This window comes from Kitasatospora sp. NPDC088783 (genome assembly GCF_044750705.1).
Lineage (GTDB): Bacteria > Actinomycetota > Actinomycetes > Streptomycetales > Streptomycetaceae > Kitasatospora > Kitasatospora fiedleri.
In genome coordinates, this window is record NZ_JBIVKJ010000004.1 from 57,672 (window position 1) to 495,387 (window position 437,716).

The 437,716-nt window shown below is 74.1% G+C and carries 415 protein-coding genes, 10 tRNA genes, 1 other RNA gene, 4 pseudogenes and 1 riboswitch (1 of these 431 running past the window's edge); of the genes and pseudogenes, 253 read left to right on the plus strand and 177 right to left on the minus strand.

Going from position 1 to position 437,716, the window contains the following annotated elements; genetic code table 11:
* Window positions 1-1,647: the 3' portion of a replicative DNA helicase gene (dnaB, locus tag ACIP60_RS12630; protein WP_400682819.1), read on the plus strand. The gene continues 1,185 nt to the left of window position 1, outside the view; only the last 1,647 of its 2,832 coding nucleotides appear in the window; its start codon lies beyond the left edge, outside the window; the stop codon is at window positions 1,645-1,647.
* A gap of 257 nt (window positions 1,648-1,904) precedes the next feature.
* The gene (locus tag ACIP60_RS12635) at window positions 1,905-3,440 is read left to right on the plus strand and encodes a hypothetical protein (protein WP_400682822.1); all 1,536 of its coding nucleotides are present in this window, start codon (window positions 1,905-1,907) and stop codon (window positions 3,438-3,440) included.
* Window positions 3,441-3,495: 55 nt separating this feature from the next.
* Here ACIP60_RS12635 and ACIP60_RS12640 read toward each other — a convergent pair whose 3' ends face one another.
* Window positions 3,496-4,707, minus strand: a complete 1,212-nt coding sequence (locus ACIP60_RS12640) for a GNAT family N-acetyltransferase (protein ID WP_400684130.1) — start codon at window positions 4,705-4,707, stop codon at window positions 3,496-3,498.
* Between the two features lie 105 nt (window positions 4,708-4,812).
* On the opposite strand from ACIP60_RS12640, the gene ACIP60_RS12645 reads away from it, so the two are divergent.
* Entirely contained in the window at window positions 4,813-5,364 is a 552-nt protein-coding gene (locus ACIP60_RS12645; protein ID WP_100837247.1) for an HD domain-containing protein, read from the plus strand.
* Between the two features lie 68 nt (window positions 5,365-5,432).
* On the opposite strand, the gene manA is transcribed toward ACIP60_RS12645, so the two are convergent.
* Window positions 5,433-6,626 carry a mannose-6-phosphate isomerase, class I gene (gene manA / locus ACIP60_RS12650; protein WP_400682825.1) on the minus strand — a complete coding sequence of 398 codons (1,194 nt, stop codon included), beginning with the start codon at window positions 6,624-6,626 and terminating at the stop codon, window positions 5,433-5,435.
* Between the two features lie 198 nt (window positions 6,627-6,824).
* On the opposite strand from manA, the gene ACIP60_RS12655 reads away from it, so the two are divergent.
* The 4 genes and pseudogenes from ACIP60_RS12655 (at window position 6,825) to ACIP60_RS12670 (ending at window position 10,526) form a co-directional block, all read left to right on the plus strand.
* Window positions 6,825-7,748 carry an MBL fold metallo-hydrolase gene (locus tag ACIP60_RS12655; protein ID WP_400682827.1) on the plus strand — a complete coding sequence of 308 codons (924 nt, stop codon included), beginning with the start codon at window positions 6,825-6,827 and terminating at the stop codon, window positions 7,746-7,748.
* Between the two features lie 66 nt (window positions 7,749-7,814).
* Window positions 7,815-8,405: pseudogene (locus tag ACIP60_RS12660) on the plus strand (molybdenum cofactor guanylyltransferase); the annotation flags it as partial.
* 577 nt (window positions 8,406-8,982) lie between these two features.
* Window positions 8,983-9,285, plus strand: a complete 303-nt coding sequence (locus ACIP60_RS12665) for a DUF6457 domain-containing protein (protein ID WP_400682829.1) — start codon at window positions 8,983-8,985, stop codon at window positions 9,283-9,285.
* Complete coding sequence (locus ACIP60_RS12670; protein WP_400682832.1) at window positions 9,282-10,526, plus strand: molybdopterin molybdotransferase MoeA; 1,245 nt, start codon at window positions 9,282-9,284, stop codon at window positions 10,524-10,526. The genes ACIP60_RS12665 and ACIP60_RS12670 overlap by 4 nt, the downstream gene beginning before the upstream one ends.
* Window positions 10,527-10,609: 83 nt before the next feature.
* Here ACIP60_RS12670 and ACIP60_RS12675 read toward each other — a convergent pair whose 3' ends face one another.
* Window positions 10,610-11,668 (minus strand): potassium channel family protein, encoded by a 1,059-nt coding sequence (locus ACIP60_RS12675; RefSeq protein WP_400684132.1) that lies wholly within the window; start codon window positions 11,666-11,668, stop codon window positions 10,610-10,612.
* A gap of 200 nt (window positions 11,669-11,868) precedes the next feature.
* Between ACIP60_RS12675 and ACIP60_RS12680 the strand changes: the two genes are divergently transcribed.
* From ACIP60_RS12680 to ACIP60_RS12700, 5 genes and pseudogenes are all read left to right on the plus strand, one after another.
* Window positions 11,869-12,852, plus strand: coding sequence for an NAD(P)H-quinone oxidoreductase (locus tag ACIP60_RS12680; RefSeq protein WP_400682834.1), 984 nt, complete (start codon window positions 11,869-11,871; stop codon window positions 12,850-12,852).
* A gap of 103 nt (window positions 12,853-12,955) precedes the next feature.
* Window positions 12,956-13,996 (plus strand): hypothetical protein, encoded by a 1,041-nt coding sequence (locus ACIP60_RS12685; RefSeq protein WP_400682837.1) that lies wholly within the window; start codon window positions 12,956-12,958, stop codon window positions 13,994-13,996.
* 91 nt (window positions 13,997-14,087) lie between these two features.
* Entirely contained in the window at window positions 14,088-14,708 is a 621-nt protein-coding gene (locus tag ACIP60_RS12690) for a bacterial proteasome activator family protein (protein ID WP_400682839.1), read from the plus strand.
* Between the two features lie 163 nt (window positions 14,709-14,871).
* Window positions 14,872-16,113 (plus strand): annotated as a pseudogene (locus ACIP60_RS12695) (protein kinase); the annotation flags it as partial.
* Between the two features lie 201 nt (window positions 16,114-16,314).
* Entirely contained in the window at window positions 16,315-18,018 is a 1,704-nt protein-coding gene (locus ACIP60_RS12700; protein ID WP_400682841.1) for a protein kinase, read from the plus strand.
* 14 nt (window positions 18,019-18,032) lie between these two features.
* Here the strand turns inward: ACIP60_RS12700 and ACIP60_RS12705 are convergent, their stop codons facing one another.
* Window positions 18,033-19,118, minus strand: coding sequence for a phosphotransferase enzyme family protein (locus ACIP60_RS12705; RefSeq protein WP_400682844.1), 1,086 nt, complete (start codon window positions 19,116-19,118; stop codon window positions 18,033-18,035).
* A gap of 58 nt (window positions 19,119-19,176) precedes the next feature.
* A complete protein-coding gene (locus tag ACIP60_RS12710; protein WP_100837255.1) occupies window positions 19,177-19,836 on the minus strand; it encodes a response regulator transcription factor in 660 nt (219 codons plus the stop codon).
* Here ACIP60_RS12710 and ACIP60_RS12715 point away from each other — a divergent pair.
* The 4 genes from ACIP60_RS12715 (at window position 19,792) to ACIP60_RS12730 (ending at window position 23,752) form a co-directional block, all read left to right on the plus strand.
* Window positions 19,792-19,917 carry a hypothetical protein gene (locus ACIP60_RS12715; protein WP_255410759.1) on the plus strand — a complete coding sequence of 42 codons (126 nt, stop codon included), beginning with the start codon at window positions 19,792-19,794 and terminating at the stop codon, window positions 19,915-19,917. The two genes, ACIP60_RS12710 and ACIP60_RS12715, sit on opposite strands and share 45 nt — an antisense overlap.
* Before the next feature lie 231 nt (window positions 19,918-20,148).
* Window positions 20,149-21,300 (plus strand): pyruvate dehydrogenase (acetyl-transferring) E1 component subunit alpha, encoded by a 1,152-nt coding sequence (gene pdhA / locus ACIP60_RS12720; protein WP_400682847.1) that lies wholly within the window; start codon window positions 20,149-20,151, stop codon window positions 21,298-21,300.
* Window positions 21,300-22,274 carry an alpha-ketoacid dehydrogenase subunit beta gene (locus ACIP60_RS12725; RefSeq protein WP_370447637.1) on the plus strand — a complete coding sequence of 325 codons (975 nt, stop codon included), beginning with the start codon at window positions 21,300-21,302 and terminating at the stop codon, window positions 22,272-22,274. The genes pdhA and ACIP60_RS12725 overlap by 1 nt, the downstream gene beginning before the upstream one ends.
* Before the next feature lie 14 nt (window positions 22,275-22,288).
* Window positions 22,289-23,752: a dihydrolipoamide acetyltransferase family protein gene (locus ACIP60_RS12730; protein WP_400682851.1), complete on the plus strand. Its 1,464-nt coding sequence runs from the start codon at window positions 22,289-22,291 to the stop codon at window positions 23,750-23,752.
* A gap of 61 nt (window positions 23,753-23,813) precedes the next feature.
* On the opposite strand, the gene ACIP60_RS12735 is transcribed toward ACIP60_RS12730, so the two are convergent.
* A complete protein-coding gene (locus tag ACIP60_RS12735) occupies window positions 23,814-24,077 on the minus strand; it encodes a helix-turn-helix domain-containing protein (RefSeq protein ID WP_400682854.1) in 264 nt (87 codons plus the stop codon).
* A gap of 266 nt (window positions 24,078-24,343) precedes the next feature.
* Here ACIP60_RS12735 and ACIP60_RS12740 point away from each other — a divergent pair, with 266 nt between their 5' ends.
* Window positions 24,344-25,564, plus strand: coding sequence for a M64 family metallopeptidase (locus ACIP60_RS12740; RefSeq protein ID WP_400682857.1), 1,221 nt, complete (start codon window positions 24,344-24,346; stop codon window positions 25,562-25,564).
* A gap of 65 nt (window positions 25,565-25,629) precedes the next feature.
* Window positions 25,630-27,030: a nitrate/nitrite transporter gene (locus ACIP60_RS12745; protein ID WP_400682860.1), complete on the plus strand. Its 1,401-nt coding sequence runs from the start codon at window positions 25,630-25,632 to the stop codon at window positions 27,028-27,030.
* A gap of 10 nt (window positions 27,031-27,040) precedes the next feature.
* On the opposite strand, the gene ACIP60_RS12750 is transcribed toward ACIP60_RS12745, so the two are convergent.
* Window positions 27,041-27,868, minus strand: a complete 828-nt coding sequence (locus tag ACIP60_RS12750) for a maleylpyruvate isomerase family mycothiol-dependent enzyme (RefSeq protein WP_400682863.1) — start codon at window positions 27,866-27,868, stop codon at window positions 27,041-27,043.
* Window positions 27,869-28,027: 159 nt separating this feature from the next.
* On the opposite strand from ACIP60_RS12750, the gene ACIP60_RS12755 reads away from it, so the two are divergent.
* From ACIP60_RS12755 to ACIP60_RS12765, 3 genes are all read left to right on the plus strand, one after another.
* Window positions 28,028-28,825, plus strand: coding sequence for a carbon-nitrogen family hydrolase (locus ACIP60_RS12755; protein ID WP_400682865.1), 798 nt, complete (start codon window positions 28,028-28,030; stop codon window positions 28,823-28,825).
* Between the two features lie 145 nt (window positions 28,826-28,970).
* The gene (locus ACIP60_RS12760) at window positions 28,971-29,867 is read left to right on the plus strand and encodes a GntR family transcriptional regulator (RefSeq protein WP_400682868.1); all 897 of its coding nucleotides are present in this window, start codon (window positions 28,971-28,973) and stop codon (window positions 29,865-29,867) included.
* A gap of 44 nt (window positions 29,868-29,911) precedes the next feature.
* On the plus strand, window positions 29,912-30,559 hold the full coding sequence (locus ACIP60_RS12765; protein WP_400682870.1) for a hypothetical protein: 648 nt from the start codon (window positions 29,912-29,914) through the stop codon (window positions 30,557-30,559).
* A 75-nt stretch (window positions 30,560-30,634) separates the two neighbouring features.
* Here the strand turns inward: ACIP60_RS12765 and ACIP60_RS12770 are convergent, their stop codons facing one another.
* On the minus strand, window positions 30,635-31,420 hold the full coding sequence (locus ACIP60_RS12770) for an SLATT domain-containing protein (protein WP_400682873.1): 786 nt from the start codon (window positions 31,418-31,420) through the stop codon (window positions 30,635-30,637).
* Between the two features lie 484 nt (window positions 31,421-31,904).
* Here ACIP60_RS12770 and purD point away from each other — a divergent pair, with 484 nt between their 5' ends.
* The 4 genes from purD (at window position 31,905) to ACIP60_RS12790 (ending at window position 37,810) form a co-directional block, all read left to right on the plus strand.
* Window positions 31,905-33,149 carry a phosphoribosylamine--glycine ligase gene (gene purD / locus ACIP60_RS12775; protein ID WP_100837266.1) on the plus strand — a complete coding sequence of 415 codons (1,245 nt, stop codon included), beginning with the start codon at window positions 31,905-31,907 and terminating at the stop codon, window positions 33,147-33,149.
* Window positions 33,150-33,647: 498 nt separating this feature from the next.
* Window positions 33,648-35,147 (plus strand): hypothetical protein, encoded by a 1,500-nt coding sequence (locus ACIP60_RS12780; RefSeq protein WP_400682876.1) that lies wholly within the window; start codon window positions 33,648-33,650, stop codon window positions 35,145-35,147.
* A 163-nt stretch (window positions 35,148-35,310) separates the two neighbouring features.
* Window positions 35,311-36,852 carry a N,N-dimethylformamidase beta subunit family domain-containing protein gene (locus tag ACIP60_RS12785; RefSeq protein WP_400682878.1) on the plus strand — a complete coding sequence of 514 codons (1,542 nt, stop codon included), beginning with the start codon at window positions 35,311-35,313 and terminating at the stop codon, window positions 36,850-36,852.
* Window positions 36,853-36,910: 58 nt separating this feature from the next.
* Complete coding sequence (locus tag ACIP60_RS12790) at window positions 36,911-37,810, plus strand: phosphoribosylaminoimidazolesuccinocarboxamide synthase (protein WP_400682881.1); 900 nt, start codon at window positions 36,911-36,913, stop codon at window positions 37,808-37,810.
* 43 nt (window positions 37,811-37,853) lie between these two features.
* Here the strand turns inward: ACIP60_RS12790 and ACIP60_RS12795 are convergent, their stop codons facing one another.
* The 7 genes from ACIP60_RS12795 to ACIP60_RS12825 form a co-directional block, all read right to left on the minus strand.
* Entirely contained in the window at window positions 37,854-38,468 is a 615-nt protein-coding gene (locus ACIP60_RS12795) for a response regulator (RefSeq protein ID WP_400682883.1), read from the minus strand.
* Window positions 38,465-39,709, minus strand: coding sequence for a sensor histidine kinase (locus tag ACIP60_RS12800; protein WP_400682886.1), 1,245 nt, complete (start codon window positions 39,707-39,709; stop codon window positions 38,465-38,467). Before ACIP60_RS12800 ends, ACIP60_RS12795 begins: the two co-directional genes overlap by 4 nt.
* Before the next feature lie 36 nt (window positions 39,710-39,745).
* The gene (locus ACIP60_RS12805) at window positions 39,746-40,609 is read right to left on the minus strand and encodes an ABC transporter permease (RefSeq protein WP_400682889.1); all 864 of its coding nucleotides are present in this window, start codon (window positions 40,607-40,609) and stop codon (window positions 39,746-39,748) included.
* Window positions 40,606-41,589: an ABC transporter ATP-binding protein gene (locus tag ACIP60_RS12810; protein WP_400682891.1), complete on the minus strand. Its 984-nt coding sequence runs from the start codon at window positions 41,587-41,589 to the stop codon at window positions 40,606-40,608. The genes ACIP60_RS12805 and ACIP60_RS12810 overlap by 4 nt, the downstream gene beginning before the upstream one ends.
* Before the next feature lie 203 nt (window positions 41,590-41,792).
* Window positions 41,793-41,865: transfer RNA gene (locus tag ACIP60_RS12815), tRNA-Gly, on the minus strand.
* Window positions 41,866-41,919: 54 nt separating this feature from the next.
* Window positions 41,920-41,992, minus strand: a tRNA-Gly gene (locus tag ACIP60_RS12820).
* Window positions 41,993-42,143: 151 nt separating this feature from the next.
* A complete protein-coding gene (locus ACIP60_RS12825) occupies window positions 42,144-42,461 on the minus strand; it encodes an Lsr2 family protein (protein ID WP_014136949.1) in 318 nt (105 codons plus the stop codon).
* Between the two features lie 410 nt (window positions 42,462-42,871).
* On the opposite strand from ACIP60_RS12825, the gene purS reads away from it, so the two are divergent.
* The 4 genes from purS to ACIP60_RS12845 all read left to right on the plus strand — a co-directional run bounded on the left by purS (window position 42,872) and on the right by ACIP60_RS12845 (window position 46,949).
* On the plus strand, window positions 42,872-43,129 hold the full coding sequence (purS, locus tag ACIP60_RS12830) for a phosphoribosylformylglycinamidine synthase subunit PurS (protein WP_100837273.1): 258 nt from the start codon (window positions 42,872-42,874) through the stop codon (window positions 43,127-43,129).
* A complete protein-coding gene (gene purQ / locus ACIP60_RS12835) occupies window positions 43,126-43,803 on the plus strand; it encodes a phosphoribosylformylglycinamidine synthase subunit PurQ (protein WP_400682895.1) in 678 nt (225 codons plus the stop codon). Before purS ends, purQ begins: the two co-directional genes overlap by 4 nt.
* A complete protein-coding gene (gene purL / locus ACIP60_RS12840) occupies window positions 43,803-46,058 on the plus strand; it encodes a phosphoribosylformylglycinamidine synthase subunit PurL (protein ID WP_100837275.1) in 2,256 nt (751 codons plus the stop codon). Before purQ ends, purL begins: the two co-directional genes overlap by 1 nt.
* Window positions 46,059-46,136: 78 nt before the next feature.
* Window positions 46,137-46,949 (plus strand): maleylpyruvate isomerase family mycothiol-dependent enzyme, encoded by an 813-nt coding sequence (locus ACIP60_RS12845; protein WP_199528305.1) that lies wholly within the window; start codon window positions 46,137-46,139, stop codon window positions 46,947-46,949.
* A 9-nt stretch (window positions 46,950-46,958) separates the two neighbouring features.
* Here ACIP60_RS12845 and ACIP60_RS12850 read toward each other — a convergent pair whose 3' ends face one another.
* The 4 genes from ACIP60_RS12850 to fbaA all read right to left on the minus strand — a co-directional run bounded on the left by ACIP60_RS12850 (window position 46,959) and on the right by fbaA (window position 50,645).
* Window positions 46,959-47,813 (minus strand): nucleic acid/nucleotide deaminase domain-containing protein, encoded by an 855-nt coding sequence (locus tag ACIP60_RS12850; protein ID WP_400682898.1) that lies wholly within the window; start codon window positions 47,811-47,813, stop codon window positions 46,959-46,961.
* 100 nt (window positions 47,814-47,913) lie between these two features.
* On the minus strand, window positions 47,914-48,753 hold the full coding sequence (locus tag ACIP60_RS12855) for a DUF3152 domain-containing protein (protein WP_400682900.1): 840 nt from the start codon (window positions 48,751-48,753) through the stop codon (window positions 47,914-47,916).
* 288 nt (window positions 48,754-49,041) lie between these two features.
* Window positions 49,042-49,467, minus strand: coding sequence for a DUF3151 domain-containing protein (locus ACIP60_RS12860; protein ID WP_400682902.1), 426 nt, complete (start codon window positions 49,465-49,467; stop codon window positions 49,042-49,044).
* Window positions 49,468-49,622: 155 nt separating this feature from the next.
* Entirely contained in the window at window positions 49,623-50,645 is a 1,023-nt protein-coding gene (gene fbaA / locus ACIP60_RS12865; protein ID WP_100837279.1) for a class II fructose-bisphosphate aldolase, read from the minus strand.
* A gap of 267 nt (window positions 50,646-50,912) precedes the next feature.
* On the opposite strand from fbaA, the gene ACIP60_RS12870 reads away from it, so the two are divergent.
* Entirely contained in the window at window positions 50,913-51,635 is a 723-nt protein-coding gene (locus ACIP60_RS12870) for a DedA family protein (protein WP_100837280.1), read from the plus strand.
* A 152-nt stretch (window positions 51,636-51,787) separates the two neighbouring features.
* Here the strand turns inward: ACIP60_RS12870 and pyrE are convergent, their stop codons facing one another.
* The 4 genes from pyrE to ACIP60_RS12890 form a co-directional block, all read right to left on the minus strand.
* Complete coding sequence (gene pyrE, locus ACIP60_RS12875) at window positions 51,788-52,324, minus strand: orotate phosphoribosyltransferase (RefSeq protein ID WP_014136939.1); 537 nt, start codon at window positions 52,322-52,324, stop codon at window positions 51,788-51,790.
* A gap of 34 nt (window positions 52,325-52,358) precedes the next feature.
* Window positions 52,359-53,240 (minus strand): CoxG family protein, encoded by an 882-nt coding sequence (locus tag ACIP60_RS12880; protein ID WP_400682906.1) that lies wholly within the window; start codon window positions 53,238-53,240, stop codon window positions 52,359-52,361.
* A gap of 149 nt (window positions 53,241-53,389) precedes the next feature.
* A complete protein-coding gene (locus ACIP60_RS12885; RefSeq protein ID WP_400682909.1) occupies window positions 53,390-55,102 on the minus strand; it encodes a spermidine synthase in 1,713 nt (570 codons plus the stop codon).
* A 79-nt stretch (window positions 55,103-55,181) separates the two neighbouring features.
* Window positions 55,182-55,817 carry a DUF2617 family protein gene (locus tag ACIP60_RS12890; protein ID WP_400682912.1) on the minus strand — a complete coding sequence of 212 codons (636 nt, stop codon included), beginning with the start codon at window positions 55,815-55,817 and terminating at the stop codon, window positions 55,182-55,184.
* A 434-nt stretch (window positions 55,818-56,251) separates the two neighbouring features.
* Between ACIP60_RS12890 and ACIP60_RS12895 the strand changes: the two genes are divergently transcribed.
* The 4 genes from ACIP60_RS12895 to ACIP60_RS12910 all read left to right on the plus strand — a co-directional run bounded on the left by ACIP60_RS12895 (window position 56,252) and on the right by ACIP60_RS12910 (window position 58,977).
* Entirely contained in the window at window positions 56,252-56,845 is a 594-nt protein-coding gene (locus ACIP60_RS12895) for a hypothetical protein (protein ID WP_100837283.1), read from the plus strand.
* Window positions 56,842-57,849 (plus strand): hypothetical protein, encoded by a 1,008-nt coding sequence (locus ACIP60_RS12900; RefSeq protein WP_400682916.1) that lies wholly within the window; start codon window positions 56,842-56,844, stop codon window positions 57,847-57,849. The genes ACIP60_RS12895 and ACIP60_RS12900 overlap by 4 nt, the downstream gene beginning before the upstream one ends.
* Before the next feature lie 64 nt (window positions 57,850-57,913).
* On the plus strand, window positions 57,914-58,234 hold the full coding sequence (locus ACIP60_RS12905) for a hypothetical protein (protein WP_400682918.1): 321 nt from the start codon (window positions 57,914-57,916) through the stop codon (window positions 58,232-58,234).
* A gap of 35 nt (window positions 58,235-58,269) precedes the next feature.
* Window positions 58,270-58,977, plus strand: coding sequence for a hypothetical protein (locus ACIP60_RS12910; protein ID WP_400682921.1), 708 nt, complete (start codon window positions 58,270-58,272; stop codon window positions 58,975-58,977).
* Between the two features lie 59 nt (window positions 58,978-59,036).
* On the opposite strand, the gene ACIP60_RS12915 is transcribed toward ACIP60_RS12910, so the two are convergent.
* The 5 genes from ACIP60_RS12915 to ACIP60_RS12935 all read right to left on the minus strand — a co-directional run bounded on the left by ACIP60_RS12915 (window position 59,037) and on the right by ACIP60_RS12935 (window position 66,130).
* The gene (locus ACIP60_RS12915) at window positions 59,037-60,206 is read right to left on the minus strand and encodes a pyridoxal phosphate-dependent aminotransferase (RefSeq protein WP_400682923.1); all 1,170 of its coding nucleotides are present in this window, start codon (window positions 60,204-60,206) and stop codon (window positions 59,037-59,039) included.
* A gap of 67 nt (window positions 60,207-60,273) precedes the next feature.
* Entirely contained in the window at window positions 60,274-61,587 is a 1,314-nt protein-coding gene (locus tag ACIP60_RS12920) for a DUF4419 domain-containing protein (protein ID WP_400682926.1), read from the minus strand.
* Between the two features lie 118 nt (window positions 61,588-61,705).
* Window positions 61,706-62,269: a YbjN domain-containing protein gene (locus ACIP60_RS12925; protein ID WP_400682929.1), complete on the minus strand. Its 564-nt coding sequence runs from the start codon at window positions 62,267-62,269 to the stop codon at window positions 61,706-61,708.
* A gap of 191 nt (window positions 62,270-62,460) precedes the next feature.
* The gene (gene clpB / locus ACIP60_RS12930) at window positions 62,461-65,064 is read right to left on the minus strand and encodes an ATP-dependent chaperone ClpB (RefSeq protein ID WP_400682932.1); all 2,604 of its coding nucleotides are present in this window, start codon (window positions 65,062-65,064) and stop codon (window positions 62,461-62,463) included.
* 136 nt (window positions 65,065-65,200) lie between these two features.
* Window positions 65,201-66,130, minus strand: a complete 930-nt coding sequence (locus ACIP60_RS12935; protein ID WP_400682935.1) for a LysR family transcriptional regulator — start codon at window positions 66,128-66,130, stop codon at window positions 65,201-65,203.
* Between the two features lie 70 nt (window positions 66,131-66,200).
* Here ACIP60_RS12935 and ACIP60_RS12940 point away from each other — a divergent pair, with 70 nt between their 5' ends.
* The 5 genes from ACIP60_RS12940 (at window position 66,201) to ACIP60_RS12960 (ending at window position 72,303) form a co-directional block, all read left to right on the plus strand.
* Window positions 66,201-67,301 carry a C4-dicarboxylate ABC transporter gene (locus ACIP60_RS12940; RefSeq protein ID WP_400682938.1) on the plus strand — a complete coding sequence of 367 codons (1,101 nt, stop codon included), beginning with the start codon at window positions 66,201-66,203 and terminating at the stop codon, window positions 67,299-67,301.
* Between the two features lie 765 nt (window positions 67,302-68,066).
* On the plus strand, window positions 68,067-69,194 hold the full coding sequence (locus ACIP60_RS12945; protein WP_400682940.1) for a LuxR family transcriptional regulator: 1,128 nt from the start codon (window positions 68,067-68,069) through the stop codon (window positions 69,192-69,194).
* Complete coding sequence (locus ACIP60_RS12950) at window positions 69,187-70,179, plus strand: LuxR C-terminal-related transcriptional regulator (protein WP_400682943.1); 993 nt, start codon at window positions 69,187-69,189, stop codon at window positions 70,177-70,179. The genes ACIP60_RS12945 and ACIP60_RS12950 overlap by 8 nt, the downstream gene beginning before the upstream one ends.
* 144 nt (window positions 70,180-70,323) lie before the next feature.
* Window positions 70,324-71,316, plus strand: coding sequence for a LuxR family transcriptional regulator (locus ACIP60_RS12955; RefSeq protein ID WP_400682945.1), 993 nt, complete (start codon window positions 70,324-70,326; stop codon window positions 71,314-71,316).
* Window positions 71,317-71,331: 15 nt separating this feature from the next.
* The gene (locus ACIP60_RS12960; protein WP_400682947.1) at window positions 71,332-72,303 is read left to right on the plus strand and encodes a LuxR C-terminal-related transcriptional regulator; all 972 of its coding nucleotides are present in this window, start codon (window positions 71,332-71,334) and stop codon (window positions 72,301-72,303) included.
* A 58-nt stretch (window positions 72,304-72,361) separates the two neighbouring features.
* On the opposite strand, the gene ACIP60_RS12965 is transcribed toward ACIP60_RS12960, so the two are convergent.
* A complete protein-coding gene (locus ACIP60_RS12965) occupies window positions 72,362-72,970 on the minus strand; it encodes a hypothetical protein (RefSeq protein WP_157852057.1) in 609 nt (202 codons plus the stop codon).
* A gap of 405 nt (window positions 72,971-73,375) precedes the next feature.
* Here ACIP60_RS12965 and ACIP60_RS12970 point away from each other — a divergent pair, with 405 nt between their 5' ends.
* The gene (locus ACIP60_RS12970; protein ID WP_159073132.1) at window positions 73,376-73,531 is read left to right on the plus strand and encodes a hypothetical protein; all 156 of its coding nucleotides are present in this window, start codon (window positions 73,376-73,378) and stop codon (window positions 73,529-73,531) included.
* A 26-nt stretch (window positions 73,532-73,557) separates the two neighbouring features.
* Here the strand turns inward: ACIP60_RS12970 and ACIP60_RS12975 are convergent, their stop codons facing one another.
* The 5 genes from ACIP60_RS12975 to dnaK all read right to left on the minus strand — a co-directional run bounded on the left by ACIP60_RS12975 (window position 73,558) and on the right by dnaK (window position 79,020).
* On the minus strand, window positions 73,558-74,559 hold the full coding sequence (locus tag ACIP60_RS12975) for a hypothetical protein (protein WP_146616632.1): 1,002 nt from the start codon (window positions 74,557-74,559) through the stop codon (window positions 73,558-73,560).
* Between the two features lie 207 nt (window positions 74,560-74,766).
* Window positions 74,767-75,291 carry a heat shock protein transcriptional repressor HspR gene (locus ACIP60_RS12980; protein WP_400682951.1) on the minus strand — a complete coding sequence of 175 codons (525 nt, stop codon included), beginning with the start codon at window positions 75,289-75,291 and terminating at the stop codon, window positions 74,767-74,769.
* Between the two features lie 7 nt (window positions 75,292-75,298).
* Window positions 75,299-76,447: a molecular chaperone DnaJ gene (dnaJ, locus tag ACIP60_RS12985; RefSeq protein ID WP_100837297.1), complete on the minus strand. Its 1,149-nt coding sequence runs from the start codon at window positions 76,445-76,447 to the stop codon at window positions 75,299-75,301.
* Between the two features lie 138 nt (window positions 76,448-76,585).
* Entirely contained in the window at window positions 76,586-77,176 is a 591-nt protein-coding gene (gene grpE / locus ACIP60_RS12990) for a nucleotide exchange factor GrpE (protein ID WP_400682955.1), read from the minus strand.
* On the minus strand, window positions 77,173-79,020 hold the full coding sequence (gene dnaK / locus ACIP60_RS12995; RefSeq protein WP_400682958.1) for a molecular chaperone DnaK: 1,848 nt from the start codon (window positions 79,018-79,020) through the stop codon (window positions 77,173-77,175). Before dnaK ends, grpE begins: the two co-directional genes overlap by 4 nt.
* A gap of 305 nt (window positions 79,021-79,325) precedes the next feature.
* Here dnaK and ACIP60_RS13000 point away from each other — a divergent pair, with 305 nt between their 5' ends.
* The 4 genes and pseudogenes from ACIP60_RS13000 (at window position 79,326) to ACIP60_RS13015 (ending at window position 85,212) form a co-directional block, all read left to right on the plus strand.
* Window positions 79,326-81,539, plus strand: a complete 2,214-nt coding sequence (locus ACIP60_RS13000; RefSeq protein WP_400682961.1) for a (Fe-S)-binding protein — start codon at window positions 79,326-79,328, stop codon at window positions 81,537-81,539.
* Window positions 81,540-81,900: 361 nt separating this feature from the next.
* A pseudogene (locus tag ACIP60_RS13005) lies at window positions 81,901-82,974 on the plus strand (sugar phosphate nucleotidyltransferase); the annotation flags it as partial.
* Between the two features lie 205 nt (window positions 82,975-83,179).
* Complete coding sequence (locus ACIP60_RS13010; RefSeq protein WP_400682963.1) at window positions 83,180-84,181, plus strand: YIP1 family protein; 1,002 nt, start codon at window positions 83,180-83,182, stop codon at window positions 84,179-84,181.
* 137 nt (window positions 84,182-84,318) lie between these two features.
* A complete protein-coding gene (locus tag ACIP60_RS13015) occupies window positions 84,319-85,212 on the plus strand; it encodes a metal-dependent hydrolase (RefSeq protein WP_400682965.1) in 894 nt (297 codons plus the stop codon).
* A gap of 90 nt (window positions 85,213-85,302) precedes the next feature.
* Here the strand turns inward: ACIP60_RS13015 and dcd are convergent, their stop codons facing one another.
* Both dcd and ACIP60_RS13025 read right to left on the minus strand, forming a co-directional pair.
* Complete coding sequence (gene dcd / locus ACIP60_RS13020; RefSeq protein WP_111556909.1) at window positions 85,303-85,878, minus strand: dCTP deaminase; 576 nt, start codon at window positions 85,876-85,878, stop codon at window positions 85,303-85,305.
* Window positions 85,879-85,949: 71 nt separating this feature from the next.
* Window positions 85,950-86,171, minus strand: a complete 222-nt coding sequence (locus ACIP60_RS13025) for a hypothetical protein (protein ID WP_100837305.1) — start codon at window positions 86,169-86,171, stop codon at window positions 85,950-85,952.
* A 157-nt stretch (window positions 86,172-86,328) separates the two neighbouring features.
* On the opposite strand from ACIP60_RS13025, the gene ACIP60_RS13030 reads away from it, so the two are divergent.
* Window positions 86,329-86,402, plus strand: a tRNA-Gly gene (locus tag ACIP60_RS13030).
* 564 nt (window positions 86,403-86,966) lie between these two features.
* On the opposite strand, the gene ACIP60_RS13035 is transcribed toward ACIP60_RS13030, so the two are convergent.
* The gene (locus ACIP60_RS13035; protein ID WP_400682970.1) at window positions 86,967-87,329 is read right to left on the minus strand and encodes a hypothetical protein; all 363 of its coding nucleotides are present in this window, start codon (window positions 87,327-87,329) and stop codon (window positions 86,967-86,969) included.
* 295 nt (window positions 87,330-87,624) lie between these two features.
* Between ACIP60_RS13035 and ACIP60_RS13040 the strand changes: the two genes are divergently transcribed.
* On the plus strand, window positions 87,625-88,092 hold the full coding sequence (locus ACIP60_RS13040; RefSeq protein WP_400682972.1) for a hypothetical protein: 468 nt from the start codon (window positions 87,625-87,627) through the stop codon (window positions 88,090-88,092).
* A 36-nt stretch (window positions 88,093-88,128) separates the two neighbouring features.
* On the opposite strand, the gene ACIP60_RS13045 is transcribed toward ACIP60_RS13040, so the two are convergent.
* Window positions 88,129-88,590: a hypothetical protein gene (locus ACIP60_RS13045; protein ID WP_400682976.1), complete on the minus strand. Its 462-nt coding sequence runs from the start codon at window positions 88,588-88,590 to the stop codon at window positions 88,129-88,131.
* Window positions 88,591-88,958: 368 nt separating this feature from the next.
* On the opposite strand from ACIP60_RS13045, the gene ACIP60_RS13050 reads away from it, so the two are divergent.
* The 3 genes from ACIP60_RS13050 to ACIP60_RS13060 all read left to right on the plus strand — a co-directional run bounded on the left by ACIP60_RS13050 (window position 88,959) and on the right by ACIP60_RS13060 (window position 90,690).
* Complete coding sequence (locus tag ACIP60_RS13050) at window positions 88,959-89,111, plus strand: hypothetical protein (RefSeq protein WP_400682979.1); 153 nt, start codon at window positions 88,959-88,961, stop codon at window positions 89,109-89,111.
* 153 nt (window positions 89,112-89,264) lie between these two features.
* Window positions 89,265-89,684 carry a hypothetical protein gene (locus tag ACIP60_RS13055; protein WP_400682983.1) on the plus strand — a complete coding sequence of 140 codons (420 nt, stop codon included), beginning with the start codon at window positions 89,265-89,267 and terminating at the stop codon, window positions 89,682-89,684.
* Between the two features lie 187 nt (window positions 89,685-89,871).
* Window positions 89,872-90,690, plus strand: coding sequence for an SAM-dependent methyltransferase (locus tag ACIP60_RS13060; protein ID WP_400682986.1), 819 nt, complete (start codon window positions 89,872-89,874; stop codon window positions 90,688-90,690).
* A 38-nt stretch (window positions 90,691-90,728) separates the two neighbouring features.
* Here the strand turns inward: ACIP60_RS13060 and ACIP60_RS13065 are convergent, their stop codons facing one another.
* The 9 genes from ACIP60_RS13065 to ACIP60_RS13105 all read right to left on the minus strand — a co-directional run bounded on the left by ACIP60_RS13065 (window position 90,729) and on the right by ACIP60_RS13105 (window position 100,527).
* The gene (locus ACIP60_RS13065) at window positions 90,729-91,703 is read right to left on the minus strand and encodes a Scr1 family TA system antitoxin-like transcriptional regulator (protein ID WP_400682989.1); all 975 of its coding nucleotides are present in this window, start codon (window positions 91,701-91,703) and stop codon (window positions 90,729-90,731) included.
* A 117-nt stretch (window positions 91,704-91,820) separates the two neighbouring features.
* Window positions 91,821-92,060, minus strand: a complete 240-nt coding sequence (locus ACIP60_RS13070; protein WP_400682991.1) for a DUF397 domain-containing protein — start codon at window positions 92,058-92,060, stop codon at window positions 91,821-91,823.
* Between the two features lie 318 nt (window positions 92,061-92,378).
* Window positions 92,379-93,023: a hypothetical protein gene (locus ACIP60_RS13075; RefSeq protein ID WP_400682993.1), complete on the minus strand. Its 645-nt coding sequence runs from the start codon at window positions 93,021-93,023 to the stop codon at window positions 92,379-92,381.
* A 33-nt stretch (window positions 93,024-93,056) separates the two neighbouring features.
* Window positions 93,057-94,310 (minus strand): hypothetical protein, encoded by a 1,254-nt coding sequence (locus ACIP60_RS13080; RefSeq protein WP_400682996.1) that lies wholly within the window; start codon window positions 94,308-94,310, stop codon window positions 93,057-93,059.
* A 199-nt stretch (window positions 94,311-94,509) separates the two neighbouring features.
* The gene (locus tag ACIP60_RS13085) at window positions 94,510-96,312 is read right to left on the minus strand and encodes a hypothetical protein (protein ID WP_400682999.1); all 1,803 of its coding nucleotides are present in this window, start codon (window positions 96,310-96,312) and stop codon (window positions 94,510-94,512) included.
* Entirely contained in the window at window positions 96,309-97,454 is a 1,146-nt protein-coding gene (locus ACIP60_RS13090) for an AAA family ATPase (protein WP_400684135.1), read from the minus strand. Before ACIP60_RS13090 ends, ACIP60_RS13085 begins: the two co-directional genes overlap by 4 nt.
* A gap of 105 nt (window positions 97,455-97,559) precedes the next feature.
* The gene (locus tag ACIP60_RS13095; RefSeq protein ID WP_400683002.1) at window positions 97,560-98,513 is read right to left on the minus strand and encodes a DUF6884 domain-containing protein; all 954 of its coding nucleotides are present in this window, start codon (window positions 98,511-98,513) and stop codon (window positions 97,560-97,562) included.
* A gap of 284 nt (window positions 98,514-98,797) precedes the next feature.
* Window positions 98,798-100,315: a hypothetical protein gene (locus ACIP60_RS13100; RefSeq protein WP_400684139.1), complete on the minus strand. Its 1,518-nt coding sequence runs from the start codon at window positions 100,313-100,315 to the stop codon at window positions 98,798-98,800.
* The gene (locus ACIP60_RS13105) at window positions 100,312-100,527 is read right to left on the minus strand and encodes an excisionase family DNA-binding protein (protein WP_400684142.1); all 216 of its coding nucleotides are present in this window, start codon (window positions 100,525-100,527) and stop codon (window positions 100,312-100,314) included. Before ACIP60_RS13105 ends, ACIP60_RS13100 begins: the two co-directional genes overlap by 4 nt.
* Before the next feature lie 227 nt (window positions 100,528-100,754).
* Between ACIP60_RS13105 and ACIP60_RS13110 the strand changes: the two genes are divergently transcribed.
* Window positions 100,755-101,645: a DUF5655 domain-containing protein gene (locus ACIP60_RS13110; protein WP_400684145.1), complete on the plus strand. Its 891-nt coding sequence runs from the start codon at window positions 100,755-100,757 to the stop codon at window positions 101,643-101,645.
* Window positions 101,646-101,701: 56 nt separating this feature from the next.
* Here the strand turns inward: ACIP60_RS13110 and ACIP60_RS13115 are convergent, their stop codons facing one another.
* The 8 genes from ACIP60_RS13115 to ACIP60_RS13150 form a co-directional block, all read right to left on the minus strand.
* A complete protein-coding gene (locus ACIP60_RS13115; protein WP_400683004.1) occupies window positions 101,702-102,340 on the minus strand; it encodes a hypothetical protein in 639 nt (212 codons plus the stop codon).
* Window positions 102,341-102,568: 228 nt separating this feature from the next.
* Window positions 102,569-103,426: a DUF317 domain-containing protein gene (locus ACIP60_RS13120; protein WP_400683006.1), complete on the minus strand. Its 858-nt coding sequence runs from the start codon at window positions 103,424-103,426 to the stop codon at window positions 102,569-102,571.
* 93 nt (window positions 103,427-103,519) lie between these two features.
* Entirely contained in the window at window positions 103,520-105,634 is a 2,115-nt protein-coding gene (locus ACIP60_RS13125; RefSeq protein ID WP_400683008.1) for a DUF317 domain-containing protein, read from the minus strand.
* Window positions 105,635-105,647: 13 nt separating this feature from the next.
* Window positions 105,648-106,568 (minus strand): DUF317 domain-containing protein, encoded by a 921-nt coding sequence (locus tag ACIP60_RS13130; RefSeq protein ID WP_400684148.1) that lies wholly within the window; start codon window positions 106,566-106,568, stop codon window positions 105,648-105,650.
* Window positions 106,569-106,644: 76 nt separating this feature from the next.
* Window positions 106,645-107,517, minus strand: a complete 873-nt coding sequence (locus ACIP60_RS13135) for a DUF317 domain-containing protein (protein ID WP_400683011.1) — start codon at window positions 107,515-107,517, stop codon at window positions 106,645-106,647.
* 11 nt (window positions 107,518-107,528) lie between these two features.
* A complete protein-coding gene (locus ACIP60_RS13140; protein WP_400683013.1) occupies window positions 107,529-108,410 on the minus strand; it encodes a DUF317 domain-containing protein in 882 nt (293 codons plus the stop codon).
* Window positions 108,411-109,319: 909 nt separating this feature from the next.
* A complete protein-coding gene (locus ACIP60_RS13145) occupies window positions 109,320-110,123 on the minus strand; it encodes a DUF317 domain-containing protein (RefSeq protein WP_400683015.1) in 804 nt (267 codons plus the stop codon).
* 161 nt (window positions 110,124-110,284) lie between these two features.
* Window positions 110,285-111,274 (minus strand): DUF317 domain-containing protein, encoded by a 990-nt coding sequence (locus ACIP60_RS13150; RefSeq protein ID WP_400683017.1) that lies wholly within the window; start codon window positions 111,272-111,274, stop codon window positions 110,285-110,287.
* 31 nt (window positions 111,275-111,305) lie between these two features.
* Between ACIP60_RS13150 and ACIP60_RS13155 the strand changes: the two genes are divergently transcribed.
* Entirely contained in the window at window positions 111,306-111,491 is a 186-nt protein-coding gene (locus ACIP60_RS13155) for a hypothetical protein (RefSeq protein ID WP_400683019.1), read from the plus strand.
* A gap of 22 nt (window positions 111,492-111,513) precedes the next feature.
* On the opposite strand, the gene ACIP60_RS13160 is transcribed toward ACIP60_RS13155, so the two are convergent.
* Window positions 111,514-112,269: a DNA-methyltransferase gene (locus ACIP60_RS13160; RefSeq protein ID WP_400683022.1), complete on the minus strand. Its 756-nt coding sequence runs from the start codon at window positions 112,267-112,269 to the stop codon at window positions 111,514-111,516.
* Window positions 112,270-112,762: 493 nt separating this feature from the next.
* Here ACIP60_RS13160 and ACIP60_RS13165 point away from each other — a divergent pair, with 493 nt between their 5' ends.
* From ACIP60_RS13165 to ACIP60_RS13410, 50 genes are all read left to right on the plus strand, one after another.
* Window positions 112,763-113,878, plus strand: a complete 1,116-nt coding sequence (locus tag ACIP60_RS13165; protein ID WP_400683024.1) for a C40 family peptidase — start codon at window positions 112,763-112,765, stop codon at window positions 113,876-113,878.
* 96 nt (window positions 113,879-113,974) lie between these two features.
* Window positions 113,975-114,280: a DUF6112 family protein gene (locus ACIP60_RS13170; protein ID WP_400684150.1), complete on the plus strand. Its 306-nt coding sequence runs from the start codon at window positions 113,975-113,977 to the stop codon at window positions 114,278-114,280.
* The gene (locus ACIP60_RS13175; protein ID WP_400683026.1) at window positions 114,277-114,960 is read left to right on the plus strand and encodes a hypothetical protein; all 684 of its coding nucleotides are present in this window, start codon (window positions 114,277-114,279) and stop codon (window positions 114,958-114,960) included. Before ACIP60_RS13170 ends, ACIP60_RS13175 begins: the two co-directional genes overlap by 4 nt.
* Before the next feature lie 117 nt (window positions 114,961-115,077).
* Window positions 115,078-116,499, plus strand: coding sequence for a conjugal transfer protein TrbL family protein (locus ACIP60_RS13180; RefSeq protein WP_400684153.1), 1,422 nt, complete (start codon window positions 115,078-115,080; stop codon window positions 116,497-116,499).
* 90 nt (window positions 116,500-116,589) lie between these two features.
* On the plus strand, window positions 116,590-118,044 hold the full coding sequence (locus tag ACIP60_RS13185) for an SCO6880 family protein (RefSeq protein WP_400684155.1): 1,455 nt from the start codon (window positions 116,590-116,592) through the stop codon (window positions 118,042-118,044).
* Window positions 118,045-118,065: 21 nt separating this feature from the next.
* Window positions 118,066-118,509 (plus strand): DUF6238 family protein, encoded by a 444-nt coding sequence (locus ACIP60_RS13190; RefSeq protein ID WP_400683028.1) that lies wholly within the window; start codon window positions 118,066-118,068, stop codon window positions 118,507-118,509.
* A gap of 28 nt (window positions 118,510-118,537) precedes the next feature.
* Entirely contained in the window at window positions 118,538-120,082 is a 1,545-nt protein-coding gene (locus ACIP60_RS13195; protein WP_400683030.1) for an ATP-binding protein, read from the plus strand.
* Window positions 120,083-120,179: 97 nt separating this feature from the next.
* The gene (locus tag ACIP60_RS13200; RefSeq protein WP_400683032.1) at window positions 120,180-120,962 is read left to right on the plus strand and encodes a ParB/RepB/Spo0J family partition protein; all 783 of its coding nucleotides are present in this window, start codon (window positions 120,180-120,182) and stop codon (window positions 120,960-120,962) included.
* On the plus strand, window positions 120,959-121,495 hold the full coding sequence (locus ACIP60_RS13205) for a hypothetical protein (RefSeq protein ID WP_400683034.1): 537 nt from the start codon (window positions 120,959-120,961) through the stop codon (window positions 121,493-121,495). Before ACIP60_RS13200 ends, ACIP60_RS13205 begins: the two co-directional genes overlap by 4 nt.
* Complete coding sequence (locus tag ACIP60_RS13210; RefSeq protein ID WP_400683037.1) at window positions 121,492-122,166, plus strand: hypothetical protein; 675 nt, start codon at window positions 121,492-121,494, stop codon at window positions 122,164-122,166. Before ACIP60_RS13205 ends, ACIP60_RS13210 begins: the two co-directional genes overlap by 4 nt.
* A gap of 40 nt (window positions 122,167-122,206) precedes the next feature.
* Entirely contained in the window at window positions 122,207-122,581 is a 375-nt protein-coding gene (locus tag ACIP60_RS13215; protein ID WP_400683039.1) for a hypothetical protein, read from the plus strand.
* Window positions 122,578-123,333 carry a hypothetical protein gene (locus tag ACIP60_RS13220; RefSeq protein WP_400683042.1) on the plus strand — a complete coding sequence of 252 codons (756 nt, stop codon included), beginning with the start codon at window positions 122,578-122,580 and terminating at the stop codon, window positions 123,331-123,333. The genes ACIP60_RS13215 and ACIP60_RS13220 overlap by 4 nt, the downstream gene beginning before the upstream one ends.
* 38 nt (window positions 123,334-123,371) lie before the next feature.
* On the plus strand, window positions 123,372-124,349 hold the full coding sequence (locus ACIP60_RS13225) for a hypothetical protein (protein ID WP_400683044.1): 978 nt from the start codon (window positions 123,372-123,374) through the stop codon (window positions 124,347-124,349).
* 44 nt (window positions 124,350-124,393) lie between these two features.
* Window positions 124,394-125,545, plus strand: a complete 1,152-nt coding sequence (locus ACIP60_RS13230; protein WP_400683046.1) for a hypothetical protein — start codon at window positions 124,394-124,396, stop codon at window positions 125,543-125,545.
* A gap of 15 nt (window positions 125,546-125,560) precedes the next feature.
* Complete coding sequence (locus ACIP60_RS13235) at window positions 125,561-126,058, plus strand: hypothetical protein (protein WP_400683049.1); 498 nt, start codon at window positions 125,561-125,563, stop codon at window positions 126,056-126,058.
* A gap of 21 nt (window positions 126,059-126,079) precedes the next feature.
* Window positions 126,080-126,565: a hypothetical protein gene (locus tag ACIP60_RS13240; protein WP_400683051.1), complete on the plus strand. Its 486-nt coding sequence runs from the start codon at window positions 126,080-126,082 to the stop codon at window positions 126,563-126,565.
* Window positions 126,562-127,254 (plus strand): hypothetical protein, encoded by a 693-nt coding sequence (locus ACIP60_RS13245; RefSeq protein WP_400683053.1) that lies wholly within the window; start codon window positions 126,562-126,564, stop codon window positions 127,252-127,254. Before ACIP60_RS13240 ends, ACIP60_RS13245 begins: the two co-directional genes overlap by 4 nt.
* Window positions 127,251-128,420 carry a hypothetical protein gene (locus ACIP60_RS13250; RefSeq protein ID WP_400683056.1) on the plus strand — a complete coding sequence of 390 codons (1,170 nt, stop codon included), beginning with the start codon at window positions 127,251-127,253 and terminating at the stop codon, window positions 128,418-128,420. Before ACIP60_RS13245 ends, ACIP60_RS13250 begins: the two co-directional genes overlap by 4 nt.
* Window positions 128,421-128,436: 16 nt before the next feature.
* Window positions 128,437-129,045 carry a hypothetical protein gene (locus ACIP60_RS13255; RefSeq protein WP_400683058.1) on the plus strand — a complete coding sequence of 203 codons (609 nt, stop codon included), beginning with the start codon at window positions 128,437-128,439 and terminating at the stop codon, window positions 129,043-129,045.
* A 114-nt stretch (window positions 129,046-129,159) separates the two neighbouring features.
* Window positions 129,160-129,531, plus strand: a complete 372-nt coding sequence (locus ACIP60_RS13260) for a hypothetical protein (RefSeq protein ID WP_400683061.1) — start codon at window positions 129,160-129,162, stop codon at window positions 129,529-129,531.
* Between the two features lie 175 nt (window positions 129,532-129,706).
* Window positions 129,707-131,479 carry a type IV secretory system conjugative DNA transfer family protein gene (locus tag ACIP60_RS13265; protein ID WP_400684158.1) on the plus strand — a complete coding sequence of 591 codons (1,773 nt, stop codon included), beginning with the start codon at window positions 129,707-129,709 and terminating at the stop codon, window positions 131,477-131,479.
* A gap of 86 nt (window positions 131,480-131,565) precedes the next feature.
* Window positions 131,566-132,396, plus strand: coding sequence for a hypothetical protein (locus tag ACIP60_RS13270; protein ID WP_400684160.1), 831 nt, complete (start codon window positions 131,566-131,568; stop codon window positions 132,394-132,396).
* Window positions 132,393-133,229 (plus strand): hypothetical protein, encoded by an 837-nt coding sequence (locus ACIP60_RS13275; protein WP_400683063.1) that lies wholly within the window; start codon window positions 132,393-132,395, stop codon window positions 133,227-133,229. Before ACIP60_RS13270 ends, ACIP60_RS13275 begins: the two co-directional genes overlap by 4 nt.
* Before the next feature lie 224 nt (window positions 133,230-133,453).
* The gene (locus ACIP60_RS13280) at window positions 133,454-134,296 is read left to right on the plus strand and encodes a hypothetical protein (protein ID WP_400683065.1); all 843 of its coding nucleotides are present in this window, start codon (window positions 133,454-133,456) and stop codon (window positions 134,294-134,296) included.
* Between the two features lie 139 nt (window positions 134,297-134,435).
* A complete protein-coding gene (locus ACIP60_RS13285) occupies window positions 134,436-135,332 on the plus strand; it encodes a hypothetical protein (protein WP_400683068.1) in 897 nt (298 codons plus the stop codon).
* Window positions 135,329-136,486, plus strand: a complete 1,158-nt coding sequence (locus ACIP60_RS13290) for a DnaB-like helicase N-terminal domain-containing protein (protein ID WP_400683070.1) — start codon at window positions 135,329-135,331, stop codon at window positions 136,484-136,486. The genes ACIP60_RS13285 and ACIP60_RS13290 overlap by 4 nt, the downstream gene beginning before the upstream one ends.
* 131 nt (window positions 136,487-136,617) lie before the next feature.
* Window positions 136,618-137,094, plus strand: coding sequence for a hypothetical protein (locus ACIP60_RS13295; RefSeq protein ID WP_400683072.1), 477 nt, complete (start codon window positions 136,618-136,620; stop codon window positions 137,092-137,094).
* Between the two features lie 90 nt (window positions 137,095-137,184).
* Entirely contained in the window at window positions 137,185-137,703 is a 519-nt protein-coding gene (locus tag ACIP60_RS13300; protein ID WP_400683074.1) for a hypothetical protein, read from the plus strand.
* Window positions 137,700-138,419 (plus strand): hypothetical protein, encoded by a 720-nt coding sequence (locus ACIP60_RS13305; protein ID WP_400683076.1) that lies wholly within the window; start codon window positions 137,700-137,702, stop codon window positions 138,417-138,419. Before ACIP60_RS13300 ends, ACIP60_RS13305 begins: the two co-directional genes overlap by 4 nt.
* 16 nt (window positions 138,420-138,435) lie before the next feature.
* A complete protein-coding gene (locus ACIP60_RS13310) occupies window positions 138,436-138,987 on the plus strand; it encodes a hypothetical protein (RefSeq protein WP_400683078.1) in 552 nt (183 codons plus the stop codon).
* Window positions 138,988-139,112: 125 nt separating this feature from the next.
* The gene (locus ACIP60_RS13315; RefSeq protein ID WP_400683081.1) at window positions 139,113-139,610 is read left to right on the plus strand and encodes a hypothetical protein; all 498 of its coding nucleotides are present in this window, start codon (window positions 139,113-139,115) and stop codon (window positions 139,608-139,610) included.
* Between the two features lie 173 nt (window positions 139,611-139,783).
* Window positions 139,784-140,344: a hypothetical protein gene (locus ACIP60_RS13320; RefSeq protein ID WP_400683084.1), complete on the plus strand. Its 561-nt coding sequence runs from the start codon at window positions 139,784-139,786 to the stop codon at window positions 140,342-140,344.
* Window positions 140,341-141,591, plus strand: coding sequence for a DNA cytosine methyltransferase (locus ACIP60_RS13325; RefSeq protein ID WP_400683087.1), 1,251 nt, complete (start codon window positions 140,341-140,343; stop codon window positions 141,589-141,591). Before ACIP60_RS13320 ends, ACIP60_RS13325 begins: the two co-directional genes overlap by 4 nt.
* Window positions 141,592-141,700: 109 nt before the next feature.
* The gene (locus ACIP60_RS13330) at window positions 141,701-142,336 is read left to right on the plus strand and encodes a DUF4913 domain-containing protein (RefSeq protein ID WP_400683090.1); all 636 of its coding nucleotides are present in this window, start codon (window positions 141,701-141,703) and stop codon (window positions 142,334-142,336) included.
* 103 nt (window positions 142,337-142,439) lie between these two features.
* Entirely contained in the window at window positions 142,440-143,327 is an 888-nt protein-coding gene (locus ACIP60_RS13335; protein ID WP_400683092.1) for a winged helix-turn-helix transcriptional regulator, read from the plus strand.
* 16 nt (window positions 143,328-143,343) lie between these two features.
* Window positions 143,344-144,183 carry a hypothetical protein gene (locus tag ACIP60_RS13340; protein WP_400683095.1) on the plus strand — a complete coding sequence of 280 codons (840 nt, stop codon included), beginning with the start codon at window positions 143,344-143,346 and terminating at the stop codon, window positions 144,181-144,183.
* Entirely contained in the window at window positions 144,180-144,641 is a 462-nt protein-coding gene (locus ACIP60_RS13345) for a hypothetical protein (protein WP_400683098.1), read from the plus strand. The genes ACIP60_RS13340 and ACIP60_RS13345 overlap by 4 nt, the downstream gene beginning before the upstream one ends.
* 35 nt (window positions 144,642-144,676) lie before the next feature.
* A complete protein-coding gene (locus ACIP60_RS13350; protein WP_400683101.1) occupies window positions 144,677-145,891 on the plus strand; it encodes an MFS transporter in 1,215 nt (404 codons plus the stop codon).
* Window positions 145,888-146,589 carry an HAD family hydrolase gene (locus ACIP60_RS13355; RefSeq protein WP_400683104.1) on the plus strand — a complete coding sequence of 234 codons (702 nt, stop codon included), beginning with the start codon at window positions 145,888-145,890 and terminating at the stop codon, window positions 146,587-146,589. The genes ACIP60_RS13350 and ACIP60_RS13355 overlap by 4 nt, the downstream gene beginning before the upstream one ends.
* Window positions 146,586-147,353, plus strand: a complete 768-nt coding sequence (locus tag ACIP60_RS13360; protein WP_400683106.1) for a hypothetical protein — start codon at window positions 146,586-146,588, stop codon at window positions 147,351-147,353. Before ACIP60_RS13355 ends, ACIP60_RS13360 begins: the two co-directional genes overlap by 4 nt.
* 87 nt (window positions 147,354-147,440) lie before the next feature.
* Window positions 147,441-148,376, plus strand: coding sequence for a DUF4259 domain-containing protein (locus ACIP60_RS13365; RefSeq protein WP_400683109.1), 936 nt, complete (start codon window positions 147,441-147,443; stop codon window positions 148,374-148,376).
* A gap of 104 nt (window positions 148,377-148,480) precedes the next feature.
* The gene (locus ACIP60_RS13370; RefSeq protein WP_400683111.1) at window positions 148,481-149,044 is read left to right on the plus strand and encodes a hypothetical protein; all 564 of its coding nucleotides are present in this window, start codon (window positions 148,481-148,483) and stop codon (window positions 149,042-149,044) included.
* Complete coding sequence (locus tag ACIP60_RS13375; protein ID WP_400683113.1) at window positions 149,041-150,042, plus strand: hypothetical protein; 1,002 nt, start codon at window positions 149,041-149,043, stop codon at window positions 150,040-150,042. Before ACIP60_RS13370 ends, ACIP60_RS13375 begins: the two co-directional genes overlap by 4 nt.
* A gap of 171 nt (window positions 150,043-150,213) precedes the next feature.
* Window positions 150,214-150,882 (plus strand): hypothetical protein, encoded by a 669-nt coding sequence (locus tag ACIP60_RS13380; RefSeq protein ID WP_400683116.1) that lies wholly within the window; start codon window positions 150,214-150,216, stop codon window positions 150,880-150,882.
* Window positions 150,883-151,068: 186 nt separating this feature from the next.
* A complete protein-coding gene (locus ACIP60_RS13385) occupies window positions 151,069-151,761 on the plus strand; it encodes a DUF317 domain-containing protein (RefSeq protein ID WP_400683118.1) in 693 nt (230 codons plus the stop codon).
* Entirely contained in the window at window positions 151,758-152,768 is a 1,011-nt protein-coding gene (locus ACIP60_RS13390; protein ID WP_400683120.1) for a hypothetical protein, read from the plus strand. Before ACIP60_RS13385 ends, ACIP60_RS13390 begins: the two co-directional genes overlap by 4 nt.
* Window positions 152,765-154,273: a hypothetical protein gene (locus ACIP60_RS13395; RefSeq protein WP_400683122.1), complete on the plus strand. Its 1,509-nt coding sequence runs from the start codon at window positions 152,765-152,767 to the stop codon at window positions 154,271-154,273. The genes ACIP60_RS13390 and ACIP60_RS13395 overlap by 4 nt, the downstream gene beginning before the upstream one ends.
* An 82-nt stretch (window positions 154,274-154,355) precedes the next feature.
* Entirely contained in the window at window positions 154,356-155,174 is an 819-nt protein-coding gene (locus ACIP60_RS13400) for a DUF317 domain-containing protein (protein WP_400683125.1), read from the plus strand.
* Window positions 155,175-155,213: 39 nt separating this feature from the next.
* Window positions 155,214-156,524, plus strand: coding sequence for a DUF6884 domain-containing protein (locus ACIP60_RS13405; RefSeq protein ID WP_400683127.1), 1,311 nt, complete (start codon window positions 155,214-155,216; stop codon window positions 156,522-156,524).
* Window positions 156,525-156,665: 141 nt separating this feature from the next.
* Window positions 156,666-156,812 carry a hypothetical protein gene (locus ACIP60_RS13410; protein WP_400683130.1) on the plus strand — a complete coding sequence of 49 codons (147 nt, stop codon included), beginning with the start codon at window positions 156,666-156,668 and terminating at the stop codon, window positions 156,810-156,812.
* A 245-nt stretch (window positions 156,813-157,057) separates the two neighbouring features.
* Here ACIP60_RS13410 and ACIP60_RS13415 read toward each other — a convergent pair whose 3' ends face one another.
* Together ACIP60_RS13415 and ACIP60_RS13420 are read right to left on the minus strand one after the other, a co-directional pair.
* Window positions 157,058-157,645 (minus strand): hypothetical protein, encoded by a 588-nt coding sequence (locus ACIP60_RS13415; protein ID WP_400683132.1) that lies wholly within the window; start codon window positions 157,643-157,645, stop codon window positions 157,058-157,060.
* On the minus strand, window positions 157,642-158,079 hold the full coding sequence (locus ACIP60_RS13420; protein WP_400683134.1) for a hypothetical protein: 438 nt from the start codon (window positions 158,077-158,079) through the stop codon (window positions 157,642-157,644). Before ACIP60_RS13420 ends, ACIP60_RS13415 begins: the two co-directional genes overlap by 4 nt.
* A 429-nt stretch (window positions 158,080-158,508) precedes the next feature.
* Here ACIP60_RS13420 and ACIP60_RS13425 point away from each other — a divergent pair, with 429 nt between their 5' ends.
* The 3 genes from ACIP60_RS13425 (at window position 158,509) to ACIP60_RS13435 (ending at window position 159,425) form a co-directional block, all read left to right on the plus strand.
* Window positions 158,509-158,802 carry a hypothetical protein gene (locus tag ACIP60_RS13425; protein WP_400683137.1) on the plus strand — a complete coding sequence of 98 codons (294 nt, stop codon included), beginning with the start codon at window positions 158,509-158,511 and terminating at the stop codon, window positions 158,800-158,802.
* A gap of 40 nt (window positions 158,803-158,842) precedes the next feature.
* A complete protein-coding gene (locus ACIP60_RS13430) occupies window positions 158,843-159,220 on the plus strand; it encodes a hypothetical protein (RefSeq protein WP_400683140.1) in 378 nt (125 codons plus the stop codon).
* A gap of 82 nt (window positions 159,221-159,302) precedes the next feature.
* Window positions 159,303-159,425 carry a hypothetical protein gene (locus ACIP60_RS13435; protein WP_400683142.1) on the plus strand — a complete coding sequence of 41 codons (123 nt, stop codon included), beginning with the start codon at window positions 159,303-159,305 and terminating at the stop codon, window positions 159,423-159,425.
* Here the strand turns inward: ACIP60_RS13435 and ACIP60_RS13440 are convergent.
* The 10 genes from ACIP60_RS13440 to ACIP60_RS13485 form a co-directional block, all read right to left on the minus strand.
* Complete coding sequence (locus ACIP60_RS13440; RefSeq protein ID WP_400683144.1) at window positions 159,413-159,793, minus strand: hypothetical protein; 381 nt, start codon at window positions 159,791-159,793, stop codon at window positions 159,413-159,415. The two genes, ACIP60_RS13435 and ACIP60_RS13440, sit on opposite strands and share 13 nt — an antisense overlap.
* Window positions 159,794-160,008: 215 nt before the next feature.
* Window positions 160,009-161,247, minus strand: coding sequence for an ATP-grasp domain-containing protein (locus ACIP60_RS13445; protein WP_400683147.1), 1,239 nt, complete (start codon window positions 161,245-161,247; stop codon window positions 160,009-160,011).
* Window positions 161,244-161,693 carry an XF1762 family protein gene (locus ACIP60_RS13450; RefSeq protein ID WP_400683150.1) on the minus strand — a complete coding sequence of 150 codons (450 nt, stop codon included), beginning with the start codon at window positions 161,691-161,693 and terminating at the stop codon, window positions 161,244-161,246. The genes ACIP60_RS13445 and ACIP60_RS13450 overlap by 4 nt, the downstream gene beginning before the upstream one ends.
* Before the next feature lie 157 nt (window positions 161,694-161,850).
* Window positions 161,851-162,777 (minus strand): GNAT family N-acetyltransferase, encoded by a 927-nt coding sequence (locus ACIP60_RS13455; protein WP_400683152.1) that lies wholly within the window; start codon window positions 162,775-162,777, stop codon window positions 161,851-161,853.
* 260 nt (window positions 162,778-163,037) lie between these two features.
* Window positions 163,038-164,312 carry an MFS transporter gene (locus ACIP60_RS13460; protein WP_400683154.1) on the minus strand — a complete coding sequence of 425 codons (1,275 nt, stop codon included), beginning with the start codon at window positions 164,310-164,312 and terminating at the stop codon, window positions 163,038-163,040.
* 128 nt (window positions 164,313-164,440) lie between these two features.
* On the minus strand, window positions 164,441-166,189 hold the full coding sequence (locus ACIP60_RS13465; RefSeq protein WP_400683157.1) for a relaxase/mobilization nuclease domain-containing protein: 1,749 nt from the start codon (window positions 166,187-166,189) through the stop codon (window positions 164,441-164,443).
* Window positions 166,190-166,191: 2 nt separating this feature from the next.
* Window positions 166,192-166,608 (minus strand): plasmid mobilization protein, encoded by a 417-nt coding sequence (locus tag ACIP60_RS13470; RefSeq protein WP_400683159.1) that lies wholly within the window; start codon window positions 166,606-166,608, stop codon window positions 166,192-166,194.
* Between the two features lie 242 nt (window positions 166,609-166,850).
* Window positions 166,851-167,087 carry a hypothetical protein gene (locus ACIP60_RS13475; RefSeq protein ID WP_400683162.1) on the minus strand — a complete coding sequence of 79 codons (237 nt, stop codon included), beginning with the start codon at window positions 167,085-167,087 and terminating at the stop codon, window positions 166,851-166,853.
* A 52-nt stretch (window positions 167,088-167,139) separates the two neighbouring features.
* Entirely contained in the window at window positions 167,140-168,309 is a 1,170-nt protein-coding gene (locus tag ACIP60_RS13480; protein ID WP_400683164.1) for a DUF2637 domain-containing protein, read from the minus strand.
* The gene (locus ACIP60_RS13485) at window positions 168,306-168,938 is read right to left on the minus strand and encodes a WhiB family transcriptional regulator (RefSeq protein WP_400683166.1); all 633 of its coding nucleotides are present in this window, start codon (window positions 168,936-168,938) and stop codon (window positions 168,306-168,308) included. The genes ACIP60_RS13480 and ACIP60_RS13485 overlap by 4 nt, the downstream gene beginning before the upstream one ends.
* Before the next feature lie 1,177 nt (window positions 168,939-170,115).
* Between ACIP60_RS13485 and ACIP60_RS13490 the strand changes: the two genes are divergently transcribed.
* Window positions 170,116-171,063, plus strand: coding sequence for a zinc-binding alcohol dehydrogenase family protein (locus tag ACIP60_RS13490; RefSeq protein WP_400683168.1), 948 nt, complete (start codon window positions 170,116-170,118; stop codon window positions 171,061-171,063).
* Window positions 171,064-171,166: 103 nt separating this feature from the next.
* Window positions 171,167-172,012: an IclR family transcriptional regulator gene (locus ACIP60_RS13495; RefSeq protein WP_400683170.1), complete on the plus strand. Its 846-nt coding sequence runs from the start codon at window positions 171,167-171,169 to the stop codon at window positions 172,010-172,012.
* 212 nt (window positions 172,013-172,224) lie between these two features.
* On the opposite strand, the gene ACIP60_RS13500 is transcribed toward ACIP60_RS13495, so the two are convergent.
* On the minus strand, window positions 172,225-173,214 hold the full coding sequence (locus ACIP60_RS13500; protein ID WP_400683172.1) for a hypothetical protein: 990 nt from the start codon (window positions 173,212-173,214) through the stop codon (window positions 172,225-172,227).
* 125 nt (window positions 173,215-173,339) lie between these two features.
* On the opposite strand from ACIP60_RS13500, the gene ACIP60_RS13505 reads away from it, so the two are divergent.
* Window positions 173,340-173,663 (plus strand): hypothetical protein, encoded by a 324-nt coding sequence (locus tag ACIP60_RS13505; protein ID WP_400683174.1) that lies wholly within the window; start codon window positions 173,340-173,342, stop codon window positions 173,661-173,663.
* Between the two features lie 316 nt (window positions 173,664-173,979).
* On the opposite strand, the gene ACIP60_RS13510 is transcribed toward ACIP60_RS13505, so the two are convergent.
* Both ACIP60_RS13510 and ACIP60_RS13515 read right to left on the minus strand, forming a co-directional pair.
* A complete protein-coding gene (locus ACIP60_RS13510; RefSeq protein ID WP_400683177.1) occupies window positions 173,980-174,414 on the minus strand; it encodes an NUDIX domain-containing protein in 435 nt (144 codons plus the stop codon).
* Window positions 174,415-174,447: 33 nt separating this feature from the next.
* Complete coding sequence (locus ACIP60_RS13515; protein ID WP_400683180.1) at window positions 174,448-174,819, minus strand: SDR family oxidoreductase; 372 nt, start codon at window positions 174,817-174,819, stop codon at window positions 174,448-174,450.
* A gap of 76 nt (window positions 174,820-174,895) precedes the next feature.
* Between ACIP60_RS13515 and ACIP60_RS13520 the strand changes: the two genes are divergently transcribed.
* A complete protein-coding gene (locus ACIP60_RS13520) occupies window positions 174,896-176,071 on the plus strand; it encodes a UDP-N-acetylglucosamine--N-acetylmuramyl-(pentapeptide) pyrophosphoryl-undecaprenol N-acetylglucosamine transferase (RefSeq protein WP_400683183.1) in 1,176 nt (391 codons plus the stop codon).
* A gap of 422 nt (window positions 176,072-176,493) precedes the next feature.
* Here the strand turns inward: ACIP60_RS13520 and ACIP60_RS13525 are convergent, their stop codons facing one another.
* The 3 genes from ACIP60_RS13525 to rfbB form a co-directional block, all read right to left on the minus strand.
* Entirely contained in the window at window positions 176,494-177,630 is a 1,137-nt protein-coding gene (locus ACIP60_RS13525; protein WP_400683185.1) for a DegT/DnrJ/EryC1/StrS family aminotransferase, read from the minus strand.
* Window positions 177,627-178,853, minus strand: a complete 1,227-nt coding sequence (locus ACIP60_RS13530; protein ID WP_400683187.1) for an ATP-grasp domain-containing protein — start codon at window positions 178,851-178,853, stop codon at window positions 177,627-177,629. Before ACIP60_RS13530 ends, ACIP60_RS13525 begins: the two co-directional genes overlap by 4 nt.
* An 84-nt stretch (window positions 178,854-178,937) precedes the next feature.
* Window positions 178,938-179,918, minus strand: a complete 981-nt coding sequence (rfbB, locus tag ACIP60_RS13535; protein WP_400683190.1) for a dTDP-glucose 4,6-dehydratase — start codon at window positions 179,916-179,918, stop codon at window positions 178,938-178,940.
* 312 nt (window positions 179,919-180,230) lie between these two features.
* Here rfbB and ACIP60_RS13540 point away from each other — a divergent pair, with 312 nt between their 5' ends.
* Together ACIP60_RS13540 and ACIP60_RS13545 are read left to right on the plus strand one after the other, a co-directional pair.
* On the plus strand, window positions 180,231-181,313 hold the full coding sequence (locus ACIP60_RS13540; RefSeq protein WP_400683192.1) for a helix-turn-helix domain-containing protein: 1,083 nt from the start codon (window positions 180,231-180,233) through the stop codon (window positions 181,311-181,313).
* Window positions 181,314-181,336: 23 nt separating this feature from the next.
* Window positions 181,337-181,918, plus strand: coding sequence for an HD family hydrolase (locus tag ACIP60_RS13545; protein ID WP_400683195.1), 582 nt, complete (start codon window positions 181,337-181,339; stop codon window positions 181,916-181,918).
* A gap of 23 nt (window positions 181,919-181,941) precedes the next feature.
* On the opposite strand, the gene ACIP60_RS13550 is transcribed toward ACIP60_RS13545, so the two are convergent.
* Window positions 181,942-182,442 (minus strand): GNAT family N-acetyltransferase, encoded by a 501-nt coding sequence (locus tag ACIP60_RS13550; RefSeq protein ID WP_400683198.1) that lies wholly within the window; start codon window positions 182,440-182,442, stop codon window positions 181,942-181,944.
* On the minus strand, window positions 182,439-183,806 hold the full coding sequence (locus tag ACIP60_RS13555; protein ID WP_400683200.1) for a hypothetical protein: 1,368 nt from the start codon (window positions 183,804-183,806) through the stop codon (window positions 182,439-182,441). Before ACIP60_RS13555 ends, ACIP60_RS13550 begins: the two co-directional genes overlap by 4 nt.
* Window positions 183,807-184,151: 345 nt before the next feature.
* Between ACIP60_RS13555 and ACIP60_RS13560 the strand changes: the two genes are divergently transcribed.
* The 21 genes from ACIP60_RS13560 (at window position 184,152) to ACIP60_RS13660 (ending at window position 207,676) form a co-directional block, all read left to right on the plus strand.
* Window positions 184,152-184,586: a hypothetical protein gene (locus ACIP60_RS13560; protein WP_400683203.1), complete on the plus strand. Its 435-nt coding sequence runs from the start codon at window positions 184,152-184,154 to the stop codon at window positions 184,584-184,586.
* A gap of 173 nt (window positions 184,587-184,759) precedes the next feature.
* Window positions 184,760-185,962, plus strand: a complete 1,203-nt coding sequence (locus ACIP60_RS13565; protein WP_400683205.1) for a helix-turn-helix transcriptional regulator — start codon at window positions 184,760-184,762, stop codon at window positions 185,960-185,962.
* Window positions 185,959-186,627 (plus strand): HAD-IA family hydrolase, encoded by a 669-nt coding sequence (locus ACIP60_RS13570; RefSeq protein ID WP_400683207.1) that lies wholly within the window; start codon window positions 185,959-185,961, stop codon window positions 186,625-186,627. Before ACIP60_RS13565 ends, ACIP60_RS13570 begins: the two co-directional genes overlap by 4 nt.
* Before the next feature lie 166 nt (window positions 186,628-186,793).
* Window positions 186,794-187,216 (plus strand): hypothetical protein, encoded by a 423-nt coding sequence (locus ACIP60_RS13575; protein ID WP_400683210.1) that lies wholly within the window; start codon window positions 186,794-186,796, stop codon window positions 187,214-187,216.
* 175 nt (window positions 187,217-187,391) lie between these two features.
* Window positions 187,392-188,366: a hypothetical protein gene (locus tag ACIP60_RS13580; protein WP_400683212.1), complete on the plus strand. Its 975-nt coding sequence runs from the start codon at window positions 187,392-187,394 to the stop codon at window positions 188,364-188,366.
* A 62-nt stretch (window positions 188,367-188,428) separates the two neighbouring features.
* Complete coding sequence (locus tag ACIP60_RS13585) at window positions 188,429-189,937, plus strand: amino acid permease (RefSeq protein ID WP_400683215.1); 1,509 nt, start codon at window positions 188,429-188,431, stop codon at window positions 189,935-189,937.
* Entirely contained in the window at window positions 189,934-191,325 is a 1,392-nt protein-coding gene (locus ACIP60_RS13590) for a glutamine synthetase (RefSeq protein ID WP_400683217.1), read from the plus strand. Before ACIP60_RS13585 ends, ACIP60_RS13590 begins: the two co-directional genes overlap by 4 nt.
* A gap of 91 nt (window positions 191,326-191,416) precedes the next feature.
* The gene (locus ACIP60_RS13595; RefSeq protein WP_400683220.1) at window positions 191,417-192,928 is read left to right on the plus strand and encodes a Mur ligase domain-containing protein; all 1,512 of its coding nucleotides are present in this window, start codon (window positions 191,417-191,419) and stop codon (window positions 192,926-192,928) included.
* A 26-nt stretch (window positions 192,929-192,954) separates the two neighbouring features.
* The gene (locus tag ACIP60_RS13600; RefSeq protein ID WP_400683222.1) at window positions 192,955-193,455 is read left to right on the plus strand and encodes a LuxR C-terminal-related transcriptional regulator; all 501 of its coding nucleotides are present in this window, start codon (window positions 192,955-192,957) and stop codon (window positions 193,453-193,455) included.
* Window positions 193,452-193,751 carry a hypothetical protein gene (locus tag ACIP60_RS13605; RefSeq protein ID WP_400683224.1) on the plus strand — a complete coding sequence of 100 codons (300 nt, stop codon included), beginning with the start codon at window positions 193,452-193,454 and terminating at the stop codon, window positions 193,749-193,751. Before ACIP60_RS13600 ends, ACIP60_RS13605 begins: the two co-directional genes overlap by 4 nt.
* Entirely contained in the window at window positions 193,748-194,683 is a 936-nt protein-coding gene (locus tag ACIP60_RS13610) for a hypothetical protein (RefSeq protein WP_400683227.1), read from the plus strand. Before ACIP60_RS13605 ends, ACIP60_RS13610 begins: the two co-directional genes overlap by 4 nt.
* Window positions 194,680-195,210 carry a hypothetical protein gene (locus ACIP60_RS13615; protein WP_400683229.1) on the plus strand — a complete coding sequence of 177 codons (531 nt, stop codon included), beginning with the start codon at window positions 194,680-194,682 and terminating at the stop codon, window positions 195,208-195,210. Before ACIP60_RS13610 ends, ACIP60_RS13615 begins: the two co-directional genes overlap by 4 nt.
* A 46-nt stretch (window positions 195,211-195,256) precedes the next feature.
* Complete coding sequence (locus ACIP60_RS13620) at window positions 195,257-197,194, plus strand: glycoside hydrolase family 15 protein (RefSeq protein WP_400683231.1); 1,938 nt, start codon at window positions 195,257-195,259, stop codon at window positions 197,192-197,194.
* Entirely contained in the window at window positions 197,191-198,318 is a 1,128-nt protein-coding gene (locus tag ACIP60_RS13625) for a hypothetical protein (RefSeq protein ID WP_400683233.1), read from the plus strand. Before ACIP60_RS13620 ends, ACIP60_RS13625 begins: the two co-directional genes overlap by 4 nt.
* Before the next feature lie 252 nt (window positions 198,319-198,570).
* Window positions 198,571-201,606 carry a lantibiotic dehydratase gene (locus tag ACIP60_RS13630; RefSeq protein WP_400683235.1) on the plus strand — a complete coding sequence of 1,012 codons (3,036 nt, stop codon included), beginning with the start codon at window positions 198,571-198,573 and terminating at the stop codon, window positions 201,604-201,606.
* Window positions 201,603-202,706 carry a hypothetical protein gene (locus tag ACIP60_RS13635; protein WP_400683237.1) on the plus strand — a complete coding sequence of 368 codons (1,104 nt, stop codon included), beginning with the start codon at window positions 201,603-201,605 and terminating at the stop codon, window positions 202,704-202,706. The genes ACIP60_RS13630 and ACIP60_RS13635 overlap by 4 nt, the downstream gene beginning before the upstream one ends.
* An 84-nt stretch (window positions 202,707-202,790) precedes the next feature.
* Window positions 202,791-203,615, plus strand: coding sequence for a hypothetical protein (locus ACIP60_RS13640; protein ID WP_400683240.1), 825 nt, complete (start codon window positions 202,791-202,793; stop codon window positions 203,613-203,615).
* Window positions 203,612-204,757: a hypothetical protein gene (locus tag ACIP60_RS13645; RefSeq protein ID WP_400683243.1), complete on the plus strand. Its 1,146-nt coding sequence runs from the start codon at window positions 203,612-203,614 to the stop codon at window positions 204,755-204,757. Before ACIP60_RS13640 ends, ACIP60_RS13645 begins: the two co-directional genes overlap by 4 nt.
* A gap of 99 nt (window positions 204,758-204,856) precedes the next feature.
* Window positions 204,857-205,819: an endonuclease/exonuclease/phosphatase family protein gene (locus tag ACIP60_RS13650; RefSeq protein WP_400683245.1), complete on the plus strand. Its 963-nt coding sequence runs from the start codon at window positions 204,857-204,859 to the stop codon at window positions 205,817-205,819.
* A 134-nt stretch (window positions 205,820-205,953) separates the two neighbouring features.
* Complete coding sequence (locus ACIP60_RS13655) at window positions 205,954-206,937, plus strand: phosphotransferase family protein (RefSeq protein WP_400683247.1); 984 nt, start codon at window positions 205,954-205,956, stop codon at window positions 206,935-206,937.
* A 262-nt stretch (window positions 206,938-207,199) separates the two neighbouring features.
* Complete coding sequence (locus tag ACIP60_RS13660) at window positions 207,200-207,676, plus strand: hypothetical protein (RefSeq protein WP_400683250.1); 477 nt, start codon at window positions 207,200-207,202, stop codon at window positions 207,674-207,676.
* Between the two features lie 197 nt (window positions 207,677-207,873).
* Here ACIP60_RS13660 and ACIP60_RS13665 read toward each other — a convergent pair whose 3' ends face one another.
* Window positions 207,874-209,022 carry a helix-turn-helix domain-containing protein gene (locus ACIP60_RS13665; protein WP_400683253.1) on the minus strand — a complete coding sequence of 383 codons (1,149 nt, stop codon included), beginning with the start codon at window positions 209,020-209,022 and terminating at the stop codon, window positions 207,874-207,876.
* 3 nt (window positions 209,023-209,025) lie between these two features.
* On the minus strand, window positions 209,026-209,463 hold the full coding sequence (locus tag ACIP60_RS13670; protein ID WP_400683255.1) for an NUDIX domain-containing protein: 438 nt from the start codon (window positions 209,461-209,463) through the stop codon (window positions 209,026-209,028).
* A gap of 177 nt (window positions 209,464-209,640) precedes the next feature.
* Between ACIP60_RS13670 and ACIP60_RS13675 the strand changes: the two genes are divergently transcribed.
* The 15 genes from ACIP60_RS13675 (at window position 209,641) to ACIP60_RS13745 (ending at window position 226,027) form a co-directional block, all read left to right on the plus strand.
* Window positions 209,641-210,423 carry a TauD/TfdA family dioxygenase gene (locus ACIP60_RS13675; RefSeq protein ID WP_400683258.1) on the plus strand — a complete coding sequence of 261 codons (783 nt, stop codon included), beginning with the start codon at window positions 209,641-209,643 and terminating at the stop codon, window positions 210,421-210,423.
* Window positions 210,424-210,528: 105 nt separating this feature from the next.
* The gene (locus ACIP60_RS13680; protein WP_400683260.1) at window positions 210,529-210,687 is read left to right on the plus strand and encodes an FxLD family lanthipeptide; all 159 of its coding nucleotides are present in this window, start codon (window positions 210,529-210,531) and stop codon (window positions 210,685-210,687) included.
* A 121-nt stretch (window positions 210,688-210,808) separates the two neighbouring features.
* Window positions 210,809-213,742, plus strand: a complete 2,934-nt coding sequence (locus ACIP60_RS13685; RefSeq protein ID WP_400683263.1) for a lantibiotic dehydratase — start codon at window positions 210,809-210,811, stop codon at window positions 213,740-213,742.
* Window positions 213,739-214,995, plus strand: coding sequence for a lanthionine synthetase LanC family protein (locus ACIP60_RS13690; protein ID WP_400683266.1), 1,257 nt, complete (start codon window positions 213,739-213,741; stop codon window positions 214,993-214,995). Before ACIP60_RS13685 ends, ACIP60_RS13690 begins: the two co-directional genes overlap by 4 nt.
* Window positions 214,996-215,078: 83 nt before the next feature.
* Window positions 215,079-215,555, plus strand: coding sequence for a DUF3307 domain-containing protein (locus tag ACIP60_RS13695; protein WP_400683268.1), 477 nt, complete (start codon window positions 215,079-215,081; stop codon window positions 215,553-215,555).
* 11 nt (window positions 215,556-215,566) lie between these two features.
* Entirely contained in the window at window positions 215,567-217,675 is a 2,109-nt protein-coding gene (fxlM, locus tag ACIP60_RS13700; RefSeq protein ID WP_400683270.1) for a methyltransferase, FxLD system, read from the plus strand.
* A gap of 74 nt (window positions 217,676-217,749) precedes the next feature.
* The gene (locus tag ACIP60_RS13705) at window positions 217,750-218,865 is read left to right on the plus strand and encodes a hypothetical protein (RefSeq protein WP_400683273.1); all 1,116 of its coding nucleotides are present in this window, start codon (window positions 217,750-217,752) and stop codon (window positions 218,863-218,865) included.
* Between the two features lie 133 nt (window positions 218,866-218,998).
* A complete protein-coding gene (locus tag ACIP60_RS13710; protein ID WP_400683276.1) occupies window positions 218,999-220,003 on the plus strand; it encodes an NUDIX domain-containing protein in 1,005 nt (334 codons plus the stop codon).
* A 62-nt stretch (window positions 220,004-220,065) separates the two neighbouring features.
* Window positions 220,066-220,818 carry a 2'-5' RNA ligase family protein gene (locus ACIP60_RS13715; RefSeq protein WP_400683279.1) on the plus strand — a complete coding sequence of 251 codons (753 nt, stop codon included), beginning with the start codon at window positions 220,066-220,068 and terminating at the stop codon, window positions 220,816-220,818.
* Window positions 220,799-221,146 (plus strand): hypothetical protein, encoded by a 348-nt coding sequence (locus ACIP60_RS13720; RefSeq protein ID WP_400683281.1) that lies wholly within the window; start codon window positions 220,799-220,801, stop codon window positions 221,144-221,146. Before ACIP60_RS13715 ends, ACIP60_RS13720 begins: the two co-directional genes overlap by 20 nt.
* Before the next feature lie 86 nt (window positions 221,147-221,232).
* On the plus strand, window positions 221,233-222,309 hold the full coding sequence (locus tag ACIP60_RS13725) for a hypothetical protein (protein ID WP_400683284.1): 1,077 nt from the start codon (window positions 221,233-221,235) through the stop codon (window positions 222,307-222,309).
* A gap of 176 nt (window positions 222,310-222,485) precedes the next feature.
* Complete coding sequence (locus ACIP60_RS13730) at window positions 222,486-223,001, plus strand: hypothetical protein (RefSeq protein WP_400683287.1); 516 nt, start codon at window positions 222,486-222,488, stop codon at window positions 222,999-223,001.
* Between the two features lie 112 nt (window positions 223,002-223,113).
* Window positions 223,114-223,872, plus strand: a complete 759-nt coding sequence (locus ACIP60_RS13735) for a hypothetical protein (RefSeq protein WP_400683290.1) — start codon at window positions 223,114-223,116, stop codon at window positions 223,870-223,872.
* 177 nt (window positions 223,873-224,049) lie between these two features.
* A complete protein-coding gene (locus tag ACIP60_RS13740; protein WP_400683293.1) occupies window positions 224,050-225,621 on the plus strand; it encodes a restriction endonuclease fold toxin-2 domain-containing protein in 1,572 nt (523 codons plus the stop codon).
* 13 nt (window positions 225,622-225,634) lie between these two features.
* A complete protein-coding gene (locus ACIP60_RS13745) occupies window positions 225,635-226,027 on the plus strand; it encodes a hypothetical protein (RefSeq protein WP_400683295.1) in 393 nt (130 codons plus the stop codon).
* 93 nt (window positions 226,028-226,120) lie between these two features.
* On the opposite strand, the gene ACIP60_RS13750 is transcribed toward ACIP60_RS13745, so the two are convergent.
* Window positions 226,121-226,474: a hypothetical protein gene (locus ACIP60_RS13750; protein WP_400683298.1), complete on the minus strand. Its 354-nt coding sequence runs from the start codon at window positions 226,472-226,474 to the stop codon at window positions 226,121-226,123.
* Between the two features lie 78 nt (window positions 226,475-226,552).
* Between ACIP60_RS13750 and ACIP60_RS13755 the strand changes: the two genes are divergently transcribed.
* Together ACIP60_RS13755 and ACIP60_RS13760 are read left to right on the plus strand one after the other, a co-directional pair.
* Window positions 226,553-228,070, plus strand: coding sequence for an IS110 family transposase (locus ACIP60_RS13755; protein ID WP_400683301.1), 1,518 nt, complete (start codon window positions 226,553-226,555; stop codon window positions 228,068-228,070).
* A gap of 90 nt (window positions 228,071-228,160) precedes the next feature.
* Window positions 228,161-229,081, plus strand: coding sequence for a hypothetical protein (locus ACIP60_RS13760; protein WP_400683303.1), 921 nt, complete (start codon window positions 228,161-228,163; stop codon window positions 229,079-229,081).
* A 167-nt stretch (window positions 229,082-229,248) separates the two neighbouring features.
* Here the strand turns inward: ACIP60_RS13760 and ACIP60_RS13765 are convergent, their stop codons facing one another.
* Complete coding sequence (locus ACIP60_RS13765; protein WP_400683306.1) at window positions 229,249-229,536, minus strand: hypothetical protein; 288 nt, start codon at window positions 229,534-229,536, stop codon at window positions 229,249-229,251.
* 198 nt (window positions 229,537-229,734) lie between these two features.
* Here ACIP60_RS13765 and ACIP60_RS13770 point away from each other — a divergent pair, with 198 nt between their 5' ends.
* The 3 genes from ACIP60_RS13770 (at window position 229,735) to ACIP60_RS13780 (ending at window position 231,477) form a co-directional block, all read left to right on the plus strand.
* A complete protein-coding gene (locus tag ACIP60_RS13770; protein WP_400683309.1) occupies window positions 229,735-230,064 on the plus strand; it encodes a hypothetical protein in 330 nt (109 codons plus the stop codon).
* Window positions 230,065-230,407: 343 nt separating this feature from the next.
* The gene (locus ACIP60_RS13775; RefSeq protein ID WP_400683311.1) at window positions 230,408-230,977 is read left to right on the plus strand and encodes a hypothetical protein; all 570 of its coding nucleotides are present in this window, start codon (window positions 230,408-230,410) and stop codon (window positions 230,975-230,977) included.
* 65 nt (window positions 230,978-231,042) lie between these two features.
* Window positions 231,043-231,477, plus strand: a complete 435-nt coding sequence (locus ACIP60_RS13780; RefSeq protein WP_400683314.1) for a hypothetical protein — start codon at window positions 231,043-231,045, stop codon at window positions 231,475-231,477.
* A 488-nt stretch (window positions 231,478-231,965) separates the two neighbouring features.
* Here the strand turns inward: ACIP60_RS13780 and ACIP60_RS13785 are convergent, their stop codons facing one another.
* From ACIP60_RS13785 to ACIP60_RS13800, 4 genes are all read right to left on the minus strand, one after another.
* Window positions 231,966-232,937 (minus strand): zinc-binding alcohol dehydrogenase family protein, encoded by a 972-nt coding sequence (locus ACIP60_RS13785; RefSeq protein WP_400683317.1) that lies wholly within the window; start codon window positions 232,935-232,937, stop codon window positions 231,966-231,968.
* A 104-nt stretch (window positions 232,938-233,041) separates the two neighbouring features.
* Window positions 233,042-234,322 (minus strand): MFS transporter, encoded by a 1,281-nt coding sequence (locus tag ACIP60_RS13790; RefSeq protein WP_400683320.1) that lies wholly within the window; start codon window positions 234,320-234,322, stop codon window positions 233,042-233,044.
* Between the two features lie 89 nt (window positions 234,323-234,411).
* A complete protein-coding gene (locus ACIP60_RS13795; RefSeq protein ID WP_400683323.1) occupies window positions 234,412-235,071 on the minus strand; it encodes a pyridoxamine 5'-phosphate oxidase family protein in 660 nt (219 codons plus the stop codon).
* Between the two features lie 157 nt (window positions 235,072-235,228).
* Entirely contained in the window at window positions 235,229-238,576 is a 3,348-nt protein-coding gene (locus ACIP60_RS13800; protein ID WP_400683325.1) for a BTAD domain-containing putative transcriptional regulator, read from the minus strand.
* A 239-nt stretch (window positions 238,577-238,815) separates the two neighbouring features.
* Between ACIP60_RS13800 and ACIP60_RS13805 the strand changes: the two genes are divergently transcribed.
* A complete protein-coding gene (locus ACIP60_RS13805) occupies window positions 238,816-240,105 on the plus strand; it encodes an NAD(P)/FAD-dependent oxidoreductase (protein WP_100837319.1) in 1,290 nt (429 codons plus the stop codon).
* Window positions 240,106-240,381: 276 nt separating this feature from the next.
* Here ACIP60_RS13805 and ACIP60_RS13810 read toward each other — a convergent pair whose 3' ends face one another.
* The 6 genes from ACIP60_RS13810 to ACIP60_RS13835 all read right to left on the minus strand — a co-directional run bounded on the left by ACIP60_RS13810 (window position 240,382) and on the right by ACIP60_RS13835 (window position 245,676).
* Window positions 240,382-241,488 (minus strand): tryptophan dimethylallyltransferase family protein, encoded by a 1,107-nt coding sequence (locus ACIP60_RS13810; RefSeq protein WP_400683328.1) that lies wholly within the window; start codon window positions 241,486-241,488, stop codon window positions 240,382-240,384.
* Window positions 241,489-241,714: 226 nt separating this feature from the next.
* Window positions 241,715-243,031, minus strand: coding sequence for a cytochrome P450 (locus tag ACIP60_RS13815; RefSeq protein ID WP_282206296.1), 1,317 nt, complete (start codon window positions 243,029-243,031; stop codon window positions 241,715-241,717).
* A gap of 15 nt (window positions 243,032-243,046) precedes the next feature.
* Window positions 243,047-243,658 (minus strand): ATP/GTP-binding protein, encoded by a 612-nt coding sequence (locus ACIP60_RS13820; protein WP_100837322.1) that lies wholly within the window; start codon window positions 243,656-243,658, stop codon window positions 243,047-243,049.
* Window positions 243,633-244,013, minus strand: coding sequence for a DUF742 domain-containing protein (locus tag ACIP60_RS13825; protein ID WP_100837323.1), 381 nt, complete (start codon window positions 244,011-244,013; stop codon window positions 243,633-243,635). The genes ACIP60_RS13820 and ACIP60_RS13825 overlap by 26 nt, the downstream gene beginning before the upstream one ends.
* Entirely contained in the window at window positions 244,010-244,411 is a 402-nt protein-coding gene (locus ACIP60_RS13830; protein ID WP_033250356.1) for a roadblock/LC7 domain-containing protein, read from the minus strand. Before ACIP60_RS13830 ends, ACIP60_RS13825 begins: the two co-directional genes overlap by 4 nt.
* Complete coding sequence (locus tag ACIP60_RS13835) at window positions 244,408-245,676, minus strand: sensor histidine kinase (protein ID WP_400683334.1); 1,269 nt, start codon at window positions 245,674-245,676, stop codon at window positions 244,408-244,410. The genes ACIP60_RS13830 and ACIP60_RS13835 overlap by 4 nt, the downstream gene beginning before the upstream one ends.
* A gap of 491 nt (window positions 245,677-246,167) precedes the next feature.
* Here ACIP60_RS13835 and ACIP60_RS13840 point away from each other — a divergent pair, with 491 nt between their 5' ends.
* Entirely contained in the window at window positions 246,168-246,713 is a 546-nt protein-coding gene (locus ACIP60_RS13840) for an RBBP9/YdeN family alpha/beta hydrolase (protein ID WP_400683337.1), read from the plus strand.
* 49 nt (window positions 246,714-246,762) lie between these two features.
* Here ACIP60_RS13840 and ACIP60_RS13845 read toward each other — a convergent pair whose 3' ends face one another.
* Entirely contained in the window at window positions 246,763-248,460 is a 1,698-nt protein-coding gene (locus ACIP60_RS13845) for a proline--tRNA ligase (RefSeq protein ID WP_400683340.1), read from the minus strand.
* A 143-nt stretch (window positions 248,461-248,603) separates the two neighbouring features.
* Window positions 248,604-250,127, minus strand: a complete 1,524-nt coding sequence (locus ACIP60_RS13850) for an LCP family protein (protein ID WP_400683343.1) — start codon at window positions 250,125-250,127, stop codon at window positions 248,604-248,606.
* A gap of 220 nt (window positions 250,128-250,347) precedes the next feature.
* Here ACIP60_RS13850 and ACIP60_RS13855 point away from each other — a divergent pair, with 220 nt between their 5' ends.
* Genes ACIP60_RS13855 through ACIP60_RS13865 form a run of 3 tightly spaced genes read left to right on the plus strand, consistent with a single transcriptional unit; the run spans window position 250,348 to window position 253,582 of the window.
* Complete coding sequence (locus ACIP60_RS13855; protein WP_400683346.1) at window positions 250,348-251,451, plus strand: sugar ABC transporter substrate-binding protein; 1,104 nt, start codon at window positions 250,348-250,350, stop codon at window positions 251,449-251,451.
* A gap of 32 nt (window positions 251,452-251,483) precedes the next feature.
* Window positions 251,484-252,266: an ATP-binding cassette domain-containing protein gene (locus ACIP60_RS13860; RefSeq protein WP_400683349.1), complete on the plus strand. Its 783-nt coding sequence runs from the start codon at window positions 251,484-251,486 to the stop codon at window positions 252,264-252,266.
* Between the two features lie 47 nt (window positions 252,267-252,313).
* Window positions 252,314-253,582: a sugar ABC transporter permease gene (locus ACIP60_RS13865; RefSeq protein ID WP_282206548.1), complete on the plus strand. Its 1,269-nt coding sequence runs from the start codon at window positions 252,314-252,316 to the stop codon at window positions 253,580-253,582.
* Window positions 253,583-253,626: 44 nt separating this feature from the next.
* Here the strand turns inward: ACIP60_RS13865 and ACIP60_RS13870 are convergent, their stop codons facing one another.
* A complete protein-coding gene (locus ACIP60_RS13870; protein WP_282206291.1) occupies window positions 253,627-253,854 on the minus strand; it encodes a hypothetical protein in 228 nt (75 codons plus the stop codon).
* Between the two features lie 161 nt (window positions 253,855-254,015).
* On the opposite strand from ACIP60_RS13870, the gene ACIP60_RS13875 reads away from it, so the two are divergent.
* Window positions 254,016-255,206, plus strand: coding sequence for an ROK family transcriptional regulator (locus tag ACIP60_RS13875; protein WP_400683353.1), 1,191 nt, complete (start codon window positions 254,016-254,018; stop codon window positions 255,204-255,206).
* Between the two features lie 46 nt (window positions 255,207-255,252).
* Here ACIP60_RS13875 and ACIP60_RS13880 read toward each other — a convergent pair whose 3' ends face one another.
* The 3 genes from ACIP60_RS13880 to ACIP60_RS13890 all read right to left on the minus strand — a co-directional run bounded on the left by ACIP60_RS13880 (window position 255,253) and on the right by ACIP60_RS13890 (window position 257,841).
* Window positions 255,253-256,494: an RNA polymerase sigma factor gene (locus ACIP60_RS13880; RefSeq protein WP_400683355.1), complete on the minus strand. Its 1,242-nt coding sequence runs from the start codon at window positions 256,492-256,494 to the stop codon at window positions 255,253-255,255.
* Window positions 256,491-256,844 (minus strand): YciI family protein, encoded by a 354-nt coding sequence (locus ACIP60_RS13885; protein WP_100837332.1) that lies wholly within the window; start codon window positions 256,842-256,844, stop codon window positions 256,491-256,493. The genes ACIP60_RS13880 and ACIP60_RS13885 overlap by 4 nt, the downstream gene beginning before the upstream one ends.
* A 196-nt stretch (window positions 256,845-257,040) precedes the next feature.
* The gene (locus ACIP60_RS13890) at window positions 257,041-257,841 is read right to left on the minus strand and encodes a GNAT family N-acetyltransferase (RefSeq protein WP_400683358.1); all 801 of its coding nucleotides are present in this window, start codon (window positions 257,839-257,841) and stop codon (window positions 257,041-257,043) included.
* An 84-nt stretch (window positions 257,842-257,925) separates the two neighbouring features.
* Between ACIP60_RS13890 and ACIP60_RS13895 the strand changes: the two genes are divergently transcribed.
* From ACIP60_RS13895 to ACIP60_RS13920, 6 genes are all read left to right on the plus strand, one after another.
* Window positions 257,926-258,342 carry a MerR family transcriptional regulator gene (locus ACIP60_RS13895; RefSeq protein ID WP_400683361.1) on the plus strand — a complete coding sequence of 139 codons (417 nt, stop codon included), beginning with the start codon at window positions 257,926-257,928 and terminating at the stop codon, window positions 258,340-258,342.
* A 22-nt stretch (window positions 258,343-258,364) separates the two neighbouring features.
* Window positions 258,365-258,688, plus strand: coding sequence for a thioredoxin family protein (locus tag ACIP60_RS13900; protein ID WP_400683363.1), 324 nt, complete (start codon window positions 258,365-258,367; stop codon window positions 258,686-258,688).
* Between the two features lie 160 nt (window positions 258,689-258,848).
* The gene (locus tag ACIP60_RS13905; RefSeq protein ID WP_400683366.1) at window positions 258,849-259,943 is read left to right on the plus strand and encodes a hypothetical protein; all 1,095 of its coding nucleotides are present in this window, start codon (window positions 258,849-258,851) and stop codon (window positions 259,941-259,943) included.
* Between the two features lie 53 nt (window positions 259,944-259,996).
* A complete protein-coding gene (locus ACIP60_RS13910) occupies window positions 259,997-260,419 on the plus strand; it encodes a MarR family winged helix-turn-helix transcriptional regulator (RefSeq protein WP_100837337.1) in 423 nt (140 codons plus the stop codon).
* Between the two features lie 42 nt (window positions 260,420-260,461).
* Window positions 260,462-260,878: a PPOX class F420-dependent oxidoreductase gene (locus tag ACIP60_RS13915; RefSeq protein ID WP_400684163.1), complete on the plus strand. Its 417-nt coding sequence runs from the start codon at window positions 260,462-260,464 to the stop codon at window positions 260,876-260,878.
* Window positions 260,879-261,005: 127 nt separating this feature from the next.
* Window positions 261,006-261,779 carry a MerR family transcriptional regulator gene (locus ACIP60_RS13920; RefSeq protein ID WP_400683368.1) on the plus strand — a complete coding sequence of 258 codons (774 nt, stop codon included), beginning with the start codon at window positions 261,006-261,008 and terminating at the stop codon, window positions 261,777-261,779.
* 91 nt (window positions 261,780-261,870) lie between these two features.
* Here ACIP60_RS13920 and ACIP60_RS13925 read toward each other — a convergent pair whose 3' ends face one another.
* Window positions 261,871-262,842 (minus strand): helix-turn-helix domain-containing protein, encoded by a 972-nt coding sequence (locus ACIP60_RS13925; protein ID WP_400683371.1) that lies wholly within the window; start codon window positions 262,840-262,842, stop codon window positions 261,871-261,873.
* Window positions 262,843-263,442: 600 nt separating this feature from the next.
* On the opposite strand from ACIP60_RS13925, the gene ACIP60_RS13930 reads away from it, so the two are divergent.
* From ACIP60_RS13930 to ACIP60_RS13940, 3 genes are all read left to right on the plus strand, one after another.
* Complete coding sequence (locus tag ACIP60_RS13930) at window positions 263,443-264,693, plus strand: hypothetical protein (protein WP_400683374.1); 1,251 nt, start codon at window positions 263,443-263,445, stop codon at window positions 264,691-264,693.
* Window positions 264,694-264,782: 89 nt separating this feature from the next.
* Window positions 264,783-265,613: a SigE family RNA polymerase sigma factor gene (locus ACIP60_RS13935; protein WP_400683376.1), complete on the plus strand. Its 831-nt coding sequence runs from the start codon at window positions 264,783-264,785 to the stop codon at window positions 265,611-265,613.
* The gene (locus ACIP60_RS13940) at window positions 265,610-266,890 is read left to right on the plus strand and encodes a hypothetical protein (RefSeq protein ID WP_400683379.1); all 1,281 of its coding nucleotides are present in this window, start codon (window positions 265,610-265,612) and stop codon (window positions 266,888-266,890) included. Before ACIP60_RS13935 ends, ACIP60_RS13940 begins: the two co-directional genes overlap by 4 nt.
* A gap of 83 nt (window positions 266,891-266,973) precedes the next feature.
* Here ACIP60_RS13940 and ACIP60_RS13945 read toward each other — a convergent pair whose 3' ends face one another.
* On the minus strand, window positions 266,974-268,461 hold the full coding sequence (locus ACIP60_RS13945; RefSeq protein WP_400683382.1) for an aminopeptidase P family protein: 1,488 nt from the start codon (window positions 268,459-268,461) through the stop codon (window positions 266,974-266,976).
* 167 nt (window positions 268,462-268,628) lie between these two features.
* Window positions 268,629-270,125, minus strand: coding sequence for a PP2C family protein-serine/threonine phosphatase (locus tag ACIP60_RS13950; protein ID WP_400683385.1), 1,497 nt, complete (start codon window positions 270,123-270,125; stop codon window positions 268,629-268,631).
* 395 nt (window positions 270,126-270,520) lie between these two features.
* Here ACIP60_RS13950 and ACIP60_RS13955 point away from each other — a divergent pair, with 395 nt between their 5' ends.
* Window positions 270,521-271,183, plus strand: coding sequence for a bifunctional DNA primase/polymerase (locus ACIP60_RS13955; protein WP_400683388.1), 663 nt, complete (start codon window positions 270,521-270,523; stop codon window positions 271,181-271,183).
* 249 nt (window positions 271,184-271,432) lie between these two features.
* Here the strand turns inward: ACIP60_RS13955 and ACIP60_RS13960 are convergent, their stop codons facing one another.
* From ACIP60_RS13960 to ACIP60_RS13975, 4 genes are all read right to left on the minus strand, one after another.
* The gene (locus ACIP60_RS13960) at window positions 271,433-272,410 is read right to left on the minus strand and encodes a DUF5926 family protein (RefSeq protein ID WP_400683391.1); all 978 of its coding nucleotides are present in this window, start codon (window positions 272,408-272,410) and stop codon (window positions 271,433-271,435) included.
* 74 nt (window positions 272,411-272,484) lie between these two features.
* Window positions 272,485-273,024, minus strand: coding sequence for an ATP-binding protein (locus tag ACIP60_RS13965; RefSeq protein WP_400684165.1), 540 nt, complete (start codon window positions 273,022-273,024; stop codon window positions 272,485-272,487).
* 260 nt (window positions 273,025-273,284) lie between these two features.
* Window positions 273,285-274,160, minus strand: coding sequence for a glycerophosphodiester phosphodiesterase (locus ACIP60_RS13970; RefSeq protein WP_400683394.1), 876 nt, complete (start codon window positions 274,158-274,160; stop codon window positions 273,285-273,287).
* Window positions 274,161-274,297: 137 nt separating this feature from the next.
* On the minus strand, window positions 274,298-274,954 hold the full coding sequence (locus ACIP60_RS13975; RefSeq protein ID WP_400683397.1) for a TetR/AcrR family transcriptional regulator: 657 nt from the start codon (window positions 274,952-274,954) through the stop codon (window positions 274,298-274,300).
* A 256-nt stretch (window positions 274,955-275,210) separates the two neighbouring features.
* On the opposite strand from ACIP60_RS13975, the gene ACIP60_RS13980 reads away from it, so the two are divergent.
* Complete coding sequence (locus ACIP60_RS13980) at window positions 275,211-276,242, plus strand: medium chain dehydrogenase/reductase family protein (RefSeq protein ID WP_400683399.1); 1,032 nt, start codon at window positions 275,211-275,213, stop codon at window positions 276,240-276,242.
* A gap of 72 nt (window positions 276,243-276,314) precedes the next feature.
* Here the strand turns inward: ACIP60_RS13980 and ACIP60_RS13985 are convergent, their stop codons facing one another.
* Window positions 276,315-277,667 carry a purine-cytosine permease family protein gene (locus ACIP60_RS13985; RefSeq protein ID WP_400683401.1) on the minus strand — a complete coding sequence of 451 codons (1,353 nt, stop codon included), beginning with the start codon at window positions 277,665-277,667 and terminating at the stop codon, window positions 276,315-276,317.
* 14 nt (window positions 277,668-277,681) lie between these two features.
* A riboswitch (TPP riboswitch) is annotated at window positions 277,682-277,833 on the minus strand.
* Between the two features lie 243 nt (window positions 277,834-278,076).
* Here ACIP60_RS13985 and ACIP60_RS13990 point away from each other — a divergent pair.
* Window positions 278,077-279,792 (plus strand): S1C family serine protease, encoded by a 1,716-nt coding sequence (locus tag ACIP60_RS13990; RefSeq protein ID WP_400683402.1) that lies wholly within the window; start codon window positions 278,077-278,079, stop codon window positions 279,790-279,792.
* A 79-nt stretch (window positions 279,793-279,871) separates the two neighbouring features.
* Window positions 279,872-279,957, plus strand: a tRNA-Ser gene (locus ACIP60_RS13995).
* A 119-nt stretch (window positions 279,958-280,076) separates the two neighbouring features.
* Here ACIP60_RS13995 and ACIP60_RS14000 read toward each other — a convergent pair.
* From ACIP60_RS14000 to ACIP60_RS14015, 4 genes are all read right to left on the minus strand, one after another.
* A complete protein-coding gene (locus tag ACIP60_RS14000) occupies window positions 280,077-281,282 on the minus strand; it encodes a response regulator (RefSeq protein ID WP_400683405.1) in 1,206 nt (401 codons plus the stop codon).
* A 166-nt stretch (window positions 281,283-281,448) separates the two neighbouring features.
* Entirely contained in the window at window positions 281,449-282,147 is a 699-nt protein-coding gene (locus ACIP60_RS14005; protein ID WP_400683407.1) for a helix-turn-helix domain-containing protein, read from the minus strand.
* A gap of 4 nt (window positions 282,148-282,151) precedes the next feature.
* Window positions 282,152-282,316 (minus strand): hypothetical protein, encoded by a 165-nt coding sequence (locus ACIP60_RS14010; RefSeq protein WP_400683410.1) that lies wholly within the window; start codon window positions 282,314-282,316, stop codon window positions 282,152-282,154.
* A gap of 933 nt (window positions 282,317-283,249) precedes the next feature.
* A complete protein-coding gene (locus ACIP60_RS14015; RefSeq protein ID WP_159073139.1) occupies window positions 283,250-283,471 on the minus strand; it encodes a hypothetical protein in 222 nt (73 codons plus the stop codon).
* Between the two features lie 117 nt (window positions 283,472-283,588).
* Here ACIP60_RS14015 and ACIP60_RS14020 point away from each other — a divergent pair, with 117 nt between their 5' ends.
* Together ACIP60_RS14020 and ACIP60_RS14025 are read left to right on the plus strand one after the other, a co-directional pair.
* Window positions 283,589-284,953 (plus strand): FAD-binding oxidoreductase, encoded by a 1,365-nt coding sequence (locus tag ACIP60_RS14020; RefSeq protein WP_400683413.1) that lies wholly within the window; start codon window positions 283,589-283,591, stop codon window positions 284,951-284,953.
* A gap of 616 nt (window positions 284,954-285,569) precedes the next feature.
* Window positions 285,570-285,902, plus strand: a complete 333-nt coding sequence (locus tag ACIP60_RS14025) for a hypothetical protein (protein WP_400683415.1) — start codon at window positions 285,570-285,572, stop codon at window positions 285,900-285,902.
* A gap of 251 nt (window positions 285,903-286,153) precedes the next feature.
* On the opposite strand, the gene ACIP60_RS14030 is transcribed toward ACIP60_RS14025, so the two are convergent.
* Window positions 286,154-287,179 (minus strand): EamA family transporter, encoded by a 1,026-nt coding sequence (locus ACIP60_RS14030; protein ID WP_400683418.1) that lies wholly within the window; start codon window positions 287,177-287,179, stop codon window positions 286,154-286,156.
* Between the two features lie 140 nt (window positions 287,180-287,319).
* Here ACIP60_RS14030 and ACIP60_RS14035 point away from each other — a divergent pair, with 140 nt between their 5' ends.
* The 4 genes and pseudogenes from ACIP60_RS14035 to ACIP60_RS14050 all read left to right on the plus strand — a co-directional run.
* Window positions 287,320-288,396, plus strand: coding sequence for a DUF1906 domain-containing protein (locus ACIP60_RS14035; RefSeq protein WP_400683421.1), 1,077 nt, complete (start codon window positions 287,320-287,322; stop codon window positions 288,394-288,396).
* A 203-nt stretch (window positions 288,397-288,599) separates the two neighbouring features.
* Window positions 288,600-290,270 (plus strand): long-chain fatty acid--CoA ligase, encoded by a 1,671-nt coding sequence (locus ACIP60_RS14040; protein WP_400683424.1) that lies wholly within the window; start codon window positions 288,600-288,602, stop codon window positions 290,268-290,270.
* A 114-nt stretch (window positions 290,271-290,384) separates the two neighbouring features.
* On the plus strand, window positions 290,385-290,891 hold the full coding sequence (locus ACIP60_RS14045) for a DUF4396 domain-containing protein (protein ID WP_400683426.1): 507 nt from the start codon (window positions 290,385-290,387) through the stop codon (window positions 290,889-290,891).
* 251 nt (window positions 290,892-291,142) lie between these two features.
* Window positions 291,143-291,415, plus strand: a pseudogene (locus ACIP60_RS14050) (ATP-binding protein); the annotation flags it as partial.
* 92 nt (window positions 291,416-291,507) lie between these two features.
* Here the strand turns inward: ACIP60_RS14050 and ACIP60_RS14055 are convergent.
* Window positions 291,508-294,879 carry a PAS domain-containing protein gene (locus tag ACIP60_RS14055; protein ID WP_400683429.1) on the minus strand — a complete coding sequence of 1,124 codons (3,372 nt, stop codon included), beginning with the start codon at window positions 294,877-294,879 and terminating at the stop codon, window positions 291,508-291,510.
* Window positions 294,880-295,080: 201 nt separating this feature from the next.
* Here ACIP60_RS14055 and ACIP60_RS14060 point away from each other — a divergent pair.
* The 3 genes from ACIP60_RS14060 (at window position 295,081) to ACIP60_RS14070 (ending at window position 295,531) form a co-directional block, all read left to right on the plus strand.
* Window positions 295,081-295,171: transfer RNA gene (locus ACIP60_RS14060), tRNA-Ser, on the plus strand.
* A gap of 174 nt (window positions 295,172-295,345) precedes the next feature.
* A tRNA-Arg gene (locus ACIP60_RS14065) sits at window positions 295,346-295,421 on the plus strand.
* Between the two features lie 34 nt (window positions 295,422-295,455).
* Window positions 295,456-295,531: transfer RNA gene (locus ACIP60_RS14070), tRNA-Arg, on the plus strand.
* A gap of 105 nt (window positions 295,532-295,636) precedes the next feature.
* Here the strand turns inward: ACIP60_RS14070 and ACIP60_RS14075 are convergent.
* Complete coding sequence (locus ACIP60_RS14075) at window positions 295,637-296,836, minus strand: globin domain-containing protein (RefSeq protein ID WP_400683431.1); 1,200 nt, start codon at window positions 296,834-296,836, stop codon at window positions 295,637-295,639.
* 10 nt (window positions 296,837-296,846) lie between these two features.
* Window positions 296,847-297,263 carry a globin domain-containing protein gene (locus ACIP60_RS14080; protein ID WP_400683434.1) on the minus strand — a complete coding sequence of 139 codons (417 nt, stop codon included), beginning with the start codon at window positions 297,261-297,263 and terminating at the stop codon, window positions 296,847-296,849.
* 299 nt (window positions 297,264-297,562) lie between these two features.
* Here ACIP60_RS14080 and ACIP60_RS14085 point away from each other — a divergent pair, with 299 nt between their 5' ends.
* The 4 genes from ACIP60_RS14085 to ACIP60_RS14100 all read left to right on the plus strand — a co-directional run bounded on the left by ACIP60_RS14085 (window position 297,563) and on the right by ACIP60_RS14100 (window position 304,624).
* Window positions 297,563-301,096 carry an Ig-like domain-containing protein gene (locus tag ACIP60_RS14085; RefSeq protein ID WP_400683437.1) on the plus strand — a complete coding sequence of 1,178 codons (3,534 nt, stop codon included), beginning with the start codon at window positions 297,563-297,565 and terminating at the stop codon, window positions 301,094-301,096.
* Window positions 301,097-301,307: 211 nt separating this feature from the next.
* Window positions 301,308-302,690, plus strand: coding sequence for an SPFH domain-containing protein (locus tag ACIP60_RS14090; RefSeq protein WP_400683439.1), 1,383 nt, complete (start codon window positions 301,308-301,310; stop codon window positions 302,688-302,690).
* Window positions 302,687-303,637: a C40 family peptidase gene (locus ACIP60_RS14095; RefSeq protein ID WP_400683441.1), complete on the plus strand. Its 951-nt coding sequence runs from the start codon at window positions 302,687-302,689 to the stop codon at window positions 303,635-303,637. The genes ACIP60_RS14090 and ACIP60_RS14095 overlap by 4 nt, the downstream gene beginning before the upstream one ends.
* 123 nt (window positions 303,638-303,760) lie before the next feature.
* Window positions 303,761-304,624 carry a hypothetical protein gene (locus tag ACIP60_RS14100; RefSeq protein ID WP_400683444.1) on the plus strand — a complete coding sequence of 288 codons (864 nt, stop codon included), beginning with the start codon at window positions 303,761-303,763 and terminating at the stop codon, window positions 304,622-304,624.
* Window positions 304,625-304,783: 159 nt separating this feature from the next.
* Here the strand turns inward: ACIP60_RS14100 and ACIP60_RS14105 are convergent, their stop codons facing one another.
* The gene (locus ACIP60_RS14105; RefSeq protein WP_400683446.1) at window positions 304,784-305,740 is read right to left on the minus strand and encodes an aldo/keto reductase; all 957 of its coding nucleotides are present in this window, start codon (window positions 305,738-305,740) and stop codon (window positions 304,784-304,786) included.
* Window positions 305,741-305,890: 150 nt separating this feature from the next.
* Here ACIP60_RS14105 and ACIP60_RS14110 point away from each other — a divergent pair, with 150 nt between their 5' ends.
* Window positions 305,891-306,091, plus strand: coding sequence for a hypothetical protein (locus ACIP60_RS14110; RefSeq protein ID WP_400683448.1), 201 nt, complete (start codon window positions 305,891-305,893; stop codon window positions 306,089-306,091).
* Window positions 306,092-306,195: 104 nt separating this feature from the next.
* A complete protein-coding gene (locus ACIP60_RS14115; RefSeq protein WP_100837370.1) occupies window positions 306,196-307,044 on the plus strand; it encodes a tyrosine-protein phosphatase in 849 nt (282 codons plus the stop codon).
* Window positions 307,045-307,125: 81 nt separating this feature from the next.
* Here ACIP60_RS14115 and ACIP60_RS14120 read toward each other — a convergent pair whose 3' ends face one another.
* The 8 genes from ACIP60_RS14120 to ACIP60_RS14155 all read right to left on the minus strand — a co-directional run bounded on the left by ACIP60_RS14120 (window position 307,126) and on the right by ACIP60_RS14155 (window position 312,052).
* Window positions 307,126-307,959 (minus strand): RNA polymerase sigma factor SigF, encoded by an 834-nt coding sequence (locus tag ACIP60_RS14120; protein ID WP_400684167.1) that lies wholly within the window; start codon window positions 307,957-307,959, stop codon window positions 307,126-307,128.
* Window positions 307,960-308,140: 181 nt separating this feature from the next.
* Complete coding sequence (locus ACIP60_RS14125) at window positions 308,141-308,998, minus strand: RNA polymerase sigma factor SigF (protein WP_400683451.1); 858 nt, start codon at window positions 308,996-308,998, stop codon at window positions 308,141-308,143.
* Window positions 308,999-309,201: 203 nt separating this feature from the next.
* The gene (locus ACIP60_RS14130; protein ID WP_400683453.1) at window positions 309,202-309,495 is read right to left on the minus strand and encodes a Dabb family protein; all 294 of its coding nucleotides are present in this window, start codon (window positions 309,493-309,495) and stop codon (window positions 309,202-309,204) included.
* Between the two features lie 76 nt (window positions 309,496-309,571).
* Window positions 309,572-309,736: a hypothetical protein gene (locus ACIP60_RS14135; protein ID WP_199528079.1), complete on the minus strand. Its 165-nt coding sequence runs from the start codon at window positions 309,734-309,736 to the stop codon at window positions 309,572-309,574.
* A gap of 503 nt (window positions 309,737-310,239) precedes the next feature.
* Window positions 310,240-310,329, minus strand: a tRNA-Ser gene (locus tag ACIP60_RS14140).
* A 52-nt stretch (window positions 310,330-310,381) separates the two neighbouring features.
* Window positions 310,382-310,930: a tRNA adenosine(34) deaminase TadA gene (gene tadA, locus ACIP60_RS14145; protein ID WP_400683456.1), complete on the minus strand. Its 549-nt coding sequence runs from the start codon at window positions 310,928-310,930 to the stop codon at window positions 310,382-310,384.
* A gap of 29 nt (window positions 310,931-310,959) precedes the next feature.
* Window positions 310,960-311,520: a hypothetical protein gene (locus tag ACIP60_RS14150; RefSeq protein ID WP_100838607.1), complete on the minus strand. Its 561-nt coding sequence runs from the start codon at window positions 311,518-311,520 to the stop codon at window positions 310,960-310,962.
* Between the two features lie 283 nt (window positions 311,521-311,803).
* Window positions 311,804-312,052: a hypothetical protein gene (locus ACIP60_RS14155; protein WP_400683459.1), complete on the minus strand. Its 249-nt coding sequence runs from the start codon at window positions 312,050-312,052 to the stop codon at window positions 311,804-311,806.
* A 156-nt stretch (window positions 312,053-312,208) separates the two neighbouring features.
* Between ACIP60_RS14155 and upp the strand changes: the two genes are divergently transcribed.
* A complete protein-coding gene (gene upp, locus ACIP60_RS14160) occupies window positions 312,209-312,844 on the plus strand; it encodes a uracil phosphoribosyltransferase (protein ID WP_111553690.1) in 636 nt (211 codons plus the stop codon).
* 104 nt (window positions 312,845-312,948) lie between these two features.
* Here upp and ACIP60_RS14165 read toward each other — a convergent pair whose 3' ends face one another.
* The 3 genes from ACIP60_RS14165 to ACIP60_RS14175 form a co-directional block, all read right to left on the minus strand.
* Window positions 312,949-313,647, minus strand: a complete 699-nt coding sequence (locus ACIP60_RS14165) for a LytR C-terminal domain-containing protein (RefSeq protein WP_400683461.1) — start codon at window positions 313,645-313,647, stop codon at window positions 312,949-312,951.
* Between the two features lie 225 nt (window positions 313,648-313,872).
* Window positions 313,873-314,169, minus strand: a complete 297-nt coding sequence (locus tag ACIP60_RS14170; RefSeq protein ID WP_014136828.1) for a type II toxin-antitoxin system VapB family antitoxin — start codon at window positions 314,167-314,169, stop codon at window positions 313,873-313,875.
* A gap of 133 nt (window positions 314,170-314,302) precedes the next feature.
* A complete protein-coding gene (locus ACIP60_RS14175) occupies window positions 314,303-315,466 on the minus strand; it encodes a hypothetical protein (protein WP_400683463.1) in 1,164 nt (387 codons plus the stop codon).
* Between the two features lie 94 nt (window positions 315,467-315,560).
* Between ACIP60_RS14175 and ACIP60_RS14180 the strand changes: the two genes are divergently transcribed.
* Both ACIP60_RS14180 and ACIP60_RS14185 read left to right on the plus strand, forming a co-directional pair.
* Window positions 315,561-316,406, plus strand: a complete 846-nt coding sequence (locus ACIP60_RS14180; RefSeq protein ID WP_400683465.1) for an alpha/beta hydrolase — start codon at window positions 315,561-315,563, stop codon at window positions 316,404-316,406.
* A 147-nt stretch (window positions 316,407-316,553) separates the two neighbouring features.
* Complete coding sequence (locus ACIP60_RS14185) at window positions 316,554-317,075, plus strand: YbhB/YbcL family Raf kinase inhibitor-like protein (RefSeq protein ID WP_100837395.1); 522 nt, start codon at window positions 316,554-316,556, stop codon at window positions 317,073-317,075.
* Window positions 317,076-317,081: 6 nt separating this feature from the next.
* Here ACIP60_RS14185 and ACIP60_RS14190 read toward each other — a convergent pair whose 3' ends face one another.
* The gene (locus tag ACIP60_RS14190) at window positions 317,082-317,576 is read right to left on the minus strand and encodes an FBP domain-containing protein (protein ID WP_400683468.1); all 495 of its coding nucleotides are present in this window, start codon (window positions 317,574-317,576) and stop codon (window positions 317,082-317,084) included.
* A gap of 111 nt (window positions 317,577-317,687) precedes the next feature.
* Between ACIP60_RS14190 and ACIP60_RS14195 the strand changes: the two genes are divergently transcribed.
* Both ACIP60_RS14195 and ACIP60_RS14200 read left to right on the plus strand, forming a co-directional pair.
* A complete protein-coding gene (locus ACIP60_RS14195) occupies window positions 317,688-318,197 on the plus strand; it encodes a SixA phosphatase family protein (RefSeq protein ID WP_400683471.1) in 510 nt (169 codons plus the stop codon).
* 27 nt (window positions 318,198-318,224) lie between these two features.
* On the plus strand, window positions 318,225-318,818 hold the full coding sequence (locus ACIP60_RS14200) for a hypothetical protein (RefSeq protein ID WP_400683474.1): 594 nt from the start codon (window positions 318,225-318,227) through the stop codon (window positions 318,816-318,818).
* A gap of 172 nt (window positions 318,819-318,990) precedes the next feature.
* Here the strand turns inward: ACIP60_RS14200 and ACIP60_RS14205 are convergent, their stop codons facing one another.
* A complete protein-coding gene (locus tag ACIP60_RS14205; RefSeq protein WP_400683478.1) occupies window positions 318,991-320,118 on the minus strand; it encodes a hypothetical protein in 1,128 nt (375 codons plus the stop codon).
* A 228-nt stretch (window positions 320,119-320,346) separates the two neighbouring features.
* Complete coding sequence (locus tag ACIP60_RS14210) at window positions 320,347-321,846, minus strand: amidase (protein WP_400683481.1); 1,500 nt, start codon at window positions 321,844-321,846, stop codon at window positions 320,347-320,349.
* A gap of 195 nt (window positions 321,847-322,041) precedes the next feature.
* On the opposite strand from ACIP60_RS14210, the gene ACIP60_RS14215 reads away from it, so the two are divergent.
* Complete coding sequence (locus ACIP60_RS14215) at window positions 322,042-322,806, plus strand: hypothetical protein (protein ID WP_400683484.1); 765 nt, start codon at window positions 322,042-322,044, stop codon at window positions 322,804-322,806.
* A gap of 58 nt (window positions 322,807-322,864) precedes the next feature.
* Here ACIP60_RS14215 and ACIP60_RS14220 read toward each other — a convergent pair whose 3' ends face one another.
* On the minus strand, window positions 322,865-323,839 hold the full coding sequence (locus tag ACIP60_RS14220) for an NADP-dependent oxidoreductase (protein WP_400683486.1): 975 nt from the start codon (window positions 323,837-323,839) through the stop codon (window positions 322,865-322,867).
* A 106-nt stretch (window positions 323,840-323,945) separates the two neighbouring features.
* On the opposite strand from ACIP60_RS14220, the gene ACIP60_RS14225 reads away from it, so the two are divergent.
* Window positions 323,946-324,521 (plus strand): TetR/AcrR family transcriptional regulator, encoded by a 576-nt coding sequence (locus tag ACIP60_RS14225; RefSeq protein WP_400683489.1) that lies wholly within the window; start codon window positions 323,946-323,948, stop codon window positions 324,519-324,521.
* 22 nt (window positions 324,522-324,543) lie between these two features.
* Here ACIP60_RS14225 and ACIP60_RS14230 read toward each other — a convergent pair whose 3' ends face one another.
* Together ACIP60_RS14230 and ACIP60_RS14235 are read right to left on the minus strand one after the other, a co-directional pair.
* On the minus strand, window positions 324,544-324,924 hold the full coding sequence (locus ACIP60_RS14230; RefSeq protein ID WP_100837408.1) for a MerR family transcriptional regulator: 381 nt from the start codon (window positions 324,922-324,924) through the stop codon (window positions 324,544-324,546).
* Window positions 324,921-325,907, minus strand: a complete 987-nt coding sequence (locus ACIP60_RS14235) for a helix-turn-helix transcriptional regulator (protein WP_400683492.1) — start codon at window positions 325,905-325,907, stop codon at window positions 324,921-324,923. Before ACIP60_RS14235 ends, ACIP60_RS14230 begins: the two co-directional genes overlap by 4 nt.
* Window positions 325,908-326,079: 172 nt before the next feature.
* Here ACIP60_RS14235 and ACIP60_RS14240 point away from each other — a divergent pair, with 172 nt between their 5' ends.
* The 5 genes from ACIP60_RS14240 (at window position 326,080) to gap (ending at window position 330,723) form a co-directional block, all read left to right on the plus strand.
* Window positions 326,080-326,685 (plus strand): DinB family protein, encoded by a 606-nt coding sequence (locus ACIP60_RS14240; RefSeq protein ID WP_400683494.1) that lies wholly within the window; start codon window positions 326,080-326,082, stop codon window positions 326,683-326,685.
* Between the two features lie 177 nt (window positions 326,686-326,862).
* Window positions 326,863-327,765 carry a sigma-70 family RNA polymerase sigma factor gene (locus ACIP60_RS14245; protein WP_400683497.1) on the plus strand — a complete coding sequence of 301 codons (903 nt, stop codon included), beginning with the start codon at window positions 326,863-326,865 and terminating at the stop codon, window positions 327,763-327,765.
* Window positions 327,766-327,801: 36 nt separating this feature from the next.
* Complete coding sequence (locus tag ACIP60_RS14250) at window positions 327,802-328,473, plus strand: NAD(P)-dependent oxidoreductase (protein ID WP_400683500.1); 672 nt, start codon at window positions 327,802-327,804, stop codon at window positions 328,471-328,473.
* A gap of 156 nt (window positions 328,474-328,629) precedes the next feature.
* A complete protein-coding gene (locus ACIP60_RS14255) occupies window positions 328,630-329,586 on the plus strand; it encodes a GlxA family transcriptional regulator (protein ID WP_111553706.1) in 957 nt (318 codons plus the stop codon).
* Between the two features lie 138 nt (window positions 329,587-329,724).
* Window positions 329,725-330,723, plus strand: a complete 999-nt coding sequence (gene gap / locus ACIP60_RS14260) for a type I glyceraldehyde-3-phosphate dehydrogenase (RefSeq protein ID WP_400683504.1) — start codon at window positions 329,725-329,727, stop codon at window positions 330,721-330,723.
* A 104-nt stretch (window positions 330,724-330,827) separates the two neighbouring features.
* On the opposite strand, the gene ACIP60_RS14265 is transcribed toward gap, so the two are convergent.
* Window positions 330,828-332,084, minus strand: coding sequence for a serine hydrolase domain-containing protein (locus ACIP60_RS14265; protein ID WP_400683507.1), 1,257 nt, complete (start codon window positions 332,082-332,084; stop codon window positions 330,828-330,830).
* 214 nt (window positions 332,085-332,298) lie between these two features.
* Here ACIP60_RS14265 and ACIP60_RS14270 point away from each other — a divergent pair, with 214 nt between their 5' ends.
* Window positions 332,299-332,901: a SigE family RNA polymerase sigma factor gene (locus tag ACIP60_RS14270; protein ID WP_400683511.1), complete on the plus strand. Its 603-nt coding sequence runs from the start codon at window positions 332,299-332,301 to the stop codon at window positions 332,899-332,901.
* Window positions 332,898-333,734, plus strand: coding sequence for a hypothetical protein (locus ACIP60_RS14275; RefSeq protein ID WP_400683514.1), 837 nt, complete (start codon window positions 332,898-332,900; stop codon window positions 333,732-333,734). Before ACIP60_RS14270 ends, ACIP60_RS14275 begins: the two co-directional genes overlap by 4 nt.
* Window positions 333,735-334,225: 491 nt before the next feature.
* Here the strand turns inward: ACIP60_RS14275 and ACIP60_RS14280 are convergent, their stop codons facing one another.
* From ACIP60_RS14280 to ACIP60_RS14290, 3 genes are all read right to left on the minus strand, one after another.
* Window positions 334,226-335,002, minus strand: coding sequence for an ABC transporter permease (locus tag ACIP60_RS14280; protein WP_100837418.1), 777 nt, complete (start codon window positions 335,000-335,002; stop codon window positions 334,226-334,228).
* Complete coding sequence (locus ACIP60_RS14285; RefSeq protein WP_400683518.1) at window positions 334,999-335,994, minus strand: ATP-binding cassette domain-containing protein; 996 nt, start codon at window positions 335,992-335,994, stop codon at window positions 334,999-335,001. The genes ACIP60_RS14280 and ACIP60_RS14285 overlap by 4 nt, the downstream gene beginning before the upstream one ends.
* 92 nt (window positions 335,995-336,086) lie before the next feature.
* Window positions 336,087-336,755: a DUF4097 family beta strand repeat-containing protein gene (locus ACIP60_RS14290; RefSeq protein WP_400683521.1), complete on the minus strand. Its 669-nt coding sequence runs from the start codon at window positions 336,753-336,755 to the stop codon at window positions 336,087-336,089.
* Window positions 336,756-337,009: 254 nt separating this feature from the next.
* Between ACIP60_RS14290 and ACIP60_RS14295 the strand changes: the two genes are divergently transcribed.
* Entirely contained in the window at window positions 337,010-337,816 is an 807-nt protein-coding gene (locus ACIP60_RS14295) for a helix-turn-helix domain-containing protein (protein WP_400683524.1), read from the plus strand.
* A gap of 4 nt (window positions 337,817-337,820) precedes the next feature.
* On the opposite strand, the gene ACIP60_RS14300 is transcribed toward ACIP60_RS14295, so the two are convergent.
* Entirely contained in the window at window positions 337,821-338,513 is a 693-nt protein-coding gene (locus ACIP60_RS14300) for a DUF6882 domain-containing protein (protein WP_400683527.1), read from the minus strand.
* 91 nt (window positions 338,514-338,604) lie between these two features.
* Entirely contained in the window at window positions 338,605-340,578 is a 1,974-nt protein-coding gene (locus ACIP60_RS14305; protein ID WP_400683529.1) for a lamin tail domain-containing protein, read from the minus strand.
* 282 nt (window positions 340,579-340,860) lie between these two features.
* On the opposite strand from ACIP60_RS14305, the gene ACIP60_RS14310 reads away from it, so the two are divergent.
* Window positions 340,861-341,787 carry a LysR family transcriptional regulator gene (locus ACIP60_RS14310; protein ID WP_400683532.1) on the plus strand — a complete coding sequence of 309 codons (927 nt, stop codon included), beginning with the start codon at window positions 340,861-340,863 and terminating at the stop codon, window positions 341,785-341,787.
* Between the two features lie 7 nt (window positions 341,788-341,794).
* Here ACIP60_RS14310 and ACIP60_RS14315 read toward each other — a convergent pair whose 3' ends face one another.
* The 3 genes from ACIP60_RS14315 to ACIP60_RS14325 form a co-directional block, all read right to left on the minus strand.
* Window positions 341,795-343,045, minus strand: coding sequence for a metallophosphoesterase (locus tag ACIP60_RS14315; RefSeq protein ID WP_400683535.1), 1,251 nt, complete (start codon window positions 343,043-343,045; stop codon window positions 341,795-341,797).
* A 166-nt stretch (window positions 343,046-343,211) separates the two neighbouring features.
* Entirely contained in the window at window positions 343,212-344,435 is a 1,224-nt protein-coding gene (locus ACIP60_RS14320) for a hypothetical protein (RefSeq protein WP_400683538.1), read from the minus strand.
* A 44-nt stretch (window positions 344,436-344,479) separates the two neighbouring features.
* Window positions 344,480-345,424 (minus strand): LysR family transcriptional regulator, encoded by a 945-nt coding sequence (locus tag ACIP60_RS14325; protein ID WP_400683541.1) that lies wholly within the window; start codon window positions 345,422-345,424, stop codon window positions 344,480-344,482.
* 209 nt (window positions 345,425-345,633) lie between these two features.
* Between ACIP60_RS14325 and ACIP60_RS14330 the strand changes: the two genes are divergently transcribed.
* Window positions 345,634-346,515: a ketopantoate reductase family protein gene (locus ACIP60_RS14330; protein ID WP_400683545.1), complete on the plus strand. Its 882-nt coding sequence runs from the start codon at window positions 345,634-345,636 to the stop codon at window positions 346,513-346,515.
* Window positions 346,516-346,950: 435 nt separating this feature from the next.
* Here the strand turns inward: ACIP60_RS14330 and ACIP60_RS14335 are convergent, their stop codons facing one another.
* Both ACIP60_RS14335 and ACIP60_RS14340 read right to left on the minus strand, forming a co-directional pair.
* On the minus strand, window positions 346,951-348,369 hold the full coding sequence (locus ACIP60_RS14335; protein ID WP_400683548.1) for a DEAD/DEAH box helicase: 1,419 nt from the start codon (window positions 348,367-348,369) through the stop codon (window positions 346,951-346,953).
* Between the two features lie 304 nt (window positions 348,370-348,673).
* Window positions 348,674-348,877: a cold-shock protein gene (locus ACIP60_RS14340; RefSeq protein WP_030918248.1), complete on the minus strand. Its 204-nt coding sequence runs from the start codon at window positions 348,875-348,877 to the stop codon at window positions 348,674-348,676.
* A 450-nt stretch (window positions 348,878-349,327) separates the two neighbouring features.
* Here ACIP60_RS14340 and ACIP60_RS14345 point away from each other — a divergent pair, with 450 nt between their 5' ends.
* Entirely contained in the window at window positions 349,328-349,549 is a 222-nt protein-coding gene (locus ACIP60_RS14345) for a hypothetical protein (RefSeq protein WP_400683551.1), read from the plus strand.
* 307 nt (window positions 349,550-349,856) lie between these two features.
* On the opposite strand, the gene ACIP60_RS14350 is transcribed toward ACIP60_RS14345, so the two are convergent.
* Window positions 349,857-350,492 (minus strand): TetR/AcrR family transcriptional regulator, encoded by a 636-nt coding sequence (locus ACIP60_RS14350; RefSeq protein ID WP_400683554.1) that lies wholly within the window; start codon window positions 350,490-350,492, stop codon window positions 349,857-349,859.
* A gap of 108 nt (window positions 350,493-350,600) precedes the next feature.
* Here ACIP60_RS14350 and ACIP60_RS14355 point away from each other — a divergent pair, with 108 nt between their 5' ends.
* From ACIP60_RS14355 to ACIP60_RS14365, 3 genes are all read left to right on the plus strand, one after another.
* Window positions 350,601-351,275, plus strand: a complete 675-nt coding sequence (locus tag ACIP60_RS14355; RefSeq protein ID WP_400683557.1) for a hypothetical protein — start codon at window positions 350,601-350,603, stop codon at window positions 351,273-351,275.
* 88 nt (window positions 351,276-351,363) lie between these two features.
* On the plus strand, window positions 351,364-351,633 hold the full coding sequence (locus tag ACIP60_RS14360; RefSeq protein ID WP_400684170.1) for a type II toxin-antitoxin system Phd/YefM family antitoxin: 270 nt from the start codon (window positions 351,364-351,366) through the stop codon (window positions 351,631-351,633).
* Between the two features lie 6 nt (window positions 351,634-351,639).
* The gene (locus ACIP60_RS14365) at window positions 351,640-351,921 is read left to right on the plus strand and encodes a type II toxin-antitoxin system RelE/ParE family toxin (protein WP_400683560.1); all 282 of its coding nucleotides are present in this window, start codon (window positions 351,640-351,642) and stop codon (window positions 351,919-351,921) included.
* Window positions 351,922-352,137: 216 nt separating this feature from the next.
* On the opposite strand, the gene ACIP60_RS14370 is transcribed toward ACIP60_RS14365, so the two are convergent.
* Window positions 352,138-352,548, minus strand: a complete 411-nt coding sequence (locus ACIP60_RS14370) for a carboxymuconolactone decarboxylase family protein (protein WP_400683563.1) — start codon at window positions 352,546-352,548, stop codon at window positions 352,138-352,140.
* Window positions 352,545-353,210: a class II aldolase/adducin family protein gene (locus ACIP60_RS14375; protein ID WP_400683566.1), complete on the minus strand. Its 666-nt coding sequence runs from the start codon at window positions 353,208-353,210 to the stop codon at window positions 352,545-352,547. The genes ACIP60_RS14370 and ACIP60_RS14375 overlap by 4 nt, the downstream gene beginning before the upstream one ends.
* Before the next feature lie 147 nt (window positions 353,211-353,357).
* Here ACIP60_RS14375 and ACIP60_RS14380 point away from each other — a divergent pair, with 147 nt between their 5' ends.
* Complete coding sequence (locus ACIP60_RS14380) at window positions 353,358-353,735, plus strand: MerR family transcriptional regulator (RefSeq protein ID WP_400684173.1); 378 nt, start codon at window positions 353,358-353,360, stop codon at window positions 353,733-353,735.
* Between the two features lie 36 nt (window positions 353,736-353,771).
* Here ACIP60_RS14380 and ACIP60_RS14385 read toward each other — a convergent pair whose 3' ends face one another.
* Window positions 353,772-356,225 carry a helicase C-terminal domain-containing protein gene (locus tag ACIP60_RS14385; RefSeq protein WP_400683569.1) on the minus strand — a complete coding sequence of 818 codons (2,454 nt, stop codon included), beginning with the start codon at window positions 356,223-356,225 and terminating at the stop codon, window positions 353,772-353,774.
* A 304-nt stretch (window positions 356,226-356,529) separates the two neighbouring features.
* On the opposite strand from ACIP60_RS14385, the gene ACIP60_RS14390 reads away from it, so the two are divergent.
* On the plus strand, window positions 356,530-357,822 hold the full coding sequence (locus tag ACIP60_RS14390; RefSeq protein WP_400683572.1) for a TerD family protein: 1,293 nt from the start codon (window positions 356,530-356,532) through the stop codon (window positions 357,820-357,822).
* A gap of 338 nt (window positions 357,823-358,160) precedes the next feature.
* Here ACIP60_RS14390 and ACIP60_RS14395 read toward each other — a convergent pair whose 3' ends face one another.
* Both ACIP60_RS14395 and ACIP60_RS14400 read right to left on the minus strand, forming a co-directional pair.
* Window positions 358,161-360,617, minus strand: coding sequence for an FtsX-like permease family protein (locus ACIP60_RS14395; protein WP_400683575.1), 2,457 nt, complete (start codon window positions 360,615-360,617; stop codon window positions 358,161-358,163).
* Complete coding sequence (locus tag ACIP60_RS14400; RefSeq protein ID WP_400683578.1) at window positions 360,617-361,351, minus strand: ABC transporter ATP-binding protein; 735 nt, start codon at window positions 361,349-361,351, stop codon at window positions 360,617-360,619. The genes ACIP60_RS14395 and ACIP60_RS14400 overlap by 1 nt, the downstream gene beginning before the upstream one ends.
* An 85-nt stretch (window positions 361,352-361,436) precedes the next feature.
* Here ACIP60_RS14400 and ACIP60_RS14405 point away from each other — a divergent pair, with 85 nt between their 5' ends.
* Window positions 361,437-362,045 (plus strand): DNA-binding response regulator, encoded by a 609-nt coding sequence (locus tag ACIP60_RS14405; RefSeq protein WP_400683580.1) that lies wholly within the window; start codon window positions 361,437-361,439, stop codon window positions 362,043-362,045.
* Between the two features lie 20 nt (window positions 362,046-362,065).
* Here the strand turns inward: ACIP60_RS14405 and ACIP60_RS14410 are convergent, their stop codons facing one another.
* From ACIP60_RS14410 to ACIP60_RS14425, 4 genes are all read right to left on the minus strand, one after another.
* The gene (locus ACIP60_RS14410; RefSeq protein WP_400683582.1) at window positions 362,066-364,153 is read right to left on the minus strand and encodes a histidine kinase; all 2,088 of its coding nucleotides are present in this window, start codon (window positions 364,151-364,153) and stop codon (window positions 362,066-362,068) included.
* Between the two features lie 298 nt (window positions 364,154-364,451).
* The gene (locus ACIP60_RS14415; protein WP_400683585.1) at window positions 364,452-364,871 is read right to left on the minus strand and encodes a hypothetical protein; all 420 of its coding nucleotides are present in this window, start codon (window positions 364,869-364,871) and stop codon (window positions 364,452-364,454) included.
* Window positions 364,868-365,146: a CopG family transcriptional regulator gene (locus ACIP60_RS14420; RefSeq protein WP_400683587.1), complete on the minus strand. Its 279-nt coding sequence runs from the start codon at window positions 365,144-365,146 to the stop codon at window positions 364,868-364,870. The genes ACIP60_RS14415 and ACIP60_RS14420 overlap by 4 nt, the downstream gene beginning before the upstream one ends.
* 95 nt (window positions 365,147-365,241) lie before the next feature.
* A tRNA-Ser gene (locus tag ACIP60_RS14425) sits at window positions 365,242-365,326 on the minus strand.
* Between the two features lie 132 nt (window positions 365,327-365,458).
* Between ACIP60_RS14425 and ffs the strand changes: the two genes are divergently transcribed.
* The 8 genes from ffs to ACIP60_RS14465 all read left to right on the plus strand — a co-directional run bounded on the left by ffs (window position 365,459) and on the right by ACIP60_RS14465 (window position 373,337).
* An RNA gene (gene ffs / locus ACIP60_RS14430) (signal recognition particle sRNA small type) lies at window positions 365,459-365,549 on the plus strand.
* 66 nt (window positions 365,550-365,615) lie between these two features.
* Entirely contained in the window at window positions 365,616-367,796 is a 2,181-nt protein-coding gene (locus ACIP60_RS14435) for a DNA polymerase III subunit gamma and tau (protein WP_400683589.1), read from the plus strand.
* Between the two features lie 189 nt (window positions 367,797-367,985).
* Window positions 367,986-368,300: a YbaB/EbfC family nucleoid-associated protein gene (locus tag ACIP60_RS14440; RefSeq protein WP_370447598.1), complete on the plus strand. Its 315-nt coding sequence runs from the start codon at window positions 367,986-367,988 to the stop codon at window positions 368,298-368,300.
* Window positions 368,301-368,633: 333 nt separating this feature from the next.
* Window positions 368,634-369,233, plus strand: coding sequence for a recombination mediator RecR (gene recR, locus ACIP60_RS14445; RefSeq protein WP_100838613.1), 600 nt, complete (start codon window positions 368,634-368,636; stop codon window positions 369,231-369,233).
* Window positions 369,226-369,897, plus strand: coding sequence for a DUF5063 domain-containing protein (locus ACIP60_RS14450; RefSeq protein WP_111553729.1), 672 nt, complete (start codon window positions 369,226-369,228; stop codon window positions 369,895-369,897). Before recR ends, ACIP60_RS14450 begins: the two co-directional genes overlap by 8 nt.
* 251 nt (window positions 369,898-370,148) lie before the next feature.
* The gene (locus tag ACIP60_RS14455) at window positions 370,149-371,432 is read left to right on the plus strand and encodes an aspartate kinase (protein ID WP_400683592.1); all 1,284 of its coding nucleotides are present in this window, start codon (window positions 370,149-370,151) and stop codon (window positions 371,430-371,432) included.
* A gap of 269 nt (window positions 371,433-371,701) precedes the next feature.
* Window positions 371,702-372,229, plus strand: a complete 528-nt coding sequence (locus ACIP60_RS14460) for a SigE family RNA polymerase sigma factor (RefSeq protein WP_199847139.1) — start codon at window positions 371,702-371,704, stop codon at window positions 372,227-372,229.
* Window positions 372,222-373,337 (plus strand): hypothetical protein, encoded by a 1,116-nt coding sequence (locus ACIP60_RS14465; RefSeq protein ID WP_400683594.1) that lies wholly within the window; start codon window positions 372,222-372,224, stop codon window positions 373,335-373,337. The genes ACIP60_RS14460 and ACIP60_RS14465 overlap by 8 nt, the downstream gene beginning before the upstream one ends.
* A 50-nt stretch (window positions 373,338-373,387) precedes the next feature.
* Here ACIP60_RS14465 and ACIP60_RS14470 read toward each other — a convergent pair whose 3' ends face one another.
* Complete coding sequence (locus ACIP60_RS14470; RefSeq protein WP_400683596.1) at window positions 373,388-374,146, minus strand: SDR family oxidoreductase; 759 nt, start codon at window positions 374,144-374,146, stop codon at window positions 373,388-373,390.
* Between the two features lie 215 nt (window positions 374,147-374,361).
* Between ACIP60_RS14470 and ACIP60_RS14475 the strand changes: the two genes are divergently transcribed.
* The gene (locus tag ACIP60_RS14475) at window positions 374,362-375,195 is read left to right on the plus strand and encodes a helix-turn-helix transcriptional regulator (RefSeq protein WP_400683598.1); all 834 of its coding nucleotides are present in this window, start codon (window positions 374,362-374,364) and stop codon (window positions 375,193-375,195) included.
* Window positions 375,196-375,261: 66 nt separating this feature from the next.
* On the opposite strand, the gene ACIP60_RS14480 is transcribed toward ACIP60_RS14475, so the two are convergent.
* The gene (locus ACIP60_RS14480; RefSeq protein WP_400683600.1) at window positions 375,262-375,837 is read right to left on the minus strand and encodes a hypothetical protein; all 576 of its coding nucleotides are present in this window, start codon (window positions 375,835-375,837) and stop codon (window positions 375,262-375,264) included.
* A 152-nt stretch (window positions 375,838-375,989) separates the two neighbouring features.
* Between ACIP60_RS14480 and ACIP60_RS14485 the strand changes: the two genes are divergently transcribed.
* Window positions 375,990-377,813 (plus strand): prolyl oligopeptidase family serine peptidase, encoded by a 1,824-nt coding sequence (locus tag ACIP60_RS14485; RefSeq protein WP_400683603.1) that lies wholly within the window; start codon window positions 375,990-375,992, stop codon window positions 377,811-377,813.
* 31 nt (window positions 377,814-377,844) lie between these two features.
* On the plus strand, window positions 377,845-378,498 hold the full coding sequence (locus ACIP60_RS14490) for a hypothetical protein (RefSeq protein ID WP_400683605.1): 654 nt from the start codon (window positions 377,845-377,847) through the stop codon (window positions 378,496-378,498).
* A 22-nt stretch (window positions 378,499-378,520) separates the two neighbouring features.
* On the opposite strand, the gene ACIP60_RS14495 is transcribed toward ACIP60_RS14490, so the two are convergent.
* Complete coding sequence (locus ACIP60_RS14495; protein WP_400683607.1) at window positions 378,521-379,303, minus strand: SURF1 family protein; 783 nt, start codon at window positions 379,301-379,303, stop codon at window positions 378,521-378,523.
* Between the two features lie 590 nt (window positions 379,304-379,893).
* On the opposite strand from ACIP60_RS14495, the gene ACIP60_RS14500 reads away from it, so the two are divergent.
* The 3 genes from ACIP60_RS14500 to ACIP60_RS14510 all read left to right on the plus strand — a co-directional run bounded on the left by ACIP60_RS14500 (window position 379,894) and on the right by ACIP60_RS14510 (window position 382,053).
* Window positions 379,894-380,469, plus strand: coding sequence for a helix-turn-helix domain-containing protein (locus tag ACIP60_RS14500; RefSeq protein WP_282206206.1), 576 nt, complete (start codon window positions 379,894-379,896; stop codon window positions 380,467-380,469).
* Window positions 380,466-381,017: a GNAT family N-acetyltransferase gene (locus ACIP60_RS14505; RefSeq protein WP_400683610.1), complete on the plus strand. Its 552-nt coding sequence runs from the start codon at window positions 380,466-380,468 to the stop codon at window positions 381,015-381,017. The genes ACIP60_RS14500 and ACIP60_RS14505 overlap by 4 nt, the downstream gene beginning before the upstream one ends.
* Window positions 381,018-381,123: 106 nt before the next feature.
* The gene (locus tag ACIP60_RS14510) at window positions 381,124-382,053 is read left to right on the plus strand and encodes a GlxA family transcriptional regulator (protein WP_400683612.1); all 930 of its coding nucleotides are present in this window, start codon (window positions 381,124-381,126) and stop codon (window positions 382,051-382,053) included.
* Window positions 382,054-382,233: 180 nt separating this feature from the next.
* Here the strand turns inward: ACIP60_RS14510 and ACIP60_RS14515 are convergent, their stop codons facing one another.
* Together ACIP60_RS14515 and ACIP60_RS14520 are read right to left on the minus strand one after the other, a co-directional pair.
* Window positions 382,234-383,451 carry an Ig-like domain-containing protein gene (locus tag ACIP60_RS14515; protein ID WP_400683614.1) on the minus strand — a complete coding sequence of 406 codons (1,218 nt, stop codon included), beginning with the start codon at window positions 383,449-383,451 and terminating at the stop codon, window positions 382,234-382,236.
* Window positions 383,452-383,635: 184 nt separating this feature from the next.
* A complete protein-coding gene (locus ACIP60_RS14520) occupies window positions 383,636-383,992 on the minus strand; it encodes a YybH family protein (protein ID WP_400684177.1) in 357 nt (118 codons plus the stop codon).
* A gap of 134 nt (window positions 383,993-384,126) precedes the next feature.
* On the opposite strand from ACIP60_RS14520, the gene ACIP60_RS14525 reads away from it, so the two are divergent.
* Window positions 384,127-385,014, plus strand: coding sequence for a LysR family transcriptional regulator (locus ACIP60_RS14525; RefSeq protein ID WP_400683616.1), 888 nt, complete (start codon window positions 384,127-384,129; stop codon window positions 385,012-385,014).
* 46 nt (window positions 385,015-385,060) lie between these two features.
* Here ACIP60_RS14525 and ACIP60_RS14530 read toward each other — a convergent pair whose 3' ends face one another.
* The 5 genes from ACIP60_RS14530 to ACIP60_RS14550 form a co-directional block, all read right to left on the minus strand.
* A complete protein-coding gene (locus tag ACIP60_RS14530) occupies window positions 385,061-386,179 on the minus strand; it encodes an aminopeptidase P family protein (RefSeq protein ID WP_400683618.1) in 1,119 nt (372 codons plus the stop codon).
* A 74-nt stretch (window positions 386,180-386,253) separates the two neighbouring features.
* Window positions 386,254-387,612 (minus strand): dipeptidase, encoded by a 1,359-nt coding sequence (locus ACIP60_RS14535; RefSeq protein ID WP_400683620.1) that lies wholly within the window; start codon window positions 387,610-387,612, stop codon window positions 386,254-386,256.
* 10 nt (window positions 387,613-387,622) lie between these two features.
* Window positions 387,623-388,057: a hypothetical protein gene (locus tag ACIP60_RS14540; RefSeq protein ID WP_400683622.1), complete on the minus strand. Its 435-nt coding sequence runs from the start codon at window positions 388,055-388,057 to the stop codon at window positions 387,623-387,625.
* A gap of 49 nt (window positions 388,058-388,106) precedes the next feature.
* Window positions 388,107-389,582 carry an APC family permease gene (locus ACIP60_RS14545; protein ID WP_282206198.1) on the minus strand — a complete coding sequence of 492 codons (1,476 nt, stop codon included), beginning with the start codon at window positions 389,580-389,582 and terminating at the stop codon, window positions 388,107-388,109.
* Between the two features lie 161 nt (window positions 389,583-389,743).
* Window positions 389,744-390,574 (minus strand): hypothetical protein, encoded by an 831-nt coding sequence (locus ACIP60_RS14550; protein WP_400683624.1) that lies wholly within the window; start codon window positions 390,572-390,574, stop codon window positions 389,744-389,746.
* Between the two features lie 539 nt (window positions 390,575-391,113).
* Between ACIP60_RS14550 and ACIP60_RS14555 the strand changes: the two genes are divergently transcribed.
* Complete coding sequence (locus ACIP60_RS14555; protein ID WP_400683627.1) at window positions 391,114-391,323, plus strand: helix-turn-helix transcriptional regulator; 210 nt, start codon at window positions 391,114-391,116, stop codon at window positions 391,321-391,323.
* Between the two features lie 1,096 nt (window positions 391,324-392,419).
* Here ACIP60_RS14555 and ACIP60_RS14560 read toward each other — a convergent pair.
* The 3 genes from ACIP60_RS14560 to ACIP60_RS14570 all read right to left on the minus strand — a co-directional run bounded on the left by ACIP60_RS14560 (window position 392,420) and on the right by ACIP60_RS14570 (window position 395,238).
* Window positions 392,420-393,589, minus strand: coding sequence for a restriction endonuclease (locus ACIP60_RS14560; RefSeq protein ID WP_400683630.1), 1,170 nt, complete (start codon window positions 393,587-393,589; stop codon window positions 392,420-392,422).
* Window positions 393,590-393,688: 99 nt separating this feature from the next.
* Window positions 393,689-394,393, minus strand: a complete 705-nt coding sequence (locus ACIP60_RS14565) for an HAD family hydrolase (RefSeq protein ID WP_400683632.1) — start codon at window positions 394,391-394,393, stop codon at window positions 393,689-393,691.
* The gene (locus ACIP60_RS14570) at window positions 394,390-395,238 is read right to left on the minus strand and encodes a GntR family transcriptional regulator (protein WP_400683634.1); all 849 of its coding nucleotides are present in this window, start codon (window positions 395,236-395,238) and stop codon (window positions 394,390-394,392) included. The genes ACIP60_RS14565 and ACIP60_RS14570 overlap by 4 nt, the downstream gene beginning before the upstream one ends.
* A 459-nt stretch (window positions 395,239-395,697) precedes the next feature.
* Between ACIP60_RS14570 and ACIP60_RS14575 the strand changes: the two genes are divergently transcribed.
* The 9 genes from ACIP60_RS14575 to ACIP60_RS14615 all read left to right on the plus strand — a co-directional run bounded on the left by ACIP60_RS14575 (window position 395,698) and on the right by ACIP60_RS14615 (window position 402,017).
* On the plus strand, window positions 395,698-395,979 hold the full coding sequence (locus ACIP60_RS14575) for a hypothetical protein (RefSeq protein WP_400683637.1): 282 nt from the start codon (window positions 395,698-395,700) through the stop codon (window positions 395,977-395,979).
* 109 nt (window positions 395,980-396,088) lie between these two features.
* Entirely contained in the window at window positions 396,089-397,066 is a 978-nt protein-coding gene (locus ACIP60_RS14580; protein ID WP_400683639.1) for a DUF2637 domain-containing protein, read from the plus strand.
* The gene (locus ACIP60_RS14585) at window positions 397,063-397,896 is read left to right on the plus strand and encodes a phosphoadenosine phosphosulfate reductase (RefSeq protein WP_400683642.1); all 834 of its coding nucleotides are present in this window, start codon (window positions 397,063-397,065) and stop codon (window positions 397,894-397,896) included. Before ACIP60_RS14580 ends, ACIP60_RS14585 begins: the two co-directional genes overlap by 4 nt.
* Before the next feature lie 148 nt (window positions 397,897-398,044).
* Entirely contained in the window at window positions 398,045-400,228 is a 2,184-nt protein-coding gene (locus ACIP60_RS14590) for a cell division protein FtsK (protein WP_400684180.1), read from the plus strand.
* A 140-nt stretch (window positions 400,229-400,368) separates the two neighbouring features.
* On the plus strand, window positions 400,369-400,623 hold the full coding sequence (locus ACIP60_RS14595; protein ID WP_400683644.1) for a hypothetical protein: 255 nt from the start codon (window positions 400,369-400,371) through the stop codon (window positions 400,621-400,623).
* A 57-nt stretch (window positions 400,624-400,680) separates the two neighbouring features.
* Complete coding sequence (locus tag ACIP60_RS14600; RefSeq protein ID WP_400683647.1) at window positions 400,681-400,875, plus strand: hypothetical protein; 195 nt, start codon at window positions 400,681-400,683, stop codon at window positions 400,873-400,875.
* Window positions 400,872-401,090, plus strand: coding sequence for a hypothetical protein (locus tag ACIP60_RS14605; protein WP_400683649.1), 219 nt, complete (start codon window positions 400,872-400,874; stop codon window positions 401,088-401,090). The genes ACIP60_RS14600 and ACIP60_RS14605 overlap by 4 nt, the downstream gene beginning before the upstream one ends.
* Entirely contained in the window at window positions 401,087-401,359 is a 273-nt protein-coding gene (locus ACIP60_RS14610; RefSeq protein WP_400683652.1) for a hypothetical protein, read from the plus strand. Before ACIP60_RS14605 ends, ACIP60_RS14610 begins: the two co-directional genes overlap by 4 nt.
* A gap of 97 nt (window positions 401,360-401,456) precedes the next feature.
* The gene (locus ACIP60_RS14615) at window positions 401,457-402,017 is read left to right on the plus strand and encodes a GGDEF domain-containing protein (RefSeq protein ID WP_400683654.1); all 561 of its coding nucleotides are present in this window, start codon (window positions 401,457-401,459) and stop codon (window positions 402,015-402,017) included.
* 216 nt (window positions 402,018-402,233) lie between these two features.
* On the opposite strand, the gene ACIP60_RS14620 is transcribed toward ACIP60_RS14615, so the two are convergent.
* A complete protein-coding gene (locus ACIP60_RS14620; protein ID WP_400683657.1) occupies window positions 402,234-403,289 on the minus strand; it encodes a hypothetical protein in 1,056 nt (351 codons plus the stop codon).
* 325 nt (window positions 403,290-403,614) lie between these two features.
* On the opposite strand from ACIP60_RS14620, the gene ACIP60_RS14625 reads away from it, so the two are divergent.
* From ACIP60_RS14625 to ACIP60_RS14640, 4 genes are all read left to right on the plus strand, one after another.
* Complete coding sequence (locus tag ACIP60_RS14625) at window positions 403,615-404,481, plus strand: bifunctional DNA primase/polymerase (RefSeq protein ID WP_400683659.1); 867 nt, start codon at window positions 403,615-403,617, stop codon at window positions 404,479-404,481.
* Window positions 404,478-405,953, plus strand: coding sequence for an ATP-binding protein (locus tag ACIP60_RS14630; RefSeq protein WP_400683661.1), 1,476 nt, complete (start codon window positions 404,478-404,480; stop codon window positions 405,951-405,953). Before ACIP60_RS14625 ends, ACIP60_RS14630 begins: the two co-directional genes overlap by 4 nt.
* 456 nt (window positions 405,954-406,409) lie before the next feature.
* The gene (locus ACIP60_RS14635; protein ID WP_400683663.1) at window positions 406,410-406,802 is read left to right on the plus strand and encodes a helix-turn-helix domain-containing protein; all 393 of its coding nucleotides are present in this window, start codon (window positions 406,410-406,412) and stop codon (window positions 406,800-406,802) included.
* A 70-nt stretch (window positions 406,803-406,872) separates the two neighbouring features.
* The gene (locus ACIP60_RS14640; protein ID WP_400683665.1) at window positions 406,873-408,402 is read left to right on the plus strand and encodes a tyrosine-type recombinase/integrase; all 1,530 of its coding nucleotides are present in this window, start codon (window positions 406,873-406,875) and stop codon (window positions 408,400-408,402) included.
* A 116-nt stretch (window positions 408,403-408,518) separates the two neighbouring features.
* Here the strand turns inward: ACIP60_RS14640 and ACIP60_RS14645 are convergent.
* Window positions 408,519-408,592: transfer RNA gene (locus ACIP60_RS14645), tRNA-Pro, on the minus strand.
* Between the two features lie 88 nt (window positions 408,593-408,680).
* On the minus strand, window positions 408,681-409,625 hold the full coding sequence (locus ACIP60_RS14650; RefSeq protein WP_400683668.1) for a metallophosphoesterase: 945 nt from the start codon (window positions 409,623-409,625) through the stop codon (window positions 408,681-408,683).
* 131 nt (window positions 409,626-409,756) lie between these two features.
* Here ACIP60_RS14650 and ACIP60_RS14655 point away from each other — a divergent pair, with 131 nt between their 5' ends.
* Window positions 409,757-410,212 (plus strand): GatB/YqeY domain-containing protein, encoded by a 456-nt coding sequence (locus ACIP60_RS14655; protein WP_400683670.1) that lies wholly within the window; start codon window positions 409,757-409,759, stop codon window positions 410,210-410,212.
* 167 nt (window positions 410,213-410,379) lie between these two features.
* On the opposite strand, the gene ACIP60_RS14660 is transcribed toward ACIP60_RS14655, so the two are convergent.
* Entirely contained in the window at window positions 410,380-412,641 is a 2,262-nt protein-coding gene (locus ACIP60_RS14660; protein ID WP_400683672.1) for a transglycosylase domain-containing protein, read from the minus strand.
* A 400-nt stretch (window positions 412,642-413,041) separates the two neighbouring features.
* Here ACIP60_RS14660 and ACIP60_RS14665 point away from each other — a divergent pair, with 400 nt between their 5' ends.
* On the plus strand, window positions 413,042-413,365 hold the full coding sequence (locus tag ACIP60_RS14665) for a WhiB family transcriptional regulator (protein ID WP_030919726.1): 324 nt from the start codon (window positions 413,042-413,044) through the stop codon (window positions 413,363-413,365).
* A 76-nt stretch (window positions 413,366-413,441) separates the two neighbouring features.
* On the opposite strand, the gene ACIP60_RS14670 is transcribed toward ACIP60_RS14665, so the two are convergent.
* Both ACIP60_RS14670 and ACIP60_RS14675 read right to left on the minus strand, forming a co-directional pair.
* Entirely contained in the window at window positions 413,442-414,638 is a 1,197-nt protein-coding gene (locus ACIP60_RS14670; protein WP_400683675.1) for an ArsA family ATPase, read from the minus strand.
* 85 nt (window positions 414,639-414,723) lie between these two features.
* A complete protein-coding gene (locus ACIP60_RS14675) occupies window positions 414,724-415,734 on the minus strand; it encodes an ArsA-related P-loop ATPase (RefSeq protein WP_282206540.1) in 1,011 nt (336 codons plus the stop codon).
* A gap of 258 nt (window positions 415,735-415,992) precedes the next feature.
* Between ACIP60_RS14675 and ACIP60_RS14680 the strand changes: the two genes are divergently transcribed.
* The 5 genes from ACIP60_RS14680 to ACIP60_RS14700 all read left to right on the plus strand — a co-directional run bounded on the left by ACIP60_RS14680 (window position 415,993) and on the right by ACIP60_RS14700 (window position 418,802).
* Window positions 415,993-416,148 (plus strand): DUF4177 domain-containing protein, encoded by a 156-nt coding sequence (locus ACIP60_RS14680; protein ID WP_014136749.1) that lies wholly within the window; start codon window positions 415,993-415,995, stop codon window positions 416,146-416,148.
* A gap of 2 nt (window positions 416,149-416,150) precedes the next feature.
* Window positions 416,151-416,615, plus strand: a complete 465-nt coding sequence (locus tag ACIP60_RS14685) for a RidA family protein (protein WP_100837500.1) — start codon at window positions 416,151-416,153, stop codon at window positions 416,613-416,615.
* Between the two features lie 159 nt (window positions 416,616-416,774).
* The gene (locus tag ACIP60_RS14690) at window positions 416,775-417,617 is read left to right on the plus strand and encodes an NUDIX hydrolase (protein WP_400683679.1); all 843 of its coding nucleotides are present in this window, start codon (window positions 416,775-416,777) and stop codon (window positions 417,615-417,617) included.
* Between the two features lie 122 nt (window positions 417,618-417,739).
* Complete coding sequence (locus ACIP60_RS14695) at window positions 417,740-417,931, plus strand: hypothetical protein (protein WP_400683681.1); 192 nt, start codon at window positions 417,740-417,742, stop codon at window positions 417,929-417,931.
* A 49-nt stretch (window positions 417,932-417,980) separates the two neighbouring features.
* On the plus strand, window positions 417,981-418,802 hold the full coding sequence (locus ACIP60_RS14700; RefSeq protein ID WP_400683683.1) for an MBL fold metallo-hydrolase: 822 nt from the start codon (window positions 417,981-417,983) through the stop codon (window positions 418,800-418,802).
* Between the two features lie 117 nt (window positions 418,803-418,919).
* Here the strand turns inward: ACIP60_RS14700 and ACIP60_RS14705 are convergent, their stop codons facing one another.
* Both ACIP60_RS14705 and ACIP60_RS14710 read right to left on the minus strand, forming a co-directional pair.
* The gene (locus ACIP60_RS14705; protein ID WP_014136744.1) at window positions 418,920-419,594 is read right to left on the minus strand and encodes a Crp/Fnr family transcriptional regulator; all 675 of its coding nucleotides are present in this window, start codon (window positions 419,592-419,594) and stop codon (window positions 418,920-418,922) included.
* A 147-nt stretch (window positions 419,595-419,741) separates the two neighbouring features.
* Complete coding sequence (locus ACIP60_RS14710) at window positions 419,742-420,398, minus strand: GntR family transcriptional regulator (RefSeq protein WP_100837503.1); 657 nt, start codon at window positions 420,396-420,398, stop codon at window positions 419,742-419,744.
* Between the two features lie 145 nt (window positions 420,399-420,543).
* Between ACIP60_RS14710 and ACIP60_RS14715 the strand changes: the two genes are divergently transcribed.
* The gene (locus ACIP60_RS14715) at window positions 420,544-421,764 is read left to right on the plus strand and encodes an amidohydrolase family protein (protein WP_400683687.1); all 1,221 of its coding nucleotides are present in this window, start codon (window positions 420,544-420,546) and stop codon (window positions 421,762-421,764) included.
* Between the two features lie 66 nt (window positions 421,765-421,830).
* Window positions 421,831-423,351: an APC family permease gene (locus ACIP60_RS14720; protein WP_400683690.1), complete on the plus strand. Its 1,521-nt coding sequence runs from the start codon at window positions 421,831-421,833 to the stop codon at window positions 423,349-423,351.
* A gap of 213 nt (window positions 423,352-423,564) precedes the next feature.
* Here ACIP60_RS14720 and ACIP60_RS14725 read toward each other — a convergent pair whose 3' ends face one another.
* Entirely contained in the window at window positions 423,565-424,803 is a 1,239-nt protein-coding gene (locus ACIP60_RS14725) for an amidohydrolase (protein ID WP_400683693.1), read from the minus strand.
* Between the two features lie 152 nt (window positions 424,804-424,955).
* Window positions 424,956-425,309 (minus strand): hypothetical protein, encoded by a 354-nt coding sequence (locus ACIP60_RS14730; protein ID WP_400683696.1) that lies wholly within the window; start codon window positions 425,307-425,309, stop codon window positions 424,956-424,958.
* Window positions 425,310-425,667: 358 nt separating this feature from the next.
* On the opposite strand from ACIP60_RS14730, the gene ACIP60_RS14735 reads away from it, so the two are divergent.
* The 6 genes from ACIP60_RS14735 to ACIP60_RS14760 all read left to right on the plus strand — a co-directional run bounded on the left by ACIP60_RS14735 (window position 425,668) and on the right by ACIP60_RS14760 (window position 433,936).
* Complete coding sequence (locus ACIP60_RS14735; protein ID WP_400683698.1) at window positions 425,668-426,510, plus strand: NAD-dependent protein deacetylase; 843 nt, start codon at window positions 425,668-425,670, stop codon at window positions 426,508-426,510.
* Between the two features lie 257 nt (window positions 426,511-426,767).
* Window positions 426,768-426,857, plus strand: coding sequence for a K(+)-transporting ATPase subunit F (gene kdpF, locus ACIP60_RS14740; RefSeq protein ID WP_014136735.1), 90 nt, complete (start codon window positions 426,768-426,770; stop codon window positions 426,855-426,857).
* Between the two features lies 1 nt (window position 426,858).
* Entirely contained in the window at window positions 426,859-428,520 is a 1,662-nt protein-coding gene (gene kdpA / locus ACIP60_RS14745; RefSeq protein WP_400683701.1) for a potassium-transporting ATPase subunit KdpA, read from the plus strand.
* A complete protein-coding gene (kdpB, locus tag ACIP60_RS14750; protein ID WP_400683704.1) occupies window positions 428,520-430,607 on the plus strand; it encodes a potassium-transporting ATPase subunit KdpB in 2,088 nt (695 codons plus the stop codon). The genes kdpA and kdpB overlap by 1 nt, the downstream gene beginning before the upstream one ends.
* Before the next feature lie 14 nt (window positions 430,608-430,621).
* Window positions 430,622-431,230 (plus strand): potassium-transporting ATPase subunit KdpC, encoded by a 609-nt coding sequence (gene kdpC, locus ACIP60_RS14755; RefSeq protein ID WP_400683706.1) that lies wholly within the window; start codon window positions 430,622-430,624, stop codon window positions 431,228-431,230.
* A 120-nt stretch (window positions 431,231-431,350) separates the two neighbouring features.
* A complete protein-coding gene (locus ACIP60_RS14760) occupies window positions 431,351-433,936 on the plus strand; it encodes an ATP-binding protein (protein WP_400683709.1) in 2,586 nt (861 codons plus the stop codon).
* Window positions 433,937-433,992: 56 nt separating this feature from the next.
* Here ACIP60_RS14760 and ACIP60_RS14765 read toward each other — a convergent pair whose 3' ends face one another.
* The 3 genes from ACIP60_RS14765 to serS all read right to left on the minus strand — a co-directional run bounded on the left by ACIP60_RS14765 (window position 433,993) and on the right by serS (window position 437,398).
* On the minus strand, window positions 433,993-434,586 hold the full coding sequence (locus ACIP60_RS14765) for a phosphatase PAP2 family protein (protein WP_400683711.1): 594 nt from the start codon (window positions 434,584-434,586) through the stop codon (window positions 433,993-433,995).
* On the minus strand, window positions 434,583-435,932 hold the full coding sequence (locus ACIP60_RS14770; RefSeq protein WP_400683713.1) for a diacylglycerol/lipid kinase family protein: 1,350 nt from the start codon (window positions 435,930-435,932) through the stop codon (window positions 434,583-434,585). The genes ACIP60_RS14765 and ACIP60_RS14770 overlap by 4 nt, the downstream gene beginning before the upstream one ends.
* Before the next feature lie 170 nt (window positions 435,933-436,102).
* Entirely contained in the window at window positions 436,103-437,398 is a 1,296-nt protein-coding gene (gene serS / locus ACIP60_RS14775) for a serine--tRNA ligase (protein ID WP_400683716.1), read from the minus strand.
* Between the last annotated feature and the right edge of the window lie 318 nt (window positions 437,399-437,716).

The window sequence follows — 437,716 nt, forward strand, 5'->3', positions numbered from 1 at the left end:
ATCGCCGCCACCTTGCGCTGCGACTCCGCGGACGGCCGCGCCAACCACTCCGTGCGCAACACCGCCCCGCTCGATCTGCCCGAGCGGGACCTCCCCGTCCCGCCCTACGCCCTCGGCGCCTGGCTGGGCGACGGCCACACCGATGCCGCCCGGATCACCACCACCGACCCGGAGGTCCTGGAGCGCCTCGCCGCCGACGGACTGGCGGCCCGCCGGGTCGGCGACACCCCGACCTACGCGCTGCGCTACGACGTGGCGGAGCCGGAGACCTTCGAACGGGCCTGCGTCGTCTGCGGCACGGTCTTCACCCCCGAGCTCGCCCACGTCCGTACCTGCGGGCGCTCCTGCGGCGGCCGGGCCAGGCTCGTCTCCGCGCCCGTCCCGCCGACCACCTGCACGGACTGCGGCGCCCCGTGCTCCTCGCCGTTCTCCGAGCCCCGGTGCCACTCCTGCAGTCGGCGGTACGGCAGCCTGCTGACCGCCCTGCGCGAGCTGGGCGTGCTCGGGCACAAGCACATCCCGGCCGCCTACCTGCGCGGGTCGGTCGCCCAGCGGCGGGCCCTGCTGGCCGGGCTGCTGGACACCGACGGGACGGTCAACGCCACCGGCTCGGTGCAGTTCGCCGTGACCAGCCGCGAACTCGCCGAGGGTTTCCGGGACCTGGTCGTCGGTCTCGGCCACCGCTGCGGCCTGGCCGCCAAGCGGGTCGCCGGCCGTTCCGAGGAGTCCTCGACGGTCTGGACCGTCACCTTCACCCCGACCGGCGAGGTCTTCGGGCTCGCCCGCAAGCGGGCGGTCCACGCCGAGCGCCGGCGGCCGGCCACCCCGAGGCTTCGGCAGCGCTACGTCGTCGACGTCCGCGAGGTCGACAGCGTCCCCGTGCGGTGCGTCGAGGTCGACAACCCCGACCACCTGTACCTGGCCACCCGGTCGATGGTGCCCACCCACAACTCCACGCTCGCGCTGGACTTCGCGCGGGCCTGTTCGATCCACAACAACCTGCCGAGCGTGATCTTCTCGCTCGAAATGGGCCGCAACGAGATCGCCATGCGCCTGCTGTCGGCGGAGGCGCGGGTGGCGCTGCACCACATGCGGTCGGGGAACATGACGGACGACGACTGGACGCGGGTGGCCCGGCGGATGCCCGAGGTGAGTGCGGCGCCGCTGTACATCGACGACTCGCCGAACCTGTCGATGATGGAGATCCGGGCCAAGTGCCGGCGGCTCAAGCAGCGCAACGACCTGCGGCTGGTGGTGATCGACTACCTGCAGCTGATGCAGTCCGGCGGGTCGCGGCGGGCGGAGAGCCGGCAGCAGGAGGTCTCGGACATGTCCCGGAACCTGAAGCTGCTGGCGAAGGAGCTGGAGCTCCCGGTGATCGCGCTCTCCCAGCTGAACCGCGGCCCCGAGCAGCGCACCGACAAGAAGCCGATGGTCTCCGACCTGCGCGAGTCCGGCTCGATCGAGCAGGACGCCGACATGGTGATCCTGCTGCACCGCGAGGACGCGTACGAGAAGGAGTCGCCGCGGGCCGGCGAAGCCGACCTGATCGTGGCAAAGCACCGAAACGGCCCAACTGCGACCATTACCGTCGCTTTCCAGGGACACTATTCCCGCTTTGTCGACATGACTCGCGATGTGACCTGACAGGCCGTCGAATTTTTTGTCCGCATACCGCCAAAGCCCGTGCGGGAACGGGAAAAAGGAGATTGTTCGAACAGGGTGGGATCTGTACGCTGAGCGAGCCTCTCATCGGATCTTCACTTTTATTCTTCGGGGTGTCGGTGTCTTATCGCCGTTTTCTCGCGGGTGCCGCTGCTGTTGCCGCCGGCCTCGCGTTCGTTCCGGGCCAGGCCGTGGCTGCCGACTCGGACTCTCCCGCTCGTTCCGCCAAGGCCGCCGGCGTGCACGCCGCGCCTCAGGCGCCGAAGCCCGACTTCCAGACCTTCGACGGGTCGGTCTCGGGTAGCAAGTCCGCCGCGCCGCAGGCTCGTGGCGCGCAGTCGCAGGCCGGTCCGCTGACCGCCGCGAACAACTCGCTGGGCGCCTCGCTGCACGCCGTGCAGTCGTCCGCCCACGGCATCGACCTGGACATCTCCGCCACCAGCGACAGCTGGCCGCTCACCGCCACCATCAACTGGGGCGACGGCAAGAGCACCTCGGTGGCGGTCTACTCGGCCGCCAAGGTCACCCAGACGCACGTCTACGACCAGCTGGGCGCCTACGCCATCAGCGTCACGCTGACCGACGGCTCCGGCAACACCGCCAGCGGCAACCTCAGCCTCGCGACCGCGGGCAACTCGTACACCGCGTACGGCCCGACGCGTCTGCTGGACACCCGGGACGGCACCGGCGCCCCGCGCGCCAAGGTTCCGGCGTACGGCACCGCGAAGATCAAGATCGCGGGCAACGGCTCCATCCCGGCCGGGGTCACCGCGGTGGTGCTGAACGTCACCGTCACCAACCCGGGGACCGAGGGCCACGTCACGGTCTACGGGGACGGCGACGCCCGGCCGACCACGTCGAACCTCAACTACCTGCCGGGCCAGACCGTTCCGAACCTGGTGATCGCGCCGGTCGGGGCCAACGGCTACGTCGACCTGTACAACGGCGGCTGGGGCAGCGTCGACCTGATCGCCGACGTGACCGGGTACTTCACCCAGAGCCAGGCCTCCGGCTACACCCCGGTCGACCCGAAGCGCCTGCTGGACACCCGCAACAGCGGCAAGGTGGCCGCGTACGGCACCGTGCCGGTGACCATCCCGACCAACGCGCAGGTGCCGGACAACAAGTTCACCGCCGTGGCGCTGAACGTCACCGTCACCAACCCGGGCAGCGACGGCCACCTGACGGTGTACCCGAGCGGGCAGTCCCTGCCCACCGCCTCGAACGTCAACTTCACCGCCGGCCAGACCGTGGCCAACTCGGTGATCGTGCCGGTCGGCCCGGACGGCAGGATCCAGGTCCAGAACGGTGCCTGGAAGGCGTCGGACGTGATCGTGGACGTGGTCGGCTACTACACGCCGAACAGCCAGAGCGCGTACGTCCCGGTGGACCCCGACCGCCTGCTGGACACCCGCCAGTCGAGCCCGCTCTACCCGTACAACGCCAGCTACGGCTACGACTACATGCCGCTCGACCTCGGTTCCTGGGACCCGAACATCACCGGCTGGGCGCTGAACGCGACCGTCACCAACACCCGCGGCGACGGCCACCTGTCGGTCGCGCAGGACCCGAACACCATCGCGGCCTACGAGGGCGGTTACTTCAGCTGGCCGTCGGTGCCGAACTCCTCGTCCCTGAACTGGAAGGCCGGGCAGACCGTCCCGAACCTGGTGCAGGCGAGCGTCGGCAGCACCGGGCTGGTCGACTTCTGGAACGTCGCCTACTCGCAGACCGACCTGATCGTCGACATGTTCGGCTTCTACAGCAAGAACTGATCCCCGATCGGCCAGGAGCCCCCGCGGACCTCGTCCGCGGGGGCTCCGCCGCGTCTCAGAACCAGTGCAGGCAGTGCGGTGCGCGGTCGGCGCGGAACAGGGCGTCGGCGCGGGCGGCGGCTTCGGGGTGGTGGGGGCGGAGGTGGCCGGCCCGGGCGAGGGTGCTGGGGGTGGTGCCGCCGAGCAGGATCGAGCCGAGGTCGCTGATGTCGAGCGAGAGGTCGGGGGCGCGGTCGGTGGGGACGCAGGTGGCCTCGCCGTCGCGGACGGTCAGCAGGTGGCGGTGGTGCTCGCCGAGGAACGGGTCGTCGACGTCGAGGACGAGCGTGCCGTCGGTGCTCCAGCCGCGGGCGGTGAGCGCGCCGGGCACGTCCAGCACCCGGGCCCAGAGCCAGTCGGTGTGCTTGCCGGGCTGGCCGGCGCCGTAGTCGGCGAGCAGCCAGGGCAGCGGGTGGTCGGGCGGGACGTGCTTGAACACCACCTGCTCGACCAGGTCGTGGCCGAGCAGGTAGCGGGCCAGCGCGGCGTACGCGGCGTCGGTGGTGGCGACGGTCTCGTCGGCCACCAGTGAGCGGCCCTCCTCGACGCTGTAGCTGGCGTACCCGTCGGGCCGGCCGGCGGCGTCCCGGTGCAGGGCGACGTAGCGGGGCTTGGGGGCGACCGGCGGCTGGCCAGCGCCGCGCTCCCACCAGCGGTGCGGGCGGGAGACCGAGCCGGGGCGCAGCCGCCGGTAGTCGTCGTAGACCTGCTCCAGCAGCGGCACCGCCCTGTCGCGGTGCAGCAGTTCGACCGTCCCGGCCTCGGCGGCCCCGGCCCGGGCGGGGGCGAGGGCGGCGCGCTGCCGGGGCACGGTGTAGCGCTGGGTGTAGGTGGCGGGCCCGTAGCCGAAGCGGCGGTAGATCAGCGACTCGGAGGCGAGCAGCACGGCCAGCACCTCGCCGCGTCCGCGCAGTTCCGCGAGCTGGTGGCGCATCATCGCGGTGAGCACGCCCCGCCGCCGGTGCGAGGGCAGCACGCCGACGGCCGTCACCCCGGAGACCGGGACGATCCGCCCGCCGGGGAGGGTGAGTTCGAAGGTGTACGCCCCGGCGGTGCCGATCGGCCGGCCGTCCGCGTCGTGGGCGAGCAGGCCGCGCTCCGGTTCGAACGCCGACCACCAGACGCCGCCGCCGTCCGCGCCGGGCGGGTCGACGAACATCCCGAACGCGGCGTGCACGGTCTCGACGAAGAGGTCGAGGTCCTGCTCGGTGGTGGGCCGGATGTCGATCAATGCCGCCGCCTTCCGCGGTCGCCGTCGCCTGTCCGGGCCAGTGCAGCCCGCTCGCCCGTCCACGGTCAAGGGATTAAACGGGGTCGGGTAGGGTCGCCCGCCATGGACGATGACCTGGAACTGCTGCCGCTGCCGGACCGGGCGGCCGAGCTGCTGGCCGGGGCGGGGGCGCCGCCGCGGCTGGTGGCGCACCTGCGGCTGGTGCACGACGTGGCGGCGCGGCTGGCGGACTGGGCGGCGGAGCGCTGCCCGGAGCTGGCGGTGGACCGGGAGGCGGTGCTGTTCGGGGCGGCCACCCACGACATCGGGAAGGCGGTGCACCGCTCGGAGCTGTCCGGCCCGGGCTCGGCGCACGAACCGGCCGGGCGGGAGCTGCTGCTGGCGGCGGGGGTGGCCCCGGAGCTGGCCCGGTTCGCGGCCGGGCACGCCGACTGGGGCCCGTCCTCCACGGCCGAGGACCTGCTGGTCTGCGTGGCCGACAAGGTGTGGAAGGACAAGCGGGTCCCGGAGCTGGAGGACCTGCTGGTCGACGCCCTGGCGCGGGCGGGCGGCGGGGAGCGCTGGACGTGGTTCCTGGCCCTGGACGAGCTGCTCACCGCGATCGGCGCGGACGCCGGGGCGCGGCTGGCGTACCAGGGGCGTTTCCCGGTCTGAGCCGGTCTGAGCCGGTCTGAGCCGGTCCGGTCCGGTGCTGCTCCCGGGCCCGATCCCGGCCGGGGCCGCTAGTCGAGCGTGACGGTGCTGCGGAAGACGGTCGCGCCGGGGCCGGTGAGCAGCGTCGCGGTGCCGTCGGCCGGCAGGAACGCGGACTCGCCCCGGTGGAGCGTCAACGTCCGTCCTCCCGAGGAGAGTTCGGCCGTTCCGGCGGTGCAGAGCAGGATCTGCGGGGCGTCGCCGGGCAGGGTGGCGGGGCGGTCGGTGAGTTCGTAGCGGGAGAGCCGGAACTCGTCGATCGGCACCGGGTAGTGCCGTTCGCCGTCCGGGCCGGGCGCGGGGCGCAGGATCTCCGGGCGGCCGCCGCGGAAGTCGACCACCTCGAGCAGTTCGGGGACGTCCACGTGCTTGGGGGTGAAGCCGCAGCGCAGCACGTTGTCGGAGTTGGACATGATCTCGACGCCGGTGCCGCGCAGGTAGGCGTGCGGCAGCCCGGCGCCGAGGTAGAGCGCCTCGCCGGGCTGGAGCCGGACGTGGTTGAGCAGCAGGGCGGCGACCAGCCCGGGGTCGCCGGGGTGCTCGGCGGCGGCGAAGGCGTACCCGGCCAGCTCGCCGGTCGGGTCGGTGGGGGCGGCGGCGGTGACCGCGCGGGCGACGGCGGCCACGGTCTCCCGGCCCGCCGCGCCGGTCAGGCCGAGCGCCCCGGCGAGTGCCCCGGCGAGCGCCTCCGGTTCGGGCTCGGTGCGCAGCAGGTCGATCAGCGGGGCCAGCCCGGGGACGTCGAGCGAGGCCATCAGGGCGGCCGCGTCGGCGGGGGTGCGGAAGCCGCAGAGGCCCTCGAACTCGCCGAGCGCGCAGATCAGTTCGGGCTTGTGGTTGTCGTCCTTGTAGTTGCGCTCCGGGGCGTCCAGCGGGATGCCGCGGGCCTCCTCCTCGGCGTACCCGGCCCGGGCCTGCGCCCTGGTCGGGTGGGCCTGGATGGAGAGCGGCAGGGCGGCGGCGAGCACCTTGAACAGGAACGGCAGCGTCGGCCCGAACCGCTCGACGGAGGCGGCGCCCAGTTCGCCGACCGGGTCGGCGGCGATCAGCCGGTCCAGCGGGACGGGGCCGTCGCCGCGGTCGACCAGGGACGGCGCGCCGGGGTGGGCGCCCATCCACAGCTCGGCCTGGGGCGCACCGGTGGCGGGCCGTCCGAGCAGCTCGGGGACGGCGGTGGTCGAACCCCAGGCGTAGTCGCGGACGGTGTTGTCGAGCCGGTCCATCAGTGCTCCCGGAATGGTGTGTGCGCGAGGTGCCCGGTGGCCGGGGACCAACGACAATAGTCGACGCCCGCGGTGGCCCGGGGGGTTGCGGTGATCACCCTCCTGGGCGCGCCCACCCGGCGGCGCGGGGGCCTTCCGGCCAGGCTGGACGGGACGGGCCGGCCCGCGCCCGCCGCCGCACCGACCAGGGGAGCAGCCGTGACCGCGTCACCGTCCGACGAGAGCGCCCCCGGCCACCGGGCGGACGCCGCACCGGCCGTCCGCCCGTTGGAGGTCGAGGTCTTCACCGGCCCGGAGAGCGCGTTCTTCGCCACCTCCAGCCTGATCATGGGCGAGCGCACGGCGATCCTGGTCGACGCCCAGTTGACCCGCAGCGCCGGGCGCGAGCTGGCCGAGTGGATCGCCGGCAAGGGGCGCGAGCTGCTGGCGATCGTGGTCAGCCACCAGCACCCCGACCATTACTTCGGCGCGGAGGAGGTGCTGCGGCTGTTCCCGGCCGCGCAGCTGCTGGCCGCGCCCTCGGTGGTGGAGGGCATCGGGCGGACCGCGGCGGCGAAGGTCGCGCAGTGGAAGCCGGTGTACGGCGACGACGTCCCGGACCAGCCGCTGCTGCCCGCGCCGCTGCTGCCGCGCCCGCTGATGATCGACGGCCAGCTGATCCGGGTCCTGCAGCTGGGCCAGGGCGACAGCGCGGGCTCCACCATCACCCACCTGCCGAGCATCCGCACCGTGGTCGCGGGCGACTTCGCCTACAACGGCACCCACGTCTGGACGGCCGACACCGACCCGGACGCCCGCGACCAGTGGTCGCACAACCTGGTCCGGATCGCCGACCTCGGCGTGGACCGGGTGATCGCCGGGCACCGCGCCCCCGGCATGGACGACGCCGCGCACCGGGTGCTCGCCTTCACCGCCGGCTACCTGCGCGACTTCGACGAGGCCCTGCACGACCACCCCGAGGACGCGGAGGCGCTGGCCGCCGCGGTGAACGAGCGCTACGGCGGCCTGACCCTGCCGGCCATCCTGGAGCACGGCGCGGCCGCGAACGTCGCACGGCGGGAGGTCCCGCACGAGGACAACGGGATCGTGGACGCGGAGATCGTCGACGGCGACGATCAGTGACCCCGAGGGGGCGGTGCCGGGGGAGCGGCCCCGGGGGAGCGGCGGCCGGGGAGTGATACTGCGGGGGTGACGCGGAACGGGTACGACGCGGTGGTGGCGGCCGGCGGGGCGGGGCGACGGCTCGGCGGGATCGACAAACCCGCCCTGACGGTCGGCGGACGCCCGCTGCTGGACCGGGTGCTGGCGGCCTGCGCGGACGCCCGCGAGGTCCTGGTGGTCGGCCCCGAGCGGCCCACCGAGCGGGCCGGGGTGCGCTGGCTGCGCGAGGACCCGCCGGGCGGCGGCCCGCTGGCGGCGGTGGCCGCCGCGCTGCCCGCGGTGACCGCGCCCCGGGTCCTGCTGCTCGCCGCCGACCTGCCGTTCCTGGACCGGCCGACGGTGGGGCGGCTGCTGGCCGCGCTCGACGGGGACGGCGGCCCGGACGGCGCCCTGCTGGTCGACGCCGACGGCCGCGACCAGCCGCTGGCCGCCGCCTACCGCACCACCGCCCTGCGCGCGGCGCTCACCGCCCTCGGCGACCCGTCCGGCCGCCCGCTCCGCCACCTGCTCGCCCCGCTCCGCCTGACCCGCCTGCCCGACCCGGCGCACGCCTCCTTCGACTGCGACACCTGGCCGGAGCTGGCCGCGGCCCGCGACCGGGCGGGGCGGGAGGCCGGGGAGTCCTGAGGAGGAGGGGGACGGAGTCTGCGCACGCCAGGCAGGTCCGGCGACGGCCTCCTCGACCTTGCGGCACCCGGCCGGAGCCGCCTGCGGCCCGGGGCCGGGCGGGGTGCAGCGGAGTCGGGTCCGGTGGCGGGCTTCGGCGGGTTCGGGCCCGGTGGCGGGTGTGGGAAGAGTGGTCGGCCGGAGCCGCCTGCGGGCCGGGGCCGGGCGGGGTGTGGGCCCGGGCGGTGGGAGAAGCGCGGAGTCGGGTTCGCTGGCGGGCTTCGGTGGGGCCGGGTGCGGGAAGGGCGGCTGGCCGGACCCGGCGCGGTTCGAGATCGTTCGGGGCGCGGGGCCGGGCGGCGCGCGAAATGGAGTCGGGCCCGGTGGGGGGCTTCGGCGGGTCCGGGTCCGGTGGCGGGCGTGGGAAGGGTGGTCGGCCGGAGCCGCCTGCGGGCCGGGGCCGGGCGGGGTGTGGGGGCGGCTTCGGCGGGGTGCTCACGGCGGGTGGGGGCGGGGGGTGAGCGAAACGACGTGTGGCGCTCACCGGGGAAGCGGTCGGCGGGTGCCCGGATCGGGCAGCATGGGCGTCATGGAGCGCACATTGGACGAGTGGATGGCCGCGGCCGCTGCCGAGCTGGGCGTGGACCTGGCGGTGGACGTGCGCGGGCTGTTGGACATGACCCGGGTGGTCGCGCACGGGGTCGAGCGGCCGGCGGCGCCGCTCACCGCGTTCCTGGTCGGCTACGCGGCGGCCGGGGCCGGTGGCGGCGCGGCGGCGGTGGCCGAGGCGAACGCGAAGGCGGTGGCGCTGGCCGAGCGCTGGGCGGCTGCCGCTGCCGCTGCCGCTGACGACGCCGACGCCCCGGCGGCCGACGGCGCGGACGGACGATGAGCGGGCCGGCGGGGATGGGGACGGTGGACCCGGCCGGTGACGTCCGGGTGACCTCGGTGGCGGCCACCCTGCGCGGGTGCCCGTGGCGGGCGGCCCGGGACGCGGCGCGGGCGGCGGTGGCCCGGCCGCTGCCGGTGGAGCGGGTGGAGCTGGCCGCGGCGGCGGGGCGGACGCTGGCCGAGCCGCTGGCGGCACTCACCGACCTGCCGGCCTTCGACACCTCGGCGATGGACGGCTGGGCGGTGGCCGGTCCGGGGCCGTGGCGGCTGTCCGGCCGGGTGCTGGCGGGGCAGCCGTGCGCGCCGCTGGCGGACGGCGCGGCGGTGGAGATCGCCACCGGTGCCCAGTTGCCGCCGGGCGCCACCGGGGTGCTCCGGCGCGAGCACGGCGCGCTCACCGAACGTCCGGACGGCGCGGCCCAGTTGCGTGGTGAGGTGGTGCCCGGGCAGGACGTCCGGCCGCGCGGGCAGGAGTGCGGCCGGGGCGAGGAGCTGCTGCCCGCGGGGCTGCCGGTGACCCCGGCGGTGCTCGGGCTGGCCGCGGCGGCCGGGCACGACCGGCTGGCCGTGCACCGCCGTCCGACCGTCGAACTGCTGGTGCTGGGCGACGAGTTGCTGGTGGCGGGGCTGCCCGGTCCGGGCCGGGTGCGGGACGCGCTCGGTCCGCTGCTGCCGCCCTGGCTGGCCGGGGCGGGGGCCGAACTGCTCGGCAGCCGCCACGTCCGGGACGACTTCGGGCTGCTGCGGGACGCGATCCGGCACTCGCCCGCGGACCTGGTGCTCACCACCGGCGGCACCGCCGCCGGGCCGGTGGACTTCCTGCACGCCGCGCTGGAGGCCACCGGCGGGCACCCGCTGGTGGACGGGGTGGCGGTGCGGCCCGGGCACCCGATGCTGCTGGCGGCGCTGCCCGGCGGCCGTCACCTGGTGGGGCTGCCCGGCAACCCGCTGGCTGCGGTGGCGGGCACCGTCACGCTGGCCCTGCCGCTGCTGCACGCGCTGTCCGGCCGGGCCGGGCCGGTCGCCGGTCCGGTCGAGCCGCTGGCCGCCGCGCTGCCCGGGCACCCCGTCGACACCCGGCTGCACCCGGTGCGCCGGACCGCCGCCGGGCTGGTCCCGCTGCCGCACGACGGGCCGGCGATGCTGCGCGGTCTGGCCCGGGCCGAGGCGCTGGCGGTCGTCCCGCCCGGCGGCCTGGCGGCGGGGGAGTACGCGGAGGTGCTGGCGCTGCCCGCGGCCTGAGCCCCGGAATCCGGCGGGCGGGCGGACGGGCGGGAGGGGGCGGTGTTCCACGTGGAACACCACCCCCTCCCGCCCGTCCCGGGTCAGTGGGTGACCGGGGTGCCCTGCTTGATGACGATCAGGCGGTCGGTGAGCTGGAGCACCGCGGCCTCCGGCTCGGTGTAGTTGAGCACCCGGCGGCCGCGGACCACCGCCACCACCAGGTCGTCCAGCTCGCGCGGGCTGCGTCCGGCCTCGGCCTTGGTGACCGGGCGCTCGGTGACGTCCAGGCCGTTGCCGTAGGTCAGCAGGTCCTCCATCACCGCGCCCGCGTTGGGGCTGAGCATCGACATGCCCAGCAGTCGGCCCGCCGAGCTGGAGGAGGTGACCACCACGTCCGCGCCGCTCTGCCGCAGCAGCGGGGCGTTCTCGTCCTCGCGGACGGCGGCGACCACGGTGGCGCCCTTGTTCAGCTGGCGGGCGGTCAGGGTGATCAGGGCGGCGGTGTCGTCGCGCTCGGGGGCGACCACCACCTGGGCGGCGCGCGGCAGTTCGGCCCGGATCAGGGTGGCGGCCCGGGTGGCGTCGCCGAGCACGCCGACCAGCCCGTCGTGGGTGGCCTGCTCGACGGCCTTGGCCTGCGGGTCGACCACCACGATGGACTCCTTCGGGACGCCCTGCCCCAGCAGGGTGTCCACGGCGCTGCGGCCCTTGGTGCCGTAGCCGATGACGACGGTGTGGTCCCGCACGGTGTGCCTCCAGCGTTCGATCCGCCACTGCAGGCGGGTGCGTTCGGTGAGCACTTCGAGAGTCGTGCCGACCAGGATGATCAGGAAGACCACGCGCAGCGGCGTGATCACGAGGATGTTCACCAGCCGCGCGCCGTCGCTCACCGGGGTGATGTCGCCGTACCCGGTGGTGGAGAGGGTGACGGTGGCGTAGTACGCCGAGTCGAGCAGGCTGACCGAGGTGTCCGCGTTGTCGTTGTAGCCCACGTGGTCCGCGTACACGATCAGCGTGGTGGCCACCAGCACGCCCAGCGCCAGCAGCAGCCGGCGGGCGACCTGGAGCGTCGGCGGCCGGCCCGGCCGGGACGGGAGGGCGATCCGCCGGGTGGGGTCGTTGGTGTCGGTGCCCGCGTCCCGGAAGAGACTGCGCGTCAGGAAGGACGGTCGGGCACCCGGGTCCTGGGGCGGGATGGTTTTCGGCACAGGGACAAGGATGGGGGGTCGGGCCGCCCCGGGGTGACGGCGGGGCCGGAGTGTCGCCACCCTGTCCGGTCCGCCTCCGAGGCCCTGACGGGCTGTCCGTTGACGGCGAGGGGGGCGGGGTGCGCGGGAGCGGGAGGCGTAGCGTGGCGGCCATGCGAGCCATCACGATTCCCGAGCCCGGCGGCCCCGAGCGGCTGGTCTGGGCCGAGGTACCCGATCCCGTCCCGGCGGCCGGCGAAGTGCTGGTCGAGGTCGCCGCCACCGCGGTCAACCGCGCCGACCTGCTGCAGCGCCAGGGCTTCTACGATCCGCCGCCCGGCAGTTCCCCCTACCCCGGCCTGGAGTGCGCGGGCCGGATCGTCGAGGTCGGCCCCGGGGTGGCCGGTTGGGCGGTCGGCGACGAGGTGTGCGCCCTGCTCGCGGGTGGCGGCTACGCCCAGCGGGTGGCCGTCCCCTCGGGTCAACTGCTGCCCGTACCCAAGGGGTTGACGCCGCAGCAGGCGGCGGCGCTGCCCGAGGTGGCCTGCACGGTGTGGTCCAACGTGTTCCAGGTCGCCCACCTGCGCCCCGGCGAGACCGTCCTGCTGCACGGCGGCGCCAGCGGCATCGGCACCATGGCGATCCAGCTGGCCAAGGCGGTCGGCGCCCGGGTCGCGGTCACCGCGGGCAGCCCGGAGAAGCTGGCCCGCTGCGCCGAGCTCGGCGCCGACCTGCTGATCGACTACCACCGGCAGGACTTCACCGCGGAGCTGACCGCGCTCGGCGGGGCCGACGTGATCCTCGACATCATCGGCGCCAAGTACCTGGAGCGGAACATCGACGCCCTGGCGGTCAACGGCCGCCTGGTGGTGATCGGGCTGCAGGGCGGCGCCAAGGCCGAGGTCAACCTCTCCGCCCTGCTGGCCAAGCGGGCCGCCCTGGTCGCCACCAACCTGCGCGGCCGCCCGCTCGGCGAGAAGGCCGCCATCGTCGCCGCCGTCCGCGAGCACGTCTGGCCGCTGGTCGAGGCGGGCGCGGTCCGCCCGGTGGTCGACCGGGTCCTGCCGATCACCGAGGCCGCCGAGGCCCACCGGGTGGTCGAGTCCGGCGCCCAGGTCGGCAAGGTGGTCCTGGAGGTACCGGGAGCCACCGACTGACGGTCGACATGCCCGGATTGTCCGAGTGTGTGAGTCTGGTCACAAGCTGTTCCGCCTCCGCCCGCACCCCGCTGCGGGCGGCCGTCGGGAGGACCTGCTTTCCATGCTCGCTCGCCGCCGCCCCGCCCCCGCCGTTCCGGCCCGTGCCACCGCCTGCCCGCCCGCGCTGCGCCGCTGGGCGGCGCTGACCGGGGTGGCGCTCCCGCTGCTGCTGGCCGCCCCGGCCCTGGCCGCCGACCCGGCGGCCGGGCCGCGGCAGCAGGCGCAGGCCCAGCTGGACGCGGCCCGGGAACAGGCCCGGGCACAGCTGGACGCAGTGCGCGAGCAGGTGGCCGGGCTCGTGGCCGGGGCCGCGGCGCCACCGGTGAGCCCGGCGCCGGGCGGCGCGATATCCGGGCCGCCCGCGCCGGCCCCCGTCCCCGGGACGGCCGCCCCGACCGCCGCCTCCACCCGCACCGCCACCGTCCTGGCCGCGCCGGTCGCCCCCGCGGCTCCGGCCGCCCCGGTGGAACCGGCCGGACCGGCCGAGCCCGCCGCGCCGGTCGAGTCGGCGGAGCCGTCCCCGGCCGCCCCGGCCCCCTCGTCCGCCGCGCCGTCCGCCCCCTCGTCCACCGCACCGTCCGCCGCGCCCTCGCCCGCGGCGTCCCCCGGCCCCGCGGAGCAGCCCGAGCCGGCCCCCTCCCCCACCCCCTCCTCCCCGCCCGTGCCCGGGTACGGGCGGCACCAGCAGGCGGTGGTGCCGCCGCTCCCGCCGTCGCCGGAGCCCTCGGACGGCGGGACGGCGGGGGCAAGCGGGACGGCGACCGTGGCGGCCTCCCCGGTCCGTCCGGCGCCGCCGGCCCGACCGGGCGGGAGCGGCGCCGGACGGCAGGCGGCGCCCGCGCCGGAGGCGGCACCGCCCGGCCGGAGCGGCCCGGCCGCGGACCCGGCGGAGGACGAGGCGCTGCCGGACGGGGCGGGGACGGCCGACCCGGGGACGCCGCCGGAGGCCGCGGGCGGGGCGCTGGCCGCCGGGCCGGTGGTGCCGGCCGTGCCGCCGCTGCACTGGGACGATCCGTCCCTGCGGCTGCTCCCGCTGGGCGCCGGGCTGGGAATGATCGGCCTGGGTCTGGGTTTGATCGGGCTGAGGCTGCGTAGGCGCTAGGCCGGCAGCGGTGAGACGGAGCGGACGGGGCGGGACGATCGGCGGTCCGGCTTCGTTGACCTCCGTAGCGGACGAAGCATATGAAGGAGCTATGACCAACCCGATGAACGAGCGGTCTCAGCAGGAGCACTTCCTGGCGGCACAGGCGGCGAACGGGAGGCCGGAGGACAGCCCGAAGGTGCTGATCGTCGGGCCGGACGGGATGGCGGTGGGCACCGCGCCGGCCGGCGGGCTCGGACGGGGCGACGGGGACGACGAGCCGCGCGAGCTGCCGGTGACCGAGATGGTCGAGCAGCCGGCGAAGGTGATGCGGATCGGCAGCATGATCAAGCAGCTGCTGGAGGAGGTGCGGGCGGCGCCCCTCGACGAGGCGAGCCGGGCGCGCCTGAAGGACATCCACGCCAGCTCGATCAAGGAGCTGGAACTGGGCCTGGCCCCGGAGCTGGTCGAGGAGCTGGAGCGGCTGTCGCTGCCGTTCGCCGACGACACGATCCCGACCGAGGCCGAACTGCGGATCGCCCAGGCGCAGTTGGTGGGCTGGCTGGAGGGCCTGTTCCACGGCATCCAGACCGCGCTGTTCGCCCAGCAGATGGCCGCCCGGGCGCAGTTGGAGCAGATGCGGCGGGCGCTGCCCCCGGGCCTGCAGGGTGCGGAGGGCGACCCGGAGGAGGGCGGCCCGGGCCGCGGAATCCGCTCCGGTCCGTACCTGTAGCCCTACCCACGGTGGCCTTGTCGGGGCCGCGCTTCGGCGCGGCCCCGAACCGCTACCCTGACCGGTGTCCGGAAGTACCGCGCGCCGAGGGGGAGCTGGGACCATGACTGAGGGCACCACCGAGGGGTACTCGCTCGGGCACGGCCGGTACGTGCTGCAGCGGATGCTCGGGCAGGGCGGCATGGCCTCCGTCCACCTGGCCCACGACACGGTGCTCGACCGTCAGGTCGCGGTGAAGACGCTGCACACCGAACTGGGCCGGGAGGCCTCGTTCAAGGAGCGGTTCCGGCGCGAGGCGCAGGCGGTGGCCCGGCTCCAGCACACCAACATCGTCTCGGTGTTCGACTCCGGCGAGGACGTCGCGGCGGACGGGTCGACCACGCCGTACATCGTCATGGAGTTCGTCGAGGGCCGTTCGCTCAAGGACGTGCTGGACGAGCAGGTGACCACCCTCGGGGCGATGCCCAACGAGCAGGCGCTGAAGATCACCGCCGCGGTGCTGGCGGCGCTGGAGGCCTCGCACGACCAGGGGCTGGTGCACCGCGACATCAAGCCGGCCAACGTGATGGTGTCCGGCAAGGGCGTCGTCAAGGTGATGGACTTCGGCATCGCGCGCGCCCTGCAGTCCGGCGTCACCTCGATGACGCAGACCGGCATGGTGGTCGGCACCCCGCAGTACCTCTCGCCCGAGCAGGCGCTCGGCAAGAGCGTGGACGCCCGGTCCGACCTGTACTCGGTGGGCTGCATGCTGTTCGAACTGCTCAGCGGGCAGCTGCCGTTCGACGGCGACTCGGCCTTCTCGATCGCGTACAAGCACGTGCAGGAGACCCCGCCGGCGCCGTCCACGCTGAACCGGGCGGTCACCCCGGGGATCGACGCGCTGGTGGAGCGGGCGCTGCGCAAGGACCCGGCGCACCGGTTCCCGACCGCGGAGGCGATGCGCGAGGAGGTGGAGCGGGTCCTGGCGGGGGAGCGGGGCGGCGGCAACACGCCGCTGCAGGCGTCCACCCCGCTGGTGATCGGCGAGGGGCCGCGCTCGGTGCACGCCGCGCCGTCGCTGACCAACTTCCCGCCGGTGACCGGCCCGCAGGCCGGTCCGCCGTCGGTGCAGCAGCCCTACCGGCCGGCGCCCGGCCCGCAGACCCCGCCGCCGTACGCGGTGCCCACCCCGCAGCCGTTCCCGCAGGCCGCGCAGACCCCGCCGCCGTTCCCGCAGCCGGCCTTCCCGCAGCCGTTCCCGCAGAGCACCCCGGGGCCCTTCCCGGCCCAGGCGCACACCCCGCCGCCGATGCCGTACCCGGCGGCGCCGGTCAACGAGCGCAACGGCTGCTCGACCGCCGCGGTCGTGATCTGCGTGATCGCCGGTGTGCTGATGCTGGCGTTCATCATCCTGATGGTCGTGGTGGCCAGCGCCGGCAACTCCTGACGGCGGCGGGCGCAGCCGACCGACACGGTACTCGAACCGGGGTGCCGACGGGCTCGCGCCACCCGAAGCCACCCCCGCGTGCGCCGTCCCGTTCCACGCCGGAGGGCGCGAGACGGTAGCGTGCTGAAGAAGAACCGACAGGGCGAGCGCGCGCCGAGCGGGTGCCCGGGGCGAGGAGCGATGGGTCAGAGCGAACGACCGGACGACGACGGGGACCAGCGGCCGGAGGTGCCCGGGGCGGACGCCCGGGACGGGGACGCGGGACGCCCGGACGAGGCCACCGGACCCACCGAGGTGTTCCCGACCGGCCCCCGAACTCCCGGGCGCGGCAGCGCCGTTCCGTTCCCCACCGTCGGCGACGGCCGCTACCGGCTGACCCGGCGGCTGGGCCGCGGCGGGATGGCCGAGGTGTTCGCCGCCCAGGACATCCGGCTGGGCCGCACCGTCGCCGTCAAGCTGCTGCGCTCGGAGCTCGCCGAGGACGACACCGCCCGGCTGCGCTTCACCCGCGAGGCGCACGCCGTCGCGGCGCTCAACCACCACTCGATCGTCGCGGTCTACGACACCGGCGAGGAGCAGCACGGCGGGGAGTCCACCCCGTACATCGTGATGGAGCTGGTCGAGGGCCGCACCGTGCGCGAGCTGCTGGTGGATGAGGAGGCGCCGCCGGTCGACCAGGCGCTGATCATCACCGCCGGGGTGCTGGAGGCGCTGGCCTACAGCCACCGGCACGGCATCGTGCACCGGGACATCAAGCCGGCCAACGTCATCATCACCACCACCGGCGCGGTCAAGGTGATGGACTTCGGCATCGCCCGGGCGCTGGCCGGCGGCGCCACCACCATGACGCAGACCGGCATGGTGATGGGCACCCCGCAGTACCTCTCGCCCGAGCAGGCCCTCGGCAAGTCCGTCGACCACCGCTCCGACCTGTACGCGGCCGGCTGCATGCTGTACGAACTGCTCACCCTGCGGCCGCCGTTCGTCGGCGAGACCCCGCTGTCGGTGGTCTACCAGCACGTCCAGGACGCGCCGGTGCCGCCGTCCCGGGCCAACGACCGGGTGCCGCCGCAGCTGGACGGGCTGGTGCTGCGGGCGCTGGAGAAGAACCCCGACGACCGGTTCCAGAGCGCCGACGAGTTCCGCGCCCACCTGCAGCACGCGCTGCGGCAGATGCACGGCGCGGCCGGCGCGGGCCACCCGGCCGCCGCGGCGGGGCTGGCCGCCGCCGGGGCCGGAGCCTGGGACGCCACCCCGCCGACCGGCTCCGCCTCGCTCACCGAGCCGATGAACCCGGTCGCCGGGACGGCCGCCACCGAGGCGCTGCCCTACCAGGTCACCTCGGCCTACCGGACGCCCGCGTCGCCCTACCCGGCGGCGGTCGGGGCCGGCGGCGGGGGCGGCGGCAGCAGCAGGGAGGACGACGAGGAGCCGGGGCGGCGGCGCAACCCGTGGGGCTGGGTGCTGGGCGCGGTCGCGCTGGTGCTCGCCGCCACCATCGGGGTCGCGCTGGCGCTGACCGCCAACGACGACCACCCGCAGGGCCCGCAGGACCAGCGGCCGACGGCGCCGGTGCAGAGCGCCAGCACCCGCGCCACCGACCAGCCGAGCGAGCAGCCCACCACCCAGGCGCCCAGCCGCACCCCGAGCAGCAGCAGCCGGTCGGAGAGCACGACCCCCTCGTACTCGCCGTCCGCGTCGCCCTCGACCAGCCCGTCGGCGTCGCCCTCGACCAGCCCGTCGCGCTCGTCGTCGGCGTCGCCCTCGGCCAGCGCGACCGGGACCAAGCCCAGCGAGTCGGCCAGCGCCCCCGCCTCCAACTCGCCCAGCTCGAACCCGTCCAGCACCGGAGCGGCCGTCGGAGGGCTGCCGCCCGTCCAGTAGGCGGTGCGGGCAGGTCAGTTGGCGAACGCGTCGATGACCTGCTCGTACTCCTCGCACCACCAGTCCAGTTGCCCGGCCGCCGCCGGGAACAGCGGGTCGGCGCGGTGGTCGCGGCGCTGGTAGTGCCACTGCAGCATCCACAGGTCGTTCAGCCGCTCCCACCAGACCCGGTGGACGGCGCGGGCGACCTGTTCGGCGTCCGCGGCGCCGGTGGCCCGGTAGGCGCGGGCCCAGTGGCGGACCCGGGGCAGGTCGAGGACGCCGGTGGCGCGGTCGTTGAACAGCAGGGTGGCGGCCCGGACGGCCTCCTCGGCGACCGGGTGCGGGGCGAGCTTGTCCCAGTCCAGGACGGCGCTGACGGTGTCGCCGCGGTAGAGCACGTTCAGGCCGTGGAAGTCGCCGTGGGTCCAGCCGGTGGGCGGGGCGTCGGCCGGGCCGGGGCGGCGGTGGCGGTGGGCGGCGAGCAGGTCCAGGCGCTGGGCCAGGTGCTGTTCGGCCTGCCGGTCGAAGGCGTCGTAGGGGCGGTGGGCGCGGGCCAGCGCGCGGAGTTCGGCGATGATCCGCTCGGTCTCCTCGACCTCGGCGCTGAGCACCCCGGCGGGCTGCCGCAGCGGGGCGCACACCTCGGCCAGCGTGCCGTGCAACACCCCGAGCAGGGCGCCGAGTTCGCCGCACCGGGCCGGGTCGAGGCCGGTGCCGTGCCGGTGGTGCCCGGCGACCCACGGGTAGAGCGCGAACAGCCGTCCGCCGCGCGCGGTGACGGTGCGGCCGCCGGTGTCGGCGAGCGGGGCCGGCACCGGCAGGCCGCGGGCGGCCAGTGCGGTGGTGGCGCGGTGCTGGGCGGTGATCGCGGACCGGTTGGCGGTGGCCCGGTCGACGTAGCACTTGAGGAAGTAGCCGCCCTCCGCGGTGGTGATCCGGTAGCCCCGGTTGAGCAGGCCCTCCGCGACCGGTTCCACCGCGAGCGGCGGCGGGATGCGGTAGGCGCGCAGGACCCCGGCCACGGCGGCGTGCGCGACCGGGGGGCTGAGGGTTCCGACGGGGGGAGCGGTGGCGTCCGGGCGGGCCGGCGCGAGGGAGATGGTCTGACCGTCCGTCACGCACAGAGCCTATTACTCGGCGTGATGGGTGCTTGACACAGCGTGTGCGAATCTGCTCTCAGTGCTGCTGGTCGGCCTGCCGGCGGGCGACGTAGGCGGCGGCCTGGGTGCGGCGCTCCATGCCCATCTTGGCCAGCAGGCTGCTGACGTAGTTCTTCACCGTCTTCTCGGCCAGGTGCAGCTCGTTGCCGATCTGCCGGTTGGTCATCCCCTCGCCGATCAGGTCGAGGATGCGGCGCTCCTGTTTCGTCAACTGGGCGGTCCGCTCGTCCTCCTTCTCGCCGCCGTCCCGCAGCCGGGCCAGCACCCGGCTGGTGGCCACCGGGTCGAGCAGGGACTTGCCGGCCGCGACGTCGCGCACCGCGGAGAGCAGGTCGGTGCCGCGGATCGCTTTCAGGACATATCCGGAGGCCCCCGCCATGATCGAGTCGAACAGCGCCTCGTCGTCGGAGAAGGAGGTGAGCATCAGGCACTTCACCGAAGGGTCCTGGGAGCGGATCTCCCGGCACACCTCGACCCCGTTGCCGTCGGGGAGCCGGACGTCGAGCACCGCCACGTCCGGACGGACCGCCGGAATGCGGTTGAGCGCCTCGGCCGCCGTTCCCGCCTCGCCGACCACCTCGATGTCGCCCTCCATCGAGAGCAGGTCGTGCACGCCGCGCCGGACCACTTCGTGATCATCAAGGAGAAAAACCCTGATATGTCCGTTATCAGTCATTTGCAAAGCGTCGCACAAATCGATGCCGGTTACCCCCTTTCGCAGCGGCCCGTGCCCGGATACCGTGCGCTGGTGTCCTGACCGGAACGGGCGAACCGCGCCACACCTGCGGTCACCCCCGCCGGGGAACAACTAGGACGTCCTAGCGCAAGCGCGCCAAAGGGCGTCGCTGGGTAACGTTCTCGTGAGGACGCCGTCGGAAAGGGAACACCGCCTGCCCGCACTGGTGCGCACACCCACGCGCGCGAGCCGGGGAGGCGACCGGACCGGCCGCCGGCGACCCCGGGTGGCCGGACAGACCGAGGAGTGAACGTGACCGTCAAAAGCACGTCGAGGGCGCGCAAGAAGGCCGCCCCCGGCGTCCCTGACCCCGCCCGGGCCGGCGCCACCGCCGAACCCGAGCTCGTCCAGCTGCTCACCCCGGAGGGCGACCGGGTCGACAACCCGGAGTTCCCGCTCACCGTGACGCCCGAGGAGCTGCGCGCGCTCTACCGGGACCTGGTCCTGGTCCGGCGCTTCGACGCGGAGGCCACCTCGCTCCAGCGCCAGGGCGAACTGGGCCTGTGGGCCTCGCTGTTGGGGCAGGAGGCGGCCCAGGTCGGCTCCGGCCGCGCGATGCGCACCGGCGACTACGCCTTCCCCACCTACCGCGAGCACGGCGTGGCCTGGTGCCGCGACGTCGACCCGCTGAACCTGCTCGGCATGTTCCGCGGCGTGAACCACGGCGGCTGGGACCCGAACGAGAAGAACTTCCACCTCTACACCATCGTGATCGGCTCGCAGACCCTGCACGCCACCGGCTACGCGATGGGCATCGCCAAGGACGGCGCGGACGACGCGGTGATCGCCTACTTCGGCGACGGCGCCTCCAGCCAGGGCGACGTCAACGAGGCCTTCACCTTCGCCTCGGTCTACAACGCGCCGGTGGTGTTCTTCTGCCAGAACAACCAGTGGGCGATCTCCGAGCCCACCGCCGTGCAGACCCGCATCCCGCTCTACCGCCGCGCCGCCGGCTTCGGCTTCCCCGGCGTCCGGGTCGACGGCAACGACGTGCTGGCCGTCCTCGCGGTCACCCGCTGGGCGCTGGACCGCGCCCGCACCGGCCAGGGCCCGGTCCTGGTCGAGGCGTTCACCTACCGGATGGGCGCGCACACCACCTCCGACGACCCGACCCGCTACCGGCAGTCCGAGGAGACCGAGTCCTGGAAGGCCAAGGACCCGATCCTGCGGCTGAGGGCCCACCTGGAGCAGGAGGGCCTCGCCGACGAGGCGTTCTTCGCCGGGGTCGAGGCCGAGAGCGAGCAGCTGGGCCTGCGCGTGCGGGAGGGCGTCCGCTCGATGCCCGACCCCGACCCGACCCTGATCTTCGACCACGTCTACAGCGAGCCGCACGCCCTGGTGGACGAGGAACGCGCCGAGTACGAGGCGTACGCCGCCTCCTTCGAGGGTGGGGAGCACCACTGATGGCCGGCCAGCTCAGCATCGCCAAGGCGCTCAACGAGGCGCTGCGCAAGTCGCTGGAGAGCGACCCGAAGACCGTCCTGATGGGCGAGGACATCGGAAAGCTCGGCGGCGTCTTCCGGATCACCGACGGCCTGCAGAAGGACTTCGGCGAGGACCGGGTGATCGACACCCCGCTCGCCGAGTCCGGCATCGTCGGCACCGCGATCGGCCTCGCGCTGCGCGGCTACCGCCCGGTGGTCGAGATCCAGTTCGACGGCTTCGTCTACCCGGCCTTCGACCAGATCGTCACCCAGCTCGCCAAGATGCACGCCCGGGCGCTCGGCCACGTGAAGATGCCGGTCACCGTGCGCATCCCGTTCGGCGGCGGCATCGGCGCGGTCGAGCACCACAGCGAGTCGCACGAGGCGTACTTCGCGCACACCGCCGGCCTGCGGGTGGTCAGCCCGTCCAACGCGCACGACGCGCACTGGATGCTGCGCCAGGCCATCGAGTCGGACGACCCGGTGGTCTTCCTGGAGCCCAAGCGCCGCTACTGGGACAAGGGCGAGGTCGGCGAGGACCCGATGCTGCCGCTGCACGCGGCCCGGATCGCCCGGCCCGGCACCGACGCCACGCTGATCGCCTACGGGCCGATGGTCAAGGTCTGCCTGGAGGCCGCGAAGGCCGCCGAGGAGGACGGCCGCCGGCTGGAGGTGGTCGACCTGCGCTCGCTGTCGCCGATCGACTTCGCCACCCTGGAGGAGTCGGTCAAGCGCACCGGCCGCGGCATCGTCGTGCACGAGGCCCCGGTCTTCCTCGGCCTGGGCGCGGAGCTCGCCGCCCGGCTCACCGAGCGCTGCTTCTACCACCTGGAGGCACCCATCCTGCGGGTCGGCGGCTACCACGCCCCGTACCCGCCGTCGCGCGTCGAGGAGACCTACCTCCCCGACCTGGACCGCGTGCTCGACGCCGTCGACCGCACGTTCGCCTTCTGAGCCGGGGAGCGAAGATGACCACTGGTGTTCACTCGCTCCGCGAGTTCAAGATGCCCGACGTGGGCGAGGGCCTGACCGAGGCCGAGATCCTCACCTGGTACGTGAAGCCGGGCGACGCCGTCACCGACGGGCAGGTGGTCTGCGAGGTGGAGACCGCCAAGGCCGCCGTCGAACTGCCGATCCCGTTCACCGGCGTGGTCGAGGCGCTGCACTTCCCGGCGGGCGCCACCGTCGACGTCGGCACCCCGATCATCGCGGTGGCCGTCGCGGGCGCCGCGCCCGCCGCCGCCGTGCCCGTGGTGCCCGCGCCCGCGACCGCCGCGGAGGCCGAGCCGGAGCCGGAGCGCCGCGAGGTGCTGGTCGGCTACGGGCCGCGCACCGGCTCGGCGCAGCGCCGGACCCGCCGCAGCAACGGGACGGCCGCGCCGACCGCACCGGCGCCTGCCCCGGTGGCTCCCGCCGCCCCGGCTCCCGAGCCGGTGGCCGTCGCGCCCGTCGCGCCCGCCGCTCCCGTCGTCGAGGGGGAGCGCCCGCTGGCCAAGCCGCCGGTGCGCAAGCTCGCCAAGGACCTCGGGATCGACCTGCGCGCCGTGGTGCCGACCGGCCCGAACGGCGTGATCACCCGCGAGGACGTGCACGCCGCGGCGAACACCGCCGCCGGGACGGCCGTCGAGCCGGTCGCGGCCCCGCCGGCCCCGCCCGTCCAGGAGGCCCCGGCGGCCCAGCCGACCGCGCCGGCCGTCGCCGCGCCGGTGCGGCCGGTGCCGGACGCGTCCGGGGACGTCCGGGTGCCGGTCAAGGGCGTGCGCAAGGCCACCGCGCAGGCGATGGTCGCCTCCGCGTTCACCGCGCCGCACGTCACCGAGTTCGTCCAGGTCGACGTGACCCGGACGATGAAGCTGGTGCGCCGGCTCAAGGAGAGCGGAGAGCTCGGCGCCGGGGTGCGGGTCAGCCCGCTGCTGCTGGTCGCCAAGGCGCTGCTGACCGCCGTCAAGCGGTACCCGGAGGTCAACGCCAGCTGGGACGAGGCGGCCCAGGAGATCGTCATCCGGGGCGCGGTCAACCTCGGCATCGCCGCGGCCACCCCGCGCGGCCTGATCGTCCCGAACATCAAGGACGCCGGCTCCCGCACCCTCTCCCAACTGGCGGTCGCGCTCGGCGAGTTGGTGGAGACCGCGCGGCAGGGCAAGACCTCTCCGGCGGACATGGCGGGCGGCAGCATCACCATCACCAACGTCGGCGTGTTCGGCGTCGACACCGGCACCCCGATCCTCAACCCCGGCGAGGCCGCCATCCTGGCCTTCGGCGCGGTCCGGGAGCTGCCCTGGGTGCACAAGGGCAAGGTGGTGCCCCGGCAGGTCACCACGCTGGCGCTCTCCTTCGACCACCGGCTGGTCGACGGCGAGCTGGGCTCCAAGGTGCTGGCGGACGTCGCCGCGGTGCTGGAGCACCCGAAGCGCCTGATCACCTGGGGCTGAGCCGCCCCCGCCCCCGCGGGCCCCGTTCCGGACGCCGGAGCGGGGCCCGCGGCCGTTCCGGTCAGCCCCGGGTGGCGCGCCAGCCGGCCCGGGCCAGGGCGTGGAAGTGCTCGGCGTCCGGGGGGCCAAGGCCGAGGGCGGCGCAGAGCAGGGCGGCGGTGGCGGGGCGCGGGCCGGACGTGCCGCGCTCCAGGTCGGACAGGGTGCGGACGCCGAGCCCGGCCTTGGCGGCGAGTTCGCCCTGGGTGAGCCGGGCGTCCCGCCGGTGTCCGCGCAGGGCGCGTCCGAACGCCGCGCGCGGGTCGGTGCGCTGCTGGGTCTCCATGCGGTGCTTCCCCCTGTCGTTCCCCCGTTCGGCAGGGTATCCCGCCCGTCCGCCGGTCGGCCGGGCTACTGGTCGGTTGTCCAACTCCGGCGCGCCGGTCGGTACTTGGGGGAATCGGTGGGCCGCTCCGGACGGGTCGCGCATTGGGCCGCCCGAGGGAGTTTCGCGCCGCCCGGGCCGGGCCCGCGGCCCGGATGGGTACGTGTGTGCGATCAGACCACCCGCGCAGCCAGGCCGGGTGACCGTCGCAGCGAGGACTCCCGCGTATGCCGACTGGTGCTCCCGGCCCCGTGATGCGTTCCGCCGCCGCCCTGCTGCTGGTGGCCGCCGCCGCGCTGCCCGCCGCGGTGGAGCTGGTCTCGCCCGCGCCCTCGACCGCGATAGGCCCGCCGCCCGGCCCGGACCGCCCGGCACCGCCCGCCCGCCCCGACCTGCGGGCCCCCGGCGCGCCCTCGGTGGACCTGCGGCTGACCGGCGACGCGGCCAACCGGATCACCCTGGTGCTGCTCGGCGACGGCTACACCTCCGCCCAGCAGCAGCTCTTCCACGAGCAGGCGGACCGGGCCTGGCGGGCGCTGCTGGAGATCGAGCCGTTCCGCACCTACCAGGGGTTCTTCAACATACGGCGGGTGGACGTGGTCTCCCCGGTGGCGGGCATCGCGGAGACCGAGAGCACCGGGAAGGACCCGGCCACCCCGCTCGGGATGCACTTCTGGTGCGAGGGCACCGCCCGCCTGCTCTGCGCGGACGAGGACGCCACCGCCCGCTGGGCCGGACAGGGCGGCGGGCCGCAGTACCTGATCGCGTTGGCCAACTCCACCGAGTACGGCGGGGCCGGCGGCACCGGGGTAACCACGCTGTCCGGCGGCAGCCCGGACGCCGGGCGGATCATCCAGCACGAGATCGGCCACACCGTCGGCGCCCTCGGCGACGAGTACGACTCCGCCCCGAACGACCCGGACTACCCGAACCTGGCCACGGTGGACGCCGAGGAGATGCTCCGGGAGAAGACCAAGTGGTGGCACTGGCTGGGCGCCGAGTCGCCGGACGGCGGCGGGGTGATCGGCACCTACCGCAGCTCCAACGGCCTGTACCGGCCGACCGCCGACTCGGTGATGCGCACCCTCGGCAGCACCTACAACCTCCCCTCCCGGGAGGCGATCATCGAGCAGCTGTACCGCCGGGTGAAGCCGGCCGACGAGCCCGAGCCCGCCTCCGGCCCGGTCTCCGGACGGCCGAAGCTGCACGTGCGGCCGCTGGCGCTGACCGGACCGCGGCAGCTGCGGATCAGCTGGACCCTGGACGGCAAGCCGGTCGACCCGAGCACCGCGGACGGCACCTGGCTGGACACCGGGGAGCTGGCGCTGGAGCCGGGCGGCCGGCACACCGTCACCGCGACCGTGCGGGACACCACCGACTGGGTGCGCGACGAGGGCTTCCGCGAGCGGTACATGACCCGGACCGAGAGCTGGACGCTCACCGGCTGAAACCGGACGTCCCGGACCACCCCGGCCCAAAGATCAGGTCATGGGATGACTAGCCTGGTAGCACTATGAGCGTGGACCCCGCCCGCACCGCACCGTCCCTGTCCGCACCCGCTCCCCGCCGACCCGCCGACGCCGACGCCGCCGCTGCCGCCGTCCCCGGCCCTCCCGAGGCTCCCGGGGCTCCTGGCTCTCCCGCCGCCCGGATCGTGGACGAGGTCTTCCACCCGCCGGGCGGACGCGCCGCCTGGTTCGCCTGGTCGCTCGGCGTCGCCGTCTACGTCCTCGCCGTGGTGCACCGCACCAGCCTCGGGGTGGCCGGGCTGGACGCCTCCGCCCGGTTCGGCATCGGCGCCTCCGCCCTGTCCACCTTCTCCATCCTGCAGGTCCTGGTGTACGCCGGGATGCAGGTCCCGGTCGGCCTGCTGGTCGACCGGATCGGCCCGCGCCGGGTGCTGCTGCTGGGCGTGGCGCTGATGAGCGCCGGGCAGCTGGCCTTCGCCTTCTCCACCGCGTTCGCGCCCGCGCTGGCCTCCCGCGCGGTGCTCGGCTGCGGCGACGCGATGACCTTCATCAGCGTGCTGCGGGTCGCCGCCCGCTGGTTCCCGGCCGCCCGCAACCCGTTCGTCGTCCAGCTCACCGGCCTGATCGGCACCGGCGGCAACCTGGTCACCACCGTGGTGCTCGCCCAGGCGCTGCACACCGCCGGGTGGAGCGCCACCTTCGGCACGATCGCGCTGACCGGCGTGCCGGTCTTCGCCGTCGTGCTGGTGCTGCTCAAGGAGGCCCCGCCGGGCGCGCCGACGCCGGTGCGGCACGAGAGCCTGCGGCTGCCGGTCGGGCAGCAGATCCGGGCCGCCTGGTCCGAGCCCGGCACCCGGCTCGGGATGTGGGTGCACTTCACCACGGCGTTCCCGGCCTCCGCGTTCGGCCTGCTCTGGGGGCTGCCCTACCTGGTCGAGGGGCAGGGCATGTCCCGGGCCGGGGCGGGCGGCATGCTCAGCCTGCTGGTGCTCAGCGGGATGGTCTTCGGCCTGCTGTTCGGCCGGATGGTCTCCCGCACCGCCGCTTCCCGGCTGCCGATCGCGTTCACCGTGCTCGCCGTCACCGCGCTCTGCTGGACCGCCACCCTGGCCTGGCCGCACGGGCACCCGCCGACCTGGCTGCTGGTGGTGCTGATGCTGGTCATGGGCAGCAACGGCCCGGCCTCGCTGATCGGCCTGGACTACGCCCGCGCGTACAACCCCGCCGAGCGGATGGGCACCGCCTCCGGCATCGCCAACATGGGCGGCTTCATCGGCTCGATGATCACCCTGCTCGGCATCGGCGTCCTGCTGGACGCGCTCGCCGACCCGGGCAGCGACGGCTACAGCGCGCACGCCTACCAGCTGGCGTTCTGCTTCCAGCTGCTGCCGCTGCTGCTCGGGACGGCGATGATCCTGCGGCTGCGCCGCAAGCTGGTCCGGTAGCGGCTCGGACTCAGGGGGTGCTCGCCAGGTGGGCGAGCACCCGGTCGCCCAGCTCCCGGTCGCCGATCACGTTGACGATCGCGGTCTCCGGGCGGACCCGGCCGCAGCACAGCCGGACGAAGGTCTGCCAGTCCATCGACAGCCGCACCTCGGGGGCCAGCACCACCGAGTCGTCCACGGTGCCCCGGCCGTCCGGGCCGACCCGCACGGTGCGGTGGAAGGGCAGCGCGCCCGCCACGTCGAAGGCCACCGTGGTGCCGATCGGGGCGCCCGCCTCCTTGGCGACCTGCTTGGGCAGTGACTCGATCAGCCAGTCCCTGGTGACCACCGCGGCCGGGGAGTCCAGGTTGCCCGGGGTCTGCAGCGCGCGGCGCAGGTCCTGCTCGTGCACCCACACGTCGAAGGCCCGCATCCGCAGCAGCGTCGCGTACGGGACGTCCCGGGCCAGCGGGCCGGCCGGCCAGCGCACCGGGTCGTTCGGCTCGTGGCGGGCGTTGCGCAGCGCCCGGGAGCGGCGGATCACCGTGTACTCCAGCTCGCTGGTGATCTCCACCGGCGTCCAGCAGCGGCGCTTGTCGACCGGCAGCTCCATGTACCGGGTGAACTCGTTGGTGACGTGCCGCAGGTCGCGCGGCAGCGCGTGGATCGGGCGCGGGTCGCCGAGCAGCTCGGACTCGATGCCGATGACGTGCGAGACGACGTCCCGCACCGACCAGCCGGGGCACTCGGTGGCCCGGTTCCAGGCGTCGGTCGGCAACGGGGCGAGCAGCTCCGATATGGACTCGATCGACTGCGTCCACGCGTCGGTGTACGCCTGCACGGCCTGCTTGTCCGTCACGGGTATCTCCGGCCCCTCCGTCGGCTTGCGTCGTCCCACGTCGTCCGGGCTGCCGAGACCTCCGCACGGACGCGCATACGGCACGTTACGCTGCCGGGTGAGAGCAGGGCAGCGCTTTCGGGTGACGATCGTAGGACTCTTGTCGTGGACGGTGGTACTGTGCGCGCTTCATTGATCCAACTCGCCGTGTCGGACGCCGAGCCGGCCGCCGAGCGGCGGGCCAGGGCGGCGGCGCTGGTCCGCGCCCAGGACGGTGCCGACCTGGTGGTGCTGCCCGAGCTGTGGCCGGTCGGCGGCTTCGCGTACGACGCCTGGCCGACGGGCGCCGAACCGCTGGACGGGCCCACCGCCGAGGCGATGTCCGCCGCCGCGAAGGCCGTCGGCTGCTGGCTGCACGCCGGATCGATCGTCGAACGGGACCCGGACGGCCCGATCTACAACACCTCGCTGCTGTTCGCCCCCGACGGCGAACTCGTCCGCACCTACCGCAAGATCCACCGCTTCGGCTTCGACCGCGGCGAGGCCGTCGTGATGGGCGCCGGGCAGGAGATCGTCACCGCCGACACCGGCTTCGCCGCGCTGGGCCTGGCCACCTGCTACGACCTGCGCTTCCCCGAGCTGTTCCGGGCCCTGCTGGACGCCGGCGCCGAACTGCTGGTGGTCCCCGCCGCCTGGCCGGCCCGGCGCGCCGAGCACTGGAACCTGCTGGCCCGCGCCCGGGCGGTCGAGGAGCAGTCCTTCGTGCTCGCCTGCAACACCGCCGGCACCCACGGCGGGGTCGAGCAGGCCGGCCGCAGCATCGTGGTCGACCCCTGGGGCCGGGTGCTGGCCGAGGCCGGGCCGGACGAGCAGGTGCTCACCGTCGACTTCGACCCCGCCCTGGTCGCCGAGTGCCGCGCCGACTTCCCGGTCCACCGGGACCGGCTGCTCGGCATCCCCGCCCCCGTGCAGCGCTGACGCCCCCCTCGGCGCCGGTCCGCCGCCGAGGGGGCGGATTTCTCCGTGCCCTTGGTCCGGATTGACCATTCCGGGGTACTCTGTGCGCGTTTTGTGTGCCGGATTCCGGCCGCATGAGGGCGCGCGGCACGGAGAGGGGTCGGCCATGACCGCTGCGGAAGCCGGGCGCGGGCGCGCCCTGATCCGGCGCAACAGCCTCCGCGAGCAGATCGCCGACGCCCTGCGCGACGAGATGATGGCCGGCCGGCTCCCGGCCGGGCGGAACTTCACCGTCAAGGAGATCGCCGAGGTCTACGGCGTCTCGGCCACCCCCGCCCGGGAGGCCCTGGTCGACCTCGCCGCCCAGGGCCTGCTGGTCAGCGAACCGCACCGCGGCTTCACCGTCCCCGAGTTCACCTGGCACGACTTCCTGGAGATATTCGAGGCCCGCACCCTGCTCACCGACAACGCGCTGCGCCACCTGTCCGGCCGGCCGCACGGCTACGACTGGTCCCGGCTGGCCTCGCTGCGCCGCCGGGCCGACGCCGCCGCCCGGGCCGCCCGGGCCGGACAGCTCGACGTCCTGGTCGGCTGCGACCTGCGGTTCTGGCAGGAGGCCGCCGGGGTGCTGTGCAACGACCGGATCGCCGACTACCTGGGCTGGCTGCGGATCCAGTCCTGGATGTTCGCCGCCCCGCACCTGCGGGCCGGCGGCGAGCTGGCCGGCGTCTGCTGGGACCGGCACGGCGAACTCGTCGACCGGATCGAGGCCCGGGACCGGCAGGGGGCGCACCGGATCGTCAACGACTACAACCTGTTCACCGTCGAACTGCTGGCCCGGCGGCTCGACCAGCCGCTCGACGGCGTCGCGGTGCTCCGGCTGCTGCGCGAACCGGTGGTCCCGGCACCCGCCGCGGCGGTCGAGCGGCCGCCCGGCACCGCCCCCCAACCGGCCTCCGCCGCCGTCGGGTTGGGCCGGGTGCCGATGCCCCGCTTCGTGCCGCCCGGCCGGTTCGCCCGGCCGTTCCGCCCGGGCAGCGGGGAGCCCGCCACGGGCCGGTAGGGTTGGGGCCCGTTGCCCCGCCACCCGAGAGGATGAGCCGGCCCATGGCCTGCGACCTCTGGCTCGTCCCGCTCGTGGACGTGCTCTCCCACAGCCCCGAGAACCCGTTCCGCGAGGACCTCGACCGCTACAACACCGTGCTCGCCCAGCACGGCCTGCCGCCGGTCCCGGTGCACCCGTACGTCCCGGGCTTCTCCGGGGACGTCGAGGCGATAGCCGCGTTCGACTACGACTCGCTCCACTTCCTGCGCCGCGCCTACCTGCTGGGGCTCACCGGGTTCGAGGTGACCCCGGTGGACGCGCTCGGCAGCGACTACGAGCAGCTGCTGGAGATGTTCGAGGCCACCGCCGAACAGTCGCACCTGGTCTGGCACTTCGACCACGCGGGCGCCTACCTGCCGATGGAGTTCCAGGCCCCGCTGGTCGCCGACGAACTCCTCGCCGCGGGCGGGCCGTTGGGCTCCTCCTACGGGCTGCTGAGCGAACTCCAGGCGGTCGCACCGCTGTTGGGGATCGACCCGCTCGAACCCCCGGTGCCCACCCGCCCGCTCGGCCCCACCCGGCTGGAGCAGCCCTTCGGGCCGCCGATCGATGACTTCCACCCCTACGCGCGCGAACGGCACGCCTGGTCCGGCCTCTACGCGGCGGCCACCCGCAGCGTCACCCAGGGCTCGATGATCGTCTTCGCCTGAGCCCGAGCCCGAGCCTTCGTCTGCGCCCGCGAACGGTACGGGGCCCGGGGCACGCGCCCGGGCCCCCGGCCCGGCTCAGCGCAGGGGGCCCTCCGGGGGACGCTGGCGCGGCATGGTGGGCCGGGTGCCCGGCGGCGGCAGGACGCGGACCTGGGCGTTGGAGCCGCCCTCGCTGCGGCCGCCCCAGGCGCCGGGGGCCTGGGTGGGGAGCCGGCTCATGCCGGCCCGGAACTCCAGCATCCACTCGGAGGTCTCGCTGCGGACCATGTCGGAGACGTCCTCGCAGAAGCGGCGCAGCACGCCCAGGCAGCGCTCGGCGGCCTCGCCCGCGGTGCCCTCGGTCGGGCCCAGGACCTCCCGGACGCACTCGGAGGCCCAGTCGAACTGGAAGGCCTCCAGGCGGCGCTGCAGGGCCTGCGAGGTGGAGACGTCGCGCATCCAGCCGGAGGTGAGGCCGAAGGCGCGGTCGGCCAGCAGCGCGGCGGCGGCCAGGGCGAGGCCGGTGTAGCCCCACTCCACGGCGTGCGGGAGCTCGCCGGTCAGCGAGACCAGCGGGGCGGTGACGCCGCCGACCGCGAACACCGTGGCGGAGAAGCGCAGCAGGCGGGCCCAGCGGCGCTTCCAGACCCGGTCCCGGCGGTACCAGTCGATCGCCTCGACGGCGCGCTCCTCCGACCAGCGGTAGAGCTCCTCCAGGCGCTCGGCGGGCTCGCCCCAGTCGCCGAGCGGGAACTGGCGCGCGCTCAGGTCGGCCCGGCGGCGGGTGGGGGTCCGTCCGCCGGAACCCGGGACGGACTGGTCGTCGTCGGCGACCTCTTTGCCCCAGGGGCTCTCCTCGGGCTGCATTTCCGGCTGGCTCACCTGTGGCGCTCCCTGTGGCGGGGTGACTGCGGAGGCCCGGCGGGCACCGGGACTGGCGGGACGGGACCCGAGCGGCCCGGAGGTCGGGCCGTCGGCGCGCGGAACCGGTGGTTCGTTGCGTGGCGGTGCGGACCCGTGGCGCCGCGCGCGGGTCTGGGAACCGCCCATGGTGCCGTGCCCGGCGGTGCGGCCGGGTCCTGGTCCAACAGCACTTCTTACCGCCAAATGGCTTACCGTGGGGGCGCTTCCGCAGTGATCGTTATGTGATTTCACCTCCGGAAGACGAGGTGGGAGGGTTGCGGCGGGCGGCCGGATTTCACCCGTCCGAGCGAGGCGGGCCGGGGTCGCCGGTGTGACGGACCGGCTGCCCGGAGCGGCTCTCGTGCTTTCCCACGAATCACCGGGCGTCGACCGGCCCGGCACCTGGAGCTTCCGCCGGAGCCGCCGACGGGACGGAACCGGCCACCGACTAGGCTTGGCAGGCGTGAAGGTCCTCGTCATCGGAACCGGCGCCCGCGAACACGCCCTGTGCCGCTCACTGTCCCAAGACCCGGCTGTCTCCGAGCTGCACTGCGCCCCGGGCAACGCCGGGATCGCGCGGGTCGCCGCGGTGCACCCGGTCGACCAGCTGGACGGCGCCGCGGTCACCGCGCTCGCCCGGGAGCTGGGCGCCGACCTGGTGGTCGTCGGCCCGGAGGCCCCGCTGGTGGCCGGCGTCGCCGAGCCGCTGCGGGCGGCCGGCATCCCGGTGTTCGGCCCCGGCAAGGAGGCCGCCCAGCTGGAGGGCTCCAAGGCGTTCGCCAAGGACGTGATGGCCGCGGCCGGCGTCCCCACCGCGCGCTCCTACGTCTGCACCACCCCGGAGGAGGCCGCCGCGGCGCTCGACGCCTTCGGCGCCCCGTACGTGGTGAAGGACGACGGCCTGGCGGCCGGCAAGGGCGTCGTGGTCACCGAGGACCGCGCCGCCGCGCTGGAGCACGCCGCGGCCTGCGACCGGGTCGTCATCGAGGAGTACCTGGACGGCCCCGAGGTGTCGCTGTTCGCGATCACCGACGGCACCACGGTGCTCCCGCTGGTCCCCGCGCAGGACTTCAAGCGCGCGCTGGACGGCGACCGGGGGCCCAACACCGGTGGCATGGGCGCCTACTCGCCGCTGCCGTGGGCCCCCGAGGGCCTGGTCCAGGAGGTGCTGGACACCGTCCTGCAGCCCACCGTGGACGCGCTGCGCCACCGCGGCACCCCGTTCTCCGGCCTGCTGTACGCGGGCCTGGCGCTGACCTCGCGCGGCACCCGGGTGATCGAGTTCAACGCCCGCTTCGGCGACCCGGAGACCCAGGTCGTGCTGGCCCGGCTGCGCACCCCGCTGGCCGGCGTGCTGCTCGCCGCCGCCAACGGCACGCTCGGCGAGCTGGAGCCGCTGCGCTGGTCCGAGGAGGCCGCGGTCACCGTGGTGATGGCCTCCGAGGGCTACCCGGCGAGCCCGCGCACCGGCGACGCGATCGAGGGCCTGGCGGCGGCGGAGGCCGGCGGCGACGCGTTCGTGCTGCACGCCGGCACCAGGTCCGGCCCGGCCGGCGAGGTGCTGACCGCGGGCGGCCGGGTGCTGTCGGTGACCGCCGTCGGCGCGGACCTCGCCGAGGCCCGGGCCAAGGCGTACGCGGGCGTCGCCGAGATCTCCTTCAAGGGCGCCCAGCACCGCACCGACATCGCCGCCGAGGCCGCCCGGTAGCCGCCCGGCATCCTTTCGGCCGCCATCCCGGCCGCCATCCCGGCCGCCATCCCGGCAGCCGCCCGGCGGCCGGACCCGCCCGCGGGGCGCTGCGCCCGGACCGACCCGTCCGGACGCAGCGCCCCGCGGCGTTTCCCGAGGTCGTCGCGGTCAGCACCGTGACCGGAAAACCAGCCCTTCGGGTGATGGCGCGGGCATCCTGCTGACGGGGCGCGAGCGCGGGCCTTAGGGTGCGCTGCATCGCGCCGGGGCGGGGGCACCGGCGCGGACGCGGCTCGTCGCGCCGACGCGCCGGGGGGATGCTGGGAGCGGTGGCGCGCCCCGACACGGTGTCACCAGGACGGGTGGAATCGCCGGACTTCCGGAACACCCGCCCGCACCGGGGCGTCGAGACTGGCAGGAGAGCGCCACGCGAGTCGCACCACCGGGTTCGGCATCCGCCGCTTCCCGTACCGGAATTGATCGAGTCGAGTCGGCTGCGAAGGGGGTGCCGCGGCGATGGCTGCAGTGGACACCGCACGCGCACGAGCCCAGGCCGTCCTGCGTCTGCGCGGACGGGCTGTGGCCGCCGCCGCGCTGCCCGCCGCCTGCGCGGTGGTGCTGTTGGCCGGGCGGTTCACCGGACGGATAGGCGCCCCCGGGTCGCCGGACGCCCCGCTCTGGGACGGCATCCGCTGGGCGGTCTGCGCGGTCGCCGCGCTGACCCTGGGGCTGGCCGCGCTGGTCGCCGCGGCGCACCGCCGGGCCGTCCCACCGGTCACCCCCGCGGTGCCGCTGGCCCGGGCGGACGCCCCCGAGCTGTACCGGCTGATCGAGGAGCTCGCCGAGCGGCTGGACGTCCCGGCGCCCGCCGCGATCGCGCTCACCCCCGACTGCGACAGTTGGCTGGAGGAGCCGCACCCGGCCGGCCGGCCCGGTCGCGGCACCGGCCCCGCCGCACCGGTGCTGGTGATCGGCTCCCCCTTCCTGTGGTGGATGCGGGCCGCCGAACTGCGCGCCCTGCTGGCCCCCGTGGTGGCCGGCACAGCCGCGGCGGCCGACCCCGACATCGCCGCCGCCCGCCGCTGGCTGCGCACCCTGGACGCCGCGCTGGGCGAGCGCCGCCGCGGCCCCGCCGCACTGACCGGCCCGGTCGACCGCCGGCTGCTGGGCGCCTGCCGCGAGCACTCCGCCGAACTGGAGCACGCCGCGGCCGCCTGGGCCTCCGAGCGGGCCCGGGCCGTCGACTACGGGCCGCGGATCGCCGCCCAGGCCCAGGTCGGCCTGGCCTACGCGGGCTGGGACCGGCTGCTCACCCGGGTCGCGCTGCCCGCCTGGCGGCTCGGCCTGCACCCCGCGCACCTGAACGCCGGCGTGGTCTCCGCGCTCACCGAGCTCTCCCGCCGGGACCGGCTGGCCGACGACTACGGCAACCGGCTCGGCGACCGCCCCGCCTGCGACCTGCTGGAGGAGCCCGGCCTGGTCGACACCCGGGTCTCCCGGCTGGCCGCCGAACTGCTGCACGAGGAGCCGGCCGACGGCTGGCAGCCGCTCGACTGGGCGGACTACCCGCGGCAGGTCGTCGACCGGGGCTGGCGCGCCCAGGCCGCCGCGCTCCAGGCCGCGCTCGGCGAGGACCGCCCGCAGACCGGCCCGGCGCTGGACAAGCTGCTGGCCCGGCTGGCCGCCGGCGAGGCCGAGGAACTGGCCGCCGCGCTGGCCGGCCAGGTGGCGCGCGCCGCCCGGGTCGCGCCCCCGCTGCCCCCCGTGCGCAGCGGCCGGGACCTGCTGGTCGAGCACCTGACCGCCACCGTCTGCTGTGCCGCGGTGGACGCGGGCACCGCCACCCCCGGCCTGGACTGGCTGGACGGACCGGTCCTGGTCTGCCCGGCCGCACCCCGGGCGGAGCTGGCCCCCGCGGTGGCCCGCGCGGTCGAGGACGGGCAGGACGGTCCGCTGCGCGCCTGGCTGGAGCGGGCCGGTGTCCGACTGGAACGACCGGTACGACTTTCGGGCTGAACCGGGACGGTTCGGGAGTGTCCCGGGAAACCCGGTTTCATCCGTACCAATTGCTACGGTGGGGTGACGCTTCGCCGTCCAACTGTGGTGTGCTGGTCCGCACGCACATCCGCATGGCAATTGCCAAACCCTCGGTGGATGGGCGAAGGGGTGGGGAGGGCGTGTGGGGACGGAATCCAACCGCCGGTGGGAGTCCGGCACGCTGGCGCACGGGGTGTCCGACCCGTTCGGGCAGGGCCCGCTGCCCTGGCTGCGCAGCCCCGACCACTACCTGGCCGACGGCGAGGGCGTGGTCCCCTGGTACGTGAGCGTGGACGCCCCCGGGCAGCGGCCGGTGGACGGTCCGGCCCGGCCCCGCCCGGCGGTCAGCGGCCCGCGCAACGCGGACGACGTGCGCCGGCAGATCAAGGGCTTCGCCTCGGCGGGCACCGCGCGCCCCGGCGGCGCGGTGGACTTCCGGGTGACGGTCAACCCGCCGCAGGAGTTCCAGGTCGACGTCTACCGGATCGGCCACGACGCGGGGGACGGCGCCCGCCAGGTGTACTCCAGCCCGCTGATCGCCGGCCTGGCCCAGCCCGCGCCGATGGTCGCCGACCGCACCGTCTCCTGCCACCACTGGTGGCAGTCCTGGCGGCTGCAGATCCCGGCCGACTGGCGCTCCGGCGCGTACGTCGCCGTGCTGACCACCGCCGACGGCGGCCACCGCAGCCACATCCCGTTCACCGTACGGGACTTCGCCCCCGCCGACCTGCTGCTGGTGCTGCCCGACGTGACCTGGCAGGCGTACAACCTGTTCCCCGAGGACGGGCACCTGGGGGCCAGCCTCTACCACGCCTGGGACGGCGCCGGGCACCTGGTGGGGGAGGCCGAGGCGGCCGTCACGGTCTCCTTCGACCGGCCGCACGCCGGGGCCGGGCTGCCGCTGCACGTCGGGCACGCCTACGACTTCATCCGCTGGGCCGAGCGCTACGGCTACGACCTGGGCTACGCCACCGCCACCGACCTGCACGCCGGGCTGGTGGACGCCTCCCGCTACAAGGCGCTGGTCTTCCCCGGGCACGACGAGTACTGGTCGGAGCCGATGCGGCGGGCCGCCGAGCGGGCCCGGGACGGCGGCACCTCGCTGGTCTTCCTGTCCGCGAACGCCGTGTACTGGCGGGTCGAGCTGTCGGCCGGGCCGAACGGCGAACCGTCCCGGCTGCTGAACTGCCGCAAGCGCCAGCGGGTCGCCGCCGACCACCCCGCCGCCGGGGTGCCGGGCGCGGCGTCCGCGCTGTGGCGGGACGCCGGGGAGCCCGAGCAGCACCTGCTGGGCATCCAGTACGCGGGCAGCGTGCCCGCGCCGGTGCCGCTGGTGGCCCGCAACACCGGTCACTGGCTGTGGCAGGGCACCGGGCTGGCGGACGGCGACGAACTGCCCGACCTGGTCGCCGGGGAGGCCGACCGCTACTACCCGAAGGTCCCGCTGCCCGCCCACACCGAACGCGTCCTGCTCGCCCACTCCCCGTACCGGGACGCCGCCGGGCGGACCACCCACCAGGAGACCTCGCTGTACCGGGCGCCCAGCGGCGCGTACGTGTTCGCCGCCGGGACGTTCGCCTGGTCGCCCGCGCTGGACCGGCCCGGCCACACCGACGAGCGGATCCAGCGGGCCACCGCCAACCTGCTGGACCACCTCTGCAAGGAGGGGCGAACCGACTCCTGACCGCACCGGCGTGAAAGACTCGCCCGCAGAGCCCCCCAGCTGTGAGGACTGACTGAGCGTGAGCGGATTCGTCACCAAGCCCGAGCCGGTCCAGGTGCCCGGCCTGGTCCACCTGCACACCGGCAAGGTGCGCGACCTGTACCGGGACGGCAGCGGCAACCTGGTGATGGTGGCCAGCGACCGGACCTCCGCGTACGACTGGGTGCTGCCCAACGAGATCCCCGACAAGGGCCGCGTCCTCACCCAGCTCTCGCTGTGGTGGTTCGAGCGGATCGCCGACATCGTCCCCAACCACGTCGTCTCCACCGAGCTGCCCGAGGGCGCCCCCGCCGACTGGGCCGGGCGCACCCTGGTCTGCCGCAGCCTCGACATGGTGCCGGTGGAGTGCGTCGCCCGCGGCTACCTGGCCGGCTCCGGGCTGGAGGAGTACCGGGCCGACCAGACGGTGTGCGGCATCGGCCTGCCCGCGGGCCTGGAGAACGGCTCCGAGCTGCCCGGCCCGATCTACACCCCCGCCCTCAAGGCCGAGGTCGGCGAGCACGACGAGAACGTCTCCTACGAGGAGACCGCCCGCCGGATCGGCGCCGAACTCGCCGCCACCCTGCGCCAGACCACCCTCGCGGTGTACTCCCGGGCCCGCGACATCGCCCGCGAGCGCGGCCTGATCCTCGCCGACACCAAGTTCGAATTCGGCCTGCTGGACGGCGAGTTGGTGATCGGCGACGAGGTGCTCACCCCCGACTCCTCGCGCTTCTGGCCCGCCGACGCGTGGCGGCCCGGCCAGGACCAGCCGTCCTTCGACAAGCAGATCATCCGCGACTGGCTGACCTCCCCCGCCTCCGGCTGGGACCGCCGGAGCGAGAACCCGCCGCCCCGGCTCCCCGACGAGGTCGTCGCGCACACCCGGCAGCGCTACCTCGACGCGTACGAGAAGCTCACCGGCCTCGACTGGAAGTGACCCGCCGCCGCGGCCGGCTGTAGGGGTCCCCTCCCGGGGCTCCCTACAGCCAGCCGTGCTCGCGGGCGATCCGGACCGCCGCGTGCCGGTTCTCCGCGCCGAGCTTGCCCGCGGCCGAGGAGAGGTAGTTGCGCACCGTGCCGGGGGAGAGCCCGGCCCGCTCGGCGATCTCGGCGACCGGGGAGCCGTCCGCGGCCAGCTCCAGCACGTCCGTCTCGCGCGGGGTCAGCGGGGAGTCGCCCGCGCTGATCGCCTCCGCGGCCAGCTCCGGGTCCACGTAGCGGCCGCCCGCCTGGACGGTGCGGATGATGCCGGCCAGGTCGGAGGCCGAGACGGTCTTGGGCAGGAAGCCGCGCACCCCGACCTCCAGGGCCCGCTTCAGGTACCCGGGGCGGCCGTGCCCGGTCACGATCATCACCCGGCACTCCGGCAGCCGGTGGCGCAGCTCGGCCGCCACCTCCAGGCCGTCCAGGCCCGGCATCTGGAGGTCCAGCACCGCCACGTCCGGGCGGTGCGCGGCGGCCATCGCCAGCGCCTCCGGGCCGGACGCCGCCTCCGCGACCACCGTCAGGTCGTCCTCCAGGGCGAGCAGCGCGGCCAGCGCGCCGCGGATCAGGTGCTCGTCGTCCGCGAGCAGCACCCGCACCGGACCGGTCATGACGTGGATCCCCTCGCTGTGGTCGGTAGTTCGGCGGTCAGTCGGAACCGCCCCGGGCCGCTGCCGGCCGCGGTCAGGGTGCCGCCGTGCGCGGCCAGCCGCTCGCCCAGGCCGCGCAGCCCGCTGCCCGCGCCCTCCGCGCGCGGCGGCGGGACGGCCGGCACGCCGTCGTTCTCCACCTCCAGCAGCGCCGTCCCGCCGGAGACCCGCAGCCGGAAGCGGCAGTTCGCGGCCTCCGAGTGCCGCAGCACGTTGGTCGCCGCCTCCCGCACCACCCAGCCCAGCACCGACTGCGCCCCGGCGGGCAGGCCGTCCGCGCCGGACAGCTCGGTGCGGCAGTCGACGTTCGCCGCCCGCAGCACCGAGGCGGCGCCGGCCAGTTCGGTGTGCAGCTCGACGGTGCGGTAGCCGCGCACCACCTCGCGGACCTCGCGCTGCGAGTCCTGCGCGATCCGCTGCACCTCGGTCATCTGGTCCACCGCCTCCGGGCGCTGACGGCGGGCCAGCTGCACCGCCAGCTCGCTCTTCAGCGCGATGGTGGCCAGGTTGCGGCCCAGCACGTCGTGCAGGTCCCGGGAGAAGCGCAGCCGCTCCTCGGCCACCGCCAGCCGGGCCTGGGTCTCCCGGGCCCCGTCCAGCTCCCAGACCACCTTCGCGGTCCACGCCGAGCCGCGGGCGGTGGCCCCGGCCGTCGTCGAGCCGATCAGGCAGCCGAGCAGCACCCCCAGCACGAACCCGGCGGGCTCGCCCGCCGCCAGCAGCGCCACCGCCACTGCCGCCAGGCCGGCCACCGCCGCCGCCACCGCCCGGAGCACCGGCAGGGCCAGGAGCGCGGTGGCGATCCAGAAGGTCATCGTCACGACCGCCACCGGCGTGGACGTCTCCGCCCCGTCCAGCGGGCGCGGCCCGAGCAGCAGGGCCGCCGCCGACAGCGCCGCCGACACCGCGCCCGACACCGCCGCCCAGCCGTACGGGTGCGGGCGGCGGCCCAGGTAGGCGGGCAGCCCGGTGCGCACCAGCACCACGTTCAGCGCCGCCGCCAGCAGCGTGCCCGGCACCTCGACCCGCAGCTCGACGGCCGAGGCCCGCCGCTGCCCGTACGCGCTGCCCAGCAGGCCGTACACCGCGAACACCTGCAGCACCGCCACCGCGTACAGCGACCAGCGCATGTACAGCTCGGTGCGCTGCGGCTTGGACAGGGCCCGCCAGCGGCGGACCGGTCGTGGTCGGCTGACCCGCACGGCTCGGTTCCTCGTTTCTCGACGGCTCCGGAGAATCTAGCGGCGCGGCTCCCAGCGGAACCAGCGCCCGGCCGCCCGGACCGCGGCGGAGGTCCAGACCAGGGCGAGCAGCAGCGGCGGCGCGGCCGGGCCCCAGCTGCCGAGGAAGCCCTCGGACGGGCCGGTGCCGTCGGTGCCGAACCAGCCGATCCGGACCAGTTGCAGGGCCGGGGTGGTCGGCAGCAGGCGGCAGGCGTCCGCCAGCCCGTCCGGCAGCGACTCCAGCGGGATCAGCAGGCCGGAGCCGAGCTGCGCCAGCAGCAGCAGCGGCAGGGTGGTGAGGCCGGCCGTCTCCACGCTCCTGGTCACCGCGCTGGACAGTGCCGCCAGGGCGGTCAGCAGGGCCGCGGACAGGACCAGTCCGAGCAGCACCAGCGGCGGGTTCGCAGGGGCGCGCAGGTGCAGCGCGGCCGCGCCGCCGACGGCCAGCAGCAGGCACTGGAGCAGGGCCAGCCCGACCGAGGGGAGCGCGGTGCCGAGCAGGATCTCGGCGTCGGCGGCCTCGCCGGTGCGCAGCCGCTTCAGCACCAGGTCGGTGCGGCGGGCGGTGTACGCGGTGGTCAGGTTGCAGTAGACGACGATCAGCAGGACGACGCCCATCGAGCTGGTCACCAGGTTGGCGTTCACGTCCAGCCCGCCGGTGCGCTCGGCGGCGGCCCGCAGCGCCGAGCGGAGCGAGCCGACCAGGACCAGCGGCAGCACCAGGGCCATGAACAGGGCGGTGCGGTTGCGGCTCAGCAGGGTGACCTCGGCCCGGCCGAGGGCGAGCAGCCGGGCGGCGGGGGAGCGGCGGGCGGCGGCGGGGCCGGTGGGGCCGGTGCGCCCGGCGGGGGCGGCGGGAGTGGGGGCGGCGGTGGTCATGCGGCACGTCCGGCGGTCTCGGGGCGGGCGGGGGCGGGGTCGCCGGACGCGGCGACGGCGAGGAACGCCTCCTCCAACGAGGCGCTGCGGGCGTCCAGCCGGGCCAGCTCGACCCGGTGGCGGGCGGCCCAGCCGAGCAGCTCGGTCAGGGTGCCCTGGAGGTCGGGGGTGCGCAGCAGCACCCGGCGGCCGTCGAGTTCCGGCCGCGCGCCGGGCAGGACCGGCAGGTCGAGCGAGGCGTGCGGGCCGGTGCGCTCGGGGAGTTCGAAGCTGATCCGGGCCGGGTGGGCGGCCAGCACCTCGGCGACCGTGCCGCCGGTGACCACCCGGCCGTGGTGCATGATCGCCAGCCGGTCGGCGAGCTCCTCGGCCTCCTCCAGGTAGTGCGTGGTGAGCACCACCGTGGTGCCGTCCGCCCGCAGTTGACGGATCAGCCGCCACACCGCGGCCCGGGCCTCCGGGTCCAGCCCGGTGGACGGCTCGTCCAGGAACAGCACCTCGGGGCGGCCGAGCAGGGCCGTCGCCAGGTCCAGCCGGCGGCGCTCGCCGCCGGACAGCTGCTTGACCCGCACCGCGCGCCGGGGCAGCAGGCCGACCAGGTCGAGCGCCTCGTCGACGGCGCGGGCGCCGGTGGTCAGCCCGGCCCAGCAGCGGCCGGTCTCGGCGACGGTCAGTTCGCCGGGGAAGCCGCCCTCCTGGAGCATGACGCCGATCCGCGGGCGCAGCGCGGCCCGCTCGCGCAGCGGGTCCAGGCCGAGTACCCGGACCTCGCCGCCGCTGGGTGCGGCCAGGCCCTCCAGCACCTCCAGGGTGGAGGTCTTGCCCGCGCCGTTGGTGCCCAGCAGGGCGAACAGCTCGCCGGGGGCGACGTCGAGGTCCAGGCCGCGGACGGCCTCGAACCCGGCCGGGCCGGACGGTCCGTAGCGGCGGTGCAGCCCGCGGGCCTCGACGGCGGGGCGGGGACGGCTGGTGTCGGTCATGGCTCCAGCCTCCCGGCGGCCGGGGCCGGGCAGTAGTGCGGGCCGTCACCGCGCGCCGGTGCGTCCGCACGGGTCGGCGGTGACAAATGTCAGGGTGCCCGCGAGAGCGAGAGCGAGAGCGAGAGCGGGGGCGGGGGCGGGGGCAGGGACGGGGCGGGGAACGCCGAAGGCCCCCCTCGGTGGAGGGGGGCCTTCGGAACCGGAGCGGACGACGAGATTCGAACTCGCGACCCTCACCTTGGCAAGGTGATGCTCTACCAACTGAGCCACGTCCGCAGGATATGGAGTTGTACCGCACGTTACTGCACCAGTCTGTTCACGCTGACTGCGAGCGGACGACGAGATTCGAACTCGCGACCCTCACCTTGGCAAGGTGATGCTCTACCAACTGAGCCACGTCCGCACGGTGCCTGGGCACCGGCCGCCCCGCTCGGGTTCCCCCGGTTGCGGCGACGAGAAATACTCTACAACATCAATCGGCCTGCTCGCCCCACCCTTCCCCGGCGGTGCGGCCGGGGAAGGCCGGCGGGCCCGGAACGGGCCCGTGGCGACGGTCAGTTGCTCTCGGCGAACGCCTCGTAGACGTGCTTCGGGATGCGGCCGCGGGCGGGCAGCTCGTGCCCGTTCGACTGGGCCCAGGCGCGCACGGCGGCCGGGTCCGGGGTGAGCGCGGTGCGGCGGAAGGACTTTCCGCTGCGGCTCTGCCGGCGACCGGCGGCGACGAACGGGGCGAGGGCCTCCCGGAGCTTTTCCGCGTTGTCGGCGGACAGGTCGATCTCGTACGACTTCCCGTCCACGCCGAAGTGAACGGTTTCCGCGGCGGTGCCGCCGTCCAGATCGTCGGAGAGCGTGACGACTACACGCTGAGCCATGGGTGTCAATCCTCTCGGGCAATTCGGCCGTCGGGGGTCTCGGATGCCCCGCCGGTCCGCTGGGCCGGGATCGCAGCATCCGTCGGCGGGCAGGGGAGCCCACGCCGAGATGCGGCGCGTTCGGCTGCCGGTCGCCCTATTCTGCACCCGAAGGCCGGTGAAATCGTAGAGTTGGGGATTCCTTTTTTCTGGATATTCACGTGCTTCCCTCCGGAGCGGATACCCGCCCGCCGGAGACGGGATTAAACCGGCGAAATCGGGTGCGCGCCGGAGCCGCCCGGGGCCGGTTGCCCTTGGGGCGTAAGGGGTGTGGGTCTACGCGCGTTGCCGCTGGTGGCCCGCAAGAGGGCCCCGCAGCCCAGGTAGTCTGGAGTTCCCCCGCCTTCACGCAATCACCACCGGGAGTGCCAGTGGCACGCGTCGTAGTCGACGTCATGCTCAAGCCGGAGATCCTCGACCCCCAGGGCCAGGCGGTGCAGCGTGCACTGCCGCGTCTCGGGTTCGCCGGGATCGCCGACGTCCGCCAGGGCAAGCGTTTCGAGTTGGAGCTGGAGGGGCCGGTCGACGACGCCGCGCTCGCCCGCATCCGCGAGGCCGCCGAGACCTTCCTCGCCAACACCGTGATCGAGGACTTCACCGTCCGGATCGAGGACGGGGACGCCAAGTGACCACCCGTGTCGGCGTCGTCACTTTCCCCGGCTCCCTCGACGACCGCGACGCCCAGCGCGCGGTCCGGCTGGCCGGCGCCGAGCCGGTCGCCCTCTGGCACCGTGACAAGGATCTCCACCAGGTCGACGCCGTCGTCCTGCCCGGCGGATTCTCTTACGGCGACTATCTGCGCTGCGGCGCCATCTCCCGCTTCTCGCCGGTGATGGACACCGTCATCGAGCAGGCGAAGCTCGGAATGCCGGTCCTCGGTATCTGCAACGGCTTCCAGGTGCTGTGCGAATCGCACCTGCTGCCCGGCGCGCTCACCCGGAACGACTCGCTGCACTTCATCTGCCGCGACCAGAAGCTCCGCATCGAGAACGCCGACACCGCCTGGACCCGGGATTACTCGGCCGGCCAGGAAATCGTCGTTCCGCTGAAGAACGGCGAGGGCCGGTTCGTCGCCGACGGGCACGTCCTCGACGAACTGGAGGCGGAGGGCCGGATCGTGGCCCGTTACCTGGACGTCAACCCGAACGGTTCGTACCGCGACATCGCCGGCATCACCAACGCGGCCGGCAATGTCGTCGGCCTGATGCCGCACCCGGAGCACGCCGTGGAGCCGCTCACCGGCCCGACCACCGAGGGCCTGGGCTTCTTCACTTCCGTCCTGAAGCAGCTGGTGAACGCCTGATGAGCCTCGACACGGTAAAGAACGCCGAACAGACCCCGGACGCGGACCAGCCCTGGGCCGAACTCGGCCTCAAGCAGGACGAGTACGCGCGGATCCGGGAGATCCTGGGCCGCCGCCCGACCGGCGCCGAACTCGCCATGTACTCGGTGATGTGGTCGGAGCACTGCTCGTACAAGAGCTCCAAGGTCCACCTCAAGCAGTTCGGCGAGAAGGCCCCCGAGAACGACGCCATGCTGGTCGGCATCGGCGAGAACGCCGGCGTCGTGGACGTCGGCCAGGGCTACGCGGTCACCTTCAAGGTCGAGTCGCACAACCACCCGTCGTACATCGAGCCCTACCAGGGCGCGGCCACCGGCATCGGCGGCATCGTGCGCGACATCCTGGCGATGGGCGCCCGCCCGGTCGCCGTGATGGACCCGCTGCGCTTCGGCGCGGCCGACCACCCGGACACCCGCCGGGTGCTGCCCGGGATCGTCGCGGGCATCGGCGGCTACGGCAACTGCCTGGGCCTGCCGAACATCGGCGGCGAGGTCGTCTTCGACTCCTGCTACCAGGGCAACCCGCTGGTCAACGCGCTCTGCGTGGGCGTCATGAAGCACGAGGACATCCACCTCGCGCAGGCGTCCGGCCCCGGCAACAAGGTCATCCTGTACGGCGCCCGCACCGGCGGCGACGGCATCGGCGGCGTCTCGGTGCTCGCCTCGGAGACCTTCGACGCGACCGGCCCGGCCAAGCGCCCCGCCGTCCAGGTCGGCGACCCGTTCCAGGAGAAGCTGCTCATCGAGTGCACCCTGGAGATCTTCAAGGAGGACCTGGTCGCGGGCATCCAGGACCTCGGCGGCGCCGGCCTGTCCTGCGCCACCTCGGAGCTGGCCTCGGCCGGCACCGGCGGCATGCGGATCGAGCTGGACACCGTGCCGCTGCGCGACCACACGCTCTCGCCGGAGGAGATCCTCATGAGCGAGTCGCAGGAGCGCATGTGCGCGATCGTCGAGCCCGGCAAGGTCGACCGCTTCCTGGAGATCTGCGAGAAGTGGGACGTCATCGCCACCGTCATCGGCGAGGTGACCGACGGCGAGCGGCTGGAGATCTTCTGGCACGGCGAGCTGGTGGTCGACGTGCCGCCGCGCACCGTCGCCCACGAGGGCCCGACCTACCACCGCCCGTTCGCCCGCCCGTCCTGGCAGGACGCGCTCCAGGCCGACGCCCCGACCGCCGAGCGCCTCGCCCGCCCGACCGACGGCGCCGGGCTGAAGGACGCGCTGCTCAAGGTCGCCGGCTCGCCGAACCAGGCGTCCAAGGCGTGGATCACCGACCAGTACGACCGCTACGTGCTGGGCAACACGGTGCTCGCCACCCCCGAGGACTCCGGCATGATCCGGATCGACGAGGAGACCAACCTCGGCGTCTCGGTCGCCACCGACGGCAACGGCCGCTACGCCAAGCTGGACCCGTACACCGGCGCCCAGCTGGCCCTCGCCGAGGCGTACCGCAACGTCGCGGCCGGCGGCGCCAAGCCGCTCGCGGTCTCCGACTGCCTCAACTTCGGCTCCCCCGAGGACCCGGACGTGATGTGGCAGTTCGCCGAGGCCACCCGCGGCCTGGCCGACGCCTGCCAGGTGCTCGGCACCCCCGTCACCGGCGGCAACGTCTCGCTGTACAACCAGACCGGCGACGTCGCCATCCACCCGACCCCGGTGGTCGCGGTGCTCGGCGTCATCGACGACGTCACCCGGCGCACCCCGGTCGGCTTCGCCGAGGAGGGCCAGCTGCTCTACCTGCTCGGCGACACCGCCGACGAACTGGGCGGCTCCGCCTGGTCGCAGGTCGTGCACGGCCACCTCGGCGGCCTGCCGCCCAAGGTCGACCTGGAGCGCGAGCGGCTGCTCGGCGAGATCCTGATCGCCGCCTCCCGCGACGGCATGGTCGACGCCGCGCACGACCTCTCCGACGGCGGCCTCGCGCAGGCCCTGGTGGAGAGCTGCCTCAAGGGCGGCAACGGCGCCCGCGTCGTCGTCCCCGAGGGCGTCGACCCGTTCGTGTTCCTGTTCTCCGAGTCCGCCGGTCGCGCCGTGGTGGCCGTCCCGCGCAGCGAGGAGCTCCGGTTCAACGACATGTGCGGCGCCCGCGGCCTGCCCGCCGCCCGGATCGGCGTGGTCGACGGCGAGGCGCTGGAGGTCCAGGGCCAGTTCACCGTCACCCTGGCCGAGCTGCGCGACGCCCACACCGGCGTCATCGAGGCGCTGCTCGCCTGACGGCGCGTCAACCCCGCGGGACGGCCGGTCCGGTGCTTCCGGGCCGGCCGCCCCGCGGCGTTTTGTACGCTGCGGGGCATGCCCACCGTGAAGACCCGAACCTACGACCCGGTGAAGGTGCGTGCCGCGCTCACCGGGCAGCTCGACGCGATCTCCGCCGCCGTCCGCGCCCTGGACGACGGACAGCTCGCCCGGCCCACCCGGCTGGGGGAGTGGCGGGTGCGCGAACTCGTCGCCCACCTCGGCATGGTGGTCAGCTGGGTGCCGCTGCACCTGCACGACCCGCTGCCGCCGCAGGCCCCGATCACCCCGCTGCACTGGGCGTCCCGGACCAGGACCGCGGCCACCGCCGTCAACGCCACCGCCGTCGAGCTGGTGGCCGAGCAGTTCTCCGGCGACGCCGCCCAGGTGTCCGGCGAACTCGACCGGCAGATCGGCGAGTTGTGGAAGGCCCTGGACAGCGCGGACGGGCGGCGGCCCGACCTGGTCATCCCGATGCGGTTCGGGCCGATGGCCCTGGCCGACTTCCTGGTCACCCGGCTGGTCGAGACCGTGGTGCACGGCGACGACCTGGCCGCCGCCCTCGGCCTCGACCCCTTCCCGCACGACCGCTTCGCGCTGGCCTCCGCGGCCCGGCTGCTCGCCGACGCCTTCGCCGTCCAGGTGCCGGGCGGAGCCGTCGAGTTGCGCGTCCCGCCGTACGCGGTGGTGCAGGCCGTCGAGGGCCCCCGGCACACCCGGGGCACCCCGCCGAACGTGGTGGAGACCGACCCGCTGACCTGGATCCGGCTCGCCACCGGCCGGACCGCCTGGGCCGACGCCGTCGACACCGCACTCACCGCCAGCGGCGAGCGCAGCGACCTCAGCGGCTACCTGCCGGTGCTGGGCTGAAGACGGGCCCTAGGCCAGTGCGGCGGCCAACTCCCGGACGCCCGCCTCGCGTTCGGCCGCCGTGTCGCCGTAGTCGTGACTGTGGGTGAACTCGGCGTTCGGGAACGTCCGGGCCATCCACAGCGCGCAGTAGTGGCCGGGCAGCACGCAGGACTGCAGCTCGGTGTAGACCTCGACCACGTCCCGCGGGTCGACCCCGGCCGCGGCCAGCCGCTCCCACAGCTCCTCCTCGGCGTGCCGGGCGAGCGAGCCGTGGGCGGTGACGACCCGCGGCTCGCCGTCCGGCCCGCGCACCTTGAACGCCGCGGAGCCGGGCACGCCCCGGGTGTGCCGGACGTCCTCCAGCACCCGGGGCCACCACTGCTCGTCGCTCTCGAAGGCGCGCAGGTCGGTGCCGCGCATCCGGCCCTCCGCCGCCGAGAACAGCCGGAAGACCTCGTCCGGCCGCTCGGCCCCGGCCAGCGCCCGCAGGTTCTCCTCCAGCGTGCACAGGTTGTCGAGGAACGCGCCCAGGGTGGCGTCGACCGGGACGGACGGCCCCCGGAAGGCCAGGTACACCGCCCGGACCCGGCCCTCGCCGTCCACGCACAGCTCGGCGCCGCGGTCGCTGCCCAGCCGCGCCCAGTCCGCCTCGGGCCGCCCGGCCGCGGACAGCCCGGCCGCGCGGGCCCAGTCGGCGAGCCGGAGCGGACGGCCGGGGTCGGCGGTGAAGTACGGCCCGACCCGCAGCGGCAGGCCGGCGCCGGAGAGCAGCGCCGCCGCCCCGGCGGGGACGGCGGTGGCGGCGAGCGCGGCGGGGTCGGGGCGGTGCAGGCCGTCCGGTCCGAAGCGGTCGAGCAGGCGCTGGGCGAGGTCGGTGGTCATGGTGCTCCGGTCGATCGGGTCGCGGGGGCCGACCGGGTCCGGCGGGCCTCCTGCCGCCAGCTTAGTGAGCCACCCGCGGGGCACTGCGGGGTGCCGGGGTTCAGGGGGCGGGCGGGCCGTCGAGGTAGGTGCCCCGGGCGTCGTACGGCCAGGCGTTGGCGACGCAGCCCTTGAGGCCGTAGATCTGCTGCATCATCGCGGGGGCGGGCTTGCCCGGGCCGGGGCAGGCCTGGTGGCCGTGGCCGATCCGGTGGCCGACCTCGTGGTTGACGATCAGCGCCCGGTAGTCGTCCAGGGCGCCGTCGAACTGCGGCGAACCGGTCAGCCAGCGCTTGGAGTTGACCACCACCTGCTTGCCGACGTCGCAGTTCACCTCGCCCCGGGTGTCGAGGCCGCCGGTCGCGCAGACCGCGTCCGCGGTGTCGGGGGAGGCGATCTTCACGGTGAAGTCGTAGCTGTCGGAGGAGACCAGCTGGAAGCTGTCGCGCCGGTCGGCGGTCCAGCCGCGCGGGTCGGACAGGATGGCCTGGACGGTGGCCGCGGCGGCGTTCGGGTCGATGCCGATGCCGTCCTCGACCTCCACCCGGTAGCGGCGCAGGGTCGCCCCGGTGCCGACCCGGCCGCTGGTGGCGGTGGCCGTGGTGAAGGCGCCGCCGCCGTGGACGACGATCCCCGGCGGCGCGCCGGCCGGGGGCGGGTCGGCCGGGGGCGGGTCGGCGGCGGGTGGGGGAGCCGACGGCGCGGGGGAGGCGGGGGACGCGGCCGGCGGCGGGACGGCCCGGGCCTGGGTGGTCGCGGTGTCGGCGGGGTGGTGCCGGAAGTCCAGCCGCAGGGCGCCGTACCCGGCCGTGCCCAGGACGGCCAGGGCCGTGGCGCAGCCCAGGGCGAGGGCCGGCCGGCGGCGGGCGCGGCGGCGTGGCGTTCGGTGGGCTGCGCGCATCTGGCGGCTTCCTCGGGGCGACGACGGGGCGGCGCGGACGGTGCGTTCGCACACCCGTGCCGTACCGTCTACATACGCGGTATGGCGCCGCTTGGTTCCGGCCCCGTCCCGATCCGGCCCGATCCGGCCGTGACCGGGCGCGGCGCTCCCGCCCCCTCCCCGGCGCGTACCGACACGTACCGGCACGTCGTCCCCGCCGGCTCAGCGCGAGGCGCGCCGTTCCCCTCCCCGGACGGGAACGGGCCGCCCCCGCGGTGGGGGCGGCCCGTCCGGACGACGTGCGGGTGCCTAGTGCTCCTGCTTGAGCACGGTGTACGCCTCGGCGCTGCTGTCCTTCAGGAACTGCCAGCAGCGGGCCTCCTCCTCGGTCTCCTTGATCGCTCCGGCCGCCCGGGCGAGCGCCGCCAGGCAGCGCAGGAAGCCGCGGTTGCCGCGGTGCTCCCACGGGACGGGGCCGTGGCCGTGCCAGCCGCTGCGGCGCAGGGCGTCGAGGCCGCGGTGGTAGCCGGTGCGGGCGTAGGCGTAGGACTCCACCGTCCGGCCGGCCGCGAAGGCGTCGTCCGCGAGCATCGCCCAGGCCAGGCAGAACGCCGGGTACTCGGCGGCGACCTGGGTCGGCGAGGCCGACTCCTCGGCGAGCATCCGGTAGGGCTGCTCCTCCTCGGGCAGGAGGGTCGGCTCGGGGCCGTCGAGCAGGTTCTTGTGCATCTCCATGGTGTGCCAGTCTGCCATCCGGACCCGGCCGGGTGACCGGGGCGGACCGGACCGGAACGGCGGAGCCCCCGCTCCCCCCGCGGACGGGGACGGGGCGGGGGCTCCGACGGCGGACGCCCGGACGCGCGGGCGCCCGGTCGCCTTACTTCACGCGCTCACTTCATGCGCTTGCCGGCCGAGCGCAGCTGCTGCGCGGCCTCGGTGACGCGGTGGGCCATGCCGGCCTCGGCCAGCTTGCCCCAGGTGCGCGGGTCGTAGGTGTTCTTCCGGCCGACCTCGCCGTCGACCTTCAGCACGCCGTCGTAGTTGCGGAACACGTGGTCCACGACGGGGCGGGTGAAGGCGTACTGGGTGTCGGTGTCGAGGTTCATCTTGACGACGCCGTTCTCCAGCGCGGTCAGGATCTCCTGCTCGGTGGAGCCGGAGCCGCCGTGGAAGACGAAGTCGAACGGGTCCTGCTTGCCGTACTGCTTGCCGATCTCGGCCTGCAGGTCGGCGAGCAGCTCCGGACGCAGCACCACGTTGCCCGGCTTGTAGACGCCGTGCACGTTGCCGAACGAGGCGGCCAGCAGGTAGCGGCCCTTCTCACCCAGGCCGAGCGCCTCGGCGGTGCGCACCGCGTCGGAGACGGTGGTGTACAGCTCGTCGTTGATCTCGTGCGAGACGCCGTCCTCCTCGCCGCCGGTCGGGGTGATCTCGACCTCGAGGATGATCCTGGCGGCGGCGGCCTGGGCCAGCAGCTCCTGGCCGATGGCCAGGTTGTCGGCCAGGGTCTCGGCCGAGCCGTCCCACATGTGCGACTGGAACAGCGGGTTGTCGCCGCGGGCCACCCGCTCGGCGGAGATCGCGATCAGCGGGCGGACGTAGCCGTCCAGCTTGTCCTTCGGGCAGTGGTCGGTGTGCAGCGCCACGGTGATGTCGTACTTGGCCGCGACGATGTGCGCGAACTCGGCCAGCGCGACCGCGCCGGTCACCATGTCCTTGTTGTACTGGCCACCCAGGAACTCCGCACCACCCGTGGAGATCTGGATGATGCCGTCGCTCTCGGCCTCGGCGAAGCCGCGCAGGGCGGCGTGCAGGGTCTGCGTCGAGGTGACGTTGATGGCCGGGTAGGCGAACTTGCCCGCCTTGGCCCGGTCGAGCATCTCGTTGTAGGCCTCGGGAGTTGCGATGGGCATGCGAATCCGCTCCTGTCGGTGTGGGGCGATCGGACGACGCTGTCCGAAGGCTCGATACGCCTGTGGTTCACGACATCGATGCGGTACGAGCGATGAGGGTGGCAGCTCGACCGCGGGCCGGACACCTCGGCCATCCTCCCAGACTCCCCCCGGGGACACACCCAGCGGCCCGCCACTTGGGACGGCCGACCGGGCGGACGCCCCCGCGCCCCGCTCCGGAGGCCGCCGGTTAAGGCTTCGCAAAGCGGTACGGGCTATCCTGCGCGCGTGGAACACATCCAGCTCGCCGTCAACGTCCTTGACGCCAAATCGCTCGTCGCCTCCGTCGGCGCCATCGGGATCCTGGCGATCATCTTCGCCGAGACCGGCCTGCTGGTCGGGTTCTTCTTCCCCGGTGACTCGCTGCTCATCCTGGCCGGTGTCGCCGCCTCCAGCGCCGCCGACAAGGTGCTCGGCGAAGGCGCCCAGATGAACATCGCCCTGCTGCTGGTCGGTGCGCCGATCTGCGCCGTCGTCGGCGCCCAGCTCGGGCACCTGCTGGGCCGGAAGGTCGGCCCGCGGATGTTCGACAAGCCGAACTCGAAGATCCTGCGCCCCGAGTACGTGGAGAAGGCGGAGGAGTACTTCGAGAAGTTCGGCCCGGCCAAGGCCGTGGTGATGGCCCGCTTCATCCCGATCGTGCGGACCTTCCTCAACCCGGTCGCCGGCACCCTGCAGATGCCCGCCAAGACCTTCTTCGTCTGGAACGTCGTGGGCGCGGTGCTGTGGACCGAGACCATGCTGCTGATCGGCTACTTCACCGGCGACCAGCTCGCCCCGGTGATCGACAAGTACCTGCTGCCGGCGATGGCGCTGATCATCCTGATCTCGGTCTCGCCGATCTTCGTCGAGGTGATCCGCGAGCGGAAGAAGAAGAAGGCCGCGGCGGCCGCGGGCGCCGTCGCGCCGGAGCACGAGCCGGTGCCCACCGGCCGCCACCGCAAGCACTGAGCCCGGCGACCGGCCCGACCGGCCGGCCGGTCGGGCCGGTCGGCCCGCGGAGGCCACGGCCGGTCGACCGCCCCGGCGAACGGCGAGGGCCCCGATCACCGTCCGGTGGTCGGGGCCCTCGCCGTTGTTCCACGTGGAACGCGGAACGGGGCTCACAGCCCCAGGTCGTCCAGGGTGTACGCGGTGACGTACGGCAGGCCCGCCTCGGCGATCGCCGGGGCCGCGCCGCGCTCCACGATCACGGCGACGCCGACCACCTCGGCGCCCGCCTCGCGCAGCGCCTCCACGGCGGTCAGCACCGAGCCGCCGGTGGTCGAGGTGTCCTCCACCGCCAGCACCCGGCGGCCCTTCACGTCCGGGCCCTCGATCCGGCGCTGCAGGCCGTGCGCCTTGCCCGCCTTGCGGACCACGAACGCGTCCAGCTTGCGGCCGCGGGCCGCCGCCGCGTGCAGCATCGCCGCGGCCACCGGGTCGGCGCCCAGGGTCAGGCCGCCCACCGCGTCGAACTCCAGGTCCGCCGCCGCGTCCAGCATCACCGTGCCGACCAGCGGCGCCGCCTCCGCGTCCAGCGTGATCCGGCGCAGGTCGACGTAGTAGTCGGCCTCCCGGCCGGAGGAGAGGGTGACCTTGCCGTGCACGACGGCCTTGTCCTTGATCTGCGCCAGCAGGGCGTCCCGGTCGTTGCTCATGGACAGCCAGCTTAGTGGGTGCCCACCGGGGCGCTCAGCGCCGCCGCAGGGCCCGGACCAGCACCACCGCGCCGCCGATCAGCGCGACCCCGCCGCCGATCATCCACGGCAGCGCGTTGCGCTCGCCGACCGCGCCGGGCAGCAGCGTCGGCTCGGCGCCGCCCCAGCGGGAGGCCGCCCGGGCCCGGGCGCTGTGGGCCGGCGGGGCGGGCGCGTACCGGCCGTGCGGCGGGGCGTGGTCGACCTCCTCGGCGGAGCGGCCGACGATGCTGCGCCGCACCGGGGCGCCCTCCTGGTCGTACCCGGGCTCGGGGCGGGAGGCGGCCGGCACCGGGGCGGGCAGGTCGTCCGCGTCGTCGAAGGAGATCAGGTCGGAGAGGTCGTCGTCGAGGTCCTGGCCGCGCTCGCGGTCGTCCAGGAAGACCACCGTCGCGCCGTCGGACGGGTCGTCGTCCGCCTCGTCGCCGTCCGGCTCGGCGGGTTCGGACAGCTCGGCGACCAGCGCCGCCACCGCCCGGTCGATCAGTCGGCGGCCGGTCGACTCCAGCGCCTCGGCCTCGAAACCGGCCAGCCGCCCGGAGGCGGTCAGCTCGGTGGCGAAGCGGATCGCGGTCTCGCCGGGGCGCTCGGCCAGGGTGATCCGCAGCCCGGCGGCCGCCGGGGCCGCGCCGCGGATCTCCTCGCCGCTCAGCCGCAGGGCGAGCGCGCCGTCCCGCCAGCCGTCCACGGTCAGCCGACCGGCGAAGGTGACGGTGGACCCGGCGACCCTGACCCTGAGCCGGCTGTCGGCCCCCGCGGGCGCGGACGCCGACGCGACCGCGCTCAGCCCCGGCACGCAGCGGGCCACCAGCTCGCGGTCCAGCAGCGCCTCCCGGACCACCTCGGCGGGCAGCGGGACGACAACCTCATGCTCCATACCGGCGAGCCTACCGACCGCCCGCCGCCGTGCCGAGCCCTCCACGCGAAGCCGGGCCGACCAACCTGCCAATGGACGCACCGCGCCCCGGCCCCGGCCGCCCCCGCCGCCCGGCGCGCGCGCCGAACTCCCCGGCCGGTCGGGCGGGTTCAGGGCCCCAGCAGGGTGTGCGGCGGCGGCAGCGGGGACGGGCGGCCGGCCGCCAGCCGGGCCTCGGCGGCCCGCAGCGCGGGCACCGTCAGCGAGCGCGGGGCCGGGGCGTCCGGAGCCAGGCCCAGCGCGGGGGCGGTCCGGGCGGCCAGCAGGAAGGCCGCCGCCGGGCCGGCCCCCCCGCAGTCCTCGGCGGACGGCGCGCCGGCCTGGTAGGCGACGGCCGACAGGCCCGCCGCGACCAGCCCGGACTCGGCCGCCCACAGCCCGCCGGCCGGGGCGTCCGGCGCCCCGCCGCGGACCGCCAGCCGGCCCCCGGGGGCCAGCCGCCCGGCGGCCAGGCCGAAGAACTCCAGGGAGCGGTACTTGCCGCCCGCGGCCTCGCCGTCCAGGTCCGAGACGATCACGTCGAACCGCTCGGCGGACCCGCGCAGCCAGCCCATCGGCTCGGCCTGCACCAGCCGCACCCGCGGGTCGTCGAAGGAGTGCTCGGTGAGCGCGGCGAACGCGGCGTCCCGGCGGGCCAGCGCGGGCAGCTCGGCGTCCCGCTCCACCACCAGCACGCTGCGCACCGCCGGGTGCCGCAGCACCTCGCGCAGCGCCAGGCCGTCGCCGCCCAGCACCAGCACCCGGCCGCTCGGCCCGGCGGCCAGCGCGGGGCGCACCAGCGCCTCGTGGTCGCGGTACTCGTCGGGGCCGCAGACCGCCAGCCGGCCGTCCAGGAACAGCTCCAGCGGCGGCGCGGCGCGCTGCGCGGGCACCCGGGGCGGGGCGTCCGCGCCGCCGGTCAGCACGATCTCCTGGTAGCGGCTCTGGGCGGCGAACCGGATCGGGCCGCCGTACAGCGCGTGCCGGGCGGCGCGCTCGATCGCCCCGGTGCAGGCGGCGGCCAGCGCGAGCAGGGCGAGCACCAGGCCGCAGCCGGTCCACAGCAGCAGCCGGGTGCGCGGGGCGGGCTCGGCGCGGAACAGCCAGAGCACCACGGCGGCGCCCGCCACCGCGTTCACCGCGCCGGTCAGCAGCGCCCCGGCGACCTGGCCGAGCGCGGGCAGCAGCACGAACGGGAAGGCCAGGCCGCCGATCAGCGCGCCCACGTAGTCGGCGGCGAACAGGTCGGCGACGGCGCGGCCGGCGTGCTCCTGCCGGATCCGCTGGATCAGCGTCATCAGCAGCGGGATCTCCGCGCCGATCAGCAGGCCGATCAGCACGGTGGTGGCGATCAGCGCCACCAGGGTGGCGCGCGGCTGGTGCAGCCAGGCCCAGCCGCAGTACAGGGCGAGCGCGGACAGGCCGCCGACCAGGGAGAGCGCGTACTCGACCAGGGCGAAGGAGGTGGCCGGGCGGCGGGTGAGGCCCTTGGCGAGCAGCGAGCCGACGCCCATCGCGAACACCATCACCGACAGCACCACGGAGGTCTGGGTGACCGAGTCGCCCAGCAGGTAGCCGCCGAGGGCGACCAGTTCGAGTTCGTACACCAGGCCGCAGGCCGCGCAGACGAACGCGGCCAGCAGCACCAGGACCCGGGCCGGACGGGGGGCCAGCGCCGGCCGTATGGCGCCGCCGGCCCGGACCGCGCCCCCGGGGCCCGCGCCCCCGGGGCCCGTGGCGCGGGGGGCGGTGGGCCGGGGGTCGGCCGCGGGCGGGGTCGGGGTCGGCGGCGAGGTGGCGTCCGGACCCGGCTGCGCGGGTCGTCCGACCGGGTGGTTGATCATGAATGAACGCTAGGCGAGAGCCCGGGTGAATGGCTGCACCCATCCGGGGGACAGGGCGGGGTGCCGGATTGACGGCCGGTCACCAGCCGACCTGCGCCGCTCCCACCCGCGCACCCGTCGTCGTTCCCGCCGCCGCCCCCGCCGTCGTCCCCGTCGCCGCTCCCGCCGCCGCGAGCGGGCCGTCGCCGGGCAGCGAGAGCGAGGAGCGGGTGCACACCAGCCGGCCCTCCTGCGGGTAGGCGTGCCACGTCCGCCAGTGCACCCGGCGGTCCTCGCAGTGCGCGACGAGGGCGGTGAACGCGCTCGGATCGCCGGGGAAGACGCCCGCCAGCGCCCGCGGGTGCCCCTCGACCAGGGCCAGCAGCTCCTGGGCGCGGGCCTCGAACACGTACGGCGGCAGCTCCTCGATCCGGGCGGCGAACTCGTACTCCCAGCCGGCCACCTGCTCCGCGACCCGGGCCGGCAGCGGGGTGCGGCGGCCCGGCAGGCAGGCCACCGTCTCCAGGCAGTCGCCCGGACCGGCCGCCAGCACCACCTGGTGCGAGGCGCCCAGCAGCCGCAGCTGGAGGGTGCCCCGGAGGCCGCCCGGGGCACCGCAGGCGCTGTCGAGTCTGAGGTCGCGGACGGCCAGCGCGGGCAGCGGTTCGCCGCCCAGCTGCCAGGCCAGGTCGCCGGCGCGGGTGTCCGTGTAGGAGGTCTGCAGGGTGGTGAGCATGCTCGGCTCCGCGTTTCAGCTCCGTGCGCGCCCCCTGCGACCGGAGTCCGCCCTCATCCTTGAGGCTGTTCCAGACTGTCCGATCCGGGGCGCTGCCGACCGTGGAAGGAAGGATTCCGGCTGGAGATTCAGCAGCAGAGAAGCACGAATTCTCCGGGTCCGTCAGGGATTTACCCATGTTTGGCACTCATTCACCGTTCTGGGGCCCGTGCCCGACTGGGTGTGATCGGTCCCGGGTTGTACTCTGCCCACCGTGCGCTACTGCGCCGGTATCGCAAGCCGTGCACGCCGGTAGTGCACTTCCCGCACCACCCGCCCCGAGGGAGCCCCCGCACCGGACGGCGGGGAGGGCCGGAACCGAACCGGAGGCAGGCGCGTCTACGGTGGCGGCACCGAGCACGGACAAGCGTCTGTTCGAACGGGGGGGCTGGGCGTTGTCGATCGACCTGCCGTCGGAACTCGTCTGGATCATGGACCTGATGGGGCTCAACTGGCCCGACGTGGACGAGGACGAGCTGCGCGAATGGGCCCAGCACGTCCGGGAGTTCGGCCAGGGGATGGCGGAGTCCCACGACGACACGGACGTGCTGCTGAAGAACCTCGGCGGCGCGTACGAGGGCGCGGGCTACGAGGCCATGCTGACCCGCTGGAGCCAGGCCTCGGCCGGGCACATGACCGTGCTGATCGACTGCTGCGGCGTACTGGCGACGGCCCTGGAGGCCGCCGCCGAGGCCGTGATCGTCGCCAAGGGCGTGGTGATCGCCCAGCTGGTGGCGATGGCCGCCGAGATGGCGGCGGCAGCGGCGGCGGCGGTCGCCACCTTCGGGATCGCCGCGGCCGCGGAGGCGGCGATCGTCGAGGCGGGCAAGCGGATCGTCAACGCGATCATCCAGGAGATCGAGGACGTCGTCGTCGGACAGCTGGTCTCGATGGCGGTCGAGCCCTTCCAGGCGGCCATCGAGAAGGCGGTCTCCGGTCTGGTGTTCCACGGGGTCGAGGCGGCGCTCGGCGCGGGAGGCGGCAAGTGAGCAGGGGATTCAGGGCCGATCCGGACGCGCTCGCGCAGGCCGCGAAGCGGGCCCACGAGCACGCGAACCAGGTGGAGCGGCACTCGCGCGACCTGGACGCCAGGACCCGGGGCCGGGTCCTCGGGCGCGGCAGGCTCGGTCAGGTCGTGGACAAGGCGGTCCGCCCGGTCATCGACTCGATGATCAGCGACATGTCGAAGGCGATGGCCGGCGGCCACCGCTCCATCGGCCGCGGCCTGGAGATCACCAAGAAGAACCTCGACGACGCCGAGAAGGCGGTCCAGAAGGGCTTCAAGGAGGCGGGCAGTTCGCTCTCCAAGGAGAAGGTCAAGCTCGAACCCGGCCAGTCCGTGCCGGGCAAGAAGCCGCTGCGCCAGCTCTACCACCGCCGGATCGGCGAGCGCGTCGACGAGCTCGACGGCCAGGGCCACGGCGTGGGCCGCCACCTGAAGGTGACGGACCAGCAGCTCAAGGACCGCCTGGGCACCCCCGTCATGCAGGGCCCGGCCCACGCGCAGACCGTGGCCAAGGACAGGGTGACCGGTTACGTCCAGTCGACCAACAAGATCGACCCGCTGCACGGTCCGGACGCCAAGACCAGGCTGTCCCCGCCCGACCTCTACTACGACGGCGACCGCGGCGCCCCGCACAAGCACAAGTGCGACAGCTACTCCACGGCCTTCAAGGACGAGGAGTCCTTCGTCTACGCGGACCACTACGCCCGTTCCAGGCTCGACCCCACCCGCACCGACCGCCAGGTCGTCGAGTTCTCCCCGCACGAGGCGTGGGGGCCGGGCGGGCACACCGGGAAATTCCGCGGCTACTACATCGACCCGGAGAATCCGATCGCCCACGACGGGGCGATCAACTACAGGGACGTCGATTTCAAGGACGCCAAGATCAAGGCGGTCTACGAGCCGGACGGGAATGGCGGCCACAAACTCCACACGATTTTCCCGGAACCGGCATTCAAGCACAACCGGCACCGGGGGCAAGGGCTATGATATTCTGTCCTGTCGAAGTGGCGGCGGTCGAAGTGGCGGCACCAGTGGAATGCGGTGAATTCTGATGGGCTGGACGGCTTGGGAGATTCCCGGCTGGCACGAGGACGAGCGGCTCCGCGAGTTCTACCGGAACGCCTTCCACCCGGAACTGATCGACGACATCGCGGTGTACCGCGATTCGGCGCGCGACGGCAGCCCGTACGCGGCCCGGCTGCGCACGAGCCTCGACTACCTCCTGGAACGACGGCCCGCGTCGATCAAGGAGTGGTGGAGCCTCACCCGGTACTCGTTCCAGTCGGAGGACGAGCTCTACGCATTCCTCGCGGACGTCCACGCGTATTTCTACGGTGACCGCACCGAACCGCCGATCGCTCCCGCCCCCTGACTCCCCGACGGGCCGAAAGAAGGAGTCCTGTCCCCATGCCGCTCCGTGACGAGCTGCCGCCCCGCACCGGTCCGTGGGCGAGCCGCTTCGACTCCGAGGAATCACTGGTCCAGGCCGAGGACGCGCTCCGCGCGACGGCCCTGGCCACCCACGACCTTTCCCCGATCCTGCCGTTCGAGGCCGTTTACGGTCCTTTCCTGAACTGCGCGGGAAAGGCCACGGCATTCGCCATCGACCCGCAGGAGCCCTACGGCCCCGACGGGGAGATCAACTACGTCCGCGCCGACTTCCTGACGCTCGGCCTGCTGTACGGCGTCTACCGCCCGGCCGCGGGCACCGGCCCGGCCGGGCCGGTGGAGGAGGACGACCTGTGGAACACCACGGTCTACCCCTACCCCGGCGGGCGGATCGACCCGACCGAGGTCGACCTGGCCGAACTGGGTCTGGACGTACCGGGGGTGGACCGCCGCTTCGTGCACTTCTGCGCCGGAGCACTGGGAGTGGAGGCCGTCGACGACCTCGGCGAACTGCGCGAGACCTTCGACGCGGCGTGGCCGGACTACCGGGAGGTGATCCGGGCCGGTCTGCTGCACCTGGTCAGGAACCGCCCGCTGACGGTCGGCCAGTGGTACGCGCTGACCTACGTCCCGTTCCCGGACGAGCGGGAACTGACGGCCTACCTCGGGCAGCTCTACGCGTACCTCTTCGACGGCTTCGACGCGATGCCCCTCGCCCCGGCCTGAGCCCGCCGGGGCGACCTCGGCGGCCGCGGGCGGACCCGGAGCGCCGCCCGGCGCGGCCCTCAGCGCCCGCGCAGGCCGGACAGCCTCTCGACCGCCGCTTCGAGCACCTCCACCCGCTTGCAGAAGGCGAACCGGACCTGGGCGCGCCCGGCCTCGACGTCGTCGTAGAAGACGGCGTTCGGGATGGCCACCACCCCGCAGCGCTCGGGCAGGGCCCGGCAGAACTCGATGCCGTCCTTCTCGCCCAGCGGAGTGATGTCGGTGGTGACGAAGTACGTGCCCTGCGGCTCGAAGACCCGGAACCCGGCCGCGGCGAGCCCCCGGGCGAGCAGGTCGCGCTTGCGGTGCAGGTCGGCGCGGAAGTCCGCGTAGTAGCCGTCGGGCAGCCGCAGGGCCTCGGCGACGGCGTACTGGAACGGGCCCGCCGAGACGTAGGTGAGGTACTGCTTGGCGGTGCGGACGGCGGAGACCAGGGCGGGCGCGCCGGTCACCCAACCGACCTTCCAGCCGGTGAAGGAGAAGGTCTTGCCGGCCGAGGAGATCGCCACGGTGCGCTCGCGCATGCCGGGCAGGGCGGCCAGCGGGTGGTGGGCGCCGGTGAAGACCAGGTGCTCGTAGACCTCGTCGGTGACCACCAACAGGTCGTGTTCGAGGGCGAGTTCGGCGATCCCGGCCAGTTCCCCGGGGATGAGCACGGTGCCGGTCGGGTTGTGCGGAGTGTTGATGAGCAGCAGCCGGGTGCGCGGGGTGATCAGCGCCCGCAGCTCGTCCAGGTCGGGCCGGAAGGCCGGGGCGCGCAGGGTGAGCGGGACGCGGACGGCGCCCGCCATCGCGATGCAGGCGGCGTAGGAGTCGTAGAACGGCTCGAAGGCGATCACCTCGTCGCCCGGCTCCAGCAGCGCGAGCATGGCGGCGGCGATCGCCTCGGTGGCCCCGGCGGTCACCAGCACCTCGGTGTCCGGGTCGTACGCCAGCCCGTAGAACCGCTCCTGGTGCTCCGCGACGGCCTGCCGCAGCTCGGGCACGCCCGGCCCCGGCGGGTACTGGTTGCCGTGGCCCTCCCGCAGCGCCCGGACGGCGGCCTCCCGGACCTCCTCGGGCCCGTCGGTGTCCGGGAAGCCCTGCCCGAGGTTGATCGAGCCGGTGGCGGTGGCCAGCGCGGACATCTCGGCGAAGATCGTGGTCCCCATGCCTGCCAGCCGGCGGTTCAGCAGCGGCCTGGTGCTCATCGGTGGCTCCTCACAGACGGTGGTCGGGCCCCATCATCCAGGGGCCCGCGGCGGACGCCAAGGGCCCTCAGCCCGGGAGCGCCCGGAGGGCTTCGGCGAGGCCGGTGCCGGTGGGGCGGACGGCCACGAACCCGGGGGAGAGGTGGTGGGCCGGGTACCAGAGCCCGTCGGCCTCCAGCAGCGCGGGGCGGACGCCGGCGTCCGGGCCGCCGAAGAGCAGGGCGCGGGTGACCGGCAGCGGCCGGCCCTCGGCGGTGCGGCCGGCCACCTCGCCGCCCGGGTGCAGGGAGACCTCGGCGCGGCCGGTGACCGCCCGGACGTCGTCGAGGGTCCAGTCGGCGGGCAGCGCCGGGGCGGTGAGCTCCAGGACGGCGAAGCCGAGCCGGGGCCGGACCCACTCGCCGTCGCGTTCGACGCCCAGCACGCCGCCGGCGAAGGCCATCCGGTGCGGGACGCCCAGCAGCTCCCACTCGAACGGGACGAGGGACAGGTGGGCGGGGAAGTGCCCGTCCTCGATCCGGTCGGCGACGGCCGGGGCGGGGCCCGCGGCGTCGTAGCGGTGGGCGAAGAACCGGGTGATCCACCCGGTGACCGACGAGCCGCCGGAGGAGGACCTCCACTTGTAGACCGAGCTCCAGAACTCCCGGTCGACCGGCCCGCCCGCCGCGGTGGCGGCGAGCTGCGTCAGCACCGGCCGCAGCCCGCGCAGCCACGGCCGCAGGCCCTCGAACCACTCCTCCAGGCCGCGCACCCGGTCGGCCAGCAGCCGCCAGTCCCCGGCGGTGCCCTCCAGCCGGATCCGGGGGATGCCGCACAGGCTGACCCAGCGGAAGTCGTAGTACGGGCTGACCACGTCCATCAGCGCGACCAGGGCGGCGCAGGCGTCGGCGGGCCCGGTGGTGGAGAAGGCGGGCCGGAACAGGTCCGCGACGTCCGCGCCGATCCGCTCCCGCAGCGGCTGCTCGACCAGGTGCAGCGAGCGCTGCCAGTCGGCGCCGCCGGTCAGCGCGTCGTCCCGGACGGTGATGGTCCCCCGCTCGCCCGGGGTGTCGGTGAACACCCCGGCGTAGGTGTCGCTGTTCAGCCGGACGTGCGTGGCGACCTCGTGCACCACCGCGTACCAGAGCACGTCGGGGGAGAGGCTCAGCGGCAGGTGCGCGCTGAAGCACAGGTGCAGCGCGCGCAGCAGCAGGCTGGCGGCGGAGTCGTCCGGCGGGGCCGCCGGGTCGCCGAGCAGCCGGTCGGTGGAGCGGTGGTGGACGGCGTACGGCTCGCGGACGGCGGCCCGCAGGAAGGCGTCGTTGCCGATCTCCCCGAGCCGGCCGGCGAGCCGGGCCGCCGCGGGGTCCTCGGCGAGCGGCAGGGTGATCTCGACGGCCATCGCGGCCTCCCGGAGGCGTGCGCGGGGGCGGGCCCCCGGCGGGGGTGGGCGGTCGTGCGGACGGGCCCGCCGCCCGGGTGGGGGTGGCGGGCCCGTCCGGGGCGCTGCGGGGAGGGGGTCAGGCCTCGTCGGCCGGGCCGTCCTCGGGGGCGGCGTCGCCGTCGGCGTCCTTGGCCTGGTCGCCGAGCTGCTCGACCATCCACTGCTCGAAGCCGACCGCGGCCTGGGTCCAGTTGGCGGTGGTGCCGACGAAGTACTCCAGGTTGACGCCGTTGCCGACGATCATCTGGGACTCACCGATCAGCCGGACCACGCCGTCGTCGTGGGTGTGGGTGTAGACCTTGGGCCACAGGGTCTCGCGGTTCCACTCGTCGATCAGGGCGAGGATCTCGGGCTTCTGCTCCAGCGGGAACGGGCGGTCGTAGAACGCGCGGACCGCGAACAGCTCCTTGTGGTCGCCGCGGAACATGTAGTAGACGCGGAAGTTCTCCCAGGGGGCGGTGAGGTCGCCCTCCTCGTCCACCACGTGCTTGAGCTGCATCTGGTCGAGCAGCTGGGCGACCAGGTCCTGGTTCGGGACGATCACCGGCGGCGGCCCGGCCGGAGCGCCACCGGGCTGGCCGCCGCCCTGCGGCGGCTGCGGCAGGCCGAAGGACGGGATGGACGACGGGTCGATGCTCACGGGGATGTCCCTTTCACGGTGCACGGTCGGCTGCCGATGGGGGGCCGCCTCTCCTGGTCTCCATCCTGCCTCATTCGGGGCCCGCGGCACAGGGTGCACTCCGCCGCGTGATCATGTCCCCGCCGACCGCGGCGCGGCCGGTGCGGGCCGGTGGGCGGGGCCCGGGCGGGGCCCCGCCCACCGACGGGGCGTCACTTCTCCAGCGAGGCGCGCGGACCGACGCTGAGCCGGTCGGAGGAACCGTCGTGGTCGACCACCACCGTCTCGCCGTCGTGCACCCGGCCGGAGAGGATCTCCTTGGCCAGCTGGTCGCCGATCGCGGACTGCACCAGCCGGCGCAGCGGCCGGGCGCCGTACGCCGGGTCGTAGCCGGTGAGCGAGAGCCAGTCCCGGGCGGCCGGGGTGACGTCCAGGGTGAGCCGGCGCTCGTGCAGCCGGCGGGCCAGCGCGGCGACCTGGAGGTCGACGATCCGGCTGAGCTCCTCGGTGCCCAGCGGGTCGAACACCACGATGTCGTCCAGCCGGTTCAGGAACTCCGGCTTGAAGGACTGCCGCACCGTCTCCAGCACCAGCTCCTTCTTGCGCTCCTCGGGCGTGGCCGGGTTGACCAGGTACTGGGAGCCGAGGTTGGAGGTGAGGATCAGGATGGCGTTGCGGAAGTCCACCGTGCGGCCCTGGCCGTCGGTGAGGCGGCCGTCGTCCAGCACCTGGAGCAGCACGTCGAACACCTCGGGGTGGGCCTTCTCCACCTCGTCCAGCAGGACCACGCTGTACGGGCGGCGGCGGACCGCCTCGGTGAGCTGGCCGCCCTCCTCGTAGCCGACGTACCCGGGCGGGGCGCCGACCAGGCGGGAGACCGAGTGCTTCTCGCCGTACTCGCTCATGTCGATCCGGACCATGGCGCGCTCGTCGTCGAAGAGGAAGTCCGCCAGGGCCTTGGCCAGCTCGGTCTTGCCGACGCCGGTCGGGCCGAGGAAGAGGAACGAGCCGGTCGGGCGGTCCGGGTCGGCGATGCCGGAGCGGGTGCGGCGCACCGCGTCGGAGACGGCGCGGACGGCCTCGTGCTGGCCGATCAGGCGGCGGCCCAGCTCCTCCTCCATCCGCAGCAGCTTGGCGCTCTCGCCCTCCAGCAGCCGGCCGGCCGGGATGCCCGTCCAGGACGCGACCACGTCCGCCACGTCGTCCGGGCCGACCTGCTCCTTGACCATGCTGGTGTTCGGCTCGTCCGCCGCGCGGTCCTGCGCCTCGGTCAACTCCCGCTCGGCGGCCGGGATCTCGGCGTACATCAGCTTGGAGGCGCGCTCGAAGTCGCCGTCGCGCTGGGCGCGGTCCAGGCTGCCGCGCAGGTCGTCCAGGCGCTCCTTGAGCTCGCCGACCCGGTTGAGCGACTTCTTCTCCTGCTCCCAGCGGGCGTTGAGGGTGCTCAGCTGCTCCTGCTTGTCCGCGAGGTCGCGCCGGAGCCGGCCGAGCCGCTCGACCGAGGCCGGGTCGGACTCCTTCTCCAGCGCCAGCTCCTCCATCCGCAGCCGGTCGACCGCGCGCTGCAGCTCGTCGATCTCCACCGGGGAGGAGTCGATCTCCATCCGCAGCCGGGAGGCGGCCTCGTCCACCAGGTCGATCGCCTTGTCGGGCAGGAAGCGGGCGGTGATGTACCGGTTGGACAGCGTCGCCGCGGCGACCAGCGCGGCGTCGGTGATCTCCACCTTGTGGTGCGCCTCGTAGCGGCCCTTGAGGCCGCGCAGGATCGCGATGGTGTCCTCGACGCTGGGCTCGCCGACCATCACCTGCTGGAAGCGGCGCTCCAGGGCCGGGTCCTTCTCGATCCGCTCGCGGTACTCGTCCAGCGTGGTGGCGCCGACCATGCGCAGCTCGCCGCGGGCCAGCATCGGCTTGAGCATGTTGCCCGCGTCCATCGAGGAGTCGCCGCCGGCGCCCGCGCCGACCATGGTGTGCAGCTCGTCGATGAAGGTGACCACCTGGCCGTCGGAGGCCTTGATGTCGTTCAGGACGGCCTTCAGCCGCTCCTCGAACTCGCCGCGGAACTTCGCGCCCGCGACCATCGCCGCCAGGTCGAGCGCGACCAGGCGCTTGCCGCGCAGCGACTCCGGCACGTCGCCCGCGACGATCCGCTGGGCCAGGCCCTCGACCACCGCGGTCTTGCCGACGCCGGGCTCGCCGATCAGCACCGGGTTGTTCTTGGTCCGCCGGGAGAGCACCTGCACCACCCGGCGGATCTCCTGGTCGCGGCCGATCACCGGGTCGAGCTTGCCGTCCCGCGCGGCCTGCGTCAGGTCGGAGCCGTACTTCTCCAGGGCCTTGTAGGTGCCCTCCGGGTCCGACGAGGTGACCCGGGCGCTGCCCCGGACCTCCTTGAACGCGGCCAGCAGCGCCTGCGCCGTCGCGCCCTGCTGCCGGAGCGGCTCGGCGGCCTGCCCGCCCTCGGCGGCCAGGCCGACCAGCAGGTGCTCGGTGGAGACGTACTGGTCGTCCAGGTCGGCGGCGCGCCGGCCGGCCTCCTCCAGCACGGCCAGGGTGTCGCGCGCGAGGTTCGGCGCGGCGACCGTGGAGCCCTGGGCGGCCGGGAGCGAGGCGGCCTGCTGGCGGGCGGCGGCGGCGACCCGCCCCGCGTCCGCCCCGACGGCCTCCAGCAGCGGACGGGCCAGGCCCTCCGGCTGGTCGAGCAGGGCCAGCAGGACGTGCACCGGCTTGACGTCCGGGTTCCCCGCGGCGCTGGCCTGCCGGATGGCGGAGGACAGGGCCTCCTGCGTCTTGCTGGTGAACTTACTGGCGTCCACTGCGGGCATACCCCTCTCGTCTCGGGACTGGTACGAGTCTGCTGAGTACAGCATGCACTAAGTTGAGCGTATTCCGCTCAGGTTTTACGAAGGGTTTCCGCTCAGCCCGTTCGGGCGGCCCTTCCGGCTGCTCCGCTCAGCCCCTCCGGACGGCCCGGCCCGGCCCGGGTGCCCGGGTCAGCCCCAGCAGCTCGCGGGCCGGCCCGGCCGGGCGCTGGCCGGCCGGCCAGACCGCGCGCAGCGGGCGCTGCAGCTCCAGCCCGGCCAGCGGCACGGCGACCAGCCGGCGGGTGGCCAGCTCCTCGGTCACCGCCAGCTCGCTCAGGCAGACCGGGCCCGCGCCGGTCATCGCGGCCGCCTTCAGCGCCGTCGAGGAGGCCAGCTCCAGCCGGGGCGCGGCCGGGCCGCCGTACGGGGCCAGCGCCTCCTCCAGCACCTCCCGGGTGCCGGAGCCGACCTCGCGCAGCACCAGCGGGGTGGCCGCCAGTTCGGCGCCGGTGACCGGGGTGCGGCGGCGGGCCCAGCGGTGCTCGGGGGAGACCACCACCACCAGCCGGTCGGCGGCCACCACCGCGCCGGACAGGCCGGGCGGGGTGGAGGTGCCCTCGACGAAGCCCAGGTCGGCCTCGCCGGCCAGCACCTGGGCGGCGACGTCGTGCGAGTTCGCGGTGCGCAGCGTGACGGCGGTGCCCGGGATGGCCTCGTTCAGGGCCAGCAGCCAGCCCGGCATCAGGTACTCGGCGACGGTCAGGCTGGCCACCACCCGCAGCCGGGCGTCCCGGCGGCCGCGCAGCGCGTCGATCCCGGCGTCCAGCGCCTGGGCGGCCTCGACCACCTGCCGGGCCCACTCGACCACCAGCCGGCCCGCCTCGGTGGGCCGGGAGCCGCGCGGCGAGCGCTCCAGCAGCGGCACCCCGATCTGCCGTTCCATGCCCTTGATCCGGGCGCTGGCGGCGGGCTGGCTGACGCCCAGTTCGGCGGCGGCCCGCCCGACGCTGCCCAGCCGGGCCACGGCGAGCAGCAGCTCCAGGGCGCCGAGTTCCGGGACGTGCGGGGAGAGAGCCATAGGCCCAGGCTATGTCCTCATAGCGGGCGGCTCGCTACCGCCGTCCCGCCCGCGCGGGGACGGTGGAGTCATGGCAACCCTCCTCGCGCCGCGCACCACCCTGCGCACCCCCGACCTGTCCCGGCTCGGACCCCACTGGTACGCCGCCGTGATGGGCACCGCGATCACCGGCAACGCCGCCGCCGCGCTGCCGCTGGACGTCCCCGGCCGCACCGCCTTCGCCGAGGCGGTCTGGACCCTCTCGCTGCTGATGCTGGCCGCCCTGCTGGCCGGCCGCGCCGTCCACCTGACCCGGCACCGCGAGCAGGCCCGGCACACCCTGCTGGCCGACCCGTCCGCCGCCGTCTTCTACGGCTGCCCGCCGATGGCCCTGCTGGCCGTCGGCTACGGCGCGCTCACCGTCGGCGGCCCGGTGCTCGGCGAGCCGGCCGCGCTCGCGCTGGACGTGCTGCTGTGGACGGCGGGCACCGCGTACGCGCTGGCGGTGGCCGCCGGGCTGCCGTACCTGATGGTCACCCGGCACCGGCTGTCCGCGCTGGAGGCCAACCCGACCTGGCTGCTGCCGGTGGTCGCGCCGATGGTGTCCGCGGCGCTCGGCCCCGCGCTGGTGCCGCACCTGCCCGCGGGGGCGGCCCGGCAGGCGCTGCTGTACGGGTGCGTGGCGATGTTCGGGGCCAGCCTGCTGGCCACCCTGGCGCTGCTGCCGGTGGTCCTCGGCGGACTGCTGCACAGCAAGCTGCCCGCCCTGGTGCTCACCCCGTCGCTGTTCCTGGTGCTCGGGCCGCTGGGCCAGTCCACCACCGCCGTCCACCAGTTCGCCGACGCGCTGCCGCTCGCGCTGCCCGGCGCGGGCCCCGGCGCCGGGGCGGCGGCCCGCGCGCTGGCCGAGGTGTACGGCGTCACGGTGACGGGGTTCGCGCTGCTCTGGCTGGCGGTGGCGCTCGCCGCGAACCTGCGGGCCCTGCGGGCCGGGATGCCGTTCGCGATGACCTGGTGGGCCTTCACCTTCCCGGTCGGCACCCTGGTCACCGGCACCACCGCGCTGGCCCGGCACACCGGGTTCGGCGGATTCACCGCCCTCGCCGCCGGGCTCTACCTGCTGCTGCTCGCCGCCTGGGCGGTGGCGCTGGCGCGGACCGCGGTCGGCCTGCGGGCGGGCCGCCTGCTCTGAGGCCCGCCGGGGCCGCCGGGGCCGCCGCGGGCGGCCGGAGCGACGGCCGGAGCGACGGCCGGGCGGGACGTTCGGGCCCGGCCGATATTCGGCGCAGTGGATTCCGGATCGGTGGGTTCGGCGGAGGATTGCCGAATTCCCGTTCCGGGCAGTGACATTCCGCCCGGCCGCGACGCCCCCGGTCAGGGCCCCTCTCCCCCTTTTTCGAATGCCTGTTCGGAAGAGGGGGGCAATGCGGGGAAAGCGTCATTCCGGGCACCGGGCCGGGACGTTTGCTGCATGTTCCTGCACTTGCGGGAACCTGCAGCCGGAGAGCACTTGTTCGGAGTGCGTCCCGCTGTGAGGGTGTAGACACGCCAAGTCGTCCGGGGCAGCCGCAGCCCGAGTCGGCGACTTGCTCTTCGCGTGGGGGCGACAGGTGCGTTCGCATCTGCGCAACGGGGGGGAAGAGCACCGGCCGGGACGCCACGTGTGGTGGTGGCTGCCCGACCGGCTCGGCGAGGCGTTGCTGCTCCGCCTCGCCGAAGCGCCATGACGCTGGCGTGACACGAGCGGGTCCTCCGGGGTCCGGGTGCCGACGGCACCCGGCCCGGGGGGCGCGCCCGGCCCGCGGGGGTGACTCCCGCCGTCGAGCCCGACGGCCCTCTGGGATCATCATCCGCAAACGGAGGAACACGGCAGGGAGTGCTCGACGTGGCAGCGGACCACCCGAAGTCCGATCCGGACACCGACCGGTCCGGCGCACCCGTGACGTCGGCCCCACCCGTGACCCCCGGTGTCCCCGGCACGCCGGACGGCCCGTCCCTCGGTGACCCGGCCTGCGGCGACGCCTCCCTCGACGGCCCGTCCCCCGACCTCCCGCCCCCCGGCGACCACTCCCCCGGCGGCCTGTCCTTCGGCCCCCCGTTCGACCCGGACGCCGGACTGCCCGAGGAGGACGCCACCCGGCTCTACCTGGCCGTCCTCGCCGCCGGCGGCCGCATCCCGCTGGACGCGCCGCCCCCGCTCGGCACCGACCTCACCCCCGAGCGCCAACAGGCCCTGCTGGAGCAGCTGGTGGCGATCGGCCTGATGCTGCCCAACCGGATCGACGGCTGCTACGTCGCGGTCAGCCCGCGGGCCGTCGCCGAACGCCTCGGCGCCGACCTGCGCTCCCGCGCCACCCGCCTGCTGCTCGACGCCGGCCGGCTGCCCGCCGCGCTCGACCCGCTCGCCCGCGCCTACGACGCCGTCCCCCGGCCCGCCGACCGGACCAGGCAGGCCGTCTACATCGACGGCCAGGAGGGCATCCGGCTGCGGATCGCCCAACTGGTCTCGGACTGCCGCCTCGAACTGCTCAGCGCCCAGCCCGGGCTCCGCCCGCCCGCCGTCCTCGAACTCGCCCACACCCAGGACCGGCGGATGCTCAGCCGGGGCGCCACCCTGCGCGCCCTCTACCAGCCCGTCGCGCTCACCGAGGACAGCGCCGTCCGGCACGCCACCACGATGACCGAGCACGGCGCCCAACTGCGCGTCCTGGACGAGCCGTTCCTCCGGCTGATCGTCATCGACCGGCGGATCGCCGTGATCCCCGCCGCCGAGGACCACAGCCGCGCCGCGTTCGTCGAGGACCCCGCCGCGATCGCCTACCTGGTGGCCGGCTTCGAACGCGACTGGGCCCGCGCCGAGCAGGTCCACTGGCACGGCCTCGACAGCCGCACCCTCACCCGCGCCATCACCGAACGGGTCGGCCGCCTGCTCGCCCAGGGCCTCACCCAGCGCGCCGTCGCCACCCGCCTGGGCCTGTCCGAGCGCACCGTCGCCGGGCACATCTCCCGCCTGCGCGACCTGCACGGGGCCGGCACCCTGTTCCAGCTCGGCTGGCTGATGAGAGGCGGCGGCGGACGTGGCTGACCCGACCCCCGCCACCGCCCCCGCCGCCTCGGCCTGCGGGCCGATCGACGCGCAGGCGTGGCGCCTCTACCTGGACGTCCTGGAAGCCGGCGGCCGGGTCGCCGCCGACGCCCTCCCCGCCCCGCAGCGGCCCGCCCTCGCCGGGCTGCTGCGCACCGGCCTGCTGATGCTGGACGGCCACGACGGCTCCTACCTGGCCGTCAACCCCCGCTTCGTGGCCGACACCCTCGGCACCGAGATGAACGCCGAGGCCACCCGCCTGCTCAACCGGGCCGAACGCCTGGCCGCCGACCTCGAACCGCTGATCGCCGCCTACGACAGCGTGCCCCGCCCGGCCGGGCCCGTCCCCGCCGACCTCCAGATCACCGGACGCGAGCACATCCGCCAGCGGATCGCCCAACTCGGCTCCGCCTGCCGGGAGGAGGCCCTGACCTCGCAGCCCGGACAGCCGCTGCCCGCCGCCCTGGAACTGTCCCTGCGCCAGGAACTGCCGGTCCTGCGCCGCGGCTGCCGCATCCTCACCCTCTACCAGCCGACCGTGCTCACCGAGCCCGCCGTGATCCGCTACGCCGCCACCGTCACCAGGGCCGGCGGCGAGGTCCGGCTGCTCGACGAGCCCTTCCAGCGCGCCCTGGTCTTCGACCGGGCCACCGCCGTGGTGCCCGCCGCCGAGGACTTCTCCCGGGCCGCGGTGCTCTCCGACCCCGCCACCGTGGGCATGATCGTCGCCAACTTCGAACGCGACTGGGCCCGCGCCGAACGCGTCCCCTGGCACAGCCTCCTGGACAGCGACCCCACCCGGACCGCCTCCGCCCAGGTCGGCCGCCTGCTGGCCGCCGGCCTGACCCAGAAGGCGATCGCCTCCCGCCTGGGCCTGTCCGAGCGCACCGTCGCCGGCCACATCTCCCGCCTGCGCGACCTGCACGGCGCCGAGACGCTCTTCCAACTCGGCTGGCTGATGCGGCGGGAGAAGCCAGGTGCCTGACACCCCGCCGCCCCGGCCCGGACCCGCCCCCCTCCCCGCGCGGCTGCTCGCCCTCGGGCCGCCGGTCCAGCACGATGGGAGCGAGCGGCCCACCGCCGTCGACCCGCGCACCGCCACCGGCCGGCCGGTGCGGGAGGGAACGAGGTGAACCCCCTGCTGAGCGACGCCGAACGCGCCCTGTACCGCGAAGTCCTCGCCCGGGGCGGCCGGATGATGTTCCGCGAGGCGGCGCGGCTGGACGCGGACGCCGTGCACCGCCTGGTCGAGTTCGGACTGCTGGTGCACCACGCCGTCGACGAGTCGCTGACCGCCGTCAGCCCGCGCACCGCCGTCGGCCGGCTCGGCGCCCGGATGCGGGCCGAGGGGGCCGGGCTGCTGCTGCGGGCCGAGGAGACGCCCGCGCTGCTCGAACCGCTCAGCCTGGCCTACGAGTCGGCGCTCGGCCGGGACGACCGCTCCAGCGTGGTGCACCACGTCCGGGACGTGGAGCAGATCCGGCACGGCATCCTCCAGGTCGAGTCCGAGACGCGCGAGGAGATCCTGGCCGCCCAGCCCGGCGGCGCCCGGCCGCGGCAGTTCCTGCAGCAGTCCCTCGAACTCACCCGGACCCACCTGGACGCCGGCATCGCCCTGCGCACCCTCTACGCGCCCGGCGCGCTCGCCGACCCGCCCACCGCCTCCTACGCGGCCGACGTCACCGACCTAGGCGAACGCATCCGGGTCCTGGACGAGCCGTTCACCCGGCTGCTGGTCTTCGACCGCAAGGTGGCCGTCATCCCGGCCGCCGCCGACCACTCCAGCGCCGCCTTCGTCGAGGACCCGGCCCTGGTCGCCCTGCTGGTCGAGCGCTTCGAGCGCGACTGGGCCCGCGCCGCGACCGTCGACTGGCACGCCGCCGCCGGCCGCCCGCGCAGGACGGGCGTGCCGCCCGAACTCACCGACCTGCTGGCCGCGGGCCTGACCCAGCGGGCGATCGCCTCCCGGCTGGGGCTCTCGGAGCGGACGGTGGCCGGGCACATCGCCCGGCTGCGGGAGTTCTACGATGCGGAGACCCTGTTCCAGCTGGGCTGGCAGCTGCGCGGGGCGTCCGGACGACCCGCCGCGCCGCCGGGGGCAGCGCCCCGTGCGGACGGCTGAGAAGGAGCGGGACCCGTGAGCGAGGCGAACCCGGTCGCCCTGCCGAGCGAGGCGGAGCGGCGGCTCTACCAGCAGGTCCTGGACCAGGGCGGGCGGGTGGCGTTCCGCGAGGCGGTCGAGCAGGACCCGGCCGGGGTGCTGCGGCTGCTGGAGCTCGGGCTGCTGGTGCACGACGCCGCCGCGCAGGTGCTGACGGCGGCCGACCCGCGGGCGGTCGGCGACCGGATCAGCGCCCGACTGCGCGCCGAGGGCACCCGGATGCTGCTGCGCGCGGAGGAGCTGCCCGCGCTGCTGGAGGACCTCACCCACGCCTACGACGCGACCCCGCGCCGGGCCGACCGCTCCAGCGTGGTGCAGCACGTCGAGCGGACCGAGCAGATCCGGCAGCGCGTCCGACGGCTGGCGGACGGGGCGCGCGAGGAGGAGCTGGCCCTGCACCCCGGCGGGGCCGGGTCGACCCCCCTGCTGGACCGGTCGCCGGAGCGCACCCGCCGCTTCCTGGAGCGCGGGGCGGCCGTCCGCACCGTCCACGAGCCGGCCGCGCTGCTGGACGGGCCGACGGTGCGCTGGGCGGAGAGGGTGACCGGCTGGGGCGGCCGGTTCCGCACCTTGAGCGAACCGTTCAGCAGGCTGCTGGTCTTCGACCGCCGGATCGCCGTCGTCCCGGCGTCGGTCGACGACTCCAGTGCCGCCTTCATCGAGGACCCGGCGGTGGTCGCGTTCCTGGTCGCCGCCTTCGAGCGGGACTGGGAGCGGGCCGAGCGGGTCCAGTGGCGCTCCGCCGAGCACGGGGGCGCGGACGAGAGCGCGGTGCCGGTCCACGAGCAGGTGGGCCGGCTGCTCGCCCAGGGCCTGACCCAGAAGGCCGTCGCCTCCCGGCTGGGCCTCGGCGAGCGGACCGTCGCCGCGCACATCTCCCGGCTGCGCGAACTCCACGGCGCGGAGACCCTCTTCCAGCTGGGCTGGCGGATGCGGGGAGCCGGGTGACCGGGGGAGCGGACGGGCGGACGGGCGGACGGGCCGGTGGCGCGGGGCGGACGGGCCGTCAGCCGGTGGCGATCTCCGGGGACCAGAAGCCGTACGGGCCGGCGTGCTCGCGGCGCGGCCGCGGGAACTGGTCGCCGGGCGCGGTCCAGAAGCCGCCGCGCAGCGACAGCGCCATCCCGGCCCAGTCCAGCGCGGTCTCCACGGTGTGGTGCAGCGCCTCCTGCGACCAGGTGTCGTCGAAGACCAGCGGCAGCACCGGCGAGACCTGCTCGATGGTGGCGATCAGCGGGTTGTGCGTGATCGCCTCGTCCACCAGCAGCACGATCGGCTTGCGCAGCGCCGACGCCCACCCGAGCTCCAGGCTCACCCCGGCCGACAGCGGGGCGCCCACGTACGCGAAGACCAGGTCCGCGCTCTGCATCGCCCGGAAGTCCGACGGCACCCGCTGCTCCGGCGCCCGTCCGGCCACCGTCCACGCGTCGCTGTGGTGCGCGCTGTACACCGCGGCCCCGCTGTCCAGCAGCGTGCTGCGCAGCGTGGTCAGCCTGGTCCGGCTGGCCAGCGTCACCACACTGTCCGCCGGGCCGGTCAGCCGCATCAGCGGCGCGGCCAGGAACACGCGTGCGCGGCGCCCCTCGGCGCGGTGTTGCAGGTGGTGCTCACTCATGTCGACTCCGGGTGTGGTGATTCGGCCGTCGGGTCCGATGCCCCCTGTCCGTCGGAACGGCGGTTGAGGACCCGGAGATTGCCGCGCTCCGGGTTCGGCGGCCGGTGCGGTGGACGCGCTGGATTGTGCTACTGCGGTTACGACTAGCTGATCGTCCATCGCCGGGTGTCAACGAGTCCACTGGCGCACGGTGGCATCTGGCTGCCTGGCGGATAGATGACACCTCGGGCCGCGGCCCCCGTTCGTGCGCGCCGACATGCACATTTCAGCGACCGATCCCCGGCATGTTGAGGGGGGTGGGGTGACGTGAGGGCGGTTGATGGGGAATCATATGTCGGAAATTGGTGCGGCCATCGTTCGAGCGGGCGATGCTCGCGATGGATTTGTCCCGAAAGGAGTGATGTTGTGCTGAAGGTCCGTCGTATCCTGATCGCGGCTGTTCTGCTGGGCATCACTGTGTTTCTCGGAGCCGGCCCGGCGAGCGCGGACTCCTACTGGAGCGCCTCCGAGACCACTGTGGTGCAGAAGGCCCTCGTGGCGGACATGGACAGCCACTGGTAGGCCCCGGCGTCGAGGGGCCGCCGAGCTCAGCCCGTCGGCCCCTCGGCCTGTGCGATCTTCCACCCGAGCTGGAAGAGCGTCTCCACCCCGTACTCCTCGCGCATTTCGGCGATGTGGCGGGCGAGGGTGCGCTCGCTGAGGCCGATGCGCCGGGCGATCGTGCGGTGCGCGATGCCCTCCAGCATCATGCGGACGATTTGCTTGCGCATGCTGGACACCACCTGCGGCGGTATTTCGTGGCCGCCGGTGAAGGGGATGGCCCGCTCCCACTGACTGTGGAAGACGCCCACGATGTAGTCGATGACGGCGTCGTCCCGGACGAAGGCCGCGCGGTCCCGGTTCTGCTCGTCGCCGACGGTTATCACGGCGACCTTCCGGTCGATCACGATCAGCTTGGCGAAGGCCTCGTCCAGTGTTCTCACCTGGCAACCTTCTTGGGTCACCGCCTGGACGTAGCTGATCGTCGGGTTCGAATAGCGGGCGCTCGGCTGGTAGATGGTCCTGATCGTCCCGCCGCGTTCCACGAATTCCATATCGCGGGCGATCGCTATCTTCAGGGCGTCCTCGCCGCGGCCGCCGCCGGGTTGTGCCGTGAGCATTTCATTCGACGCGCTGGCCATGATCGCCGCCAGGTTTTCGTTGATGTTCCCCCGGCCCTGGACGTATTCGATGGCGCCGCCGGATTCGGGGTGCGCGATGTAGGCCAGGTACTCCTGGTGGAGTTCCTGCAGGGCCTGGGTGGTCGCCATCGAGCGGTGCAGGATTCTGGTGGCTTCCAGCTGGAAGCCCAGTGACAATGCCTCGGCCAGCTGCTGGGGGTCCTTCACCGCGTACGTCCCGGCCGGGCCCACCTCGGGCTGCAGGAGTCCGACGTCCAGCAGTTCGTGCAGCGCGGGGTCGTCCCGGTCGGCGGGGAGGGCGTGGCGCCCGGTCAGCTTCCCGCCGCTCTGCACGGCCCGGGTGTAGAGGGCCCGGGCCTCGGGGGAAAGGCCAGGGGCTGCGGCGGGGTTCCTCCGCTCAGTGCTCATGTCCATGACTCCTTGCCTGAGCTGGGGCCTTTGGTGGATCCGGCGCGTGCCCTCCGGCCCGCATCATAGAGCGAAGGTCTCCCGATCCCCCTCGGATTACCGGACTGCGGACAGGCGGGCGGCGCTCCGGAAAAGAACTCTGACAGGACGCGGAAGCCGCCGGCACCCCCCGAACGGGAGGGGTGTCGGCGGCTCGGTGCCGGACGCTCAGCGCTTGGGCCGCCAGACCACCAGCGCGCTGGACTGCTGGACCTGCTGGTAGGGGACCAGGTCGCGGCGGTAGGAGGCGTGCACGGCGGCCTCGCGCTGCTGGAGGGTGGCGGCGGCGCCCTCCAGGGCGTCGACCAGTTCGGTGACGCGGGACTGCAGGGCGGCGACCTGGTTCTCCAGCTCGATGATCCGCTTGATCCCGGCCAGGTTGATGCCCTCGTCCTGGGAGAGCCGCTGGACCTCGCGCAGCTGCTGGATGTCCCGGGCGGAGTAGCGGCGGCCGCGGCCGGCGGTGCGGTCGGGGCTGACCAGGCCGAGGCGGTCGTACTGGCGGAGGGTCTGCGGGTGCAGCCCGGAGAGTTCGGCGGCGACCGAGATGACGTAGACCGGGGTGTCCTCGGTGAGCACGTACGGCGGGGCGGCGGCGCGGGGGCGGCCGCCGCCGGGCAGGCCCTCGCCCAGGCCGGGGCCGGGGCCGATCCGGCCGGTGCCGTCGCGGCTGCTGTCGGGATGGGGACTCATCGGGGTCTCACGCTCCCTCCGCCGCCTTGAACAGGGCGGCTCGCGGGTCGTCCGAGGCGGTGGCCTCGCGGTACTGCTCCAGTGCGGTCAGCGCGTCTCCGTCGACGTGCTTGGGCACCGAGACCTCCACGGTGACCAGCAGGTCGCCGCGGGTGCCGTCCTTGCGGGTGGCGCCCTTGCCCCGGGCCCGCATGGTCAGGCCGTTGGCGCTGCCGGGCGGCAGCTTGAGCTTCACGGCCGGACCGTTCAGGGTCGGCACCTCGATGGTGCCGCCCAGCGCGGCTTCGGGGAAGCTCACCGGCACGGTCACCGTGAGGTTGTCGCCCTTGCGCCCGAACACCGGGTGCGGGTCGACGTGCACCGTGACGTACAGGTCTCCGGGCTGGCCGCCGCGCTCGCCCTGGGCGCCCTTGCCCTTGAGCCGGATCCGCTGGCCGTCCTGCACCCCGGCCGGGATGCGCACCTGCATGGTCCGGGCCGAGGAGGCCCGGCCGCTGCCGTGGCAGACGGTGCACGGGTCGTCGACGATCATGCCGCGGCCCTTGCAGTCCCGGCAGGGCTCGGAGAGCGCGAAGGCGCCCTGGCCCCGGCTGACGGTGCCCGCGCCGACGCAGGTCGGGCAGACCCGCGGGGTGGTGCCGGCCTTGGCGCCCGTCCCGGCGCAGGCGCGGCAGGCGGCCTGGGAGGTCATCCGCAGCGGCACCGTCGCGCCGTCCACGGCCTCCTCGAAGTTCAGCGTGACCTCGGTCTCGACGTCGGCCCCGCGGCGCGGCTGGGCGGTCTGCCGACCGCCGCGGTTGAACAGGCCGCCGAACACGTCGCCGATCCCGCCGCCGCCCGAGCCGCTCCCGCCGTTGAAGAGGTCGCCGAAGTCGAAGCCCCCGGCCGCGCCCGCCCCGCCGGGCCGGAAGCCGCCGCCCGCGAACAGCGAGCGGGCCTCGTCGTACTCCTTGCGGCGCTTCTCGTCGGAGAGCACGTCGTACGCCTCGGAGATGTCCTTGAAGCGCTCCTCGGCCTTGGCGTCGCCCTTGTTCGCGTCCGGGTGGAACTCGCGGGCCAGCTTGCGGTACGTCTTCTTGATCTCTGCGGCGGTGGCGTCCTTGGGCACGCCGAGGACCTTGTAGTAGTCCTTCTCCACGTAGTCCTTAGCGCTCATGGCCTTTGACCGCCACCTCCCGGAATCCCGAAGTTCTGTTGCCTGCCGGCACCGCGCGGTGCGGTGCCGTGATACGGCGCTGCGGAGCCGGCCGTCGTACTGGACGACGTACGACTCCGCAGCGCACGGGGACTCTACTCAGCTGTCGGACGGGCCGTCAGCCTGGTCGCCGTCCGGCTCGCCGGTGGTCTGGGTGCCCGGCTGGGGCTCCGCGACCGCGACCATCGCCGGGCGGATGATCCGCTCGCCGATCCGGTACCCGGGCTGGAGGATCTGCACGCAGGTGTCCTCCGTCACGTCCGACGAGTAACTGTGCATCAGCGCCTCGTGGATGGTCGGGTCGAAGGGCTCGCCCTCCTTGCCGAACTGCTGCAACCCGAGCTTGGCGACGACCGTCTCCAGCGACTCGGCGACCGACTTGAAGCCGCCCGTCACCTCGCCGTGCTCGCGAGCCCGGCCGATGTCGTCCAGCACCGGGATCAGCGACTCCAGGATGCTGGAGACCGCGATCTCCCGGACGGTGGCCCGGTCGCGCTCGACCCGCTTGCGGTAGTTCTGGTACTCGGCCTGGAGCCGCTGCAGGTCGGCGGTGCGCTCGCCGGCCTCGCGCTTGGCGGCGGCCAGTTCGTCGGCACCCGCACCCGCGACGGCCTCCTCGGCTGCCTTGAGCACGGCCTCCTCGGCGGCGGAGTCGTCGCCGGGCTGCTCGCCCTGCGGCTTCTCCGTCATGCCGCACCGCCCTTGGGCTTCTCGTCGTCGACGATCTCGGCGTCGACCACGTCGTCCTCCTTCGGGCCCGCCTCGCCGGCCCCGGCCGCGCCGGACGCCGCGCCCGCGCCGTCGGCCTGCGCGTACAGCGCCGCGCCGAGCTTCTGGGCGGTGGTGGAGACCTTCTCGGTGGCGGTGCGGATGGCCGCGACGTCCTCGCCCTTGAGGGTCTCCTTGAGCTCGCCGATGGCGGTCTCGACCTCGGTCTTGACGTCCGCCGGGAGCTTGTCCGCGTTGTCCGCGATGAACTTCTCGGTCGAGTAGACGAGCTGCTCGCCCTGGTTGCGGGTCTCGACGGCCTCGCGGCGCTTGGTGTCCTCCTCCGCGTAGCGCTCGGCCTCCTCGCGCATGCGGTTGACCTCGTCCTTCGGCAGCGAGGAGCCGCCGGTGACGGTCATCTTCTGCTCCTTGCCGGTGCCGAGGTCCTTCGCGGCCACGTGCATGATGCCGTTGGCGTCGATGTCGAAGGTGACCTCGATCTGCGGCAGGCCGCGCGGGGCCGGCGGCAGGCCGGTCAGCTCGAACATGCCGAGCTTCTTGTTGTACGCCGCGATCTCGCGCTCGCCCTGGTAGACCTGGATCTGCACGGAGGGCTGGTTGTCCTCGGCGGTGGTGAAGATCTCGGAGCGCTTGGTCGGGATCGTGGTGTTGCGCTCGATCAGCTTGGTCATGATGCCGCCCTTGGTCTCGATGCCGAGGGACAGCGGGGTGACGTCGAGCAGCAGGACGTCCTTGACCTCGCCCTTGAGGACACCGGCCTGCAGGGAGGCGCCGATGGCGACGACCTCGTCCGGGTTGACGCCCTTGTTGGCGTCCTTGCCGCCGGTCAGCTCCTTGACGAGCTCGGCGACGGCCGGCATGCGGGTCGAGCCGCCGACCAGGACCACGTGGTCGATCTCGGACAGCTGGATGCCGGCGTCCTTGATCACGTTGTGGAACGGGACCTTGCAGCGGTCCAGCAGGTCCGAGGTGAGCTGCTGGAACTGCGAGCGGGTGAGCTTCTCGTCCAGGTGCAGCGGGCCCTCGGCGGAGGCCGTGATGTAGGGCAGGTTGATCGAGGTCTCGGAGGACGAGGACAGCTCGATCTTGGCCTTCTCGGCGGCCTCGCGCAGGCGCTGGACGGCCATCTTGTCCTTGGACAGGTCGACGCCGTGGCCGGACTGGAAGACCTTCACCAGGTGGTCGACGACCCGCTGGTCCCAGTCGTCGCCGCCGAGGTGGTTGTCGCCGTTGGTGGCCTTGACCTCGACCACGCCGTCGCCGATCTCCAGCAGCGAGACGTCGAAGGTGCCGCCGCCGAGGTCGAAGACCAGGATGGTCTGGTCGTCCTTGTCCAGGCCGTAGGCCAGGGCGGCGGCGGTCGGCTCGTTGACGATGCGCAGGACGTTCAGGCCCGCGATCTCGCCGGCCTCCTTGGTGGCCTGGCGCTCGGAGTCGTTGAAGTAGGCCGGGACGGTGATGACGGCGTCGGTGACCGTCTCGCCCAGGTAGGCCTCGGCGTCCCGCTTGAGCTTCTGCAGGACGAAGGCGGAGATCTGCTGCGGCGTGAAGTCCTTGCCGTCGATGCCGATCTTCCAGTCGGTGCCCATGTGGCGCTTCACCGAGCGGATGGTGCGGTCGACGTTGGTGACCGCCTGCCGCTTGGCGACCTCGCCGACGAGCACCTCGCCGTTCTTGGCGAAGGCGACGACGGACGGCGTGGTCCGAGCGCCCTCGGCGTTGGTGATGACCGTGGGCTCACCGCCCTCAAGAACACTGACGACGGAGTTCGTCGTACCGAGGTCGATGCCGACCGCGCGTGCCATCGTGAATACCTCCGAGGAGAAGTTGAGCAGTACGGACTCAAGGATGCACGACCGATCGGACCGCGTCAACAGCTTTGAGTCCGTGTCGCTCAACTTTACTGAGCGCTTATGTCGCGAGGGGTCCGGCGGCTGCTCCGGGCGGGTGAGTCTGGGCTTAGTGACTGCCGCCATACCTTGAACATCTTCTGGCGGAGTGTTAACGCGCGGTAATGTCCGGCGCGTCGACCCTGCAAGTTACCGACCAGTACAATCTGCGGGGGACCCAAGGGAAGACTCGGACCAGAGCCGCTGGAGACGGAGAGCCGATGCAGCTAGCAGCGATCGTCATCTCGCTGGTCACATTCGTGATCGGCACCGCGCTCGCCGCCCGTGCGGCGCTGTACATCTACAAGGTGGTGCGCACCGGCTCCGCCGACGGCACCCGATTCGGGCAGCCCGCGCAGCGGGTCGCCACCGTGGCCAAGGAGTTCCTCGGCCACACCCGGATGAACCGCTGGGGCGTCGTCGGCGTCGCCCACTGGTTCGTCGCCGTCGGGTTCTTCTCGCTGGTGCTCACCCTGGTGAACGCCTTCGGGCAGCTCTTCGACGCCGAGTTCGTGCTCCCGGTCATCGGCCACTGGCTGCCGTGGAACGTCTTCGTCGAGCTGATCGGCACCCTCACCACCCTGGGCATCCTCACCCTGATGGTGATCCGCCTGCTCAGCCTGCCCTCCCGGGCCGGCCGCAAGTCCCGGTTCGCCGGCTCGATCGCCTGGCAGGCGTTCTACGTCGAGTACACGATCCTCGGCATCGGCCTGTGCATCATGATGCTGCGCGGCCTGGAGGGCGCCCTGGAGGGCGTCGACTCCTACGACCCGGCCTACCTGGTCTCGTACCCGATCGCCGCCGCCTTCCACGGCACCGCGCACGGCACCCTGGTCAACCTGGTGTACCTGTTCGCGATGCTGAAGATCTGCATCTCCTTCGCCTGGGCGATCACCATCGGCGTCAACCCCTCGATGGGCGTCGCCTGGCACCGCTTCCTGGCCTTCTTCAACATCTACTTCAAGCGCGAGGATGACGGCGGCACCGCGCTCGGCGCGCTGCGCCCGATGACCAGCGGCGGCGCCCCGATCGACTTCGAGGACCCGGCCGACGACGCCGTGTTCGGCGTCTCCCAGGTCGAGCACTTCTCCTGGAAGGGCATCCTCGACTTCTCCACCTGCACCGAGTGCGGCCGCTGCCAGTCGCAGTGCCCGGCCTGGAACACCGGCAAGCCGCTCTCGCCCAAGCTGCTGATCATGAGCCTGCGCGAGCACGCCTTCGCCAAGGCCCCGTACCTGCTGGCCGGCGGCGGCAAGTCCATGGAGGGCGAGGAGCAGGCCACCGCCGAGCAGCTCGCCGGCGTCCCCGCCGCCGCCCTGGCCGAGGCCGAGCGCCCGCTGATCGGCACCGCCGAGGAGGGCGGCGTCATCGACCCGGACGTGCTGTGGTCCTGCACCACCTGCGGCGCCTGCGTCGAGCAGTGCCCGGTCGACATCGAGCACATCGACCACATCGTCGACATGCGCCGCTACCAGGTGATGATCGAGAGCAGCTTCCCGACCGAGGCCGGGACGATGCTCAAGAACCTGGAGAACAAGGGCAACCCGTGGGGCCTGGCCACCAAGGCCCGGCTGGACTGGGTCAAGGAGCTGAAGAAGGAGACCGGCATCGAGGTGCCGGTGATCGGCGAGGACATCGACCCCGCCGAGGTCGAGTACCTCTACTGGGTCGGCTGCGCCGGCGCCCTGGAGGACCGGGCCAAGAAGACCACCAAGGCGTTCGCCGAACTGCTGCACACCGCGGGCGTGAAGTTCGCCATCCTCGGCAAGGAGGAGACCTGCACCGGTGACTCCCCGCGCCGCCTCGGCAACGAGTTCCTGTTCCAGATGCTCGGCGCGCAGAACGTCGAGACCCTGAACGCCGCGCTGGAGGACGCCCCCACCAAGCGGATCGTCGCCACCTGCCCGCACTGCTTCAACACCATCGCCAACGAGTACCCGCAGCTCGGCGGCCACTTCGAGGTCATCCACCACACCCAGCTGCTCCAGCACCTGATCGACGAGGGCAAGCTGCTGCCGGTGAACCCGGTGGAGGGCCTGATCACCTACCACGACCCGTGCTACCTCGGCCGGCACAACAAGGTCTACACCCCGCCGCGCGAGATCATCGGCCGGGTGCCCGGCCTGCGCAACGAGGAGATGCACCGCCACAAGGAGCGCGGCTTCTGCTGCGGCGCCGGCGGCGCCCGGATGTGGATGGAGGAGCGGATCGGCAAGCGGATCAACACCGAGCGGGTGGACGAGGCGCTGTCGCTGAACCCGGACATCGTCTCCACCGCCTGCCCGTTCTGCCTGGTGATGCTCTCCGACTCGGTCAACGGCAAGAAGAACGAGGGCGCGGCCAAGGAGCACCTCAAGGTCGTCGACGTCGCCCAGCTGCTGCTGGAGTCGGTCAAGGCCGCCCCCGCCGCCGAGGCGGAGCCGGTCGAGGCCTGACACCCCCGCACCACCCGCACCCCCGCACCACCCGCACCCCCGCACCACCCGGACCCCGGACGCCCGTCGCGGCCCCGGGGTCCGGCCGCGTCCGGACCGGGCGCGGCACCGGGGCCCGGTCCGGGGAACGGCCCGCGGCGCTTCCCGAGCCGGGCCCGGCCCCGGAGCGCCGATCCGCACGCACGATCGACCGGGGTGGTGGCACCCAGGCGATGTTCGAGCAAATAGAGTGTGCGACGGAACCGCGGGAAGGACCGGTTCCGTCGGAGGCCATGGCACGCCGCCCCGGCCAGTTCACCGAGCGAGCGCACCGGACCCTGTCGTGCCGGGCCGCCGGAATTCGACCACGGGAGACAGCACCATGACCCAGGCGATCATGCTGGTCGGAGGCAAGGGCACCCGCCTCCGTCCGTTGACCACCCACACGCCGAAACCGATGCTGCCCGTGGCGGGTGTCCCGTTCATCGCGCACCAGCTCGCCCGGGCCGCCGCCGCCGGCGTCACCCGCGTGGTGCTCGCCACCTCCTACCTCGCCGAGGTCTTCGTCGACCACTTCCAGGACGGCAGCCCCTACGGCATCGAACTGGTCTACCTCACCGAGGAGGAGCCGCTGGGCACCGGCGGCGCGATCCGCAACGCCGCCACCGGCCTCACCTGCGGCCCCGACGAGCCGGTGCTGGTCTTCAACGGCGACATCCTCTCCGGCCTGGACATCGCCGCCCTGCGCGACGGGCACAGCGCCTCCGGCGCCGACGTCACCCTGCACCTCACCCGGGTGGCCGATCCGCGCGCCTTCGGCCTCGTCCCGACCGATCCGGACGGCCGGGTGCTCGCCTTCCTGGAGAAGCCCGAGACCCCCGAGCAGATCGTCACCGACCAGATCAACGCGGGCTGCTACGTCTTCACCCGCTCGGTGATCGACCGCATCCCGACCGGCCGCGAGGTCTCGGTCGAGCGCGAGACCTTCCCCGAACTGCTCGCCACCGGCGCGCTGCTGCGCGGCGTCGTCGACACCTCCTACTGGCTGGACCTGGGCACCCCCGGCGCCTTCGTCCGCGGCTCGGCCGACCTGGTGCTCGGCAAGGTCGACTCCCCGGCCGTCCCCGGCCCCACCGGCGAGGCGCTGCTGCTGTCCGGCTCGCACGTCGACCCGGCCGCCGTGCTCAGCTCCGGCACCGTGGTCTCCGAGGGCGCCCGGGTCGCCGCCGGCGCCATCGTCGAGGGCAGCGTGGTGCTGCCCGGCGCCCGGATCGAGGCCGGCGCGTACGTCCGGGACTCCATCGTCGGCGCCTACGCCGAGGTCGGTGAGCGCTGCTCGCTGGACGGCGTGGTGATCGGCGACGGCGCCGTCCTGGAGGCCGAGAACGAGCTCCCGTCCGGCCTGCGGATCGCCTGCGGCACCCGGCTCCCGGTCGGCGCCGTCCGGCTCTCGGCGGGCCCCGGCGGCTGCGAGGCCGGCCTCAGCAACGCCGCCGCGGTGCACGCGCCCGGCGCCGGCGTCACCGGCTGAGCCCTCCCGCCCGGACTCCGCCGGAACCCGTCGGGCCGGACCCGGGCGCACCGTCACAGGACGGCTGCAATCCGGCCCCGCCGCCATGATCACCCGACGGTGGGTCAGCCGTTGCGGGTACCGTCGAGGCGTGGCTGGCAATCGACACGACGACGGACGGGGCGCCGACCCCCGGCAGCGCTGGACGGCACCCGCACCGGGCACCCCCCAGGGCGACCCGTACCCCGGCGCGCCCACCGGCGCCCCCGAGTACTTCACCGCCCCGCACCCCGGGCCCACCGGCCCCGGCGACCGGCCCGGCCACACCAGGGCCTTCGCGCTCGGCGAGCAGCCCTACGGCGACCAGTCCCACGGCGAGCAGCCGTACCCGTACGACGACGGCTACGGCCAGGGTTACGACGGCCACGGCTACGACGGCCAGGGCCACGACGACGGGTACGGCGGCCACCCGGGCCACCCGGCGGGGCAGGACGGCTACGGCTACGGCTACCACCCGGACGGCCCCGGGCCGGGCGGCTACGCCCCCGGGGCGGCGGACAACGTCGCCGTCTACCGGGCCGGCGGCCAGGCCGCGCCGCACGCGGGCGGGCCCCGGCTGCCCTGGCGGCAGCTGCTGGTCGGCATGTACCGCAGCCCCGGCGCCACCTTCGACCGGATGCGCGACCACCAGGTGTGGCTGCCCGCGCTGTGCGTGTCGCTGCTGTACGGCGTGCTCGCGGTGTTCGCCCTCGACTCCACCTACGACCAGGTGGTGCACTCCACCTTCGCGGTCGCGCTGTGGGCGATCGGCGGCGCCGCGGTCGCCTTCACGCTGGCCGGCGGGGTGCTCTCCGCGGTCACCTACGTCCTGGCCCGGCAGTCCGGCGGCGACGGCCCCTGGCAGTCCACGGTCGGCCTGGCCGCGCTGATCAGCTGGACCACCGACGCCCCGCGGCTGCTGCTCGCCCTCTTCCTGCCGGCCGGCAACCCGGTCGTGCAGGTGGTCGGCTGGGCGACCTGGGTGGGCTGCGCGGTCCTGCTGACCACCATGGTGCGGCGGATCCACGACCTGCCCTGGGGCAAGGCGGCCGGCGCGGCGGCGGTGCAGCTGCTGGCGCTGCTGGTGCTGATCAAGCTGCCGACCCTGGGCTGAGGCGCGGCGCCCGGGCCCGGCACCGGGGCTCCGGGCCCGGGCGGACGGCCCCCTCGGGCCGGGCGTCCGGCCCGGTCCGGCCGGGTTTGTAGGGTGAGGTGTTCGACCCACCCTCGCACCCCGTCCGGAGCCCGCGCATGAGCCTGCCCACCACCCACGTCAGCTTTCCGGCCGGGGAGGTGACCGGCGAGTCGCCGGTCCTCGCCGTGCGCGCCCTGCCGGACGGCCGCACCGCGGTGGTCACCGCGGCGACCCCGTTCCACCCCGTCGACCACACCTGGCCCGACCAGCCCGCCGACCACGGCACCCTCACCGTCGACGGCACCGCCCACCCCGTCGTCGACTGCCTCACCGGCGCGGCCGGGCCCGCGAGCGAGTTCGCGGTCGGCGCCGACGTCCCGGTCCGGCGCGGCGACGAGGACTGGTCCTGGCTGGTGCTGCACGTGCTGCCCGCCGGCGCGCTCGGACCCGAGGCCGTCGGACGCACCGCCCACCTCGCCGTCGACGCCGGACGCCGCGCCGCGCTCTCCGCCGCGCACACCGGCTGCCACCTGCTCGCCCTCGCCCTGAACGCCGCCCTCGCCCCGCGCTGGCGCAAGGACCCCGGCCGCACCGACGCCCTCGGCCACCCCGACTTCGACAGCCTCGCCATGGACAGCTCGGTGATGGACACCACCGCCAGCACCGACACCTACCGGATCGGCAAGTCGCTGAAGAAGAAGGGCTTCACCGTCGACGCCACCGACGCCCTCCCGGCCCTCGCCGACGCCCTCCCCGCCCTCACCGCGGACGTCAACGCCCGGCTCGCCGCCTGGGTCGCCGCCGACGCCCCCGTCGGCATCGACACCCCCGGCCCCGAACTCACCGCCCGCCGCCGCTGGCACGCCGAACTCCCCGAGGGCCCCGCCGCCATCGCCTGCGGCGGCACCCATCTGCACCGCCTCGGCCAGCTCACCGGCCTGCGCACCGCGCTCACCCTCACCGCGGACGGCACCGAACTCGTCGCCGTCACCACCCCCGTCCGCGCCTGACGCCCGTCCCCGTCCGCGCCTGACGCCCGTCCCCGCACACGCCGAGGGCCGGCCCCGTCCGTCGGGGCCGGCCCTCGTCCGCGCGTCCGTTCAGATCCGGGTGCGATGGAAGTTCAGGTAGGAGCGGGACGGCGTCGGGCCGCGCTGCCCCTGGTACCGCGAGCCGTAGCGCTCCGAGCCGTACGGGTGCTCGGCCGGCGAGGAGAGCCGGAACAGGCACAGCTGCCCGATCTTCATCCCCGGGTACAGCTTGATCGGCAGCGTCGCCACGTTCGACAGCTCCAGCGTCACGTGCCCGCTGAACCCCGGGTCGATGAACCCCGCCGTCGAGTGCGTCAGCAGCCCCAGCCGCCCCAGGCTCGACTTCCCCTCCAACCGCGAGGCCACGTCGTCCGGCAGCGTGATCACCTCGAAGGTGGACGCCAGCACGAACTCGCCCGGGTGCAGGATGAACGCGTCGTCCCCGTCCGGCTCGACCAGCCGCGTCAGGTCCGGCTGTTCCTCCGAAGGGTCGATGTGCGGGTAGCGGTGGTTCTCGAAGACCCGGAAGAACCGGTCCAGTCGAACGTCGATGCTCGACGGCTGGACCATCGACGACTCGAACGGGTCGATCACGACCCGCCCCTTGTCGATCTCGGCACGGATGTCGTTGTCGGAGAGCAGCACGCCCCCGAGCGTACGTGCCACGGGGCGGGCGCCCCAAAAGCGCCCGCCCCGTGGACCACTCCGGCCACCCGCTACGACAGCGACTCCACCGCCACCAGCCGCAGCCCGCGCGCCAGTTCGTCCGCCGACAGCTCCGACACGTCCGCCGGCACCGAACTCCGCAACCGCCCGCACCCGGGACACCGCAACAACCGCCCCGGCCCCAACCGCCCCGCCTGCAGATGCTGCATCGGAAACGCCGCCGTACTGAACACGTGCCCCTCGACACAACGAACCACGGTGCGCTGCTCCATCGGTCCCCTTCCCACACTCTCCGCCGACAGCGTCACATTAGGGGATCTACCGGACACCGCTCACCCAGGCTCGCCGCCACCGGAACCCTGTGCTCACCGCCCCGCACCATGGGGTACAGTGGTCCTTGATCGGGCCGTCACTGACGGGCCGTCAGCTGCGGGTGTAGTTTAATGGTAGAACATGAGCTTCCCAAGCTTAGAGCGCGAGTTCGATTCTCGTCACCCGCTCCAATAGAAAGCCCCAGGTCAGCGACCTGGGGCTTGCTCGTTGTCTAGACCAATTCCAGGCTCTTGCGCGACTAGCGCGCAGAAAAATGTACCTCCAGGGGTGACGGTCCGTCAGGTTCCGGACCGTTAGGAATTTTGTTCGATCTGCATCTTGAATGGCGAGACACACTTTTTGTGATCTGGGTCACGGGATTTCTCGGACATGTGTAATCTGCGTCACATGTCACGCGAGCGGGCGTTTCCAATAAAACACCAGCTCAGAAGGGTGATTCCGGCCTTCTCTGGTCCTTCGCGCCTTGCCCGCCGGTGGCCGCTGGAGACCGCCACAGAGAAGTGATGCACCGTCAGATTCGGGGCGGAAATGGCTGCGCGACTAGCGCGCGACTATGTACCTGCGCGGCGTGTTCGGCCGCCTCGGGACCTAGCCCAACTTGCAGTCGAGCGGTTCACGCTGGCCTCCTGTCAGCCCCGCGCCCGGGCCGTGTGCCGGGTCGTGCGCGCAGGTCTGGCCTCCCGGCCGACGGGCCCCCGGCGTGGGCGCCGGGGGGCTGCCGACCGGAGAGGTGGTCAATCCTCTGCGGCCTCTTCGTCGGCCGGCGGCGCCCACTCGGCGGGCAGGTGCTTGAGCTGGGTGCGCGCTTCGACGCGGTCGGCGCCGTGCAGCTTCATCCAGAACGGATGCGCCCACACTGCCTGGGACGCGGCCTGCTCCGCCTCCAGCAGCAGGCGGCCCTCCTCGCGCTGGGCATCGCTCCACCCGGGACCGCCCGGCAGCACGGTGCCGCTCTTCGTCTCGATGTCAGCCTGCGGCTCGACCCACCGCGGTGCGGCGGTGATGAACGTGGTCCGCTTGGCGGCGGCTTCCTGGTATGCGCGCTGAGCCGCGACCAGGTCTGAGGGGAACGGGAAGTGCTTCGTGGGCTTGCTCACGGGGACGAATCGTACGTCCGGCCGATGCGCCCGGCCGGGGTGCCCCGCCGGACGCCGAGGCTTGTGATCATCGCTGAGCTGCTGCCCGCGGCACTACGAGCGACAGGTGATCTGCACCACTTGGCGGCCGAGGCCAGGGCCTCGCCGCCTCAGCGCCGAAGTCCGCGCCGAGCAAGTGCGCCAACCGGCATCGGCGCTCTGGCTGTGGAAGTGCCGGGGGGCCGCCCCGCGTCTGCGGCGGGCATCACACTCCTGCTGTGGGGCGGCACCGGAATATCCTTCGTAGGCTGACAATATGTTCCTCTTCGAGTCCTACCCCGACGCCGTGCCCGTCGACGGCCTCGCCTGCGCGGTGCGGGCGTCCGTGCCGGAGCCGGACGACGTTGTGGTCGCCGGCGAAGGCGCGGTCGACCGCTGGCTCGCCGAGGGCCGGCCGGTGCTGCGGGTCACGCCGCACGGACTGCTCGACCCGCGGCGCTGCGGCGGCGCCTTCACCGCGAGGTGGTCCGTGCCGTCGCTGTGCGCACAGCGCGAGGAAGGAGGGCGCGGCGCCTGCCCGAGCTGCGTCGATCGGATCCTGCGCGAGGAGGTGCTCGGCGAGTACGGGCGGGGTTCGGCCCACCTGTGGTGGCGGGAGCTGTCCCCGGCCGTCACCGTGGCGGCGGACCCCGCCGGCGTCGAGGCACTGCTTGGCCTGTACGGGGCCAGGTCGCCCGAGGCCGCAGTGGATCAGCCGTCGATCGCCTTCGCTGGCACCCGGTAGGAGTTGGCCGCCCGGGAGGCCGGGGCTGGTGCGGACTCAGGTTCGCGTGGAGCGGGAACCGCTCGATACCCGCCGAATCCAGTAGCGGCCCTCGTCATCCCGGTCCAGGACCCCGGACGTGTGCAGGTGGCTCATTCGCGCCCGCACACTTCCCGCTGGGCGGTAGACCCCCTCGGCGGCCAGCAACTGCTTGACCTCGGCGGGCCTCAACGCCCGGCCGCTGCGTAGTACGGCCAGGATCGCCGCCTCCATGCCGATCCGCTCAGAGGTGCCGGCGGGGACGGGGCCCGGCTCCGGGTTGCCGATGCCGGTGTACCGGTCCAGGTCGAGCAGCGTCTGGCTGCTGTACCGCAGCCGTGTCTCGACATCGGCGAGCCTCGCCGCTGCGGCATCATGTGCCTGCCGGTACTCGGCGGCCGATGCGTCCAGTTCCCGGACGTGGGCCCGCAGCTGCTCGCGGAACTCCGCCGTGGAGCTACCGGCACGAGGTGATCCCACCGGCCCCATCCCCCCATCTGTTTCGGATCGGTTCCTCTACGGCCGTTCCCGATCGCCGATGAGCGGGATCGGACCCCTGTTCGGCTGCACTTGGCTGCCGAAACGCGGAGGATTGCGCGGGGCCTTCCAAGGCGACCGCCGGCCTGCCGACACGCTACGTTTCCTGCAACGGCCTTGCCCCGCTGTGGGGTTGCCCCGCCCGGTGTCATCACCACCGGGACGGGGCTGTTCGGGCCAGTCACGGAGGTATGCCACCCATGTATGACCGACCCGCTTTTGGACGGGCCCTGCCCGAGGTGTTCGCCCACGCTAGCAGGGGTGAGGGCCCCTTCGCGGGATTGCGCGAAGTCCGGGCCTGGCGTGGGGCGGTGCAACTGCACGCCCTGCTCGCCCCGTTGGTGCTCGCCTGGGCGCTCCTGTCGCACGCCGAGGCGGAGTGGGCGCGTGCGGCGCTGATCCTCGGTGTGCTGAGGATGTGCCGCAGCACCGGCATCGAGTGGATCCGGGCCCGCCGGTTCTGAACTCGGCCCCGCAGACCGGCCCGGGCACCAGCCGGTGCCCGGGCCGGCTGCCGCACTCGCCCTCTCCTTGCGCCCTCGCGCGCACCTTCGCGCCCCTGTCCGCGCCAGCGGCCCAGTGTGTCCCTCCCGAACTCGACGCCGAACGGAGCCCCGGTGTCCATAGACCCTGTCGGCTACGCCGCTTTCGTCGAACTCCACTGTGACCATTACGAGAGGTACGCGCGGGCACGCCTGGGCGACGCCCGCCTCGCCGAGCAGGTCGTCGCGCTCGTCCTGCGCCGGGCGAAGTCGCACTGGGCGTGGGCGCTGCGCGGCGACCCGGCCGCCTTCACCTGGCAGGTTCTGTGCGAGGCCGTCACCCTGGCGCGCAAGGACGCGCCGGCCTCCTTGTCGGACGGCCTGCACCGCGCCATGCCCGACCGGGCCGCGGACGCCGCGCTGCTGCACGAGTCCCTCGGCCTTGAGCCGGCCGCGGCGGCCGCGCTGATGGGGCTGGAGGAGCCCGCGGTGCACGCCCAGCTGAAGGCCGCCCGCCGCTGGCGCAGCGGCCGCGGCGGCGCAGGGGGCGCCTGACGCGCCGCCGACCACCCCCGAGAGCCCGGCGGACCGGCCATCTGTGCCCCGGTTCGCCAGGCTATTCGCCATGCTTCGCTACCTTCACCCGCGCGTGTGGTTTCGGCTTCTCGCGACCCGGCATAGTATGACGCGGCGTCATAATGGTTTGCCAGTAAGAACGTTCGTCTCACTCAGGGGGTAGCGGATGGGCCGGGGCGAAGTCGACTGGCAGGAGCCTATTGACAGGGGCAGGCCAAGCGCCGCGCGGATGTACGACTTCCTGCTCGGCGGGAACCGCAACTACCCGTCCGACCGGAGGGCGGTCGCCGAGTTATTGAAGACCGCGCCCAGCACCCGGGAGCTGGCGCTCAACAACCGGAGCTTCCTGATCCGGGTGGTACGCCACATCGCCCGGGAGTACGGCATCAGGCAGTTCATCGACCACGGCTCGGGCCTGCCCACCCAGAACAACGTCCACGAGGTCGCCGAAACCGTTCACCGCGACGCGAGGGTGGTCTACGTCGACAACGACCCGATGGTCCTCGGCTACGGCAGAGCCGTCCTCGACGAGAGCCCGAACGCGGTGATCCTCGACGCCGACATGACCGACACCCACGCGATAGCGGCCGGCCTCGCGGGCCGCATCGACCTGAGGGAGCCGGTCGCCGCGCTGTTCGTCTCCGTGCTGCACTGCATCCCCGACGACAAGGACCCCAAGGGCATGATCGCGCGCACGGTGGCCATGCTCCCCGCGGGCAGCGTCGTGGTGATCTGCCAGCTGGTCAGCGAAGACGCCCACGTCCGCGACACGGTGACCGAGCTGATGCGGCAGCAGACCGGCGACAAGTGGGGACGCGTGCGGACCAAGGCCGAGGTCCAGGACTTCTTCGACATCGACCGGCTCGCCATCGAGAAGCCCCCCGGCCTGCTGGACGTCACCGACTGGCACCCCGACGAGCACACTCCCGCCCGGCAGGAATCCTCCGAGTGGATCGAGTACGGGGGGCTCGCCCGGGTCCTGTGAACCCGGACGAGCCCTGGACCCGCTGGCGCGGGTCCGCCCTATCGCATACGGAACTTGGCCTCCAGCAGGGCGCTCTCGATCAACTGGCGGCTCTCCCGGTATCCGGGGGCCCGCATGAGCACGTTGTCGATGAGATCGTCGAGGTCCACGTAGTCCGGATCGGCGACCTCCGCACCGTGGAGCGGCCCGCGGTGGAAGCTCGCGTTGCGGCCCGTCTCGTTGTAGATCACATCGGGCACCGGCAGCTCCGCCAGGCTCCTGCGGAACCCGAGCCTGGCCAGGGTGGTGATCGGCACGGCCAAGGGGTTGCGCCGACTCATCACCCGGATCCCGATCGGCAGGTCGCGGGCGTTCACGAGGTCGAGCAGGAACTGCAGTTGGTCGGCCAGTGCCTCGGGCTGTCCGAAGTCCCGCCAGAGCACGGCCTCGTCCAGGAAGAACCTCGCTCTGGTCTGATTCAGGATCAGCCGCCGCCCGAGATGGGTGCCGCGCTCGTCCCGGAGTCCGACGATCACCTCCTGGAGACCCTCGTCGCGCAGGCTGGCCGGCAGGGTGAAGCGAGTGACGAGCCGCGCGTACGCCTCGGTCTGCAACTGCCCCGATACGGCTTCGCGGTCCAGGACGAACTGTTCGGTAGTCGACTCTTCCAGCGAGGTCAGCCGCAGGATCGAGTCGGTCACCACCTCCCGGTGCCCGCTGCGGAACCTGGAGGCCCAGCCCTCCTTCGACGCGGCGACCGCCAGGTCGAGCAGGTGGTCGCGGTACTCGCCCGGCGCCACGCCCAGGGCGTTCAAAATGATGTCCAGCACGTGCGGCTTGTCGATGCGCACCTCGCCGCGCTCCAGGCGGCTGTAGTAGGAGGTGCTCACGCGCTTCCCGGTCGCCTCCACCACCTCGCTCTGCCTGCGCCTTCCGCGCAGTACCTCCAAGTGGGCGCCCAAGACCAGAGCGGACTCCGCCCAGGGTCGGTCCGCGCCGCCCCCACGGCCCGGAAAGAAAGTTTCGATGGGCATCAGGCCCCCCAAGTACGTGCTCTATCTCAGTCGTTGAGCTAACCGGATGAGTTTCGCACAAGAGGGGCCCGGATGCATATCAGTCAGCTAAGACGCGAATTTGCCCGGAGCCGACGGTCAGGCGGCCAGGTGATCGAATTCCCCGTTCCTGGCACCGTCCAGCAGTGCGTCGATCTCGTCGCGGTTGAACACCAGCGCCGGCCCGCCAGGGTGCCGGCTGTTGCGGACCGCCACCATGCCGTTGTCCAGCGGGCGCAGCTCCACGCACGAGCCGTTACCCACGCTGCGCTGGGCTTTCTGCCACGATCCTGCCGCCTCGATGGTGTCCGCCGCCATGCCGTTGAAGATCTCCACCATGATCTTTCCTCCATGATCGAATGACGCGCCGCCCCCATTGATCGTATTAACGGGAGCCCCTGTCGGGGGCCTGTGCAATCCCGTGCGGGATTGCGCAGGTCGAGCGAGATGAATCATTCACCGTTGCCATCGGGCAACGCCACTACACGATGGAGTGAATACCGGGGAATTCTGCACATCTATGACCGGCCTATGATCACACCCGCCATTTCCTTCCGGACCTCGATGGACGGCGGCGAGCCATCGCTCGCGAAGCGGCTGGCTGCCGCTTCCCCAGCGCGTCGGCCGGTTGGCTCCCGTGGCGGTGGCGGTGGCGCATCAGCGACTGCGGTCGGCGGCGGGGGGCTGGGCGGTCGTGCCGACTGCGGGTGGCGCCGGTTCGGCTCCGCGGGGCGTACTGCGGCGGCCGCTTGAGCGGAAGAGGGCAGCGTGCTGCCGCTTCGCCTCGGCTTCGGTGCCGGGCTCGGCGTCCATGAGGTCGTGCAGCAGTTCACGGGTCCGTTTGACCTGGACCTTGGTGTGGTGCCGGGGATCGCTGGTCTCGGCCGGCAGCGCGGCGATACCGTCGATGGTGTTCTCCAGTTCCTCCTTGGCGTAGGCCAGCATGGAGTGGACGGAGGCCAGCTTCGTCCATAGGTCGAAGACGGCCGGGGTGGTGTCAGGATCGTCGAAGTCGAGCCGGGCCCGGGTCCAGTCGGCGGTGGCGGCGACCAGCTCGGTGAGCTGGGGCAGCGGGCCGACCAAGGCGCGGGTCGTCTCCTCGACGATCGCGGCGACGTCGTCCGGGTGAGCCGACACTTCGAGCCGCGCGATCATGCCGGTCATGGAGTACGGGTCGGCGTCCGGCGGCGGGAAGTACCGGACATGCGGGGCCGGGCCGGGCCCTGGCCCGTAGGCGAGGCGGATGTTGTGCTGCATCGCGGCACCGACCGCCTCGCCGATCGATGAGTAGTGTTCAGGCACCGAGACCACCGCCGGAAGCCGGGAAAGTGCTGGTCACCGGGTGTGTCCTGTCTGTCGGGGCACTGCCGCCTGCGGGGGTGCGGCTGCAGGCGGAGTGGAGGCGGCCGCACCCCGGGCGGCGGCAGCGGGGGAAGTCGCGCGGGCCGCGTCGGCGGTTGTGGAGCGGGAAGCGGTGTCGGCGGGGGCGCCGTGGGACTGGGTGCGCTGCACCTCGTCGAGCAGGCCGGCCAGCTCGTCTTGGGCGGCGGAGACGATGTCCGCCGCGAAGCCGAGGCGGTCGGAGAGCGCGTACTGCTCGGGGTCGAGGTCGGTGGCCTGCTCGGAGGCGGCTTCCAGCATGTCGTGGACGCGGTCCAGGATGCCGCCGTCGGTGTCGAGCACTTGGTCGAGCGTCTCGGTGAGTTCGCCGAAGCTGGTGGCGCCGCGGATCTGGTTGGTGACCTGGAGGAGCTGCTCGCCGGCGGAGAGGCGGTGCCGGTCGGCGGTGCCGCCGGGCAGCGCGGTGTCGAGCCGGGGGTCGAGGTCGACGTCGTAGCGGGCGGCCCGGAGCATCTCGGCGGCGTGGGTGGCGATGGCGGCCCGGTCGGCCGGGGCGGTGTTGGCGGGCAGCCGGTGCTGGTGGCCGTACCAGCTGTCCTTCGCGATGAAGCCGGCGTGCCGGAGCAGGGCGAGGGACAGCGGGTCGCTGTATCCCTGGGCGACAACGGCGCCGTTCGGTTCGAGGGTGATGGTGATGGTGGGGGTGGGCATGCGGTAGTCCTGGGCGGTGGTGACGGAGGGGACGGAGCGGACCGGGTGGCCGAGGTCGGCGGCGATGCGGTGGCACTCGGCCTGTGCGTGGAAGGCATCCCGGTAGGTGCCGTGGATGGAGCCGTCCTCGCGGACGACGGTGGCGACGATGTGCACCGAGCGGTCGAGGTTGCGGATGGCCGCCCACCGGCAGCCGTTCGGGTCGCCGTCGGGGGTGAGGCCGGTCGCGGTGAGCAGGCGCCGGGCGACGTCGGCCCACTGGGCGTCGGTCAGGTCCGGCTGGCCCGGGTCGGATCGGACCGAGCACAGCCACACGGGTCGCTCGGGTGCTCGGGCACCGATCCGGGCGGCCGGGGCGTCCAGGACGCCACCGCCCAGGACCTCCCGGGGGTCGCCGAACAGCGGCAGTTGCTGGTCGGCGCCGCGGTAGTCGGCCCCGATCAGTCGGGGCCGCAGACGGAAGCGCGGGTCGTCGTCCCCGTACAGAACGGGGATGAGCGCGGCCGTGCTCGTGGCACGCCGCAGATGGGCGATCACGGTGTCCTCTCTCGAACGGGCGGTGGAACCGCTGGTCGGGTTGGGATGCGGGGCGGGGGAAGGGGCGGCACTGGCGGGGCGGCGGCCGGCGGTACCGGTCGCAGGGGACCTGGCGGGCCTTGGCCGTGACCGCCACGATGAGGATCGTGCCGACCCCGGCCCCAGCCCGCACCCCCACCAGCGGTCACGCGCCGGTTCGTCAGCGTGTTCTGCGGATGGCGTCGGTGGCGGCCTTGGCGATGGCGGCGGGAGCGCTGGAGGGCCGGGGCAGGTGGAGCAGGGTGGTCCCCGGCAGGTGGCGGGACCCCTTGTCGAGGGTGAGCTGGAGGACGGCGCAGCCGGCGGCGGTGAGACGTTTGATCCGGGCGACGGCCTGAGCGGTTTCGTCGTCGACGTAGCGGGCGTCGGTGACGATCACCAGGAGGCGGCCGGTGCCAGGGTGGCTGAGGTCGAGGCCGTGGTCGAGCGCGTCGAGGGCGGCGGCGAGGTTGTGGGCGCCGCCGTTGGCGGCGAACGTCGTCACGCGCTCCGGCGCCCGATGGGTGGGCCGGTTCAACGCGGTCAGGTTGTAGTCGTAGGCGATGGTGGCGGTTCGGGAGTCGGGATCGGTCAGGGCCGCTGCGCGGGCCACGATCCAGGCGGCGGACGCGACGGGTTCGCAGGCGGCACGCATGGAGCCGGAGACGTCCACCGCGATCCCCACCCGCAGCGGCGGGGTGGGGGAGTTGCGGCGGCGGGTGGCGGTGAACGGTTCCGCGGTGGGCACCGCGCCGACGGCGCGCTGGGCGTCGCGGGTTAGGGCCGCGCGCATGTTGAGGCGGCCGGGCGGGGTGGGGCTGGTGGTCCGCTCCTCGGTCCGCTCGCGGTAGGCGGCGGCGCGAAGGGCTCTGCTCAGGCGGGCGGCGGCGCTCTGCTCGGCGGCGGTGGGTCTGCGGCTGCCGGTGACCGGGTTGTCGTAGGGCGCTGGTGCGCCGTCGGGGCTGACGGTGGTGCCGTGGGGGTTGAAGACGGACCGGGCGGTGGCGGCGGCCTTGCGCCGCTGGTCGGCCTGCTGGGCGCGGCCCCGGGCCTGTGCTGCCGCCCGCGCTGCCAGGGCGTTGTTGGCGGCGGCTTGTGCCGCGAGGTCGGCGGCGTCGTTGGCGGCCGCGCTGTCCATGACCACCCCCACGGCGCCGGACAGCAGGTCGGTGAGGTCCTCCGGTGCGGGCCGGGTGGGGGCAGCGGTGTCCAGGGCGTCGCACCAGTTCGTGGCGTGCCCGAGCATGGTGGCGGCGTCGTGGTCGGCGCACCGGTGGGCCGCGGTCCAGATGCCGGTGAGGGTGGCCAGCAGGTCGGCGCCCAGGACCTTCTCGCACAGGTTGGCGACGGCTCTGGTCTCTCCGGCGTCCAGGATGCCGGCGTCCCGGCGGCCGAGGATGAGGGCTGCCACGCTGGCGGCGTGCTCGATGCCCTGGAGGCTGGGGTTGGCGATGTCGGGCATGACCAGGGTGCGGGCGCTGGTGCGCAGGTATGTGCGGTCGGTGGGCCGCCTGGTCAGGTGGGCGCCCTCGGCGCGGCTCTCCTCCAGCAGGAGCGCGGCCTCGACGACACGGGGATCTTCCGCGTCAACCTGCTCCGTCCACCGGGTGTGGGCGGCGTGGGCGGCCTCGTGGACGAGAACGCCCCAGGCGGCGGGGTAGCGGTTCTCGTCGCCCACGATCCGCGGGTGGATCTCGTGGGGCTGGAGGGGCTCGAACAGCGCGGCGTCGAACTCCACCTCCGCCAGGGCGGGGGAAAAGGCGGCCGGCGCGCCGGAGCGGGTGCCGGGGCGGCAGGTGACGAGCAGGTCCTGGCGGCCGGACAGGGCGACCAGCCGGTCGCCGAGTTCGGCTCCCACGCGCAGCCACGCGGCAGGTGAGGAGCGGCGCGGTGCGGGCGGGGCGCCGTCGTCGTCCCAGCGCGCGAGGTCGGCGTCGTCGTCGGGCGTGGTCGCGGGGGGCTGGAGGTGGTGGTGGGCGCTCACCGTGCGCGGCCCCGGTGTGCGGAGTTGGTGGTGCCCGGGGGCTGCTGGGCGGCCGCGGCGGTCGCGGCGGAAACTTGCTGGCCGAGGGTGAGGGGCGCGATCCCTTTGATGCCGACGGCCTTACGGACGGCGTCGGCGACGGCGTCGCGGTCCTCCAGCGGAGCGATGCCGATCAAGTTGCCGAGCGCGGCCTTGGTGCCGAGAACGGCCTCCGTCTTCTGGTAGGCGATCAGTTCGCGCAGTTGGGGGGCCCAGCCCAGTTCGCCGAGTTCGACCTGGCGGGCGAGGTTCCGGGCGACCCGGACTACCTGGGCGTCGATCTTCAGGGCCAGGGCGAGGTCGTAGTCGGTTCCGACCTTGATCTGCACGCCGAAGCGGGACGCCAGCGCGTCGGTCAGCACGGCGCCGTGCACGCCCGGGTTGTGGCCCGCCAGCAGGTAGAAGCCTGGCGCGGCCTTGATCGTCTCGCCCTTGTGGGCCTTGACCTGGATCTGGCGGCGCCCGTCCATCGCCGGGTACAGCGAGGCCAGCACTTTGGGCGAGATCAGGGTGGCGTCGTCGATCAGCAGGGCACGGCCCTCCTGCATGGCGGTGACCACCGGACCGTACTGGAAGACGTAGGCTCCCGCGTCGTCCTGCGTGTACTCGCCGATCAGGTCGCCGACCGTGGTGTCGCCGTCGCCGGCGACGGTGATCAGGTCGGGGAACGCGGCCTCCACCAAGCTCGTCTTGCCGGTGCCCGGGGGACCGTAGAGCAGCGCCGGCATGTCGGCGGCGCGTAGGCGGCTCAGCGCCACGACGTCGGGCAGGTCAGCCAACTCCCGGGGGTGGTAGAGCTGGCCTCCCGGGCGGCGGATCGGACCGCCCGGCTTGGGTGCGGGTGCGGGTGCGCTCGTGCGGGCCGTGGCCGCGGCGGCGCGCGGGGAGTGGGTTCCCGGCGGACTGATCACCGGCCTCTGCCCGGCGGCGGCGGTCTTCGCGTTCGCGCGGAACTGCTTCCCGGTGCCGACCCGGTCGGCCTCGCCGCGTTTCACCAGGGTCTCGACCGCTTGCACGACGGCGCCGCTGGAGTGGCCCAGTGCCTTGGATATCTGCGCGGTGGTGAGCGCGTACGACGGCCGGTCGGCCAGGAGTCGGGCGATCTTGGCTCGTAGCGCACCGGGCGGGGTGCGTGGTGGAGCGGGGGGCGGTGCGGGGGTGGTCAAAGCGAGGGTCCTCCAACGGGTGCGCGTACGGGCGGAGTTCGGTCAGGCGGGTCGGGATCGGGAACGGCTGGCCGCTGTGTGGTCGGAAGTGCCGGACGGGAGGTCGGGGCGGGGTGGCTGGAGAGGTGCGGTCGGCGCCCAGGGTGGGCGGAGCGGTGAGCGTGGGTGCGGACCCTGCGCTCGGGCGGCCGTCGCACGGCCGGTTCGGTCGCTGTCGGGGGCGGGCTCGGCTCGCGGTGCTGCGGGAGGCGGTTCGCGGTGCTCCTCGAAACGCTGCCCGGCCTGCTCCCACCAGGACTTCGCCAGCTCGTCACCCTCGCCTACCGCCCGGTGCTGGAAGCGGTGGCCGAGGATGCCGTTGGTGAGCGGCGCGAGGGCGTGGGGAACCGCGGCGGTGATCAGGTCGATGTGTGCGCGCTCGCCGAGGACGATCACGTCCGCGTCGTCCAGGGCCAGCCGTCGCACCTGCTCGCGGATGGTGTAGGCCCTCACCGACCTCTCGTCGCCCAACCGGACGTCGTAGTACAGGAGCATGCGGTTCGGCTCCACGAACCCGTGCAGGTCGCTGACGATGTAGGTCAGGCCCCGCTCGGCGGTCAGCGCGTCGGCGGCGGCGCGCAGGAAGTGGTGGTGGCGGCCGCAGTAGAGCTCGCCCGCCGGCAGCGCGTTGCGCCGACCGTCCTCGTTGGTCCCGGGGTCGGTCTTCTCGGCACCACCCGAGATCACCACGATCCTGCGGCGCGGGGTGTCCACCCCGTGCTGCTGGGCGTACGCCCGCCCGGCAGCTGTGAGGTGGATGTCCGGCGGGCCGAACAGCTCCTCGTACCGGTAGGTGCGGCCCCCTGCGGTGAAGGGGCGCATGTAGGCGAGCCCTTCACGCAGCAGGACCTTGTGGGTGCGTGCGTTGAAGCGGTTGGGGACCTGGTGGTCGGGGTCGCCGGCTGCCGCGATGACGGCTTCGTGGGGCTTGGCGGCGAGCTTGGGTGGGATCGGCAAACGGCTTCTCCGGGTTCGGACCCGGCGCGCGGTGCCGGGGCAGTTGTCGGGTCGGGCGGTGAGGGCGGGTTCGTGGGTCTGTCTGATCTCGACCTCGGAGTCGAACGGGCCGAGGACAGCCCTGGCGTAGGTCACCGGCGGATTGTCTGCGTACCCGGTCGACTCCGGAGTGCTGTGGTCGTCTGTCCGCGGTGGTTCCCGGGTACCTGTTGCGCCCGCGCGCCGGGGAGGGCGCCGGCCGGAGGCGGTACCCGGCTCGTCGTGAGTCGGCAGGCCGTGCTGGGTCAGGAGCGGCGGCGCAGGGGGTGGACGGTCGCCATCCGGTCGGTTGTGCCGCTCGGGGGGCCGGGGCGGGGCGGCTGGGACGGCCTGCTCGTGTCACGCCGGACGCGGGATTCCATCTTGGCGGCGAGTTGGCGCTGGCGGCGTTCGGTCGAGTGCTGGTAGATCATCGCGGCGCGCACCGTGGAGTGGCCCATGCGGACCATCAGGTCCTTCAGGCTGGCGCCCTCCTCGGCCAGCAGGTTGTTGCCGGTACCGCGCAGGTCGTAGAACGTGAAGTTGTCGGGCAGCGGTTCGGTCTTCTCGGCGGACTCCTCCTCGTCGGCGAGGACTTGCTCGGCGAAGCTGTCGAGGAGTTCCCGGAAGGCGGCGACGGCGTCGGGGAGGGTGGCGTGGTCCTGCGGCCCCTTCTCATCGAAGCTGTCGAGGAGTTCCCGGAGAGCGGCGACGACGTCGGGGAGGGCGACGTGGTCCTGCAGCTCCTGCTCGTCGAAGCTGTCGACGTTCTCCCGGAGGGCATCGTCGAAGCGCGGGAGGGCGACCAGGCCCCGAGGCGTCCTCCTCGGGGACTCGTGGGGAGCGAGGGGGATATCATCCGATCTGCCAACTTTTTCGCGTGCCTTGCGGAACTTGCGGCCGAAGCTCGTCGGGCGGAAGAGCCCGCCGCGTTCACCGACGAACAGGTATCCCTGCGGCCCAGGTTGGGCGAACCAGGCCATGTGCATGCGCAGGGGAACGTCGAGGAACGGCGGCAGGTGGACGATGCGCTTGCCGGCCCTCGACTTGGTGTCGCCGGGCGCCCGGTGGCCGCTGTTCAGGTGTGGCTCCGCCTTGTTGACCCGCAGGGTGCGCTTGTCCAGGTCGACGTCCTCGCGGCGCAGGGCGGCGAGTTCTTCGGGGCGCAGGGAGGCGAACGCGCCGAGGAAGATCATCAGCCGCCAGCGTGGGCCTATGTACTCGGCGAGTTCGAAGACCTGGGCGACGGTGGCCACCGGCCGCTCATCCGGGTGCTCCTCGCCCGCGCCCTTGATCCGGCAGGGGTTGCGGGGGATCGCCTCGTCGTCGGCGGCGGTCTGCATGATCGCCTTCAGCAGGCGGTAGGACTTGGCGACCGTGGTGGCGCCGGTGGTGGCCTTCTTCTTGGCGTGCCAGGTGCGCACCGCGGCGGGCGTGATCTCGTTGAGCGGGAGTTCGGCGAAGGTCGGCAGGATGTGCAGCCGCAGGAGGCGCTGGTACAGCTCTACGGTGAGCGGGACCAGGCCGCGCTCCTTCACCCACTTCGCGGAGAAGTCCTTGAAGAGGGCCTTCCCGGTGGTGGGGTCGATCCACGTGCCCTTGTGGATCTCGGCTTCGGTGACGGTGAGCCAGGCTTCGGCGTCGGACTTGGACTCGAAGGTGTGGGGGGCGTTGTGGGTGGTGCCGGCCGGATCGCGGTAGCTGGCTCCCCACCGGCCCGACTTGTGCTGGCGGATGTTGCCGAACCGCCTGCGGGTGGGTTCGGTCTTCTTGCGCGGGCTCAGCCGGCACCCCCTCCATGCCGGTCGCGCCGACTGCGGACGGCCTGGACGGTGCCAGCGGCGATGTAGGAGTCGAGGGTGCTCTGGGCGATGCGGACGTGGGCGCCCATCTTGACGAAGGAGATCCGGCGTTCGGCGATCAGGCGGCGGACGAACCGCTCGCCGGTGCCGAGGCGCTCGGCGACGTGGGCGACGGTGAGGTACTGCTCGGGCATGGGGGGCGGTGTCTTTCTGCGGGTGCCTCGGGGAGGGCTGCGTGGTCGGGGTGACGGTCCGGCAGATCGGGAAGAGGCGGGCCTGATGACAGGGCGGCTCTCTATTCCCTCCGGGAGGAAGTGAGACATCGGCAACATGGTCTGTTATGTGCCGATTTGGGCATGTAGGTTGGCCGGTCCATCCGCCGGAGCGGCCCGGTGGGGGAGAGGCGAGGGGAACCGACATGATGTTGCGGGTGTTCCGCCGGAGCGGGGACTCGGCGACGGAGCTGGCCGGCTCGGCCGTCGGGCTGGAGCGGCACCTCCAGGCGTTCGTCGAGCGGAACATGACGACGCTGCTGGGTATCCGCTTCCTCGACACGGAGGTCCGGACCGGTCCGCTGCACGGCGGCCGGATCGACTCGCTGGGCTTGGACGAGGACGGCAGCCCGGTGGTGGTCGAGTACAAGCGGGGACGTGACGAGAACGTGATCAACCAGGCCCTGTTCTACCTGGCTTGGCTGCGCGACCACCAGGATGCTTTCGAGGCACTGGTGGCGCGCCGCCTCGGCCCCGGGGCGGTTGCCGAGGTCGACTGGAGCAGCCCGCGGATCATCTGTATCGCGGCGGACTACTCCCGCTACGACGTGCACGCGATCGGGGAGATGAACCGGCGCATCGACCTGGTCCGCTACCGGATGTTCAGCGAGGAGCTGCTGACGCTGGAGCTGGTGGCCTCGGTCGCCGGGGGCGCGGCCCGCAGCGGCAGCGGCGCACTCGCCGTGGCGCGACCCACCGCCGAGCAGCGGCTTGCCGGCGCCGGGCAGGACGTGCGGGCGCTGTACGAGGATCTCGACGGCCGGCTGATCGGCTTCGGCGACGTCCACAGCGTCCAGCTCAAGCAGTACACGGCCTACCGCCGGGGCCCGAACTTCGCCTCGGTGAAGGTGCAGGCGCGTTCGCTGCTGGTCTACCTGCGCCTGGACCCGGGCGCTGTCGACCTGGTGGAGGGTTTCAGCCGGGACGTGCGCGGCATCGGTCACCACGGCACCGGCGACCTGGAGGTGCGGATCGCCTCGCCGGCGGCCCTGGTGCGGGCGGCGCCGCTGCTGCGGGCGGCCTACGAGGCGGTGGCGTAGCCGCTGCCGCGCCGTCGGCGTCTGCCGGAGGGGGAGCCGGAAGACGGGGCTGGCGGTCAGCGGCTACGGGGCCGGGGCGGGGCGGAGGGGCCGGCGGCCGGTGCGTCGGTGTGGGTGGTCGCGTTGCTGCGCGGTGCCGCCGGTTTGGCGGGGTTGCTGAATTCGGCGGCCAGCGAGGCGAGTCGGGCGTGGGCACCGGGGAAGACCGTGACCCGGATGGGCTCGCGGGTGTCGGTGCCGCGGATGCGGACGGCGTGGGCGAGGTCGGGCTGGACGGCGGTGGTGTAGTGCCCGCGCTGGAGCCGCTTTACGGCCACGGCCACGGCGTCGAGTCCTTCGCCCCGTTGGGCGGGGGCGAGGTAGAGGTCGAGGCCGGGGCGGTAGTGCCAGCCGGCGTGGCTGAGGATCGCACCGGGGTGGATGGGCAGGCCGTCGGCGGCTGCGGCGACGATGCCCCAGTCGGGGTGCTGGGCGAACGCGGTGTCCGCTTGCCCGCGGGGCGGCAAGGTGGTGCCGGCAACGTCGAACGGGGGCTCGGTGTCGACGCGGTGGCCCATCGTGCGTAGGGCCCGCACGGCCGCGCGGGTCCGTTCCTCGCCGTCGCGCTCGGGGTCGCAGAGGCGGAAGAAGCCGGGGATCTCGCCCGGCAGGAAGCCGACGGCGGGCAGGAGGGCGTCGGCCAGGGGCCCGGTCAACCGCCCGCCGTAGGAGGCGTAGACGTCGGGGTGTTGGTGGTGGCGGAAGATCGTGACGTCGATGGTGCGGTCGTCGCCGGCCGTGGCGTCGTCGTGGAGGGGGTCGGGATTCAGCGGTCCTCGGCTCGGGTCGGGGCCGCTGGGCCGAATCGGGGTCAGCGGCGCTGGGGCGGCGGGGTCGGCGGAGTGCCGGTCTGGTCGGATCGGGCGGTGGCGGGTACCGCGGGTTCAGCGTGCGGGGCGGCCAGTGGAAGGGGGCGCCGCTTCGGCGGCGGGCGCCGCGCTGCCGGCCGCGGCGGCGGCGAGGATCTGCCTCGTGGTGCGGGAGGCCGCCGCGGCCACCCGCTGCGCGGTGGTGGTGGCGTGCTGCGTGCTGCGGGAGGCGGGCTGTTCGGGCATCGGCGGATCGGGCAGTTCCAGGTGGGCGAGGAGACGCTCGTCCACCCAGCGCTTGTCCCGGGTGACCGGGCCCGGGGCGGTGAGGAAGCGGGCGAGCGAGTCGGTGACGACGTCGGGCGCGCCGGTGCTCACCTTGGCCTGCCAGTAGGGAGCCTGCCCGCCCCGGCCGCGGGGGCCGACCTCGACATGGATGTGGGGGTCGTCCAGATCGAGCGGGTCGCCGGGCGGGTCGACGCGCACCCGCACCCGGGCGAGGTGGTCGGGCGACTCCACCTCCAGCGCGCCGTCGCGGTAGACGCTGCGCCAGCCCGCACCGCTCAGGACGCCCAGCAGGGAGCGGCGGTCGGCTGCCGGCCGCAGGACGGGATGCTCCTCGCCGAAGCGGGCGGCGGTGGAGGAGCCGGCGAGGGCCAGTTGGTCCGCGAGGTCCGCGACGACCTCGGTCGGGGTCTGCGCGGAGAGGCTGACCATCCACGCGGTGGGGCCGAGCGGCTCGCGTTGGACGGCGATGCGCCACCAGGCGCCGGAGTCGGTCAGGGCTTCGCCGAGCCAGAACCGGTGGTCAGGGCTCCACACCAGGTACGAGCCCAACTCCCGGCTGTCGCTGTGCCTCCAGGCCCATTCGCTGGTGAGCCATTCGAAGGGTTGGAAGTCGGGGTCGGGGCCGGCCAGGTAGGCGGGACGCACGTCGATGATGACGGGCTGGTCGTCGGGGGCGGACGGATTGTCGGGGATGAGGTGGGTCCGTTCGTGGTCGGGCCGGCGGGGCGGTGCCGCAGGTCAGCGCTGGCGGCCCCGGTGCGGGGATTGGTGCTGTTCGGGCACGGGGGCGCCGTCGGCCAAGGCGGCGGCGGTGTCCACGGTGCGGTGGCGGGCGGCCGCGGCGCGGTCGCTGCCCGCGGGGGCCGCCGGCCGCTGCTCCAGGGTGGTGGTGATCAGGTGCGCCGAATGCGCGGCGGGTATCTGGCGGGCGAGCCGGGCGACCGGGGCGGGGTCGGCGAGGGCGGCGGAGACGGCCTGCAGCAGCAGGCGCGGCGAATGGCGGCTCATTTCGATGGACCAGCCCGGACCGTCAGGTCGGCGGTCGCCCCCGCTGACCACCCAGTTGGGGTTCGCGCCATCGGTGAGCGCGGCCGCGCTGGTGGTGCGGCTGACCGAGGCCATGCCGTCGGGAGCGGTCCAGACGATGCGGCCCGGCATGCCGTCCATGGTCCATCCGGCGTCTGCCAGGGACTCCAGCCCGCCGGACAGCGCGGGGTGGCGCAGGTCGTCCGGCGCGCCGGCCAGCGCGGCGGCGAGTGCCGCGTGCACCGCGGTGGTGATCTCGGCGGGGGTTTGTTCGTCGGCGGTGACGTGCCACACCCGTTGGCCGGTCGGGGGGTCGATGTGGACCGCGTGCCATCGCGCGCCGCCCTCCTCGTGGAGGGCGGTGGCGCGGATACGGCCGCAGGGGCTGAGGTAGACGTCGCTGAACGGGGTGTCGATGAACTGCCATCCGGCGGCCAGCAGCGGGGCGGCGGGCGCGCGGGCGCTCAGGCGGCCGGGACCGGCGAGGTAGAGGGGCGCGACTTCGACCAGCGGTGCGCGGCGGGGCGAGCCGGGTGCGAACAGCTGGCCGGCCTTGTCGCCGAGGGCGGTGAAGCGGCGGCATACCTCGTCGGAGGCGGGCTGCCAGACGTGGTCGGGGAGGTCGTGCCACCGCGCGCCCTCGACGGCGCGGCTGGCGATGTGCTCGCCGATGCCTTCCAGGATCCCCGACGGGACGTCGGCGGTGGCGATCATCTCGGCGGCGACCAGGCCCGCCGCGCTCCACAGGTCCTCGTTGCCGAAGGCGAGTTCGCCCAGCGGCAGGGCGGGCACGGCCCCGCGGGTCTGCTCCTCCCACGCCCGGGGAAGCGGTGGGTCGGTCAGGCCGAGCAGCTGGTGGCTGTAGCGGGCGGAGTCCATGACGAGGTCGAGGGTGAGCATCGCGGCCAGGTGCTGCTGCTCACCGGGGAGTTCACCCCACGTGGTGTGCCCCTGGTGGCTGGTGAGGGGGAAGTCGGCGAGGCTTTCGACGACCTGCTCCACGTTCAGGTACCCGTCGGCGCTGGCCAGCAGGCTCTTCAGCGCCTGGGCGGCGGCGCGGGTGAGGTCCTCGTCGACGTGGGCCGGAGGGAGGGGGGCGAGGCCCGTCTCGGTGGCGGTGAACCCGGCGTGGGCGAGGAGGCGCTCATCCATCAGCTCCGGGTCGCGGCGTAGTGGTGCCGGGTCGAGGAGGGCTCGGGCGAAGGCGTCGACGACCTGGTCGGGGGTGTTCGCGGTGAAGCGGGCCTGCCAGTAGGGATCGTCCTGCTCGGCGCCGACCGTGACGGTCAGCGCGCAGCCGGCTGCGAGGTCGAGCGGGTCGGCGGCGCGGCGCAGAAAGGCGTGGGCGAGGTAATCGGGCGACACGGCGCGCCGCACGCCGTGGTGTTCGCCGAGGCCGCGCCATCCGGTGGCGATGAGGTGGTCGAGGAACGCGTCGCCGTCGAAGGCGTCCCGGGCGTCCTGCGGGAGGTTCTGACCGGTCCGGTCGCTGTTCTCCGGCAGGAGGGTCAGGGCTTGGGCGGTGGCGGCGACGATTTCTTCCGGGGTCTCCGCGGAGAGCACGGCCGTCCACCGCGGCGCGGCGGTGGCGTCGGGGGCGGCCGAGATGCGCCACCGGGTGCCGGGGTCGAGCCGGTTGGAGGTGAGGCGCAGCCGCTGGTCGGGGCTGGTGACGGAGGTCTGCTCCAGGGGCAGGTCGTAGGTCTGGCGCCAGGCGGGTGCCGCGAGCAGCCGGTGGATGGGCAGGCTGCGGTTCTCGGCTCCCGCGAGGTAGCGGGGCAGGATGTCGAGGGTGCCCGGGACGGGTTCGGCGGCGATCGGTAGCACGTCCTTTCGTAGGTCAGCGGCGGCGGTGTTCACCGCCGGGCGGTGCGGGGTCAGCGGGTGTGGGGGAGGGCGGGTTGCTGCCGGTGGGGCGGTGGTGGCCGTGGGCGGTGGCGGCGGCGGGCCGGGCGGGGCGTGCCCCGATGCGGACCTGGGTCATGTTGGCGGCCGGCACCTGCCCGAGCAGGCGCTCGGCGGGCTGCGGTTCGATGACCTCGTTGAGCGCGGCGATCACGAGAGAGTTCGGGCACTCGGCGGTGAACTCGGCCCGCCAGCGCAGGTGTTCGTACCCGCGCGGCCCGCCCCAGACGACGGCGCCGGGCACGGCGGCGGTGGATCCGGGACCCTGGACGGGCAGATGGATGCCTCCGGTGCCGTCGGTACGGGTGAAGCCGCTGCCCAGTCCCGTCTCCCGCCAGGCGGGGTCGGTTTCCAGGCGGGCGAGGCGGGCGGCAGCGTCCGGTGAGTGCTCCTTTCGCGGCGGGGCCTCGCGGGGGGCGTCCGAGGGACGGTCGGGCGCGGTGGCGCGTTGGCCGGTGTGCAGGGCGAGGCCGACGGCCGCGCCCAGGGGGCGGCCCTCCCACAGCAGGGCGTCACGGCGGCCGCCCGAGGGGTGGTCGAGCAGGTAGGTGAGTTGGTCGGCGACGGCCATCACGATCTCCACCGGGGTGCGCACGCAGAACTGGGCCTGCCAGTGGAGTTCACCGACCGGTGAGGTGTAGGCGGCGATGGTCCAGCGGGGATCGTCGTCGCCGGCTTCGTGGTCCAGTTCGATCCGGGCGGTGAGCTGTTCGTGGACGGCGATGGTGCTCTTGTCGCGGGAACGCCAGCGCTGCCAGGTCTCGTTGGTCTCGAAGAACTGGCCGAAGGCGGCATCCGGGTCGCCGGGGCCGGCCAGGTGGCCGGGGGTGACGGTGACGGGGGTGTCGGGGGTCAGGTGGGGCTCCGTACGGCGGGTGCGGGTCGGTCGGGCGGGATCGGGGCAGCACGGCGGCGGCTGGAACCGTCGGTCTTCAGCGGCGTGCCGGGGCCGTGGCCGGGGAGGCGGTGGACCATACGAGCGACGCCGCGGCGGGGGCGCTGCGCACGGTGAGCGGCGCGGTGCGGGTCCGGGAGGCCAGGGCGCGGTGGACGTCGAGCGGTGTCGGGGTCGGGGGGAGGACGGGGGTGATGGTGGCGGTGCGCCTGGCGTAGGGGCTGAGTGCGCTGCGGTAGCGGACGGCAGGGGCGGGGTTGAGCATCGCGGTGGCGACGGCGGACAGGATCCGGGCCGGGGTGGCGCTGCTGAACCGCCCGTACCAGCCCTCGCGCGGGGTGCCGACGTCGAGCGTGTGGCGGCCGTCTTGCCCGTCCTGCTCCCGCTGGTCGGCGCCCAGGGGGATCCGTCGGCGGGTGATCTGGGCGTGGCCGTCGGGTGAGTCCGCCACCAGGGTTCCCAGACTGGTCATCTGGAGGTTCCAGCCAGCTGCGGCGTACGGGGCGAGCGACTCCAGCGCTGCGGGAGTGCGGGCGTGGAGCCAGCCGTCGTCGTCGGCGTCGTACATGGCGGCGATCTCGCGCGTCACGGCGGCGGGGATCTCGGTGGGGGTGTCCTCGGAGAAGCTGGCCACCCACGCGGGGGCGGAGAACGCGTCGGGGTGGACCGCGATCTTCCAGAGGGTGTCCCAGTCCTGCTCGGGGATGAACCCGACGCGGACCTTCCCGTCGAAGGTCTGGGCGTAGTAGTTGCCGGCGCCGTCGTGGTGGGTGCGCACGCCGAGGCTGTTGAGGGGGCGAAAGGCCGGGTCTCCGGTGTAATCGCTGCCGGCCAGGTACACCGGGTGGAGGTGGACGTCGCCGTCGACCTCCACCAGCTGCTCCGGGGCGGTCGGGGTGAGGGCGCTCAACGGGGGGCCTTTCAGCGGTGAAGGAGGGGGTGCGGCGCGGCCGGGCCGGCGGTGCTCGGCGGCGGTGCGCTGAGGACGGTCTTGGGACCGCCGCCGGCCGCGGCGAGCGCGGGGCTCGCTTCGGTGGCCGCCTCGGCCCGCCCGCTGGAGGCGGCGTCGACGGGCACGGCCTTCAACCGGGCTTTCATCTGCTCGGTGAGTCCGCTGGCATTGCGCAGCAGCGGCTCGGGGCTGGCGAGGGCGGAGGTGAAGGCGTGCATCACCCGCTGCGGGACGTTGGCGGTGAACCGCGCGGTCCACGAGGTGGACAGCTCGCCGGTCGCGCAGGTGACCTTCAGGTACGGGCTGTGCCAGGGTCCGTCCTTGTGCGGCGGGGGCTCGGTCAGGGTCAGGCGCGCGGTGACGAGGCCGTCGGGGGAGGTGAGGGTGAACGCCTGGGCGGTGATGCTCTCCGACCACCCTTGCAGGGCGAAGGGGTACAGGGTCCCCAGTCCCGAGCCGCCCCGGACGAACGCGGTCCTCTTGTGCCGGCTCTCGTCCAGCGCGGCGGCGACCTCGTCCAGAGCGGCGGCGACCAGCTCGGGCGGGGTGTGCCAGCCGAGGGCGATCTGCCAGTCGGCCAGTCCCCCGGAGTAGGGGTCGGCGCGGGCGACGATCTGCCAGGGGTCGTTGTCGTATTCGGTGCGGAAGGCCATCCGGACCCTCTCGCAGGCCGAGGTGAACGGCGTGAAGTGCTCGACGGGGTCGTCCATGGCGGGGCGGGTGTGCCAGCCGTACGCCTCGGAGATGGTGCCCAGGACGGTGTCGATCTCGCCGTTCTCGGATCCGGCCAGGTAGCGCGGGGTGACGTGGACCATGTGGCCCGGCTCGTACCAGTCCTGGGCGCGGATCACGGCGTCGGTGAAGATGGGGCGGGGAGTCAGGAGGGCCTCTCGGATCGGCGGTTGGCGGAAGCGGGGTGCGGTCAGCGGTGGCGGGGCCGGTGGCGGTCCGCTTCCGAGGGGGCGGAGGCCGCTTCGGTCGCGGGTGGGGGCGCCCCGTCGGGCCTGCGGTCGAGGCGGGCGGCCGCGGCGCGGGCCTGGGCGGGCGGCGGCAGGGGCATGCCGAGCCCCCGGAGCCACTCGGTGGCGGCTTCACGGCTGGAGAAGGTCGCGCCTCGAAGACGTGAAGAGGACTCGCCGGCGCGGAAGCTGATGAAGACGGCCTCGGGTTTGCTGGGGTCGGGCGGGGTGCGGTCGGTGGCGATGGCGTAGGTCACGAAGCGGTCGCCGGCTCGGCTGGAGCGGGAGCCGCGGACCTTGAACCGCCGCCCCGATCCCCCTATCAGGGTCTCGATCTTGGTGGGCTCCGGGTCGCCGAGGGGAAGGAAGACCTCTCCGGCGAGCTGCCGGAGCCTGTCGCGGTCGGCGCCTTGGCCGGCCAGCCAGTTCTCGGCGAGCGGCGGCAGGGGCTGCTCTTGCATCTCGGCGCGCAGCGAGGCGCGGTCTGCATCGACGTGCAGGTGGACGCCGACGAACGGCGGTCGGCCCTCGTGGTGGCGGTGGTGGTCGTAGGCCAGGTAGAAGTGGTCGCCGGTGCCGCCGTCCGGCGGGCCGTAGCCGTAGAGGAGTACCCGGTCGCGGTCGTAGTCGGCGAGCCACTCCAGGACTTCGCGGGTGCGGGGGCCGACGGCCTCCAGGCCGTCGAGGTCGAGTTCGCGGACGAGGTCGCTGACCTCGGGGTAGTGCGTCAGGTGCGCCTTCTTCCGTCGGACGGCGGGGACGTGGCGGTTGCGGGGCCGGCTTCGGGCGCGGGCTTCGGTGTCAGCGCGCCGGCCGTGGGGCTTCGGCCCGGGACGGTGTTCCCTGCCCGGCGGCGGGGGGTTCGGGCGGCCGCCGCGCCGGGTCGGTGAGGGAGGGGCGCCTGCGGGCGGCGGCCATCCGGGGGCTGGGCGCACGATGAGGGACGAGCGGTGCGAGGGGCTCGACGAGGACGCGGGTGGCGGCGGCGACCAGGTGCATCGGGGTGTCGCGGGTGAAGTCGACGCTCCACCTGTCGGGGCTGTCCTCGGTTCCGCACCAGAGCACGATCGTGTCCTCGTACCGGTCGAGGTCCGGGTCCTGCCAGGGCTCGGGGTGGCGCTGGATGGACAGTCCGGCGAGTCCGGCGCGGGGCTTGGGCGAGGTGAGGGTGGTGCGGATGTCGGTGTGCTCGGTCTTCCATCCGGCTGCGGCGAGCACGCAGGTGGCCTCGGCGACGTCGCGGGTGGTGCCGGTGAGGCGGTCGGGGTCGCTCTCCAGGGTCCGCGCCACCGTGTCGAGGATCGCGGCGACGACCACCGGGGGTGTCTGCGGGGAGAACTCCGCCCGCCACCGGGGGAGTTGGAAGGGGCCGTCGGTGACGTCGAGCTTCCACGGCCAGTGGTGGTCGGGCAGGTAGCCGGCGTGCACCAGGCCGCACGGGCTGGACACGAAGGCGTGCCCCACGTCGGGGTTGTGGTGGTACGGCCAGCCGCGCTCGCCGGTCAGGACGCGCAGGGCCTGCCGGACGTCGCCGGAGGATCCGGGGCCCTCCAGGCAGTGCCCGGCGACGGCCAGCGGCCCGCCGGCCGCCCTTCCTGTGGTCAACGCGCCTTCCTTCGGGGGTAGTTCGCGGCGGCCGGTCGGCTATTCGTGCTGTTCATCGAGTGCTCCCTTGCTGCGGGCGTGGCCGGGGGCCGGGTGGGGCGCTGCGTGCCGGAGGGGTGCCCGGGTGGCGGACCGGCGGGGTCCGCCACCCGGGCGGGGCTCTACGGGCGGTCGGCCCGTTCGGCCTTGAGGATCGCGGCGGCCTCCTGGGCGCGGCGGGTGCTGATGCCGAAGCCCTGGGCCCGGACCGCTGCCGAGACGGTGCGGATGTTGACGGGGCCGTCCCCGGGCAGGTCCTCGCGGGCGATCCGCAGGACGGTCTCCAGCGGGGCGCCCTTGACCCGCTTGCGCGGGGAGCGCGGGGCGGGCTCGGCCGGCTGCTCGTCCACGGCCGGGGCGCTGTCGTCCACGTCGGTGGAGAGCATGGCGGCCAGCGCCCTCTCGGCGGCCTCGGCTCGCCGACGCTCCTCTTCCTCGACGAGCGGCTGGCAGGCGGCGGCGACCAGGTGGGCCGGGGTGGCGTCGGCGAAGCGTACCTGCCAGCGCTCTCCGCTCTCGTCCAGGCCCCACAGGGTCCAGGCGAGCGTGGCGCCGCGGTAGGAGCGCTCCAGGCCGAACTCCTGCCGGTACCAGCCGGTCTCGGGCAGGCACGCGGAGGCGCTCTCCACGCGCGGGCCGCGCAGGGCCCGCCGCTGGTCGCGCGGGTTCGGCTCGGCCAGGTCGCGGGCGAGCGCGCACAGGAGCGAGGCGAACACCGGGTCGGGGGTGCGGGCGCTGAACTCGGCCCGCCACAGCACGTCTCCGGCGGCGCTGGCGTAGGCGGTCACGGTCACCGCCGGCTCCCAGGTGGCGCCGGGGTCGTCCTCGATGCGCACCCGCTGGCACGGGCTGACGAAGACGTCGCGGCCGTCGGCCAGGTGGTGCAGCGACCAGTCGCTCGCGCACCAGCCCGGGCAGCCGTCGGCGCCGCAGCCGTCGGATTCGGGACCGCATCCGGGACCGCGGTCGGGATCGAGGGGACAAGAGGTAGGCAGGGTGGATCTCCTTGCGGTGGTGGGTGGTTGGCCCCGGCCTCGGGCGGAGGCCGGGGCCGGGAGGGCTTGCTCGTCGGCCGCCCGAGCCGGAGGGGCGCCCCGGGCGGCTAATATCATCCGGGCACGAACGTTTTGGAGGTGGCGACCCGTGTTCTGGATGGTGGCGGTGGTCTTCCTCGCCGGGTGCCTGCTGGCCGCGCTGGTGGTGGCGGTGCCCGTAGCCGTGCTGTCGTCCGGATCGCTGCTGCGCCGGGCGCGGACGGGATGCCTGGTGGGAGCCGCGGCGGTGCTGTTCCCTCTGGCGGTACTGCTCGTGCCCGGCTTCTTCATGTAACGGGGGCGGCTGCGGCGTACGGCTACGCCGGGTCGGCCTCGGCGAGGCTCTGCCGGGCTTCGGCCAGGCGGCGTTCGGCGATGTCCGCGTAGTGGTCGGTCAGCTCGATGCCGAGGAAGGTGCGGCCCTCCAGCAGGGCGGCGACCCCGGTGGAGCCGGACCCCGCGGTGAAGTCGAGGACCTTGCCGCCGGGCGGGCAGATTTTCACCAGCTCGCGCATCATCGAGAGCGGCTTCTGGGTGATGTGCTCGCGGCTGGAGCCCTTGGGCTGGCTGCCTTCCAGCAGGCCCTTGAGGTAGACGGGGTGCCGGTCGCCGTCCATCGCGCCCTTGGAGCCCCAGGCCACGAACTCGCAGTGCTGCGTGAACCTGCCCTTCTGCGGGCGGGCGGCCGGCTTGTACCAGGGCACGATGCCGCGCCACAGCCAGCCGCCGGCCTGCAGCGCGTCGGTGGTGGTCGGCAGCTGCCGCCAGTCCGAGAAAACGGCGACGGTGCCGCCGTCGACGGTCAGCCGGTACGCCTCGGCGAGCAGCTGGGACAGCCAGAAGCCGTAGCTGCGCTGGTCCTTGTGCTCGCCGCCGAAGTCCGGCAGCACGACCTTCACGCCCGAGGTGTACTTCTCGCGGGCGGTCCGGCCGGTGCGCTCCTGGGTGGTGCGGCCACCCGAGTTGTAGGGGGGGTCGCAGATCACACAGTCGACCGTCCGGGCGGGCAGCTCGGTCAGCCGGGTCAGGGCGTCGCCCCGAAGGAGGGTGTAGTCGGGTTCGGTTTGGGTCAAGTGGTCATGTCCTCGCAGGGGTTGGGGTGCCGCCGGTCGGCGGGGGCGCGGCCCGCGCGCTGTCGCGCGGGCCGGCCGAAGGCCCGGTGGCGGGGCGGGTGGGGGAGGACCCGCCGCGATCCTCGCCGCTGGGCCTGGACAAGAACGTAGGCGGACCGATATCTCCCGGGCAAGGAATCCACGGATGTTCGTGAACATTCCTGAATTCCTTGCCAGGGAGATATCGGTCCGCCTAGCGTCTTGCTTGTCGCCAGGGACACCGGGGCGCTGACCTGCACCGACGGAAGCGGGAACTTCCTTCGGGCGCAGGCGCATCGGAAGTCCGGCCGACTCCACCACACCCCCCGTCAGCGCACGCACGCCCTTGGACGAGTCTGCCCGCGCTGCCGCTCACACGATCGGAGACATCCGTGCCGGGAATTGCCCTGCCCGCTTTCTGGACCGCCCGCGACCCGGGCCCGCGCCGGGGAGGTCCGCACCGCCGGCGGCGCCGGTGAAGAAGTTCGCCGCCGCCCTCGGCGCCGGGATCCTCCTGGCCCCGTTCGCTGTGGTCCTCCCGTTCGCGGCTCTCGCCGGGAACGCGGCGGCGGCCTGCCCGAGCGCGGACTCGCAAGCCGTGGACAACGCCGCCGTCGAAGCGGCGGTCAAGCTGATCCTGGGCGGCGGCTCCGGCCCCACCGTCCCGGTGGAGGGCCTGGACCTGCCCACCACCCAGATCCCGATGGCCAAGACGATCGTCGCCACCGGCATCGCCCTGCAGGTCCCGGCCCGCGGACAGGTCATCGCCCTGGCCACCGCGATGCAGGAGTCCCGCCTGCGCAACCTGACCTACGGCGACCGCGACTCGCTGGGGTTGTTCCAGCAGCGGCCGTCCCAGGGCTGGGGAACCCCCGAGCAGGTGACCGACCCGGTCTACGCGAGCACCTCCTTCTACAAGGCGCTGCTCAAGGTGCCCGGCTGGCAAGAGCTGCCGCTCACCGAAGCCGCGCAGAAAGTCCAGCTCAGCGGCTTCCCGGATGCGTACGCGCAGTGGGAGCCGCTGGCCACCGCCCTCCAGCAGGCGATCGGTGCCTCCCTCGGCGCACCCGCCGCCGGCACCGCGCCGTCGGCCGCCGTCTCGCCCGGCTCGTGCACGCCGCCGGGCGCAGACACCGACTGGGGCGTGATCCCGCCCGGCACCCTGCCGGCCGGCTACCAGATCCCCAGCGACGCGCCCATGCCCGTGCAGTCCGCGATCCGCTGGGCCCTCGGCCAGCTCAACACCCCCTACCAGTGGGGCGGTTCCTGCACCAACAGCCACGGCGCGGACCCGATGGGCCGCTGCGACTGCAGCAGCCTCGTCCAGCAGGCGTACAAGGCAGCGGGCGTCACCACCCTCGACCGCGTCACCTACGACCAGGTCAAGCAGGGCACCGCCGTCCAGCCCGCAGACCTTCGCCCCGGCGACCTGCTGTTCACCGAACCCGGCAGCAGCGGCCCCGAGCACGTCGGGATGTACATCGGCTCCGGCCTGGTGGTCCACGCCCCGCACACCGGCGACGTGGTCCGCATCGCTCAGTGGGATTCCTGGAAATCCGGCGTGATCGCCATCCGCCGCATAGTCCCCTGACTCCCTCCTCTTCATTTTCCCCTTTTCCTCCGTGCCGCAGCGGCGCGCCGCCCCGCGCCCCGGCATGCCGAAATCCCTTTGGAGAAACGTTTGTCCATACTCGCCGAGGCGATCACCCACCTGGCCTACGATCCGGGCGTCACCCCGGCCGACGGCGGCCTGCCGGGCCTAGCCGTCCTGAAGAAGGTCGTCAGCAGCATCAACCTGTTCGCGATCATCGCCACCGTCGGCGCGATGGCCGTCGCGGGCGTCGTCTGGGCGTGGGGCCACCACTCCGGCAGCCATGGTGCTGAGCAGAAGGGCAAGCAGGGCGTTCTGGCCGCCGGCGGCGTCGCGCTGCTGCTGGGCGCCGCGAACGGCCTGGTGAGCTTCTTCAGCACGCTCGGGACGCAGGTCAAGTGAACAAGCCCCGTCCGCGCGGCGGCAATTCGGCCTTCGGCCGGAGGCTGCTGATCGGGCTGGGCGTGCTGCTGGCCGCCGCCCTGCTGGCCGGGCTCGCCGCCCGGCTGGCGGGCGGCGGCCACGCCGACCGACCCGCCACCGCCACCGCCGCCGCCACTGCCGCCGCTAGGCCCAGCTCCCCGGCGAGCGCCACCGCCGAACCGTCCGGCGGGCCCGGCCCGGGCGTCGCCCTCCCCCCGCGCACCACCTCCCCGACCGACTACGCCGCCGCCTTCGCCATCGCCCTGTGGTCCTACGACACCCGTGCCCTCGACCAGCAGACGTTCGTCAGCGGCCTCAAGCAGTGGCTCACCCCGGAGAGCCAGTACGCCGACCCCGCCTCCGTCGAGGCCCAGGTCCCCGACCCGGTGCTCTGGTCGCGGATGCACGACAACGAGCAGACGTCCACCGCCCGCGACCTGGAAGCGCACCTGCCGGACGCCTTCCGGCAGGCCGTCGCCCAGGACCCCGGCGCGCTGAGCCGGGCGTACATCTACGCCGTCACCGTCACCGGCACCGTCGACGTCGCCTGGAGAGGCGGCGGCCGCGGCGGCGAGTCCCGGGCGATCACCCTGGCCGTGCAGTGTCGCCCGCAGCAGGACTGCGCGCTGGCCGCCATCGCCCCCACCGTCTACCCGTGAGCCGACCGCTCTCCTCTCTGTAAGGAGTGATCCCCTATCGGGTTCTGCGACCTCCCCCTCGCCGGTGCGCTGTGCGACCTCACCCCCGGCGGCGTCGCCAGCGGCATCACCACCAGCATCGGCAACTGGATCGCGCAGTCGCTCGGCGACCTCGCCAAATCCGCAGTCGACATGGCCTCGCGCGCGGTCGACCAGACCACCGCCGTCGACCTGTCCGCCGACTGGTTCCGTACCAACTACTCGTTGATCCTGCCCATCGCGCTGACGATGATCGTGCTGACGTTCACCCTGCAGCTCGTCAGAGCCGCGTGGCGCCGCGACGGCCAAGCCCTCGGCCAGGCCGTCACCGGCACCGTCTCCTCGGTCTTCTTCGCGATGTGCGCGATCACCTTCACCTCCGTGGCCATCGCCGTCGTCGAAGCCCTGAGCAGGGGCCTGTTCACCGTCGCCAACAGCAGCATGGACGACGCGGTGCGCCGCCTGGTCAAGGTCTCGATGATCACCTCGACGACCCAGCTGGGCTGGGCGATCCCCGCCCTGACGGCCCTGGGCTGCGCGGTCGGCGCGATCCTCTACTGGGGCATGATGATCTTCCGCAAGGTGTCGATCCTGGTCCTGGTCGTCCTGGCGCCGCTGGCGGCGGCGGGCGGCCCCTGGGAGCCGACGCGCGACTGGAAGCGCCGCTGGGTGGAGGCCACCGCCACCGTCGTGGTCTCCAAGCTGGTGGTGACGATCATCATGCTGGTGGGCGTCTCCGCGATCGGCGACAGCGACACGAAGGACGGCCTGACCGCGCTGAGCGACATCATCGCCGGCCTGGTCGTGATGGCCCTGGTCCTGTGCACGCCGTTCATGGTCTACAAGTTCGTCCACTGGGCGGGCGACGGGCAGGCCCACGACCTACACCGCTCCACCGCCGCGGGCCTGCAGACCGCCACCGCCGCCGCCAAGCGCGGCGGGCAGATGGCGATGAGCGCGGGCGCCGGAGGCGCGGGTGCCGCTGCCGGCGGTGCCGGAGCAGCCGGGGCGGCCAGCCCGCAGGGCCCCTCCCAGGTGCCCGGCATGTCCTCCGGCGCCCAGAGCGGCGCGGGAGGCGGGCCCTCGTCCGGCACCCTCGTCAAGGCGGCCCCGACCAGCTTCCGCTACGGGGCGCCGGTGCGCTCCGGGCCGGGCGACGGCGGCGTCCCGCTGCTCACCAGCTCCAGCCCCGCGCCGCGTTCGGACGGCGACCAGGGCACACCCCTGCTGACCTACGCGGGCTCCGCCGCCCCCGCCCCCGCCGCCTCCCCGTCGGGCAGCTCCTCGGCCGCCTCCCCCGCCACGAAGGCGGCCGGCACCTCCGGCGCCTCCCGGATTTCCACCCCCGGCTCCACCGGCGGACCCTCCACGACCGGGCCGTCCCCAACCGGGTCCTCTGCCGAGCCGCCCGGAGCCGCCGGCCCGGCCTTCAGCCCGGTCATCGTGCCGCCCGCAGGCCGGCCCACCCCGCCCCCGACCGGACAGCGCTACCGCTTCCCCGAGCGCCCGCCGTCCTCCTGACGCCCGCCGCGCCCACCCTCCCGGACCGCCACCGTCCGGGAGGGCCCGGGCCCCGGCCCTCCGCCCCCGCACCCCAGGTAGAGACCAGCCCTGACCAGCGAATACCCCGACACGATCCGATTCCCCGCCCGCACCCGCCGAGGCATCCTCCTCGGCCTGAACCCTCCCCAGCTCGCCATCGCCGGCACCGGCGGCCTGCTACTGCTCGCCGTCCTGATGACCATGGGCGTCACCGCCGCCCTCGCCTTCACCCCGCTGTGGGCCCTGCTCGGCACCGCCGTCGTCATCCGCATCCGCGGCCGCTCCATCGCCGAGTGGGTACCGATCGCCCTGCGCTACCAGCTGCGCCGCTCCCGCGGCCAACTCCTTTGGCTGGCAAGGCCGTCCACCCGACCCCGCCGCGAAGGACTACTGCACCTGCCCGGCACCGCGGCCTCCCTGCGCGCCGTCACCAGCCCCGACGGCCGACTCGGTGCCGTCCACGACCAGCAGCAGAACACCCTCACCGCCGTCACCCGCGTCTCCAGCAGGGCGTTCGCACTGCTCGATGCCGCCACCCAGAACAGCAACGTCAACGGATGGGGCCGGGCGCTGGCCGCACTCTCCCGCTCCGGGCAGATCGCCCGCATCCAGGTCATCGAGCGCACCGTCCCCGACTCCGGCGACACCCTGCAGCGCTACTGGCTGGAGCACGGCCGCCCCTCCACCCCCGTGGCCGGACCCATCTACGAGGACCTCCTCGCCGCGGCCGGACCGAGCGCCGCCCCGCACGAGGCATACATCGCCGTCGCCCTCGACCTGCGCGAGGCCCGCCGCCTGATCAACCAGGCCGGCGGCGGACTGGCCGGCGCGTTCGCCGTCCTGCAGCAGCTGACCGCCTCCCTCGACCAGTCGGTGCGCGGCGCGGGCCTGGCCCCGGGCGGCTGGCTGACCGCAGGCGAGATCGCCGCCACCGTCAGGACCGCCTACGACCCGGCCGTCCTGGGTGCGCTGGAGCGCTGGAGCGAAAACGGCCGCCCGGAGGCCGACGTCGCCGCCGCCGGCCCCGTCGTCCTGGTCGAGGAAGCCGAGTCGATCCGCACCGACTCCGCGCACCACACCGTCTACTGGATCGAGCAGTGGCCCCGCACCGAGACCAGCGCCGGGTTCCTCCACCAGCTCCTCTACTCCTCGGGCGTGCGGCGCACCCTGTCGATCACCTACGTCCCCCAGCAGCTCGACGCCGCGCTCAAGGACGTCCAGCGCAAGAAGTCCGCGATCATCTCGGACGCCGCCGAGCGCGTGCGCCGCGGCCAGGTCGACTCCGAGACCGACACCGTCGAGTACGCCGACGTCAAGCAGCGCGAACTCCAGCTGATCGCCGGCCACGCGGACGTCGCCATGACCGGCCTGCTCGTCGTCTCCGCCGACGACGCGGAGCAGCTCAGCGGTGCCTGCGCCCAGGTCGAGACCGCCGCCGTCGCCGCCCTGATCGACCTGCGCCGCCTGACGATGCAGCAGGCCGAGGCGTTCACCGCCGCCGCCCTTCCCCTCGCCCGACTCTGACCGCCGAAGGGCACCCGCTTCTTGACCCACGACCTCCCCGACCGCTCCGACCTGCTGCGCTTCGCCAGCGCCGCCGTCGACGTCCACCACCACACCCGCCTCGCCGACGGCGAGGCCGTCTCCCGCACCGAACTCGACGACCTGCACGCCCACACCGTCGCGCTGTTCGGCCTCCTGGACACCGCCACCGCCCGCACCCGCCCCCACGCCCCCGCCGCCGGCGACCACCTCCACAACGCGCGCCTTCGCGTGTGGCAGGTGGCGGAGCACCTCCACGACGCCTACCACGCCGCCCCCCGCGCCGATGGCCGCCGCCCCACCCGCGAAGCCTGTGCGCTTCGCCTGCCGGACGGCGCACCCGACCTGACGATCTGCCAGCGCCGCGCCGTCACCGCCGCCCGGCTGCGCCAGATCGCCACCCCCGCCGACCTGCACGCCCCCGCCCCCGGCCTCCTGCGCCGCTGAGCCCAACCCCCCGCAGAGAGGAGACCGGTTGCGCAACCGCACCAGCACCAGCGCCAGTCCCCTGTTCACCCCCGCCCGCGGCAACCGCGCCGAGCGCCGCCGCGCCCGCCGCGAGCTGGCCGAAGCCCGCCGCCAGGCCCGCCTCGCCGACCAGCCGGTGCGCCGCGCCGCCGGAGAGGTCGACGAACTCGACGAACGTCCCCTCTACCCGGCCGCCGGACGCCCCGGCCCGACCTCCGCCCGCGGCGGCAAGCTCCGCCTTCCGCCGCACCGCATGACCACCGCCGTGGCCGCCCACGCTTTCCCGTTCCTCGCCGAAGGCGGCCTGGGCGCGGGCGGCGTCTACCTCGGCCGCGACGTCCACTCCGAAGCGTCCTACCTGTTCGACCCCTTCGCGTTGTATGGCCGCGTCGAGGGCTTCACGAACCCGAACGTGGTGTTGGCCGGCGTGATCGGCATGGGCAAGTCGGCGCTCGCCAAGTCGATCGCCGCGCGTTCCATCGCCCACGGCTACAAGGTCTACGTCCCCTGCGACCCGAAGGGTGAATGGACGCCCGTCGCGCGGGAGTTGGGTGGTCGGACGATCTCGCTAGGCCCCGGCATGAGCGGGCGCCTGAACCCGCTGGACGCCCCGCCCCCGCCGCCGGGCGCCGACCCGGACGACTGGGCGGCCGAGGTCCGCAAGCGCCGCCTGCTGCTGCTCGCGGCCCTCGCCCGCACCGTCTTGCACCGCGACCTGCTGCCGATGGAGCACACCGCCCTCGACGTCGCCCTCGACGAGGTCGTCGCCGACGCCGCCCGCACCGGCCGCGTCCCGCTGCTGGGCCACATCGCCTCCATGCTCGGCAACGCCGCCCGCCTGGACGACGCCCTCGGAGATCCGGCCCGCCGTCTGGGTGCCGCCGCCGAGGACCTCGCCCACGCCCTGCGACGTCTCGTCCAGGGCGACCTGGCGAACATGTTCGACGCGCCCTCCACCGTCGAGTTCGACCCGACCGCCCCGATGCTGTCGATCGACCTGTCCACGCTCGGCTCCGCAGGCGACGACACCGGGCTGATTCTCGCGATGACCTGCGCCAGCGCGTGGATGGAGGCCGCGCTCTCCGATCCCGCCGGCGGCCGTCGCTGGGTCGTCTACGACGAGGCGTGGCGCCTGATGCGCCACCTGCCGCTGCTGGAGCGCATGCAGGCCCAGCTCAAGCTCGCCCGCGGCCTGGGCATCGCCAACCTCATCGTGATCCACCGCCTGTCCGACCTGCTGTCGGCCGGCGATGCCGGATCCCGCGGCCGCGCCCTCGCGGAGGGCCTGCTCTCCGACTGCGCCACCCGCATCATCTACCGCCAGGAACCCGACCAACTCGCCGCCACCGCAAGCCTGCTGGGACTGACCGGCGTGGAGACCGAGGCCATTGCCAACTGCGGCCGCGGCCGCGGCCTCCACAAGCTCGCCGGCCGCTCCTTCGTCGTCCAGCACGTCCTGCACCCCGCCGAACGCGAGCTGTTCGACACCGACGCCCGGATGGGCGAGAAACCTCACGGGTTCACGAAACCCGAAGCCCTGCGGGCCGCGTGACCCGCTCCACCTCCCCGCCGCCCGTCCGGGCGGTGGCCCCCACCCGACGCCAGGAGAACCCCCCATCGAGTTCCACCCCATCGCCACCTACTTCCCCATGCTCGACGACGAGGAACTGCAGGCCCTCGCCGAAAGCATCACCGAGCACGGCCTGCAGCACCCGATCGTCCTCGACGCGAACGGTCGGCTCCTCGACGGCCGCAACCGCCTCGCGGCATGCGAACTCGCCGGTGTAAAGCCCGATTTCACCACCTACGAGGGCAAAGACGCCAACGCCTACGCCTTCCTCGTCAACGCGCGGCGCCGCAACCTGACCAAGGGCCAGCTGGCAATGATCGCCGCGAAGGCCGGTTCACTCGGTGAACATCAGGGCCGTTCACCGAGTGAACAGCCCGTCCGTTCACTGAGTGAACAGACCGGAGTCTCCCTCGGCCGTATCGGACAGGCGAGCACCGTCCTGCGCCACGCCCCGGACCTCGTCGAATCGGTGATCAGCGGCGCCATCGGCCTCACCGAGGCGTACAAGACCGCCCGGGAGAACAAGGCGCAGGCGGACTCCGCCGAATCCCAGCTCGCCCGGCTGCGGGCGGAGGACCCGGAGCTGGCCGACAAGGTCGTCGACGGCGAGCTGACGCTGCCCGGTGCGTGGGCGGAGCGCAAGGAGCGGGCCGAGGAGGAGGTTCGCCGGCGCAAGGTCGCCACCACGTTCCTGTGCGAGACGGTCCCGCCGCTGGCCCAGGCCCGCGGCACCGGCACCGCCCTGCTCTACGACCCGCAGTTCATGCTCACCGGCCGGGCGATCACTGCCGAGGTCATCGACCAGGCCATCGAGGCCCTGACCGAGATGGCCCAACAGTGGCGGGAGAGTGAGGCCGCGTGAGCGAGACCGCCGACCTGCGGTTGTGGCAGATCGTCGAGGACGCCGCCGCCCACGTCACCGACGAGGCCGGCCGCTTCCGCCGCAGCGACCTGGAAGAGGAACTGTGCGATCGGCTGGCCAGCGAGGACCTGGACGTCCACGTGCGCTCGGCCGCCGTCGGCAAGCTGGCCGGCTCCCTCGTGCGCGGCTTCGGCGAGCGCCGCAGCCCCAAGCCCCGCCGGGCCTCGATGTTCCACCCGCAGGGCATCTTGAAGCTGGGCGGTGGCGTGTGGGTGTGGATGGAGCGTGCCACCCCCACCGACCTCCTGGAATGGGGCCGCCTGTCCACCCGGAACCTGGCCAAGGTGGCCGTCGCCGAGGCCGACCGCCAGGAGTACGTCGCCGAGCGGCTGAACGGCTTCCGCCTCCACAGCGGCCTCACCCACCTCGGCGAACTGGAGCGCGCGGTCTACGGCTACACCGGACCCGACCCCGCCGAGGACGCCGACCCCACCGATGACGCCGACTCCGGTGATGAGGCGCTGGAGTCGTGACGCACGTGACCGTCGGGTACGACGCCGCCCTGGGCGCCCACATCGCTGTCGCGCCCGACGCGGTCTGCGCCGCGCAGTTGGAGGAGGCCGGCTTCCTCCAGCACGGCGCCGACGTCCTGTACCGCCTGCCCGAGGATCCGGTGATCTCCGCCGAGTGGGTGATCCGCGACGCGGCCCGGCTCCTGGCCGCGCACGGGTACGGGCTGCTGCGCCTGTACTCCGAGGACGAGCAGCGCCAGCAGGCCGCGCAGGCTGGCCCGGAGGGCGAGACCCGTCCGGTGCGGACCACTGGCCCGGGGACGGTCTTCGGCCACCACGTGAGTGCGGACATCGAAGCCGGCCATCTCGTCATCAGCGGCCGCTACTCGGGCGTGTACGGCCAGCTTGAGCTGCTGGGCAGCTACCCGGCCACCGGCCGGGCGGCGACCTTCCACACCGAGCAGGGCAGCGGCTGGTGGGGTGTCGTCCACTACCCCGACCCCTCCGCCGCCGAAGAGGGGTTCGGGAGGCCGCTGTCCCCGCCGGCGGCAGCAGCACCGTCCGCCGCTGACGCCCGCTCCGCCGCCGCCCACACCACCACGCGCAACGCCGACCGTCTCCACCCCGCCCAGCCCAGCACCCCCGCGCCCGCGGTGCCCGCCCCCGCGAAGGCCGCCCGCCTGGCGCTGTGACCCGCCTGTTCCCGTTCCCCCGGAGGTACCTATGTCCGCCATGTCCGCACCGCTCACCCGCTTCGACGCCCGGGTCGAGGCGGCCACCAGTCTCAGCATCGCCGCCCTGCACGCCGCCCAGGACGGTCTCGATGACGCGGCCGCCCGCCTGCGCGACGCCCACCGGCGACTGGCCCAGGCCGAGACCCAGACCGCCTTCGAGCTCGTCCGGCTGCGGCTCGCCACCGACCGCCAGCGCCGGGTCGACGACCGGCTGCTGGACGACATCAGCACCCAGCTGGAGGTCCTGGAGGACATCGCCACCGCGCGGGACGAGGCCGAGCAGGACCTGCTCGACCTCCTGGCCCGGACCGAACAGCAGCACAGCGCCGCCGCCGTGACCGCCGCCACCCCGGTCGCCGTGCGGAGCCGGTGACCCCCGCGCACCGGCCGTCGGTGGTCTTCGGCTGGGACTTCGACTACGGCGAGTTCGCCATCGCCTGCGATGAGGACGACCCGCTGGTGCGGCTGGTCCTCGACCGCTGCGGCTTCGAGCGCCGGATCGAGCCGCTGTGCGCCTGGGGACTCAAGCCGGGCATCGGCGAGCACGACCGGCACGAGCAGATCGCAGCCGCCTCCACGGCCGTCGATCTGCTGATCACAGCCGGCCACCGCGTGGCCAACTGGCACGCACCGGAGCAGCGTTCGGCCGATGTCGCCCGCCACTACCGGTGGCTGCGCAGCACGGCGCCGTTCCCCGGCGCCGCCGCGGTCGCACGCGCCGCCGGTGCCGAGGCCCGGGCCCGGCTGGCGGCCGGCACGGTGCCCCGGCACGCCAGAGCCCTCACTGAGGAGGTCGCCGACGGGCGGCTGCGGGTGGAGGCCCGGCGCACCCTCGGCCACAGCGAGTGGATGCTGGCCACTCCCGCCGGGGAGCGCGACCACTACCTCGGCCTGCTCCACTCCCGGCACGACGGCTATCTCGGCATCACCGACGACTACGCCCTCTGGTACGCCGGCCAGGCCCGGCGGGACTTCCGCGTCCACGTCCTGCGCGAGCCCCGGCCGCCGAAGCCCGCCCGCGCCCGGGCGGCGACCTGCGGCACCGTCCCGGTGCGGCCGTCCGCCGTCCGGGCGGCGCACCCCGTCCATCCCGCCGTCGCGGCACTCGACGCCCGCAGCCGCTGACGCCGCTTCCCGTCCCTCTTCGATCAGCGAGACCCCACATGCCCGCAGACATCTCCTTCGCCCCCGGCCCGGACGGCGCGATCACCGCCCGGACCGTCCCCCACCTGCCCGACAGCGCCCGCCGTCTCCTCGACCAGCAGGACGCGGTGCGGGCCGACGACGGCTGCTCCTACCTCTTCGCCGGTCCCGACGCCGTTGCCCGTGCCGCCCGCGCAGCTTTCTTCCTGAACGTCGGCGGACTTCGCGTCGACACCTTCAGCGGTCCGCTGGAGCCGGAGCGCACCCTCGTCCCGGACGGTGCGGACATCGTCTTCGCCCGCCACCCCGCCGAGGGGATCGTCGCGGCGACCGCCGCCGATGCCACCGAGCCCCTGGTGCCCGAGATCCTGGCGCGCTTCGGGTTCACCCACGACAGCGGCCGGGACATCTACCTGCAGCCGCCCGGCCTGGGCGAGCGCCAGGCGCTGGCGGCCGCCGCCCGCGTGAGCCTGGTCCTGCAGAACCTGGGCGTCCAGATCGCCACCCGCGGGCTCGCCGCCGCACCGGCCTCCGCCGACCGGCTCGCCGAGGCGGTCGAAGACCTCGCCGTCGAGCGGGTCAACATCCGCACCCTGACCGACAGCCGCGACATCGCGGACCTGCTGGACGCCGCCAGCGACGAGGACACCGGCGCGTTGTCGCAGCTGTCCGCGCTGCTCGACGACATCGGCCGGTGGACTTCCAGCCTGCCCGTCGGCCAGGACCAGCAGGTCGGCGGGCGGATCGATGAGGCCCGCATCGCCACCGAGGCCCTGCACGTGAGCATCGTCGGCCTGCAGCGCGAACTCGTCGGCCTCGGCGCGGTCCTGGACACCTCCGCGGCCCCGGCGCCCTCGGCCCGCTCGGCCCGCTCCAGCGCCGCCACCGCCTCCACCGCCACGGCCGCCCACGCCCTGACCGGCGGGCCGATCCTGCAGAGCCCCGCCCCGGCGCCCGCCGCCGCCCCCTCGCAGACCGCCCCCGCCGCCTCTCTCTAGGAGCCCCGATCCCCGACCCCACCATCCAGTTCGTCCGGCACCCGGTGCACGGCGTCGTGGTCACCGGCCTCGCCGGGGCGACCTACCAGCACCGCCGCCTGCTGGCCGACTACGGCTACACCGCGTTGGCGGGCACCGACGACCTCGTCCTGACCGCCCGCACCGACAGCGTCTTCCTCCACGCCCGGCAGGCCGTCGCCGCTCTGCGCTCCACCGGCGCCGCCGTCAGCGCCGACCCCGCCTTCGACTACGGCGAGCACCCGGGCTACCCCAGCCCGGCCTCCGCCGCGGCCGGACCCGGCCCCAGGATCGTCACCCCCGGCACCGACGTCACCGGGTCTGCGGCCGACGTCGTGATCGGCGCGCACCCCGAGCACGGCATCACCGCCGCCGACCGCTCCGGCAACCCCGGCACCGCGCAGCTCCTCGCCCAGCAGGGCTTCTACCGCACCCCCGGCGGCCGGGAGCTGTTCGCGCTGAACCTGCCGGACAACGACGGCGCCCAGCGCGCCACCGCCGCCGTCGCGGCCCTGCGCGCCGCCGGACTGAACGTCAGCACCGACCTGGCGTACGAGCCCCGCGACCTGGGACAGAAGGCGCAGGACCGGGCCCGCGAAGCCGAGGCCGCACCGACGCCGCCCACGCACTCCGGGCCCGCCGACCCGTTCCTGACCCGCCTTGCCCCCGCCGAGAAGCCGAACGACACCAGCCCGCCCGACCGCGCTGCGGTGCACGCCCCCGGGATCGACCCGTTCAACACCCGGCTCCACCCCGTCCCGGCCGCCGAGGGCCCGCCCGATGCCCGGATGGCGGCGATGGTGACCAACCGGCAGAAGACGCTCGCCACGATCGACGAGATCCTCGCCGGGCTGGCCCAGCAACTGCGCGACGACCCGCAGTCCCTCGATCCCGTCGCGGTTGCCGCCACCCTGGCCGACACCCAGAGCACGCTCGGCGGCGTCCGCCGCGACCTGGAAGCGATCAGCGCCTCCGCCCCGGCCCGCCCCCGCGCCGCCGCCCGCGGCAGCCGAGCGGCCGCCACCCCCGTGCTGAGCGCCCGCGCCCAGGCCGCCCGCGCCACCAGCCTGCGCCTGGGCCGCGTCAGCGCCGCCCAGCCCGCCCAGCCCGCCCAGCCCGCCGAGGCCGTGCGCCGCGCCGAGGACCCGCGCGTCGCCTACAGCATCCACACCCGCTGACCTGGAGAAAACCTCTTGCCCGTCAAGACCGTCTGGACCGTAGAGCACTGCTGCGGCCACAGCGCTGACCACGACCTCTCCACCCGCCCGGCCGACCGGCGCGCCGGCTACGCCCGCTGGCTCGCCGGGCGCGACTGCACCGACTGCTGGCGCGCCCAGCGCGAGAACGACGACGCCGGCCGCGCCGCCTGGTTGGAGACCCGGCGTGCCGAGGAGCAGCAGGCCGCCGCCGAGTGGGCGACCAAGTTCCGCATGCCGCCGCTGTCCGGACCCGAGCGCGCCCTGGCCTGGGGCGAGCGCTCCCGCCACCAGCTGATGACCGCCGCCCACCGCGTGCTGGTCGCCGAGGGCACTCTCGGCGAGAGCGACTGGGAGGAGATCGAGGAGCAGGCCCGCGCCGTCGACCGGGCCGGCTGGTGGATCGACCAGCGCGACGCCGACCCGGGCGACCTGCCGGAACTGCTGGGCGCCGCCACCGACGCCGACCGCTCCACCGAAAACCCCCACTACTGACCCGTTGGAGGCCCCCACCCCTTGCCGCCACCGATCCTTTCCCTCATCCTCGCCCAGCCTGACACCGACGAGACCGGGAAAGTCGCCGTCTGGGCGATCCGCCGCCTCGGCGATGCCCTGCGCGAAAGCCCAACCCCGGCCGCCAGCGCGGACCTCCTCGCCATCGTCGAGACCGCGCTTGTCGAGATCAGGTACACGCTGATCCGAGCTGAGCTGAACGCCGCCGACAACGGAGCCTCCGCCGACCCCGTGTCGAAGCAGTTGAATTCCGCAGACCTGACCGCTATCCGCCTGATCACGCAGGTGGAAGCCGCAGTGGTAGGGCTGCGTGGGTACGGCGACACCTACCCGCCGTCCGCGCCTGCGCCGGCCAGCCGTGCCGAGCGCCGCCGCGCCACGGCGGCCTCCTCCGCCCACGTCGCCGCGACGGCGACGCCGTCCCCGGCCACGGCCACCGCCTTCGAGGTGACCGCCAACCCCGGCGTCGTTTCCCGGAGCCTGCGTTGAACGCGTCCGAGGCCCGCTCCGGGATCAGCGTCGTACCGGGGACCTTCGGCCCGGTGGAAGTACACGGCGCCGACGAGCGGGCCCTGCGCCTGATCAAGAACCTGGGCTTCCGCGCCCTGCGGCGCCCCACCTCCCCGGCGTACCTGCCGGCGGGGGAGGGACCGCTCATCCGGCGCGCGCTCGCCACCCGGGCCGCCGAGCACCTGGCCGCCGCCGGCTACCGGGTCGACCTCGACCCGGAGCTTCGGATCTCCGACCTCGACGAGCGGACGATGGAAGTCCTCGACGCCATGTCCCGCAGCGCCGACCACCTGCTGAGCCTGCTGGAGGAGATGGACAACGTCCACGACCTCGCCGACGCCGCCGCCCAGATGGTCAGCGGCCCGAACGGCCCGATCCACGCCATGGCGGACGCGTTCCGGCGGGCGGGCGACCACGTCCGCCGCACCACCGCCGACGACTACGACGGCGACCTGGCCGACTTCTTCCACGCCGCCTCCCGGCGCATGACCGACCTCGCAGCCTCCGCCAACAATGTCGGCTACCTTCCCCGCCCCGCGGACCGCGCCGACCGCCGCCAGTCGGCCACTGTCCGCTCCACCGCCTCCTTCACCGTGACCGCAGCGCCGCCCGCCCCGCTCCCGCCGCCCGGTCCGTCCGCCCGCCCTGCCTCCCGGAGGCCGACTTGACCACACCCGCACCCAGCCCTCGACCCGCCCCGTCCGCGCAGACCCCGAACACCGGCTGGTTCCAAGACGCGGCGCCCGAGCAGATCGCCCAGCTCGTCTCCGGGCTTCTGCGCGACGAAGGCGTCCTCGCCCTCACCGCCCGCCTGGCCCGGCAGGCAGCCCGCGCCCTGGACCCGATCGGCTCCGCGCCGCAGCGCAATCCCGCCGCCTACGAGGTCCGCTGGCACCTGGCCGACGTCGCCGACGCGATCGAGGACGCGCGGGCCGCCATCGAGACCGCCACCGAGGACCTAGTGCGGGGGCTGCGCGCCTGGGCCGCGACCGGCCTCGCCGAGATCACCGCCGCCCACGGCAGCACCGGCCCGCGCCCGGAGTCCGGCGAGCGGCTGCACCTCTTCTGGGTCGACGGCGCCTTCGACCGCGCGCCCTACCTCGGCCTGGTCGGCCCCGACCACACCGACGGCGACGCCCAGCCCTACTGCACCGCCGGCTTCACCCGAGAGGTGGCCGAGCACATCACCGCCGACCTCGCCGCCGACGGCGGCGGCCTCACCGCGCGCTGGGACAGCCGGGGCGAACTGCGCTTCAGCTGGACGGCCGAGCACGCCGGCATGGCCGGCAGCGAGGACGTCGCGCCCGACGGCCGCGGCCTCTACCGCATCGGCGGTCTGTGGCCCTGGTTCTCGTTCGAGCTCCCCCCGGCCGCCCTCCAGCCCCACCCCCTGGACGCCGACCGCACCTTGTCGCGCGTCCACGCCCAGGCCACCCCCACCGTGGAACGCGCATCCGGGGGCGCTCCCCGCCAGGGGGCGGGCGCGGTGCCCGATCCCGCCGCCGCGATGCGCCGGCTCACCGCCCTGCTCGACGAGACGGCCGACCCCGCCGAGGCCGCCCGCCTCGTCGAGCAGGCGGAGCAGCACCTCGAAGCGCTGTCGGACTTCCTCGGCGCCGCGGCGCGCTGGAGCGGCGCCCGAGAGGGCACCGCCCACCTGCAGCTCGACCTCGGCCGCACCAGTCAGGACGTGTACGACGCAGGCGCCGACCTCGCCGATGCGGCCGCCGGCCTGCGCGCCGCCGCCCCCCGCCCGGCCCGCATCCGCTCCGCCGCCCCGGCGGCCGCCGCCCCGGCCGCGCAGCCGCGGGTTCAGCCGTCCGCGCGGCGATGAAGAAACGTTCCTTCCAGTGATCCCCGGCATCACCCGTTACGCCAGCACCCGGGACCTGCTCGTCTCCGCCCAGCAGCAGGCCCGCCACCGCCCGGGCCGCCCCCGGGTGCGGATCGTCGCCGCCTGGCGCCCCCTTGCCGAGCTGCCCCTGCCGGGCACCGCCGAACTCGACGCGCTCGCAGCCGACTTGGACGCGGACCTGATCCGCCTGCGGCCGGAGCGCGAGCGCCGGCCGGGGCGCGAGCGGGACGTGTGGCACTGCACGCTGCGCGCCCACCCCGACTCGCCCCCGCTGCCCGACGCCCGCTGGGCCGAGGCCGCCCGCCGGGTGCTGGCCGCCACCGGCATCGCCCCCGTCGGCGACGCGCCGGCCTGCCGCTGGATCGCCCTGCGGGTGGACAGCCACGAGGTGCGCATCATCGCGCCCCTCGCCCGCCCGGACGGCCGCCCCCCAGGGCTGGAGCGCGACCTGTCCCGCGCCATGGCCGTCTGCCAACTGCTGGACGTCGAATCCCGCCGACTCGCCGCCGCGCCGAGCGCCGGATCCCGCACCGGCCCGGTCCGCAGCACCCCGCCGCCGACCCAGAAGCCGACCGCCGCACCACCCGGTCACCGATCCCGCTGAACGAAAGGCACCGCCCTGCCCGAACCCCACGCCCGCCCACCCGCCGCCCGTGCCCACGACGCCACCCTCCGCCTGTCCCGCGCCATCTCCGACCTGAGCGAATGCGTCGAGACGATGGACCCGGACGAGGCCGCCGAGATGCTCCACGCCCTGTTCCTGCCGCCCGGTCCCGTCCAGGCGCTCGCCGCCCTCCTCACCCGCCTCGGCACCCACGCCGCCGACGCCTGGGGCGACCCGGACATCCACGAGCCGCTCTTTCGAGAGGGCGCCGAACTCGCCCTCGGCGCCTACCGGGTGGCCTCCGTCGCCAACCGGCTCGGCCACCTCGACGCGGCCGACACCCGGCAGCGCTACTCGGCCGCCCGCAGCCTCTCGCCCGCGGCCCAAGCGGCCGGACCGGGCGCCCGCATCCACCAGGCCGCTGCCGCCGAGGCCGCCCGCACCGCCGCCCCGCACCCGCGGATCGCCGAGCCGCCCGCGCGCTGACCGCGCCCCCGCCACCCGCCCGCAAGGACGACGGCACCCATCTCGCCAACTGCGCTGCATCGAGCAGCAGTTGAGCTTCCCTACGCCGACCGCGCTGTCTTCGCGCGCGTTGCGGCTTCCCCGCGCCGACCGCGTGCCCCTTCCCGCGGTCCGGCTTCCCGCAAGGACCCGCCAACTGCCCCCCTCCTCCTCTCCTTCCTCCCCGTCCCCGTCCCCGGGCACCGACGCCCTCCTCTACACCCTGATCGGCGCCGGACTGGCGCTGATCGCCTACGGCTCCCTCGCCTGGGTCTGCGGCAACACCGCCAACGCCTTCCTCGGCAGCGGCGGTTGGACGCCGTTCCAGCCGATCGCCGCCGCCCTGCACCCGCAGCAGACCTGGCCCGTCCTGGGTGCCGTCGCGCTCCTGCTCGGCGCCCGGATCGCCCCCGGCCTGCTCGCCGCCGCTGCCGCCGCCCTCGGCTTGCGCCTGTGGCTGCGCCACCGCCGCTCCAAGTCCGCCGGCCTCGCCACCAGCCGCGACCTCTCGGCGCTGCTGCCCAAGGAGATCACCGCGAAGGCCAAGAGCCTGCGCCCCAGCCTGGCCGCGGCGAAGCCCGGCAGCATCCGCCCCCAGGACACCGGCATCCTGCTCGGAACCCTGGGCGAGAGCGGCCCGGAGGTCCGCGCGTCCTGGGAGGACGTCGCCGTCGCGATCATGGCCCCGCGAAGCGGCAAGACCACCAGCTTGGCGGTGCCCTCGATTCTGTCCGCCCCCGGCCCCGTCGTGCTCACCTCCAACAAAGCGGGGGGCGACGCGTTCACCGCCACCCTCGACGCCCGCTCGGCCGTCGGCCGCGTGTGGACGATGGACCCGCAGCAGATCGCCCACACCGAGCAGGCCATGTGGTGGAACCCGCTCGCCGACGCCCGCGACCTGCCCGGCGCCAGGCGCCTCGCCGGGCACTTCGTCACCGCCAGCGTCGACGCCTCCAACGCGACCGACTTCTGGAGCACGGCCGCAGCGAACACGTTGACCGCGCTGTTCCTGGCGGCGGGCGCCGACGGCCGGCCGATCACCGACGTCCTTGCCTGGCTCGCCCAGCCCTCCGACCGCACCCCGATCGACATCCTCAAGGCGAACCAGCTCACCGCCATCGCCGCCCAGTTGCAGGGCACCGTGTCGGGTGCCGTCGAGACGAGGGACGGCATCTACGAGACGGCCCGTCAGTACGCGGCCTGCCTGCTGGACCCCGGCATCGCGGTCTGGGTCACTCCCTCCGACACCCTGCCCGAGTTCAAGCCGTCGGCCTTCGCCGCCAGCAGCGACACCCTGTTCCTGCTGTCCAAGGACGGCGGCGGCTCCGCGTCCGCGCTGATCGCCGCGGCGGCGGACTCCGTGATGCGCTCCGCCGTCGTCCAGGCCGAGCGCGACGGAGGCCGCCTCGACCCGCCGTTGCTGGCAATCCTCGACGAGGCCGCCAACGTCTGCAAGATCGCCGATCTCCCGGATCTGTACAGCCACTTGGGCTCACGCGGGGTCATCCCGATCACGATCCTGCAGTCCTACCGCCAGGGCCAGAAATGCTGGGGCGAGGCCGGCATGGACGCCATGTGGTCCGCCGCCACCATCAAGGTCCTGGGCAGCGGCATCGACGACGCGGACTTCGCCGACAAACTCAGCCGCCTGGTGGGCGAGCACGACGTCGAGAGCGTCTCCCACTCCACCTCGGAGTCGGGCCGCTCCACCTCCACCTCGATGCGGCAGGAGCGGATCCTGCCGCCCGACCAGATCCGCGCCCTGCCCAAGGGCACGGCCCTGCTGCTGGCCACCGGCATCAAGCCCGCCCTGCTCCAACTGCGCCCCTGGTACAAGGAAGCCGGTGCCGCCGTGATCGGCAAGGCGTCCGCCGCGCAGACCGCCGCGATCACCGACCGGGCCCGCGCCAAGGCAGGGGCCGCCGCGTGAACCGCACCCCCACTTCCTCCGGCACGGCCCCCGCGACCCCGACCGTGCGGACGCTTTCTCTAGGTGCCGGTGTGCAGTCGACCACCCTGCTGCTGCTCTCCGCCCTCGGGGAACTCCCGAAACTGGACTACGCGATCTTCGCGGACACCGGCTGGGAGCCGAAGCGCGTCTACGAGCACCTCGACCGCGTCGAGCGCGAGATCGCCATCCCGGCCGGCATACCGATCCTGCGGGTCGCCTCCGGCAACATCAGGGACGACGCCCTCGACCCCGGCCACCGCTTCGCGAGCATGCCGCTCTACGTCCTCAACCGCGACGGCAGCCCCGGGATGACACGTCGTCAGTGTACGGGCGAATATAAGATCAAACCAATAAAGCGGCAGGTCAGGGCGCTCCTCGGGTACCCCTACCCGGCCCGCATCCCGGTCGGCGTCTTCGCCGAGCAGTGGATCGGGATCAGCACGGACGAGTTCCACCGGGCGAAGGACGCCGACGTCCGCTACACCCGCAACCGCTTCCCGCTGATCGAGCTGGGCCTCTCGCGCGGCGACTGCCTGGCCCTGCTCGCCGAGCACGGACTGGAGAGCACCCCGAAGAGCAGCTGCCTAGGGTGTCCGTTCCACGGCAACGCCCAGTGGAGGGCGATCCGCGACGGTGACCCCGAGGAGTGGCAGGACGTCGTCGAGTTCGACGCCGCGATCCGCGCCGGCAACGCCCGGGCCACCGCGGACGGACGGCCGCTGCTCGGCCAGGCGTACCTGCACCGCTCCCGCGTCCCGCTCTCCGAGGCGCCCATCGACCACCGCACCCGCCGCGAGCGCCTCGGCACCCAGGAGCGCATCGCCTTCGACCGCGAAGAGTTCGGCCCCGAGGACGGCTGCTCCCCCTACTCCTGCCGCTCCGGGGAGCCGGCGTGAGCTTCCCCGGCATGATCGACAACCTGTGCAGGGAGTGGACCGCCTCCGACCAGCACAGCGCCGAGCTCCTGCGCAACCTCTGGTGGGACCCCGAGCAGTACGAGCCGGTCGCCAGCTGCCAAAACCGCGACAGCAGCGAGCACTTCATCGTGATCTCGGACGCTCTGGCCTACGGCATGCCGTGGGTGGAACAGCGGGCGCGAGGCATCCACCTCCGGCTCGACCCGGCCGAACGGATCTGTCACGTCCGTGGTGAGGCCGCCATGACCTATGCGTGGGCGAGCCACTGGCTCGTGCAGCGCGGGGCCGACCCGGCCGCCCTCGCCCGGTACCGGCCCGTCCCGGCCGACCCCTACGGATGGGGCTCGGACGATTTCAAGGCCACGGGCCTGATATCGGCCGGCGACTACCGCTACGCCCGGCCCGGCGACGCCCGCACCCGGGTGATCGAGGAGCGCATCCGCCGCTCCGGCGACCGCTACCGGCTCCTCGGCCGGCAGATGGCCTACTCGGGCAACACCGTCGACGACGACCTGCGCGAAGCCCACTACGTCCTGCTGCTGGACAACCACCCCCGCGCCGCGGAGCGCCGGTTCGTCGTGCAGCTGGAGACGGTCCACCGCCTGCGGGCCGTCTACACCCTCGATGAGGGCGGATTCCCGACCGAGAAGGAAGCCCAGGAGTGGGTCGACCGGATCGATGCGCGCGACGTCGCGCCGCTGCCGGCCACCGACCCGGCCACCGGACTCCCCGCCGCTGCACGGCGCGCCGCGCCCGCTGCGGCGCCCCCCGCCTTCCAACCGCCCAGCACCCCAAGGCGGTTCACGCGGTGAACACACCCGCCCGGCCCCGCCAGACACCCCCTGGGCACTGGCGCGGCCGAGGCGGCCCCGCTGCCGCCCGCAGCCCACACCTCCTCGGCACGGCTCCGACTCCGGCCCGCCCCGTCCCCTGTCTCCTCACCCCATCCGGAGGTAACCCCCTTGGATCCCTGGCGCACCCCCGTCGTCCCCGCGGACGGCCGCTCCTCCCACTTCTGCAGGTCCGGGGAGGCCATATGAACTTCGTCGAGATGATCGACAATCTGTACCAGCAGTGGAAGCCCGCCGACGAGGCCAGCGGCCGGTTCCTGCGCGACCTGTGGTTCGACAGCGACCACTACATCGTGGTCGCGGCCGATGAGAATTCCGACGGCACCGAGCACTTCATCGTCACCGGGAACGAGCTGAACATGGGCGAGGAGCCGTGGGTGGCCGAGCGCGCGGTGGCCATCCACGTCCGGCTCGACCCGGACGCGCGGACCTGCCATGTCCGCAGGGCCGACGCCTTCACCTTCGGGTGGGCCGGCCACTGGCTGGCGCGGCGGGGCGCGGACCCGGACGCCCTCGCCCGCTACCGTCCCCTGTCCGCCAACCCCTACAGCCGGGGGCCCGGCGGTGACGACTGCCAGGCCGAGGGCCTGATCTCGCCCAGCCACTACTGGTACGCCCGGCCCGGCGACGCCCGCACCCGGACGATCGAGGACCGCATCCGCCGCTCCGGCGACCGCTACGAGATCCTCACCTGGCAGATGGCCTACACCGAGCACGCCACGGGCGGGGAGCGCGATGCCCACTTGGTGCTGCTGCTGGACAACCACCCCCGCGCCGCGGAGCGCCGGTTCGTCGTGCAGTTGGAGACGGTCCACCGCCTGCGGGCCGTCTACACCCTCGACGAGGGCGGATTCCGGACCGAGAAGGAAGCCCGGGAGTGGGTCGACCGGATCGATGCGCGCGGCGTCGCGCCGCTGCCGGCCACCGACCCGGCCACCGGACTCCCCGTCGCTGCACGGCGCGCCGCGCCCGCTGCGGCGCCCGCCGCCTTCCAACCGCCCAGCACCCCGCGGCGGTTCACGCGGTGAACACACCCGCCCGGCCCCAGCGCCGGGCTCGGGCGGCGGGCCTCGGCGGCCCTGCCGCTGCCCGCGGCTCTGCGGAACGCCTCCCGCCTCCGGTCCGCCCGCACCCTCTGTCACCCCATCCCATCCGGAGGTACCCCACTTGGATCCCTGGCGCATCCCGGTCGACCGGGCCAGGGCACTTCGCCTGATCAGCCCGCTGCCCGACGGCACCGTCGCCGGCGTCCAACAGGTGGCCCGGCGCGGCGACATGACCGTCACCGCCACCCTGACCCAGGCCATCGGTATGGACACTTGGTCCGGCATCCGGGTCAGCATTCTCTCCCCGAGCGCCGGCAGGGTCGCCTCGAACTGGTTCAGCTTCGCCGACCACCGCCTGTTCGACGAGAGCCTCTATCCCCGCGACGCGCGCAACGGCGAACTCGACCAGCTCAACCAGCAGGACCTGCTGCAGCCGCACCGCGTGCGGCCGGACCGGCTGCGCGACGCGGTGGAGGACTACACCGCGGCCCTCGCGCTGCCGTGCGCACCGGAGTTCGCCGCCGCCGCCCGCCTGGGGGCGCTGACGGCGATGGTGCGCCGGCTGGACCATGTCCGCTCCATCCACCCGCAGGCCCTGGCCGGCCGGGCCTTCGAGCACGCGGAAGTCCTACGGGAGGTGGCGCAGGAGATCCACGCCTCCCTGCTCCCGCTGACGGGCGAGTGGAAAGCCGCCGACAGCGCCCCGTTCAGCCTGCCCGCCGGACTGGGCGCCCTGCGCAGGCTCCGCGACGCGCTCACCTCTGTGGCGGACCGCGCCGACGAGGCCGGGCGCGGCGAGGGGGCGGTGTTCAGGCAGCACGCCAAGGACCTGGACGGCCTCGACGCGGAGATCACCGCCGACCTGACGGGCCCCCGCACCGCCGGCGGCACCCGTGCCGCCGCGGCGGCGAGTTCCTCCCCGGCCACCGCGTCGACGAACGCGCCTGACCGGCCTGCCACCGGTGCCTCGCCGCCCACCCGGGCCGAGGGGAGCGGGCGCCGGGCGGCGGGACGGTGACCCCGCAGATGGAGGCCGAGCAGGCCGTCCTCGGCGCACTGCTCCTCGCACCGCGTCAACTAGCGAACGTGGCAACCTGGTTGGAGCCGAGGAACTTCTACCGGCCCGCGCACGCGGCGCTGTACGAGGCGCTGCTCGCACAGCAGCAGGCCGGCCACCCGGCACTCGCGGGTGAGAAGTCCGAGGCGCGGCGGGCGTGGGCGCTGGAGGCGATGGAGTCGGCCGCGGCCTCCTGCCCGTCCTTCACCCCCTTCTACGGGCACACCCTGATCTCGGCCTGCCCCACCTCCGACCACGCGGCCCTCTACGGCCGGATGGTGCTGGAGAGCGCGGTGCGGCGGGAGGTCCACGAGCACGCCCACCGGCTGCTGGCCGCCGCCCGCGCCGCCGACGTCGACCCCGACGTAGTGATACGGCTGACTGCGGACCTGCGCGCCGCGATCGACCGCCTCGCCGACACCTGGGGATCGATCGACGCACGCCCCCTCGCGGCGGCGGGACCGTGGCCCCTCGAACTCCCCGAAGCCGCGGCGCGCCAGACCCGGCACCAGGAGGAGGCGCTGCTCGCCTCGCTGACCGCCGCGCCCGCCGAACTCGCCGACCTGGTGGGCTGGCTGCACCCCGGCGACCTCCTCGATGCCGGGCACCGCGAGGTCTACCGAGCCCTGGCCGCCCTCGCCCACCGCGGCGAGCCGATCGACCCGCTGACCGTGCTGTGGGAGGTCCAGCACCGCGGCGCCCTCACCGACGGCACCCTCACCGCCGAGCGCGTGCGCACTCTCACCCGCGCCGGCTACCAGGGAGAGCCGGGCTACCGGGCCGAGCAGGTCCTGCGCGCTTCCCTGCTGCGCACGACCGCCTCCCACGCCGGAGCGGTGCGCCTGCTGGCCATGGACGCCTCCGTTCCCGCCGCCCGCCTGCTCGGCTCCGCCCTCCACACCCTGCGCGGAGCCGAAGCCGTCCAGAGCCGCTGGCGCGCCGTGACCGGCCGCGACGCCGGCACCCCCTGCGCCCGGGGCGACCCCGCCGTGGTGCGCCGCGGCGCCGCCCGCACCCGCACCCTCACCCCGCCGCCCGCACCGGGCCCGGCTGCCGAGCCCTCCCCGGCCCAGCGGGCGGCCCCTGCCCGAGCACCCGTCAGGAGCACCTACTGACCCAGCAGCACCCCGAAGCGCCGCAGCGGCCGCCCACCCCGGCCGCCACCCGGCTGCGGGCCCACGCCGACGCCGTCGACGACCTGATCGCCGTCCTGCCCCGCGCGTACCGCGAGCAAGGTCCGCCGTCGGTGGAGGAACTCCTGGTCCACGCCGAGCGGATCGGCGAGCGCCACCGGGTGGTCACGCGCACCGCCGTCGCCCTGGCCCAGGCGCCGCTGGCCACCAGCGTCCAGCGCGCCACAGCCCGGGCGCTCGCCGACGCCGCAGCCCATATCGCCCAGGCCCTGGCCGCCGTCAGCCGGGCCGGCGCCATGGCCGCCCGTCTGCACGAAGTCGACGGCCTCGACGGGCCGGTCGCCGAAAACGTCCGCGGACGGGCGGGCCTGGGACTGAACATGGCGTTGTCGCGCACCCGGCTCGCCCTCGCGGACGCCTCCGACGGCCTGCGCCTGCAGGCCCGCGCCGGCCGTACCGAGACCCTCCCGGCCCGCCGCCGTGCCGCCGTCGCCCGCAGCACCGCCGCCCGATCGGCCTCCTCCCTCCCCTCCGCGGCCCCTCCCGCAGCCCCCTTCCCGCCCGCTTCCGCCGCCGCACCGCGCCGGTAGCCGCCCCGCCCTGCCTCTCCGGAGCCCCTCATTTCCGTCCCCGCCCCCGCGCCCGCCGACCTGGCCACCGAACTGACCCAACTGAGCCGCGTGTTCTACCACTTGGCCGGCAAGCTCAACAAACACCCCTCCGTACCCGCCCACCCAACCGTCCCCACCTCCGCGGCCCTGGCCGAGGCCGCGCAGAACGCCATGACCGTGATGCGACACTGCGCGATCCGCCTCGACGAACTCGGCACCGCCGACACCGGCCCGGCCCGGCAGGCCGCTGTTCGGGGGTTTCGGGCCGGACGCCTGTACGCCACGCTCGCCAACCGGCACCTGGCCGAAGCGCTGGAGAGCGCCACCGCCCTCGAAGTCGCCGTGGACGCCGGCCACAGCGACCCGAAGGCCGAGGAGCGCGAGAGCAAACTCGGCTACCAGGTCCTCGACTCGGCGGCCATCGCCTATAACTCGCTGATCGCCGGTACGCGGGAGATCGCCTCCATCCGAGAAGACCTCCCGCCCCTCGGTCCACCGCAGGCCGCCGCCACTACCCGGCGCCCCCGGTCGGTGCCCGCGGCCGTTGCGCAGGGCCCGGCACTGCAAGCCGAAGGGCGGCGCCGGTGAGCGACATCGCCGTCGAGGACGTCCAGCGCCTGGCCGACCTCGCCGACCGCCTCGCCGACATCCGGCGCGACGTGCGGCACACCGCCCGCCGCCCGCCGGCCAAGGTCCCGGACCTGCTCGCCCAGAACATCGCCGACCTGGCCGCTTACATCGCCATAGCCGCCGGGCTGCGGGCCCAGATGTCGCACCTGCCCGGTCCCGGAATCCTCAACTCGGGCCAGGGCTGGGGCCCCTCCTTCGCCGCCACCCGGGCGAGCGGGGTCCTGGAGCGGATGGCCGGACTGCTGGACCGAGCCTGTGACCTCGCCAACCAGGTCCGCCCCCGCTCCACGATCCGCAGCCACTTCTACTCGCCGGGCCTGGAGCAGCGGGTGGCGGACGAGTTCACGCTGATCGACGACATGCTCTCCCACACGATCACCGAAATCCGCAGCACCCGCTCCGGCCTGGCCCGGCACCGCAAGCACGAACTGGCCCGGGAGCAGGAGGCACTGGCCGACCCGAACGGCAAGGCCGCCCGCTACCTGGCCGAACGCGCCCGGCACCGGGCAAGCCCGCTGATCATGGTGCCGAACGGACACATGGCCCAGGCCGCGGAGACCGCCGCCAAGGCCGTCCGCCGCCGCGGCGCCGCCCGGATCGTCTCCTCGCCGCCGCCCGCCGGCACACCCGACACCCCCACCAGCAACGCGGCCGCGAAGGCCGCGCGCCGCTGACCGGAGGAGAACCATTTTGCCCGACAGCGACCCGCAGGCCCTGCTGCGCAGCACCGCCCACCGGCTGGAGTCCGCGCGCGCCACCCTGCTCCCGGCCCTGGACTCCGGCCGCGCGGCCGAGGCCGCCTGGCCGATGACCCACCTGACGTCGGCGGTCGCCGATCTGACCGACGAGTACCTCTTCAAGGTCTCGGACCCCGGCGCCGACCGCGGCTTCCTGGCCGCGCTGAGCGGCGCGGCCGAGCACACCGCCCGCGCCCTGGCCGACGTCGCGGGCACCGCCACCGCCCTGCTCGACCCGCAGACCGACCGGCCGCCGCAGATCCGCGAGGCCCTCGCCCGCGCGGACGAAGCGGTGGCCGAGGCCGCCCGCCTCCTGAGCGAGGCGGCCGACCGGATCGCGCCCGCCCCGCAGCTGGCCGCCGCTACCGAGCTGGCCCGTCACCGCGCCACCCGCGGCGCCGCCCTGGCCCGGTCCGCGATCGTCAGCACCCCGTCCCCCACCTCCGCCCCCGACTCCCCGGCCGTCCCCGGAGCCACCGTCATCCCGCTGCACCGGGGCCGCTGAGGCCCCACCACCCGGAGCACCCCCTGCCCCCTCTCACCGACCGCCAGCAGCAACTGCTCGCCCTCGCCGACCGCGTGGACGCCGCCGTCGCCGCCTGGCCCTCCCGCCCCGGACAGCCCTTCCGCATGCCGTCCACCGACCTGGCCGTTCAGCAGCTCGCCACCCTGCAGGCTCTGCACACGCAGGCCGTCGCCGTCGCCGCCTGGCCTCTGCCGGGCCCGTTCGCCGCCCCGGACGTGGCGGAGACGGCCCGCCGCGAGGCCGCGAACGCCGCCCGCACCGTCAACCGCCTCGCCTACGCCGCGTACTCCCTGAGCGAGGTCTTCGCCTTCGCCGTCGACGCGGCGAGCCGGGGACCACTCGGCCCCCTGAGCCTGGACTACGCGGAGAGCGCGTACCGCTCGGCGAGCGACGCCCTGGACGAGGCCGCCCGGCGCCTGCACCTGCACACCGACCACCTCGCCGGCCGGCCGGACGGCCCCCGCAACCAGTTCGGGGCCGTGCGGCGCGCCGCTGCCCGGCTGCGCGCCGCCGTCCGCCCGGCACCCGAGGACGCGCCGGCCCCCGCGGCCGATCCCGCGGCGCCCGCCCCCCGCGCGTCCAAGCCGTCTCCGCGCCGCTGAGCGCCGCCAGCGGCGTCCTGCGCCCCGCCCGGCTGCCCACCCGCCGGAGCGCGAGGCCACCTCCTGCCACCCGCTGTCGCTGACCACCCGCGACCCGCGCCCCCGCTTCCCCGGAGCCCCACCTGTACCTTCCCCTCCGCCTCCAGGCCGACATCCTGGCCACCACCGCCCAGATGCTGCGCGACCACGGCAAACGGATCGCGCAGCTCGCCCAGTTCCCCGCCATCCCCCCGTCCAGCACCGTCAGTGACCACCTGTACGGCTTCGTCCGGCTCCACGACCACCTCCTCGGCGAGAGCGACCCGCCGCAGCAGGGCGCCGACCGCGACTCCGTGGACGCCGTCGCCCACCAGCGGGCCAGCGTCGCCTACGCCTGGGCCGCGGTGCTGACCGCCCGCGCGCACCTGTTCGCCGCGCCCGCCCTGGTCGCCGCCGTCCAGGTCGAAGGCCGCCGGCAGGGCGCCACCGCCGAGGAGCTGGCCCTCTTCCGCACCGCGTTGGTCGACGCCCACACCGTCATCGAGGAGGCCGCGAGCGCGACCTTCCGCGTCGCGCGCCACCTGTGGGGCCCCGAGCCGGACGTGCTGCGCACCCTCAACTCCCGTCCGGCCGGGGCGAAGGCCGCCAGCGCGGCTCGCGCCAGGGCCAAGCCCGCGCGGATCCGGTCGGCGGCCGCGGCGCCGCAGGTATCCGCCCCGACGGTGCCGACCGCCACGTCGGGGCGGGCCCGATGAGCGCCGGCCCGCGGGACCTGCGGATCGGCTCCCTGTGCTCCGGCTACGGCGGCCTGGACCTGGGCGTCCAGTCCGTCCTGGGCGGCAGCGTCGCCTGGCACGCCGACCCCGCCCCCGCCGCCGCCGCGATCCTGGAGGCCCACTGGCCGGGCGTCCCGAACCTGGGCGACATCACGGAGGTCGACTTCACCCGGGTCGAGCCGGTGTGCGTGCTTGCAGCCGGCTTCCCCTGCACCGATGTCAGCGTGGCCGGCAACCGGCGCGGCCTGGCCGAGGGCACCCGCTCCGGGCTGTGGCACACCATCGCCCGCGCCATCTCAACTCTTCGTCCCTGCTTGGTGGTTCTTGAAAACGTCCGCGGCCTCCTGTCCACTTCCGCCCATGCCCCGTCAGCCGATGGCGACGTGGAATCCTGCCCGTGGTGTCTGGGAGAAAGCGGAGATGAACCTCCTCTGCGGGCACTCGGTGCCGTTCTCGGAGACCTGGCCCTCCGCGGGTACGATGCGCGCTGGCAGGTGCTACCGGCAAGCGCCGTCGGAGCTCCCCACCGCCGCGAGCGCGTCTTCCTCACCGCCTGGCCTGCCGACGCCGAGGGCCCGGGACTTCAAGGGCCCGGACGCGGGCCGGGAGAACCTGGGGCATGCGCTCACGCTGCTGCTCACCCCCACCTCGAACCTCGGCGCGATCGGGGGCAGCCAGCATCCGGACCTGCGCAGGGCGGGCGGGCACGGCCCGAACCTCTCGGACCTGGTGGAGCACCTGCTGCCGACCCCGCGCGCGAGCGACGGGAGCAAGGGCGGCCCGAACCAGCGCGGCAGTCGGGGCGACCTGACGATGTCGAGCGCCGCGGCGAGGATGCTGCCGACGCCGAGGGCCAGCGACACCGGGACGCCGGGGCGACGCGCCGGCGAGGGCTACCGGCCGCCGCTGTCGCAGGTGGTCCTGCCGATGTGGACCCCGCCGCCGGGGGAGTCGGCCGGTGGGGGGAGTACACCGCCGCCATCGCCCGCTGGGAGCGAGTGACCCGCCCCGCACCGGACCCGGTGGATTCCCGAGGACGCCTCGCCCCGGCATTCGTGGAATGGGTCATGGGCCTCGAAAAGGGCTGGGTGACGCAGATCACAGGGCTTTCCCGGTCGGCCCAGCTGACCGCTCTCGGCAATGGTGTGGTCCCCCAACAGGCTTCACTGGCAATGGAGTTGCTGACTCCAGGGATTCCTCTGTGCGGGAATCACCGAATTCCTTGACAGGGAGATTCTGGCCTCCATAAGGCATCGGATATCTCCCGCGCAAGGACATCGCTGCCGGGCAGGGTCGTGGTCATCACCCCGACTCCCCGACCATCCGGAGCACCTCTTGTCCACCTCACCCCCCGACGGCCCGCCGGAGCGCGGCCAGGTCACCGCGGAGACGCTCGCCGAGTGGCGCGCGACCCTGGCCGCGCTGCAGGCGGAGCGGGACTCGCTGGCGATCGTCGCCGACCGCCTCGCCCAGGACTACGACGACGACAGCGACGACGACTTCCTGGAGTTGGACCTCGGTGCCGGCTTCGAGGGTGCCGACGGCGACGAGGGCGACGGCGAGTCCGTGTCGTTGACCATCCTGGCCTTCGATGACGCCTCCCTCGCCGAGGAGGTGCGCACGATGACCCCGTGGGTGGACCACATCCTGCTGTCCGCCTACGGGGCGGAGATCGCCTCCGGCCGGCCGTGGTGCACCCGCTGGCCCGAGCACGACGAGGCCCTCGCCCGGATCCACCACTGCTGGCTGGCGTGGCAGGAGCTGACCGACTCCCGCTCGGGGGCGACCGGCCCGTCGGTGTGGCAGCGCGACCACCTGGAGCCGCTGCTGCTCAAACTCCGCTCCCCGGACGGCCCGTTCGGCGCGTGCACGACCAACCCGGACCATCCGCACCACCGGCTGCTGCCGACCCCGCCGCACACCGACCTCTCCTCGCTGCCCGTCGCCGGGCAGCCCCGTGCCAGCGTCTGACCCTTCCCGGCGGTGACCTCCCCGCCGCCCGCCCGCCGCCGCGCGCACCTCCCGCCGCCCCGCGGCCTCCCCCTGCTCCAGCTCCGCGAAGGATTCCACCACCATGTCTACGCCCACCCCCGTGTCCTCCTCCGTCGTGCCCGACCTCTCCCTGGCCCCCCGCGTGCAGCAGGCCATCGCCGTCCTGGGCGCGTCGAACGCGATCTCGATCCTGCGGACCCTGGACCGCAACGGCGGCCGGCTGCTGAACGGGTCGTTCTCCAGCGCGATGCCGTGGATGGGCTCCAGCCTGGGTGTCAGGCTGGTGACGATGGAGGAGGGCGGCCTCGTGGCGCGCTCCGGCTCCGGCCGGGACGGCTCGGTCGCCCTGACCGAGGCCGGGCGCGAGGCCCTGCAGATCCAGGTGCCCGTCGCCCGCTGGGCCTCCGTCCACCAGAGCCGCCCGGCGACCGGCAGCGGCCCGGGCGCCTACACCGCGCAGGCGCTGGCCTCCCTCGACCGCCGCTACACGGTCGCCACGCTGTGGGCGATCGCGTCCGAGGGCGAGCCGGTGTACCCGTCGGAGATCCAGGACCTGGTCCTGCCCGACGGCGGCCCGCACCCCGCTGTCCTCTACCAGCGCCTGACCCAGATGAAGGACGCGGGCCTGGTCGTGCGTACGGGCGAGCGTCGCGCCTACCTGTACGACCTGACCGAGGCCGGCCGGGAGCTGCTGGAGCCGCTGGAGGTCCTCGCCCGGTGGGCCGAGCGCCACGTCCCCGCCCCGGAAACCGTGGCGGCTGCGGTGCCCGAGCCGCAGCAGGCCGCCCGCCTCGCCGTCACCTCGCCCGCCAGCGCTCCCGCCGCCACCACTACTTCGCCCGCAGCCCTGGCCGCCGCCCGCGCGGGCGCCGCCACCGTCCGCTCGACCATCGCGCTCGCCTTCAGCGACAGCCCCGCCCCGCAGGCGGCCCCGCTGGTGGGCAACCCCGCTGCCGCGCACCGGCGCTGACGGGAGGAAGCAGACCATGGAAGCCATCCCCAGCAGGGGGTCGAACCCGATGCTGCACCGCGCCGGGTTCCCCGACAGCAGCCTGCCCGCCCGGGTCGCCGACGCCCTCGTCGACGTCCGCCCCGCCTACCTCGCCCCGCCCACCCTGCGCTCCACCGCCGCGGCCGCGCGCACCCTGCGCACCGCACGGTGGCGGTCGACCGGCACGTCCTTCGGCCGCGAATTCCGCCACCCGCGGAGCCAGACCGTCGCCCTCCTCACCCCGTACAGCGCCGAGCGCTCGCAGGACGCCCTGGTGGCCAGCGGCCCCGGCTGGTACGCCCAGTTCAGCGCCTGGGTGCCCGACGAGGTCCTCGCGCACGTGGTTGCCGCGCTCGTCGAGCACGCCGAGAACGGATCGGCCGGCGCCGACCCGGAGGGCGCGCTGGCCGCCCTGGCCGAGGCCGGCTGGAGCGGCGCGCACCGCCGCGCGGGCACGGTCGAGGCCATCGCCCCCGACTCTCTGGCCGAACTGCGCTGGGGACGGGACGACGGCCAGCCGTCCCTGCGGATCATCGCCGGAAGCCCCCACAGCAGCCCCTGGTACGCCGAGCTGCGCGGAGTTGCCGTTCCCGCCCAGCTCGCCGAGGCCGTCCTGACCGCTCTGGCCAGCCCCGTCCCGGCCCGCCGCTGGCTGCGCGAGGTGCCCGTCGACCTGCTCCAAGACCTCGACATCACCCCCGCCCACCCCCGCGCCGCCGCGGCCGCCGCCACCACCCCGACTCCCTCGCCCGCCGCCCGCGCGGCGGTCCCCGGGGCGCCGATCCTCAGCTCGCCCGCACCGCTCAGCTCCGACTCCGCCCGGAGGGCCCGTTGACGTCCCCGACCCGTTCCCTGCCCGGCAGCGCCGCCAGCGACCTGGCGGCCGACCTGGTGGAGGAGAGCGAGCAGGTCCAGGCCCTCGCCCGCGCCCTCGGCCTGCCGCCGGCCGCCCCCGACGGCACCCGCCTGCTCAGCCGACACCTGCTGGAGACGCTCGTCCACCTGGCCACCGCCACCGCGACGGCCGCCGCCCTCGTCGACCTCACCGACGCCCCCGCCCTGGCGCACCTGCGCCCCCTGTCCAGCATCACCTCCGCCCTGTCCGGCCTGCTGGCCGCGAACAAGGCGATGGTCGACACCCTGCACCACCTCGCCGCCGAACCCGCCGCCGCCGAAGCCGCCGACCTCCTGCGCACCAGCCGTGGGCAGGCCGCCACCCTGCTCGCCAGCGCCTCGGCCCACCTCGGTGCCGCCGCCGCCCAACTGCGCCCTGCGCGGCCCGCTTCGCCGTGAACGCCCCCACTCGTCCCAGCCGCCCCCCGGAGCCCGTGACCATCCCCTCCCCGCGCCCGCCCGGTCTGCGCACCGTCCTCGCCGCCCCGCACGTCACCCCCCTGCTCGCCGGCACCCTCACCGGCCGCCTGCCCGCCGCCATGGCGCCGATCGCCCTGCTGCTCACCGTCCGGGCCGAGCACGGCCCCGTCCTGCTGGGCGCCGCCCTCGCCTCGCTCTACGCCCTGGCGGGCGCGATCGGCCAGCCGCTGCTCGGCCGGCTCGTCGACCGCACCCGCCTGGTGCCCGTCGCCGCCGCCACCGCCGCGCTCTCCACCACCGCGTTCGCCCTGCTCGCCGCCTCGGGCTGCACCGCGCACCCGGCCGCCGCCGCGGTGCTGGCCGCGCTCGCCGGAGCCGCGACCCCGCCGCTGGAGGCCGCGATGCGTGCCATGTGGCCCCGCCTGCTGCCCCGGCCCGAGGAGCAGCGCGCCGCGTTCACCCTCGACAGCGTCAGCCAGGAGCTGCTCTTCGTCATCGGGCCCCTGACCGCGACCGCCCTCGCCCAACTCGCCTCACCCGACATCGCCCTGGCGGTGTGCGCGGTCGCCACGGCGGCGGGCACGCTGGCCGTCGCCGCGCAGCAACCCTCCCGCCGGACGCCACCGGCGGCCCACCGCGAGGTGCACTGGACGGGAGCGCTGCGCTCGCGCGGACTGCTGCTCCTGCTCGCCGCGATGTTCTTCCTCGGCGTCAACCTCGGCGGCTTCAACGTCCTCGCGCTCACCCTCGCCGACGCGACCGGCGCCACCTGGCTCGCCGGACTCCTGCCCGCGGCCGTGTCCGTCGGAAGCCTGGCCGGCGGCCTCCTCTTCGCCCGCTCGCCCTGGCCGCACCCGCCCAGCCGCCAACTCCTCTACGCCGCCGCCGGATTCGCCCTGTGCGGCCTGCCGCTGCTGCTCGTCACCTCCCCGCCCCTCGTCCTCGCCGTCAGCCTGTGCCCCGGTCTCTACCTCGCCCCGCTGGTGGCCACCGCGTTCCTCCTCGCCGACCGTCTCGCCCCGTTGGGCACCGCGACCGAGGCCGCCGCCTGGCTGATCGCCGTGATCGGCCTCGGCCAGGCCGCCGGCTCCGCCGCCGCCGGCCGCCTCGCACCCCTCGGGACTACCGCCACCGCCTGCGTCCCGGTCCTGGCCGCCGTGCTCGCCGCCGCGATCCTCGCCGCCCGCCACGACCTCCTCACCCCCACCACCTCGGAGAAGCCCGCTTGACCCACCGCACCACCGACAACACCGGCTCGACATCCCGGATCCATCTCGTGTGGGACTGGAACGGGACAGTGCGCGACGACCTCGACGACCACGTCGCGGCGCTCAACGCGACGCTGCCCCGCATCGGCGGTCCCCTGATCGACGTCGCCACCTACCGGGCACTGCACGCCGTCCCGATCCGAGGCTTCTACGACGCGCTCGTCGGCCGGACGATCACCGACGAGGAATGGATCCGCAGCAACGCGGAGTTCCTCGACGTGCTCCACCGGCGGCCGGTGCGTCTGCGCTCCGGGGTCCGCCAGCTCATGCTGGGCCTGCGCGCGGCCGGCCACCGGCAGAGCCTGCTCTCCCTGGCCCCGCACGAGCGGCTGCTGACCGAGGTCGCGAAGACCGGGATCGGCGGGCTGCTGGAGCGCGTCGACGGCCGCGTCGGAGAACCGGCGCCCTCCAAGGGCCCGGCCTTGGCCGCCCACCTGGCCGCCCTCGGCGTCGAGGGGCACCGTGCCCTGGTGATCGGCGACAGCCTCGACGACGCCGTCGCCGCCGAGCAGGCCGGCGCCGTCGCCGTGCTGCACACCGGCGGCCTGCACAGCGCCCAGCGCCTGGCCGCCGCCGGCGTCCCCCTCGCCGGCACCCTGCGCGAAGCCGTCGAGACCGGTCTCGACCTGCTGAACGCGCGGCAGGAGGCGGGCCGGTGACCGAGCCCGACCCCAAGATCGGTCTCCCGCCGACCCGGGTCGGCACCCAGATGGTCCTGCGCACCCTCGACGTGCCCGACCTGCGGGCGATCCCCGGCTGGAGAGAGGACGAGAGCACCCCGCTGGGCCGCTCCGCCGCCGACGTCGACCACATCGCCCGGCGCCTGGACACCGTCCAGGCCACCTTGGTGAACACGGCCGCCAGCATCAGCCGCGACATGGACCGGGTGGTCGACGGCGACGACGTCGACCTGCCGCTGTCCCACGGCGTCCTCGGCAACAGCGCCCAGAAGCTCGACCACCTCGTCGTGCGCCGCAGCGAACTCTTCCAGGCGCTGGAGCGAGCCCTTGGCCTCCACCAGGTCCTCGTCGCCTCCCCGCCGGCGCCGCCGCCCGAGCGGCGGCCCGTCGAACCCGCACGGGAGGAGGAGAAGAAGCTCACCGCCCCCCAGCGGGAGGCGCTGGAGGCGGTGGCCGCCGGCCGGGTCACCGCGTACGACAGCGGAACCCGGCAGCCGATGCGGGTCATGGCCACCGGGGCGAGGGTCGACCGCAAGGCCCTCAACGCCTTGTTCCAGCGCAAGCTGATCGAACGCGACACCAGCACCAGCCTGCTCGCAGGGCAGAAGGTCCGGCCCACCGCCACCGGGCTGCGGGTGCTGGCCCTCCTGAACGCCCCACCGGCCGCCGCGCACACCGCTGCCGTCGCCGTATCCCCGCGCAGCACCGCGCCGACGGCCGCTACTTCCCGCGGTCCGCGGTGAACGCCGACCCGGCCAGCGGTCCGACTCCCGCCCGCAGGCTCAACGGCACCCGTTGAGCCGGGCCACCACGCCAAGGAGGCAACACACTTGGGAACCTGGGGCATCGGCCCGTTCGACAGCGACCACGCCGGAGAGTTCGGCCACGACGTCGGCAACGCCCGGCCCGACCGCCGCTTCGCCGTCATCGAGGAGCGCCTGAACCGCTTCCTCGCCGTACCCGACCCCGACTACTACCTGCGGGACGAGGCCATCGCGGCCGCGGCCCTGGTGGCCGCGCAGTGCCCCGGGGGCCCGTCCGGCAACGCCCCGTACTGGCCCCGGAAGAAGATCCCGCAACTTCCGGCGCACCTGGGCCCGCTGGCCGCCACCGCCCTCGACAAGGTGCTGGCCAACGTCCAGGAGACCATGGAGCTCTGGTGCGGAGTCGGCGACCGCGCCCACGGCGAGCAGTGGCTGGAGGGGATCGAGGACCTCAGGAGGGTCCTCGACCCGCACACCCCGTACACGGTCCTCTACACGCCCCCGCCGCCGCTGCCCACCGAGATCGGCACCCTGGCCGTCCACCAGGCGCTGGGCGTCGACCGGATCCGCGCCCTGCCCGGCGCGGGCAGCAGCGGGCCGCTGGGCTCGCTGGTCCGGCAGATCAGCCAGGCCGCGCTCCGGCTGGACGCGGCGAACAAGAACGTCCAGACGGCCGTGGAGCACGCGGTGAAGGGACTCGGCGGCCTCCAACAGCGGCTCCAGGACGCCGCCGCCGACATCCACCGGGACTTCCACCCGCGCGACGTGCCCGCCTTCGCCGTCCCTGCCTCGCTCGGCTCGGCCATGGCCATCCGGGCCGAGCGCCACCAGCACCTGCAGGACCTGATCGGCCTGTACCGGGAGCTGTCCGCCCCGGCGCCCGCCCCGGCCCGGGCGGCAGCCGCACGAACCTCCTCCCACACCGCCGTACGTGCCGAGGACAGCCCCACGGCGCAGACCGCGCTCCATCTACCCCCGCCCGCCACCGCCCGGCACCGCTGAACGAAGGACCCCTCATCACCCCGCACACCCTCAGCGCCCTCGACCTCCTGGCACCGGCCGGCACCGTCCGCGTCCTGCTCACCGCCCACTACTACAAGATGCCGGTGAAGAACCGCCCCCGGGGCGGGCCGCCCAGCGAGTCCGTGAACGCGGCCGAGATCCGCGCGCACCTGCTGCGCCTGCAGGACGCCCGGCTATTCGCCCACACCGGCAGCTACGAGATCGACCGGCAGCACAGGACCCAGGCCGGTAGTGACCTGTGGTCGGTGTTCACGCAGGCGTTCCTAACCGCTCAGGCGCTGGGCTTCCACCACTCCGGCCAGGGCACCGAGCTGCTGATCGAGCGGGCCTTGGCGGTGGCTGCCGATCCCGCCGTCATCGATACCGTCCAGCGGATGGGAGGCGGATCCGCCGCTGGCCCCGAGCTGGCGAAGGACCCCGCTGCCCGAGAGCCGGGCACCGCGCCGACGCTCAGCTGGGCAGCCATCAATCGCCTCGCTCTGCTCTACGACCGCCTCGACGACTGGCACCGCGCCCACTTCCCGGAAGAGGGCCGGACGGGCGCCGCCAGCGCCCGCAGCCGATCGCGGACCGCAGCCCCCGACGTGCCGCAGACGAGCACCGGGCCGGAAGGCCCCGCGCCGGGGCCCCGCCCGCGACGGCGATGACACACCGCCCCGGCACGCCCCGATCCGCAGCACCGCCAACTGAACACCCCGACCCCGTCGACCACCAGGAAGTCCGCATCGTCACGCCACCCCCCGGAACCAGGTCGTACGAGAACGCCTCCGCCGACCTCGGCTCCATCCTCCGTACCACCGACCCCGCCTCCCATCCGCGCATCCTTACCTCCCACCTGACCGACTACCTCACCAGCACCTCCGACGAGCGCAACAAGTTCCTCCCGGCAGCCATGGCCGCCGCCGAGGCCGTCGACGCCCGGCGCGCCTACATCTACTGGCACAGCAACCAACTGGAGCGGCCCCCGCTGCCCGAACTCCCCGCCGCGGTAACCGCGCTGGCCGTCGACGTCCTCGACGTCATCCTCTCCGACGCCCAACAGCTCACGGACAGCTGGTCCCACCGCGACACGGGCGAGCAGTGGCTCGTACAGGTGGAGGACCTGCGGCAGAACCTCGACCCGCAGCGTCCGTTCACCACCGCCTACACCGCTCCACCGCCCAAGGCGGCCTGGATCGGCTCGCAGGCCGTGCTGGAGCGCCTGGGCTACCACGGCTACCGGGCCATCCACCGGGACGCCACCGGGCAGATGGCCCAACTGGGAGAGGAACTCTACCGGGTTTCGCGCCGACTGGACTGGGTGAACGAGCGGGTGCTGGCCGCCGCGCAGCGCGCCCTTGCAGAGGTCGACGTCGCCCGCGCGGAGCTGGAGGCGATCGTCAACGGCACCGAAGCCGACGCCGGCCCCCGGCAGGTGCCGGCCTTCTTCGAGATCGCCGAAGACCTCCGCCTGCGGGCCGACCTGCGCTCCGACCTCGGCCCGCTGCTCGACGACTACGAGGCCAGCAAAGCAGATAGCCAGCCCGAACCGCTCTCCCGCGCCGAGGCTGCGGCCCTCCGCACGAAGCAGCACTTCTCGCCCTCGGGCCCCACCCCGCCGCCGCCCCGGGACTACAGGCCGCCGCCGATGCGCCCCCGCCTGTGAGCGGGGCGCACCGCGAAGTGCCGCCGAACTCCCGCCCCCTCACTTCCCTCCCGCCCGACCGGAGATCCGCCCATCGACCCCGTCCCCTTCTCCATCCTCGCCGACTTCCGCGTCGGCGGCCTCGACCCTGCCGGTACCGCCAGCGCCGAGGCCGACGTCCACCTCGGCGCCATGGACCTCGAAGCGGTGTCCGAGCAGCACCGCCGCGACGGCGACGACTCCTACCTCGTCTTCTACAACGCCGCGCACGCGTACGGCGACGTGCCGGGCCTGCCCGCAATGGTCGCCGTCCGCATCCAGCGCGATCGCGCGGCGGGCACGTTCGAGATGGAGTACGCCTGGCACCCTCTGGCCGCCATGGCCGAAGCCTGGCTGGTCCAGCGCGGCGCCGACCCGGCGGCCTTCACCCGCCAGGGCCCGATCGGGCCGGCCGACCGGGAGACCGAGCGCATCGAAGCGCTGCTGCGGGGCTCCGTGAACCGGTTTGCCGTCCACGACGACTACAGCTTCGACACCGTGCCGTACGACACCTGGGTCATCGCCACCGACACCCAGGCCGCCGACCCCGCCCGGCCGGTGCGCGTCTTCCACGACCGGCGCCAGGTCGACGACGACACCTACACCCTGCGCGAGGGCCACTTCGCCACCGTCGAGGATGCCCGGGCGTGGACCGACGACCCCGACTCCCCGCTCCCGCCGGCCGCCCTCTCACCCAGCGCCCGCGCCGCAGCGGCCCTGCTCGGCACCTCCTCGGCGGCCGCCGGCTGGGCCCGCGTCGTCAGCACCCCGCCGAAGCCCGATGCCCAACCGCCGAACGCCAGGCGTCCTCCGGCCCGCTGACCTCCCTCACCCCCCGTTCCCGCACCCTCGGCGGCCACCTCCGACCCTCTCGCCCCCGTCCGCCGCGGCCAACCGAAGAGGAAACTCCCGACCATCACCACCTCCATTCACGTCCAACCGCTCTACCTGGCCGGCCCCGGCGACACCTCCACCGTCACCACGGCGCTCACGCGTCTGGGTTGGACCGTGGAGCGGGAGGACTCCCTCACCACCCTGCGATCGCCTTGCGCATCAGCGCGGCTCGAACAACCGGCCGACGACAACCTCTGGTTCCTGGTGCATACCGATCCCGAGAGCCATCACGACTCGTGGTCGGTCACCTTCACCGCCGGCACACCCGCCGAGATCCTCCGTGCCGCCGCGCTCACCGTCGCCCACTCACTACGGGGTATCGCCCCTACCCGGCTGGAACGCCTCGGCGTGCCCAGGAGCCTCATGCCCGGCAGCGGCTGGACACTGCGCGAGCACTGGAGTACGAGCGCCCTGGTGCGCGCGTGGACGTCGCCTGACCGCCAGGCCGTTGTCGAGTTCGACCGCCGCCCCTCCAGCCCGGAGAAGTTGACCATCACGGTCAAGTCCGGTCGCGACACCGACGGGGGATGGACGGCGGCGTTCGAGCACGATGTGCCGAACCACGTCGTGAACGCCGCACTGGAGCTGACTGTCGGTGACCGCAGTGCCGTCCGCCCGCTGAGCGCTCTTCCTGCCGCGAACCTGACCCAGCTCTCCACCCCCACCCCGGCCGGGGGCCCGATCGACCGGCGCTCGGCGGCCCTCTCCCTCTCACGCCCCGTCCGCCTGCCCCTGAGCGCGGTGCGCCCGCCCTCCCCGCAGCCCCCCGCACCGGCGGCACCGGCAGCCGAGGGCCGGCGACGATGACCGACACCGCCACCGCCTGGCGCGAAGAGCAGCACCGCGCCCTGCTGTGCTTCAGCGAGGGCCTCGCCGCGCGGCTGCCCGGCACCTGGGCCGCCGGCACCACCGACATCAGCACCGGCACCACCCGGTCCGACCTGCACGAGCAGCTGTGGGACCACGCCGTCGCCGACTGGATCCTGGGTGCATTCGCCTACCAGCGCGCGGGAATCGTCACGGACGGCGGACTGCGGGCGCTGCTCGTCCTGCCTCGCCCGCACCCCCACACCGGCCAGTACGCCATCGCGCCCCTGCTGCCCGAATTCCTCGGCAGCGCCAACGACTTCGAGGACCTCAGCCCGCACGGCATCACCGCCGGAGCCGACCCCGCCCGGGCCGCCTCCGCCGTCCGCATCCGGCTGCTGCCCCGCTACGACGACGCCCTGCGCACCGTGCTGGCGAGGGAGATCGGCCCGAGCACGCCCAGCAGGACCGGCGCCACCGCTGCCGAAACCGACCCGGAATCCGAGGAGATACCCATCTACGCTTCCGACGGCCGCCGCTGGCAGAACGATCCGCACGACGCCCAGGTACTGCGCGAGGCCGTGCGGTGCCTGCTGCTCGCCGCCGAAGTGCGCTTCGACGAGGAGCAGACAGGTGCCTCGGACGTCCTGGCGGGCGGCGGCGAGTACATCTGCGACCGCGACGACCTCCATCCGGACCTCGCGCCGATCATCGAGTCCGCCGCCCTCATCGCGGTGCTCGGCGCCGCCGGCCTGCGCGTGCACTCCCTCCTGGACCCGGCACTGCCCGACCTCGTGGAGCAGTTGGAGTCCTGGACGGAGGAGCGGCAACGCCAGGCGTTCCAGCTCGCCGCCCAGCTCCTCCTTCCTCACCCCGCCGACCGGCACGCTGCCGCGCGCGTCCGCTCCACCACCCTCCCGGCGGCAGTGATCCGCTCCGCCACCGGAGCGCCGCTGCCCGCCTCCGCCCCGCCGGCCGCCCACCTGCCGGCCCGACCGACCTTGTGAAGGAACCCGCTCTGCCCACCGCCCCTGACCTGCTCGTCCGACCGCTCCACCTCGCCGGCCCCGGCACCGGCAGCGAGGACATCGTCTCCGACCTCGTCGACCACTTCGGCTGGAGGCGGCCCCGCAACCCCTACGGCACCCCGATACTCCGCTGCCCCCAGGGCAGGGCGTGGCTGACCCGGCGCTTCGACTTCTTCGGTGACTCCTCCGGTTGGGAAGTCGATATCTCGGATCCGACGTGGACGCGCGTGCCCTGGTCGGTCAGCTTCGACGACGCCGCCCCCGGCGAGATCACCGCCACCGTCCTGTCCACCCTCGCGCATCGGCTGGAGTACTCGCCCTGGGACGCCTACCATCCGGCGCCCGGTTGGGACGGTGCCCTCGCGGTGCTGTGCGAAGCCGGGTGGGCGCTCGGGCAGCGCGACGGCCACGACGTCCTGCTCGCCCCCGACCGCCTGGCCGCCCTCACCCGCCCCCTGCACAGCGACAACCCCTCCACCGTGCTCACCGGCGCCGCCTCCCACGGCACCTGGAAGGTGACCTTCAGCTCGCACGCCCCGGCCTTCCTGCTGCACAGCGCCGCGGCCGCCCTGCTGCGCCCGGCGCTGCGCTCGGCCGCCGAGGTGCCCTCCGCCCACCAGGAGCGGATGTCCCTCGAACCGCTCCCGCCTTCGCCGGGGCCCCGCGTCCTGGTGTCCCCCCGCTACCTGGCCGGCCCCGCGGCCCGAGGGCCGCTGCCGCCGCGCCCCTCCGGCCTGTGGCACGCCGCCGAGTCCGGCCAGGTGGTCAGCTCCTGCGGGCGGGCACGCGTGACGGGAAGCCCGGAGGACGGTCTGCGGGTGTCCGCGAGGCCGAAGCCCCTCGATTTCAACTCGGAGTGGAGGGCGCACTTCACCCCGAGCACGCCCGCCGAGATCACCGACGACTGGCTGGACTTCCTGACCGACTCGGTGGCCGCCGACATCGACCTCGGTACCGCATACACGTTCTCCCAGGAGGAGGACATCACCCTGGGCGAGGTCGTCGAGCCGCTCACCTCGGCCGGATGGAGCGCGCACTCCGGTGCCACCAGGCTGCGCCTGGTCGCGCCCGGCGGCTACGCGAGCGCGAGCATCTCGCACGGCCGGGGCCTGAACTTCCCGCAGACCACGACCGCCGAGGCCCTCGCCAGCCGCCTTCAGGGGGGCGCGGACTTCTACGTCTCCGGCGCCCCCGGGCGCTGGCAGGCCCACCTGTCCCGACTCACCCCGCCGTACTTGGTCCGCGCGCTGGTCTCGGTGCTCGCCGACCCGGCCCCGCTCCTGCGCGACGGCGATCGGATCCCGAGGCAGCTCCTCACCTCCGTACGCCTCGCGGCCACCGCACCGCAGCTGTCCTCGGCCGCCGCCGCCTCGCGCGTGCGCAGCCGGCGCACCGCCCCGGCACCCGGCACCGCCCCGGCCGACCCCCGCCGGACGCCGCCAGCAGCCGACCCGCCGGCCCGCCGCACCACGCACACCCGATAACCCCACCCGTACACCGGAGACTGCCCTGTCCACCAGCTTCCGCGACCTGATCGAGCGCCAGGACTGGGCCGCTCCCTCCGACATGGTCGCCGTCACCCCCCGCCACTTCGTCGGCCGCCTGCGCGACGGAGCCCGGCTCGTCACCGAATTCCTCACCGACCGCGGCTGGCAGCAGCCCCGCGAAGACCGGCTCATCCGCCCCTGCGGCCGACTCGGCGTCCACCTGCCCAACGGCGCCCCCACGCGCTACGACCCCTGGCCCAAGTGGACCGTGTGGGGCGCCCAGCACCGCGGGGCCCAGGTCGCCTGGAGCCTCACCGTCCGCACGTCCGTCCCGCCCGAACTGCTGGCCGCGACCGTCACCGAGGCGGAAGCCGTCTTGGACGAAGCCCCGGACGGCACCCGCGAGCCCTACGTCCGGGGCCTGCTGGCCCTCGGGCTGATCCCCCTGGCCCGGGCCGGCTGGAGCGACGAGGTCGACCCGCGCGGCGCCGTGAGCTTCCGCCCTCCCGACCTCTACGCCAACGCCGTCGCCAGGATCCCCTCCGGCCTGCACGAGCTTCGCGGCACACCCGCCGCGACCGTCTCCTCCTACGGCCCCAACAGCTACTGGGACGCCGAGTTCACCGCCGGCACGCCCTCACGCATCCTCGCCGCGTTCGTCAGCGAACTCGCCAGCGACCAGCCCCTGCTGCGCACCGCCGACTTCCTCGACCTCACGCTCACCCGCCCGCACGTCACCATCCGCTCCCTCACCGCGGAGGGCGAGGAGAGCCTCTCGCCCGCGGCACTGGCGGCCCGCACCAAGAGCAGCACCCCCGCCCCGGCCCCCGTGTCGGTCTCCTCCACCCCGCCACCTGCCTCGGCCACCGCCGCCCCGGCGAACACCGCCAGCCGGTAGAGCACCGCGCACCGGCACCGACCCCCGCGAACGGAACCCATGCCCGAGCCCACCGACCCGATCGACGCCGTCTCCACCGCCGTCCGCGGTATCCAACAGGCCATGGCCGACTGGGACGCGGTCAACGACTCCTACTGCGACACGGACGGCCAGATCGTGGACATGGACGGCTGGGAGAGCGGCATCGCCGCCCGCGACCTCGCGGCCTGGCAGCACTTCCAGGCCGTTCTGGAGCACGGTGCCTCCTTCCTGCTCCTGACCAAGGACGCCTCCCGCCCGAACACACCCCACCTCCACCACGCCCGCCGCACCCTCGCGAAGACCCTCGCCACCGCCCACCGCACCCTCCACACGATGATCGGCCCCCCGCACCAGGGCGGCCACCCGCTACCGGACGAGGAGGACGTCGCGGCCGAGATATGGCACGAGATCGTCAGCTGGGCCGAGCACGCTCCCGTCGTCCTGGACGCCCGGCGGCGCGACGACGCCACCTTGCCCGGACCCAACCAGGCGGAGCGGTCCCGGCCCGTGCGCGCCGCCTCCGGCCGGATGCCCCAGGTCGCGCACGAAGCCGTCCTCGCCGCCGCCGCCCATCCCGACCACCTCTTCGGCGAGCGGCTGCACCAGCGCACGCTGGACTACCTGACCGACCGCCAGATGGCCCAAATCCGGCCCCTGCCCGACGGCCACCAAGTCGTCCGCGACCACCGGTTCGCGCTCGCCGTCCACCTCACCGAGGCCGGCCGCCAGTACGCGCGCGGACAGGGCGCCCGCGCCCTGCGGCGCCGGGCGGTCGTCGTGGCCTGCGGCTCCCGCAAGGCCGCCCCGGCACCCGGGGCGACCACCGTGCCGGCCGGAGACCTCTACACCGGCAGCTACCACCAGGCCCTTCGCCGCACCGCCGACGTCCTCAACGGCGCCTGGGGCACCGTCTACATCCTGTCCGCCCAGGCAGGGCTGGTGCCCACCGACCGCCTTCTCGCCCCCTACGACGTCCGCATCACCGACGCGAACGCCGTCACCGGCGAGCAACTGCGCCACCAGGCAGACTCGTTCGACCTGGACCACGCCGACGTGATCTTCCTCGGCGGCGCCGAGTACGCGCACGTCCTTCACCGCGCGGTCCCGCACCGCGCGATACCGCTCGCTGGCACCCGCGGCATCGGCGAGCAGCTGCGACTGCTCAAGCACGCCCGGGCCGACACCGACGAGGGCCGCCAGCTGCGCGCCGCCTGGTGGAAACAGGCCGAGCACCAGCGGGAGTCCATCCGCACCCAGCCGCCCGCCCGGGGCATGGATCTCCGGCTCCCGGCCGCCGCCCCCGCCAGCCGCTCCGCGCGCAGGCGCTGACCACCGCTTCGGCGTGACCGACTCCCGCCGCTCTCGTTGTACCCGCTGACGGGCGGCGCGCTCCGTCACCCCCCTCGGTACGCGCCGCCCTCCGCTCACCGCCCCGGCCCCCACACCCCGCAGCCCGCCTCATGGACGCTGGTGACCATCACCGTCCCGCCCAGCGCCACCCTGCGGGTCACCGCCACCGTGCAGCACAGCGCCGGCTCCGGCACCCCGCCCGGCCGGGCCCGCGGCTCGGGCGGGCTCTCGGTGTCCGGCTCTCCACGGCCGGCGGCGTGCTGCTGAAACTCGTACAGGCTGATGCCGAGCTGCGCCGCACGGGCGCGGCGCCGGTTCCTACGGGGTCCGCGACGGTTCACCGCACCAGGATGCCCCCACCGACCCTCGTCTGTGCGGAACCCACCCGTGCCAGGCCGCCCCGGATGTCCGGTCTCGGTGATCTTGGCGGAGTCTCGGGCAAGGTGGCGGTCTCCGCGTCGGCATCCTTGGGAGATGGCAGACACGGCCCAAGCCGACTATGGAGCGGCAGGTCAGCTGGTGGAGTGGAGCAGTGTCCTGGAGGTGACGAGTTGGCCGGACCTGACGGCTTCTACCGCGGAGACGAGCTCTTCCGGCGGGTCGGCTTTGGTCATGTAGCCGAGGGCTCCGGCCCGGAGCGCGGCGGCTGCGTCGGCCGGTTCCAAGGAGAGGGACAAGGCGAGGATCTTCACTCGTGGGGCGAGCTGTTCGATGACGTCGAGAGGGTGATCGAGCCTGTCCAGGTCGAGGATCAGGAGCTCGTACTGAGAGGGGTCGGGGAGGTCTGCCGGGTCATCGACGTCGACCACCACGCGCAGACCGCTCCGTACGGCGTGCATCAGTGCGGTGAGTCCTGCGCGGATGGGGAACACGCTGACGATGGCGACGTGCGTGATCGGTTGGGCCTGCTGCTCTTGCACCTGGGGAGGGCGTGGCCCGGCCGTGGCTGCTTGCGGAGCCGGCAGGGGCAGGGGGAAGTCCAGCAGTGAGGCGAGGTAGCGGCGTCCGAGCGGTTGACCGCGCCAACTGCGTTCGGTGGGCGAAGATGTTCCGGCGAGTCCTCGCAGTGGGCGCCACAGGCGGTCGGTCAGCCCGCTCATGACGTTTTCTCCTCTGTTCGGCTTTCGGGTTGCTGCCCTGACGGGGTTGGTACGGAGCTCATCAGCGCCGCCGCGAAATCGGCGTTTCCGGCCTCCGGGGAACGGCCGGCGATCATGTCGCGGACTCTGTGACTGGTCGCGAGCTGTCTCAGGAGGGCGGGGGCGGATGCCCCGGCCGCGATGGCGGCACCGGCGCCGACGACCTGGCCGTGCAGGGCCCAGCCAACGACCGCGCCAAGAAGAACCCGGCTCACGGCAACCAGGGCGTCCGCGATCGGATCCATGAACTTGGTGATCGTCGGCAGCTTGCGCCGTCCGGCCTTGCGGGCGCGACGCCGGGCTTCCTGCCAATCGATCAAGTGGCCGAAAGTGGTGACGGCTTCTATCAGTAAGCCGCCCAAGGCGCCGTACCCGGCGGCATGGGCCCAGTCCATGTCCCCCCATTGATCACTGGTATCGGATCTGACGTGGCAGCGCGATGAAAACACGTCAGCTACTTCCTTGCATACCCCGCCCTCAGAGTTTTGCAGAGTCGAAGGGCGGAAGCCGGGCACCCCGTACGCCCTGATAGCTGGAAGGGGCCGCTGCCACGGTTCGCTTATTGATCATGGCGTATCCGGCTCCCTGGACGTAGCCGGTGCTTTCGTCCGGAGCGTGCAGCCTGGTGTTGACGGGGCTTCGCCATGTTCGTCATCCCCACCATGAATGCCGATGTGGCGACTATCCCCTTGTCCGAGACCCCGCCATCATCGCCGAGACCGGACACCGGAGGCCGAGCAGCGTGCAGTGCGAGGGAACGCGGGCGCGGTGTTCGCCTCCGGCAGACACAACCCACTACGCGAAGCGGTCGAAACAGAGCAAACATGGACGTTCCTCGCCACCTGACAGGAAAGGAACGCCCCATCACCTCCGCTCCCGCCGCTCCGGCCGTCAAGATCACCAGTCTCTTCGCCTCTGTCCAGTACCTGGCGATCGTCGGTACCGTCTCCACTGCCTCCACCGCCGCGGTCTGCGCGGTCCTGCACCACGTACTGCTGAGCACCGCGCTCGGCCTGACCTGCTGCCAGCAGGTCAGCCTCCAGATCAAGCTCCACCGGCTCCAGGGCGTCGCGGTGGCCGCCATCCAGGTGCCGCCGCAGCGCCACCCCTTCGAGTAACTGCCAGCAGGCCCCGCCCTCGCACCGATCTGGAGAAGCCGTGAAGCTGCCCGTCCGCACCCGCAAGTCCGCCATTCTGCTCTGGGGCGCCGCGAGCGCCGTCCTGGCGGCGACCTGCGCCTTCCTCGCCGTCGACGATGCCCTCCGCGACGATTTCCGCGTCGCCTGGCACCTGATCGTCACCGCCCTCGCCGTCTTCAGCCTCTGGGGCGCCACCGCCACGTACGACCGGATCACCGACACCGAGGTCCTGCGCCACCTGCACCTGGCCCGGACCCCCAGCAGCGCCGCCAACCTCGCCCGCCACCTCGGCCGCCGGCCCGGCCCGGTACACCTGAGCCTGCTGCGCCTGGTCCGCCGGGGCCAGGCCGTGCAGGCGGACACCGTCAACGGCGCCGCCCGCTACACCGTCCGCTGACCGGCGCAGCCCGCCGGTGGCGGGAGTGCTGAAACACGTAGGGCCCGCACCGCGAACGCGGTGCGGGCCCTACGTGTTTGTCGTGTCGGTCTACTCCGGGGCGGCGGCGCCCTGCGGCCTGCCGGTGCAACGCGGACAGGCCCGCCGGATCTTCGGCGAGCTGCTGCTGGCGCGGGAGCGCCGCTCGGGTTCTTACCCGACGTAGGTGTAGGCGAAGAGGCCGTCGAAGCCGAGGCCGCGGTACATCTCCTCCATGCTGGCCCACTCGGTCTCGGGGCCGGGCTGGCGTGCGCCGGCCACGTCCTCGGCGTCTAGGTCGCGTTCCTTCCACTCCATGGTGCAGCGGCAGCGCACGAAGACGTCCGCGCCGATCTGGATCAGGAGCCAGTCGCGCTCGGCGCCGCAGGTCGGGCAGGTGATGAGGGTGCCGCGCGGGGTGAGCGGCGCGGGGTGGGGGATGGCCAGGACGACGGGCGGCTCGGGCGCGGGCTCGGGGGCCCGGCCGAAGCGGTAGTGGCTGAATCGGGGAGTCTGTCGGGGGGTGTGGGGGTCGCGGTCGTCGGGAGTAGTCATGGAGCCCCTCTCGCGTGGTGCGGTGCAAGAGGGTAAATGCCCGGAGAGGGCGCCTAGTTCCCGAATGTCCGAATTCTTCGGTGTGGGGTGGGTCACTCCGCTTCGTGCTGCCGACCTTGTCGGGTAGGGGAGTTGGCGGCGGCGGGGTTGTCGGTGGGAGGGTTGTGGTGCGGCGGGCCCGGTGTGAGCAGCGCGTCGGGCCCGCCGCGGTGGGGTCAGCCGGTCGTGGTGACGCGGATGTCGAGCAGCGCGGTGGTGTCCGCGAGGTGCTGGAGGCATATCTCGGCGGTGGTGCCGGTGGCGACGATGTGCGCGACGCGGGCGGTTGCGAGGTCGCCGTCGGGCGGCAGGGCGACGTGGTCGCCGATCTGCTTCTCCCACACCAGGCGCTCCAGCCAGGGCTGGGCGTCGAGGGCGCGGTCGGCACCGGCACGGGTGAGTACACCGGTGGCGGGGGCGTAGAGCATGGTGATCGCCGCGGCCCGGCGGCGGGTGGGCGTGAGGTCGGGCGGCAGGCCGAGGGCGATGTCGGCGGCGGCGAGCGGCAGGTCGATGCCGGTGGCCTCCTTGACGAGGTGGGGGATCAGGTCGCCGCCGAGCCTGCCGTTGACTTCGATCAGGCGCGGGCCGTCGGCGGTCAGGCGCATCTCGACGTGGCTGACGCCGTGGGTGAAGCCGAGCGCCGAGAGGGCCGCGACGGCGACGGGGCCGGCCACCGTCAGGAGCGGATCGCCTGCCTCGACGGAGTGGCCGACCTCCTCGAAGAACGGTTCCGGACCGAGCCGCTTGCGGGTGACCGCCACGGGCGTGGTGGCTCCCTGGACGGTGACGCACTCCACCGATATCTCCGGCCCGTCCAGGTACTCCTCCACCAGGACGCTGGCTCCGTCGTCGTCCTCGGCGGCCAGGGCGGCGTGCGAGAAGGCGGAGGCGAGGTCGTCGGGGTGCTCGGCCTTGACGACGCCGAGGCTCCCGGCCTGCCGGGCGGGCTTGACGACGACCGGGTACCCGATGCGGGCGGCCGCCCGTTCGGCTTCCTCCAGGGTGGCGACCGGGACGCTCTGCGCGGAAGGAACACCGCAGGCCGCGAAGCGGGCCCGGCTGGCGGCCTTGTCCCGGCAGGCCATGGCGGTGGCGACCGGGTTGCCGGGGAGCTCCAGGAGTTGCGCGGCGTGGGCGGCGCCCACCAGCGAGAACTCGTCCCAGGTCAGGACCCCTCGGATCCCGTTCAGCGCGAGGTCGTTCACGGCCTCCAGCAGGTCGTCGAGGTCGTCGAGGTCGGCGACCTCGAAGTCGTCGATGTACGGGCGCTCCCAGTCCGGTCGGCCGCGCCCGATCAGGGCGACCCGGTGGCGGGCGGCGATCTGTGCCAGCGTGTACTCCCGGTAGGCGCGGTCGCCGGCGTTGACGACCAGCAGCGTGCCGGGCGGAGTCGAGGTGTTGTCGCTGTTCATGGGGCCTCCCAGAGGGTGCGGGCGATGCAGTCGGTGCCGCGGTTGGCGCGCGGGCGGGAAGTGGTGGACCAGCCGGGGCGGGGTGGACGTTGAGCGATGACCTTCCAGCCGGCGCCACGAAGGCTTGAGCCGCTCTCGCCGCTCTGGGTGTAGGTGATCAGCCGCCTGTAGCCGAGCGCCCTGGCCGCGCGCCAAGAGGCTCCGAGGAGAAGCGAGTTGGCGTTGAACGCTCCATCACTGCAGGTGCGGGTGACTTCCAAGGTCATCCCGTCATCCAGGTGGCGGGCGACCGGGCGGCCGGTGATCGCGACGGCGCGCAAGGTCTCGTGCTGGTCGGCCGCGCCGACGGCGAAAATCTGACCGGGAGGGGGCCGGTGATGCCTGTGCCATAGGTCAACGAAAGCGGCGGCTTCGCGGGAGCGGACTGGAACCAGGTGGAGGGTCACGCCGGTCCACCGCCGCAGGGTTGCGGTACAGCGGCCTGGTGTTCGGCGGCCGTGGGGGCGGAGGCCGGGGCTTTGCGGGGCATGGAGTCCTTCGGTTCGACGGCGGGGTGGCGGGGCGAGCGGGACGGCTTTGCCCGTCGGTCTGGTCGGTGACGGTTCACCAGGAGGTCGAGGGGGGCAGGTAGGGGAGCGCCTGGTTGCCGATGCGCTGCGACAGGACGGTCAGGGCACGGGCGGTGGCGGGGTCGTTGCCGGGCAGGTGGACGACGGTGCGCAGGACATCGGGCCGGTAGCCGAGCCGCTGCTTGGCCCGGTAGTTCGCCCGGCCGGCGTCGATGCGGCGGGCGCCCTGCTCGATGGCCCAGCGGGGCGCTTCGCTCATCAGCCAGGCGTAGGCCAGGCGGCCGGCGGGATGCCGGTAGTCGATGCCCGACGCCCACAGGTAGAGGCAGTCGTCGTGGAGCCAGCTGTACAGGCCGCCGACGAGCCGGTTCTCGGCGCGGGCGGCGAGCAGGACGGCACCGGGCACCCGGGCCAGGCGCTCGAACATGTCCAGGCCGTACAGGGGGCAGCCGTGGCGCTCGGCGGTGCCGACGGCCAGGCGGGTGAACTCCGCCAGGTGCGGCAGCATCCGATGTGCCGTCAGGGGGTCGAGGGCGAGTCCGGCTTCGGTGGCGCGGCGCCACTGCCGGCGCACGTCGCGGCGGTGGGCGGTCGGCGTGTTCGCCCACCAGTGCTCCATGCCCTGGTGCGGGTCGAGGTCGCGGACGTGGGCGACGTCGGTGGCCAGGTCGAGGACGTGGGCGGTGCCCCGGCGGCGGCCGGCGGCGGCGAGCCGCTGCGCCTGGTGGGCGTCGAGCCCCGGGTACACGACGGCGTGCCCGCCGAGTTCGCCGGCGAGGTCGAGTCCGGCGCGGGCGGTCAGGTCGGCGAGCGGCTCGGTGCTCGCGCCGGCGCCGCCGTACTGGCCGTGCGGGCTGCCGGAGTACAGGACGGGGCCCGGCCACACGGGCGGGACGCCGGCGTCGACTTCCTGGCTGGTCCAGTAGGGGCTGCCGTCGGCGGGGACGAGGAAGTAGGGCACCGTCTCGGCGTGGCCGGCGTCGGTGGCGTGGAAGTGGCGGTGGGCGAGGACCTGTTCGGTCGTGAGGCCCTCCCACGCGGCGCTCCAGGCACGGGTGCGGGAGGGGTGCGGTGCGCGGTGGCTGTCTCGGGGTGCGGCGGTGGCGGTGGCGTACCAGGTGCCGGTGGCGCTGGTGGTGGCGGGTTCGATGGGCGGTCGGGCGGTGGGGATGGAGCACTCCAGAGGGGCTGTCGATGGGGTTGGGCGGTGGGTCGTGCGGGTCAGGCCGCCTTCGCGGCCGGTTCGCTGTCCGTGGCGGTGGTCCAGGCGGTGCGGTGGGTGCGCAGTCCGCGGAAGCAGGCCCAGGTGCCCGCCGAGACGGCCACCGCCGTGAGCGCGACCAGCACGCGCAGGTGCTCGGCGGGCCAGAGCGCGACCAGCAGCCCGGCGACGGGCAGCGGGGCGAGGACGATCAGGACGGTGCTGGCGAGGGTGGCGGCGAACGCCCGCTGCGGGATGAGACGGGCGCGGGCGGTGCGCAGGACCACCGTCACCGCGCCTTCGCCGGCCATGAGGAGGCCGACGGCCGCGGCGTAGAGGGGGAGGGTGGGGGCGAGTGCGCTGGCGAGGGTGGCGGTGCACATCGCGGCGGCCGAGGCGCTGCCGACGCCGAGCAGGCCCCAGCGGTCGATGGCGCGGCGGGCGGCGGCGACGGCGGCCAGCGAGAGCGCGGCGGCGATGCTCCACACCAGGCCGACGGCGGCGCTGGAGTGGTGCAGGGTGCGGGTGACGGTGATCGGCGCGGACACCTGCAGCAGGCCCGAGGCGAGGTTGACGCAGGCCAGGGCGCCGACGAGCCAGGCGAGGGCGGGGGTTCGGCGAAGGACGTCCAGCCCGGTCGCCAAGTTGGCCAGCGGGCGGGTGGCGGCCGTGTCGCTGACGAGGTGCAGGTGGGGCCGTCCGGACCGCATGGTCAAGGCGACGGTGGCGGTCAGGGTGGAGAGGATCGCCACGGCGGCCAGCAGCAGGGCGGGGCCGGCGAGCAGGAGCAGGCCGCCCACCAGCGGGCCGACGAGTAGCGCGGCCTGGTCGGTGCCGGTCAGGACGGCCTGCACGCGGTGCGCGCGCTCGCCCGCCCGGCGGCTGGCGTCCCCGCCCAGGGACTCGTTGGCGAGGAACGCGGCCTCGGCGAGCATCCCGGCCACCACGCCGAAGCCGAGAACGATCCACGGTCCGGCACCGGCCGCGAGACCGACCAGGGTGGCCAGGGCGGCGGCTGCTCGCAGCAGGCCGGTGCCCAGGACCGCGGCGCGGGGGCTGCGCCGGTCGATCAGCGGACCGGCTCCCGCGATGGCGAGCAGACGCGGCAGCCACTCCAGGAGGAAGGCCGTGCCGGCCCAGCCGGGGGAGTGGGTGAGGGCAAGGACGAGCAGCGGGACGGCGTACATCACGACTGCGGCAGCCAGGGAGTCGGTGGCGCGCAGGAGGTAGCAGCGCAACAGCCAGTCGCGTTCGGCCGCCGGGCGGCGCCGTGCGGCGGAGGTGGGGCGGGGCATGCGTTCTCCCTGATGGGGCGTGGTGAGGTGGCTGGGACGTTCGCAAGCGGCGGGGATCGGTCTCCGCGATCGGCAAAGGGGTGGTTCGGCCGCCGACGGAGCCCAGGCGGCGTCCGTCGGCGGCCGGGTCAGCGGCGGCGCGGCGAGTCGGCGGGAGGGACCGTCGCGCCGGCGGGGTCGACCGGGTGGGTGCCCGCGACGGCGGGAGCAGCGGGCTTGGTGGTCCGGTTCGGCGTCTGCCGGCGGGCGGAGACGGGGAGCTGGGCCAGGTGCCGCACCCGCCAGGTCAGGACGGCGGTCACGGAGTCGGCGCTGCCCAGCTCCCGCCAGGCACGGGCTTGCTCCAGCAGCGCCTGCGGGTCGTGGCCGGCCGCTTCGGCTTCGGCCAGGGCGGCGGCGAGCGCGTCGAACTCGGGCTCGGCCAGCAGCCGCCCGGCCTCGCCGGGGGCGGCCCGGCGCAGGGCCTGCTCCTGGCGCTGTCGCACCGGCTGCGGCAGGAGCTGGCCGCGCTGGCGCAGCGCGGCCATCGGCCGGTTGGCGGCCTGGCGGTAGGCGGTGCGCAGGTGGTCGGCGGCGGCGCGGGCGGCGGCGGCCTGCTGGCGGTGGCCGCGTTCGGCGTGCCAGCTGCTGCTCGCGAGCACCAGCAGCAGCAGCGCGGCCAGCAGCGTGGCCGCCGCGGTGGCGTCCGGCGCCCGGTTGGTGGTGTAGCCGCCGGCCAGGATCTGCCGGGCGGCCGAGCGCACGCCGAAGTTCGCGTCGCGGGCGGCCCGGGTGTGCGAGCGCGACGCCCGCTCGTACGCCCGGGCCGCTGCGAGCAGCTGGGCTTTCTGCGCGGGCAGAGCGGTGCCGGCGAGCGCGTCCAGGACCTCTCCGGTGTCGGCGATGACCGCGGCGGCGGCCTGGTCGTCCTGGCCGTCGAGCACGTCGAGTGCCTCGTCGACGACGACGGTGGCGGCGTAGCGGGCGCGGGCCGGGGCCGAGCGGCGCTCGCCCGCCCGCCCGGCGGACGGGGCCTGCGGCTCTTCGACGGCGCCCGTCGCCGGCGCTGCCGCGAGGCGCCGGCGGATCTTCGGCAGCGTCAGGTCTGGTGCCAGCCGGTACCCGCCGAAGTACACCGGCCTGCCCGCCGCGTCGCGCTCGCCCGGGACGGCCACGCTGTAGCCGAGGGTGTCGCCGGACGGCCCGATCTTTCGGTTGACCAGCACGCCCGCCGTCTCCAGGCGAGCGAAGAACTCCTCCTCGCTGTTCGCGCCGGCCAGGGCCTGGCGGACGGCGTCGCGCAGCAGCTGCCGGCTGGTGTCCTCCCGCCCCAACCGGGTGGCCTTGTGCTTCTCCTGGTTGGTCGGCTCCTTCGCCTTCGTGCCGTCGCCCGGGTTGAGCTGGCGCAGGCTCCACTCCTTCTCGATCTTCCGGCACTCGGCCTGGACCCTGCTGTAGTCGTTCTCGATGTCGGCCTTGCGCAGGTCGCCGCGGACGATGGTGGCCGCGATGTGGATGTGGTCCTGGGCGTGGCGCACCGCCACCCAGCGGCAGCCGTCCGGGTCGCCTTCGGGCGCGATGCCGGCGGCGGCGACCACCCGGCGGGCGGCTTCGGCCCATTCCTCGGGGCTCAGGTCGCGGTCTTCGGGGGAGAGCCGTACCGAGCAGTGCCAGACGTGCTTCTTCAGCGCGCGGCGGGTGCCGCGCTGGTCGACGCGCAGGTCCAGGGCGGACTGGAGCTGCTTGAGGTTGGCGGCCGGATCGCGGCCCGGGTCCGGGGCGAAGCCGTCCCAGCTCGCGACGAGATGGGGGTCGGTGTGTTCGTCCCGCCGTCCCGGACCGTAGAGGTAGGCGAGCAGGCCGTACGTCCGCGAGCCTCGGGTCACGTTCGGCACCACGGTTACTTCTCCTTCACGATCTTCGCCGAGGCGGTGTCGATGGTGGTGATCGCGGCGCGGACTGCGGCCAGGGTGGCGACCAGGTCGGCCGGGCTCGGCAGCCCGCCGGAGTTCAGCGAGCGGGTGATCTGGTTCAGGTTGTTGCCGCAGCGGGCGGTTTCGTGGCGGGCGGCGGCGAGTTCGTCAAGGGCGCGGTCGCGGCGGTCTTCGGGGTCTTCGGCGGCGGTGGGGTTGCGGGCGGCGTTGAGGGTGGCGGCGGCGATGAAGCGGGCGACGGTCAGCGCGCGGGCGCTGGCGGCGCGCTTGATCTCGGCTTCTTCGTCGGGGCTGAATCGGGCGGTGAGACGGCGCTGGCGCTGGGTGGGCTGGTGGTGACGTCGGCGCGGACGGCGCACGGTGCTCTCGACGGCGGCGTTCATCGGCTTGTTCTTCCTGTCGGTCCCCCTGCCGGAGCCCCCTGGCTCCGGAGGTCCGGGTTCGGGTCGAGCGCCCCCGCTCGGCCCGAACCCGGGCCCTCCCCGGCCCCCTGTCCGGGGCGAGCGCTTGGACCGTCCGATAGGACGGTCCAAGCAGATAGCTCGCTCCGCCGTAGGTGGCAACTCGCTTGCTCTGTGAGCGCGTTGAAGGCTTTCCGGGCAGGGTGCGGACTGCTCGCGGCCGGCTAGAAGTCGGCGTCCGTGTCGGCCAGCCCCCGGGCAGCGAACGCGCCGATCACGTGGTCCATGACCAGTTCCTCCACCTGATCCGCGGTGAGGAACTCGGGCCGTCCGGTGCCGGTTCGGCGCACCCTCCACCGGCCGTCGCCGAGCTGCTCGGCCGTGTGCAGGTGGCGGTGGGCGACGAGGACGGTCATGAAGTCGCTGACGATGTCCTGGTCGGTGAGGACGGTGGTGCTCATGGGTGCTCCTGGTGGTGGATCGGATGGAGAAGGGTGAACGAGAAGGAAAGGGTCAACGGCGGAGTGCTGGCGGTGACTTGTCAGCGCGCAGGACCTCCAGGACCGCACTGAGCGATTCGTTCGACGCTCGGTGGCCTGCGTTCCGGAGAGCTGTGCGTACGACGGTTCGAGAAGTCCGGCCCGCAGCAGCGGTAGCCGCGCGCCCGATAGCCAGCAGCACAGGATCCGCTACCGGTTTCGTCGGTCCGTCCGGGGCGCTGGTCCGGTCCGGCCCGTCCGGCCCGTCCGGCCCGTCCGGTCCGTCCGCCGTGGTCCGGTCCGGTCCGTCCGGGGCGCTGGTCCGGTCCGGCCCGTCCGGCCCGTCCGGCCCGTCCGGCTCGTCTGGTCCGTCCGGTCCGTCCGGGGCGCTGGTCCGGTCCGGGGCGTCCGGTCCGTCCGCCGTGGTCCGGTCCGGGAGGCGTCGGCCTGCTGCTGGTCCGCGCGGAGCGGCGCGCTCGGTCTGTGGTTCGTCCAGGGCTGTCCGTTGGCTGCGTCGTTGGGTCTCACGGGCGTACCTGCGAACAGATCGGCGGTACAGCTGGAGGTTCTTCTCGGAGGACTGGGTGCCGGCCGCGTGAGAGGGATCGGCGCTCAGTTCTGCCACTGCGGTCTGCTGCATGGGGCGGTCCAGCTCGGGCGCGCGGGTCGGGCTTGTGGCTGCTTGGTCATTGGCTGGGACGCGCTCGCCGGAGACCTGCTCGGCGGCCGGGGTGGGTGAGTTCGGTTCGGGTCCGTCCGTCGAGGTAGCGCTGGTGTTGTGCCGGTTGACGAGGATGCCGAGGTGGACCGCGCCGGCGAGGGCCAGCGGCGCGATGGTGCTGAGGAAGGCCACCGGGACGTCGCCCAGCTTCAGGGTGTCGGCCGCTTGTCCGGGTGTTTGCTGGTTGAGGCGGACGGCGTGGAGCGCGTTGGCCCAGACACTGGTGCTGGTCGCGCCGGCGAAGAGCGACCAGGTGTAGGCGCGCGCCCTGAGGGGTGCTTTCTGCAAGAGGACCAAGGCACGGACGCCGTAGGCGATGAAGCCGTCGACGACGACCGGGAAGACGTGGGTGAGCTGGCCGCGGATGTGGATGGCCTGCGCCATCTGCTGCAACGCGTCGTAGCTGAGCGTGAAGCCGGCGGCGCCGAGCAGCCCGATCGCGGCGATGTCCCAGGGGGAGACCTTGGGGCGGGGCAGCTTCACGCTGCCACTGCCAGGGTGGTGCGGGTGGCCTTCTGCTGCCGCAGTTCGTCGGCGAGGGCGATCTCCTCGGTACGGTCGCGCTCGGGGATGGTCGCCAGCTCGCTGTTGGCGTTCCGGCGGCGCCTGGTCGCGGCCTTGTAGCCGATGCCCATCGCCGGGGCCCAGACCTCCCAGCCGATGCCGGCCAGCTCCGCGATCCGGACGACGGCGCGCTTCTCTGCGTCGGTCAGCGGGACCAGCGCCCCGAGCAGCGCCGCCTTGATCTGGTCGAACCGCGGCTGGTCCTCACGGTGGGTCAGGCGCAGGCCGATTTCCTCGCCGGTGACGCCGCCGCGGATGCCCTCCGTGGTGCGGCACGCGACTGCGTCGTCCAGGCACTCACTGCGCACGGGGCAGCTCCCGCAGATGGCCAGCGCCCGGCGGTGGGCGGCGATCCGCGGCGGCGCGAACCAGTCGTCGGGCTGGGGATCGCCGGCGCACAGGGCCTTCAGCCGCCAGTGCTGGCTGCCGCGGGTGAGGCCGCTGACGAAGGCGGCCTCCAGTTCCTGGGCGACATCGGCCTCCGGCTCCGGGACGAGGTCGGCCTCCGGCACACGGGTGGGCTTCAGCTGGTAGATGGTCGCGTTCATGGCGTAGTGGTGTCTCCATCGCGCCGCGAGTAGGCGGTCGGCGCGGGGCAGGGGCGCTCCGGGGCACGGCGAAGCCGGCCCGCACGGGGCGCTGGTTCGGTGAAGGGATGAAGGTGTGGTTGGCGGCCGCGCAGGATGCCGGGACTGGGACGAGGCGGTCGGCTGGCAGGACGGCCGGCTCTGCGGACCCGTCGAGCGGGGGCCGGGCTCGTGCTCGGCTACCGGCGGCGGCGCGGGCGAGCGGCCTTAGCCGCGGTACCCGTCGCGACTGCGGGGCAGAGCGGCGGGCAGCGGTGCAGCCGGGCGCCGGTACACCGGGGCCGTCCGGGGCGGCAGCGCCTCGGGGGCGCGGGCCGCAAGCGGTACCGTCGCACCGCTGCTGTCGGCGGCGGTTCGCGCGGGTTGCCCTGTACGCAGTGGCGTCATCGTGGTTCAATCCCTTCCGTGAAGGGCAGCAGCCCGACTCGTCCAAGGGCGGGGCCGCTGCTCTGGGTGTTGTACGTCACAAGTTGGCGTGCACGACCGGCGCCTGCGAGTTCCCGCTCGCGGGCGCTTTGTCGTTTCACGGCCTGTTTCGCCGCCCGATCGCTACGGCTCGTGGCCGCCACTCGGGCTGGTCGTCGATCGGTCGGGCGGCTGCGTCGCTGTGAGTGGCCGACTCGTCCGGTGGTCGCCGCTACGCGTCGTGACGCCCGAGGGCGTCCCGCGTTCCGCGTCGACCAAAGTGCCCGCAGCGGGGGCAGGCGGTGTGCGGCTGGTGTGCCATCGCCTGACCTCCACTCAGATGGTTCGTGTGCCGTGGGCTCTGGGGAATACGTTAGGTATTCGCATGGATACCGGTCAACGAATTCAATATATCTACGCGAGTAGACGCAGGGTTTTTTCAGAGGCTGAGAAATGATCATGAAGTTCACCGCGCTAACCCTGCGCAAACCGGACAAGTCGACTCATGTGCATCTGCGACCTGCGATCTTCGCCGTGGGTGACGGAGCGTATCGGCCACTCAGAGTCACGACCGACGTGCCGTCCGCTAATTGATCTTGAACGCTCGGGCGTGGGGCCTTGCTGGAGCGAGGGGGGGAATGGTGATTCGCGGGGGGTATATTCGCTGCCCCGGGTGAATCTCCCAGTCAAGTGATTCACCAAGAATCCACCGTGCAATATTTAGGATTGAACGATGCGAGCTGTAGTTGTACGCGAGTTCGGCGGCCCCGAGGTCCTGGAGCTGTGCGAGATGCCCGAGCCGACGATGCGCCCCAGCAGCCTCAAGCTCCGCACCCGCCTGGCCGGCGTCAACTTCGCGGACGTCCACTTGCGCGAGGGCACGTACCCGGCGCCGATGCCCTGCCCGTTCATCCCGGGCAACGAGGTCCTCGGGCAGCGCGAGGACGGCCGCCGCTTCGTCGCCCTCAGCAAGGGCGGCGGTTACGCCGAGGAGGTCGCTGTCCACCGCAAGCTCGCCTTCGAGGTCCCGGACGCCGTCGCCGACCGCGACGCCATCGCCCTCATGCTCCAGGGCAACACGGCCTGGCACCTGCTGCACACCGACTTGCGCCTGACCGCCGAGGACACCCTGCTGGTCCCCGCGGCCGCCGGAGGCGTCGGCTCCCTCGCCGTCCAGCTCGCCAAGCGCACCGGCGCGAAGGTCGTCGCGATGGCCGGCACCGACGCCAAGCGGAAGCTGGCCACCGACCTCGGCGCCGACGCCGTCGTCGACTCCTCCACCGTCGACGGCCTGACCGAGCGCATCCTCGACGCGGCGGGAGGCCACGTCACCGCCGCCATGGAGATGACCGGCGCAGAAGTCTTCCACGCCACCCTCGACGCCCTCTCGCCCCGCGGCCGGCTGAGCGTCTTCGGATCCGTCACCGGAGTCCAGGGCCTGGTGCCCATCTCGCAGCTCGTCGGCCAGTCCAAGAGCGTCACCGGGTTCTGGCTGCCCTCGCTCTACCCCTCGCGCACCCTGCTGAACGAGTCGATGGCCGAGCTGTTCGCGGCCGTCGCCGACGGCTGGCTCAAGCCGCTCCACGGCCCGGCCTACAAGCTCGGCCAGGCCCGCCAAGCCCATACCGACCTCGCCGCCCGCCTGACCACCGGCAAGGCCGTCCTCGACCTGAGCCTCTGAACCACCCCCGACTTCTCCCTCCCCCTGCTGCCCGCACCAGGCGGGCACGCGGCCTACCCAGTCGCGTCGCCGAGCGCCGCGACGATCCCTCTGGGGTTCCACGATGAACAGCGCCATCACCACCACCGCGCCCAGCCGCCAGGACAAGCCGACCGCCAAGCCGGCCTCGCTCGCCGACAAAGCGTTCACCGTCCAACAGGCGTTCACCCGTATCGCCACGCCCGGCAGCGTCCACGCCCTGCGCGCCATCGCCGAAGCAGCCGGCCTCGACGACGCCACCGTCCACCGCATCCTGCAGACCGGCGTCAGCAAGGGCGTCTTCGAGCAAGTAGGCCGAGGCCGCTACCGCCTAGGCACCGGAACAGCCCGAGCCGGACTCCACGCCATGGCCGAGGCCCCCGGCGCCGCCTCCACCCACAGCACCCTGGTCGCCCTGCACCAGGCCACCGGCGGCCTCGCCCTCCTCTACGTCCTCAGCCCCTTCGGTGGCGCCCGCCGCCTGTGCACCGACTACGCCATCGGCGACAGCGACCCCGCCGACGTCGGCATGACCGCCGAGGATGTCGTCTCCGTCTCCCGCTCCCTGCGCACCGGAGCCTCCGGACGCGCCATCCTCGCCTACCTCCCCCAGAAGATCCGGGACCTGGTCCTGGCCGAGGACGTCCCGCCGACCGCCGGGCCCGGCGTGATCCGCGACAACGGCACCCTCGCCGCCTCGCTCACCGAGATCCGCCAGCTCGGCTTCGCCATCGGCCGCCAAGAGTGCATGACCGGCTGGGACAGCGTCGCCGCGCCGGTCTTCTGGGACGACACGATCATGGGCTCCGTCCTCCTGCTCCGCCCCACCGGCGAGATGCCCGCGGACCTGCGCCCGATGATCTACCACACCCGCCGGGCGGCGGAGGAAATCTCCCAGCTGACCCTGTCCCCCCTGACACCGGCGGCATAGCCAAGTGCCCTACCAGATGAAAGGAGTTGGGATTTTGGAGCGACTGCCCAAGGTTCTGGCCTTCGCGGTCGTCCTCGCCGGGATCCTGGCGCACGCCGCCCTGGTCGGCAGTGGCTGGATCGACAAGATCGGCGGAGGCTGACCGCCCGCGACCGCCCGCCCTGCCGCCGATGCGAGACCGTCGCGTCGGCGGCAGGGCGGGCGGCCGCCGCTCAGCCCACCGACACCACCCGGCCCCCCGTCGGGCGCAGCCCCGCCCGCGCCCGCGCGGCACCCGCCGGCGTGCTCGCCGCCCCGCCGCCGACCTTGACCGCGGGCCTCGGACGCCCCTGGCACGGCCCACACACGCCCGAACGCGGCACCGGATCACCGCAGTTGGCGCACTCGTGCCGTCGAGTCACCTGCGCCTGCTCAGAGGCGAACACGGGCGGCAGCTTGCCCAGCAACCTGGCCCGGACCACCGCCCGCGGCGAGTGGATCCGCTCCGGCAGCCCGGGCAACAGCGCCTGCGCCAGCTCCGCCGCCCCGAAGCCCCGCTCCAGCCACCGCGCCGCCAGCGGGGCAAGCACCAGCGCCTCCGCCTCCCCCAGCCGCAACCGCGGCTCCGGTCGCAGCGCCCGGTGCAGTGCCAGCGCCGCCGCCAGGGTCCGCTCGTCCGGCAGCTCCACCGCCAGGCTTGCCGTCTTCGCTCGCTCGCCCGCGCTCCGCGCCGCCGGCTGCTGCTCGGCGCTCGCGCCGCCGTCGGCCGGGACCGGGGGGAGGGGGGAGGGTGCTTTCTCACCGTTCTTTACAGGAAGGGCTTCACGACCACCGGACGCCGGTTCACCGGACGCCGGACGGGCGGCACCCGGCTGCCCCTGCCGCACAGCCTCCTCCCGGGCGGCCTGCCGGATGATCTCCGCACCCGGCCGGTGCGGGACGTCGAACACGTGAGCCTCGCTGCGGATCGTCCCGTCCGGCATCCGCACCTTCACCACCAGGTAGTAGCCGGCCTCCCGCAGCTCCTTCAGCGCCGCGCGGATCGCAGCCCGCCCCTGGACGCTGGAGTCCGCGATCTGCTGCGCGTCCTCCGACCAGCCGTCCGGGCGGGAGAGCAGGTCCGCGAGGAGGCCGCGGGCGGTGAAGGACAGCCTCCGGTCCTGGGTGAGGGTGTTGGGCAGCACGATGAATCCGCGCGCGTGCGCGCTACGATGTACCTGCAAGGGGAGTGACGCTCCTGTTGCCAGACCCCGGGGTGTTGACGCACCGCCGGGGTCACCTGTGTTCGGTTGGACCACGGAACGTAGCACAGGTCAACCTATCCCAAGCGAGCGCTACTCAAGCGACCTTGATCACAGCGTTGTGGACCGTCAACCGCAGAAGTACGCTGCACTCCCTCGACCGGGTCGTCTACCGGGGCAGCACGCGGATGCCGGTACGGGCGTGGGCTGAGGCCGCGACCCTCGCTTACAACGCCGGCACCCTCACGGTCGCCCGCGAACAGGGCGTCCACCACGTCGAGGTGTTCGACGGCTCCGACTGCGGATGGACCAGCCACCCCGACCCCGACAAGACCACCCGCACGCTGCGCCACGTCGAAGACGCCGCCCAGTGGCCCATCGCCCACCCCCGCTGCACCAGGGCGTTCGGCCTGCGGCCGGACGCGGAGTGAGCGGGCGCCGGTCCGCAGACAATCGCCCGGTCAAGCGGCGAAGTCGACCGGCACGCCCGTGCTACATGCCGAAGTCCTCGACCACCTGCTCCGCGTCGGCTTGGACGTCGAAGGGCTCCGGGTCGCGGGGGTTCGGGGACTCGCAGTTGCCTTCCCCCTCGTCTGAACTCGACCAGCGGCGGCGGTTGGTGGGCTGGGCTTCTCCGGGACGCGGCCCTCACCGCCACCTCCGCCCAGCAGATCGCCGACGCCGTACTCGTGCTCGACCGAACCGGCTGGCGCAGGACGACCCGGTTTGACGGGGCCGGGGCAGTACCTACGCTGCAGTGAGCAGGGTGCCATCGTCGAGGGCGTCCAGGATCGCGGTCTTGATCTGCGGTGGCAGCAGGTTCAGCGCGCTGACGGCGTCGGCGGTGAGGGGGACCTCGTCGAGGAGGTACTCGCCGCGGTCGTCGCGGGAGAATTCGGGGCCGGTGCGGTCGTCGAAGTTCCAGGCGGTGATGTGGGCGGTGTAGAAGTGTTCGGTTTCGCCGCGGTCGTTGGTCAGTTCGTGGAAGGGGCGCAGGTCGGTGGCGGTGCCGGCGATCTCCTCGCGGATCTCGCGTAGCAGGGCGGCTTCCAGGCCGGTGTCCTCGTCTTCGACGCCCCCGCCGACGAGGACCTGGTAGGGGGCGATGCCGGGACGGACGCGGTTGATGACGAGCATGGTGTTGTGGTCGGTGAGCAGGATGGCGCGGACGCGTTCCTTCATGGGGGTGTTCTCCGTGGTGTGGTCGGTGGTGGGTCAGTGGGGCATCCAGCCGGCGTCGATGTGCAACGAGGCTGCGGTGATGAAGGATGCGGCGGGGCTGGCGAGAAAGGCGATGGCGGCGGCGACGTCCTCGGGCTGGCCTCGGCGGGGGACGCTCTGCCGGGCGATCTGGTCCTCGGGCCGGGCGTGGTGGTGCGCAGGGAGGACGTTCTCGGCGTCGACCTGGATTGCCCCCGGGAGGACAGTGTTCACCGTGATGCCATGCGGGCCAAGTTCCCTAGCCAGGGAGGCGGTGAGGCCGAGGAGTCCGGCCTTGGCGGTGCTGTAGGCGGCCAGGCCCGCTCGTCCGGTGCGGGCGTTGACGGAGGAGACGTTGACGATCCGGCCCCAGCCCCGCTCGGCCACGGAAAGTGTCCACCGCATCGTAGGCTGATGGGTCTTCAGCCAGGATGCGTGACGTGATGGTCAATGGGAGATGGGCGTGGAATTCAGTGTGCGGGGCGGGCCGCTGCGGTTGGTGGTAACGGGGGGTGGCACGGGTGGACACACCTACCCGGCGCTGACTGCCGTACGGGCGCTGCAGGAGCGGCTGGCCGAGGAAGGCCGGACCGTGGAGGTGCTGTGGATCGGCACCGCCGCCGGCCTGGAGGCCCGGGTCGCCCCGGCCGAGGGCATCCCGTTCGAGCCGGTCGCCACCGGCAAGGTCCGGCGCTCCTCGAACCCGCTCAAGCTGGTCTCCCCGGCGAACGTCCGCGACATGGGCCGGGTGCCGCTGGGCGCGGCGCAGGCCCGGTCGCTGATCAACGAGTTCCGGCCGGACGTGGTGCTGGCCACCGGCGGATACGTGGCGGTGCCGGTCGGGCTGGCGGCGCGCTCGTGCGGGGTGCCGCTGGTGGTGCACGAGCAGACGGTGCGCCTCGGGCTGGCCAACAAGGTGCTGGCGCGGGCGGCGACCCGGGTCGCCGTCTCCTCGGAGTCGACGCTGCCGCTGCTGCCGGAGTCCGCGCGCCGCACCGCGGTGGTGACCGGGAACCCGGTGCGTCCGGCGGTGCTCACCGGGCAGGCCGACAAAGCGATCACCGCCCTCGGCCTGCACGGCTTCGACCGGTTGCTGCCGACGGTGTACGTCACCGGCGGGGCGCAGGGCTCGGTGCAGATCAACACCCTGGTCTCGGGCATCCTGCCGTGGCTGCTGGAGCACGCCAACGTCATCCACCAGTGCGGTCCGGCCAACGAGGGGACGCTGCGCGGCCCTGCCGAGGCTCTGCCGCCGCACCTGGCCGGGCGCTACTTTCTGACCGGCTACATGGGGGCGGAGCTGCCGGACGTGTTGGCGCTGGCGGACGTGGTGGTCAGCCGCAGCGGCGCCGGGACGCTCGCGGAGCTGACCGCGCTCGGCAAGGCAGCGGTGTTCGTCCCGCTGCCGACTTCGGCGGGCAACGAGCAGGCCCACAACGCCGTCCACCTCCAGGACGCCGGCGCGGCAGTCGCCCTGGTCGGCGACGTCACGGCGGAGGGCCTGCGCGGGGCGTTGGCCCCGCTGCTCGCCGACCCGGCGCGGCGCGGCGCGATGGCGGCCCGCTCCCGCGAGTACGGCCGCCCGGACGCGGCGCAGCGCCTGGTCGACGTGGTGCTCGACGCCGCCTCCTGCCGCTGACACCGACGGCCCCGGTGCCCTGTCCCTCGAACGGGGGTGGGCACCGGGGCCGTCCGGTGTGCGCTCGGCGCAGGTGCCATACGGCTCCCGCTCCGATGGGCAGGGCGCAGGCGGTGAAGCCGGCGGCGGGGCGGCCCATCGGGTTGGGGACGTCCCGCTCGTGGTCGAGGTGCAGGCAGATTTCGGTCGCGGGGTCGGGCCCGGCGATGCCACGCAGCCGCTCCAGGACGGAGCGGTCGATCACCTCCCGGGTGACCTGCTGGGGCCGGTGGTGGGTGAGGGCGTAGCCGAGGACGGGCCGCGGAGGCGGTCGTCTCGGGGTGGGCCCGGGTCCACTTGCCGATCAGCGCGGCGGAGCGGACCTCGACCGTGCTGCCGCCCAGCCCCGGCGACGATGCGCCGGGGCTGGGCGGCAGCGGTGGTCATCGAGCGTCTGCCGTGTTCAGGGCCCGGCGCAGCACGGTGACGGTGCGGTGGACATCATCCTCGGTGAGGTGCTGGTGGAAGGGCAGGGTGAGGAGGCGCCCGGCGAGGTGTTCGGTGGCCGGCAGCGGCCGGGCCCAGCGGGCGAAGGCGGGCTGGAGGTGGTTGGGCGGGTAGTGGACGCCGACGCCGACGCCGTCGCGGCGCATCTCGGCCCAGACGCGGTCGCGGTCGGGGACGGTGACGACGCACAGGTGCGGGACGGAGCGCTCGACGTCGACGTCGACCACCTCGACGCCGGGTAGGCCGGCCAGCGCGTCGCGGTAGGTGCGCCACAGCGCGCGGCGCACGGCGGCGGTCTGGTCGAAGTGGGCGAGCTGCGCGGTGCCGATCGCCGCGTTGAGGGCGGATAGCGGGTAGCGGAACCCGGTGGCGGTGACCTGGTAGGTGGTGGAGGCGGCGCGGTCGGCGGCGGACTCCGCCATGCCGAGCAGCCGCAGAATTCGCAGCCTCTCGGCCTCCTCGGGGCTGCGGGGGACGATGGCGCCGCCCTGGCCGCAGGTGAGGTTCTTGATCGGACCGAAGGAGAAGCAGGTCAGGTGCCCGTGCGCCCCGACCGGGCGGCCGTCGCGGTCGTGGGAGCCGAAGGCGTGGGCGGCGTCCTCCACGACGGCGATGCCCCGCCGGTCGAGCAGGTCGGCGACCGGGGCGAGGTCGATGGCCCGGCCGCCGAACAGGACGGGCATCACCGCGGTGGTGCGGTCGGTCAGCGCCTCCTGCACGAGGTCGGGGGTGGTGCACATCGTGGCCGGGTCGATGTCCACGAACCGGGGCTCGGCCCCGGCGGAGAGGACCGCCTGCACGGAGGCGCAGAACGTCATCGACGGCACCAGCACTTCCTGTCCCGGGCCGACGCCGGCGGCGACCAGCGCGGCGTGCAGGGCCGCCGTCCCCGAGGACACGGCCACCACCTCCCGCACGCCGAGGAAGTCGGCCACCTGTCGCTCGAACGTCTCGGTGACGGCGGTGTGCCCGTACTGTCCGCTCGCCAGGACCTCGGCGATCGCTCCGAGTTCGGTCCCGTACAGGTAGGGGGTGGCGTTGCGCTCCACGCCGGGCCTCGACAGGGTGGTCACGATGTCTCCTGGGTCGGTCGGATGATCGGTCGCAGCAGTGAGGTGGCCTTGTCCAGGGCCGCGGTCACGGCTGCGGGTGACGGTCCGGCGGCGGTGACCATGCCGATCTTGTGGCCGGACTGGTCGTGCGGGTGCACAGGGTCTCCGGGCTTGGCATACAGCTCGATGCCGGTGACGCCGGGGACGTTGCGGGCTTCGGCGACGCCTTCCCATCCGGTCAGTTCGCCGTTCACGTCGAGGGGGGAGCCGAGCAGTTCCACCCCCGCGTGCGCGTTGCGCGTCGGCGTCAGGTAGGCGTCGAACGGCTCGCCGAGCGCGAGTGCGATGAGCGCGCCCACGACGTTGACGCCGTAGGCGGCCTCGTGCAGGCGCGGGATGCTGTCCCCGCTCAGGCGCGGGTTGGCTTCGACGATGCGCCCGTGGCCGTCCTCGCCGAGGACGAGGTCGAAGTTCGCGGGCCCGTTGACGATGCCCAGCGCACCGCACAGCTGCTCGGCGACTTCCTCAAGGCGGCGGTGTTGCGCCGGGGAGAGCAGCGCCGTGCTGATCCGCCTGACGACGCTTCTGCCGGGCACCAGGGTCTGGTCCTTGATGCAGGTCATGACCGACTCGCCGTCGCGGAGGAACAGGTCGATGGTCAGCTGCCGCCCGTGAATGAACTCTTCGGCGATCACGGTCCCGGAGGCGGAGTAGGCGTGTGCACGGGCAATGGCGGCCGGCAGCCCGTCAGGGCCGGTCACACGGGTGATGCCCTTGCTGCCCGACCCGTCCACCGGCTTGATCATGAGCGGGAAGCGCAGCCCGGCCGCCTTCGCGGTGACCTCACCGGGGTCGTTCGACGCGGCCCACCCGTACCCGGCGACGCCGCAGTCCGCGACGACCTCGTGGAAGGCGGCCTTGTCGAGGCCCGCCAGGGCTGCCTCGGGGTAGACGTAGGGCATGCCGTAGTGCAGGCCCAGCGTGCGCCAGGTGGGCAGTGCGGCGTCGGTCGCGCCGACGACGATCCCTGCGGGCCGTGTGCCGGCCAGTGCGTCGGTGATGGCGTCCGCGTCGCGGGTGGAGACGTTCATGGCCGCGTCGGCGAAGGGGAACGCGGGGGCGTCCACCTTCATATCGACGGCGATGGTCGCGATCCCCCGGCGCGCCGCCTCCTGGTAGAGGGGGATGTGCTCCTCCGATGCGCCGAGCACGAGCAGCGCGTTCGGCGGCCAGTTTTCAGGCATGCGGCCTCTCCTGGTCCGGGTCGAGGGTGATGTGCGGGTGCTCGGCCGTGTGGTCTGCGCCGATGCCGGTGGAGGTCATGGCGCTCACGCCGGGGCGAGGGCGTCGGCGAGGTGGGCGGTGTGCTGCCAGAAGGCCGGGTTCGCCCGGTACCAGGCGATCGTGGCCGCCAGGCCGGCTTCGAGGTCTCGGGCGGGCCGGTAGCCGAGGCGGGCGATCTTCGACCAGTCCATCGCGTACCGGCGGTCGTTGGCGGTGCGGTCCGGAACGTGCTGCACCATCGAGCGGTCCGCGCCGAGGGCGCCGAGCAGCAGGGTTGCGAGCTGGTTGGTGGTGAGGTCGTGGCCGCCGCCGATGTTGTAGACCTCGCCCGGTGCGCCCTGATCGAGGACGAGTTCGATGCCGGCGCAGTTGTCCTCAACGTGCAGCCAGTTGCGCACGTGCCCGCCGTCGCCGTGCACGGTCACCGCCCCTCCCTGCAGCAGACTGCTGACGAACCGGGGGATCACCTTCTCCGGGTACTGGCGGGGCCCGTAGTTGTTGGACGAGCGGGTGATGCACACCGGCACGCCGTACGTCTCGAAGTACGAGCGGGCCACCAAGTCGCTCGCGGCCTTGGAGGCGGCGTAGGGGATGCTCGGCGCCAGCGGCCACTCCTCCGTTGCGACCCCGCTCCCGATCGACCCGTACACCTCGTCGGTGGAGACGTGGACGAACCGGGACACCCCGGCCCGGCGGGCGGCCTCCAGCAGCGTGTGGGTACCGGCCACGTTGGTGGCGATGAACCGTCCGGCGTCCAGCAGCGAGCGGTCGACGTGCGACTCGGCCGCGAAGTGCACCACCGCGTCGTGCCGGGCAACGAGCCCGCCGGCCAGGTGGGCGTCGAGGATGTTGCCGTGCACGAACTCGCAGCGGCCCGAGCCTCGGGCGCCCTCCAGGTTCGCGAGGTTGCCCGCGTAGGTCAGCGCGTCGAGCACCGTCACGTGCTCCACGTCCTCCCTGCGCAGCAGGCGGTCCACGAAGTGCGAGCCGATGAACCCGGCTCCGCCGGTGACCAGAACTTTCATCGAGTTCCATCCCCTTCTCGTACAGCGGAGTTGGTGTGGGGCCGCGGCTGCGCGGCAGGCCGGTCGATCGGTGTTGGCGCGTAGCCGAACTGGGCCCCTGATGTGCCAACTACGCTAGGAATCAGGCACTGTGGGAAACACTCACCGGCGGTACGGGTTGCTGCGCCCTTCGACGGGGGCGGGCGGTACCGCGCGGTTGCACTACGACACACCCTCGGCCGGGTCGGCGGGCAGAGGTGGACGCCGCGAGCGTCGTGAACCCGGCGGCGTCGGCGTGAAAGCCGCGAACGAGCGCGCGCGAAGGAGGGGCCCGTGTCCGCGAAAGCACCGTCGGCCGGTCTGGTCTCCGGATTCCTGCTGCGTCTGGCCCGCGAGAGCATCCCGCGTACCCAGGAGGGGCTGGCGGAGGATCTCGGCGTCGATGTCGGTACCGTGCAGGGCTGGGAGTCCGGCCGCCGGCCGCTGACCCACACCCGCGCCGGCGACTACCTGGACCTGCGTCGCCGCCTGGCCCTGCTGGGCGCCGACCCGATGCTGCTCGCGCACAGCGGCGCGGCGCTGGACGCCGACCGGATCCTGGCCGCCGTCCTCGACCCGCCCGCCGAGACCGACCGCCACCCGCTGGCCGGGTGGGTGCAGCCCCGCGACTCCGCCCTCCTGGTCGCCTGGGCGCTGCACGGCACCCCGCCGCCGGCGCTGGCCAACCTCGCCTCGCGGCCCCGGCGCGGCCCGGCCCGGCGCGGCCCCCTGCTCCCTGCGGCCGACCGCGCCCGCTCCTTCACCAACCTGCGGACCACCGCCGAGCGCGCCACCGCCGACGATCACGGCAGGCTCCTGCACCGGCAGGCCCTCTACCTCGCCTCCTACGACACCGCGCCCGATGCCGCCGCCTGGTCGGAGCAGGCCCTGCGCGGCATGCGGCCCGCGCTCGGCCGGCGCGGCTACAGCCCCCGCTCGATCGAGGCCCGCACCGTCGCCACCGTCGCCGCCCGCCAGGGCGACCCCGACCAGCTGCGGCACTTCATCTCCACCGCGCTGCTGGACGACGAGCACGGCGAACTCGCCAACCTCGCCTACTGGGCGCTGTGGCTCGGGGCGATGCCCGCCGACCAGAGCGACGACACGTTCATGCACCGCCCGGACCCGGCGACCTGGGATCCGATCCGCCTCTTCCGTGCCCTGGTCGGCTCCTTCCACCTCGCCCCCGGCACCGTCGACCTGTACATCCACTCGATCAGCACCCTGCTGCACCTGCACCCGTGGCTACCGCACGCAGCACCGGATGCCGCCCGGGTGTTCGGGGCGTTCACGGCCGAGCTCCTCGACGGAAGTCTCATCTCCGCGACGTCCCGGCGCGACCTGGACCGCCTGCGCTACGGTCGGGACGACGGGTGACACGCAATCAGGAGGACCCTGTGGTGCAGCTCGACAGTGAACAGGCAGCAGGCATCGCCCGGCTCCTCTTCGAGGCCGGCTCCCTCCGCGCGCTGCCCCGTACCGGCTGGCGGCAGGACGGCATCCCCCTGTCCGCCACCGAGACAGTCGCCGAGCACAGCCACCGTACCGCCGTGATCGCCGCCACCCTCGCAGCCTTGGAGGGCACCGATCCGGCCCGCACCACCCTGCTGGCCACCCTCCACGACGTCCCCGAGGCCCGTACCGGCGACCTCACCCCGCTCACCCGCCGGTACGTCACCGCCGCCGACCCGCGCAAGGTCACGGCCGACCAGACCGCGGCGGCCCACCCGGCCGTCCAAGCCCTCTTCGCCGACACGATCGCCGAGTTCGAGGACGGCACCACCCCCGAGGCCCGCTGCGCCAAGGACGCCGACAAACTCGACTGCCTGCTGCGCGCTGTCGAGTACCGGGCCGCCGGCGTCCCCACGGTGCAGGGCAAGATCGACCGCTGCCGCAAAGCCCTCACCACCGCCTCGGCCCAGCACATCGCCGACGCCGCGCTCGCACTCGACCCCACCGACTGGCAGTCCACACCGGCCTGACCGGACCGCCCAGTTCCTACTTCCTACGCCGCTGTGAGCTGCTTGGCCATCGCGCGGTTCACGAGCGGGTCGCGGCCGGGCGCGTACGAGGGGATCGGCTGGTAGCCGAGGCGTCCGTACAGGGCGAGCGCCGCCACGTTGCGACTGCCGGTCTCCAGGATGGCGCGTCGCGCGCCGTGCTCGTACGCTCCGCGCTCCAGGGCGCGCAGCATCCGGCTGCCGAGGGCGAGGCCGCGGGCCGCCGGGGCGACGTACATGCGCTTGATCTCGACCGTGCCGGGGGCGACCAGGTGCCAGCCGCCGCAGGCGAGCGCCGCGTCGTGCCCGTCGAGGTGGGCGAGGAGGAAGAGGCCGTTCGGCGGCGCGAAGAGTTCCGGCTCAGTGGCGGCCGGGTCGTCGGCGAAGCCGTACATGGCCATCTGCTCCGCGTGGAGGGCGGTGGTGAGGCGGCGGGCGTCCGGGTGGTCGTACGGGACGGCGGAGAGCGCGGCGGCAACGGGGCGGGCAAGACCGGTCGGCGTCATATGCCCGATAGTGCCCTGTCCACTCGGTTCAGCGCATCCGTGCCGCTGGCCGACTTGATACGGGTGCCGGCGTGCCGGCGGATCCCGGCCAGCAGGTTGCGGCAGCGCACGGACTGGACTTCGGGCAGGTGGGCGGTGAGTGATCCGAAGGTGGCGAGGGTGGCCTCGGTGTCGTGGGCGAGCAGGTGGGCCCTGGCGAGGTGGACACCGTGCAGGAAGGCACTGCGGGTGTAGCCGGTGCTGGGTCCGTGCGCGGTGATCGGCGACAGGAGGCTGTACGCCTCCTCCAACAGTCGGCGGCCCTTGGCGCCAGGATGGGCGGCGGCCAGGTCCACCAGCCCCTGGCCGGTCTCAGCGGCCACCTGATCAGCGGTGAAGTAGTAGAGCGCCGGGGGATCGTCGGACCTGCGGTGTTCGAGGAGAGCAAGGCATCGGTCGGTGGCCGATCGGAAGGCGTCGATGTCGCCGGCGGCGGCGTGGGCGGTGGCGAGCCGTCCCAGGGCGCGGGCCCGGACGGTGGGCAGGCTCCTGGCGGCGGTTTCGACGGCGGCCTCGGCGAAGCGGATCGCGGCCGTGGGGTTGCGGGCCGCCGCGTGCTGGTAGGCGAGCATCCCGAGCACGTTGGCGACGGTGTCGTGGTCCGCGCTGGCACGGGCGAGGCGGATCGCGACCAGCTGGTAGCGCTGGCCCGAGGCGGAGAGGTCCGCGTCGAAGGCCATCCACCCGGCGAGCTGGGCGAGCCCCCCGGCGGTGCGCAGGAGCCGGGTGCCGATGTCCGGCGTGTAGCGGCTGTTCTGCAGGAGCGACAGCACACCGTCGAGGGCGATGCGCACGTACCGCTGGGAGATGGCGCCTCCCCCAGTGGCGTCGTCGAGGCGGCGCAGGTCGGCGAGGTGGGATTCCAGCAGCGTCATCATCGGCGGCAGTACGTGGTCGGTGCCGCTCTCCCGGCTGATGCTGCGGGGCTGCTGCCGGTCGGCGTCCCAGACCGCGGTGAACAGTTCACCGGACGGACGGAGGGTCGCCTGGGACGCGGGGTCGGTCGAGTTCCAGGCGGTGGCGGTAGCCAGCACGGCGGCCAGCGAGCGGCGCCCGACCAGGTCGTCGGTGACGGTCCGCTCGTCCCTACCGGCGTCCGGCTCGGGAGTCCCCCAGAGCATGGTCGGGGTATAGGCCCGGCCGGTCCTCTCCGTCAGCACCGCAGCGGTCAGTCGGCGGACCGTCTCGGAGCGCGGCACCGAGCCGCGGCTCCAGGCGTGGGCGACGGTCAGGTCGAGCCGTCGCTCGCCGAGGCCCGCGAGCCGTCCGTTGATCTCGCGGACCAACTCGCGCGGCGACCAGTCGGCGTATCTGAGGGCCGTCACCAGCACCGCTCCATGGCGGTCACCGGAGGGTGCCATCTCGGCCCCTAGCTGGGAGTCTCCGGGCATCGTCACCTCGCGACGGTACGTCAACCAGGCTTTGTCTCAGGGAAATTCGCAGCTTTTCGCACTGACTGCGCGAGGTTGTTGACTACGGCGGTCTCCACATAGATAGCCAAACCCGGCGACACCGACCGCGGCGCGGGAATCCTCTCCGACGCCGCTTACCAGAGCATATGGCTCGGCAACGGCCCCCCAGCCGTCGACGTCTTCGACCACGCCCTGACCCGCACCCAGAACCTCAACGCTCGCTCCCTGCTGAGCCTGCGCAAGGCCCGCGCGCACGCCATGACCGGCGAAGCCCGCGCCGCCCGCCGCGCCATCGACGCCGCCGAGCACTCACTGAACATCGCCACCGGCACACCGCCGGCCTGGTGCTCGTGGATGAGCCATGCCGACCTGGCCATCGATACCGGCCGATGCCTGATCGACCTCGGCGAACCCGGTCCCGCCCACCGGCAGATCACCCAGGGCATCGATCTCCTGCCCGCCAGCCGTGACAAGACCCGCGCCGTCTTCCTCACCTACGAGGCGGAGAGCCTGGCTCGGCAGGGCGAGATCGACCACGCCGCCGCCACCGCACAACAGGCCCTCGCGCTCGCCCGGCGTATCGGCGCCACCCGCTGCCTGCGACAGATCACCACCCTGAGCAGCGCCTTCCGGCTGCACTGTCGCGTGCCCGGAGTCGCCGACTTCCTGGAAACCGTGACCTCCGGCGCTTGATCATCCGAGATCACCCCTCCTCGCCTGATCCGCCCTGCTTCCAGCAGCGTCGCCCGCACGACCTGACCACTCCTAGGATCGAGACCTTCTTGCCAGCGTTTATTCAGAACGTCCTCCATCAATGGGAGTTGACGGGTACCGTCCGAATCCGAACGCAGGGGAGAGGACGAACAATGAGTCAGTGGCATGACTTCACCACCGGCGAGCGGATCAAGATGCTCCGCGGGAAGGAAACTCAAGCCGGTCTGGCAGAACGTAGCGGCCTGTCGAAGCACACGATCCAGAAGGTCGAACAGGACAAGAACGTGTCGCTGCCGACGCTGCTCCGCCTTGCGGAGGCACTGCACTCGGACGTGTCCGTGATTCTCGGACACCAAGCTCCTCGGCGGGGGATGGGGCGCGACGGTCGTTCGATGCTTCGGGAGCTTTCCAGGAAAGTCCACGACACCGCTGCTGGTGTGCTCGCCGAACCAGCTGAAGGTGTGTCTCCCGGACAAGCCGATCTTGTCGAGGCTGCTGACCGGATGTGGCGGGTGTATTGGCGCGGAGACTACGCCGAGGCGGGTTCGCTGGTCGTCCCGTTCCTGCAGTCGGTGGCCCTGTTCGCTCAGGCGGCCCCGGTCGGCCAGGAAGCGGCTGCGAACGGCCTGTTGTCGGACGCCTTCCGGGCGGCCGGTCTAATCGCCAACTTCCTCGGCGCACGGGACTTGGCGTACGCCTCGGTCGGACATGCCATCCGGCACGCTGACCTGGCAGCAGACCCGGTACGGCGGAGCATGCTGGGATCCGCACGGGCACGGGTGCTGCTGCGGGACGCCCGGGTGGAGCAGGCACTTCGGGAGGCCGAGGCCGCAGCCGTGCGTGCAGAGCCGCGGTTCTCCGAGATGGAGCCCGCTCTGCTCGCCGCCTACGGGAAGAACATCATCTTCGCGGCAGTCTCGGCCAGCAGGCTCGGAGACTCCGACCGTGCGGCGGACCTGTTGTCCCAGGCCCATGCAGTGGCGGCACGGTTGGGTCGCGATGTCTTCGGAAACGGCATGCAGTACGGGCCGTCCTACGCGGGCGCCCAAGCCGTAGGAATCAACGTCACCCTGGGGAACGCCGGCAAGGCGCTGGACATCTCCCGGCAGTTCGACGCATCCGGCTTGACGCAAGCCGCTCACAACCGGATGCAACTGGACATCGCGCTGGCGCAGTGCGACTCGCGTCAGTGGGACACTTCCCTGGATACGCTGCTGGAGGTCTGCTCGGCATACCCGGAGTGGGCCAAGCACCAAGCGATTCCCGGAGTGATCATCGAAAGGGCCAGCCGCGCCGGGAACTCCCGGATCCGGAAGCTGTCTGAGATCCTGGGGACCTCGCCGACCATCCGGTGAGCACCACCCTCAGCCTGGAGCACACGTTGTCCTACCGCGGTCTGATACTCGACTTCGCCGGAGTCGTGACCACTCCGATCGGTGAGTCCGCGCGGGCGTGGTGTACCAGCGAAGGGCTTCCGGCGGACGCCTGGCGGCGGATGCTGGAGGACGATCCGGCGGGCCGGGCGCTCTACGTGGAGCTGGAGCTGGGCCGCATGGAGCAGGCCGAGTGGAACGCTCGGACCGCGGCGCTCATGGGCGTTGCCGGCGAGAACCTTATGGGACGCGCCCACAGCGGAGTACGGGCCGTGGCGGAGATGGTGGAGCTGGTGGAGCGGGCCCGGTCCGCCGGGGTCGTGACTGCTCTGCTGTCGAACAGCTACGGCTTCGACCCATACCACCCGTACGAGTCGACGGGAGTGTGGAGCCTTTTCGACGTGCGGGTCATCAGCGGAATCGAAGGGCTCGCGAAGCCTGACCCGGCGATCTACCGGCGGACGCTGGAACGGATGGGTCTGGCTGGCTCCGACTGCGTGTTCGTGGACGACCACCGTCAGAACCTGGCGCCCGCTGAGGCACTGGGGATCACAACGGTGCTCGCCGACGGCCCCGGGACCGCCGCCCGCGTTGCCCAACTGCTGGGCCTCGATCCTGCGGAGTCGAGCCCGGTTACCCATCTCTGAGGTCCAGTTCGCGACCGATGGACAGCGAAGTCCCATCCTCTGTACGTGAACTTCCCTGTGCTACAACCGGACTCTTACACGCCGTACGACTTCACCCACCCGCGATCTTCCAAAGTCGTACGGCTCGCCGGTTCGTCCGGACGGGGGTAAGCGGGACAGTGGAGCCATGCCTTCGGATGTGCCTCAATCGCCGGGCCGTGTTCCTGTAGCGATCTACATTGCCTCTCCGGGCGGAGACCCGGGTGGCGTGCTGGAGACTCACTGCCGCCAGTACGCAGAAACCCGCGAGTGGGTGGTGGCCGCCGTGTTCACCGACGCGGGGGAGCAACTCCCGTTGAAGCAGCGTACGGGCTGGCGCGCCGTGGAGGAGGCTCTCGCGGTGGGTACCGCCCGTGGCGTGGTGATGCGGACCCGATCGATGGTGGCCTCCAGCTCCGAGGAATGGGAGCGGTTGGCCGTGGGGATCGGCGAGCTGGGCTGGTTCCTGGCTGCCGGCCTCCTCGACGCACCGGCTGAACCTTCGGTCACCGCTCCGTCCGGCAGCAGGTCGCCGCTAGGTGCCCAGACGATCAACACTCCAGGACCGTAAAGGATCTACGGCGAATCCCGGGTAGGGCGTGGGCAGTCGGCGATTGCCCCACCACTCCAGAGCATGCCGGACCGCCCGGACCGACCGGACGGCATTCGGGCAATGGGGCACACCGTCAAGCCCTGATCGCCACACAGCGCCCTGTCATGAGCACGCCCAGAAGGGGGGATCCGTGATGACCGCGTTCACGTCCAGGCTGGTGTACCACCCCGCCGGATTCGACGTTGAACTCCAAGGTGCCGTGGACGACCTGGTGCGCGGCCGGTGGATGTCGACGGAGCGGCTGCTGTCCGGGACCGCGCGGGCGTCGGGTCTGTGGACGTCGCGGACGCAGGTGCTGGCGGTGGCCGCGGCCCGGTCGACGGTGCTCTCCGACTGGGCCCGGGAGCACCCGGCCGCCCCGGGCCTCGGCCTGCTGCAGACGCGGGTCATGGTCGAGCACGCCCTCCTGGCGGCCAAGGACCGCCGGCCGGAAGCCGGACAGCTGGAGCAGGCGGCCCGTGAGGCGTGCTGGGCGGCAGCGGAGGAGGACCCGTCGGACCCGGTCCCGTGGGTGTGTCTGCTCGCCTTGGCCTCGCTGGACCTCGACCAGGCCCGCCCCGAGCACCGGGTGTTCTCGGGCGATCCGCTGCTGCCGCCCGGCCCGTGGGGGCTGCTCGACCAGGCGCTGCGGCGCGATTCCGGCAGCCGGGAGGCGCACCACCGGATGTTCCGGTACTGGCAGCAGCGCAACCGTGCCGCGGCGGTCGATTTCGTGCACACCGCAGCGGCGAGGGCTCCGATCGGGTCGCCGCTGGCGGCCCTGCACCTGTACGTGTCGGTCGATCAGTACCGCTTCACCCACTACCGGGACGCGCTGGCGCGCCGGCAGTGGCTGCGGGAGCCGCACGCCTCTCACACCCGGCGCGCCTACGAGAGCTGGTTGGCGGCGGAGCCGGGGTCGTGGCCGGTGGCGGACCTCAGCTATCTCGCGCACGCCCTGTGGGCGGGCGTGCGGATGGGCGCGGCCACCGACGTGTTCACCGCTCTGGGCCAGTTCGCGTCGAAGACGCCGTGGGCGCACGTCGCGGATTCGCCGGCGAAGGGCGAGGCGCTGCTGCTGACCGCCCGGCAGCAGGCTTTCGCCGGCCGCGCCACCGCCCTGGCCTGACCTCCCGTCCCACCCCGTCCCGACTTCACCGTTCCCCTTTCCTGCACGGAGGTTGTCTTCCCATGTCCCCTGCCCACGCCGCGCCGCCGCTCCAGAGCGACGAGGAGCACCTGCGGCGGCTCGGCTACGAGCCCAAACTGAAGCGCCGGATGGGCGAGTTCGACAACTTCTCCTCGTCCTTCTCCGTGATCTCGATCCTGTCCGGTTGCATGACGATGTTCGCGTTCGGGTTGAACATCGGCGGGCCCGCGGTGATGTTCTGGGGCTGGATCGGCGTCGGCGTGATGGTGATGTTCGTCGGCGCCGCGCTGGCCGAGGTCACCTCCGCCTACCCGACGTCCGGCGCGCTGTTCTACATGGCGCACGCCCTCGGCGGCCCCCGCTGGGGGTTCGTGGTCGGCTGGCTCAACCTGCTCGGGCTGATCGGCGGGATCTGCGGTATCGACTACGGCGCCGCCTCGTTCGTCGGCGCGCTGCTGAACATGCAGTTCGGCTACGAGCCGACGGCGCTGGGCCTGCTGGGCATCTTCGCGGTGATCCTGCTGCTGCACGCGGGGCTGAACCTGCGCGGTGTGCGGCTGGTGTCGGTGCTCAACTCGGTCTCGGTGTGGTGGCACCTGGGCGGCGTGGTGCTGATCGTCGGGGTGCTGGCCGTCGTGCCCGACCACCACAACAGCACCGGCTGGCTGATGACGCACTTCGTCAACAACACCGGCTGGAGCAACCCCGTCTACGTCAGCGCGCTCGGCCTGCTGCTGGCGCAGTACACCTTCTCCGGGTACGACGCTTCCGCGCACATGTCGGAGGAGACCACGCGGGCGTCGGTGGCGGCGCCCCGCGGGATCGTGCGCTCGATCTGGGTGTCGTGGATCGCGGGTGCGGTGCTGCTGGCCGGCCTGTTGCTCGCCATCGGCGACTACGACGCCGTCCTGGCCAGCAGCACCGGGGTGGCGCCCGCGCAGATTTTCCTCGACGCGCTCGGCCCGGGCGGGGCGAAGGCGCTGTTGCTGGTGGTGATCGTGGCGCAGCTGTTCTGCGGCAACGCGGAGACCGCGGCGTCCAGCCGGATGGTGTTCGCGTTCGCGCGGGACAAGGGGCTGCCCGGGTCGGGGCTGTGGAGCCGGGTCTCGGAGCGCACCGGTACGCCGGTCGCGGGGGTGTGGCTGTCGGTCGGTGCCGCGCTCGTCCTGGCGCTGCCCTCGTTGTACAGCGCGACGGCCTACGGGGCGGTGACCGCGATCAACGTGGTGGGTATGACGCCGGCGTACGCGGTGCCGGTCTACCTGCGTCTGCGCAAGAACAGCCCGTTCCGGCCCGGGCCGTGGAACCTGGGCCGCCGGGGGCGGCTGGTGGGCTGGGTCGCGGTGGGCTGGGTGGCGCTGGTGACGGTCCTGGTGTGCCTGCCGCAGTCCTACCCGGTGGACATCGACACCTTCAACTACGCGCCCGCGGCCCTGCTGGCCGCGCTCGGCCTGGCATACGGCTGGTGGCGGCGGCGGGGCCGGTACGACTACGCCCCGCCCGTGCAGCAGTCCGCCGAGTTGGTCGAGCTGTCCGAGGAGGTCGTGTGAGCGCGGAGCAGGACGGCCGCGCAGCGCTCCGGCCGGAGCCGGAAGAGCGGCTGGTGGATCTGATCGACGGTGGCGACGTCGACTCGGTGGTGGTCGCGACGGTCGACGTACAGGGCCGGATGAAGGGCAAGCTGTTCGACGCAGGTGCTCTTCGGGCGCGACTGGAGCGGGAGCCCGTCTCCAGCGAGGTGTGCGGCTACCTGCTGGGCACCGACCTGGGCATGACGCCCGCCGAGCGCGGGGTGTGGTCGTGGGAGTCCGGGTTCGGCGACGTCGAGCTGGACTGGCACGTGGAGCGGGCGCGGCGTCTGCCGTGGCTGCCGGGCACCGCCCTGGTGTGGGCGACGCCGCTGCAGAACGGCCGGCCGCACGTCCTGTCCCCAGCGGGCATCCTCGCCCAGCAGGCGGCCGGGCTCGTCGGGATGGGCCTGGTGCCGATGGTCGGGCTGGAGTGCGAGTTCGTTCTGGTCGAGGGCAGCGAGCGGGACACCGAGCGCTCGGGGTGGCGCCCGCGCCCGGCGACGCTCGGCAACCTGGACTACGCGCTCGACGCGCCCGGGAACGTCGCCGCCTTCCTGCGGGAGCTGCGGCGGGTGCTCGCCGAGGCCGGCCTGCCGGTCGAGGCGCTGAAGCTGGAGGGCGCGCCGGGCCAGGTGGAGGTCACGTTCCCCTTCGGGCCGGTCGAGCGGGCGTGCGAGCAGCACCTGCTGCTTAAGATGGCGGCGAGATCGGTGGCCGAGCGGCACGGGATGTCCGCGCTGTTCATGGCGGCCCCGTTCACCGGGACCGGGTCGGGCCTGCACCTGCACCTGTCGCTGCACCAGCTGAATGGCGGTGCTTCCGTGTTCGCCCCCGGCGGCGGCGAGGACCTGCTGTCCGGGGTAGGGCGGGAGGCGGTGGCCGGGCTGCTGGACGTGCTGCCGGTGACCGGCCCGCTGTGGGCGCCGAGCGTCAACTCCTACCGGCGCCTGGCCCGCGACCGCTCCTTCGCACCGACGAGGACGACCTGGGGGTGGGACAACCGCTCCTGCGCGGTTCGGGTGGTCGGGCACGGCAGCAGTCGGCGCCTTGAGGTGCGGGTGCCGGGCGCGGACGCCAACCCGTACCTCGCGGTGGCCGCCGCCCTCGCCGGCGTCCGGCACGGCATCTCAGGCGGCCTGGAGCCGCCCGAGCCCGCCCGCGGCGACTCCTACCGGGACGCCAAGGCGTGGCGCCTGCCTCGCGATCTCGCCTCGGCCGTGCGGGAGTTCGAGACGGACCGGACGGTCGTCGAGCTGTTCGGCGTGCAGCCGGTCGCACACCTGGCCTCCCTCGCCCGCCTCGAACTGGACCACCACGCACCGCTGGTGAGTCAGGCCGAGGTCGCCCGCGGCTTCGCCCAGTCCTGAGCCCCGGCCCGGCCGCGCACCTTTCCTGCGGCCCGGCCGGGCCGGACCACCCCCCTTCCCCTGTTCGGCATTCAGCACGTTGGAGAGCAGCATGGCCACCACCACCCCCACCGTCGCCGCCAGCGCGGAGCCGGACCCCGCCGGCCTTCCCGCCGCCCTGTCGGCGGTGCACCTGGTCGGCGTCACCGACCCGGGCATGGAGGGCCTTGCCCTGCACCTGGCCGCGCGCGGCGCGCAGGTCAGCGGCAGTGCCCATTCCGGCGAGGTGCACGGGCGCGTCGCGGACCGGCTCCGGGCGGCCGGGGTGAGCGTGGCGGAGGGCCTGGCGGAGTCCGAGGTCGCGAAGCTGGGCTCGATGGTGTGGTCGCGGGCGGTCGTCGGCCCGCACCGCGAGCTGGACGCGGCCGTCGGGCAGCGGGTTCCGGTGCTCGCCCGCACCCACGCCCTCGCGCTGGTCTGCGCCGACTTCGACGGGGGCGGGCTGGCGGCGGTGTGGGGCAGCCACAGCACCGCGACGGCCTCGGCCGCGCTCGCCCACCTCCTCGACGACGGCCGCACCGGCTGGATCCTCAACACCCCCGCGCCCGGCGTCCCGGCCGGGCACCACGGCGGCGCGCGCCTGGTCGTCGACCTCTCGCCCGACACCGCCACCCACGAGACCGTCCCCTCCTCCCCGATGCGGCTGTCGCCCGGGTCCGTGGCCCGCCCCACCCCGGCTCCCCGCGCGATGCTGATCACCGCCGTCGACCCCAACCTCCCGCACCACGAGGACCTGCCGGCGGCGCTGGCCATGGCCGAGCACCAGGCCCGCACCGCGAGCACCGTCGTCGTCCCGGACATCGTGTGGTGGAACAAGCCGCTGACGCTGCTGCGCGAGCGGCTGGCCGACCGGCCGGGCCCGGAGGTGGTCACCGCCGGGTACTCCTCCCGGTGCGGTGTTCGGATCACCGAACTGGCGAAGACCGACGGTGGCGGCTACCGGGCGGAACTGCTTTACGGAAACCGCAGGTTCCGCTCGGTGGTGCCCGCGACCGGACTGCACCACGCGGTGACGGCGGTCTGCGCGGTGGCCACCGCCCTCGTCCTGGGCGAGGACCCCGACGCCCTCGCCCAGCGCCTGGCGCGCTTCGGCGGCGTCGAGGGCTCGATGCGGCACCTGGGTACCCCGGGCGGCGTCAGCGTCGTGCGCTCGCGGGCCCGCCACGTCACCGAGGTCGCCCGCGACCTGCAGGCCGCCCGCGAACTCGCCGGCCAGGGCAGCGTGATCGCGGTGCTGGAGCCGGACGGCTACGTCCGCACCCGCGCCCAGGCCCAGTCCCTGGGCGCCGCGCTCGGCCGCGGCCACCGCGCCGTGCTGCTGCCGGTGGCCGGGGGGCTGCCCGTGTTCCACGTCGAGGACCCGCTGGAGGCGGTGGCGGCGGCGGCCCGCGAGGGCCTGCCCGCCGAGCGGGTGCACACCGTCCGCACCGGTCCGTGCGAGCAGAGCGCCGAGGAGATCGTCGCCGGCCACGCGAAGGACGGCGACGTGGTCCTGGTCATCGGCACCCACCGGGCGCCCGCCGTCGCCGAGCGCCTGCTCGCCCTCCTCGGCACCACCTTCTGACCGCCCCTCACCGGCAAGGAGACCCTGTGCTCACCGACCGCCCCCTCCACGACCTCGACGCCGCCCAGATGGCCCTGGTCCGGCACGTCGTCACCGGCTCCACCCGCGGAACCCTTCGCGCCCAGCTCGGCCTCGACAACATCGACGCCGCCATCGCCGCTCTGCACGCCGCCACCGGTACGAGGAACACCGTCCACCTGGCGGCCTGGGCGGCGGCCTGCCGGATCGTCACCGACCAGTCGTACACCGCGCCCGCCGGCCACCCGCACCTCACCCGGCGGTACCGGCAGGTCCTCGACGCGCTCGTCGCCGGGGCCGGCGATCTGGAGATCAGCCAGGACCTGGGCGTCACCCCGGCCACCCTGCGCGGCTACGTCAAGACGATCACCCACCAGTTCGGCGCCGCCGGCCGCACCCAGCTGGCCATCGCCGCCGTGCTCAGCGGAACGGTCCCCCTGTCCGCGATCACGCCGACCTGGCCGAACGAGCCGCTGCCCGCCACCCGCGCCGGCGCGAGCGCCGCGTGAAGGCCCCCCGCCCCGCCCGCCGGGCCGCGACGGCGACCATCGCCTTCCTCCTCGGCACGGGCACCGGCACCGCCGCGGCGTTCCTCATCGAGCACCCCGACCGGGCGCAGCCGGCCTGGCTGGGCCTGTTCGCGGCCGGTGTCCTGACCGCGGCGACCGGCACCGACTGGTCCTCCCGCCGCGCCGCGCCGCACACCCCCACCGCCCCGCAGCACCAGCACGAAACCCATGGCGGCCGTCCGGGTCAGGGCCGCACCCGCATCCGCACCTACCGAAACCACCGGAACCACCGATGACTACTTCCTCCGCTTCCTTCGACCGGTCCGCGTTGCGGTTCAGGCGTCTGCTCACCACCCACCCCGGGGTCGTCGTGGACAGCGCCGCCCTGCTGAGCGCCCGCGCCCGCCCGGCGAACGAGACGCCGCCCCTGTTCCACCTCCTGCTCGCCGCCGCCGAATCGGGCCGCCCGGTGATGCTCCACACCGAGCACCCGGGCGAGGAGGACGACCTGCTACGCCGCGGCGTGCCGCGGCTGTGGACGCTCACTGCGGCACCCGGGCCCCTGGCCGAAATCTCCGCCCTGCCGCTCGTCAAGGCGATCTCCCTGGGGCGCGCGAACGAGCTGCCGGTGCCGTTGCCGGCGCTGTGGCCGACCGTCTACGGACAGATGGTCGGCGCCCCGCAGCACCCCGTGCAGGTACAGCCCTCGATCACGGCGATGATCAACCTGAGCATGGCGGGACGCACCGGCGAGGAAATCGCCGGAGCGGTCGGCGCCAACGGGAAACTGATCACCTCCGCCCTGTCGCTCACGGCGTCACGGCGGGGCTGCGTGAACTCCACGCACCTCATCGCCCGCGACATCGTCGACGGCTACCTCGACCCCGCTGCCGCCCTGCGGAGCGCCACCGCGCCGCCCGGCACGCTCTCGCAGCCGCAGTTCGACGCGCTCGCCGCCTCCATCGACACCGGCAGCCTGAACGTCCTGGCCGCCCGCCTGGGGTGCTCCAGGCGCGTGGCCCAGACCCACAGAAGCGGCGCCGTCAAGGCGTTGGGGGCACTCACCCCCACCCAGGCCGCGGCGATCGCGCTGGCGACCGGCGCCCTGCCCGACCAGGCCGTGCCCGCGCGTACTCCCTACCCGCCGGACCTGCGCCGACACCGGCACCCGCCGGCCGCCACCGAGGCCACGGCTGCCCGGGGCGAGGAAGCCGGGCGGCCCCGATGACCTTCCTCGCCGGGCCGGACCACACCGCCGAGGCGAGCGCGGTCGGCGGCGGTCTCCGGTACGTCGAGGCCCCGGCTCCCTTCCTTCCCGACGGCGGTGCGTCGATCTACCTGTTCGGCAAGACCGTCGGGTGCCCGGACTGGCAGCGCGAAGCCGTCGGCCTGCTCGCCGGCGCCGCCTTCGCCGGCACGGTGCTCAACCCGCGGCCCTCCTTCAACCCGGACGGCAGCCCCTACGACGCCTGGCGGCCGTTCGGCTGGCAGGACCGCAACGTCCCCAAGTGCGACGCCGTCCTGTTCTGGAACCCGATCAGCGCCGACCGGATCCTCGCGGTCTACGAGGCCGGCCTGCTCGCCGAGCCGGGCACCGCCGTCGTCGTCGGGGGCGATCCGCACGACTGCGAGCAGCGCTTCCTGCGCGGCGAGCTGGAGCGCCGCCTCCCGTGGCTGCCCACCGCCGACACCCTTGCCGCCACCGTCCACGCCGCCCTCGCGGCCCTGGCCGAACGCGCCGCCTCCCAGCGCTGACCGGCCCCACCGACACCGATCTCCCGCCCAGTCAGGACCCGCCTCCATGACCACCCGCACCCCCGCCGCCCCGGCCCGCATCGAAGAGCACGCGCTGCTCGGCAACTGCCGCACCGCCGCCCTGAGCACGTGCGACGGCGCGATCGACTGGCTGTGCCTGCCCGGCTTCGACTCGCCCAGCGTGTTCACCGCCCTGCTCAGCGACGACCCCGGGCGCCACGGCTTCTGGCGGATCGGGCCCGCCGCACCCGACACCGCGCCGCCGACCGCCGACCAGCGGCGCTACGTGGGCAACAGCACGGTGCTGGAGCAGACCTGGCGCACCGACAGCGGCGCCCTGACCGTCACCGACTTCCTGGTCGCGCCCGACGCCACCGGCTACGCGCCCCCGCAGCTGATCCGGATCGCCGCGTGCACCGAGGGCACCGTCACCGTCGCCTCCGAGATCGCGGTGCGGCCCGGCTACGGCGCGCGTACCCCCACCGCCCTGCGCGTCGCCTACGGCACCCCGCGCACCCGGTACACCGACGGCGCCGACACCTACTGGCTCGACGGCCCCATCCATCACTCCCGCTTCGGCACCCGGTACGCCGAGGCCACCCTCGCCGCGGGCGAGCAGCGGGTGTTCGCGCTGACCTGGTCCGCCACCGGCGACCCCGCGCCGGCTCCGCCCAGCGGCCTCGAACTGGCCGCCACGCTGGCCTGGTGGGAGGAGTGGGCGAGCGCCTGCGCCTACACCGGCCCCCACCGGGAGGCGGCGCTGCGCTCCCTGGTCACCCTCAAGGCCATGCAGGACCTGGGCACCGGGGCGTTCGTCGCCGCGCCCACCACCAGCCTGCCCGAACGCCTGCTGCGCCACCTGTCCGACACCCTGCCCGCGACCGCGGTGCCGAAGAAGCGCAAGGGGACGCCGGAGGAGTGGAGGACCTGGGACTACCGGTACGGGTGGCCGCGCGACATGGCCTGGTACATCCGTACCCTCGTGCGCTACGGGTTCGTCGAGGAGGCCCTGGCCTGGCGCGAGTGGCTCCTCACCCACACCGACCCGGCCGCCCTGCGCCCGCTCTACCGGCTCGACGGGTCGACCGGCACCGCCGAGCGGACCCTCGACCACCTGCCCGGCCACCTCGGCGTCGCCGGCCCCGTGCGCGTCGGCAACGGCGCCGACGACCAGCTCCAGCTCGACGTCCCGGGCGAGATCCTCGACACCCTGTGGCAGATGGAACTGCAGGGCCTGCCCGGCGGAGACGACGTGGTCGAGTACGCGCTCCAGCTCGCCCTCCAGGTCGAGCGGACGTGGCACCTGCGGGACTGCGGGATGTGGGAGAGCCGCGGCGAGCCGCAGCACTACACCTCCTCCCGGATCTGGTGCTGGACCGCCCTGGACCGCGCGGTGAAGCTGCTGCGCCGCAACGGCGCCCACCTGGCAACCGCCCAGCGCCTGGAGGCCCTGGCGGCGTACGTGCGGATCACGGTGCGCGAGGCCGGGGCCGACCCGCAGCGGGGCACCCTCACCCAGGTCTGCGGGGGCCGGGACCTGGACGCCTCCGTCCTGCACGCGATCACCACCGGCCTTCTCGACCCGGCCGACCCGCTGGCGGCCGGCACGGTGCGAGCGGTCGCCCGCGAACTCGGCGAGGGCCCCTTCGGCCTCGTCGAGCGCTACCCCACCCATGAGCACTCGGCCAACATCGACGGCCTGCCCGGCCACGAGGGCGTCTTCCTGCCCTGCACGGCCTGGCTGGCCTCCGCCCGCGCCCTGACCGGCGACACCGCCGGGGCCCGCGCGAGCATCGAGACGCTGCTGGGCGTCCGCAACGACCTGGGCCTGCTGCCCGAGGAAGCCGACCCGGTAACCCTGGCCCACCAGGGCAACGCCCCGCAGGGCATGAGCCACGAAGCACTGCTCGCCGCCCTGCTGGACCTCCAAGCCGCCCAGCACAGCGCCCCGCGGGAGCTGGTCCTCGCCCAGGTGGCGTCGTGACCGCGCCGTTCACGCCGCCCGGGCCGTTGGCCGACGCGCTCGTCCACTTCCCGCTGACCCCCCGGACCAAGCGGGCCGCGCCGCCGTTGTACCAGCGGGTCACCGGCCTGCTCCACCGGGCCCGAGTCGCCTCCAGCAGGAAGTTCGCGACCACCGCCGGCAACGTCCTGCACGAGACCGCCGTGCTGCTGGCCGATCTCGGCCGCCTGCGCCAGGCGGTCGAGCTGTGCGCCACGCACACCCGACTTTGGGTCGCGGGTCGGCGGTTGAGCGCCGAGGGGGCCCGGCGGGCGCTGGCGCCGCAGGGCACGGCCGCCGCCCTGCTGCTGCGCGCCGGCCTCCCCGAGGACGCCCTGGTCCTGCTCGCCGAGGTCACGCGGGCCCTTGCCGCGGACGACGACGCCGCGCTGCCCCACGGGCCGCTGCCGCTGGCCCGCCTCACCGCCGACGACGACGACCGCGAGGACGTCGCCGGCTGGTGGGCGGATGTCCAGGCGGGGCACGGCGCCCGTGCCCTGGCCCGCCAGGGCCGCTGGGCGCAGGCCCACTTCCACGCCAAGACCGCCCGCGGGCCGGGCCCCTGGCCCGGCCTGCTCGACGCCCGCCAGATCGCCATCGTCGCCATGGCCGTCGACGGCCGAACCGACCTGGCCCGGACGCTGATCGACGACACCCCGCTCGTACAGCCGTGGGAGCGCGTCGTCGGGGCCTTGCTGCACGTCCTGTGCGCGCTCACCGCCCAGGATGCGGCCGGCGAAGAGCTGCCCGTGCTGCTGGATGCGATGTTCACCGCGCACGACGCGATCGAGCCCGGCGCCCACGACCCGCTGTGGGACACCGAGTTGTGGCTCGCCCTGGTGGACACCGCGGCGGCGGCGGGAAGGCCGGCCGACACCCTGCACCCCTACGTCAGCGCCGGGGTCAAGAAGTCACGGGACGGCTACAGCGCCGCCGCCCTCCTCGCCCACCGGCTCGCCCGCGCACTGTCCGAGGAGGACCGGGCCGTGCTCACCCGCATCGCCGACGCCGCCGGCCTCGGCACCCACCCGGTCCCGGCCCGGACCGAGAGCCGCATCGCCCAGACGGTCCACGCCGCCACCGCCGCCCTGGCCGCCGCCACGTAGCCGGACCGCCTCGAAGGCCGCCACGAGAACGCTGGCGGACAAGCCCCGCCGGCATGCAGGCGACCCTGACGTCCAGGTCAGCGCAGCTGGCGGCGGTCCTCGCCGACCTGGACGTCGAGGCCCAGGAGCGGGCGAGCGCCGCGGCCTGACTCTGGCGGCCCGCCCTGCCGCCTTCCTTCTCCCTCTCCTTACTTCTTTCTGCTGACTTCTTCGAGGTGAACTTCCTTGTACAGGCTTGCTGGTCCGGTTCTGGTGCGTGCTGCCGCGCGGCCGAGCGGTGGTGTCCCGGCGTGGTGGCCGGATCTGGCCGACCACGGGCCGCACGCCGCCGAGGAGTTGCGGCGGTGGCTGGCGGAGGTGGTGGTGGAGGATGCGGGCCGGGCGGTGCTGGAGGGCGCCGGCGTCGAGCCGGAGGTTCTGCGGCGGGCGCGGTCGGTGGCGGCCGGCGCGGAGGTCGGCCGTGCCGAGCTGCGACGGCTGGTCCTGACGGTGATGGCGCACGTCCTGGTGGGCACCCGCGCGACGCCGTCCGGCCTGTCGGGCGGGGTGGCGGTGGCGCGGCTGGGCGGGGTGGCGGTGGCGCCGCAGTGGGGGCCGGGCCGGGTGGTGGCGCGGGTGGACGCGCGCTGGGTCGCGGCGGTGGTGGAGCGGCTGGAGCCGTTGATGGGCGAGAGCCTGCCGGTGGTGGGCAACCCGGCGCGCTGGCAGCGCGGGAAGCGGGTGCTGCTGGCCGACCACCAGGCGGGGACGGAGATCGCGGTGGACGCGACCGAGGCGGTGCTCACGGCGCTGCGGGCCGCCGACGGCGGCCCGGTGGCGCTGCGTGACGTGATGGGCCGGGTGGTTCTGGCGCACCCGCACTTCGGCACGGGACCGGCCCGGAAGCTGGTGAACGACCTGCTGCGTTCGGGTCTGCTGATCAGTGCGCTGCGTGCGCCGACGACCGTGCCGGACCCGCTGGGCCACGTCCTGGCGGTGGCGGCACAGGTGGGCGCGGACCTGGAGACCGCCGCGCGTCCGCTGCTGGCCGATGTCCGCCACGCCCACCACGAGCTGGCCTCGCACAACCGGCCGGGCACCGGCGCGGCTTCGCGCCGGGCGGTCCGCGAGCGGCTGGCCCGGTGGTCGGCCGGGCGGGCCCAGGACCTGGGCCGGGAGCCGCTGGTGGCGGTCGACCTGCGTCTGGACGCCGGGCCGATGGCGCTGCCCGAGGACCTGGCCGGGATGCTCACCGACGCGGCCGAGGCGCTGGTGCGGCTGTCCCCGCACCCGGACGGACATCCGGTGTGGGCGGCGTACCGCTCGCGGTTCCTGCGCGTCTACGGGGCGAACGCGGTCGTGCCGCTGCCCGAACTGATCAGCCCCGACACCGGGCTCGGGCTCCCGGCCGGGTACCGGGGTTCGGTGCTGCCGGCGCCGACCGCCTCCTTCGGCGCCCGCGACGAGCTGCTGCTGTCGCTGGCGCAGAAGGCCGCGGTGGAGCGGCTGGAGGAGATCGAGGTGGACGGGCCGCTGATCCGGCGGTTCAGCTCCGCCTCCGGCTCCCCGCAGATCGCGCCCGCGCACGTCGAGCTGACGGTGCGGCTGCTCGCGCGGCGGGACGGCGAGGGCGGCCTGGGCCGCTACGGGGTGGTGGTGGAAGCGCAGCCGCGCCCCGGCGGGACGACGGCGACCCGGTTCCTGCCGCTGCTGGAGGAGGGGGAGCGGCGGGAGCTGGCGGCGGCGGTACGGGACGCCCCGGCCCAACGCCAGCACGCCAGGGCGGTGCAGGTCTGCGCTCCGGCGCTGACCGTCCGCGCCGGCACCCACACGCGCGTTCCGGCGCTGCTGCGCACTCTCCCCCTGGGCGAGTGCCCGGAGGCGGGGACGGGGGCGGGGGCGGTGCGGCTGGAGGAGATCGGGGTGCGCGCGGACGAGCGGCACATGTGGCTGGTGCGGCTCACGGACGGCAGACCGCTGGAGGCCCGGCTGCTGAACCCGGTGGGACGCTCGGCGACCGCCCCGCTGGTCCGGTTCCTCACGGAGATCGCCACCGCGCTCACCGCGTGGCCGACCGCCTTCGACTGGGGGGCCGCCGCGAACCTCCCCTACCTGCCGCGCCTGGTGCGGGGCCCGGTGGTGCTCTCCCCGGCCAGGTGGGCGCTGCCCGCCGCCGACCTGCCGAACCCGCACGGCCCGTGGGAGCAGTGGCGCACGGCCGCCGTGCAGTGGCTGGACCGCTACCGCGTCCCGGACCGCGTCTACCTGGTGCAGCCCGAGCGGCGCCTGCCGCTGGACCGGTCGGTGCCCGAGCACCTGGTGCTGCTGCACGAGCACCTGGAACGCGAACCGGCCGCGGTGCTGGTGGAGGCCCCCGCGTCCCAGGACGAGGGGTGGTGCGGGCGGCCGGTGGAGCTGACCGTGCAACTGCACTCCATTCGACCGCAGTTGCCCACCCGGCACCCGACGAAGGAGACGGGCTGCCTGGACTGGCAGTTGCCCGGCGCGTCCGCCGTGCTCTCCGCCCGCCTGCACGGCAACCCGCGCCACGTCGACGAAATCCTCTTCCGGATGGGCGAGTTGACGGGGCAGTGGGTGATCCCGCCGGTGTGGTGGTTCAAGCGCGGCGGTGGCTCGGAGCCGCACCTGCGGCTGGTCCTGCTGCTGCCGGAGCGCGCCGCATGGCCGCTGGCCGCCGAGCGGGTCGGCACGTGGTCCGAGGACCTGCGCGAGCAGGGCCTGATCACCCAACTCGCCTACGACACCCACCAACCCCAGATCGGAAAGTTCGGCCGCGACGCGGCCCTGCGCGGCGCCGACCAGGTCTTCGCCGTCGACGCCCGCGCCACGCTCACCCAACTCGCCTACCAGCGCGGGAACGGCGCCGACCCGATCGCGGTCACGGCGGTGAGCATGCTCCACCTGGCCACCGGACTGCTCGGCCCGGAGGCCGGGCGCGCGGCGCTGCTGAAACGGCTACGGTCCTACTCCCGTCTGAGCGTGGCGGTCCGGCTCAAGCGGCGCGCCGCCGAACTCGCCGACCCAGACGGCGCGCTGGCCGCCACCCCGGAGGGCCGCGCCCTCGCGCTGGCCTGGCAACTGCGGGACGCCGCCCTCGCCGAGTACCGCGACGCCCTGCTGCGCACGACGGGAGCCCCGGCGCCGAACGAGGTGCTGGCCGCGCTGCTGACCGCCCACTGCAACCGCGCCGGGCTCCTCGACCGGACGGCCGACCTCAGCCGGGCGCTCACCGGGCACTGCGCCGGCCTGCCCGCCCCCGCCGCTTCCCCCGCCCGGACTCGCCCGTGAACTACCTCCCCTTCACCGGCGACCTGCCCGACTCGGCCTACGAAGGCGACCAGCTGCTCCGTCGCCTGCTCAGGACCCATCCGGGCGTCGTGGTCGACGCCCAAGCCCTGATCAGCGCGGCACCGGCCGTCTCGCGGGTCGCGCTGCCGCCGCTGGTCCGGCTCCTGGTGCACGCACACGAAGCCGACCTGCCCGTGCTGCTGCGCGGAGCAGAGCACGCCAAGCAGGTGCACGCGCTGTACCGGCAGCGCGGCCTCCAGCAGCTGTGGACAGACGTCCTGGAAGGCGACCGGCACCGGCACACCGCGCACCCGCCGTACGTGACGGCGGTCCTGCCCGACCAGGTCCACGAGTTCCTGGGGCCGGTCCCGGGGCTGATGGCCACGGTCCACGGGCGGCTGATCGGGCCGCCGCAGCACCCGGTGCCGCTGGCGCCGCACGCCCAGGCCATGCTCGTCCACCTGATGGCGGGTCACACCTACGAGGAGGTCGCCGACCGGGCCGGGCGCCCGACCGGCCTGCTGCGCAGCCTCGCCGCCCGCGTCACCTCCCCGCGGGGCTGCCGCAGCATCCGGCACATGATCGCCCGGGACATCGTCGACGGCTACCTTGCCCCGGACGCGGCGCTGGCGACGGTCACCGGCGAGCCCGCGGCCCTCACGGAGGACCAGCGGAAGCCGCTCATCGCCTCCATCGACCAGAAACTGCTGTCCGCGGCCGACCGCCATCAAGGCTACGGCCGGACAGTGGCCTACGAGCACAGGTCCGAGGCGGTCCGGGCCCTGGGCGCCCGCAATCCGACCCACGCGGTCGCGGTCGCGCTCGCGATCGGAGAGATCGCCGACGACGACGTACCCGCCCGCGACCCGTACCCGGACGGCATCAAAGGGCCCCGGCGGAGTACCCCGGCCTCGGTCCGCCGCCCCGCCGCCCCCACTGCCCCTGGCACCGGCCCGCCGGCGCCCCGCGCCGCACCCGAGCCGGACCGCCGCCCGCCGACCCGTCTCGCCGGGACGAGCACCGCGCTCTTCACCGAACCCGTCTTCACCCAGCCCACCGCCGCGGGCGCCCTGGTCCTCCCCGACAGGGCCATCGATTAGGCGTGCTTGCCCGACTCCGCGGTCCCGCCCGCCACCTGACCAGCCGCCGCCGACCACCCCACCCCAGACGAGGAGAACACCACCATGCCCGCCATGCCCGCCACCGGCCCCGCGACGCGGCAGTACCTGCTGCGCCTGGCGAACGGCACCCCCGAGGAGTACGCGGTACGGCACCTCGGGCCCGCCCTCGTCCGGCTGGAGGCCAGCTGCGCCATCGGCCCCTGGTACTTCGAGCGCGGGGCGGACACCTGGACGTTGGTGTGCGAGAGCGCGCCGCTGCCCGGCTTCGCGAACGAGGACCCGGAGCGCGAGGTCCTGGACCTGTGCCTGGCCGCCGGCATGATCGCCGGGTGGACGCCCACCGCCTACCGGCCGTACACCTACTGCGCCGGAGGGACGGCGGGCCTGCCCGCCGCCCGACGCTGGCGCCACCTCGACAGCCGCCAGGTCCTCACCTACCTGCGCGTCGACCGCGTCGCCGACCGGCGCGACGACCTGTTCGTGGTGCACGGCGAGGCGGCGATGGCCGGAGCCGGGCTCGACCGGCAGGGCATCGCCGCCACCTGGGGCCAGATCGCCTCCACCGCCCCGGGCGGCCTGTGGCCCGCCGTCCCCGACGACCTGGTGCACACCGTCGGCGCGCTCCTGCCGACCACCGCCGACGCCCAGGCGGCGCTGGACTGCGAACCGCCCCTCCCGGATGCCTGGACCGTAGTGCACGCCGACTACGGCCGCGCCCTCGCGGACCTCCACGAGCAGGGGCTGCTGTGGGGCGGCCGGCACACGGTGCTCGCCGCCCAACTCCTCGGGCACGCCGACCGCCTCGGCGTGGCCGACCCCGCGCGCCTGGCCGCCGCCGCGGCCACCGCCGCCCTCGGCCTCACCGCCCGGACGGGGGCGCTGCGGTGACCCGCCCCCAGCCGACCGGCCCCCTCGGCGACGCCCTCGCCCGCCTGCCGCTCGTCCCCCGCCCGGCCCGGACGGCACCGCCGCTCCAGCAGCGGGTGGAGGAGCTGTCCGACCTCGCCGCCCGGGCCGCCGACGGCGGCGACACGGCCCTGGCCGCGCAGGTGCACCGCCGCGCCGCGGTCCTCGCCCACGACCGGGGCCACCCGAACACGGCCTACGGCCTGTGCAACCTGGACGCCCACCTTCGCCTCCAGCACCGCCCGCTGAGCACGGAAGACGCCTGCGAGGCGCTGCGCTCGCAGCTCACCGCCGCCGACCTACTGGTGCGCGACGGCCGCCCCGCAGCCGCCGTCGCGCTGCTGGGGGAGGTGTCGCGGGCGATCGGCGAGGACACCGACGCCGCCACCGCCGCCGCCACCCTGCCGCTGGCCGGCCTCGCCGCCACCGCCCAGGACCGCGGGCACCTCTACGAGTGGTGGGACAGCGTGTCCCTGCTGCCCACGGCGCACGCGCTGGTGCGCGACGGGCGCTGGACCGAGGCCCGACTCCTCCTCAAGGCCGATCCGCTGGCGCCGCCCGGCCCGTACGAGCGGCGGCAGGTCGAGGCCGTCGCCCTGGCCCTCGACGGCCGCCCGGGGCTGGCCGCGACGCTGCTGGCCAAAATCCTCCTCGACCCCCGGTCCCCCTGGGAGCACGTGGTCACCGAAGTCCTCGCCACCGCCTGCGCCCTCATCGGCGAACAGAGCGACCTCACCGCCCGGTTCGACGCGCTGGGCGACGCCCTCGACACCTACACCCCCACCAGCAACCCGGAGTTCGACACCCGGCTGCTGCTCACCGTCGCCGACCTGTGCAGCGCCGCGGACCGGCCGCCGGGGGCCCACTACGTCTACCGGCTCGCCACCGGCTGGGCGCTGACCGCCTCCGAGGGCTACAGCGCCCACGCCCTGCTGCGCCACCGCCTCGCATCCGAACTCCCGGAGGAGCACCGCCGGGAGCTGACCGCGATCACCGAGGGCGCCGGACTGCGCCCCGCCCCGGTGCCGGCCGACCTCGACGAGCGGATCACCGCCGCGCTCGCCCAGGCCGCCACCGTCATCACCACCGCCCTCTCCGCCGGACCCGGCCTGCGGCAGCGGTGACCCGGCCACCCGCCCGGCCGCCGGCACGGGCACCCCCGCTGTCGGCCCGGCGCACTCCCCGGCGCCCGTCCCCAGTTTCGACACCGAAAGGGCATCCGCATGACCAGCACACCCACGACCACCAGGCGCGGCAGTTCCGGCGACCTGGGTACCTTCGTCCACGTCGGCTGGAACATCCAGCACGGCTGGAAGCTGTCCGACGCCATCGACCAGATGCGGCGGTTCGCCCAGCAGCACGGCGCCGAGCGCCCGCAGCTGCTCACCCTCCAGGAACTCCAGGAAGGCCAGGCCGACGAGGTGGCCGGGCGGTTCGGCCTGGAGCCCGTGGAGGCGCCCAACGTCCGCCCCGGCAGCCGCAACGCGCTGTTCTTCGCGCCCGAGCTGTTCGAGGCCGACCCCGACTGGGTCGCTCACGCTGAGGAGATCCGACACCGCCCCGCCACGGCGAAGCTGACCACCATCCACCCCTCCACCGGCGCCCGCAGCCGACGCCAGCTGGCGGTGGCCTCCGTCCACCTGGACTTCGGCAACCCGGAGAACAGGGCGCGCCAGACCCGCTGGGTGCTGGCCAACATGTACAAGGACAACCGGCTGATCGTCGTCCAGGGCGACATGAACTCCTGGACGGACTGGGGCGCGCCGTCGACCCTGGCCAACGTCGCCGACCGGGCGTTCGCGCTCGACCGGTCGATCATCCTGCCCGACGGGACCACCCGGCCCGACGACATGCCCCACCGGATCATGGCGGCGCGGGGTCTGGTGGAGCTGGGCCGGTACGCGGCCACCGTCCTGGGGCAGAGCGGCGCGGACCGGCCCACCACCTGGGACGGGCCCAAGAAGCACCGGCAGCGAATCTCCGACGCGGACTGCCCGCCCGGCGGCCTCAGCGCGATCGACCGCGCCTACGTCGACCCCGACCTGGCGGAGGCACTCGTCTCGGCCACCACCCCCGCCGAGCCGCAGGTGCAGGCGGTCTCCGACCACCTCCCGCAGGTCACCGTCTGGAACATGCAGAGGTGGTGGGAGGTCGTGGACGCCGAAGTCGAGATCATCAACCACTAACGCCGCAGCGCCGGTCGGGCCGGTGCGGCCCACCGCCCGGCACCGCTTCCACCCAGGCGCGCCGGTCGCCCCCGCCGCGTAGGCGGGGGCGACCTCGCGCCTCCTAGAACACCGCCGACCCGTGGAGACCCCCGTTGACCGCCCTTCCGTCCCTCGACGGCCTGACCGCCACCAGCAGAGCCCCGCACCCGGACCCTGCCGGCACCGCCCGGCAGGCACTTGCCGACGCGGCCCTGGACCAGGGCCTCGACCCGACCGGTGCCGAGTTACTGCACGATGCCAGGAACTGGACGTTCCGCCTGCCCAACAGCGGTGCGGTCGGCAAGGTCCACAACCGCGCCACCTCTCACACCGAGGTGCTACGCCAGGCCCGCACGGCGGACGCACTGCTGGCCGCCAACTTCCCCACCGCCGCTCCGCTCGGACGCATCAGCGAGGCCCGCGGCCACCTGGTCTCCTTCACCGAGGACCTGGGGTCGAAGCGCCCCAGCGAAGCCCAGCACGGTGCTCTCATCCGCCGTCTTCACCTCCTGCGGCCGACCGGTTTCGACGCCACCCCGGTGGACTGGGTCGCCCGCGCGTTCACCCGCCTGAGCCGACTGCGCCCCACCGCGATATCCGACACCGGCCGCGCCGGTCTGCACCGCTTCCTCACCGCCGCCGCCGACGCCTACCGCCAAGCCCGCTGGCCCGAACTCTGCCTGACCCACAACGACATCACCCTCACCAACTCCGTCCTCACCGACAACCGGGGCCCGGCCCTCCTCGACCTGGAGACCCTCGGCCTCGGCAACCCGGGTTTCGACCAGGCCGCCAGCGCCTTCGCCCGGGACGCCTTCGGCAAGGACCCCGTCCTGCACAAGGAGTGGGTGGACGGGTACGGCTACGACATCGCCGAAGCCGACCCGGGGCGGTACGAACTGCTGGTACCTGTCGTAGGCGCCAGCTCGTGCCTGTTCTACCTCGACTGGGCCGACCGGACCCGCCCCGAAGCCCGCCCCGAAGCGGAACTGCGGCTGGAGACCCTCCTGGAGGGCCGCTCCTTCCCCTGGGGATGGGTGCCCCTCAACATGGCCAAGAAGCCGGAGCCCGCTGATACGACCCGGCACGCCTCCTGATGGCAGCCGACACCACCGCGACGCGGCACTTCCCGGGACCCGACCGGCAGGCCCCGTCCAGGGCGCCACTCGACACGGTGTCCACCCCCACCCCGACCCGCCGCCGGCGTGCGACCCGCCCACACCGGCGACAAGCCGCACGCCGGCTCCTCCTGGTGCTGGCGCTGCTGCCGCTGCTGACCGCACCGGCAGCCCCGGCCCGCGACCGGATGGTCCACGCAACAGCCGACGAGATCGTCTCGTACGAAAGGCGTCCCTGAGCATGTCCCAGCAGGACTTGGTGTTCGTCGCCGATGACCGTCCGCTCGCCGCCGTCGCCCGGGAGATCGCCCGCGCCGCCGGTGCCTCGGTCGACCCCGAGCACTCCTCCCCGGAGCGGATCTCACTCGTACTCAGCGCCGCCGGGGCCGAAGTCGAGGTCAGGTGCCACGTCGAGCACAACGTGTTCGCCGAGACGGACCCGCCGCCGGAGGAGGTCAATGCCTACGACGAGTACCGCGTACTGCTCGACGTCTGGCTCCGGCACCGCGACGACCAGCGCCAACAGGCCGAAGCGAAGGTCCTGTTCGAGCGGCTAGCCCAGGCCAGCCCCCAGACGGCGACCCTCCTGGTGCAGGAGCTGGGCCTGCTCCTCGCCGCCCACCTTCCCACCCAGGGGGTCCGCGAGTTCCCCGCCGGCACCACGGTGGACGCCGAGGACCGGGACGCCTGGGGAGACTGGGTGGTACCCGGGAAGTGAAGCCGAACCCCATCCGGCGGGCGGGGCCGATCCGCGTCGGACGCCGACCGGGAGGAGCAGTGGTGACGGCCGCCCGGTTCGCGCCCGCGCCGCCCGCCCGCACCGCCACCGTCCTGCCCCCAGCCGGGGCGGGTACCCCGCTCGACCTTGCCGGTCTGCCCGCCGCCGTCGGCGTACTGGCGGACAGCCGCTTCGCGTCATGCCGCTATGGCGGCCCGCAGGTGGTACAGGGAGGCTTCAGCGCTGTCCTTGACATCGGGGAGGGCGGTGCTGGCGCGCAGGATCCGCTGGAGCTGGTGCGGCAGCCGGTGGGAGGCGGCCCCGTCGACGGCGGCGTGGAACTGCTCCCGTGCGCCCGCCCGGTCGCCGCGACGCAGCAGGACCTGGCCGGCCGTGATGGCGGAGATGATCCGCCACTGGGTGCTGGCGTTCAAGCCCGGGGTGGGGGCGTGGTCGAGCAGGTCGGCGGCGGCGTGGATGCGGGAGGTGCCGAGCAGTCCGCGCAGGTGGACCTCGTGGAGGGTGAAGGCGGAGAAGAGCGGGGTCGGGTCGGTCTGGTCGAGGAGGCGTCGGCCTTCTTCGACGGCATCGTCGAAGGCGGTGGTGCGGCCGGCGGTTCCGGCGGCGCGGGCCAGCAGGACGACGGCTTCGGCACGGGCGGCGATTGTGGGGGCGAGGTCGCGGGCCCGCTCCAGCCGGTCGAGGGCGCGGGTGTGCAGGCCGGACTTGCGCAGTTCGTTGCCGTGGTGGCGCAAGGAGTAGGCGTGCAGCGCCGGGTCGTCGAGGCGCCGTGCAACGGCGAGTCCCTTGCCGGTCCAGCGGGCCGCGGCGGCGAGGCGTTCTTCGGGCAGGACGTGGCCGAGGGCGACGCCGAGGCTGGTGCGGGCCCGGGCGAGCAGGCGCAGGAGGTCGAGGTCGGTGTGGCCGTCGGCGGCGCGGGCTTCCAGTCGGGCGACCAGGGGCCAGAGTTCGGCGACTGCGGTGGTGGCCTGGCCGGACTGGCGGGCGATCTCGGCCAGGCGCAGGACGCTTTCGGCGAGCTGGATCACGAGGCGGTGGTCTCCGTCGGCTTCGTCGGTGACGCCGAGGCAGTGCGGCGGCAGGCCGAGGCGCTCGGCGAGGGCGAGCAGCGAGCGGGTGTCGGTGATGGTGCGCGATCCGGTCTGGATGCGGGAGATGTAGCTGCGGGAGTAGCCGAGCAGGTCGGCGAGGTCCTGCTGGGTGAGGTGGTTGATCTCGCAGTAGAGCCGGAGGATCTCGGGGAGGCTTCGGCGGCGCAGGGCGCTCTGGGCCCTGGGCGTCGTCCAGTGCCAGCGGATTCCGTCGGCGGGCAGGGCGGGGAGCACCGGCTACGCCCGGTCGAGGTGGTGGTACCAGCGCGCGATGGACTCCTTGTAGCCCTGGGGCATGGTGAGGGCGTCGACTTCGTCGCGGTGGAAGCGGCCGGCTTCCTTGTGCTCGTGGCTGACGACCGCCTCGCGGTCGCGGTCGTCGGCGGCGAGGGTGCAGCCGTAGGTGACGATGAAGACCTGCCGGCCGGGCAGCGGCTCGTACATCCACACGTCCAGCAGTTCGCCGGCGGTGGCCCGCAGGCCGCACTCCTCAAGGATCTCGGTCTCGACGCGCTCGACGGGCGTCTCCGCGCCTTCGAGTTTGCCGCCGGGCAGTTCCCACTCCTCGCGCTCGTTCTTCAGCAGCAGCACGCGGCCGCCGCCGTCGACGACGACGCCCTTGACGGAGATCGGGAACCGGGCGGGGACGTACGGCTGCTGGTCGGGGAGGGTCATGCCTTCTTCCACCACGCTGATCGGTCGGGCAGGGGTGCTTCGACGCTAACAGCTCGGCCCGGGCGCGAAGCCGGGAACGCCCATGATCACGATGTGACTGGTTGTCACTTTACGTTCGGCGAAAGGGCCGTGACAGTTGTCGTCACCCATCTCGCCTGTCCTTCCAGGGGGATTCGCATGCCATCGAACGCTGCCTCGAACGCCACCGTCTTCCTGCCCACCCCGTTGCACGCCGACGGCGGCCGCGTTCCGCTTGCAGTGACCGAGCGGTTGCGCGAGCACGGTGCGGTGCTGCTGGAGGGCCTTCACGGGAGGGGCGAGGTCCGGGCGGCCGCCGAACTGCTGATGGAGGTGGTCCTTCGGCACCGCGACAGCGGCCCCGACGGCCTGACCGTGCTGCGAGACCTCGGGACCTCCGTCGCCGAACGCTCGACCTTCGCGGGTCTGGGCAAGGGCGCGCTGGCGCCGCACACGGACTGCACGCAGGCGCAGGACCCGCCCCGGCTGCTTCTGCTGGCCTGCCAGCGGGAGGGGACGGCAGGCGGGAGCAACGTCCTGGTCGACGGCCGGCAGGTGCTCGGGGACATCCTGCGCTTGGACCCCGAGGCGCTTGCTGCCCTGAGCGCGCCGCGGGCGGCGTACTTCGGCGGTGCCGACGGCCGATTCAGCCCGGTCTTCGCCCCGCTCGCCGACGGCCGCTGGCACCTCAGGTTCCGCGAGGACGCCCTCGCCCGCTTCTCGCCCGACGTGATGCCGCACCTGCCCGCGCTGCGGGAGGCCGTACGGCGCAGCGCCGCCACCGCTCGGCTGCGCCCTGGGCAGGCCCTGCTCGTCGACAACCACCGCGTTCTGCACGGCCGCGGCGCCTTCACGGGCGAGCGGCTGATGCTGCGGGCCCTGGGCGCTGCGGCCGGGTGGCTGGAGCTCGAACCGGGATTCGCCGCGGTGCCCGCGGCCTGACCCGATCCGGGGCCGGCTGGCCCCGTCCACAAGCTCCTGGTGATGCGGCATGCACTCCGCGCGCCGACACCAGGTCCCGCAAGGGAGATCCGAAGGAGGAACCCGATGGCCCAGAGCATCACCCCCCAGACCCCGGTGACGGCCGGCGGCGAGTTCGACCTGGACGTGACCGTCGTCGAGACCGTCGACGCGGCCAGCCTGCAGGTCCTCACCGACGACGGCTGCGGCGCCACCTGCGGCGCCTGCACCACCGGCCTGCACTGACCACCCCGGGCCGTCCGTGCGCCGGGGGCGCCCCCGGCGCAGGGACGGCAACACCCCGCACACCTCTCACCGCCGAATCGAGGTCGCTGTGCCCCTCCCCACGCCCTACCGTGCTGCCGCCGTGGCGCTCGTGCGCGCCGCCGCCCGCCCCGACCTGCCGGTGCACGCGCTGCCCGACCTCGCCGCGGGCAGCGAAGATTCGAGCGGGGAGCAGGAGCGCTGGCTGCGCGAGGTGTGGGCGGACGGGCGGTTGGCCGAGGCCGTCGAACTGGCCAGCCCGGTGCTCGCCCGCGGTGTCGCGGAGCTGCTGGCCGCCGAGCGGCCTGCGGCCGACCGGGTGCGGCGCGCGGCGTTGTCCACCGCCCGCTACGTCCTGCGGGCCCAGGGGCGTCCGACGCCGTTCGGGCTGTTCGCCGGCGTTCAGGCCGCAGCCGTCGGCGGTGCGGCCCGAGGCGACTGGGGCACCGACGACCGCAGGAGCACCCGGGTGCCCGCCGCTCGGCTCGCCGAGGCGGCCGGTCGCTTGGAGCGGTGCGCGGAGGTGCCGGCGCGGCTGAAGGTGCTGGCGAACAACACCGTTCAGGTCCGCGGAGAGCGCCTCGTCGTCCCGCACCGCAACCTGACCCGGTCCGGCGGCCACCCCGCACCGGCCGAGGCCACAATGCGCCGCACCGGGCCGGTGGCGTTCGCGCTGGCCGCCGCCCGTAACCCGATCTGCTTCCAGGACCTGATCGACAAGACCGCGGCCGAGTTCCCGACCGCGTCCGCCGGCCAGGTCACCGGCCTGCTCCGCGAACTGCTCGCCCAGGGAGCCCTGGTCAGTTCGCTGCGCGCCCCGGCGACGGAGGCAGATCCGCACGCCTGCCTGCTGCAGGCCCTGGAGCGGGCAGGCGTCGACCAGCTGCCCGAAGTCTCCGACACGGCGATGGCGGTAGACCTGCGTCTGGACGCCGACCTCGTCCTGCCGACGCGGGTGGCCGAGGACGCGGCCCGGGCCGCGGAACTGCTCGCGCGCCTGAGCCCGCTCCCGAAGGGCGACGCGGCCTGGCGCGCCTACCACCAGCGCTTCTACGAGCGCTATGGGCGCGGCGCGTTGGTGCCGCTGCTGGACGTGGTGGCCGACAGCGGCATCGGCTGGCCGGACGGCTATCCGGGCGCCCGGCCGGCCGAGCGGGCGCGGTTCGACGCTCGCGACGAGGCGCTCGCTGCTTTGGCGCAGCGTGCGGCGCTGGCGGGCGAGCGGGAGGCGCTGCTGGACGAGCGGGTGCTCGACGTCCTGGGCACGCCGGAGGGCGAGACGAGGTTCCCGCCGCACCTGGAGGTCCTCGCCCGCCTGCACGCCCGCAGCCCCGGCGCGCTCGATGGGGGCGAGTACCGGCTGGAGGTTACCTCCGTGTCCCGGGCGGCGGGCGTGTCCGTGGGCCGATTCCTGTACCTGCTCGACCCTGTACATCGGGACGCCTTCCTGCGGCTGCTGGCGGCGCTGCCGACCACGGACGAGGACACCGTCAGCGCGCAGCTGTCCTTCCCGCCGATGGATCCGGCGACCGGGCACGTCGCCCGCAGCCCGGCAACCGGGCAGCTACTGATCAGCCTCGGCGAGTACCGCGAGCCCTCCGAGGGCGCCCTGGGCCCCGAGGACCTGGCGGTGGGCTGCGACGGCCGCCGCATGTACCTGGCCGCCCCCGAACGGGGCGTACGGATCGAGGCCGCCGCCACCCACGCGTTGAACCTGCTTGCCCACACCCCGCCGCTGGCCCGGCTGATCACCGAACTCTCCCGCGCCCACACCGCGCAAACCGTCCGTTTCTCCTGGGGGGCCCTCGCCGCGCTGCCGTTCTTGCCCCGGCTGCGCTGCGGCCGGATCGTCCTGTCCCCGGCCACCTGGCGCCTCACCGCCGCCGAACTCCCACCCCCCGACGCCCCGCACCCGCAGTGGGACCAGGCGTTCACCGCATGGGCCGACCGCCACCGCGCACCCCGGTACGCGACGCTCACCGCCGACAGCCAGGGCCTGCCGCTCGACCTGCACCACCCGTCCCACCGCGTCCTGCTGCGCGAACACCTGCGCGCCGCACCGCACGCCGTCCTGGTGGAGGCCCCGGAGCCGGCCGACCTCGGCTGGACGGGCGGCCGAGCCCACGAGGTCGTCTTCCCCGTCACCGCTACCCGCCGCTCCACTCTGTGGCCCGCCCTGCCCCGGCCCACCAGCGCCCGCCGGCTTCGGCGCGGCCACGGCGACGCCCCAGGCACCTCCCGCGTGCTGCTCGCCGCCCTGTACGGGGACGTGGAGCGCCAGGACACCGTCCTGGTCCGGCACCTGCCGCAGCTGTTGGAGCGGCTCGGGCAACCGAAGTGGTGGTTCGTCCGCTTCCGCGACCCGCGCCAGCAGCTGCGCCTGCGCATCGCCCTGCCGGAGCCGGCCGCGTTCGGCCCCACCGCGGCCGCCGTCAGCGCCTGGGCCGGTGAACTTCACGACGTGGGGCTGCTGTCCGAGGTGGCGTACTCCACCTCCTACCGGGAGAAGGGCCGCTGGGGCGACGGAGCCGCGTGGGACGCCGCCGAGGAGGTGTTCCGGGCCGACTCCGCTGCCGTCCTCGCCCACCTCTCCACCCCGACGCGGCCCGGCCGGCACGCGCTGCTCGCCGCGCACGCCGTCGCCATCGCCACCGCGTTCACCGGCTCCGCCACCAACGGGCTGCGCTGGCTGGTCGCCAACGTCCCCGCCACCGCGCCAACTTCCCTCTCCCGGTCGGTGTTCACCGAGTCGGTACGCCTGGCCGACCCCGCCGACGGCTTCGCCGCCCTGCGGGCCGAGCTCGGCGGCAGCGCGGTCGCCGACGCCTGGGCGGTCCGGGACCGGGCTCTGGACGCCTACCGCCGCCACTTCCCCGGCCCCCACACCCACGGCGTCCTCACGGACGACGTCCTCGGCTCGCTGCTGCACTGCTCCTACGTCCGCGCTCACCGCATCGACTTCGACGACGAGGCGATCGTTCTCCACCTGGCCCGCGCCACCGCCCTCGCACGCCTTTCCCGGAACGGAGACCGGTGAACGCCCCGCACCCCGCACTGCACCTGTCCGACCGGATCGCCGACCTGCTCACCGACCCGGCCGACCTTCCCGACGCCTGGACGACACACCCGTCCTGGCGTCAGTCCCTCGCCCACGGCATCCCCGGCATCGCCCTGTTGCACGTCGAACGCGCCGCCAGCGGCCGGGGCCGCTGGGAGATCGCCGCGCGGTGGCTGTCGATCGCGGCCACCGCCCCCGTCACCAGCGGCCCGGACAGCTACCTCTACTACGGTGCCCCCGCACTCACCCACGCCCTCGCCTGCGCGAACCAGGCCCGCCCCGGCACCTACCGGACAGCCCTCACCCACCTCGACCGCGCGGTGGAGGACGACACGCTGCACCGCTGCGCGCAGGCCCGCGCCCGCCTCGCCCGCGGCGACCTCCCGGCGCTCACCGAATTCGACACCATCCGCGGCCTGGCCGGCCTCGGCTCCCTCCTGCTGCGCCGTGAACCCGGCGGGCGGGCCCTGCCGGAGGTGCTGGCCTGCCTGGTGAACTTGACCAAGGACGTCAAGGACGACGGCAACCTACTGCCGGGCTGGTGGACCGCCGACGGACCCTCCGGGAAACCCGACCCGCGCTTCCCCGGCGGACACGGCAACAACGGCCTCGCCCACGGCATCGCCGGCCCCCTCGCCCTGCTCTCCCTCGCCCTGCTCCACGACGTCGAGGTGGACGGGCAGCGGGAGGCGATCCGCACCGTGCTGGACCACCTGGAACGCCTGCGCAGCGGCCACACCTGGCCCTACTGGACCACCCGCAGCCACCTCGCCGACACTCGGCACAGGCCGTCGGCGCAGCGGCCGAGCTGGTGCTACGGCACCGCCGGTGTCGCCCGTGCCCAGCAGCTCGCGGCCCTCGCCCTCGACGACCCGCTGCTGCGCCGCGCGGCCGAGGCGGCGCTCGCCGCCGCGCTGAGCGACACCGCCGCCTTGGCGGCGACCACGGACCTGTCCGCCTGCCACGGTTTCGCCGGACTCGCTCACATCGCCCACCGGGCCGCCGCCGACGCCGACCCTCCCGGTGTCGCCCGGCTGCGGGCGGCCACCGCACTCCTGCTGGACACCGCCCACCCGCCGCGCACCGACCCCGACCGCCAGGCCCGGCACCTGCTCGACACCGCGGGACCCGCGCTGCTGGAAGGCGCCGCCGGCACCGCTCTGGCCCTGCTCGCCCCCGCCACCGCCACCACCCCCGCCACCGGCTGGGACGCCTGCCTCCTGACTGCCTGACCGAGGACACCGATGACCGACCAGGGGATCAACACGGCACCTGCCGTGCTCACCAACTCGCCCGTCTCGGTTGAGGCGGTCTGATGACCACCATCGACCAGGCCGTCACTCTCGCCTCGTTCGGCGCTATATGGGCCGTACTCGCAGTGGGACACACCCTCGCGGACCACGTGATCGGGCAAACCGACCACCAGGCTGACGACAAAGCGGCCCCCACCGCGGCTGAGGTCGCCGACGGAGCCAGCCCGAGGCGCGGCTGGGGCGCGTGCCTCGGCCACGTCGCCCAGTACCACGTGGTGGTGGCCGCGGCGCTGACCCTGGTCTGGGCCGTGCTCCCGCTTCAGATGTCGTGGACCGGCTTGGCGGCAGGGCTCGCTGTCTCGATGGTGACCCACGCCTTTTTCGACCGCCGATGGCCTGTCCGCTGGCTCCTGGAGCACATCGGCTCCAAGCAGTTCGCACAGCTCAAGACGGCCGGGATGGACGGCATGTACCTGGCGGACCAGGCCCTGCACCAGACCGCGCTCCTTGTGGCAGCCCTGCTGATCACCCGACTGTAGAGAAGGACGAAGTGAGACACGCCGACAAAGCAGCGACAACGTGGATCCAGCACGACCTCGCCTTCGCCGACCCCGCCACCGTCGAGCAGACCGCCGCCCACCACCTCGCCCCCGTCCTCGCCTTCGCCCAGAACTCCGGCGACCTGGAGGACTGGTGGTACATGCGCAAGACCGGGCTGCGGCTGCGCTACCGCGCCGCCGCCCCGGCCGACGCCGTCACCGCGCTTCTGCAAAACCTCACCGAGACGGGCCTCCTCACGGGCTGGGCCACCGTGGTCTACGAGCCGGAGACCACGGCGTTCGGCGGTGAGGAGAGTATGGAGGTCGCCCACCGCCTCTTCCACGCCGACAGCCGCCACCTGCTGGCCCGGGCCGCCGAGCCGAACCCGCCCGCCCTCGGCCGCACCGAGACCGTCGTCGTCCTGACCTCCGCCATGCTCCGCGCGGCCGGACTCGACTGGTACGAACAGGGCGACGTCTGGGCCCAGTTCGCGATGCTCCGCGACACCCCGGCACCCGTGGCCCCCGAACGCGCGGCCACCCTGGCCGCGGCGATGCGCCACCTGATGCGCCTCGACACCTGGGCCCTCACCCGCGACACCACCCCGCTCGCCCACCACGGCGGCTGGGTTCACGCCTTCGAACAGGCCGGGCAGGACCTCGCCCGCCTCGCCCGCGACGGCTGCCTCACCCGCGGGGTCCGGGCAGTCCTCGCGCACCACCTGCTCTTCCACGCCAACCGCGCCGGCCTGCCGGTCGACCACCAAGCCGCCATGGCCGCAAGGGCGTTGGACGCCATCTTCCACTCCGACGAGGACCCCACGCCCTCGATGTCCACCATTCGCACCACCACTAGGGCCACCCGTATGACTACTCTCAGTAGCGCCACCGCCTCCGCCGCCCCGACCGCAGAGGAGCTGCGCGCCGCTCTCACCGACCGCCTGCTCGAACAGGGCGCCATCCGCACCAGCGCGGTCGAGAACGCCTTCCGCACCGTCGCCCGCGAGCACTTCCTGCCCGGCTTCCCTCTAGAGAGCGCGTACGCAGACAACCCCACCTACACCAAGGCCGACGGCTCCGGCACGCAGATCAGCGCCGCCTCCCAGCCCGCGATCGTCGCCCTGATGCTGGAGCAGCTCGACCCGCAGCCCGGCGAGAGGATCTTCGAGGCGGGAGCCGGCACCGGCGTCAACGCCGCCTACATGGGCCGCATCGTCGGCCCCGACGGACGCGTGACGACCGTGGATGTGGACGAGGACCTCGTCGACGGCGCCCGCAAGCACCTCGCCGACGCCGGCATCACCAACGTCGAAGCCATCCTCGGCGACGGCGCCCTCGGCCACCCGGCTGCGGCCCCGTTCGACCGTGTGATCGCCACCGTCAGCAGCAGCGAGATGCCCACGCCGTGGCTAGAGCAGGTCAAGCCCACCGGCCGGATCGTGCTGCCGCTGCGGCTGCGCGGCACCGCCTCCCGGACCATCGCCTTCGAGCGCGGTGAGGACGGCTGGGTGTCGGTCGACGACCAGCTCGCCGTCTTCATGCCGCTGCGCGGCAGCATGGACGACGCCCGCCGCACCGTCGACCTCACCGGGGGCGGCACCGTCACCCTCCAGGTCCACAAGGACCAGGACGCGGCGGTCGACGCCTCCCTTCTGACCGGTGTCCTCGACAGCGGACGCCACGAGACCTGGACCGGGGTGACCATCCCCGCCGGAACCACCTACGAGTACCAAGACCTGTTCCTCGCCCTGACCCTGCCCAACTCCCTGATGCGGATGAGCGTCAGCACCGCCGCCCGCGAGAACGGCACCGCCAGCCCGATGTTCGGCTGGGGCGCCATGGCCACCGTCCACGACGGCTCCCTCGCCTACCTCACCCTGCGCCCCGGCGAGCCCACCGCCGAAGGCCGCAAGACCTACGAGACCGGCGTGATCGGCCACGGCCCCGACGGCGCCGCGCTCGCCGACCTCGTCTCCCAGCAGATCCGCACCTGGGACACAGGCTTCCGCGACCGCACCCCGCGCATCGCCCTGCCCGACACCCCGCCCGCCGCCGACCCGACCGCCGGCCGCTTCGTCCTGGAGCGCCCGCACCACCCGATCACGATCACCTGGGAGTAGCCGCCGTGCACCCGACCGGCCCCACCGCCCGGCGCTTCCCGCTGGTGCCCAGGATCCGACCCGCATGCCTGCCCTTGAACGCCCGTGTCGGCCGGCTTACCGAACTGGCGGACACAGCCGCCCGGCAGGCCGACGCGGGCCTGGCCTCCACCGTCCTCAACCAGGCTGCCCTCCTCGCCTCCGACCTCGACCTGCCTACCGACGCCCGCGAGCTGTGCCACCGCCACGCGAACCTGTACCTCACCCGCGGCCCGCTGACCCCGATGAGCGCCATCCGGGGCTTGGAGCCGATCGTCAACCTCGCCCGCCTCCACCTGCGCGCCGGCCGCCACCAGCACGGCCACCGCCTGCTCCTCGACCTCTACCAAGCCGCCGCCACCGCCACCGAGACGACGCTCGACGGCATCACCGTCCCGGCTCGTCTCACCGAGACCGACGAGCAGCGGGCCGAAGTCCGCCGGTGGCTGTGGCGGGTCGTCATCGCCGACGGCACCCGCGCCCTCACCGCGGCCGGCCGCTGGCAGGACGCCCTGCGCCACATCGAGGAGCACCGCGGCATCGGCCGCCGCATCCTCGACGGCCGCCAGACCGCCGTCCTCGCCGCCGCCACCACCGGCAACCACCCCTCCGCCCTCGCTCTCCTACGCGAGACCGACCCCGGCGAACCTTGGGAAGGCGCCGTCACCGCCGCCCTCACCGCCCTGTGCCGCCCCGGCGACCGGACCGCCGCCGAACACGCCGCCGACCTGTGGACCGCACTCGAACCGGACGACGGCCTCGCGGTGTTCACCACCCGCCTCGCCCTCTCTGTCCTCGACGCCACCGAAACCGGCGGCCCGGCCGCCCGAAACCTCGCCCGGGCCGCCATCGATCGAACGGATGAATCCGGCGACGGCTACGCCCTACGCGACCTCCTCGCCCACCCCGCCGCCCGCGGCGCCCTGGGCGCAGATAGAACAGCCGTCCTCGAACAGGCTCTCGCTGCCTACGCGCTGGGCAGTGGCGCCTTCCCGGAGGGCTCCCGCGAGCGATTGAGCACCGCGGTCGACAGCGCCTCCCAGGTGCTCGAAAACGCCCCCTGCGACCCAGGCGAGCCCGGAGCCGACCCGCTTGAACGACGCCCGCCCGAACCTCGAACACCGGAGTTCCTGACACGCCCGTCGATTACCCAACTCACCTTGAAAAGCTGAGACTTACCGCTCCGAACCGCACCGCCTGAGCGGCCCGTACACCGGACACGGAGCCCCGATTGCCTGCCGCCCCTGCGGAGATCGCTGCCCAACCCACCTGCCCCATCCCGTCCGCCTTCGAGAACGGAGACCGATGTCCACCGACCAACACCCTGCCCCGCCCGCCGAGCACGGCCCGAGCACCGAGGTCCGGGACTTGCCGCAGGCCCACCCGGCGCCGCTGCTCGGGGTCCGCGCTCTGCTGCGCGATGCCGAGGGGCTGCTGCTGGTCGTCGACCGCGGCGGGCAGAGCGGCTGGGACCTGCCCGGTGGCCCGGTGGGCAGCGAGCTGCCCACCGTCGCGCTCGCCCGCCACCTGCGCGACACCGTCGGCGTCGAGACCGAAACCGGCCGGCTGCTGGCCGTGGACACCGTGCCCGCCAGTCGGCCGCTGTTGGACCTCCTCTTCGCCGCACACGTCTCCTCCGCCAGCCCGACAGCGGCAGAGACCGAAGGAGCCCGCTGGGTCGACCAGGCGCAGGCACTCCAGCTGCTGGAACCGGCCGCGGCGGCCCGCCTTCGGGCCGCGTTCGACGCCGAACAGGGCGCACACACCGCGCTGCTCCACGACAGCGCCCCGGTGACACCGTCCACTCGGGACTACTACCGGCAGCTACCGTCCCCGATGGCGGCCGCCACCGTGCTGGTCCGCGACACCAGCGGCCGGATTCTGGTCCTGGAGCCCACCTACAAGCAACACTGGGAACTGGTCGGGGGCATGATCGAGGCCGGCGAGTCCCCGGCCGAGGCCGGGGCCCGCGAGGTCCAGGAGGAGATCGGGCTGGACCTGCAAGTCGGGCGGCTACTGGCGGTGGACACCGCCCCGGGCCGCCTCGTGCGCAGCGGCCGCGCCCGGATCGTGCATGTCCACGCCCTGGAGCCTCTGACGCCCGACCAGGTGGACGCGGTAGTTCTCGATCCCAAAGAGGTGCGCTCGGCCCGGTGGCTGACCCCCGCCGAAGCCGCCGGCCTGCTGCCGCGCATCCTGGCCGAGCGCGTCAGCGCCGCGCTGCGCGCCCTGGAGCGCGGCACCGTCGAAGTCCTGGACCGCACGGACACCGTCACGCCCGCGGACCCCGGACGCGGAGACCCCCGCTAGCGCCACCGCCCGACCGCACCGTCCCGACACCCGGCTCCGTCCTTAGTCAAGAAGGAGAAACGTTGCGAAAGTTCATGGACCCCAAGCGCCTGTGGGGCACCCCCGGTGGCCCCGACGAGGACTGGCTCCGGCCCCACGTGCTGTGGCTGCCCCAGCACCTGCCCGACGTAATCAACTACTTCGACCGGGTCCGCGCCGTCGCCTCCCGCCACCCGGACGTGATCGCCCCGATCGCCACCGCTGACCTGCACATGACCGTTCAGAAGATCGATGCCCGCACCGCCGACGGCACCCGCGTCAGCGCCGCCGACTTGGAGCGCGCCGCCGAGGCGGTCCGCGAGGAGCTGGCCGCCCTCGACCCGTTCGGCGTCGAGATCGGCCCCGCGCGGGCCTCCGGTTCTGCGGGCATCGTAGAGATCCGGCCCAGCGACGACCTGGAGCACCTCTACCGCTCGGTGCGCACCGGACTGATCGCCGCCGGACTCCAACTCCCCGACGCCGAGCGGCCGTGGTGGGCTCACATGTCGGCCGGCTACGGGGTGCAGGACACCGACACCCCGGAGCTGGCCGCCCGCTCCGACCGCCTCGCATCCGCCCTGGGCCGTGCCGTCCAGCCCCCCACCCGGGTCACCGCCCTGGTGGAGAGCGTGTGGCTGGTGTGGGAGCGCCAGCATCCCGGCAGCGACGGCCCGCGTTACTCCTTCGAGCGCGTCCACGAGCTGCACCTCGCCCGAGGCGGCTCGGGCCAGCGCGCCGGAGCCTCGACGTCCACGGAACACACGGAAGGACTTGCTCATGCGCGTCACGATCGGTGAACCGCCCGGCGGTGAACGCCTGTCCGAGGACCGTGTCCTCGTCAGTGCCGGCCGCGACCTGGTGGTCGTCCTCGACGGCGTCTCCACCGTGACCGACGAGACGCCCCGCGGCGGCTGGTATGCCCAGACCCTGGGCGAGGGGGTCCTCGCCGCCCACGCCCGCGCCTCGCTGGCCGAAGCCTGCGCCGACCCGGCCACCGGGCCGCAGCGCGTGGTCGAGACGATCGATGCCTACGAGCACACCGACCCCGACGGCCGCGCGTACCCGCGTTACAAGACCGCCGACGACAAGGCCCTGGCCCTGGCCGTCTTCGACCCGCCCTGCTGAGCACGGCGTGATCGGCCACGCCCGCCCCGGCGGCGGATCCGGGCCGCTCGGCACCGGACCCACCCCACCACGCTAAGGAGAGGACCATGCTGCTGCGCTTCGGCACCTACAACCTGCTCGACCTCGCGATGCCCCGCACCCCGGTGCATAGGCACCGCTACGGGCTGATCGTCGAGGCGGTACGGGAGATGTTCGCCGGCCGGCCGGGCGTGCTGGGGGTGCAGGAAGTCCTCGGCGAGACCGCCGAGGAGGCCGCCGCCGTCCTGGAGATGCTGGCCGACGACACCGGCATGCACTGCCAGGCCACCACAACCCCCGGCGGCGTCCCGGCCGCGGCCATCGCCGCCAGCGGGCACAGCTTCCACGTCGGCCTGCTGTGGAGCCCCGGACTCGAGCCGGTGCCCGGCGGGATGCGCGCCTACCCGGGCGGGTCGGACTTCTGGCACTCGATGATCACCGTCGTGCTCGACTGCGGCGGCCCAGTCCCGTCCAAGTGGTGCTCCTACCACGGCGACCCGTTCCGGCCCGCCCAGCGCCTGCACGAGGCGTACCGGGTCCTGTCCGCCTTCCAGGACGCGCGCATCCCCGGCGGGGTCGCCGCGGACTGGAACAGCATCAGCGCGGACCGGCGCCCGGACGGCGGCTACTTCGACCCCGACACCCTCCCCGGGCAGTACCACCGCAAGGTCCGCTACCAGGCGAAGTTCGACCCCGGCGACCCCACCGCGCCGCCCGCCACCGACCGCTCCGCTGCGGCTTTCCTGGCGCAGCCGCCGGGCGGCCTGCTGGACACCGCCGCCCTCGCCGGCGTGCCGTGGCTTCCCACCACCGGCCACTGGCTCGTGGACGGCCGAGCCGACGACTTCGGGCCAAGGCGCATCGACACCCTGCGCGTCACCGAGGACCTGGCCGGCGCGGTGCGCGCCCACACCACCCACGGCGGCCCGCTGGCCGCCGAGTTGGCCGCTGCCGTCCGCGCCCACCTCGCCGACCCGGCCGGGGAGTCGATCGGGGCTAAGGCCACCGCCGTCGTCACCCGGCACGCCGCCGAGAGCGGCCTGTCGGCCGCTGAACGAGCCAGCGACCACCTGCCCGTCAGCACCGACCTCGACCTGGCCGCCTTCCGGCCGCACAACGACGCCCATACCGGCAGGCGCCCTTGAACGGCCCGCCGGGACCCGTCGTCCGGGACGTTCGTCACCACCAGCACCGGCATCGGGCCCATGCGCCCCGGGCGCACGAACCGTCGAGAAGTCTGATTCGCCCCACTGGCCTAGGGGAGGCGTGACACGATGCGCGCACACCCCTTCGCGTCGGCGCCGAGTGAAAGGACACGGACATGATCGAGGCCCCTGCCGCGCTGCGGGCGCGCACCGCCTGCTGGCGCGGTACCGGCGGACCCAGTGACTGGGATCAGGCATGGGACCGGGCCGTGGCCTACCTCGCCCCGGCCTATGCCCAGCAGGACCCTCAGCTGCTCGATCCCGACCGCGGGCGCTGGGCCGAGGGCGCCGCCGGCCTCGCCCTGGCTTGGTACCTCCTGGCCGCCACCAGCGCAACGCCCGTCGCGCAGGTCCCCGTTGACGACGTCCGCGCGCTCGCCGTCCCGGATCCGGGCACCGCAAGCGCCGAGTCCACCGTCGCCCGCATCGACGTCTTGTTCGAGCGCGCCGGGCACCACCTCGACGACGCCGACCCGGTCGCCGCCTGCTGGCGCGACCTGCGCGCCGACCTCTCTCCCGCTCAGCCCCTCCCGGAAACCGTGCAGTCCGACTGGACGATGCGCTGGGGCCCCGACAAAGTCCGCTCCCTGTTGATCGTCCTGGACCGCGCCGCCACGGCGGGCGCCCGGTAACGCGCAGCGCAGCGAGGCCAGTTGGCCGCCCCGGCGGACTAGTCTTGGGCTGTCGGCCCGGGAGGGCGACACCGCAAGCCGCCGGTCGGTGCAGGGCGAGGACGGAGAGGGCATGGCCCACTGGAAGATCACGATCGGCGGGCCGGTGCAGGTCCGCCGGGATTCACCTGCCTACGCCCAGCACAACTACTTCTGGGGGCGCGCCAGCGAGGACAGCCTCCTCGGGCAGTACCTCATGGAGGACCCGCCCCCGCCGGCCTGGGACACCACCCTCGTGCAGTGCCCCCACTGCGCCGGTACCACCAGCTTCCTCGCCGTCGGGGACTGGGGCGCGCCCGGGGAGCTGACCTGCCTGCCGTGCGGCCGCGCGTTCGGCCTGGACGACCCGGTGCTCGTTGCCCAACTCCTCAAGGACGCCATCCTCACCGGCATCAGCCGCTCGCCCGAGCGCGACGGCGACGCCGTCTGGCAGATCCCCGCGCCCAGCCTCACCGAGGCGATCCGTCCGCTGGCCGCCCAGGCCCGCACCGCGTTCGCCAGCGGACTGTGGATCGTGTCCGACGGCGCCGTCCCCTTCCTGCGGGAGCTGTTCGTCCGCCTGCACCAGCGTGACGGCGGCACAGCCCTCCACCTCGACGAACGCGTCGACCAGGTCCAAGGCGCCGTGGTAGCGCTCCACGAGCAAGCGGGCGCCGACTGGGAGGTGCGGCAGTGGCTCGCCGACTGCGGCCGCGCTCTGTCCCGGGTCGCCTCGTTCAGCGCCGCCCAGTACCGCGGTTCTCTGCCGTACGGACTCCTCGACGCCGAGGAAGCACTCGTCCTGGTCTCCGAAGAACTCCGTCGGGCCATCCACGATGAGGCTGCCGGCTGAACCCGGGCCGGGCCGCGATGTGCCGCCCAGCCAGGGCCCGATTCCCGGTCGGCCCGCCCTGGCCCGGCGGCGCAGGCGCAGCGAGAACGCCGAACACTGGTAGTGACGAAAGCGTCTCGCTGCGGATGCGCGTTGTCGTAGGCTGGCGCAGTAGGGCGGGAGCGGGAGGGGATGGTCGTGCGAGCGCCGCTGGCGGACGGTTTCGTCGTTGATTCCAGTGCCGTGTTCCGGGCGTCGGTCCAGTTCCTGGACACCAAGGAATTCGTGTACGACATCGCCACGGGTGCCGCCGGAGACCTCGCGTCGTCCTCCGGGATGGCCGGGGACGACAGCGTCGCGCACTCTTTCGCGGCCAAGTACGAGCCGGCCGCCAAGACGATCGTCAAGGCCATCGGCACGGCCGGGCAGGCGATGGCCACGGTCTCGGGCCGGCTGCTGACGATGGCGGCGAACTACCTGGCCGCCGAGGACTCGATCGCGGCCGCCATGACCGGCAAGATCGACACCTCCTCCGGCACGGCCCAGCGCGCGCAGGAGTGCGAGCCCAGCGAGGCGTACACCGGCCTGCCGATGGTGACCGGGTCGAAAGAGGTCCACGAGATCCCGGTGATCGGGAAGTTCTGGCCGCAGGGCGACCCCGACCGGCTCCGGCACGCGGGCGAGGTATGGGCGAAGTGCGCGTCCCTGCTCGACGACGCGCAGGTCAACGCCGGCCGCCACGCGGCGGACGTCGTCGAGTACTGCCAGGGCAAGGCGTTCGACGCGTTCCAGCAGTACGCGGCGACGGTGTACGCCGCCCGCCCGCACGGCGCAAGCGACGTGTCGCCGTCACTGCCGCTGATGGAGAACCTGTCCGCGTCCTGCCGCCAGATGCACGCCCTGTGCACCCAGTACGCGGACGCCATCGACGACTGCCGCAACACGCTGATCGGCCTGGCGACGGCAGCCGGGATCATCACCACGGCGGGCGTCATCCTCACCGTCTTCACGCTGGGCGGCTCGGACGTGGCCGCCGGGGCGGCGGACGCGGCGCTCGCCGCGGACGCCGCCGTCGCGGCCGAGGCGCTGACGGCAGCCGAAGCCGAGCTGGCCGCCGCCGCAGCGGTCGCCGAAGCCGAAGCCGTCGTGGCCTCCCTCGCCGCGCGCCTGTCCCTGACCATCGGCGCCGCCGCCACGGCCACCGCGGTGACGGCCGCCACCGGGATCGACTCCGCCAGCGCCGCCACGCCGCCGGGCCCGGGCAACCCCCTCGCGGCACCCGGCGTCGGACCCGTCCCCGCGCCCTCGCCGCCCCCATACCGGATGTACACCCCCGCCGAGCAGTTCGGCGCCTCGACCTGGGTCGCGGGCCTGCCGCAGCGGCAACCCAACTACGGCACCGCCGACGATCGCGCCTACCAGGTCCGCGTCGCCGGCACCCCCGAGCGCCTGATGCCCGGCGCCAACGGCGAGACCGTGTGGGCGGACGGATTCCGGCCGACGGACGGCGCGATCATCGACGCCAAGAACGTCCGCAAGCAAGGCTGCAGCCCCCGCTCCCTCGAAGGACTCCAGGAGGGCAAGTTCAACACCAGCCTGCTACTCAGCAAGGACGAGAGCGAGTTGAACAGGTACCAGGCCGCCATCGACAACCCCGCCAACCACGCCCAGTACCTCGAAGTCGACACCCCCGACCCGGCGACCGTCGGATACTGGCAGTTCCTGCTCGCCGCGAACCACGTGAAGAGCAACGTCCGCGTCGTCCCCTGACGGAGGCCCACCCATGCAGGACGCGATCTTCGTCGCCGCACCCGAAGGCACATCGTGGCCGCTCAGCGTCCACGACGTCGAACAGCAGCTGCAGACGCGCTTCCCCGGCATCCGGACCTGGCACAAGTACGCGCCGGTCAGCCGCTGCGACTACGTCGACTTCGAGATCACCGCCGACGGCGAGGCGCGCCACGGCAGCTACTTCGACCGCCGACACCTGATCCTGCGCGACGGCACCCCCGAGTTCTGGGCCGACACCATCGCCTGGCTCCTCGCCCTGCTGCCCGCCGCAACCCCCGCCATCGCCATGGTGGAATCCAACCCCGACGTCATGCCGCCCATCCCGGCGGGAGCGAGCACCCAGCAGATCACGGACCTCCTCGACAGCCTGCTGGAGCAGACGTGACACACCACGACGATGCGCGCCCCCCGGTCCGACGGCCCCAGCCTGCCGTGCCGGAGCCGGTCGCCGAGTGAGCACTCGTGGAACGATCCGGCTCTATCCGCCCGCCAGTTCGGAGTACAGGCCGGTGGGGTACAGCTGTGTCTGGAGCGCCACTTCGAGGAGCAGGATCGTGTGCGCGGAGGGCAGGCGGCTGCCCTGCAGCACGGTCAGGACCGTGGGGTGGGCCACCTGGGAGCCGGTCAGCCGCGAGAGTTCGCGGGTGCCCAGGCCCTGCCGCCCCATGGCGCCCTTGAGCGCCTCGGCGATGGCCTGCCCGAGGTGCGCGCCCGGGGGCGCGCCGGGAACGAGGGGGCCGGCGGGCCAGACGCCGCCGTCGGCGAGGTAGGCCCGGGGGACGACCTCCCGCGGCATCTCGCACCCCACAACGTCGATCGCTGCCGAACTCACTGACCGCCCCATTCTCCCGTGCCCCGGTGCGCCGACCGCGCCATCTCTAGTGGTAGTTTTTTCTACCATCTGGAGGGGGTGTTCGAACGCATGCTCTATGTGGGCATTGACTGGTCGTCGGGGTGGCTCGACCTCGCGGTCCTCGACGGGTCCGGCGTCCTGCTGCTGGAGCACCGCATCGTCTACGCCGCCAAAGCCGACCCCGTCGCCGCCTACCTGGAACTGCTGCGGCCCCTGTCCCGCACCTGGCGCTCCGCCAGCGTCACCGGGATCGAGGAGGTCGGCCTGCCGTTCGCGCGGGCCCTGGCGGCGGCCGGGCTGCGGGTGGTCCACGTCGACCCGACCCGCGCCGCCCGCCACCGTGCCGCCCTCGGCATTCCCAAGAGCGACAGGGCGGACGCCCGGATGCTCGCGGACCTGGTCCGCCAAGGCGTCTACCGCACCGTCGTCGACAGCAGCCCGCGCGCGCAGGCACTGCGGGTGATCACCCACGCCCACCGTGCCGCCGTCGAGGACCGGATGAAGGCCATCCACGCCCTGCGCGCCGCTCTGGAGAGAGCGTGGCCCGCCGCCGTCGCCGCCTGGCCCTCCTCCCGCGGCGGCCTGAGCAGCCCGCAGGCCCTGGCCGTTCTGCGCGCCGCACCCGGGCCCCGGGCGGCCGACCGGCTCACCAGAACCGAGCTGGCCGACCTGTTGCGCGAAGCCGGGCGCACCCGCCGGCTCAGGGACGAGGCCGAGCGCCTGCACCTGGCCTTCAGCCGCCCCGCGATGCTCTCGCACCCCCAAGTGGAGGAGGCCGAAGCCGTTCGAACCGCCGACCTGGCCGAGACCCTGGCGGCCGCGGTCGCACGTGTCCAGCGCCTGGAGGCCCGGATGGCCGACCACTACCGCCGCCAGCGCCACCACCACCTCACCGCCGGCATCCCGGGCATCGGCGGCATCCTCGGCGCCCAGCTGCTCGCGGAGATCGGCGACCGGCCGCACGAGCGGTTCGCCAACGGCCGCGCCCTGGCCGCGTACGCCGGAGTATCACCGGTCACCTGGTCCTCCGGAACCGTCACCCGCGTCTCGCTGCGCCGCGCCTCGTCCACTCTGCTTCGCTCCACGCTCCACCGCGCCGCGTTCGCGTGGTCCAGGCACTCCCCGGGCGCGGCGGCCTACTACCGCACGCGGCGCGAGGCCGGCGATCTCCACTCCACCGCCCTGCGGAAGCTGGGCCGCAAGCTGATCATGTGCCTGTACCACTGCGTGACCACCGGGGTGGAGTACGACGACGGCCGGGCTTTCGGCTACAACCCGGGCCCCGGCGCGCCGACGCTGGCCAGGCAGCCGCCGCTCAGCGAGGACGAAGTCGCCCGCGCCCGGGACCTACTCTCACTGCCCGGCACCAGCGTTGCCAGCGTGGCACGCACCCTGGGGGTCAGCCCCCAGACCGTCGGCCGACACGTGCTCGGCAGGCCGAGGACCAGCCGCTCGGCCAACCGCCCGTCCCAGGGCCGAGGTGTTCCCCGTACCGCGGGGAAGACCCCCGCCCTCGGCCAGGGCGGACGCGAGGTGGGTGGGCCGCGGTACGCCCGCGAATCTCCGGGCCACTGAGCCCCTACGTGGGAATGGCGCCCGCACCGCCCACCCGCCTCGCCACCAGCTTTCCCCTCCCATTCCGTCGACCGCCCCAGGGACACCCTGATGACTGCACCGGTTCACGGCATCACCCCCCGCGACGTCCCTCAAGTACGCCTCGACATCCTGGACTGGCTCGCCAGCCCCACCACGCGCACCATCCTGGAGCAGCGCGCCCCGACCCCGGGCGTCACCCAGTTCCTCGCCGCGAACGCGGCCAGCGCCGAGCTCTACTACGTCAACTCCGACATGACGCACCTCGCCCACACCGTGGGCCGCGACCTTGGCGTCTACGCCCTCACCCCCGACGACCTGCCCGCCCGCAGCGGCCTGCTCGTGTGGGAGACACCCCTCGACGACGGCGGCGCGCACTGGGCCCCCAGCGCCGTGATGTGGCTCGCCAACGAAACCAGGTTCAGCGTCAGCATGTTCGTCTCCGCCACCCACTACCTGCACTGGGCCAAGGCGTGGGGACCAAGCGCCGTCACGGACGCCCGACCCATCCGAGCCGGCCGCCTGATCCTCCGCGGCCAAGCCCAACCCCTGCCGGTCGACGGCCGAGAACGGCCCTGGGAGACGATGAACCTGGCCGCCAACGACGTCGTGCTGCGCACCCTGCTCGCCACCTGGCTCCTGATCCGGCAGCCGGCCTCCGCACGCACGCTGCACCACGTCGAGCACGTGCCCGCGCCGAAATCCGTCCAACACCGTCTTCGAGGACGAGCGCCGGACCCGGCCGCCGCGATCCGGCTGGTCACCCTGCGCAGAGCCCTGCGGCCCGCTGCCGGCGCCGCCGCCGACCGGGAGCACGCGGCCCAGGTGTACCGGCACAGGTGGGTGGTCCGTCTGCACCGGCGCACCTACCCCGACCACACCTCCCCGTCCGGTTTCGACAAGAAGTGGATCGGCCCCTACCTGGCTGTCCCCAAGGGCTGCGAGAGCGCTCCGATCATCGGCGCTGACCGCGTCAACGTCCTACGGCGTTAACTGGCCGGTGCCTGGGCCGACGAGCACCAGTACGCACCCTCTTCTGGTCGCGCCGAGGAGTTCCTCGGCGAACACTTCCGAGAAGAGCAGCAAACCGCCGAAACGGCTACACAGTGCTACCACGGCACCGTCTTGGCCGCTGTCCGAATGAGTAGTGCTGCCTGCGTTCACCGGCCGCTGAGCCGGGAAACGAGCACCAGCTCATACCCTTCTCCGGCCGCGCAGGCCCGCACCACCTCGGCGACGTCTCGGTCCAGGCCGCCGTCCTCCCGCACCAGGTGGTGCTGGCGGGTGAGGTCCAGGGAGGTGGCTGGCAGAGGGGTCTTGGTGCGGCCGCGGGCCAGGGCCACCAGATCGCTGAACGCGGCCGCTCCGGCCTGAGCAGCCCCCAGGCCCTGGCCGTCCTGCGCGCCGCGCCCAGACCCCGGGCGGCCGACCTGCTCACCCGCGCCCACCTGGCCGACCTGCTACGCGAAGCCGGGTACGCCCGCTGATCTCCGGGCCGCCGCGCCCCTACGTGGGAATGGCGCCCGCACCGCCCACCCGCCTCGCCACCCCAAGGAAGCACGTCGGCCCCGACCCGCACGCTCCTCACGCCGCCCCTGGAGACCTCTCCACCGGGTGCCGCCGCATCCAGCGAAGGGAACTTCCCCATGACCGCCAACGACAAGACCACCGACCCGGCCCTCGGCTTCGCCGGGCCCATCCCGGGCCCGGCGACGAAGCAAGGGCCGGACGGCCGGACGCTGCGCCGCCGCTGGACGCTCACCGGCTACCAGGCACCCGTGCTCGGCAACGCCCACTTCCAGTCGGCGTTCGTCCCCGACGACGGCACCCCGGACGGAGAAGTCCTCCACGAGTGGCACGAGGGGGATGGCTTCCTCCCGCTGTGCCTCGTCGTCACCGGCTGGACGTACTGGTCCTGTCACCGCGAGTACGAACGCCTCTGGGCCGAACGCAAGGCCGCGGAGACGGCCTCGTAGCACTGCCGGGAAGCCGCCGCCGGGGCGGTGGACGTACTTGCGGCAGTCGGCGGTGGTGTCGTGGACGCGGAACTCGACGCCCGCCGGATAGATCCGGATCGCTGGGACGTTGTCGGGCTGGTGGCTGAAGCGCGCGCACAACTCGCTTACGAGGTCGCCGACTTCGATCGCCGGGCCGCCGTGATAGCGGCCGGGGATGCGATTCCAGCGGTCTTCGATCTTGATGGTGGGCGGGGTGAAGCGGGCCACGGCGGTGTTCTCCTCTGCTCGATTTGTGATCGGCGTCACCGGTTTTTCGTTCCGGGGCACGAACGGTGGCCGCCGGGGTGGGCATGCTGGCGGCATGACCGAAGAGTGGTGGCATCCGGCGGAGTACGCGCAGGCGTGGATCGAGACGGACCGGGAGCGGGCTCGGGCGGAGGGCCGGAAGCTGCCGCCCTTGTTCAAGAGCCGGGGGACGGGCGCGCGGCGGGAGTTGATGCGGGAGGCCCAGCACTGGCGGGCGTTGGCGTCCGGGGAGATGCTGGCGGCGAACGTCCCGCCCCGGCCGGCCGGGGAGCACGTCGAGGCGATCAGCGGGTTCTTCGCCGTGGTGTTCGCGGCGTTGCGCAAGCGGATGGCCGAGCGCGGCGCGGCCTTGCTGCCGCCGGGTGTCGACGTCCGCCTGGACGAGGCCGAGCAGCGCGTGAACCGGGCGCTCGGCCTGGTGCGGGAGTTGGTCGGCGCCGGGGTGTGGTCGCGGGCCGGGGACGCCGCCTGGTTGGAGCTTCAGTGCTGGGCGGACGACGTGGACTTCGTCGGTGCCTTCTCCGATGCGGAGGGCCCGGTGCCGGGGGGCTGGGAGCCGGAGGGCTGGGAGTCGTATCGGGCGCTGTCCACCACGGCGCCTTGGTGGCGTTGGAAGTACGACTGACCGCGGCGGGTGGTTTTCGTGGCGACCGTCGGCGCGGGTTCGGGGGGTTGGCCTACCGTGTGGCCATGGATGTCGAGCTGACCGAGGATGAGCTTCTGCGGGCGCTGGCCGCGCTGGAGGCGGTCGTCAGGGACGACGATGCCGCGCTGGCGGCCTTGGCGGGCGGCGCCGGTGAGCGTGCGTTGCCGCTGCTGCTGGCCGCCTACGGGCGGAAGGTTCTGATCCGCATCCTGGCTACTCTGTTCGGCGTCGACCCGGCCATGGGCCGGGAGGAGACGAGTCAGCTGGTTGCGGAGATCAACGCCGACCCGATGGCCCGGATGGTCATCGTCCTGACCGGCGCCCTGCACAACCAGGCCGCGCCCGCGGGCGACGATCCGGCTGTCGCGAAGCAGATCGGAGGGTCGATCCTCATGGCGCTCCACGCGTTCACCGACGCCGACCACCAGGAGGCCATGATCATGCTGCGCGCCCTGCGTAGTGAGGTTCTTCACAGCTGACGGCCGGGTCGGCGACGGCTTCTGGCAGGAACTCCAAGCCCGTCCGCTGACGAAACGAAACCGTTTCGACTCGCCGTGCGCGACTAGTGCGCGAGTAACAGCGGTATGTCGCGGTCAACGGGGGAGCGGGATTCGTCCCCGCCAAGGGTGGTGAGTGGGCCTCAAGATGGCTTCTGACCTGCGGATATGACGATACCTCGGTAAAAGCTTCCCAAGCTTAGAGCGCGAGTTCGATTCTCGTCACCCGCTCCAGCAGAAAGCCCCAGGTCAATGGCCTGGGGCTTCTTCGTTCTCCTCGTCCGGCGTCGGCGGCGGCCCGGCCGCGCACGCGGCAGGTCCGAGAGCGCGGGGTAGAGCCCAGAACCCCGCCGGGGCCGGGGGCGGGCGGCCACCACCGCCGGATGGCTCGTCTGGGTGCCCGCTTCGGCAGGAGGCCCCGGGGCGGGGGCCCGGGGCCTCTTCGGTGGTCGGGTGGGGCGGCCGGGGGGTCAGTGCAGTGCGAGCAGCAGCTTGCCCTTTCCGGTGCCGGTTTCCAGGAGGCGGCGGGCCTTGGCGGCTTCCGCCAGGGGGAGGGTCTCCGTGATGCCGGGGTCGATCCGGCCGGTGGCGAGGAGGCGGAGGGCTTCGGTGAGGTGGTCGCCGATCCGGTGGGGGGAGCGGCGGGCCGGGTCGCCGATGTTGAAGCCGGTGACGGTGCGGTTGGACTTCCGGAGGTCCCGGACGGAGGTGGTCCAGCTCTCGTGGCGGCCGAGGTCTCCGTAGGCCACCAGGCGGCCGAAGGGGGCCAGTGCCGTCAGGCTCTGTTCGCGGATCGGGCCGCCGACGGGGTCGAGGACCAGGTCGACGCCCCGGCCTTCGGTGGCTCGGGCCAGGGGGGCGGTGAAGTCGTCGCGGAGGAAGACGTCGTCGTAGCCGAGGCCGAGCGCGTACGGGATCTTCCCGGCCGAGCCGACCGTGCCGAACACCCGCCGGGCGCCCAGGGCCCGGGCCAGTTGGGCGGCGGAGTGGATCAGGACGTCCTCGCCGGGGCGGAGTCGGCCGGCGTCGTCGAGGATGCCGAAGGCGGTGGGGTAGACGCAGGGCAGGGCCGCCGCGTGGGCCGGGTCGACCTCGCCGGCGGCGGTCTGCAGTGACCTGGTGAACCGGGCGTCCGCGACGGCCAGTTCGGCGTAACCGCCGAAGGCCGGCAGGTACGCCGCGACCGGCTCGCCCACGGACAGGCCGGTCACGCCCGGGCCGAGGGCGCTGACCGCGCCGGCGACCTCCAGGCCCGGGACGTCCACCCCGTGCGGTCCGTCCGGTGCGCCGAACTCGCCCCGGCGGTGCTGGACTTCGGCGAAGTTGACGCCCGCGAAGGCGACCCGCACGGTGACCTGACCGGCGGCCGGTACCGGCTCGGGCACATCCAGCTCCTCCAGTACTTCGACGCCTCCGTTGACCCGGAATCCGACGGCTCGCACCCGGTGCCCCCTCGACCGCGGCCCTCCCCGATGCGGGCCGTGTGGGGACGGGAACCCCGTGGGGCAGCCCGGCATTCCCGGTGAAGGGGTTGCCGGGCGTGAACTCAACTCGTCTGATCAGGAGCGGCGTCGGAGCGTCGGACCGGGCGGTCCGGGACGCGGGGGAGGGTGCGGATGGGACGGGTGAGGAGCAGGGCGAGGGGGGTGAGGACGGCGACGAGGGTGCCGGCGGCGAGGACGTGGGAGGTGCCGAAGGCGTGGGTGGCGGGGCCGACGAGGGCGGAGCCGAGGGGGTAGAGGCCGACGGAGCCGGCGACTTCGTAGGCGTGGACCCGGTTGAGGACCTCGCCGGGGACCTGGGTCTGGACGGCGGTGGACCACATGACGCCCCAGACGCCGATGCCGGTGCCGACCAGCACCTGGGCGGCGGCGAGCAGCCAGACCGGGGCGTGCAGCAGGATGACGAGGGGGTAGAGCGGGTAGGCGAACATGGCGACCGCGCCGGCGGCCAGGGGGCGGCGGGGCTTGTAGCGGATGGCGAGCAGGCCGCCGGCCACGGTGCCCGCGCCGAGGGCGCAGTTGATCAGGCCGAACGCGGTGGGGCCGTGGGCGGGGACCACGATGCCTGCGGCGAGCGAGAGTTGGGGGCCCCAGGCCAGGACGGCGTAGCACATCCAGATCAGGACGACGCCCCAGAGCCAGCTGCGGGAGCGGAACTCGTGCCAGCCGACGGCCAGGTTGCGCCAGAGCGAGCGGTCGGCGGGCGGGGCGGGGACGGGCCCCAGGCGGAGCGCGAACAGGCAGGCGGCGCTGGTGGCGTACGCGAGGGCGGAGACCGCCATCACCCACCCGGTGGAGCCGAAGCCGACCAGCACGCCGGCCAGTGCGGGGCCGCCCAGGCCGGTCGCGGCCTCGGAGGTGCGCAGGACGCCGTTGGCGCCCTGGACGTCACGGGAGACCAGCGGGACGGTCGAGGAGGCGCCGGGCTGGAACAGGGCGTTGGCGGTGCCCGCCACCGCGAGCAGGGCGTACAGCTGCCACAGGTGGTCGATGCCGTGCCAGAAGAGCAGGGCGAGTAGGACGTGCGCGGCCAGGTTGGCCAGGTCGGCGAGGATCATCATCCGGCGGGCGGTGAACCGGTCGGCGAGGACGCCGCCGAACAGCACCAGGCCGGCGAACGGGGCGACCAGGAAGGCCATCGCGTAGCCCGCCGTGTCCAGGCCGTGGCCGGCGGAGAGCAGCCCGGCGGAGACGGCGACCGGGAGCATCGCCCAGCTGAGCAGGCCCGCGCTGCGGGCGGTGAAGTAGCGGCGGAAGTTGCGGGACCAGATGGCGGGTTCGGCGGAGGCCACGGCCGCGGGGCGGTCGGTCAGGCTGGCGGGCACGGCGGGGTCGGTCCTTCGGTCGGAGGGCGGGGGGAAGGGAAGGGACGGGGGAGGGGGGAGGGGGGAGGGAGCGAAAGGGGGGCGGAGGGTCAGGAGGGGGTGGCAGGGGCGGCGGTGTGGCGGGCGAGTTCGGCGCGCAGCAGGGCGTTCTCCCGTTCCAGCCGTTCCAGGCGGGTCAGGCGGTCGCGGACCGGGGCCAGGGCGTCGGCGAGTTCGTGCTCGGTGAAGCGCGGGGTGATGTGGTGGGCGCAGTTCCAGGCGTGCGCCTCGACCCGGATGGTGACGAGCTGTTCGATCCGGCCGTCGGTGCGCGGGGTGCTGAGACGTGCGGCGAGGGCGGGGTCGTGGTCGGCGGGGACGGCGGTGGCGCGGCCGAACACCTTGAGGCGGGCCTGCCGGGCGTGGTCGAGGAAGAACAGGGCGACCCGGCCGTCGCCGCCGCGCAGGTTGCCGGTGGTCAGGTACTGCCGGTTGCCGCGGACGTCCAGGTAGCCGAGGGTGTGCGGGTCCAGGACGTGGACGAAGCCGAGCGGGCCGCCGCGGAACTGGAGGTACGGCCAGCCGTTCTCGTTGACCGTCGCGAACAGGAAGCCGTCCATGCCGCGGACGAAGGAGGTCTCGGCGTCGGTGAGCGGCTCGGGTTCGTCGCCCGGTGCGCGCAGGCGGCGGTCGGCCGCGGTGGCGCTGCCCATCTCCTGTTGGAGGCGGCGTACGGCGGGGGTGTACGCGAGTCGGTCGTAGCGGCTCAAGGTGTCACCTCGGGGTCCGGTCCGGTGCGGTGGGGTTTTCACCGTAAGGAGCCGGGCTGTCCGGGCGGCCGGAGCGGGACCAGAGGGCGGGACGGGGAGGGCGGGGCGCTGAGCTGCGGTGATGTGCGGGGAGCGGAAGTTTCGCGGAACTTCCGGTTCAGCGGAGGGAAGTGCCGCCCGCCGCCCGGACGATCCGCAGCGCCTCCCGGCGGTGCCGGACCGCGTCGGCGGCACTGGCGTCGGTGTCGGCGGTGCCGGGGCCGGTGCTGAGCGCGGTGGCGGCCAGGGCGAGGGCGAGGCGGGCCCGGACCTCGCCGGGGCGGTGGCCGCTCGCGCGGTGCAGGGCGAGCGCGTCGGTGCCGAGGGCGAGGGCGGCCCGCGGGTCGCCGAGGCGGACCCGGACGCGGGCCAGGACGGTGAGGGCGTCGCCCTCGGGCACCCGGAACTCGGCTTCCCGGGCGAGGACGAGGGCGTGCTCGGCGGTGCGCAGCGCGGCGCGCGGGTCGGTGTCGAGCAGGGCGGCGGCGAGGCCGGCCAGGGCGACGGCCTGCGGGTGGCGGTCGCCCGCGGCCTCGGCCAGGCGCAGGGCCTCGCGGTGGCCGGCGGCCGCCTCGGCGGGACGGTGGGCGCGGGCGTGCGCGGCGGCGAGGGCGAGGTGGGCGTTGGCCTCCAGGGCCCGGTTGCGCACGGTGCGGGCGGTGGCGAGCGCGGTGTGGGCGAGCAACTGTCCGGTGGCGTGGTCGCCGAGGTCGGTGTGGGCGGAGGACAGGCAGGTCAGCGCGACGGCCTCGCTGAACCGGTTGCGGTGCCGCCGGTGCACCGGCAGGGTCTCGCCGATCACCCGGATCGCCTCGCCGGGGCGCCCGAGCGCCCGCTGGACCACGGCCAGGTTGGTCCGGGCGATGGCCTCCCGGTCGGCCGGCCCGTCGAGGCCGGTGGCGGCCGGGCCGAGCAGGCGGGCGGCGTGCGCGAAGTGCTCGGCGGCCTCGGACAGGCGGCCGAGCTTCCAGCAGATCAGGCCCAGCACGGTGATGTCGTCGGGGTGCGGCCCGGCGGACGGGGACGGTGGCGAGGACAGGGACACCGCGACGGGTGGGAGCAGGCGTTCCGTCAACTGCCGTGCGGCGGTGAGCTGTCCGGCTTCGCAGGCCCGGACGGCGGCGGTGGCCAGCCGGGCGCGGTCGGCCGGCCGGGCGCGGTCGGCCGGTCGGGCGGGACCGGTCGGCTGATCGAGGTCGGCCGGGCCCGGAGGGTCGGGCAGCGGGTGGGCGTCAGCCAACTGGTCGACGTCGGACCCTCGTTCGGCCGGCAGCCCGGCGGCGTACGGGTGGAGCAGGCCGGGCAGCCGGTAGTGGCCGGGGGGTTCTTCCCGGACGAGGTGGGCGTCGGTGAGGCGGGCCAGCAGGGCGGCGGTCTCGGCGGGGGTGGTGGCGGCGAGGGCGGTGGCGGCCCGGGCGGTGAGGCCGGGGGCGGGGGCCCGGCCGAGGAGGCGGAAGAGGTGGCGGGCGGGGGCGGGGAGGGCGCGGTAGGAGCGGTCGAAGGCGGTGCGCAGGCCGGTGTGCGGGTCGTCCGCGAGGTCGAGGCGGGCGAGCAGGTCGGCGTCGGGACGGGCGGGGGCGTGGTCGGCGAGGGGGCTGTCGGGGGCGGCGGCCAGGTGGGCGGCGGCGAGGCGGAGGGCGAGGGGGAGGCCGCCGCAGGCGTGGACGAGGCGGCGGGCGGCGGCCGGTTCGGCGGCGATCCGGGGGGTGCCGAGGACGGTGCCGAGCAGCCGGGTGCCCTCCGCCGGGTCGAGGGCGTCGAGGGTGAGGCGGTGGGCGCCGTTGCCGACCAGCAGGCCGGTGAGGCGGTTGCGGCTGGTGACCAGGACGGCGCAGCCGCGGGTGCCGGGGAGCAGGGGGCGGACCTGGGCGGCGTCCCGGGCGTCGTCGAGGACGATCAGCAGGCGGCGGTCGGCGAGCAGGGTGCGGTAGAGCGCGGCGGCCTCGTCCGGGTCGGCGGGCAGCCGGTCGGGCGGGGTGTCGAGGGCGCGCAGGAAGCGGGCGAGGAGGTCGACGGGGCGTGCGGCGGGCCGGGTGGAGTGGCCGTGCAGGTCGGCGAAGAGCTGGCCGTCCGGGAAGCGGTCGCGGTGTTCGTGCGCCCAGTGGGTGGCGAGGGCGGTCTTGCCGATGCCGGGCGGGCCGACCACCGTGACGAGCGGGTACGGGGCGGCCGGCCCGGCAGGGGTGGCGGGGACGGCCGGGAGCAGGGCGTCGAGTTCGCGCAGGTACCGGTGGCGGCCGACGAACCGGCCCGGGCCGGACGGGAGTTGGGCGGGCGGCGGTGGGAGGGGTGCCGGGCCGGACGGGGGCCGGGCCGGTGGGGGAGTGGCCGGCCGGGCGGGCAACTGGCCGCGCAGGACGCGCAGCTGGGCGTCGTGGAGTTCGGGGCCGGGGGTGACGCCGAGCTCCTCGTCGAGGCGGGTGCGCAGGCGGGTGTAGGTGTCGAGGGCGGCGGCCTGGCGGCCGCTCGCGGCGAGGGTGAGGATCAGCCGGGCGTGCAGGCCCTCGTGGAGCGGTTCGAGGTGGGCCAGTTCCCGGAGCGGGTGGACGGCCTGGTCGGCGCGGTGCAGCAGCAGGGCGGTGTCGGCGTGCAGCAGGGCGGCGCGGATCCGCCGTTCGTTGGCGGCGACCGCGGCGGGGTGGCGGCGCAGGGCCGGGTCGGCGTCGGCGAGGACGGGGCCGCGCCACCACCGCAGGGCGCGGGTGAGGTCCCGGTGCGCGGTGTCCGGGTCGGGGGCGTTCCGCAGGGAGGTGGTGCGGGCCAGCAGGTCGTCGAACCGCCCGAGGTCGGTGCGGTGGCGGGGCAGGTCGAGCCGGTAGCCGGTGGGGGTGCGGACGATGCCGGGGCGGTCCGGGTAGTCCGGACGGTCGGGGTCGTCGGAGCTGCCGGAGCTGTCGGGGGCGTTCGGGGCGAGGAGGCGGCGCAGTCGGCCGATGTGGGTGTGGAGCAGGCTCTGCTGCGAGTCGGGCGGCCCGGACGGCCACAGGGTGTCGGTGATCTCCTGCCGGGTGGCGGCGCCGGGGTGGGTGAGGGCGAGCAGTCCGAGCAGGCGGCGCAGGGTGGGGCTGCCGATCGGGACGTTGGCGCGGCCGTGGCGCAGGACGAGCGGGCCGAGCAGCAGCAGCGTCGTCCGGCCGCCCTCGGCGGAGCCGGTGCCGAGGCCGAGGCCGGTGCCGGCGCCGGCGCCGGTTCCTGCACCACCTCCTGTGCCGGTGCTCGCGCCCAGGGCGGTGGCGGCGGAGCGCAGTTCGGCGGCCTGCGGGGCGGTCAGGCCGAGGGCGTCGGCGAGTCGGTGCAGGGTGCGTTCGCGGGGCTGCCGGACCCGGCCGTGTTCGAGGTCGCGCAGGGCCCGGGTGCTGAGCCCGGCGCGGGCGGCGGCGGTCTGCTGGCTGAGCCCGGCCCGGGTGCGCAGCGCGCGCAGCAGCGGACCGAAGGCGGACCGGTCGGCCGACCCGTGCTCCGCCATGCCGCCCGCCCCCTCGTCCCCGGACGATCAGTGTGGAGGGGGCCCGCCGCTCCGGGCAAGGCGCACCCGGCGGAGCCGCCCCGGCGGTGCCGCACCCCAGGTGCCCGCGCCGCCCCCCCCGCAGCGCGCGTGGTGGGCCGGTGGCGGCCCCGGGGGCATTGTGTGCCCTGCTTATGCTGAAGGGTCAAGATTGTTTGGGGAGCGGCGAGTTATCGGCTGAGCGATTCCTGGAGGTCGCAGTGGGTGTCTGTGTGATCGGCGCGGGTCTGTCGGGGCTGGCGGCGGCGTACGCGTTGCGCGAGCGCGGGCTGGACTTCGTCTGCCTGGAGCGCTCCCCGGGGGTGGGCGGGATCTGGCGTCGGCCGTCGGCGGGCGAGCCGGGTCCGGCGTACCAGGCGCTGCACCTGAACAGTGCCAAGCAGTTGACCGGGTTCGCGGCCTTCCCGATGTCCGACGAGATGCCGCTGTACCCGCGGCACAGCGACGTGGCGGCGTACCTGCGGGAGTTCGCCGAGTGGGCGGGGCTGCTGCCGCACATCGAGTTCCGCACCGAGGTGCTGTCGGTGCGTCAGGACGCGTACGGGGTGTGGACGGTGGTCAGCCGCGGTGCCGCGGGGGTGGAGACCCGGCGGACGTTCGACCAGGTGGTGGTGGCCTCGGGGCACCACAACGTGCCGACGATGCCGAACCCGCTGCCGCCGGGCGCGGAGTCCTTCACCGGGGCGATGCTGCACTCGATGGACTTCATGGACGGCCGGGACTTCACCGGCCAGCGGGTGGTCGTGGTGGGCATGGGCGCGTCCGGGGTGGACATCGCGGCCGACCTGTCCCGGCACGCGGCCCGGACGGTGCTCTCGGCGCGCCGCGGCCTGCACGTCATACCCAAGCAGCTGCACGGCATATCGGTGGACCTGATCGCCGAGGCGCCCTGGTTCACCGCCAAGTCGTTGGAGGAGCAGCGGGAGTTCGTGGAGCAGGCGCTGGAGGTGGCGCGCGGCCGGATGTCGGACTACGGCCTGCCCGAGCCGGACCACCGGATCTTCTCCTCGGCGGTGACCATCTCGGACGAGATCCTGAGCCGGATCCGGCACGGCGCGGTGCTGCCGAAGCCCGGCATCGCCTCGCTGGAGGGCTCCACCGTCCGTTTCACGGACGGGAGTTGGACGGAGGCGGACGCGATCGTGTTCTGCACCGGCTTCGACTGGCGGTTCCCGTTCCTGCCGGACGGGCACCCGGCCGGTGCGACCGGTCCGGTCCGGCTGTACCGCCGGGTGGTGGCGCCGGAGCTGCCGGGGCTGCTGTTCCTGGGCCTGATCCGCCCGGTGGGGTCGATCACCCGGCTGGTGGAGGCGCAGGCGCAGTGGGTGGCGCGGCTGCTGACGGGGGAGGCGGTGCTGCCCGCGGCGGACGTGATGCGGAAGGAGATCGACGGGCACCTGGCCGGGATCGAGCGCCGGTACGGCATGTCGACGGGGTCCTCGATCCAGGTGGACGTCGGCTCGTACCTCCGTGAGCTGCGCGAGGCGTAGGCCGCAGTGAGGGTGCGGAGTCGCTCGTGGGCGTGCGGTCCCACGGGCGGTTCCGCCTGCGGCCCCGCCCGGCGGTGGCAGGAACGGGAACGAAGAGCGGGAACGAAGAGCGGGAAGAGCAAGAGGAGCACGGGAAGAGCGAGGAGCGGCGCCGGGGAGGCGGGTACGGACGTGAACGTGGGCGTGAGCGTCGGAGCGGCCGCGGACGCGGTGCGGTGCGGTGCGGCAGTCACAGGGGAGGGGACGGCCGCCGGGCGCCGGTTCGGGTCGGCCGCGTCAGCGCACGTTCGGTGGTCGGACCCGGTACGCCTCGGAGGAGAGGTACGCGGTGATCCGGGGCGCCCGGCCGTGCTGGTGGGCCAGGGCGAGGTAGGAGATCAGGCCGACGCCGTCCTCCAGCGGGCGGGGGGTGAGCGCGCCGAGGGCGTTGCGCAGTCCGGACGGGTCGATGCCGTAGCGGTCGAGCAGGACGACCGCGCGGTCGAGCACCTCGCCGTCGTGCCGGGCGTAGTCGCGGACGGGCACGTACGCGGTGAACGCGCTGGGCACGCCGGTGGTATCGGTGTAGCCGTGGCAGGTCTGGACGGGGCGCAGGGTGAGCCGGGGGTTGGTGTCGGGGGTGGTGCCGGCGGCGGTGCGCAGGAAGGACTCGAGTTCGGCGGGGCCGGGGCCGCCGGGCATCCGGCCGAGGGTGCCGGCGGCGGCGGGGGTGAGTCCGTGGTGGGTGGTGTAGATCTTGAGCCGGGGTTCGGGCCAGTCGCCGAGGTCGAGGGCGAGGAAGAGCAGTTGGTCGCCTTCGGGCAGGTCGCTGTCGGCGTGGTGGTGGCCGAGTCGGCGCAGGGCCGCGCGGACGGTGTGTTCGGCGTGGGCGGCGCCGTTGGCGGCCGGGTTGAGGTAGGCCTTCATCCGGGGGGTGCCGCCGGGGAGCAGCTCCAGGGCGATCCACAGGGAGAACGCCCCCTGCGGCTCGTCCGGGAGGAACAGGTCGGTGACGGTGTCGAGCTGTTCGGTGGAGATGCCCCAGTGTCCGGCGAGGCCGTGCAGGGCGCGCAGGGCGAGGCGGCTGCTCTCGGCGGGGGTGCCGAAGCCGCTGGCGGGTTCGAAGAGGACCCGCAGGGTGGGGGCGCGGTCGGCGGAGAAGGAGAGCGAGAACTCGACCGGGGTGTGGTCGTCGGAGAGGAACGACGGCGTGCCGGGGGGGAGGTCGAGGGAGCGGTCGGCGACCGGCCCGAGGGCGGCGTTGACCGCCCGGGTGTAGGCGGCGGACTCCCGGCGGTCCAGTCCGGCGAGTTCGCACAGGGCGAGCAGCTGTCTGGCGGTGTGGGAGCCGATGGTGCGGGTGGCGGCTTTGGGCGGGGGCAGCAGTTCGTTCAGGCCGGTCACGCCGGCGGGGGGGTACGGAAGACGCCCGACGCCCCCCCGGCCGCCGGGTATCGGCGGGTGCGAGGGGGCGGTGTACGAAGCCCAGGCGTCCTTGGAGGCTCTCTCCACGACACCCTCCTGTTCTCGGTCAGCGGGCAACCGCATATGGCGGAGGCAATTGCGCTGCTGAATACCCGAGCCGATCAATATTCATGCGACGCACGTGACATGAGTACTGTTGTGAAGATCACTTGGAGAGCCAGTTGAGGAACTGGCTCCAACGTCCGGTCTTCTCGGGGGTCTTGGCGGCCACCGGCCGGGCGGGCGCGGCGGCGGGCACCGGACGGGCCGGCTCGACCGGGCTGAACCGGGTGGGGAGCGCGACCAGGCCGCGGTTGAACGGGCCCGGACGCCAGCTCAGGCTGGCTTCGGGGACGGCGAGTTCGATGTCCGGCAGCTTGTTGAACAGGTTCTCGATCGCGGTCATGGCGATCTGCCGCGCCGAGTCCTTGGAGGGGCAGGCGTGCGGGCCGGCGCTCCAGGCCAGGTGCGCCCGGCTGCCGACCTGGCGCTCGCCGGCCAGGATCGGGCTGCGGTTGGCGGCGGCGAACGAGACCAGCATCAGGTCGCCGGCCTTGAACTGCTCGCCGGCGAACTCGGTGTCCATCGCCGGGTAGTGCGGGGCGAGGTTCGCGAACGGCGGGTTCTCCCACAGCGTGTCGTCGATCGCCTCGTCGATCAGGCCGCCCTGGTGGGCGTACGCGTCGTGGGTGAGCAGCCGGTGCAGGGTGGAGCCGATGAAGTTGCCCTCCGGGTCGGTGCCGGCCAGCAGCAGGGCGAGCTGGTGCACGGCCTCCTGGTCGGTGAGCCGCGCCTGGTGCTGCATCAGCCAGGAGGCGACGTCCTCGCCGGGACGGCTGCGCTTGAGCGCGACGAGTTCGCCGACCGCGCCGTACAGGACCTCGGCGGCCTGCTCCGCGTTGATGCCGTCGAACATGCCGGTGATGCCGAACAGCACCCGGTCGCCGATGTCGGCGGGGCAGCCGAACAGCTCGTTGAAGACGAACAGCGGCAGCTGCCGGGCGTAGCCGCCGACCAGGTCGACCGAGCCCCGGTAGCCGAACTGGGCGATCAGGAAGTCGGAGACCTGCTGGGTGACCCGGGACAGCCGGCGGGAGTCGATCCGGGCCATGGTGTCGGTGATGGCCTGGCGCAGCCGCAGGTGCTCGGCGCCGTCGGCGAACATGGCGTTGGGCCGGTGCATGAGGATCGGGACCACCGGGCTGTCCATCGGGACGACGCCCTCGTTGAGCTCGCGCCACCGCCGCCCGTCCTTGCGGAAGGTCGCGGAGTCCTGCAGCAGCTGCAGGGCGGCCGAGTACTCGGTGACCAGGGTGGCGTTCACCCCGGGGGCCAGCTCGACCGGGGCGGTCGGGCCGTAGTGCCGCAGGTAGTCGTAGTACGACTGCGGGTTGGCGGCGAACTCGGCTCCGTACAGCGGCACTCGGCCGCCGTGGGCCGGGCACCCGGGCGGGGGTACCGGGGCGGAAGAGTGAGCGTCCATGGCTGCGTATTGCTCCTAGCTGGCGCGGTCCAGCAAATAGCGGACGAGAGTGGTGAGTGCGGCGGCCGACGACTTCTCGTTGCGCGCGTCGCAGGTGACGACCGGGGTTTCGTCGAGCAGGTCGAGGGCCTCCCGCAGCGCCTTCTCGGCGCGCTCCGGGTTGCCGTCGAAGTGGTTGACGGCGATGGCGTAGTCCAGCCCGTACTGCTCGATCAGGTCGATCACGGGGAAGGAGTCGGCGAGCCGTTCGGGGTCGACCAGGATCAGCGCGCCGAGGGCGCCGCGGGCCATGTCCTCCCACATCTGGACGAAGCGGGTCTGCCCGGGGGTGCCGAACAGGTAGAGCACCACGCGTTCGCTGAGGGTGAGGCGGCCGAAGTCCAGGGCGACCGTGGTGGTGGTCTTGCCCTTGACGCCCTTGAGGTCGTCGACGGCCTCGGCGGCCTGGGTCATGGTCTCTTCGGTGGAGAGCGGTTCGATCTCGGAGATCGAGCCGATGAAGGTGGTCTTGCCGACGGCGAAGTGCCCGACGACGAGGATCTTCACGGCGGTCTGGGTGGCACCTCCGGCGACGTAGTCGTCGGTGGTCAGCACGCCCCGGTCATCCGAACTTGCGGTGAAGCCCATTGAGCACCTCCTCCAGAAGGTCCTTGTCGGCGTTCCGGGCCCTCGGGACCGGCGGACGGGTCATCAGGTGGCCGCTCTCGGTGAGCGAGGCCAGGACGATGCGGACCACGCCCAGCGGCAGCCGGGTGTGGCCCGCCACCTCGGCGACCGAGAGGTAGCCGGCCGAGCAGATGTCCAGCAGCCGCTCCTCCTCCGGGGTGAGCCGGTTGGGGCGGCGGCCTTCCTCCGGGGTGGCGGTGACCAGGGTGATCAGGGACAGCTGCTGCTCGTCGGGCAGCTCCCGCCCCTTGGTGATGATGTAGGCGCGGACTAAATCCGCAGGCTCGAACTCGAAGTCCTCGCCGCCGCCCCTCACCTGCGGACCCCGATGTCCTCGCGGGGCGGCGCGGCGAGGAACTTGCCGAGCTGGCCCACGAGTTGCTGCATGCGGAAGGTGATGTCCTGCATGTCGACGTCCGGCAGCGCGGAGACGCCGAGGTAGGCGCCGTCACCGGCGGAGATCAGGAACACCCAGCCGCCGTCGAACTCGACCAGGGTCTGCTGCCAGCGCTGCGTCGGGTTGTCGCAGAAGAAGCCGAGCGAGCGGCTGAGCGACTGGACGCCGCTCATCGCGGCGGCCACCCGGTCGGCGTTGTCCTTGTCGATGTCCCTGGTGCGGGCCATCAGCAGGCCGTCGGCGGAGATCAGGACCGCGTGCAGGGCCCCGGGGATCTCCAGCGCGCTGTCGAGCATCCAAGACAGATCGTCGTTCACGAGAACTCATGCCCTTCACTGCTTGCACCGCGGGTGCTGGTCGTCTGGTTCGCGTCGTCCCGCTGGGTGGCGCGACCGGACCTGGTGCCGCGCTGGAAAGCCCCCAGCATCGCCGCGGTCTGCGCCCCGGAACGGGACGAGGGGGCGGCGGGCGCTGCGGGCGCGCCGTAGGGGGCGGATTCGTTCGTCGGGACGATCGCCATCGGCCGCTTGCGGCGGCGGATCGGCAGGCCGTCCTCGGTGGAGCCGAAGGATTCGGTCGCCGCGGGAGGGACCGCGGCGGGCAGCACGGCCGGCTGCGCTGCCGGTCGCGCCACGGGGACGGGCGCCGGGGCCGGGACGGGTGCCTGGCTCTGGACGGCCGCCTGGACGACCGGGGCGGGCGGCTGGGCGCGCCGCTCCGGCATGTTGGTGAGCAGCTCGTGCGGCAGCAGCAGCACGGAGCGGACACCGCCGTAGGGGGAGGTGGAGTCCACCGAGACCTCGAAGCCGAAGCGCTCGGAGAGCACGCCGATCACGGCGAGGCCGAACTGCGGCGGGTTGCCGAGTCCGCTGACGCCGGTGACCCGCTCGGTGGTCAGCAGCCGTTCGGCGCGGGCCCGTTCCTCGTCGTTCATGCCGACGCCGGCGTCGTCCACCACGATCACCACGCCCTTGGGCACGGTGCGGATGTTGATCTCGACGACGGTGTCGGGGCTGGAGTACGAGGTCGCGTTGTCGAGCAGCTCGGCCAGCGCCAGGGCGACCGGCTCCACCGCGCGGCTGGAGATGCCGAAGTCCACCTGGGAGAGGATCTCCACCCGGCGGTAGTGGCGGATGCGGCCCTGGGCGGAGCGCACCACGTCGTACACCGAGGCGACGTCGCGGTGGCGGCCGAGCCAGCCGCCGCACAGGACGGCGATGGACTGGGCGCGGCGGCCGAACTGGGAGTTGGTGTGGTCGACCTCCAGCAGGTCCTGCAGCATGACGGACTCGCCGTACTTGTCCTGCAGCCGGGAGAGGATCAACTGCTGCTCCGCCGCGAGGCCCTGGAGCGTCCGCATGGCGGACTTCAATACCGTTTTGGTTGCCTCGTCCGCCTGCTCCTGAGCGGAGGCGACCGACTGCGTATAGTGGTGCTCCAGGTCGGTGTAGTGCTCCCGGAGCCCGTCGATCTCCTGTCGGAGTGCCGCTGCTGCCTTGCGCTGGCGGACCACGATGAGGACCGCGGCGGCCAGGACGAGGAAGAGAACCCAGAGCAACGGGTCCGCTGTGTATTTCGTCATAAGACTCTCTTCAGGCGACTGGCGGCCGACTGCTGAATCCCCGTCATCGCAGGGTGAACCCGCCGCTCCCCCAAGCGGGATGATCGTATCATCGGGCGAACAGGTGAACGGTCGTCCAGCCAGGCGTGAAGACCCGTCTGCTCCGGGGTGGACAAGGGCAGTTGGAACCCCGGGCCAGCACCCTGAACGATCGTCAGTACCCGGTCCGACCGGCCCCCGCGACCGTTCCACCGCCTCCCACCGGGCCGTTTACCACAGGGTGGGTCTCCGGGGCGGGAGCAACGCGCGAGTTCCCGGGTTTTTCCGACGCCGCGTCAAGAAGCGCTTCATACTGCCCTCCGGTCGGCACCCGCACGAGACCGCCACGCCGTGCAACCTGCCGTTAAGGTGCGGACACACGATCCACTCCTCCTCCCGCGGGGTCGGCGCCGACCCCCGGTCCTTCCCGCGCCGCCGGACCGCCGGTCCGCGGCGCCGAGCACGAGGTCTCCATGGAACCCGTCACCTTTGTGCACCTCGCGGGCATCGGCAACTCCGGCCCCGGGCACTGGCAGCACCACTGGCACGCCGCCGACCGCCGCACCGTCTGGGTCGAGCACGACTCCTGGGACCACCCCGACCGCGACGCCTGGGTCGCCGACCTGGACGCCACCCTGCGCGGTACCCCCGGCCCCAAGCTGATCGTCGCCCACAGCCTCGGCTGCACCACCCTGATCGAATGGGCGGCCGACCACGCCGACCCGGACGTCACCGGCGCGCTGCTGGTCGCCGCCCCCGACCCGCACGGCCCCGCCTTCCCCGCCGAAGCCACCGGCTACCACCACCCGCGCCCGACCCCGCTCCCCTTCCGCACCCTCCTGGTGGCCAGCGGCGACGACCCCTACGCCACCCCCGCCCACGCCCGGGCCACCGCCACCGCCCTCGGCGCCGACCTCGTCGAAGCCGGCGACCTCGGCCACATCAACGCCGCCTCCCACCTCGGCGCCTGGCCCGAAGGCCGCCGCCTGCTCACCCGCCTGCTCCCGCCCACCGCCTGACGCCGGACACCGGAACACCGGCGACGACGGTGCGGGAGCGGGCGGCCCGTCAGCCGACCAGTGCGCGCAGCTCCCGCACCGCCGCGTCCAGCGCCACCTCCCGGACGGCGCCGTCCGCCCGCGCGGTCAACTCCACCGCCCCGGCCGCCAGTCCGCGCGCTCCGACGGTCAGCCGCCAGGGCACCCCGATCAGTTCCGCGTCGGCGAACTTCACGCCCGGGCGCTCCGCCCGGTCGTCCAGCAGCACCCGGAGGCCCGCCGCGCCCAGCTCCCCGTACAGCCGCTCGGCGGCCTCGGCCACCGCCCTGTCCCGGCCGGGCAGCACCGTCAGCACCAGGTCGAACGGGGCCACCGCGGCGGGCCAGCGGATGCCCCGCTCGTCGTGGTGGGCCTCCACCAGGGCGGCCAGCACCCGCTCCACGCCGATGCCGTAACTGCCCATCAGCGGCACCACCCGCTCGCCGCCGGGCCCGGAGACCGCCACGTCGAGCGCCTCGGTGTAGCGGCGGCCGAGCTGGAAGATGTGCCCGACCTCGATGGTGCGCAGCACCTCCAGGGCCGCCCCGCACTCGACGCAGGGCTCGCCGGCCGCGACCTCCCGCAGGTCCGCCCACTGCCCGACGCCCGCGTCCCGCCCGAGCGAGACGCCCCGCAGGTGGAAGCCGTCCCGGTTGGCGCCGCACACCAGGTCGGTGCGCCCGCGCAGCGCCTCGTCCGCGACCACCGGCAGGCCGTGCGCGCCGAGCGGACCGAGGCTGCCGGGCGAGGCGCCGAGCGCCGCCGCGATCTCCTCCGCGGTGGCGGGGCGGACGGCCGCCGCGCCCAGCGCGTCCAGCAGCTTCTGCTCGACCAGGGCGTGGTCGCCGCGCAGCAGTACCAGCGTCAGTGCCCCGTCGACCACCTGCACCAGCGTCTTCACCTGCCGCTCGGGCGCGACGCCGTGCTGCCGCGCCACCTCCTCGATGGTGCGCGCCGAGGGCGTGGCGAACTCCTCGGGCGCGTCGGCGCCCGGCAGGTCCGCGACGGCGGGCAGCGCGGACAGCGCCTTCTCGGTGTTCGCCGCGTACTCGCAGCCCGGGCAGCGCACCACCAGGTCCTCACCGGCCCCGGACGGACTCATGAACTCCACCGACGCACTGCCGCCCATGCTGCCGCTGGAGGCCCGCACCCCGAACGCGGGCAGCCCGAGCCGCTCGAAGATCCGCAGGTACGCCTGCCGGTGCGCCTCGAAGGAGCGCTCCAGTCCGGCCTCGTCGAGGTCGAAGCTGTAGGAGTCCTTCATGGTGAACTCGCGCACCCGCAGCAGCCCCGAGCGGGGCCGCGCCTCGTCCCGGAACTTGGTCTGGAACTGGTACCAGACCTGGGGCAGTTGGCGGTACGAGCGCAGCTCCCCGGCGAGGTGCGCGAACACCTCCTCGTGGGTCATCCCGAGGGCCTGCTCGGCGCCCTTGCGGTCGGTCAGGCGGAACATCTCCTCACCCATCGACTCCCAGCGCCCGGTACGCCGCCACAGCTCCGCCGGGTGCAGCGCGGGCAGCAGGAACTCCTGCGCCCCGATCCGCTCCATCTCCTCCCGCACCACCGCGACGATCCGGGCCCGCACCCGGGCCGCCAGCGGCAGCAGCGAGTAGTGGCCCGCCGCCAGCTGCCGGACGTACCCGGCGCGCAGCAGCAGTCGGTGGCTCACGGCGTCCGCGTCGGCCGGGTCCTCCCGCAGGGTGGGTACGTACAACTGCGACCAGCGCATCGGGACACCGTCCTCTCGGCCCGTGGAAAAGGATTTCGGAGTCTAGCCGCGGAGCGGATTCCGGCGCTCCGAATAACCCGCACCCCCCCCGGGGTGGCCGGGCGGTCGGTGCGGTCGGGTCGGTGCGTGGTTCCGACGGCGGTTCAGCCGTAGGTGAGGTCGGCGCAGGCGTCCTGGTCGGCGGAGCGGGCCTGGCTGACGCTGGTGGGCAGCGGGCCGGCGGGGGCCGGTGGGGCGGTGGTGGGGTCGGCGGTGTCCGCGTAGTCGGCGCCCAGGGTGAGGGTGATCCCGGCGCGGTCGCCGGGCTGGAGGGTGGCGCCGGGGAACAGGGCGGCGACCTTCTCGGCGGCGGCCTTCTCGCCGGACCCGTACTCGACCAGGGTGCCGCGGTGGGTGCGGGAGGCGGCGTCGGCCCGGTCGGTGACGGTGAAGCCGGAGTCCTCCAGGGCCCGGGCGGCCCGGGTGGCCAGCCCGGCGGTGTCGGTGCCGTTGTGGACCGCGACCCGGATGCCGGCGCCGTCGACCGCGGCGGGGCCGGCGGAGGCGGCGGAGACGGGTTCGGCGGAGGCGGGAGCGGAAGCGGAGGCTGAGGCGGAGGCGTCCTGCCCGTCCAGGGTGCGGTCGGAGCGCAGCGCGGCCCACAGCTGGTCGGCGTCGGGGTGCACCAGGGCGACCCGTTCGCCCTGGTAGCGCCAGGGGACGGTGAGGAACTTGACGTCGTGCAGGTCGACGTCCTTGAGCGACATCGCGAAGTCGACCAGCTTGCTCGCGGAGCCGAGTCCCTCGTCCACGGTGAGCGCCTTGGTGGCGGCGTCGGCCAGCGGCAGCAGCGTGGTGGGGTCCATGCCCTGCGCCTTGACCTGCCTGATCAGCGCGGCGAGGAAGGCCTGCTGGCGCTTGGTGCGGCCGATGTCGGAGCCGTCGCCGAGGCCGTGCCGGATCCGGACGTAGTCGAGCGCGGCCTGCCCGGAGACGGACTGGTGGCCCTGCTTGAACAGCTCCTTGCCGCGCTGCCCGAGGTGGGGGTCCAGGTCGCCCTCGTAGACGGCCCGGGGCAGGCAGACGTCGACGCCGCCGACCGCGGTGGTCATGTCGGCGAAGCCCTGGAAGTCGATCACCAGGGTGTGGTCGATCCGCAGGCCGGTGAGCTTCTCGACGGTGTTCTGGGTGCAGGCCGGGTTGCCCTGTTCGGTGTCGCCGACCGAGAAGGCGCTGTTGAACATCGCGCTGGGCCGGTCCGGGGTCCAGGTCTTGTCGGGCAGCAGGCAGGGCGGGATCTCGACCAGCGAGTCGCGCGGGAGGGAGACCCCGACGGCGTGCCGGTGGTCGGCGTAGACGTGCAGCAGGATCGCGGTGTCCGAGCGGGCGCCGCCGTCCTCCCCGCCGCCGAGGTCCTGGTTGCCGCCCGAGCGGGTGTCGGAGCCGATCAGCAGCAGGTTGACGGGGGTGCGGCCCTCGGCGTCGGCGCCGGCGGCGGGCGGCCGGTCCCGGCTGACGCCGTCGCCGCCGAAGGTGCTCAGATTGCCGTTGAGCCGGTAGTACAGCAGCCCGCCGGCCAGGACGGCCAGCGAGACAGTGCCGGCGGTGGCCCACAGGGCGATCCGCCGCCCCCGTCGGCCGAGGCCGCGTGCGCCGTCGTGGCCGGTTCTCTCGTTGCGTACGGACATGACGCCCCCTCACCCGTTGCCGCCGGCCGAACTTCTACAGGGCTGTAGAGGCCGAGCGAAGCATACAAACGCGGACGGGTGCCGTCACACCCCGCCCGCGCACTCCTCCCCGCTTGCCCGCAGCGGGCCGCGCCACCCGCTCGGAGCAACCCCGATCGTGGCGGACGCCAACCGTTCTCACACTCGGTGACGGGGGCGCCATCGACAGGAAGAGGGCATCATGCACACCGGTCTCCGTCGGATCGCCGTCGCGGCCACCGCGGCCACGCTCGCCGTGGGCCTGGCGGCCTGCGGCAGCGCCAAGCAGTCGTCCGGCTCCTCGGGCTCCTCCGGCAGCGCGAACCAGGCGGTGAAGATCGGCCTGCTGCTGCCGGAGTCCAAGACCACCCGGTACGAGCAGTTCGACCGCCCGCTGATCGAGGCGAAGATCAAGTCGCTGGCGCCCGACGCGCAGATCGACTACTACAACGCCAACCAGGACGCGACGCAGCAGCAGACCCAGGTGGACACCGCGCTGACCAAGGGCGACCAGGTGCTGATCCTGGACGCGGTGGACTCCAAGGCGATCCAGTCCTCGGTGCAGAAGGCGCACGACGCGGGCGTCAAGGTGATCGCCTACGACCGGCTCGCCCAGGGCCCGGTCGACGCCTACGTCTCCTTCGACAACCACAAGGTCGGCGAGCTCCAGGGCGAGGCGCTGGTCACGGCGGTCGGCGACAAGGCGGGCAGCGGCCAGATCATCATGATCAACGGTTCGCCGACCGACCCGAACGCCGCCGACTTCAAGGCCGGCGCGCACAGCGCGATCGACGGCAAGCTGAAGATCGGCAAGGAGTACGACACCCCGCAGTGGGACCCGAACACCGCCAACCAGGAGGCCGCCGCCGCGATCACCGCGATCGGCGCCCCGAACGTGGTGGGCGTCTACTCCGCCAACGACGGCATGGCGGCCGGCATCGCCACCGCCCTCAAGGCCGCCAACCTGAACGTCCCGCTGACCGGCCAGGACGCCCAACTCGACGCCGTGCAGCGGATCCTGGCGGGAACCCAGACGATGTCGATCTACAAGCCGTACAAGCCGGAGGCGGACGCGGCCGGCGAGATGGCGGTGCAGTTCGCCCAGGGCCAGAGCCTGGGTTCCTCGCTCAAGCCGACCACCTCGACCAACGGCAGCGGCACCAAGGTCGACTCGCTGCTGATCGCCCCGGTCGTGCTCACCAAGGACAACATCAAGTCCACCGTGATCGCCGACGGCCTGTACACCGCGCAGCAGATCTGCACCCCGGACTACGCCTCGGCCTGCCAGGCCGCCGGAATCCAGTAAGCCGCCCCCGACCGGAAGAGGAGGTGGTCGCGGTGGCGGGTGAGACCGTACTGGCACTGCGGGGGATCTCGAAGCGGTTCGGCGCCGTCCAGGCGCTCACCGGCATCGAACTGGAGGTCCGGGCCGGCGAGGTGCTCGCGCTGGTCGGCGACAACGGCGCCGGCAAGTCGACGCTGGTGAAGACCATCGCCGGGGTCAACCAGCCGGACGAGGGCGTGATCGAGTGGGAGGGGCGGCCGGTGGCCATCCACCGGCCGCAGGAAGCCCAGCAGTTGGGCATCGCCACCGTCTACCAGGACCTCGCGCTCTGCGACAACCTGGACGTGGTCGGCAACCTGTTCCTCGGCCGGGAGATCAAGCACTTCGGGCTGGTCCTGGACGAGGTCGCGATGGAGCAGCGCTCCCGGAAGCTGCTGGACTCGCTCTCGATCCGCATCCCCAGCGTGCGCATCCCGATCGCCTCGCTCTCCGGCGGCCAGCGCCAGGTGGTGGCGATCGCCCGGGCGCTGATCGGCTCGCCCAAGGTGGTGATCCTGGACGAACCGACCGCCGCGCTCGGCGTCGAGCAGACCGCGCAGGTCCTGGACCTGGTCGAGCGGCTGCGCGACCAGCGCCTCGGGGTGATCCTGATCAGCCACAACATGGCCGACGTGATGGCGGTCGCGGACACCGTCGCGGTGCTGCGGCTGGGCCGCAACAACGGGGTCTTCGACAAGCACTCCACCAACCAGGAGCAGATCATCTCGGCCATCACCGGTGCCACGGACAACGCCGTGACCCGCCGGCAGGCCCGCGGTGAGGGAGGCGAGCGATGAGCGGGGACACCCCGGAGCCCGAACACCACCGGCTGCCTGAGGACGCCATGCCGACCGGCGGCGTCAACGCGCCCGTCCCGGTGGCCGCGGAGGCCACCCCGGCCGTCGACCCGCGGCTGATCGTCCGGCAGGAGGGCCTCAAGGGCTACCTGATCGAGTTCAGGCGGCGGCTGACCAGCGGCGAGCTGGGCTCGGCCCCGGTGGTGGTCGCGCTGATCGTCATCTGGGCCGTGTTCGGCTCGCTGAACAGCAGTTTCCTGTCGGCGCAGAACCTGTCCAACCTCTCCCAGCAGATCGTCGGCACCGGCATGATCGCGCTGGGCGTGGTGTTCGTGCTGCTGCTCGGCGAGATCGACCTGTCGGTCGGCTCGGTCAGCGGCCTGTGCGCGGCGATCTTCGCGGTCATGAACGTCACGCACGGCGTCAACCAGTGGCTGGCGCTGCTGTCCGCGATCGTCGGCGGCGCGGTGGTCGGCCTGGTGCAGGGCCTGTTCTTCGCCAAGGTCGGCGTCCCGGCGTTCGTCGTGACGCTGGCCGGCAACCTCGGCTGGAACGGCCTGATGCTCCAGGTCCTGGGCGCCAGCGGCACCGTCAACCTGTCCGGCAAGGACATCGTCTCGCGGCTGTACTCCACCATCTACGGGCAGCAGATCGCCGCCTACGGACTGGCGGCGGCCGGCGTGGTGCTGTTCCTCGGCTCCTCGCTGCTGGACGCCCGGCGGCGGCGGGCGGCCGGCGTCCCCTACCGGGCGCTCACCGACATCCTGGTGCGCAGCGCGGCGCTGGCCGTGGTCGGGTTCCTGGTGGCCTGGACGCTCAACCGGTACAAGGGGCTGCCGCTGGCGCTGCTGGTCTTCGTGGTCTTCGTGGTGGTGCTGGAGTTCGTGCTGCGCCGCACCCCGTACGGGCGGAAGGTGTTCGCGCTGGGCGGGAACATCGAGGGCGCCCGGCGGGCCGGCATCAACGTGTCCCTGGTGCGGATCACCGTCTTCATGATCTGTTCCACCATGGCGGCGATCGGCGGCCTGTTCCTGGCCGCGCAGATCCAGTCGGCCTCGCAGACCTCCGGCGGCGGCAACCTGCTGATGAACGCCATCGCGGCGGCCGTGATCGGCGGCACCAGCCTGTTCGGCGGGCGCGGGTCGACCTGGTCGGCGCTGCTCGGTGCGCTGGTGATCGGCTCGATCCAGTCCGGGATGAACATCCAGGGGCTGAGCAACGCGATCCAGTTCATGATCACCGGTGCGGTGCTGCTGGCCGCGGTGGTGATCGACTCGCTGGCGCGGCGGACCCAGAAGTCGGCCGGGCGGGCCTGAGGCGCGACGGCGGATCCCCCGGCGGCCGGCGGGCCGTCGGGGGATCAGTGCGTGCGGAGCAGTCCCAGGTGGACCACGGTGACCTGGGCCAGGTCCAGGTCGGCGTCGCGCCGGTGTCTGCGGGCCTCGGCCGATTCGGCGCGTTCGATCGCCTCCTGGCGGGCGTCCTCCTCGGCGGCGGCGTCCACGATGAACAGGTGGCGGCCGGAGCGGATCTCGTTGGCGTGCGGTATCTCGACGCACCAGCGATGACGGCTCTGGATGGCGTTCATCGGCCTTCCTCTCCCGGCGCGTCCCACGTACCGGCACATGAGGTGTTGCTACTGCCCTAGACCATAGGTATAGGCCAATTCGTCCGTCAAGAGGACGAGCAGACTGTCAAATAATCCGTTCAGCGGTGAAATTGAGGGGGGAGTCCGCTACCGTTCCGTGCATGACAGCCCCCGCCGCCCCGGCCCCCTCGGCCCGCCGCCTGCGCACCCGGGCCACCCTGCTCGCCGTCCTCGGCGAGCACGGCACGCTCAGCCGCGCCGAGATCAGCCGGCTCACCGGGCTCTCCCGCTCCGCCGTCAGCAGCGCCGTCACCGACCTGCTCGACGAGGGGCTCGTCAGCGAGGACGCCACCACCGCCGGCCCGCCCGCCGCCGGACGCGGACGCCGTGCCGCCGCCGTCAGCCTGCGCCGCGCGCACGCCCTGGTGCTCGCCTTCGACTTCGGCCACACCCACCTCACCGCCGCCGTCGCCGACACCTCCGGCACCGTCCTCGGCGAAGCCACCGCCCACCTCGACGTCGACAACCACCCGCGCGAGGTCCTCCAGGCCGCCGAGACGCTCGCCGGACAGGCCCTCGACGCCGCCGGACACCGCCTCGACGGGATCACCGCGATCGCCGCCGGCATCCCCGGCGCCCTCGACACCCGCACCAACGTGGTCCGCGCGCCCTCCACCCTCTCCCAGTGGATCGGCATGGACCCCGCCGCCGAACTCGGCCGGGTCTTCGGCCGCCCCGTCACCGTCGGCAACGACGCCGAGATGGGCGCCCGCGGCGAACGCGCCCACGGCGCCGGCGGCACCGTCAACGACCTGATCTACGTCAAGGCGTCCACCGGCATCGGCGCCGGACTCCTGCTCGACGGGCGCCTCTACCGCGGCGCCAGCGGCATCTCCGGCGAGATCGGCCACATCCAGCTCCCCGACACCGGCACCTGGTGCCGCTGCGGCAACCGCGGCTGCCTGGAGTCCGTCGTCTCCATCACCGAGGTCCGCCGCCGGCTGGCCCACGTCCTCGCCCCCGGCGCCCGCCCCGGCGAACACGTCGACCTCCCGCCGCTCGACCGGCTCGCCGACATCCCCGCCGCCGCCCGCGTGATCGGCGAAGCCGGCCGCACCATCGGCCGCGTCCTCGCCGACCTGGTCAACTGCCTCAACCCCGCCGCCATCGTCATCGGCGGCGAACTCGGCCAGGCCGGCGCCCCCCTCGTCCACGGCATCCGCGAATCCGTCGACCGCTACGCCCAGCCCGCCGTGGCCGAGGCCGTCGACATCCGGACCAGCCGACTCGGCCTGCGTTCCGAGCTCTACGGCGCGATCGACGCGGCGGTCGCCGTCGCGGTCGGCGGCTGAGCGGCCCGGCCGAGCGGCAGGCCGCGGGGACGCCCCGGCGGGGCGCTCAGGAGAGGGCGCCGGCGCGTTCGCTGAGGTGGCGGCGTTCCGGGAGGGTGGGCGCCAGGGCGGCGGCGCGGCGGAAGGCGGTGGCGGCCGCGGCGGGGTCGCCGGTGCGGGCGAGGAGTTCGGCGCGGACCGCGTGGTAGCGGTGGTGGCGGTCCAACTCGCTTGCCAGGGAGTCGAGTTCCTTGAGCGCGAGATCCGGGCCGTGCACCTCGGCCAGGGCCACGGCCCGGTTCAGCGCGGGCACCGGGCCGGGGGCGACCCGGAGCAGCAGGTCGTACAGGGCCAGGATCTGCGGCCAGTCGGTGGCCGCCACGTCCGGCGCCTCGTCGTGCAGGGCCGCGATCGCCGCCTGCAACTGGTACGGGCCCACCCGGCCGGCCGGGAGGGCCCGTTCGACCAGGGCGGTGCCCTCCGCGATCGCCGCCGCGTCCCACCGGCCGCGGTCCTGCTCGGCCAGCGGCACCAGCTCGCCGCCCGGGCCGGTCCGGGCCGGGCGGCGGGCGTCGGTCAGCAGCATCAGCGCCAGCAGGCCCATCACCTCCGCGTCCCGCGGCAGCAGCCGGTGCAGCAGCCGGGTCAGCCGGATCGCCTCCTCGGACAGCCGGGGGGAGGTCAGGTCGCGGCCCGCGGTGGCGGTGTAGCCCTCGTTGAAGACCAGGTAGAGCACCTGGAGCACCTCGCGCAGCCGCCCGTCCGCCTCGGCCGGGGCCGGGAGCGCGAACGGCAGCCCGGAGGCGCGGATGGTCTGCTTGGCGCGGCTGATCCGCTGGGCCATCGTCGCCTCCGGCACCAGGAACGCCGCCGCGATCTGCGCGGTGCTCAGGCCGCCGACCGCGCGCAGCGTCAGCGCGATCCGGCTCGGCGCGGTCAGCGCGGGGTGGCAGCACAGGAACAGCAGGGCCAGCGAGTCGTCCCGGTCGGCGTCGGGGTCGGCGTCCGCCGGGCGGCCCAGCAGCTCGGACTGCGGGGTCGCCAGGAACAGCCGCTCCTCCCGCTCCCGGCGGGCCCGGTCGGCCCGGACCAGGTCCACCAGCCGGCGCGCGGCCACCGTCACCAGCCAGCCGCGCGGGTTGGCCGGGCGGCCCTCCCGCGGCCACTGCTCGGCCGCCGCGAGCAGCGCCTCCTGCACCGCGTCCTCGCAGGCGTCGAAGGCGCCGGCGTGGCGGTGCAGCAGCGCCGCCAGGACCTGCGGCGCGAGCGCGCGCAGCAGGTCCTGGTCGGCCGGAGCGGTCGGACTCACTTGGCCTCGTGCAGGATCGGCCACAGCTCCACCGGCTCCCGGTCGGCCCACGGCATGTCGGCGGCGATCTCCAGCGCCCGCTCGTCGCTGTCGACGTCGAGCAGGTAGAAGCTCGCCATGTACTCCTTGGTCTCCAGGTAGGGACCGTCGCTGACCACCGGCAGCCCGTCCTTCCGCCCCACCATCCGGCAGGTCGCGGCGTCGTTCAGCCCGTACGCGCCGATCAGCTCGCCGCTCTCCTGGTAGCGCTTGTTGAACGCGTCCTGCTGGGCGATCGCCTCGGTCCAGCCCTCGGCCGGCAGCGAGTCCCACTTCTCCTGGTTTCCGTACGTCATCAGCAGGTACTTCACGGGGACCACTTCCTCGGTTCGTTCGTGCGGTGTCGTGCTTGCGTCCAGTGGTCGGAGCGGGGAGCGGGTTCTCTACATGCTGCCGGAACTTCTCCGCGGAAATCTTCCCGGACCGGTCACCGGGCCGCCGGGCCGTCGCGCGCGGTGCCCCCGCTGCCGCGCGCCGGGTGGGTGGGTGGGTGACGGGTGGGCGGAGTCAGGCGGCGGGCGGGGTCCAGACGTACGGGGTGGTGGTCGTGACGGGGTGCATGCCCAGGCGGCGCAGGATGGGCGTGCTGTCGGGGGAGGCGTCCACCTGGAGGTAGCGGATGCCGTGGTCGAGGGCCCAGCGGGCGCGGTGGGCGACCAGGGAGCGGTAGATGCCGCGGCCGCGCCAGGCGGCCAGGGTGGAGCCGCCCCACAGGCCGCCGAACCCGGTGCCGGGGGTGCGGGTGAGCCAGGCGGCCGAGACCAGCTCGGGGCGGGGCGCGTCGGTCTCGGCGACCAGCACGAGGAAGCCCTCGGCGTCGCCCGCGCGGGCGGTGAGGTCGTCGGCCAGCCAGGACCAGTCCTCGCCCCAGACCTCGCTCTCCATCGCGGCGATCCGCCGCATGTCCGCGGCGGCGGTGACCGGGCGCAGGGTGACGCCCTCGGGCGCGGGGGTGGGGGTGGCGAGCTCGGCGGCGAGGCCGATCAGGACGGTCTCCGGTTCCTCGGCGACGAATCCGGCGGCGGCCAGCCGGTCCGGGAGGTCGGCGGGGAGGTCGTGGCCGCGGGTCTTCCACTCGACCGCCTCGCCGCGGGCGGCGAAGAACTCGCGCTGGCGGGCGATGAGTCGGTCGAGTTCGCCGCCGCGCAGGCCGAGGTCGGGGCGGGGCGAGGTGACGAAGCCGCGGAAGCCGCCGTACTTGCGCAGCAGCGGGCCGTCGCTCTCGTGGGTCTCGCCCTCGGCGCGGGCGCCGAGGCCGCGCATGTGCTCGTCGTAGGCCGCGAGCAGGGCCGTGGTCGGTTCGGTCACCGGGCGAGCGTAACGATCACCGCGGGGCGGCCGACAGGGGAAGGGGCTGGCGTTGACGCCGGGGTGAAGGTCTAGCGTCGTGGCATGCGGATCGGCGAGCTGGCACGGCGGGCGGGGACCACCACCCGGGCGCTGCGTTACTACGAGTCGCGGGGGCTGCTGCCCGCGCGGCGCGGCGGGAACGGGTACCGGGCGTACGACGAGGAGGATCTGCGGCTGCTGCGGCAGATCCGGGTGCTCCAGGACTTCGGGTTCGAGCTGGAGGAGACCCGGCCGTTCGTGGAGTGCCTGCGGGCGGGTCATCCGGCGGGTGACTCGTGCCCGGCCTCGCTGGAGGTGTACCGGGCGAAGCTGGCCGAACTGGACGCCGTGGTGGCCCGGTTGAGCGAGGTCCGGGAGGTGCTGGCGGGGCAGCTGGCGCAGGCCGAGGCGGCCCGCGACGCGCTGGCCGGGCAGGCCGACGGGCAGCCGCGCTGCGAGCTGGTCCGCACCGAGGAGTGACGACGACGGACAGGAGGACGCGATGGGTGGCGTGCGCAGTGTGACGGACCGGGACTTCGCCGAGCGGGTGCTGGCGGCCCGGGGGCCGGTGCTGGTGGAGTTCACCGCCGAGTGGTGCCCGCCGTGCCGGCAGCTGGCGCCGGTGCTGGCGGAGCTGGCGGTGGAACAGGAGGGCCGGCTGGCGGTGGTGGCGCTGGACGTGGACGCGAACCCGGAGACCCGGAACGCGTACGGGGTGCTGTCGATGCCGACGCTGATGGTGTTCCGGGACGGCGAGCCGGTGCGGTCGCTGGTGGGGGCGCGGGCGAAGAGCCGGCTGCTGCGGGAGCTCGACGACCTGCTGTGAGGCCCGACGACCGGCCGTGAGGCCCCGCGCCGGGGGGTGAGGAGGGCTCCGCGCCGGGGGTGAGGTGGGCCACAGGGCGGGGCGGGGAATGGATGCCAAGCACGCGTGCGTTGTAAAGTGCAACCAAATACTAGTTGTACTTGCCAACCATGGAGCTGTGATGTCCTCGCTGTCAGCGGTGTCCCGCCCCGCCCTGCGGCACGTCCTCACCCACCTGGTCACACCGCTGCTGATGTGCCTGGGCATGGGGATCGCGTACCTCTCCGCCTTCCACACCCCCGCCCCGCACCAGCTGCCGGTCGCGGTGGTCGGGCAGGGCCCGCAGGCCCAGGTGCTGGCGCAGACCCTGAAGGACGCGGCCGGCGACGGACTGGACGTCACCACCGTGGCCGACACCGACGCCGCCCGGCACCGGCTGCTCGACCGCGACCTGGCCGCCGCGTACGTGCCGGACGCCGACGCGCCCACCCTGCTGGTGGCCACCGCCGGCTCGGAGACCTCGGCGACCGCCGCCGAGAAGGTGTTCACCCAGGTCGCCGCCCACCAGGGCAGGCCGCTGACCGTCCGGGAACTGACCCCGCTGCCGGCCGGCGACCCGACCGGGCAGGGCCTGTTCTTCCTGCTGGTGGCGCTCAGCATCGGCTCCTACGGCTCGGTCGCGGTGCTCGGCGCGGCCGGCGCGGTGCTGGCGATGCGGGTGCGGGCGCTGCTCGGCCTCGGCGTGGCGCTGGTGGTCAGCCTGCTCGGCACGGCGCTGGCCGGGCCGGTCTTCCACCTGGTGGACCACGGGCTGCTCGGCGTCTGGGCGATGAGCTGGCTGTACTCGGCGGGCATCGTCGCGATCGGCACCGCCCTGCACACCTTCCTCGGCCGGTGGACCACGCTGACCATGATGGCGCTGTTCGTGATGCTCAACTTCACCAGCTCCGGCGGCATCTTCCAGCCCGAGCTGCAGAACGGCTTCTACGGCGCCCTGCACTCCTTCTGGAACGGCGCGGGCTTCCTGGAGGGCGTCCGCGACCACGTCTACTTCGGCGGCCGGGCCGGGCTCGGCGGCCACGTCGCCACCCTGTTCGCCTGGCTCGCGGCCGGCGCGGCGCTGCTCGTCCTGGCCGCCCGCACCGAGCGCCGGCGGGACCTGGCCGCCGTGCGGCCGGCCGGGCGGCAGCCTGCTGCGGAGCCCACAGCGAAGTCCGCCGACGAGTCCGCCGAGGACCCGGCCGAGGAGGAGATGGAGGAGGCGGTCGGCGTCTGAGCACGGCTGCCCCTACCGTGGTCGGCAACACCGCACGACGAAGGAGCCACGCCATGCCCGACCGCGACGCCGCGCTGGAGACCATCCAGCGCGAGCTCACCGCGTTCGCCCGCCGGGCCCGCCACAAGGCAGCCCAGCTGCACCCCGAGCTCTCGCTGGTCACCTACAGCATGCTCGACCTGGTCAAGGAACGGGGCTCCTGCCGGGCCGCCGACCTGGCGTCGCACTTCATGCTCGACAAGTCCACCGTCAGCCGCCAGGTCGGCGCGCTGGAGCGGCTCGGGCTGCTGGGCCGCCAGGCCGACCCGGACGACCAGCGCGGCCAGCTGCTGCACCTGACGGCGGCCGGCGAACAGCTGCTGGCGGAGGCCTACGAGCAGCGGCGGCGGGCCTTCACCGAGCGCTTCACCTCCTGGGGCGACGAGGACCTGGACCGGTTCGCCGCCTACCTGGTCCGCTACGGCGAGTCCGAGTAGGCGGCCCCGGGGGGAGTTGCGAGGATGGCGGACATGCCCACCATGACCGAGCCCGAGTGGCGCGCCTTCCTCGCCCACGGCACCCGCACCGGCAAACTCGCCACCACCCGGGCCGACGGCCGCCCGCACCTCGCCCCGATCTGGTTCCTGCTCGACGGGGACGACCTGGTCTTCAACACCGGCCGGGACACCGTCAAGGGCCGCACCCTGCTCCGCGACGGCCGGGCCGCGCTGTGCGTGGACGACGACCGCCCGCCGTTCGCGTTCGTCCTGGTCGAGGGCGTGGCGACGGTCAGCGAGGAACTGGACCAGGTCCGGCACTGGGCGGGCCGGATCGCCGCCCGCTACATGGGCGAGCAGCGCGCCGAGGAGTACGCCGCCCGCAACGGCGTCCCGGGCGAACTGCTGGTCCGGCTGCGGATCGGCAAGGTCGTCGCGCAGAGCGGCATCGCCGACTGAACCGGCCGTCCGCCGGCTGTCCGGCCGCCCGTCCGGCCGCCGCCCGGTGGCGTGCCGCCCGCGCTTGACCCTCACGTCGCGTCAGGCCGCAGGCTGGTCGTACGAGCGGCGGGAAGGAGGGAACGCGATGGACGAGGGCTACTCGGTCGGTCGGCTGGCGGCGGTCGCCAAGGTCACGGTGCGCACCCTGCACCACTACGACCGGATCGGCCTGCTGGTGCCCGGCGGCCGCACCCCGGCCGGCTACCGGTGCTACGGCGAGGCCGAGCTGGACCGGCTGCAGCAGATCCTGTTCTACCGCGAACTCGGCTTCCCGCTGGAGGAGATCGCGGCGATCCTGGACGACCGGACGGTCGGCCCGAGCGAGCACCTGCGCCGGCAGCGCGAGCTGATCGGCGACCGGATCCGCAAGCTGGAGGAACTCGCCGCGGCGGTCGAACGAGCGATGGAGGCGAGGACCTTGGGGATCCAGTTGACCCCGGAGGAGAAGTTCGAGGTGTTCGGCGCGGACTACCAGGAGGACTGGGAGGACGAGGCCGAGCGGCGCTGGGGCGCCACCGACGCCTGGAAGCAGTCCCAGCGGCGCACCGCCCGCTACACCAAGGCGGACTGGGAGCGGATCAAGGCCGAGGCCGACGGCGTCAACGACGCCCTGGTGGCGGCGTTCACCGCCGGCGCGGCCCCGGGCGGCGAGCAGGCGACCGCCGTCGCCGAGCAGCACCGGCGGCACATCGGCCGGCACTTCTACGACTGCGGCCCGCAGACGCACCGCTGCCTCGGCGACATGTACCTCGCCGACCCGCGGTTCACCGAGACGTACGAGAGGCTCGCCCCGGGCCTCGCCCGGTGGCTGCGGGACGCGATCCACGCCAACGCGGACCGGCTGGAGCGGGAGGGCTGAGCCGGACCGGGAGGACAAGGGCCGGGAGGGCCGGGAGGGCCGGAAGGGCCGGGCCGGAAGAGCCGGAAGAGCCGGAAGAGCTGACGCGGCGTCAGGCGGCCCGGCCGAAGGTGCGCCGGTAGGCGGTCGGCGAGGTGCGCATGGTGCGGCCGAAGTGGTGGCGGAAGGTCGCCGCCGACTCGAAGCCCACCGCCGCGGCGATCTCCTCCACGCTGCCCTCCGGCGACTCCAGCAGCGGCAGGCTGGCCGCGATCCGCTGGATCGCCACCCACCGCATCGGGCTGACCCCGTTGCGGGCGGTGAAGTGCCGCAGGTACGAGCGGTCGGACATGCCGGCCGCCCGGGCCAGCAGCGGCACGGTCAGCGGCCGGGCGAGGTGGTCCAGCGCCCAGCGCATCGAGCGGGCCACCCCGTCCTCCGGCTCGTCCACCGGCCGCACCGCCGCCTCGATGAACTGCGCCTGCCCGCCGTCCCGGTGCGGCGGGACGACGAAGCGGCGGGCGACGGTGTTGGCGACCTTCGCGCCGTGGTCCCGGCGCACCAGGTGCAGGCACAGGTCGATGCCCGCGGCGCTGCCCGCGCTGGTCAGCACCCGGCCGTTGTCGACGTACAGCACGTCCGGGTCGACCCGGACGGCCGGGTAGCGGCGGCGCAGTTCCGGCGCGTACCGCCAGTGGGTGGTGGCGGGCAGGCCGTCCAGCAGCCCGGCGGCGGCCAGCGCGAAGGCGCCGGAGCAGATCGAGACCACCCGGGCGCCGCGGGCGTGCGCGGTGCGCAGCGCGGCGACCACGGCGGGCGGGACGTCGCCGAGCGGATCGGGCACCCCGACCACCACGACGGTGTCGGCGGCGGCGAGTTCCTCCAGCCCGTGCCGGGGCGTCAGCGAGAACCCGCCGACCGCCTCCAGCGGGTGGCCCGGCCGCTCGGCGCACACCCGCACGTCGTACCAGGGGGCGGCCAGCAGCCCGGCCAGCTCGGGCCGGGCCAGGGCGAACACCTCGACCACCACGCCGAGTTCGAACGGGGCCATGCCCGCGAAGGCGTACACCGCGACGGTGTGCACCGGCGCCGGGCGCCTTCCGATCGTGATTGGTACGGGCTCGGCCATCTGGTGCTCCCGGGGCGGCCGTCGGCGGACTCGCGCCGAGTGTAGCCGTCCGCCCGGCCGGGGCGCCGGGAGCGGCGGCGGGGTGGGCGGGTGCGCACGGACGGTGACGGAGGCCGATCGGACGGGGGCGGGCGGCGGCGGAAAACCTTTGGAATCGGGAGACAACCTCCCGGGAGGATGAGGAGTCATCACATCGGGGCCCGGTGCGGCCGTTCCCCGTCCTCTTCCACCACCACGTCCGGAGAGCGTCAGATGTCCATGTCCTCCTTCGCCCGTTATGAGAAGAAACTCCCGATCCGCGCCGCCCGCTCCGGCTGGGGCCGGCGCCACTGAGCACGACGGAGCCCCCGCCGGACGGACCGGCCGGGGGCTTCGCCGTGGACGCGCCGCAGGCGGTGCGGTCGTCCCGGCGGCGGTGAAAAAACTTCGCGTCCGTCCGCAACCTCCCGCCCGGATGGGCGTCCATCAGGGTGAGGGGTGAGGAGGGCGCGCTCGGGGGAGAGGCGCCTCCCGCCCCGGCTCACCGTCACCGTCACCGCCCCGGGGGGAACCGCGATGAACACGTCCACCGACATCCGTTTTGCGAAGAATGCCCGGCTGCACTCCGGCTGGGGCCGCAAGCACCGCCGGTGGACCGGCGTCCCGCTCACCCTGCTGACCGCCGCCGGACTGACCGCCTGCGGCCCCGCCCGGCACGACGGCGCCGCACCCGCCGCGGCCCGCGCCGCCGCCTCCGCCCCGGTCGCGGGCACCGCGCCCGACACCGCGCCGGTCCCGGCCGCCACCGCCACCCCCACCGCCCCGGGCGCCACCGACGCGACGGAACCGGCGGACCCGGCGGACCCGGAATCGGACCCGGGGGCGGACGGCGACTCCGGGTGGGCCGACGGCACCGGCATCCTGGCCGCGGCGGAGAAGAAGGGCGACGGGAAGCTGACGATCTCCTTCGACGGCCTCGCGGGCCACCGCGTCCAGGCCGGCGGCGAGGCGCTCACCTTCACCGTCACCTGGCGCAACGGCACCGACCGCAGCTACCAGGACCTCCAGCCGGTGGTCGCCACCCGGTTCTACCCGGGCGCCCGGTGCGCCGTCATCGCCCCGACGGCCGAGGGCACCCTGCAGCGCCAGGACCCGTCCGGCTGGACCGACCTGCCGCTCTCCCAGGGCACCGGCACCGACTACGCCACCACCGGCAAGGACGCCCGGTTCACCCTGGACCCCGGCGCCAGCCGCACCCTCACCTACCGGATGCGGCTGGACGCGGGCGACGGCCCCGGCACCCTGCCGGTCGAGGCCGACGCCGTCCACGGCGATACCACCCTGGTCGCCCGTGCCCTGCAGGACGTCGAGGTCACCGACCCGCGCCGCCCCGCCGCCGCCTTCGACACCGCCCCCGCCGACCTGCCCGCGCCCGCCCCCGGCCAGTTCCACGTCACCGTCAAGCTCACCGGCTCCGCCCTCCCGGCCGCCCGGGCCCTCGCCGGGCTGGCCCTGTTCAACGCCGCCGGGGACGGCCCGCAACCGTCCGCCGCCGACCTGAAGGTCGAGTGGCTGCACGGCGGCGCGTGGGCACCGGTCGAACTGGTCGACGCGTGCATCGGCGAGCGGCTCGGCGTCGGCCTCGCCCCCGACTACTTCCCGGCCGCACTGGGTGCCGGCGAGAGCCGCTCGACGACCTTCCGGGTCACCGTCGCCCCGGGCGCCGACCCGCGGCTCACCCGCCTGCTGGTGGTCGCCGACGGCACCGCCGACGGCCACTACGCCACCACCGAGCAGCACGAGACCGAGCTCCGTCGGCGGGGCTGAACCGAACCCGCCGCCGCAGCGTCACCAGGACCGAACCGGCGGCGGGGCACCCCGCCCCGCCGCCTCCGAGGGGGGAACGGAACACCACGATGTCGATCGCGATCCTGCCGCCGATCGGCCGCCCGACGCGCGGCCTGCTGGGCACCCTGCTGCGCGCCCTGCCCGGCACCGCGCTGCCCGGGAACGCCTTGCCCGGCACCGCGCTGCCCGGTAAGACCCTGACCGGCACCGCGCTGTTCGGCGTCCGCGAGCCCGCCGCGGAACCGCCCGCCGGGAGCGCCGGGAGCGCCGGGACCGCCGGGACCGCCGGGACCGCTGCGGAGCCCACCGCCCAGCCGCCCGCCGGGACCGCTGCCGAAGCCGCCGCCGGCCCGGCGGCCGAGCCGCCCGCGCTCCGCGCGCTGCCCGGCGGCCGGAGCGGCGCCGACCGCGAACGGCCCACCCTCACCGAGCTCTACCACGTCCAGCGGCTCCCCCTGGTCCGGCTGGCGGTCCTGCTGGTCGACCACCAGGACGTCGCCGAGGACGTCGTCCAGGACGCCTTCACCGAGCTGTACCGCAAGTACGGCGAGCGGATGGACGACCTCGACAACGCCCTCGGCTACCTGCGGACCTCGGTGGTCAACGGCGCCCGCTCGGTGCTCCGCCGCCGCCGCACCGCCCGCGCCTACGTCCCGCCGCACGAGGCGGACGAGCCGTCCGCCGAGGACCGCGCGGTGCTCAACGACGAGCACCGCCGGGTGCTCGCCGCGCTCCGCGAACTCACCGCCCGGCAGCGCGAGGTGCTGGTGCTGCGCTACTGGTCGGACCTGTCCGAGACGCAGATCGCCGAAACCCTCGGGCTGGCCCGGGGCACCGTGAAGTCCACCGCCAGCCGGGCCCTGGACGCCCTGGAGCGACACCTGGAGAAAGCCGGATGAGCACCAGCGACAAGGACCGCACCCCCGAACGGCCGGTCGAGCAGCTGCTGCGCGCCGCGCTCGCGGCCCGGGCCGCCCAGGTCACCCCCCAGGGCCTGCGCCCCGCCGAGCCGCCCCGCCGCAGACCCCGCCACCTGCGGCCGGTGCTGATGGTCGCCCTCCCGCTGGCCCTGGCCGCCGCGCTGACCGGCTGGCTGAGCCTGCGCACCGACCGGCCGGTGGCCCGCCCCGCCCCCGCCCCGGCGGCCGGGGTCAGCGCCTCCCCGGAACCGTCCCCCCCGCCCAGCGCCCCGGCCGCGCCGTCCGCCGGCACCGTCGACCAGGGGGCCGCCCCGCCGGCCGGCCGGCACCGGGTCTTCCACGGCGTCGGCTTCACCCTCCCGGCGGGCTGGACCGTCCCCGACCAGGACCCGGCCGACGGCCTCTGCCTGCTCAGCCCGGGCAGCCCCACCCAGCAGCCCGGCGACTGCCTGCCGTACGGGGTGCGGCTGGTCTCCGCGGGCGGCGGCCGGGACGGCACCGCCTGGCCCACCGAGTACGGGCTCGACGCGGAGGACGGCTGGAAGGGCCTGGGGCGCTGCCCGGTCTGGGGCCACCCCGGCGAGCTGACGGGGGCCGCCGGGCCGCAACGGGCCGCCGACCGGAAGGTGGTGACGCTCGGCGGCCGGGTCGCCCGGCAGGTCACCTGGCACGTCGACTGCGGCAACGGCAGCGCCTTCGACGCCACCGTGTGGGGCTTCCACGCGGAACAGGTCTACCTGGTCGCGGCCGGGCTGGCGGACGACTACCGGGACGCCCTGACCGAGCTGGCGCAGAGCCTCGACATCGGCGCGCTCACCCCGGACGCCGGCCGGCCGCACCCCAACGACGTCAAGGTCGACGTCTCGCTGCCGCAGGTGCTCGACACCCGGCGGCAGCCCGGCTTCCAGCAGCCCTTCACCATCACCTACACCGACTTCGGCGCCGTCCCCTACACCGTGCAGCCGGAGCTGCGGCTGACCGCCGACCCCGGGCTGTACCACGGCGCCGCCGCGGACCTGGTCGCCGAGCGGCTCGACGGGGAGCGCTGGACGAAGCTGCCGGGCCTCGCCGCGGACGCGTCCGGCTCCGGGGCCGCCGCGGCCTTCACGCTGGCCCCGGGCGAGAGCCGCACCGTCCGCTACCGGCTGACCTTCGCCGGCGAGGACGACTCCGGCCCGCTGTCGGTGACCGGGGCGGCCGTCGCCGCCGGGCCGGGCGACGTGGGGACGCAGAGCTTCGACGTGCTGCTGCCCTGACCGGCTGCTGCCCTGACCGGGCCGGGAACGACGGTGCCCCGCCGGGGAGTTCCGGCGGGGCACCGTCGCAGGGCGGCGGGGCGTCAGGAGGTCAGCGAGGCCATCCAGGACTCGACCTCGTCGGCCTGCCGGGGCAGGCCGGCGGAGAGGTTCTCGTTGCCGTCGGCGGTGACCAGGATGTCGTCCTCGATCCGGACGCCGATGCCGCGGTACTCCTCGGGGACGGTCAGGTCGTCGGCCTGGAAGTACAGGCCGGGCTCGACGGTCAGCACCACGCCCGGCTCCAGCACCGCGTCCACGTAGTCCTCCCGGCGGGCGTGCGCGCAGTCGTGCACGTCCAGGCCGAGCATGTGGCCGGTGCCGTGCAGCGTCCAGCGGCGCTGCAGGCCGAGCTCCAGGACCTTCTCCAGGTCGTACACCGAGGCGTCGATCAGGCCCCACTCCAGCAGGCGGGCGGCGAGCACCCGCTGCGCGGCGTCGTGGAAGTCGCGGAACCGCCCGCCCGGCTTCACCGCGGCGATGCCGGCCTCCTGGGCCTCGTACACCGCGTCGTAGATCTTCCGCTGGAGCGGGCCGAACCGGCCGTTGACCGGCAGGGTGCGGGTGACGTCGGCGGTGTAGAGGGTGTGGGTCTCCACGCCCGCGTCCAGCAGCAGCAGCTCGCCGGGGCGCACGTCGCCGTCGTTGCGCACCCAGTGCAGGGTGGTGGCGTGCGGGCCGGCCGCGGCGATCGTGCCGTAGCCGACGTCGTTGCCCTCGACCCGGGCGCGGCGCCAGAAGGTGCCCTCGATCCAGCGCTCGGAGGTGGCCACGGCCCGGTCCAGCTCGCGCACCACGTCGGTGAAGCCCCTGACGGTGGCGTCGCAGGCGGCGCGCAGCTCGCCGATCTCCCACGCGTCCTTGACCAGGCGCAGCCCGGACAGGAAGACCTTCAGCTCGTCGTCCTTCGCCTCGTCGAGCTGCTCGGCGAGGGCGGCCTCCAGGGCCGCGTCGTAGCCGCGCACGATCCGGGTCGGCACGGTGACGGCGGTCAGCTCCTCGGCGGCCGTGCGGACGTCCCGCACCGGCAGGCCGTACAGCTGCTCGGACTCGGCCAGCGAGTGGCGGCGGCCGACCCACAGCTCGCCCTGGCCGCTCAGCCAGAACTCGCCGTTCTCCCGGTCGGAGCGCGGCAGCAGGTACAGCGCGAACGCGTGGCCGCCCTCGACCGGCTCGCCGACCAGGACGGCGTCCTCGGTCCGGTTGCCGGTCAGGTGCACGTACTCGCTGGCGGCGCGGAAGGCGTACTCGGTGTCGTTGGCGCGGGTGCGCAGGTTGCCCGCCGGGACGACCAGGCGCTCGCCGGGGAAGGCGGCGGAGAGCTTGGCGCGGCGCTCGGCCGCGTACGGGGCCTGGACGTCCGGCTCCAGCCCGCGCAGCTCGGTGTCCGCCCAGCCGGTGCGCATGGACGCGGCCAGTTCGTCGGAGATCCCGTCGTACAGGCCGTTCTTGCGGCTCTTGACCGGCTCCTCCTCGCCCTCTGCGGACCCCTCGGGGTTCTCGGCCACCGCCGGGCTGCGGTCCTCGGTCACTACGTCGCCTCCTCGCGCGCGCTACCGCCCGCCCGTCCCCGGGTCGCGGGGCGTGCGGGCGGATGTCGCCCCCATCGTACGTAGGGCCGTTCGAACGGAGGAAGGGCGTCCGCTCCGCGGTTCCCGCCGGTAGGTCCGGGTGCCGGGGTCCGGCCCGGTCGGGCGGGCTACTCGAAGCGGACCGCCAGCAGCACCAGGTCGTCGCCGCCGGGCTCCCCGCCGCCGGCCTGCTCCAGCAGGTGGGCGCAGAGCCGGTCCGGGTCGAGCCGGACGTCGCGCGGGGCGTCGGCGGCGGCCCGGCGCAGCGCGCTCTGCCCGGCGTGCAGGTTCGGGGCGAAGCGGCGGGCCAGGCCCTCGGTGTACAGCACCAGCACGTCGCCGCGCTCCGCGGTGAGCTCCACCCCGGGGGCCTCCCAGCAGCTGAGCATGCCCAGCGGCGCGGAGAGCGAGGTCTCCACGAAGTTCGCGCCGTACCGGGTGAGCAGCACCGGCGGACAGTTGGCGGCCCCGGCCAGCGCGATCCGGCGCTCGGCCGGGTCGACGCAGGCGTAGACGGCGGTGGCGGAGCGGGTCGGCTCGGTGGTCTTCAGCAGCAGTTCCAGGTCGCCGAGCACCGAGACCGGGTCCTCGCCCTCCAGCACCGCGTAGGCGCGCAGCGCGGACCGCACCCGGCCCATCGCGGCGGCCGCGTCGGCACCCGCCCCCGGGCCGGCGCCCGGGCCGCCGCCGAGCACGCTGCCCACGGTCAGGCCGACGGTGTCGTCGGGCAGCGCGACCGCGTCGTACCAGTCGCTGTTCGCGGCCCGCTCCAGCGCGGCGGGCACGCAGCGGGCCGCCACCTTCAGACCGGCGAGGGTCGGCAGGTGGCCGGGCAGCAGCGAGCGGCGCAGCGTCTCGGCGGCGCGCACCGCCCGGTCCGCCTCCAGCTGGCGGGCCAGCAGCGGGGCGGCGAACTCGCAGTAGCGGCGCGCCAGGTGCTCGCGGCGCTCGTCGGGGCTGCCCGGCTCGTCGTAGAACCAGGCGGCGGCGCCGAGCGCGCCCGCCGGGCCGGTGGCCAGCGGCAGCGCGTAGCAGGCGCCGAGGCCGAGCTGCTCGGCGACCTCGCGGAAGCGGGGGCCGACCGCGGGGTCGGCGGCCAGGTCGGCGATCAGCAGCCGGCCGTCCGGGCCGGGGCGGCCGAGCAGCCCGGCGAACGGGCCGTGCTCGACCGGGACGGTCTCCAGCGCGCCGAGCATCGCCCGGTCCAGGCCGAGCCCGACCGGTCGGGCCGGCTGGCGGTCCGCGCCGGGCGGCAGCGTCACCACCAGGCCGCGGCGGGCGCCGAGCAGGGCCGCGCCGGAGTCCAGCAGCGCGTCGAGGGTGCCGGTGAGGCCGTCGGCCCGGGCCAGCAGCTCCAAGTGCTCCTGGAGGCTGGTGAAATCGGACAGCCATCCGGCCAAACGGTCCTGCAGGTCGGCGGAGGGCACCTCGCCGAACTCCGGCAGCAGCGCCGGGTCGACGGCGTCCGCCGGGGCGACCGCCTGCCGTGGACCGGCGGCGCGCGCCTGGTCGACGGCCTGCACCGGGCCGACCGCCGGTGCCCCCGGGGCCGCCGGAGCGGTCGGGGCGGGCGGCAGTGCGGTGGCGGCGGGCGCCGGGGACGTCAACGGGTGGACGTCGGTCATGTCGCAACTCCCCACAATCCGGAACGTGTCACGCAGGACCACCGAGACCGACCGAAATGATGTCTTTACTCACTACTCGGCATGTTTCCCCCACTTGTACACAGGCCGATCGGGGCATGTCCAGGAGTGCGGGGCCGAACGTGCCAGGGATCGTATGCGCAGGCCGCCGGGGTGCCACCCGGGGCCGCGCGCACTCACTCGTACGGTGGAACCGGGGCCCGCCCGGCCGCGTCCATCCGGACGTATGGGGGATTCTCGTTCCAGCAGCGGGTAGCCGAGACGCACACGTACCGGCACGCGTACCGCCCGCACCCCGACCACGCCGATCCGAACGATCAGAAGATCGCACCGACCGTGCCGTGCGCCCCGATGGACGCGGAAAGGAACGAGCCGCCATGCGCCCACCCCGCCGAGAGCTGCTGCCGGAGCGCGTCGGCCGGTGGTGGCCGGGCCGCCGGAGCCGTTCACTGGCGCTCGCCGCCGCCCTGCGGGCCGCCGAGGGGTGCGGCTGGCCCGTGCTGCCGGGCGCCCGGGCGCTGCGCGGGGCGCCGGGCCCGTGCTCGTGCGCCGACCGGTCCTGCGCGGTGCCCGGCGGCCACCCGGACGACCCGCCGCTGGAGGCGGCCACCACCGATCCGCGGATGGTGCGCTGGTGGTGGGAGCGCCGGGCGCCGGGCGCCCCGGTGCTGGCGGCGACCGGGCGGGCGCTGGGCGCGGTGAGCCTGCCGCGGCCGGCCGGGCCGTGGCTGCTGCGGCACCTGGACGAGATCGGCGTCCCGTACGGGCCGGTGCTCGGCACGCCGGACCGGTTCGTGCTGCTGACCGCGCCGTACACGCTGCCGGAACTGGGCGGGCTGCTGGCCGAACGGCCCTGGGTGCCGGGCGCGCTGCGCTACCACGGGCCGGGCGGCTACCTGGTGCTGCCGCCGTCCCGGACGGGGGCGGGCCCGGTGCACTGGGTGCGCCGGCCGGGGCCGGGGCGGCCCTGGCTGCCGGAGGTCGGGACGCTGCTGGGCGGGATGATCACGGCCAGCGCGGTGGCGCTGCCGCAGCCCTGACCGGCTTTTTGATGATGTCCCGTCAGTTAGGCTGTGCGGTACGGCCCGGAACGAGAAATGTCCGACCGCTGGCGACGGGGGATGCACCAGCGGTCGGACTGTTCAAACAGTAACAAAGATCCGGCTCCGCGCCAATTTGTCCACGCGGAAAGGACTTTGACGGCGGCGGAAATGTGACCCGGGTCACTTCCGGGTCACTTCCGGGGCACGTCCAGGTCGCTCCGGGGGCCGCCGCCGGGGCGCTTCCGGTCAGTTCAGGGTGATCTGACGGCTCACCAGGTTGGCCCGGGCCCGGCGTTCCTCCGCGGTCAGCGGCGCGGGCGCGGCCAGCACCGCGGCCAGCTTCCCGGCGAACTCCACGGCCGGCTTCTCCACGTCGGACGCGGTCATCTCCAGCGGCAGGTCCCACACCGGGACGGTCAGGCCGTGCGCCCGGAACGACCCCACCAGCTTGGTGCCCTCGCCCAGCGAGCTGTCGCCGGCCGCCGACAGCCGGGCCAGCGCGTCCAGCAGCTGCTCCTCGGGGACGTCCATCACCCAGCGCAGGTGGTTCTTGTCCGAGGTGCCGCACCAGTACGCGGAGTCCACCCCGGCCAGCTTCTCGGTCGGGATCGCGGAGGCGTTGGCCCGCTCCAGCGAGGCCGCCACCTCGCCGGTCGCCGCCTCGGCGTCCTCCAGCCAGAACTCGAAGCCGGTGTGCACCTCGGGGACGAACGCCGCCGTGGTGTCCAGCAGTTCCTGGAGGCGGCGGCCGCCCGGGGTGGTCCGGCGGGCCGGCACCGGGGTGCCCGGCTCGGTGGCCAGCGCCAGCTCCAGGGCGTCCGCCAGGTCGCGGCTCAGGTCACCGGAGGAGGACTGGGTCTGCAGGCCCAGCAGGATCGACCCGTCCGGACGGCGCAGCGCCGGCCAGGCCAGCGGCAGCACCGTCGCCAGCGTCACCGACGGGACCTCGCCGACGGCCTCCTGCGCCACCCCGGCGGCCAGCGTCAGCGGCACCGTGGCGGCCGGGACCAGCTCGCGCAGGGCCACCCAGTCGGCCTCGCCCGGCAGGCCCTCGAACGGGCGGTGCACCAACTCCTGCACCGCGTGCGCCGCCTGGCGGCCGTGGCAGGCCTTGTACCGGCGGCCCGAGCCGCACGGGCACGCCTCGCGCGCCCCGACGACCGGGACCTCGCCCTCGACGGCGGTGGACTGGCTGGGCTGCTTCTTCGCGGCCTTCTTGGCCATGGTGCGGCTCTCCCGGAGACGTCGGACGTTGCACCGGGCAGCCTACTTCGCCGGGAACCGACCGCCCGGGCCGCTCAGGCGCTCCGCCGCCGCCCGCCGCCCGCGACCTGCCCGAACGCCGACAGCTGGGCCCACACCGTCACCTGACCGGGTGCGTGCCGCACCCCCCAGTCCTGCGCCAGCTCGCCCACGATGCTCAGGCCCCGGCCGCCGCGCGCCGTCACCGAGGGCCGGGCCGGGATCGGCCGGGTGCTCGCCCCGCCGTCCGTCACCTCCAGGGTCAGCAGGCCGTCGCCGCGCATCTGCCAACTCACCAGCACCGTACCGCTCTCCGCGGCCTCCCCGGCGGCGGCGCCGGTGCCACCGGCGGTGCCCCCGACGGCGCCATCGGCGGTGTCCGGGACCGGTTCCAGCGGTCTCGCGTGCCGACAGGAATTGCTGAGCAGTTCGGAGAGGATCAACACCGCGTCGTCAATCACCGCTTCCGGTAGCGACCGGTCGCCGAGATCGCCGCGCAGCCTGCGCCGCGCGGCCGAAACGCTGGCCGGACCGTGCGGAACCGCCATGGCCGATGAGGTCGACCCGGCCTGAACTGGCACAGCTCGCGCCACCATCAACGCCACCCCCGGACCTCCTTCAGCTTCTGCCGAGGGATGGATGCCCGCAGGTAATGCGTCGGAAACGGGCGTTCGACGATCCGATGCCGGTATTAACGACATCCGCACGGACAGTGGGCAAAAGGTGAGGTGGGCCTCACGTTCCGTTGTGACGATCTGTGGGAAACACGTCCGGAAATACCCCGTTCGGTATTTCTGTCACGCGATTGGCGGCGGGGTGCCACCTGCCCGGGGCCGGGGCCGGGGCCGGGGGTGGCTCAGCGGCCGAGCTGGGCGAGCACCTCGGCCGGGCGGTTGGTGATCAGCGCCTCCACGCCCAGTTCCAGGCAGAGTTCGACGTCCTCCGGCCGGTCCACCGTCCACACGTGCACCCGGTGCCCGGCCCGGCGCAGCGCCGTCACCAGACCCGGGTCGCGCCGGACCAGCTCGATGCCCGGGCCGGCGATCGCCGCGCCGCCCGGCAGCGACCTGGTCCGGCCCAGCACCGGCAGCCGGCGCTCCCACAGGTACACCCGGGGCACCGCCGGGGCGGCCCGTCGGAGCCGGTGCAGGGCCAGCTCGGAGAAGCTCATCACCCGCACCGCGGACTCGACCGGGCCTGTCGGGCCTGCCGGGCCGGTCACGCCTGCCGCGCCTGCCGGGCCTGCCGGGCCTGCCGGGTTGGCCGGGAGCAGCCCGAACCGGCCCAGCATCCGCAGCAGTTCGGCCTCCACCCGGCCCGCGTACCGCACCGGGTGCTTGGTCTCGATCGCCAGCTCCACCCGCCGCCCGGCGTCCGCGACCAGCTCCAGCAGCCGCTCCAGGGTGAGCACCGGGCTGGGCTCCGGCCGCTCCGGGTGCTTCCACGAGCCGAAGTCCAGCGCGGACAGCTGAGCCAGCGTCATCGCCGACACCACGCCCTGCCCGTCCGAGGTCCGGCCCACCGTGCGGTCGTGCACGCACACCAACTGCCCGTCGGCGGTGACCCGGACGTCGCACTCCAGCCCGTCCGCACCCTCCTCCAGCGCCCGCCGGTAGGCCGCCTCGGTGTGCTCCGGCAGGGCTGCGGAGGAGCCCCGGTGGGCGATCACCTTCACGGCGGTGCGGTCGATCGGAACGGCGGGCGAACCGGCCGTGCTGTGCTGGGTGTCCACGTGAACCACCGTACGCGGCACCGGATGGCGGCCCTCCTCCGGCACGGCGACGGGCGGGTGAACAACCGGCCGCCGACGGGTGGTGCGGGGCGGTGCAGGGGCGGGGGCGGGGGCGGGGGCGTGCGGGGCCGGGTGGGTCAGCGCGGTCCGGCGAGGGATTCCGCCTCGGCGGTGTAGAGCAGCTCGGCGTCGAGCTCCATGCCGGTGAAGTGACCGGCCAGCTCCAGCGAGAGCACGCCGTGCAGCCTGGTCCAGAACGCCAGCGCCCGGCGCAGCGCGTGGGACGGGGCCGGGTGGTCGCCGGCCCAGGCGTGGTGGTGCGCCAGGTGCGTGTAGAGGCGGGCGTCGGCCTGGCTCGGGTCGACCGCCGGGGTCTGGTGCCGGACGGCGGCGTCCAGCAGCGCGGTCATGATCGAGGAGGCGATGGCGGTGGTCTCCGACGGCGCGTGGTAGCCGGGGACGGGGGTGCCGTACAGCAGGAAGTAGCGCTGCGGGTCGGCCAGCGCCCACCGCCGCAGGGCGCCCGCCAGCTCAGGCAGGTCGGCGCCCGCCTCGGCCGGCCCGCGCAGGGACTGTTCGAGGCTGCGGTAGGCGTCGGTGATCAGCTCGGTGATCAGCTCGTCGCGGTTGGCGAAGTAGCGGTAGAGCGCCGGTCCGCTCATGCCCATCCGCTTGGCGATCGCGTTCAGCGAGAGCGCGGAGGCACCGGCCTCGGCGATCTGCTCGCGGGCGTGCCGCTTGACCTCCTCGCGGACCTGGGCGCGGTAGCGCTCCCGGGGGGTGCCGGTCTCCATGGGGTTCCTCTCGTTCGGTGGGTGGTGGGCGGTAGCCGGGGCGTACGTCCCGCGACCCTCGTTCGGCGCTCCGGGCTCCGGGCTCCGTGCACCGGGCTCCGTGCACCGCGCCCGTGTTCTGCGGCCGGGTTTCACCCTGTCCGTTTGGTTAGACCCTATCGCGTTTGCTGTTGACTCTCGCGGAAGCGTGGTGCTACAACGCTTGTTGTTAGACCCTCTAACTCAAGTAACTGCCACTATCGAAAGTGAGAGCACCATGCGAAGCGAACAGCTCGTCGAGATCGTCCTGCCCGGCGTCGTCGAGCCGGAGGGCCTGGAGGTCCGCCGCTCCGCGCTGCCGGAGCCCGGTCCCGGGCAGGTGCTGGTCGCGGTCGAAGCCACCGGCGTGTCCTTCGCCGAGCAGCAGATGCGTCGCGGCCGCTACTACGACCAGCCGCCGTTCCCGTTCGTCCCGGGCTACGACCTGGTCGGCACGGTGTCGGCCACCGGTCCCGGCACCGACCCGTGGCTGGTCGGCCGCCGGGTCGCGGCCCTGGTCAAGACCGGCGGCTGGGCCAGCCACGTCCTGCTCGACCCGGCCGACACCGTCGACGTCCCGGTCGGCCTGGAGCCCGCCGCGGCCGAGACCGCGGTCGTCAACGGCATCACCGCCTGGCAGCTGCTGCACCGCCACGCCCGGGTCCGTTCCGGGCAGACCGTCCTGGTGCACGGCGCGGGCGGCGGCGTCGGCCAGCTGCTGGCCCAACTCGCGCTGGCCGCCGGGGCCCGGGTGATCGGCACCGCCTCCGTCCGGCACCACGACGTGCTGCGCGCCCTGGGCGTCACCCCCGTCGACTACCGCACCGGCGACGTCCCGGCCCAGGTCCGCCGCCTCGCCCCCGGCGGGGTCGACGCCGTCTTCGACCACGTCGGCGGCCGCAGCGTCCTCGACTCCTGGCGGCTGCTCGCCCCCGGCGGCACCCTGGTGGCCTACGGCAGCGCCGCCACCCGCGACGACACCGGTTCCAAGCAGTGGCCGGTGCTCAAGGTCCTCGCCCGCACCTGGTGGTGGAACGCCCTGCCGAACGGCCGCCGCGCGCACTTCTACAACATCTGGGCCGGCCGCTCCCTGCGCCCCGCCCGCTTCCGGGCCCGGCTGCGCGCCGACCTCACCGCCGTCCTGGACGCCCTGCGGCGCGGCGACCTCACCGCGCCGCTCGCCGCCCGCCTCCCGCTCACCGCCGCCGCCGAGGCCCTGCGCCTGGCCGAGTCGGGCACCGTCACCGGCAAGGTGGTGCTGGTCCCCTGACCGCTCCCGGACACACCACGCCGCCCCGGCCCCGGCAGGTCCGGTCCGACCCCGGCAGGTCCGGCCCCGGCGTCAGCCCCGCGGCTCCGCCGCCGCCCGCGGGCGCTCCAGCGCGGTCACCGCGAGGGTGGCCAGCGCCGCCACCAGGAAGGAGAACAGCGAGGCCGAGGACCACGCCGCCGGGGTGAAGTGCACCAGCTGCTGGAGGTCCTCCCACCGACCGGTCCACCAGCCGCCGATCTTCGACGGGGCCAGGAACTGGTACACCGCGAAGCCCACCACCCACGGCAGCAGCATCACCCAGCGCGCCGGGGCGTCCTGCGCCGTGTTCCAGCCGCGCCGGCCCGCGCCCAGGAAGTAGTCCACCGCCAGCACCGCGAACAGCGGCACGAACACCGAGCCGATCAGGCCCAGGAACCCGTAGTACGAGTCGGTGAACTCCTTGATCCGCAGCGCCAGCACCGTCACCAGCACGCCGATCCCGCCGGTCAGCACCCGGCGGTCCACCCGCGGCCACAGGTTGTGGATCGACATCGCCGTCGAGTACACGTTCGCGAACGACTGGTCGGTCTCCCGCAGCACCAGCACCAGCAGGAACGCCCAGCCCGCCGCCACGCCGGTGAACGACTCGAAGATCCGGTTCGCGTCGCCGCCGGACTGCAGCAGCGCCACCACGCCCAGCACGTAGCACCAGACCTGGGCCACCGTGTAGCCGGAGAACGTCCCCCAGAACGCCTTCGCCGAGCTGCGCGCGTGCCGGGTGTAGTCCGCGGCCAGCGGCACGAAGGAGATCGACACCGCGATCACCGCGTCCGTCGCGCCCAGGAAGCCGTCCCAGTTGCCCGCGCCCGGGTCCGGGAAGCCCGTCCGGGCGAACTGCACCGTGAAGTAGACCATCGCCACGCCCACCGCGACCGCCACGTACTTGCGCAGCACCGCGATCGCGCCCAGCGGCCAGATCGTCAGTACCGTGGTCAGCACGCCCGCCAGCAGCACGAACAGCCAGCGCCAGCCCTCGGTGCCGGAGACGGTCTGCGCGCCCCAGGCGATCACCGTCAGCTCGTACACGCCCCAGCCGACGCACTGCACGATGTTCAGCACCGTCGGCACGTACGACAGCCGGGTGCCGAACAGTCCGCGCAGCACCGCCATCGCCGGGGCACCCGTCCGGGCGCCCACCAGGGCGGCCACCGCCAGCATCGCGGTGCCGATCGCGGTGCCCGCGAGGATCGCCGTCACCGCGGCGGTGAACCCCAGCTCGTGGCCCGGCTCGCCGAGCACGGTCGCGGCGCTGGTGAAGCCGATCAGGCTGACCCCGAGGTTGGCCCACAGCGCGAACAGCGCCCGGAAGTCCAGGGTGCGCGGCGGGGCGGTGTCGAGGGTGAGCGGGGCCTCGGACCGAGCCTCGGCGGCACGGTCGGACATCTGGGCAGACGGAACAGCCGTCATGGCCGATACTCCCTACGCCGGCATTACCCGGACAGGTTCCGGCGGTCAGCGCCCCCTCGCCCGTGGTGGCGTCACCGCCATGCCCTACGGTCGAACCGGCGCACTCTCAGCCTGGCTGGTCCAAGCTCCCGCGACGTTCTTCGGTTTACAGGAGCGACAGGCTAGCCTCCGGGCGGGGGAACGCCAAGACCGGGGGGACGGGCGTCCGCACCGCGGGACCATTGATGTGCATGTCAGAGCCGCCTAAGGCTTCTCATCATTTCTTCAGGGGCCCGCTTACGGTGTCCGAATCCGGTATAGGAAAAACTGTGCACCGAGGTTGCGAGCCGTGCCCCCAGCGCCGCGGTTCGCGACCGAAGGTTCTGTTCAGCGATGGAGGTCGTCCGTGAGCACCGAGCACGCGAGTGGTACCACCCCGCCGGAGAAGGCCGCCGAGCCCGCCGGCACCGAGGCGGTGGCCGCCGGCTCCGGTACGCCCGCCCCCGCACCCGCCCCCGCCTACCTGGACGCCCCGCCGCCGGTGCTGCCCCAGGCCCCGGGCCAGGCCCCGGCTCCTGCCCCGGTCGAGCAGACCATCCAGCTCGGCAAGGTGCCCGACGCGCCGCAGGCCGCCGCCCCGGCCGTCCCGGCCGCGCCCGCCGTCCCGGTGGACGCGCCGCCGCCGTTCCAGAACCCGTACGGGACGGTCGCCGAGCCGGTCAGCCCGTACGGCCGGCCGGACGAGGCGCAGACCGCGGTCAACCCGGCCGTCGCCCCCGTGCCGCTGCTCCAGGAGGCGCCGGGTGCCCCGGGCGCTCCGGGTGGCCCGGGTGCGCCCGGCGACCCCGGTGCGCCGCAGCACTCGCAGCACCCGTTCGGCGCCGGCCACCCGGTCGGCGGCTGGGGGCACCCGTCCGGCGGCGACACCGCGGGCGGCGCGGGCGGGCCCGGCACGCCGTGGGGGGCGCCGCAGCCCGGCGCCGGCGGCCCCGGCAAGCGCAAGCGCGGCTCGCTGATCGCCCTGGTCGCGGCCGTCGCCCTGGTGGCGGGCCTGGCGGGCGGTGCGATCGGCGCGTCCGTCGCCGACAACGGCAAGAACAGCGGCGGCTCCAGCGCCAGCCGCAACAGCACCACCGTGGCGGTCGGCAACACCCACCAGAACCTCGACCGGGCCCCCGACTCGGTCGCCGGGATCGCCGCGAAGGCGCTGCCGTCCACCGTCACCATCAAGGCCGAGGGCTCCAGCGAGTCCGGCACCGGCACCGGTTTCGTCTTCGACACCGAGGGCCACATCCTGACCAACAACCACGTGGTCGCCCCCGCCGCCAACGGCGGCAAGCTCACCGTCAAGTTCTCCGACGGCTCCTCGTACAGCGCCTCGGTGGTCGGCCGCGCCGAGGGCTACGACGTCGCGGTGGTCCGGCTCGACAACCCGCCGACCGACAAGCTCACCCCGCTGCCGCTCGGCGACTCCGACAAGGTCGCCATCGGCGACGCCACCATCGCCATCGGCGCCCCCTACGGCCTGGAGGGCACCGTCACCACCGGCATCATCTCGGCCAAGGACCGCCCGGTGGCCTCCGGCGACGAGACCGGCGCCCAGGCGTCCTACATGAACGCCCTGCAGACCGACGCCTCGATCAACCCGGGCAACTCCGGCGGCCCGCTGCTCGACGCCTCCGGCTCGGTGATCGGCATCAACTCGGCGATCCAGTCCAACACCAGCGGCAACGGCCGGGCCGGCTCCATCGGCCTCGGCTTCGCCATCCCGATCAACCAGGCCAAGTGGGTCGCCCAGACCCTGATCAAGGACGGCACCCCCGTCTACGCGATCCTCGGCGTCCTGCGCAACGACTCCTACACCGGCGACGGCGCCCAGATCGCCACCGCCGCCGTCCAGGGCACCCCCGCCGTCACCCCCGGCGGCCCCGCCGACCAGGCCGGCCTCAAGGCGGGCGACGTCATCACCAAGCTCGGCGGCATCGCCATCGACAGCGGCCCGACCCTGGTCAGCGAAATCTGGACGCACAAGCCCGGCGAGAAGGTCGACGTCGAGTACAAGCGCGACGGCAAGGCCGCCAAGACCACCGTCACCCTCGGCGAACGCAAGGGCGACAACTGACCCCCGCCCCCGAAACGGTGTGCACCCCGAAACGGTGTGCACCCCACCGGCCCCGACCCGTTAGGCTGGCCTCCGCCGAGGAGGGTTGCCCGAGCGGCCTAAGGGACCAGTCTTGAAAACTGTCGTGGCTTCGCGCCACCGTGGGTTCAAATCCCACACCCTCCGCTGCGGTGGATGACACACCGGCCCGGGGCGGGTACCGACGGACAGTCGGTACCCGCCCCGGCGTGTTTTCCGGGCCCGACCTGGCCGGGTCCGACCCGGCCGGTACGCGCAGGCGGGGGTCAGTCGCGGGGGGACGCGTAGAGGCGGCGTTCCAGGAAGATCTCGACGAACACGGCGACCTTGGCGCGCAGGGCCCAGGGGTCGAAGGGCTTGACGATGAAGTCGACGGCGCCGGCCGCGTAGCCGCGCATCGAGTACTCGGGGTCGTTGCCGACGGCGGTGAGGAAGATGATCGGGATATCGCGGGTGCGGGCGCGGCGCTTGATGTGGGCGGCGGTCTCGTAACCGTCCATGCCGGGCATCTGGACGTCGAGGATGATCACCGCGAAGTCCGAGACGTCGGTCTCCAGCAGGGCCTTGAGGGCCTCGGGGCCGGAGGAGACGGAGACCACCTGGTGCCCGGAGGTGCCGAGGACGGCTTCCAGGGCGAGCAGGTTGGGGCGTTTGTCGTCGACCAGCAGGACCTTCGGGGGCGGGGCGGCGGTGCCGGGCAGCGGCGGGGCGGTGTGCGGTTCGACCAGGGTGACCAGTTCGGGGCCGGGCAGGGCGGCCCCGCGCTGGGTGTCGACCACGGCGAGTTGGCGCTCCAGCAGGTCGCAGCGCATCTCGGCGAACGCGACCTGGGCCCGGGCCTCCTCCAACTGGCTGATCAGGTCGGCTACTTGGGCGACGAGTAGGTCGCGCTCGGCCAGCAGGTCGCGTGCGGTGACCAGGCCGTGCTCGGTCAGCAGGCCGTGTTCGGCCAGGACGTCGCGCTCGGCCGGAAGGTCCCGTTCGGCGGGGAGCGCGGCCGGGCCGCCGTCCGCGCGGTGGTCGGCCTCCAGGCGTTTCAGGCGCCGGTCCAGGTCGGCGAGCAGGCCGCGCTGGTCGTCCAGCGCGCTGTCCAGCCGTTCGCGGCGGGCGGAGGTGGAGCGGGCCCGGGCGTCGGCGGCCTTCAGCTGGTCCTCCAGTTGGTGCACGGCCTGGCTGATCGAGTCGGTGGTCCGGACGGCGGCCCGGCGCAGCAGGCGCAGCCGTTCGAGGGCCGCCGGTTCAATCCGGGTGCCGTGCTCCCGCTCGATCTCGCGGACCAGGTCGTCGATGAAGTCCTGCGGGGCGATCCGGGTGCCCGACAGGTAGCGCGAGAGCGTGCCGGGGCTGACGCAGCAGCGCACGGCGCAGCGGCGCAGCGAGATCGAGAGCTGGGCGAACAGTTCGCGCAGCGCCTCCGCGAACTCCCGGCACTGCTTGTTGAGCTTGTCGTCCAGGGGCTGTAGATCGCCCATGTCCTCATTCCTCCGCACGGCCCGGGCCCGGTCGGTGCCGGGCCTGCCGTGTTCTCCGACGTGCTCGTACCTGCTCTGCTCGGACGTACTGCGACGCGCCCGGACGCGTTCGGACGTGCTGTGCTGTGCCGGGCTGCGAGGCGCTGCTCCTGCGGCGGCGCCCCGGTCAGTCCGGCCGGGGCGAGCCGACGAGCGGGGCCGTCCCGTCCGCCGCGGCGAGGGCGCCCCGGCGGGTCGCGGGCGCCGGCCCCCTGGGGTGCGGGAAGCGGGCGTCCCGCGGCTCCGGGTGGATCACGGCCGAACTGCGCGGGGTGTAGGCCCGGCTCCAGGCGCCGGCCCAGTGCACGGCGTCCGCCGCCGGGACGCCGCAGGCCCGGACGAAGGCGTCCAGCAGCACCGGGGACGGGGGCATCTCCCGGCGGAGCACCAGGTTGAGCGTGCTGCGCGGGAGCTGGCCGAGCCCACCGGCCCGCTTCTCCAGCTGGCGCAGGGACGGGCGTCCGATCCGGCGGTGCAGGTGCACCATCGCGGCCCACAACTCGCTCGGGGTGTCGACCAGTCTGATGTCGCGGGGCCGGTCCACCGGCGGCGGCGCCTCGGCCTGGCGGGCGGCCCGCCAGCGGGTCCGGACCGCCGCCAGCTCCTTCTTGTCGGCGCCGCACCCGCGGACGTACGCCTCCACCACCTCCAGCGGCGGCACCGCTTCGCCGCTCGCGGCCCGGGAGAGCCGGGAGGCGGTCAGCCCGGTGGCCGTACCCAGCTGGGAGTAGGTGAGGCCCGCGCGCCGGCGCAGTTGGCGCAGGTGCTGCGCCAGCGCCGCGGACTCCTTCGTACGTTCGGTGACGGGCCGCTCGGGGCGTCCCACCGGATCAGCCCTCCAACGCGACCAGACGCGGGCGCCGACCGGCCCGCACCGAGACGATGACGCCCGTCGAGACGGTGCCGACGCCGCCGAGCAGGGCCAGCACGCTCTCGGCGGCGGCACCGGAGCGGACGAGGACGACGACGGCCACGGCCAGCACGATGACGATCACCGCCTCGACCCCGGAGATCCCGGAGCCGCCGAGGGAACCTGAGCCACGGAAACCACCGGAGCCACGGAAACCACCGGGGCCGCCGAACGAACCGGCTCTGCCGGAACCGCCGGGACTTCCGAAACCGGCGACGGGCCGGACGCCGGTCCCCACGCAGGCGGTGACGGCGGGAATGCGCTGGTGCAAGGGGTTCTCTCCTAGCCGAAAGGGGCGGACTCCACCGGGACCTCGCGGTCCGGGCCGCAATCGATCGACCGGGAGTTTGCCGACTCCCGATTCGGCGGCGGATGAATCATCCCACCCCGTCCGGTGGTCGCCCGGACGGCCGATGGTTGTCAACTCGCTTTTGTTGCAAGGCCGTCCAGTCGGCAGGTGGCCCGAGGATCGGGTTTCGACCGGATCGCCGGGGCGCAAACGCCGGGTGCCGCCGGGGTGCCACCCCGGGCGGAAAGGGCGGCATGTTCATTCACTGAATGCCCTGACCAGGCGCGATTCGCGTCCCGGCTGTACACCCGGGCCCGAAGGGGGAGGAACATTAGCATTTTGAACCATCAGATACACACCGCCCGCCGGTTGATGCGGACTTGTCCAGATCCCGATTGCAGGGGGCCAGCGTCGCATGTGAGTCTTCCCCCGCACGGTGTTGCCATTGCGCAACACTGGACATTCCCTAGGCGTACGCGGACTCCACCGACACCTCCGGGGACTGCGAGCGGACGGCGTTGCCGCGCCCCCGCTCGCCGCAGGTGGTGTGCCGCCAGGCGCGCCACCTGCCGCCTTTTCCGGCCGACCACGCGGCCCCTCCCGAACCGCCCCGTCCGGACGCCCGCCGGTACGGCAGGTGACCGGCCCGGCCCGGTGTTCCCGGGAACGCCCCACGGCAACACGACCCGTCCGCTCCCCTCCGCAGCACGACCCGCCCGCCGCCCGGGGTCAGAACAGCGTCGGCGGCTCGTCCGGAACGGGGAGGCCGGGGAGCGCGTCCTGCCACCGGGTGGCCTCGCTGAGCGGGAGCTGGCGCATGCTGCCGGTGCAGAGGCTGAGCGAGCGGCGGTCGCGCTTGTGGTCGTGGATGACGCCGTAGCCGGTACGGCGGGTAGGCATCAGGGCGACCGGTCGGTCGCAGTCGGGGCACTGGATCCGTGGTGCGCGCATGGGTACCAGGGTGCCGGAGCCGACCGACAGCGCGACAGGGGGCGGCGGGGGCGGTTGTCCGGCCGGGGCCGGGGGAGTGGGATGGGCGTGTGGACGAGGCGAGTGGAGGTCTTTGCCGTGGGTGAGTTGGTCGAACGGCTGCGCGCGGGGCTGCCCGACGGTGCGGTGGCGGTGGATCCGGACGTGACGGCCGCGTACGCGCGGGACATGGCCGGGTTCTGCGCTGCGGGCGAACCGGCGGTGCTGGTGTTCCCGGAGACGGTCGAGCAGGTGCGGTTCGTGCTGCGGACGGCGACCGAGCTGCGGGTCCCGGTGGTGCCGCAGGGCGCCCGGACGGGACTGTCGGGCGGGGCGAACGCGGTGGACGGCTGCATCCTGCTGTCGCTGACCAGGATGAACCGGATCCTGCACCTCGACGCGGTCGACCGGATCGCCGTGGTGCAGCCGGGCGTGGTCAACGCCGAGCTGTCCCGCGCCGCCGAGGCCCTGGGCCTGTCCTACCCGCCGGACCCGTCGAGCTGGGAGTCCTGCACCATCGGCGGCAACATCGGCACCGGCGCCGGCGGCCTGTGCTGCGTGAAGTACGGGGTGACCAGCGAGTACGTGCTCGGCCTGGACGTGGTGCTGGCGGACGGGCGGCTGCTGCGGACGGGACGGCGCACCGCCAAGGGCGTCGCCGGGTACGACCTGACCCGGCTGCTGGTCGGCTCGGAGGGCACCCTGGGCGTGGTGGTCGAGGCGGTGCTGGCGCTGCGCCCCGCGCCGGGGCCTCAGCTGGTGCTGGCCGCGGAGTTCGACTCGGTGGACGCCGCCGGGCGGGCGGTGTGCGAGGTGATGGCGGCCGGGCACGCGCCCTCGCTGATGGAGCTGATGGACGCCACCACCGTCCGGGCGGTCAACGAGATGGCGCGGATGGGCCTGCCGGAGTCGACCCGGGCCCTGCTGCTGGTCGCCTTCGACGGCCCGGACCAGCGCGAGCGGCTGGCCGAGGTCGAGTCGCTGTGCACCGCCGCCGGGGCCACCGGGGTGGTGCCGGCCGAGGACCGGGCGGAGTCCGAACTGCTGCTCCAGGCGCGGCGGTTGTCGCTGCCCGCGCTGGAGCGGATGGGCACCACGATGATCGACGACGTGGCGGTGCCGCGGAGCGCGCTGGCCGCGATGCTGAATGGCGTCGCCGAGATCGCCGACCGGCACCGGCTGACCATCGGCGTGGTCTCGCACGCGGGCGACGGCAACACCCACCCGGTGGTGATCTTCGACGCCAAGGACGAGGAGCAGACGGCCCGGGCCCGGAGTTCCTTCGACGAGATCATGGCGCTCGGCCTGGAACTGGGCGGGACGGTGACCGGCGAGCACGGCATCGGCCTGCTGAAGCGCGAGTGGCTGGCCCGGGAGCTGGGCCCGGTCGGACTGGAGCTGCAGCGCCAGATCAAGGCGGCGTTCGACCCGCTGGGCATCCTCAACCCGGGCAAGATGCTCTGACCCGCTCGGCCGCCCGTCCGCTCGGCCGCCCGTCCGCTCGGCCGTCCGCTCGCTCGGCCGTCCGCTCGCTCGGCCGTCCGGCCGGTCGGGTTCCTGCTTCGACCCCCCGACCCCCAGCCGCAGAGAAAATTTCCCGATCATCACAAGATGATGGTCGGGAAATTCGCCTGCCATTTACCCGACCATCATAGTGTGGCATCCGGATGGTATGAGGAATTTCGGCAGTGGCTGAATATCGACTTTGTGCGGTCATGCGACCCCGGCGGGGCGCGGCCGGACCGTTCGTGCGCCCCGGGGCTTGCGCGACTCGCCGGAAACCGGTCGCCGCGCCCCCGCCCGGACGGCGGTACGGCTCCCGCCGTCCGGGCGAATCGCCAGCTCGCAGACGGTGTGTCTGTCGACGAACCGATCGGGCCGGGATTATGCGCCAGTGCCGCCGCGTCACGCTAATGGGGGAAAAGGCTCAGCGGTGCTGGTGCTTTGTCGATTTGTTGCGGAAGTCTGTCCCTCGGCGTCGCAGCCCCCGGAGCCTCGTCTGGCCGCGAACTCCGGAACACCTTTTTTCCAGCTCGCAATAACCGGCAAGAACCAACCAAGAACCAACGGAGGGAATCCCATGGCGCGCTTCCGCACCACACGCCTGGCCGCGCTGGTCGCGTCCGTCCCGCTCGCAGCGGGTCTGCTGCTGGCCGGGGCGGGTGCCGCGGCGGCCGACAACGGTGCGGCTGCCGGTCACGGCTCGAACAGCAGCGTGGTCTCGGACTTCGGCAGCGGCAACATCTTCGGGCCGGTCGACGGCAACTACAACTCCACCCAGCAGACGGCGACCGGTGCCGGTGCGTCGAACCAGAACAACACCCTCGGGGTGAAGGGGAACACCGGGGTCGTCTACGCCGACCAGTCCAACAAGAACTTCAACCTCGTCTTCGCGCCGGTCTACTCGTACTGACCTCCCGGCGGGAGGTGCGCACGGACCGGCGGGGGCGCCGGACCGGACGGAGCACGGACCGCCGGAGCACCCGGGAGTGGAAAGGGTCACCGCCTCGGGGCGTACAACGGACGACGATCGGAACCCCTCGGGGGCGCGGCACCGCCACACGACGGCTGCCGCGCCCCCGAGGCGCGTCCCGGTCCGGTCCGGCCGGGGCCGGTCCACCCGGCGGCCCAACAGCCCAGCGCCCCCCGGCGGCCCAGCGCGGCTCAGCGGCGCGCGGTCAGCGTCGCCCCCACGCTCGCGGCGACCACGCAGCAGATGCCCAGCACCTGCGGCAGCCCCAGCACCTGGCCGAGCACCAGCAGGCCGACCAGGGCGCTGACCGCCGGGTCCAGGCTGACGATCACGCTGAACACCCGCTGCGACATCCGGCGCAGCGCGGTCATCTCCAGTGCGTACGGCAGCACCGGGAAGAGCAGCGCGACCCCCGCGACGGCGAGCAGCAGCAGCCCGGGGGAGTCGGAACCGGACAGGCCGTGCACCGCCTCGGCGGCGCCGAACGGGGCGAGCACGACGGTGCCGATGGTGAACGACACCGCCAGGCCCTCGAAGCCCTTGAAGGCCGCGCCGACCTTGTCGGTGAACAGGATGTAGCCCGCGTAGCAGGCGGCCGCGCCGAACGCGCAGGCCAGGCCGACCGGGTCCAGGCCGCCCGGGCCGGAGCCGCCCTCGCCGCCCAGCAGGGTGAGCAGGGCGACCCCGGCGGCGGCCAGCGCCGCCCACAGCACGTGCCCGGCGCGGCGGGCGAAGACCAGGGCGACGGCCAGCGGGCCGAGGAACTCGATGGTAGCCGCGGTGCCCATCGGCAGCCGGTCGACGGCGCCCGCGAACAGCAGGGTCATCCCGGCGGAGGCGACGCCGAGCAGTCCGGCCATCGCCAGGTCCCGCCGACTGCGGCCGCGCAGCCGGGGCCGGGTGACGGCGAGCAGCACGACGGCGGCGAAGGAGATCCGCAGGAAGGTCGCACCCGCCACCCCCAGCACCCCGAACAGCGGCTTGGACGCCGCCACCCCGAGCTGCACCGCCAGCATCGACACCAGGCAGAGCACCGGAGCCGGGACGCGCCCCAGCCGCTGCCGGACACCGTGCACCCGTCGCACGTCCGGTCGTCGCACGCCGGGGCGGCGCAGGCCGCCCGCCCGTGCCCGGCCGGAACCGGAGTCGGCCTTCGAAACGGAGGCGACGCCCGGGAGCTCGCTTGTGCTTTCAACGGTGAGGGACGTGCCTGGCATGTGATCGAGTCTGGCGTAAGGAGTGGAAATGGTCAAAGACGGTTACCGGTGAGCGTCGCCACAGAGCCACCCGGGTGACCGGGCGACGGCGACGGCGTGTCCTGCCGGGCAGGCTGACGGCCCGTCAGTAGTTCTGGAGGGTGCGCTACCTCGGCCCCGCGGCCCTGACGGCCGCGTCACTCGTCCTGCTGCTCGCCACCGACCAGGGGGCCGTCGGAATGCCGACGACCGGCCCGACCGCCGCCATCGCCCCCGCCCCCGTCCCCGCTTCCACCTCCACCTCCACTTCCGTCTCCGCCTCCGCACCCCGGCAGCCCCAGCCGCTCGCCCCCGAACTCGCCGCCCAGCAGCCGCCGGCCCGGCAGCTGCCCGCGGTGGCACACCAGGCCGCCGCGCTGACCGAGGCCCGGACCGAGGCGCGGACCGCCGCCACGGCACCGCCCGTCCGGTTGCGTCGGACGCTGCTGGCCGACCCGTTGAGCGCGCGCCGGGAACCGCTGCCCGCCGAGGTGTTCACCGGCGCCGGGTTCGACGCCTGCTCCGCGCCGCCGGTGGAGACCATGCGCGCCTGGTGGGGCACCTCCCCGTACGGCGCGGTCGGGATCTACACCAGCGGACGGCAGCGGGCCTGCGGCCAGTCCCGGCTGACGGCGGCCTGGGTGAGCGAGGTCCGCGAGATGGGCTGGCAGCTGATCCCCACCCACGTCGGACGGCAGGCCCCGTGCATGGCGCCGAGCAACAAGGTGCAGCGGATCGACCCGGCGAAGGCGGTCCAGCAGGGCAAGGAGGAGGCGGCCGAGGCGGTGCGCGCGGTGAAGAACCTCGGGCTGCGCACCGGCACCCCCGTCTACCTGGACATCGAGGCGTACCCGAGCGGCAACCGGGCGTGCAGCCAGGCGGTGATGGACTTCACCGTCGCCTGGACGCAGGCGCTGCACCGGGCGGGCTTCCGCTCCGGCTTCTACTCCTCCACCAACTCGGGGGTGGCCGACCTGGCCGCCGCCGCCCGGGCCGGCAGCGGTCCGCTCCCGGACGCGGTCTGGTACGCCAACTGGGACGACCGGGCCACCACCACCGACGGCGCGGGCCGACTCGGCGACGACCTGTGGGTCGGCCACTCCCGGATCCACCAGCACCACGGCAACGCCCAGGAGAGCTACGGCGGCGCCGCACTGGCCATCGACCGCAACCAGGTGGACGCCCCGGTCGCCCGCTGAGCAGCGCTGAGGAGCGCTGAGGAGCCGGGGGCGGCCGGAAGCACGCACGGCCACCCGGCCCCCACGCCCCGCGACCTGCGGGGAGCGGGGTCGGTCTCATCTCGGTTGCGACTACTGACAGCGGGGGTGTGCCGGGGAAACAATCGGAGAAATCGCTTGCTACCTGCGGGTAGCAACGTGCCGGCCGGTCAAGGAGGACCCGCGTGTACAGCACGATGCAGGACGTTCCGCTCACGGTTGCCCGGATTCTGCAGCACGGCTCCACCATCCACGGCCGGTCGACCGTCACCACCTGGACCGAGGACGGCCCGGTGGTGCGGACCTTCGCCGAGATCGGTGCCCGGGCCGGACAGCTCGCCCACGCCCTCCGCGACGAGCTCGGGGTGACGGACGGGAGCGTCGTGGCGACGCTGATGTGGAACAACACCGAGCACCAGGAGGCGTACCTGGCCATACCGTCCATGGGCGCGGTGCTGCACACCCTGAACCTGCGGCTGCCCGCGCACCAGCTGGTCTACATCGTCAAGCACGCCGCTGACCGGGTGATCATCGTCAACGGCACGGTGCTCCCGCTGCTGGCCGCCGTGCTGCCGCAGCTGGCCGGGACGGTCGAGCACATCGTGGTGTCCGGGGCGTACGACCCGGCGCTGCTGGCCGGGTTCGACGGGACGGTGCACGAGTACGAGGCGCTGATCGCGGGCCGGCCGACCGACTACCCGTGGCAGACCGACATCGATGAGAAGCAGGCCGCCGCGCTCTGCTACACCTCCGGCACCACCGGCGACCCCAAGGGCGTGGTCTACAGCCACCGCTCGATCTACCTGCACTCGATGCAGATCATCGCCGCCTCCAGCTTCGGCCTGACCGCCCGCGACACCGTGCTGCCGGTCGTGCCGATGTTCCACGTCAACGCCTGGGGCATCCCGCACGCGGCGTTCATGACCGGTTCGAGCCTGCTGATGCCGGACCGCTTCCTGCAGCCCAAGCCGCTCGCCGAGATGATCGACCGGGTCAAGCCGACCTTCGGCGCGGCCGTCCCGACCATCTGGACCGGCCTGCTGGACGAGCTGGACGCCGGCGACTACGACACCTCCACCCTGGAGACCGTCGTCATCGGCGGCTCGGCCTGTCCGCCCGCGCTGATGCGGGCCTTCCAGGAGCGGCACGGCATCCGGGTGATCCACGCCTGGGGCATGACCGAGACCTCCCCGCTGGGCACCGTCGCGCACCCGCCGGCCGGCGTCACCGGCGAGGACGAGTGGGCGTACCGGGTCACCCAGGGCGTCTTCCCGGCCTCCGTGCAGGCGCGGCTGATCGGCCCCGGCGGCGAGCCGGTGCCGCACGACGGCACCGCCGAGGGCGAGCTGGAGGTGCGCGGGCCGTGGATCGCCGCGGCGTACTTCGGCGGCGCGGGGAACGAGGCCGAGTCCCCCGAGGACAAGTTCAGCCCGGACGGCTGGCTGCGCACCGGCGACGTCGGCACCATCACCGCCGACGGCTACCTGACCCTCACCGACCGGGCCAAGGACGTGATCAAGTCCGGTGGCGAGTGGATCAGTTCGGTCGCGCTGGAGAACCACCTGATGGCGCACCCGGAGGTCGCCGAGGCCGCGGTGGTGGCCGTCCCGGACGAGAAGTGGGGCGAGCGCCCGCTGGCCACCGTGGTGCTGCGGCCCGGTGCCACGGCCGGTCTGCCCGAGCTGCGGGCCTTCCTGGCCGAACGGGTCGCCTCCTGGCAGCTGCCGGAGCGCTGGTCGCTGATCGAGTCGGTGCCGAAGACCTCGGTCGGCAAGTTCGACAAGAAGGTGATCCGGGCGGACTACGCGGCGGAGCGCCTCGACGTGACGGTGCTCGGCAAGTCCGACAAGAGCTGACGCCGGACGGCCCTCCTCGGGGAAGCTCCGGGGACCGGTTGGGAATACCCCGTGGGGGTATGTAGTTCTTCGTGGTCGGAGGAACCCGCACCGGTTCGGTCGAGGAGGGCCGTCATGGAGCACAGCACGCACCAGGGGCACGCGCAGCACGCCCCGCACCCGCACCCCGGGCACGGCGACGGTGGCGGCAGCGGCTGGCGCACCGCCGCGCAGGCGACCCTGCACTGCCTCACCGGCTGCGCCATCGGCGAGGTGCTCGGCCAGGTGATCGGCGTCGGCCTCGGCCTGCACAACGGCGCGACCGTGGTGCTGTCGACCGCGCTCGCCTTCGTGTTCGGCTACGCGTTGACCATGCGGGGCGTGCGGAGGGCCGGTCTGCCCTTCCGGGCCGCGCTGAAGGTCGCGCTGGCCGCCGACACCGTGTCGATCATCGTCATGGAGCTGATCGACAACGGCGTCATGGTGACCGTTCCCGGGGCGATGGACGCGGGTCTCGGCCAGGCGCTGTTCTGGGCGTCGCTGGCCGGCTCCCTGGTGCTGGCCTTCCTGGTCACCGTCCCGGTCAACCGCTGGCTGATCGGCCGCGGCCGGGGCCACGCGGTGGTCCACGCCTACCACTGACCCCGGCCACCACCCCGGCTGCTCGGCGTCCGGCGGCGACGGTGTTGGTTGCCGGTGACCGACCCGTCGGCGCCGTCGACCGCCACCAGGTGCCGGACGCCGTCCGGCCCGAGCACCTCCACCGGCCAGGAACCGCCGCCGACCCGGTCGCCACCCGACTCCTGGACCTGGGCCTGCGGGTCACCGGAGTACCGGCCGACCGGGCTGCCGACCGCGTCCCGATCCTGGACGAACTCGCCTCCGGGGAAAGGGTGTTGGGCAACCGAACCCGGCTGACCGGGCTGCTCGCCAACCTGGTCGACAACGTCCGGCGCTACGCCGCGGGCCGGGTGGAGGTCGAGCTGTCCGTCGAGGAGCACGAGGGGGTGCTGGAGGTGCGCGACGACGGCCCGGGCATCCCGGAGCCGGGCCGGCAGCGGGTGTTCGAGCGCTTCACCCGGCTCGACGACGACCGCAGCCGCGAACTCGGCGGCGCCGGGCTGAGGTTGGCCATCGCCCGCGACCTGGCCGAGCACCACGGCGGCATCCTGCGCGCCGCCAGGATCGCCGCACGGCGCCCGCCTGGTGGCCCGCCTCCCGTCGGCCGGGCCTCCCGGAGAAGGCGATTGACGACCCGTCAGAAGGAGGTGCTGCTACCCGCCCCCGCGAACTGGCCCAACGCGCCGATCCTGGCCAGCAGTTCGACGATCCGGCCCTGCACGTCCTCGGTGGTGGAGCGCTCGGCGAGGAACAGCACGTTCTCGCCGGTGCGCAGTCCGGCCCGGGCCTGCGGGTCCAGGTCGGCCGAGGTGTAGACGACCAGCGGGGTGCGGTGCAGGCGGTCGTTGGCGCGCAGCCAGTCGAGCAGCCCGAGGTTGCGGCGCTCGATCCGCTGGAGGTCCAGCACCACCAGGTTCGGCTGGAGGCTGCTGGCCCGGGCCACCGCCTCGTTCTCGTCGGCGGCGTGCTCGACGTGCATGCCGCGCCGCTCCAGGCTGGCCACCAGCGCCGCTGCGACCTCCGGGTCGGACTCCACCAGCAGCACCCGGGCCGCGTGGTTCTCGCCGTCCCGGGGCGCGAGCGCCCGCAGCAGCACCGCCGGGTCGGCGCCGTACGCGGCGTCCCGGGTGGCCTGGCCGAGGCCGGCGGCCAGCAGCACCGGCACCCGCCCGGCCAGCGCGGCGGTGCGCAGCGACTGCAGCGCGGTACGGGTGATCGGGCCGGTCAGCGGGTCGACGAACAGCGCGGCGGGGGCCTGCGGCACCTGCGCGTCCACCTCCTCGCGGGAGGCGACGACGACCGGCCGGAAGCCCCGGGTCTCCAGCGCGCCCCGGGTGGACGGGTCGGGCTCGGGCCACACCAGCAGCGGGCGCGGGCCGTCCTGCGGGAGGTCCCTGGCCCGGGCGAGTTCGGCCATCGGCCGGGGCGGGGTGCGCCCCTCGACGGGTGCGCCGCCCGGCCCGCCGGGCAGCGCCAGGGCCGCCCCGGGGCCGCCGCCCTCGCCGGGCCCGCCCTGCGGGGCCGTCCCGCCCAGGCGCTGGCCGTTCAGCAGGACGGGGTCGACCGCGGAGGGGCCGCTCCCGCCGACGGGCAGCGCGTTCTGGGCGGGTGCCTGGCCCGGCACCGGAGCGCCGGGGAACGCGGCCGGGAAACCGCCCATCGGCCGCGGCGGCAGCAACTCGCCCAGTCCGCTGCCGACCGGCTCGGGGGCCTGCGGGGCGGCGTCCGCCCCGGCGGGCAGCGCCGCGGCGGCGGGGCGGGCGACCTCCAGCGCGCCGTTCGACGGCCCGGCGTCCGGAGCACCGGTGCCCGGAGCACCAGCGCCCGGTGCCGGTGCGGCCGGCGGGGCCGGGTCGGCGGCGGGAACGGGCGGCAGGACCGCCGTGACCTCCTCCGCGCTCTGGGCGGTGTCGGCGGGCAGCGCGAGCCGCCGCCGGCGTCCGGTGGGCTGGGCGGTCGGGGTGACCGGCTCCGGGGTGGCGGCCGCCAGCGCGCTCTCCAGGCCCGGGTAGACGGGCGTCCCGGGGTCGGGGACGCCGGGGATGCGCAGTGCCCCGGAGCTGTCGCCGGGCGCGGCCTGCGCGGCGGCCCGGCGGGCCCGCCGCCCGGAGCGGGCGCCGCCCTCGGGGCCCTCGGCCGGTCCGAGGGCGATCGCGCCGCCGCCGGAGGTGTCGTCCGCGGCCGGCCCGGCGCCGAGCGCGATCGGCCCGCGCGGGGCCTGCTGCTCCGGCGCGTCCCGGCCCTCGCGCGCCTCGGCGGCCCGGGCCCGGCGGCGGCCGGAGCCCTGGGTGTCGTCGGCGCGCGCCCCGGTGCCCGAGGCCGCCGGGGTGCCCGCAGCCGCCGGGTCGCCCGACGCCCCGCCCTCGGCCGGACGCGGTCCGGCCGGAGCGTCCGGACCCGCCGGACCGGCCTGCCCGGGCAGGTCCGGGATCATCGCGGTGTCGGAGTCCTTGGGGACGTGCTGCTGCTTGTCCGGCCCGCCGGACGCGTCGCCGTCGGGGTCGAGCGGCAGTTCCACCACGTAGGTGGCGCCGCCCCCGTCGGGCAGGTCGTGGCGCTGGAGCACGCCGCCGTGCCGCTGGACGGCGGCCCGGGCGATCGGCAGGTGCACGGCGCTGGAGCTGCGGGCGGGGCCGCGCACCTCGATCCGGGCGACGTCGCCGCGCCGGGCGGCGGCCAGCACCACCATCGGGGGCTGTTCGCCGGCCGGCGCGGGCCCGGCGAACGAGGCCCCGGCGGGGCCCTCGCCCTCGGTCCGGGCCGGCCCGGGGACGGGCGTGACGCCGCTGACGTCGGCCACCAGGTGGGCGAGCGCCCGGGCGAGCCGCTCGCGGTCGGCGAGCACCTTCACGGCGGCGGCGTGCACCGAGTAGCGGACCCGGCCGGGTCCGACGAGTTCCCCGGCCCGGTCGACGGCGAGCTGCACGACCTCGTCCAGGCCGACCCGCTCGCGGTCGAGGGACGCCTTGCCGCGGTCGGCGGCGGCCTCGAAGCGCTGGTGCTCCAGCACGCCGTCGATCAGCTTCCCGAACCGGCGGCACTCGTCGGCGAGCCGGCGCAGCGTCCAGTTGGCCTCGGGCCAGAGCTGCCCGGCGGGGTCGGCGGCCAGCGCGTCGATCCGGCCGTGCAGCGCGGTGAGCGCCCCGCCGAGTTCGCTCTCCAGGACGGCGGTGAGGTGCTCGTTGCGGGCGGCGAGGGCGAGTTCGCGGGTGCGGTCGGTGAAGGTCATCACCGCGCCGACCAGCTGTTCGCCGTCCCGGACGGGGGCGGTGGTCAGGTCGACGGTGACCGGCCGGCCGTCCTTGCGCCACAGCACGGTGTCGCGGATCCGGTGCTTGCGGCCGGAGTGCAGGGTGTCCATCAGCGCGGAGCTCTCGGCGGCGAGCGGGCTGCCGTCGGGCTGCGAGTGCTGGATCAGCGGGTGCAGCTCGCGGCCGCCGAGCTCGCTGGCCCGGAAGTCCAGGATGTGCGCGGCGGCCGGGTTGACCAGCACCACGCGGCCCTCCAGGTCGACGCCGAGGACGCCCTCGGCGGCGGCGCGCAGGATCATCTCGGTCTGCTTGTGCTGGCGGCGCAGCTCGGACTCCACGCCGAGCCGGGCCGACATGTCGCGGACCAGGAGCAGCAGCAGGCCCTGGTCGTTGGTGTTGAAGGACAGGAAGCCGTGCGCCTCCCCGCCGCCCTCGTCGGTGAAGTCGTTCCCGGACACCTCGACGGTGAAGGCGGTGCCGTCGGTGCGCCGTGCGGTCATTCGGACCGGTCGGTCCAGGCTCTCGGTCTCGCTCGCGGGGGGCCGCATGGAACCGGGGATCCGACTGGGGTCGAACTCCGGCAGCAGGTCCAGCACGCCCATGCCGACCAGCGAGGTGCCGGGTGCCTGCAGGCTCTCCACGGCGGCCTTGTTGACGTCGACCACGGTGCCGTTGCTGTTCACCAGCAGCAGCGGTTCGGGCAGTGCATCGAGTATCGCGGCGAGGCGAGCAGCGCCTCGGGTCGGCCTGCTGCTCACGTCGACAGGTCTCCTCACGGCTTCGTGCCGCCGCTGCGACGGGCGGCTCTGGCTCTCCTCGGAGAGGGAAGTATCTCATTCTTCTTTGCGCCGTGGACGACCCGGCCAGTATCGTTGTGGTGGTTGGTGCCGGGGCCGTCGGCTGTGGCATCATCGCAGTCGCACGGAACGCGCCGGAGTGCCGGTCGTGGTCCGGCTGTTGGAGGCGTCGCCTAGTCCGGTCTATGGCGCCGCACTGCTAATGCGGTTTGGGCTTTACCGTCCATCGAGGGTTCAAATCCCTCCGCCTCCGCTCACCGGGAGCCCCGTCGGTCACTGACCGGCGGGGCTCCTGCGTCGTCCGGGTCCGGCGCGGTCCGGGCCCGCGCCGCCGGGTCGCCGGGCCGTCGGCAATCGATTTCGCCCCAGGTCGACGGTCATGTAATGTTGTCCCCGCACCGCCCAGGAGGCCAGTCCGCCGGGGCGAGCGCTCATAGCTCAACGGATAGAGCACTTGACTACGGATCAAGAGGTTGCAGGTTCGAATCCTGCTGAGCGCACCAAACTCCGCTCGCGGCTCCGCAAGGGGCCGTCCGAGCGCTCATAGCTCAACGGATAGAGCACTTGACTACGGATCAAGAGGTTGCAGGTTCGAATCCTGCTGAGCGCACCAGCCGAAGGCCCCGGGTTCCCGCCCGGGGCCTTCGTCGTGCTCCCGGGAGGTGCCGCCGGTCCCGCCGCCCCCCGCTGTGGTGTCCGGGGGGCGGCGGGAGCGGCGTCAGCCGAGTTCGGTCCGGTTGATCCAGGGCACGTCGCGCTCTTCGAGGAACCACTCCGCGGGGGTGAGCGGGCGGCTGCGGTTGAAGGTGGGCGTGACGGGGTCGTGCCGGAGGAGGCCGGGTTCGGCGCCCTGTTCCTGGAGTTGGGCGCCGACGGCGGGGACGAGGTCGGGCGGGCCGGACAGGTGGATGTCGTGGCCGGAGCAGTCCCCGTACTCGCGCAGGCCCTCGCGCAGCAGCCGGGCGGCCTCGTGGCGGGAGGCGCCGGGGCCGGGCGCCGCGAGCACGGCGTGCAGCCAGGCGTGTTCCCCGACCATCTCGTGCACGGCGTCCAGGTCGTACTGGTCCTGGTCGCCGCGGGCGGCGACGAAGACCGTGGCGGGCCGTCCGCCGTCCTGGGCGAGTTGTTCCAGCAGGGCCTTGACCGGGGCCCAGCCGGTGCCGGCGGCGACCATCAGCAGCGGCCGGTCGGAGCCGGGGGCGAGCACGGCGTCGCCCAGCGGCGGGCCGATCCGCAGGCGCTCGCCGAGCCGGGCCTCGTCGACCAGCGCGGTGGACACCGCCCCGTCGGGGACCCGGCGGACGTGCAGTTCCAGGGTGTTGTCGGGACGGGGGGCACAGGCGACGGAGTAGGGCCGCCAGACCTGGGGGCGGCGGTCGGAGCAGACCGTCAGGTACTGGCCCGCGGTGTACGGGTACGGCCGGTCGGGCCGCAGGGTGAGCACCGCGAGGTCGGGGGCGGCGCGGCGGTGGCCGGTGATCTCGGCGTTCCACCAGCGCGGGGTGGACTCCGGGACGGCCGCGGCGGCGTCGATCATGGCCTGGGAGATGGCCGTGTAGGCCTCGATCCAGGACTTCTCGATCTCGGGGGTCCAGTAGTGGCCGGAGAAGTGCTTGAGCGCGGCGATCAGGCTGGCCCCGACGGCGGGGTAGTGCTCGGGGGCGGCCTGGAACTTCCGGTGGTCGCGTCCGAGCGCCCCCAGGTAGTCGGTGAGTTTCTCCGGGTCCTCCAGCCGCAGCACGAGTTGGGTGAGCGCGGCGAAGAGGCGGTCGCGCTGTTCGGCGAGCCGCGCCGGGAAGAGCTCTTCGACACCGGGGTTGTTGGTGAACAGGTGGGCGTAGAAGAACTTGGTCAGCTGATCGGCGCGGCGCTCGACGACGGCGAAGCTGGCGCGGATGACCGCGGGGTCGAAGGCCACCGGGGGGCTCTCAGCCCGTGGCTTCTTCGGTCAGCGCCGCGCTCATGACCTCGGTGATGACGCCGTAGAGCGCCGTCCACGCGGCTTCGACCTCCGGGGTCCAGGCGTCGCCGGCGAAGTGCGCGAGCGCGGCGAGCAGGCTGCCGCCGACGGCCGGGAAGTGCTCGGGGAGGGCGCCGTAGCCGGCGTGCCGGCGGCCCAGGCCCTGGAGCACGTTGACCACGGTGTCGGTGTCCTCCAGCCGGTCGACCAGGGTGGCTATCGCGGCCCAGAGGCGGTCCTGCTGCTCGTTCATGTGCTCGGCGAAGAGCTTGCGGACGTCCGGGTTGTGCTCGAACAGGTGCGTGTAGAAGTAGGCGGTGACCTCGCTGCCGTGGGGCTCGACGACGGCGAAGCTGCTCTTGACGAGAGTGGGATCGATTGTCACGCCCGCCGACTCTACTGATAAACCCACCAATTCGAACAGGGATGACTGACGGGAAGTCAACCAGTGGGCGGTAGTGCCCGATTGGTTCCTGTTCGCGGGAGTTGACGGTGAGTCGGGCGGGTATCCAGACACTGCTGACCGAGTGGCCGCCAATCGGGTGGTGTCGGCGGAAATGAGCAGGTGTCGCGGTATGACCGAAACCAGATCGTGATTACCTTTTGTCGGATCGTCATGACCATTCGGGTGCAGGGCGATCGGACCGCGATTCCGGGGGGCGACGACACCGAGAGGAGAGCCGGATGTGCCGACAGTTCCCGCACCGGGCCCCGGCCCCCGACGTCCGCCCGGCCGACCGTGACCGGGCCCGCCCCCGCATCGGCCGACGCACCGCCGCCCTGATCGCCACCGGGCTGCTCACCGGCCTGGGCGTCCCGCCGACGGCCGCCCAGCAGACCCCGGACGCCTGGTCCGCCGAACGGCGCGCCGTCCTGCCCTCCGGCCTCACCGTCCAGTTCGACTACGCGGCCGTCCCCGGGGTGAACGTCGACACCGCCCCCGGCCGGCTCGCCGACCGCCCCGGCGGCAGCGACAGCCCCTACACCGACGGCATCCGCCCCGGCGACCCGGCCGAGACCTTCCGGGCCGCCGAGCGCCGCCCCGGCGCCGACGGCTCCTGGCACACCCTCGGCACCCTCCAGCTCTCCTTCTCCCGCCCGGTCCGCAACCCCCGACTGCACGTCAGCGGCCTGTCCGGGAGGGCCACTTCGAAGGACGGCAGCACCGGCACCAGCACCCGGCTGACCGTCACCGGCGGCAGCCCCGCCGCCCCCGCCCTGGTCGGCCGCACCGGCTGGCGCGGCTGGACGGTCGGCTCCGGCGAGCTCGCCCCCGCCCCCGACGCCGGGCCGGACGGCAGCGCCGACGGCACCGGCACCCTCGAACTCGCCGGCACCGTCTCGACCGTGTCGCTGCGGGTCGAGCAGCGCTCCACCGCCGAGAACGGCTCCACCACCCCGCCCGCCCCGCTCCGCCAGGCGTACACCGTCACCCTCGACGAGGGCCTCGGCAGCGCCCCGCAGGACTACGGGAACGTCTCCCACCTGGTCTCCGACCTGTTCCTCGGCCAGGACGCCGCGACCACCGCCACCCGGGCCCGCCCCGGCCTGGCCCAGACCGTCGAGCGGCCGCTCCGGCCCGGCCCGCCCGCGAGCCCGCCCCCGCCGGCGCCCGACGCCGGGCCGGTCGCCCCCAGCGTGGAGATCGACGGCGGGGAGAGCCGCCGCAGCCCCTGGGCCAGCCCGCCCCCGCCGCTGCTCCAGCCCGGCCGCGCCGAGTACCAGGGCGCCGATCCCACGCTGAGCTTCCCCGCCGAGACCGCCGTCGGCCGCTACTACCACCTGGACGTGCCGGTCAACGCGGGCAGCGGCCCCGCCGTCCTGGCCGGCTGGATCGACTTCGACCACAACGGCCGCTTCGACCCGCTGGAGCGGGTGCAGACCGAGGTCCCCGCCGGGGCGGACCGCACCGCCCTGGAGTGGCAGGTCCCGGCCGGGGCCACCGGCGGCGACACCTGGGTCCGGCTGCGGCTGGCCCGCAGCGGCGCCCAGGTCGTCACCCCCGGCGGCTTCGCCGACTCCGGGCAGGTCGTCGACCAGAAGGTCGGCATCGCGATCGGCGCCGCCAAGCCCCAGGTCGGCCTGCCCATCCCCGGCAGCACCACCCGGGAGCCCCGCCCCGAGTTCCGCGGCGACGGCGCGGTCGCCGGGGCGAGCATCGCCGTCCAGGAGAACGGCGCCACCCTGTGCACCGCCAAGGCCGGAAACGACGGCTCCTGGAACTGCCGCCCCGACCAGCCGCTCACCGAGGGCACCCACGCCCTGGTGCCGGTGGAGACCACCCGCAGCGGCATGGTGCTGCGCGGCGACGAGTTCCGGCTGACCGTCCGGACCACGCCGCCCACCGCCCCCGTCCTCACCCTGCCCGCCTACACCAACGACCCCGGCCTGCTGCTCACCGGCCTCGGCGAACCCGGCTCCACCGTCACCGTCACCGCGGGCACCCCCGGCCGGGACGGCGGCGAACTCTGCTCCACCGCCGTCGCCGCCGACGGCACCTGGTCCTGCCTGCCGGTCGAGAACCTCGCCGACGGCCGCTACCAGCTCACCCCGCGGGCCGCCGACGGCGCCGGCAACCGCTCCGACGGCAAGGCGGTCGCCCTCACCGTCGACACCGCCGCCCCCGACCGCCCGCAGCTCACCGCCCCCGGCAGCGGCGAACTCCTGCACACCGCCCGCCCCCGGATCACCGGCCGCGCCGAGCCCGGCACCACCGTCACCGTCACCGCCGCCACCGGCCACGGCGACGAACGCACCACCGTCTGCAGCGCCGTCACCGCCGCCGACGGCACCTGGTCCTGCACCCCCGCCCGCGACCTCGCCCCCGGCGACCTCACCCTCCTCGCCACCGCCACCGACCCCGCGGGCAACGGCACCCCGGGCGATCCGGTCCCGGTGCACCTCGCCGGGACGGCGGGCGGGGGCGCGAGCCCGAGTGCGGAGCCGAGTGCGAGCGCGAGTGCGTCGCCGGCGGCGGCGGACATGCCGAGTGCGTCGGCGTCGGCGTCCGTGTCGGCGTCCGACCTGCCGTCGAGCGCCGCGCCTTCCCCGGCGGCGTCGGACGCGTCGGTGCCGATCGTGGTCCCGCCGACGGACGTCCCGGCCGGTGCGGACGCGAGCCCGACGCCCACGTCCGCCCCGTCGCCGAGCGCGTCGGCCTCCGTCTCCGCCTCCGCGTCCGGCGCGCCGTCGAGCGCCGTGCCCTCCGGCTCGCCCGCGGTGCCGTCCTCCCCGGCGGCGCCGGACGCGCCGGTGCCGGACGCGCCGGTGCCGCCCGAGGTGCTGCCGATCGTGGTCCCGCCGACGGGCGCCCAGGCCGGTGCGGACGCGAGCCCGACGCCCACGTCCGCCCCGTCGCCGAGCGCGTCAACCTCCGCCTCCGCGTCCGCGTCCGCCTCCGCGCCGGGGGCGGACAAGGCGGTCGAGCCCGAGCTGACGCTGCCGGTGCCGTCCGACCTGGTGCCGATCGTCGTGCCGACCCCGGACACGTCGACCGCTCCCGCCCCGCCCTCGCCGGGCGTCCTCCCGGACGCGCCGAGCGCACCCGGCGTCCCGGGCGCGCCCTCGCCGTCCGAGGCGCACGCTGTCGCGGTGCCGCCGACCGCCGACCCGACGGGTGGTCAGGTCGCCCCGGCGCCCGTGCCGCCCGGGGCGCCTGCCCGGCCGGTGCAGCCCGCGACGGCCACGCCGAGCCGGGTCACCCCGCCCGCGACCACGCCGCCCGCGACGACTGCGCCGCCGGTCGCGACGCCCCCGGTCGGCACGCCGTTGCCGCCGGTGGCGCCGAGCGCGACCCGGCGGGCTTCGGCGGACGTGACGGTGCTGTCCGCCCCGCCGTCCCCGGCCCCGTCCGGGCCCGCTCCCGCCTCCGCGCCGCCCTCGCCCTCGGCGTCCCCGTCCGCCCAGGCACCGGCCCCGCCGTCCGACGCCCCGTCAGCCTTCGCTCCCGATCACGCTCACGCTCACGCTTCCGATCCGGGTTCGGGGCCGGAGGCCGACGGCGACTCGGCCCCGGACGATCCGGCGGACGAGGCGGGGCAGGCACAGCCGCAGTCGCGGACGCCGGCCGCGCCGCCGCCGGACGTGGTGGCGGCGGCGCACCGGGCGGCGGCCACCGGGTGGCGCGGGCTGGCCTGCGGGGCGCTGCTGGTCGCGGCGGGCGTGGGATTGCTGACCCGCCGGGTGTTCGGCCGGGGGAGTGGTACCCGGCGTCGCTGACGGGCCGTCCGGTCCGGTTCCGATCTCCGGTCGGCCCGCTCGTTCCCGCAGTTCAGGGCGGGCGGGCCGACGCGCATCCGCATAGCGGACAGACCGACACACTGCCTGCTAAATGTCGCATTTGATGACTTATCAACCTAGCCTGAGTCTGGCACTGCCCGTCAGATCCGGGCCGCCCGTTGCGCGACACACTGACCCTTAGGACACGTGCATGGACGTCACCCGCGACTCGTCGCCGCGACCCAACTCCTGGCCCCCCGCCGCACCCCAGCCCCCGGTCGGTGCGACCCAACTGACCAAGGCGGTCGCCAAGGCCGTCGCCAAACCGCTGATCACGGCCGCCCCGCCGGTCGAGGACGACCTCGACCGGGGCGCGGCCACCCAGCCGCTCCCGGTGGTGAACCCGGCCGTCGACCCGGCCCGCCTGGTGCCGGTCGGCGCGGACGAGCCGTCCGTGCTCCCGCCCGCGCCCCGCCCCGCCGCCGAACCGACCGCCGCCGAACCCGCGGCCGTGGCCACCGGTCCGCGCGGCGCGGTCTCCGGCGGGCTCCGCCGGCTCAGCACGGCCACCGCGAAGCAGCCGTCGGCGCCCCCGGCGGCGGAGGCCGCGACCCACCGCCGGCCGCCGCGCGCGGACCAGTCCCTGCGCGAGCGGCGCGCCTTCGTCCTGCCGGGCTGGCTGCCGCTGCTGGTGCTGCTGGCCGGGGCGGCCGGGGTGCTGCTGGTGCTGGCCCGGGCCGGGGCGCTCCCGCGACTGGCCGGGGTGCCCGACCTGCGCGGCCCGGCCGCGCTGGACAGCGGGCGGGCCGCGGTCGACGACGGCACGGTCGCCGCGGTCAGCGCGATCGGGCTGGTGATGCTGGCCGCGCTCGGCGGGATGCTGTCCAACCCGGGCGGCGAGACCCGGGTGCTGACCCGGTGGGGCCGCTACCGGGGCACCGTCCGCCGCACCGGCCTGCTCTGGGTGAACCCGCTGCTGCGCCGCCGCCGGGTGGACGTCCGGCTGCGGCACTGGCGCAGCGAGCCGGTGCACGTCACCGACCGGGCCGGGACGCCGCTGGTGGTGCGGCTGCTGATCGTGTGGCGGGTCAAGGACACCGCCCGGGTGACGCTGGGCATCGCCGAACACGAAACGTATCTGCGCGAGCAGGTGCAGGCCGTTCTCACCCGAACCGCCTCCCTCCTGCCGTGCGACTCCAACTCCGCGCCGGGCCCCGCGCTGCGCGACGGCCAGTGGTTCGCCGACGAGCTGACCCGGGCGCTGGCCGCCGAGACCGCCCCGGCCGGGGTCGAGGTCTACTCGGTGCAGCCGCTGGCCCTGGACTACGCGCCGGAGGTCGCCGAGTCGATGCGCCGCCGCCGGCTCGCCGACCTGGACGCCGGGCTGCGGACCGTCCTGGTGGACGACGCGGTGGAGGCCGCGGCGCTCGCGGTGCGACGCCTGGAGCACGCCACCGCCCACGAGTTGGACGACAGCGCGCGCAGCGCCCTGATGGAGCAGCTGCTGGTCGCGTTCGTCGCCCCGGCCGGGGTCACCGCCTCGGTGCCCGCTCCGGCCGCCCGCCCGAACCGCAAGGAAGGGAAACCCGCGTGACCACCGCGCTCGCCTCGATATCCACCGACCCCACCGACCTTCCGGACTTCTCCGGGGCCCCGCTGCTGGGCTTCGCCGAATCCGACGGTGCCCCGACCTGCCGCTGCGCCCCGTGCGCCCGGCCGGCGGCCCGCACCGGCGGGTCCGGCGCGGCCGAGCGGGCGGGCCGAATACACCGGGCCGTGCGTTCGACCCTGCTGGCCGGCACCGTGCTGGCGGGCGCCGGAGCGGCCGGTCTCGGCCTCGACGCGACCGCCGCGCAGGCCGTGCCCGCACCGTCCGGCCCCGGCTGGGACGGCAAGGTCTACTGGTTCAAGAACGCGGCCGGCGAGTGGCGCTACACCAAGTGGTACGACGTCTACCTCGACCGCACCGGCGGCGCCAAGGGCGCGCAGCCGCAGTCCCCGCCGTCGAAGTCCGCCCCGGCGCAGTCCTCCGGAGGAATCCGGCAGGGCTGGGACGGCAAGGTCTACTGGTTCAGGAACGCGGCCGGCGAGTGGCGCTACACCAGCCACTACGACGTCTACGTCTCCCGGACCGGCGACAGCGGAGCCTCCGCCGGGCAGTCCGACGGACCCGCCGCGAGCGGGGTCGAGGCGGCGGTGTCCTACGCGCTGGCGCAGGTCGGCAAACCGTACGTGTGGGGCGGCAACGGACCCGACGGGTTCGACTGCTCGGGCCTGGTCCAGCAGGCGTTCCGCCGGGCCGGGATCTCCACCCCCCGGGTCGCCGCCGACCAGTACCGGGCCGCCACCCCGATCGGCTCCGGCCAACTGCGGCGCGGCGACCTGCTGTTCTGGTCCAGCAACGACCGGGCCTCCGGCATCCACCACGTGGCCGTCTACCTCGGCGACGGCACCTACGTCGAAGCCCCGCGCCCCGGGACGAACGTCCGGGTCTCCCGCCTCACCAGCGGCTACTACCCGGACTTCCTCGGCCGCTACTGAGCGCCCGGGAAGACGGCGGTTCCGCGCTGGACCTGTCGGTTTCCCGGCATTCTGCCGCTGCCGTGTCGGCGGCGGCAGAATGCCGGGAAACCACGCGTCGTCCGGTCTCCGTAGGATCGGCGCATGTCTGAGACCTGGGTGGAGCTGGGATCCGTCGACGCGCCGTCCGGCGTGCTGGTGCTCGGCATGGCCAGGTGGATCGACTACTGGCGGAAGCTCGGGCAGCCGTTGTCCGGGCGCGCCAGGACGGCAGCGTCGTCGGGCGGAGGCCATCTTCGCGAGTGGTCGTGCGAGGCGGTCGCGGTCCCGGCCGCCGCCGACCGGCCGTTGGGGGTGCGGGCGAGCACCTCGCCGTCCCCGTTCGACGAGGAACCGGCGATCGCGACCCTGGAGATCAGCCTCGGCCGCAAGTGGCCCGAGTCCGCGGACCGGTCGGTGCCGGTTCGGCTCGGGGACCTGCCCGTCGACCGGTGCGGCATGGTCATCGGCGACGCCACAGGGCTGGACGCGTGGACGGGGATGAACGACGAGCCGGCCGACGGACTCGCCGACGTCTTCTACTGGGGCCGGTACGCGGACGACGCGCACGCCGAGTTCGGTGGCGAGCGGACCGCGCAGTACGGCGTCGAAGGACCGCACGGGTGGCTCGACCTCCCGTTGGCCGAGGCGGTCGCCCGCGCGGCCGAACTCACCGCCTGGTGCGACCGCCTCCACGGCAAGGGCCTCGCGGTCTCGATCGACAAGCACACCGACGACCACCGTTTCCGGCGAGCCGGGTGGCACCACCCGCTGCGCGCCGGGGTGATCGAGGTCGGCGGCTGCCAGGCGCTCGGCATCGAATGGGACCAGGGTGACCACTCGATGAGGCACCACGGTGAGCGGGACGCCGGCCAGGTCTATCCGGTCACCCTCGAAGCCGACGCGGCGGGCGAGACGGTGCTGCGATGGACCATCCCGCCCTACGAATTCGACGACGAGGACGAGTGACGGGCGCGGCCCCGGGGCTCCGCCAGCGTGGTGGGATCGATCCGAGGGCCGCAGGTCATCGGGGTGATTACCGGTCCGGACCGCGAGATCCCGCAGAGACGGCGGCGCCCCTCCCGCTGCGTCGGTGGGAGGGGCGCCGGTGCGTGCCGGGGCGGGAGGTCAGGCGGAGGCCTCGGAGAGCAGCTTGAGTTCGGCCCCGGTCAGCTGGAGCGAGGCGGCGGCCAGCAGCGGGGGCAGCTGCTCCGGCGTGCGGGCGCTGGCCAGCGGGGCGGCCACCGTCGGCTGTGCGGCGAGCCAGGCCAGGGCCACCGTCGCGACCTGCGTGCCGTGGGCGGCGGCCACCTCGTCCAGGGCGGCGAGCACCCGGGGGCCGCGCGGGTCGTCCAGGTAGCGGCCGGCGCCCTGGGCGCGGGCGGAGTCGACGACCGTGCCCGGGCGGTACTTGCCGGTCAGGAAGCCGGAGGCGAGCGCGTAGTACGGGACGGACGACAGGCCGTGGGCGGCGACCACGTCCGCCAGCGGGCCCTCGTAGGTGTCGCGGGAGACCAGGTTGTAGTGCGGCTGCACCGCGACGTACTTGGCCAGGCCCTCGCGTCCGGCGAACTCCAGCGAGGCGGCCAGCCGCTCCGGGCCGATGTTGGACGCGGCGACCTCGCGCACCTTGCCCGCGCGGACCAGCTCGTCGAGCGCCGTGACGATCTCCTCCACCGGGGTGTCGAGGTCGTCCTTGTGGGTGTAGAACAGGTCGATCCGCTCGACGCCGAGCCGGCGCAGCGAAGCCTCCGCGCCGCGCTTGATCGTGTCGGCCCGCAGGTTGTCCAGGCCGGGCAGCGAGCCGACCTTGGTGGCGACCACGATCTGCCCGCGGTTGCCCCGGCTGCGCAGCCAGTCGCCGATCACCGTCTCCGACTCGCCGCCGGAGTTGCCCGGCGCCCAGGCCGAGTAGACGTCCGCGGTGTCGATGAAGTTGCCGCCCGCCGCCGCGTAGGCGTCGAGCACGGCGAAGGACTGCGCGGCGTCGGCCGTCCAGCCGAACACGTTGCCGCCGAGCGACAGCGGGGAGACGGCGAGGTCGGAGGGGCCGAGGGTCACCCGGGGGGCTTCACTGTTGGTCATGACGGAGGACAACCCGTTCGGGTCCGGCTTGATTCCGGCAGGCCGCGCGTTCACCTCCCGGTCGGCCGAGGTGAGAGGTCCGTGCAGACCGGGCCCGGGACGGGGACCGGGGTGTCGGCGGGCGGCCCCGGAGGGCTAGAGTCCCATTCCATGGCTGACAACGACTACGACCCCGCCGGCTCGACCCAGATGTTCCGGGCGTTCGTCGACGAGGCCCCGGCCCCGCAGGCCCCGGGCACCGTCACCACCTACGGCAGCAGCTCCTCGTCGAGCCGCACCCCGATGATCGTCGTCGGGGCCATCGTGGCCCTGGCGGTCGTCGCCGGTGTGATCTGGCTGGCCGTCAAGTAGCGCCCGCGCCCGCCCGCCCGGGGTCGACCGGACACCCCGGGCGGCCCCGGCGCCCGGCGTGCCTAGACTGACCGGGTCCGCCACACCGCCGCGAGGAGGCACCCGTGACCGCGCCGTCCACCGAGACCGCCAGAAGCCTCGGCCTGGCCGCCGCCGTCAACGCCCGCGACCTCGGCGGCTACCGCACCGCGGACGGCCGCACCGTGCGCCCGGGCGCGCTGCTGCGCACCGAGGCGCTCAGCCGGCTCGGCGAGGCCGACCGGGCGCTGCTCGGCGCGATCGGGCTGCGGCACGTCATCGACCTGCGCAGCCTCGACGAGGTTCGCCACCTGGGCGCCGACCTCGTCCCCGGCCTGGCCGAGGCCGTGCTGCCGGTGGACGCCGCGGCCACCCTGAGCGTGCCGTCGGCCGACGGGCTCGGGCCGACCCTGCACCACCTGCCGGTGTTCTCCGCGGACTTCGACCTGTACGTGGAACTGCGCCGGGCACTGGGCACCGGCGACCCGACGGCGATGCACGCCGTCCTCGGGGACGGGCGGGGCACCGCGATGATGACCTCGATGTACCGCTGGTTCGTCACCGACGCCGTCGCCCGCTCCCGCTTCGCCACCGTGCTGCGGCTGATCACCGAGGCGGACGGCGCGCCGGTGCTCTTCCACTGCACCGCCGGCAAGGACCGCACCGGCTGGACGGCGGCGCTGCTGCTCACCGCGCTCGGCGTCGACCGCGAGACCGTCCTCGCGGACTACCTGCTCACCAACGACCGCTCGGCGGCCCTGATCGCCCGGGTCGACCCGCTGATGCAGCCGCTGGCCCGCGCGGAGGCGGTCTACCTGGAGGCGGCCTTCGAGGAACTGGCCCTGGGCTGGTCCGGCTTCGAGCACTTCTGGCAGGACGGGCTGGGGCTCACCGAACGGCACCTCGCCGCCCTCCGGGCCGCCTGCACCGTCTAGGCCCTGTCCGGCCGGTCCTGTCGGGCGCGCGACGCCGCGCGCCGATCCGACAGGACCGACCGGACAGGGACTGCCGGGTGCCTATTCGGCGGTGAGGCCCTCGCGGAGGTGGGCCAGCGTCTTGGTGAGCAGCCGGGAGACGTGCATCTGGGAGATGCCGATCTCCTCGCCGATCTGGGACTGCGTCAGGTTGCCGAAGAAGCGGAGCATGATGATGCGGCGCTCGCGCGGCGGGAGCTTGGCGAGCAGCGGCTTGAGCGACTCGCGGTACTCGACGCCTTCGAGGGCGAGGTCCTCGTAGCCGAGGCGGTCGGCGAGCGGGCCGTCGCCGCCGTCGTCCTCGGCGGGGGTGGAGTCGAGCGAGCTGGCGGTGTACGCGTTGCCGACGGCGAGGCCCTCGACCACGTCGTCCTCGGAGACGCCGAGGTAGGCGGCGAGTTCGGGGACGGTGGGGGAGCGGTCCAGGCGCTGGGAGAGCTCGTCGCCGGCCTTGGTGAGGGCCAGGCGCAGCTCCTGGAGGCGGCGCGGGACGCGCACGGACCAGCTGGTGTCCCGGAAGAAGCGCTTGATCTCGCCGACCACGGTGGGCATGGCGAAGGTCGGGAACTCGACGCCGCGGTCCGGGTCGAAGCGGTCGATGGCCTTGATCAGGCCGATGGTGCCGACCTGGACGATGTCCTCCATCGGCTCGTTGCGGCTGCGGAAGCGCGCGGACGCGTACCGGACCAGCGGCAGGTTGAGCTCGATCAGGGTGTCCCGGACGTAGGTGTGCTCCGCGCTGCCGGCCGTCAGCCCGGCGAGCCGGCGGAACAGCGTGCGGGAGAGCGTGCGGGTGTCGAGGGCCCGGTCGGGGGCCTCGGCGGGACCGGCCTGGGCCGGGATCGGTACGACGACGGCTTCGGCCTCGACTTCGATGACCGCACTGCCCGGTTCTGTGAACACGCGCCCACCCCCTTGTGACTGGCTGTCGAACGGTCGCCACCGCGCAGTGGTTCCCGGCTGACGGGTCTGACTGCTCAATACCGGCCCACCGGCCCCGGCAAACCCGTTCGTCGCGACTCGTCACCCGCCGGTGACACGCGGCAACAGGGACGACTCACTCCTCCCAGGAGTTGCCGGTGCGCAGCCGGGAGAGGATCCGGGACAGCAGCCGGGAGACGTGCATCTGGGACATGCCGAGTTCGGTGGAGATCTGCGACTGGGTGAGGTTGGCGAAGAACCGCAGCATGATGATCCGGCGCTCCCGCTCGGGGAGCTGCACCAGCAGGTGGCGGACCATGTCGCGGTGCTCGACGTCGGTGAGGGCGGAGTCCTCGTAGCCGAGCCGGTCGAGCAGGGCGAGGCCGCCCTCGTGCTCCTGGGCGGCTTCCAGGGAGGCGGCGTTGTAGGCGCGGCCGGCGTCCAGGCAGGCCCGGACGTCCTCCTCGGGGATGCGCAGGTTGGCGGCGATCTCGGGAACCTTGGGGGCCCGTCCGTGGGTGACGGTCAGCTCCTCCATGGCGCCGCTGACCTGCACCCAGAGCTCCTGGAGCCGGCGCGGGACGTGCATGGTGCGGACGTTGTCGCGGAAGTAGCGCTTGATCTCGCCGAGGATGGTGGGCAGCGCGTAGGTGGGGAACTGGACGCCGCGCTCGGGGTCGAAGCGGTCGATGGCGTTGATCAGGCCGATGGTGCCGACCTGGACGATGTCCTCCATCGGCTCGCTGCGGCTGCGGAAGCGGGTGGCGGCGTAGCGGACCAGCGGGATGTTGATCTCGATCAGGGCGGAGCGGACCCGGGCGCGCTCGGGGGCGTCGGCCGGGAGTTCGGCGAGCCGTTCGAACAGGATCCGGGTGAGGGTGCGGACGTCCACCGCGCCGCGGGTGCCGGGGCGGCGGGAGGCCAGCTCGACGGGGTCCGGCCTGTCCTCGGTCCGGTCCTCCGGAGCACTGCCCTGCTGCGTCCGTACGGACACGTCACCCCTCCCTCGTCAACCACCTCGCCAATTTCCGGCAAAACCGGTCATAGCATCACAAGTCGCTCTGTGGCCGGGCAAGCACCCGATGGAGGCGTGTTGACGGACCGTCCAGCATTCGGCGGAGTGTGCTGCGGCCCCCGTCCGCGGGCGGAGGGCGGGGGCCGCCGGGTCGTGCGTGTGCGACGGATGGCGGGGGAGGGTCAGACCTCCAGGTCGGCGATCACCCAGGTGGCGAACTCGCGCCACTGCGCGGCGGCGGCCTGATGGGCCGGGTGGCCCAGGTAGGCGGCCAGCGCCTCGCGGTCCGCGACCAGGCTGTTGACGGCGAAGTCCTGGGCGATGTCCCGCTCGGCGAAGTTCCAGCCGCACTCCCACTCGCGCAGCTCGGGGATCAGCGCGCCGAGCTCGGCGAACGCCGCGGCGCCCGCGACGGCCCGCGGGTCCTCCTTGGTGACGCCTTCGTTCAGCTTGAACAGGACCAGGTGCCGGATCACGATGCCGCTCCTCGCGGGTGGGAGGGGGCGCGCCCGGTCGCGGGCGCGCCCCCGACGGACGGACCCCGCAACGGTACTAGCGCACCAGTCCGGTCATGAACGAGCCGACCGCCCTGGCGGCGTCCGAGATGCCCACGAACCCGGACTTCACCAGGTCCGCCGAGCGTTCCGGTGAGGTGATGATCGTGTAGATGACGAAGACGACCAGGATCCACATGGCCACCTTCTTCGCCTGAGCCATCGAACGGGCCTGCCTCCCTGAGTCGGGCCGCCGTCCTCTCCCCGCACGGCCCTGCCACCCGGCAGCTTATCCACCGGACGGCGCAACGGGTGAGGGACGTGTTCACCCGCGGGGACGAAGGTCCCGCGCGGACGGGGCTTTCTCCGGATGTCCCCAGCGGGGCGGCGCGGCAGGATGGTTGATGTACCGAGGATCTGGCAGGAATCCCCGGTACGGCGATCCGGAGGTCCCCGCTGTGGGACCGGGCCCCGCGGCTTCCCCCGACGCGGACCCGGTTGTGGGACCTCCGCCAGGGGCAGCGGCTCGTCCCCCCGGAGCTGCTGCCCCCACCGCGGACCGCGAGGTCCGTCCAGGCTCCGCACTCCCGATGGGCACGGTGGTCAACCGCCCGGGAGTGCGGAGCCTCTCGCCGCTCCGCCCGCCTCCCCTCGGGCCGGAAGCGGTCCCGGCACGGCGAAGGGCCCGACCGGAAGCCGGTCGGGCCCTTCGTTCGTCCTGCTCAGTGGCGGTAGCGGTGGGATTCGAACCCACGGTGGAGTTGCCCCCACACACGCTTTCGAGGCGTGCTCCTTTGGCCGCTCGGACACGCTACCGAGGGGAACTCTACCGGATCGGCGAGGCGGGGCGAAATCCGTTGTCGGGGGCTCAGCGCCGGGTGTCGAAGAAGGCCAGCAGTTGGGCGGTGCACTCGTCGGCGAGGACGCCGCCGACCACCTCGGGGCGGTGGTTGAGGCGGTTGTCGCGGACCACGTCGAAGAGGGAGCCGGCCGCGCCGGCCTTCGGGTCGTGGGCGCCGAAGACGACGCGGGCGAGGCGGGAGAGGACGATCGCGCCCGCGCACATGGTGCAGGGCTCCAGGGTGACGACCAGGGTGCAGCCGGTCAGGCGCCACTCCCCGACGGTTCGGGCGGCCTGCCGGATCGCCACCACCTCGGCGTGGCCGGTGGGGTCGCCCACCGCCTCGCGGACGTTGTGGCCGCGGCCGAGCACGGTGCCGTCCGGTCCGAGGACGAACGCCCCGACCGGGACGTCACCGGTGGCGGTGGCCAGTGCGGCCTCCTCGATCGCGAGGCGCATCCGGTCCTGCCACCGGTCGCGGACCGGGTCGGGGCGTTCGGGGGCGGGCAGCGGGGCGATCCGCGGCCGTTCGCCCGGGTCGGCGGGGTCGGTGAGGGGGGCGGGGACGGGCTGCATGGACCCAGTGTCGGGCACCGGGCCCGCCGCTACCGAACGGCCTCCAGGACCTCGCCGCAGCCCAGCGCCTCGGCGATCTCGCCCAGCGCGTCGCCGGGCGCGGCCCCCTCGCCGGCCAGCTCCAGCAGGTCGGCCGCGGTCATCCCGAACTCGGTCAGCAGCTCGGAGTCGCCGATCGGCCCGATCGGGCTCGCGCCCCGCCCGCCGGCCGGCTCCTCGTCCTCGTCCTCGGCGACCGCGCCGTCCTCGGCGTCCTCGTCGTCGAGCCCGGCGACGAGACCGTCGAGGTCGTCGAAGTCGGCCTCCCCGTCCTGTTCGATCAACTCGTCGGTGAGCACCGCGCCGTACGAACTGCGCGCCGCGGCCGCCGCGTCGGAGACGAAGATCCGCGGGTCGTCCTCACCGTCGATGCGCAGGACCGCGAACCACGCGTCCTCCTGCTCGATGAAGACCAGCACGGTGTCGTCGTCCTCGGCCGCTTCGCGGGCCAGGTCGGTCAGGTCGGCCAGGGTCTCTACGTCGTCGAGTTCCGTCTCGCTCACATCCCACCCGGCACCGGTGCGAGCAAGCACTGCAGCGAAGTACGCCACCAGGGACACTCCCAAGATTGGTCTCGGCTGTCGGCGATCTCGGGCGGGTGCGGTCCGGCCGCCCCCGCGCCAGAAGGAGGTCCGCTGTTCGGACCGTCCCACCGCATCGTGACAGAAAGCCCGCCGCTGCGGGGAGTGTTCGGCAGCGCGTCTTCGCAGGTCGTGTCGGAATGGTCGGCTTCCGGCCGCTCGGGGCGCGGATCCTGACCGCCCGGCCCCTCGCGGAGGGGGCGTCCGGGGCCCCGCGGGGCGCAACTCCGGTGCGGGGCGCGGCCCCCGGCGGTCAGGTCCGGAAGGTGCGCATCCGCAGCGCCTCGCGCATCCGGCGCTCCTTGGTCCGTCTCGGCTGCACCCGGGCCCGCAACTCCCGGGCCTCGGCCAACTCGCGGAGGAACACGGCCCGGCGCTTGCGCCGTTCCGCGTCGGTCTCCGCGGCGCGCTGCGCGCCGTTCTCTGACTCCGGACGGGACTCGTCTGTCGAGCCTGACCCGCCCGCGCCGGCGGTGGATGCCCGCGTCGGGTTGCTCTTCATAGGTTCCGACTTTCCCAGATCGGCCCCGCCGATACCACAGGAGCGGCCCGAGTTCCGTGATCGCGGACGGACCGCGGCGCATCCGGCGGGTCATCCCGGTCGTCCCGGTTCGTACGGAGTCGTACACACGTACCCGCGCCCGTTACCGTTGGTGTCATGCGTCTCCACGTCGTCGACCACCCGCTGGTCGCCCACAAGCTGTCCACCCTGCGCGACGAGCGCACGGACTCGCCGACCTTCCGGCGGCTCACCGACGAGCTGGTGACCCTGCTCGCGTACGAGGCGACCAGGGACGTCCGTACCGACACGGTCGAGATCACCACCCCGGTCGCCGTCACCCGGGGCACCCGGCTCTCCTACCCGCGCCCGCTGGTCGTCCCGATCCTCCGGGCCGGCCTCGGCATGCTCGACGGCATGACCCGGCTGCTGCCCACCGCCGAGGTCGGCTTCCTCGGGATGGTGCGCAACGAGGAGACGCTGGAGGCGTCGACCTACGCGACCCGGATGCCGGACGACCTCTCCGGGCGGCAGATCTACGTCCTCGACCCGATGCTCGCCACCGGCGGCACCCTGGTCGCGGCGATCCGGATGCTGCTCGACCGGGGCGCCACCGACGTCACCGCCGTGGTGCTGCTGGCCGCGCCCGAGGGCGTCGCGCTGATGGAGCGCGAGCTGGCGGGGCGGCCGGTCACGGTGGTCACCGCGGCGGTCGACGAGCGGCTCAACGAGCACGGGTACATCGTGCCGGGGCTGGGCGACGCGGGCGACCGGCTGTACGGCACGGCCGGCTGAGGACGGTACGGGCGGTAGGACGGTAGGAACGGCGGAGGTCCGGCCGGGGCGGGGGTTCCGCCTCCGGCCGGACCTTCGTCGTGCTGCCGCGGGAGCGCCGGGGCTCAGCAGTGGCCGGGCTCCGGGGTGGGGGAGGGCTTGGTGAGTTCGGCGAGGGCGGCGGCGGCCTGGGCCGGGTCGGCGAGCGCGCTGAAGGTGTCGCCGATGACGAAGTCGACGGTGGCGTCGGCCCGGGTGTCCTCGGTGGCGGTCGCGGTGGCGACCTGGGAGGACAGCAGGGTGGCCGCGCCGAGGCCGCCGGGGCCGCTGACGATCTGCGCGGTGCCGGGGACCTTCTTGTCGAGCGCGGCGGGCGCGTTGCCCACCTTGTCGACCACGAAGCCGCGCTTGCGGAGCTCGTCGGCGGTGCGGGCGGCCAGGCCGGCCTTGTCGGTGGCGTTGTAGACGTTCACCGTGACGGCGGCGGGCTGCGGCACCGCGGTGTTGCTCGGGACGGGTGCCGGGGCGCCGGAGACGGCGGCGGCCGCGGCCGCCGCGGCGGCCGACGGGGAGCCCTCCGGGGCGGCCAGCGGCTTGCCGGAGGAGGTGGCGCACGCCTGGGCGGCGGCGTCCTTGGCGTTCTTGCCGGTGAAGACGTCGTAGAGCTGGACGCCGCCGACCGAGACCAGGCCCAGTGCGAGGACGCCGCCCAGCGCGACGGCGACCTTCCGGCCGCGGCGCGGGGGCCGGCTGAGCCTGGGGTAGGCGTTTCCGGTGACGCGGTACTGCTTCCCCTTCAAACCCCGGGGAGTCAACATGCTCATGGTCTGTCTCCCCCATAGGTGCCAGGGTGGGGTGCCGGTGACCGCGGGGCGGCCGTGGGAACGGACCGCGGAACCGCTGTAGTCAGCAGACTAATCCGACAACGGGTGCGCAGGTACTAGATGATCATCATCCGGGGGATGACGGCACTCGAAAGGACGTACCGGTACCGGCACCGGTTGCGCCACGCCCCGGGACGGTTCCGGATGTTCCCGGCCGGCGTGCGGTCAGTCCATCTCCAGCACGCGGGCGTGCAGGACCTGCCGCTGCTGGAGGGCGGCCCGGACGGCGCGGTGCAGGCCGTCCTCCAGGTACAGGTCGCCGCGCCACTTCACCACGTGGGCGAACAAGTCCCCGTAGAACGTGGAGTCCTCCGCGAGGAGGGTCTCCAGGTCCAACTGGCCCTTGGTGGTCACCAGCTGGTCCAGCCGCACCGGACGCGGCGCGACGTCCGCCCACTGGCGGGTGCTGGTCCGGCCGTGATCCGGGTACGGCCGCCCGTTGCCGATGCGCTTGAAGATCACACGGAAAGCCTACCGTTCGGGACGCTCCGGGCGCAGCAGGCGGGGCTAACGGTGCGTTGACCGGGCCGGGGGACGGAACGGGCCCTATCCGTGCGAACGGTGCATTCCGGTCGTCCGGCGCGGCGGCCGGACCTCATCGCAGGGCCTGGCCGATGCGGTTCAGCGAGGACAGCCGCATCAGGCCGTAGTTGTAGAACTCGACCTCGGGGACCCCGAGTTCGCGCAGCGCGGCGATCTTGGCGGCGAGGTTGGCGGGCCCGTCGCAGTCGGAGGCCATCGGGCGCAGGATGACCGCCATGTCCTGCGGGCGGACGCCGTGCAGGGCGAAGGCGGCGACCTTCTCGCGGACCTCCTCCGGGGTCCTCGCGTAGCCGAGCGTCTCGATCTGGTGGGCGGCGCCCGCGAGGGCGGGCAGGTCGATGCCGGACAGCCAGCCGGTGCCGGGGCCGCCGCCGTCCATGAAGGTCAGCCGCATGCCGTGCGCGGCGGCGGTGGCGGCCAGCTCGGCGGCGAGCGAGGTGACGGTGCGGGCGGAGGCGTCCACGTAGGTGGCGAAGGCGCCGCCGGCCAGCTCGTCCAGCGGGGCGGGCGCCAGGGCGCGCGACTCGTCGGCGAGGCGGGCCCGCAGCTCGGTGCGGACGGTGTCGCGGACGTGTTCGGCGGGGACGCCCGCGGCGTTCGCGGCGGCCAGGCAGTGCGGGCAGAAGCAGACCGACAGCAGCGCCTCGGTGACCGGGCCCAGCTCCTCGAAGTAGCGCTCGTGGTGGTAGCCGTGCGCCAGGCCGTGGAAGTGCAGCGACTCGGCCCGGATCGCGTCCACGCCGTACCGGGCCAGCTCCTCGACCACGGTGCGGCAGTACTCGCGGACCTCCGGGTTGGCCGGGCACAGCTCGGTCAGGTGGCGGTCGCCGAAGGCGTTGGCCGGGGCGCAGTCGGGGTGCGCGAAGCCGAGCCGGTCGTTGTGGCAGAAGACCGTCCAGGCGTGCAGCTTCAGGCCGCGGCGGCGGGTCTCCTCGGCGGCCTCGGCGAACGGGTCGCGGGCGCCGATCGCGGTGGACGGCAGCGGGGAGAGCCGGCGGCCGGCCCAGCGGGCCGGGTCCGGGCGGAAGTACGCGGCACCGGGCTCCAGGTAGCGCAGCACCCGGCGCGGGTTGTGCGGGAAGACGTCGCGGGCCTCGTGGTAGACCGAGGCCAGCGTGACGCCGCCGACGCCCGCCCGGTCGGTAAGGTTGCCGAAGAAGGTGTCGGCCCCTTCGTCGAGCAGGTCGGTGACGAAGGCGAGGACGGACGTCTCCACGGGGCAACTCCGGAGAAGGAAGTACAGGGAGTGACCACGCTAACCGCGCGCTCCCGTATTGGTCTATACCTGGTTGGGTGAGGAGAGCGGCGGCATGACGGTCTACCGGGGCTTCGACCAGCGGGAACTCGACCGGGAGTACTCGCCCAGCACCAAGGCCGCGGACTTCGACGCCGAACTCGCGGCGTACGCGGCGCAGAGCCGCCGGGCCTACCAGGAACTCGCCGGGCACCGGGAGCTGCGCTACGGCACCGCCGGGCCCGAACGGCTCGACTTCTTCCCGGCCGGCCCCGGCGCGCCGCTGCACGTCTTCGTGCACGGCGGCTTCTGGCAGGAGCTCGGCAAGGAGGACTCGGTCTTCCCCGCGCTCGACCTCGTCCCGCACGGCACCGCGTTCGCCGCCGTCGGCTACGGGCTCGCCCCGCAGTGGACGGTCGAGCAGATCACCGAACAGGTCACCACCGCGGTGCTCTGGCTGGTCGAGCACGCGGCGGAACTCGGCACCGACCCCGCACGCGTCGTGCTCAGCGGCAGCTCCGCGGGAGCGCACCTGGCGGCGAGCGCCCTGCTCGACCCCAGACTGCGCGGGCGGATCCGCGGCGCGGCCCTGCTCAGCGGCGTCTACGACCTGGAGCCCGTCACCCTCAGCTACGTCAACCAGCCGCTCGGCCTGGACCTCGACCGGGCCCGCCGGCTCAGCCCGCTGTACGCCGCGCCCGACGCGCTGGCGGCGCTGCCGCCGGTGCTGCTCGCGCTGGGGGAGCACGAGACGGGGGAGTTCGGGCGGCAGCAGGCGGAGTTCGCGGAGACGGCCCGGGAGAACGGGGTGCCGGTGCACGAGCTGCTGGTCGGGGGGCGCAACCACTTCGACCTGGTCTTCGACCTGGGGAAGGTGGAGACGGTGCTGGGGGCGGCGGTCGAGGCGTTGTGGCGGAGTTGAGGGGCTGAGGGGACGGGGACGGTGCGGCGGCGGTCGAGGCGTCGTGGTGGAGTGCCCGGAGCGGGCTGAGGTGGTGTCACCCGTGGCGGGGCGGGGCTCCGTAGACTGCCGGAGGAGTTTCCACACCTTCGATGAGGACGGTGAACGATGACCGGGCGCATTCCGCTTCCGTACGACTTCCTGCCGCCGGTGCCGGCGTTCGAGCTGCGCAGTGCGGATCTGGTGGACGGTGGGGTCATGCCGGACGCGCACGTGCACGCGGCGGGGAACGTTTCGCCGGAGTTGTCCTGGGAGGGGGCTCCGGAGGGGACGCGGTCGTTCGCGGTGACGTGCTACGACCCGGACGCGCCGACCGCGGCGGGCTGGTGGCACTGGCTGGCGGTGGACCTGCCGGCGGGGACCACGGGGCTGGCGCGGGGCGCGGGGGCGGACGACGGGGGGCTGCCCGGCGGGGCGTTCCACGTCCGCAACGACTTCCCGGGGCACCGGTACGACGGGGCGGCGCCGCCGCCCGGGCCGGCGCACCGGTACGTGTTCGTGGTGCACGCGCTGGACGTGCCGACGCTGGGGGTCGGGCCGGACACGCCGGCCGCGCAGGTGGGGTTCCACCTGACCGCGCACGCGCTCGGGCGGGGCGTGCTGACGGTGGAGTACCAGTCGGCGCCGTGAGGCCGGTCAGGCCAGGATCTGGCGGAGGAACGCCGTCAGGTTGGCGGTCGTCCGGGCGATCTGCTCCTCCAGGGGGAGCGACTCGTCCGGGCGGCTGACCGTCGCCGGGCGGCGCAGGCCGCGGACGTAGAGCGAGCAGGCCAGGTCGGCGCAGAGGTAGGTGCCGACCGAGTTGCCGTCCCGGCCGGCGGCGCCCGCGCGGGGGGCGGTGAGCAGGGAGACGCCGCTGCCCGCGTGCGCGGTGATGCAGACCGAGCAGACGTTGGTGCGGGTCAGGCTGCGCCTCACGTTCGGCGAGCGGAGGGTGACGCCGACCGGCCGGCCGTCGAGTTCGGCGACCAGGTAGGCCCGGTCGGGGGCGCCGAGGTCGCGCCAGCCGAGGAAGTCCAGGTCGTCCCAGCGCAGCTCGGCCAAGCCCCGCGGGACGGGGAGCCGCTTGGCCTCGCCCTTGGAGCAGTTGACGAAGGACGCCCGGATCTCGGGCTCGGTCAGGGCACGCATGCCCCCGACGCTAGCCGCACGGGGCCGGGGTGTCGCCCGGTTTTCCGCCGGCACCGGGCCGACCCGCGCGTCCGGTGGAGTGTGCTTCGCGGATCGGGTCACACTGGGGGGATGACGGAACAGCGGCGGTTGATCGTGCTGCGGCACGCCAAGGCGGACTGGCCGGACGTCCCGGACGAGCTGCGGCCGCTGGCCGAGCGCGGCCGGGCCGACGCGGCGGCGGCCGGACGGTGGCTGGCGGAGCACGAGTTGGTGCCGGACCGGGTGCTGTGCTCCACCGCGGTGCGCACCCGGCAGACCTGGGAGCTGGCCGAGCCGGAGCTCGGCGGCGCGCCCGAACTCGTCCTGGAACCGCGGGCGTACCGCGCCGAGGTGGGGGAACTCGTGGATCTGCTGCGGGAGTTGCCCCCGGTGGTGCGGACGGTGATGCTGGTCGGGCACCGGCCCGAGGTGCGGGAGCTGGTGCTGGCGCTGGCCGCGGAGCCGGGGGGCGAGGCGCTGGAGCGGGTGCGGGAGAAGTTCTCCACGGCCGGGGTCGCGGTGCTGGACGTGCCCGGGGAGTGGGGGCAACTCGAACCCGGCGGTGCCGAGTTGGTCGAGTACGCGGTGCCCCGCGGGTGAACTCGGGGGCGTGATAGGGATGGGGCCATGCGCTTCGACCTCGTTCCCAAGCCGCCCGCGGTGGCGGCCCGCCCGCGTGACGAGCGGGGCTACCCGGTGCCCGCGATCACCCCGTGGGAGGACGGGACGCCGCAGTTCGCGCTGACCGACTACGAGCGGTCCGCGGCCTGCGCCCGGGAGCGGCTGTGCTCGGTGTGCAACACGCTGATGCCGCGCGGGACGGTGTGGCGGGTGGTCGGCGGGGCCGAGGCGGCGGCGATCGGCGAGGCGCTGGCGGCCGACCGGCCCTACCGGAACACGGCGCCCACCACGGAGGGCCCCGGCCACCGGGCGTGCATGTTGTACGCCTCGATGGTCTGCCCGTACCTGGCCCGCTCGAACGCCCGCCGCCGGGTGTCGGCCGTCCGGGGCGACGCCCCGGACGAGCTCACCGCGCACGTGCTGCGGGGGGTCGCGCGGGGCGGGACGGGCGCGGTGGTCGGCTTCGCCGAGTACGAGTACGCGATCACCCCGAGCCGGGTGGTGTTCCGCTTCCTCGACCCGGTCGAGTGGCTGCCGCACGACGACGCGGACCAGCAACTGCCGAACCTTCATGAGGAGTTGGCCAGGCTCGCCCGGTAGCCGGTAGCCGGTAGCGGGTAGCGGGTAGCGGGTAGCGGTGTGCGGCAGCCCGGGCGGCGGGGCCGTCCGGGCTGTCTCGCGGGGTCCCGGTTCGCGGACCCTGAATTCGTGAACCGGGACGGCTCGGTGGCGCCCCGGTGCCGGGGAGCCGGTGGGGAGCGGCGGGGGCGGCTCAGCCGCGGTAGGCGGGCAGACCGGCGGTGTCGGAGATCTTGACCGGGGCGCCGCCCTTGGCCGGGACGGTGTAGATGCCGTCGGGGGCGCGGAAGGCGACGGTCTTGCCGTCGGGGGAGAAGACCGGCTCGGTGTAGTCCGCGGTGGCCTGCGGGGTGAGGTCGCGCTCCGGGCCGTCGTAGCCGCCGGTCTTGGTGAACAGGTGGTCGTGGCCGTCGACGGAGCGGACGAACACCAGGTCGCCCTCGTCGGACAGGTCGGGCTGGGAGCCCTTGGTGACGGCGCCGCCCTGCTGGCGCAGGTAGTCGTCGCGGAGGTACACCTGGCCGTCGTTGCGGTTGGCGTAGGTCGAGGAGCCGTAGCGCCCGGCGCCGTTCGGCCACAGGTTGCCGCTGTCCGGGAGCGGCTTGGCGTCGTCGTCGCTGAAGTTGCCCAGGCCGAGCTGCTGCGGGGCGCCGCCGTTGGCGGGGACGGTGAGCAGCCGCAGGGTGCCGTGGTCCTCGGCGGTGAACTGCAGGTTGTTCTTGGGCTGCAGGTACATGGCGGCGTCGTTCTCGCTGGGGACGAACACCTGCCAGGTCGGGTGGGACCAGGTGACGCCGGACGGGGCCCTGGCGACCAGGACCTGGTGGCCGCCGTCCGGGTCGGAGGTCTCCAGGTTGCCGTTGCCGTCGATGAAGGCGGCGCGCTTGCCGTCGGGCGACCAGGCCAGGTCGCGGACCACGGTGCCGAAGTCGACCACCCGGCCGTCCATCACGACGTAGCGGGTGCCGTTGCTGACGGTCAGCCCGGTGCCCTTGGTGCGGTTGACGGCGGCGGCCTTGGTCGGGGTGGCGGACGGCTGCTGCCGGGCGGGGGAGGACGCGGTGGCGCTCGCCGGGGCCGACGGGGTGGCGGAGGCGGTGGCGGTGCCCGGGGTGGTCGGGGTGGCGCTCGCGGTGCCGGCCTGGGTGGTCGGAGCGGCCGAGGCGGCCGAGGCGGTGCGGGCCGGGGCGGCGCCGGCGGGCTGCGCGCCGGTGCTGTCGTCGGACGGGTCGCAGGCGGTCAGCAGCAGGGCGGAGCCGGCGGTGATCGCGGAGACCAGGGCGACGGCGGAGGAGCGGCGGAGGCGGGCGCGCACGGACATGGATGGTTCCCCCCAGGAACGGTGGTCGGTGGTGATCGGTGGGTCGGCCCCCGCCGGTTCTTCCGTTCCGTCGTCCGGGGCGATGACTCAAGTCTCACCGCCCAATGACCTCGCGGGGTGCGCGAATTGTCACTGCGGGGCAACAGGCGTTCGGACACGTCCGAGTGCACCGCCGGGCGTTCCGCCGCCCGGCCGTCTCGCTCCCCGGCTGTTCCGCTCCCCGGCCGGTCACAGCGCGGGCTCCAGGTGGGCCCAGGGGCGGGCCGACTCCAGTTGGGCGGCGAGGGCGAGCAGGGTGCCCTCGCCGCCCAGCGGCGCCACGAACTGCACGCCCAGCGGCAGGCCGTCCGGGGTGCGGTGCAGCGGGACGCTGGCGGCGGGGCGGCCGGTGATGTTGGCGAGCTGGGTGAACGGGACCGGCGCCAGGTTGGTGATCACCGCCTCCTCGTACGCCCCGGTCCGGCTGAGCAGGCCCAGCAGGCCGAGCGGCAGCAGCAGCCGGGCCAGCGCCCGGACGGCCGCGGGGGTGTCCAACTCGCCGATGCGGACCGGCGGTTGGGCCAGGGTGGGGGTGAGCAGCAGGTCGTACCGGGTGTGGAACGCGGCGAGCTGGCGGTTGTACAGGTTCCAGCGCTGGTGGGCCGCGTAGTAGGCGGGGGCGCGCATCCGGCGGCCGGCGGCGGCCAGCACGTGGGTGTCGAGCTCGAAGCCCGCGTTCCCGGCACCCGTGAGCCGCTTGACGGCGTCCACCGTGGCGGCGGTCTCGGTGGCCCACATGGCCAGGAAGTCCAGGGCCAGGCCGCGTTCGTCGATGCCGGTGTCGGCCTCCTCGACGTGGTGGCCGAGCCCCTCCAGCAGGGCCGCGGCGTCCGCGACGGCGGCGACCGCCTCCGGGTGCACCGCGGTGCCCAGCGGGGAGCGGGTGGTGAAGCCGATCCGCAGCGGGCCCGGGGCGCGGCGGGCCAGTTCGGCGTACGGGGTCGGCGGGCGGTGCGGCAGGTACGGGCCGGCCGGGTCGGGGGCGCCGGCCAGCACGTCCAGCATCGCGGCGCTGTCCCGGACGCTGCGCGAGAGCACCCCGTCGGTGGCGGCGCCGTGCAGGTGCTCGGCGGCGGCGGGCCCGGCCGGGACGACGCCGCGGCCCGGCTTGAGGCCGAACAGGCCGCAGCAGGCCGCCGGTATCCGGATCGACCCGCCGCCGTCGTTGGCGCCCGCCACCGGGACGACGCCCGCGGCGACGGCGGCGGCCGAGCCGCCGGAGGAGCCGCCCGGGGTCCGCCCGGTGTCCCACGGGTTGCGGGCCGGGCCGGTGGCCGCCGGCTCGGTGACGCCCTTGCTGCCGAACTCCGGCGTGTTGGTCTTCCCGAACACCACCAGCCCGGCGTCCAGCCAGCGCCGCACCGACTCGCTGTGCGCGGTCGCCGGGGTGTCCTGGAGCGCCCGGCAGCCGCTGCCGGTGGGCAGGCCCGCGTAGTCCTGGATCAGGTCCTTGATCAGGAACGGCACCCCCGCGAACGGCCCGGTCAGCGGCCCCGCCGCCCGCTCCCGGGCCACCTCGTGCATCGGCCGCACGATCGCGTTCAGCCGCCCGCCGACCTGCTCGGCCCGCCCGATCGCCACCTCCAGCAGCTCCCCGGCGCTCACCTCCCCGCCCGCCACCAGCGCGGCCAGCCCCACCGCGTCGTGCCGCCGGTACTCGCCGTACTCCACCGCAACCTCCGAGATCACCCAGCCCGAGCGTGCCGGTGACCCTACCGCCGAGTAGCTCCGCTGCCCAGACCCCGACACCGGACCCCGGTGCCGGACCCCGACACCGGGAGACGAGATGACAGGAGACGACATGACAGGGCGCGACACGGCAGGGCGCGACGTCCGGGACACTGCCGCGGGCGCGCCCGCCCGCGGGGGCCGTGGCGGTGCCCGGTGAACGGGACCGCGCAGCTCGGGACGGTGGCGGTCTTCGGCGCGGTGTGGGCGGTCCTCTCGGCCGGCCACGCCCTCGCCGACCACGTCCCCGGGCGGACCGACCACCGGGCGGCCCCGGTCCCGGCCCGGGGGCTCGGCGGGGACGGCTGGCTCGATCCGGGCGGTTCGGCCGGTCCGGACAGCCCCGGGCCGGTCGGGCGGTTCGCCGCGGTGGAGGCGGACATGGGGGTGGTGGGCGAGGACGTGAACGCGCTGACCCGCTCGATCAACGACCTGGCGGAGGTGATGGAGCGGTTCGGCCCGCAGGTCCGGCAGGCGTGGAGCCCGGGCGCGCCCGGGGCCGTCGGTCTCGCGGTGACCGGGCGGATGGCGGCGGCGCTGGCCGCACCGGCGGGCGAACTGCGCGAGCGGGCGGACCGGTTCGCCGTCCACGTGGAGCGGATCGACCGGGCGGTGGGCTCCGTGCTGGACCTGCTCCGAACCGCGTCGACGCCGGGGCAGGTGCGGGGGGAGGTGCCGGGTGCGGACGCGTTCCTCGGCGAGCTGGTGGGTCTGGCCGGGGCGATCCGCGAAGGGCTGGCCGGGCTGGAGCAGTTCCGGGCGCTGCTGGCCGCGCTGGCCGGGATGAGCGCGCCGCTCCGGCACCCGGCGCAGGAGATCGCCCGGGCGATCGACCGGATCGGGGAGGTGGTGGTCCGGGCGGAGGGCTGGGAGCGCCGGGGCGCCGCGACGGTCCGGGAGCGGGACGCCCGGACCGCGTAGCCGGCCTGCGGCGGGCCGGGGCGGGCCGGGGCGGGGCGGGGCGGGCCGGGGCGGGGCGTCAGTCGGCGACGTGCAGGACCAGTTTGCCGCGCAGGTGGCCCTGTTCGGCGCGGCGGTGGGCGGCGGCGGCGTCGGCGAGGGGGAAGACGGCGGTGACGGCGACCCGGACGGTGCCGGCCGTCACCAGGGCGTCCAGGGCGGTGAGGTCCTCGCCGCTGGAACGGACCTGCCAGAAGCGGTCGTTGAAGGTCAGGCCGAGTTCGGTGGTGGCGTGCTCGCGGCGGTAGTCGCCGAGGAAGACCGGGGCGACCCGGCCGCCCCGGCGCAGGACCGGGAGCAGGCGGTGGGCGTCCGGGCCGCCGACGGTGTCGAGGAGCAGGTCGGCGTCCCGGACGGTGTCCGCGACCGGCCCGGCGGTGTAGTCGACGAAGCGGTCGGCGCCCAGCTCGTGCAGGAAGTCCCGGTGGCGGCCGGAGGCGACCGCGATCAGCCGGCCGGCGCCGCCCGCCCGGAGGAGTTGCAGGGCGAGGTGGCCGACGCCGCCGGCCGCGCCGTTGACCACGGCGGTGATGCCCGGCGCGGGGCGCAGCAGCTGGGTGAGGTACTGGTAGGCGGTCAGGCCGGCCATCGGGAGGGCGGCGCCGGTCGGGTGGTCCAGGGCGTCGGGCAGGCGGGCCAGGTGGGCGTCCGGGGCGGTCGCGTACTCGGCGTAACCGGCGCCCCGGCCGGGGAAGTTGACCAGTCCGTGGACGCGTTCGCCGACCTGCCGGACGGAGCCCGGGCCGGTGGCGGCGACCGTGCCGGAGATGTCGCTGCCCGGGATCAGCGGGAGGGTGAGCGGCGGACGCAGCTCGGCCGGGATGTTGTCGAAGTTCCTGCGGGCGTACCAGTCGGGCGGGTTGACGCCCGCCGCGTGCACCCGGACCAGGGCCTCGCCGGGGCCGGGCACCGGCCGCGGCACCCGTTCGCGGACCAGTACCTCGGGCTCGCCGAAGGCGTGCAGCCGTATTGCCCACATGCTGTCGATCGTCATGGGTGTCTCCCCCTCCGCAGGTCGCAGAGCGCTGCCGTAGAATGCGGAGCGCTGCTCCGGAAAGTTAAACGGAGCGGCGCTCCGAATGTCAACGACGGGATGTGGCATGTCTGTTGAGCAGACCGCCCGGGCGCCGCGCGCGGACGCCAGGCGCAACCGGGACCGGCTGCTGGAGGCCGGCGCGCAGGTGCTCGCCGAACAGGGCGCCGGGGCCTCGCTGCGCGACGTCGCCCGGCGGGCCGAGGTCGGACTGGGCACGCTCTACCGGCACTTCCCCAACCGGGAGGCGCTGCTGGAGGCGCTGCTCGCCCGGCGCTTCAAGGAACTGGCGCGCCGGGCCGGTGAGTTGGCGGCCGAACAGGACGATCCGGAGGCGGCGCTGGTCGGCTGGCTGCGGGAGTTCTGCGCGGGCGCGGGCGCCTACCGGGACCTGCCGGGCACGCTGCTGGCCACCCTCCGGGACCCGGCCTCGCCGCTGCACGCGAGCTGCACGGCGATGCGGGAGGCCGGGGGCGGGCTGCTGGCCGCCGCCCAGCGGGCCGGGCGGATCCGGGCGGACGTCACCGGCACCGACCTGTTCGCGCTGGCCAACGCCGTCAGCTGGATCGCCGACCAGGCGCCGGTGCTGGCCGAGCGGAGCGAGCACCTGTTCGGGCTGGTGGTGGACGGGCTCCGGGTCTGAGGGGAGGGGTCCGGCGCGGGCGTCAGTCGGCGGCGAGGACGCTGCGGTAGTAGTCGATCTTGTCGCGGAGGTGGGTGCGCTGGCGCTCCAGCAGGGCGATCTGGTCGTGGACGGCGGTGTCGTGCCGTTCCAGCAGTTCGATCCGGCCGCGCAGGCCGTCCGGGCCCTCGGCGCGGGCGAGTTCGGCGTACCGGCGCATGTCGGCGATCGGCATGCCGGTGTCGCGCAGGCAGCGCAGGATGCCCAGCCAGCCCATGTCGTCGGGGCTGAAACGGCGGTGGCCGCTGGTGGCGCGGGTGATGGAGGTGAGCAGGCCGATCCGCTCGTAGTAGCGCAGGGTGTCCAGGCTGAACCCCGAGCGTTCGGCGGCCTCGGCGGGAGTGAGCAGCTGCTGTGTCGTCACCGCCCCGATTCTGCCTGCTCGTTGCCGCCGGTGCAGCGGGTGAAGCGCTCGCCCCAGGCGGCCAGCAGCGCGGACAGCTCGGGCGGGGAGACCACCCGGAAGTCGACCCCCAGCGAGCCGAGGGCCATCGCGGGCCACTCCAGGGCGTCGGCGTCCATCCGCACCCGGCTGCGCCCGGCGTCCACCTCCTCGGTCTCGGCCCAGGCGCCGAGCTTCTGCCGGACCGTCGCCGCGGGGGCGTCCACCACCGCCTCGACCCGGTGCGGGCGGGGCTGGCCCTGCAGCCCGGCCCGGACGAACTCGGCGGCGTCGTCGGCCGGGAGGGTGCGGGGCAGGAAGCGGGCGCCGGTGGCGGCGGGGGCGGAGAGGCGGTCGAGGCGGAAGGTGCGCCACGCCTGGCGGGTGAGGTCGTAGGCGACCAGGTACCAGCGGCGGCCGAGCCGGACCAGGCCGTACGGCTCGGCGTGCCGTTCGGTGGGGGTGCCGTCGGCGGCCCGGTAGCCGAAGCGCAGCCGTTCGGTGTCCCGGCAGGCCAGGGCGACGGCGGTGAGGACGTCCGGGTCGATCGGGGCGGTGGTGTCGGCGCGCCAGTTCGCCGGGACGGTCACGGCCCGCAGGGCCTCCACCCGGCGGCGCAGCCGGGCCGGCATCACCTGGACCACCTTGGCCAGCGCCCGTACCGAAGCCTCCGCGATGCCCTCCACCGCGCCGTCCGCCGCCGCCTGCAGGCCGACGGCCAGCGCGACCGCCTCCTCGTCGTCGATCACCAGCGGGGGCAGCGCGGCGCCCGCGGCCAGCTGGTAGCCGCCGTCGACGCCGCGCCGGGCCTCCACCGGGTAGCCGAGCTCGCGCAGCCGGTCGACGTCGCGGCGCAGGGTGCGGGCGGAGACGCCGAGCCGGGCGGAGAGCTCCCCGCCCGGCCAGTAGCGGTGGGACTGGAGCAGGGTGAGCAGGCGCAGGGTGCGGGCACTGGTGTCGGCCATGGGTCCCATCCTCCGGCAATTGCGGACGGAAGGTGGCCGCAATGGTCCGTAGCGTGGAACACGGAGCGAGGGGGACCGCGCCGGGCAGCCGGCCCGAGGCGTCCGGGCGCACCCCGTCGGCACCGCACCGCACCGCACCGCGACAGCACCGCACTTCGGAGAGGCGACCACCATGAGCACCGAGACCGTGCAGACCACCGAGACCACCGAGGCCACCGAGGCCGTCGAGACCGCGGTCGGCCAGTACCCCGCCGCCACCGCCGAGGGCCCGACCGGCGAGCACGCCGACCTGATCGCGGAGCTGCGCGCCATCCGGCACTTCCTGCGGCTGACCGCCCGCGGCCTCGACGACGAGCAGGCGTCCCGCCGCACCACCGTCAGCGAACTGACCATCGGCGGCCTGATCAAGCACGTCACCTCGGTGGAGCGGCAGTGGGCCGCGTTCATCGTCCGGGGCACCTCGGCGATGCCGGACTTCAGCTCCTTCACCGAGGCCGACGTCCAGGCCCGCACGGACGAGTTCCGGTTGCTGCCCGGCGAGACCCTGCGCGGCGTGCTCACCGCGTACGAGGCGGTGGCCCGCGGCACCGACGAGATGCTGGCCGGGCTGGCCGACCTGGGCGTCTCGCACCCGCTGCCCGCGGCGCCCTGGTTCGCCCCCGGCACGAGCTGGTCGGCCCGGCGCACCGTGCTGCACGTCATCGCCGAGACCGCGCAGCACGCCGGGCACGCCGACATCATCCGGGAGGCACTGGACGGGCAGAAGAGCATGGGCTGACCCCTCGCCGGGGCTCCGCCGCGGGGACGGCCCGCGCCGCTGACGGCACCACGTCAGGGCGCGGGCCGTCCCCGTCCCCGGACTCGTCCCCGGACTCGTTCCGGTTCTCCTCCGGTTCCGTGTCACACCCGGGCCGTGCTGACACTCTCGGGATGCAGCCGCGGAGAGGAGACGGGCGTGACGACGGACGAGGCCACCGAGGTGTTCACCAGGCACCGGGAGCTGCTGTTCTCGATGGTCTACAACCTGCTGGGGACGGTCGCCGACACCGAGGACGTCCTCCAGGAGACCTGGCTGGCCTGGTCCGGCCGGTACCGGTCCGCCGAGGCCGGGCCGGTGGTCCACCCGCGGGCGTACCTGGTGCGCACCGCCGTGAACACCGCGCTCGCCCGGCGGGCCGAGATCAGCCGGCGCCGGGAGAGTTACTTCGGGCCCTGGCTGCCCGAGCCGCTGATCGCCCCGGCGCAGGAGGACCCGGGGGAGCGGGCCGAGGCGGTGTCGATCGCGCTGCTGGTGGTGCTGGAGACGCTGACCCCGCTGGAGCGGGCGGTGTTCGTGCTGCACGAGGTGTTCGGCTACGGCCACCCGGAGACCGCCGAGATCCTCGGGCGCAGCCCCGCCGCCGTCCGCCAGCTCGCCCACCGGGCCCGCGAGCACGTCCGGGCCCGGCGGCCCCGGTACCGGGCGGACGCGGCGCTGCGGCGGCAGGCCACCGAGCGGTTCGCGGCCGCGGTCGGCGGCGGGGACCTGGACGGGCTGCTGCGGCTGCTCGCCCCCGACGTCACGCTCTGGGCGGACGGCGGCGGCAAGGCGACCGCGGCCGGGCCGCGCCCGGTGCGCGGCCGGGGGCAGGTCGCCCGGCTGCTGGTGGGCGGCTCGGCGCGGGCCCCGCAGGGCATCCGGGTCCGGTGGGCCACCGCCAACGGGGACCCGTCGGCGGTGCTGTTCGTCGGGGAGGCGCCGTTCGCGGTGCTCGTGCTGGACCTGTCGGCGGACGGCGAGCAGGTCACGGACATCTACTTCGTGACCAACCCTGACAAGCTGAGAAGTGCCAACTCCGGTGTTGCAGAAGAAAATTGACGGAACGTCATGATGATCGGGAAGGTGGAGAGGGCGATGAGGCTGACTGTGGTGGCCGCCACCGGCGGGATCGGGCGGCACCTGCTGGCGCAGGCGCTGGAGGCCGGGCACGAGGTGACGGCGGTGGTGCGCGATCCGGCCAAACTGGGCGAGCGGCCCGGGGTGCGGGTGGTGCGGGCGGACCTGGCGACGGCCGGGGCGCCGGAGCTGCGGGACGCGGTGGCGGGCGCCGACGCGGTGCTGTCGGGGCTCGGCGCGGTGGGGAAGGCCGGCGTCGGGGTCGCCGAGAGCGGGACGCGGGCGCTGGTCGGCGCGATGCGGGAGACCGGGGCGCGGCGGCTGCTGGTGGTGAGCGCCGCACCGGTCGGGACGGTGCCCTCGCCGGGCCGCCCGCACCCGCCCCGGCACGACCCGGGCGAGGGCCCGGTGATGCGGTACGTGCTGACGCCGCTGGTCAAGCGGGTGCTGCGGGCGCACTACGCGGACCTGGCCCGGATGGAGGACGTGGTGCTGGCCAGCGGCCTGGACTGGACGGTGGTCCGCCCGCCCCAGCTCACCGACAAGCCGCTCACCCGCGACTACCGGATCGCCTACGGGCGGAACCTGCGCGGCGGGTCGAAGATCTCCCGGGCCGACGTCGCGCACTGCATGCTGCGCAGCATCGACGACCCCGACACCGCCGGACGCGTCCTCGGGATCGCCGACTGACCGGACGCCTCCCGGCCCGCCGGGAGGCACCGCGACGCGCCCGCGCCGCCGCCGGGACCCTGCCGTGCCGCCGGGACCCTGCCGTACCGCCGCCACGCCCCGCCCACGCCGCCGGACGCCGCCGTGCCGACGCCGGGACGCGCCTACCCTGGGCGGGTGTCGACTCCTCGTCTGCGCCGGGTGGCCGTGCTGGTCCTGGACGGTGCCAAACCGCTCGACGTCGGAATCCCGGCGCAGGTGTTCTCCACCCGCGGCAGCATGCCGTACGAGGTGCGGGTGTGCGGGGCGGCGCCCGGGCTGGTCGCGGGCGGGGACGGGCTCTCGTACCACGTGGCGCACGGGCTGGAGGCGCTGGAGTGGGCCGAGTCGGTGTTCGTGCCCGGCTACCGGCACCCCGACCGGGACGACCCGCCGCCCGCCGTGGTGGCCGCGCTGCGCGCCGCGCACGCCCGCGGCGCCCGGCTGGCGGCGATCTCCACCGGGGCGTTCGCACTGGCCGCGACCGGCCTGCTGGACGGCCGCCGGGCCACCACGCACTGGCACTACACCCGGGCGCTGGCCGCCAAGTACCCCGGGGTGCGGGTGGACGAGAACGTGCTGTTCGTCGACGAGGGCAGCGTGCTCACCTCGGCGGGCGCCGCGTCCGGCATCGACCTGTGCCTGCACGTGCTGCGCAGCGACCTCGGGGTGGCCGCGTCCAACCACACCGCGCGCCGGCTGGTCGCCGCGCCGTACCGCAGCGGCGGCCAGGCCCAGTACGTGCCGCGCAGCGTGCCCGAGCCGGTCGGCGAGCGGTTCGCGGCCACCCGGGAGTGGGCGCTGCACCGGCTGGGCGGGCCGCTGACCGTGCGGGCGCTGGCCCGGCACGCCGCCGTCTCGCCGCGCACCTTCTCCCGCCGCTTCGTCGAGGACACCGGCTACACGCCGATGCAGTGGGTGCTGCGGGCCCGCGTCGACCTGGCCCGTGAGCTGCTGGAACGCTCCGACTACGGGGTCGAGCGGATCGCCGCCGAGACCGGCCTGGGCACCGGCGCGAACCTGCGCGCGCACTTCCAGCAGATCCTCGGGACCACGCCCAGCGACTACCGGCGGACCTTCGCCAAGGGCGAGTGAGCACCCCGGCCCGACGTGGCGCGATCCTTGCGCACCGTGGCACGGGTGCCACTACCGCCTCCCCTCCCGGCGAGCGACAGTGGAGTGGTCAGCCCCGCCGGAACAGCGGGCGAGAGCCGCAGAGAAGGGCACCACCCCATGACCCGCATCGCCGTCAACGGATTCGGCCGCATCGGTCGCAACGTGCTGCGCGCCCTGCTGGAGCGCGACAGCAAGCTGGAGGTCGTCGCCGTCAACGACCTGACCGAGCCCACCGCGCTCGGCCGCCTGCTCGCCTACGACACCACCTCGGGCCGGCTCGGCCGCCCGGTCACCGTCGAGGGCGACACCCTGGTGGTCGACGGCCGCCGGATCAAGGTCCTCGCCGAGCGCGACCCGGCCGACCTGCCCTGGGCCGAACTCGGCGTCGACATCGTGCTGGAGGCCACCGGCCGCTTCACCTCCGCCGAGGCCGCCCGCGCCCACCTGACCGCCGGGGCCAAGAAGGTGCTGGTCTCCGCCCCGTCCGACGGCGCCGACGTCACGCTCGCCTACGGCGTCAACACCGGGGCCTACGACCCGGCCGCGCACACCATCGTCTCCAACGCCTCCTGCACCACCAACGCGCTGGCCCCGCTGGCCGCCGTCCTCGACGAACTCGCGGGCATCGAGCACGGGTTCATGACCACCGTGCACGCCTACACCCAGGAGCAGAACCTCCAGGACGGCCCGCACCGCGACCCGCGCCGGGCCCGCGCCGCCGCCGTCAACATCGTCCCGACCACCACCGGCGCCGCCAAGGCGATCGGCCTGGTGCTGCCGCAGCTGGACGGCAAGCTGTCCGGCGACTCGATCCGGGTGCCGGTCCCGGTCGGCTCGATCGTCGAGCTGAACACCACCGTCGCCCGCGACGTCACCCGCGAGGAGGTGCTCGCCGCCTACCGCGAGGCCGCCGGGGGCAAGCTGGCGGGCGTCCTGGAGTACTCGGAGGACCCGCTGGTCTCCTCCGACATCACCGGCAACCCGGCCTCCTCGATCTTCGACTCGGCGCTCACCCGGGTCGACGGCCGCCACGTCAAGGTGGTCGCCTGGTACGACAACGAGTGGGGCTTCTCCAACCGGGTGATCGACACCCTGGAGCTGCTCGCCGCGGGCTGACCGGCCCGCTGACCGCCCCGGACGGGGCCCGTACCGCCGCGACGGCGGCGCGGGCCCCGTCCGCCGTTCCCGTCCGCCGGGTGCTCCGCCCGCCGGGCGCCCGTTCACAGCCCGGGCAGGCCGAACGCGGCGGCGGCGACCCGGTACTGGGCGGTGAACGGGGCGCCCCGGCGGGAGGTCGGGGTGAAGGAGTACACCAGGGTCCGGGCGGCGTCCCGGGTGGCGAACACGCCGCTGGTCCAGCCCGGACGGCTGCCGGTCTTGCCCCACAGCACCAGGCCGGGCGCGGGGGAGAGGCGCATCAGGCCGGCGCTGAGGCAGGCCCGGTCGGCGGCCGGGCCGAGGTCGGGGCCCGGGCCCCGGAAGTTCGGCACGTCCGGGACGGTGAACAGCTCGGCCTGCTGGGCGGGCGGCAGCAGACGGCCGCCGAGCAGCGCGGTGAGGAAGCGCTCCAGATCGGGCGCGGTGGAGACCATGCCGCCCTCGGCCCACGGCCACGGGCTCTGCCGGGTGACGTCCGCCAGGTCGGTGCCGCCGTCCGGCCGGGGCACGGCCAGCACGGCGTGCGCGCTCGGGTCCGGCAGCGAGGTGTCGGCGGCGTCGGGCACCGAGGTGCGGTGCAGGCCCAGCGGGCGCAGCACCCGGTCGGTGACCTCCCGGGCGAAGCTCCGACCGGTGACCCGCTCGATCAGCAGGCCCGCCAGGAAGTAGTTGACGCCGTTGTACTGCTGGGCGGTGCCGGGGGCGAACTGCGCCGGTCGGCCGGCCAGCGAGTCGAGCACCTGCTGCGGGGTCCGGCGGTCGGCGGCGTGCGCGACGAACCAGGCGGCGCTGCCGTCGTCGTCGCCGAGCTCGCTGCCGCCGGGCAGCCCGCTGGTGTGGTTCAGGAGCTGGCGCACCGTCACCGGCGGGTGGCCGACCGGCAGCGCCACCGGGAGGTGGCGCTGGACGGTGCCGTCCAGGTCGATCCGCCGCTCGGCGGCGAGTTGCAGGAGCACGGTGGCGGTGAACACCTTGGAGATGCTGCCGATCCGGAACCGGCCGTCCGCCCGCACCGGCCGCCCGGTGGCCGGGTCGCCCGTCCCCGCGGTGCCCGTCCAGTGGCCGCCGGTGCCGCCGGTGCCGCCGGTGCCGCCGACCCGCACCACGGCGCTGGTGAGCCCGGCGCCGGACGGGTCGGCGATCGAGGCCCGCAGCGCGGCGGCGTCCAGCCCGGCCGGACCGGCACCGAACGCCCCGGCGCCGAATGCCCCGGCACCGGGCTCACCGGCGCCGGACGGGTCGGCCTCGCCGAGCGCCACCACCAGCGCGCTGATCGCGGCCGTGCCCGCCAGCTCGCGTCCCATCATCCTCGTGCTCATCCCCGGCCTCCCCGACTTCCCTGCGCCGCTTGCCCGCTGACGTGGAAGAGTCTTCCGCTCGGGCCGCGCCGGGCCATCCGGGGCGGACCCCGAACCGACCCCGAACCGGCCCCGAGCCGGGCCCTGGGGGTGGACCCCGGGGCGGTGGCGGCCCGGGCCGCAGGTCGTCGGCGGGGCTGACAACCTTTCCGCCGGGCCCGGGCGTCTGGTCGGTGTGAGTCGAGAAACCGAGGACGACGCCTACGCCGATTTCGTCGGGACCGCCTGGCCCCGGCACCTGCGCACCGCGACGCTGATCGCGGGTGACCGGCACCGGGGGGAGGAACTCCTCCAGGACTGCCTGGTCAAGCTGTACGTGCGCTGGCGCCGGACGCGGACCGACGACCCGCACGCCTACCTGCGGCGGATGCTGGTCAACAACCACATCAGCTGGTGGCGGCGACGTCGTAGGGAACTGCTCATCGCCGAACCGCCGGACGCCCCCACCGGGGGCCCGACGGCGCCGGAGGCTTCGGACGAGCTGTACCGGGCGCTGCGCGAACTACCGCCCCGCCAGAGGGCGGTGGTCGTACTGCGGCACTTCGAGGACCTGTCGGAGAAGGACACCGCCGCGATCCTCGGCTGCTCGGTCGGCACCGTCAAGAGCCAGCACTTCCGGGCGGTGGCCCGGCTGCGCACCGCCCTGTCGAAGGACCGCCCGGCGGACCGCCCGGTGGACCGCCCGGTGGAACGCCCGGGGGGCCAGCCGTCGGACTGGGCGCCGGTCCGGGCGACCCAGCTGATCCAGTCGAAGAACCAGGAGAACATCACGCGATGAACGACATCGAAGACCAGGAGATGTCCCGCGCGCTGCGGGACCTGGCGGACCGTCACGGCACCGCCGGACCGGCCCCGGTGGCCGAGCTGGTGCACCGCGGCCGCCGCCGCCGGGGGCTGCGGCTCGCCGCCGTCACGGGCAGCGCCGCCGCGGTGGCCGCGGTCGCGGTGTTCGGCGCAACCGCCCTCGCGGGCGGCCCGTCGCGCACCGTCGCGGTGGGCCCGGCCGGCCAGGGCACGGCTTCCGTGTCCGCCTCCCTCTCCGCGTCGACCGTCCGTACCGGGCCGACCACGCCCGCGGAGATCGCCGACCTGCTCAGCAGCCGCTTCCCGACCGGGTACCACGCGGACGGTCGGCCGACGCTGGTCGACAGCCGGAGCACGGGCGCCGACGCGGAGGAGCGGAAGAGGCTGGCCGAGCTCCAGGGCGGGACCCCGGCGCCGAGCCGACCCCTGCCGGAGACGATCGGCGCGGGGTACACCGTCACCAACGGCACGAAGACCGGCACCGTGCAGCTCAGCGTCGAGCACCTGCCGAACGGGACCGGACAGCCGGCCGACCTGTGCAACAACCGGCCGGGCTGCTCCGCCACCCGGCAGCCGGACGGCAGCGCCCTGGTGCTCTCCCTCCCGCCGGCGCCAGCGGACCTCCCGCAGGTGTGGCGGGCCGACCTGTACCGCACCGACGGCACCGTCATCACGGCCGAGTCCGGCAACGTCCCGCTCCCCGGGCACGGCCAGGACCTGTACGCCGGGCCGCCGGTGCTGAACGGCGAGGCGCTCACCGCCCTCGTCCTCGACCCGGTCTGGACGCAGGGGGCCGCCGGACACTGAACCACCTGACCCGGAACGGGGCGGACCACCGCCCCCGGGGCGGGCCACCGGCCGGGAGCGGATGCCGGCGGTGGCGGGCGACGACGTCCGACGCCCCGGCCGGCCACTGAGGACCGGCCGGCACCCGCACCACACGAGGCCCGCGCAGCTCGTGCGGTTCGTTCCCTCGCGGTTCGCACCGGGTCCGGAACGGCGGCGGCCACAGCCGCGCCGCGCGGCAGCGCCGCGATCCGCGGACCCCCGGCGTCCGGGCGGTCGACCCCCGGCGCCGCAGCGCCCTCCGCGCCACCCGCCTCCCACCGTCCCCCCGCACGTCCGCGGCAGCGGCTGTGACGGTGGCGGTCACGGGCCCGCAGGCGTGCGGGGCGCGCACGCGGAACGGCCCTTCCGACGGCTCGTCATCCACCTTCCCGCGCCGCGGCGACCGCGTTGCCGTGCGGGTGGTTCGACGTGCCGTCGGAAGGGCCCCGAGGGTGCGGTGCGGACGGTGGTTACCGCGGGTCGCGGTCGAACTGGGCGCGGGACCAGCGGTAGCCGAGGACGGTGAGGGCCGCGCACCACAGCAGGGCGATCCACCAGTTGTTGCCGATGCCGGTGCCCAGCAGCAGGCCGCGCAGGGTCTCGATGGCCGGGGTGAACGGCTGGTACTGGGCGACCGGCTGGAACCAGCCGGGCATCGAGTGCAGCGGGACGAAGGCGCTGGAGATCATCGGCAGCAGGATCAGCGGCATCGCGGCGTTGCTGGCGGCCTCCGCGTTGGGGCTGCCCAGGCCCATGCCGACGGCGATCCAGGTGAGCGCCAGGGCGACCAGGGCGAGCAGGCCGAACGCGGCCAGCCACTCCAGCAGGTTCGCGTCGTGCGAGCGGAAGCCGATCGCCACCCCGACCGCGCCGACCAGCACCACGCTGGCCACCGACTGGAGCACGCTGCCGGCCACCCGGCCGAACAGCACCGAGCCGCGGTGGATCGCCATGGTGCGGAACCGGGCGACGATGCCCTCGTTCATGTCGGTCGCCATCGAGACGGCGGTGCCGATCACGGTCGAGCCGATGGTCATCATCAGGATGCCGGGCACCAGGTAGGTGACGTAGGCGGAGCGGCCCAGGCCGCCGCTCATCGCGCCGCCGAAGACGTAGACGAACAGCAGGAGCAGCATCACCGGGGTGAGCAGCAGGTTCAGGGTGAGCGACGGGTAGCGCCGGGCGTGCAGCAGGTTGCGCCGCAGCATGGTGGACGAGTCGCGGACGGCGAGGGCGAGCTGGCTCATCGTGCGTTCTCCTTGGCGGAAGCGGCGGAAGCGGCCTGGGTGGCGGGGGCGGCGGTCTGGGCCGGGAGGGCGGGGGCGCCGGTCAGGGCGAAGAAGACGTCGTCCAGGTCGGGGGTGTGGACGGTGAGTTCGTCGGCCGCGACGCCGGCGGCGTCCAGCCGGTCGAGGACCGAGCGCAGGGCGCGCTGGCTGCCGTCGCTGGGCACGCGCAGGGCGAGCGCCTCGTCGTCGCGGGCGGCCTCGGCGAGTGCGTCGGCCGCGGCGCGGTGGGCGGCGGGGTCGGTGAACCGGAGCCGGACGTGGCCGCCGGGGACCAGGCGCTTGAGCTCCTCGGCGGTGCCCTCGGCCGCGATCACGCCGTCGTGCAGGACGGCGATCCGGTCGGCGAGTTGGTCGGCCTCCTCCAGGTACTGGGTGGTGAGCAGGACGGTGGTGCCGCCGGCGACCAGTTCCCGGATGATCTGCCACATGCCGTGGCGGCTGCGCGGGTCGAGCCCGGTGGTGGGCTCGTCGAGGAAGATGATCCGGGGGTCGCCGACCAGGGTCATCGCGATGTCCAGGCGGCGCTTCATGCCGCCGGAGTAGGTGGAGGCGGGCTTGTCGGCGGCGTCGGTGAGGTCGAAGCGGGCCAGCAGCTCGGTGGCCACCCGGCGGCCCTCGGCCTTGGGCAGGCGGTGCAGGTCGGCCATCAGCAGCATGTTCTCCCGGCCGGTGATCAGGCCGTCGACGGCGGAGAACTGGCCGGTGACGCCGATCGCGGCGCGCACCTGCTGGGCCTCGGTGGCCAGGTCGTGGCCGCCGACGCTGATCTCCCCGGCGTCGGGGGTGACCAGGGTGGAGAGGATCTTGACGGCGGTGGTCTTGCCGGCCCCGTTCGGGCCGAGCAGGGCGAAGACCGTTCCGGTGGGGACGGCGAGGTCGACGCCCTTCAGGACGCTCTTGTCGCCGTAGGACTTGCGCAGCCCGTTCGCCGCGATGGCCAGGCCGGTCATGGGGTGCTCCTGGGGGTGTGGGGGTCGGTGCGGGGACGGCGGTGCTGGACTGGGTCGGGCCGGGCCGGGCTGAGTGGGGCGGCGGCGGCGGGTCAGAGGGTGCGGGCGGAGATGTCGCCGTGCGCGGTGGTGGCGCGGATGGTGACCGCCGGGACGTCGTCGGCGTTGCGCAGCGCGTTGTCGATGCGGCCGTGGCCGGTGCCGGCGTCCAGCGAGGCGGAGACGCCGCGGGCCACGCCGACCGCGATCGAGCCGGACCGGGTGGTCAGTTCGAGCGCGCCGCGCACCGCCTCGGCGACGGTCAGGTCGCCGCGCTGGGTGCTGAACGCGGCGGGGCCGGTGAGGCGGCCGACCTCGATGTCGCCGTCCTGGAGGGTGAGTCGGGCGGCGGACGCCTCGTCGAGCTTGACCGAGCCCCGGGCGCTCTCGAAGGTGACCGCGCCGAGCCGGCCGACGCCGCGGAGCCGGGCGTCCGCGCTCTTCGCCTCGACCGTGGAGCCGGAGGGCAGTTGCACGGTGACCTCCAGCGCGCCGGACGGGCCGAGCAGGCGGTGCGCGGCGGAGTCGGTGACGATCCGCAGCACGCCGTCGGCGTAGCCGACCTCGGTGTGCTCGACGGCCTTCGCGTCGCGGCCCTTGGCCGGATCGGCGGGGCGCAGCTCGACCACGGTGTCGGTGCGGTCGGCGGCGATGAACCGGACCAGGCCGGCCGGGACGTCCAGGACGACGGTGACCGGGGCGGCGGTGTCGAACTTCTGCATGGTGTGCTCCCTGTTCGCGGTGCGGTGCCGGTGCGGCGCCGCTTTGTTTCTGACATTGGAAACGCTACGTTGCGTTCATGGATCGGGCAACAAGCTTGTTGCAATCAAATGCCATAAGCACAGGTAGGAGCAGGAAAATCGTTGCAATGATCCTGGAGATAACGCAACGTCGGGAGTGGCATTCGTTGCAATGAAATGACGGTGAACGCTATGCTGGGCGCGGCAACGTCACGCACCGCAGAAGGAGGCCCCCGATGCCGGGAGGCAGGCTCACCCAGCAGGAGCGCCAGCAGATCGCGCTGGGGCTGGCCGACGACCTGGCCTACGCGGAGATCGCCCGCCGGCTCGACCGTCCGACCTCGACCGTCACCCGGGAGGTCATGCGCAACGGCGGCCCGGCCGGCTACCGGGCCGACCTCGCCCAACGGGCCACCGAGCACCGCACCCACCGCCGGGCCGCGCCGCCCCGCGACCCGCACCTGGCCGACCGCCCCGACGACGGGCGCGACCCCGGCGCGGTGGACGCCTTCGAGGAGGCGATCACCACCGTCTTCATGCAGTCCGGCCTGAGCCGGATGCCCGCCCGGGTGCTGGCCGCGCTGCTGCTCACCGACTCCGGCAGCCTGACCGCCACCGAACTCGCCCGGCGCCTCCAGGTCAGCCCGGCGTCCGTCTCCAAGGCGGTGGCCTTCCTGGACGAGCAGTCGATGATCCGCCGGGAGCGCGACGAGCGCCGCCGCGAGCGCTACGTGGTGGACGACGAGATCTGGTACCAGTCCGCGGTGGCCAGCGCCCACGCCAACGCCGCGGTGGCCGCCACCGCCCGGCAGGGCGTCGTCGTGCTCGGCTCGACCAGCCCGGCCGGGACGCGGCTGGAGAACATCGCCCGGTTCCTCGACCACCTCTCCGAGATGCTGCTGCGCGCCGCCGACCAGGGCCGCGACGTGCTGTTCACCAAGCCCGTCCGGGAACCGGACGGCCCGGCGGACGGCCCGGCCGGCGGCCCCGCGGACGATCCGGCGAACGGCTCGGCGAACGGCCCTTCGGACAGCCGGAGTTGAGCCGTCAGCGCCCGCCCGCCGAGCCCTCGACGGAGGCGATCCGGCCCAGCGGGTCGAACGACACCCGGAGGCCGCGCCCGTCGGGCAGCCGGGCGGTGATCAGGTCGGGGCCCTCCGCCACCGGCACGCCGTGGTGCCCGAAGCAGCCGCGCACCACGGCCCGGGCGTCGTGCCCGAACAGCCCCGCGCCGGTCAGCAGGAAGCGCGGCACCGTGACCGGGTCGAGCGGCGCCGGCGGCAGTGACGGGTCCTCCGGCACGAAGTACACCCGGGTCTGCGGCCCGGTCTCCTGCCCGATGCAGCCGGGCGCGCCGAGCACGCCCATGCCGGTGAAGGCCGGCGCCTCCGCCGCGTGCCGCGGGTGGGCGAAACCGGACAGGTCGACCTCGGGTTCGGCCGACTCCGGTACGCCGTACGCCCGTCCGAACTCCGCGACCCGGGCGGAGGCGGCCGTCACGGGCGCCCCGCCGAAACCCGGATCGGCCCAGCCCCACAGCCAGGACCGCCCCGCGGGGTCGTACGTCCCGAGCAGGCCCACCCGCAGCGTCCGGCCGCCGCTCTCGTAGGCGCACTCGGTCAGGTCGGCCGTCCACGGCACGGCCGGCAGCGCCCGTTCCAGCGCCTCCGACTGCTCGGCGCCCCAGGCGGCGTGCGGCTCGGCGGCGCGCAGGAAGGACTCGGTGAAGGTCGTGGCCATCCGGACACCCCAGTGACCCGGTCCCGGGCGGCGGGCCCCGGCCGCGGCGTGCTGCGCGGTCGGGGCCCGGTGCGCTCGGGAGGCGGGGTGCTCAGCAGGGGAAGGTGCCGCTGTAGAGCGCGTGCCCGTAGGAGGAGGTGCCGGAGCCGAAGCCGTAGATGCCGTCGTCGCTCCAGACCGCCTCGCGGAAGCCGTTGGCGCAGGTGGAGGTCGGCGCGAGAGCGAAGCCCTCCAGGTTGTCGACCGGCATGACGGCGGGGTTGGTGTAGGTCACGTCCGGCACGATCGCGCCGCTCGCGTTGACCTTCAGGAAGGTGTGGGTCTCGCCGCAGGTGTTGTCGCAGGTGGCGACGATCCGCTGGGTGCCGGCGTCGAAGGTCACGTCCATCACGCCCGGCTTGCCGGTGGAGACGGTGCCGAAGGTGGTGAAGCTGCCGTTCGAGTTGAGGCCGTAGACGTGCAGGGTGCCGTCGTACTCCAGCCCGGCGAAGAACAGGCCGGCGCCGTGCAGCGGGTAGTTCGCCGGGTTGTAGGCGGAGCCGGTGAGCGGGTCGGTCCAGCCGTTGGCGGTCAGCCAGCTGTCCGGGACGTAGCCGACGCCCTCGAAGCCGAGGTTGGCGTCGTCCTTGCTGCCGGTGTCGAGCTGCGGGAACTGCGAGGTCATGTCCCACTGGTGGAGCGGGGTCAGGGTGCTGCCGGTGGCGTTCGGGTCGAACTCCAGGACGGTGTCCTTGGGCGCGGTGTTCTTGGTGTTGTCGCGCTCGGAGGTCACGTAGAGGTGGCCGTCGGGGCCGACGGTCAGGCCCTCGGAGTCCGGCTCGCCGGTGCCGCCCGCGAAGCGGATCTGCTTGCCGGTGGCGCTCCAGGTGGCGTCCGGGACCCACTTGCCGTTGCTCTTGACCAGCTTGTACAGCCAGTTCTTGTTCTTGGCGGCCCACAGCACGGACGGGTTGGCCGGGTCGAAGGCCAGGCCGCTGACGTCCCGGCCCTCGGGGCCGGTGGAGGTGGTGAACGCGCAGACGTTGTCGGCGATGGTGACGTCCGGGCCGCCGGGCCAGGCCGGCGTGCCGGCGGGCTTGGCGCCGGTGCCGCCGGGCGCCTCGGGGGCGCAGCCGCTGGTGAGCGAGCCGCCGCCGCCGAGCAGCCGGCCGGTGGGGGTGCCGCCGGTGCCGCCGCCGGGGGTGCTGCCCGCGCAGGAGTTCACGGCGCCGAAGGTCGCGTTCGCGGAGGTCTGGAAGCCGGTGGCGCAGCGCTCGTCGGAGGGCTTGGCGCCGCCGGTCGCCCAGGTGACCGAGTCGACGGTGTTGCCGCTGCCGTCGAGCAGGAACAACGCGTCGTTGTCGCCCAGCCCGATGGTGGAGGCGAACGTGACGTAGCCGCCCGCGGGGATGCTGGTCGCGCTCGGCGAGGAGGACGAGATCGGGGCGGCGGAGTGCGAGGTGTCGCCGTCGACGTACTTCCACGAGCCGATGCTGACGGCGCTGGTGCCGCCGTTGTACAGCTCGACGGTGTCCGAGCCGTCCGAGCCGACCTCGTTGATCCGGACCCGGCTCGCGGCGGGCACGGAGGCCGGGCAGCCCGCGGCGTTCGCGGAGCCGAAGGTGGCCGCGGTGGTGGCGGTGACCCACCCGCCGGTGCCGTCGCCGCCGCAGCGGGCGATCGCGGGCTTGGCCTTGTCGGTGGCCCAGTCGACCCGGTCGACCACCGTGCCGCCGGCCGTGTAGAGCACCACCTTGTCGGAGTCGCCCAGCCCCTTGGGCGAGTTGAAGGTGACGAAGCCGCCGGCCGGGATGCTGCTCGCGGACGGGCTGAAGGACTGCGGGGAGAAGCCGTCGTCGGACATCTTCCAGCCGCTGATGCTCACCGCCGCCGGGCCGCCGTTGTAGAGCTCCACCGTGTCGTTGCCGGCGGAGGTGACCTCGTTGATGCGCACGTTCTGGTAGCCGGACGGGTCGGCCGCCGCGGCGGGCTGCGCGACGAGCAGTCCGGTGACGATCAGCCCGGAGAACGTCAGGGACGCGGCGCACACGGAGGCGACGCCGACACGCGAGTGTGAGTTAGGCACGGGCCGGAACTCTGGCGACCCGACGTGGAGACAGCGTGTACGGCGGCTGAATCCCGGACGCTCCCCGCCGGAACGCCAGGTTCGGGAGCGGCCGGACCGCCCGGAACCGGCCACCGGCTCCGGCGGCGGCACCCGGCCCCGGCGGCGGCACCCGGCCCCGGTGCCGGCACCCGGCCGTCCACCGCACGGGCGACGGTTGATCCCGCCGCCGCGTCACCCCCGCCCGGACCATCGGAGGCCGACCGGCCCACAACCGTCCGTTGTTCGGTAGGGTGGCCCGCCGTGGACCTCGAAGCCGTGCGCACCTACGTCGCCGTCGCGGAGGCGGGCCAGTTCCAGAAGGCCGCCACCGACCTGGCGATCACCCAGCAGGCCGTCTCCAAGCGGATCGCCGGGCTCGAACGCGACCTGGGCGTCCGGCTGTTCACCCGCACCCCGCGCGGCGCCGAACCCACCATCGACGGCCAGGCGTTCCTGCCGCACGCCCGCGCACTGCTGCGGGCCGCCGACCGGGCCGCCGCCTCCGTCCGCACCGGCCGCCGCCCGCTGCGCGTCGACGTGATCAACTCGCGCGGCGCGGCCTCCCGGCTGATGCGGGACTTCCACCGCGCCCACCCGGACGTCGAGTTGGACATCGTGATGCTGCTCGACATCGAGAGCGCCGTCGCCGCGATCCGCTCCAGCAGCGTCGACGCCTCCTTCCGGGCCGTCGCCATGCCCGGCCGGCCGCTGCCCGAGGACCTGACCGCCGTCCGGGTCGTCGACGAGCCGCTGCACCTGCTCACCGGCCCCGGGCACGCCCTCGCCGCCGCCCGCGCGGTGCCGCTCGCCGACCTGGCCGGGCACCGGATCTGGATGCCCGGCCTCCTCCCCGGCAGCGAGTGGGGTGCCTACTACGACTCCCTGGCGGGCGAGTTCGGGCTGACCATCGAGTCGACCGGCCCCAACTTCGGCTCCGACGCGCTGCTCGACACCATCGCCGACACCCCCGCCCTGGCCACCTTCATGGGCGAGGACACCCGGCTGGTCTGGCCCACCGGGCACGGCCTGCGCCGCATCCCGGTGACCGACCCCGTCCCCGTCTACCCGCACTCCCTGCTGCACCACCGGGACGATCCGCACCCCGCGCTCCCGGCGCTGTGCGCCCACCTCGCCGCCGCCGCGACGGCCGCCCCGGCCGGCGCCTGGGTCCCGTCCTGGGCCCGCTGAACCGCCGTCACCCGGCGGTCCCGGCGGCCCCGCCGGTGCCCTCGCCCGCGCGCAGCGTCAGCAGGGTGATCTCGCTCGGCGCGAACACCCGGAACGGCGGCCCCCAGAAACCGGTGCCCCGGCTGGTGTAGAGCTGGGTCCGCTCCCCGTGCCGGCTCAGGCCCTGCACCACCGGCTGGTCCAGCCGGACCAGGTACCGGAACGGCCAGATCTGGCCGCCGTGGGTGTGCCCGGAGACCTGGAGGTCGACGCCGGCGGCCACCGCCTGCGGCACGTACTTGGGCTGGTGCGCGACCAGCAGCACCGGCAGCCGGGGGTCCGCCCCGGCCAGCGCGCCGGACAGGTCGGCCCGGTGCCCGTCCTCGCCGGAGGACGCCGCGGTGACGTCGTCCACCCCCGCCAGCACCAGGGCGTCCCCGCCGCGCTCCACCACCACGTGGCGGTTGTGCAGCGCCTCCCAGCCCAGCTCCGCCATCCGGTCCAGCCAGCCCTGCGCCTCGCCGCCGTACTCGTGGTTGCCCGTCACGTACACCCGGGCCAGCGCGGCCCGGACCGCGCCCAGCGGCGCGGACTGCTCCCGGCGCTGGGCGGGCGTGCCGTCCGCGATGTCCCCGGCGTGCACCACCACGTCCGCCGCCAGCGCGTTGACCGCCCCGGTGACCTTCGCCGACCAGGCCGCCCGGTCGATCGGCCCGTAGTGGGTGTCGGCCAGCACCACCACCCTGGTCCCGTCCAGCCCGGCGCCGAGCCGCGGCAGGCGGACGTCCAGCCGCCGCACCCGGGGCACCCGCATCGCCTCGTGGTGCCCCCAGGCCAGCAGCCCGGCCGACACCAGGACGACGGCCGCCGCGACCACCCGGGCCCGGCCGGTGCCGCCGACGCCGAACCCGGCCAGCAGCAGGTCCGCCAGGCCGCCCAGCACCGACCAGGTGAACAGCACCCACACCACGCCCAGGCTGGTGTCCGCGATCCGGGCCGCCCGGTCGTCGCGCGCCCGCGAGCGGTGGCCCGCGACCATCAGGAACGGGAAGCCGACCATCCAGGCCAGCAGCACCGCCGTACCCACCAGCACCACCGGCAGCGGCCAGTCGGCTCCGGCGGCCAGCAGCGTCCACCACGGCGGCAGGCAGAGCAGCACCAGGACGAGCACCAGCACGCCCAGCCGCCGCACCCCCGCCCGCCGGGCCCGCCCGCCACTCCCCGCGCTGTCCGTCCCGCCCGCCGTGTCCGTCCCGTCCAGGGTCCTGCTCTCCGCCACCGTGCCGCCTCCTGTGCGTGCCCCTCCGGCACGTGCCCGGTCAGCAGACGATCCGGGCGGGCTCCGTGCGGGAGGGTGATGCCGAGTCTCGCGCACGCGCGGGGGAGGCGGTAGCCCGTGGCGCGGTGACGGGCGGCGGCCGGACGGCGCGGGGGCCGGGGGAGGCTCAGCCGCCGCCGTAGGTGGCCTGGGTGACGGCGAAGACGTTGCGGTTGCCGGTGGTCTCCTGGAGGGACCAGAGCAGGTCGGGCCCGGTGGTGTCCTCCCAGTAGGAGAGGCTCTCGCCGCCGCCCACCCAGGCGAAGGTGGAGGACCCGGCGGTCGGCGTCCAGTAGGAGAGCTTCTTCTCGCCCGAGGAGTTGAACCACCACCGGCCGTTGTGCGAGGCCACGCCGTTGAGGTGGTACCAGGGCAGCCGGAGCGCCTGGCTCGCGGTGGTCGACGCGGCGAAGGTGGTGGCCCCCGGGGCGAACGGGAAGCGGACGGCGCGCGGCTCACGCTCGGGGAAGTCCGGGCAGGGCGTGGTGGTCGGGCAGGTGTACTCCGTCGTCACGATCGACTTGCTGACCCGGTCCAGCGAGATCGACGACCACGCCAGCGCGGTGACGGAGGACGACGTGTGCGCCGTGACCGTGCCGACCTGGGGCAGCACGTAGGCGTAGTTGTGCGCGTAGTAGACCGACCCGGACTGGCGGCCGATCTGGTCGGCGGTGCCGCCGGTGTCGGTGTTCAGGATCTTGCGCATGTCGAAGACCCGCATGCCGACCGCGGTGTCGGCGACGTACAGGTAGTCGCCGTACCAGGAGACCCCGCCGGCGTGGATCGGGATGTCCTTGAAGCTGGGCGCGGCCGGGGTGCCGGTCGGCTCGACCAGCAGGACCTTGCGGTACTTGTTGGGGTAGGTGGCGTCCCAGTCGACCAGGGTGATCCGGCTGCGCTGGTGCTTGCCCTTGCAGGCGTCCGCCGTGTACCAGCTGACCAGCACCAGCTGGTGCCCGTCGTAGTTGCCGCCGTTCGCGGTGCCCACCGCGTCCCGGCTGGTGGTGATGCCCTGCGGGAGGCTCTGGCAGTCGCCGTCGTCGCCGTCGTCGAACCGGAAGCCGGTGGACAGCCCGGCGACCGAGAAGGAGGACGCCAGCCCCTGCCGGTCGTGGTTCGCGTTGTCCATCACCGTATGCACGGCGCTCGTCCCGAGCGTCGAGACCAGCGCCGCGTCGAGCGCGTCGTACTGGTGGTAGTCCGCGGTGAGGGTGAAGTCGGACGCCGGGATCGTGGTCAGCGCGGTCAGGGTGCCGGCGGCGGTGGCCGGCGGCGCGGCGGTGAGCACGCCGGTGAACAGCAGGCCGGCCGCGATCAATGCTCTTGCGGTGTTTCGGACTTGAATGACCATCAGGTCGTTTCTCTCCCCCGTGGACGGATCAACGGCCCCTCACGCTAGGCGCGCGCCGACGGGTTCGCAACGGGTACGTCCCATTCCGTCGTCCGGCCGTCCCGGCGGGCGCAGTGCTCGGCGACGGTGTCCGCGAAGGCCCGGGCCAGCGGGGAGAGGGCGTCCCAGCGGCGGACCGCCCAGCCCGCCGTGAGCGGGGGCAGCGCCGGGATCGGGACCAGCCGCAGGTCGGGGTGGCCCGGGCCGGTCCACTCGGGCAGGGTGGGGACGACCGCCCGGCCGAGCCCGAGTCCGGCCAGCAGGATCGCGGTGTCCCAGTCCGTGACGCTGGTGTCGAAGACCGGCCGGATGCCCGACCCGGCCAGCCACCCGCCGAGCTGGGTGCGCGCGGTCGAGTTCTCGGGCAGCCCGATCAGCCGGACGTCCTGCAGATCGGCGGGCTCGACCAGGGCCCGGTCCGCCAGCGGGTCCCCGGCCGCCACCGCCAGCGACCAGGGCAGGTGGACGACGGCGCGCTGCTCCACGTCCCCGCCGGCCGGCCGCAGGGTGATCCAGGCCAGGTCGACCGCCCCGGCGGCGAGCGCGTCGAAACAGCCGCGGCTGGACGTCTCGGTCTGGAACTCCAGGCTGGCCCGCGGGAACCGGCGCCGGAAGTCCACCACCGCCGCGGCCATGAAGTGCCGCACGGTCGTCGCCCCGGTGGTGACCCGCACCGACCCGCCCTCGGCCCGGGCGAGTTCCTCGATCCGCCGCACCGCCTGGTCGATCAGCCCCAGCCCCTCGGTCACCGCGCCCCGCAGCAGCCGCCCCGCCGGGGTCGGCGCCACCCCCCGCGGCTGCCGCTCGAACAGGCTGAGGCCCAGCTCCCGCTCCAGCCGCTTCACGTGCTGGCTCACCGCCGACTGCGTGCACCCCAGGTCACGCGCGGCCCCGCTGAGCGAGCCGCTCCGGCAGACCGCGCCGAACACCCGCAGATCATCAAGAGTCACAGCCCCAAGCCTAGGCTTGCCCCTCTCCCAGCAAACCCATGGATTGACTTGCACCGCCGGAAGTTTGACGATCGTTCCGGGCCCAGGGCGGCAACCCGCCCGCTGCCACCGCGCGCTCCGGACGCGCCCGGCACGGGCGGGTGTCGACCCGCCATCCCTGCCCCACCCCTGCCCCACCGCTCGTCCTTCCCGCACTTCCAGGAGCACCCATGAGCACCAGCAAGCCGACCGTCGCCGTCCTCGGTCCGGGCGGAGTCGGCGGCCTGCTCGCCGCCCTGCTCGCCCGCGCCGGACACCGCGTCGTCTGCCTGGCCGGAGACCGGACCGCCGCCGTCCTGCGCGCGGACGGACTGCACGTCGACAGCGAGCAGTACGGGGAGTTCACCGCGGCGGTGGCGGCCGACACCGTGCTGCGCGAGCCGGTCGACGCCCTCTTCGTGACGGTCAAGCAGACCTCGCTCGCCGAGGCACTCGACCGCGTCCCGGCCGACCTGCTCGGTTCGGCGGTCGTGGTCCCGCTCCTCAACGGCGTCGACCACCTCGCGGTGCTCCGGGCCCGCTTCCCGGCCGCCGAGGTCGTCGCGGGCACCATCCAGATCGAGGCCACCCGCACCGCCCCCGGCCGCATCGCCCACACCAGCCCGTTCGCCAACCTGGTCCTCGCCGACCCCGACCAGCGGCTCGAACCGTTCGCGCAGGCGCTGCGCGCGGCCGGACCGGGTGTCGCCCTCGGCCCGGACGAGAGCACGGTGCTCTGGAACAAGCTCTCCTTCCTCGCCCCGTTCGCCCTGCTGACCACCCGGCACCGCACCGACGTCGGCACCGTCCGCGACCGGCACCGCCCCGAACTGCTCACCGTCCTCGACGAGGTCGCCGCGGTCGCCCGCGCGGCCGGGGCACCGGCGGACGCCGAGGACCTGCTCGCCCTCTTCGACCGCTTCCCGGCGACGATGAGGTCCTCCATGCAGCGCGACGCCGAGGCCGGTCGCCCCCTCGAACTCGACGCCATCGGCGGAGCCGTCCTCCGCGCCGGAGCCACCCACCACGTCCCCACCCCGGCCACCGCCCAGCTGGTCGCCGCCCTCTCCTGACCACCACCCGGCCCTGCCCTCGGCCCGGCTCCCCGGCCCGGCCCCCCCGCGCCGCCGCCGGGACGCACCACGGCCGGGGGCGGGCCGGGCCGATCTCGGGTGTGACGGGAGGGACCGGGCCCGGCGGGCCGGGCGCGGGGCCGGTGGCGGTGCGGGGAGGCGGGCGCGGTGCTTCACCGACGGCCTGGTCGCGGAACGGGGCGCGAGCGGACGGCAGTTCGGCGAGCAGCGGCTGATCGACCGGGTCGACCGCATCGAGGGCTCACGCTCCGGCGTGCGGGCCACGGTGCGCGCCCTCTCGCACGCACTGAAGGCCCGCCGGGGCGGGCACACCAGCGACGACGCCACGCCGTCCCTGTTCGCGTGGCGCTGAGTCCCCGCATCGGGCGGCACTGAGCGGCCACCCGGGCGCCACGTGGCGGGCGCCGCCGGGTCTCACCCGCTGTACGGCCGGGGCGAGGCGCCGCGCGTTCCGCCGGCGGGACGCCCGTAGCGGTTGCGGCCGGTCGACCGGTTGTGGCGGGGCCGTTCGATCACGGGGTCGGGGATCGCGACCGGCACGCCGGTGGGGACGCGGGCGCCGGTGATCCGGGTGAGTTCCTCGTCACCGGCCCGGACCCTGGTGGTGACGGGGGTGATGCCGGCCGTGCTCATCATCCGGGCCGTCCCGCGGCGCTGGTTGGGCAGCACCAGGGTGACGACGGTGCCGGACTCGCCGGCCCGGGCGGTGCGTCCGCCGCGGTGCAGGTAGTCCTTGTGGTCGGCGGGCGGGTCCAGGTTGACCACCAGGTCGAGGCCGTCGACGTGGATGCCGCGGGCGGCGACGTCGGTCGCGACGAGCGCGGCCACCTGCCCGGACCGGAACTGCTCCAGGGTCCGGGTGCGCTGCGGCTGGGACTTGCCGCCGTGCAGCGCCGCGGCCTTGACGCCGCTCGCCAGCAGCGTCTCGACCAGGCGGTCCGCGCCGTGCTTGGTGTCGATGAACATGATCACCCGGCCGTCGCGGGCGGCGATGTGCGCGATCGTGGCGTTCTTGTCGGCGTTCTGCACGTGCAGCACGTGGTGCTCCATGGTGCTGACCGCCCCCGCGGACGGGTCCACCGCGTGGGTGACCGGGTCCTTCAGGAAGCGCCGCACCAGGCGGTCGACGTTGCGGTCCAGGGTGGCGGAGAACAGCAGGGTCTGGCCGCCCTCGGCGACCTGCTCCAGGAACTCGGTGACCTGCGGCAGGAAGCCCATGTCGGCCATCTGGTCGGCCTCGTCCAGCACGGTGGCCTCGACCGCGTCCAACCGGCAGAGCCGGCGCTCGATCAGGTCCCCCAGCCGGCCGGGCGTGGCCACCACGATCTCCGCCCCCCGGTTCAGCACCTGCGCCTGCCGGCGGACCGGCACCCCGCCGACCACAGTGGCCAGCCGCAGCCGCACCGCCTGGGCGTACGGGGTGAGCGCCTCGACGACCTGCTGGGCCAGCTCACGGGTGGGCACCAGGACCAGGGCCAGCGGGCTGCGCGGCTCGGCCTGCCGCCCGGCGGTCCGGGCCAGCACGGCCAGGCCGAAGGCCAGCGTCTTGCCGGAGCCGGTCCGGCCCCGGCCCAGCACGTCGCGGCCGGCCAGCGCGTTCGGCAGCGTCGCGCCCTGGATCGGGAACGGCGCCGTGACGCCCCGCCGGGCCAGCACCGACAGCAGCTCCTTCGGCAGGTCCAGCTGGTCGAAGGACTCGACGGGCGGCAGCGCCGGGGTGGTGCTCACCGGCATCGCGAACTCGCGCCCGGCACGTCCGGCACCACCCGCCGCGGCGGGCCGGGAGCCGGAGTCCTGGAACGGCAGGCGGCTGGGACGGGTCGAACGGTTCATGCGGGAGGCCTTCCTCTGGACGGCGCCTGACGTGCGGTCGGCGCTCACCGAACGGGCGGGAGCGGAAGACCTCGGACCCCGGACCACAGGGGCCCGGTGAACCCCGGACCGCGGGGCCCGGTACCGGCTCGGACGCGGCACCGGTTCGGACACGGCGCCGCGCGTTCGCGCGGGAGGGCCGTCGGCGGCCAGGAGCGGGCCGGAACAGCCGGAGGTGGGTGGTGGAAACGCGCGAAGGCCCGCACCGGGCGTGATGCACACGGTGCGGGCCCTCGCCGCCGGGCGGGTGCCGCGGCAGTAGGAACTACAGCGGGCGAATGTTCTCCGCCTGCGGGCCCTTCTGGCCCTGCGTGACGTCGAACTCGACCTTCTGGCCCTCGAGCAGCTCGCGGAAGCCGTTGGCGTTGATGTTCGAGTAGTGGGCGAAGACGTCCGGGCCGCCACCCTCCTGCTCGATGAAGCCGAAGCCCTTTTCCGCGTTGAACCACTTCACGGTGCCATTAGCCATGTAAAAAATCTCCTTCAAGGGACTTTCCGGCATCCGCACGTTACGGAAGCCGAGTCACCGCGATGAGCGCCCGCCCGGAAAAAACGCCGGAAAACAAAAATGCGCCCGCTACACGAGCAGGCGCACACAAAGTTCATGGGAACCACTACTGCAACTACCTCGACTGTAGCAGCCCGGGGGCCGCAGCGGGCGGAAATCTCCATGCCAATTTTTCGGCGGGTCGCCCGGGGCCACCGCCCCCGGGCCGCCGATCCGGTCAACTGGACTGCCTCCGAGTCGAGTTGCGAAGACTACAGGCCGCCGGGCGGCCCGGCGGCGCCCCCCGACGGCCGGCTCCCGGGCCCGGACCACCCGGGCGTGTCGTCCGACACACCCGGAATTTCGGGCTCCGCAGAATTCGGGTGGCCCGAGGAGGCCCAACCCCGTTCCCCGCGGCGCATACTGGAGTGGATGAAAAAATCTGAAGCAGTCCGCCGGCACCTGCCCACCAGCCCCTTCAAAGCCAGGACCGAAGCACCGCGCAAGCACTTCGCCGTCGGCGACCGCGTCACCCACGACGCCTACGGCCTCGGCCGGGTCATCGGCGTCGAGGGCGACACCGCGGTGCTGGTCGACTTCGGATCACGACAGGAGCGCGTCGTCCAGCCGTACACCGGCATGTTCAACCTCTGACCCGGCACCCCCGCGCCGTCCGCCCGCCCGTCCGCCTCGCGGCGGCCGTGGTTGGGCCGCCGCGGCACGGGCAGGCGCCCGGTGACGCCGGAGCCGGTTGAGCAGCCAGACGGCCCCGGTGTCACCTGCCGACCGTCGGCACCGAGCACCACCGGTGCCGACGCGCAGGCGTGCCACGAACCTTCCCGGGCACCGGAGTTAACGGTCCGCGGGACGGCCCGCGCTTCCCGCCGCCCGGATCTCCCGCCGTCCGGGCTTCTCTCCCGCCGTCCGGGCTTCATGCCGCCCGGCTTCACCCCGCCCGGCTTCACCCCTCCCGAACGGGTGCGGCGAAACCGGCGCAGAGCAGCCGCACGCTCCGGGTGAACTTCTCGTCCTGGCCCAGGCGCGGCATCGACGGGCCCATGAGCAGCGGGAACCGCTCGCACAGCTCGGCGTAGCGCTCGGCGGTGACGGACGGCGGCGCGGCGGGCTGGTTCTGCTCCTGGAGCACGAAGCCGGTGACGTGGCTGAGCAGCGTGTCGGCGCAGACGGCGCAGTGGTCGGCGGGCAGTCCGGCGTCGAGGAGGGTGCGCAGCAGGCGTTCCATCAGGGCGAGGGCGCCGGTGCTGAGCGTGCCGGGACTCTCGGCGAGGAGCTGGGCGCCGCCGGGGTGCTGCTTGATGCTCAGCCGCAGGGCGGTGGCCTGGGTCGCGACCCGGTCCTGCCAGTCGGCGGCGGGCGGGAGGGCGGCGAGGGCCGCGCTGCCGGCGTCGTAGGCGGAGCGGCAGACCCGGTCGGCCATCAGGGCGAGCAGTTCCTCCTTCCCGCGCACGTGGTAGTAGAGGCTGCCCGCGTGGGCGTCCAGGCGGTCGGCGACCTGGCGCATGGACAGGTTCTGGTAGCCGACCTCGGCGAAGACGGCCATGCCCGCGTCGACGATGCGCTCCTTGGTGAGCTTCATGGGCCCACCGTACAAGGTTTTCCAACACCGTTCGAAAACTGTGCTAGTTTTGCGCCACCAGGTTTTCGAACGGTGTTGGAAACGCCGTGACAGGGGGAGGAACGGGACATGGGGGCGATCGTCTTCAACGTCACCACGGCCGCGCTGATGGTCATGATGGTCAACTGCGGCCTCGCGGTGCTCGGCCGCGACACCCTGCGCGGACGGCCGCTCCCCTGGGCGGCGATCGCCCTCACCGCGACCGCCGTCGCCGGGGTCCTGCTCCAACTGACGTGGTCCGGAGCGATGGACGCGCTCGACGCCGACCCCGCGAAGTCCGGCTGGTGGCGCGAACTCACCTCGGTGTTCATGCAGAACGGCGGCCTGTTCGGCGGCCTGTGGAACCTCCTCACCCTGGCCGCCGTCGCCGCGCTCGCCCAGTGGTACTGGGGCGGCCCGCTCACCCTCGCCCTCTTCCTCGCGGGCGTCCTGCTGCCCGGCCGCGTCGACACCCTGCTCGGCCTCGGCGACGGCCCCAGCACCGACCCCCGCAACTTCGCCGGCAGCTCCGGCGCCACCTACTTCCTGGGCGCCACCCTGGCCCTCGCCCTCCTCACCCGCACCCGCCTCCCCGAGGAGATCGCCCTGGCCGCCGGCGTCCCGGTGCTCGGCCTGGCGATGTGGTTCGCCCAGGACAACGGCCACGGCCTGGTCTCCGTCTACGGCTTCGCCCTCGCCGCAGCGATCCGGGCCGTCCGCCACCTGCTCCGCACGGCCCGCCCGACCGCCGATCCGACGGCCTGACGGCCTGACCCCGCCCGGTCGGGGGCGGCGCCGCGTCCAGCGGAGCGTCCGGATGTACAACTGGTACATTCGCTACATGAGCGAGCCCATGATCGAGTCCATGGCCGAGGTCCGCAGCCACCTTGCCGACGTCATCGACCGGGCGCGTCGTGAGGAGACTCCGACGATCATCACCCGGCGCGGCAGGCAGGAGGCCGTGGTGATCGACATCGAGGAGTACCGGCGGCTCCGCCGGATAGCGGACGCTGCCGAGGAGGCCTGGCTGAATCGGCTGGCCGACGAGTCGGAGGCGGAGGGCCTGCAGGGGTCCGTTTCCCTGGAGGAGATGGCGGCGCTCCTCCGCAGCCAGGAATGCTGACGTCCGATGGGCCACGTCACGCGCTTCACCCCGCGCGCGCAGCGGGACTTGCTGAAGATCGAGCGCTCCGACGCCCTGCGCATCCTGCGCCGACTCGCCGACCTGCAGCGGGCGATGGACCTCGGTGACACGACGGCGTTCGACGTCAAGGCACTCCAAGGGCACGCGGCCCGTTGGCGTCTCAGGATCGGCGACCACCGAGCGGTCTACACCGTGGAGAACGGCCAACTGATCATCTGGGTCCTGGGCGTGGGCCACCGCAGCGACATCTACCGCCAGTTCCCCTGACGAGCCGCACGTGACGCCGACTCCGAACGGCGCGCCACACGGCGAAGCCGGCGGAGGCGAAACCCGAACTCGCGGGTGGCCGCCCCGGCGGGCTCCCCCTTCCTCCGTGCCAGGACAGGCATCCGGGACACCGGCGGCCTCGAAGGGCGATCCCCTCCGGTCCCTCGGCCGACGCGCCACCGATCACCAAGGGGGCGTCTCACCCGCCTGCGCCGGTCAGCGGGCCGGCCCGTGGTCGTCGTCGTCCGGCCGGAGTTCGGCGACGATCTCCAGGCCGAGCGCGTAGGACGGCGTGCCCGAGGTGATCAGCGCCGTCTCCGCGACCCCGATCAGGTCGGCGATCCCGGCGCCCGCGTGGAGTGCGCCCCGGGCGTGGATCCGGGCCGGTTCCGCCCGGCAGAGGGCCAGCAACTGGCCGAAGTGGACCAGCTGTTGGACGCGGTCGCCGAGCGGGCTGTCGGCCAGGACGAGGTGGCGCAGCGCCGTGAACGCCTCCTCCGTGGGGAGCCGCCCGAAGTCCCGGGCCAGCCGCAGCCGGTCCTCCACGGCGGGCGGGACGGCTCCGAGCGTCGTGCGGTAGCGCTCCCGCAGCGCTTCGGAACGCTCGGCGAAGGTGCGGTCGGTCATGCCGCGACCCGCGCGATCGAGGCCCGGACGGCCGCCAGGGCGCCCGCCGGGAAGTCCACGGCCCCGCCGATCGCCGCGGCGGCGATCTCGGCCTCGGCGCTCTCCTCGACCGCCACCACCAGGTGCGCGGCAGCCGCCGCGTCCGGGCCGAACACCAGCAGCCCGTGGTTGGCCAGCAGGACCGCGGACGTCGTCGGCCGCCGCTCCAGGACCTCGGCGACGCCCCGCACCGAGACGTCCGACCCGCGCGGCCCCCAGGGCACCACCGGCACCTCCTCCGGCTGCCCGAAGCGGAGCATCGGCTCGGTGCGGCACGGCAGCGGCCGGTGGGCCACCGCGAAGGCGGTCGCGGCGGGCGAGTGGGTGTGGATGACCGCGCCCACCTGCGGGCGGGCCCGGTAGACGGCGCTGTGCATGGTGATGATCTCGGCGCTGACGGAGCGCAGCTCTCCCTCCAGGACCCGCCCGTCCAGCCCGACGGTCGCCAACTGGTCCGGCTCCAGGTCGCGGACGAACCCCGGCGTCAGCAGGAAGCGGTCGGCGTCGAGCCTGACACTCAGGTTGGCGTGGCCGGAGTGCGACATCACCCCGGCCACGAAGAGCTGCCGGGCGGCCTCGACGAGCTGGTGGGCCCGGTTCTTCACCTCGGGCGTGCTGGTCATCCCTGCGTCTCCCATTCCGTTCCGGCGGCGGCCGGTTCGCCCCCGCTGCGCGTGACGGCCACTCTGCGACGTGAACTAAGGTTCAAGTCAAGCGCCGCCCCGGCCCGCCGGAGCGGGCGGACGGAGGAGGAACCGCGGACCGTGGAGATGACGATCGGCCGGCTTGCCGAGCTCACCGGCGTCCCCGCGTCGGCCATCCGGTTCTGGGAGCGCCACGGCCTGCTCCCCGCCCCCGAACGCCGCAACGGCCAGCGCCGCTACCCGCCGCAGGCCGCCGAACGGATCGTCCTGCTGCGCAAGTTCCAGCAGGCCGGCCTGAGCCTGGCCGAGGTCCGGGAGTTCCAGCAGGACCAGCCGCGCCGGCAGGCGATGATCCGCGCCAAGCTCACCGAGATCGAACAGCGCGTGGTCGACCTCGACCACGCCCACCGACTCCTGACCCACGCCCTCCAGTGCGGCCGGACCGACATCGTCACCTGCCCCACCTTCCGCGAGCAGCTGACGGCCCGGAACCGGCCCGACTGACGCCGACCCCGGCCACCTCGCCCCGGGCCACCCGGCCTATCCGGGCATCACGCCGTGGATGCGGGAGAGGGTGAACACCCGCTCGGCGTCCCGCAGGTGGCACCAGGCCCGGAGGTAGGGCGCGTCGAGTTCGAGCCGGCTGAGGGTGCGGACGGTCGTGCTGCCCGAGGTGGCGGTGTACTCGACGGTGATCCGCCGCCCTTCGTCCACGGCGTGGGCCAGCTGGCGGGCGTCGGTGAAGGACAGGTTCCGGGCGGTCCCGGCGATGATCTCCTCGGTGTCGCTGTGGTACGGACGGCCGTCCCAGGGATCGGGCTCCGGAACGTCCTGCGGGGCGTCCATGAGCCGGGCGGCCAAGGCCGGCAGGTCGACGCCCGTCCGGCCGCCCGCGGCGGGGACGGCCGCACGCCGGGTGCGGGGCCTGCCGCCGGGCGGGCGCGGGGACGGAACGGGGCTCGTCGCCCGCTGCCGCCGGGCCCGCTCGATGCGGACGGACCCGTCGGGCTCCTCGGCGGTGGGGGCGTAGCCCGCGGCGCGCAGGGCCGCGAGCGTCTCGTCCGGCGGGGTCCGGCTGAGCAGCACCGTGGGCGCCAGCTGCCGCAGGCCGAGCCGGGAGAGCCCGCGGTGCGCGGCCAGTTCCGCCAGCAGGGCGGGCTCCGCGCCGTGGACCACGCAGGCGGCGGAGACGACGCGGACCCGGCCGTGGCCGCGCGCGGTGTCGTGCACCAGGTACGAGAGGGGCTGGGGGAGCGGCCCGCCGGCGGCGGCGGCCAGGTCGGCGACGAGGACGTCGGCGGTGAGACCGGCGTCGAGGGCCCGTCGGACGCTCCCGCTGCTGAACCGCCACACGGACGCCGCGCCGGAGCTCTCCCGGTCCGCGGCGGAGTCCAGCAGCGCACGGAGGCGCGCCGTCGGGGTGCCGGCGACCACGGCCGTCAGGTCGCTGCCGAAGCGGGCGGTCGCGCTGGCGGCGGGCAGCAGCCGCCGGCAGGCGTCGGCCAGGACGTCGGCGGCGTCGAGGGCTCCGGCGGCGTCGAGGGCTCCGGAATCGCCGGGAGTGACGGCGAGCAGGGCCGCCCCGAGCGGAGACACCGCTCCGAGCGCGAGCACGCCGAGCAGCTCCGCCTCCCGGATCAGGGTGGCGAACGGCGTGGAGTCCCCGGGGAGTCCGTCGGCGAACGGGCGCAGCCACCCGAGCAGTTCCCCCAGGTCCGCCGGGTGCACCGCGCCTTCGCCGGCCGGGAGCCGCGCCGCGGCCGCGAGCAGCCCGTGCCGAGCCTGGACGCAGCCCTGGCAGGGCGGTGCTCCGGCAAGCGCCGGCAGGGACTTCCCGTCCTCGTCGCGGCTCCCGCCGGGGGTCCGCGGGAGCGCCCACCACGCCCGGAGCAGCACGGCGAGTTGGCCGGCCGGGTCCTGCTCGGCCCAGGCGTCGTAGGACGCGGTCGCCGCCACCCGGTCGCCGTCCGGGGCCAGCAGGCCGGCCGCGCCCGCCGCCTCCAGCACGAGGCGCACCGCGATCTCGTCGCACCGCGCCGCCCTGCCGATCCGGGACAGCTCGCGCGCGCCGATCCCACCGGACTTGAGCCGGGCCGGCGGCGCGGTCGCGCACGTCCCGAGCACGGCCACGGCACCGGCCGTGAACGCCATCGCGGCGGCGGAGGCCTCCCGTTCGACGCCGGAGCCGGTGACCGGCGCCGACCGCACCTCGGGCGGGACGGGAGTGAACGGGGCGTGCCAGTCGGCGCCGCGCAGCGCGAGCGCCACCTCCGCGGGCATCCGGGCCGGCCCGTAGCGGTGACGGTCCTCGACCAGCAGCCCCCGCTCCACCGCCCACCGCTCACCGGGCCGGGCACCGGGCGGCGGGCCCCCGAACAGGACGGCGCCCGACCGGTCCGCGGCCTCGTGCGCCCGCCGCCGGAGCAGCTCCCGGGTCGCCGGGGGCGCCCCGGCCACCAGCGCGACGACCCGGGCCGGATCGCTGTGGTGGTCGACCAGCGCCGCCAGCCGCGCCGCCTTCCGACCGGCCGAGGGCCGGACGCCGAGCCTCGCCAGCACGCGGCCCAGCTCGTCGGAGCCCGCGCCCGCGAACAGCCGCCCGAGCGGCGCGTCGAGCCCCAGGGGCGAACCCCACGCGTTCCGCAGCGCCGCCGCCGTCCGCAACAGTCCCTCGCCGGCGGGCCACACCAGGGCGTGGTCGGCCAACTCCTCCAGCACCGCGTCCAACCCGCGGGCGCGGTCGCCGTCCACCGCGTCCAGCAGCCCGGCCAACTCCCCGCGCGACCCGGACGCCAGCGCGACGACGGCCTCCGCCACCTGCAGACCGGGCAACGTCAGCCGGGCCAACGCCGACGCCACCGACGCCGGACGCTCAAGGCGCTCCGCCAGCTCCCCCACCGACCGCGGCTCCGGCGCCACCGCGGCATCCGGCCGCGCCACCAGCACCCGCTCCAACCCGGCCGCCCCCAGCCCGTACAACCACCCGGCCAGCACCAGCCCACCCTCCCCACCGACGGAACACCACATCCCACCGGGCCGCCCCACCCTCCCGGACCCGCCCGTGACCCCAAGCATGGCGCACCACCGCGAGCGGGGTGCGACGAAGCCCCGAAAACCACCACCGCGGCCCGGTCGCTTCCGCCCGGCCCACAGCGCACCGACGCCCCGGCCCGTGTCGTGCCTCCGTCCCGGTCCCACTCGCTCCACGCCGCGCGCGCGTGCCACCGGAATCTCGCCATTTCTCCTGCGCGGCCGAGTCGTTGCCGCCACCATGGGCGGATCGCCACCGGAGGTTCACATGTCCATCACGCTCTCCAAGGGGGAGAACGCGCTTCTGGCCGACTCCCGCTGCCGGGTGACCGTCGTCGCTTCCGGCCTGCCCGTCGACGTCTCCGCGGTTCTCCTCGGCCCCGGTGGCAAGGTCCGTGGCGATCACGATCTGGTGTTCTACAACCACCCGTCCCAGGACGGCGTCACCGCGGCCGGCCCCACCGTCACGGCGGACCTCGGCCGCGTCCCGCCCTCGGTGGAGCGCATCGCCGTGGTGGTCAGCGTCGACACCGACCTCCCCCAGGGCCGCTTCGGCACGGAGAGCACACCCAGCGCCGGCATCGAGTGCGGTTCCTCGCGATTCGTCTTCGTTCCGCCGCCGATGGACGGCGGAGAGACCGTGACGGTTCTCGTCGAGCTCTACCGGCGCGGGGGCAAGTGGAAGGTGCGGGCTGTCGGACAGGGGTGGTCCAGCGGGTTGGCAGGTCTGGCGGCGGACTTCGGCATCGCCGTGGACGAGCCCGGGCCCGTGGCCGCCCCTTCGGCGGAGCCCGCGCCCCCGCCAGCGGCGACGGGCGGCGCGCCCCAACCGCGCATCCGTGCCGATCGGGCGGCCCCGGCCGACCCGCCGCAGCCGCCCGGACACGCTCTGCCCACCTCCGCGCCGGGTTCGCCCGCCCTTCTCCGCCCCGCCCGACCCCTCGGCAGAGTCGCCCTCGGCAAGGGCGGTCAGGCCACGATCGACATGCGCAAGGACGACCCCCACCTCGTCGTCACCGCCAGCCTGGAATGGGACGGTGGCAGTAGGGCACGGCGCCAAGCCGGCGCAGACCTGGATCTCTACGCCCTCCACGTACCCCGCAGCGCCGTCACCCCCAAAGGCCCCAGGCCGACCAAGTCCGAGCAGGTCATCTACTACCGGCACCTCGGTTCTCCGGTCGAACCCCCGTACATCGTCCTCGACGGCGACGCCCGCAACCCCGGACGGGAGACCATCACCATTCGTCGGCCGGACCTCCAGGGCTACGTCCTCATCTGCGCCTACAGCGCGGTCGAGAACGGCACCGGCTCCTTCAAGTCCTACGGCGCCCGAGCCGTCGTCACGGACGGCCGCGGCTCCACCGTCACCGCCCCGCTGTACAACAACCGCAACCTGTCCTACTGGGTCGCCATCGCCCTCATCGACTTCACCGTCCCCGGCGGTATCGAGATCCGCCACGTCAAGAAGTACAGCGGAAACCACCAGGAGGCCCGCCCCGTGCTGTACTCCAACGGCAACTTCCGGATGAGCACCGGGCCGGTCGAATTCAAGACCGAGTGAGCTGCGCGCGAGTCCCACCGCCCTCCCCCCTCGGAACCCACCGAGCTCCACGGTGACGGATTCCGGAAGCCCCGAGCGCGTTGCCTGATCCCGGGCCGCAGGTGCGGTCCGGGCCTTCGATCAGGCGGAGGACGCGGGATTCGAACTCGTGAGGGGTCGTCCCCCACCGGCCCTCCACGTCTCCTCGGCGCCGTCCGCCGGGGTCCACCCCCGCCCTGACCGCTGCTGGAGACGTCCCCCGCAGCGGCCGGACCCCGCCGGACCGCACTGAACGAGACCGGGGCCAGCGGCCCGGGACCAGCCCCGCGAACCGGCTCGTGCTGCCCGGCCGGGTCCCCTCAGGGCCGGCGGTGCGGTCGGCGCAGGGTGGTGCGGGCGGGGAGCCAGGTGCCGAGGGCGGCGAGGGAGGCCGCGCCGAGGAGGACCAGGGCGAGTTCGGGGACGGGGACGGCCGCCCCGGCGGTGCCGCGGGTGATGCCCTCGGCGTAGGTGCTGAGCACCGTGAGGGCGACGGCCAGGCCGAGGGCGGTGGCGAGGGTGACGGCGACCGTGGTCTCCCAGCCGAGCATCCGCCGGATCTGGCGCCGGGTGGCACCGGCCAGGGCCAGCGCGGTGAACTCGTGGCGGCGGTCGGCGATGCCCATGGCCAGGGTGTTGACGACGGCGATGGCCACGAAGGTGATGATCAGCCCGAGCGTGACGTAGCCGATCTGCGCGCCGGACCGGTCCGTCGCGGCGGCGGAGGCCCGGTCGAGCACCCCGAGCCCGGGGTCGCCGCGCAGGGCGGCGGTGAGCGACTGCCGGGTCAGGCCGTCGCCGCGGACCAGCAGTTCGTCGTCCAGCGGCACGTCGACGTGGGCGGCGACCAGGTGGTGCGCGAGGGTCAGGTCGCCGAAGCCGAGGCCGCGGCCGTAGAGCGCGACCACCGTCACCTCCGCCGGGGTGCCGTCGGCGAGGGTCAGCCGGATGCGCTGGCCGAGCCGGTAGCCCAGCCCGTCCGCGGCCGCCGCCGTGTCGTCCGCCAGCCGGTCGAGGTCACCGGCGGTGACGCCGAGGTCCAGCGTGTCGGCCAGCCGCTCGGGGGTGACGGCCTGCACGCCGCGCCTGGTGAGCCCGTCCCGGACCTGACTGTGCAGGACCCGGGTCACCGTCCGGACGCCCGGCACCGCGGCGAGCGCCTCGGCGGCGGAGGCCGGAGCGTGCGGGCCGACCACGAAGTCGGCGGTGCTGCCGTGCTCGCGCTGGGCGGCGGCCGCGTGCTCGGTGGTGGCCTGGGTGAACAGGATGGTGCAGGCCATCGCGATCAGCAGGGTCAGCGGCACGACCACCGACGCCAGCCGGTGCGCCCCGGCCCGCAGGTGCCGGACGGCGAGCCAGCCGCCGGTCCGGGACGCCCGCAGCGGCAGGGACAGCACGGCCGTCCCGGCTCCGGCCACCGGCGGGCCGAGCAGCGAGAGCGCCGTGCACCACAGCAGCACGGCGAGGAAGCAGACCGGCGTCGACGCCTGGTCGGAGTGCAGGACGGTCAGCAGGGCGGTCAGCACGGTCGCGCCGGCCGTGGCCAGCACCCCGAAGCCGATCCGGGCCGGAGCCAGGCGCGGCGGCTTCGACTCCGCCTCGCCGAGCGCCTCGACCGGCCTGATCGCGGTCGCCCGCCGCGCCGAGACCCGGGCCGCCACCCAGCCGGCCAGCAGCGTGACCGCCGCGGCGGCCAGCGCCGGGAAGGGCGAGAACACCACGGGCAGGTTGGCCGGGACGACGCCGAGGGCGACGAACCGGCCGTCCAGCCAACCGCCCAGCGGCAGACCGGCGGCGGCACCCGGAATCCCGGCGGACAGGCCGAGCACCAGCGCCTCGCCGCCGATCATCTTCCGGACCTGCCGCCCGGTCGCGGCCACCGCCCGCAACACCGCGATCTCCCGTTGCCGCTGCCGGATCGACAGGCCGAAGGTGCCGACCACGATCAGCAGGGCGACCAGCAGCGAGGTGCCGGCCAGCACGGCGCCCATGCTGACCAGGCGCACCCCGGCCCCGGCGGCGTCCGGGAACTCCGCCCGCCCCCGGTCGTCGCCGGTGCGCACCACCGCGCCCGGGGCGCCGGCCAGCAGCGCCCGGACGTCGGCGGCGGCCGATGGCGCGGACGGGAAGACGCCGATCGCGCTGACCAGCCCGTCGTGGCCGGCGAGCGTACGGGCCCGGCCGGTGCTGAAGAAGACCGCGGCCTGGCTGTCGAAGCCCCGCGCGGTGACCCCGACCACCCGCACGCCCAGCGTCCCCGAGGGAGCCCGGACGACCGTGGCGGAGCCGGGCGACAGGTGCGCCCGGGCCGCGGTGCCCGCGTCGACGACCACCTCGTCGTCGGCGGCGGGCGCGCGGCCGGCGGCCAGGGCGAGACCGGCCAACGGCGCGGACTCCCAGCCGTGGCCCCACGAACCGCGGTCCGGGCCGCCGGGCAGCAGCGCCGGGAAGGTCACCTCGGTGGCGACGGCCCGCACCGACGGCAGCGCCGCGACGCGCTCCGCGAGGGCGGCCGGCACCCAGGCGCGGTCCGCGATCGGCTTGGCCTTCTCCTTGACCTTCCCCTTCCCCTTGTCCACGACGGCGTGCACCTCCTGGTCGCCGGACACCACGATCGGCGCCGCCGCGTAGCGCTCCGGCCGGACGGCGCCGACCAGGCCGGTGACCAGCAGCGTCCCGCAGCCGCAGACCAGGGCCGCGGCGCAGAACAGGGCGACGAAGGCGCCGGCGAACCCGGCCCGGCGGTGCCGGAGGGTGGCGAGCGCGAGTCCCAGCATCACCGGTTCCACGCCCCCAGCCGGATCATCCGGTCGGCGACCTTGGCGGCGGTCGGTCCGGCCATGGTGTCGACGACCCGCCCGTCGGCCAGGAACAGCACCTCGTCGGCGTAGGACGCGGCGACCGGGTCGTGGGTGACCATGACGAGGGTCTGGCCGAACTCGTCGACGGTCTGCCGCAGCAGGACCAGCACCTCACGGGCCGTCATCGTGTCCAGCGCGCCGGTGGGTTCGTCGGCGAACACCACCTCGGGGTCCGAGACCAGCGCCCGGGCGATCGCCACCCGCTGCTGCTGGCCGCCGGACAGCTGGCCCGGCCGGTGGCCGGTGCGCTCCTGCAGGCCCACCCGGCGGACGAGTTCCGCCAGCCGCCCGGCGTCGGCCCGGTGTCCGGCCAGCCGCAGCGGCAGCGTGACGTTCTGTTCGACCGTCAGCGCGGAGACCAGGTTGAACGACTGGAACACGAACCCCGCGCGCTCGCGCCGCAGTTCGGTCAGCTCCTTCTCGCTCAGCCGGGACAGGTCGGTGCCGCCGAGCCGGACGGTCCCGGCGGTCGGGCGGTCCAGGCCCGCCGCGCAGTGCAGGAAGGTGCTCTTGCCCGAACCGGACGGCCCCATCACCGCGGTGAAACCGCCCTTCGGCAGCCGCACCGTCACCTCCCGCAGCGCGGCGACCGCGCCCCGCCCCTTGCCGTGGACCTTGCTCACGGCGTCCAACGTGATCGCTTCGCTCATGCCTCCAGCCTCCCGGCCCGCGAACTCCCTTCCCAGGGAAGGGATCACGCGGCACCCGTGACGTCGTCACGGGTAGGGTCGGGCCATGATCAGACTCCTGCTGGCCGAGGACCAGCACGTGGTGCGCGGGGCACTGGTGGCCCTCCTCGGGCTGGAACCCGACCTGGAGGTCGTCGCGGAGACGGACTCGGCGGACGACGTGCTGCCCCGGGCCCTGGTCTTCCACCCCGACGTGGCGGTCCTGGACATCGAGATGCCGGGCCGGACGGACGGCCTGCAGGCGGCCGCCGCGCTGAAGGAGAAGCTGCCGGCCTGCCGGACGTTGGTGCTGACCTCGCTGGGCCGCCCCGGGCTGCTCCGCCGGGCCCTGGACGCGAAGGTCGACGGCTTCCTGCTGAAGACCGCGCCGCCCGCCGAACTGGTCGCGGCCATCCGCCGGGTGGCGGCCGGAGGAAGGGTGCTGGACCCGGCCCTGGCCGTCGCCGCCTGGGACCTGGCGGACAACCCGCTCACCCGCCGCGAGAACGACGTCCTGCGCGAACTGGCCGGCGGCGCCGAGCCGCCCGAGATCGCCGCCCGCCTGCACCTGTCCACCGGCACGGTGCGCAACGTCCTGACCGCGGTCGTCGGCAAGCTGAACGCCCGCAACCGCACGGACGCCGTCCGGATCGCCCGCGAGGCCGGCTGGCTCTGACCGCCGCCGGCCCCCGCGGCTCAACGCGGCGGCACCTCGGCCCGCAGCAGGTACCAGCCGTCCTCCGGCCCGGCGGCCAGGGTGCCGCCCGCCCCGGCCAGCCGGACCGTCAGCCCGCCGATCCCGGAGCCGGGCGCGGTGACGTCCGCCCCGACGCCGTCGTTCTCCACCTCCAGCCGCACCGCCTCCCCGGCCGCCGAGACGGCGATCCGCACGTACCGGGCCCGGCTGTGCCGCAGGACGTTGGTGACGGCCTCGCGCAGCACCACGGACAGCACGGCCCCCGCCGCGTCCGGTACCGGCCCCTCCTCCAGCTCCACGGTGATCCCGGCGGCCTCCAGCACCGCCGCCGCCGAAGCCAGTTCGGCGGCGAAGGACAGCCGGGGGCCGTCGGCGGCCACCGTCCCCAGCTCGGCCCGGCCGCGCTCGGCCAGCCGCACGATGTCCGCCAGCTCGGCCCGGCAGCGGACCGGATCGGTGCCCGCCAGCCGCCGGGCCAGCTCGGCCTTGAGCAGGATCGCGGTCAGACCGTGCCCGAGCAGGTCGTGCAGGTCCCGGGCGGCGCGCAGCCGTTCGGCGACGACGGCGGCCCGGGCCCGCCCGTCCGCCGTCCGCTCCAGCTCCCGCACCAGCCGGACCAGGCGAAGCACCGCGTACACCACCACGCAGGTGATCAGCACGCTCACGGCGGTCAGCGGCACCGCGGCCGCGCCGCCGCCACCGATGACCCCGGCGGACACCGCCACCGCGCCGGCCAGCGCCGCGCCCGCGCGCAGCGGCAGGGCGATCAGCAGCGAACCGGCCAGGATGCCGGCCGCGCCGATCCAGTTCCGACCCAGCCAGGGGAGCGGCAGCAGCGCCAGCACCGCGGAGGCGAGCAGCGCGGCGCGGGCGTGCCGCGTCGCGTCCCGGATCGAGAAGCGGACCTGGAAGGCGCAGAAGACCGCCGCGCACCCCACCCCGAGGACCAGCCGGGGGCCGGGGACGAACATCAACGCCCTGGCGCAGAACACGGCGAGCACGAACCAGTACAGGCCGAGGGCGGTCCGCAGCTCCGGCGGGTCCACGGCGGGCGAGGCCGGCGTCACGGGCACCGACGCCTCCACCGCGAAGCGCCCGTCGGCCTCCAGCCCCGCCGCCAGCCGGCCGCCGACCGCGCGCACCCGCCCCGCCAGGTCGTCGAGCAGGTCCGCGCCGAGCGCCGCCGTCGGCACGCCGTCGCTGACCACCCGCAGCACCACCCGCCCGGCCCGTTCCTCGGTCGAGACCTCGCACCGCCGGGCGTCCCCGACCCGCACCACCGCGGTGACCGCCTCCCGCAGCACCGTCGCCAGCACCGTCCCGGCCGGGCCCAGCGGCTCGCGGTGCCCGATCCGCAGCTCGGCCGCGACGCCCGCCGAACCCAGCAGGGCGCGGGCGCTCGCCGCCTCCGGCGCCAGCGAGAGGCTGCGCAGCTCGGCTGCGGCGGCCCGGACCGCCGCCAGCGTCCGGCGGGCCACGCCGATCAACCCGTCCAGCTCCGCCGGATCCCGGCGCTCCGCCGCCTCCCGGATCGCGGCCATGCCCGGGTCCAACCCCTTCCCCATCGCGGACGCGATGCGCAGCCGCTCGCCGGTGACCGCGGAGGCCGCGAGTTCCAGCCGCGTGTCGTGGACCCGGCCCGCCAGCAGCGCCAGCGTGGTCACGGCGTAGAGCATGCTGCCGCCCAGGGCGACCGTCAGCAGCAGGTCGACGGCCTCCCGCACCCCCGGGGCCCGGACCGCCTCCACCAGCACCGCCCCCACCGCCAACAGGACCAGCAGCACCCGACGCCGCTCCAACAACGACGAAGCCACCGGCAGGCACAGCAGACCCACCGAGACCCCGAGCGGCCCCACCGCGAGGAACCCGGCCCCCACCTCCACGGCCGCCCACCCGGCCCACCCGGGAAGTTTCCGGGTGTGCCGCGACTGCAACCCCACCAGCACGAGGCAGACCCCCACCACCACCGCCCCCGTCACCGGCTCCGCAGCGGCCCGCCCGACCCCCTTCAGCAGGTGGGCCAGCACCAGCGCCACGGCCACCGCCACCACCAACCGCCGCCCCACCAGCCCGCGTTCCCCCTCCACCCGGCGCATCGTACGCGGCCCGGAACGACGAAGGCCCGGACCGTCGAAACGGTCCGGGCCTTCTGCCGGCGGAGGATACGAGATGCGAACTCGTGAGGGGTTGCCCCCAACACGCTTTCCCATTCTCCTCGGCACTGTCCGCCGGGGTTCACGACCGTCCTGACCTGCGGCGGAACGAACCGCTGGGCGGCGGCTGAACCCGGCCGGACGGGGGTGAATGAGACCAAAACTGAGACCAGGCTCCGCCTTTCGACGTTCATCCTGGCCGGCTCAGGTTCTTCCCGCTTGTGCGGACAGGTCAGACCTTCATCACCACGACGTGGTCCGGCAGCAGTCTCTCCAGGTCCTCCGGGTCGGAGGTGAAGACCGTCACCTGGCCCCGTTGCCGCAACGCCACCACCGAGAGCACGGCGTCGATCGCGTACTTGTGCCCGTGCAGGCCAGCATCCGCCAGCAGCCTACGTGCCTGTCGGGCCTCGTCCTTGCCGAGTTCGGCGACGTTCACCCGTGACAGTACCCAGTCCCAGCGCTGCTCGGTGGTCCGTGCGTCGTACGCCTCGACCAGGGTCATCGGCGAGGTGACGACCTCCGCCTCGCCGCGGGCGGCGAGGTCGAGGCGGGCGATCATCATCCGGTCGCCGCGGACCGCGAGCGACAGCGCCTCGCTGTCCAGCACGAAGACGCGCAGCCGCCGGGCTTCCTCGGCGCGCTTCTTCACGCGGCCGCCCCGCTGCTCTTGCCGCGGGCCGCGCGGCGCCGGTCGTGCTCCGCGTCGAGGTCGTCCAGTTCTGCGTAGGCGGCAGCCCGTTCGTCACTGCCGACCGGCCCGTGCTCCCCCTCCAGCCACACGACCAGCTCCTGCAGGCGGTCGCGGTCGCGCTTGGCCCGGAGGGCGTCGGCGACGTAGGCGGAGAGGCCGCGATCGGCGCTGTCTGCGCGGATCTCGTCCAGCAGTTCCTCGGGGAGGGTGACAGTGACCTTCTTGGATGCCATATACGTCACCATACTCACCATACGACAGGCTGGCCCGCCTTCCCGGGAAACGCCGAAGGCCCGGACCGCAACTGCGGTCCGGGCCTTCGATCAGGCGGAGGATACGAGATTCGAACTCGTGAGGGGTTGCCCCCAACACGCTTTCCAAGCGTGCGCCCTAGGCCTCTAGGCGAATCCTCCGTGGGAGAGCTTAGTACACGTGGAGGGGTGGTTGCGACCACGGTCTCGCAGGTGGGTGGCGGGGGTGGGCCTGGGGATCGGAGTTGGGGGTGGGTGGGGGGAGTGGGGGTCGGGATCCGCTACTCTTGGGGCAGCCCCTCGCGTGGCGCTATCTCTCTGAACTCCCCCAGGGCCGGAAGGCAGCAAGGGTAGGAGGGCTCTGGCGGGTGCGCGAGGGGTCCTTGCGTTTCGTGGGGTGTTGGCGGGTGGGCGGCGGCGTTTGTCGGTTGGTCCCGATATCTTCGGGGGTGTGTCCCTAGCCCTGTACCGCCGCTACCGCCCCGAGACCTTCGCGGAGGTCATCGGGCAGGAGCACGTGACCTCCCCCCTCCAGCAGGCCCTGCGCAACAACCGGGTCAACCACGCGTACCTGTTCAGCGGGCCGCGCGGGTGCGGGAAGACGACGAGCGCCCGCATCCTGGCCCGCTGTCTGAACTGCGAGCGGGGGCCGACCCCGGAGCCGTGCGGGGAGTGCCAGTCCTGCCAGGACCTGGCGACGGGCGGGCCGGGTTCGATCGACGTGATCGAGATCGACGCCGCCTCGCACGGTGGTGTGGACGACGCGCGCGAGCTGCGGGAGCGGGCGTTCTTCGCGCCGGTGCACAGCCGCTACAAGATCTTCATCCTGGACGAGGCGCACATGGTGACCTCGGCCGGCTTCAACGCGCTGCTGAAGGTGGTGGAGGAGCCGCCGGAGCACCTGAAGTTCATCTTCGCGACCACCGAGCCGGAGAAGGTGATCGGGACGATCCGGTCCCGCACCCACCACTACCCGTTCCGCCTGGTGCCGCCGGGCACGCTGCGCGACTACCTGGCGCAGGTGTGCGGGCGGGAGGCCATCGAGGTCGAGGACGCGGTGTTCCCGCTGGTGGTGCGGGCCGGCGCCGGGTCGGTGCGCGACTCGATGTCGGTGATGGACCAGCTGCTGGCGGGTGCCGGCGAGGCCGGTGTGACGTACCAGATGGCGACGTCGCTGCTGGGCTACACGGACGCGGCGCTGCTGGACGAGGTGGTGGACGCCTTCGCGGCGCAGGACGGCGCGACGGTGTTCCAGGTGGTCGACCGGGTGGTCGAGGGCGGGCACGACCCGCGGCGGTTCGTGACGGACCTGCTGGAGCGGCTGCGCGACCTGGTGATCCTGGCCACGGTGCCGGACGCGGGGGAGAAGAGCCTGATCGACGCCCCGGCCGACCGGATCGCGATCATGCAGGCGCAGGCCGACCGCTTCGGCCCGGCCGAGCTGAGCCGCGCCGCGGACCTGGTGAACACCGGTCTGACCGAGATGCGCGGGAACGCCGCGCCCAGGCTGCAGTTGGAGCTGATCTGCGCCCGGGTGATGCTGCCCGGCGCGTACGGGGACGAGCTCTCGGTGCAGGCCCGGCTGGACAAGCTGGAGCGCCGCGCCGCGACGGGCGGTTTCGCCGCCCCGGTGGCGTTCCAGCCGATGGCCGCCGCGCCGGAGCCCCAGCCGCAGCAACAGCCCCAGCAGCAGCCGCAGCAGCAGGCCCCGGCGCCCGCAGCCGTCCAGCCCGCGCCGGTTCCGCAGACCCCGCAGGCCCCCGCGCCGGCCGGTCCCGCTCCGGGTGCCTGGCCGATCCCGCGCAGCTTCTCGCCCGGTGAGCAACCGCAGCAGCAGGCGGCCGCCCCGGCCCCGACGGCCCAGGCCCCGGCTCCGGCGGCACCTGTACCCGCTCCCGCGCCCGCCCCGGCCCCCGCGCCCGCACCCGTCCAGCCGCCGATCGGCGTGCAGCCCTCGGTGGCGGCGCAGCAGGGCGCGGGCCAGATCCGGCAGATGTGGCCGCAGATCCTGGAGGCGGTGAAGAACCGCCGCCGGTTCACCTGGATCCTGCTGAGCCAGAACGGCCAGGTGGCCGGGTTCGACGGCAGCACCCTCCAGGTGTCGTTCGTGAACGCGGGCGCCCGGGACAGCTTCGTCGGCAGCCACAGCGACGAGGTGCTGCGGCAGGCGCTGACGGACGCGCTGGGCGTGGACTGGCGGGTGGAGTGCATCGTCGACCCGTCGGGCGCGACGAACCCGCCGGCCGGGCAGCCCGCGGCCCCGCCCGCTCCCGCGGCCGGCGGCTGGGGCGCCCCGGCCCCGCGCCCGGCCGCCCAGCCGCAGCCACCGCAGCCGCAGCAGCAGTGGTCGGCCCCCGCCCCGCAGGCCCCGGCTCCGGCCCCGGCTGCCCCGGTCCAGCAGGCGCCCGCCCCCGTGCCGGCCCCGCCCGCGCAGCCGCCGTCGCCGCAGCGGCAACAGCCGCAGCAGCAGCGGTCGCAGCCGGTGCAGGCCCCGCCCGCCGTGGCGCCGGAGGACGACGTCCCGGAGGAGGACGACCCGGACTTGAACGAGGACGTCTTCTCCGCCCAGGAGCTGATCGTCCGCGAGCTGGGCGCGACGGTGCTGGAGGAGATCCACCACCGCCCGAACTGACCGCCGCCCGAACTGACCGCCGCCCCGCGCCGGGCAAAACGGCGGGCAGGAACTGACGTGGGGCCGACGGACGGCCGCGTAGGCTCGGGGGCGAGGTGCCGGTGCGGGCGGTTTCGGCCGGGTGCGCGCCGGTGTGTGCAGTGTCGACGGATCGAGGAGAGTCCCGTGTTCCCTGGTGGGCAGCCGAACATGCAGCAGCTGTTGAAGCAGGCGCAGAAGATGCAGGAGGACCTCGCCCGGGCGCAGCAGGAGCTGGCCGAGGCGAGGGTGTCCGGTTCCGCGGGCGGCGGCCTGGTGGAGGCGACGGCGACCGGTGCGGGCGAGCTGGTCGCGCTGACCATCTCCCCGGCGGCGGTCGACCCGGAGGACACCGAGACCCTGGCCGACCTGGTGGTGGCCGCGGTGCGCGACGCCGCCGCGGCGGCGCAGAAGCTGCAGGCCGAGCGGATGGGCCCGCTGACCCAGGGCCTGGGCGGCGGCGGCATCCCCGGCCTGCCGTTCTGACACCGGGGGCATCTGCTCGTCCCCGGGCGGCATTCGGTCCGTTCCGGAGGGTATCCGTCTGCCGCCGACGGGGCACCCGCCCCGCAACCACCCCTCCCTGCGGACCCGCAGACCTGTGGACCCGCAGATCCGCAACCCGCAGACCCGCAGACCCGCGGATCCACCGGGGCGTGCACGCCGGGCGCACGACCGGGAACCCCCGGTAACGGGTTGTGTGATTTATGGGCCAGTAGGGCGTCGGGCGGTGTGTCCGGTGCCCGATTCGTTGGATGATGGCACCGGAGAAGGCACCGGAGTGCGAACCCCGGACCCCGGTCGAAGGAAGGCGTGACGGTGTACGAGGGCGTGGTGCAGGACCTGATCGACGAGCTGGGCAGACTGCCCGGAGTCGGTCCGAAGAGCGCCCAGCGGATCGCCTTCCACATCCTCCAGGCCGATCCGGTGGACGTGCGCCGGCTGGCGCACGCGCTGCAGCAGGTCAAGGAGAAGGTCCGGTTCTGCGCGGTCTGCGGCAACGTCGCGGAGTCCGAGCGGTGCCGGGTCTGCCTGGACCCGCGCCGCGACCTCGCGGTGATCTGCGTGGTGGAGGAGCCCAAGGACGTGGTGGCGATCGAGCGGACGCGCGAGTTCCGCGGTCGCTACCACGTGCTGGGCGGGGCGATCAGCCCGATCGAGGGGGTCGGTCCGGACGACCTGCGGATCCGCGAGCTGATGACCCGGCTCGCGGACGGCACGGTCACCGAGCTGATCCTGGCCACCGACCCCAACCTGGAGGGGGAGGCGACCGCGACCTACCTGGCCCGGCTGTGCAAGCCGATGGGCCTCAAGGTCACCCGGCTGGCGAGCGGACTGCCCGTCGGCGGGGACTTGGAGTACGCCGACGAGGTCACCCTCGGCCGGGCGTTCGAAGGGAGACGACTGCTCGATGTCTGACCGAACCGACACCTCTGAACTGTCCGGACTGCCGGGCCCGCTGGGCCGGACCGAGGCCCCGGACGACTTCGCGGTGCAGATCGCGGACTCGGTGGAGAGCTTCGTGCTGGCCGTCACCGAGGTCGCCAAGGGCGACGAGCCGGGCAGTGCGATCTCGCTGCTGCTGCTGGAGGTCTCCCAGCTGCTGCTGGCGGGCGGCCGGCTGGGCGCGATCGAGGACGTGCTGCCCGAGGACCGCTTCGAGCCGGACACCGGTCCGGAGCCGGACGGGGTGGAGCTGCGCGAGCGGCTCGCCGAGCTGCTGGCGCCGATCGACGTCTACCACGAGGTGTTCGACCCGTACGGTCCGCCGGAGAAGCCGAGCGCGTTCCGGATCTCGGACGACCTGGCGGGCGTGGTCAGCGAGCTGCGGCACGGGCTGACGCACTACCGCGAGGGCCGGGTCTCGGAGGCGCTGTGGTGGTGGCAGTTCTCCTACCTGTCCAACTGGGGCTCGACCTGCTCGGCGGTGCTGCGCGCGCTGCAGTCGCTGGTCGCGCACGTCCGGCTGGACTCGCCGCTGGGCGCGGTGCCGGACGGCGCGGACACCGACGACGACGGGCTGACGGACGAGCAGCTGGAGCAGCAGGCCGGCGACCTGATGGCGGCCGAACTCGGGCTGTAGGCCCACGCGGTCCGCAGGGGCCCGCCTCCGGGTGTGACGCATCTGTCATCGGCACCCCGGAGGCGAAGATTCCGGGTGGCGGGCGCTGCCCGGGCGGCGATTCTTCGGGACGGGCGGCCGGGGCCCGCAGACCTGCCGGTCGGCGGTGACCAGAGTTCGATATCCGCATCTCACGATGTGGAAAGCGCCGGCCGGAGAACCCCTGCTCGTTAGACTGACCGCGACCTACCACCCCAAGTCGAGGAGCCCCCGTGGGCCTTGTCGTGCAGAAGTACGGCGGCTCATCCGTCGCGGATGCCGAAGGCATCAAGCGCGTCGCCCGCCGCATCGTGGACACCAGGAAGGCCGGCCACGAGGTCGTCGTCGTGGTCTCCGCGATGGGTGACACCACGGACGAACTCATCGAGCTCGCGGAACAGGTGACCCCTATTCCGTCCGGCCGCGAGTTCGACATGCTGCTGACCGCCGGAGAGCGCATCTCGATGGCGCTGCTGGCCATGGCGATCCGGACACTGGGCTTCGACGCCCAGTCGTTCACCGGCAGCCAGGCCGGCGTGATTACCGACTCGACCCACAACAAGGCGCGCATCATCGACGTGACGCCGGGCCGGATCCGGGCCGCCCTGGACGAGGGCAACATCGCGATCGTGGCGGGCTTCCAGGGCGTGTCGCAGGTCTCCAAGGACATCACCACGCTGGGCCGCGGCGGCTCGGACACCACCGCGGTGGCGCTGGCGGCCGCGCTGGGCGCCGAGGTCTGCGAGATCTACACCGACGTGGACGGCGTGTTCACCGCCGACCCGCGGGTGGTCAAGAAGGCCCGCAAGATCGACTGGATCGCCTTCGAGGACATGCTGGAGCTGGCCTCGTCCGGCTCGAAGGTGCTGCTCGACCGCTGCGTGGAGTACGCGCGGCGCTACAACATCCCGATTCACGTACGATCGTCGTTCTCCGGTCTCCCGGGGACGATCGTCAGCGGCACCAACCCGAACAAGAAGCCCGAAGGGGGCGAGATGGAGCAGGCCATCATCTCCGGAGTCGCCCACGACACGTCGGAGGCCAAGGTCACCGTCGTCGGCGTGCCCGACAAGCCGGGCGAGGCGGCCCGGATCTTCCGCGCGATCGCGGACGCCGAGGTCAACATCGACATGGTCGTGCAGAACGTGTCGGCCGCGGCCACCGGCCTGACCGACATCTCCTTCACGCTGCCCACCCACGAGGGGCAGAAGGCCATCGAGGCGCTGAACCGGGTCAAGGAGGGCATCGGCTACGAGTCGCTGCGCTTCGACGACGCGATCGGCAAGATCTCGCTGGTCGGCGCCGGCATGCGCTCCAACCCGGGCGTCACGGCGACGTTCTTCGAGGCGCTCTCCGAGGCGGGCGTGAACATCGAGCTGATCTCCACCTCGGAGATCCGGATCTCGGTGGTCACCCGCGCGGAGGACGTGCCGGAGGCGGTCCGCGCCGTGCACACCGCGTTCGGCCTGGACAGCGAGAGCGACGAGGCGGTCGTCTACGGCGGCACCGGCCGCTGAGACGGCGCGGCCCGTCCGGGTTCGCCGGATACCCACACCGCAACGGTTGTGTGCGGGACGGGTGAAGCGGACCCGGCCCGTCCGCCGGGTCTGCCAGAATCCCCCTTCGGAGCCAGTGCGCTCGGGAGGGGGATTCCTCTTCCCGCAAGAATGCCCCCGGGCCGGGGCAACCAGGACAGGGGATCGTGTGTCCAACCATCGTGATGAACGTGACCGGGGCGGCGGTGGCGGCCGCCCTGCCCGGGGCGGCCCGGCGGGGCGGTAGTCGGATGGGCTTTGCCGCGGCGGCAGCGGACGCGACCGGGGCCAGCGTCGACCAGCTCACCGACACCTACCGGGCCCACTACCGTTCCCTGCTGAGGCTCGCCGCGCTGCTGCTGGACGACCTGTCCTCCTGCGAGGACGTCGTGCAGGAGGCGTTCATCCGGGTGCACGCCGCCCGGCGCCGGGTCCGCGACCCCGAGAAGACGCTCGCCTACCTGCGGCAGACCGTGGTCAACCTGTCCCGGTCGACCCTGCGCCGCCGCCTGCTCGGCCTCCGGCTGCTGCCCAAGCCCATGCCTGACATGGCCAGTGCAGAAGAGGGGGCTTACGATGCGCTGGAGCGCGACGAACTCAAGGCCGCGCTCCGGGGGTTGCAACGCCGTCAGCGGGAGGTACTGGTGCTGCGCTACTACGCGGACCTGACGGAGGCTCAGGTCGCGGAGGTGCTCGGCATTTCCATCGGCTCGGTGAAGGCGTACGGGTCGCGCGGGCTCGCCGCCCTGCGGGTGCGGATGGAGCAGGGCGATGACTGAGGACGGGCCCGCCCTCCCCGGGGGAGCCCTCCCCGGGGGCGCGCCGGGCGAGGGCCTGACCGAGGACCGGCTCCGCGAGCGGCTGCACCGGGCCGTCGCCGCCGTCGAACCCGAACCCGGCGCGCTGCCCCGGCTGCGCGCCGCCGTACCGCGCCGCCGCGCCGTGCGCCGACGCGCGGTGGGCGGGGCCGTGGTGCTGGCCGCCGCCATCGCCGCGCTGCCGGTGGTGAACGCCACCCAGCCGTTCAGCCTGTCCGGGGACTCCACCGGCGGCCCGGCCGCGCCCGGCCCCGGCAGCAGCCCGACCAGGACGCCCGGCAGCCAGCCCGGCCACCCGCACACCACCGTCGCCCTGCCCCCCACCGACCCGGCCGCGACCGGCCCCGGGGCCTCCGCCGACCCGTCCGCCGCCGCCGGGCCCGGTAGCTCGCCCGCCGCCGCACCGGCCTGCACCGGCACCGACCTCGGCCGGGCCGACGTCCAGCAGGCCGCCGCCGATCCGGTCAGCGGCAAGGTGTACGGCTGGTTCCGGCTGACCAACACCGGCACCCGCACCTGCCGGCTCCCCGGCCCCGGCACGCTCGCCCTGGGCACCGGGGCGAGCGGCGTCCGCCTGCTCGCGCACAGCGTCGGCGACCCGGCCGGCTCGCTGCCCGACCCGGCGGCGCTGCCCGCCGACGTCCTGCTCGGCGCGGGCGGCTCGTACCTGGTGCGCTTCGCCTGGGTGCCCACCCGCTGCCCCACCGCCTCCGACTCGCCCACCGGCCCGGCCGGGCCGCCGCAGCCCACCCCGGCCGCCAGCGGCGGCGCGCTGCCCGGCGGCGGCACCGACACCGCCGTCGCCGCCGCCGACCCGGCCCCCGGGCCGACCCAGGCCGCCGTCGCGGCCGACCCGACCCCGACCGCCGACCCGAGTTCCGGCGCGACCGCCGGCCCCCCGCCGGACGCCGCCTTCGCGCTCGGCTACACCCCCGATCCGATCACCGCCGCCGCGGGCCGCCCCGTCGGCACCACGCTGCCGGCGGGCTGCGGCGGCACGGTCTACTGGACCGGCCCGGAGCCCGCCCCCGGCCCCGCCGGCCAGCCCTCGCCGAGCGCCACGCCCTGAGGCGCCGGGGCCGTCCCGGTGCGCGCCCGGGCCGTCCCGGTGTGCTGCGGTCACGCCTGCCGGGTGGGCAGCACCACCAGCTGGCGCAGGTTCACGTGCCGGGGGCGGCTGGCCGCGTAGGCGACCAGGTCGGCGACGTCCGCGGCGGCGAGCGTGCCGATCGCGTCGAACATCTCGCCGAGCTGGCCGTCCGGGCCCAGCCCCGGGTTGTCGATGTGGGTGCCCAGCTCGGTGTCGGTCAGCCCGGGCTCGACGTTGGTGACCCGCACGTCGCGCGGGCCGTACTCGCTGCGCAGGGCGGCCGAGAGCTGGGTCAGCGCGGCCTTGGTGGCGCCGTAGACCGCGTAGTGGGGGAAGACCACGTCCGCGCCGATCGAGGAGATGTCGACCAGGTCGGCGGTGGCCCCGGCCGCCGCGGCGGCGACCAGGTCGGGGCCGAAGGCGCGGATCATCCGCAGCGCGCCGGTCAGGTTGGTGTCGATCATGCGGGACCACTCGTCGACCCGGCCGTCGCCGATCGGGTTCGGCAGCATCACGCCGGCCGCGTTGACCAGCAGGTCGACCCGGCCGAAGGCGTCGTGGACGAGCCGCCGCGCCGCGTCGACCGAGTCCTGGTCGGTGACGTCGGCGGCCACCGCGAGCGCCCGCGGCCCGAGTTCGGCGGCCAGCGCGGCCAGCCGGTCGGCCCGGCGGGCCAGCAGCGCGACCCGGACGCCGTCCGCGGCCAGCTGCCGGGCGATCGCCTCGCCGATGCCGCTGGCGGCGCCGGTGACGACCGCGGTCCGACCGTTCAGTGCGGGGTAACCCATGGGAATCGCTCTCCTCGAATCGAGTCCGTGCCTGCGTGCCGGTGTGCCCGTGCGTGCCGGTGTGCCTGTGCGCGGCGTTCAGGGCCGCGGACTGCGTCGTCCTGCCGACGGGACGAGTCTGGTCGCGGACGGCGGGGCCACCCAGGGCGCTGTTTTTCCTGGGTCCGGGAGAACCACCTTCGCGGCGGCCGGCGCCCCGGACGTATCGTCGGGGCATGAGCGAACTGGGGGAGTTCCTGCGGCAGCGCCGGGGCCGGATCAGGCCGTCCGACGTGGGCCTGCCGGAGCTGGGGCGGCGCCGCCGGGTGCCGGGGCTGCGCCGCGAGGAGGTCGCGCAGCTGGCGGGGGTGAGCGTCGACTACTACGTGCGGCTCGAACAGGGCCGGGGCGGCGGCGTCTCCGCGGAGGTGCTGGACGCGGTGGCCCGGGTGCTGCGGCTGGACGGCACCGAGCGCGGCCACCTGCACGCCCTGGCGCACCCGCCGCGCGGGGCGTCCCGGCGCCCGCCCCGGCAGGTCCGGCCGGGGCTGCGGCTGGTGCTGGACGCGCTGGCGACCCCGGCGTTCGTGCTCGGCCGCTGCATGGACGTCCCGGCCTGGAACGCCCCGGCCGACGCGGTGATCGGGTTCTCCGAACTGCCGCCCGGCGAACGCAACATGGCCCGGCACGCCTTCCTCACCGAGGCCGGCGGGCGGCTCTACCGGGACTTCGAGCGGGTCGCCGCCGAGACCGTCGCCCACCTGCGGCTGGACGCGGCCCGGCACCCCGACGACCCCGACCTGGCCGCGCTGCTGGCCGAACTGACCGCCGGGAGCCCGCTGTTCGCCGAGCTGTGGGCCCGGCACGGCGTCCGGGAGAAGGCGTCCGGGCGCAAGCTGCTGCGCCACCCGCGGGCCGGGGAGCTGGACTTCGGGTACGAGACGCTGGCCCCGCCCGGCGAGCCGGGGCTGCTGCTGGTCGTCTACACCGTCGAGCCGGGCTCGGTGACCGCCGAGCGGCTGGCGGCGCTCACCGCGGCCGTGCCGTCGGGCCCGGGCCCGGGCCGCTGATTGAGGCCGTACCGTCCGGCCCGGCCCGCTGGCCGCGCGGCCGTCGGCGGCGCCCGCCGCGGCCGGTCAGATCCCGAGGGCGTGCGCGCGGGCCCGGGCCCGCTCCAGCAGGGCGTGCACCTCGGCCTGGCGGCGGCCCGGGCGGTCGTTCCACACGTCGGGGGAGGGCACGGGGCGGCCGGTGGCGTGCAGCACCTCCATCACCTGGGCGCGGGCCCGGCGCACCGTGTACGCGGTGCCGTAGCCGTGCGCCAGGACGGCGGTCTGCGCGCCCAGCAGGCAGACCCGGCCCCGGTCGTCCCACAGCGCGCCCTGCGTCCAGCCCGCCTCCGCGAGGTAGCGGGAGGTCAGCCGCAGGTGCCCGGCGACGGTGACCTCGGCCGGGCGGGCCGGGCGGCGGGCCAGCAGGTCGAGCAGCGAGCGGCGGGGCAGCGGGTGCCCGTGGTTCCAGGGCTGCCGGACGCTGCCGTGCGCGCCGGGCGGGCACGGCGCCGGGGCGGCCGGACCGGGGCCCGGCGGGACGGCCGGTCCGGACCGGCCGGGCAGCCCGGCCAGGTACTGCTCGATCTCCTCGACCAGGCCCAGCTCCCGCGCGAGTTCGCGCGCGTCGAGCCGGTCGAGCGGGGGCGCGGGGACGGTCACGGGGAGACTCCTCCGGTCGATATGTCCGTGTTTGTCACGGTACCGTTGATAGCCCGTCAGTCCCCGCACCGCACCAGCTCCGTGTCCGAACCGATCCCCTCCGCTGCGCCGATCCGTTCCGATCACCCCCCGGCATCGGGTTGGATGAGGACATGAACGAGCAGACGAACGTCGTTCCGGAGTGGGAGCAGCGGTTCCGGGCGGCGCGGGTCTCCCTGCCCGACTGGGCGGACGAGGCACCCGACCGGGCGCTGTACGTGTCCAACGCGACCGGCACCTACGAGGTGTACGCGTGGGACCGCTCCACCGACGAGCACCGCCGGGTCACCGACCGGCCCAACGGCACCACCGACGCCGAACTCGCCCCCGACGGGCAGTGGATCTGGTGGTTCGACGACACCGACGGCGACGAGTTCGGGGTCTGGCGCCGCCAGCCCTTCGCGGGCGGCCCCGACCAGGAGGCGGTCCCGGGCGTGCCCGCCGCGTACTCGGCGGGCCTGGCGCTCGGCCGCGACGGCACCGTGGTGGTCGGCACCTCCACCGACGACGAGGGCACCACCCTGTACCTGCGCCGCCCGGGCGCCGCCGAGCCCGAGGTGGTCTACCACCACGCCGAGTACGGCGGCGTCGGCGACCTCTCGCACGACAGCACCCTGCTGGCCGTCGACCACACCGAGCACGGCGACGCGATGCACTCGGCGATCCGGGTGCTGCGCCTGGCGGACGGCGCCACCGTCGCCGAGCTCGACGAGGTCACCGGCCGGGCCGAGCCGCGCGGCGTCGCCTGCCTGGGCTTCGCGCCCGCCCCCGGCGACACCCGGCTGCTGGTCGCCCACCAGCGCACCGGCCGCTGGGAGCCGATGCTGTGGGACGTCGCGGCCGGCACCGAGACCGAGCTGCGGCTCCGCGACGAGCGGGGCCGCCCGTTCCCCGGCGACCTGTCCGCGCAGTGGCGGCCGGACGCCCGCTCGCTGCTGATCGAGCACGAGTACGAGGCCCGCTCGGAGCTGTTCTCGTACGACCTGGCGGCCGGCGAGCTGACCAGGCTGGACACCCCGCGCGGCACCGTCGCCGGGGCCACCGCCCGCCCCGACGGCACGGTGGAGTTCCTCTGGTCCTCGGCCGCCGAGCCGTCCGCGGTGCGCTCCACCTCCGGCGCGGTGGTGCTGCGGGCCCCCGGCCCGGTCCCGCCCGGCTCGGTGCCGGTCGAGGACGTCTGGGTGGACGGCCCCGGCGGCCGGGTGCACGCCCTGGTGCAGCGCCCGTCCGGCCCGGGTCCGCACCCCACGGTGTTCGAGGTGCACGGCGGCCCGACCCACCACGACAGCGACTCCTTCGCCGCCGGGCCCGCCGCCTGGCTCGACCACGGCTTCGCCGTCGTCCGGGTCAACTACCGCGGCTCCACCGGCTACGGGCAGGCCTGGACCGACGCCCTCACCGAGCGCGTCGGCCTGATCGAGCTGGAGGACATCGGCGCGGTCCGCGACTGGGCGGTCGCCTCCGGCCTGGCCGACCCGGACCGGCTGGTGCTCTCCGGCGGCTCCTGGGGCGGCTACCTCACCCTGCTCGGCCTCGGCACCCAGCCCGACCACTGGACGCTCGGCCTGGCCGCCGTCCCGGTCGCCGACTACCTCACCGCGTACGACGACGAGATGGAGGCGCTCAAGTCCCTGGACCGGACGCTGTTCGGCGGCACCCCCGAGGAGGTCCCGGAGCGCTGGCGGGCCTCCTCCCCGCTGACCTACGTCGAGCAGGTCAAGGCCCCGGTCTACATCTCGGCAGGCCTCAACGACCCGCGCTGCCCGATCCGGCAGATCGACAACTACGTGCGGAGGCTGGAGGAGCTCGGCAAGGTCCACGAGGTGTACCGCTACGATGCCGGGCACGGTTCGCTGGTCGTCGACGAGCGGATCAAGCAGCTCCGGCTGGAGATCGACTTCGTCCGGCGCCACCTGGCGCCCGGCGCCGTCCGGTGAGCTGCGGCCCGGTGGACAAGGGGGACAACTGATGGGTGGACGCGCCGCGCTGGCCGTCGTCGCGGTCGGCGCCGTCCTGCTGACCGCGGCCGGCTGCTCGTCGAACAGCGGGAGCCACGACTGCGTCCAGGCCGCGGGAGCCGTCACCGCCGACACCGGGCTCACGCTCGCGGGCACGGGCAGCGGCAACGCCGCTGCTCGCGGGCCGGTGCTCGCCGGTGCCGACACCGGCAGCGTCGTGCTGGCCAAGAGCGGTGGTGGCAGCCGCAGTTCCAAGGGCGGCTCCAGCAGCCGCGGCTCGAAGGGCTCCAAGAGCTCCGGCTCCAAGAAGACCACCGGCTCCAGCGGCTCCGGCGTCACCCACTACAGCGGCGGCGGCAGCACGGTGGTGCACCACTACCACCACCGCACCACGGGCTCCACCCGCACCGACGACTACGTCGACGACTGCGGCAACCCGTCGCCCGCGCCGGGCATCGTGGGCGGCGACTTCGAGGACGACTGCGCCACCCCGGTCACCGGCACGCCCTCGCCCGCGCCCACCGGCACCGGGGCGGTCGCCGCGGCCCCGCCGGTGCCGTGCGGCACCCCGGGCGCGAGCGCCCCCGCGACGGGGCTGCCGACCGGGCCGCCGTCGAAGCCCCCGTCCCCGGCCGCGGCACCGTCGCCGTCGAAGTCCCGCTGACGGGGCACCGACCGGCGGCGGGTCAGTCCAGGACCGGGTCCAGTCCGAGGGCCCGGTCCTGGGCGGCCTCCGCCTCGCGGCGCACCAGCCGGAACCACATGAACACCACGAACCCGGCGAAGACGAACCACTCCAGGGTGTAGCCCAGGTTCTGGAACGCCCGCAGGCTCAGCCCGTCCCCGCCCTGCGGCTGCACCGTGGGCACCGCCGTCAGCCCGGCCTGGACGTCGTCCGCCGCGACCCAGCCGTCGTACACGGGGTAGGGCAGCACGTTCACCAGGGTGGCCGGGCTGATCGTGCCGAGCTGCCCGGCGGGCAGACCGCCCGCCACCGCGCCACCGCTGCCGCTGTTCTCCGGGGCCTGCAACCGGCCGGTCACACTGACCTGCCCGCCCGGCGCCGCCGGCACCGCCCCCGGATCGCCCGCCACCCAGCCGCGCACCACCGCCACCGCCCGGCCCCCGTCGGTGACCAGCGGCGTCAGCACGTAGTAGCCCTGCCGCCCGTCCACCGTCCGGTCCGGAACGAGCAGTTGGTGCGCGCCGTCGTACGCGCCGGTGACCCGCACCGCCCGGCCCACCGTGTCGGTGCCGACCTTCGCCGCCCCGTCCGGCAGCACCGCCGCCAGCGGCTCCACGTCCGCCCGCGCGGAGGCGGCCGCCGCCCGGTCGTTCTCCTGATGGGTCGAGACCCGGGACTCGAAGCGGTCCAGCTGCCAGGTGCCCAGCATCAGGCAGACCACGATCGCCGCCACCGCGACGACCGTGCCGACGAGCCACCGCGGGCTGAGCAGGAACCGGTACACCCCACCACGGTAACCACTCCTGACATCTCCCCCGCTCGCGGGTCACCACCACCCCTCCGCCGCGACGCCCCGGAAGGGGGGAGAGCCGCCGCCCTGCCGCCGGACGCCCCGGCCCGCACCACGGCCCCTGCCGCCTGCCGCCGGGGCCCCTGCCGGGGTGGGAGAGTCATCCTCCTGCCGTCTGACGTCCCGGCCCGGGCCCGCACCACGACTACGGCCGGGCCGCCCGCTGCCGCGTCCCCTTTCCCGGGCGGCGTCTCCGGGAGGGGCGAACCACCACCCTGCCGCCGGACGTCCCGGCCCGGGCCTGCGCGCTGGCCCGCGTGCCGGCCTTGCACCACCGCCGCGCGGCCCGCGACCGCCCAGGACCTCGGCGCGGCCGGGCCCGGCCACCCGGTGGCCGCAGCCTTCCCGGCGCGGGCCTCCGTCGGCGGTCCGACCACCCCGGTGCTGCCCGCCTCGGTCGACCGTCTGCCCCCAGCCCCCTGGCCTGGCCCACCGCCCTGCCCCGCGCCGACCTGTGGCCGGTCCTCAGGCGTACCCCTCCCCTCCCCACCCCTCCCTCTCTCATCCGGGATATCCTCCCTGATGTGAGAAACGAAGACCTCCCGGGCGAAGAGGACCACCGCCTGGCCGCCCGTCTCGCCGCCCTGCGCGCCGACCGGGGCTGGTCGTTGGACGAGCTCGCCCGGCGCAGTGGCGTCAGCCGTTCCACGCTGTCCCGGCTGGAGCGTGCCGAGCTCAGCCCCACGGCCGCCCAGCTCGGTCGGCTCTGTGCCGCGTACGGCCGTACCGTCTCCCGGCTGCTGGCCGAGGTGGAGGCCGAGCCGCCCGGTCTGCTGCGCGCCGTCGACCAGCCGCGTTGGCACGACCCGGCCACCGGGTTCGTCCGGCGTTCCGTCTCGCCGCCGCACCCGGGGCTGCGCGCCGAGCTGGTCGAGGGCACCCTCCCGCCGGGTGCGGTCATCTCCTACGACGCCCCGCCCGTCCCCGGCCTGGAGCAGCACCTGTGGGTGCTGGACGGAGAGCTGCACCTGGAGTTGGACGGCACCGTGCACCACCTCGCCGCGGGTGACTGCCTCCGCTACCGCCTGCACGGCACCTCCGGTTTCCACTGCCCCGGCCCCCACCCCGTCCGCTACCTGATCGCCCTGGTGCTGCCATGACCCCGACCTCGACCCCGACCCCGCTGCTGCTCACCCCCGAGGCCCTGGACGCCCGCCGCGACGCCCTCGCCGACCTGCTGCTGGACGCGGTGGCTGACGGCGCCTCGGTCGGCTTCCTGGACCGCACCGCCCACCACGAGGCCGCCGCCTGGTGGGACGGCCTGCGTCCGTCCGTCGCCGCCGGCACCCGGCTGCTCTGGGTGGTCGAGGACGCCGCCGGGCGGGCCCTGGGCACCGTCTCGCTGATCCGCGAGGAGAAGCCGAACGGCCGCCACCGCGCCGAGATCGCCAAGCTCCTGGTCCACCGCACCGCCCGCGGCGCGGGTCTCGGCCGCCGCCTGCTGGCCCACGCCGAGCGGGCCGCCCGCGACACCGGCACCACCCTGCTCCTGCTCGACACCCAGACCGGCAGCCCCGCCGAACACCTCTACCGCACCGCCGGCTGGACCGCCTTCGGCACCGTCCCGGACCACGCCGCCACCCCGGACGGAACGCTCGCCGACACCACCTACTACTACAAGCGCCTCGACCACCCCGCCGACCGCTGACCCGCACCCGCCCCCGCGCCCAGCGCCCCCGCGCCCGCCGCTCGATGGCAGAAAAGGTGGGGTACGTGTCCTTGCTGCCACCGCCCCCGCCCGCCAGCATGGGGCCATGCCGACCCGCAGTGTGCTGCTCGTCCTGTTCGACGGGGTGCAGAGCCTCGACGTCAGCGGCCCGTTGGAGGTGTTCCACGGCGGTGGCTACCACGTCACCACCGCCTCGCCGGGCGGCCGTCCGGTGCGCACCAGCAGCGGTCTCACCCTGCTGCCCGACACCGACCTCGACCTGGCCGCCCCCGCGCACACCCTGCTGGTCCCCGGCGGGACCGGCGCCCGCGGCGAGGTCGCGCCCGAGCTGTCCGCCCGGATCGCCGCCCTCGCCGCCGACGCCCGGCGGGTGGTCTCGGTCTGCACCGGCACCTTCCTGCTCGCCGCGGCCGGCCTGCTGGCGGGCCGCCGGGTCACCACCCACTGGCGGCACTGCGCGACGCTGGCCGCCCGCCACCCCGAGCTGACTGTCGACCCGGAGCCGATCTACGTCCGGGACGGGCGCTTCCTGTCCTCGGCGGGGGTCACCGCGGGCATCGACCTGGCGCTGCACCTGGTCGAGGAGGACCTCGGCCGGGAGGTCGCGCTGGCGGTGGCCCGGGAGCTGGTGGTGTTCCTGCGCCGCCCCGGGGGCCAGGCCCAGTTCTCGGTCCAGTTGTCGGCGCAGCTCTCCGAACGGGACCCGGTGCGCGAAGTGCAGCGCTGGATCACCGAGCACCCGGAGGCGGACCTGTCGGTGGAGTCGCTGGCCCGCCGCGCCTCGCTGTCGCCGCGCCAGTTCGCCCGGGTCTTCACCGCGGACGTCGGCGTCACCCCCGGCCGCTACGTGGCCGGCGCCCGGCTGGAGGCGGCCCGCCGCCGCCTGGAGGACACCCGGGACGGCGTCGAGCAGATCGCCCGGGCCTGCGGCTACGGCTCGGCCGAGGCGATGCGCCGGGCCTTCGCCCGCACCCTGGCCACCACCCCGGCCGACTACCGCCGCCGCACCCGCTGACGCCTACCGCCGCCGCACCCGCTGGCGCCTACCGCCGCCGCACCCGCTGGCGCCTACCGCCGCCGCACCCGCTGGCGCCTACCGCCGCCTACTGCCGCCTACCGCCGGCGTCCACCGCCGACTACCGCTGCCGCATCCGCTGGCGCCTACCGCCGCCAAGCCGCTGCACCGGGGCCGAGGTCACCACTGCGACCAGGGCAGGGTCCAGCCGCTGAGGCCGTTCGCCGGGTCGAGCGGCTGCTTCTTGACGGAGTTCCGGACGATCACGACGTCGCCGATCTTCGAGGCGGCGTAGACCTTGCCGGCGGGGGAGTTCTCGTCGCCCTCCGGGGTGTCGGGGATGCCGATGCAGCCGTGGCTGATGTTCCCGTGGCCGGCCACCCCCCAGGCTTCCGGGTTGCCGTGCAGGTAGGTGCCGGAGGAGGTCAGGCGCATCGCGTGCGGGTCCACCGTGTCGTAGCCGGGGCCCTTGAGACCGACCTGCCCCTCGGAGGTCATCCTCTCCATCCGGTTCTTGGCCGAGATGACCATGGTGCCGTTCCAGGAGGGGTTGTCGTCGGTGCCGGCGACGATCGGGACGGTCTGGTCGGGCTTGCCGTCCTCCTTGACCACCATCCGGTGGGTGCTCGCGTCGACCTCGCTGATCCGGGAACGGGCGATGGTGAAGTGCTCGTCGCGCTGGGTCGCGCCGTACACGCCGGGTGCCAGTTCCACGCTCTTGGTGCGCAGGTGGACCTGGACGGTGGTGCCGGGCTTCCAGTACTCGGCGGGGCGCAGGTCGAGCCGGGTGTCGTTCTCGAACCAGTGGCCCCTGACCTGGGTGCCGTCGGAGGCTTCGACCACGATGGCCTGCTCGACCGCCGCCTTGTTCTTGACCTTCACGCCGCCGAAGTCGACCGAGATGATCATGCCGACGCCGAAGTCCTGGTCGGTCACCACGTTGTCCTTGACCTTGGTGGTCTTCTTGGGGACGAGGGTGGTGAAGGTGCTGGTGGCGGCGGTGGCCACGCCGTCGGCGTCGGTGGCCTCGGCGTTCACCCGGTAGGTGGAGCCGACCGAGAGCCCGCCGGTGACCGGGGTCCAGGTGAGGCCGTCGGGGGCGAGGGCGCCCTCGACCGGCTTGCCGTCCTGGTCGGTGACGGTGACGCCGGTCAGCTTGCCGGTCGCCACCGAGACCTTGACCGCCCCCGGGGCCACGTCCTTCGCGCCGTCCCCCGGCTCGATCGACAGCACGGCCGCGGACGCCTCGGCCCGCGCCGAACCGCTCTCCCCGCCCCGGCCCGCCCCGCCGGAGTCACCCCCGGCACCGGTGTCCCCGCCCCCGCTCCCGCCGGCACTGCACGCGGCCAGCAGCAGCACCCCGCTCAGCACCGCGCCCATCATCGAAACCCGTCGCACGACGGCCCCCCTCCAACCGGTCCATCCGGTCTTCCGGAAGAGGTACACGCGCCGAGGGAGGCCCGGGTTTCGGCCGCCGGCCCCGAGAAGTGTCACGATTCCGCACGGCCGCACGGCCGCACGGCCGCCCGCCCGCCCGTACGCCCGCCGTCAGCCCTCGCCACCCGCCACCCGCCACCCGCCGTCAGCCCTCGCCCTCGCCGTCCGGACGCTGGAACTCCGGCTGGTCCAGCAGCCGCAGCCAACTGCCGTCCGGCTGCCGCCGCACCACCTGGGCGCGGGCCCCGGCGCCGTCCTTGGGCGGGGTGGCGGTCAGCGCGATGCCGTCCGCGGCCAGGGTGGGCAGCGGCGGTTCGGGCGTGAACCGCGGCCGGTGGGCGAGGACCCGCTCCCAGAGCGCCTGGATCGCGGCCCGGCCGACCGTCAACTGCCCGGGCGGGTAGGCCATCACCGCGTCCTCCTCGTACAGCGCGGCCACCCCGGCGGCGTCGCCCGCGTTGGAGCGCTCCACGAACAGCCGGGTCAGGTCCTCGGGCCGCATCGCCTTCTCGTACGCGTTCACCGCTGCCTCCTGGTCGTCGTCCTGCGGTGCCTCCAGCCTTCCGCCGCCCGTACCGGAAGTCCAACAGCTGGTTCTGCTCGCCACTAGAACCAGTACGCCTAGAATCAGTACGCATGGAGTTGAGGCAGCTGGAGTACTTCGTCGCGGTCGCCGAGGAGCGCAACTTCACCCGGGCCGCCGAGCGGGTGCACATCAGCCAGTCCGGGGTGAGCGCCCAGATCCGGCAGCTGGAACGGGAGTTGGGCGCCGAGCTGTTCGACCGCTCGGCCCGGGTGGTGACGCTCACGGTGGCGGGCAAGGCGGCGCTGGAGCACGCCCGGCAGGCGCTGGCCGCGGCCCGCGCGGTGGGGCAGGCGGTCGGCGAGGTCACCGACCTGGTCCGCGGCAGCCTGCGCCTGGGCATGGTCGCGGGCTGCACCCTCACCCCGCTCTTCGACGGCCTGGCCGCCTTCCACCGGGCCCACCCCGGCGTCGAACTCGCCCTGCTGGAGGACGACTCCGAGCACCTCACCGAGGCCGTCCGCTCCGGCGCCCTCGACCTCGCCCTGATCGGCCGCCCCGCGCCCGCGCCCGACGGCCTGGACGCGCACGTGGTGGTCAGCGAACCCCTGGTCGCCGCCGTCCCGCCCGGCCACCCCCTGCTGGACGGGGACGGGGACGGTCCCACCCTCGCCGAGCTGCTCGCCCACCCGCTGGTCTGCATGCCCCGGGGCACCGGCCTGCGCGCCGTCCTGGACCGGGACTGCGCCGCCCGCGGCCTGACCCCCCGGATCGCCCTGGAGGCCGGCGCCGCCACCGCGATCGCCGACCTGGCCGTCCGGGGCCTGGGCGTGGCCGTGCTCAGCCGCTCGATGGCCGCGGCCTTCCCGGCCCTGGTCCCCGTCCCGGTCCGCGGCCTGACCACCCCGGCGCTGCTCGCCCTGGTCAACCGCCCGTCCCCACCCCCGGCCCTGCGCGCCCTGCTCTCCGCGCTGCGCCGCGCCTTCCACCTCCCGGCGTGACGACGGGCCGCCGGAGGCGCTCCGGCGGCCCGTCCCCTCCCACCCCTCAGTTCACGAAGGCCAGTTCGTGCGGCGTGCCGTTGAACCGCAGCCCGCCGTCCTCGGTGACGGTCACGATGTCCTCGATCCGGACGCCGAACTTCCCCGGCAGGTAGACCCCCGGCTCGATCGAGAAGCACATCCCGGGCACCAGCGGCTGGGTCTCGCCCTCGACCAGGTACGGCGGCTCGTGGGTGGTGAGCCCGATGCCGTGGCCGACCCGGTGGATGAAGTACTCGCCGTACCCGCCGTCGGTGATCACCTTGCGGGCCACCCGGTCGATGTCCTGGCAGGTCATCCCGGGCGCGACGGCGTCGAACGCCGCCTGCTGGGCGCGCCGCACCAGGTCGTGGACGGCGAGCACCTCCGCGGGCGGCTCGGTGCCGACGAAGACGGTGCGGGTGGTGTCGGAGCCGTAGCCGTCCTTCAGCCCGCCGAAGTCCAGCACCACGGTGTCGCCGCGCCGGATCACCCGCTCCCCGGCCTCGTGGTGCGGGTTCGCCCCGTTCGGACCGGAGCCGACCACGGTGAAGTCGACCTGGCTGTGTCCGTGCTTGACCAGCAGCGCGGCCAGGTCGGCGGCCACCTGGTTCTCGGTCCGCCCGGCGAAGTCCGCCCCGAGGATCTCCCCGTACGCCAGGTCGGCCGCCGCCCCGGCCGCGGCCAGCCGCTCCAGCTCGTCGTGGTCCTTCACCGCCCGCAGCATCGGCAGCACGTCGGTCAGCGCCGCGTACGAGCTGCCCGGCAGCGCCTGCTGCAGTCCGAGCAGGTGCATCGCCCAGGCGTTGTCGGAGATCCCGTACCGGCCGCGGCCGTCCAGGTTCGGCGCGAGCGCCGTGTACGGGTCGGAGCCGTCCGTCCAGTCGGCCATCCGGACGGCCTCCGCGCCCGGCGCCGCCTCGGCGTCCGGGCGCTCCAACTTCGGTACCAGCAGCACCGGTTCGGCCCCGGCCGCGATCACCAGGGCGGTCAGCCGCTCGGTCGTCGCGGTGGGCCGGTAGCCGGTCAGGTAGGCCAGGTCGGGGCCGGGGGTGACGACCAGTCCGGCCAGCCCGGCGTCCGCGGCGGCGGTGGCGGCGCGGGCCATCCGGGCCTGGAAGTCGGCGGTGGTGAACGGCTCGGGCATGTGCTCCCTCTCGATCAGCGGTGGGCGGTCAGCGGCGGGCGGGCGGTCAGCGGCGGACGGTCGGTGGCGGGCGGTCAGCGGTGGGCGGCGGCCGCGTAGTGGCGCAGGAACAGCGCCTCCACCCGGGCCATGTGCTCGATCTCGGACGGGTCCACGCTCTCGTTCGGCGCGTGGATCAGGCAGCGCGGCTCCTCCACGCCCATCAGGATGAGCTCCGACTCCGGGTACTGCGCCGCCAGCACGTTGCACAGCGGGATCGACCCGCCCTGCCCGAGGAAGGACAGCGGCTTCCCGTAGACCTCCCGGGCGGCCCGGTCGAGCGCCCCGTACGCCGCGCCGTCGGTGGCGGCCTTGAACGGCGAGCCCTTCGACTCCGGCTCCACCGTGACCCGCGCGCCCCACGGCGCCGCCGCCACCAGGTGGGCGGTCAGCGCGTCCTGCGCGGCGCCCGGGTCCATGCCGGGCGGCACCCGCAGGCTGACCCGGGCCCGGGCGGTGCCGGGGATCGCCGCCGCCGAGCCGACCACCGGCGCGCAGTCGATGCCCAGCACCGTCACCGCCGGGCGGGCCCACAGCCGGTCCGCGACCGTCCCGGAGCCGGTCAGGCCGACGCCCTCCAGCACGCCCGCGTCCGCGCGGAACTGCTGCTCGTCGTAGCCGACGCCCTCCCAGGTCCCGCCGTTCTCCAGCCCGTCGATCCGGGTGCCGCCCTCGGCGTCGCGCAGCGAGTCGAGGATCCGGACCAGCGCGGCCAGCGCGTCCGGGGCGGGGCCGCCGAACATCCCGGAGTGCATGTCCGACGCCAGCGTCCGCACCGTCACCACGACGTTCGCCAGGCCGCGCAGCGAGGTGGTCGCGGTCGGCACCCCGACCGCCGCGTTGCCGGTGTCGCACACCAGCAGCACGTCCGCGTGCAGGTCCTCCGGGTGCTGCGGGACGTACGCCTCCAGGCCGCCGGTGCCCTGCTCCTCCGAGCCCTCCGCGACCAGCTTGATCCCGACCGGCAGGTCGTCGCCGAGCGCCCGCAGCGCGGTGAGGTGCATGACGATGTTGCCCTTGCAGTCCGCGGTGCCGCGCCCGTACCAGCGCCCGTCCCGCTCGGTCAGCTCGAACGGGGGCGTGGTCCAGGCGGAGTCGTCCAGCGGCGGCTGCACGTCGTAGTGGCAGTACAGCAGCACGGTCGGCGCGCCGGGCGGCGGCGGGCGGTGCCCGAGGACGGCGTGGCTGCCGTCCGGGGTCTCCGCCAGCCGGACGTCCCGCAGGCCGGCCTCGGTGAACGCGGCGGCCACCCACTCGGCGGCCTCCCGGCACTTCTCCGGCGGCTGCTGCCGCGGGTCGGCGACCGAGGGGATGGCGACCAGCTCGGCCAGGTCCCGCTTCGCCCGCGGCATCAACGCCGCGATCCGGGCGGCGAGTTCGGTGTCGGTGCTCATCTGCTCCCCCTCAGTTCCGGACCGTGTCATCGGTCTTGATGTCCTTGATCTTCTCCTGGTAGCCGTCCAACTGGTCCGGGCAGTAGACGCTCAGCACCAGCGCCTCCGCCTGCACCGTCCGGGCGGCGACGATGACCGGCCGCTGCCCGGGCCCGTCGGCCCCGTTCGACATCTGCAACCGCTTGAGGCCGGTCTTCAGCGAACTCGCCGGGTCCTGGCACACCGCGCCGCCGTCGGTCCCCAGGGTGCGGGCGACCTGGCCGCGGTCCGGCGTCGGGTAGCCGTTCTCCTGGAGCTTCGTGATCAGCTCGTCCGCCTTCCGGTACGACTCGTTGGTGGCGTGCTGCTGGGTGAACGTGACCAGGCCGATCACCACCATCGCGACCAGCACCACGATCGCGCCGACGTAGATCCACCTGTGCTCGGAAGCCATCCGGGTGCTCATCCGCCCACCTCGCTCCGCCCGCTCCGCCCGCTCCGTCCGTTCCGCCCGCTCACGCCGCCTCCTCCTCGATGGCCGCGGCCGCCGCCGGGTCGCGCCACTCGGGCTTGCTGGCCTTCAGGAAGCCGAACGGGACGATCACGCCCAGCAGCAGCAGACCGCCGCCGACGATCCCGATGTACGCCCAGACACTGCCGCCGCCGAACTGCGAGGACGGCACGAACCCGATCACCATCGCCGCCGCCGAGGCCAGCAGGCCCACCACGCACAGCACCCCCAGCGCCGGAGCGCGGTAGCCGCGCGGGTGGTCCGGCTGGAGCCGGCGCAGCCGCATCGCCGCGAGGAACATCAGCAGGTAGACGATCAGGTACACCTGCGTGGTGATCACCGAGAAGATCCAGTACACGCTGGAGACGTTCGGGATCAGCGCGTACATCAGCGCGATGGCCGTGGTCACCACGCCCTGCGCGACCAGGATGTTCTGCTGCACCCCGTGGCTGTTCAGCTTCTGCAGCGAGGGCGGCAGGTAGCCCTCCTGCCGGGAGATCATCAGCAGGCCCTTCGACGGGCCGGCCAGCCAGGTCAGCATGCCGCCCAGCGAGGCCGCGACCAGGCCGACCGCGATCAGCGGCGTCAGCCAGCCGATGTGGAAGTACTGGAAGAACGCGTCGAACGCCTGCATCACGCCCGCCGTCAGCGACAGCTGGTCGGCCGGCACCACCCAGCTGATCGCCAGCGCGGGCAGGATGAAGATCAGCAGCACCAGGCCGACCGCCAGGAACATCGAGCGCGGGAACTCCCTGCCCGGGTTCTTCAGCGAGGAGACGTGCACCGCGTTCATCTCCATGCCCGAGTAGCTCAGGAAGTTGTTGACGATCAGCACCAGGCTCGCCAGGCCCGTCCAGGCCGGCAGCAGGTGGTCCGCCGACATCGGCGCCGCCGAGCCGTTGCCCTGCCCCAGGAACACGAAGCCCAGCACCACCAGCAGCGCGCCCGGGATCAGCGTCCCGATGATCAGCCCCCAGGACGCCAGGCCCGCCACCGCGTCCGTCCCGCGCGAGGACACCCACACGCCGGTCCAGTACAGCACCATGATCACGATCGCGGTGTACAGCCCGTTGCTGGCCAGGCTCGGGTCCACCACGTACGCGATCGTGCTGGCCACGTACGCCAGCAGGCTCGGGTAGTAGAAGATCGTCATCGCGAACTGGCACCACACCGCCAGGAACCCCAACGGCTTCGACAGCCCCTGGGCCACCCAGTTGTAGACCCCGCCCTCCCAGCCCGACGCCAGCTCCGCCGAGACCAGCGCCGTCGGCAGCAGGAACACGATCGCCGGCACCACGTACAGGAACACGCACGCCAGCCCGTACACCGCCATCGTCGGCGACGACCGCAGGCTCGCCACCGAACTGGTCGTCATCAGCGCCAACGTCACCCAGGTCATCCTGGGCGCCGCCACCGCCTTCACCCGCCTCCCCGCAACCGCCGCCGCCCCCTCCGGACTCGGCACATCCGCCGCGCTCATCCACCGCCTCCTCCCGCCGACCCCGCCCACCGGAGCCCGCCCCCCCACCCTCGGTCCCCCGCCCCCGCCCCGCATCCGATAACCCGTCACCACCCCCTCCCCCCTCACCGGAACGGCCCAACGGCCCGCCCTGACGGGCCGTCGGGACCGGGTGCGGATCGCTAGAGTTCGCCGGCCGCCCGCAGGATCCTGTTCCACCACTCCAGCCGCCCGACCTCCTTCGAGTCGTGCACCTTCCGCGGCCGGAGCCGCTCGTAGCCGGCGACCAGCCGGTCGGCCTTCCGCCGGGTCAGCAGCGGCACGTCGTGGCGGATGATCCCCTCCCACCTCGCCGCGTGGACCTCCGGCTCCTCCCGGTGCAGCAGTTCGACCGGCAGCTCACGGCCGACCGCCCACACCACCAGGTCGGGAGCGTCGGCCAGCAGGTGCCAGTGGGCCTTCGACCGGACCCGGCTCATCGCCTCCACCTCGTCCAGCACCGCCCGCCGGACCGCGATCGCGGTCCGGACCCCGTCGACCCGGGTCCGCTCGTCGAACAGCGACCTGAACTCACGGCTCGACTGGTCCCGCCACACCTCGTTCCGGCCCGTCCGGTCCAACGCGAGGAACCCCAGCTCCGGCCCGGCCTCCCGGACGAGCAGCGCCAGCGCGGTGGTGGCCTCCCCCACCGAGTAGGACTCCCGGACCGGCCCGCTCCACACCGCCCCCCGCCGCAACCGGAAGAGGACGCCCCGGCGGGCGAACCCGTCCGCCAAGCCGCGCATCACGGGGTTGCGCACCAACAGGTCCTGCGGCGTCGCCGGGTTCTGGAACAGGTGCGCCCGGTCGTGCGCGGCCCGGGCCCGCTCCCGCGCCTCGCCGGTGACGATCCGCACGTCCACCACCGCCCGGGCCAGGTGCTCGGGCGACAGGTCCGGCGCGTGCCGCTCGGCCACCCCGAGGGTCTGGTTCCCGTCGATGCACTCGACCCCGAACAACTGGACGTGCCACACGCTCCGGTCCCGGTCCAGGCAGAAGGAACGCTCGTCTGCTCCTGCGCATCCGGAAACACCTGCGCCATCGCGTACACGTTCATGCCCACCACAACGCCCCCGAAGCCCCCCTCGGATGACGCCCCACACCCACCCCGCAGGCCACCACCCGTACAACGAGGAAGGGCCCTGCCGGATCTCTCCGGCAGGGCCCTTGCCTACTCCTACGAAGTCGGGGTAGCGGGATTTGAACCCACGGCCTCTTCGTCCCGAATGAGGTTCGGGCTCCCACATACCCTGCGCAAATTCATAACACCGCAGGTCGCAGCGTTGGTCATCGTTGTTGCAGGTAGGTCAGTTGGACATTGAATCCCAAGATCTTCTCCCGAGATTCTCCCAGCTGTGATGCCATGGAGTGGCCGCAGGCCGGCGACACGTTCATCAGCGTGCCGTCACCTCTCGGCTGAGGGTCCGTGGTGCTGGTTCAGCCGAGCTTGGGCGCGAAGACAGAGCCCGGCAGTCGGACCCTGATCCTTCCTGCATGATGGGGGCTGAGGTAAGTGGACGAGAAGTTCGGCGCATGGCTCGGTCGGCAACTTCATCGAGCTGGCCTCACGCAAGCAGAGTTCGCTGAGCAGGTAGGCGTAACACGTGCGGCTGTATCTGCCTGGATCGTTGGTAGGGCCGTGCCCTCACCCGTGACCCTCCCGAAGGTCGCAGCAGTCCTAGAGGCCGCCGCAGCCACGGAGGCCAAGAACCCTCAGACATGATCTTCATTAGCCATGACAGCTTTCAAGATTATCGACAGTAGTTGCGAACTGCGGACATGACCTGCGACGCGAGGGCTCAGGGTGCTCGCAGTGCGAGCCTGGTCCACCGCTGATCCACGGCATGCAGGCCGTGGATCGCGTGGGTTGCAAGGGGCCGCAGCAGGGCAATACCTACTGGTTCCGCATAGGCCCTGGCGGGGCTCCAATCTCGGTCGGGTCCTCGATGACTTCCGATGCTCCCCTGGCTGACCTCTGGATCGCACGGATAGCGGCGATCAAGTCCGGCACTCGCCGAAGCAGGTCAACGAGGAGCATCAGGGTCATTCCCATGAGCCCGAATGCCCCTACTGCTAGCAGTGTGATCTTTTCCCAGTCCACCGGCCCGCTGGCCCTTTCCCTTTGGGAGGCCGGACCGGATTCCATGTTTAACAGGCTCAGTCCGACCATAGCTATGGTCTGAACTGAGTTCCTGTCGACATCCAAGATACTCAGATTTCAATGCTGCACTCAGAATTTGATAGTAGGGGCAAATTAAAAGTAAGGGCCCAACGGGCCGGCCGCCGGGGGTCGTGGAAAACCCGGTGTCTTGTCAGCAGGGAGTAGATGTCGTACCGCTCCATGCTGATGGCGATACGACGTTACCTGAGTGCAGCTGGATAGCGAGTGATTTCCCGGAAAGCGCTACAGGATGACCGATTCCGACCAAAAGAGATAGATTCTTTTGGGAAAGTGGTCGATAATGGCTCGCGCATTACGAGTTCGCCCAGTCGTCGTCCGTGGCCGACCTCAGCCCAGATCGGCGGACCTCAAGGGACCGTTAGAGACGGCCATGGATAGGGGAACCGAGGCCAAGACTGAGACCGGCATGACGAAGAGCCCCGACTGAGACCAGTCGGGGCCCTTCGTTTTTTACTGCTCAGTGGCGGTAGCGGTGGGATTCGAACCCACAGTGAAGTTGCCCCACACACTTTCGAGGCCTGTGACCTACTGTTCAGCGAAGGCCATTGACGTTCCGGCCGCAGGTGGGGACGGGTTCCGGGGGCCCTGATGTACTCCGCTGAACTGTGGCGAATGAGACCACAACTGAGACCTTCTTCTACCGCAAACCGTGAGCGGCAGCCAGATGCGGGCGTTGGGCGAGCAGCGCCTCAAGCCTGCTCTCAGGCCACAATTCGACCTGGGGAAAGCTACCCTTCTCGTTGTGCTGCTCAGCCCAACTCACCGCATCGGCCGTGAAGCGTCCGCTTGTGGCAATGATCAGGCTGCGCACTAGCGGCTGAGTCCAGGTCTGTACCTTCGCGACTGTGGCAGCCACCTCCGCAGGGTCGACGGAACGCTTGCGCCAGTGCTTCGCCTGAACAATCACCCGCTCGTTACGGGTGTTGCCGGTACTGTCGCGCAGAACGCGATCCATGGAGAGGTCTCGCCCTCGGTCGGCAGCGCGCGTTTGCATCAGCCACTGCACGTTTTCATGGTCGGGGAAGCTTCGCAGCAGGTTATAGAGGAGCCGCTCGAACCCATCGTCGTCCAAGCGGTCCCACGGAAGGGCAACAGAGGCTTGCCCAGTCAGCTGACCGGATGCGGCAAGTCCGAGGTCAATGTCCGGCACGGGGAGTGGGTCTGCTTCTGAGTGGAGGCCCGCAGTGACATCGGCGAGGACGCTTGGCCAGTCAAACTCGGCGATGTCATGCCAATCGTGCCCTTGCCCGAAGTGCATGTGGCGATGCAGGTCACCCCACCGCCCGTGCCGGTCTGCGGTGTCGCCGAGAAGACGTTCGATCTCGGCGATGGCATCCGTGACCTGCGCTACCTTCGGAGTTTCGAGCCGTGCCTGCGAATCCCTCGGTACGTCTTGGAGCATCTGCGGCAGGGCCGAGTCAATGATCAAGATCAGTTCCTCAAGTCGGCGACGAGCAGCCCGCCGACGTGCTCGATTGAGGCGGTAACGATAGTCGGCAAGATCCTTTCCCGGCTTCTCGCCAGCCTCATGGACAGCGTGGGGCAACTCGCTGATCTCGAAGTAGTCGATGAAAGCCTGACCGAGCGCGTCGATGTCAGGAAGCGGCTCGGTGATGGTCCAATCGTCAATGGGGGGCAGCCCGGGCAGAAGGTCTGTCCATGCCCGGCAGAGGTCGTCGTACTCGGGGTGTGACCCCCTTACCGGCCCGTCGGGGATGAAAGACTCCGCCCGCTTCCAGATGGCTTCAAGCTTGGTCAGGTTGGCTGAGGTCCGGTCCAACGCGTTCAGCAGGTCGTTGAGATCCACGAGTTTGCCTTTCGACAGGCCGACACGAGTTCCGTCAGCAGTGCTGAGACGGTACAGACGGCGTCCGACAGGACGAGTTCCCACGTCTGCTGCTGCTCTTCAGCCAGCCGCAGGCCGCCGCAGGAGCGTCTCGGCGATGAGCTTCATAGAGTCAACGACGACGATAGCGCCGGCTGCAGCTAGCTTCGCGTCCTTCTTTGGCTTGTTGGCGTATCCGATGGTCGCCACCCCGGCCGCGTGGCCAGCCTCTACGTCCCGGGCTGCGTCGCCGATGAAGATGCACTCCTCCGGCTTGCTGCCAGCCGACTCCATCGCCTCCAGGAGCAGACGCGGGTTCGGTTTCATGGACGAAGGATCGCCCGGGACCCGACCGAAGATGCCGGCCACGTAGCCGTTGAGCCCCTGATCGGTCAGGTATGCCTCGATCGCGGCGCCCGCGTTGTTGCTCACTACCGAGACGAAGCGGCCGGACCTGGTGCACGCGCGCAGGACCAATTCGCCGCCCGGGTTTGGCCGACCGCTCAGAACGGCCTCGGTCTCAAGCGCCGCAAGCGCACTGTCTGCTGCTGCCGCAAGGTCTGGCCGCGCGTCTGCGATGAGATGGAGCAGGGCGAGCGGGTCACTCTCGACCTCGCTCTCGTTCGGGGCCTGCTCGTCGGCAACTAGCAGGCCCATACGGAGGCGTCGCGCGACTTCAGGCGCAGGTAGTCCGGCGAAGACCGAACACACGGGGCCGTCGAAATCCAGCAGGACGTGCTTCACCGGGCGAAGCACGTCGGCGAGCGAGGGAGGCGGGGCGGTCACGGCTGACGCTCGTACGCGATCGTGGACCACACGCTGTCGAACCACATCTGCGCCTGCTGGACGTACTGCGATCCGAGCGAGGCATCATCCGGACCGGCGGCGTGGTGGAAGAGAGTGGTGTCCTTGCCGGTGACGTCGTAGAACGTGTGGTCGTTGCCGTTGATGGCCACCATTCGCTCCCGGAGCGGGTAGAAGCCGAAGAACGCTTCTGAGCGGTTCAGGATGTACAGCTTGAACAGGCTGGACGCCCGGTGCACCTTCACCTGAACCGTGGCCGACTGGACGAGACCAAGCTCCGCCAGCATCTCGACCGAGTGGCCGATGCCGCCGGCGTTCGTCAGCGCGATGTTGCGCGCACGCTCCCGGAGCGCGGGTTCATCCTTGAGCCCATCCACGAGGACGGGCACGGCCATGGGCTCGGACGTGTCCGGCAGCAGGAGTCGCACGGTGATGGACTCGGGGGCCAGCCGTCCAGAGCGCACTTTGTCGAGCGGCTCCTGAAGGGCGTTGTGGAGCGTCTCGCTGGAGAAGCCTGCGAAGTCGAGGGTTACCTGCTGCTGCTCGAAGGCCGCTTCGAGGTGGGGGCGAAGGCCGACCGGGCGCGACGTGCGCTCCCGTACGAAGGACCCGCTGCCTTGCCGGGTCACGATCAACCCCTCGGTTCGGAGCAGGTCAAGGGCCTTGTCGATCGTGCCGCGTGCCACGCCGAAATGCTTGGCGAGTTCGGGGCCGGATGGGAGCTTGTCGCCGGTTTCGAAACCGGGCTTCTTCGTGAGGATCGAGGCCCGCAAAGAGCTGCTGACCTGCTGATACGGCGGGCGGGAGTCATCCGGGTCAAGGCTCATGCACCCATGCTAAGGCAGATGCCCAACACACGCGAGAAACCCAACTCTCTTGACCTGCCTAGGCAGGTTGTCTATGTTGAGTGTGTCGCAACCGAGAGATGCGGGAGCGACGCAGAGGGGCCTTCTTCGGGCTGCTCTGAGCTGCACAAACGTGCCTGGAGGGGTGGGGTGACAGCCCCCTGAAGGAAGCGCTCGTTCTTTGACAACTCCATTGGTCCCGCCGAGAGCCCCGCGTGAGGAGGTGATTGGGGTGAGGCGGAGGCAGACCGAACGGACGGCCCGGAGTGGGCCCCTGCGGGGGTGAGGGTGCGATTCCCTCCCCGTTCGCCGACAGCCCCGGCGCCGACTGCGCCGGGTTGCTGTCTTTCATCAGGCCCGTGGGCGGGCTGGCGCGCATTCCTTGGCCGGGCGCGCGCCAGCCCTTCCGGGCCTGCTCACCTATTCAGGAGGTAGAGACCCGTGAGGTCGATTGTCGCAGGGCAGTTCGCCGTGGACTCGCAGGAGTTCGCGGAGCTGGCGTTGGGTGTGGACTCGGAGCTGTTCGCCGGTGTGCCGGGCGAGTCGGCGGCCGAGTACTGGGTGCGGGTGGACGTGGCGTCGGCGGTGCTGGCGGACTTGGACCGGGAGGACCCGGAGCTGGCCGCCTACGCGCGCCGGTTGATGGCCTCGGCGCCCGTCCCGCTGTTCACCGCCCGCCGGGCCGCCGCCCGCAAGACCGTGGTGCGCGGGGTGGCGGCGTGAGCGCCTTCAAGCGGCGTGCTCACCGCCGCCTGCTCGTGCTCACGAAGGGCGTGTTCGTGCTCATCGCCCGTTCGTCGGGCGGGAAGCGGGGTGTGCGGTGAGCCGGTTGGTGACGCCGCAGCAGACCCGCGCTGCGGAGCGGATGTTGAGTTTCGGGACGTGGGCGATCACCTTCGGGGCGGTGCTGTACAGCATGCTCACGGTGACGCCGTTGATGGTCACGCACACCCCGCCCGACTGGGCGTGGACGGCGCCGATCCTGCCGATCGTGGTGGACGCGGCCGTGGTGATCGTGGTCCGGATGGACGGCCTGCTGGCCCTGCTCAACGGGGACGGCGGCCGGTGGCCGGTGGTGCTGCGCTGGATGACCGGCCTGGCGACGGTGCTGCTCAACGTGGGGATGTCCGCGCTGGAGCGGGACGTGGTCGGGGTCGCCGTGCACGCGGTGGCGCCATTGCTGCTGATCGTCACGGCGGAGACCTCCCTCGCCTACCGGCGGGCCATCGCACGGGCCGTGAGCGCCCGTGAGGCCGCTGAGCGCGCCGAGCGCGAAGAGCGCCGGGAGCGGGCCGAGGCGGAGCGGAAGCGGGAGCGGGCGGAGCGGCTGGAGGAGTTCGAAGCCGCCGAGCGGCGCCGCCGTGAGGCCGAGGACCGCGAGGACCGGCGAGCGCGTGAGCAGCGTGAGCACGAAGCCCGGATGGCCCGCGAGGAGCGCGAGGAGAACGCCCGGCGAGAGGCTGCCGAGCGTGCCGAGCAGCAGCGCCGGCAGACGGCCGAACAGGCGGAGCGGGAGCGCCGTGAGCGCGAGGCGAGCGAGCGTGAGCACGCCGAGCGTGAGCGTGAGCGCCGGCGGGAGGAGGAGGTCAAGGCCCGCCGCGCCGAGCTGCTGTCCCGTCCGCCGGCCACCGAGAAGCTGCCGGAGGAACTGGCGCGCGAGATCGTCGGGCACGCGGTGATGGCGAAGCTTCCGCAGCGGCGTGCCGCCGAGCTGACGGGCTGGTCCACCGGCTGGGTCGCCGCCCAGTACCGCGAGATCGAGAACTTCTACGACCTGATCACCGAGCAGCCGTTCCGGAACGCGGCATGAACGGCAGCAACGCGGCAGAGCCGCTGAGGTCGTTCTCCTTCGGTGGCGGGGTGCAGTCGATGGCGGCTCTGGTGCTGGCCGCGCAGGGCCGGATCGACTACCGCATGTTCCTGTTCTCCAACGTCGGCGACGACTCCGAGAACCCCGCCACCATCGTCTATGTCGACCAGGTGGCCCGGCCGTTCGCCGCCGCCCACGGCCTCGAACTGGTCACGCTGGAGCGGGTGATGGTGCGCTCCAAGGAGACCCGGACCTTGTTCGGCGAGTTGACCCGCGAGGGCTCGAAGTCGTTGAAGATCCCGGTGCGCATGTCCAACGGGGCCCCCGGCACCCGCTCCTGCACCGCTGACTACAAGATCAAGGTCATCGGGCGGGAACTCAAGCGCCGGGGCGCGACCCCCGAGGCCCCCGCCACCGTCGGTATCGGCATCAGTGTCGACGAGATCGAGCGGGCCAACAACCGCCGCTGCGAGCCGCACGAGCGCATCGACTACCCCCTGCTCACCCTGGGCCTGCGCCGCGCCGACTGCATGCGCGTCATCCGCGATGCCGGTCTGCCCGTCCCGCCGAAGTCCTCGTGCTGGTTCTGCCCGTTCAAGCGGCCCGAGACCTGGCACGAGATGCGCCGCAGCGAGCCCGAACTCTTCGAGAAGGCGTGCCGGCTCGAAGAGCTCCTCAACGAGCGCCGCGACCGGCTCGGCAAGGACCACGTGTTCTTGACCCGCTTCGGGCGGCCCCTGCGCCGGGCCATCCCCGACGGCGTCGACACCCTCTTCGACCTCGACCAGCTCGACGACGGGCTGTGCGACTCCGGATGGTGCATGACCTGATCAGCAGATACACCCCCCGGGGCGGCCGTCTCGCCGGCAAGCTGCCGACCGTCCCGGGGTCCCTTTCCGCACCACGATCGCAGTGAGGAAGGAAGCCCCAGTGAACCAGAACAACCTGCCCGACCCGGGCAGTGACGACGAGCTGTTCATGCTGCTCGCCGCCTCCATGGCCGCCGACGCCGAAGCCGTCGCCCGCGGCGAGGTCCTCGACCTCGACAAGGCCCGCGCCGAACGCCGCCCCGCCGCCCCCACCACCCTCGCCGACAACGAGGAGAACGGGGAGAACGGGGAGGAGCTGCCGTCCGTCTACGTCGACCAGGCGCCCGCCGTCCCGCTCCCGACCCCGGCCGGCGCGCGCCGCCCGATCCTCCCGGCCTGGCTGCTGTCGAAGACGGAACTGCGCACCCAGCTCAAGTGGGTGGGCGGCCACGTGGGCCACTCGGTGGCCTACCACGCCGTCCGCGCCCCCCTCTACGCCGCGAAGCTGGCCGCCCGCTCCCCGCGCGGCACCGCCCGCACCCTGTCGTTCCTGGGCCGGTGGGCCTCCGACGCCGAGGGGCAGCCGCTGCGCTCGGCCGCCGCGCGCCGCGAGGACGCCGAGCTGTACCTCAAGCTCTCCCGGCAGCGCGACCACCGCGTCCGCCTACGCGGCATCATCATGCTGCTGGGCTCGGTGTTCGGCCTCACCGCCACCGTCGTCCTGCTGGTCATGACCTCCACCGCCACCCTGCTCGCCCTGGCCGCGGGCGTGGTGCTGGCCCTCGGTGCGGTGGGGGCGCCGGCGGACGAGCCGCTGATCGGCCGGGCGGTGGTGAAGACCAAAGCGCCCAAGCTCACCTCCGACATGGTCGTCGCGGCGCTGGAGTCGCTGGGCATCGGGGCGATCACCTCGGCGAAGTCGAAGAACTCCGGGATCACCTTCCCCGCGCCGATCACTCGCGACGGCCCCGGCTGGCGCGCGGATGTCGAACTGCCGCCCGGGGTGGAGGTCACCGACGTGATGGAGCGCCGGGGCCGCCTGGCCTCGGGTCTGCGGCGTCCGATCGGGACGGTGTGGCCGGAGCAGGCCCGGGGTGAGCACCCCGGCCGCATGGTCTTGTGGGTGGGCGACCAGGACATGGCCAAGGCCAAGATGCCCGCTTGGCCGCTCGCGAACTCCGGCACCGTGGACCTGTTCGACCCGGTCCCGTTCGCCACCGATCAGCGCGGCAACTGGGTGATGGTCACGCTGATGTTCATCTCCGGGATCATCGGTGCCGTCCCCCGCATGGGCAAGACCTTCCTGCTGCGGCTGCTGCTGCTCATCGCCGCCCTCGACCCGCGCGCCGAGCTGCACACCTACGACCTCAAGGGCACCGGCGACCTCGACCCCGTCGGCAACCAGGTCAGCCACCGCCACCGCGCCGGCGACGACGAGGACGACATCGAGTACGCGATTGCCGACATGCGCGAACTGCGCGAGGAACTGCGCCGACGCACGAAGGTGATCCGCTCCCTGCCCCGCGACATCTGCCCGGAGTCGAAGGTCACCAGCGCCCTGGCGGACAACAAGTCCCTCAAGCTGCACCCGATCGTGGTCGGGGTGGACGAGTGCCAGGTGTGGTTCGAACACCCCAAGCACGGCGTCGAGTTCGAGGAGATCTGCACCGACCTGGTCAAGCGCGGCCCCGCGACCGGCATCGTGCTGCTGCTGGCCACCCAGCGCCCCGACGCCAAATCCCTGCCTACCGGCATCTCGGCGAACGCGATCCTGCGCCTGTGTCTGAAGGTCATGGGCCAGGTCGAGAACGACATGGTGCTGGGCACCTCCTCCTACAAGCGGGGCGTGCGGGCGACGACGTTCTCCCGGGAGGACCGGGGCATCGCCTACTTCGTTGGCGGCGAGGGCGCGGACGCCCAGATCGTGCGCGCGGTGTTCGCCGACGCGCCGATGGCCGAGGCGATCGCCGCGCGCGGCCGCCGAGCCCGCGAGAGCGCCGGGCTGCTGTCCGGCTTCGCCGCCGGCCAGAGCGACGCGGCCCCGGCCGCCGCCGTCTCCTACGACCTGCTCGCCGATGTCCTCGCCGTGATGGGCCCGGACGAGCCGAAGCTCTGGTCCGAGACCGTCGTCTCGCGCCTGGCGGAGCTGCGGCCGGACATCTACGGGCCGTGGGCCGAGCTGGAGGGCCGCGCGAAGGCCGACCAGTTGGTGGCCGCGCTCAAGCCCTACGGCATCACCACCGGCCAGGTGTGGGGCACCACCGAGGACGGCAAGGGTGCCAACCGGCGCGGCATCACCCGCGACGACATCGCCAAGGCCGTCACGGAGCGCGACAAGAAGCGCGGCGCCTGACCGCCCGGATCGGGTGCTAGGTCTAGCGGACACCCCGCTAGACCTAGCACCCCCGCTAGCGGCCCAAAACCCCTTTGATCAGCAACCTAGCTCCTAGTGCGCCACCTGCGAGAACCCCGGAAACCGCCCTGGAGGCCCCGTTGACCCCCCTGGTACTGCCCGCGATAGCCACCGCCCTGATCGTCACCCTCGGTTACGCCATGGTGTGTGCGGCCAGCCCGTTCGGTACCTGCCGCAAGTGCACCGGCCTCGGCTTCGCCCTCACCACCGACCGCCGGGGCAACCCCAAGCGCGGCAAGACCTGCCGCCGCTGCAAGGGCGTCGGCAAGCGCATCCGCCTCGGCCGCCACCTGTTCAACCTGGCCTACCGCACCTGGCGCGCCGGCACCCGCTGAACCCTCCCCCTGCTCGTCCCGCTCCGGCCCTCGGGCCGTCGACCGAAAGGCCGTGTCATGGCCCTGACGATCTCGCTCGCCCTGCTGTTCGGCATCGCCCTCACCTTCCTCCTCAAGACCAAGAGCATCGGCTTCGGCTCCGCCCTGGTCGCCGCGCTGTTCGGCTTCCTGCTCGCCTCCACCGGCGCCGCCGGACCGATCAACAACCTCCTGCACGCGCTCCTCGACGCGATCGGCAAGGTCCGCGCGTGAACATCGCCGCCGCTCCGGCGATCCGGCCGCTGGCCGCCGCCCACCTGCGCGACGCGCTGACCGCCGCCGCCAACCACAACCCGGCCGCCGCCCTGGCCGCGCTGATGAACATCGACCCCGCCTCCTGGGACGCGATCCAGCACCGCGCCCACCAGCTCGGCCTCAACCTGCTCGACCTCCTCGCCCTCGCCGCCCGCAACGGAGGAACCCGATGAGCACCACCACCGACCTGATCGCCGCCGCCGTCATCGTCACCCCCACCCTGCTGGCCGGCGCCGCCTACGCCTACAGCATCCGGGGCGCCGCCGCCGACTCCGCCCGGGTCCGCGCCGTCCTCGCCCTCTCCGCCTACGAGCGCGAGACCGCCGCCGAGCAGGACGACGCGACGCCCGTCCCGCCCGACGGCGGCGAGCCCCTCCCCAGCACGGCCCCGGTGATGCGCCTCGCCCCGGTCATCGACCTGCACACCCGCCGCGCCGCCTGACCCGCAACCCGGTCCCCTGCACCAACCCGGGCCCGCCGAACCGACCCTCGGCGGGCCCGGGCCCTGAACCGGCACCTCCCGAACTCAGGAGCCCAGCATGGACCCCGTCCAGCGCCACACCGCCCGCCTCGCGCTCGCCGCCGCCCTCCCGCTCGCCGGCCTGCCCACCCGCGACGGCTTCACCCGGGCCGCCCGGCGCTTGGCCCGCCACCCCGAGGCCGCCGTCATCCTCATCGACCTCGACGGCTTCAAGAAGGTCAACGACACCTGCGGCCACCAGGCCGGAGACGCGATCCTGCGCGCCGCCGCCGACGCCCTCGACCTCATCTCCGGCACCGACGGGTGCGCCGCGCGCCTCGGCGGCGACGAGTTCGCCGTCATCACCACCCTGCCCCAGCACCGGGTGCCCTTCACCATGAGCAAGCTCAAGTGGGCCCTGTCCGCCCCCATCCCGTGGGACGGTGCCGAACTGCGCGTCGGCGCCTCCATCGGCGTCGCCCGCCTCGCCGACCTTCCCCAGCCCACCGTCGGCGACGCCCTCGCCGCCGCCGACACCGCGATGTACCACGCCAAGCACAACGGCGGCGGCTGGCACCAGCACACCCCCGACACCGACACCACCCAGCGCCGCTGGCAGCGCACCCAGCCCGCCGCCTAGATGTGCCATCTCATGAGGCTGGTACCGCGACCTCGATCAACAGTCAACTGACGTCTGTTTTTGAAGAGTTCGCAGAATGAAGCCCCATCACGTGGTCATGTGGTCAGGCGGCATCACCAGCTGAGCCGCCGCCCGCCATATCGTTCAGACCCACGGCGCGGCCAGCACCACCCTGCTGTTCGTCGACACCAACGCCGAAGACCCCGATTAGCTCGGTTAGGCGAGAGGGAAGCCTTCGAAACCGTCGTCGGTGCGAAACACCAGCATGATGTTCAGGCTATCCAGCAGGCTGCGCAGATCCTTTCCAGGATCGCCGGGGAGAAGAACGGCAAGGCGCATGCCGGTGGGAACGTCAACGTGCCGCCGGTAGTCGTACAACTGGCCGATGGCCATACGGACATCGTCGCGCCGGACGGTTCCCTTGGCCTCGTACAGGACGTTGTCGGTCACGTCGTAGGCATCGGTCTTCATCGTTCCAGCGACGCCTTCCGCGGAGAGCTGGAAGCGCTTCACGATGTGGCCAGCAGCTTCCAAGTGCGCCTTGTATGCCTTAACCAACTGGCCTTCCCGGCGCTGCACCGTCCGGGGGCCGCCTGGGATGTTCGCCACCGTTGTGTCGGTGGCGTGCTCCTCCGTCTCGATCTGCTTAGACGCTGGCCCCGCTGAAGGCTTCTTCTTGCCGGCGGCCACGGGTTCGGGGGTCGCCTCGAAGTCGAGCTCGACCACCGTGTCCGCCGTGGCCGGAGGGATCGCATCCTGAGGCAAGAACTTCGGCGGATGCGGCGCCTTCGGGTCGGGCCGCAGGTGAAATACGATGACCTGCCGTTCCACCCCGTCCCTACCCGGTGCGCGGCGGAATTCGAAAGGCTCGTCCAGGTCGAGCATCATCTGCCCGATGTAGCGCTGCTGCTTGCCCCCCTTCATCTTCTTGCCCGTGACCGGGTCGAGTCGGGGCCCGTTCGCCACGAACAGGTGGATCACACGGCCATCCTCACGGTGCCGTTGCAGGGACTTGTTCCCGCTGGTAAAGACCTGGTCTCCGTACGGTCCTTCACCCGTGTACAGGTACAGCTGGCCACGGTCGTCGTCTTCGGCCTGCCCGTCGAAGGTGTAACCGTGCTTTTCTCCGACCTTCGGGTCTGAGTACACGATCACCGCGTTGGACTCGACCGCCTCCTCGATTCCGCCGTACTTGGCGCCGCCGAGTGCCGCGGCAACTTCGGTCCGAGTGGTCAGCAGCCCCGGGATGAGCTCAAGGTCATGGTTCACCATGCCGGGACTCTAACCGCCTGCTCTGACAGGCAGGTTCGGCACACGCGGCATCTCCAGTCGCTTTCTCGCGGAACAAAACCACGTCACAGGAGCATGCGATGCCGGCCTTCCTGGACTGGCGCGACGCCCGGCACTACGACCGCACCCGAACCCTCCCGTGCCGCTGGTGCGGCAAGCCCACCCCGCTGCGCGACGACCAGCGCCGGCCCTCACACAAGGTCTGTGCCGAGAACGCGGCGGACAACGACAGCGGCGGCAGCCCCGATTCCTGGCCGGAGAGGGCTGCCGCCAATCCAGAACTTCGACAGAACTGGAGAGACCCAGCATGACCCAATTCACCCTGGTGCGGGGAGAGCACCTGTCGGTGGCGCTCTCCCTGGCCGCCGCCGGCGTGCCCGTCATGCCGCTGCGGGCCGGGAAGGTGCCTTTCGGCAACTGCTCGACCTGCGCCGACAACCGGTGCGGTGGCCGGCCGAACATGAAGACCCCCGGCCCCTGCGTCTGCCTGGCTCCCTGCCACGGCTGGGCCGCCACCACCACCGACCCGAACACCCTCAACTCCCCGGCGTGGGCGCGTGCCTGGCAGCAGGCCGCCGCCGTCGCCTACCACCCCGGCGGCGCCGGAATCACCGTCGTGGACCTCGACAACGCCGACGCCATCGACTGGGCCCGGAAGCACCTGCCCACCACCCGCGCCGTGGCCACCACCCGGGGCGAGCACTGGCTCTACCGGGGCACCATGCCCTCCGCCAACGCCGTCCGCCCCGGCGTGGACATCAAGTCGCTGATGTCCTACGCCCGCTGGCTCGGCACCGGCACCGGCGGCCCCCTGGCGCCCCTCCCGGACGCGGTGCGGGCCCTGATCGTGCGGGAGCCCGCCCCGGCCCGCCAGAGGCCCGTCACGGCGCCCCGGCTGGCCGCCGGGGGCAGGGCGTGCCCGCACCGCAGCCCCGTGTTCCTGGAGCGCGGCATTGCCATGGCGGAGCAGCGCATCACCGCCGCGACCGCCGCCGTCCACGCGACCGTGTTCGCGGCGTTCCTGGCGGTGCTCTCCACCCACGGCCGCTGCGGGTGCCTGACCGACGCGCACGTGCAGCGGCTGTTCGCCGCCGCCGGCGCCAAGGGCGAGAGCCACCGGCACTGCACGGAGGCGTGGGACAACGCCGTCCACAGGCTGGGGATGAACGCGTGAGCGACGACGAGAAGACCCCGGCACGCGAGGTCATCGCCGACTACGCGCAGGCGCACTTCCGGTACTTCCGCACCGCCGACGGCACCGTGTACGCCCAGCGCCTCGGCCACCCGGTGGCCCGGCCGATTCGCTCGCAGGGCACCACCGGCAGCCACCGCCAGGAACTCATGGTGGGCCTGTTTCGGGACGGCGTCGGCGTGTTCAACGGCACCGCGCTGAAGGAGGCCCTCGACCTGATCGAGGCCCTCGCCCTCTCCGAGGACGTGCAGGCCGTGCACATCCGGGTGGCGCCCGGCTTCGACGGCGCCACCTGGCTGGACCTGGGGCGGGCGGACGGCCTGTCGGTGCGCATCCACCCGAACGGCTGGGACGTCACCACGCCGGACCCGCGTGAGGTGTGCTGGCGCCGCACCCAGCTCACCGGCGAACTGCCCGTCCCGGTCAAGGACACCGACGGCAAAGGCATCGACCTGCTGCTGGGCCTGTGCAACTTCGCCACCGCCGCCACCGAGTGCCTGGCCCTGGCCTGGCTGATCGGCTGCCTCGGCCCGAGCGTGCCGGTGCCGGCACCGTTCCTGACCGGACCGCAGGGCGCGGGCAAGTCCACCGGCGGCCGGATGCTCGTGCGGATCATCGAGGGCATGAGCGGCGACCTGCGCCGCGCCCCGAAGGACGAGGAGAACCTCGTCGCCGCCGTCGCCGCCGGGTGGGTCACCGCCCTGGACAACCTGAGCCACATGACCCCGGACCTGTCCGACGCCATGTGCTGCATCGTCACCGGCGCCGAGTCCGTCAAGCGGGCCCTGTTCACCGACGGCGACGTCCACCGCTCCAGCTACCGCCGCCCGCTGCTGCTGACCGGCATCGACGTCGGCGTGATCCGCCCCGACCTGGCGGAGCGCCTGCTCCCGCTCAGGTTGGAGCGGCCGGCCGTGCGCCGCACCGAGGCCGAGCTGTGGACGGAGTACGAACAGGTCCTCCCCGTCGTCCTCGGCTCCCTGCTCGACCTCACCGTTCAAGTCCGCGCGGCCGAGGCCGAGACCCCGACCGACCTGCGGATGGCCGACTTCGCGCACCTGTGCGCGCAGCTCGACGCCGCCACCGGCCTCGGCGCGCTGCCCGCCTACCGGGCCAGCCTCGACGACCTGAACGATGACGTGATCGAAGGCGACCTGCTCGCGCAGACCGTCCTCAAGCACGCCGAGACCATCGTCCCGGGCCAGCCCCAGCGCATGACCTCCACCGAGTGGCTGGCGACCCTGAGCCGCCTCTACGCGGGCGACGAACTTCGCCCCCTCCCGAAGGGGTGGCCGACGACCGGGAAGGTGCTCTCCGACCGGCTCAAGCGCCTCCAACCCACCCTCGCCGCCCGCGGCGTCCTCATCGACACCGGCCGCACCATGACCGGCCGCTACCTGGAGATGGCCCGCCCCACGCTCCCGGCCCCGCCCGAACAGACCTGCCTGCCCTGACCGCAGGCCCGGAATCGCAAGAAGAGCACGGCGTCGCCTCACCGCCCGGGTGCTCCTCTTGCGGTTGGCGTCGCACCGCCCCAGAGCGTGCCGCGCAGCGGCTCCTCCTTCTCCCTGAGCGGAGCCCGACCACCAACAGAACCGCCCCCTCTTTTTCCTAAGTAGGGGAACGCTGCGTCATGTGCGTCATGCGGGCCGAAAAACGCCCGCTGACCTGGACGGAAGACCATGACGCAGAAGACGGACGCTGCGTCATCCTGCGTCATCTGCGTCATGGGCTGCGTCATCGCATGACGCAGCCCATGACGCACAGCCCCAACGCTGCGTCATACAAAACCCCAGCTCAGACCCCCTACATGACGCTGATGACGCAATGACGCAGAAATCCCCGCCTCGGACAACACACGCAAGGCCAGAAGTTCCTCAGCACAGTTCATGCGACAAGCAGGAGCCGCTATGTCCATCGCTGTACCCGCCCACCTGGCCATCGCCCAGAGACACCACCCCGCCGCACACCAGAGCCGGGGCGCGCTGCCGACGCTCTTCCAGCCGGCCGACGTCGCCAAGACTCTCGGCAAGTCCGAGTGGTGGGTGAAGGAGCAGGCTCGGCGCGGGCGGATCCCCTTCACGAAGCCGGGACGGGCCTACCGCTTCACCGCCGAGCAGGTCGCCGAGATCGTCCGGCTCTACGAGGCGCGGCCGATCAACGCGGTCGTGCCGCAGCCCCAGGCCGCCGCCGTCCGCGAGGCCCGGAAGCAGGTCCGCGAGCAGCAGCCCGGCCGACCGGCGGTCCGGCTTCGCGCGAGGGTTCCGCGCCGGGCCGCCCACCAGCAGCAGAGCGCTGCCTGATCACGCGTCACCACACCACCCGCCCCGTCCGGCCGCCCGCCGGGCGGGGCCTGTCCGTAGAAGGACCACATTGGGATATGGCGAGAACCGGGGCGACTACTGGCGCGCCCGGTACAAGATCGCGCCCGGGAAGTACGGCACCGTCTTGGACACCAACGGCAAGGCGGTGCGCTACAAGACCAAGCGGGCCGCCGAGAAGGCCGCCGGGATCGCCGAGGACGAGAGCGCCAAGGCCGCCGCGCAGCCGCCCGCCGCCCCGGAAGCGGAGCCGGAGCAGACGACCTTCGGCGAGTACGCGAGCGCCTGGTACGAGGAGCAGGACTTGGCCGCCTCGACCATGCAGAACTACCGCCGCCACATCGAGGAGCACCTGCTCCCCGAGTTCGAAGATGCCATGATCGGCGAGATCACCAAGGGCGAGATCGACGCCTGGGAGCGCAAGGAGCGCGAGCGCGGCTACGCGGCCAGCAGCATCAAGACCTGGCGCGGCACCCTGCACCTGATCCTAGCGGACGCGGTGGACGACGGGTTGCGCGACTCCAACCCGGCCACCCGCCGGCGCGGGCGGGGCAAGCGGGCCGGGCGCTCCCGGAACCGGGGCCCGGAGAAGGTGGTGACGAACGCGCTCGGCGTCCTGCTGATCGCGGAGCGGGCGGCGCTGCTGTCCGGCCGCGACGACGAGTTCGTCGCCGTCGTCCTCAAGGGCTTCACCGGGATGCGGTGGGGCGAGATCGTCGGGCTGGAGAGCGTGTTCGTCCGGCCGGCGGCCGTCCGGGTGGAGCACCAGCTCTACGAGCTGGACTCCGGAGAGCTGCACCGCTGCCCGCCCAAGGACGACTCCTACCGGACGATCGACGCGCCCGGGTTCCTGTCCGCGCTGCTGGCGGGGCAGGTGGCACGGGCGAAGCGGGCGCCGTGCGAGTGCCACGGCCTGAGCTACCTGTTCAACGGGCACGGCACCGCGAACGGCGCCGCCCGGCGGCCCGGGGCGAAGCTGTCCGACGTCGCCCGCGCGGCCGGCGTTTCGACCGGCACCGTCTCCAACGTGCTCAACCGCCCGGAGGCGGTGGCCGAGCCCACGCGGGCCAGGGTGGAGAAGGCGATGGCCGACCTCGGCTACGTCCGCTGGCAGACGAGCGGGGAGAACGCGGCGCACTGGCGGCGCAACGGCTTCGCCACGTGGCTGTTCCACCCGGCGGCCACCGGCTGGTACCCGAAGAAGGCCCCAGAGGAGGCCCGCCCAGTGCCGCTGCTGGCCGCGCCCTGGCCCGGCGTCCCGGCGCGCGGCCGGGGAGCCGCCGGCCGGGCTCAGGCGTGCTGGCTGCCGATCGCGCGCGGCCTTACCCCACACGGGCTGCGGCACTCGCACAAGACGATGATGGACGAGCTGCGGACCCCGGCGAAACTCAAGGACGAGCGGATGGGGCACGAGGACGGGTCGGTGCAGGCCCGCTACTCGCACATCACGCCGGAGATGCGCCGGGACCTGATGGACGGCCTCACCCGCATGTGGACCGCCGCCCTCGACATCCGCCGGCGGATGGCGCCGGGCTCGCCCGTGGCGGTGCTCGATGCCCTGCTGAAGGAGCCTCAGGGGTAGCCCCGGGGAGAGGGTTCTCCGGCGGTTTTCTCCCAGGATTCTCCCAAGAGGTTCGGGAGAGACAAGCAGGGCCGGCGTTCCCTGAGGAACACCGGCCCTGACCTGCACTTACGAAGTCGGGGTAGCGGGATTTGAACCCACGGCCTCTTCGTCCCGAACGAAGCGCGCTACCAAGCTGCGCTATACCCCGGTCCTGCGGTGTTGCCTTCCGTGTCCGGCGCAACGAGTAGAACTCTACAGGAGGTGGGGCCAGAGACGAAATCCGGTTTCGGGGCTGGTCAGCGGGGGGCGGGGGTGAGGGTGAGGAGGGTGGCTTCGGGGGGGCAGGCGAAGCGGAGGGGGGTGTAGCGGTTGGTGCCGCAGCCGGCGGAGACGTGGAGGTAGGAGCGGTGGTGGGGGGTGGTGTGGGTGGAGAGGCCCTTGACGCGGTCGGTGTCGAGGTCGCAGTTGGTGACCAGGGCGCCGTAGAAGGGGATGCAGAGCTGGCCGCCGTGGGTGTGGCCGGCCAGGATCAGGGGGTAGCCGTCGGCGGTGAAGGCGTCGAGGGAGCGGAGGTAGGGGGCGTGGACGACGGCGAGGGAGAGGTCGGCGTCGGGGGAGGGGCCGCCGGCGACGGCGGCGTAGCGGTCGTGGCGGATGTGCGGGTCGTCGAGGCCGGTGAACTCGATGTCGAGGCCGGCGACGGTGAGGCGGCCGCGGGCGTTGTTGAGGTTGAGCCAGCCGGCCTGGTCGAAGCCGTCGCGGAGCTTCTGCCAGGGGTTGTGGACGGCGCCGCTGATGCCGCGGCGGCCGCTGCCGTCGGGGTTGTTGAGGCCGTGGACGCCGCTGCGGAGGGCCTTGAGGTAGCGGGTGGGGCTCTTGGGGGTGGGGCCGTAGTAGTCGTTGGAGCCGAAGACGTAGACGCCGGGGAAGTCCATCAGCGGGCCGAGGGCGTCCAGGGCGGCGGGGACCGCGAGCGGGTCGGAGAGGTTGTCCCCGGTGTTGACGACCAGGTCGGGGTGGAGGCCGGCCAGGCTCTTCAGCCAGCGCTGCTTCTTGGCCTGGCCGTTGACCATGTGGATGTCGGAGACCTGGAGGATCCGGACCGGCCGGGCGCCGGCGGGCAGGATCGGGACCTCGACGCGGCGCAGGCGGAACGAGCGGACCTCGTACCCGGCGGCGTAGACGAGACAGGCGGCGCCGGTGGCGGCGACACCGAGCGGGACGGAGTACAGCGGTCGCATCGGTCCATGGTCGCAGACGGGCCGAACGGGCCGACGGGCACCCGGGGGTGGAGCGGTCCGACGGGGCGTCAGGGCCGGGGCGGACGGTAAAGGAGCGGCGGCGGGGCGGGGCAGGTGCCAGAATCGACGGCATGACGACGCTCAAGGAGCAGCTGCAGGAGGACCTCACGGCTGCGATCAAGGCACGGGACGAGCTGCGCTCGTCCACCCTCCGGCTGACGCTGTCCGCGATCACCAGCGCGGAGGTGGCGGGCGAGGAGAAGCGCACGCTGTCCGACGACGAGGTGCAGCAGGTGATCGGCCGGGAGGCGAAGAAGCGCCGGGAGGCGGCGACCGCCTTCGAGGGTGCCGGCCGGGTCGAGCAGGCGGCGCGGGAGCGGGCCGAGGGCGAGGTGCTGGCCGAGTTCCTGCCGAAGCAGCTGACGGACGAGGAGCTGGCGGCCGTGGTGGCCGCCGCCGTGGCGGAGTCCGGGGCGAGCGGCCCGCAGGGCATGGGCGCCGTGATGAAGCTGGTGCGCCCGCAGGTGGAGGGCAAGGCGGACGGCGGCCGGGTGGCCGCCGCCGTGAAGGCCGCCCTGGCCGGTTGAGCGCCGGGGAGTGGCCTGGGGGAGTGGCTTGGTGGGGGAGCGACCTGAAGAGGAGCCCGAAGAGCTGAAGGGCTGACGGGAGCCGTGAACGCCGAACCGCCCGCGAGGAGATTCCTCGCGGGCGGTTCGCGCGTTCCGGCGGCAGTGCGTTCCGGGGGCCGCCGCGGCTAGTGGCGGCCGGGCTTGCCGGTGTTCCCCCCGATGATGCCCGGCGGGAGGCTGATGCCGCCGTTGGTGGCGCCGCCTGTGGGCCAGCCGGGGAGGTTGGTGTTGGTGTTGCCGGTGTTGGGGGTGGTGTTGCCGGTCTGGGTGGCGTTGTCGCCGGAGGGGGCGGAGGGGGTGTCGCTGGGGGTGGTCGACGGCTGGCTGGGCTGCGGGATGTCGACCTTCTGGAAGCTGGACACCGGGCTGCCGTCCAGGGCGTCGTTCATGGCCATCTGCCAGATCGGGCCGGGGCCGTCGGAGCCGTAGACCGCGCTGAAGGGGTGGCCGCCGATGTGCATGTTGCGCATCGAGACGTTGCCGCCGACGCCGCCGAGCCAGACCGAGGTGGACAGGTTCGGGGTGTAGCCGGTGAACCAGGCCGCGTAGCGGTTGTCGGTGGTGCCGGTCTTGCCGGCGATCTGGCGGCCGTCGTCGAGGCCGAGGGCGGAGCCGGTGCCCTTCTCGGTCACGCCGAGCAGCAGGGTGTTGATGCCGTCCGCGGTGGTCTGGGACATCGCCTGGGTGCAGTTGGCGCCGGGGACGCCGAGTTGCTTGCCCTCGCCGTTGGTCACCGAGGTGATCGCGACCGGGGAGCAGTAGAGCCCCCGGGCGGCGAACGCGGCGTAGGCGGTGGCCATCTGCAGCGGGCTGACCTCCTGGGTGCCGAGCGTCATCGAGGCGACCTGCTGGATCTTGCTGCCGTTGGCCAGGGTGCCGAGGCCGAGCTTGTCGGTCATCTGCTTCACCGGGCACAGGCCGATCTGCTGTTCGAGCTGGATGAAGTAGGTGTTGACCGACTTCTGCATGGCGATCTGCAGGCTGTACGGGCCGTGCTCGCTGGTGGACTCGTTGGTCAGCGTCTGCGGGTCGTGGGTGGTGCCCTCGCAGGTGGTCATCTTGGGGTACTCCATGCTGTAGGGCGAGGGGTACTCCTGGCTGATCGGGACGCCGGACTCCAGCGCGGCCGCGGCCACGATCGGCTTGAAGGTCGAGCCGGGGGAGAAGCCGTTGCCGCCGCCCATGGACGCGCCGACGTTGAGGTTCAGCACGGTCTGGTTCTTCGAGGTGTCCAGGCCGTACGGGCGGGTCTGGGCCATGGCGAGGATCTTGCCGGTGCCGGGTTCGATCATGGTGCCGGCCGAGGACACCGGGTCGGTCACGTAGACCTTCTTGGTGACCGCGTTGTACATCGCCTTCTGCTTGTCCGGGTCGATGGTGGTGTTGATCTTCAACCCGCCCTGCGACCACAGCTTCTGGCGGTCCGCCGCGGTGGCGCCGAACGCCGGGTCCTGCTTGACCACGTGGCGCACGTAGTCGCAGAAGAAGCCCATGCCCTGGTCGGCGGTGATGCAGCCGTTCTGCGGCTCGGAGTACTTGATGCCGAGCGGCGCGTCCAGGGCGGCCTTGGCCTGCTCCGGGGTGATGTGCTTGTACTCCAGCAGCTTGTTGATCACCGTGTTGCGGCGGGTCTGCGCGGCCTGCGGGTGGGCGATCGGGTCGTACGCCGTGGGGTTCTGCACCAGGCCGGCCAGCATCGCGGCCTCGGGGACGGTGAGGTCCTTGGCGCTCTTGCTGAAGTACCGGTTGGCGGCGGCCTCGACGCCGTACGCCTGGTGGCCGTAGAACGTGATGTTCAGGTAGTTGGTGAGGATCTGGTCCTTGCTCAGGTCCTCTTCCAGCTTGATGGCGTACTTGAGCTCCTGGATCTTGCGGCCCAGGCTCTTCTTGGTGGCTTCGAGGAAGGCGGCCTGGTCGTCGCCGGCCTGCTCGACGAAGACGTTCTTCACGTACTGCTGGGTGAGCGTGGAGGCGCCCTGCGCGGTGGTGCCGGACTCGGCGTTCTTGGTGATCGCGCGGAGCACGCCCTTGAGGTCGACGGCGCCGTGCTCGTAGAACCGGGCGTCCTCGATGTCGACCTGGGCCTGGCGCATCACCGGGGCCATCTGGTCGGCGGTGAGGATGGTGCGGTCGCGGTCGTACACCTTGGCGATCAGGCCGCCCTTGGCGTCGTAGATCATCGACGCCTGGGAGAGGGTGGGCTGCTTGAAGTCGTCCGGGATGTTGTCGAACGAGTCGGCGGTGTCCTTGGCGGTCAGGCCGAACGCTCCGACGGCGGGCAGCGCCATGCCGGCGACCAGGACGCCGGCCAGGATCGAGCCGCCGAGGAACTTGACGCCGTTGCCTGCCTTGTCCATCAGGGAGCCGGTGGATCGCGTGGGTGCCATGGAGAGAACCCTACGTGCCGGAATCCCGTACAGGGGGGCAGGTGTTCGCCTACGCTTGTCACAGAACTGCGACAGCTTCGCTCTGTCCATCGTCATCACTCTTGTGAGTGATGAGCTTTGTCCGATTCGCGGGGTTCTGTCCGTGATCCGGACGGATGCGTGGCGGGTCGCTGTCGCGCACCGTGACGAAAACGCCCCTTCCGGCTCCGGCAAGCCCCCCGACCTGCAATCACTCCAACGAGTGAGCTGCTGGACACCCATAGTCCGATTGGGTCATTCGAGATTGGGCATACAGGGGCTGTTGCGCTGTGCCGTTCTTCCGTAACGTCCTCAACTGGCAACGGTGAATATGCCGTTGCCGCCGTGGGGGAGCCCCGAATCGGGAGAGGACGGCGCCGGGATGGGCTGGGTGGACGACTGGAGCGCGCAGGCGGCGTGCCGCACGAGCGATCCGGATGAACTGTTCGTGCAGGGGGCGGCGCAGAACCGCGCCAAGGCGGTGTGCAGCGGGTGCCCCGTGCGCACCGAGTGTCTCGCGGACGCGCTCGACAACCGGGTCGAGTTCGGCGTCTGGGGCGGGATGACGGAGCGCGAGCGGCGGGCGCTGCTGCGCCGGCGGCCGACCGTGGACTCCTGGCGCCGGCTGCTGGAGACCGCGCGCACCGAGTACGAGGAGTCGTTGGCGACCGGGGTGGTCCTGCGGGACTACGCCCAGGCGGTCTGACGCTCCGTCAGGAGGCCGTGGCGGGCGGGTCGTCGACCCGCCCGGCGGGCTCGACGGTCCGGGCGGCGGTCTGGGCTCACCCGGTGGGCTCGCGCGGTCCGGCGGGTTCGGCGGGTGCTTCGGCGGGTTCTTCGGTGGGGGTGCCGAGCAGCTCGCCGACGGCCCGCAGGCCGTCCAGGTCGTGGACGTCGCCGGGGAGGGCGGCCACCTCGACGATCGGCACGTCCGGGTAGACCGAGGCGAAGCGGTTGCGGGTGCGCCGCTCCCTCGTCATGACCTGCATCCGTTCGGCGTGCAGCCGCAGCAGCCCGGCGGCCAGCGTCTCGGCCGCCACGGTGGCGTGCGGCGTGCCGTTCTCCTCCAGCGCCTCGGCGGCGGCCAGCGCGCGTTCGGCGGTGAGCTGCGGGGCGCCGGTGGAGTGCACCCGGTTGAGTACCAGGCCGGCCAGCGGCATCTCGTCGGCGGCCAGCCGGTCGACGAAGTAGGCGGCCTCGCGCAGCGCGTCCCGTTCCGGGGCGGCGACCACCAGGAACGCGGTCCCCTCGGCCTTGAGCAGCTGGTAGGTGCGGTCGGCGCGCTCCCGGAAGCCGCCGAACATCGAGTCCGTCGCGGAGACGAAGGTCTGGATGTCGGTGAGCAGCTGGGCGCCGAAGATCTTGCCGAGGGTGCCGCTGATCAGCCCCACGCCGACGTTCAGGAACTTCATCGCGGAGCGGCCGCCGACCTTGGCGGGGGCGGTCAGCAGCCGGATCACCCGGCCGTCCAGGAAGGAGCCGAGCCGGCTCGGGGCGTCCAGGAAGTCCAGCGCGGAGCGCGACGGCGGGGTGTCGACGACGATCAGGTCCCAGCGGTCCTCGGCCCGGAGCTGGCCGAGCTTCTCCATCGCCATGTACTCCTGGGTGCCCGCGAAACCGGCCGACAGCGACTGGTAGAACGGGTTCTCCATGATCGCCCTGGCGCGTTCGGGCTCCGCGTGGGCCAGCACGACCTCGTCGAAGGTCCGCTTCATGTCCAGCATCATGGCCTGGAGCTCGCCCTCGCCGCGGGTGCCCTTGACCACCCGCGGGGTGTTGTCCAGCTCGCTCAGGCCCATCGACTGGGCCAGCCGGCGGGCCGGGTCGATGGTCAGCACCACGACGCGCCGCCCGCGCTCGGCGGCGCGCAGGCCGATCGCCGCGGCGGTGGTGGTCTTGCCGACGCCGCCGGAGCCGCAGCAGACCACGATCCGGGTCTCCGGGTCGTCGATCAGGGTGTCGATGTCCAGCCCGGTCATGCCGCTCCCTGCCTCGCGCCGTTCGCCGTGCTCGTGCTCGTGCTCGCGCCGTTCGCCGTGCTCGTGCTCGTGCCGTCCGCCGCGCTCACGCCGCTCCCTGCCGCTTCAGCTCGCCCGCCAGCCGGTACAGCCCGGCCAGGTCCATGCCCTCGCCGATCAGCGGCAACTCGTAGGTGGGGAGCCGCAGTTGCTGGAGGTCGGCGCGCTGGGCGCGTTCCAGTTCGACCCGCTCGGCGTGCTCCCTGGCCTGCTCCAGCAGCGGGTCGAGCAGCGGCTCGACGTGCGCCCGGACGGTCTCCGGCTTGCGCGAGCGCCCGCCCAGGCCGACCTCGCCGAGGGCCAGCGCCACCTCCTCGCGGTGGTCGCCGTCGGCCGCCGCCACCGCCGCCGCGTCCAGTATCGGCGGGCGCACCATGTTGACCAGCACGCCGCCGACCGGCAGGCCGGACTCGCGCAGGTCGGCGATCCCGTCCACGGTCTCCTGCACCGGCATCTCCTCCAGCAGGGTGGTGAAGTGCACCGCCGTCTCGGGGGAGCGCAGCACCCGCATCACCGCCTGCGCCTGGGAGTGGATCGGCCCTATCCGGGCCAGGCCCGCCACCTCGGAGTTGACGTTCAGGAAGCGGGTCAGCCGGCCGGTCGGCGGGGCGTCCATCACCACCGCGTCGTAGCGGCGGCGGCCGTCCGGGCCCTTGCGGCGGGCCGCCTCGCACGCCTTGCCGGTGAGCAGCACGTCGCGCACGCCCGGGGCGACGGTGGTGGCGAAGTCCACGAAGCCGACCTTCTGCAGGGCCTTCCCGGCCCGGCCCAGCTTGTAGAACATGTCCAGGTACTCCAGCAGCGCCTGCTCGGTGTCGATCGCCAGCGCGTGCACCTCGCCGTGGCCCTTGCCGGGCAGGCCGAGCTGGGCGGGCGTCACGGTGGCCACCCGGCGCTCCTCGTACGGCAGCGCGGCGATCTGGAACAGCTCGGCGATGCCCTGCCGGCCCTCCACCTCGATCAGCAGGGTGCGGCGCCCGTCGGCGGCCAGGGCCAGGGCCAGCGCGGCGGCCAGCGTGGTCTTGCCGGTGCCGCCCTTGCCGCTGACCACGTGCAGCCTGACGCCCTCCCAGTCCGGCTCGCGCGGCGCTGCCTGCTCGGTCGGCCCCGCCGTACCGCTGGTGCCCGCCACGCCCGCTCTCCGTCCGCCGCTGTCCGTCGCTGTCCGTCGCTCTCGGTCGGGGCCCCGGGGCACCCCTCACCGCGAGGGTAACCAGCGAGCGCTCCGGATGCCGGGAGCATCCCGGGCACCCCGGCGAATCATGCCCCCTTTGTGTCCCACCTCACACCGGTCCGGGCGGCTAGAGTCACCCCCATGACCAAGTGGGAATACGTCACCGTGCCGCTGCTCGTGCACGCCACCAAGCAGATCCTCGACACCTGGGGCCAGGACGGCTGGGAGCTCGTCCAGGTCGTCCCCGGGCCGAACCCGGAGCAGCTGGTCGCGTACCTCAAGCGCGAGAAGGAGTAGTCATGGGCCAGGTCGAGCAGAGGCTCGCCGAGCTCGGGCTGACGCTGCCCGAGGTCGCCGCCCCGGTCGCCGCGTACGTCCCGGCGGTGCGCGACGGCGTGCACGTGCTGACCTCCGGGCAGCTGCCGTTCGTCGCGGGGAAGCTCCCGCTGACCGGCAAGGTCGGCGCCGAGGTCACCGCGGAGGACGCCAAGGAGCTGGCGCAGGTCTGCGCGCTGAACGCGCTGGCCGCGGTCAAGTCGGTGGTCGGTGACCTGGACCGGGTCGAGCAGGTGGTCAAGGTGGTCGGCTTCGTGGCCTCCGCCCCCGACTTCACCGGGCAGCCCGGCGTGGTCAACGGCACCAGCGAGCTGCTGGGCAAGGTCTTCGGCGAGCGCGGCGTGCACGCCCGCAGCGCCGTCGGCGTGGCGGTGCTGCCGCTGGACGCGCCGGTCGAGGTCGAGCTGACGGTCCGGGTCCGGGACTGATCCGGGCGCGGGCCGGGGCCCGTCACCGCTTCCGCGGTGGCGGGCCCTTCGCGTGCCGGGCGGCGGGCCGGGGGGGTGCCGGGGTGTCGGACGCCGGGCGGCGGGCGCCGGGCGGCGGGTTGTTCCGGGGCGGGGCGGCGGCGGTTAACATCCGTGAACATGCTGGAGATGCCGCCGTCCTGGCCCGCCCGAATCCGCGCCCTGGCCGCCGGGGAGCTCACCCCCGTCCCGGCCCGGGCCGCCGCCACCGTGGTGCTGCTGCGCGAGGGCCCGGCCGGGCCGGAGGCGTACCTGCTGCGGCGGCGGGCCACCATGGCCTTCGCCGGCGGGATGTACGCCTACCCGGGCGGCGGGGTCGACCCGCGCGACCGGGAGGTGCGCCCGCCGTGGGCCGGGCCGTCCGTCGAGCGGTGGGCCGAGCGGCTCGGGGTGGACGGGCCGACCGCCTGCGCGGTGCTGTGCGCGGCCGTCCGGGAGACCTTCGAGGAGGCCGGGGTGCTGCTGGCCGGGCCGGACGGGCGGACGCTGGTCGAGCCCCGGGACTGGGCGGCCGAGCGGGCCGCGCTGGAGCGGCACGAGGTCTCGCTGGCCGAGTTCCTGACCGCGCACCGGCTGGTGCTGCGCAGCGACCTGCTGGCGCCCTGGGCGCGCTGGGTGACCCCGGAGTTCGAGGAGCGCCGCTTCGACGCCTGGTTCTTCGTCGCCGCGCTGCCGTCCGGGCAGGCCGCCGCGGACACCGTCGGCGAGGCCGACCGGGTCGCCTGGCTGACCCCCGCCGAGGCGGTGGCCGGGTTCGAGGCGGGCGAGTTCGGCATGCTGCCGCCGACCGTCACGGTGCTGCGCGAGCTGCTGCCGCTGCGCACCGCGGCCGAGGCGACGGCGGTGGCGGCGGGGCGCCGGGTGGAGCGGGTGCTGGGCCGGGCGGAGGTGGTCGGGGACCGCATGACGGTGCGCTGGGACGGGTATGACGAGCTGACTATCGACGGCGTGTTCCCGGCGTGAGAACCTTCCCCCGGAGCGATCACCGGCCCCGCCGGGAGGACCGCTTCCGGGCCGTCCGCGCGTCGGCCCGTACCGTCGACCAGCAACCGCACCGACTGCTCCGACCTCGGAAGGAGACTCCGATGGCCCACAACGACGTGGCTCGCCGGACCTCGGCCACCCCCGTCCGCACCGTCACCCCCCGGGCCGCCGCCCGCGACGGCGGCGCACCCGCGGAGACCGCCCGCCTGCTGACCCGCGACCTGCCCGGACGGGCCCTGCACCGTCCGCTCCCGTCGCGCCGGCTCGGCCTCGTCGAAAGGGACGCCGTATGAGCGCACCCCACCGGGCGGCCCCGGGCCGCCGTGCCACCGAGGACGCCGCGTGAGCGGCCTGCTGCCGGGCGACCCCGCCGACACCGTCGGCGGGGTCGCCACCCCGCGCGCCCAGTGCGTGCTCGCCCCCAACCCGTCCCCGATGACGCTGGACGGCACCAACACCTGGCTGCTCTCCGAGCCCGGCTCCGAGCTGGCCGCCGTGGTCGACCCCGGCCCGCTCGACGAGGCCCACCTGCGCCGGATCGTCGACACCGCCGAGCGGCAGGGCAAGCGGATCGCGCTCACCCTGCTCACCCACGGCCACCCCGACCACGCCGAGGGCGCCGCGCGGTTCGCCGAACTCACCGGCACCGCCGTCCGCGCCCTCGACCCGGCGCTGCGGCTCGGCGAGGAGGGCCTGCACGGCGGGCAGCGCCTCGACGTCGGCGGCCTCGACCTGCGGGTGGTCGCCACCCCCGGCCACACCTCCGACTCGCTGACCTTCCACCTGCCCGCGGACGGCGCGATCCTCACCGGCGACACCGTCCTGGGCCGCGGCACCACGATGGTCGCCCACCCCGACGGGCGCCTGGGCGACTACCTCGACTCGCTGCGCCGCCTGCACACGATGGCCGCCGAGCACGGCGTGCGCACCGTGCTGCCCGGCCACGGCCCGGTGCTCGCGGACGCGCTGGGCGCCGTCGACTACTACCTGGCCCACCGGGCGTCCCGGCTCGCCCAGGTGGAGACCGCGGTCGAGGACGGGTGCCGCACGGCGGCCGAGGTGGTCGCCCGGGTGTACGCCGACGTCGACCCGGCGCTGTGGCCCGCGGCGGAGCTGTCGGTGCGCGCGCAGCTCACGTACCTGGAGGACCGGGGCCTGATCTAGCGGGCGCCGCGTCCAGCGGGCGCCGCGGAACCCGGGGCCGACGCACCGCGAGGCCGCGACGGGGGCAGGTGAACCTGCCGTCCGTCGCGGCCTCGCTCCGCGTCCGGGTGCGCGCGGCTAGCGCGAGCGGCGGGAGAGCCGCTCGACGTCGAGCAGGACGACCGCGCGGGCCTCCAGCTTGAGCCAGCCGCGGCCGGCGAAGTCGGCGAGCGCCTTGTTGACCGTCTCGCGGGAGGCGCCGACCAGCTGGGCGAGCTCCTCCTGGGTGAGGTCGTGCGCGACGTGGATGCCCTCGTCGGACTGGACGCCGAAGCGGCGCGAGAGGTCGAGCAGGGCCTTGGCGACCCGGCCGGGCACGTCGGAGAAGACCAGGTCGGACATCACGTCGTTGGTGCGGCGCAGGCGGCGGGCGATGGCGCGCAGCAGGGCGATGGAGACCTCGGGGCGGGCGTGCAGCAGCGGGAGCAGGTCGCCGTGGCCGAGGCCGAGGAGCTTGACCTCGGTGAGGGCGGTGGCGGTGGCGGTGCGCGGGCCCGGGTCGAAGAGCGAGAGCTCGCCGATCATCTCGGAGGGGCCGAGCACGGCGAGCATGTTCTCGCGGCCGTCGGGGGAGGCCCGGTGCAGCTTGACCTTGCCCTCGACCACGACGTAGAGCCGGTCGCCCGGGTCGCCCTCGTGGAACAGCGACTCGCCGCGGGCGAGCGTCACCTCGGTCATGGAAGCGCGGAGCTCGGCAGCCTGGTCGTCGTCGAGTGCCGCGAACAGCGCGGCGCGCCGCAGAACGTCGTCCACGAGCTTCCTCCTGCTGGTGTCTGGGCAGTGCTACTCACCACCAAGGATGACGCATGTCGCTCCGATCATATGAGGAGGGGGTGTGCCGAGGTGGGGCCCACGCGGCCATTCGCGCAGTTCGGGTGGGCGTTTCCCGTCCTCGGCGGGCTACCCGCCGAGGGCCTGGCGGGCGAAGGCGCGGGTGCCGGCGACGTGGTGGCGGGCGAGGGCGGCGGCGGTCTCCGGGTCGCGGGCCTTGATGGCGTCGAGCAGCTGCTGGTGCTCGGTGCACATCGGGAGGCTGGTCTCGACGTCGGAGGTGAGCCGGAACAGGCGGCGCAGCCGGCCGTCGAGCGGGGCCATCATGTCGCGCAGCAGCGGGTTGCCGGAGAGTTCGACGATCTCGCGGTGGAAGTCGGCGTTCAGGCTGACCGTCTCGCGCAGCCGGCCGGCCGCGGCGGCCTTGCGGGTGCGGGCCAGGACGCGTTCGAGGCCGCGGATGCCGGCGGGGGTGGCGTGCCGGGCGGCGAGGCTGGCGGCGAGGGCTTCGAGGGACTCGCGGACGGCGAAGAAGTGCTCGGCCTCGGCGGGGCCGAAGTCGGCGACGACGGCGCCGCGGCGGGCCTGGACGGTGAGGAAGCCCTCGCGTTCGAGGCGCTGCATGGCCTCGCGGACCGGTATCCGCGAAACGCCCATGCCGTCGGCGAGTTCGCGTTCGACCAGGCGCTGCCCGGCGGGGTACTCGCCCTCGATGATCCGCTCGCGCAGCTGGACGTAGACGAGGTCCGCCAGCGACTGGTGGGCGTCGCCGAGGGTGTCGGTCATCGGGTGGCTCCAGGCGGAAGCGGGCGGACGGAGCGGGCAGTGGACCAGATCATTCCAGATGGGTTCCGGCTCCCCCCTTGTCTGGTATTCGGTATACCAGATAGCTTGGCCGCTCACCGCCCCCGACGAGCCCAGGAGCCCACCCGTGACCACCCTCCCGCCAGGGCCGCAGCTGCTGCTGGACGCCACCCTCCCGGACGGCTCCCGGGCCGACCTGCGGATCGCGGACGGCCGGATCGCCGCGCTCACCCCCGCCCCGGCCGGGCGCGAGCGGGTCGAGCCGGGGACCGGCGAGGTCGCGCTGGACGGGGCGCTGCTGCTGCCCGCGCTGGTCGACGGGCACGCCCACCTGGACAAGACCTTCCTCGGCGCGCCCTGGCAGCCGCACCGCCCGACGTCCACCCTGCGCGAGCAGATCGCCGCCGAGCGGGCGCTGCGCCGCGAGGTGGCCGGGCGGACGCCGGTGGCCGACCGGGCGGAGGCGCTGGCCCGCCGGATGGCCGCGCTCGGCACCGGCTTCGTCCGCTCGCACGTGGACGTCGACCCGGACACCGGGCTGGACCACCTGCACGCGGTGCTGGAGGCGCGCGAGCGGGTCCGGGAGCTGATCGACGTGCAGCTGGTGGCGTTCCCGCAGAGCGGCGTGGTGGCCGAGCCCGGGGTGGCGCGGCTGCTGGACGCGGCGCTGCGGGAGGGCGCCGAACTGATCGGCGGGCTGGACCCGTTCGGCTTCGACCGGGACGCGGACGGCCAGCTGGACGTGGTGTTCGGCCTGGCCGAGCGGCACGGCGCGGGCGTCGACATCCACCTGCACGACGGCGGCGAGGCCGGCGCGGCGCAGCTGCGGGCGATCGCCGACCGGACGGCGGCGCTGGGCCTGGGCGGGAAGGTCGCGGTCAGCCACGCGTACTGCCTGGGGCAGCTGGCCGGGCCCGAGCTGGCCCGGACCGCCGGGGCGCTGGCGGCGGCCGGGGTGGCGGTGATGACCAACGGCCCGGCCCGGAGCATGCCGCCGGTGAAGCCGCTGCACGAACTGGGCGTGCTGGTGTTCGCCGGCTCCGACAACGTCCGCGACGCGTGGTGGCCGTACGGCACCGGCGACATGCTGGAGCGGACCACGGTCATCGGGCTCCAGGGCGAGCTGATGACCGATCAGGACCTCGCGCTGGCAGCGGAGTTCGCCACCGGACACGCCGCTCGGGCGCTGGGCGTCGCGGAGTACGGGATCGCCGTCGGGCGGCCCGCGAACCTGGTGGCCGTCGCCGCGGGCTCGGTGCCCGAGGCCGTCGCCGCGCACCCCGAACGGCTGCTGGTGCTGCACCGCGGCCGCACCGTCCTGGACCGCCTCGGCGGCCCCTCGCAGTAACGCGGTCACCCCCGTGCCGCAGTCACCCCCACGCACCTGCGCAGCACCCCGGAAGGAACCCCCACCATGACCCTCAGCTCCTCCGCCGCCCGGGCGTCCGCCCCGGCCGAGCCGCCCGGACCGCCCGGCTCCTCCGGCTCGCCCGACCCGTCCGGCCGGCTGGCCAAGGGCCTGATCGGCACCACCGACCTGGTGTTCTTCGTGGTCGCCGCCGCCGCGCCGCTGACCGTGCTGGCCGGGATCGCCCCGTTCGCGATCGGGGTGGGCGGGGCGTCCGCGCCGGCCGCGTACCTGATCTCGGGCGCGCTGCTGGTCCTGTTCGCCGCCGGGTTCACCGCGATGAGCCGGTACGTGCGCAACGCGGGCGCGTTCTACGCGTACGTGGCGCGCGGGCTGGGGCGCACCCTCGGCGTGGTCACCGCCTACGTGGCGGTGGTCAGCTACAACCTGATCACCCCGGGCGTGGCCGCCGCGTTCGGCTACTTCGCGGCCGGGCACATCGAGCAGCGGACCGGCGCGCACGTGCCGTGGTGGCTGCTGTCCGGGGCGTGCGTGCTGGTGGTCGGCGTGCTCGGCTGGCTGAAGGTCACGCTGTCGGCGAAGGTGCTGGGCGTGGCACTGGTGCTGGAGGTGCTGTCGCTGCTGCTGATGGAGGGCGGGGTGCTGGCCGACCGGGGGACGGCCGCGCTCGACCCGGTCTCCTTCGACCCGTCGCTGCTCACCCAGGCCGGGGTGGCGGGCATGTTCGTGCTGGTGATCGGCGCCTTCACCGGCTTCGAGGCGACCGCGATCTACGCCGAGGAGGTCCGCGACCCGGCCCGCACCGTGCCGCGCGCCACCTTCGTCGCGATCGGCTTCCTGGCGGTGTTCTACGCCCTGGGCACCTGGATCGTGATGGGCGCGTACGGCACCGACGAGGCGGTGGCCCAGGCCCGCGCCGACGGCGGCCCCGACCTGACCTTCCGGGCCGCCGAGCGCTTCGTCGGCCTCTGGCTGTCGGACACCATGCACGTGCTGATCATCGTCTCGGCGTTCGCCTCCGCGCTGGCCTTCCACAACGCCGCCGCCCGCTACCTGTACGCGCTGGGCCGCGAGGGCCTGCTGCCGCGCCCGCTCGGGCGGGTCTCGCCGCGGACCGGCTCGCCGCGGACCGGCTCGCCGGGGACGGCGGTGCTGGTGCAGTCGGTGTTCAACGCGCTGGTGATCGGGCTGGGCGCGGTGCTCGCGGTCGACCCGTACCTGGTGGTGCTGCTCTGGTCGAACAGCGTCGGCGTGCTCGGGATCATGGTGATGCAGGCGTTGGCGGCGGTCGCGGTGTTCGCGTTCTTCCGCACCGACCGGCGCGGGATGTCCGCGTTCCGGGTGGTCTGGGCGCCGCTGCTGGCGGCGGCCGGGCTGGCCGTGCTCAGCGTGCTCGCGCTGTTCAACTTCGACCTGCTGACCGGGCGCACCGGGCTGGTCAACTGGCTGCTGCTGGTGCCGCTGCCGGTGGTCGCGGCGGCCGGCTGGCTGGTCGCCCGGCGGATCCGGCGCACCGACCCGGAGCGGTTCGCCCGGCTGACCGAGGTCGACGTCGAACGCGACTGAGCGGGCCCGCGGACGGCGGTGGCGGCCCCGGCGCGGGGGCGGCCACCGCCGCCGCGGCGTGCTCCGGCGGCGGCTCCGGGCGCGGCCCCGGCTCCGGCGGCGGCTCCGGCTCCGGCGGCGGCTCCGGCTCCGGCGGCGGCTCCGGGCGGGGCGGTGGCTCCGGGCGTGGCGATGGCGGCTCCGGGCGGGCGGCCACCGCCGTCGCGGCGGGCGTCAGGCGACCAGCGCGCCGTGCTCGGCGACCACCCGGCCGGCCTTCACCACCAGCTCGCGCGGCGGCAGGTCGACCACCACCTGCGGGACGCACTCGCCGTCCACCAGCAGGAAGTCGGCGGGGGAGCCGGGCACCAGATCGGCCCTGGGCAGGCCCAGCAGCTCGGCGCCGCCGTGCGCGGCCAGCTCCAGGCAGTCGGTCAGCTCCCGGTCGGTGCGGGCGTCGGTGGTCCAGCCCAGCAGGTGCGCCCGGTGCAGCATGTCGGCGTTGCCGTACGGGCTCCAGGAGTCCCGGACGCCGTCCGAGCCGAGGCCGACCCGCACCCCGCGCGAGCGCAGCGCGCGGAACGGCAGCACCTGGTGCGCGGACGGGGCGACCGTGGTCAGCGCGATCCCGGCGTCCGCCAACAGGTCGGCGGTGCGGTCGAGTTCGGCGGCGGACAGCTCGGCCAGGCAGAACACGTGGCTGACCGTCACCCGGCCGCGCAGCCCGGCGGCGACCGTCCGGGCGGCGAGCGCGCGCAGCGGGTCCAGGCCGGTGGCCCCGAGGTCGTGCAGGTGCACGTCCAGCAGCACGCCGTACCGCTCGGCCAGGCCGAACAGCAGGTCGAACTGCTCGCGGCCGTCCGCGCCGCCGCCGTCGAACCCGGCCGGGTCGATGCCGCCGACCGCGTCCACCAGGCCCTCGCGGGCCGCGGCGGTCAGCAGCTCCGCCGTGCCCGGGGCGCGCACCACGCCGTGCTGCGGGAACGCCACCGACTGCACGTCCAGCTTCCCGGCCAGCCGCTCGGCGGCCTCGCGCAGACCGGTCGCCCCGGCCAGGCCGTACGCGGGGGCGACGTCCACGTGCGCGCGCACGGCGCGGGTGCCGCGGGTCACCGCGTGGGCGAGCAGGCGGTGCGCGCGCACGCCGACCGGGGACCGCTGGTGCGCGGCCAGCTCGACGTCACCGGCCACGTACTCCGGCAGGCCGTGCGCCGGGCGGCGGCTGTACCAGGGCTCGCCCCAGCTGGTCTTGTCCGGGTGCAGGTGGGCGTCCACCAGGGTCGGCAGCGCGATCCGGCCGCCGCCCTCCACCACCACCGGACGGGCGCCCGCGGGCGGCCCGGCCGCCAGGACGCCGTCCACGGCGACCAGGTCGGTGACCGGTCCACCGAACGGGCGGACCTGGCGGAACAGCGTGACGTGCATGGTGGCGCTCCCGGGGTGGTGCTGAGGGCTCTGTCCGGCACCAATCAAACCGCTTCCGGGCGGTCAGTCAACTCGCTTGCTGCACAGGCGAGTTGACGATTCACGCTGCCCGGACGGCGGCCCGCCGGACGGGGTCCGGGGCGACGGACCGGGGTGGCGCGGCCAGCGGGGACGGCGGGGACGGCGGACGGCGGGGCCGGTCAGCACCGGGCAGGGGGCGGGGCGCGGCGGTGGTGCGCGGTACGGGTGCCGCGCAGGTGCGGCAGGCCGTGGCGGTGGTGGCGGTGGCGGCGGTCGTCCGGGCCGCCGACCGCCGCGGCCAGCGTGGCACTCGCCGGGCCGGGCGTCACCACCGGACGGACCGCCACCCCCCGGCGGGTGCCCGGCCGCCTGCCGCAGCGCCGCGTCCAGCAGCCGCCGGGCCGCCGGGCCGCCGTGTCGTTCGGCGGTCGTCCGACCGGCAGCGGCACCAGCACCGCGCCCTGGGCCGCCGCCTCCGGTACCGCCCGGCGGACCGTCCGCGCCGACCACCCCCCGCGCGTGGTTCCCGCCACTGCGCCCTGACCGTCGCCCCCTCGTCCTCCCCCCGGTGAGCGCCCGGGCGGGACGACGAGCGGCGGCGGGTGCGGGTGCGGGGGAGCGCGGGCCCGGGGCGCGGGCGGCCGCGGTGGGGGCTCGGGCGGGGCCCGGCGTGCGGCCGGGGTGTGGAAGCGCTCCCGAGAAAGATCCGTGCGCTTCTTCTGCCCGGGTGGTGGATCGAAGTACAAAGGAGGCAGCGGAAGTTCGGGCTGTGGGGGCCGGAGCGTCCGCACCCGGGGCGGCCCGGGCGGTGCGTGGGGGTACTGCCTGGGCCGCCGGGTTCCGCCCCCGGTCTCCGCCGCTCTCCGCCGGTTCCGGCGCGGGCGTTCCACAATGGACGGCATGAGCGTGCACGAGGACGGACTGCCCGCGCTGGCCCGGCTGCTGGCCGGCGGCGGCGTGGTGGTGCTGAGCGGGGCCGGACTGTCCACCGAGTCCGGCATCCCGGACTACCGCGGGCCGGACGGCGTCCGCCGGAACCGGGCGCCGATGACGTACCAGGAGTTCGTCGCGGGGGAGCCGGCCCGGCGCCGCTACTGGGCGCGCAGCCACGCCGGCCGGGCGGTGATCGCCCGGGCCCGCCCGAACGCCGGGCACCTCGCGGTGGCCCGGCTGCGCGACACCGGCCGGGTCTCGGCCGTGATCACCCAGAACGTGGACGGCCTGCACCGCGCCGCGGGCACCGCCGACGCCGTCGAACTGCACGGCGGCCTCGACCGCGTCGTCTGCCTCGACTGCGGCGCCGTCACCGCCCGCACCGCCCTCGACGAGCGCCTCGCCGCGCTCAACCCGGCCTTCCGGGACGCCGGTTCGCGGATCAACCCGGACGGCGACGTCGAGCTGCCGGACGACCTGGTCGCCTCGTTCACCGTCGCGCCCTGCACCGCCTGCGGCGGCGTGCTCAAGCCGGACGTGGTGTTCTTCGGCGAGAGCGTCCCCAAGGACCGGGTCGAGCACTGCTACCGCCTGGTCGACGAGGGTCGCGCCCTGCTGGTCCTCGGCTCCTCGCTGGCGGTGCTCTCCGGCCTGCGCTTCGTCCGGCACGCCGCCAGGACCGGCAAGCCGGTGGCCATCGTGACCCGCGGCACCACCCGCGGCGACGACCTCGCCGACATCCGGATCGACCGCCCGCTCGGCGCGGCCCTCACCGAGCTGGCCTCGCCCTTCGCGGAGTAGCGGTAGCCGCCGGGGCGCGGGGCCCGGGCGGCGCCGGGAGCCGTCAAGGCGGCGTCAAGGCGGCCCGGGCGGCCGTATGGGGCGCGTCAGGAACGGCGGGGACGGCCGGTTCCGCTGCTTGGCTCGGGGTGTCGGCGAAAGCGCCGGCCACCGTTCCGAGCCACCCTGGTGGATGCCATGTCAGACCTGCTCTACGTCGGTGTCACGGCCGCCGTGTTCGCCGTCATCGCCCTGATCGCCCGGGGGGTGGAGAAGCTGTGAGCGCCGAGCACATAGCGGGTCTCCTCGTCGCCGCCGCGCTGGTCGGGTACCTCGTCCTCGCGCTGATCCACCCGGAGAAGTTCTGACATGGGCCCCACTCCTGCCGGGTGGCTGCAGGCCATCGCCCTGGTCGGCGCGCTGGCCCTGTGCTACCGCCCGCTCGGCGACCACATCGCCGGGCTGCTGACCTCCGCCCGCCACCTGAGAGCCGAGAAGGCGCTGTACCGGGTGGTCGGCGTCGACGCCGACGCCGACCAGCGCTGGCCGGTGTACCTGCGCTCGGTGCTGGCGTTCTCGGTGCTGTCGGTGCTGTTCCTGTACGGGCTGATCCGGCTCCAGACGCACCTGCTGCTGAGCCTGGGCGTGCCCGAGATGGACGCGCACCAGGCGTGGAACACCGCGGTCTCGTTCACCACCAACACCAACTGGCAGTCGTACAGCGGCGAGGCCGCGATGGGCCACCTGGTGCAGATGGCCGGGCTGGCGGTGCAGAACTTCGTCTCGGCGGCGGTCGGCATCGCGGTGGTGGCCGCGCTGATCCGCGGCTTCACCCGTCACCGCACCGACCGGGTCGGCAACTTCTGGGTCGACCTGACCCGGATCTCGCTGCGGCTGCTGCTGCCGCTCGCGGTCCTCTTCGCGCTGGTGCTGGTGGCCGGCGGCGTGGTGCAGAACTTCCACGGCTTCCACGAGGTGACCACCCTCACCGGCGGCTCGCAGCCGATCCCCGGCGGGCCGGTGGCCTCGCAGGAGGTCATCAAGCTGCTGGGCACCAACGGCGGCGGCTTCTACAACGCCAACTCGGCGCACCCGTTCGAGAACCCGACCGGCTTCACCAACCTGGTCGAGGTGTTCCTGCTGCTGGTGATCGCCTTCGCGCTGCCGCGCACCTTCGGCACCATGGTCGGCGACCACCGCCAGGGCTACGCGATCGTCTCCGTGATGGCGCTGTTCTGGGTGGCCTCGGCGGCCCTGGTCACCTTCTTCGAGCACCAGCACTCCGGCAGCGCGCTCCAGGCGGCCGGCGCGGCGATGGAGGGCAAGGAGCAGCGGTTCGGCATCGCGGCCTCCGGTCTGTTCGCGGCGTCCACCACGCTCACCTCGACCGGCGCGGTCAACTCCTTCCACGACTCGTTCACGCCGCTCGGCGGCGGGCTGACCGTCTTCGACATGATGCTCGGCGAGATCGCGCCCGGCGGCACCGGCTCCGGCCTGTACGGGATGCTGGTGCTGGCGATCGTGGCGGTGTTCGTGGCGGGCCTGATGGTCGGCCGCACCCCCGAGTACCTGGGCAAGAAGCTCGGCGGCCGGGAGATGAAGTTCGCCTCGCTGTACATCCTCACCACCCCGGCGATCGTGCTGATCGGCGCGGGCACCGCGATCGCGCTGCCCGGCGAGCGGGCCGGGATGCTGAACGACGGCGCGCACGGCTTCTCCGAGGTGCTGTACGCGTTCACCTCGGCCGCGAACAACAACGGTTCGGCGTTCGCCGGCATCACGGTGAACACCACCTGGTACGACACGGCGCTGGGCCTGGCGATGGTGTTCGGCCGGTTCCTGCCGGTGGTGTTCGTCCTCGCGCTGGCCGGCTCGCTGGCCAGGCAGCGGCCCGTCCCGGCGGGTGCGGGCACGCTGCCCACGCACAGGCCGCTGTTCGTCGGCCTGCTGTCGAGCGTGATCCTGATCGTCGTCGGCCTCACCTACTTCCCGGCCCTGGCCCTCGGGCCGATCGCAGAAGGTCTCCACTGATGTCCACCAGCACTGTTGAACCCGCCCCGCACCGGGCCGCGGCCGGCCTGCTCGATCCGAAACAGCTGCTCGCCGCGCTGCCCGACGCGGTGCGCAAGCTCGACCCCCGGGTGATGGTGAAGAACCCGGTGATGTTCGTGGTCGAGGTCGGCTCGGTGGTCACCACCGTCGCCGCGATCGCCGACCCGTCCGTCTTCGGCTGGGCGATCACCGGCTGGCTCTGGCTGACCACGGTCTTCGCCAACCTGGCGGAGGCGGTCGCCGAGGGCCGCGGCAAGGCGCAGGCCGACACGCTGCGCCGTGCCAAGTCCGGCACCGTGGCGCGCCGGCTCACCGGCTGGCCCGCCGCCCGGACGGAGGAGGAGGTCCCGGGCACCGCGCTGAAGTTGGGCGACCACGTGGTGGTCGAGGCCGGGCAGGTCGTCCCGGGCGACGGCGACGTGGTGGAGGGCGTCGCGTCGGTGGACGAGTCGGCGATCACCGGCGAGTCCGCGCCGGTGATCCGGGAGTCCGGCGGCGACCGCAGCGCGGTGACCGGCGGCACCCGGGTGCTGTCCGACCGGATCGTGGTGCGGATCTCCGCCGAGCCGGGCAAGACCTTCATCGACCGGATGATCGCCCTGGTGGAGGGCGCGTCCCGGCAGAGGACGCCGAACGAGATCGCGCTGAACATCCTGCTGGCCTCGCTGACCGTCGTCTTCCTGATCGCGGTGGTCACCCTCCAGCCGATGGCCGCCTACGCCGGGGCCCCGCAGCCGACCATCGTGCTGGTGGCGCTGATCGTGGCCCTGATCCCGACCACCATCGGCGCGCTGCTCTCGGCGATCGGCATCGCGGGCATGGACCGCCTGGTGCAGCGCAACGTGCTGGCGATGTCCGGCCGGGCCGTGGAGGCCGCGGGCGACGTCAACACGCTGCTGCTGGACAAGACCGGCACCATCACGCTCGGCAACCGGCAGGCCGCCGAGTTCCGCCCCGCGTCCGGCGTGACGGCCGAGGAGCTGGCGGACGCCGCGCAGCTCTCCTCGCTCGCCGACGAGACCCCGGAGGGCCGCTCGATCGTGGTGCTCGCCAAGACGGCGCACGGCCTGCGGGCCCGCGCCCAGGGCGAGTTGACGCACGCCACCTGGGTGCCGTTCACCGCGCGGACCCGGATGTCGGGCGTCGACCTGGCCGAGGCCGACGGCGTCCACCAGGTCCGCAAGGGCGCGGCGGGCGCGGTGTCCCACTGGGTGCGCGAGAACGGCGGCGGCGTCGGCACCGAGGTCTCCGCGCTGGTCGACGCGATCGCCTCGGCCGGCGGCACCCCGCTCGTCGTCGCCGCCAGGCTCGGGGCCGCCCCCGCCCGGGTGCTCGGCGTGATCCACCTCAAGGACGTGGTCAAGGAGGGCATGCGGGAGCGCTTCGAGGAGCTCCGCCGGATGGGCATCAGGACCGTGATGATCACCGGCGACAACCCGCTGACCGCCCGGGCCATCGCCGAGGAGGCGGGCGTGGACGACTTCCTCGCCGAGGCCACGCCCGAGGACAAGCTGGCCCTGATCCGCACGGAGCAGGAGGGCGGCAAGCTGGTGGCGATGACCGGCGACGGCACCAACGACGCCCCGGCGCTCGCCCAGGCCGACGTCGGCGTGGCGATGAACACCGGCACCATGGCGGCCAAGGAGGCCGGCAACATGGTGGACCTCGACTCCAACCCCACCAAGCTGATCGAGATCGTCGAGATCGGCAAGCAACTGCTGATCACCCGGGGCGCGTTGACGACCTTCTCGATCGCCAACGACGTGGCCAAGTACTTCGCGATCATCCCGGCGATGTTCGCCGGGGTCTACCCGGGCCTGAGCCACCTCAACGTCATGGGCCTGCACAGCCCGCAGTCCGCGATCACCTCGGCGGTCGTCTTCAACGCCCTGGTCATCGTCGGCCTGATCCCGCTCGCCCTGCGCGGCGTCAAGTACCGCCCCAGCGGTGCCAGTTCGCTGCTGTCCCGGAACATCGGGATCTACGGGATCGGCGGCCTGATCGTCCCCTTCGTCGGCATCAAGGCGATCGACCTGATCGTCCGGTTCATCCCCGGCCTGAGCTGAGAGAGGCCAGACCCATGCCCACCATCGTGCGCACCCACCTCACCGCACTGCGGATGCTGCTGGTGATGACCGTGATCCTCGGCCTCGCCTACCCCCTGTTGGTCACCGGCATCGGCCGACTCGCCTTCGCCGCCAAGGCCGACGGCTCGATCGTCGAGTCCGACGGCAGGCCGGTCGGCTCCAGCCTGCTCGGCCAGTCCTTCGACCTGCCGAAGGCGGGCGAGGACGACCCGGCCCGGCCGGACCCGAAGTGGTTCCAGCCCCGCCCGTCCGCCGGCGGCTACGACCCGGCCGCCTCCGGCGCGTCCAACCTCGGCCCGAACAGCGCCGACCTGCTGAAGGCCGTCGAGGAGCGCCGGGCCGCCGTCGCCGCCTTCGACGGCGTCGACCCGGCCGACGTCCCGCCGGACGCGCTGACCGCCTCCGGCTCCGGACTCGACCCGCACATCTCGGTCGCCTACGCCCGGGAGCAGGTCGACCGGGTCGCCGCCGCCCGCGGCATCCCCGCCGACACCCTGCGGAAGCTGATCGGCGAGTGCACCGACGGCCGCTCGCTCGGCTTCCTCGGCCAGCCCGGCGTCAACGTCCTCCGGCTCAACCTGGAGGTCTCCGCCGTCAAGTGACGATCCGTCAGCCTCCTGTACCGGTCGGCCCGGACGCTCCCCCGTCCGGGCCGACCCGCCGCGTCCCCGCTGACCGCCACCGACCCCCGCCACCGACCCCCGCCGCCGAGAGGAGCCGCCATGACCGCTGACCCCGGGCCGCACCCCGAGGACCGCCGGCGCGGCCGGCTGCGGGTCTACCTCGGCGCCGCCCCCGGCGTCGGCAAGACCTACCGGATGCTGGACGAGGCGCACCGCCGCCGGGAGCGCGGCACCGACGTGGTGGTCGGCTGGCTGGACACCCACGACCGCCCGCGCACCGCCCGCCTGCTCGACGGCCTGGAGCGGCTCCCGCCCGCCGTGCGGCGCCACCGCGGCGCCGGGTTCGCCGAACTCGACCTGGACGCGCTGCTGGCCCGCCGTCCCGAACTCGCCCTGGTCGACGAACTCGCCCACACCAACGTCCCCGGCGGGCGGCACGCCAAGCGCTGGCAGGACGTCGAGGAACTGCTCGCGGCGGGCATCGACGTGGTCACCACCGTCAACATCCAGCACCTGGAGTCGCTCAACGACGTCGTCCAGCAGATCACCGGCGTCCCGCAGCGCGAGACCGTCCCCGACGCGGTGGTGCGCCGCGCCGACCAGATCGAACTGGTCGACATGGCCCCGCAGGCCCTGCGCCGCCGCCTCGCCCACGGCAACGTGTACCGGGCCGAGCAGGTCGACGCGGCGCTCGCCCACTACTTCCGGGTCGGCAACCTGACCGCGCTGCGCGAACTCGCCCTGCTCTGGCTGGCCGACCGGGTCGACGAGGGACTGCGCGACTACCGCGCCGCCCACCGCATCGACCGGGTCTGGGAGACCCGCGAACGGGTCGTGGCCGCGCTCACCGGCGGCCCCGAGGGCGTCACCCTGATCCGCCGCGCCGCCCGGATCGCGGACCGGGCCGCGGGCGGCGACCTGCTCGCCGTGCACGTCACCCGCAGCGACGGCCTGGCCGGCGCCTCCCCGGCCCGGCTCGCCGAGCAGCGGCAGCTGGTGGAGTCCCTCGGCGGCAGCTACCACGTGGTGGTCGGCGACGACATCCCCGCGGCGCTGCTGGCCTTCGCCCGGGCCCGCAACGCCACCCAGCTCGTCCTCGGCACCAGCCGGCGCGGCCGGACCGCCCGCTTCCTCACCGGCCCCGGCATCGGCGAGACCACCGTCGCCCGCTCCGCCGACATCGACGTCCACCTGGTCCCCCACGCCTTCACCGGCCGCGGCCGGCTGCCCGCGCTGGGCCGCCGCCACTCCCGCCGCCGCACCCTCACCGGGTACGCCGCCGGGCTCGCCGTGCCCACGCTGCTGACCGCCGGGCTCGCCCGGGCGCACACCGCGCTGAACCTCACCACCGACGCGCTGGCCCTCCAACTCGGCGTGGTGGCCGTCGCGCTGCTCGGCGGCGCGCTCTCCGCGCTGCTGGCCTCGCTGACCGCCGCGCTGCTGCTGAACTACTACTTCATCCCGCCGGTGCACACCTTCACCATCGGCGAGGCCAACAACCTCATCGCGCTCGCGGTGTTCGCCGCCGTCGCGCTCTGCGTCTCCACCGTGGTCGACCACGCCGGACGGCAGACCGCCCGGGCGGCCCGCGCCACCGCCGAGGCCGAGACGCTCTCCACCCTGGCCGGCTCCGTGCTGCGCGGCACCGACGCCGTCCCCGACCTGCTGGAACGCACCCGCACCTCGTTCGGCCTGGACTCCGCCGCCCTGCTCGACCGTGCCACCGGCGAGGTCCTCGCCCGCGCCGACGGCACCGCGGCCGACGGCACCGCGGCTCCCGGCACCGCCGCGGCTCCCGGCACCGCAGCTCCCGACACCGCCGCGGAGGCCACCGAGTTCGGCGTCGGCGCGGACGCCGTGCTGGTCCTCACCGGGCGCCGGCTGCCCGACACCGACCAGCGCGTCCTCGCCGCGTTCGGCGCCCACCTCGCCGCCGCCCTCGAACGCGACCGGCTGGCCACCGCCGCCGCCGAGCTCGAACCGATCCGCGCCGCCGACCGGATGCGCACCGCCCTGCTCACCGCCGTCGGCCACGACCTGCGCACCCCGCTGGCCGCCGCCCTCGCCTCGGTCGGCTCGCTGCGCAGCCCCGACGTCGACTTCTCCGCGGCGGACCGGGCCGAACTGCTCGACCTCGCCGACGAGTCCCTGCACCGGCTCGCCCGCCTGGTCGACGACCTGCTCGACCTCAGCCGCCTCCGGGCCGGCGCCCTCACCGCGCACCTGCGCCCCGCCCGCCTGGACGAGGTCCTGCCCGCCGCCCTCGACGCGCTCGCCGAACCCGGCGCCGCCACCCCGGCCGCCACCGCCCCGGTCACCGCCGCCACCGACGGCGTCCCGCCGGTCCTCGCCGACCCGGCGCTGCTCGCCCGCGTCCTCGGCAACGTGATCGCCAACGCCCTGCGCCACACCCCGCCGGGCGTCCCCGTCCTGGTCGCCGCCTCCAGCCACGCCGACCAGGTCGAGATCCGGGTGGTCGACCGCGGCCCCGGCATCCCCCCGGCCGACCGCGACCGGGTCTTCCTGCCCTTCCAGCGCCTGGGCGACACCGACAACACCACCGGCACCGGCCTCGGCCTGGCCCTCTCCCGGGGCCTCACCGAGGCGATGGGCGGCACCCTCGACCTGGAGGACACCCCGGGCGGCGGCACCACCGTGCTGCTCACCCTCCCCGCGGCCCGCTGACCCGGTGGCGGGAGCGGGCGCGGGGAGGGTGGGCAGGGCGCGGGGGAGCGGCGAGCCTAACCGCGGGGCCGGAACGCCCCCGGGATCCACCCGTCGAGGCCCGCGACCACGCTGCCCGCGACGGTGCCCAGCAGGGCGCCCGCGATCACGTCGCCCGGGTAGTGGACGCCCGTGTGCACCCGGGAGTAGCCGACCGTCGCGGCGAGCAGGCCGAGCGGCGCCGCCGCCCAGGGCAGTTGGGAGGAGACCCCGGTGGCGAAGGCGAACGCGGAGGCGGTGTGCCCGGACGGGAAGGACGCCGACTCCGGCATCGGCACGTGCCGGGCCTCCGGGACCTTCCCGCGCACCCGGTCGGGCCGCGGCCGCCGGGCCAGCGACTTGCCGAGCAGGTTCGCCGCCGCCGAGGCCGCCGCCACCGAGCCGAGGCCGACCAGCGCGGCCCGGCGCGGGCGCCCCGGCACCAGGGCCATCCCGCAGGCCACCGCGATCGAGATCTTGGAGTGGTTCGCCGCCGTGGACAGCTGCCGCAGCCGCTCGTCCAGGGTCGGTGTCGGGGTCGCCGCCACCGCGACGTACACCGCCTCGTCCACCGCCGAGAAGTCCGCCACCACGCGCTCTCCCGCCAGCACCCACCGCGTCAACGCCTTCACTGCACACCACCGTTCGCATCCGTCCGGCCCGACGCGAGGTGCGCCAGCCGGCTCCATTTCAAGGCCGGTACCGGGACTGCCGTGCCCGGCCGGTCGCGCGGCACCCGGACCCGCAGCGCACCGGGGCGGATCACGCAGCGCACCGGCACCTCCAGTTCCAGGGCCTCGCCGTCCACCGCGACGGGGATGGTCGGCACGTCCGCGGTCACCCGCACCTCGCGGCCGACCAGCACCGTCACCCCCTCCGCATTCGTACCGCGCAGCGCCAGGTCGGCGGCCTGGGCCGCGCCGTCCACCTTGACGCCGAGCACGCCCAGCGCGCCCCGGTCCATCCGGGAGCGCCGCCCGGGCTCGATCAGGTTGCCCGCGTCGTACGGGTTGTTGCTGACCAGGACGGCCTGCGGGCGCTCCAGCCGCTGTCCGCCGGCCTCGGCGGCGAGCTTCGCGCCCGTGTAGCCGACCAGCAGGTCCGGCAGCATCGCCAGGACGGTGGCGGCCTTCGCGTCCCGGTACTCGGGGTTCTGCACGATCTCCGCGTAGGTGCCGAACGAGACGTTGTTGACGAAGGCCAGGCCCGCGACCTCGCCGAGGTCGACCCGCAGCTCCACGCCGTCGGTCAGCGCGTCCAGGCAGCGCGCCGGGTCGTCGCGGTCCAGGCCGAGGTCCAGCGCGAAGTGGTTGCGGGTGCCCGCGGAGATCACCAGGAACGGCAGCCCGTGCCGGGCCGCGACCTGCGCGACCAGCGCCTGGGTGCCGTCACCGCCCGCCACGCCCAGCAGGTCGGCGCCGTCCGCGACGGCCCGTTCGGCCAGCTCGGTGACGTCCTGGTGGGCCTCCGGGTCCAGCAGGACGACCTCCGCGCCCAGCTCCCGGGCCCGCTCCGCGAGGTGGAACTCCGCCACCTTCCCGCCGCCGGACTTCGGGTTCATGATCAGCACGGGCCTGCGCGGCGCCTCGACCTCCCGCTCCGGCATCTCCCTCGTGTGCCGGGCCGAGCGCAGCGCCGCCCGGGACAGCAGCAGGCCCACCGCCCACAGCGCCACCGCGCCCAGCACCCACGGCCAGCTGCCGCCGCCCACGGTCACCACCACCAGCAGCACCGCGCCCACCGGGGCCGCCACCGCCAGCAGCACCCCCAGCCAGCGCAGCGGCCCGCGCCGCGACAGCGCCCACCACACCCCGACCGCCATCAGCGCCAGCGCGACCACCCCGACCGCCACCACCAGCGCCCCGCGCAGCCCGGCCCCGGCGGCCAGCAGCAGCACCGCCGCCAGCCCGCACCCGATCCCCGCCCGCGCCAGCCACACCGCCTTCGCCTGCCCCGCCACCTTCGCCGCCTCTCCCATGCCACCGACGGTAACGTCACGTCAGCTACCCCGCCCGGCGCGCCGCATCCCTGGGCAGCACCCGCCGGACGCCGCACGGGTGGGCCTGAACGCGCGGCCGGACCCGAACGCACGGGTGGCGCGCGGCAGTCCGCCGCGCGCCACCCGTTCCCCCGTTCCCCGTGGTGGTGCTACTCCTCGACGGGCGTGCCGTCGGCCGCGATCCGGGCGAAGCCCAGGTAGGTGCGCAGCGCCTTCGGCAGCAGCACCGAGCCGTCGGCCTGCTGGTGCTGCTCCAGCACCGCCGCGATGGTCCGGCCCAGCGGCAGGCCCGAACCGTTGACGGTGGCGGCCGGCGTCGGCTTCCCCTTCTCGTCCCGGGTGCGGATGCCGGCCCGGCGGCCCTGGAAGGTGCCGAAGTCCGACACCGAGGAGATCTCCCGGTAGGTGTCCTGGCTGGGCAGCCACACCTCCAGGTCGTACGTCAGGCGCGCGGAGAAACCGGTGTCACCGGCCGCCAGCGTGACGACGCGGTAGGAGAGTTCGAGCTCCTGGAGGCAGGACTCGGCGTGCGAGACCATCAGCAGCATCTGCTCCCGGGCCTGTTCGGCGGCGCAGATCCGCACCATCTCCACCTTCGAGAACTGGTGCAGCCGGATCAGCCCGCGGGTGTCGCGCCCGTACGAGCCGGCCTCCGAGCGGAAGCACGGCGTGTGCGCGGTGAGCGCCAGCGGCAGCTCGGCCGGCGGGACGATCTCGTCCGCGTACAGGTTGGTCAGCGGGACCTCGGCGGTCGGGATCAGGAACAGGTCCCGGTCCGCGACGCCGGTCCGGAACAGGTCCTCCTCGAACTTCGGCAGCTGCCCGGTGCCGGTCATGGTGCGCCGGTTGACCAGGTACGGCACCGAGTGCTCGACGTACCCGTGCCGGCGGGTGTGCACGTCCAGCAGCAGGGCGACGATCGCCCGCTCCAGGGCGGCACCGGCCCCGCGCAGCACGCTGAAGCGCGAGCCGGACAGCTTGGTGGCCCGGCCGAAGTCCATGATGCCCATGGCCTCGCCGAGGTCGACGTGGTCCTTGGGCGCGAAGTCGAAGCGCTGCGGCTCGCCGACCCGGCGCAGCTCGCGGGCGTCCTCGTCGGAGAAGCCGTCGGGGGCCTCGTCGTCGGGCAGGTTGGGGACGGTCAGCAGCAGGTCGGTCAGCTCCTGCTGGACCTGCTCCAGCTCCGCCTCGTTCTGCTGCACCTGCTCCTTCAGCGCGCGGGCGGTCTCCTTCAGCCCGGTGACGTCCCCGCCCTGCTTCGCGGTGCGCTGCACCTCCTGGGCGACCTGCTTCGAGCGGGCCCGCAGCTCGTCACCGGCCTGGATGCCGCTGTTGCGGCGGGACTGCAGCGCCTCCAGCGCGGACAGGTCGAGCCGGTAGCCGCGACGTGCCAGGAGCCGGACGGCTTCGTCCCCCAGGTCGATCAGGACGCGGGCATCATGCATCGGAGTCGGTTCTCCTCTGGTTACGGGGGTTGCGGCGGGTGGAGCGGGTGGAGCGGGTGGATTCGCCCCGACCGTAGCAGGGGCGGGGAAACCGTCGCAGCGCCTTTCCGACCCGCCCCGGGCGGCGCCCGCCCCGCCGCGCGGGGGCGGTCCCGAGGGCTTCCCGGAGCCGGTGGTCGCCCCGCCGACTCGCGTCCCGCGCGGTCCCGGACCCGCCTCGGTCCCGGCTCGCTTCCGTCCCTGGCGGTGCCCATCCCGCTGCGCGGGGGCGGTCCGGAGGGCTTCCCGGAGCCGGTGGTCGCCCCGCCGACTCGCGTC

Bases quoted from the DNA above. Each gene is read 5' to 3' on its own strand.
- ACIP60_RS12645 (WP_100837247.1), top strand. From the start codon at position 4,813: ATGGACGATGACCTGGAACTGCTGCCGCTGCCGGACCGGGCGGCCGAG.
- manA (WP_400682825.1), bottom strand. From the start codon at position 6,626: ATGGACCGGCTCGACAACACCGTCCGCGACTACGCCTGGGGTTCGACC.
- ACIP60_RS12665 (WP_400682829.1), top strand. From the start codon at position 8,983: ATGGAGCGCACATTGGACGAGTGGATGGCCGCGGCCGCTGCCGAGCTG.
- ACIP60_RS12670 (WP_400682832.1), top strand. From the start codon at position 9,282: ATGAGCGGGCCGGCGGGGATGGGGACGGTGGACCCGGCCGGTGACGTC.
- ACIP60_RS12680 (WP_400682834.1), top strand. From the start codon at position 11,869: ATGCGAGCCATCACGATTCCCGAGCCCGGCGGCCCCGAGCGGCTGGTC.
- ACIP60_RS12685 (WP_400682837.1), top strand. From the start codon at position 12,956: ATGCTCGCTCGCCGCCGCCCCGCCCCCGCCGTTCCGGCCCGTGCCACC.
- ACIP60_RS12690 (WP_400682839.1), top strand. From the start codon at position 14,088: ATGACCAACCCGATGAACGAGCGGTCTCAGCAGGAGCACTTCCTGGCG.
- ACIP60_RS12700 (WP_400682841.1), top strand. From the start codon at position 16,315: ATGGGTCAGAGCGAACGACCGGACGACGACGGGGACCAGCGGCCGGAG.
- ACIP60_RS12710 (WP_100837255.1), bottom strand. From the start codon at position 19,836: ATGACTGATAACGGACATATCAGGGTTTTTCTCCTTGATGATCACGAA.
- ACIP60_RS12725 (WP_370447637.1), top strand. From the start codon at position 21,300: ATGGCCGGCCAGCTCAGCATCGCCAAGGCGCTCAACGAGGCGCTGCGC.
- ACIP60_RS12730 (WP_400682851.1), top strand. From the start codon at position 22,289: ATGACCACTGGTGTTCACTCGCTCCGCGAGTTCAAGATGCCCGACGTG.
- ACIP60_RS12735 (WP_400682854.1), bottom strand. From the start codon at position 24,077: ATGGAGACCCAGCAGCGCACCGACCCGCGCGCGGCGTTCGGACGCGCC.
- ACIP60_RS12740 (WP_400682857.1), top strand. From the start codon at position 24,344: ATGCCGACTGGTGCTCCCGGCCCCGTGATGCGTTCCGCCGCCGCCCTG.
- ACIP60_RS12745 (WP_400682860.1), top strand. From the start codon at position 25,630: ATGAGCGTGGACCCCGCCCGCACCGCACCGTCCCTGTCCGCACCCGCT.
- ACIP60_RS12760 (WP_400682868.1), top strand. From the start codon at position 28,971: ATGACCGCTGCGGAAGCCGGGCGCGGGCGCGCCCTGATCCGGCGCAAC.
- ACIP60_RS12765 (WP_400682870.1), top strand. From the start codon at position 29,912: ATGGCCTGCGACCTCTGGCTCGTCCCGCTCGTGGACGTGCTCTCCCAC.
- ACIP60_RS12780 (WP_400682876.1), top strand. From the start codon at position 33,648: ATGGCTGCAGTGGACACCGCACGCGCACGAGCCCAGGCCGTCCTGCGT.
- ACIP60_RS12795 (WP_400682883.1), bottom strand. From the start codon at position 38,468: ATGACCGGTCCGGTGCGGGTGCTGCTCGCGGACGACGAGCACCTGATC.
- ACIP60_RS12805 (WP_400682889.1), bottom strand. From the start codon at position 40,609: ATGACCACCGCCGCCCCCACTCCCGCCGCCCCCGCCGGGCGCACCGGC.
- ACIP60_RS12810 (WP_400682891.1), bottom strand. From the start codon at position 41,589: ATGACCGACACCAGCCGTCCCCGCCCCGCCGTCGAGGCCCGCGGGCTG.
- ACIP60_RS12825 (WP_014136949.1), bottom strand. From the start codon at position 42,461: ATGGCTCAGCGTGTAGTCGTCACGCTCTCCGACGATCTGGACGGCGGC.
- purL (WP_100837275.1), top strand. From the start codon at position 43,803: ATGAGCCTCGACACGGTAAAGAACGCCGAACAGACCCCGGACGCGGAC.
- ACIP60_RS12845 (WP_199528305.1), top strand. From the start codon at position 46,137: ATGCCCACCGTGAAGACCCGAACCTACGACCCGGTGAAGGTGCGTGCC.
- ACIP60_RS12850 (WP_400682898.1), bottom strand. From the start codon at position 47,813: ATGACCACCGACCTCGCCCAGCGCCTGCTCGACCGCTTCGGACCGGAC.
- ACIP60_RS12855 (WP_400682900.1), bottom strand. From the start codon at position 48,753: ATGCGCGCAGCCCACCGAACGCCACGCCGCCGCGCCCGCCGCCGGCCG.
- ACIP60_RS12860 (WP_400682902.1), bottom strand. From the start codon at position 49,467: ATGGAGATGCACAAGAACCTGCTCGACGGCCCCGAGCCGACCCTCCTG.
- fbaA (WP_100837279.1), bottom strand. From the start codon at position 50,645: ATGCCCATCGCAACTCCCGAGGCCTACAACGAGATGCTCGACCGGGCC.
- pyrE (WP_014136939.1), bottom strand. From the start codon at position 52,324: ATGAGCAACGACCGGGACGCCCTGCTGGCGCAGATCAAGGACAAGGCC.
- ACIP60_RS12880 (WP_400682906.1), bottom strand. From the start codon at position 53,240: ATGGAGCATGAGGTTGTCGTCCCGCTGCCCGCCGAGGTGGTCCGGGAG.
- ACIP60_RS12885 (WP_400682909.1), bottom strand. From the start codon at position 55,102: ATGATCAACCACCCGGTCGGACGACCCGCGCAGCCGGGTCCGGACGCC.
- ACIP60_RS12890 (WP_400682912.1), bottom strand. From the start codon at position 55,817: ATGCTCACCACCCTGCAGACCTCCTACACGGACACCCGCGCCGGCGAC.
- ACIP60_RS12905 (WP_400682918.1), top strand. From the start codon at position 57,914: ATGGGCTGGACGGCTTGGGAGATTCCCGGCTGGCACGAGGACGAGCGG.
- ACIP60_RS12910 (WP_400682921.1), top strand. From the start codon at position 58,270: ATGCCGCTCCGTGACGAGCTGCCGCCCCGCACCGGTCCGTGGGCGAGC.
- ACIP60_RS12915 (WP_400682923.1), bottom strand. From the start codon at position 60,206: ATGAGCACCAGGCCGCTGCTGAACCGCCGGCTGGCAGGCATGGGGACC.
- ACIP60_RS12920 (WP_400682926.1), bottom strand. From the start codon at position 61,587: ATGGCCGTCGAGATCACCCTGCCGCTCGCCGAGGACCCCGCGGCGGCC.
- ACIP60_RS12935 (WP_400682935.1), bottom strand. From the start codon at position 66,130: ATGGCTCTCTCCCCGCACGTCCCGGAACTCGGCGCCCTGGAGCTGCTG.
- ACIP60_RS12940 (WP_400682938.1), top strand. From the start codon at position 66,201: ATGGCAACCCTCCTCGCGCCGCGCACCACCCTGCGCACCCCCGACCTG.
- ACIP60_RS12965 (WP_157852057.1), bottom strand. From the start codon at position 72,970: ATGAGTGAGCACCACCTGCAACACCGCGCCGAGGGGCGCCGCGCACGC.
- ACIP60_RS12975 (WP_146616632.1), bottom strand. From the start codon at position 74,559: ATGAGCACTGAGCGGAGGAACCCCGCCGCAGCCCCTGGCCTTTCCCCC.
- ACIP60_RS12980 (WP_400682951.1), bottom strand. From the start codon at position 75,291: ATGAGTCCCCATCCCGACAGCAGCCGCGACGGCACCGGCCGGATCGGC.
- dnaJ (WP_100837297.1), bottom strand. From the start codon at position 76,447: ATGAGCGCTAAGGACTACGTGGAGAAGGACTACTACAAGGTCCTCGGC.
- grpE (WP_400682955.1), bottom strand. From the start codon at position 77,176: ATGACGGAGAAGCCGCAGGGCGAGCAGCCCGGCGACGACTCCGCCGCC.
- dnaK (WP_400682958.1), bottom strand. From the start codon at position 79,020: ATGGCACGCGCGGTCGGCATCGACCTCGGTACGACGAACTCCGTCGTC.
- ACIP60_RS13000 (WP_400682961.1), top strand. From the start codon at position 79,326: ATGCAGCTAGCAGCGATCGTCATCTCGCTGGTCACATTCGTGATCGGC.
- ACIP60_RS13015 (WP_400682965.1), top strand. From the start codon at position 84,319: ATGAGCCTGCCCACCACCCACGTCAGCTTTCCGGCCGGGGAGGTGACC.
- ACIP60_RS13025 (WP_100837305.1), bottom strand. From the start codon at position 86,171: ATGGAGCAGCGCACCGTGGTTCGTTGTGTCGAGGGGCACGTGTTCAGT.
- ACIP60_RS13040 (WP_400682972.1), top strand. From the start codon at position 87,625: ATGTTCCTCTTCGAGTCCTACCCCGACGCCGTGCCCGTCGACGGCCTC.
- ACIP60_RS13060 (WP_400682986.1), top strand. From the start codon at position 89,872: ATGGGCCGGGGCGAAGTCGACTGGCAGGAGCCTATTGACAGGGGCAGG.
- ACIP60_RS13065 (WP_400682989.1), bottom strand. From the start codon at position 91,703: ATGCCCATCGAAACTTTCTTTCCGGGCCGTGGGGGCGGCGCGGACCGA.
- ACIP60_RS13070 (WP_400682991.1), bottom strand. From the start codon at position 92,060: ATGGTGGAGATCTTCAACGGCATGGCGGCGGACACCATCGAGGCGGCA.
- ACIP60_RS13105 (WP_400684142.1), bottom strand. From the start codon at position 100,527: ATGCCCGAGCAGTACCTCACCGTCGCCCACGTCGCCGAGCGCCTCGGC.
- ACIP60_RS13110 (WP_400684145.1), top strand. From the start codon at position 100,755: ATGTTGCGGGTGTTCCGCCGGAGCGGGGACTCGGCGACGGAGCTGGCC.
- ACIP60_RS13150 (WP_400683017.1), bottom strand. From the start codon at position 111,274: ATGATATTAGCCGCCCGGGGCGCCCCTCCGGCTCGGGCGGCCGACGAG.
- ACIP60_RS13200 (WP_400683032.1), top strand. From the start codon at position 120,180: ATGCTCGACGACGAGGAACTGCAGGCCCTCGCCGAAAGCATCACCGAG.
- ACIP60_RS13215 (WP_400683039.1), top strand. From the start codon at position 122,207: ATGTCCGCACCGCTCACCCGCTTCGACGCCCGGGTCGAGGCGGCCACC.
- ACIP60_RS13225 (WP_400683044.1), top strand. From the start codon at position 123,372: ATGCCCGCAGACATCTCCTTCGCCCCCGGCCCGGACGGCGCGATCACC.
- ACIP60_RS13260 (WP_400683061.1), top strand. From the start codon at position 129,160: ATGGACCCGGACGAGGCCGCCGAGATGCTCCACGCCCTGTTCCTGCCG.
- ACIP60_RS13280 (WP_400683065.1), top strand. From the start codon at position 133,454: ATGAACTTCGTCGAGATGATCGACAATCTGTACCAGCAGTGGAAGCCC.
- ACIP60_RS13315 (WP_400683081.1), top strand. From the start codon at position 139,113: ATGCCGTCCACCGACCTGGCCGTTCAGCAGCTCGCCACCCTGCAGGCT.
- ACIP60_RS13320 (WP_400683084.1), top strand. From the start codon at position 139,784: ATGCTGCGCGACCACGGCAAACGGATCGCGCAGCTCGCCCAGTTCCCC.
- ACIP60_RS13325 (WP_400683087.1), top strand. From the start codon at position 140,341: ATGAGCGCCGGCCCGCGGGACCTGCGGATCGGCTCCCTGTGCTCCGGC.
- ACIP60_RS13335 (WP_400683092.1), top strand. From the start codon at position 142,440: ATGTCTACGCCCACCCCCGTGTCCTCCTCCGTCGTGCCCGACCTCTCC.
- ACIP60_RS13340 (WP_400683095.1), top strand. From the start codon at position 143,344: ATGGAAGCCATCCCCAGCAGGGGGTCGAACCCGATGCTGCACCGCGCC.
- ACIP60_RS13375 (WP_400683113.1), top strand. From the start codon at position 149,041: ATGACACACCGCCCCGGCACGCCCCGATCCGCAGCACCGCCAACTGAA.
- ACIP60_RS13380 (WP_400683116.1), top strand. From the start codon at position 150,214: ATGGACCTCGAAGCGGTGTCCGAGCAGCACCGCCGCGACGGCGACGAC.
- ACIP60_RS13390 (WP_400683120.1), top strand. From the start codon at position 151,758: ATGACCGACACCGCCACCGCCTGGCGCGAAGAGCAGCACCGCGCCCTG.
- ACIP60_RS13400 (WP_400683125.1), top strand. From the start codon at position 154,356: ATGGTCGCCGTCACCCCCCGCCACTTCGTCGGCCGCCTGCGCGACGGA.
- ACIP60_RS13405 (WP_400683127.1), top strand. From the start codon at position 155,214: ATGCCCGAGCCCACCGACCCGATCGACGCCGTCTCCACCGCCGTCCGC.
- ACIP60_RS13415 (WP_400683132.1), bottom strand. From the start codon at position 157,645: ATGAGCGGGCTGACCGACCGCCTGTGGCGCCCACTGCGAGGACTCGCC.
- ACIP60_RS13420 (WP_400683134.1), bottom strand. From the start codon at position 158,079: ATGGACTGGGCCCATGCCGCCGGGTACGGCGCCTTGGGCGGCTTACTG.
- ACIP60_RS13425 (WP_400683137.1), top strand. From the start codon at position 158,509: ATGGACGTTCCTCGCCACCTGACAGGAAAGGAACGCCCCATCACCTCC.
- ACIP60_RS13440 (WP_400683144.1), bottom strand. From the start codon at position 159,793: ATGACTACTCCCGACGACCGCGACCCCCACACCCCCCGACAGACTCCC.
- ACIP60_RS13445 (WP_400683147.1), bottom strand. From the start codon at position 161,247: ATGAACAGCGACAACACCTCGACTCCGCCCGGCACGCTGCTGGTCGTC.
- ACIP60_RS13460 (WP_400683154.1), bottom strand. From the start codon at position 164,312: ATGCCCCGCCCCACCTCCGCCGCACGGCGCCGCCCGGCGGCCGAACGC.
- ACIP60_RS13470 (WP_400683159.1), bottom strand. From the start codon at position 166,608: ATGAACGCCGCCGTCGAGAGCACCGTGCGCCGTCCGCGCCGACGTCAC.
- ACIP60_RS13475 (WP_400683162.1), bottom strand. From the start codon at position 167,087: ATGAGCACCACCGTCCTCACCGACCAGGACATCGTCAGCGACTTCATG.
- ACIP60_RS13485 (WP_400683166.1), bottom strand. From the start codon at position 168,938: ATGAACGCGACCATCTACCAGCTGAAGCCCACCCGTGTGCCGGAGGCC.
- ACIP60_RS13490 (WP_400683168.1), top strand. From the start codon at position 170,116: ATGCGAGCTGTAGTTGTACGCGAGTTCGGCGGCCCCGAGGTCCTGGAG.
- ACIP60_RS13495 (WP_400683170.1), top strand. From the start codon at position 171,167: ATGAACAGCGCCATCACCACCACCGCGCCCAGCCGCCAGGACAAGCCG.
- ACIP60_RS13510 (WP_400683177.1), bottom strand. From the start codon at position 174,414: ATGAAGGAACGCGTCCGCGCCATCCTGCTCACCGACCACAACACCATG.
- ACIP60_RS13530 (WP_400683187.1), bottom strand. From the start codon at position 178,853: ATGCCTGAAAACTGGCCGCCGAACGCGCTGCTCGTGCTCGGCGCATCG.
- rfbB (WP_400683190.1), bottom strand. From the start codon at position 179,918: ATGAAAGTTCTGGTCACCGGCGGAGCCGGGTTCATCGGCTCGCACTTC.
- ACIP60_RS13550 (WP_400683198.1), bottom strand. From the start codon at position 182,442: ATGACGCCGACCGGTCTTGCCCGCCCCGTTGCCGCCGCGCTCTCCGCC.
- ACIP60_RS13560 (WP_400683203.1), top strand. From the start codon at position 184,152: ATGACCGGCGAAGCCCGCGCCGCCCGCCGCGCCATCGACGCCGCCGAG.
- ACIP60_RS13565 (WP_400683205.1), top strand. From the start codon at position 184,760: ATGAGTCAGTGGCATGACTTCACCACCGGCGAGCGGATCAAGATGCTC.
- ACIP60_RS13575 (WP_400683210.1), top strand. From the start codon at position 186,794: ATGCCTTCGGATGTGCCTCAATCGCCGGGCCGTGTTCCTGTAGCGATC.
- ACIP60_RS13580 (WP_400683212.1), top strand. From the start codon at position 187,392: ATGACCGCGTTCACGTCCAGGCTGGTGTACCACCCCGCCGGATTCGAC.
- ACIP60_RS13585 (WP_400683215.1), top strand. From the start codon at position 188,429: ATGTCCCCTGCCCACGCCGCGCCGCCGCTCCAGAGCGACGAGGAGCAC.
- ACIP60_RS13595 (WP_400683220.1), top strand. From the start codon at position 191,417: ATGGCCACCACCACCCCCACCGTCGCCGCCAGCGCGGAGCCGGACCCC.
- ACIP60_RS13610 (WP_400683227.1), top strand. From the start codon at position 193,748: ATGACTACTTCCTCCGCTTCCTTCGACCGGTCCGCGTTGCGGTTCAGG.
- ACIP60_RS13615 (WP_400683229.1), top strand. From the start codon at position 194,680: ATGACCTTCCTCGCCGGGCCGGACCACACCGCCGAGGCGAGCGCGGTC.
- ACIP60_RS13620 (WP_400683231.1), top strand. From the start codon at position 195,257: ATGACCACCCGCACCCCCGCCGCCCCGGCCCGCATCGAAGAGCACGCG.
- ACIP60_RS13640 (WP_400683240.1), top strand. From the start codon at position 202,791: ATGCCCGCCATGCCCGCCACCGGCCCCGCGACGCGGCAGTACCTGCTG.
- ACIP60_RS13650 (WP_400683245.1), top strand. From the start codon at position 204,857: ATGACCAGCACACCCACGACCACCAGGCGCGGCAGTTCCGGCGACCTG.
- ACIP60_RS13660 (WP_400683250.1), top strand. From the start codon at position 207,200: ATGTCCCAGCAGGACTTGGTGTTCGTCGCCGATGACCGTCCGCTCGCC.
- ACIP60_RS13670 (WP_400683255.1), bottom strand. From the start codon at position 209,463: ATGACCCTCCCCGACCAGCAGCCGTACGTCCCCGCCCGGTTCCCGATC.
- ACIP60_RS13675 (WP_400683258.1), top strand. From the start codon at position 209,641: ATGCCATCGAACGCTGCCTCGAACGCCACCGTCTTCCTGCCCACCCCG.
- ACIP60_RS13680 (WP_400683260.1), top strand. From the start codon at position 210,529: ATGGCCCAGAGCATCACCCCCCAGACCCCGGTGACGGCCGGCGGCGAG.
- ACIP60_RS13695 (WP_400683268.1), top strand. From the start codon at position 215,079: ATGACCACCATCGACCAGGCCGTCACTCTCGCCTCGTTCGGCGCTATA.
- ACIP60_RS13710 (WP_400683276.1), top strand. From the start codon at position 218,999: ATGTCCACCGACCAACACCCTGCCCCGCCCGCCGAGCACGGCCCGAGC.
- ACIP60_RS13720 (WP_400683281.1), top strand. From the start codon at position 220,799: ATGCGCGTCACGATCGGTGAACCGCCCGGCGGTGAACGCCTGTCCGAG.
- ACIP60_RS13725 (WP_400683284.1), top strand. From the start codon at position 221,233: ATGCTGCTGCGCTTCGGCACCTACAACCTGCTCGACCTCGCGATGCCC.
- ACIP60_RS13730 (WP_400683287.1), top strand. From the start codon at position 222,486: ATGATCGAGGCCCCTGCCGCGCTGCGGGCGCGCACCGCCTGCTGGCGC.
- ACIP60_RS13735 (WP_400683290.1), top strand. From the start codon at position 223,114: ATGGCCCACTGGAAGATCACGATCGGCGGGCCGGTGCAGGTCCGCCGG.
- ACIP60_RS13745 (WP_400683295.1), top strand. From the start codon at position 225,635: ATGCAGGACGCGATCTTCGTCGCCGCACCCGAAGGCACATCGTGGCCG.
- ACIP60_RS13760 (WP_400683303.1), top strand. From the start codon at position 228,161: ATGACTGCACCGGTTCACGGCATCACCCCCCGCGACGTCCCTCAAGTA.
- ACIP60_RS13770 (WP_400683309.1), top strand. From the start codon at position 229,735: ATGACCGCCAACGACAAGACCACCGACCCGGCCCTCGGCTTCGCCGGG.
- ACIP60_RS13775 (WP_400683311.1), top strand. From the start codon at position 230,408: ATGACCGAAGAGTGGTGGCATCCGGCGGAGTACGCGCAGGCGTGGATC.
- ACIP60_RS13780 (WP_400683314.1), top strand. From the start codon at position 231,043: ATGGATGTCGAGCTGACCGAGGATGAGCTTCTGCGGGCGCTGGCCGCG.
- ACIP60_RS13800 (WP_400683325.1), bottom strand. From the start codon at position 238,576: ATGGCGGAGCACGGGTCGGCCGACCGGTCCGCCTTCGGTCCGCTGCTG.
- ACIP60_RS13815 (WP_282206296.1), bottom strand. From the start codon at position 243,031: ATGGACGCTCACTCTTCCGCCCCGGTACCCCCGCCCGGGTGCCCGGCC.
- ACIP60_RS13820 (WP_100837322.1), bottom strand. From the start codon at position 243,658: ATGGGCTTCACCGCAAGTTCGGATGACCGGGGCGTGCTGACCACCGAC.
- ACIP60_RS13835 (WP_400683334.1), bottom strand. From the start codon at position 245,676: ATGACGAAATACACAGCGGACCCGTTGCTCTGGGTTCTCTTCCTCGTC.
- ACIP60_RS13840 (WP_400683337.1), top strand. From the start codon at position 246,168: ATGGAACCCGTCACCTTTGTGCACCTCGCGGGCATCGGCAACTCCGGC.
- ACIP60_RS13845 (WP_400683340.1), bottom strand. From the start codon at position 248,460: ATGCGCTGGTCGCAGTTGTACGTACCCACCCTGCGGGAGGACCCGGCC.
- ACIP60_RS13850 (WP_400683343.1), bottom strand. From the start codon at position 250,127: ATGTCCGTACGCAACGAGAGAACCGGCCACGACGGCGCACGCGGCCTC.
- ACIP60_RS13855 (WP_400683346.1), top strand. From the start codon at position 250,348: ATGCACACCGGTCTCCGTCGGATCGCCGTCGCGGCCACCGCGGCCACG.
- ACIP60_RS13865 (WP_282206548.1), top strand. From the start codon at position 252,314: ATGCCGACCGGCGGCGTCAACGCGCCCGTCCCGGTGGCCGCGGAGGCC.
- ACIP60_RS13870 (WP_282206291.1), bottom strand. From the start codon at position 253,854: ATGAACGCCATCCAGAGCCGTCATCGCTGGTGCGTCGAGATACCGCAC.
- ACIP60_RS13875 (WP_400683353.1), top strand. From the start codon at position 254,016: ATGACAGCCCCCGCCGCCCCGGCCCCCTCGGCCCGCCGCCTGCGCACC.
- ACIP60_RS13895 (WP_400683361.1), top strand. From the start codon at position 257,926: ATGCGGATCGGCGAGCTGGCACGGCGGGCGGGGACCACCACCCGGGCG.
- ACIP60_RS13900 (WP_400683363.1), top strand. From the start codon at position 258,365: ATGGGTGGCGTGCGCAGTGTGACGGACCGGGACTTCGCCGAGCGGGTG.
- ACIP60_RS13905 (WP_400683366.1), top strand. From the start codon at position 258,849: ATGTCCTCGCTGTCAGCGGTGTCCCGCCCCGCCCTGCGGCACGTCCTC.
- ACIP60_RS13910 (WP_100837337.1), top strand. From the start codon at position 259,997: ATGCCCGACCGCGACGCCGCGCTGGAGACCATCCAGCGCGAGCTCACC.
- ACIP60_RS13915 (WP_400684163.1), top strand. From the start codon at position 260,462: ATGACCGAGCCCGAGTGGCGCGCCTTCCTCGCCCACGGCACCCGCACC.
- ACIP60_RS13920 (WP_400683368.1), top strand. From the start codon at position 261,006: ATGGACGAGGGCTACTCGGTCGGTCGGCTGGCGGCGGTCGCCAAGGTC.
- ACIP60_RS13930 (WP_400683374.1), top strand. From the start codon at position 263,443: ATGAACACGTCCACCGACATCCGTTTTGCGAAGAATGCCCGGCTGCAC.
- ACIP60_RS13935 (WP_400683376.1), top strand. From the start codon at position 264,783: ATGTCGATCGCGATCCTGCCGCCGATCGGCCGCCCGACGCGCGGCCTG.
- ACIP60_RS13940 (WP_400683379.1), top strand. From the start codon at position 265,610: ATGAGCACCAGCGACAAGGACCGCACCCCCGAACGGCCGGTCGAGCAG.
- ACIP60_RS13950 (WP_400683385.1), bottom strand. From the start codon at position 270,125: ATGACCGACGTCCACCCGTTGACGTCCCCGGCGCCCGCCGCCACCGCA.
- ACIP60_RS13955 (WP_400683388.1), top strand. From the start codon at position 270,521: ATGCGCCCACCCCGCCGAGAGCTGCTGCCGGAGCGCGTCGGCCGGTGG.
- ACIP60_RS13960 (WP_400683391.1), bottom strand. From the start codon at position 272,410: ATGGCCAAGAAGGCCGCGAAGAAGCAGCCCAGCCAGTCCACCGCCGTC.
- ACIP60_RS13965 (WP_400684165.1), bottom strand. From the start codon at position 273,024: ATGGTGGCGCGAGCTGTGCCAGTTCAGGCCGGGTCGACCTCATCGGCC.
- ACIP60_RS13975 (WP_400683397.1), bottom strand. From the start codon at position 274,954: ATGGAGACCGGCACCCCCCGGGAGCGCTACCGCGCCCAGGTCCGCGAG.
- ACIP60_RS13980 (WP_400683399.1), top strand. From the start codon at position 275,211: ATGCGAAGCGAACAGCTCGTCGAGATCGTCCTGCCCGGCGTCGTCGAG.
- ACIP60_RS13985 (WP_400683401.1), bottom strand. From the start codon at position 277,667: ATGTCCGACCGTGCCGCCGAGGCTCGGTCCGAGGCCCCGCTCACCCTC.
- ACIP60_RS14000 (WP_400683405.1), bottom strand. From the start codon at position 281,282: ATGGGCGATCTACAGCCCCTGGACGACAAGCTCAACAAGCAGTGCCGG.
- ACIP60_RS14015 (WP_159073139.1), bottom strand. From the start codon at position 283,471: ATGCGCGCACCACGGATCCAGTGCCCCGACTGCGACCGACCGGTCGCC.
- ACIP60_RS14025 (WP_400683415.1), top strand. From the start codon at position 285,570: ATGGCGCGCTTCCGCACCACACGCCTGGCCGCGCTGGTCGCGTCCGTC.
- ACIP60_RS14030 (WP_400683418.1), bottom strand. From the start codon at position 287,179: ATGCCAGGCACGTCCCTCACCGTTGAAAGCACAAGCGAGCTCCCGGGC.
- ACIP60_RS14045 (WP_400683426.1), top strand. From the start codon at position 290,385: ATGGAGCACAGCACGCACCAGGGGCACGCGCAGCACGCCCCGCACCCG.
- ACIP60_RS14085 (WP_400683437.1), top strand. From the start codon at position 297,563: ATGTGCCGACAGTTCCCGCACCGGGCCCCGGCCCCCGACGTCCGCCCG.
- ACIP60_RS14090 (WP_400683439.1), top strand. From the start codon at position 301,308: ATGGACGTCACCCGCGACTCGTCGCCGCGACCCAACTCCTGGCCCCCC.
- ACIP60_RS14100 (WP_400683444.1), top strand. From the start codon at position 303,761: ATGTCTGAGACCTGGGTGGAGCTGGGATCCGTCGACGCGCCGTCCGGC.
- ACIP60_RS14105 (WP_400683446.1), bottom strand. From the start codon at position 305,740: ATGACCAACAGTGAAGCCCCCCGGGTGACCCTCGGCCCCTCCGACCTC.
- ACIP60_RS14110 (WP_400683448.1), top strand. From the start codon at position 305,891: ATGGCTGACAACGACTACGACCCCGCCGGCTCGACCCAGATGTTCCGG.
- ACIP60_RS14135 (WP_199528079.1), bottom strand. From the start codon at position 309,736: ATGGCTCAGGCGAAGAAGGTGGCCATGTGGATCCTGGTCGTCTTCGTC.
- tadA (WP_400683456.1), bottom strand. From the start codon at position 310,930: ATGCAGCCCGTCCCCGCCCCCCTCACCGACCCCGCCGACCCGGGCGAA.
- ACIP60_RS14155 (WP_400683459.1), bottom strand. From the start codon at position 312,052: ATGAAGAGCAACCCGACGCGGGCATCCACCGCCGGCGCGGGCGGGTCA.
- upp (WP_111553690.1), top strand. From the start codon at position 312,209: ATGCGTCTCCACGTCGTCGACCACCCGCTGGTCGCCCACAAGCTGTCC.
- ACIP60_RS14165 (WP_400683461.1), bottom strand. From the start codon at position 313,647: ATGAGCATGTTGACTCCCCGGGGTTTGAAGGGGAAGCAGTACCGCGTC.
- ACIP60_RS14180 (WP_400683465.1), top strand. From the start codon at position 315,561: ATGACGGTCTACCGGGGCTTCGACCAGCGGGAACTCGACCGGGAGTAC.
- ACIP60_RS14185 (WP_100837395.1), top strand. From the start codon at position 316,554: ATGACCGGGCGCATTCCGCTTCCGTACGACTTCCTGCCGCCGGTGCCG.
- ACIP60_RS14190 (WP_400683468.1), bottom strand. From the start codon at position 317,576: ATGCGTGCCCTGACCGAGCCCGAGATCCGGGCGTCCTTCGTCAACTGC.
- ACIP60_RS14195 (WP_400683471.1), top strand. From the start codon at position 317,688: ATGACGGAACAGCGGCGGTTGATCGTGCTGCGGCACGCCAAGGCGGAC.
- ACIP60_RS14200 (WP_400683474.1), top strand. From the start codon at position 318,225: ATGCGCTTCGACCTCGTTCCCAAGCCGCCCGCGGTGGCGGCCCGCCCG.
- ACIP60_RS14205 (WP_400683478.1), bottom strand. From the start codon at position 320,118: ATGTCCGTGCGCGCCCGCCTCCGCCGCTCCTCCGCCGTCGCCCTGGTC.
- ACIP60_RS14220 (WP_400683486.1), bottom strand. From the start codon at position 323,839: ATGACGATCGACAGCATGTGGGCAATACGGCTGCACGCCTTCGGCGAG.
- ACIP60_RS14225 (WP_400683489.1), top strand. From the start codon at position 323,946: ATGTCTGTTGAGCAGACCGCCCGGGCGCCGCGCGCGGACGCCAGGCGC.
- ACIP60_RS14235 (WP_400683492.1), bottom strand. From the start codon at position 325,907: ATGGCCGACACCAGTGCCCGCACCCTGCGCCTGCTCACCCTGCTCCAG.
- ACIP60_RS14240 (WP_400683494.1), top strand. From the start codon at position 326,080: ATGAGCACCGAGACCGTGCAGACCACCGAGACCACCGAGGCCACCGAG.
- ACIP60_RS14250 (WP_400683500.1), top strand. From the start codon at position 327,802: ATGAGGCTGACTGTGGTGGCCGCCACCGGCGGGATCGGGCGGCACCTG.
- gap (WP_400683504.1), top strand. From the start codon at position 329,725: ATGACCCGCATCGCCGTCAACGGATTCGGCCGCATCGGTCGCAACGTG.
- ACIP60_RS14265 (WP_400683507.1), bottom strand. From the start codon at position 332,084: ATGAGCACGAGGATGATGGGACGCGAGCTGGCGGGCACGGCCGCGATC.
- ACIP60_RS14275 (WP_400683514.1), top strand. From the start codon at position 332,898: ATGAACGACATCGAAGACCAGGAGATGTCCCGCGCGCTGCGGGACCTG.
- ACIP60_RS14280 (WP_100837418.1), bottom strand. From the start codon at position 335,002: ATGAGCCAGCTCGCCCTCGCCGTCCGCGACTCGTCCACCATGCTGCGG.
- ACIP60_RS14285 (WP_400683518.1), bottom strand. From the start codon at position 335,994: ATGACCGGCCTGGCCATCGCGGCGAACGGGCTGCGCAAGTCCTACGGC.
- ACIP60_RS14290 (WP_400683521.1), bottom strand. From the start codon at position 336,755: ATGCAGAAGTTCGACACCGCCGCCCCGGTCACCGTCGTCCTGGACGTC.
- ACIP60_RS14295 (WP_400683524.1), top strand. From the start codon at position 337,010: ATGCCGGGAGGCAGGCTCACCCAGCAGGAGCGCCAGCAGATCGCGCTG.
- ACIP60_RS14300 (WP_400683527.1), bottom strand. From the start codon at position 338,513: ATGGCCACGACCTTCACCGAGTCCTTCCTGCGCGCCGCCGAGCCGCAC.
- ACIP60_RS14320 (WP_400683538.1), bottom strand. From the start codon at position 344,435: ATGGTCATTCAAGTCCGAAACACCGCAAGAGCATTGATCGCGGCCGGC.
- ACIP60_RS14330 (WP_400683545.1), top strand. From the start codon at position 345,634: ATGAGCACCAGCAAGCCGACCGTCGCCGTCCTCGGTCCGGGCGGAGTC.
- ACIP60_RS14335 (WP_400683548.1), bottom strand. From the start codon at position 348,369: ATGAACCGTTCGACCCGTCCCAGCCGCCTGCCGTTCCAGGACTCCGGC.
- ACIP60_RS14340 (WP_030918248.1), bottom strand. From the start codon at position 348,877: ATGGCTAATGGCACCGTGAAGTGGTTCAACGCGGAAAAGGGCTTCGGC.
- ACIP60_RS14345 (WP_400683551.1), top strand. From the start codon at position 349,328: ATGAAAAAATCTGAAGCAGTCCGCCGGCACCTGCCCACCAGCCCCTTC.
- ACIP60_RS14350 (WP_400683554.1), bottom strand. From the start codon at position 350,492: ATGAAGCTCACCAAGGAGCGCATCGTCGACGCGGGCATGGCCGTCTTC.
- ACIP60_RS14355 (WP_400683557.1), top strand. From the start codon at position 350,601: ATGGGGGCGATCGTCTTCAACGTCACCACGGCCGCGCTGATGGTCATG.
- ACIP60_RS14360 (WP_400684170.1), top strand. From the start codon at position 351,364: ATGATCGAGTCCATGGCCGAGGTCCGCAGCCACCTTGCCGACGTCATC.
- ACIP60_RS14365 (WP_400683560.1), top strand. From the start codon at position 351,640: ATGGGCCACGTCACGCGCTTCACCCCGCGCGCGCAGCGGGACTTGCTG.
- ACIP60_RS14370 (WP_400683563.1), bottom strand. From the start codon at position 352,548: ATGACCGACCGCACCTTCGCCGAGCGTTCCGAAGCGCTGCGGGAGCGC.
- ACIP60_RS14375 (WP_400683566.1), bottom strand. From the start codon at position 353,210: ATGACCAGCACGCCCGAGGTGAAGAACCGGGCCCACCAGCTCGTCGAG.
- ACIP60_RS14380 (WP_400684173.1), top strand. From the start codon at position 353,358: ATGACGATCGGCCGGCTTGCCGAGCTCACCGGCGTCCCCGCGTCGGCC.
- ACIP60_RS14390 (WP_400683572.1), top strand. From the start codon at position 356,530: ATGTCCATCACGCTCTCCAAGGGGGAGAACGCGCTTCTGGCCGACTCC.
- ACIP60_RS14395 (WP_400683575.1), bottom strand. From the start codon at position 360,617: ATGCTGGGACTCGCGCTCGCCACCCTCCGGCACCGCCGGGCCGGGTTC.
- ACIP60_RS14400 (WP_400683578.1), bottom strand. From the start codon at position 361,351: ATGAGCGAAGCGATCACGTTGGACGCCGTGAGCAAGGTCCACGGCAAG.
- ACIP60_RS14405 (WP_400683580.1), top strand. From the start codon at position 361,437: ATGATCAGACTCCTGCTGGCCGAGGACCAGCACGTGGTGCGCGGGGCA.
- ACIP60_RS14420 (WP_400683587.1), bottom strand. From the start codon at position 365,146: ATGGCATCCAAGAAGGTCACTGTCACCCTCCCCGAGGAACTGCTGGAC.
- ACIP60_RS14440 (WP_370447598.1), top strand. From the start codon at position 367,986: ATGCAGCAGCTGTTGAAGCAGGCGCAGAAGATGCAGGAGGACCTCGCC.
- ACIP60_RS14450 (WP_111553729.1), top strand. From the start codon at position 369,226: ATGTCTGACCGAACCGACACCTCTGAACTGTCCGGACTGCCGGGCCCG.
- ACIP60_RS14460 (WP_199847139.1), top strand. From the start codon at position 371,702: ATGGGCTTTGCCGCGGCGGCAGCGGACGCGACCGGGGCCAGCGTCGAC.
- ACIP60_RS14465 (WP_400683594.1), top strand. From the start codon at position 372,222: ATGACTGAGGACGGGCCCGCCCTCCCCGGGGGAGCCCTCCCCGGGGGC.
- ACIP60_RS14470 (WP_400683596.1), bottom strand. From the start codon at position 374,146: ATGGGTTACCCCGCACTGAACGGTCGGACCGCGGTCGTCACCGGCGCC.
- ACIP60_RS14475 (WP_400683598.1), top strand. From the start codon at position 374,362: ATGAGCGAACTGGGGGAGTTCCTGCGGCAGCGCCGGGGCCGGATCAGG.
- ACIP60_RS14485 (WP_400683603.1), top strand. From the start codon at position 375,990: ATGAACGAGCAGACGAACGTCGTTCCGGAGTGGGAGCAGCGGTTCCGG.
- ACIP60_RS14490 (WP_400683605.1), top strand. From the start codon at position 377,845: ATGGGTGGACGCGCCGCGCTGGCCGTCGTCGCGGTCGGCGCCGTCCTG.
- ACIP60_RS14505 (WP_400683610.1), top strand. From the start codon at position 380,466: ATGACCCCGACCTCGACCCCGACCCCGCTGCTGCTCACCCCCGAGGCC.
- ACIP60_RS14510 (WP_400683612.1), top strand. From the start codon at position 381,124: ATGCCGACCCGCAGTGTGCTGCTCGTCCTGTTCGACGGGGTGCAGAGC.
- ACIP60_RS14520 (WP_400684177.1), bottom strand. From the start codon at position 383,992: ATGCGGCCCGAGGACCTGACCCGGCTGTTCGTGGAGCGCTCCAACGCG.
- ACIP60_RS14525 (WP_400683616.1), top strand. From the start codon at position 384,127: ATGGAGTTGAGGCAGCTGGAGTACTTCGTCGCGGTCGCCGAGGAGCGC.
- ACIP60_RS14530 (WP_400683618.1), bottom strand. From the start codon at position 386,179: ATGCCCGAGCCGTTCACCACCGCCGACTTCCAGGCCCGGATGGCCCGC.
- ACIP60_RS14535 (WP_400683620.1), bottom strand. From the start codon at position 387,612: ATGAGCACCGACACCGAACTCGCCGCCCGGATCGCGGCGTTGATGCCG.
- ACIP60_RS14540 (WP_400683622.1), bottom strand. From the start codon at position 388,057: ATGAGCACCCGGATGGCTTCCGAGCACAGGTGGATCTACGTCGGCGCG.
- ACIP60_RS14545 (WP_282206198.1), bottom strand. From the start codon at position 389,582: ATGAGCGCGGCGGATGTGCCGAGTCCGGAGGGGGCGGCGGCGGTTGCG.
- ACIP60_RS14570 (WP_400683634.1), bottom strand. From the start codon at position 395,238: ATGAGCCTTGACCCGGATGACTCCCGCCCGCCGTATCAGCAGGTCAGC.
- ACIP60_RS14585 (WP_400683642.1), top strand. From the start codon at position 397,063: ATGAACGGCAGCAACGCGGCAGAGCCGCTGAGGTCGTTCTCCTTCGGT.
- ACIP60_RS14590 (WP_400684180.1), top strand. From the start codon at position 398,045: ATGCTGCTCGCCGCCTCCATGGCCGCCGACGCCGAAGCCGTCGCCCGC.
- ACIP60_RS14600 (WP_400683647.1), top strand. From the start codon at position 400,681: ATGGCCCTGACGATCTCGCTCGCCCTGCTGTTCGGCATCGCCCTCACC.
- ACIP60_RS14610 (WP_400683652.1), top strand. From the start codon at position 401,087: ATGAGCACCACCACCGACCTGATCGCCGCCGCCGTCATCGTCACCCCC.
- ACIP60_RS14615 (WP_400683654.1), top strand. From the start codon at position 401,457: ATGGACCCCGTCCAGCGCCACACCGCCCGCCTCGCGCTCGCCGCCGCC.
- ACIP60_RS14620 (WP_400683657.1), bottom strand. From the start codon at position 403,289: ATGGTGAACCATGACCTTGAGCTCATCCCGGGGCTGCTGACCACTCGG.
- ACIP60_RS14625 (WP_400683659.1), top strand. From the start codon at position 403,615: ATGACCCAATTCACCCTGGTGCGGGGAGAGCACCTGTCGGTGGCGCTC.
- ACIP60_RS14635 (WP_400683663.1), top strand. From the start codon at position 406,410: ATGTCCATCGCTGTACCCGCCCACCTGGCCATCGCCCAGAGACACCAC.
- ACIP60_RS14650 (WP_400683668.1), bottom strand. From the start codon at position 409,625: ATGCGACCGCTGTACTCCGTCCCGCTCGGTGTCGCCGCCACCGGCGCC.
- ACIP60_RS14655 (WP_400683670.1), top strand. From the start codon at position 409,757: ATGACGACGCTCAAGGAGCAGCTGCAGGAGGACCTCACGGCTGCGATC.
- ACIP60_RS14660 (WP_400683672.1), bottom strand. From the start codon at position 412,641: ATGGCACCCACGCGATCCACCGGCTCCCTGATGGACAAGGCAGGCAAC.
- ACIP60_RS14665 (WP_030919726.1), top strand. From the start codon at position 413,042: ATGGGCTGGGTGGACGACTGGAGCGCGCAGGCGGCGTGCCGCACGAGC.
- ACIP60_RS14670 (WP_400683675.1), bottom strand. From the start codon at position 414,638: ATGACCGGGCTGGACATCGACACCCTGATCGACGACCCGGAGACCCGG.
- ACIP60_RS14680 (WP_014136749.1), top strand. From the start codon at position 415,993: ATGACCAAGTGGGAATACGTCACCGTGCCGCTGCTCGTGCACGCCACC.
- ACIP60_RS14685 (WP_100837500.1), top strand. From the start codon at position 416,151: ATGGGCCAGGTCGAGCAGAGGCTCGCCGAGCTCGGGCTGACGCTGCCC.
- ACIP60_RS14690 (WP_400683679.1), top strand. From the start codon at position 416,775: ATGCTGGAGATGCCGCCGTCCTGGCCCGCCCGAATCCGCGCCCTGGCC.
- ACIP60_RS14695 (WP_400683681.1), top strand. From the start codon at position 417,740: ATGGCCCACAACGACGTGGCTCGCCGGACCTCGGCCACCCCCGTCCGC.
- ACIP60_RS14710 (WP_100837503.1), bottom strand. From the start codon at position 420,398: ATGACCGACACCCTCGGCGACGCCCACCAGTCGCTGGCGGACCTCGTC.
- ACIP60_RS14720 (WP_400683690.1), top strand. From the start codon at position 421,831: ATGACCCTCAGCTCCTCCGCCGCCCGGGCGTCCGCCCCGGCCGAGCCG.
- ACIP60_RS14735 (WP_400683698.1), top strand. From the start codon at position 425,668: ATGGACGGCATGAGCGTGCACGAGGACGGACTGCCCGCGCTGGCCCGG.
- kdpA (WP_400683701.1), top strand. From the start codon at position 426,859: ATGGGCCCCACTCCTGCCGGGTGGCTGCAGGCCATCGCCCTGGTCGGC.
- kdpB (WP_400683704.1), top strand. From the start codon at position 428,520: ATGTCCACCAGCACTGTTGAACCCGCCCCGCACCGGGCCGCGGCCGGC.
- kdpC (WP_400683706.1), top strand. From the start codon at position 430,622: ATGCCCACCATCGTGCGCACCCACCTCACCGCACTGCGGATGCTGCTG.
- ACIP60_RS14760 (WP_400683709.1), top strand. From the start codon at position 431,351: ATGACCGCTGACCCCGGGCCGCACCCCGAGGACCGCCGGCGCGGCCGG.
- ACIP60_RS14770 (WP_400683713.1), bottom strand. From the start codon at position 435,932: ATGGGAGAGGCGGCGAAGGTGGCGGGGCAGGCGAAGGCGGTGTGGCTG.
- serS (WP_400683716.1), bottom strand. From the start codon at position 437,398: ATGCATGATGCCCGCGTCCTGATCGACCTGGGGGACGAAGCCGTCCGG.